At 71.4% G+C, this 461,373-nt stretch carries 400 protein-coding genes, 1 tRNA gene and 31 pseudogenes (2 of these 432 cut by a window edge); 219 read left to right on the top strand and 213 right to left on the bottom strand.

What is annotated here, in order from left to right; translation table 11 throughout:
• The 3 genes and pseudogenes from OG871_RS38250 to OG871_RS38240 form a co-directional block, all read right to left on the bottom strand.
• Positions 1-674, bottom strand: the 5' portion of a protein-coding gene (locus tag OG871_RS38250; protein WP_371503162.1) for a hypothetical protein. It extends 16 nt beyond the left edge of the window; the window shows 674 of its 690 coding nt (coding positions 1-674); the start codon lies at positions 672-674; its stop codon lies off the left edge, out of view.
• Between the two features lie 677 nt (positions 675-1,351).
• Complete coding sequence (locus OG871_RS38245; protein ID WP_371503160.1) at positions 1,352-2,677, bottom strand: SWIM zinc finger family protein; 1,326 nt, start codon at positions 2,675-2,677, stop codon at positions 1,352-1,354.
• A gap of 8 nt (positions 2,678-2,685) precedes the next feature.
• Positions 2,686-5,616, bottom strand: a pseudogene (locus OG871_RS38240) (SNF2-related protein).
• A gap of 725 nt (positions 5,617-6,341) precedes the next feature.
• Between OG871_RS38240 and OG871_RS38235 the strand changes: the two are divergent.
• The 4 genes and pseudogenes from OG871_RS38235 (at position 6,342) to OG871_RS38220 (ending at position 9,050) form a co-directional block, all read left to right on the top strand.
• Positions 6,342-7,171 (top strand): annotated as a pseudogene (locus OG871_RS38235) (IS5 family transposase).
• A 4-nt stretch (positions 7,172-7,175) separates the two neighbouring features.
• A complete protein-coding gene (locus OG871_RS38230; RefSeq protein WP_371503158.1) occupies positions 7,176-7,727 on the top strand; it encodes a hypothetical protein in 552 nt (183 codons plus the stop codon).
• Between the two features lie 91 nt (positions 7,728-7,818).
• Complete coding sequence (locus OG871_RS38225) at positions 7,819-8,307, top strand: GNAT family N-acetyltransferase (protein WP_371503156.1); 489 nt, start codon at positions 7,819-7,821, stop codon at positions 8,305-8,307.
• Positions 8,304-9,050, top strand: coding sequence for a hypothetical protein (locus OG871_RS38220; RefSeq protein ID WP_371503155.1), 747 nt, complete (start codon positions 8,304-8,306; stop codon positions 9,048-9,050). Before OG871_RS38225 ends, OG871_RS38220 begins: the two co-directional genes overlap by 4 nt.
• 80 nt (positions 9,051-9,130) lie before the next feature.
• Here the strand turns inward: OG871_RS38220 and OG871_RS38215 are convergent, their stop codons facing one another.
• Positions 9,131-9,712, bottom strand: coding sequence for a hypothetical protein (locus OG871_RS38215; protein WP_371503153.1), 582 nt, complete (start codon positions 9,710-9,712; stop codon positions 9,131-9,133).
• Positions 9,713-10,077: 365 nt separating this feature from the next.
• On the opposite strand from OG871_RS38215, the gene OG871_RS38210 reads away from it, so the two are divergent.
• Complete coding sequence (locus OG871_RS38210) at positions 10,078-10,917, top strand: IS5 family transposase (protein ID WP_371503151.1); 840 nt, start codon at positions 10,078-10,080, stop codon at positions 10,915-10,917.
• A gap of 36 nt (positions 10,918-10,953) precedes the next feature.
• Here OG871_RS38210 and OG871_RS38205 read toward each other — a convergent pair whose 3' ends face one another.
• Positions 10,954-11,490, bottom strand: coding sequence for a GNAT family N-acetyltransferase (locus OG871_RS38205; RefSeq protein WP_371503149.1), 537 nt, complete (start codon positions 11,488-11,490; stop codon positions 10,954-10,956).
• 144 nt (positions 11,491-11,634) lie between these two features.
• On the opposite strand from OG871_RS38205, the pseudogene OG871_RS38200 reads away from it, so the two are divergent.
• The 4 genes and pseudogenes from OG871_RS38200 to OG871_RS38185 all read left to right on the top strand — a co-directional run.
• A pseudogene (locus OG871_RS38200) lies at positions 11,635-11,993 on the top strand (transposase family protein); the annotation flags it as partial.
• Between the two features lie 482 nt (positions 11,994-12,475).
• Positions 12,476-13,591, top strand: coding sequence for a hypothetical protein (locus OG871_RS38195; protein WP_371503147.1), 1,116 nt, complete (start codon positions 12,476-12,478; stop codon positions 13,589-13,591).
• Between the two features lie 477 nt (positions 13,592-14,068).
• On the top strand, positions 14,069-14,374 hold the full coding sequence (locus OG871_RS38190) for a hypothetical protein (RefSeq protein WP_371503145.1): 306 nt from the start codon (positions 14,069-14,071) through the stop codon (positions 14,372-14,374).
• A gap of 116 nt (positions 14,375-14,490) precedes the next feature.
• Positions 14,491-15,669 carry an ISAs1 family transposase gene (locus OG871_RS38185; protein ID WP_371503143.1) on the top strand — a complete coding sequence of 393 codons (1,179 nt, stop codon included), beginning with the start codon at positions 14,491-14,493 and terminating at the stop codon, positions 15,667-15,669.
• 183 nt (positions 15,670-15,852) lie between these two features.
• Here the strand turns inward: OG871_RS38185 and OG871_RS38180 are convergent, their stop codons facing one another.
• The 4 genes from OG871_RS38180 to OG871_RS38165 form a co-directional block, all read right to left on the bottom strand.
• Positions 15,853-17,247, bottom strand: coding sequence for an IS4 family transposase (locus OG871_RS38180; protein ID WP_371503141.1), 1,395 nt, complete (start codon positions 17,245-17,247; stop codon positions 15,853-15,855).
• Positions 17,248-17,705: 458 nt separating this feature from the next.
• Entirely contained in the window at positions 17,706-18,104 is a 399-nt protein-coding gene (locus tag OG871_RS38175) for a type IV toxin-antitoxin system AbiEi family antitoxin domain-containing protein (RefSeq protein WP_371503139.1), read from the bottom strand.
• Positions 18,101-18,955 (bottom strand): IS5 family transposase, encoded by an 855-nt coding sequence (locus tag OG871_RS38170; protein WP_371503137.1) that lies wholly within the window; start codon positions 18,953-18,955, stop codon positions 18,101-18,103. Before OG871_RS38170 ends, OG871_RS38175 begins: the two co-directional genes overlap by 4 nt.
• 107 nt (positions 18,956-19,062) lie before the next feature.
• A complete protein-coding gene (locus OG871_RS38165) occupies positions 19,063-26,646 on the bottom strand; it encodes a toxin glutamine deamidase domain-containing protein (protein ID WP_371503135.1) in 7,584 nt (2,527 codons plus the stop codon).
• Positions 26,647-27,369: 723 nt separating this feature from the next.
• On the opposite strand from OG871_RS38165, the gene OG871_RS38160 reads away from it, so the two are divergent.
• Positions 27,370-27,702 carry a hypothetical protein gene (locus OG871_RS38160; RefSeq protein ID WP_371503133.1) on the top strand — a complete coding sequence of 111 codons (333 nt, stop codon included), beginning with the start codon at positions 27,370-27,372 and terminating at the stop codon, positions 27,700-27,702.
• A gap of 337 nt (positions 27,703-28,039) precedes the next feature.
• Here OG871_RS38160 and OG871_RS38155 read toward each other — a convergent pair whose 3' ends face one another.
• The 11 genes from OG871_RS38155 to eccCa (OG871_RS38105) all read right to left on the bottom strand — a co-directional run bounded on the left by OG871_RS38155 (position 28,040) and on the right by eccCa (OG871_RS38105) (position 47,865).
• The gene (locus OG871_RS38155; protein WP_371503131.1) at positions 28,040-28,408 is read right to left on the bottom strand and encodes a hypothetical protein; all 369 of its coding nucleotides are present in this window, start codon (positions 28,406-28,408) and stop codon (positions 28,040-28,042) included.
• Between the two features lie 52 nt (positions 28,409-28,460).
• Positions 28,461-28,883 carry a YbaB/EbfC family nucleoid-associated protein gene (locus tag OG871_RS38150; protein ID WP_371503129.1) on the bottom strand — a complete coding sequence of 141 codons (423 nt, stop codon included), beginning with the start codon at positions 28,881-28,883 and terminating at the stop codon, positions 28,461-28,463.
• A 226-nt stretch (positions 28,884-29,109) separates the two neighbouring features.
• Positions 29,110-32,358: a hypothetical protein gene (locus OG871_RS38145; RefSeq protein ID WP_371503128.1), complete on the bottom strand. Its 3,249-nt coding sequence runs from the start codon at positions 32,356-32,358 to the stop codon at positions 29,110-29,112.
• A gap of 220 nt (positions 32,359-32,578) precedes the next feature.
• Complete coding sequence (locus tag OG871_RS38140) at positions 32,579-33,178, bottom strand: hypothetical protein (protein WP_371503127.1); 600 nt, start codon at positions 33,176-33,178, stop codon at positions 32,579-32,581.
• Entirely contained in the window at positions 33,179-33,469 is a 291-nt protein-coding gene (locus OG871_RS38135; RefSeq protein WP_371503125.1) for a WXG100 family type VII secretion target, read from the bottom strand. It abuts the gene before it with no gap.
• A 28-nt stretch (positions 33,470-33,497) separates the two neighbouring features.
• Entirely contained in the window at positions 33,498-33,827 is a 330-nt protein-coding gene (locus OG871_RS38130; RefSeq protein WP_371503123.1) for a WXG100 family type VII secretion target, read from the bottom strand.
• Between the two features lie 181 nt (positions 33,828-34,008).
• Entirely contained in the window at positions 34,009-37,302 is a 3,294-nt protein-coding gene (locus OG871_RS38125) for a right-handed parallel beta-helix repeat-containing protein (protein WP_371503122.1), read from the bottom strand.
• Positions 37,299-40,961, bottom strand: coding sequence for a hypothetical protein (locus OG871_RS38120; RefSeq protein WP_371503121.1), 3,663 nt, complete (start codon positions 40,959-40,961; stop codon positions 37,299-37,301). Before OG871_RS38120 ends, OG871_RS38125 begins: the two co-directional genes overlap by 4 nt.
• A 1-nt stretch (position 40,962) precedes the next feature.
• Positions 40,963-42,324, bottom strand: coding sequence for a type VII secretion protein EccB (eccB, locus tag OG871_RS38115; protein ID WP_371503119.1), 1,362 nt, complete (start codon positions 42,322-42,324; stop codon positions 40,963-40,965).
• A 10-nt stretch (positions 42,325-42,334) separates the two neighbouring features.
• A complete protein-coding gene (gene eccD, locus OG871_RS38110) occupies positions 42,335-43,729 on the bottom strand; it encodes a type VII secretion integral membrane protein EccD (protein ID WP_371503118.1) in 1,395 nt (464 codons plus the stop codon).
• 107 nt (positions 43,730-43,836) lie between these two features.
• On the bottom strand, positions 43,837-47,865 hold the full coding sequence (gene eccCa / locus OG871_RS38105) for a type VII secretion protein EccCa (protein ID WP_371503116.1): 4,029 nt from the start codon (positions 47,863-47,865) through the stop codon (positions 43,837-43,839).
• A gap of 315 nt (positions 47,866-48,180) precedes the next feature.
• On the opposite strand from eccCa (OG871_RS38105), the pseudogene OG871_RS38100 reads away from it, so the two are divergent.
• The 5 genes and pseudogenes from OG871_RS38100 to OG871_RS38080 all read left to right on the top strand — a co-directional run.
• Positions 48,181-48,354, top strand: a pseudogene (locus tag OG871_RS38100) (transposase domain-containing protein); the annotation flags it as partial.
• A 19-nt stretch (positions 48,355-48,373) separates the two neighbouring features.
• Complete coding sequence (locus OG871_RS38095) at positions 48,374-48,841, top strand: hypothetical protein (protein WP_371503114.1); 468 nt, start codon at positions 48,374-48,376, stop codon at positions 48,839-48,841.
• Between the two features lie 48 nt (positions 48,842-48,889).
• Positions 48,890-49,804, top strand: a complete 915-nt coding sequence (locus OG871_RS38090) for an aminoglycoside phosphotransferase family protein (RefSeq protein ID WP_371503112.1) — start codon at positions 48,890-48,892, stop codon at positions 49,802-49,804.
• 731 nt (positions 49,805-50,535) lie between these two features.
• Positions 50,536-50,745 carry a hypothetical protein gene (locus tag OG871_RS38085; protein ID WP_371503110.1) on the top strand — a complete coding sequence of 70 codons (210 nt, stop codon included), beginning with the start codon at positions 50,536-50,538 and terminating at the stop codon, positions 50,743-50,745.
• Positions 50,746-51,049: 304 nt separating this feature from the next.
• Positions 51,050-51,967, top strand: a complete 918-nt coding sequence (locus OG871_RS38080) for a hypothetical protein (RefSeq protein ID WP_371503109.1) — start codon at positions 51,050-51,052, stop codon at positions 51,965-51,967.
• 498 nt (positions 51,968-52,465) lie between these two features.
• Here the strand turns inward: OG871_RS38080 and OG871_RS38075 are convergent, their stop codons facing one another.
• Positions 52,466-52,681: a hypothetical protein gene (locus tag OG871_RS38075; RefSeq protein ID WP_371503107.1), complete on the bottom strand. Its 216-nt coding sequence runs from the start codon at positions 52,679-52,681 to the stop codon at positions 52,466-52,468.
• A 340-nt stretch (positions 52,682-53,021) separates the two neighbouring features.
• Here OG871_RS38075 and OG871_RS38070 point away from each other — a divergent pair, with 340 nt between their 5' ends.
• From OG871_RS38070 to OG871_RS38055, 4 genes and pseudogenes are all read left to right on the top strand, one after another.
• Complete coding sequence (locus OG871_RS38070) at positions 53,022-53,366, top strand: alpha/beta hydrolase (RefSeq protein ID WP_371503105.1); 345 nt, start codon at positions 53,022-53,024, stop codon at positions 53,364-53,366.
• Positions 53,363-53,947: an AAA family ATPase gene (locus tag OG871_RS38065; protein WP_371503104.1), complete on the top strand. Its 585-nt coding sequence runs from the start codon at positions 53,363-53,365 to the stop codon at positions 53,945-53,947. Before OG871_RS38070 ends, OG871_RS38065 begins: the two co-directional genes overlap by 4 nt.
• Before the next feature lie 107 nt (positions 53,948-54,054).
• Positions 54,055-54,992: pseudogene (locus OG871_RS38060) on the top strand (IS5 family transposase); the annotation flags it as partial.
• Positions 54,993-55,061: 69 nt separating this feature from the next.
• Positions 55,062-56,369, top strand: coding sequence for an IS630 family transposase (locus OG871_RS38055; protein ID WP_371503102.1), 1,308 nt, complete (start codon positions 55,062-55,064; stop codon positions 56,367-56,369).
• Positions 56,370-56,639: 270 nt separating this feature from the next.
• Here the strand turns inward: OG871_RS38055 and OG871_RS38050 are convergent, their stop codons facing one another.
• Together OG871_RS38050 and OG871_RS38045 are read right to left on the bottom strand one after the other, a co-directional pair.
• A complete protein-coding gene (locus OG871_RS38050; protein ID WP_371493903.1) occupies positions 56,640-57,299 on the bottom strand; it encodes a hypothetical protein in 660 nt (219 codons plus the stop codon).
• Between the two features lie 75 nt (positions 57,300-57,374).
• Positions 57,375-58,249 (bottom strand): IS5 family transposase gene (locus tag OG871_RS38045; protein WP_371493902.1). Its coding sequence is split into 2 segments (ribosomal slippage): positions 57,375-57,892 and positions 57,892-58,249, totalling 876 coding nucleotides; the frame shifts between segments, so codons are not numbered across the junction.
• Between the two features lie 5 nt (positions 58,250-58,254).
• Here OG871_RS38045 and OG871_RS38040 point away from each other — a divergent pair.
• Both OG871_RS38040 and OG871_RS38035 read left to right on the top strand, forming a co-directional pair.
• Positions 58,255-58,980, top strand: a complete 726-nt coding sequence (locus OG871_RS38040) for a hypothetical protein (RefSeq protein WP_371503100.1) — start codon at positions 58,255-58,257, stop codon at positions 58,978-58,980.
• A 60-nt stretch (positions 58,981-59,040) separates the two neighbouring features.
• Positions 59,041-59,434: pseudogene (locus OG871_RS38035) on the top strand (transposase family protein); the annotation flags it as partial.
• A 76-nt stretch (positions 59,435-59,510) separates the two neighbouring features.
• On the opposite strand, the gene OG871_RS38030 reads toward OG871_RS38035, so the two are convergent.
• The 5 genes from OG871_RS38030 to OG871_RS38010 form a co-directional block, all read right to left on the bottom strand.
• The gene (locus OG871_RS38030; RefSeq protein WP_371503098.1) at positions 59,511-60,956 is read right to left on the bottom strand and encodes a hypothetical protein; all 1,446 of its coding nucleotides are present in this window, start codon (positions 60,954-60,956) and stop codon (positions 59,511-59,513) included.
• A gap of 1,148 nt (positions 60,957-62,104) precedes the next feature.
• Positions 62,105-62,437: a hypothetical protein gene (locus OG871_RS38025; RefSeq protein ID WP_371503097.1), complete on the bottom strand. Its 333-nt coding sequence runs from the start codon at positions 62,435-62,437 to the stop codon at positions 62,105-62,107.
• A 435-nt stretch (positions 62,438-62,872) separates the two neighbouring features.
• Positions 62,873-63,103 carry a hypothetical protein gene (locus tag OG871_RS38020; protein WP_371503096.1) on the bottom strand — a complete coding sequence of 77 codons (231 nt, stop codon included), beginning with the start codon at positions 63,101-63,103 and terminating at the stop codon, positions 62,873-62,875.
• A gap of 300 nt (positions 63,104-63,403) precedes the next feature.
• On the bottom strand, positions 63,404-64,444 hold the full coding sequence (locus OG871_RS38015; protein ID WP_371503095.1) for a threonine/serine dehydratase: 1,041 nt from the start codon (positions 64,442-64,444) through the stop codon (positions 63,404-63,406).
• A 23-nt stretch (positions 64,445-64,467) separates the two neighbouring features.
• Positions 64,468-65,268: a proline hydroxylase gene (locus OG871_RS38010; protein ID WP_371503094.1), complete on the bottom strand. Its 801-nt coding sequence runs from the start codon at positions 65,266-65,268 to the stop codon at positions 64,468-64,470.
• A 62-nt stretch (positions 65,269-65,330) separates the two neighbouring features.
• On the opposite strand from OG871_RS38010, the gene OG871_RS38005 reads away from it, so the two are divergent.
• The 3 genes from OG871_RS38005 (at position 65,331) to OG871_RS37995 (ending at position 67,417) form a co-directional block, all read left to right on the top strand.
• The gene (locus OG871_RS38005) at positions 65,331-65,999 is read left to right on the top strand and encodes a TetR/AcrR family transcriptional regulator (RefSeq protein ID WP_371503093.1); all 669 of its coding nucleotides are present in this window, start codon (positions 65,331-65,333) and stop codon (positions 65,997-65,999) included.
• Positions 66,000-66,005: 6 nt separating this feature from the next.
• Positions 66,006-66,404, top strand: coding sequence for a hypothetical protein (locus OG871_RS38000; RefSeq protein ID WP_371503092.1), 399 nt, complete (start codon positions 66,006-66,008; stop codon positions 66,402-66,404).
• A 125-nt stretch (positions 66,405-66,529) separates the two neighbouring features.
• On the top strand, positions 66,530-67,417 hold the full coding sequence (locus OG871_RS37995; RefSeq protein WP_371503091.1) for a transposase: 888 nt from the start codon (positions 66,530-66,532) through the stop codon (positions 67,415-67,417).
• Between the two features lie 274 nt (positions 67,418-67,691).
• Here the strand turns inward: OG871_RS37995 and OG871_RS37990 are convergent, their stop codons facing one another.
• Positions 67,692-68,018: a hypothetical protein gene (locus OG871_RS37990; protein WP_371503090.1), complete on the bottom strand. Its 327-nt coding sequence runs from the start codon at positions 68,016-68,018 to the stop codon at positions 67,692-67,694.
• On the opposite strand from OG871_RS37990, the gene OG871_RS37985 reads away from it, so the two are divergent.
• The 5 genes and pseudogenes from OG871_RS37985 to OG871_RS37965 all read left to right on the top strand — a co-directional run.
• Complete coding sequence (locus OG871_RS37985; RefSeq protein WP_371503088.1) at positions 68,017-68,472, top strand: helicase associated domain-containing protein; 456 nt, start codon at positions 68,017-68,019, stop codon at positions 68,470-68,472. The two genes, OG871_RS37990 and OG871_RS37985, sit on opposite strands and share 2 nt — an antisense overlap.
• A gap of 514 nt (positions 68,473-68,986) precedes the next feature.
• On the top strand, positions 68,987-69,685 hold the full coding sequence (locus tag OG871_RS37980) for a VC0807 family protein (RefSeq protein WP_371503087.1): 699 nt from the start codon (positions 68,987-68,989) through the stop codon (positions 69,683-69,685).
• Between the two features lie 24 nt (positions 69,686-69,709).
• Positions 69,710-70,207: a WD40 repeat domain-containing protein gene (locus OG871_RS37975; RefSeq protein ID WP_371503523.1), complete on the top strand. Its 498-nt coding sequence runs from the start codon at positions 69,710-69,712 to the stop codon at positions 70,205-70,207.
• Between the two features lie 983 nt (positions 70,208-71,190).
• Entirely contained in the window at positions 71,191-71,607 is a 417-nt protein-coding gene (locus OG871_RS37970; protein ID WP_371503086.1) for a spore-associated protein A, read from the top strand.
• Positions 71,608-71,645: 38 nt separating this feature from the next.
• Positions 71,646-72,007 (top strand): annotated as a pseudogene (locus OG871_RS37965) (polyketide cyclase /reductase); the annotation flags it as partial.
• Between the two features lie 229 nt (positions 72,008-72,236).
• On the opposite strand, the pseudogene OG871_RS37960 reads toward OG871_RS37965, so the two are convergent.
• Both OG871_RS37960 and OG871_RS37955 read right to left on the bottom strand, forming a co-directional pair.
• Positions 72,237-73,243: pseudogene (locus OG871_RS37960) on the bottom strand (IS5 family transposase).
• A gap of 358 nt (positions 73,244-73,601) precedes the next feature.
• Positions 73,602-73,820, bottom strand: coding sequence for a hypothetical protein (locus OG871_RS37955; RefSeq protein ID WP_371503085.1), 219 nt, complete (start codon positions 73,818-73,820; stop codon positions 73,602-73,604).
• A gap of 929 nt (positions 73,821-74,749) precedes the next feature.
• On the opposite strand from OG871_RS37955, the gene OG871_RS37950 reads away from it, so the two are divergent.
• Positions 74,750-75,277 (top strand): hypothetical protein, encoded by a 528-nt coding sequence (locus OG871_RS37950; protein WP_371503083.1) that lies wholly within the window; start codon positions 74,750-74,752, stop codon positions 75,275-75,277.
• On the opposite strand, the gene OG871_RS37945 is transcribed toward OG871_RS37950, so the two are convergent.
• The gene (locus OG871_RS37945; protein WP_371503082.1) at positions 75,243-76,025 is read right to left on the bottom strand and encodes an IS5 family transposase; all 783 of its coding nucleotides are present in this window, start codon (positions 76,023-76,025) and stop codon (positions 75,243-75,245) included. The two genes, OG871_RS37950 and OG871_RS37945, sit on opposite strands and share 35 nt — an antisense overlap.
• 189 nt (positions 76,026-76,214) lie before the next feature.
• On the opposite strand from OG871_RS37945, the gene OG871_RS37940 reads away from it, so the two are divergent.
• Complete coding sequence (locus OG871_RS37940) at positions 76,215-76,682, top strand: hypothetical protein (RefSeq protein WP_371503081.1); 468 nt, start codon at positions 76,215-76,217, stop codon at positions 76,680-76,682.
• A 65-nt stretch (positions 76,683-76,747) separates the two neighbouring features.
• Here the strand turns inward: OG871_RS37940 and OG871_RS37935 are convergent, their stop codons facing one another.
• On the bottom strand, positions 76,748-77,149 hold the full coding sequence (locus tag OG871_RS37935; protein WP_371503079.1) for a hypothetical protein: 402 nt from the start codon (positions 77,147-77,149) through the stop codon (positions 76,748-76,750).
• A gap of 144 nt (positions 77,150-77,293) precedes the next feature.
• Between OG871_RS37935 and OG871_RS37930 the strand changes: the two are divergent.
• Positions 77,294-77,788: pseudogene (locus OG871_RS37930) on the top strand (RNA-guided endonuclease TnpB family protein); the annotation flags it as partial.
• A gap of 49 nt (positions 77,789-77,837) precedes the next feature.
• Here the strand turns inward: OG871_RS37930 and OG871_RS37925 are convergent.
• A pseudogene (locus tag OG871_RS37925) lies at positions 77,838-78,561 on the bottom strand (DUF4037 domain-containing protein); the annotation flags it as partial.
• A gap of 294 nt (positions 78,562-78,855) precedes the next feature.
• Positions 78,856-79,140 carry a hypothetical protein gene (locus tag OG871_RS37920; RefSeq protein WP_371503078.1) on the bottom strand — a complete coding sequence of 95 codons (285 nt, stop codon included), beginning with the start codon at positions 79,138-79,140 and terminating at the stop codon, positions 78,856-78,858.
• 639 nt (positions 79,141-79,779) lie between these two features.
• On the opposite strand from OG871_RS37920, the gene OG871_RS37915 reads away from it, so the two are divergent.
• Positions 79,780-80,205, top strand: a complete 426-nt coding sequence (locus OG871_RS37915; RefSeq protein WP_371503077.1) for a BrxA/BrxB family bacilliredoxin — start codon at positions 79,780-79,782, stop codon at positions 80,203-80,205.
• Positions 80,206-80,310: 105 nt separating this feature from the next.
• Here OG871_RS37915 and OG871_RS37910 read toward each other — a convergent pair whose 3' ends face one another.
• Positions 80,311-81,249 carry a hypothetical protein gene (locus OG871_RS37910; RefSeq protein ID WP_371503076.1) on the bottom strand — a complete coding sequence of 313 codons (939 nt, stop codon included), beginning with the start codon at positions 81,247-81,249 and terminating at the stop codon, positions 80,311-80,313.
• Between the two features lie 870 nt (positions 81,250-82,119).
• Here OG871_RS37910 and OG871_RS37905 point away from each other — a divergent pair.
• On the top strand, positions 82,120-82,638 hold the full coding sequence (locus tag OG871_RS37905; protein WP_371503075.1) for a hypothetical protein: 519 nt from the start codon (positions 82,120-82,122) through the stop codon (positions 82,636-82,638).
• Between the two features lie 4 nt (positions 82,639-82,642).
• The gene (locus OG871_RS37900; RefSeq protein ID WP_371503074.1) at positions 82,643-85,585 is read left to right on the top strand and encodes a M48 family metallopeptidase; all 2,943 of its coding nucleotides are present in this window, start codon (positions 82,643-82,645) and stop codon (positions 85,583-85,585) included.
• A 15-nt stretch (positions 85,586-85,600) separates the two neighbouring features.
• On the opposite strand, the pseudogene OG871_RS37895 reads toward OG871_RS37900, so the two are convergent.
• Positions 85,601-86,392, bottom strand: a pseudogene (locus OG871_RS37895) (IS5 family transposase); the annotation flags it as partial.
• A gap of 234 nt (positions 86,393-86,626) precedes the next feature.
• Entirely contained in the window at positions 86,627-87,520 is an 894-nt protein-coding gene (locus OG871_RS37890; protein WP_371503073.1) for an NADP-dependent oxidoreductase, read from the bottom strand.
• A 70-nt stretch (positions 87,521-87,590) separates the two neighbouring features.
• On the opposite strand from OG871_RS37890, the gene OG871_RS37885 reads away from it, so the two are divergent.
• Positions 87,591-88,166: a TetR/AcrR family transcriptional regulator gene (locus OG871_RS37885; RefSeq protein WP_371503072.1), complete on the top strand. Its 576-nt coding sequence runs from the start codon at positions 87,591-87,593 to the stop codon at positions 88,164-88,166.
• Between the two features lie 478 nt (positions 88,167-88,644).
• Here OG871_RS37885 and OG871_RS37880 read toward each other — a convergent pair whose 3' ends face one another.
• Entirely contained in the window at positions 88,645-89,037 is a 393-nt protein-coding gene (locus tag OG871_RS37880) for a winged helix-turn-helix transcriptional regulator (RefSeq protein WP_371503070.1), read from the bottom strand.
• A gap of 68 nt (positions 89,038-89,105) precedes the next feature.
• Between OG871_RS37880 and OG871_RS37875 the strand changes: the two genes are divergently transcribed.
• From OG871_RS37875 to OG871_RS37865, 3 genes are all read left to right on the top strand, one after another.
• Positions 89,106-89,777, top strand: a complete 672-nt coding sequence (locus OG871_RS37875; protein WP_371503068.1) for a nitroreductase family protein — start codon at positions 89,106-89,108, stop codon at positions 89,775-89,777.
• Positions 89,778-89,930: 153 nt separating this feature from the next.
• Complete coding sequence (locus OG871_RS37870) at positions 89,931-90,164, top strand: transposase (protein WP_371503066.1); 234 nt, start codon at positions 89,931-89,933, stop codon at positions 90,162-90,164.
• Between the two features lie 201 nt (positions 90,165-90,365).
• A complete protein-coding gene (locus tag OG871_RS37865) occupies positions 90,366-90,590 on the top strand; it encodes a hypothetical protein (protein WP_371503064.1) in 225 nt (74 codons plus the stop codon).
• Positions 90,591-90,702: 112 nt separating this feature from the next.
• Here the strand turns inward: OG871_RS37865 and OG871_RS37860 are convergent, their stop codons facing one another.
• Positions 90,703-91,635 carry an MBL fold metallo-hydrolase gene (locus OG871_RS37860; RefSeq protein WP_371503063.1) on the bottom strand — a complete coding sequence of 311 codons (933 nt, stop codon included), beginning with the start codon at positions 91,633-91,635 and terminating at the stop codon, positions 90,703-90,705.
• Between the two features lie 79 nt (positions 91,636-91,714).
• On the opposite strand from OG871_RS37860, the gene OG871_RS37855 reads away from it, so the two are divergent.
• The 3 genes from OG871_RS37855 to OG871_RS37845 all read left to right on the top strand — a co-directional run bounded on the left by OG871_RS37855 (position 91,715) and on the right by OG871_RS37845 (position 94,614).
• Positions 91,715-92,404 carry a TetR/AcrR family transcriptional regulator gene (locus OG871_RS37855; protein ID WP_371503062.1) on the top strand — a complete coding sequence of 230 codons (690 nt, stop codon included), beginning with the start codon at positions 91,715-91,717 and terminating at the stop codon, positions 92,402-92,404.
• Positions 92,405-93,082: 678 nt separating this feature from the next.
• Positions 93,083-94,354, top strand: coding sequence for a GDSL-type esterase/lipase family protein (locus OG871_RS37850; RefSeq protein ID WP_371503060.1), 1,272 nt, complete (start codon positions 93,083-93,085; stop codon positions 94,352-94,354).
• Positions 94,351-94,614 (top strand): fibronectin type III domain-containing protein, encoded by a 264-nt coding sequence (locus OG871_RS37845; RefSeq protein WP_371503058.1) that lies wholly within the window; start codon positions 94,351-94,353, stop codon positions 94,612-94,614. The genes OG871_RS37850 and OG871_RS37845 overlap by 4 nt, the downstream gene beginning before the upstream one ends.
• Positions 94,615-94,939: 325 nt before the next feature.
• Here the strand turns inward: OG871_RS37845 and OG871_RS37840 are convergent, their stop codons facing one another.
• Entirely contained in the window at positions 94,940-98,197 is a 3,258-nt protein-coding gene (locus tag OG871_RS37840) for a BTAD domain-containing putative transcriptional regulator (protein WP_371503056.1), read from the bottom strand.
• Positions 98,198-98,391: 194 nt separating this feature from the next.
• On the opposite strand from OG871_RS37840, the gene OG871_RS37835 reads away from it, so the two are divergent.
• Positions 98,392-99,519: an FAD-dependent oxidoreductase gene (locus OG871_RS37835; RefSeq protein ID WP_371503054.1), complete on the top strand. Its 1,128-nt coding sequence runs from the start codon at positions 98,392-98,394 to the stop codon at positions 99,517-99,519.
• A gap of 5 nt (positions 99,520-99,524) precedes the next feature.
• On the top strand, positions 99,525-101,045 hold the full coding sequence (locus OG871_RS37830) for an FAD-dependent monooxygenase (RefSeq protein WP_371503522.1): 1,521 nt from the start codon (positions 99,525-99,527) through the stop codon (positions 101,043-101,045).
• Between the two features lie 161 nt (positions 101,046-101,206).
• Here OG871_RS37830 and OG871_RS37825 read toward each other — a convergent pair whose 3' ends face one another.
• Both OG871_RS37825 and OG871_RS37820 read right to left on the bottom strand, forming a co-directional pair.
• On the bottom strand, positions 101,207-102,385 hold the full coding sequence (locus OG871_RS37825) for a GDSL-type esterase/lipase family protein (protein ID WP_371503053.1): 1,179 nt from the start codon (positions 102,383-102,385) through the stop codon (positions 101,207-101,209).
• Positions 102,386-102,483: 98 nt separating this feature from the next.
• Positions 102,484-103,053: a TetR/AcrR family transcriptional regulator gene (locus OG871_RS37820; protein ID WP_371503052.1), complete on the bottom strand. Its 570-nt coding sequence runs from the start codon at positions 103,051-103,053 to the stop codon at positions 102,484-102,486.
• Positions 103,054-104,028: 975 nt separating this feature from the next.
• On the opposite strand from OG871_RS37820, the gene OG871_RS37815 reads away from it, so the two are divergent.
• Together OG871_RS37815 and OG871_RS37810 are read left to right on the top strand one after the other, a co-directional pair.
• On the top strand, positions 104,029-104,349 hold the full coding sequence (locus OG871_RS37815; RefSeq protein ID WP_371503050.1) for a sigma factor: 321 nt from the start codon (positions 104,029-104,031) through the stop codon (positions 104,347-104,349).
• Positions 104,350-104,473: 124 nt separating this feature from the next.
• On the top strand, positions 104,474-105,187 hold the full coding sequence (locus tag OG871_RS37810) for a hypothetical protein (protein ID WP_371503048.1): 714 nt from the start codon (positions 104,474-104,476) through the stop codon (positions 105,185-105,187).
• Here OG871_RS37810 and OG871_RS37805 read toward each other — a convergent pair.
• Positions 105,161-106,345: an RNA-guided endonuclease InsQ/TnpB family protein gene (locus tag OG871_RS37805; RefSeq protein ID WP_371503047.1), complete on the bottom strand. Its 1,185-nt coding sequence runs from the start codon at positions 106,343-106,345 to the stop codon at positions 105,161-105,163. The genes OG871_RS37810 and OG871_RS37805 overlap by 27 nt on opposite strands.
• A gap of 50 nt (positions 106,346-106,395) precedes the next feature.
• On the opposite strand from OG871_RS37805, the gene tnpA (OG871_RS37800) reads away from it, so the two are divergent.
• The 5 genes and pseudogenes from tnpA (OG871_RS37800) (at position 106,396) to OG871_RS37780 (ending at position 108,159) form a co-directional block, all read left to right on the top strand.
• Positions 106,396-106,824, top strand: a complete 429-nt coding sequence (tnpA, locus tag OG871_RS37800) for an IS200/IS605 family transposase (RefSeq protein ID WP_371502971.1) — start codon at positions 106,396-106,398, stop codon at positions 106,822-106,824.
• On the top strand, positions 106,821-107,111 hold the full coding sequence (locus OG871_RS37795) for a hypothetical protein (RefSeq protein WP_371503046.1): 291 nt from the start codon (positions 106,821-106,823) through the stop codon (positions 107,109-107,111). Before tnpA (OG871_RS37800) ends, OG871_RS37795 begins: the two co-directional genes overlap by 4 nt.
• 339 nt (positions 107,112-107,450) lie before the next feature.
• A pseudogene (locus OG871_RS37790) lies at positions 107,451-107,531 on the top strand (hypothetical protein); the annotation flags it as partial.
• A 40-nt stretch (positions 107,532-107,571) separates the two neighbouring features.
• A pseudogene (locus OG871_RS37785) lies at positions 107,572-107,643 on the top strand (hypothetical protein); the annotation flags it as partial.
• A 168-nt stretch (positions 107,644-107,811) separates the two neighbouring features.
• Positions 107,812-108,159, top strand: coding sequence for a hypothetical protein (locus OG871_RS37780; RefSeq protein WP_371503044.1), 348 nt, complete (start codon positions 107,812-107,814; stop codon positions 108,157-108,159).
• Positions 108,160-108,499: 340 nt separating this feature from the next.
• On the opposite strand, the gene OG871_RS37775 is transcribed toward OG871_RS37780, so the two are convergent.
• Positions 108,500-108,898 (bottom strand): hypothetical protein, encoded by a 399-nt coding sequence (locus OG871_RS37775; protein WP_371494538.1) that lies wholly within the window; start codon positions 108,896-108,898, stop codon positions 108,500-108,502.
• Positions 108,895-109,749: an IS5 family transposase gene (locus tag OG871_RS37770; protein ID WP_371493834.1), complete on the bottom strand. Its 855-nt coding sequence runs from the start codon at positions 109,747-109,749 to the stop codon at positions 108,895-108,897. Before OG871_RS37770 ends, OG871_RS37775 begins: the two co-directional genes overlap by 4 nt.
• A 198-nt stretch (positions 109,750-109,947) precedes the next feature.
• Between OG871_RS37770 and OG871_RS37765 the strand changes: the two genes are divergently transcribed.
• Positions 109,948-110,907 (top strand): SDR family NAD(P)-dependent oxidoreductase, encoded by a 960-nt coding sequence (locus OG871_RS37765; protein WP_371503042.1) that lies wholly within the window; start codon positions 109,948-109,950, stop codon positions 110,905-110,907.
• A gap of 323 nt (positions 110,908-111,230) precedes the next feature.
• On the opposite strand, the gene OG871_RS37760 is transcribed toward OG871_RS37765, so the two are convergent.
• On the bottom strand, positions 111,231-111,722 hold the full coding sequence (locus OG871_RS37760; RefSeq protein WP_371503041.1) for a DUF1877 family protein: 492 nt from the start codon (positions 111,720-111,722) through the stop codon (positions 111,231-111,233).
• Between the two features lie 331 nt (positions 111,723-112,053).
• On the opposite strand from OG871_RS37760, the gene OG871_RS37755 reads away from it, so the two are divergent.
• A complete protein-coding gene (locus OG871_RS37755) occupies positions 112,054-113,325 on the top strand; it encodes an IS630 family transposase (RefSeq protein WP_371503040.1) in 1,272 nt (423 codons plus the stop codon).
• A 197-nt stretch (positions 113,326-113,522) separates the two neighbouring features.
• On the opposite strand, the gene OG871_RS37750 is transcribed toward OG871_RS37755, so the two are convergent.
• Positions 113,523-113,798, bottom strand: a complete 276-nt coding sequence (locus OG871_RS37750; protein WP_371503038.1) for a helix-turn-helix domain-containing protein — start codon at positions 113,796-113,798, stop codon at positions 113,523-113,525.
• A 62-nt stretch (positions 113,799-113,860) separates the two neighbouring features.
• Here OG871_RS37750 and map point away from each other — a divergent pair, with 62 nt between their 5' ends.
• Positions 113,861-114,628, top strand: coding sequence for a type I methionyl aminopeptidase (gene map / locus OG871_RS37745; protein ID WP_371503037.1), 768 nt, complete (start codon positions 113,861-113,863; stop codon positions 114,626-114,628).
• 774 nt (positions 114,629-115,402) lie between these two features.
• On the opposite strand, the gene OG871_RS37740 is transcribed toward map, so the two are convergent.
• The 5 genes and pseudogenes from OG871_RS37740 to OG871_RS37720 all read right to left on the bottom strand — a co-directional run bounded on the left by OG871_RS37740 (position 115,403) and on the right by OG871_RS37720 (position 119,111).
• The gene (locus OG871_RS37740; RefSeq protein ID WP_371503035.1) at positions 115,403-115,741 is read right to left on the bottom strand and encodes an RNA polymerase-binding protein RbpA; all 339 of its coding nucleotides are present in this window, start codon (positions 115,739-115,741) and stop codon (positions 115,403-115,405) included.
• A gap of 739 nt (positions 115,742-116,480) precedes the next feature.
• Positions 116,481-117,026, bottom strand: a complete 546-nt coding sequence (locus OG871_RS37735) for a hypothetical protein (protein WP_371503034.1) — start codon at positions 117,024-117,026, stop codon at positions 116,481-116,483.
• A 361-nt stretch (positions 117,027-117,387) separates the two neighbouring features.
• A complete protein-coding gene (locus tag OG871_RS37730; protein WP_371503033.1) occupies positions 117,388-117,522 on the bottom strand; it encodes a hypothetical protein in 135 nt (44 codons plus the stop codon).
• A gap of 673 nt (positions 117,523-118,195) precedes the next feature.
• Positions 118,196-118,292 (bottom strand): annotated as a pseudogene (locus OG871_RS37725).
• Positions 118,293-118,724: 432 nt separating this feature from the next.
• A complete protein-coding gene (locus OG871_RS37720; RefSeq protein WP_371503032.1) occupies positions 118,725-119,111 on the bottom strand; it encodes a VOC family protein in 387 nt (128 codons plus the stop codon).
• A 901-nt stretch (positions 119,112-120,012) separates the two neighbouring features.
• On the opposite strand from OG871_RS37720, the gene OG871_RS37715 reads away from it, so the two are divergent.
• Positions 120,013-120,702, top strand: a complete 690-nt coding sequence (locus tag OG871_RS37715; protein WP_371503030.1) for a hypothetical protein — start codon at positions 120,013-120,015, stop codon at positions 120,700-120,702.
• A gap of 363 nt (positions 120,703-121,065) precedes the next feature.
• On the opposite strand, the pseudogene OG871_RS37710 reads toward OG871_RS37715, so the two are convergent.
• The 3 genes and pseudogenes from OG871_RS37710 to OG871_RS37700 all read right to left on the bottom strand — a co-directional run.
• A pseudogene (locus OG871_RS37710) lies at positions 121,066-121,158 on the bottom strand (IS5/IS1182 family transposase); the annotation flags it as partial.
• Between the two features lie 43 nt (positions 121,159-121,201).
• The gene (locus OG871_RS37705; protein ID WP_371503028.1) at positions 121,202-121,912 is read right to left on the bottom strand and encodes a response regulator; all 711 of its coding nucleotides are present in this window, start codon (positions 121,910-121,912) and stop codon (positions 121,202-121,204) included.
• On the bottom strand, positions 121,909-123,120 hold the full coding sequence (locus tag OG871_RS37700) for a sensor histidine kinase (RefSeq protein ID WP_371503026.1): 1,212 nt from the start codon (positions 123,118-123,120) through the stop codon (positions 121,909-121,911). The genes OG871_RS37705 and OG871_RS37700 overlap by 4 nt, the downstream gene beginning before the upstream one ends.
• Before the next feature lie 227 nt (positions 123,121-123,347).
• Between OG871_RS37700 and OG871_RS37695 the strand changes: the two genes are divergently transcribed.
• Together OG871_RS37695 and OG871_RS37690 are read left to right on the top strand one after the other, a co-directional pair.
• Complete coding sequence (locus tag OG871_RS37695; protein ID WP_371503024.1) at positions 123,348-124,865, top strand: nitrilase-related carbon-nitrogen hydrolase; 1,518 nt, start codon at positions 123,348-123,350, stop codon at positions 124,863-124,865.
• A 105-nt stretch (positions 124,866-124,970) separates the two neighbouring features.
• Entirely contained in the window at positions 124,971-125,111 is a 141-nt protein-coding gene (locus tag OG871_RS37690) for a hypothetical protein (protein WP_371503022.1), read from the top strand.
• A 191-nt stretch (positions 125,112-125,302) separates the two neighbouring features.
• On the opposite strand, the gene OG871_RS37685 is transcribed toward OG871_RS37690, so the two are convergent.
• Positions 125,303-125,860, bottom strand: a complete 558-nt coding sequence (locus OG871_RS37685) for a DUF3291 domain-containing protein (protein ID WP_371503020.1) — start codon at positions 125,858-125,860, stop codon at positions 125,303-125,305.
• A gap of 813 nt (positions 125,861-126,673) precedes the next feature.
• On the opposite strand from OG871_RS37685, the pseudogene OG871_RS37680 reads away from it, so the two are divergent.
• From OG871_RS37680 to OG871_RS37670, 3 genes and pseudogenes are all read left to right on the top strand, one after another.
• Positions 126,674-126,832: pseudogene (locus tag OG871_RS37680) on the top strand (IS5/IS1182 family transposase); the annotation flags it as partial.
• Complete coding sequence (locus OG871_RS37675) at positions 126,827-127,045, top strand: S8 family serine peptidase (RefSeq protein ID WP_371503521.1); 219 nt, start codon at positions 126,827-126,829, stop codon at positions 127,043-127,045. The pseudogene OG871_RS37680 and the gene OG871_RS37675, both read left to right, overlap by 6 nt.
• A 254-nt stretch (positions 127,046-127,299) precedes the next feature.
• Entirely contained in the window at positions 127,300-128,202 is a 903-nt protein-coding gene (locus tag OG871_RS37670; protein ID WP_371503018.1) for an NADP-dependent oxidoreductase, read from the top strand.
• Between the two features lie 20 nt (positions 128,203-128,222).
• Here OG871_RS37670 and OG871_RS37665 read toward each other — a convergent pair.
• Positions 128,223-128,462, bottom strand: a pseudogene (locus OG871_RS37665) (transposase); the annotation flags it as partial.
• A gap of 327 nt (positions 128,463-128,789) precedes the next feature.
• Positions 128,790-129,923 carry an FAD-dependent oxidoreductase gene (locus OG871_RS37660; protein WP_371503016.1) on the bottom strand — a complete coding sequence of 378 codons (1,134 nt, stop codon included), beginning with the start codon at positions 129,921-129,923 and terminating at the stop codon, positions 128,790-128,792.
• A 110-nt stretch (positions 129,924-130,033) separates the two neighbouring features.
• Here OG871_RS37660 and OG871_RS37655 point away from each other — a divergent pair, with 110 nt between their 5' ends.
• The gene (locus OG871_RS37655) at positions 130,034-130,762 is read left to right on the top strand and encodes a TetR/AcrR family transcriptional regulator C-terminal domain-containing protein (protein ID WP_371503015.1); all 729 of its coding nucleotides are present in this window, start codon (positions 130,034-130,036) and stop codon (positions 130,760-130,762) included.
• A 442-nt stretch (positions 130,763-131,204) separates the two neighbouring features.
• Here the strand turns inward: OG871_RS37655 and OG871_RS37650 are convergent, their stop codons facing one another.
• A complete protein-coding gene (locus tag OG871_RS37650; RefSeq protein ID WP_371503014.1) occupies positions 131,205-131,801 on the bottom strand; it encodes an NADPH-dependent F420 reductase in 597 nt (198 codons plus the stop codon).
• A 41-nt stretch (positions 131,802-131,842) separates the two neighbouring features.
• The gene (locus OG871_RS37645) at positions 131,843-132,661 is read right to left on the bottom strand and encodes a 3'(2'),5'-bisphosphate nucleotidase CysQ (protein ID WP_371503012.1); all 819 of its coding nucleotides are present in this window, start codon (positions 132,659-132,661) and stop codon (positions 131,843-131,845) included.
• 139 nt (positions 132,662-132,800) lie between these two features.
• Between OG871_RS37645 and OG871_RS37640 the strand changes: the two genes are divergently transcribed.
• Positions 132,801-133,706 carry a LysR family transcriptional regulator gene (locus tag OG871_RS37640; RefSeq protein WP_371503011.1) on the top strand — a complete coding sequence of 302 codons (906 nt, stop codon included), beginning with the start codon at positions 132,801-132,803 and terminating at the stop codon, positions 133,704-133,706.
• A 285-nt stretch (positions 133,707-133,991) separates the two neighbouring features.
• Here the strand turns inward: OG871_RS37640 and OG871_RS37635 are convergent, their stop codons facing one another.
• Positions 133,992-134,393, bottom strand: a complete 402-nt coding sequence (locus OG871_RS37635; RefSeq protein WP_371503010.1) for a nuclear transport factor 2 family protein — start codon at positions 134,391-134,393, stop codon at positions 133,992-133,994.
• On the bottom strand, positions 134,390-135,388 hold the full coding sequence (locus tag OG871_RS37630; RefSeq protein WP_371503008.1) for an NADP-dependent oxidoreductase: 999 nt from the start codon (positions 135,386-135,388) through the stop codon (positions 134,390-134,392). The genes OG871_RS37635 and OG871_RS37630 overlap by 4 nt, the downstream gene beginning before the upstream one ends.
• Before the next feature lie 122 nt (positions 135,389-135,510).
• Here OG871_RS37630 and OG871_RS37625 point away from each other — a divergent pair, with 122 nt between their 5' ends.
• On the top strand, positions 135,511-136,386 hold the full coding sequence (locus OG871_RS37625) for a LysR family transcriptional regulator (RefSeq protein ID WP_371503006.1): 876 nt from the start codon (positions 135,511-135,513) through the stop codon (positions 136,384-136,386).
• 326 nt (positions 136,387-136,712) lie between these two features.
• Here OG871_RS37625 and OG871_RS37620 read toward each other — a convergent pair whose 3' ends face one another.
• Positions 136,713-137,795 (bottom strand): hypothetical protein, encoded by a 1,083-nt coding sequence (locus OG871_RS37620; RefSeq protein ID WP_371503004.1) that lies wholly within the window; start codon positions 137,793-137,795, stop codon positions 136,713-136,715.
• Positions 137,796-138,024: 229 nt separating this feature from the next.
• Between OG871_RS37620 and OG871_RS37615 the strand changes: the two genes are divergently transcribed.
• Both OG871_RS37615 and OG871_RS37610 read left to right on the top strand, forming a co-directional pair.
• A complete protein-coding gene (locus tag OG871_RS37615) occupies positions 138,025-138,261 on the top strand; it encodes a hypothetical protein (protein WP_371503002.1) in 237 nt (78 codons plus the stop codon).
• A 1,255-nt stretch (positions 138,262-139,516) separates the two neighbouring features.
• Entirely contained in the window at positions 139,517-139,717 is a 201-nt protein-coding gene (locus OG871_RS37610) for a hypothetical protein (RefSeq protein WP_371503000.1), read from the top strand.
• Here OG871_RS37610 and OG871_RS37605 read toward each other — a convergent pair.
• A complete protein-coding gene (locus OG871_RS37605) occupies positions 139,675-140,643 on the bottom strand; it encodes a phosphotransferase (protein ID WP_371502999.1) in 969 nt (322 codons plus the stop codon). The two genes, OG871_RS37610 and OG871_RS37605, sit on opposite strands and share 43 nt — an antisense overlap.
• Before the next feature lie 854 nt (positions 140,644-141,497).
• The gene (locus tag OG871_RS37600; RefSeq protein ID WP_371502997.1) at positions 141,498-142,052 is read right to left on the bottom strand and encodes a VWA domain-containing protein; all 555 of its coding nucleotides are present in this window, start codon (positions 142,050-142,052) and stop codon (positions 141,498-141,500) included.
• Between the two features lie 531 nt (positions 142,053-142,583).
• On the opposite strand from OG871_RS37600, the gene OG871_RS37595 reads away from it, so the two are divergent.
• Positions 142,584-143,579 (top strand): hypothetical protein, encoded by a 996-nt coding sequence (locus OG871_RS37595; RefSeq protein WP_371502995.1) that lies wholly within the window; start codon positions 142,584-142,586, stop codon positions 143,577-143,579.
• Positions 143,580-143,918: 339 nt separating this feature from the next.
• Positions 143,919-144,560, top strand: a complete 642-nt coding sequence (locus OG871_RS37590) for a hypothetical protein (RefSeq protein ID WP_371502993.1) — start codon at positions 143,919-143,921, stop codon at positions 144,558-144,560.
• Positions 144,561-144,890: 330 nt separating this feature from the next.
• Here OG871_RS37590 and OG871_RS37585 read toward each other — a convergent pair whose 3' ends face one another.
• Positions 144,891-146,645: an FG-GAP-like repeat-containing protein gene (locus OG871_RS37585; protein WP_371502991.1), complete on the bottom strand. Its 1,755-nt coding sequence runs from the start codon at positions 146,643-146,645 to the stop codon at positions 144,891-144,893.
• 879 nt (positions 146,646-147,524) lie between these two features.
• On the opposite strand from OG871_RS37585, the gene OG871_RS37580 reads away from it, so the two are divergent.
• Positions 147,525-148,091 carry a hypothetical protein gene (locus tag OG871_RS37580; RefSeq protein WP_371502989.1) on the top strand — a complete coding sequence of 189 codons (567 nt, stop codon included), beginning with the start codon at positions 147,525-147,527 and terminating at the stop codon, positions 148,089-148,091.
• Positions 148,092-148,291: 200 nt separating this feature from the next.
• On the opposite strand, the gene OG871_RS37575 is transcribed toward OG871_RS37580, so the two are convergent.
• Both OG871_RS37575 and OG871_RS37570 read right to left on the bottom strand, forming a co-directional pair.
• Positions 148,292-148,414 carry a hypothetical protein gene (locus OG871_RS37575; RefSeq protein ID WP_371502987.1) on the bottom strand — a complete coding sequence of 41 codons (123 nt, stop codon included), beginning with the start codon at positions 148,412-148,414 and terminating at the stop codon, positions 148,292-148,294.
• Between the two features lie 225 nt (positions 148,415-148,639).
• Positions 148,640-149,167 carry a hypothetical protein gene (locus OG871_RS37570; protein WP_371502986.1) on the bottom strand — a complete coding sequence of 176 codons (528 nt, stop codon included), beginning with the start codon at positions 149,165-149,167 and terminating at the stop codon, positions 148,640-148,642.
• Between the two features lie 453 nt (positions 149,168-149,620).
• Between OG871_RS37570 and OG871_RS37565 the strand changes: the two genes are divergently transcribed.
• The 4 genes from OG871_RS37565 to OG871_RS37550 all read left to right on the top strand — a co-directional run bounded on the left by OG871_RS37565 (position 149,621) and on the right by OG871_RS37550 (position 152,276).
• On the top strand, positions 149,621-149,836 hold the full coding sequence (locus OG871_RS37565; protein WP_371502985.1) for a hypothetical protein: 216 nt from the start codon (positions 149,621-149,623) through the stop codon (positions 149,834-149,836).
• A gap of 168 nt (positions 149,837-150,004) precedes the next feature.
• Positions 150,005-150,160 carry a hypothetical protein gene (locus tag OG871_RS37560; RefSeq protein ID WP_371502984.1) on the top strand — a complete coding sequence of 52 codons (156 nt, stop codon included), beginning with the start codon at positions 150,005-150,007 and terminating at the stop codon, positions 150,158-150,160.
• Positions 150,161-150,314: 154 nt separating this feature from the next.
• Positions 150,315-150,872 carry a hypothetical protein gene (locus tag OG871_RS37555; RefSeq protein ID WP_371502982.1) on the top strand — a complete coding sequence of 186 codons (558 nt, stop codon included), beginning with the start codon at positions 150,315-150,317 and terminating at the stop codon, positions 150,870-150,872.
• A gap of 210 nt (positions 150,873-151,082) precedes the next feature.
• Positions 151,083-152,276 (top strand): hypothetical protein, encoded by a 1,194-nt coding sequence (locus tag OG871_RS37550; protein WP_371502981.1) that lies wholly within the window; start codon positions 151,083-151,085, stop codon positions 152,274-152,276.
• A 431-nt stretch (positions 152,277-152,707) separates the two neighbouring features.
• On the opposite strand, the gene OG871_RS37545 is transcribed toward OG871_RS37550, so the two are convergent.
• On the bottom strand, positions 152,708-153,022 hold the full coding sequence (locus OG871_RS37545; protein ID WP_371502980.1) for a hypothetical protein: 315 nt from the start codon (positions 153,020-153,022) through the stop codon (positions 152,708-152,710).
• Positions 153,023-153,158: 136 nt separating this feature from the next.
• Between OG871_RS37545 and OG871_RS37540 the strand changes: the two genes are divergently transcribed.
• On the top strand, positions 153,159-154,307 hold the full coding sequence (locus tag OG871_RS37540) for a DUF3068 domain-containing protein (RefSeq protein ID WP_371502979.1): 1,149 nt from the start codon (positions 153,159-153,161) through the stop codon (positions 154,305-154,307).
• A gap of 156 nt (positions 154,308-154,463) precedes the next feature.
• Here the strand turns inward: OG871_RS37540 and OG871_RS37535 are convergent, their stop codons facing one another.
• The gene (locus OG871_RS37535; protein WP_371502978.1) at positions 154,464-155,123 is read right to left on the bottom strand and encodes a dienelactone hydrolase family protein; all 660 of its coding nucleotides are present in this window, start codon (positions 155,121-155,123) and stop codon (positions 154,464-154,466) included.
• Between the two features lie 547 nt (positions 155,124-155,670).
• Here OG871_RS37535 and OG871_RS37530 point away from each other — a divergent pair.
• Both OG871_RS37530 and OG871_RS37525 read left to right on the top strand, forming a co-directional pair.
• Positions 155,671-156,864, top strand: coding sequence for an NAD(P)/FAD-dependent oxidoreductase (locus OG871_RS37530; RefSeq protein ID WP_371502977.1), 1,194 nt, complete (start codon positions 155,671-155,673; stop codon positions 156,862-156,864).
• Complete coding sequence (locus OG871_RS37525) at positions 156,861-157,778, top strand: RNA polymerase sigma-70 factor (RefSeq protein ID WP_371502976.1); 918 nt, start codon at positions 156,861-156,863, stop codon at positions 157,776-157,778. The genes OG871_RS37530 and OG871_RS37525 overlap by 4 nt, the downstream gene beginning before the upstream one ends.
• Positions 157,779-157,938: 160 nt before the next feature.
• Here OG871_RS37525 and OG871_RS37520 read toward each other — a convergent pair whose 3' ends face one another.
• Both OG871_RS37520 and OG871_RS37515 read right to left on the bottom strand, forming a co-directional pair.
• Positions 157,939-158,238 carry a hypothetical protein gene (locus OG871_RS37520; protein WP_371502975.1) on the bottom strand — a complete coding sequence of 100 codons (300 nt, stop codon included), beginning with the start codon at positions 158,236-158,238 and terminating at the stop codon, positions 157,939-157,941.
• 84 nt (positions 158,239-158,322) lie between these two features.
• Entirely contained in the window at positions 158,323-159,522 is a 1,200-nt protein-coding gene (locus tag OG871_RS37515; protein WP_371502973.1) for an RNA-guided endonuclease InsQ/TnpB family protein, read from the bottom strand.
• A gap of 50 nt (positions 159,523-159,572) precedes the next feature.
• Between OG871_RS37515 and tnpA (OG871_RS37510) the strand changes: the two genes are divergently transcribed.
• The 8 genes and pseudogenes from tnpA (OG871_RS37510) to OG871_RS37475 all read left to right on the top strand — a co-directional run bounded on the left by tnpA (OG871_RS37510) (position 159,573) and on the right by OG871_RS37475 (position 165,754).
• The gene (gene tnpA, locus OG871_RS37510; RefSeq protein WP_371502971.1) at positions 159,573-160,001 is read left to right on the top strand and encodes an IS200/IS605 family transposase; all 429 of its coding nucleotides are present in this window, start codon (positions 159,573-159,575) and stop codon (positions 159,999-160,001) included.
• 96 nt (positions 160,002-160,097) lie between these two features.
• Positions 160,098-160,508 (top strand): annotated as a pseudogene (locus tag OG871_RS37505) (alpha/beta hydrolase fold domain-containing protein); the annotation flags it as partial.
• Between the two features lie 88 nt (positions 160,509-160,596).
• Complete coding sequence (locus tag OG871_RS37500) at positions 160,597-161,376, top strand: amino acid ABC transporter ATP-binding protein (protein ID WP_371502970.1); 780 nt, start codon at positions 160,597-160,599, stop codon at positions 161,374-161,376.
• Positions 161,377-161,406: 30 nt separating this feature from the next.
• A complete protein-coding gene (locus tag OG871_RS37495; RefSeq protein ID WP_371502968.1) occupies positions 161,407-162,267 on the top strand; it encodes a glutamate ABC transporter substrate-binding protein in 861 nt (286 codons plus the stop codon).
• A 75-nt stretch (positions 162,268-162,342) separates the two neighbouring features.
• Complete coding sequence (locus OG871_RS37490; RefSeq protein WP_371503520.1) at positions 162,343-163,008, top strand: amino acid ABC transporter permease; 666 nt, start codon at positions 162,343-162,345, stop codon at positions 163,006-163,008.
• Positions 163,005-163,946, top strand: a complete 942-nt coding sequence (locus tag OG871_RS37485) for an amino acid ABC transporter permease (protein ID WP_371502966.1) — start codon at positions 163,005-163,007, stop codon at positions 163,944-163,946. Before OG871_RS37490 ends, OG871_RS37485 begins: the two co-directional genes overlap by 4 nt.
• A gap of 328 nt (positions 163,947-164,274) precedes the next feature.
• Positions 164,275-164,715 carry an ester cyclase gene (locus tag OG871_RS37480; RefSeq protein WP_371502964.1) on the top strand — a complete coding sequence of 147 codons (441 nt, stop codon included), beginning with the start codon at positions 164,275-164,277 and terminating at the stop codon, positions 164,713-164,715.
• A gap of 10 nt (positions 164,716-164,725) precedes the next feature.
• Positions 164,726-165,754 carry a LuxR C-terminal-related transcriptional regulator gene (locus OG871_RS37475; protein ID WP_371502962.1) on the top strand — a complete coding sequence of 343 codons (1,029 nt, stop codon included), beginning with the start codon at positions 164,726-164,728 and terminating at the stop codon, positions 165,752-165,754.
• 472 nt (positions 165,755-166,226) lie between these two features.
• Here the strand turns inward: OG871_RS37475 and OG871_RS37470 are convergent, their stop codons facing one another.
• From OG871_RS37470 to OG871_RS37460, 3 genes are all read right to left on the bottom strand, one after another.
• Positions 166,227-166,472, bottom strand: a complete 246-nt coding sequence (locus OG871_RS37470) for a hypothetical protein (protein ID WP_371502960.1) — start codon at positions 166,470-166,472, stop codon at positions 166,227-166,229.
• Positions 166,469-167,623, bottom strand: a complete 1,155-nt coding sequence (locus OG871_RS37465; RefSeq protein ID WP_371502958.1) for an anion permease — start codon at positions 167,621-167,623, stop codon at positions 166,469-166,471. The genes OG871_RS37470 and OG871_RS37465 overlap by 4 nt, the downstream gene beginning before the upstream one ends.
• A gap of 159 nt (positions 167,624-167,782) precedes the next feature.
• The gene (locus tag OG871_RS37460; protein WP_371502957.1) at positions 167,783-168,895 is read right to left on the bottom strand and encodes a DUF6236 family protein; all 1,113 of its coding nucleotides are present in this window, start codon (positions 168,893-168,895) and stop codon (positions 167,783-167,785) included.
• 936 nt (positions 168,896-169,831) lie between these two features.
• Between OG871_RS37460 and OG871_RS37455 the strand changes: the two genes are divergently transcribed.
• A complete protein-coding gene (locus tag OG871_RS37455; RefSeq protein ID WP_371502955.1) occupies positions 169,832-170,122 on the top strand; it encodes a hypothetical protein in 291 nt (96 codons plus the stop codon).
• 855 nt (positions 170,123-170,977) lie between these two features.
• Here the strand turns inward: OG871_RS37455 and OG871_RS37450 are convergent.
• From OG871_RS37450 to OG871_RS37410, 9 genes are all read right to left on the bottom strand, one after another.
• On the bottom strand, positions 170,978-171,616 hold the full coding sequence (locus tag OG871_RS37450; RefSeq protein ID WP_371502954.1) for an endonuclease: 639 nt from the start codon (positions 171,614-171,616) through the stop codon (positions 170,978-170,980).
• Positions 171,617-171,992: 376 nt separating this feature from the next.
• Complete coding sequence (locus OG871_RS37445) at positions 171,993-172,175, bottom strand: hypothetical protein (RefSeq protein WP_371502953.1); 183 nt, start codon at positions 172,173-172,175, stop codon at positions 171,993-171,995.
• A gap of 139 nt (positions 172,176-172,314) precedes the next feature.
• Positions 172,315-172,791, bottom strand: a complete 477-nt coding sequence (locus OG871_RS37440; RefSeq protein ID WP_371503519.1) for a ferritin-like domain-containing protein — start codon at positions 172,789-172,791, stop codon at positions 172,315-172,317.
• Between the two features lie 571 nt (positions 172,792-173,362).
• Positions 173,363-173,890, bottom strand: coding sequence for a hypothetical protein (locus OG871_RS37435; RefSeq protein WP_371502951.1), 528 nt, complete (start codon positions 173,888-173,890; stop codon positions 173,363-173,365).
• A 31-nt stretch (positions 173,891-173,921) separates the two neighbouring features.
• Positions 173,922-174,290 (bottom strand): low affinity iron permease family protein, encoded by a 369-nt coding sequence (locus OG871_RS37430; RefSeq protein WP_371502949.1) that lies wholly within the window; start codon positions 174,288-174,290, stop codon positions 173,922-173,924.
• A gap of 40 nt (positions 174,291-174,330) precedes the next feature.
• Entirely contained in the window at positions 174,331-174,654 is a 324-nt protein-coding gene (locus OG871_RS37425) for a plasmid stabilization protein (RefSeq protein ID WP_371502947.1), read from the bottom strand.
• A 528-nt stretch (positions 174,655-175,182) separates the two neighbouring features.
• Positions 175,183-175,896 carry a hypothetical protein gene (locus tag OG871_RS37420; RefSeq protein ID WP_371502946.1) on the bottom strand — a complete coding sequence of 238 codons (714 nt, stop codon included), beginning with the start codon at positions 175,894-175,896 and terminating at the stop codon, positions 175,183-175,185.
• Positions 175,897-176,203: 307 nt separating this feature from the next.
• A complete protein-coding gene (locus tag OG871_RS37415) occupies positions 176,204-177,184 on the bottom strand; it encodes an SRPBCC family protein (protein WP_371502944.1) in 981 nt (326 codons plus the stop codon).
• A 3-nt stretch (positions 177,185-177,187) separates the two neighbouring features.
• Positions 177,188-177,967 (bottom strand): histone protein, encoded by a 780-nt coding sequence (locus tag OG871_RS37410; RefSeq protein WP_371502942.1) that lies wholly within the window; start codon positions 177,965-177,967, stop codon positions 177,188-177,190.
• A gap of 452 nt (positions 177,968-178,419) precedes the next feature.
• On the opposite strand from OG871_RS37410, the gene OG871_RS37405 reads away from it, so the two are divergent.
• Positions 178,420-178,626 carry a hypothetical protein gene (locus tag OG871_RS37405; protein WP_371502940.1) on the top strand — a complete coding sequence of 69 codons (207 nt, stop codon included), beginning with the start codon at positions 178,420-178,422 and terminating at the stop codon, positions 178,624-178,626.
• Between the two features lie 647 nt (positions 178,627-179,273).
• Here the strand turns inward: OG871_RS37405 and OG871_RS37400 are convergent.
• On the bottom strand, positions 179,274-179,591 hold the full coding sequence (locus OG871_RS37400) for a helix-turn-helix transcriptional regulator (protein ID WP_371502938.1): 318 nt from the start codon (positions 179,589-179,591) through the stop codon (positions 179,274-179,276).
• Between the two features lie 362 nt (positions 179,592-179,953).
• Between OG871_RS37400 and OG871_RS37395 the strand changes: the two genes are divergently transcribed.
• The 9 genes and pseudogenes from OG871_RS37395 to OG871_RS37355 all read left to right on the top strand — a co-directional run bounded on the left by OG871_RS37395 (position 179,954) and on the right by OG871_RS37355 (position 187,696).
• The gene (locus tag OG871_RS37395; RefSeq protein ID WP_371502937.1) at positions 179,954-180,769 is read left to right on the top strand and encodes a CHAD domain-containing protein; all 816 of its coding nucleotides are present in this window, start codon (positions 179,954-179,956) and stop codon (positions 180,767-180,769) included.
• Positions 180,770-180,876: 107 nt separating this feature from the next.
• Positions 180,877-181,341, top strand: a pseudogene (locus OG871_RS37390) (SRPBCC family protein); the annotation flags it as partial.
• A gap of 762 nt (positions 181,342-182,103) precedes the next feature.
• The gene (locus OG871_RS37385; protein WP_371502936.1) at positions 182,104-183,135 is read left to right on the top strand and encodes a YihY/virulence factor BrkB family protein; all 1,032 of its coding nucleotides are present in this window, start codon (positions 182,104-182,106) and stop codon (positions 183,133-183,135) included.
• 72 nt (positions 183,136-183,207) lie between these two features.
• A complete protein-coding gene (locus tag OG871_RS37380) occupies positions 183,208-183,744 on the top strand; it encodes a flavin reductase family protein (protein ID WP_371502935.1) in 537 nt (178 codons plus the stop codon).
• 551 nt (positions 183,745-184,295) lie between these two features.
• Entirely contained in the window at positions 184,296-184,490 is a 195-nt protein-coding gene (locus OG871_RS37375; protein ID WP_371502933.1) for a hypothetical protein, read from the top strand.
• Between the two features lie 69 nt (positions 184,491-184,559).
• Complete coding sequence (locus OG871_RS37370) at positions 184,560-185,084, top strand: DUF6328 family protein (protein ID WP_371502932.1); 525 nt, start codon at positions 184,560-184,562, stop codon at positions 185,082-185,084.
• Between the two features lie 772 nt (positions 185,085-185,856).
• Entirely contained in the window at positions 185,857-186,411 is a 555-nt protein-coding gene (locus OG871_RS37365) for a type 1 glutamine amidotransferase domain-containing protein (protein WP_371502931.1), read from the top strand.
• Positions 186,412-186,753: 342 nt separating this feature from the next.
• Positions 186,754-187,158, top strand: a pseudogene (locus tag OG871_RS37360) (transketolase); the annotation flags it as partial.
• A 283-nt stretch (positions 187,159-187,441) separates the two neighbouring features.
• A complete protein-coding gene (locus OG871_RS37355; protein ID WP_371502930.1) occupies positions 187,442-187,696 on the top strand; it encodes a hypothetical protein in 255 nt (84 codons plus the stop codon).
• Between the two features lie 525 nt (positions 187,697-188,221).
• On the opposite strand, the gene OG871_RS37350 is transcribed toward OG871_RS37355, so the two are convergent.
• The 11 genes and pseudogenes from OG871_RS37350 to OG871_RS37300 all read right to left on the bottom strand — a co-directional run bounded on the left by OG871_RS37350 (position 188,222) and on the right by OG871_RS37300 (position 196,369).
• Positions 188,222-188,482: a DUF4235 domain-containing protein gene (locus tag OG871_RS37350; RefSeq protein ID WP_371502929.1), complete on the bottom strand. Its 261-nt coding sequence runs from the start codon at positions 188,480-188,482 to the stop codon at positions 188,222-188,224.
• Between the two features lie 107 nt (positions 188,483-188,589).
• A complete protein-coding gene (locus tag OG871_RS37345) occupies positions 188,590-189,126 on the bottom strand; it encodes a ferritin-like domain-containing protein (RefSeq protein WP_371502927.1) in 537 nt (178 codons plus the stop codon).
• Positions 189,127-189,251: 125 nt separating this feature from the next.
• Positions 189,252-189,973 (bottom strand): annotated as a pseudogene (locus OG871_RS37340) (Rieske 2Fe-2S domain-containing protein).
• A gap of 167 nt (positions 189,974-190,140) precedes the next feature.
• Entirely contained in the window at positions 190,141-190,857 is a 717-nt protein-coding gene (locus tag OG871_RS37335; RefSeq protein WP_371502926.1) for a glycosyltransferase family 2 protein, read from the bottom strand.
• Positions 190,854-191,447 (bottom strand): SAM-dependent methyltransferase, encoded by a 594-nt coding sequence (locus OG871_RS37330; protein ID WP_371503518.1) that lies wholly within the window; start codon positions 191,445-191,447, stop codon positions 190,854-190,856. The genes OG871_RS37335 and OG871_RS37330 overlap by 4 nt, the downstream gene beginning before the upstream one ends.
• 62 nt (positions 191,448-191,509) lie before the next feature.
• Positions 191,510-192,328 (bottom strand): PIG-L deacetylase family protein, encoded by an 819-nt coding sequence (locus tag OG871_RS37325; RefSeq protein ID WP_371502924.1) that lies wholly within the window; start codon positions 192,326-192,328, stop codon positions 191,510-191,512.
• The gene (locus OG871_RS37320) at positions 192,325-192,951 is read right to left on the bottom strand and encodes a hypothetical protein (protein WP_371502922.1); all 627 of its coding nucleotides are present in this window, start codon (positions 192,949-192,951) and stop codon (positions 192,325-192,327) included. The genes OG871_RS37325 and OG871_RS37320 overlap by 4 nt, the downstream gene beginning before the upstream one ends.
• A gap of 867 nt (positions 192,952-193,818) precedes the next feature.
• Positions 193,819-194,286: pseudogene (locus OG871_RS37315) on the bottom strand (SRPBCC family protein); the annotation flags it as partial.
• Between the two features lie 363 nt (positions 194,287-194,649).
• Entirely contained in the window at positions 194,650-195,081 is a 432-nt protein-coding gene (locus tag OG871_RS37310; protein WP_371502920.1) for a hypothetical protein, read from the bottom strand.
• Complete coding sequence (locus tag OG871_RS37305; RefSeq protein WP_371502919.1) at positions 195,078-195,692, bottom strand: hypothetical protein; 615 nt, start codon at positions 195,690-195,692, stop codon at positions 195,078-195,080. The genes OG871_RS37310 and OG871_RS37305 overlap by 4 nt, the downstream gene beginning before the upstream one ends.
• On the bottom strand, positions 195,683-196,369 hold the full coding sequence (locus OG871_RS37300) for an RNA polymerase sigma factor (protein ID WP_371502918.1): 687 nt from the start codon (positions 196,367-196,369) through the stop codon (positions 195,683-195,685). Before OG871_RS37300 ends, OG871_RS37305 begins: the two co-directional genes overlap by 10 nt.
• 161 nt (positions 196,370-196,530) lie before the next feature.
• Between OG871_RS37300 and OG871_RS37295 the strand changes: the two genes are divergently transcribed.
• From OG871_RS37295 to OG871_RS37270, 6 genes are all read left to right on the top strand, one after another.
• Complete coding sequence (locus OG871_RS37295) at positions 196,531-197,013, top strand: Asp23/Gls24 family envelope stress response protein (RefSeq protein ID WP_371502917.1); 483 nt, start codon at positions 196,531-196,533, stop codon at positions 197,011-197,013.
• 54 nt (positions 197,014-197,067) lie between these two features.
• Positions 197,068-197,256 carry a hypothetical protein gene (locus OG871_RS37290; protein ID WP_371502916.1) on the top strand — a complete coding sequence of 63 codons (189 nt, stop codon included), beginning with the start codon at positions 197,068-197,070 and terminating at the stop codon, positions 197,254-197,256.
• Positions 197,253-197,588 carry an Asp23/Gls24 family envelope stress response protein gene (locus OG871_RS37285; protein WP_371502915.1) on the top strand — a complete coding sequence of 112 codons (336 nt, stop codon included), beginning with the start codon at positions 197,253-197,255 and terminating at the stop codon, positions 197,586-197,588. The genes OG871_RS37290 and OG871_RS37285 overlap by 4 nt, the downstream gene beginning before the upstream one ends.
• A 48-nt stretch (positions 197,589-197,636) precedes the next feature.
• Entirely contained in the window at positions 197,637-198,257 is a 621-nt protein-coding gene (locus tag OG871_RS37280) for a DUF6286 domain-containing protein (protein WP_371502914.1), read from the top strand.
• 51 nt (positions 198,258-198,308) lie between these two features.
• Positions 198,309-198,911: an alkaline shock response membrane anchor protein AmaP gene (locus OG871_RS37275; RefSeq protein ID WP_371502912.1), complete on the top strand. Its 603-nt coding sequence runs from the start codon at positions 198,309-198,311 to the stop codon at positions 198,909-198,911.
• A gap of 538 nt (positions 198,912-199,449) precedes the next feature.
• Positions 199,450-199,605, top strand: a complete 156-nt coding sequence (locus tag OG871_RS37270; RefSeq protein WP_371502910.1) for a DUF6131 family protein — start codon at positions 199,450-199,452, stop codon at positions 199,603-199,605.
• A 317-nt stretch (positions 199,606-199,922) separates the two neighbouring features.
• Here OG871_RS37270 and OG871_RS37265 read toward each other — a convergent pair whose 3' ends face one another.
• Positions 199,923-200,147, bottom strand: a complete 225-nt coding sequence (locus OG871_RS37265) for an excalibur calcium-binding domain-containing protein (protein WP_371502908.1) — start codon at positions 200,145-200,147, stop codon at positions 199,923-199,925.
• 1,033 nt (positions 200,148-201,180) lie between these two features.
• On the opposite strand from OG871_RS37265, the gene OG871_RS37260 reads away from it, so the two are divergent.
• Entirely contained in the window at positions 201,181-201,462 is a 282-nt protein-coding gene (locus OG871_RS37260; protein ID WP_371503517.1) for a MerR family transcriptional regulator, read from the top strand.
• A gap of 581 nt (positions 201,463-202,043) precedes the next feature.
• Here the strand turns inward: OG871_RS37260 and OG871_RS37255 are convergent.
• From OG871_RS37255 to OG871_RS37230, 6 genes are all read right to left on the bottom strand, one after another.
• Positions 202,044-203,177 (bottom strand): HTTM domain-containing protein, encoded by a 1,134-nt coding sequence (locus OG871_RS37255; RefSeq protein WP_371502907.1) that lies wholly within the window; start codon positions 203,175-203,177, stop codon positions 202,044-202,046.
• Entirely contained in the window at positions 203,167-203,742 is a 576-nt protein-coding gene (locus tag OG871_RS37250) for a DUF5819 family protein (protein ID WP_371502906.1), read from the bottom strand. Before OG871_RS37250 ends, OG871_RS37255 begins: the two co-directional genes overlap by 11 nt.
• 386 nt (positions 203,743-204,128) lie before the next feature.
• Positions 204,129-205,181 (bottom strand): ice-binding family protein, encoded by a 1,053-nt coding sequence (locus tag OG871_RS37245; protein WP_371502904.1) that lies wholly within the window; start codon positions 205,179-205,181, stop codon positions 204,129-204,131.
• An 880-nt stretch (positions 205,182-206,061) separates the two neighbouring features.
• Positions 206,062-206,442 carry a CBS domain-containing protein gene (locus tag OG871_RS37240; RefSeq protein ID WP_371502902.1) on the bottom strand — a complete coding sequence of 127 codons (381 nt, stop codon included), beginning with the start codon at positions 206,440-206,442 and terminating at the stop codon, positions 206,062-206,064.
• Positions 206,443-206,639: 197 nt separating this feature from the next.
• Entirely contained in the window at positions 206,640-208,184 is a 1,545-nt protein-coding gene (locus OG871_RS37235; RefSeq protein WP_371502900.1) for a DEAD/DEAH box helicase, read from the bottom strand.
• 363 nt (positions 208,185-208,547) lie between these two features.
• Positions 208,548-208,751 carry a cold-shock protein gene (locus OG871_RS37230; RefSeq protein WP_030918248.1) on the bottom strand — a complete coding sequence of 68 codons (204 nt, stop codon included), beginning with the start codon at positions 208,749-208,751 and terminating at the stop codon, positions 208,548-208,550.
• 517 nt (positions 208,752-209,268) lie between these two features.
• On the opposite strand from OG871_RS37230, the gene OG871_RS37225 reads away from it, so the two are divergent.
• From OG871_RS37225 to OG871_RS37215, 3 genes are all read left to right on the top strand, one after another.
• On the top strand, positions 209,269-209,496 hold the full coding sequence (locus OG871_RS37225; protein WP_371502899.1) for a hypothetical protein: 228 nt from the start codon (positions 209,269-209,271) through the stop codon (positions 209,494-209,496).
• A gap of 589 nt (positions 209,497-210,085) precedes the next feature.
• On the top strand, positions 210,086-210,448 hold the full coding sequence (locus tag OG871_RS37220; RefSeq protein WP_371502898.1) for a hypothetical protein: 363 nt from the start codon (positions 210,086-210,088) through the stop codon (positions 210,446-210,448).
• Between the two features lie 445 nt (positions 210,449-210,893).
• Positions 210,894-212,090 (top strand): IS110 family transposase, encoded by a 1,197-nt coding sequence (locus OG871_RS37215; protein WP_371502896.1) that lies wholly within the window; start codon positions 210,894-210,896, stop codon positions 212,088-212,090.
• Positions 212,091-212,247: 157 nt separating this feature from the next.
• On the opposite strand, the gene OG871_RS37210 is transcribed toward OG871_RS37215, so the two are convergent.
• Together OG871_RS37210 and OG871_RS37205 are read right to left on the bottom strand one after the other, a co-directional pair.
• Positions 212,248-213,252 (bottom strand): NADP-dependent oxidoreductase, encoded by a 1,005-nt coding sequence (locus OG871_RS37210; RefSeq protein WP_371502895.1) that lies wholly within the window; start codon positions 213,250-213,252, stop codon positions 212,248-212,250.
• A 131-nt stretch (positions 213,253-213,383) separates the two neighbouring features.
• Positions 213,384-214,070: an SDR family oxidoreductase gene (locus OG871_RS37205; protein WP_371502894.1), complete on the bottom strand. Its 687-nt coding sequence runs from the start codon at positions 214,068-214,070 to the stop codon at positions 213,384-213,386.
• 112 nt (positions 214,071-214,182) lie between these two features.
• Here OG871_RS37205 and OG871_RS37200 point away from each other — a divergent pair, with 112 nt between their 5' ends.
• Positions 214,183-214,743 carry a TetR/AcrR family transcriptional regulator gene (locus OG871_RS37200; RefSeq protein WP_371502892.1) on the top strand — a complete coding sequence of 187 codons (561 nt, stop codon included), beginning with the start codon at positions 214,183-214,185 and terminating at the stop codon, positions 214,741-214,743.
• Here OG871_RS37200 and OG871_RS37195 read toward each other — a convergent pair.
• From OG871_RS37195 to OG871_RS37175, 5 genes and pseudogenes are all read right to left on the bottom strand, one after another.
• Positions 214,706-215,176, bottom strand: coding sequence for a hypothetical protein (locus OG871_RS37195; protein WP_371502891.1), 471 nt, complete (start codon positions 215,174-215,176; stop codon positions 214,706-214,708). The two genes, OG871_RS37200 and OG871_RS37195, sit on opposite strands and share 38 nt — an antisense overlap.
• Positions 215,177-215,217: 41 nt before the next feature.
• The gene (locus tag OG871_RS37190; protein WP_371502890.1) at positions 215,218-215,616 is read right to left on the bottom strand and encodes a DUF2267 domain-containing protein; all 399 of its coding nucleotides are present in this window, start codon (positions 215,614-215,616) and stop codon (positions 215,218-215,220) included.
• A gap of 52 nt (positions 215,617-215,668) precedes the next feature.
• A pseudogene (locus tag OG871_RS37185) lies at positions 215,669-216,072 on the bottom strand (DUF2267 domain-containing protein).
• 53 nt (positions 216,073-216,125) lie between these two features.
• Positions 216,126-216,251: a hypothetical protein gene (locus OG871_RS37180; protein ID WP_371503516.1), complete on the bottom strand. Its 126-nt coding sequence runs from the start codon at positions 216,249-216,251 to the stop codon at positions 216,126-216,128.
• A gap of 305 nt (positions 216,252-216,556) precedes the next feature.
• Positions 216,557-216,991 (bottom strand): Hsp20/alpha crystallin family protein, encoded by a 435-nt coding sequence (locus OG871_RS37175; RefSeq protein WP_371502888.1) that lies wholly within the window; start codon positions 216,989-216,991, stop codon positions 216,557-216,559.
• 112 nt (positions 216,992-217,103) lie between these two features.
• Here OG871_RS37175 and OG871_RS37170 point away from each other — a divergent pair, with 112 nt between their 5' ends.
• Both OG871_RS37170 and OG871_RS37165 read left to right on the top strand, forming a co-directional pair.
• A complete protein-coding gene (locus OG871_RS37170; protein ID WP_371502886.1) occupies positions 217,104-217,802 on the top strand; it encodes a hypothetical protein in 699 nt (232 codons plus the stop codon).
• The gene (locus tag OG871_RS37165) at positions 217,777-218,127 is read left to right on the top strand and encodes a hypothetical protein (protein WP_371502884.1); all 351 of its coding nucleotides are present in this window, start codon (positions 217,777-217,779) and stop codon (positions 218,125-218,127) included. Before OG871_RS37170 ends, OG871_RS37165 begins: the two co-directional genes overlap by 26 nt.
• 465 nt (positions 218,128-218,592) lie before the next feature.
• Here OG871_RS37165 and OG871_RS37160 read toward each other — a convergent pair whose 3' ends face one another.
• Positions 218,593-218,865 carry a MerR family transcriptional regulator gene (locus tag OG871_RS37160; RefSeq protein WP_371503515.1) on the bottom strand — a complete coding sequence of 91 codons (273 nt, stop codon included), beginning with the start codon at positions 218,863-218,865 and terminating at the stop codon, positions 218,593-218,595.
• Positions 218,866-219,995: 1,130 nt separating this feature from the next.
• On the opposite strand from OG871_RS37160, the gene OG871_RS37155 reads away from it, so the two are divergent.
• The gene (locus tag OG871_RS37155) at positions 219,996-220,211 is read left to right on the top strand and encodes a hypothetical protein (protein ID WP_371493424.1); all 216 of its coding nucleotides are present in this window, start codon (positions 219,996-219,998) and stop codon (positions 220,209-220,211) included.
• A 228-nt stretch (positions 220,212-220,439) separates the two neighbouring features.
• Here the strand turns inward: OG871_RS37155 and OG871_RS37150 are convergent, their stop codons facing one another.
• Positions 220,440-220,721, bottom strand: coding sequence for a hypothetical protein (locus OG871_RS37150; RefSeq protein ID WP_371502883.1), 282 nt, complete (start codon positions 220,719-220,721; stop codon positions 220,440-220,442).
• A gap of 385 nt (positions 220,722-221,106) precedes the next feature.
• On the bottom strand, positions 221,107-221,355 hold the full coding sequence (locus OG871_RS37145) for a hypothetical protein (protein ID WP_371502881.1): 249 nt from the start codon (positions 221,353-221,355) through the stop codon (positions 221,107-221,109).
• A gap of 301 nt (positions 221,356-221,656) precedes the next feature.
• Here OG871_RS37145 and OG871_RS37140 point away from each other — a divergent pair, with 301 nt between their 5' ends.
• Positions 221,657-221,818: a hypothetical protein gene (locus OG871_RS37140; RefSeq protein WP_371502880.1), complete on the top strand. Its 162-nt coding sequence runs from the start codon at positions 221,657-221,659 to the stop codon at positions 221,816-221,818.
• A gap of 138 nt (positions 221,819-221,956) precedes the next feature.
• Here OG871_RS37140 and OG871_RS37135 read toward each other — a convergent pair.
• The 5 genes and pseudogenes from OG871_RS37135 to OG871_RS37115 all read right to left on the bottom strand — a co-directional run.
• Positions 221,957-222,310 (bottom strand): annotated as a pseudogene (locus tag OG871_RS37135) (SRPBCC family protein); the annotation flags it as partial.
• A 65-nt stretch (positions 222,311-222,375) separates the two neighbouring features.
• A complete protein-coding gene (locus OG871_RS37130) occupies positions 222,376-222,777 on the bottom strand; it encodes a hypothetical protein (RefSeq protein WP_371502878.1) in 402 nt (133 codons plus the stop codon).
• A gap of 381 nt (positions 222,778-223,158) precedes the next feature.
• Positions 223,159-223,584 (bottom strand): hypothetical protein, encoded by a 426-nt coding sequence (locus tag OG871_RS37125; RefSeq protein ID WP_371502876.1) that lies wholly within the window; start codon positions 223,582-223,584, stop codon positions 223,159-223,161.
• Positions 223,585-223,652: 68 nt separating this feature from the next.
• Positions 223,653-224,054 carry a hypothetical protein gene (locus OG871_RS37120; protein WP_371502874.1) on the bottom strand — a complete coding sequence of 134 codons (402 nt, stop codon included), beginning with the start codon at positions 224,052-224,054 and terminating at the stop codon, positions 223,653-223,655.
• Positions 224,051-224,383, bottom strand: a complete 333-nt coding sequence (locus OG871_RS37115) for a hypothetical protein (RefSeq protein WP_371502873.1) — start codon at positions 224,381-224,383, stop codon at positions 224,051-224,053. Before OG871_RS37115 ends, OG871_RS37120 begins: the two co-directional genes overlap by 4 nt.
• A gap of 95 nt (positions 224,384-224,478) precedes the next feature.
• On the opposite strand from OG871_RS37115, the gene OG871_RS37110 reads away from it, so the two are divergent.
• Positions 224,479-225,426, top strand: a complete 948-nt coding sequence (locus OG871_RS37110; RefSeq protein ID WP_371502871.1) for a hypothetical protein — start codon at positions 224,479-224,481, stop codon at positions 225,424-225,426.
• Between the two features lie 144 nt (positions 225,427-225,570).
• Here OG871_RS37110 and OG871_RS37105 read toward each other — a convergent pair whose 3' ends face one another.
• On the bottom strand, positions 225,571-225,774 hold the full coding sequence (locus OG871_RS37105) for a hypothetical protein (RefSeq protein WP_371502870.1): 204 nt from the start codon (positions 225,772-225,774) through the stop codon (positions 225,571-225,573).
• Between the two features lie 324 nt (positions 225,775-226,098).
• Here OG871_RS37105 and OG871_RS37100 point away from each other — a divergent pair, with 324 nt between their 5' ends.
• Complete coding sequence (locus OG871_RS37100) at positions 226,099-227,688, top strand: Ku protein (protein WP_371502868.1); 1,590 nt, start codon at positions 226,099-226,101, stop codon at positions 227,686-227,688.
• Positions 227,689-227,934: 246 nt separating this feature from the next.
• Here the strand turns inward: OG871_RS37100 and OG871_RS37095 are convergent, their stop codons facing one another.
• Both OG871_RS37095 and OG871_RS37090 read right to left on the bottom strand, forming a co-directional pair.
• Positions 227,935-228,264, bottom strand: a complete 330-nt coding sequence (locus OG871_RS37095) for a helix-turn-helix domain-containing protein (protein WP_371502867.1) — start codon at positions 228,262-228,264, stop codon at positions 227,935-227,937.
• A complete protein-coding gene (locus tag OG871_RS37090) occupies positions 228,261-229,340 on the bottom strand; it encodes a tyrosine-type recombinase/integrase (protein ID WP_371502866.1) in 1,080 nt (359 codons plus the stop codon). Before OG871_RS37090 ends, OG871_RS37095 begins: the two co-directional genes overlap by 4 nt.
• A 147-nt stretch (positions 229,341-229,487) precedes the next feature.
• Here OG871_RS37090 and OG871_RS37085 point away from each other — a divergent pair.
• Positions 229,488-230,522: pseudogene (locus tag OG871_RS37085) on the top strand (ISL3 family transposase); the annotation flags it as partial.
• Between the two features lie 124 nt (positions 230,523-230,646).
• Here OG871_RS37085 and OG871_RS37080 read toward each other — a convergent pair.
• A complete protein-coding gene (locus OG871_RS37080) occupies positions 230,647-232,278 on the bottom strand; it encodes a M4 family metallopeptidase (RefSeq protein ID WP_371502864.1) in 1,632 nt (543 codons plus the stop codon).
• A gap of 389 nt (positions 232,279-232,667) precedes the next feature.
• Between OG871_RS37080 and OG871_RS37075 the strand changes: the two genes are divergently transcribed.
• Positions 232,668-232,919 (top strand): transposase, encoded by a 252-nt coding sequence (locus tag OG871_RS37075; protein ID WP_371502863.1) that lies wholly within the window; start codon positions 232,668-232,670, stop codon positions 232,917-232,919.
• A 261-nt stretch (positions 232,920-233,180) separates the two neighbouring features.
• On the opposite strand, the gene OG871_RS37070 is transcribed toward OG871_RS37075, so the two are convergent.
• A complete protein-coding gene (locus tag OG871_RS37070) occupies positions 233,181-233,561 on the bottom strand; it encodes a transposase family protein (protein WP_371502862.1) in 381 nt (126 codons plus the stop codon).
• A gap of 159 nt (positions 233,562-233,720) precedes the next feature.
• On the opposite strand from OG871_RS37070, the gene OG871_RS37065 reads away from it, so the two are divergent.
• The gene (locus OG871_RS37065; protein WP_371493834.1) at positions 233,721-234,575 is read left to right on the top strand and encodes an IS5 family transposase; all 855 of its coding nucleotides are present in this window, start codon (positions 233,721-233,723) and stop codon (positions 234,573-234,575) included.
• Complete coding sequence (locus OG871_RS37060) at positions 234,572-234,970, top strand: hypothetical protein (protein ID WP_371494538.1); 399 nt, start codon at positions 234,572-234,574, stop codon at positions 234,968-234,970. The genes OG871_RS37065 and OG871_RS37060 overlap by 4 nt, the downstream gene beginning before the upstream one ends.
• Here OG871_RS37060 and OG871_RS37055 read toward each other — a convergent pair.
• Positions 234,967-235,857, bottom strand: a complete 891-nt coding sequence (locus tag OG871_RS37055; protein ID WP_371502861.1) for an IS110 family transposase — start codon at positions 235,855-235,857, stop codon at positions 234,967-234,969. The two genes, OG871_RS37060 and OG871_RS37055, sit on opposite strands and share 4 nt — an antisense overlap.
• Here OG871_RS37055 and OG871_RS37050 point away from each other — a divergent pair.
• Entirely contained in the window at positions 235,793-236,845 is a 1,053-nt protein-coding gene (locus OG871_RS37050; RefSeq protein WP_371503514.1) for an IS110 family transposase, read from the top strand. The two genes, OG871_RS37055 and OG871_RS37050, sit on opposite strands and share 65 nt — an antisense overlap.
• Positions 236,846-236,996: 151 nt before the next feature.
• On the opposite strand, the gene OG871_RS37045 is transcribed toward OG871_RS37050, so the two are convergent.
• A complete protein-coding gene (locus OG871_RS37045) occupies positions 236,997-237,587 on the bottom strand; it encodes an alpha/beta hydrolase family protein (RefSeq protein WP_371502860.1) in 591 nt (196 codons plus the stop codon).
• Positions 237,588-237,829: 242 nt separating this feature from the next.
• Between OG871_RS37045 and OG871_RS37040 the strand changes: the two genes are divergently transcribed.
• Positions 237,830-237,982, top strand: coding sequence for a hydrophobic protein (locus OG871_RS37040; RefSeq protein WP_371502859.1), 153 nt, complete (start codon positions 237,830-237,832; stop codon positions 237,980-237,982).
• A 42-nt stretch (positions 237,983-238,024) separates the two neighbouring features.
• On the opposite strand, the gene OG871_RS37035 is transcribed toward OG871_RS37040, so the two are convergent.
• Positions 238,025-238,465, bottom strand: coding sequence for an ATP-binding protein (locus tag OG871_RS37035; RefSeq protein WP_371502858.1), 441 nt, complete (start codon positions 238,463-238,465; stop codon positions 238,025-238,027).
• A 215-nt stretch (positions 238,466-238,680) separates the two neighbouring features.
• Between OG871_RS37035 and OG871_RS37030 the strand changes: the two genes are divergently transcribed.
• The 3 genes and pseudogenes from OG871_RS37030 to OG871_RS37020 all read left to right on the top strand — a co-directional run bounded on the left by OG871_RS37030 (position 238,681) and on the right by OG871_RS37020 (position 240,913).
• Entirely contained in the window at positions 238,681-239,625 is a 945-nt protein-coding gene (locus tag OG871_RS37030) for a SigB/SigF/SigG family RNA polymerase sigma factor (RefSeq protein WP_371502857.1), read from the top strand.
• 214 nt (positions 239,626-239,839) lie between these two features.
• Positions 239,840-240,142, top strand: a pseudogene (locus OG871_RS37025) (MFS transporter); the annotation flags it as partial.
• A 486-nt stretch (positions 240,143-240,628) separates the two neighbouring features.
• Entirely contained in the window at positions 240,629-240,913 is a 285-nt protein-coding gene (locus OG871_RS37020; RefSeq protein WP_371502855.1) for a hypothetical protein, read from the top strand.
• Positions 240,914-241,527: 614 nt separating this feature from the next.
• Here OG871_RS37020 and OG871_RS37015 read toward each other — a convergent pair.
• Complete coding sequence (locus OG871_RS37015) at positions 241,528-241,845, bottom strand: helix-turn-helix transcriptional regulator (RefSeq protein WP_371502853.1); 318 nt, start codon at positions 241,843-241,845, stop codon at positions 241,528-241,530.
• Between the two features lie 132 nt (positions 241,846-241,977).
• Here OG871_RS37015 and OG871_RS37010 point away from each other — a divergent pair, with 132 nt between their 5' ends.
• Together OG871_RS37010 and OG871_RS37005 are read left to right on the top strand one after the other, a co-directional pair.
• The gene (locus OG871_RS37010; RefSeq protein WP_371502851.1) at positions 241,978-242,760 is read left to right on the top strand and encodes a DUF6296 family protein; all 783 of its coding nucleotides are present in this window, start codon (positions 241,978-241,980) and stop codon (positions 242,758-242,760) included.
• 156 nt (positions 242,761-242,916) lie between these two features.
• A pseudogene (locus tag OG871_RS37005) lies at positions 242,917-243,449 on the top strand (hemerythrin domain-containing protein).
• A 689-nt stretch (positions 243,450-244,138) separates the two neighbouring features.
• Here the strand turns inward: OG871_RS37005 and OG871_RS37000 are convergent.
• The gene (locus OG871_RS37000; protein WP_371502850.1) at positions 244,139-244,597 is read right to left on the bottom strand and encodes a hypothetical protein; all 459 of its coding nucleotides are present in this window, start codon (positions 244,595-244,597) and stop codon (positions 244,139-244,141) included.
• Between the two features lie 531 nt (positions 244,598-245,128).
• Positions 245,129-245,689 carry a hemerythrin domain-containing protein gene (locus OG871_RS36995; RefSeq protein WP_371502849.1) on the bottom strand — a complete coding sequence of 187 codons (561 nt, stop codon included), beginning with the start codon at positions 245,687-245,689 and terminating at the stop codon, positions 245,129-245,131.
• 1,228 nt (positions 245,690-246,917) lie between these two features.
• On the opposite strand from OG871_RS36995, the gene OG871_RS36990 reads away from it, so the two are divergent.
• Positions 246,918-247,964: a cation diffusion facilitator family transporter gene (locus OG871_RS36990; protein ID WP_371502848.1), complete on the top strand. Its 1,047-nt coding sequence runs from the start codon at positions 246,918-246,920 to the stop codon at positions 247,962-247,964.
• 216 nt (positions 247,965-248,180) lie between these two features.
• Here OG871_RS36990 and OG871_RS36985 read toward each other — a convergent pair whose 3' ends face one another.
• From OG871_RS36985 to OG871_RS36945, 9 genes are all read right to left on the bottom strand, one after another.
• Positions 248,181-249,146, bottom strand: coding sequence for an LLM class F420-dependent oxidoreductase (locus tag OG871_RS36985; protein WP_371502847.1), 966 nt, complete (start codon positions 249,144-249,146; stop codon positions 248,181-248,183).
• Positions 249,147-249,333: 187 nt separating this feature from the next.
• Positions 249,334-249,741, bottom strand: a complete 408-nt coding sequence (locus OG871_RS36980) for a gas vesicle protein K (protein ID WP_371502846.1) — start codon at positions 249,739-249,741, stop codon at positions 249,334-249,336.
• Positions 249,738-249,986, bottom strand: coding sequence for a gas vesicle protein (locus OG871_RS36975; protein ID WP_371502845.1), 249 nt, complete (start codon positions 249,984-249,986; stop codon positions 249,738-249,740). Before OG871_RS36975 ends, OG871_RS36980 begins: the two co-directional genes overlap by 4 nt.
• Positions 249,983-250,780: a GvpL/GvpF family gas vesicle protein gene (locus tag OG871_RS36970; protein WP_371502844.1), complete on the bottom strand. Its 798-nt coding sequence runs from the start codon at positions 250,778-250,780 to the stop codon at positions 249,983-249,985. Before OG871_RS36970 ends, OG871_RS36975 begins: the two co-directional genes overlap by 4 nt.
• Positions 250,777-251,217, bottom strand: a complete 441-nt coding sequence (locus tag OG871_RS36965) for a gas vesicle protein (protein WP_371502842.1) — start codon at positions 251,215-251,217, stop codon at positions 250,777-250,779. Before OG871_RS36965 ends, OG871_RS36970 begins: the two co-directional genes overlap by 4 nt.
• A 58-nt stretch (positions 251,218-251,275) precedes the next feature.
• Positions 251,276-251,527 (bottom strand): gas vesicle protein GvpG, encoded by a 252-nt coding sequence (locus OG871_RS36960; RefSeq protein WP_371502841.1) that lies wholly within the window; start codon positions 251,525-251,527, stop codon positions 251,276-251,278.
• 10 nt (positions 251,528-251,537) lie between these two features.
• The gene (locus OG871_RS36955) at positions 251,538-252,251 is read right to left on the bottom strand and encodes a GvpL/GvpF family gas vesicle protein (RefSeq protein WP_371502840.1); all 714 of its coding nucleotides are present in this window, start codon (positions 252,249-252,251) and stop codon (positions 251,538-251,540) included.
• 1 nt (position 252,252) lies between these two features.
• Complete coding sequence (locus OG871_RS36950) at positions 252,253-252,699, bottom strand: gas vesicle structural protein GvpA (RefSeq protein ID WP_371502839.1); 447 nt, start codon at positions 252,697-252,699, stop codon at positions 252,253-252,255.
• 52 nt (positions 252,700-252,751) lie between these two features.
• Complete coding sequence (locus tag OG871_RS36945; RefSeq protein WP_371502837.1) at positions 252,752-253,132, bottom strand: gas vesicle protein; 381 nt, start codon at positions 253,130-253,132, stop codon at positions 252,752-252,754.
• Between the two features lie 472 nt (positions 253,133-253,604).
• On the opposite strand from OG871_RS36945, the gene OG871_RS36940 reads away from it, so the two are divergent.
• From OG871_RS36940 to OG871_RS36930, 3 genes are all read left to right on the top strand, one after another.
• Positions 253,605-254,462, top strand: coding sequence for a histone protein (locus OG871_RS36940; protein WP_371502836.1), 858 nt, complete (start codon positions 253,605-253,607; stop codon positions 254,460-254,462).
• Between the two features lie 3 nt (positions 254,463-254,465).
• A complete protein-coding gene (locus OG871_RS36935; protein WP_371502835.1) occupies positions 254,466-255,521 on the top strand; it encodes an SRPBCC family protein in 1,056 nt (351 codons plus the stop codon).
• 70 nt (positions 255,522-255,591) lie between these two features.
• Positions 255,592-256,092 carry a hemerythrin domain-containing protein gene (locus OG871_RS36930; protein ID WP_371502834.1) on the top strand — a complete coding sequence of 167 codons (501 nt, stop codon included), beginning with the start codon at positions 255,592-255,594 and terminating at the stop codon, positions 256,090-256,092.
• Between the two features lie 115 nt (positions 256,093-256,207).
• Here OG871_RS36930 and OG871_RS36925 read toward each other — a convergent pair whose 3' ends face one another.
• From OG871_RS36925 to OG871_RS36915, 3 genes and pseudogenes are all read right to left on the bottom strand, one after another.
• Positions 256,208-256,720, bottom strand: coding sequence for a hypothetical protein (locus OG871_RS36925; protein WP_371502833.1), 513 nt, complete (start codon positions 256,718-256,720; stop codon positions 256,208-256,210).
• Between the two features lie 258 nt (positions 256,721-256,978).
• The gene (locus OG871_RS36920; protein WP_371503513.1) at positions 256,979-257,176 is read right to left on the bottom strand and encodes a hypothetical protein; all 198 of its coding nucleotides are present in this window, start codon (positions 257,174-257,176) and stop codon (positions 256,979-256,981) included.
• A gap of 43 nt (positions 257,177-257,219) precedes the next feature.
• Positions 257,220-257,690: pseudogene (locus tag OG871_RS36915) on the bottom strand (catalase); the annotation flags it as partial.
• A gap of 389 nt (positions 257,691-258,079) precedes the next feature.
• On the opposite strand from OG871_RS36915, the gene OG871_RS36910 reads away from it, so the two are divergent.
• The 3 genes from OG871_RS36910 to OG871_RS36900 are packed head-to-tail and all read left to right on the top strand — an operon-like array spanning position 258,080 to position 258,985.
• Positions 258,080-258,355, top strand: a complete 276-nt coding sequence (locus OG871_RS36910) for an isoamylase early set domain-containing protein (protein ID WP_371502832.1) — start codon at positions 258,080-258,082, stop codon at positions 258,353-258,355.
• Between the two features lie 37 nt (positions 258,356-258,392).
• Positions 258,393-258,737 (top strand): PRC-barrel domain containing protein, encoded by a 345-nt coding sequence (locus OG871_RS36905; RefSeq protein ID WP_371502831.1) that lies wholly within the window; start codon positions 258,393-258,395, stop codon positions 258,735-258,737.
• 59 nt (positions 258,738-258,796) lie between these two features.
• Complete coding sequence (locus OG871_RS36900) at positions 258,797-258,985, top strand: hypothetical protein (RefSeq protein WP_371502829.1); 189 nt, start codon at positions 258,797-258,799, stop codon at positions 258,983-258,985.
• A 136-nt stretch (positions 258,986-259,121) separates the two neighbouring features.
• Here the strand turns inward: OG871_RS36900 and OG871_RS36895 are convergent, their stop codons facing one another.
• The gene (locus tag OG871_RS36895) at positions 259,122-260,042 is read right to left on the bottom strand and encodes a Rieske 2Fe-2S domain-containing protein (protein WP_371502827.1); all 921 of its coding nucleotides are present in this window, start codon (positions 260,040-260,042) and stop codon (positions 259,122-259,124) included.
• 262 nt (positions 260,043-260,304) lie between these two features.
• Here OG871_RS36895 and OG871_RS36890 point away from each other — a divergent pair, with 262 nt between their 5' ends.
• Positions 260,305-260,475, top strand: coding sequence for a hydrophobic protein (locus tag OG871_RS36890; RefSeq protein ID WP_371502825.1), 171 nt, complete (start codon positions 260,305-260,307; stop codon positions 260,473-260,475).
• A 217-nt stretch (positions 260,476-260,692) separates the two neighbouring features.
• Here OG871_RS36890 and OG871_RS36885 read toward each other — a convergent pair whose 3' ends face one another.
• From OG871_RS36885 to OG871_RS36875, 3 genes are read right to left on the bottom strand one after another with little or no spacing between them, the layout of a single operon-like run.
• Complete coding sequence (locus tag OG871_RS36885) at positions 260,693-262,762, bottom strand: xanthine dehydrogenase family protein molybdopterin-binding subunit (RefSeq protein ID WP_371502823.1); 2,070 nt, start codon at positions 262,760-262,762, stop codon at positions 260,693-260,695.
• Positions 262,759-263,754: a xanthine dehydrogenase family protein subunit M gene (locus tag OG871_RS36880; RefSeq protein WP_371502821.1), complete on the bottom strand. Its 996-nt coding sequence runs from the start codon at positions 263,752-263,754 to the stop codon at positions 262,759-262,761. Before OG871_RS36880 ends, OG871_RS36885 begins: the two co-directional genes overlap by 4 nt.
• Entirely contained in the window at positions 263,751-264,233 is a 483-nt protein-coding gene (locus OG871_RS36875; protein ID WP_371502820.1) for a (2Fe-2S)-binding protein, read from the bottom strand. Before OG871_RS36875 ends, OG871_RS36880 begins: the two co-directional genes overlap by 4 nt.
• A gap of 235 nt (positions 264,234-264,468) precedes the next feature.
• Between OG871_RS36875 and OG871_RS36870 the strand changes: the two genes are divergently transcribed.
• Together OG871_RS36870 and OG871_RS36865 are read left to right on the top strand one after the other, a co-directional pair.
• Positions 264,469-265,836, top strand: coding sequence for a mycothione reductase (locus OG871_RS36870; protein ID WP_371502818.1), 1,368 nt, complete (start codon positions 264,469-264,471; stop codon positions 265,834-265,836).
• A gap of 532 nt (positions 265,837-266,368) precedes the next feature.
• Entirely contained in the window at positions 266,369-267,049 is a 681-nt protein-coding gene (locus OG871_RS36865; protein WP_371502816.1) for an HAD family hydrolase, read from the top strand.
• Between the two features lie 325 nt (positions 267,050-267,374).
• Here OG871_RS36865 and OG871_RS36860 read toward each other — a convergent pair whose 3' ends face one another.
• Positions 267,375-267,548 (bottom strand): CsbD family protein, encoded by a 174-nt coding sequence (locus OG871_RS36860; RefSeq protein WP_371502815.1) that lies wholly within the window; start codon positions 267,546-267,548, stop codon positions 267,375-267,377.
• A 218-nt stretch (positions 267,549-267,766) separates the two neighbouring features.
• On the opposite strand from OG871_RS36860, the gene OG871_RS36855 reads away from it, so the two are divergent.
• Positions 267,767-268,165 carry a DUF4440 domain-containing protein gene (locus OG871_RS36855; protein ID WP_371502814.1) on the top strand — a complete coding sequence of 133 codons (399 nt, stop codon included), beginning with the start codon at positions 267,767-267,769 and terminating at the stop codon, positions 268,163-268,165.
• A gap of 300 nt (positions 268,166-268,465) precedes the next feature.
• Complete coding sequence (locus OG871_RS36850; protein WP_371502812.1) at positions 268,466-269,116, top strand: GPP34 family phosphoprotein; 651 nt, start codon at positions 268,466-268,468, stop codon at positions 269,114-269,116.
• Positions 269,117-269,353: 237 nt separating this feature from the next.
• Here the strand turns inward: OG871_RS36850 and OG871_RS36845 are convergent, their stop codons facing one another.
• Entirely contained in the window at positions 269,354-269,812 is a 459-nt protein-coding gene (locus tag OG871_RS36845; RefSeq protein WP_371502810.1) for a hypothetical protein, read from the bottom strand.
• 670 nt (positions 269,813-270,482) lie between these two features.
• On the opposite strand from OG871_RS36845, the gene OG871_RS36840 reads away from it, so the two are divergent.
• From OG871_RS36840 to OG871_RS36830, 3 genes are read left to right on the top strand one after another with little or no spacing between them, the layout of a single operon-like run.
• Positions 270,483-271,805, top strand: coding sequence for an MFS transporter (locus OG871_RS36840; RefSeq protein ID WP_371502808.1), 1,323 nt, complete (start codon positions 270,483-270,485; stop codon positions 271,803-271,805).
• 9 nt (positions 271,806-271,814) lie between these two features.
• Positions 271,815-272,477 (top strand): response regulator transcription factor, encoded by a 663-nt coding sequence (locus OG871_RS36835; RefSeq protein WP_371502807.1) that lies wholly within the window; start codon positions 271,815-271,817, stop codon positions 272,475-272,477.
• Positions 272,477-273,817 carry a sensor histidine kinase gene (locus OG871_RS36830; RefSeq protein WP_371502806.1) on the top strand — a complete coding sequence of 447 codons (1,341 nt, stop codon included), beginning with the start codon at positions 272,477-272,479 and terminating at the stop codon, positions 273,815-273,817. Before OG871_RS36835 ends, OG871_RS36830 begins: the two co-directional genes overlap by 1 nt.
• Here OG871_RS36830 and OG871_RS36825 read toward each other — a convergent pair.
• From OG871_RS36825 to OG871_RS36815, 3 genes are all read right to left on the bottom strand, one after another.
• On the bottom strand, positions 273,808-274,752 hold the full coding sequence (locus tag OG871_RS36825; RefSeq protein ID WP_371502805.1) for a TAXI family TRAP transporter solute-binding subunit: 945 nt from the start codon (positions 274,750-274,752) through the stop codon (positions 273,808-273,810). The two genes, OG871_RS36830 and OG871_RS36825, sit on opposite strands and share 10 nt — an antisense overlap.
• Before the next feature lie 605 nt (positions 274,753-275,357).
• Positions 275,358-275,645 carry a hypothetical protein gene (locus OG871_RS36820; RefSeq protein WP_371502803.1) on the bottom strand — a complete coding sequence of 96 codons (288 nt, stop codon included), beginning with the start codon at positions 275,643-275,645 and terminating at the stop codon, positions 275,358-275,360.
• A 51-nt stretch (positions 275,646-275,696) separates the two neighbouring features.
• The gene (locus tag OG871_RS36815) at positions 275,697-277,013 is read right to left on the bottom strand and encodes a lipopolysaccharide biosynthesis protein (protein ID WP_371502802.1); all 1,317 of its coding nucleotides are present in this window, start codon (positions 277,011-277,013) and stop codon (positions 275,697-275,699) included.
• Positions 277,014-277,360: 347 nt separating this feature from the next.
• Here OG871_RS36815 and OG871_RS36810 point away from each other — a divergent pair, with 347 nt between their 5' ends.
• Entirely contained in the window at positions 277,361-277,531 is a 171-nt protein-coding gene (locus tag OG871_RS36810) for a hypothetical protein (RefSeq protein WP_371502801.1), read from the top strand.
• On the opposite strand, the gene OG871_RS36805 is transcribed toward OG871_RS36810, so the two are convergent.
• Complete coding sequence (locus tag OG871_RS36805; RefSeq protein ID WP_371502800.1) at positions 277,521-278,321, bottom strand: DUF2182 domain-containing protein; 801 nt, start codon at positions 278,319-278,321, stop codon at positions 277,521-277,523. The two genes, OG871_RS36810 and OG871_RS36805, sit on opposite strands and share 11 nt — an antisense overlap.
• 378 nt (positions 278,322-278,699) lie before the next feature.
• Here OG871_RS36805 and OG871_RS36800 point away from each other — a divergent pair, with 378 nt between their 5' ends.
• The 21 genes and pseudogenes from OG871_RS36800 to OG871_RS36700 all read left to right on the top strand — a co-directional run bounded on the left by OG871_RS36800 (position 278,700) and on the right by OG871_RS36700 (position 315,385).
• Positions 278,700-279,353 carry a DUF1326 domain-containing protein gene (locus tag OG871_RS36800; protein ID WP_371502799.1) on the top strand — a complete coding sequence of 218 codons (654 nt, stop codon included), beginning with the start codon at positions 278,700-278,702 and terminating at the stop codon, positions 279,351-279,353.
• 764 nt (positions 279,354-280,117) lie between these two features.
• On the top strand, positions 280,118-284,110 hold the full coding sequence (eccCa, locus tag OG871_RS36795) for a type VII secretion protein EccCa (protein ID WP_371502798.1): 3,993 nt from the start codon (positions 280,118-280,120) through the stop codon (positions 284,108-284,110).
• Entirely contained in the window at positions 284,107-285,207 is a 1,101-nt protein-coding gene (gene eccD / locus OG871_RS36790; protein ID WP_371502797.1) for a type VII secretion integral membrane protein EccD, read from the top strand. The genes eccCa (OG871_RS36795) and eccD (OG871_RS36790) overlap by 4 nt, the downstream gene beginning before the upstream one ends.
• Positions 285,179-286,185, top strand: a pseudogene (locus OG871_RS36785) (IS5 family transposase). The gene eccD (OG871_RS36790) and the pseudogene OG871_RS36785 overlap by 29 nt, the downstream one beginning before the upstream one ends.
• 79 nt (positions 286,186-286,264) lie before the next feature.
• Positions 286,265-286,606 (top strand): hypothetical protein, encoded by a 342-nt coding sequence (locus tag OG871_RS36780; protein ID WP_371502796.1) that lies wholly within the window; start codon positions 286,265-286,267, stop codon positions 286,604-286,606.
• Positions 286,607-286,618: 12 nt separating this feature from the next.
• The gene (gene eccB / locus OG871_RS36775) at positions 286,619-287,959 is read left to right on the top strand and encodes a type VII secretion protein EccB (protein ID WP_371502794.1); all 1,341 of its coding nucleotides are present in this window, start codon (positions 286,619-286,621) and stop codon (positions 287,957-287,959) included.
• Positions 287,960-287,961: 2 nt separating this feature from the next.
• Positions 287,962-291,192 carry a hypothetical protein gene (locus OG871_RS36770; protein WP_371502792.1) on the top strand — a complete coding sequence of 1,077 codons (3,231 nt, stop codon included), beginning with the start codon at positions 287,962-287,964 and terminating at the stop codon, positions 291,190-291,192.
• A complete protein-coding gene (locus tag OG871_RS36765; protein ID WP_371502790.1) occupies positions 291,189-294,428 on the top strand; it encodes a right-handed parallel beta-helix repeat-containing protein in 3,240 nt (1,079 codons plus the stop codon). The genes OG871_RS36770 and OG871_RS36765 overlap by 4 nt, the downstream gene beginning before the upstream one ends.
• Positions 294,429-294,439: 11 nt before the next feature.
• Positions 294,440-294,784: a WXG100 family type VII secretion target gene (locus OG871_RS36760; RefSeq protein ID WP_371502788.1), complete on the top strand. Its 345-nt coding sequence runs from the start codon at positions 294,440-294,442 to the stop codon at positions 294,782-294,784.
• Positions 294,785-294,820: 36 nt separating this feature from the next.
• Complete coding sequence (locus OG871_RS36755) at positions 294,821-295,108, top strand: WXG100 family type VII secretion target (protein WP_371502786.1); 288 nt, start codon at positions 294,821-294,823, stop codon at positions 295,106-295,108.
• A gap of 6 nt (positions 295,109-295,114) precedes the next feature.
• Positions 295,115-295,807 carry a hypothetical protein gene (locus OG871_RS36750; RefSeq protein ID WP_371502785.1) on the top strand — a complete coding sequence of 231 codons (693 nt, stop codon included), beginning with the start codon at positions 295,115-295,117 and terminating at the stop codon, positions 295,805-295,807.
• A gap of 78 nt (positions 295,808-295,885) precedes the next feature.
• Entirely contained in the window at positions 295,886-298,768 is a 2,883-nt protein-coding gene (locus OG871_RS36745; protein ID WP_371502784.1) for a hypothetical protein, read from the top strand.
• Positions 298,769-298,788: 20 nt separating this feature from the next.
• On the top strand, positions 298,789-299,223 hold the full coding sequence (locus OG871_RS36740; RefSeq protein WP_371502782.1) for a YbaB/EbfC family nucleoid-associated protein: 435 nt from the start codon (positions 298,789-298,791) through the stop codon (positions 299,221-299,223).
• Complete coding sequence (locus tag OG871_RS36735; RefSeq protein WP_371502781.1) at positions 299,216-299,614, top strand: WXG100 family type VII secretion target; 399 nt, start codon at positions 299,216-299,218, stop codon at positions 299,612-299,614. Before OG871_RS36740 ends, OG871_RS36735 begins: the two co-directional genes overlap by 8 nt.
• Positions 299,611-309,045, top strand: a complete 9,435-nt coding sequence (locus OG871_RS36730) for a hypothetical protein (RefSeq protein WP_371502780.1) — start codon at positions 299,611-299,613, stop codon at positions 309,043-309,045. The genes OG871_RS36735 and OG871_RS36730 overlap by 4 nt, the downstream gene beginning before the upstream one ends.
• 245 nt (positions 309,046-309,290) lie before the next feature.
• Positions 309,291-310,052: a DeoR/GlpR family DNA-binding transcription regulator gene (locus OG871_RS36725; RefSeq protein ID WP_371502778.1), complete on the top strand. Its 762-nt coding sequence runs from the start codon at positions 309,291-309,293 to the stop codon at positions 310,050-310,052.
• A gap of 129 nt (positions 310,053-310,181) precedes the next feature.
• Positions 310,182-311,519 carry a sugar ABC transporter substrate-binding protein gene (locus OG871_RS36720; protein ID WP_371502777.1) on the top strand — a complete coding sequence of 446 codons (1,338 nt, stop codon included), beginning with the start codon at positions 310,182-310,184 and terminating at the stop codon, positions 311,517-311,519.
• A gap of 83 nt (positions 311,520-311,602) precedes the next feature.
• Positions 311,603-312,559, top strand: a complete 957-nt coding sequence (locus OG871_RS36715) for a carbohydrate ABC transporter permease (RefSeq protein WP_371502776.1) — start codon at positions 311,603-311,605, stop codon at positions 312,557-312,559.
• Positions 312,559-313,395 carry a carbohydrate ABC transporter permease gene (locus OG871_RS36710; protein ID WP_371502775.1) on the top strand — a complete coding sequence of 279 codons (837 nt, stop codon included), beginning with the start codon at positions 312,559-312,561 and terminating at the stop codon, positions 313,393-313,395. Before OG871_RS36715 ends, OG871_RS36710 begins: the two co-directional genes overlap by 1 nt.
• Positions 313,392-314,381 carry a zinc-dependent alcohol dehydrogenase family protein gene (locus OG871_RS36705; RefSeq protein ID WP_371502774.1) on the top strand — a complete coding sequence of 330 codons (990 nt, stop codon included), beginning with the start codon at positions 313,392-313,394 and terminating at the stop codon, positions 314,379-314,381. Before OG871_RS36710 ends, OG871_RS36705 begins: the two co-directional genes overlap by 4 nt.
• On the top strand, positions 314,378-315,385 hold the full coding sequence (locus OG871_RS36700) for a carbohydrate kinase (protein ID WP_371502772.1): 1,008 nt from the start codon (positions 314,378-314,380) through the stop codon (positions 315,383-315,385). The genes OG871_RS36705 and OG871_RS36700 overlap by 4 nt, the downstream gene beginning before the upstream one ends.
• A 177-nt stretch (positions 315,386-315,562) precedes the next feature.
• On the opposite strand, the gene OG871_RS36695 is transcribed toward OG871_RS36700, so the two are convergent.
• The 3 genes from OG871_RS36695 to OG871_RS36685 form a co-directional block, all read right to left on the bottom strand.
• Positions 315,563-315,796: a VOC family protein gene (locus tag OG871_RS36695; protein WP_371502770.1), complete on the bottom strand. Its 234-nt coding sequence runs from the start codon at positions 315,794-315,796 to the stop codon at positions 315,563-315,565.
• 539 nt (positions 315,797-316,335) lie between these two features.
• Entirely contained in the window at positions 316,336-316,725 is a 390-nt protein-coding gene (locus OG871_RS36690; RefSeq protein WP_371502769.1) for a hypothetical protein, read from the bottom strand.
• 832 nt (positions 316,726-317,557) lie between these two features.
• Positions 317,558-318,103 (bottom strand): DinB family protein, encoded by a 546-nt coding sequence (locus OG871_RS36685; RefSeq protein WP_371502767.1) that lies wholly within the window; start codon positions 318,101-318,103, stop codon positions 317,558-317,560.
• 188 nt (positions 318,104-318,291) lie between these two features.
• On the opposite strand from OG871_RS36685, the gene OG871_RS36680 reads away from it, so the two are divergent.
• On the top strand, positions 318,292-318,447 hold the full coding sequence (locus OG871_RS36680; RefSeq protein WP_371502765.1) for a transposase domain-containing protein: 156 nt from the start codon (positions 318,292-318,294) through the stop codon (positions 318,445-318,447).
• 41 nt (positions 318,448-318,488) lie between these two features.
• Here OG871_RS36680 and soxR read toward each other — a convergent pair whose 3' ends face one another.
• A complete protein-coding gene (gene soxR, locus OG871_RS36675; RefSeq protein ID WP_371502763.1) occupies positions 318,489-318,953 on the bottom strand; it encodes a redox-sensitive transcriptional activator SoxR in 465 nt (154 codons plus the stop codon).
• Positions 318,954-319,048: 95 nt separating this feature from the next.
• On the opposite strand from soxR, the gene fdxA reads away from it, so the two are divergent.
• A complete protein-coding gene (gene fdxA, locus OG871_RS36670) occupies positions 319,049-319,372 on the top strand; it encodes a ferredoxin (RefSeq protein WP_371502762.1) in 324 nt (107 codons plus the stop codon).
• 99 nt (positions 319,373-319,471) lie between these two features.
• Here the strand turns inward: fdxA and OG871_RS36665 are convergent, their stop codons facing one another.
• The gene (locus OG871_RS36665) at positions 319,472-320,290 is read right to left on the bottom strand and encodes a hypothetical protein (protein WP_371502761.1); all 819 of its coding nucleotides are present in this window, start codon (positions 320,288-320,290) and stop codon (positions 319,472-319,474) included.
• 180 nt (positions 320,291-320,470) lie between these two features.
• On the opposite strand from OG871_RS36665, the gene OG871_RS36660 reads away from it, so the two are divergent.
• Complete coding sequence (locus OG871_RS36660) at positions 320,471-320,593, top strand: hypothetical protein (RefSeq protein ID WP_371502760.1); 123 nt, start codon at positions 320,471-320,473, stop codon at positions 320,591-320,593.
• A 224-nt stretch (positions 320,594-320,817) separates the two neighbouring features.
• On the opposite strand, the gene OG871_RS36655 is transcribed toward OG871_RS36660, so the two are convergent.
• Both OG871_RS36655 and OG871_RS36650 read right to left on the bottom strand, forming a co-directional pair.
• On the bottom strand, positions 320,818-321,297 hold the full coding sequence (locus OG871_RS36655; RefSeq protein WP_371502759.1) for a hypothetical protein: 480 nt from the start codon (positions 321,295-321,297) through the stop codon (positions 320,818-320,820).
• A 367-nt stretch (positions 321,298-321,664) separates the two neighbouring features.
• Complete coding sequence (locus OG871_RS36650) at positions 321,665-323,002, bottom strand: PLP-dependent aminotransferase family protein (RefSeq protein ID WP_371502758.1); 1,338 nt, start codon at positions 323,000-323,002, stop codon at positions 321,665-321,667.
• An 88-nt stretch (positions 323,003-323,090) separates the two neighbouring features.
• On the opposite strand from OG871_RS36650, the gene OG871_RS36645 reads away from it, so the two are divergent.
• Positions 323,091-323,714 carry a DJ-1/PfpI family protein gene (locus OG871_RS36645; protein ID WP_371502757.1) on the top strand — a complete coding sequence of 208 codons (624 nt, stop codon included), beginning with the start codon at positions 323,091-323,093 and terminating at the stop codon, positions 323,712-323,714.
• 290 nt (positions 323,715-324,004) lie between these two features.
• Here OG871_RS36645 and OG871_RS36640 read toward each other — a convergent pair whose 3' ends face one another.
• Positions 324,005-325,510 (bottom strand): aminotransferase class I/II-fold pyridoxal phosphate-dependent enzyme, encoded by a 1,506-nt coding sequence (locus OG871_RS36640; protein WP_371502755.1) that lies wholly within the window; start codon positions 325,508-325,510, stop codon positions 324,005-324,007.
• Positions 325,511-325,584: 74 nt separating this feature from the next.
• On the opposite strand from OG871_RS36640, the gene OG871_RS36635 reads away from it, so the two are divergent.
• Positions 325,585-326,484, top strand: a complete 900-nt coding sequence (locus tag OG871_RS36635) for a LysR family transcriptional regulator (protein ID WP_371502754.1) — start codon at positions 325,585-325,587, stop codon at positions 326,482-326,484.
• Between the two features lie 158 nt (positions 326,485-326,642).
• Here OG871_RS36635 and OG871_RS36630 read toward each other — a convergent pair whose 3' ends face one another.
• Positions 326,643-328,133 (bottom strand): alpha/beta hydrolase family protein, encoded by a 1,491-nt coding sequence (locus tag OG871_RS36630; protein WP_371502753.1) that lies wholly within the window; start codon positions 328,131-328,133, stop codon positions 326,643-326,645.
• 492 nt (positions 328,134-328,625) lie between these two features.
• Here OG871_RS36630 and OG871_RS36625 point away from each other — a divergent pair, with 492 nt between their 5' ends.
• From OG871_RS36625 to OG871_RS36605, 5 genes are all read left to right on the top strand, one after another.
• Positions 328,626-329,747: a sensor histidine kinase gene (locus tag OG871_RS36625; protein WP_371503512.1), complete on the top strand. Its 1,122-nt coding sequence runs from the start codon at positions 328,626-328,628 to the stop codon at positions 329,745-329,747.
• Entirely contained in the window at positions 329,744-330,406 is a 663-nt protein-coding gene (locus OG871_RS36620; RefSeq protein ID WP_371502751.1) for a response regulator, read from the top strand. The genes OG871_RS36625 and OG871_RS36620 overlap by 4 nt, the downstream gene beginning before the upstream one ends.
• Positions 330,407-331,207: 801 nt before the next feature.
• Positions 331,208-332,566 carry an alpha/beta fold hydrolase gene (locus tag OG871_RS36615; RefSeq protein WP_371502749.1) on the top strand — a complete coding sequence of 453 codons (1,359 nt, stop codon included), beginning with the start codon at positions 331,208-331,210 and terminating at the stop codon, positions 332,564-332,566.
• The gene (locus OG871_RS36610) at positions 332,563-334,155 is read left to right on the top strand and encodes an alpha/beta fold hydrolase (RefSeq protein WP_371502748.1); all 1,593 of its coding nucleotides are present in this window, start codon (positions 332,563-332,565) and stop codon (positions 334,153-334,155) included. Before OG871_RS36615 ends, OG871_RS36610 begins: the two co-directional genes overlap by 4 nt.
• A 414-nt stretch (positions 334,156-334,569) precedes the next feature.
• Complete coding sequence (locus OG871_RS36605; protein ID WP_371503511.1) at positions 334,570-335,253, top strand: TNT domain-containing protein; 684 nt, start codon at positions 334,570-334,572, stop codon at positions 335,251-335,253.
• Positions 335,254-335,643: 390 nt separating this feature from the next.
• Here OG871_RS36605 and OG871_RS36600 read toward each other — a convergent pair whose 3' ends face one another.
• The 5 genes from OG871_RS36600 to OG871_RS36580 form a co-directional block, all read right to left on the bottom strand.
• Positions 335,644-336,120, bottom strand: a complete 477-nt coding sequence (locus OG871_RS36600) for a hypothetical protein (RefSeq protein WP_371502747.1) — start codon at positions 336,118-336,120, stop codon at positions 335,644-335,646.
• 834 nt (positions 336,121-336,954) lie between these two features.
• Positions 336,955-338,163, bottom strand: a complete 1,209-nt coding sequence (locus tag OG871_RS36595) for a transglycosylase family protein (protein ID WP_371502745.1) — start codon at positions 338,161-338,163, stop codon at positions 336,955-336,957.
• 87 nt (positions 338,164-338,250) lie between these two features.
• Positions 338,251-339,669: an FG-GAP-like repeat-containing protein gene (locus OG871_RS36590; protein ID WP_371502743.1), complete on the bottom strand. Its 1,419-nt coding sequence runs from the start codon at positions 339,667-339,669 to the stop codon at positions 338,251-338,253.
• Positions 339,670-340,069: 400 nt separating this feature from the next.
• Positions 340,070-340,342 (bottom strand): hypothetical protein, encoded by a 273-nt coding sequence (locus tag OG871_RS36585; RefSeq protein WP_371502741.1) that lies wholly within the window; start codon positions 340,340-340,342, stop codon positions 340,070-340,072.
• A 5-nt stretch (positions 340,343-340,347) separates the two neighbouring features.
• The gene (locus tag OG871_RS36580; RefSeq protein WP_371502740.1) at positions 340,348-340,557 is read right to left on the bottom strand and encodes a hypothetical protein; all 210 of its coding nucleotides are present in this window, start codon (positions 340,555-340,557) and stop codon (positions 340,348-340,350) included.
• Between the two features lie 414 nt (positions 340,558-340,971).
• Between OG871_RS36580 and OG871_RS36575 the strand changes: the two genes are divergently transcribed.
• The 3 genes and pseudogenes from OG871_RS36575 to OG871_RS36565 form a co-directional block, all read left to right on the top strand.
• Complete coding sequence (locus tag OG871_RS36575) at positions 340,972-341,958, top strand: LuxR C-terminal-related transcriptional regulator (RefSeq protein WP_371502739.1); 987 nt, start codon at positions 340,972-340,974, stop codon at positions 341,956-341,958.
• Between the two features lie 1,022 nt (positions 341,959-342,980).
• Positions 342,981-344,174: an RICIN domain-containing protein gene (locus OG871_RS36570; RefSeq protein ID WP_371502737.1), complete on the top strand. Its 1,194-nt coding sequence runs from the start codon at positions 342,981-342,983 to the stop codon at positions 344,172-344,174.
• A gap of 184 nt (positions 344,175-344,358) precedes the next feature.
• Positions 344,359-346,287, top strand: a pseudogene (locus OG871_RS36565) (glycoside hydrolase family 3 protein); the annotation flags it as partial.
• Between the two features lie 664 nt (positions 346,288-346,951).
• Here OG871_RS36565 and OG871_RS36560 read toward each other — a convergent pair.
• From OG871_RS36560 to OG871_RS36550, 3 genes are read right to left on the bottom strand one after another with little or no spacing between them, the layout of a single operon-like run.
• Positions 346,952-347,278, bottom strand: coding sequence for a hypothetical protein (locus OG871_RS36560; protein ID WP_371502735.1), 327 nt, complete (start codon positions 347,276-347,278; stop codon positions 346,952-346,954).
• On the bottom strand, positions 347,275-351,378 hold the full coding sequence (locus OG871_RS36555; protein WP_371502733.1) for an RHS repeat-associated core domain-containing protein: 4,104 nt from the start codon (positions 351,376-351,378) through the stop codon (positions 347,275-347,277). Before OG871_RS36555 ends, OG871_RS36560 begins: the two co-directional genes overlap by 4 nt.
• Positions 351,375-352,070, bottom strand: a complete 696-nt coding sequence (locus OG871_RS36550) for a WXG100 family type VII secretion target (protein WP_371502731.1) — start codon at positions 352,068-352,070, stop codon at positions 351,375-351,377. The genes OG871_RS36555 and OG871_RS36550 overlap by 4 nt, the downstream gene beginning before the upstream one ends.
• Before the next feature lie 285 nt (positions 352,071-352,355).
• Between OG871_RS36550 and OG871_RS36545 the strand changes: the two genes are divergently transcribed.
• Entirely contained in the window at positions 352,356-352,565 is a 210-nt protein-coding gene (locus OG871_RS36545; RefSeq protein ID WP_371502730.1) for a hypothetical protein, read from the top strand.
• 407 nt (positions 352,566-352,972) lie between these two features.
• Here the strand turns inward: OG871_RS36545 and OG871_RS36540 are convergent, their stop codons facing one another.
• The 5 genes and pseudogenes from OG871_RS36540 to OG871_RS36520 form a co-directional block, all read right to left on the bottom strand.
• Complete coding sequence (locus OG871_RS36540; protein ID WP_371502729.1) at positions 352,973-353,707, bottom strand: alpha/beta hydrolase; 735 nt, start codon at positions 353,705-353,707, stop codon at positions 352,973-352,975.
• Positions 353,708-354,163: 456 nt separating this feature from the next.
• On the bottom strand, positions 354,164-354,685 hold the full coding sequence (locus tag OG871_RS36535) for a hypothetical protein (protein WP_371502727.1): 522 nt from the start codon (positions 354,683-354,685) through the stop codon (positions 354,164-354,166).
• Between the two features lie 269 nt (positions 354,686-354,954).
• A pseudogene (locus tag OG871_RS36530) lies at positions 354,955-355,248 on the bottom strand (amidase family protein); the annotation flags it as partial.
• The gene (locus tag OG871_RS36525; protein ID WP_371502726.1) at positions 355,247-355,576 is read right to left on the bottom strand and encodes a hypothetical protein; all 330 of its coding nucleotides are present in this window, start codon (positions 355,574-355,576) and stop codon (positions 355,247-355,249) included. The pseudogene OG871_RS36530 and the gene OG871_RS36525, both read right to left, overlap by 2 nt.
• Positions 355,577-355,866: 290 nt before the next feature.
• Positions 355,867-356,784 carry an anion permease gene (locus OG871_RS36520; RefSeq protein ID WP_371502724.1) on the bottom strand — a complete coding sequence of 306 codons (918 nt, stop codon included), beginning with the start codon at positions 356,782-356,784 and terminating at the stop codon, positions 355,867-355,869.
• 174 nt (positions 356,785-356,958) lie between these two features.
• Here OG871_RS36520 and OG871_RS36515 point away from each other — a divergent pair, with 174 nt between their 5' ends.
• Positions 356,959-357,903, top strand: coding sequence for a DUF5996 family protein (locus tag OG871_RS36515; protein ID WP_371502722.1), 945 nt, complete (start codon positions 356,959-356,961; stop codon positions 357,901-357,903).
• A gap of 5 nt (positions 357,904-357,908) precedes the next feature.
• Here OG871_RS36515 and OG871_RS36510 read toward each other — a convergent pair whose 3' ends face one another.
• Positions 357,909-358,268, bottom strand: a complete 360-nt coding sequence (locus OG871_RS36510) for a UBP-type zinc finger domain-containing protein (protein WP_371502720.1) — start codon at positions 358,266-358,268, stop codon at positions 357,909-357,911.
• A 278-nt stretch (positions 358,269-358,546) separates the two neighbouring features.
• Here OG871_RS36510 and OG871_RS36505 point away from each other — a divergent pair, with 278 nt between their 5' ends.
• The 3 genes from OG871_RS36505 (at position 358,547) to OG871_RS36495 (ending at position 360,839) form a co-directional block, all read left to right on the top strand.
• Positions 358,547-359,407, top strand: a complete 861-nt coding sequence (locus OG871_RS36505; protein WP_371502718.1) for an NAD(+)/NADH kinase — start codon at positions 358,547-358,549, stop codon at positions 359,405-359,407.
• 323 nt (positions 359,408-359,730) lie between these two features.
• On the top strand, positions 359,731-360,297 hold the full coding sequence (locus OG871_RS36500; RefSeq protein WP_371502717.1) for a hypothetical protein: 567 nt from the start codon (positions 359,731-359,733) through the stop codon (positions 360,295-360,297).
• A complete protein-coding gene (locus OG871_RS36495) occupies positions 360,297-360,839 on the top strand; it encodes a transcriptional regulator (RefSeq protein WP_371502715.1) in 543 nt (180 codons plus the stop codon). Before OG871_RS36500 ends, OG871_RS36495 begins: the two co-directional genes overlap by 1 nt.
• Positions 360,840-361,037: 198 nt before the next feature.
• On the opposite strand, the gene OG871_RS36490 is transcribed toward OG871_RS36495, so the two are convergent.
• Positions 361,038-362,531: a protein kinase gene (locus OG871_RS36490; protein WP_371502713.1), complete on the bottom strand. Its 1,494-nt coding sequence runs from the start codon at positions 362,529-362,531 to the stop codon at positions 361,038-361,040.
• Between OG871_RS36490 and OG871_RS36485 the strand changes: the two genes are divergently transcribed.
• The 4 genes from OG871_RS36485 to OG871_RS36470 all read left to right on the top strand — a co-directional run bounded on the left by OG871_RS36485 (position 362,499) and on the right by OG871_RS36470 (position 365,494).
• Positions 362,499-363,092 carry an isochorismatase family protein gene (locus tag OG871_RS36485; protein ID WP_371502712.1) on the top strand — a complete coding sequence of 198 codons (594 nt, stop codon included), beginning with the start codon at positions 362,499-362,501 and terminating at the stop codon, positions 363,090-363,092. The two genes, OG871_RS36490 and OG871_RS36485, sit on opposite strands and share 33 nt — an antisense overlap.
• A 439-nt stretch (positions 363,093-363,531) precedes the next feature.
• Positions 363,532-364,269 (top strand): peptidase inhibitor family I36 protein, encoded by a 738-nt coding sequence (locus OG871_RS36480; protein WP_371502710.1) that lies wholly within the window; start codon positions 363,532-363,534, stop codon positions 364,267-364,269.
• Between the two features lie 116 nt (positions 364,270-364,385).
• Positions 364,386-364,898, top strand: coding sequence for an NUDIX hydrolase (locus OG871_RS36475; RefSeq protein ID WP_371502708.1), 513 nt, complete (start codon positions 364,386-364,388; stop codon positions 364,896-364,898).
• Between the two features lie 128 nt (positions 364,899-365,026).
• Positions 365,027-365,494, top strand: a complete 468-nt coding sequence (locus OG871_RS36470; protein WP_371502707.1) for a transposase family protein — start codon at positions 365,027-365,029, stop codon at positions 365,492-365,494.
• On the opposite strand, the gene OG871_RS36465 is transcribed toward OG871_RS36470, so the two are convergent.
• From OG871_RS36465 to OG871_RS36450, 4 genes are all read right to left on the bottom strand, one after another.
• A complete protein-coding gene (locus tag OG871_RS36465) occupies positions 365,437-367,713 on the bottom strand; it encodes a DPP IV N-terminal domain-containing protein (protein WP_371502706.1) in 2,277 nt (758 codons plus the stop codon). The genes OG871_RS36470 and OG871_RS36465 overlap by 58 nt on opposite strands.
• A complete protein-coding gene (locus tag OG871_RS36460; protein WP_371502705.1) occupies positions 367,710-367,913 on the bottom strand; it encodes a hypothetical protein in 204 nt (67 codons plus the stop codon). Before OG871_RS36460 ends, OG871_RS36465 begins: the two co-directional genes overlap by 4 nt.
• Before the next feature lie 80 nt (positions 367,914-367,993).
• A complete protein-coding gene (locus OG871_RS36455) occupies positions 367,994-369,535 on the bottom strand; it encodes an FAD-dependent monooxygenase (protein ID WP_371502704.1) in 1,542 nt (513 codons plus the stop codon).
• 472 nt (positions 369,536-370,007) lie between these two features.
• The gene (locus OG871_RS36450) at positions 370,008-370,193 is read right to left on the bottom strand and encodes a hypothetical protein (protein WP_371502703.1); all 186 of its coding nucleotides are present in this window, start codon (positions 370,191-370,193) and stop codon (positions 370,008-370,010) included.
• A gap of 646 nt (positions 370,194-370,839) precedes the next feature.
• Here OG871_RS36450 and OG871_RS36445 point away from each other — a divergent pair.
• Entirely contained in the window at positions 370,840-371,877 is a 1,038-nt protein-coding gene (locus tag OG871_RS36445) for a helix-turn-helix domain-containing protein (protein WP_371502702.1), read from the top strand.
• Between the two features lie 114 nt (positions 371,878-371,991).
• Here OG871_RS36445 and OG871_RS36440 read toward each other — a convergent pair whose 3' ends face one another.
• A complete protein-coding gene (locus tag OG871_RS36440; RefSeq protein WP_371502701.1) occupies positions 371,992-372,438 on the bottom strand; it encodes an RICIN domain-containing protein in 447 nt (148 codons plus the stop codon).
• 300 nt (positions 372,439-372,738) lie between these two features.
• On the opposite strand from OG871_RS36440, the gene OG871_RS36435 reads away from it, so the two are divergent.
• Both OG871_RS36435 and OG871_RS36430 read left to right on the top strand, forming a co-directional pair.
• Complete coding sequence (locus OG871_RS36435; RefSeq protein WP_371502700.1) at positions 372,739-373,269, top strand: IS5 family transposase; 531 nt, start codon at positions 372,739-372,741, stop codon at positions 373,267-373,269.
• 138 nt (positions 373,270-373,407) lie between these two features.
• Positions 373,408-374,217 (top strand): DUF1963 domain-containing protein, encoded by an 810-nt coding sequence (locus tag OG871_RS36430; protein WP_371502699.1) that lies wholly within the window; start codon positions 373,408-373,410, stop codon positions 374,215-374,217.
• A 137-nt stretch (positions 374,218-374,354) separates the two neighbouring features.
• Here the strand turns inward: OG871_RS36430 and OG871_RS36425 are convergent, their stop codons facing one another.
• Together OG871_RS36425 and OG871_RS36420 are read right to left on the bottom strand one after the other, a co-directional pair.
• Complete coding sequence (locus OG871_RS36425; RefSeq protein ID WP_371502698.1) at positions 374,355-375,005, bottom strand: hypothetical protein; 651 nt, start codon at positions 375,003-375,005, stop codon at positions 374,355-374,357.
• Between the two features lie 388 nt (positions 375,006-375,393).
• On the bottom strand, positions 375,394-376,098 hold the full coding sequence (locus tag OG871_RS36420) for a hypothetical protein (RefSeq protein WP_371502696.1): 705 nt from the start codon (positions 376,096-376,098) through the stop codon (positions 375,394-375,396).
• Positions 376,099-376,782: 684 nt separating this feature from the next.
• Between OG871_RS36420 and OG871_RS36415 the strand changes: the two genes are divergently transcribed.
• On the top strand, positions 376,783-377,847 hold the full coding sequence (locus OG871_RS36415) for a M4 family metallopeptidase (RefSeq protein WP_371502694.1): 1,065 nt from the start codon (positions 376,783-376,785) through the stop codon (positions 377,845-377,847).
• 317 nt (positions 377,848-378,164) lie between these two features.
• On the opposite strand, the gene OG871_RS36410 is transcribed toward OG871_RS36415, so the two are convergent.
• Together OG871_RS36410 and OG871_RS36405 are read right to left on the bottom strand one after the other, a co-directional pair.
• On the bottom strand, positions 378,165-379,418 hold the full coding sequence (locus OG871_RS36410) for a hypothetical protein (protein WP_371502692.1): 1,254 nt from the start codon (positions 379,416-379,418) through the stop codon (positions 378,165-378,167).
• A gap of 326 nt (positions 379,419-379,744) precedes the next feature.
• Positions 379,745-380,467, bottom strand: a complete 723-nt coding sequence (locus OG871_RS36405) for an SDR family oxidoreductase (RefSeq protein ID WP_371502691.1) — start codon at positions 380,465-380,467, stop codon at positions 379,745-379,747.
• A 96-nt stretch (positions 380,468-380,563) separates the two neighbouring features.
• On the opposite strand from OG871_RS36405, the gene OG871_RS36400 reads away from it, so the two are divergent.
• The gene (locus tag OG871_RS36400; protein ID WP_371502690.1) at positions 380,564-381,511 is read left to right on the top strand and encodes an AraC family transcriptional regulator; all 948 of its coding nucleotides are present in this window, start codon (positions 380,564-380,566) and stop codon (positions 381,509-381,511) included.
• 434 nt (positions 381,512-381,945) lie between these two features.
• Here OG871_RS36400 and OG871_RS36395 read toward each other — a convergent pair whose 3' ends face one another.
• On the bottom strand, positions 381,946-382,074 hold the full coding sequence (locus tag OG871_RS36395) for a hypothetical protein (protein ID WP_371502689.1): 129 nt from the start codon (positions 382,072-382,074) through the stop codon (positions 381,946-381,948).
• Between the two features lie 170 nt (positions 382,075-382,244).
• On the opposite strand from OG871_RS36395, the gene OG871_RS36390 reads away from it, so the two are divergent.
• From OG871_RS36390 to OG871_RS36380, 3 genes are all read left to right on the top strand, one after another.
• Positions 382,245-382,619 carry a hypothetical protein gene (locus OG871_RS36390; protein WP_371502687.1) on the top strand — a complete coding sequence of 125 codons (375 nt, stop codon included), beginning with the start codon at positions 382,245-382,247 and terminating at the stop codon, positions 382,617-382,619.
• 283 nt (positions 382,620-382,902) lie between these two features.
• Positions 382,903-383,187: a hypothetical protein gene (locus OG871_RS36385; protein ID WP_371502685.1), complete on the top strand. Its 285-nt coding sequence runs from the start codon at positions 382,903-382,905 to the stop codon at positions 383,185-383,187.
• Between the two features lie 601 nt (positions 383,188-383,788).
• On the top strand, positions 383,789-384,367 hold the full coding sequence (locus tag OG871_RS36380; protein ID WP_371502683.1) for a hypothetical protein: 579 nt from the start codon (positions 383,789-383,791) through the stop codon (positions 384,365-384,367).
• Positions 384,368-384,607: 240 nt separating this feature from the next.
• Here the strand turns inward: OG871_RS36380 and OG871_RS36375 are convergent, their stop codons facing one another.
• Both OG871_RS36375 and OG871_RS36370 read right to left on the bottom strand, forming a co-directional pair.
• Positions 384,608-385,048 carry a hypothetical protein gene (locus OG871_RS36375; protein WP_371502682.1) on the bottom strand — a complete coding sequence of 147 codons (441 nt, stop codon included), beginning with the start codon at positions 385,046-385,048 and terminating at the stop codon, positions 384,608-384,610.
• Between the two features lie 316 nt (positions 385,049-385,364).
• The gene (locus tag OG871_RS36370) at positions 385,365-386,768 is read right to left on the bottom strand and encodes a cellulase family glycosylhydrolase (RefSeq protein ID WP_371502680.1); all 1,404 of its coding nucleotides are present in this window, start codon (positions 386,766-386,768) and stop codon (positions 385,365-385,367) included.
• Positions 386,769-387,227: 459 nt separating this feature from the next.
• Here OG871_RS36370 and OG871_RS36365 point away from each other — a divergent pair, with 459 nt between their 5' ends.
• From OG871_RS36365 to OG871_RS36340, 6 genes are all read left to right on the top strand, one after another.
• A complete protein-coding gene (locus OG871_RS36365) occupies positions 387,228-387,563 on the top strand; it encodes a hypothetical protein (protein WP_371502678.1) in 336 nt (111 codons plus the stop codon).
• A 575-nt stretch (positions 387,564-388,138) separates the two neighbouring features.
• Entirely contained in the window at positions 388,139-388,717 is a 579-nt protein-coding gene (locus tag OG871_RS36360; RefSeq protein WP_371502677.1) for a hypothetical protein, read from the top strand.
• Positions 388,718-389,059: 342 nt separating this feature from the next.
• Entirely contained in the window at positions 389,060-389,782 is a 723-nt protein-coding gene (locus tag OG871_RS36355; RefSeq protein ID WP_371502675.1) for a rhomboid-like protein, read from the top strand.
• Between the two features lie 69 nt (positions 389,783-389,851).
• On the top strand, positions 389,852-390,766 hold the full coding sequence (gene bla / locus OG871_RS36350) for a class A beta-lactamase (RefSeq protein WP_371502673.1): 915 nt from the start codon (positions 389,852-389,854) through the stop codon (positions 390,764-390,766).
• Between the two features lie 356 nt (positions 390,767-391,122).
• Positions 391,123-393,003, top strand: coding sequence for a nitrate- and nitrite sensing domain-containing protein (locus tag OG871_RS36345; protein ID WP_371502671.1), 1,881 nt, complete (start codon positions 391,123-391,125; stop codon positions 393,001-393,003).
• Positions 393,000-393,344, top strand: coding sequence for a DUF742 domain-containing protein (locus OG871_RS36340; RefSeq protein ID WP_371502670.1), 345 nt, complete (start codon positions 393,000-393,002; stop codon positions 393,342-393,344). The genes OG871_RS36345 and OG871_RS36340 overlap by 4 nt, the downstream gene beginning before the upstream one ends.
• A gap of 377 nt (positions 393,345-393,721) precedes the next feature.
• Here OG871_RS36340 and OG871_RS36335 read toward each other — a convergent pair whose 3' ends face one another.
• Positions 393,722-394,213, bottom strand: coding sequence for a GNAT family N-acetyltransferase (locus OG871_RS36335; RefSeq protein ID WP_371502669.1), 492 nt, complete (start codon positions 394,211-394,213; stop codon positions 393,722-393,724).
• 154 nt (positions 394,214-394,367) lie between these two features.
• Between OG871_RS36335 and OG871_RS36330 the strand changes: the two genes are divergently transcribed.
• Positions 394,368-395,144, top strand: a complete 777-nt coding sequence (locus tag OG871_RS36330; RefSeq protein ID WP_371502667.1) for a hypothetical protein — start codon at positions 394,368-394,370, stop codon at positions 395,142-395,144.
• A gap of 43 nt (positions 395,145-395,187) precedes the next feature.
• Here OG871_RS36330 and OG871_RS36325 read toward each other — a convergent pair whose 3' ends face one another.
• The 3 genes from OG871_RS36325 to sigJ form a co-directional block, all read right to left on the bottom strand.
• Entirely contained in the window at positions 395,188-395,565 is a 378-nt protein-coding gene (locus OG871_RS36325) for a hypothetical protein (protein WP_371502666.1), read from the bottom strand.
• 233 nt (positions 395,566-395,798) lie between these two features.
• Positions 395,799-396,239, bottom strand: coding sequence for a VOC family protein (locus OG871_RS36320; RefSeq protein WP_371502664.1), 441 nt, complete (start codon positions 396,237-396,239; stop codon positions 395,799-395,801).
• 278 nt (positions 396,240-396,517) lie between these two features.
• Positions 396,518-397,471, bottom strand: coding sequence for an RNA polymerase sigma factor SigJ (gene sigJ / locus OG871_RS36315; protein WP_371502663.1), 954 nt, complete (start codon positions 397,469-397,471; stop codon positions 396,518-396,520).
• Positions 397,472-397,636: 165 nt separating this feature from the next.
• On the opposite strand from sigJ, the gene OG871_RS36310 reads away from it, so the two are divergent.
• Positions 397,637-398,044, top strand: coding sequence for a hypothetical protein (locus tag OG871_RS36310; protein WP_371502662.1), 408 nt, complete (start codon positions 397,637-397,639; stop codon positions 398,042-398,044).
• A 72-nt stretch (positions 398,045-398,116) separates the two neighbouring features.
• Here OG871_RS36310 and OG871_RS36305 read toward each other — a convergent pair whose 3' ends face one another.
• The 6 genes from OG871_RS36305 to OG871_RS36280 all read right to left on the bottom strand — a co-directional run bounded on the left by OG871_RS36305 (position 398,117) and on the right by OG871_RS36280 (position 403,723).
• The gene (locus OG871_RS36305) at positions 398,117-398,623 is read right to left on the bottom strand and encodes a hypothetical protein (RefSeq protein WP_371502661.1); all 507 of its coding nucleotides are present in this window, start codon (positions 398,621-398,623) and stop codon (positions 398,117-398,119) included.
• A gap of 269 nt (positions 398,624-398,892) precedes the next feature.
• Positions 398,893-398,987, bottom strand: a tRNA-Cys gene (locus tag OG871_RS36300).
• Between the two features lie 300 nt (positions 398,988-399,287).
• Complete coding sequence (locus OG871_RS36295; protein ID WP_371502660.1) at positions 399,288-400,508, bottom strand: cytochrome P450, cyclodipeptide synthase-associated; 1,221 nt, start codon at positions 400,506-400,508, stop codon at positions 399,288-399,290.
• Positions 400,509-401,026: 518 nt separating this feature from the next.
• Positions 401,027-401,500 carry a hypothetical protein gene (locus tag OG871_RS36290; RefSeq protein ID WP_371502659.1) on the bottom strand — a complete coding sequence of 158 codons (474 nt, stop codon included), beginning with the start codon at positions 401,498-401,500 and terminating at the stop codon, positions 401,027-401,029.
• Positions 401,501-401,617: 117 nt separating this feature from the next.
• Complete coding sequence (locus tag OG871_RS36285) at positions 401,618-402,064, bottom strand: hypothetical protein (RefSeq protein ID WP_371502658.1); 447 nt, start codon at positions 402,062-402,064, stop codon at positions 401,618-401,620.
• Positions 402,065-402,373: 309 nt separating this feature from the next.
• The gene (locus OG871_RS36280) at positions 402,374-403,723 is read right to left on the bottom strand and encodes a cation:proton antiporter (RefSeq protein WP_371502657.1); all 1,350 of its coding nucleotides are present in this window, start codon (positions 403,721-403,723) and stop codon (positions 402,374-402,376) included.
• A 603-nt stretch (positions 403,724-404,326) separates the two neighbouring features.
• On the opposite strand from OG871_RS36280, the gene OG871_RS36275 reads away from it, so the two are divergent.
• Positions 404,327-407,497, top strand: a complete 3,171-nt coding sequence (locus OG871_RS36275) for an amino acid adenylation domain-containing protein (RefSeq protein ID WP_371502655.1) — start codon at positions 404,327-404,329, stop codon at positions 407,495-407,497.
• A gap of 74 nt (positions 407,498-407,571) precedes the next feature.
• Here OG871_RS36275 and OG871_RS36270 read toward each other — a convergent pair whose 3' ends face one another.
• Entirely contained in the window at positions 407,572-409,452 is a 1,881-nt protein-coding gene (locus OG871_RS36270; RefSeq protein ID WP_371502654.1) for a carbamoyltransferase C-terminal domain-containing protein, read from the bottom strand.
• A gap of 436 nt (positions 409,453-409,888) precedes the next feature.
• Here OG871_RS36270 and OG871_RS36265 point away from each other — a divergent pair, with 436 nt between their 5' ends.
• From OG871_RS36265 to OG871_RS36195, 15 genes are all read left to right on the top strand, one after another.
• A complete protein-coding gene (locus tag OG871_RS36265) occupies positions 409,889-411,142 on the top strand; it encodes a tryptophan 2,3-dioxygenase (RefSeq protein WP_371502653.1) in 1,254 nt (417 codons plus the stop codon).
• A 4-nt stretch (positions 411,143-411,146) separates the two neighbouring features.
• Complete coding sequence (locus OG871_RS36260) at positions 411,147-412,034, top strand: thiamine pyrophosphate-dependent dehydrogenase E1 component subunit alpha (RefSeq protein WP_371502652.1); 888 nt, start codon at positions 411,147-411,149, stop codon at positions 412,032-412,034.
• A complete protein-coding gene (locus OG871_RS36255; protein WP_371502651.1) occupies positions 412,028-413,050 on the top strand; it encodes an alpha-ketoacid dehydrogenase subunit beta in 1,023 nt (340 codons plus the stop codon). Before OG871_RS36260 ends, OG871_RS36255 begins: the two co-directional genes overlap by 7 nt.
• Entirely contained in the window at positions 413,038-414,153 is a 1,116-nt protein-coding gene (locus OG871_RS36250) for a 2-oxo acid dehydrogenase subunit E2 (protein ID WP_371502650.1), read from the top strand. The genes OG871_RS36255 and OG871_RS36250 overlap by 13 nt, the downstream gene beginning before the upstream one ends.
• A 73-nt stretch (positions 414,154-414,226) precedes the next feature.
• Entirely contained in the window at positions 414,227-417,691 is a 3,465-nt protein-coding gene (locus OG871_RS36245; RefSeq protein ID WP_371502649.1) for a condensation domain-containing protein, read from the top strand.
• Positions 417,691-419,034 (top strand): MFS transporter, encoded by a 1,344-nt coding sequence (locus OG871_RS36240; RefSeq protein ID WP_371502647.1) that lies wholly within the window; start codon positions 417,691-417,693, stop codon positions 419,032-419,034. The genes OG871_RS36245 and OG871_RS36240 overlap by 1 nt, the downstream gene beginning before the upstream one ends.
• Positions 419,031-419,318, top strand: coding sequence for a hypothetical protein (locus tag OG871_RS36235; protein ID WP_371502646.1), 288 nt, complete (start codon positions 419,031-419,033; stop codon positions 419,316-419,318). The genes OG871_RS36240 and OG871_RS36235 overlap by 4 nt, the downstream gene beginning before the upstream one ends.
• Positions 419,311-420,864 (top strand): tryptophan halogenase family protein, encoded by a 1,554-nt coding sequence (locus tag OG871_RS36230; protein WP_371502644.1) that lies wholly within the window; start codon positions 419,311-419,313, stop codon positions 420,862-420,864. Before OG871_RS36235 ends, OG871_RS36230 begins: the two co-directional genes overlap by 8 nt.
• A 23-nt stretch (positions 420,865-420,887) precedes the next feature.
• The gene (locus OG871_RS36225; RefSeq protein WP_371502643.1) at positions 420,888-421,415 is read left to right on the top strand and encodes a flavin reductase family protein; all 528 of its coding nucleotides are present in this window, start codon (positions 420,888-420,890) and stop codon (positions 421,413-421,415) included.
• Positions 421,412-423,289 carry an amino acid adenylation domain-containing protein gene (locus OG871_RS36220; RefSeq protein ID WP_371502642.1) on the top strand — a complete coding sequence of 626 codons (1,878 nt, stop codon included), beginning with the start codon at positions 421,412-421,414 and terminating at the stop codon, positions 423,287-423,289. Before OG871_RS36225 ends, OG871_RS36220 begins: the two co-directional genes overlap by 4 nt.
• The gene (locus OG871_RS36215) at positions 423,286-426,525 is read left to right on the top strand and encodes a condensation domain-containing protein (protein WP_371502640.1); all 3,240 of its coding nucleotides are present in this window, start codon (positions 423,286-423,288) and stop codon (positions 426,523-426,525) included. The genes OG871_RS36220 and OG871_RS36215 overlap by 4 nt, the downstream gene beginning before the upstream one ends.
• A 1-nt stretch (position 426,526) precedes the next feature.
• Complete coding sequence (locus OG871_RS36210) at positions 426,527-429,673, top strand: amino acid adenylation domain-containing protein (RefSeq protein WP_371502638.1); 3,147 nt, start codon at positions 426,527-426,529, stop codon at positions 429,671-429,673.
• Positions 429,674-429,787: 114 nt separating this feature from the next.
• The gene (locus tag OG871_RS36205; protein ID WP_371502636.1) at positions 429,788-432,814 is read left to right on the top strand and encodes a type I polyketide synthase; all 3,027 of its coding nucleotides are present in this window, start codon (positions 429,788-429,790) and stop codon (positions 432,812-432,814) included.
• On the top strand, positions 432,811-439,671 hold the full coding sequence (locus OG871_RS36200) for a MupA/Atu3671 family FMN-dependent luciferase-like monooxygenase (protein ID WP_371502635.1): 6,861 nt from the start codon (positions 432,811-432,813) through the stop codon (positions 439,669-439,671). The genes OG871_RS36205 and OG871_RS36200 overlap by 4 nt, the downstream gene beginning before the upstream one ends.
• A complete protein-coding gene (locus OG871_RS36195) occupies positions 439,671-439,901 on the top strand; it encodes an acyl carrier protein (protein WP_371502634.1) in 231 nt (76 codons plus the stop codon). Before OG871_RS36200 ends, OG871_RS36195 begins: the two co-directional genes overlap by 1 nt.
• 22 nt (positions 439,902-439,923) lie before the next feature.
• Here the strand turns inward: OG871_RS36195 and OG871_RS36190 are convergent, their stop codons facing one another.
• Positions 439,924-441,153 (bottom strand): cytochrome P450, encoded by a 1,230-nt coding sequence (locus tag OG871_RS36190; RefSeq protein WP_371502633.1) that lies wholly within the window; start codon positions 441,151-441,153, stop codon positions 439,924-439,926.
• A gap of 169 nt (positions 441,154-441,322) precedes the next feature.
• Between OG871_RS36190 and OG871_RS36185 the strand changes: the two genes are divergently transcribed.
• Entirely contained in the window at positions 441,323-441,529 is a 207-nt protein-coding gene (locus tag OG871_RS36185; RefSeq protein WP_371502631.1) for an MbtH family protein, read from the top strand.
• A gap of 385 nt (positions 441,530-441,914) precedes the next feature.
• Here OG871_RS36185 and OG871_RS36180 read toward each other — a convergent pair whose 3' ends face one another.
• The 4 genes from OG871_RS36180 to OG871_RS36165 form a co-directional block, all read right to left on the bottom strand.
• Positions 441,915-442,352 (bottom strand): hypothetical protein, encoded by a 438-nt coding sequence (locus OG871_RS36180; RefSeq protein ID WP_371502629.1) that lies wholly within the window; start codon positions 442,350-442,352, stop codon positions 441,915-441,917.
• A 217-nt stretch (positions 442,353-442,569) separates the two neighbouring features.
• The gene (locus tag OG871_RS36175) at positions 442,570-443,007 is read right to left on the bottom strand and encodes a hypothetical protein (RefSeq protein ID WP_371502627.1); all 438 of its coding nucleotides are present in this window, start codon (positions 443,005-443,007) and stop codon (positions 442,570-442,572) included.
• Between the two features lie 163 nt (positions 443,008-443,170).
• Positions 443,171-444,262, bottom strand: coding sequence for a vWA domain-containing protein (locus OG871_RS36170; protein ID WP_371502626.1), 1,092 nt, complete (start codon positions 444,260-444,262; stop codon positions 443,171-443,173).
• A gap of 396 nt (positions 444,263-444,658) precedes the next feature.
• Positions 444,659-445,804, bottom strand: a complete 1,146-nt coding sequence (locus OG871_RS36165; protein WP_371502624.1) for a branched-chain amino acid ABC transporter substrate-binding protein — start codon at positions 445,802-445,804, stop codon at positions 444,659-444,661.
• 1,346 nt (positions 445,805-447,150) lie between these two features.
• Between OG871_RS36165 and OG871_RS36160 the strand changes: the two genes are divergently transcribed.
• Both OG871_RS36160 and OG871_RS36155 read left to right on the top strand, forming a co-directional pair.
• Positions 447,151-447,891 carry a class I SAM-dependent methyltransferase gene (locus OG871_RS36160; RefSeq protein ID WP_371502622.1) on the top strand — a complete coding sequence of 247 codons (741 nt, stop codon included), beginning with the start codon at positions 447,151-447,153 and terminating at the stop codon, positions 447,889-447,891.
• A 259-nt stretch (positions 447,892-448,150) separates the two neighbouring features.
• Positions 448,151-449,548 carry an MFS transporter gene (locus OG871_RS36155; protein ID WP_371502621.1) on the top strand — a complete coding sequence of 466 codons (1,398 nt, stop codon included), beginning with the start codon at positions 448,151-448,153 and terminating at the stop codon, positions 449,546-449,548.
• On the opposite strand, the gene tal is transcribed toward OG871_RS36155, so the two are convergent.
• Positions 449,484-450,593: a transaldolase gene (gene tal, locus OG871_RS36150; protein WP_371502620.1), complete on the bottom strand. Its 1,110-nt coding sequence runs from the start codon at positions 450,591-450,593 to the stop codon at positions 449,484-449,486. The two genes, OG871_RS36155 and tal, sit on opposite strands and share 65 nt — an antisense overlap.
• The gene (locus tag OG871_RS36145; RefSeq protein ID WP_371502618.1) at positions 450,590-451,429 is read right to left on the bottom strand and encodes a helix-turn-helix transcriptional regulator; all 840 of its coding nucleotides are present in this window, start codon (positions 451,427-451,429) and stop codon (positions 450,590-450,592) included. The genes tal and OG871_RS36145 overlap by 4 nt, the downstream gene beginning before the upstream one ends.
• A 214-nt stretch (positions 451,430-451,643) precedes the next feature.
• On the opposite strand from OG871_RS36145, the gene folE reads away from it, so the two are divergent.
• Both folE and OG871_RS36135 read left to right on the top strand, forming a co-directional pair.
• Positions 451,644-452,318 carry a GTP cyclohydrolase I FolE gene (gene folE / locus OG871_RS36140; protein ID WP_371502617.1) on the top strand — a complete coding sequence of 225 codons (675 nt, stop codon included), beginning with the start codon at positions 451,644-451,646 and terminating at the stop codon, positions 452,316-452,318.
• A gap of 70 nt (positions 452,319-452,388) precedes the next feature.
• Positions 452,389-452,766, top strand: coding sequence for an arsenate reductase family protein (locus OG871_RS36135; RefSeq protein ID WP_371502616.1), 378 nt, complete (start codon positions 452,389-452,391; stop codon positions 452,764-452,766).
• Between the two features lie 194 nt (positions 452,767-452,960).
• Here OG871_RS36135 and OG871_RS36130 read toward each other — a convergent pair whose 3' ends face one another.
• The 4 genes from OG871_RS36130 to OG871_RS36115 form a co-directional block, all read right to left on the bottom strand.
• On the bottom strand, positions 452,961-453,485 hold the full coding sequence (locus OG871_RS36130) for a hypothetical protein (protein WP_371502614.1): 525 nt from the start codon (positions 453,483-453,485) through the stop codon (positions 452,961-452,963).
• A 271-nt stretch (positions 453,486-453,756) separates the two neighbouring features.
• On the bottom strand, positions 453,757-455,874 hold the full coding sequence (locus tag OG871_RS36125) for a trehalose-6-phosphate synthase (protein WP_371502612.1): 2,118 nt from the start codon (positions 455,872-455,874) through the stop codon (positions 453,757-453,759).
• A 44-nt stretch (positions 455,875-455,918) separates the two neighbouring features.
• A complete protein-coding gene (locus OG871_RS36120; protein WP_371502610.1) occupies positions 455,919-456,875 on the bottom strand; it encodes a carbohydrate kinase family protein in 957 nt (318 codons plus the stop codon).
• A gap of 261 nt (positions 456,876-457,136) precedes the next feature.
• Entirely contained in the window at positions 457,137-458,177 is a 1,041-nt protein-coding gene (locus OG871_RS36115) for a helix-turn-helix transcriptional regulator (protein ID WP_371503510.1), read from the bottom strand.
• 95 nt (positions 458,178-458,272) lie between these two features.
• Between OG871_RS36115 and OG871_RS36110 the strand changes: the two genes are divergently transcribed.
• Complete coding sequence (locus tag OG871_RS36110; RefSeq protein ID WP_371502608.1) at positions 458,273-458,671, top strand: VOC family protein; 399 nt, start codon at positions 458,273-458,275, stop codon at positions 458,669-458,671.
• Between the two features lie 82 nt (positions 458,672-458,753).
• Here OG871_RS36110 and OG871_RS36105 read toward each other — a convergent pair whose 3' ends face one another.
• The 3 genes in view from OG871_RS36105 to OG871_RS36095 are tightly spaced (at most 8 nt apart) and all read right to left on the bottom strand, a layout consistent with a single transcriptional unit that may run on beyond the window.
• Entirely contained in the window at positions 458,754-459,701 is a 948-nt protein-coding gene (locus OG871_RS36105) for a carbohydrate ABC transporter permease (protein WP_371502606.1), read from the bottom strand.
• Complete coding sequence (locus OG871_RS36100) at positions 459,698-461,050, bottom strand: carbohydrate ABC transporter permease (RefSeq protein WP_371502605.1); 1,353 nt, start codon at positions 461,048-461,050, stop codon at positions 459,698-459,700. The genes OG871_RS36105 and OG871_RS36100 overlap by 4 nt, the downstream gene beginning before the upstream one ends.
• Before the next feature lie 8 nt (positions 461,051-461,058).
• A protein-coding gene (locus tag OG871_RS36095) for an ABC transporter substrate-binding protein (protein WP_371502602.1) crosses the window boundary here: on the bottom strand, positions 461,059-461,373 show its 3' end. 1,023 nt of this gene lie beyond the right edge of the window; only the last 315 of its 1,338 coding nucleotides appear in the window; the start codon falls outside the window, past its right edge; its stop codon occupies positions 461,059-461,061.

Raw genomic sequence — 461,373 nt, 5'->3', positions numbered from 1 at the left:
CGCTTGACGGTGCGTCGTCTCCTGGTGGCAGGCCGGACAGCGGCCGTCGCTGCGTACCGCCGGGCGGCCGCAGCCGTCGGTGCACCGGGGCAGCGCGGCATCCGCTGCGTCCTGGACGCATGCCCGGCACCGGCCGTCCAGGCGTGCGGGCTCTGCCGGACCCCGCCCGCAAGCCGCTGAGCACGGCTTTCGGCAGGGTGAGCACAGGGCGCCCTGACAGGCACCTGACGTCCGCAGAACCCGTCCCGGCCCTGGCACTCGTGCTGGGCCCGGTTCTGAATCTCCTGCTGGACACTCCGCGGTCGTGGTACCGCCACTGCCGGAATGGTCGCCCCGGCAGCGCCGTGCCCGGGCGGAATGCCTGGGGTCTCGGGCAGGGTGGAGATCCGGTAGGCGAGGATCGCGGCGGCGTTGCGGATCGGCTCGTTCTTCGGATGCGCCGTCACGGCAGTTCGCAGGAATTCCGGCGCCCAGCCGTTGGCGAGCCGCCGGTCCAGAGCGGCGCCTTGGTCGGTCAGCGCCGGCCCGGACACCGCGAGCTCCGGGTGGGCGGCCCCGATCTCCAGCAACAGCATCACGCCGGCCGACGCAGCCGTCACCGTCGACGCCTTGGCCCGGTCGACCGACGTGCCGGTGTCCCGGATCCTCTGCTGCTCGGCCTCGCCGCCATCCATCCGTCCGTTCGTTCTGCTCAACTCACGCGCGTCAGGTTCAGGAATGGACGGAGGGACGGGAGGAGTCGCCGGTTCAGTAGCTGGGTTGGAGGTACTGGTTTGGGGGTCTGCAAGTTCCCCCTTGGGCGACTTGTAGTTCCCCGCCGGGGACTTGCAGTTCCCCCGTGGTGCGATTCGGAGCTGCCACGACGAGGGGTCTGTGAGTTCCCCCGCGTCGGCTGCTCCTGGTCGGCGGGTTTGTGCGTTGGCCGGGAGGTGCCCTTGTCCGTCCGTTCCTTCCTGGGCTGAGGAGGGGAGATCGGTGGACGGTTCCGAGGGGTGAGCGGCTCGCGGCCGAGTCGGGCTCGTTCGGCGTTCGTCCGCTCGATGTTGCTGAACCGGCCGTAGGGGATGAGCAGGTCGTAGACCACGGGGCGCCGGTCGGCGCGGTAGTGCTTGACCAGTGACTGATCCCCCTTGGCGATCAGCCCCCGGCGCAGCAGGTTTCGCCAGCACCGCTTCACGGTCTCCTCCGACACCTTGACGCGGTTGGCGATGGTCTCCTTCGACTGTCAGGTGCCGCAGCCGTCACGGTCGGCGGTCTCGGCCACGCATCCGAGGACGGCGTACTCGTTCACGTCGGCGACCGGCGCGTCACCACTGAGCGCCACGGTGGTCACGTGTGCCAGCCGGGGAATTCAGTCGGTGAGCAGGTCGGTCAGTGCGGTCGCTGGGTCGGGGTCGGCGGGGCCGGCGGGCCACCAGGTGCCGTGTTGCTTCCGGTAGGGGTACCAGCGTCCGTCGGTACCCAGGCGTAGTTGGGTGCCGCGGCCGATCACGGTGAGTCGGTTGCGGGTGGTTCGCAGTGTGGGGGGCCGTTCGCCCTCCCATGCCTGTCTGATCGTGTCGCGGGCGGCGGCGATCTGTCGGGGGTCGGGTTCCCATGTCTCGTCGAGGATGGGCAGTGCGGGTGCGCCGCCGTGGTGCCAGGCCTGTACCGCTCGCGTGAGTTCTTCGGGGGTGTGGCCGCCGCTGTCGGACAGGCGAGCGAGGACTTGTGGTGGGGGCGCGGCTGCGGCGAGCCGGACCAGGTCTTCGTCCACGCTGGACTCGGCCCAGGTGATGCCGGCGTCGCTCTGGCCACTGCTTTGCAAGGGAAGTAGTACGTGGTGGAGTAGGAGGGCCGCGCGGGCGGCCGTGTCGGTGGCCAGGAACTCCAGCGCGGACGGGTCCACGTCTGGCGCGGGGTCGCCCACGTCGGCGAACTGCGCCACCTTTCCGGGCTGCTCGACCGGGGCCGGTGGGGCGGGAAGCGGCGGGATCCCGTTACGAGCGGCAGTGAACGCCTCGCGGGCGGGCACGCCGAGCGGTGCGGCGGATAGGGCGGCCGTGGGTGTGGTGTCTTCGGCCACCGCCTGGGCGGCGTTGCGGCGTTGAAGTTCGTCCATGAGTTCGCGCTCGCCGCGCCCCCGCAGCAGGAGCAGCACGAAGGGGTCCTCGTCGAGGAGGCGGGCGACTTGGTAGTAGACGGCGGCGGCGTGCTTGCAGGGGTAGCCCCAGTCGGGGCAGGAGCAGTCGGGGGTCAGCTCGCTCTGTCTGGGGAGGAGTTGCACTCCGGCGCGGGCGGCGTCGTCGGCCAGAGAGGTGGGCATGTCTCGGTCGAGGAGGGCTGCGATGTGTCCGGCCTGTCCTGCCGCGGTTTCAAGGAGGAGGTCCCAGTCGCGGTCTGTGAGCTGGGGGATGGTCATGGATGTGCGGTAGGGGGTGCGGCGGCTGCCCTGAACGCGGGCGGACACCCGGCCGGGGGTGACGGTGATCTCGCCGACGTTGCCGGCGCGTGCGTAGGTGCGTCCCCGGGCCAGGCGTCCGGTGGGTGAGCGCTGCGGCCCTTCCAGGGCCTCGACCCAGGCGTTGCCCCACCAGGATTCGGCGAAGGCACGGCGGCCCCGGGCCGGCGGCAGCGGGGGGAAGATGCGGGTGCGGCCGTTGTCCGGCTTCTTCGCGCGGCTCGTCGGCTGTTTCACCGGGCGGCTCATCGGGTGCTCACGCGCAGGTAGACGAGGTCGGCGAGTTCCGCGTCGCTCAGTTCGGTGAACGCGGCCTCGCCGCCGCTCAGCACGGCGTCGGCGAGTGCCTTCTTGCGTTTCAGCATGTCGGCGATGCGGTCCTCCACTGTGCCTTCCGTGATCATGCGGTGCACCTGCACCGGCTGGGTCTGTCCGATCCGGTACGCACGGTCGGTGGCCTGCTCCTCCACTGCCGGGTTCCACCAGCGGTCGAAGTGGATCACATGCCCGGCGCGGGTCAGGTTAAGGCCGGTGCCGGCCGCCTTCAGGGAGAGCAGGAAGGTGGGGACCTCGCCGTCCTGGAAGCGCTGCACCATCTCCTCCCGCCGTTTCACCGGGGTGGCGCCGTGCAGGAACTGGACCGGCATCCCGCGCGCCGTCAGGTGCGCCTCGATGAGGCGGCCCATCGCCACGTACTGGGTGAAGACCAGCACCGAGGCGCCCTCGGACACGATCGTGTCCAGGAGTTCGTCGAGGAGCTCGAGTTTCCCGGACCGGCCGGCGATCTTGCCGCCGGTTTCCTTCAGCTACTGGCCTGGGTGGTTGCAGATCTGCTTCAGGGCGGTCAGCAGCTTGACGACCAGACCGCGCCGGGCGATACCGGTGTTCTGCCCGATCTCGGCCATGGTCTCGCGGACTACTGCCTCGTACAGGGCGATCTGCTCCTTCGTCAGGGCGACCGCACGGTCTGTCTCGGTCTTCGGCGGGAGCTCCGGGGCGATTCCCGGGTCGGACTTGCGGCGGCGCAGCAGGAATGGCCGCACGGTGTGGGCGAGTCGTTCGGCGGCGTGGGGGTCCTGGCCGCTTTCCGCGCCGCGGGCGTAGGTGTCGCGGAAGGTCTTGAGGGGGCCGAGCAGGCCGGGGGTGGTCCAGTCGAGGAGGGCCCACAGTTCGGAGAGGTTGTTCTCGACCGGGGTTCCGGTGAGGGCGACCTTGGCGCGGGTGGGGATGGTGCGCAGGGCCTTGGCGGTGGCGGAGAAGGGGTTCTTGACGTGCTGGGCCTCGTCCGCGACCAGCAGCCCCCAGACGCCGGTGTGGGTGTGGGTGTGGGTGAGGTGTTCGGTGTCCAGGCGCATCGTGGCGTAGGTGGTGAGAACGATCTCGCCGGGGGCGAGGTCGTCCAGGGTGCGGGTTGGTCCGTGGAAGCGGCGCACGGGTGTGCCGGGGGCGAAGCGTTCGACCTCGCGCTGCCAGTTGCCGAGCAGCGAGGTCGGGCAGATGACGAGTGTGGGGCCGGCGGTGGCCGGGGCGGTTTGGCGGTGCAGGTGCAGGGCGATCAGGGTGATGGTCTTGCCCAGGCCCATGTCGTCAGCCAGGCAGGCGCCGAGTCCGAGGGAGGTCATCTGGTTCAGCCAGGTCAGGCCTCGCAGCTGGTAGTCCCGCAGCGTCGCCCGCAGCGCCGCGGGGGGTTCCAGCGGTGCGCGGCGGGCGGTGGCCTCGGGGTCGGTCAGGCGCTCCTTCAGCTCCGCGAGCCAGCCGCCGGGGACGACGTCGACCCGTGTCCCGTCGGCCTGTGTACTGCCGGCCAGGACCGCGGCCAGCCCTTCGACGGGAGTGAGGGTGCGGGCCTCGCGGTCCCGGGCCCGGCGCAGCGCCTCGGGGTCGATCACCACCCACTGGTCGCGTAGGCGCACCAGGGGGCGCTGGGTCTCGGCGAGGTGGTCGAGTTCGGCTGGGGTGAGTTCGTGGCCGCCGATGGTGAGCTGCCAGCGGAAGGTGAGGAGGGTGTCGGCGTCGAGTAGGGAGGGCAGGTCGGAGCTGGCCCGCTCGGCGGGTTCGATGACCGCGTGGGCGAGCAGGTCGCGGGCCAGTTCCTTGGGCCAGTGCACCTGGATCCCGGCCGCGGCGAGGTCGGTGGCGGCCTCACCGAGGAGGTCATGCACTTCGGTGTCGGACAGGTCCAGCCCGGTCGGGGCGGCGGCGGTGAGGAGGCGGCCCAGCGGCGGCCAGGCGTGGGCGGCGCGGCGCAGGGCCAGAAGGGTGTCGATCTTCGCCCTGGGGCCGAAAACGTGCTGGGCCGGGGAGCGGCCCGTCCAGATGTCGGCAGCGTCGGCGACCAGCGCGGCCTCGCCCACGCTGTGCAACTGGACGACGGCCCGGAACAGACCGTCTTTGGCCCTGTCGCCCCAGGGGTCGTTACCGGCGGCCAGGCCATCCGGGACACCCTGGTCGTCGATGTCGTCCCAGTCGTCCTCACCGTCCTGAAGGGCGGTCAGGGAAGGGAATTCCAGGCGCAGGGACACGCGTACGCCGGCATCCAGCCCGGCGGCCACCTGGGCCGCCCAGGCGCGCCGGTGGGGGACGTGCTGCGGCTCCCTGGCCGCCCACGCCGTACCGCCGACGGCCAGGTGCGCGGCGGGAGTACGCGGCAACGCGTCGGCGATGGCATCGAGGAAGGCCCGCAGCAAAGGCTCGGCCGCCGGCAGCTGCAGCGGTGCCAGGCCGGGCAGCGGAACCGCCCGCGCCTCGGGCGGCATCGCCGCCGCCAACTCCAGCACCCGCCGGGCGTCGTCCGGGTCATAAGGCCCGATACGCCAGGCGTCGAATCCCTGCGGGCTGACCCCGGGCAGGAGCCGGCCACGGGCCAGCAGCTGCAGCGCGAGGACACTCGCCGCACCCCAGAACGCGGCCGCCGGATCAGCACCCGGCATACGGCGCGCAAGGCCGAGGGGTGCCAGCGCCTGCGGAAAAGGCACGGTCGTGACCGGGACCTCGCGGCGGCGCACCGAACTGCCGTGCGGCCGCACCACCGTGAGCCGGTCGTTTGCACCGAGCGGGGAGGCGGGCGAGGCGGAGGTATCAGTGTGGCAGAACGCCACCCGGCCCAGCCGGGGCGGATCCGCAGGCAGGAACACCGCGGCGCAGCCAGCCAGCTCCGCAAGCTGGTCAGGAGTCATGACCGCCGGCGGCGCCCCAGGGGCCCGGTCGTCGGGGATACCGCGGTCGGGGGCGGCCTCGTCGGGGACCTCGATGACACGCAGGACACTTGCCACAGACCGGAACTACTTTCCAGACGACTGCACGACCGCAGCGCGGGCCGCGCACCGAGCGTAGCGAAGAGCAGAACCCGCAGGCAGGTCGTTCGGCCCAATTCCACAGGCCCGGGCCGCTGTCCCGCCCGACGCCGGCGGGCCTGCCCCCGTACCGGTCAACATCGTGGCCAGGAGGACACGCCGGTCACGTGCCGAGGCGCGCGTTGGTTCATCGACCGCTGCGAGCAAGACCGTCTGTCGCTGGAGCCGCCGCCGTCGGCGCACGTACGCAGTCGGGAAGCCGGAGATGGCGATGCGCGACATCACCCCCTGGGTGGGGCCGGGTGGTGGAGGATGACCCCAGCTGACCGCAGGGGCCTCGGTCTGTGCAGGAGCTCGGAGGCGTCCCGGAGAAGTGAGAGAGGTGCACCCTGCGAAGGGCTCGGACCACGAGTGTTCGATCACCCGCTCGGCTGTGGTCGTGAGGGCGCCGGACGCCGGGGCCCGCTGATCTCTCCGCTGGAGGTCAGGGCCTCGTTTGTCTTGTCAGAGGACGTTCTGAGCCGGTATGACCGTCTTGTGGTCACCTGATCGTGTGGGCTTTGGCGGTACAGGCCGGTCGCGCGGCTTGGTCCTGCTGGGCTATCCGGGTGAGTGACCGCAAGCCCTACAAGAGCGACTTGTCCGATGAGCGGTGGGCGTTGATCGAGCCGGTGATCGCGGCGTGGAAGGCCGACCCCCGTCTCCGACTGGGCATCAGGGCCGATACGAGATACGGGAGATCGTCAACGCGATCCTGTATCAGGGCAGGACCGGCTGCCAGTGGGACTACCTGCCACACGACCTGCCGCCGAAGTCGGCCGTCTACTACCACTTCGCGGCCTGGCGCGACGACGGCACGGACGTGAAGATCAACGACTTGCTCCGCTGGCAGGTCCGGGAGAAGGCCGGGCGATCGGAAGACCCAAGCCAGGTCGTGATCGACACGCAGAGCGTCCATGCGGCGGTGAACGTGCCCGCGGCCACGACCGGGAAGAACGCGGCCAAGAAGATGCCCGGCCGCAAGCGCGGACTGGCGGTCGACGTCCTCGGCATGGTCATCGCTGTCACCATCCTGGCCGCCAGCGCCCACGACAACGCGTTCGGCATCGCCCTGCTCGGCCAGGTCGCCCCCATCGGCACCATCAAGAAGGCGCTGGTGGACCAGGGCTTCAAGAAGGCCGTCGTCGAGTACGGCACCGCGGTCGGCATCGACGTCGAGATCGTCGAACGCAACCCCGCCGACAAGGACGCCGGCTTCGTCCCGCAGGCCAAGAGGTGGATCGTGGAGCAGACGCTCGGCATCCTTATGCTGTTCAGGCGGCTCGTGCGGGACTACGAGAGCAGGCCGAAGTCCTCGGAGTCCAGGATGCGCTGGGCCATGATCGACGTGATAGTGCGCCGGCTGACCGGTCAGACCACGCCCACCTGCCGCGGGTGACCGCATGGACGCCCAGATCACACCACTCCTGGAGCGGATCAAGGCACGCGAGCGGGAGTTCGCTACCACCGCGGAACAGCTCCGCACGCAGATCGACGAGCTCACCGCGAGCCTGCGTGAACCCAACGAGGAGATGGAGAACCTGGCGGTGACCCGCAAAACACTTCTCGCCCTACCCCCAACTACCCCGGAACCGACCGATCCGCCGCCAGCCCTGCCGGACCACCCCGCCTACCAGCGGATCCTCACCGTCTTCGCCGACACCGCCGGGCCGATGCGCGCCCGCGACCTGTGCGAGCGCCTCGACCTCGCCATCATGCCGAAGAACATCGAGAGCACCCGGCACAAGCTCAAGCGCCTGGTCAGCCTCGGCGTCCTCACCGAGCCCGAACCCGGCTTGTTCACCCAGCACCGCCCGAGCACCACCAGCCCACCTGCCCCAAACCGGCGGCTGAATCGGGCTGGCGCCCCGCCCACGGGCGCCGCCGTGCTGCCCCCGGACGCCCCGCCTCGCCGACGCCCGGCCCCGGTCGCGAGCGCAGGCCCCTCCGGCTGACGTCGAGGCCGGTCCGAAACCCCTTGGACGGCACGGGGACGGGCTTGCTGAAATAGGAGACGGCGGCTGTTGGAGTCGAAGGGATGCGGCGATGACCGAGATCAGGCTGCACCTGTCGGTGCGCGGCCTCACCGACGCGGACCTGCCGTCCTGCGGCTGGGCCGGCTCCCCCAAACACGTGCGCGAGCTCGTCCACCAGATCCGCCGCGCCGAGGCGGGCGAGATCGACTACCTTGCGGTGTGCACGCCGGTCGGGCTCCCGGTGGCGGTCGGCGGCATCGACTACACGGTCAAACCCGGCGCCGGCATGCTCTGGCAGCTCGGCGTCCACCCGGCCCTGCAGTCCTGCGGGATCGGAACGCTGCTGATCCGCTCCGCCGAGCAGTGGATCGGAGCCCGGGGCCTGACCCACGCCGAACTCGGCGTCGAGGAGAGCAACCCGCGCGCCCGCGCCCTCTACGAACGCCTGGGCTACCGGGCCTTCGGCCACGAGCTCGACTCCTGGGACGTGGAGGCCGAGGACGGCTCGCTCCAGCGGTACGAGACGATGTGCACGCTGATGCGCAAGGACCTGGCGTGACGCTGGATTTCGCGGCGTTCGTCGCCTACGCGACGGCCGACCAGGCCGTCGTCGGACTCGTCGTCAAGGGCTCCCAGGCCCACGACGGCATGACCACCCGTCACTCCGACCACGACCTCTACGTCATCCTCGCCGACGACGCGGCGAGCGAGCTGGCTGCACTCGACGGCTACCGCTCCGCGCAGCTCGACCTGGTCGTCACCACCCTCGAACGGTTCCGCCGGCCCGCCGACTGGGAGCGGTACGCCATCGCCCGCTCCAGGGTGCTGGTCGACCGCCGCGACGGGGAGGTCACCCGGATCGTCGCCGCGATGGGGCGGCTCGGCGCCGAGGAGGCCTTCCGGTCCGCCGCCGCCCTGCTGGACGCCTACGCCAACTCGCTCTACCGCTCAGTCAAGAACCACCGCGATGGCAACCCGCTCGCCGGCCACCTCGACGCGACCGTCAGTGTCGGATTCCTGCTCGACCTGCTCTTCGCCCTGAACCGCCGACCACGCCCCTACAACAAGTATCTGGCCTGGGAGCTGGACCGGTTCCCGCTGCCCGGCTGGGAGAGCGCCGCGCTGCTGGACACCGTCGCCCGGATCGCCGCGACCGGCGAAGTGGCGCCGCAGCAGCGGCTCTTCGCCCAGGTCGAGGCGGCTGCCCGGACCGCCGGCCACGCGGCGGTGCTCGACGCCTGGGGCGATGACCTGGTACTGATGCGGACCCACCCGGACTCCCCAGCCCACCAGCCCTCCTGACCCGAGCCAACAGTCCAATCGGGCAAAGCGGCTCAGAGCGTCCTCCAAGGTTCATCTGGGGCGCCGAGAGCTTGGTGCGACTACTGCGCCCAGCGTCCCATGGTCGGCGCGGTGCCGATCAGGCACTCGATGTCGATCTGGAAGCCAACGAGGGCGTGGGCGGTCAGGCGCAGGTGGCCCTCAAGGCAGACCAGATTGTCCTCACTCTCACCGAGGAGGATGAGCGGAGGAAACCGCTCGCCTCCGATGAGCGCGTGGGCTGCGTCGACGAACGGTTCGTTGGGAACGTCGAACGCCCGTATCCCTGCCTTGATGCGTGAGGCCGCGTCGGCTGGCCGGCGGCTGCCACCCGACAGTTCGACCCAGTAGGAATAGTTGAGGTAGCGGACTCTGGCGGCCTCGTCGGCGGACAGGAGTGCCCTGGTCCACGTGACTTGAGTGGGGAAGTTCTCGAACAGGTCGCAGTTCTCGCCGTACCCGCGCGTCGCAGCGAGCAGAGCGCGACGTGCGAAGTTCGCTCCAGTGTCGGAGAGGTCCGGATGCGTCAGCAACTGCTCGGTCTGTCCGGCTGCCGCCAGGTGGGACCGGAGGTTCTGGCCGAACCTCCGACTGGACAGCTCGCCGCGCAAGAAGCAGGCGACCATCTCGTCCTCACTGCTCATACCCAGTACCTGCACGACCGTCAGCATAGAATCGACCCCGTTCGCCCGGCACCGCCCAGGCAACTCCGTCACTCCGCGCCACCAGCCCACCTGACCCAAGCCAGCGGTCGAATCGGGTAAAGCGGTTCAGAACGCCCTCTGAGTGGGCGTTTAGAGAGCTTTGTTCCGTCATGCGGCTTTCATTCCTGACCGCATTCGTGATGATGTGCCTGATACAGGAAGTCTGTCCTCGCCCTGGCCACCAGCATGACTGTCCGTCTCATCCGCTTCTGAGCCTGGAAGTCCGTCTGGTTTGAAGAAGTCATAGAACCGCCCATGGGGCAACGGAACAGAGCCTTCCGCCACGTTCATGCAGACGCTGTGTCGTGAGCCAGCGGAAGCCGCACCCCAGTGACCTGTCCGACGCCCGATGGGCCCTGATCGAGCCGAAACTGACGGCCTGGAGGAAAGCACGGCTCGACCGCAGGCCCACCGGACAGCCGGCAAAGGTCGAACTGCGCGACGTGTTCAACGCGATCCTCTACGTCAACCGCACGGGAATCCCCTGGAAGTACCTCCCGCACGACTTCCCGAACCATGGCACCGTCTACGCCTACTACGCCGCCTGGCGGGACGAGGGAATCTTTGCCCAGCTCAACTACGACCTGACCGGCCTGGCCCGCGTGAAGGAGGGATGCAACCCCGAGCCGACAGCATCCGTGATCGACACCCAGAGTGTGAAGACCTCCACGAACGTGCCCCTGGCCAGCCAGGGAACCGACGCCGCGAAGAAAATCGTCGGCCGGAAGCGCGGCATCCTCACCGACACCATCGGGCTGATCCTCGCCGTGACCGTCACTGCCGCGGGCCTGTCCGAGAACGCCGTGGGAATACACCTCCTCAACCAGGCCAAGAAGACCTACCCGAGCATCTCCAAAAGCTGGGTCGACACCGGCTTCAAGAACGCCATGGTCGAGCACGGAGCCAGCCTGGGAATCGACGTCGAGGTCGTTCACCGGAAGTCCGACGTCCCCGGATTTCACGTGGTGAAAAGGCGGTGGGTGGTCGAACGAAGCCTCGGGTGGATCATGCAGAGACGGCGCCTCGCCCGCGACTACGAGACCCTCCCGGCCAGCTCCGAGGCCATGATCCACATAGCCTCGATCGACAACCTCACCAAGCGCATAACGGACGAGAGCACACCAACCTGGCGAGGCACCTACTAGGACATAAAGGGCAAACTACTCTCACCAAATGCCCTCTCAGAGCCGTCTCGTGGTGAACAGGGTGGTCCCGTACACCGCGTCCACTTCCTTCCGTTCGGTCTCGGTGAAGCCGACCTTGGCCAGCACACGGCGAGAAGCGGTGTTCCAGTCCCAGACTGTGGCCCACAGACGTTCGAACCCAGACGATCTCGCCCATTCCAGAACCGCCAACGAGGCCTCAGTCGCGTATCCCTGACACCAAACTCGGCGTAGCAGCTCGAATGCCAGTTCCGGTTCCCCTACCGATCCTCGCCCGCTGTCGACCAGCCCGCAGTAGCCGATGACGTCACGAGAGGCCTTCCGCTCGACCGCCAGCAACCCGATCGACCACAGCTGGTTAGTGCGGATCGAATCCTCGAGCTCCGCGACCGTGGGGTGTCCGTCCGCGTCGATTCGGCGGTGCGGCGGCACTCGTGGATCACGTTCGGTCCACAGCTCACGCTGGACGACAGCCTCGGCTACCCGCCAAGGTCTGAGCAGCAGGCGACTCGTCTCGAGTACAACCTCGCTGCCCGGAGTCGCGCCAACTGTCATGACAGCAACCATCTCACGGGCGAACGCGCTGTCGTGCCACGGGGGGAGTGTCCAATTAACGGCTCTGGCCCGTAATCGGTGGTAACGAAGGGTGACGGCCGTCGTTGGCATGGTGTGCGCGATGTCAATGAGCTTGTGAGTGTGGTGTTTTCGGGACTGTCGGCCCTGGTCGTCGAGGGCGTGACGGACGAGGGCGAGGTTATCCGGGTGTCGGCGCGGACCCGGGACAATCCGGTGCCGTGCCCGGTGTGCGGGCAGCCGACGGGGCGGGTGCATGGCTTCCACGGGCGGGTGGTCGCGGACGTGCCGGTGGATGGACGGCGGGTCGTGGCGTCGGTGCGGGTCCGGCGCCTGGTCTGCCCGGTGCTCGGCTGCCCGCGGCAGACGTTCCGCGAACAGGTCCCCGGCGTCGTGGAGCGCTACCAGCGCCGCACCAACCGCCTGGCCGACCAACTCGGCTCCGCGCGGTCAAGGAGTTAGCGGGGCACCGCAAGGCGCGGCTACGGGGCAGGCCGCGCCCCGGGGACAGCGGCCGGGAAGAAACGGCCCAGATGAGCCGGGCGGACCCGGACCGCCGGAGGGCTCAGGGCCCGCGCGGACCGTCCCGCGGTGTGCCGGGGCGGCCGGTGTGTACGTCCGGCCGCCCCGGGCCCGACGCGCGAGGTGCCCGGGCCGTGGGGTGTCGTCCCGGGCCGCCGCACGACGGCGCCCTGCCGCGCCCCCGCAGGGGCGCTCCGCCGAAACCAACGAGCGCACACCCCACAGGGCACGGCCCGGCCCGGCAACCGGATCCGGTGCCCGGCTCCGGAGGCGAACCCGAGGTCCGGTTCCGGCGGCCGGCATCACCGCGACGGCCCTGTGCCGGAAGGGATCGCGGCGCGGGCCCTCCCTGGGTGGGAATTTCCGGCGAATCGCTGGAATCTGCGGGTGGGGGCCGTACATTCGGCTGCTACGAGCGGTAACTGACGATCCGGTAGGAGTGGTTGTGGCAAACCCCAGCACGTTCGGCGCGGACAGCGGTGTGGGATCGACCCTCGGCCTGCTGGAGGCGAAGCTGCCCGCCGTACGAGAGCGGCGCCGCCACCTCGAGGAGCAGCTCGCGGCCGTCATCGCGCAGGAGAGGGCCATGGTCAGCGTGCTGGAAGGCCTCGCAGCGCTGGCAGACACCTTGCTCGACCACGGCGACCCCTCCCCCGCCGCACCGGAAGCCGTGATGGTGGCAGCGGCGCCGGAAGCACAGGCCGAGCCCGACGCGACGGACGCGGCGGCGGCGGATGCCGGAGCCGACGAGCAGGCCGCCACAAACGCCGCACCCACACCCGAGCCCGAGGGGGCGAAGCCCGCCCGCAAGCGCACCACCACGCGCAAGGCCCCAGCCGCCAGGAAGAGCACTGCGGCCGCGGCTTCCGCCGCCCCGGGCGCACCGGACGCGGCACCGGCCAAGGCAGCTTCCACCCGCAGGACGCGGGCGAAGAACCCCACCACGCCCGCCACGGCGGCCAAGGCCGCCGCCGCTCCCGCACCGGAGCAGGACGCGCAACCGGCCACCGCAACCCCGGCGGGGAAGGCCCCGGCCCGAGGAACGGCCAAGCGCGCGGCGAGGAAGACGTCGAAGCCCGTCCAGGGTGCGGGGGCGAAGGCCTCGCCGGCGGCCGCGAAGCCCGCGAAGAAGGCGGCCCGCAGGACGGCCGTGGCGACGGGCGAGGTCTCCGCCCCGGCCCAGGCCGCGGCCACCACCGTCAAGAAGACCACCGGGAAGCGGGCTCCGAGGAGCGGCACGTCCCGGGCGGCCGCCGTGGCTCCCGCGCAGACCGGCCCGGCCGACAGCCCGGCCCCGGCGGCAAGGACGCGGGGGCGGCGGACGACGGCCGACCGCCGGCAGGGCCTGACCGACGCCGCCGTCGTCCTCGCGGTGCTGTCCGAGGCATCCGGACCGCTGCGGGCCCGGGACGTGGCCGACCAGCTCGGCCTGGACGTCCTCGAGTCGAACGTCAACGCGGTCCGCACCCGCCTCGAGCGCCTCGCCAAGGCCGGCCAGGCGCAGCGGACCGGCCGTGGCCTGTACACCGTCGCCACCGCGGTGGCCGGGACCGCGGACTGACCGCCCATCGGATCCGGCTGACAGCCGTCCGCGCGGGCGGCCGCTGTCGGCCGGGGCGAAGAAGAAGGGGTGCGCACGGGCGGTGGCCGGCCGGGGCGGGTGTGCGGCGGCGCCCGACGGGGTGAGGTGTGCGTCTCGTGCCCGGCGGGCGCCGCCGGTCACAGTAGCGCGGCACAGGGCTATGCCGCCGGGCGGACGACGTTCCAGGGGCAGCGGGCGGCTGTCAGGGTTCGTCCGGGCGGTCGGCGGCGAGCCGGTGCAGGGCACCGGCCTCGACGGGTCGACGGCATGTCCCCACCGCATCGTGAACGGCGGTCTGTCGGCGGGTGGCCGCCCGGCCCGACGCCGCCGGCCTGCCCGGTCCGGCCGACGGCCCGTTTCGCGTCCAGTTCCCGCATGGCGGGATGTTCGCGACGGGGGTACCCCGTTCGGCCCCATACTGGCCCCTGCCCACGTCAGTTGAGGAGAAGGAAGCCCATGCTCTCGAAGCGTCTTGTCGCCGCCGCCGTCGCCTGTTCGGCCCTGATCGTGGGAGCGAGCGGGTGCGGCCAGGACAAGGCCCCGGCCGCCGCCACCGCGTCCGCCCCCGCGGCGACCTCCTCCACGAGTGCGGGCGCGGCCGGGCACCTGGACACCGGCAAGCTGACCGCCGCCGAGATCGAGAAGCAGGCCCGCGACGCGATGGCCTCGCTGTCCTCGGTCAAGGTCGCCGGAAACCTGGTGACGGACGGCCAGAAGATGACCCTCGACCCAGGGCTGATGCGTTCTCAGCTGTCGAGATGAGCGGCTCGGCTGGGTATGGCCGGTTACGGGTGATTGGCCCGACTGGAAACGACGAACGCGACTCCTGATGATCAAGGTTGTCGAAGCCATAGATCATGAACAGGGGTCGCGTTCGCGTGCCATCCTCCCTGATCGACGTCCTCCTGCGCCACTGCGAGGACGTCGACCTGCCGTGCCCGCCCGCGGAGCTGTCCGAACTGCACACGCTGGCTGAAGTGCTGGACCGGGTCCCGGATCCACGCCGCGTCCGGGGCCGCCGCTACCGCCTCGGCGTCCTGCTCGCACTGTGCCTGGTCGCCGTGCTCAGCGGCGCGACATCGCTGGCTTGCATCGCGCGCTTCGAGGCCGACAGCAGCCCGGACGTCCGCAGGCGCCTGGGGCTCCCGAAGCGCGCGCCGGCCGCCACGACTCTGGGCCGGCTCCTGGCCCGCCTGGACGGTGACGCCCTGGACGACGCCGTGGGCGCATGGCTCGCCCGGCTGTCCGCCGATCCCGTCTCCGAGCCCTCACCCGTGCCGACCGGGCTGGCCGTGGACGGCAAGACCGTGCGCGGAAGCCGCACCGACGGCACCGCCGTGCACCTGCTCGCCGCCGTCCTCCACGACAGCCAGGCCGTCATCGCCCAGCGCCAGATCGAGGCCAAGAGCAACGAGATACCGGCATTCGTACCACTGCTGGACCCGCTTGACCTGCGCGGCGTGGTCATCACCGCCGACGCCATGCACACCCAGCGCGACCACGCCGAGCACGTCCTGGCCGCGGGCGGCCACTACATCCTGATCGTGAAAGGGAATCAGAAGAAACTGCGTAAACAGCTGAAGGCGCTGCCCTGGCGCGAGATCCCGCTGCAGGACCGCACGAGGGACACCGGCCACGGTCGGCGCGAGATCCGCCGCCTGAAGGTCTGCACCGTCCGCCCCGGCCTGCTCTTCCCACACGCCCAACAGGCCATCGAGATCAAGCGCCGCCGGACCAACCGTCGCACCGGGAGGACCAGCACGAAGACGATCTACGCGGTCACAAGCCTCAGCCCCTCACAGGCCACCCCCGCTCAGCTTGCCGCCCTGATCCGCGGGCACTGGTCGGTCGAGGCTCTGCACCACGTGCGAGACGTGACCTTCGCCGAGGACGCCTCCCGCATCCGCACCGGCACCGCACCTCGCGCCATGGCCACCGTGCGCAACCTCGCCATCGGCCTCATGCGCCAAGCCGGCTGGACGAACCTCGCCGCAGCCACCGACCACTACCGGTCACGGCCCGCCCACGCATTCGAACTGCTTCGTCTCGCAGCCTGAGAACGCATCAGCCCTGCGCGCGCCCTCCGCGAGGGAGGAGATCGACGAGCACCCACCGAGCAGCGCCATCCCCACACGGTGCACTCACGCCACCCCCAACGGACGAATCGTCAGACTGGACACGGCCCACCAGCCCCACAGCCACAAGATCGTGTTACGAGCTCTATGACAACGCCGTTGCGTTTACGAGCGGTGTCGTGATGCAAGTCCGGCTTCCATGACGTGGATCTCGGCTGTGACGGTGTAGCTCTGGGAGGTTTGCGGGCGTTTTCCCGCGTTTGGCCCGTACTTGCTGGTGGGGTTCTTGCGGCTGCGGGCCTTGACTCGCTGGCGGCGCGTGGCGGGCAGGAGGCCGGCCAGGACTGCTCGGCCGATCACGCCTACGAGGTCGGCCGGTCCCTGTGCGTGTATGCCGGCGGCGATGGTGACCTGGTCGGCGGCTGACTGGAGCAGGACGGTGAAGCTGATCCGTTCCATGGCCAGGCCGGGCCGGGTGGCCGCGGCGTCGGCGGCGGTGCGGATGAGTGCCTGGTAGGTCGCCAGGAGTGCGTAGACCTCCTGGTCCAGGCCTGGGATGCTGCGCGAGCGCAGGACGCGGCCGTCGAGCATGGTCGCCTTGATCGAGAAGTAGCAGGTCTCCACCTGCCAGCGGCGGTGGTAGAGCTCCACCAGTTCACGAGCGGGGTAGCGCTCGTGGTCGAGCAGGCTGGTGACCAGGCGCCAGGGCTCGCTGCGGGTGGTGCCGTCGGCCAGTGTCACGGTGATCCATGCCTCGATCACCCGGACCGGCAGGAGCCGGTAGCCGACGCCGGCCCTGTAGACGGCCGTGTTGAGGGTCGCCAGGTAGGAACCGTCGGGCAGGCGCTGCTGGATGACCGGGCAGCGACGGGCGGAGGAGCGCACGAGGAAGCGGGCTCCGGTGTCGTCGAGGTCGTGCAGGAAGTCGATGGCGTCGAAGTTCGCGTCCGCGAGCAACAGCATCGAGCTGTCCAAGCAGTCCAGCAGGCGTTGGGCATAGGGAAGTTCGCCCGTGCTCTCGGGGCCGAAGCAGGCTGCCAGGACGGCCCGGGTGCCGCATTCGACGATGACGAGCAGCCGCAGTAGCGGGTAGCCGAACTCGATCGTGTCCCCGATCCGCTTGGGGTAGCGCCAGGTGATCTGCTCGGTGTCCGGGGCGTGCAGGAAGGTGCCGTCGATGGCGACGGTACGCAGACCCCGGTAGAAGGAGCCGGCCTGACCGCGGCCGGCGACCGGCCCGGCCAGGATCTCGAACAACCGTCGCAGCGGAGCAGTTCCGACCCGGCGCCTGGCCCGTGCGAGCGAGGACGCGGCCGGACGGACCGGGGCGAGTGTGCCGAGGGCCGCGGTGAGCTTGTTCCACACCGCCACGTAGGAGCAGTCCTCGAACAAGGCCAGGGCCAGGACGAAATACACCACTACCCGTGACGGCAGCAGCCGCAGCCGCCTCTCCCGCGCCCCGGTCTCCTCCAGCACCGCATCGACCAGCTCGAAGTCCACGATCTGGGTCAACTCGCCCAGATGCCCCGGCGCGAACACACCCCCAGCCGCGGAGACCACACGCGTGATGACAGACTTCTCCTGCAACGGGACCCCTGAATCTTGATCATCTTGCTCGACACAAGTGATCTACCAGGGGTCCCGTTCTCACTGATCACCGGCTTGACGAACCATCCACCGGCCAAACGCAACGGCGTTGAGCTCTATGACTTCCGTACCAGCGACGCCAGTGATGCGGTCATCACGCGGGTGGGCTGATAGTTGATCTCTGGCGGACGATTGTCGCCTGCAGCCGAGCTCCGACAATTGCGCCGATCAAGGCCAGACCACAAAGAACAAGCTCAGACCCGGTGCAAGACGCCACGGGCGGTCCGCGCATGATTGGCGCCATGGGGAACGCGGTCGAGAAGATCAAGGTCTGGTTCCGGTTTGTCCCCCGCGAGGGCTGGATCCCTCAGGACACAGAGGGCCTGTGGGCGACCGGACTCAGCGCTGACACGGCCACGATTGAGAGGACGTTAAGTCCGTTTCTGGTAGCGGCCGCGTCCAGGTTGGGCGAGGAGTCCCTGACGAACGAGTCGTCCCAGGCGGGAGCGGGTGACGTTGATCGAGGGCTCGTCGGTGGGCAGCCCGAGGAGTTCGTGTAGGTCGCGAACCCGGAAGACCTGCCCGGGGCGCTGGTTGAAGGCGGTCACGATGCGCTGGTAGACGGTGGCGGATCCCTCGGGAGATGGTGCGCGGTCGGGCGGGGTGAGGCCGTCGATGACCTTGCCGGTGGTGACGATCTCGGCGAGGCGGGCCTCGACCTCGGCGGGGGCGCTGGTGGGTTGGTCGATCTGTTCGCGCAGGCAGTCGGCGCGTGAGGCGGTCTCGTCGTGTTCGGCCTGCAACAGCCGCAGGAGTTCGGTGACGTTCACGCGGCCAGCTCGACGTCGTCGCGCCAGGCGGGGCTGGGGGTGGTGAGGCGGCGGAGCATGCCCGCGGTGGAGGCCCAGTAGACGCGGGAGGCGGCGTTGTCGGGCCGGTGGTCGTAGTCGCGGGCGAGGCGCCGGTGGAGCATGAGGGTGCCGTTGACCTGCTCGACCATGCACCGCTTCGGTTGCGGAACGAAGCCCTTGCCCTGGTCGTCGGGCTTGCGCCGGACCACCTCGACGGTGATGGCCTTCAACGCCCCGTGGATGATCACGGCGTCCTTGAAGCCCTGGTCGACCAGGGCCTTCTCCAGGCGCATCCCGCACCGTTCGGCCGCCTGGTCCAGCAGAGCGATGCCGGCCTCGTTGTCGTGCGCACTGGCGGCCAGGACCACCACCCCGATGACCAGGCCCAGCACGTCGACGGCCAGTCCCCGCTTCCTGCCGGGCGTCTTCTTGTTCGCATCCAGTCCCGTCGTCTCCTTCGGCACCCCCGCCGCCACGCGGACGGACTGGGTGTCGATGATCACCAGGGACGGGTCCTCTAATCGCCGGGACCGCTCCCGCACCTGGCAGCGCAGGATCTCCTGGATCCGCTGGTCAAGACCGTCCTGGCGCCACAGGGTGAAGTAGTAGAACACCGCCGACCAGGGCGGTGGGTCATGCGGCAGAAGCCGCCACTGACAGCCGGTCCGGTTCTGGTACAGCAGCGCGTTCACGACCTCACGCAGGTCGCAGGAGCCCGGGTCCCCGGTCGCCGAGCGAGACACTCGCTCCTGCTTCCAGGCGGTGACCAGCGGCTCGATCAAGGCCCACTGTCCGTCGGACAAGTCCGTTGAGTACGGCATTCGTTTCATGCCCCGAGCCCATCATGCACACGACACCGTGGTCAGCCTGAACGACTCCGTACCCAGGAACGGGCGACACCAGATCATTCAGAAATGGACATAACACCCTCTGAGATCTAAATCTCGGTCTCGGCAACCACTTCCTCGGCCTGGATGAGTTCATAGTTCTTCCCTCTCAAGGGCCCGCTCAAGAAGGTTTCGAAATCTCGGCCCGTGACCTGGAACGAGGCATTCGGGAGCATCAGGACCTCCTCTTCCTGGCCGTTCAGCGAGAAGGCGTCGATATCGCGGCCACTGCCGCCTCGCAAAGCGAGCTCCAGGACCACCGGTCGCGTATGGGCGCCCCCGTATTTCGAGGCGAAATTCAACGCCGTCGCTTTGTCTCTGGATGCGCTGGCGAACGTGTTGGCCGCGAAGCGGTCCCCGCTGTACATGCTCGAGACCGGCAATCCGGTCACAGCCCAGTCCCCCCTCCAGACCGTCATGTCCCTCGCGGCGGGCAGGTTCTGCAAGGCACTGATGAGCATGTCCGCATGGACCCGCGCTTCATCGATGATCTGCGGCAGCAGGCGCGTCTTGGTCGCCATCATTTCGTCCCGGAGCAACGAGAGCTGCTCGGCGACGTCAGGCTTCGGGTTCCCCTCCTCGTCGTCCAAGAATGTGAACAGATGCTCGTAGGCTCGCACAGCGCCGGCGAACTCGCGGGCGTTCATCAGAAGCGCGGGCATTTCCGTGCCAAAATCCTTCAACCGCGCGTCGATCAGCTTCCCGAGAATTCGGTCGAGAACCATGGAGGAAATTCCTTCTCCTGCGATTCTCCCCATACCCCCCAGAGTACTCTCCACGACGAAGTTGATGATCTGATGCGACGATCCGGTGTACGCCATGATGGCCATCACATGGGCGGGAGTGATCCGGCTCCTGAGCTCGCTGATAGGGGTCCCATTACGCCCCAACCAATCCAGGAGCCGTCTGAGGTCGTCAGGGTCGAACCGATCACTGAGCTGCATGCCGAGCAGATCATTGGCATAACTAATCTCGACAGGCCCGTTCTCGATGAACCCCTGGTCCCTAAAGTCGGCCGCCGCCGCCTGCAGATATACCTCCTCGTCCGGCATCAGGCCTCCATTGCGCGCGCGGAGTACGGACGGCGCAAAGAATTCGCCCAGCGCATCGAGGGTGCGATACATGGAAACGGCATCCGTGAGGTCAAATCGACGCCCGTCGAATCCTTGGAACCCTGCCAGCTGCGCACCCCGAAGGACTTCGTACAGCGAATGGTCCCGCGCCGGCACCATCCACGAAATGAGCCCGACGAGGAACTCCTCCGATGCCGAGTCGGGCACGTTGAGCCAGTCGTAGGCACTGAGCATTCGCGTGGTCGTCCCGGATACGCCAGAAATCATGGGGAAGCCCCTGCCCTGCACGTCGCGCACCCATTGGGAGTTCTCGTCCATCTCGAATCTGGCGCGACCCTCGATAGATTGCAGCGGGAATTCCGGCCCCGCGAACTCCGGGTCCAGGTCCGCAGCTCGCAGATCGAGGGACTCGCGGCGCTCCACCACCACGGCAACGGAGGCGAGGTTGACCGTGGCCGAGTGATCGTCTTCCTCTGCCCGGGTGTACTTCACCTCCACCGCACCTGGGTACCGACTCATGAGCACGTCCGCGTCGGGTCTCCCGTCGGCCAAGCGGGGGACCTCACTGAGCGGCACGTCCACCAGGTCCATGCCGACGATGCGTATGAGTTCGGCGTTCCTCTCCAGGAAGGCAAGTTCTCGCCCACTGAGCTCCGCACTGGCGAGAAGAAGGTCCCGCGGCGTCAGCTTCCTCGGAACCCACAGCTGTTCGTCTGAGGACCGCTCGCGGCGTCCGATCTGGCTCATGGCCAGTTCCAGCGCATCGGCCCTCCACTCTCCGCGCCACGTCGACAGGCGGCCGAGCGCGAGGGGATCGTTGTCGAAGATGTGCCGAACCTGCGGTGCGATGACTCCGGTCGCGCCTCGCATCAGCTCGACGACCGTACTGCCCATGTGCCGGGAGTAGAGACGAAGGGCTTCCACGTCGAGCCCCAGTCGCTCGGCAGCGGCCCAGTCCTGCCGTGCCAGGATGGACTGGATCACAGCCTTGAAGGTCATCGCGCCCGGTTCGTCCGAGTTGTAGTAGAGGGCGTTGTAGAGAGCCGTGAATTTCTCGCGAGGGTTCCCGGACTCCAGAAGTTCGGCGTGGTCATAGACGGTGAGCCGCCGTCCGACCTGCCCGGCGCTGGCGACGTCCTCCTTGGTGAACGAGGCGCCAAGGCCGTCGATCGTCGGCTCGAAGTGCTGGTGGAGAACCGAGCGCAGCTTGAACAGAGCCCGTGTGACCGTGTTGTTGCTCCCGGTGACCGTGGTGAGGAAGTGGGCTGTCTCAGCCACCGTCCGCTCGAACCGCTCAGCCGCCAAGCGCCATTCCGGGCGCGTCAAGATCGGCGATCGCCGGAACACCCGCAGCGTTCCGTCGTCCCGTGTACCGAACGCAGGCAGCGGGACGACATCCGAGCTGGCGTGGTAAAGCGACTCGTCGTATGTACCTCCGCCCCTGAGGAGCTCACCCTCGAAGGTCCGGACATGGGCCCAGATGTTCGCTTCGGCCTCGCCCGGCCGGCCGGCGAGGAGATGTGCCGCCGAGTCGTACGGCTCGACGACGTGCCACTGGGGGTCGATCACACTGATCGACCCGGTGGGCTCGTGGATGAGGGTGAGTACGTGCCCGACGGCGTCCTCCCGCGCGGTGAGCAGCAGGGCTCGTGCCAGCGGCCCCGCCTCCCTGAGCAACGCGACGACGCGTTCGACTCCATCCAGACCGCGGCCGTAGTGCCAGGCGGGGCCGAGTGTGCGCGACACCACCCAGACCGCGTGACGCTCCGGTTGGGCGTTCGGAAGAGTGCCCGCTACGCGGGGCGCGCCGTCCAGGAGGTCCCACAGCGCGAGGTTCGCCTCGACGCAGTTGAGACCCCCCATGTTCGGGTTGACGTGTGCCAACAGGTCCGAGGTCACCTGTCGGTGGTCCGTGTCGGCCACACCGAGATGCGCGAGGTGGGCCTGCAGGGCGTGCTCCTGCTCCAACGTGGGTGGCAGCAAAGAGCGCTCGAGAAGATCGCGGGTGCTGGTGGGCGTGGCCAAGCGGGGGCGCCGAGCCTCTGGAGCGTGCACTTCACCGTCATGGGTAACCGCGTGCTCTCGTGCAGCCGCCCGGGACGCCTCGGGGTAGGGCACGGTCTGCTTTCCGGACGAACGGACCTGGGTCGCGTCGGTGTGCTCCTCTGTCCGCTTGCGCTTGGTGCCGGCCCTCTCGCCTCGTGAGGCCGGGTCGAGGGGCGGGTTGTGCTCGAACGTGAGCTCCGGGCCGTCGTTCTCCGTCCTGCGCCGCAGGCGCCCGGGTTCGGTCGACTGGCGAGATCCGTCGAGCTCGCGGAGGTGGTGGACACCATCCGTGCCGTCCGCACGAGGGGCTCCGGCGTGCGCACCGGCGGGATCCGTCGAACGGTCACCCGGAGGGGTGGCTTCCCTCCCAGCAGAGCGGCTCAAGGCCTCCACGTGAGCCGGGGCAACCTCGGGGTGTCGGACGAGGGTCTCCGGGTCGGGGCCGTAGAGGCGTTCGAGGAGGGGCAGGAGTTCGGGTTCGTGCTGCCGGACCCACTGCGGGCCGTTGTTCCTGGTGCCACCGGTGAACGGGTCGGTTCCGTGGTTGGTGCCGAGGTAGGCATTGGTGACCTGGGCGAAGTATTCGCGCTCGTTCCGAGCCGCGTAGATGTCGGGGGCACCGCTGTCGAGCTGGCGGACGCCGTCCGACCAGGCGACCGGGCTCGGTTCGCCGAAGACGGACGTCAGGTGGTCCAGCTCGATCTTCGCGCGGTACGTCTGCGAGACGAGCCCCCGGTCGGCGTCGGTGAGGCCGAAGTCGTGGATCGTGTGGGCGAATTCGTGGGTGGTGGTCGAGTATCCGTCGGGGTACGCGGACGGGGTGCGGCCGACGGTGGTGTGCTCGCCGAGCAGGTTCTCCTCGGTGACGGCCGCCCGGAGCGCGCCGGATCCACGGACCTCGTCCCAGCCGCGACCGCCGCCGGCCTCGCCACCGGCCCTCCGGCCGGCCAGGTGCCGGAAGTCCGGTACCTCGGTCATCGGAACGTCCCGGGGCACCACGGTCGCACCCGCGCCGTCCAGCAGCATGCGACGGGCGACGTCCGGATCCTGCAGCATCCGGGCGAGCTGGTCGCGGGCCTCCTGCCGGGCGCTGACGGGGCGTTCGGTCCGCGGGTCCACGGCCACCATCAAGTCGGCCGCCACCCGGGCGAACTCCCGGGGCGGCAGCGACGTGTACAGCCCGTCCACGATCTCCGGATCGCGGGCCACGACGCGGCGCTCCTCGTCCGAGAGCGAGACCAGGAACCGGGTACGCTCCCCGGCGCCCATCGTCGGCAGCCGGGAGGCGTCCGAGGGCAGCGCGACGGACTCCACGGTCCGGTCCGACGGATGGTCCGCCGACTCGACAGCCCGGCCGGAAGGCGGCACGACGGGGTCCACGGGCCGGGGACCGGTGGAGGCGAGGGCATCGCCGGGGACGGTGGCGGCCACGTCGGCGGGGAGGGTCAGGGGGACGTCCGGACCGGCCCCCGGCGGGCGCCGGATCAGCTGCCCGCCCGCGGAATCGGGATCGGCCTCGGCCGGGTGGGCCTCGGTGGACAGCAACCGACCCTCGTGCTCTGCCTCGTGGGCCAGCCAGCGGTCGCGGTCGAGACCGGCCGGACCCCAGTGCTCCCGGTAGGTGGTGAACCAGTCCTCACCGAACTCCTCCCTGAGCGCGGAGAGTTCGTGCTGCTGGACGTCGCGGCCCTCGGCGAGCCGGTCGAAGCCGCGAAGCGCCGCTTCCAGCCCGGGCACCACCTCCGACTCGAACGCGGCCCGGACGGTCAGCTCGGCGTCGAGTGCCTCGCGGCGCTCCCGCCAGCTCTCCAGCCGTTCGGCGAGACCGTCACCGCGCAGCGCGTCCGGGTCGGGGAAGATCTCGTCGAAGGCCGTCCGGACGCGCTCGGCGTGGGCCTCGCGCACCCGGTCCGACGAGTCGGCGGACAGCGGGCGGCCTCCGGCAGGGGCGGCGGCGGCCGCCCGGGCGGCAGCGTCCGCACCGAACACCGCTTGCTCGCGGGCCGATTGGAGGGTGATCAGGTCGTGGATCCGGGCCGGGTCGGTCAGCCCGTCACGGGTCTCGGCCCACTGGACCGGGTCGCCCTCGGCGGCGCGCATCAGGCGCTGGTCGGCCTCGGCCGCGACGGCGGCGGCGACCGCGTCGACGGTGCGCTCCGGAACGGTCGCCGGGATGCCCAACGCCTCGGCCGCCTCGGCGTCCACCCGCGGGCGCCCGCGCTCGGCCCAGGTCTCTGCGCCGGCGCGCACGGTGTCGACGGCGGCGGTGATGGTCGCTTCGCGGGCGGCCTGGAGCGCAAACTGCCCCGGCAGCTCCTCGGCACGGGAGGCGAACCGGTCGTTCCACTGCGTAACGGCGGTCGGCAGATCGCCGTGGAACTCGGCGGTCGACTCCGCGGAACCGAACACCTCGGCGAAGTCCGCGGCCAGCCCGTCCCGCAGCCGGTCGACGAGCAAGGTGTGGCTGGCCTCGGACAGTTGGGCGTCGGAGGTGACGCCGGTCTGCTCCAGCAGGGTGGCGTCCACCGGGTCGAGGGCGGTGCGCCAGTGCACGGCTGCCTGGTCGACCATCCGCTCGGCGCCGCCGACCGCCGCCTCGTACCCGGCCCGCAGGTCGAGGTCGGCGGTCAGCCCGCCCGTGAGCGACGCCAGTCTCTCCTCGCCCAGCGCGGTCCGGGCGTCGAGTCCCCCGCGGACGTCCGAGGGGGTGCGGTACGTCTCCGCGGCGGCCGTCTCCAGCCGCTCGCGGAACACGGCGGCCATGTGCGTGCGGACCCGGTCCAGCGCCTCGGGCGGCAGGTCCGGCGCAGCCCCCGGCGAGCCCTCGCTGCCGCTGGTGAGCCGGTGGCCCCAGGAGTCGGCCACCCGATCGAAACGCTCCATGCCGACCCGGACGGCGGCCTCGCGGAAACCGGCCAACTCCAGCCGTCCGGGCAGGTCCTGGAGGATCCGGTCCCGCTCTGCCGGGTGCTCCGCCAGCTCGGCCGCCACCAGGTCGCCCGCCCGGCGGCGGACGGCGAAGGCCACCTGGTCCGGCGTCCCGTCGGGCAGCCGCAGGGACCATTCGGTGAACGCCTCGTCCAGGCGCGTCCGGACCTCCGCCTCGGCGGTCCAGGTCCGGGCGGCCTGGTCGAGCCTGGCGTCGTACTCCTCGTAGAGGCCGCGCTGGGCCTGTTCCCAGTGCTGCCGTTGCCCGGATGTCGGGTCGGTGTAGGCGGGCGGTGGGACCAACTCGGGGGTGCGGGGATCGGGTTGGTGCGCGGGTGGAGTGTCGGCGGGCGGGACGTGGTCCGGCTCGGGCCCGCCCGGCTCCGGGTCCAGGGGGTGGTGGGGGTTCGGATCCGGGTCCGTGACACCCGAGTGTTCAACCGCGTCGGCTGCCAGAGGCGTTGGCTCCGACAGCTCGTGTGCGGCCGGACCGCTGGCGGCGGACGCGGTCTGTAGACGACCGGAAACCCCCGCCTGCGACGCCGGAGGGCCGGCCTCGGTGCGCAGGGCGGTGGCGGTCGCCGCTCCGGTGCGATCGGTGTCCCGACCGCCCGGCGTCGAGCCCGGCAAGGCGCCGAGGGGATCAGCTGCGCGCGGCGCACCACCGGAGGTGGCGATCCGGTCGGGGGCGCCGACACGGTCCGCGGCATGGGCGGCAACGGGCGGACCCGCGGGTTCGGCATGGGCCGTGGAAGGCCCGGTGGCTCGGGGGACGGTTGAACCACCGCCGGGGTTGGTGGGGACGGTCCCGGCCGGGCCGGTGTGCGCCGTCGGTGCGGCGATCGCCTCGGGCGCGCGGAACGCACCCGTGGACGGCTCGGCTGAGGGCGCCGAGGCGGCTGACCGACTCTCACCGCGCTCCGAGTCGCCGAACGCCCGGCCGGCCGACGCGGCCGCGTCGGTGGCCATCGCCGGACGGCCCGCCACGCTGTCGGCTGCCGTCGGGGAGACTGCGGCACCCGTCTCGCCCCGGTCGGGCGTGGGCGCACCGTCCGCCGTCCCGTCGGCGGCGCCGGGGGTGCTCGGAGTGATCGGCGTGCTCGGCGTGCTCGGCGTCTGCGGGCCGTGGGCCGTGGTCGCCGGCTCGCCGAGGCCCGGCAGTCCGGCGTACGGCGGGGCCTGCGTACCGGGCGACACGCTCGCGGACGGCTCCGACGGGCTGCCGGGGGTGGCCGTGTCGACGGCGCCCGGGGTGGAGGCGGGCCCCGGGGTCTGCGTGACGGTATCCCGCAGGTGGGGGGTGCCCGCCGCCGCGCTGTCCGGGAGTCCGTCGGTCGTGCCGGGTGTCCGCGGACCGGCGGCGCCGTCGGGAACCGTTGCCGCGGGTCCGGTGGTGGCCGAGCTCTCGGGCGGGGCGCCGGCGGTCCCCTGTGCCTGGGCAGGCGGCTGTACGTGGACGGGCGCCGGCGTCTGCGCGGGGGCTGCGGTCTGGCCGGCCGACCTGGCGGCCGACGCCTCGGCGGCGGCACGGCCGGCCGGTGCCTCCAGGCCGGGCAGGCCGGTCGCGGATGACGCGTCGGCGTCCACGCGGTGCCCGACGGCGCCCGGATTCTCGGTGAGCGGTCGGCCCGCGCCCGCGGTGGCCGGGGTCGTCGCGCCGGCGGAGGCACCCGACCCGATCGCGGCCTCGCGCGCACGGGCGGCTCCCGCGGCGCCGTCGGACGCGCTTTCCGAGGCGCCACCGGACGCCGACGTGGCCAGCCGCCCTGCCCCTGAGGTGGCCGCCGCACCGGCCTCCCCGCCCGGCCCGGCGTCGCGGCACCTGGCGCCCCGACACCCAGCGGCGCGGTGACGGCTGCCGGGGCACCGGCGGCCACCGGCTGTTCGGCGACTGCGGGCGATCCACCCGGAGAGCCGGCGGCGACGGCGCCGGGCGAGCCCGCCTCCGTGCCGGTCGCCGGGCCGGCCGTCGCCGGGATCGCCGCACCGGGTTCAGCGCCCGAGCCGGCCACGCCAGACCCGCCAGCCGAGCCCTCCACCGCGCCCGATGGCTCGGTGACGGGCCCGGTGGAGGTCCCGCCGTGCCCGCCCGCCGCGGGGCTCTCCGTCGGTGCCGCCACCGGTACGAGATCGTCCAACCCGGCGGCGATCTTCTCCACGGCGGGCGCCCCGCCATGACCGCTGCGCCGCCAGCCAGCCGCGCCGCCGATGGCCCCGGCCGCGGCCGCCAGCCCGAGGTCCTGGCCGGCGTCGAAGGCCGCGTTGGAGACGGCTCCGACCGTGACGCCTGTCGTGGCGTGGATCCCGGCCATGCCGACGATGTTGGCGGCGAGCTTCGGGGCCGTGATCTCCGCGCCGATGACCATCGGACCGGCGATGGCGCCGCTGATCGCGCCCATCTCCACCGCGCCGATGGTGGCGGCGGTGTCCCACTCGGCGCGCACGCCCATGAGGAACTGCACACCCTGGACCGCGGCGTCGATCGCGGCCTGGGCGACGGTCTCGGTGATGACGGCGGTGAAGGCGCGCCGGAGGATCATCTGGACGTTCCACCGGACGGCCGCGACCTGGGCCGGGACCAGCGCCGCCCCGTACAGGGACTGGATCAGGGCGGCGATCTCAGCGGCCAGCCAGGCCGTCTGAGCGATGATCATGTACTTCGCGTAGCCGACCTGCAGGCCGGTGTTGGCGCTCATCCGGCCTACCTGGCCGGCTCCCCGGGACATCGCGGGGATGCCCTGCCCCAGGCGTCCCATGAAGGAGCTGAACTCGGCTCCCGCCGCGCCGCGGACGCCGTTCAGGACGCGGGCGGTCACCGGGTCGACCGAGGTGGCGACCCGTCCCAGCGCCACCGAGGCGTCGGCCCAGGCCCTGCCCATCGCGCCGAGCTTGTCCTCGTCCGGCTTGGGCCAGTCCTGGCCCGCGGTGACCTGGACGAGCCAGTTCAGCTCCGAGGGGATTTCGACGCCCATGGATCAGCTCACTTCCGGCCGACGGTGGGCGCCTTCACCGGACGGGCGCCGGTGTCGTGCGGGACGCCGTGGACGCGGATGGCGTCGAGGTTGTTCTGCTCGGTGCGTTCGAAGCCCTTCGCCATGCCGTGCACGCCGTCGGCGGTACGGGCGATCACGGTGGAGGTGTCCTCGAAGCCCTGCTGCAGGGAGCGCGCGGCCGACTCGTACTGCTCGGTGAAGGCCTGTCCGATCGGGTCGTCCCACTTGGCCGGCCCGATGGCGGAGAGCCGGGCGATCAGGCTCGTGGACACGTCGCGGGTCTCGCTCGCGAGGGCGCGCACGGCGGGGGTCGCCATGGCGATGGCGTCGGTGTCCACGGACAGCTGGTCGGTCATCTCACGCCTTCGTCGTCCTACGTCGTTCGGTTCCGGTGGCGGCCTGGCCGGCTCACACGGGTGGCCGTCCCCGCTCCACGTAGGCGCGGACGGCGTCGAGGACGGGCGGCTCCTCGGGGAGCAGCGCCGTCAGGTCGGCGGTGCCCTGGAGGAAGTCCACGGCCGGTACCTCCTGCGGCAGGTGCGCCGCGATGGCCTCGCCGGCCAAGCCGAGCGCCTGCTGCCGGGCGTCCCGCGCGGCGGCGAGGATCGCCTCGGCGAGCTCAGCGGGGGCAAGTCGGCGATAGGCGCCGGTGGGAAACGCCACGGCGGTCAGCTCGCCCTGGGCGCCCACCGTGACCTTGACCGTCTGGCGGGGGGCCGTGGCGCTGGCCGAGATCTCGCGGAGCCGGCGCTGGAGGTCGCCGGCGGCTGCCCGGCGGCTGCGGTACTCCTCCATGAGCTCGTCGATCCGCTGGTCGTACGGCGTGCTCACGGCGGGCTCCCTCGGGGCGAACGGACGGTCGGCGTCGCCGCAGGGGCTCGCGCCCGAGGGGGGAAGGCGAGCGCGTTCCCTGCGGCTGCACCAGTCAACCGGGCCGCGGCGCCGCACCACCGCGATCCGGGGCCCCGCGGCACCTCCGTACACCGCGTGCTGCCCCCGGGGGACGCCGACATCCCGACGGGTGGCGGGCGGCCTCCTGGCAGGCGGTCGGGGCGGGTCAGTCCGGGATGCCGTCGGCGTCCTCGTCCCAGCTGCCCCACTGCGTGGTGCTGCCGGCGAGGAGTTCGGCGATGCGGCTGCCCTCGGGTTCCTCGGCCCGGTCGGCGCCCGGGGCATCACCGCCGCCAGAGGCCTCCGAGGGGTCGTCCTCGTCGGCTTCCTCGCCGTTCGGGTCCCAGTGGCCGGAGCGGGGGGAATGGTCCGGGGCCGGGCCCTCGGCTGCGCAGACCGGGGAGGGTCGCCAGCTGGTGAGCGTCGGGCCGTCAGGTTCGGCGTCCGCCGCGCGGTCGTCCGCGGCGGGGGCGTCGTCGTCCGGCGCGGTGTCGGCGCTCTCGCCGGTACGCGGTTCGGCACGGCCGCGTCCGCCGAGTGACCGCCAGAGCAGCGGAACGAGGGAGGAGGAGGCAGCGGCGTCCCACGCGGCGACCTCCTCCAACGAAGCCGGCTCCGCAGTCCGGTGCGGACGCCGCGGCTCCGCCGGGTGGGAGCCGTCACCGCCGGCCGACGCCTCGACACCCACGGGGCCGGGGGTCGTGCCGTCGGGGACGCCCCCGCGTCGGAGTTCGGTGGCAGGCCCGGCCGGGGTGGCCGAGGTCGTCCCGTGGCCGCTGACGCCGGATGTCGCCCCCGGAGCAAAGGCTCCGGCCGGAGCGGACTGGACACCGGTAGCAGCGGTGCGACTCGGAGCGTGACTTGAGGAAGCGGTTGCCGTGGCCCCGGTGACGGCGGGCGCCGCAACGGGCTGGATCCCGCCGACGGGCGAGGCAGGAGCCGAGGACCCGGACGAAACCGGCTGGCCGACGGCATGGGCTGACGCCGCCGCTCCCCCGGTGGCCGAGGAGGCGGGAGCGACGGTTCCCGCTGCAGGAGGAGCAGGTGTGCTCAGCGATGGGCCGGCAGGCGCGGCCGCGGGCACCGCGACCGGATGCACCGCGACGGCGACCGGGACCGCCGGCTCCCCCGCGGCGGCCACCGCGCGCTGACTGACCGTGGCGTCGCCCGCTGCACCGGCTCCGGCCTGCGAACCCATCGTCGAACCGCCGGGCCCGGTGGCGGCGCCTGCCGCCGTACCGAGCGCCGTGCCCGTGGCCGGAGCCGCACCCGGTTGCGCGTCGGGCGCCGTACCCGTCGATGCACCAGCGGCTCCTGCGTGGGCAGTTGTGTCCGAGCCGGTGCCCACGTGTACGGCGGCCCTCTCGCCCGGCGCCGCGGCGGCCGCCGTCGTGCCGGAAGCGGCTTCCGCCGCTGAGGTCTCACTTGCCGCCGCACCGGCTTCCGGGGCGGTGGCGCCCTCCGTGGCGGCAACGGTCCCGTCGGTCGCCGACCAGGGCGCAGCGCCGTTCTCCAACAGGCCGAGGGCGTCGAGCGGTTCAGCCGCGATGCCGGCGCCGTCGGCCGGGGCCGCTGCCGCATCCACCGCGCCGCCCGTCGCAACGCCCGTCGCGGGTACGTCGGCTTGGGCCAGGCCGGGGCGGACCGCGGCGCGGCCCGCGGCCGCCGGGGTGCCCTCGGGTGCGCCGATCTCGTCCTCGGCGTGGGTGGCGCCGGCGTCGGTCCACGGCCTCTCGTCGGGGGTGAGCAGCCCGGAGGCGTCGGAGCGTTCGCCGTCCTTGGCGCCGCCGGGCGCGCCGCCCGGCATCATCGGGGCCATCGGCATCATCGGCGACTGCGCTCCGCCGGCGACCGCGGTCTCCGCGGCGGCCGGTGCGGCACCGGTCGTCGTGGCGCCCGGCACCGAGCCGAGGGTCGAGGAGGGTGCGTCCACGGCGTACGGCCGGCCGGCTGCGTCGAGGCCGCCGAGACCAGGGGTGGCCACGCCCGAGCCGATCGGGCCGCCGACCCCAGTGCTTCCGGGGAAGGGCCGGGCGAGGGATCCCTCACTGGGGAGGCCCGCACTGCCGAGTGACGGCAGTGAGGCCCCCGCGCCGGGCGTCGACGGGCCGGGAAAGGACAGGGGCGAGCCGCCCCCGATACCCGGCAGCCCACGGCCGCCGCCGCTACCGATTCCGGGGAGTCCCCTCCCCGTGCCGACGCCACCGGTCGAGCCGGGGAAGGGCAGCGGCACAGCGGCGCCCGGAATCCCCATCCCTGGCACTCCCCGACCGACGCCACCGGCTCCGGGCTCATCAGCCCCCGTCCCGCCCGGGAACGGGAGCGGCGCGCCGATGCCGGGCGGGCGTCCGGCGGTCGGCATCGCGCCGCCCGGGAAGGGCACCGGGGCACCACCGCCCGGCCCGTCCAGCGCGGGCAGCCCCCAGGTCCCTGCGCCACCGGGCAGACCGGGGAAGGCCCGGGGCCTTCCCGCGCCGCCGTCCAGTTGCGGCATGCCGGGCATCGCGCCGCCGCCGGGGAACGCTGCCGGGGCGGGCACGGCGCCGCCGCCCGGGAACGCTGCCGGCATCCCGCCGCCCGCCGTACCGGGCAGGCCGGGGACGGGCGGCGGGGCCGCGCCCGTACCGCCGGGGAAGTCGGCGACGCGCGGCGCCGAGCCGCCGGGGAACGGCGCCGGGGACGGGACGCTGCCCGCACCGGGGCCGATGGCCGGGGGAACGGGCCGGTCACTCGCGCCCGGGGCCTTGACCGGCGGCTGGACGGGTGGTGGGGTGCGGACGGCGTCGATGGTGATCTGGTACTGGCCGGCCAGGCTCGTGAGCACCTCTCGCATGTCGCGGTTCATCAGCCGGACGATCTCGGGCTTCTTGCTGACCGGGATGAGCCCGTTGCCCATCGCCGTGACGCCCAGCCGTTGCGCCTCCTGCGCGTACCAGGCGTCGATGTCCCGGATCCTGGCCTGCGCGCGGGCCAACTGGTTGCCGTTGGCGACGAGTTGGTTGGGGATGGAGTCAATGCCCGCGGAGCCGCCGGAGAGCACGCCGGCGACAGCGTCGACCTGGGTGGAGAAGGTCCTCATCGCCATGCGGAAGGACTGCGCCGCCTCGCCGCGCCAGGGTCCGTCCTCGCCGGCCAGCGCCTTGGACTGGTCGTCCAGGCTCTTCGCGACCATCTCCAGGACGAGCTGTGCCCGGTAGAAGTCGTTCCCGGCGTTCACCAGGGAGTTCGGGTCGGCCACCGCGGCAGCCCGGGACGTGTCGGAGGTCGCGGCCATGGCGGCGCCGCCGTTGATGGCCGCCATGATCTGCTTCCAGTCCCAGCCGTCGTAATCGGAGGCCTTGCCGGTGCTGCCCGCGGAGCCGTAGACCGCCCCGTCGTCGCCCTGGCTGAATCCGCCCGTGTTGTAGTCGGCCACTGCCGTCCCCGCTCCTGCCCGATCCTTCGGTCCGCCTGGTGGTTGCCGTTCCGGCGCGGTCGGCCCCGGTCGGCCGTTCACGCCGGAACGCCGGGCGCGCGGCCACCGGCCCATAGCCGGCGGGCCGCGCCGCCCGGGTCCTGCTGTTGTTCCGTCCTCGCGACGGCGCTCCGCGCCTGCCCATCCCGAAGGGCCTGTCCGGAGCGGGAGTTCGGCCCGGCTACGCGGCCGCTGGAGGTGTGCCGCCGCCCGCGCCCGCGCCCGGTGAACCGCCGGAGTCCTTGAGCATGGCGGCGAAGTCGCCGCGTGCGCCGTCCAGGAACTGCTGGAAGTCGGTGGCCTTGATGCGGTTGGCCTCCTCGGCGCCGGAGTACGTCCGGCTCAACTCGGCGACGCCTTTGCCGACGGCCGTGAGGCCGCTGTAGACGTCACCGAGCGCCTTGACCATCTGCTCCTTCAACCCGCCGTCACCGTTGGGGCCGACGGTCCGTCCCCGGATCTCGTCGGCGTGGTGGAACGCGCCGGGCGCCACCCTGGTCTGGCGGAGCTTGTCCATCGCCTCCTTGACCGGAGGCAGCAGGCTCTGGATGTTCCGGGCGAAGACATCCAGCGAGGGGGTGCTCACCGCGGTCTGCCCGCCGGCCGACGCGGCCCCCGGGACGGGGGGCGCGGTCGGCGCCGTTCCCTCCAGCCGCTTGTCGGGCGGGAGTCGCGCATCGTTGGGGTACTCCTCGGGATGGGAACCGGGCTTGGGCTTCGGCCCGTTCTGGAGGGCGTTGACCTGCCGCTGGATTCCCTGAGGGCTTTTGTCCTCCCCCATCTAGTGCCCCCACATGTTCGATCCCGTGCGCTCGGCCTGGGCGTAGCTGGCGTGGATCTCGGTCAGCGAGGTCTGGGCCTTCTGCGCCTGGGTGGCCATGTCGGCCGAGGCGGCGTCCCAGCGGGCCTTGGCGGCGGCGTAGGCGCTCTGGGCCTCGCTGGTCCACTCGGCGAGGTGCCGGCGGGCGTTGGCGTCCAGGTCGGCGAGCATGGCGCTGATGTTGCGGGAGATCAGCTGCATCTCCTCGGCGACGTGCTGAACGTTGCCGAAGTTGACGGTGTACGTGGGCATCTGTGGTGCTCCTGGAGGTCGGGCGGGCTTACAGGCCGGCGAGGGGCGTGTGCATGGACGAGGCGACGCCGGAGGCGATCTGGTCCGCGTTGGCGGTGGTGGAGCGGTAGACGCCGGTGTTCTGCTCCAGGGTGTGGGTCATGCCGTCCAGGGCGGAGACCACGCCGTTGAAGTCCTGGAGCCAGGTCTGCATGGCGCCGTTGAAGGTGCCGGCGGCGTCACCGGTCCAGTTCGAGCCGAGCATCGAGACCTGCTCGGTCATGGCCGCCAGCTGGGAGCGCGCGCTGCTGTGCGCCTCGCGGAAGCTGTTCTGCGCGGCGAGCATGCCTTCGACTGTCACCGAGGTGGGGGTAGTCACCCGTGTTTCCTAACGTTGCGTCAACATCGTGTTCTGTCAGAGCTTTTGTGGCGCTCATGCCGACTCTGTCGCATCCCGTGCGGCGGTCGGGCGGCGGCGGGCGGGTAATGCCCGAGCCGCCACCGCGCCCTGCCCGGACGGCCTTCGGGTCGGCGCGGGGCAGCCCGGGGCAGCCCGGGGCTCAGGCGTACCCCCAGGCCGCCGTGGGTGCCGCGGCCGCCGCCGGGCCGAGGTCGGCGGGCCGGATGGTGCGGGAGGGCGCCAGCCGGGCGAGGCGGTCGGCGTAGCGGTGCGCGCCGTGGGCTCCGTCGGGCAGCGGGTGGTCGGCGAAGTGCTCGCCGAGGGCGCCGGCCAGGTCGGCGTCGACGGCGCGGCCCTGGCGGGCGAGGCGGCGCAGCACCAGTTCGGCGAGTTCCTCCGGCGCGTACGGGGTGAGCCGGAGGTACTCGGCGAAGCAGCCGGCCAGGGCAGGGCTCTCCCGCAGGACGTCGGCCAGGGGCGCGGGTTCGCCGGAGAGCACCAGGACCAGGTCGGTCTCCTGGGCGCGGGCGCGGACGGCCTCCAGGACGGCCCGGCGCTCGTCCTCGGGCCGCTCGGCGAGGGCGCGGTCGGCCTCCAGCAGGAGCACCCCGCCAGCGGCCTCCTCGAACAGGGCGGCGGCGTAGGTCTCGACCTGGCCGTGCCAGCGGGACGGGAAGGCGGACAGCGCTGCCTCGTGGACGGCGCCGGTGGCGGCCAGGTCGAGTTCGGCGAGGGCCCGCCCGTACAGCCGGGTGATCGAGCGGCGACCGCTGCCGGACCGGCCCTCCAGGACCAGGTTGGCCGAGAGCGCGACCGGCTGGCCGCCGGCCTTCAGCTGGACCAGCCCGTCCAGGCGGGCGGCCAGGGCCTCGCGGACGGGTTCCAGACCGACCAGGGCGGCCAGGCGCCGGCCGCCGCGGGCGGCGCCGGCGCGGCCGGGTCCGGCGGGGTCGGCGCCGGGGTGCTCGGGGGCGGGGAGGGCGGGGACATCGGCGGCGGAGAGCCGGCTCAGGTCGGTGTCGCGGGCGCCGGGCTGCGCGGCGAGGCGGGAGGCCTGATTGCTGACCATCGCCTCGAACACGCCGCGGGCCACCCGGCCGTTGCCGAAGGTCCCGCCCTTGGGGATCAGTTCGAAGTAGCGGGTCAGCGCCTCGTGGCCGCTGTCGTCCAGTTCGTAGTAGTGCCGGCCGCACATGTTGCGGGTGATGGTGACCAGTTCGGCGGGGGTGTAGTTGGGGAACTCGACGGTGCGGGAGAAGCGCGAGGCCATGCCCGGGTTGGAGGAGAGGAACTGCTCCATCTGCTCGGAGTAGCCGGCCACGATGACCACGAGTTCGTCGCGGTGGTCCTCCATCAGCTTCATCAGGGTCTCCACCGCCTCCTGGCCGAAGTCGGGGCCGCTGCCCTTGGCCTGGTTGGTGAGGGTGTAGGCCTCGTCGATGAACAGGACGCCGCCGAGCGCCCGGGTGCAGACCTCGGTGGTCTTGATCGCGGTGCCGCCGATGATCTGGGCGACCAGGTCGGCCCGGGAGACCTCGACCAGGTGGCCCTTGCCGAGGATGCCGAGCTCGGCGAGGACGGCGCCGTACAGGCGGGCGACCGTGGTCTTGCCCGTGCCGGGTGGGCCGGCGAAGACCAGGTGACGGCTCATCGGCGGCATCGGCAGGCCCATCTCCTCCCGCCGCTGGGCCATGGTGTTGAGGTTGATCAGGCCGGTGACCTCCTGTTTGACGCTGTCCAGGCCGACCAGCGCCTCCAGTTCGGCGAGCGGCCCGGTGCCGGGGTGGGCAGCGCGGTCCGCGGCCGGCTGCGGATGGCCGGACTCCGACCGGGCGCCCGGATCGTGCCGGGCCGCGGGGTCGTGCCGGGTCCCCGTATCAGGCTCCGGCGCGGGGAGGTCGGCGGCGGGCGGCCCGCCGTCCTGGTGGGGGCGGGTCCGCCCGGGCGGGACGGGACCGTCGGCTCCGCCGAGGTCGCAGTCCCGGACCTGGACCGCCTCGCCGGCCAGGCTGTGCAGCGGCAGGCCGCCGGTGCGGTCCGCCGTACAGCCCTCCAGGCCGCCGCGGGCGGCGGACTCCAGGCTGAAACCGTGGCCCCGGGCGCCGTGCACCCGGCAGCGCAGTGCCGTCAGCGTGCCGCCGTCGAGCACCCGGACGCCGTCCTCGTGGGCGTCCGCGACCTCGACGTCGGTGAGGGCGGCCTCGGCGTCCGGGCCGATCTCCACCCCGGCGCCGGTGAGCAGCGAGGAGGTCACCGCCAGCCGGGCGCCGCGGCCGGCCCGCAGCCCGGTGCCGCGGGTGGTCCGGACCCGCAGGTCGGTGAAGGTGCCGATGCCGCCCTCTCCGAGGTCGACGGCGTCGCCGCCCTCGGCCAGTTCCACGGTGGCGTCGTCGAGCCGCAGCCGGGCGCCGCCCAGGACGCGCAGGCCTGCGCGGTCGGTCCGGACGGCGAGCCGCCGCAGCTCGGCCGAGGCGCCGCCGCTCACCAGCAGGGCGGCCTGCTCGGTGCCGGTCACGGTCAGCCCGTCGAACCGCGGCGCGCTCTCGCCCTCCAGCACCGCGCCGAGCGGGGTGTCCGCGACGGTGCAGTCCTCCAGGTGCGGCCGGGCACGGCCGGTGACGTGCAGGCCGCACTGCCGGGCGCCCGTCAGCGTGCAGCCGCGCAGCCGGGGTTCCGCGCCGCCGGCGATGTGCACCGACTGCCCGGCCGAGCCTGTGAACTCGCAGTCGGTGAGGGTGCTGGGCCCGCCGCCGGTGAGGTAGGCGTCCAGGGCGGCGCTGCCGGTCACGGTGACCCGCAGCAGGTCGGCCCGGCCGTCCTGCTCGACCACCAGGGCGGGTTTGGCGCTGTCGGCGACCGCAGTGTCCTCGACGGTGGCCCAGCCCTGCCCGTTGACGCAGAGCGCGTTGCCGCCGCTGCCGGTGAGGGTGGAGCCCCGGACGGTGAGGCGGCCCTGCTCGGCGACCACCAGGGCGGAGGAGCCGACGCGGTCGACCTCGGTGCGCTCCACGGTGTTCCCGCCGCCCGAGGTGACCACGATCCCGGCGCCGACCGGGTTGGCGATCCGACAGTCGCGGGCCACCAGGGTGCCGTCCAGCCGGGCCAGCACGGCCGTCCATGCCGCGCCGGTGACCGTGCAGCCGTCGAAGGCCGCCTGGCCGCGGCGCAGGTCCACCACCGGGTACTGGTCGTCGTCGCCGGACAGCGCCAGGCCGCTGAACTGGACGGCCTCGCAGTCCACCGTCACCGTGCTGCCGTCGGCGGCGTGGATCTCGACGCTGCCCGGCGTGCCGTCGGCGGCCAGGGTGACCGGCCGGTCGAGCAGCAGCCGCTCCTCGTACCGCCCGGGCGCCACCGACACCAGGGCGCCGTCGCCGGCCTGGCGCAGCGCCTCGCCGATGGTGCGGTGCGCGCCGGGGCGCTGCGGGGAGACCACGAGGATCTGGCGGTTCACAGTTGGGTTCCCTTTCCCGGCACGGGAGTTCCCGGATGCGGGATGTGCGCCGTGCGGATGAGTCCTGGGGGGTTGCCGAAGGCGCCGGCACAGGCGTCCGGCAGGGGCGTGGCGGCGGCGAGCGGTCGCCACGCGAGGGCGGCCCGGTCGAGGCCGGTGCGGGCGAGGTCGTCGAGCTGCGCGACGGCGGTCCCGGTACTTGTACCGGATTCCTGGGCCGCGGGGGCGAGTTCGGAGGGGGCCAGCTCGCGCAGGAGGACGGTCCGGGGTGCCTCCCCCTCCGCCTCGGCGACCGCGAGCACCTTGAAGGCCGTGCCGGGGAGGAAGACCACCCGGTCGGGCAGGTCGGGCTCCAGCAGGGCGGTCCGGCGGGCCGTGACCGACCAGAGCAGGAACTCCACCGTCCCGGGCAGGCCGGGCCGGGCGGAGTCCAGCGCGGACGCGAACCCCCACTCGGTGACCGTCCGCCGCTCCCGGTACCACTGCCACTGTGCCTCGGTGACCTCGGCCCGCAGGTACGCGGCGCCCCGGTGGGACGGCAGTCGGCCCAGGCCCGCGTAGGCGCAGCGGGCCAGCGGGACGTGCGCGCCGACCGTGCCGCCGCGGACGGCGGCGGCGATCCGGTCACCGCCCGCCGACAGCAACAGCCGCACCGCGACCAGGTCGGTCAGGGTCTCCTCGGACGGCTTCCGGGCGTCCCCGCGCAGGCCCGGCGCGACCGAGAGCACCCGCGCGAGCGCGCCGGCGGCGCTGTCGTACTCCTGCCGCAGCGTCTGGCGCAGCCACCCGCGCTCCCGCTCGATTCCCCCGGCGGGCGGCACGGCACTGGCGGCGGTCTCCGGGACGGGCTGCACACCGACCTCGGCGGAGGCCGCGGGGGCAACGGGGGCGGGCGTGGGTACGGCTGCCGGTGGCTCCGGCAGCGGGGTGGGGTCGAGGGCGGGGGCGGCCGGGGCCGGTTCCGCCGAGGTGGAGCGGGAGGTGAACACGGGGAGTGCGGGCAGCGGACCGGACTCCAGCCGGATCCGCGGCGGCGGCCCGGCGGGAGCCGGCTGGGTCGGGACGCCGGCGGCGACGGAGGCGGAGACGGAGGCCGTACGGTCCTGGCCCGCCGACTCCCTCGCCGCATGGGTGTCCGGGGACGCCTGAGCGGCCATCCGCTCCCCGACCGCGCTGTCCGCGCGCCGATCGGAAGCCGTCAGGGCCACGTGGGCGCGGTCCGTGGACGGCTCGAGACCGGCCGGGGTCGTCGACCCCGTCGCGACGGGAACACCCGCCACAGCCCCAGCTGCCGGCCGTACCTCTGCCGCGACGCCGGCCCGCGCGTCGGGCATCGCCACGTTGCGCGCGGGGGCCGACGATTCGGTCGCCACACGGGCGTGTCCGGTGGGCTCCCCCGCTGCGCCGGCGTCCCGACGACCGGGCGCCGGCGGCGCCGTACGGAAGCCGGAGGCGGGGGCCTGACCGACGGTCAGGTCGGCTGCCCCGGCACCCACCAGGCTGGCGGGCGCAGCGGGCGGCACGGCCTCAGCCCTCGGTGCGGTGATGGGCTTCGGCGGTACGTGTGCCGTGCGGACCGTCCGGACGGGCTCGACCTCTGCCGCCGGTTCACCCTCGACGGGCGGGGGCGAGAGGACTGCCGCGGGGTCCGCCTCCCAGGCCACGGCGTCCCCCGCCTCCGACCGGAGGTGAGGCGTGCCGGTCGAGGCGGAGTCCTCGTCCGGCGGGGTGGCGACGCCCCTCCGAGGGGCCCGGCGCGAGGTGGCGGGCCGGGTGGGCCGGGCCGGACCGAGCACCTGGGCGTCGAGGTCGGCCGATCCCTCCGTCTCGGGTGCGCCGGGCGAGGTCGCCACCGGTCCGAGCCGGTACCGCACGGGCCTGGCGTCCGGCGCCGGCTGACGGTCGGTCGACTCGGCGACCCCGGGCGTCCGGACGGGCTCGGCCACCGTGATGCGGGGGGCGTCCAGCGCAGGGGACCGCCACGGCATGGCCGGCCCGGTGGCGATCTCGGCGGCGAAGTCCTCCCCCGGCCGTGAGGTGGGCCCACCGGCGCGCGCTGTCCCGGCCTCCGCCGCCCGGCGCTCATCGCGCGCGGGCGAGGCGGGCGAGCCGGCGCCGACGGTGCCCACGGGCCCGGTCGCCACCGCTCCGGACGCGCCCGAGGGCGTGACCAGCCCGCTCGCGATCTCCGCCGCGAACGTCCCGCCGGCCACCCGACCAGCCACCGCCCCGGGAACCCCAGCCGCCACACCGGTACCGCCAACGCCGCTGACGCCACCGGCGACACCGACACCCCCGGGAACCCGGATGCCCGCCGGGACGGCCGCCGTGCGCCCGGTGGCGATGTCGGCCGAGACGACCCGGGCGGTCTGCCGGGTGGCGGGGTCGAGGCGCCAGAGGGCGTCGAGGGCGAGCAGTTGCATCCGGTCGGCGGTGTGCCGGTCGCCGTCGTCGAAGACGATCTTCACGGTGCCCGGTTCGACCGGGAGTCCGCGGATGGGGGCGGCGTCGGGGAGGGCGGCGTCCGGGAGGTCCGTGGGCGGTCGCATCCAAAGGCCGCTCTGGGTGACCTCCAGGACGGCGTCCGGGGCGTACCGGTAGACGCCGGGGGCGAGTTCGGGCAGGCCGTGGACGGGCTGGCGGCCGGTGACCACCACGGGGGCGACCGCGTGGCCGCCGGCGGTGCCGCGCGGGACGTAGCCCAGCTCACGGGCGAACAGCCGCCAGCCCAGGGTGCCGTCCTCGCCGACGGCGTGAACCTCCACCTCGTGGGTGCGGGTGCGGCCGGCGCCGGGGAGGCCGGGGTGGAGGGCGACGGACTGGCCGAGCAGGTCGGCGAGGGCCTGGCCGAGCGGGGTACCGGCGGGGACGGCGACCGGACCGTACCCGACGAAGCGGACGGCGGGCCGGTGGGCGGCCGGGACGGCGGTCCAGAACCGGGCGATCTCCTCCAGGCCGAGGGCGGCGGCGCCCGGGTAGCCGAGCACCACCGCGAACCGGTCGGGCCGGCAGGGGACGAAGCCGGTGAGCCGCCGGCGGTGGTCCTGCCGGGGCCGCGGGTCGTCGTCGTGGGCGGGGCGCAGCCAGGCGCCGCCGGGCAGGGGTTCGCAGATGCCGAGCGGTCCGGTCTGCCAGCGGTGGTTGACGGCCGGGGACTCCCAGGCGGGCCGGGGGGCGCGGCGGGAGTCCCACTGGGCGGGGCCGCCGTGCGGGCGCAGCCGGATCCAGCCCTGTTCGGGATCTCCGAGGGCGAAGAGGGAGCCGTCGGCGGTGCGGGCGAGTTCGCCGGCGGGGACGAGAACCTCGCGGCCGAGCCGGTCGGCCAGCCACTGGCCGACGGGTCGGGGTTCCTCGGGTGAGCCGGGGGCGGTCAGGAGGCGGATGCCGCCGGGGTGGCGGGCCAGGCTGCGGGCGAGCGGTTCCCAGGAGGTGAGGGGCTGGCGTTCGGGGACGTCGATGACGACCAGGCGGTGGTCGGGGTCGTTGGTGAGGCTCTCGGCGAAGACCCGGGCCTGCCAGAGCCCGCGGGCGGGGGTGTCGCCGGACCGGGTCGCGGCGGAGCGGGAGGTCTGCCGGGGGCGGACGAGGAGGGCGTGACGGGCGGTCAGGCACTCCAGGTCGGGTGCCGCGGACGGGGTGCGGCCGAAGGGGCTGCGCATCTCACTGCCCTCCTGTTCCGGCCGGGGCGGACAGCACGGCGGTAGAGGCGGGGGAACCCGCCGCGGCGGCGAGCACCGGACCGGTCGGCAGCGCGTCCAGCACGGCCGGCGGTACGGGCTGCGCGGTGGCCCGCCCGTAGCCGAGGGCTCCGGCGGCGGTGTCGTCGGCCAGCGGGTACTTCCGTCCCTGGTCGGTGATCAGGTAGCGCCGAGGCCGGCGGTCGCCGCCGGGGGGCTGGAGTTCGGTGGCGTAGACGCCGTGGCCGGGCGGGACCAGGGCGGCGCGTCCGGAGGTGTCGGCGGTGTCGCGGAGCACCACGGTGGTGGCGGTGCTGCTGCCGGTGGCACGCTGCCGCACGCACAGCCGACCGCGGTCGCCCTGCCAGACGGGTGCGGCGGCCAGGTCTGGGATGCGGTCGAGCAGGCCGGTGTCTGCGGAGGAGGGTGCGGCGGCGATCTCGGCGGTGCCGAGGTCGGTGGCCTCGGGCCGGCCGGGGTCGGCCTGGAGCAGGGCGAACTCGGTGCGGGAGACGGGGGCGAGGCCGTCGGGTCGCAGGACGAAGTGCTGGCGTCCGTCGGCGGGCCCGGTCCGGTACAGCCGGCCGACCTCGGCGGGCCGGCCGGCGACCGGGGGCCCGGGCCGGCCGTTGCCGGGGATCTCGGCGGCGGCGAGCGGGGTGCCGGTGGGCAGGGCGGCGAGCCAGCCGGCGGGTGCCTTGACCGGGCTCTGGTTGCCGAGGCCGAGGGCGACCAGTGCGGCTCGGCCGGCGACGGGGTACTTGACGCTGTTCCACAGCACGTACGGGGTGCCGTCGGGGCCGGTGAGCAGGACACGGTGGCCGTCGTCGAGCGGGCTGCCGGGGCGGGGGGCGAGGTCGGCCTGGACGGTGTCCTCGGCGGCGGGGGTGAGGCAGAGGTTCCAGGGGCCGGTGAGCAGGGCGGAGGGCTGCGGCAGGGTGTCGGGGGCGTCGGGGGTGCCGACGGGGGCTCCGTGCGGGACGCCGTCGAGCGAGTTGCGGGAGACCAGGCGGACCTTGGCGCCCGGTCCGGCGCCGAGATGGGCGGAGGCGAGGTTCGCGGTGGGGCGCAGCACCCCGCCGATCAGCAGGTACCGGTTGCCGGTCTCCTTCTCGACGATGATGGTGCCGGGCTTGCGCCAGGCGGTGTTGCCGCCGGGGCTGATCAGCCCGTAGAGGGCGAAGCCGCCCACCAGCAGCAGGCCGGCGGCGAGTCCGGCGGCGGCGCCGAGGTCGGCGCGGCGCAACGGGGCCTCGCCGGTGCCGGGTTCGCCGGTGGCGAGGGCGCTGGACAGCCGGTGGGTGGAGAAGCGGTAGGCGTGGACGTGGTCGCGTCGGCTCTGCATCGGTCCTCCCTCAGCCGGCCAGCGTGCGGACGTAGCCGTACACGTGCAGGAGGTGGAGCAGGAGCGGGACGAGCAGGACGGCGGTCCAGGTGTCCAGCAGGTCCCCGGCGTGGCCCCAGACCGGGCGGGGCGGGGGGCCGGGGCGGCGGCCGGCGGCGAGCAGCAGGGCGAGGGCGGCGGCGGTCAGCAGGAGGAGGACGGCGGCCCGCAGCAGGGGGTGGCCGTGGTCGGCCCGGGCGAGCAGGACCAGGGCGGGGGCGAGGGTGCCGGCGAGGGCGGCGGGGACGCGCTGCCAGGGGCCCGGCAGGGTGCGGGCGCGGAGCAGGGCGGTGGCGCCGAGGGTGGTGGCGAGGGCGGGGGCGGCCCAGCCGGGTTCGCGGGCGAGCAGCAGGCAGGCGAGGGTGACCACGGCGCAGACGGCGACCGAGGCGGCGCCGAGGAGGGCGTCGGCCGTCCGGGTGCGGGCGGTGGTCCGGGCGGCCGGTTCGGGTTCGATGTCCTGCTGCAGTTCCTCGGCGCTGCGCGGCAGCTGGGGGACGCGCAGGCGGGCGGCGCGGAGGGCGAGGCGCAGGCCGGGGCTGGCCGCGAGCAGGGCGGCGACGGCGAGCAGGGCGGTGGCGCGGGTGGCGTCCAGGTCGAGGGCGGCGGCGAGCAGGGCGCCGAGGACGGCGGCGAGTCCGGTCGCGGCGGCGCTGCCGAGGACGCGGGTGGGCAGGCGGCGGCCGAACAGCAGCGCGGCGGTGGCCGTGGTGGCGGCGGCGAGTCCGGCGAGGGCGAGGTCTCCGCGGCCGGGGGTGAGCACGGCGGCGCCGCCGTGCCGGGCTGCTGCGCCGGCCAGGGCGGCCAGCAGGGTGCCGCCGAGGCCGGCGGTCAGGGCGGCCCGGGGGTCGGGGCGGAGGCGGCTGGTGAGCACGCAGCCGGCGGTCAGGGCGACGGCGGCGGCCGCGGCGTACCCGGCGGCGGCGCGGCCAGGCTCGACGGCGGGGACGGCGGCGGCGAGCAGCACGATGAGCGTGGCGCCGAGGCCGGTGAGCAGCCGTCGGGTCAGCTCGGGCCGCCAACGCTCGGCCGGGGTGCCGATCACCTCGGCGACGCCCTCGGCGATGTCGTCGAAGTGGACCTCGGCGAGCGGGGATTCGGCGGGGCGCAGGTGGAGGACGTCGCCGTCGCGCAGGTCGAGGGCCTCGGGGGTGCCGTCCGGGTCGAGGGGGGCCTCGCCGAGGCGTTGCAGCACCCAGCCGCCGCCGTGGGCCTCGGGTCCGGCGACGTGGCGGAGCAGCACCGGGAGCAGTCCGGCGAGGGTCACCGTGGCCGGTACGGCGAGGTCGGCCCGGCCGGTGGGGCCCGCGACGGTCAGCCGACGGACGTCGTGCCCGCGGGCCGCGGTCGTGCTCGGGGTGGTCATGCTGCTCCTGGGATGCGAGGGGTGACGTGCGAGGAAGAGGGGGTGACCCGCGACGAGGGACCTGCAGGGGGGGCGACCTGCGGGGGCGGTGAGGGCTGGTGGCCCGGTCAGCGCGCAGCGGGCGCCGGGCCCGCGGTCGGGGCGAGCCCGGTCTGGACGAGTCTGACGCCGCGTCGGGTGACCAGCTGGGCCCGGCCGCAGGGCAGGGTGCGGGGCTTGGCCTCGCCGAGGAACTTGCCCTCCTCGTTGGGGTAGGACAGCAGCAGCGCGGGGCTGCCCAGTTCCCACATGCGGCGCAGCAGGGGGTCCATCATGGCCCGGACGGCTCCGGAGGTGCTGCGGGCGACCACCAGGTGCAGGCCGGTGTGGACGCCCTGGGCGAGGTACGGGACCAGAGCGGCGAGCGGGCCGCCGACGGCGGTGCCGGTGGTGAACAGGTCGTAGTCGTCGACGACGACGAACAGGTCCGGTCCCTCCCACCAGTCCCGCCGGTGGAGGTGTTCGGGGGTGATGTCGGGTCCGGGCAGCCGGCGGTGCATGGAGACGGCAGCGCTGTTGGCGAGGGCGGCCAGGGCGTCGGTCTCCACGGCGTAGCCGACCCGGTAGGGCTCGGGCACGGCCTCCAGCAGGGCGCGGCCGGGGTCGGCGAGCAGGATCTTGGCCTGGTCGGGGGTGTGGTGGCCGGTGATCGCGCGCAGCACCAGCCGCAGCGCGTTGGTCTTGCCGGTCTCGCCGTCGCCGAACACCGACAGGTGCGGGGTGTGGGCGAAGTCGTGCCATACCGGTTGGAGCCGCTGCTCGTCCCAGCCGAGGCAGATCCGGGGGCCGGGCTGGGGGGCGGGCAGCCGGTCGGCGGGCAGTTCGGTGGGCAGCAGGCGGACGCCGGGGGCGGCCGGGCCGGTGCGGAAGGCGGCGATCTCGGCGACGGCGGTGCGGGTTGCCTGGGCGAGGTCGGCGGGGTCGGTGGAGCCGTCCAGCCGGGGCAGGGCGGAGCGGAAGTGGTGGCCGGAGCCGGCCAGGCCGCGGCCGGGCTGCTGCGGGACGCCGGCGGCGGCGCGGCTGCCGACCTCGGACTCCAGGGGGTCGCCGAGGCGCAGTTCCATCCGGGTGCCGATGAGGTCGCGCAGCCGGGGCCGGATCTCCGACCAGCGGACCGCGGAGACCACCAGGTGGACGCCGAACGCGAGTCCCCGGGCCGCGAGTTCGGCGATGCGGGCGTCGAGTTCCTCGAAGTCCTGGCGGAGCGAGGCCAGGCCGTCGACGACCAGGAACACGTCCCCGTACAAGGAGTCGATCGCTCCGCGGGCGCGCTGCTCGCGGTAGGCGGCCATCGACTCCAGGCCGCGATCGGCGAAGAGCTGTTCGCGGACCTCCAGCAGCTGGGAGACCTCCTCGACGGTGCGCAGCACGCGGTCGCGGTCGAGCCGGCCTGCGATCGAGCCGACGTGCGGCAGGCCGCCGACGGAGGCCAGGCCGCCGCCGAGGTCGAGGCAGTAGAATTGCGCCTCGGCCGGGGTGTGGGTGAGGGCGAGGGCCAGCATCAGGGTGCGCAGCAGGGTGGACTTGCCGGTCTGCGGGCCGCCGACCACGGCGGCGTGGCCGTCGGCGCCGGACAGGTCGGCCTCCAGCAGTTCGCGCAGCTGCTCGTAGGGGCGGTCGACCACACCGAGCGGGACGCGCAGGGCGCCGTGCCGGGCGGGTTCGGGGGCGGCCATGCCGCGCGCCGGGTCGGGCACGATGCCGGGCAGCAGCTGGTCCAGGCTGGGCGAGGAGTCGAGCGGGGGCAGCCAGACCTGGCGGGCCGGCGGGCCGGCGTCCACCAGGCGGTCGATCAGGACGTCCAGCAGGCTGGGGCCGTCCTCGGCCGGGCCGGCGGGCCGCTCCGGCGCGCCGGGCGCGGGGGCGGGGGCGGCGGCCGGGGCCGGGGCCGGCGCGGCGGGGCCCCGGTCGGCGGGCGGCAGCAGCCGGAACGGGACCACCTCGCCGGCCGCCCGGGCGCTCTCCGCGCCGGGGTCGGCGGGGGCGGGGGCGGCGGGGCAGGGCCCGGAGACGTACGCGGCCTTGAACCGCACCAGGTTGGTGGTGTCCACCCGCAGGTAGCCGTGGCCGGGGGCGGAGGGCAGCTCGTAGGCGCTGGAGGTGCCGATGACGCTGCGGGACTCCATGGAGGAGAAGGTGCGCAGCGCGATCCGGTACGAGAGGTGGCCCTCGACCCGGTTGATCCGGCCCTCGTCCAGGCGCTGGGAGGCGAGCAGCAGGTGGATGCCGAGGCTGCGGCCGACCCGGCCGATCATGACGAACAGTTCGGCGAAGTCGGGCTTGGAGGCGAGCAGTTCGGAGAACTCGTCGACCACGATCAGCAGGCTGGGCAGCGGGGCGAGGCGGGCGCCGGCCAGGCGGGCCCTCTCGTAGTCGAACAGCGAGGAGTGGCCGGCGTCGCGGAGCAGTTCCTGGCGGCGGATCACCTCGCCGGTGAGCGAGTCCTGCATCCGGTCGACCAGCGGCAGTTCGTCGGCCAGGTTGGTGATCACCGCGGAGGTGTGCGGGAGACGGTCCATGCCGAGGAAGGTGGCGCCGCCCTTGAAGTCGACCAGGACCAGGTTGAGCACCTCGGAGGAGTGGGTGGCGGCCAGGCCGACCACCAGGGTGCGCAGCAGCTCGCTCTTGCCGGAGCCGGTGGCGCCGATCAGCAGGCCGTGCGGGCCCATGCCGCCCTGGGCGGACTCCTTGAGGTCGAGCTCGACCACCTCGCCGTCCTCGGTGACGCCGATCGGGACGGCGAGCCGGGCCTGCTGGGCCTGGCGGCGGCGCCACAGTTCGGCCGCCTCGACGCTGTGCGCGTCGCGGATGCCGAGCAGGGTGGTGAGGTCGAAGTCGCTCTCCAACGGCTTGTCGAGCAGGTCCACGGTGCCGCCGGTGCGGCGCGGGGCGAGGGCGCGGGCGAGCTGCTCGGCGCCGGCGGCGGTCAGCCCGTCCGCGGCGGCGGTGGCGGTGGCGGCGCCGCGGGGGAAGGAGACCTGCCCGTCCTCGACGGTCAGCCGCAGCACCCGGGGTCCGCCGGGCAGGGCGCCGGTGGCGTCCAGCAGAACGGCGCAGCGGACGCCGTCGGCAAGCAGCCGGGAGGCGGGCGGCAGGGGCGCGCCGTCGGCGACGATCACGGTGAACGGTTCGGTGACGCCCGGGACGGCCGCCCGGTCGTGGTCGGGCCGGTCGGCGAACTCGGGACCGAGCAGGTCGAGCAGCCCGTCGTGGTCGGCGGCGGCCAGGCGCAGCCGGCCGGTGGCGTCCTCCCGCTGCGGGTGGGCGGTGTGCGGCAGCCACTTGAGCCAGTCCCAGTCCTCCTGGACGGTCGCGTCGGCGAGCAGGGCGATCCGCAGCTCGTCCGGGGAGTGCAGGGTGGCGAGCTGGCCGAGGACGGCGCGCAGCAGGCCGAGCACCCCGGGGCGGTCGCCGGTGAGCTCCACCCGGCTGAACTGCCGCAGGCCGACGGTGACCGGGATGCCGGGGACGGCGCGTACGGCGCGGGTGAAGCGCCGCAGCGAGACGGCGGCGAGCGGTTCGAGGTCCTCCACCGGCCGGGTACGGGGCGGGACGAACTCCAGGGCGGCCCGCCGGGTACCGACGCCGATCCGCACCTGCGCGAAGTCCTCGTGGCCGGGGCGCCGTTCCCACAGCCGGGGGCCGAGCGCCAGGGTCGGCAGCTGCCCGGGGCGGGGGTGGTCCCACCCGACGGCGGCCCGCTGCTCGGCGGCGGCGGTCCGGGCCTGGCGGCGCAGCTGGGCGAGGTAGCGCAGGTAGTCGCGGCGTTCGGCGCGGATCCGGCGCTTGCGCTCGGCGCCGGCCCGGCCCAGCTGGCCGAGCGTCATGCTGGCCATGGCGACGCCCATCATCCCGGACATCAGGTAGGTGCTCGGGGAGCCGTCGGCGGTCGAGAACATCAGCACCATGGCGGTGGTGCCCAGGCCCATCGGGAGGTACAGCAGGACCGATCCGAGGTCGGCCGCGGCCGGCTCGCCGAGCACCGGGGGCTCGGCGAGCTCGACCCGGCCCGAGGGCAGGGGAGGTCCTTCGGCTCGCGGGGATCGCCGTACGGTCACGGGCTCCGGGGTCAACGCTCCTGCGGGTGGTGGTGCCATCACTCCGTGGAGGCTAGGCCTGCCGGGGGCGGTCGGACGGCCCCCGGGGCCGCCGCTGCCCGATCGCCCACCGGCCGCTGCCCGGCCGGCCGGAAGCCGGCCGCCCGGTGCGGGCCCGGCGGGCTGACCGTCCGTCAGGCCGCCGCTCATAGAAGATCAAATCACCGTGCCGATTCCAACGCCGTTGTGTTTGGCTGGATGGTGGCTCGTCAAGCCGCTGATCAGCGAGAACGGGACCCCTGATAGATCAACTTGTGTCGAGCAAGAAGATCGTCGGGGGTCCCGTTGCAGGAGAAGTCTGTCATCACGCGTGAGGTGTCCGTGGCCGGGGGCGTGTTCGCGCCGGGACATCTCGGCGAGCTGACGCAGGTCGTGGACTTCGAGCTGGTCGACGCGCTGCTGGAGGAGACCGGGGCGCGGGAGAGGCGGCTGCGGCTGCTGCCGTCACGGGTGCCGGTGTACTTCGTCCTTGCCCTGGCTCTGTTCGAGGACTGCTCCTACTTGGCCCGTGTGGGGCAAGCTCACCGCGGCCCTGGACACGCTCGCCCCGGTCCGCCCGGCCGCGCCCTCGCTCGCGCGGGCCAGACGCCGCGTCGGAACCGCTCCACTGCGACGGCTCTTCGAGACCCGGGCCGGGCCGGTCGCCGACCGCGGCCAGGCAGGCTCCTTCTACCGGGGCCTGCGCACAGTGGCGCTGGACGGCACGTATCTGCACGCGCCCGACGACGCGCAGGTCACCTGGCGCTACCCGAAACGGGTCGGCCAGGTCCTGGAGTTCGGCTACCCCCTTCTGCCTTCGCCGAACTTCAGGCCGCCGCGAGCCCGCCAACGACCATTCGCTCGTATGGGATGGATCTTCTGCGCTGGTGGCGCTTCCTTCTCTGCACCAAGTCAAGTGGTGCGTTCGTCGGGCCTTGACCGGTTCGTGGGCGAAAGCCAGTCGTCTGCGGGTCGAGTCCGACTGCTGGCTTTGTAGGTCAAAGGGAGGAATGGCCGCGTCGCGGGCCGAGTATCGTTTCTCCGCATGATCCATACCGAGATAGAGATCACAGCGGAGTTGGCCCGGGATCTGCTGCGCGACCAGCACCCCGACCTGGCCGATCTCCCCGTGAGCCTCGGCGCGCGTGGTTGGGACAACCAGCTGTGGCGGCTCGGCGACGACCTCGCTATCCGTCTGCCCTGGGCAACGCAGTCCGCGGACGAGCTGCTGCGCAAAGAGCACGCCTGGCTGCCCGTTCTTGCCCCGTACCTTCCTCTGCCGATCCCCGTCCCGCAACGCCTCGGCGAGCCCTCTGAGCGGTTCCCTCGGCCCTGGATCGTCACCACCTGGGTGCCCGGCGATCCCGCTGACCGAGTCCCCGTCACCAGCGCGGAGGAGGCGGCCGACACCCTGGCCGCCTTCCTGACTGCCCTTCATCAACCCGCGCCAGACGGAGCACCGGCCAGCCGTCTCGGCCGCGGGAGGCCGCTGGCCGAGCACGCAGAGGGGTTCGCCGAGGGGCTCGCCTCGGCCACCGAGCTGGGGCTGATCCCCGACCCGGACGCCGTCCGCGCGGTCTGGGACGACGCCGCTGCCGCGCCCGACTGGCAGGGCCCGGCGCTGTGGATCCACGGGGACCTGCATCCGGCCAACGTCCTCACCGCGGACGGCACCTTCTGCGGCGTGATCGACTTCGGTGAACTCTGTGCAGGCGATCCCGCTTGCGACCTTGCCGCGCCCTGGACACTGCTGCCGGACGGCGCCGCCGCCCGCTTCCACGATGCCTACCAGCTGGCCGCTGACGCCGCGACTCTGCGCCGCGCCCGCGGCTGGGCCGCGATGCGTGCCCTCGGCGGCATCCTCATCGGAGACGCCGGCGTCCACGGCCGCCCCGGCGGCAAGCCCACCTGGGGCCCGCCGGCCCACGCCACACTGCGCCGCCTCATCGCAACATCCTGACCCTGACCAAGCAACTTCTTTCGGTGGTATGTCCGGAATATGCGCTAACCAGACGGTCGAAGTGGGGTCCGGTTACCACTGACGCAGCCAGTGGCGATGACCGCCTGTAGGCGGTTACATGCCCTCATTCTGGCCTGCCGGCTGATCGCAGGGCGATGCCGGGCATGCCGAGGCCGACCGGTGCGACCCTGGCGAGTCGACGGGCCTGGTCTCGCTTCTGGCGCAGGAAGGACAGGGTTAACGCCGGTGCCCACGACGATGTCCACGCGCCCGGGATCGCCCGGCGTGGGCCACTGGGCCAGAACAGCCGTGTCCTCCAGGTCCCAGAAGCGGGCCGGCCCGTCGTTCGAGGGATCCACAGGCTCGATCGGGAGCATTCCGTCCCCCAGCAGCCGCACCGGTTCGGCGCTGGCCGCCACGGCCTGGACCAGCAGGCTCTCGCGCGGGCAGCCGCGCAGCGTCAGGACCTCTCGCGGCAGCGGAGGCGGGTCCATGAACAGGCCCTCGACCTCCGCGCAGTCCCGCTCCCACCCCGCATGTTCCTCAGACCGCACGCTTCTCCCCTGCTACCAGGCTGTCTTGGCGCGCCGACCCTACGGCTCCTTGACGCCGAAGCCCTCCGAATATCGCTTGCTTGGAATGACGCTCCCCGCCAGTCGGGGCCTCGTTGGACCGCGGCCGAGCGCCAGACCTACGCCAACGACCTCCAGGAGGAGCGCGCGCTGATCGCCGTGACCGCGGCCTCCAACCGCTCCAAGGCCGACAAGGACCCGGCCGACTGGCTGTCCCCGGCCGTCGCCAACCGCTGCACCTACCTGAACGACTGGGTCACGATCAAGACCCGCTGGCACCTGAGCGTCGACGCCCGCGAGCACCAGGCACTCGCCGACATCGCGACCGGCTGCCCCGACGACGACATCACCGTCACCCTCGCCCGCTGACCCACTCCGCCTCGCCGGTGCGGCCCGTGTTGGGCCGCAGCGGACGGAGCATGCGGGAAGCGGCGGTGCCGCTGCTCAGGTTCACTGGCACCTCCTCATGAGGTGACGGCCTGGCTCGCGGAGGAGCACCTCCGGCTCTCGGGTTCGCGCAACCGGGCGCGGCGCCGGGCTTCGAGGATGTTTCTGCTGGCGGGTCGTCAGGCACAACGGTGACGCCACCGGACGCCGAAGCGGGGCGGGCGGGCCGCTGGGCGGTCGCGGTCCCGGAAGGTCTGCTGTCGGGGGGATGTGTCAGAGTCTGCGGATGCTGAAGATCGTGGTGGAGACCGAGAACGGGGAGCGGCACGTCGGTGTGTCCGCCGAGGAACTGGCCGGGCTCGTCCGGCGGATCGGCGGTGACGGGGACCGCTTCCTGGTCGTCCAGCGGATACCCGATCTGCCCGACGTCTTCACGCAGGTCTGGCACGAGGCCGGCGGGGACTACACGCTGCAGCACCGCACCGGCCCCGCCGGTCAGCACTTCCAGGTGATGGTCGACAGTCCCGAGACGGTGACCGCGGCAATGACCGGCTGGGCCGCCCGGACGCCCGGCTGGGACACCACTCTGGCCTGGTCGCTGCTGGACCTGGGCCCCACCCCCGAGGTACCACCGCTCGACCTGGACGACGACGACCGCGCGGTGTTGGAGCAGCGCCTCCGCGAGACGCTGGCCGGCGGCTACGTCACCCGCGCCGCTCTGGCGGAGCTCGCCGAGGACTACCTGGTCACCGCGGAGCGCCGGCCCGTTTCGCGCGAGCAGGCGCGGGTACTGGCCGACCGGATGTGGCTGGAGCGCCTGGCGGAGCAGGCCGACTGGCAGGGCGAGACGGACCCTGAGCGGCTCACCCGCGCGTTCACCGCCCTGCAGGAGGCCGGTATCACCGCCCGCGAGCACTTCGCCTGCTGCCGCAGCTGCGGCCAGTCCGAGATCGGCGGCGAAGGCGGCCCCGACACCCGCGGCTTCGTCTACTTCCACACCCAGTGCACGGACTCCGCCGCGGCCGGCCACGGCCTGACGCTCCTCTACGGCGGCTTCGACGGCTCGCCCGCAACCACCACAGCCATCGGCCACGAGGTCGTGGCCGCCCTCGAAGCAGCCGGCCTCCGTACCGACTGGGACCACGACCCCGGCCAGGCCATCACCATCACCCCCCTGGACTGGCGCCGCCGCCTGGTCGGATAAGACCGCCCTTCCAGGTCATCTGGGTCGGCCGGCACAGCCGGACGCACACAACCCAACAGCCCCGCAGGGCCGAACCACCCGCCAGCCAACAGCATCCGGGTGCCACCTGCAGTGGCGCCGACGTGCAACCCGGGGCGGGCCCGCAGAGGGCCGGCCCCGGGACGTGGTTCAGGCGAGCCGCCGGTCCAGGGCGACCTGGACCAGGCGAGCGCGTAGGTCGCCTCCCGGAAGAGCCAACCGTCCGGGCCGATGGCGCAGCCGGGCGGTGACGACCCCCGTCTGCCGGACGAGGAACGCATCGAACGCCGGCGCCCCGGGGGGGGGTGGAGGGTCTTCGTCTCACGGCCGTCGGGAGTGGCCGTCGTTCCATCGGCCGCCGGCGGCTGCCTGTTCAGCCGCTGCGCCCCGGCCGGTCCGGCACCGGGTGCGGCAGCGGCGCCCGGAAGCCGCTGGCGGTGGAAGCTCCTGCAGCGGCGTCTCGGGTCAAGCGCCCCAAGATCAGTAACGCCCCTTCCATCCCTGGGCGAGGGTCGAGACTCCGCCGGTGTTCCGGTCATCCGCGCCCTTTCCGGCCTCATGCGCGGTGGCGGCAGCGATGCTGCCGAGGAAGGCGAGGGCGCCGCAGGCCGCCATGAGCCCGGCGCGCGACGAGCGCGAGATCCGGCGAGCCTGCGGGGTGGGCGTGACGATGGGCTGCTCACTACGGGAATTCACGATGTCTCCAGTCTGTCAAGGCTTCGCCGGGTCTCCGGCGGGCCTGGTTCAAGTTCAACAGAGCAAGATCATCGTGACTACCGAACTTCCCGGGCCCGGGCCAATCTGTCGGTAGCCACCCCCGCGGCGTTTCGGTCACCTGAACCGGCCCACCGGAAGCCACGCCAGGCGGCCTGCACGGCACAACACGGCAGACCGACCCGGCCCGGCCTGCCGGTCCGGAGCCCCCGCAGCTGAACTGCGACGATCACTCGCCGATGCACGCAGGCGGGCCGGATGCCGACGGCGGCGGCAACGCCAGCCGTTGCAGAGCTGTGTGACGAGATGGGGATCGAGCCACGTGAGCGGGATTGAGCCCCGTGAAAATGGCTACGATCTGCTTATGGTCGATCACGAGACGGCGTTTCAGTCCCTGGACGGCACTGCGCTGTTCGGCTCGGTCTGCCCGGCGGAGACGCCGGGCGGGCTGGCGGTGCTGGTCCACGGGTCGGGGGTGACCCGGGAGGAGGGCGGCTTCTTCACACGCCTGGCCGCCGGCCTGGCCGCCTCGGGGGTGACGAGCCTGCGGTTCGACCTGCGGGCCCACGGGACCAGCGGCGGGCGTGAATCGGAGTTGACGATCGCCTCGGTGACGAGGCCCTGGACTGCGCCGGCGGCCTCTACCTCGACAGCTCCCGCACCGTGACCGACGCTCCCGCGCATGCCGGCATCGGGCTGATCCGGGTACCGGTGGGACTCGTCGTCCTCGTCGGAGCACCGGCCTCGGGCAAGACCAGCTTTGTCCGGGCACTGATCGCGCGGCGGCAGATCGATGCCGAAACCGTGGTGTCCAGCGACGAGATCCGCGCGGAGCTCTTCGGCGACCCGCCCGCTGAAGCGGACTCCGATGCGGTGGACGCCCGCATCTTCGAGGAACGTGACCGCAGGATCATTGCCAGGCTCGCCGCAGGACGAAGTGCAGTCGCCGAATCGACGAATGTCACCCCGCAGGCCCGCGCACGACTCCTCACCATCGCCAGGCGCTTCAATGCCCCGGTGACCATGCTGCGATTCACCGATGAAGTCACCGACCTCCTGCAGCAGCATGTCGAGCGGGGGCGCCCAGATGTCACTGCCGCGGATGTTCGCGCTTACGCCGCGATCATGACGAGGGACGCCAGTGCCGGCCAACTGCGCTCCGAGGGTGCAGCAGCCGTCCACGATGTCCCCGGGCGCAGACAAGGGGTCACCCCCGCCGAAGCCGCCGAACGCTTCACCTTCTGCTGACTGAACATCGAAAGCATTCGGACTCGCGTTCTAGGGCGCGTATCGAGTCTTGATCAATCTGTGGGATTTGCCCTCGCTCCGAGGCCTGATCCGGTAGATCGTCTTGCGTGACGCGAGTGCAACTGACTGACGAAGAGTGGGAGTTCATCGGGCCGTACCTGCCGATTGGTGAGTACGGCCCGTACCCCGAGCGGCTGCGCGAGCAGTTCGAGGGCGTGATCTGGCGGTTCAAGACGGGCGGGCAGTGGCGGGAGATGCCGCAGGAGTTCGGCGCCTGGTCGACCGTCTCCAATCGCTTCCGGCAATGGCGGAACGCCGGCGTGTTCGAGGCCCTGCTGGAGGGCCTGATCGCGGAAGCCGCGAAACGGGGCGTGGTGGACCTGTCCCTGGTCAGCATCGACTCCACCACCGCGCGCGCTCACCACGACGCCGCCGGGATGCACCTGAGCGAGGACGTGCTCACCGCCTTGGAAGAGGCTGCCGCCGAGGAGGAGAAGGCCAGGTCAAAGGGGGCGGCCTCGAAGAACAAACCGGGCGGGGAGCCGAAGCGGACCCCGATCGGGAGGAGCGACGACACATCCGGCGTCGACGAAAGCTGCGACTGAAGGCCGCCCTGCTCGGACGCTCGCGGGGCGGGCAGACCAGCAAGGTTCACGTCGCCGGCGACCGGAAGTGTCGCCCGCTGGCATTCATTCTGACCGCCGGACAGGCCGCCGACAGCCCGCAGTTCATCCCTGTGCTGAAGAAGGTCCGGGTCCGGGGACCGGTCGGTCGTCCACGGACCCGACCCGACGCGGTCGCCGGAGACAAGGCCTACTCGTCCCGCGGCAACCGCACCTACCTGCGCAAACGCCGCATCAAGGCGGTCATCCCGGAGAAGAGGGACCAGGCCGCCAACCGGAAGAACAGGGGCTCCAAGGGCGGCCGACCCGTCAGCCACGACGCCGAGCTCTACAAGGAACGGAACACCGTCGAGCGCCTGATCAACAAGCTCAAGGCCTGGCGAGGTATCGCCACCCGGTACGACAAGACCCCGGACAGCTACTGTGATGCGCCATAAATCACGAGGGTAAGTTGATACCCTTTTATGGTGTCGCATCCTGGGCCTTCTGCCGTGTCGATCGCGCTGTCTGACGACGAGCGTGCCGAGTTGCTGCGTCGGGCGGAGTCCTGGGACCGAAGAGCCGCTGAGCGGGCCCGGATCATCCTGGCGTGTGCTGACGGTATGTCGAATGCCGCTGCCGCGAAGCTCGTTGGCGTCCAGGACAAGACGGTGCGCAAGTGGCGCGGCAAGTTCGCGGCCGAGGGGCTGACCGGCCTGCAGGATGCGGGCCGCATCGGCCGGCCGAAGGCCGACCTGGTCCTCAGCGAGGCCGAGCGGGACCAGTTGACGCGCTGGGCGAGGCGGGCGAAGACCGCGCAGTTTCTCGCGCTGCGGGCCAGGATTGTGCTGCGGTGCGCTGAGGGCGGGACGAACCGGCAGGCCGCGATGGATCTGAGCGTCGACGAGTCGACCGTGGAGCGCTGGCGGGCGCGGTTCATCGACAAGCGGCTGGACGGACTGCAGGACGAGCCGCGGCCAGGCAGGCCGCCCTCGATCCTGCTCGACCAGGTCGAGGACGTGCTGGTGGCGACCCTGGAGTCCACTCCCGGGCGGGACACGCACTGGTCGCGGTCCTCGATGGCTGCCCGGTCGGGCCTGTCGAAGTCGACCATCGGGCGGATCTGGAGGAAGTTCGACCTCAAGCCGCACCTGCAGGACAGCTTCAAGCTGTCCACCGACCCGCAGTTCGTGGACAAGGTCGTGGACGTCGTCGGCCTCTACCACAACCCGCCCGAGAAGGCCGTCGTGCTCTGCGTCGACGAGAAGAGCCAGATTCAGGCGCTGGACCGGTCCCAGCCGGTCCTGCCGATGATGCCGGGCATGCCCGAACGGCGCACCCATGACTACCTGCGGCACGGCATCACCAGCCTGTTCGCCGCTTTCAACATCGCGGACGGAACCGTCATCAGCGAACTGCACCGGCGCCACCGGGCCCTGGAGTTCAAGAAGTTCCTGGTCACGATAGACAAAGCGGTCCCTGCCGAGCTCGACGTACACCTGGTGTGCGACAACTACGCCACGCACAACACCGCCGAGATCCGGGCCTGGCTCGGCCGGCATCCGCGCTTCCACGTGCACTTCACCCCGACCGGCTCGTCCTGGATCAACCAGGTAGAACGCTGGTTCGGCCTGCTGACCGACAAGCTCATCCGCCGCGGCGTCCACACCTCCGTCAAAGCCCTCGAAGACGACATCAAGGCCTGGATCGACACCTGGAACCAGGACCCGAGACCGTTCACCTGGACCAAAACCTCCGACGAGATCCTCAAGTCCCTCGCCGACTACCTCGCCAAGATCAACCCAGCCACCCAGTCATAACGGTAATTGCTAGCCTCGTGATTTATGGCGCATCACACTAGAGGTCCGCGCGCCGGACGGCACCTGGCGGGCCGACGTGATGGCCTCCTCCCCGGACGGCAGCCGCCGCATGGCGTGGGAAGCGCAGCTGTCCCCGATCACTTCCGACGAGATCCGCGAGCGCACCAGCCGGTTCGCGGGGGACAACGTGCAGGTGTGCTGGGTGGGGATCCACCCACGGCCGTGGGTGGGCACCGTTCCGTCCGTTCTAGGGTCTGTTGCGAAAGTGGATCAGGAGTCGTGGTCGGCTCGGGCGGCTGTCTGGTCTGACCAGCCCCGCGACAGGGGGAGACGGCCGGATCGGAGCGTGTCGCGCTGTTCGGTCACCCATTGCTCAACCTGATCTACGGATTCCGCGACAGGCTGGTCCGTGGTGTCGAGCAGGTGGGTGCACCATCGCCGATCGTCGGCGGTCCACCCGGTCCAGCGGTGCCAGGCCATGCGGGGCCAGCTGTCGTCGATGATGACGTCGGGTCGGGATCGGGGATCTTCGGCGTGCTTGCGGTGCCAGGCGGCCCAGCCGAGGAAGGCGTCGACCGCCGGAGCGTCCCATCGGTCCGAGTCGCGCTTGGTGAGCCTGCCGCGCCGGGCCTCGTCGGACACGTCGACCAGACAGACCGCGATGCCATCCAGCAACGGGGCGGAGGGGCTGGCCAGGACCTCTCCCAGCGGGGACTGCCCGGTCAGCAGGAGGTCGACTCCGCGGGCCTGGTATTCCAGCGCGCGACGCACCCACATCTCGGTCATGTGGTTTCGCCACTGGCGATCGGCTCCTTTCGGTACGCCGAGCTCGTCGAAGTCGTGCACGGCGATCCGCCCCAGCCGCTCGCCCACGGAGTAGGCGAGCGTGGTCTTGCCCGAACAGCTGGAGCCGGTCAGTTTGAGCAGCATCTCACCAGGGTGGCAGGTCAGTAGTGATGTCCTCGAAGGGTTTTCCCGGAACCTTGCGCCCCGCTCTGGTGCTTGTCACAACCACTCATTGATGGCAGCGACCAGTACGGTCGCTTCGTAGCGGACAGCCAGCTTGTCGTATCTCGTCGCCACCGCGCGGTGCCTCTTCAGCCGGTTGATCCCGCGCTCCACCGCGTGTCGCTCGCGGTAGTCGACCTTGTCGAACTTCGGCGGTCGGCCGCCACGGGAGCCGAGCTTCTTGCGATTGCGGACCTGGTCGGCCTTCTCCGGGATCGTGCAGCCGATGCCACGTCTGCGCAGGTAGGCGCGGTTCGCGCGGGAGCCGTAGGCCTTATCCGCCCGCACCTTGTCCGGCCGGGTGCGCGGCCGGCCCCGACCCATCCGGGACACCCGTATGGCCTCCAGTACCGGCTGGAACTGCGGGCTGTCATGCCGATGCCCGGCGGTGACGATGAGCGAGAGCGGCTTCTGACCCTGCTCGACCGCCAGGTGCAACTTGGTGGTCAATCCGCCGCGCGAACGCCCGAGGCCGTGGTCGTCGGGCTCGGTGTCGACGCCGCCGGGAGACTCCTTCTGCTCTGCCCCTTTTTACGCGCCCCGGCGGCGTGCTGGTGCGCCCGGGCGATGGTGGAGTCCACGCTGATGTCCCATGTGATGAGGCCCTTCGCGTCGGCTACGGCCTGGAGCTGCTCGAAGATCCGCTTCCAGGTGCCGTTGCGCTGCCAGCGGCGGAACAGGTCGTAGGCCCGGTCCCACGGCCCGTACCGGTCCGGAACGTCCCGCCACGGCGCACCAGTCCTGGTCCGCCAGCGTATGCCGTCGATCAACTGCCGACGCGTCCACGTCGGCGGCCGCCCCGGCTTCTTGCCCAGCGGCAGCAACGGCTCCAGCCGAGCCCACTGGCCATTCGTCAGATCTCCGCGCCCCACAGCGCTTGATCATCCACGACCTTGATCGACTTTCACAACAGACCCTAGTCGCCCCGCCGCCCGCCGACGACGCCCCGTGGAAGGTCGTGAGCGGGCTGGCCCGCTTCCACCTGCCGAATTGGTTACCGGCGAGTGCGACGCTGCGGGACTTCGTGGCCTGGGTCCTGACGGACCGGGTGATCGGGCACCGCTTCGCACGCCCGAAGCGTCTCGACGGCCGCACGCTCTGGCCGGCGGCCTGGACAGCCCCCCGCTACGCCGAGGACGCGGCCTCGTGGGAGGCACTGCAGCATCGGCTCGACGGGCAGCGTGCCCAGGCGATGGTCCGCCAGCTGCAGCCGGGAACGGGCTGGCGCGGCACGTCGCAGCCGACGCGCTATCCCCTGCGCGATCCGCACCGGACCATGGTGCGGTCCTGGCGGCTCTCGGTGCCCGCGCAGGAGCGCCAGCAGATGCGCGAGGCGGCAGCCACATGGGTTCTCGCTCACCACGGCACGGCGCCGTACTTCGGGCACGAGGACTACGACCCCCGCTGGGCGGGAGGCATCCCACTGTGCGCCGGCCACGCGGACGGGCCCGTCGTCGCACTGCTGCGCCCCAAGCCTGTCCTCCTCCGGTGGGAGCAGCTAGCCGGGATCGTCATCCTCGCCGCGACCGTGGACGACCGTGAGAAGTTGGCCGCGGCAGCACCCCGAGGTACCCGCGTCATCGGCTTACCCACGCTGCGCTGATGCAGGCACCCGCAGTCCCGACCTGCGCCACCTCCTCGCCCGCCGCGCCCCGGCCTGGCCCTGGCCCTGGCCCTGCGCGAGGCCGGTCCAGAGTACGTCCTGGTCGACGGCACCCTCGCCGCGTGCGACCGCGTTGGCGACGGCCGCGCCGACTTCAGCGGCAAGCACCGTCACCACGGAGTGAACCTGCAGGTCGCAACCGGTCCCGAGGGCGACCTCCTGTGGGTCTCCCGGCCGCTGCCCGGCCGCACCCACGACCTGACCGCGGCCCGGCGGCACCGGACCGTCGCGACCTGCGGCCGGCTGCAGATCCCGGCGCTCGCGGACCTGGCCTACACCGGAGCCGGCCCAGACGTCGCCGTCCCGGTCCGGCGGCGGCCCAAGCGCGAACGCGGCCCGCGCCCGGCTCCGGTGCCCGGTCGAACGTGGCGTCGCCACCGTCGCCGAGGCGCGATTCGTCCACGCCGATGGCGTGAAGATGGCCGGCCCGCCGCGTGGGGGCGGCGGGCCGGCGGGTGGGGTGGGGGCGGTCAGTTGTAGGTGCCGCCGATGGAGACGTCGTAGTGGTTGCCGTTCACGCCGTTCAGCTGGATCGCGGCCGCCGGGTCCCAGCTGCCCGAGCCGTCGCGGATGGTGTGCATGATCTGGCCGTCGTTGGTGATGAAGACGGCCTGGAACTCGCCGTCGATGTTGGCGGCGCTCACCCGGTTGGCGGTGAACGAGCCGATCACGGGGGCGAGCGCGTTGAACGGCTGCCACGAGCCGTTGCCGTAACGCGCGCCGTGGAACTGCTGGCCGCTGCCGTTCACCACGACGATCTGCGTGTCGGCACCGGTGCCGGCGACCGCGACGTCCTGGGCGGGACCGATGTTCCCCGCCGCGTCGTACACATTGCCCCAGCCCGACCAGGAGCCGCTGACGGCGCGGACGGTGTGGTAGAGCGTGCCACCGGCGGCGGCCACGACCTGGAGCTCGCCGTTGACGCTCGCGGCCGCGGCGCTGGTCACGGCGCCGCCTGCCGGGGTGATCTCGCCGAACCGCAGCCACGTGCCGTTCGCGAGCCGGGCGGTGTGGAAGAGCTTTCCGTCGGCGACCGCGACGACATGCAGGTCGCCGCCGATCGACACCGTGGAGATCTTGGTGACGCCGCCCAGCCTGTTGGTCTGCGGGCCGATGTCGGTGAAGCGGTCCCAGCTGCCGCCCGAGTGGCGGACGGTGTGGTAGATGTTCCCGTCGCCGCCGACGGCGAGCAGGTGGGTGTCGCCGTTGATTCCGGCGTCCGCGATGGCCTGGACCACGCCGATGTCGCCCGCGACGGCCTCCACGTTCCCGAAACCGGTCCAGGAGCCGTTCGAGGACCGGGTGGAGTGGAGGACGTCGCCGCCGCCGTTCACCACGACCTGGGCACCCCAGCCCACGGCCGCCTGCTTCGGCGGCAGCGGCGCGCTGTCGATGGTGTTGTCGTACCGGTAGGGCAGGTAGTTGTTGCTGGTCAGGTAGCTGCGCGAGTAGTTCGCCTTGCGGGCGGTCAGGCCGGGCTTCGGCTCCTCGTAGACCACGGCGGTGTTGTGGCTGCCGTCGGTCCAGCCGGCGAACAGCACGACGTGCGACGTGATGTTGTCGATCATGTCGCCTGGCTGCAGGTCGTCGAGGCTGCCGAGGCGCGTCGACACGTCGTCCAGGGTGGAGGTGACCCGGCTGGAGCCCAGGTGCCAGGCCATCGACACCAGACCCGAGCAGTCCTGCCGGTAGGAGCCGTTGCTGTCGCTGTGCCACAGGCTCTGGCTGTACGGCACCGCCTGGTCGACCCAGTTCTGGGCCCGGGCGATGATCTCGGAGCGGGCGATCTGGCCATTGACCGAGGACGTGCCGACGGCCTGCGCCGGAGCGGTGAGCGAGAGCGTGGAGGCGACAGCACCGAGGGTGAGCGCACTGGTGAGAGCGATGTTGGCGAACGTGGAGCGGTTGACGGACATTGCGGAACTCCAGACATGGTTGACGAGGTGATGGGCGGCCCTCCGCGAGGAGCGAGGACCGGAGAAATCCGGTGGACTGCCGGTACACGGGCACGGGAGTGCTGGTCGACTGCCCTGCAGGAGCAGCCGGTCGGCACGGCCCGACGGGCGGAGGCCGGAGCCGAGGTCAGGCCCGGAGCGAGCTGCCGGCCCGGGCCGTGGCGAACGTCGGCCCGCAGAGCGCGAAGCTGGCGACCGCGGTGGCCGTGATGATGACGGTGCGGAACATGGCGGTGTCCTCTTCAGATACGGCGAAGCGTTAGAAGTCCGGCGATCGCGTCCCGCGGTGACGCGCTTCCGGCCTGCCGTCCGAGCGGTGCTCCCTTCCGGCGATCACTAGCTTCGTCGCTGGTCACGTGCGGTAGAAGGGTTCTCAGCTGGACGGAATCGGCCCGGGACGGTTCCGGCCAGGAAGGCGGGACGCGGCCGGCCGACGGCGCATCGGTGGGCGCGACGACAGAACCCGGCCGCGCCAGCCTCCGGAGCCGCACTCGTTCCCACTGGTCGACTCCCCCGTGCGTGCGCCCTGCGGCCTTGCGGGCCAAAGCACTTGGGCCGAGGCCTGTCGGCGCCTGGCCGGTGGAGGGACGGTGTGCCCACGGCGTCCCGGCTGGTCGGTGTCCAGGAGGTCTGCTCGGAGCAGGGGGCGATTCGTCCGGGGCCGGTTCAGTTCGGACCATACGGTCCTGGCCACGGCTCTGCGTGCGGTGCCCCCGCGGTCGGCGCGGGCTCGACAACCTCGGTCCCGTAGCCCAGTGGCCGCCGTGGGCATCGCCGTCGTCGAGCGGGAGTTCGTGGTTCACACCGGTGCCAGGCGGTGCTCGTGCCGGCGCCGGCGCTGCTGCCGCGGTGGGGCCGGCCGGCGCCCGCCGGACCGCGGTGCTCAGCTCACACCTGCGGGGCCGGACCGAATCGGTCCTCAGCGGCCCTGCAACGCGGCCCGGAACGGGTGATGAAGGATCCTTCCCACGGCCGCCCTGCCGGTAAGGACACTGCGGGGCGAGCGGGCCGCTGACCGGCGCCGATCCGCGGCGGGTTTCCGGGCCGCCTCGATCGGTCCGGCGCGCACCGTCGCCGCGGCCGTGTCGGGCGAGCAGGCGCGTGTAGGACTACAGCGCCATCGGGTGCCCGATGGCCATCCGGGCGCGGGTGATCTCGATCGCCTCCTCGACGCGGCCCCATTCCTCCAGCAGCTCGGCGGTGGTCGCGACGGCCGTCCACCAGCCGGTGGCGAGGTATGGGTCGAGCACCTCCAGCGCCTCTGTCTGCCGGCCCTGCTCGCCCAGCAACCGCGCCCACTGCCGGGCGCAGAACCACTCCCCGAGGCCCGCCCAGAACTCCACCACCTCGGCATGGCCGCGTTCGAGGAGCCGGGAGACCAGATCCGGCGGGATGCATCCGGGCTGCGTTCGGGCCTGGTAGTCGAGATCAGTAGCGTCCACGGCGACGCGCCATAGCGCCCGCCCCTGACACCTCGCCTGCACCTGGACTCCACTCCGCCCCGCCCGCCACCACCTGTTCGACCGCGCTCGGGGTGACGTACAGGCGACCGGACGGCTCGCGCTGGTCGGTGGTGTCCTCGGCGACACGACGATCGGGCGTAGCGCGTCACACGCGGCGCCGCTGGGGTCGGCGGCGGCGACCGAAACCGCTGTGCCCGAACCCGGAAGTCGAGGCGGCTGGGGCACCGTTGGGGTCTGCCATGGGCGCCTGCCGTAGATTCCCAGTCGTGGGCGACGAGTGGATAGCCGAGTCCAGGGAGCGTCTCACAACGATTGCGCCGTTCTCCGTGAGTAGCCTCGCCGGCAGTCGGCGGCGCCGCCACCGGCGGTGTCCCCCGGGCGGCCCGCCGCGGGGCCGGTCCCGTTGACGGCGGATCAGGACGGTCGGGCGAGGTTGCGGACCGTCTTCTCGGCCTCGAACCGGTTGCCGCCGGCGGCCTTCCAGTAGGGGCGCTGGTACAGCTCCAGGCCCACGGCGGTGAACGCCTCGTAGGCCCCGCGTTCGGCGGGGTCCGCCTCCCACGCGGCCCGCACCGCGGCCGGGGCGGGGTCGACGCGGGCAGTGAGACCCTGGGCGCGGTCGTCGGTGTTGTCCGCGGACAACACACCCCAATCCAGATCACGACGAGCTCAGACGTGCGAGTACAGCACCTCCACCAGCGCGTGAAACGCCTCGTCGTCCAGTCCCGCACCCAGGGTAGCGGCCTGCTCATCAGCGGTCCCCCAGTGCTCGGACAATGCTGCACCGGAGTCGTCGTCTCAGGCTCCTCCGCCAGGGCACCCGTGTTGTCCGCGGACAACATCGCCCGAAGCGCCGGGCCGGGCCTCCGACCACACCGCCACGCCACCACTGGGCCCGTGGCCGTGACCCGGTTCCAGCCTGGCCGATCCCCACGCTTGGCCCTGTTACAGCACCAGGTCGGTGGGGTCGGTGTTGGCGCCGCAGAGCACCACGCAGACTTTCTCGCCGCTGCCCGGCCGGTAGCTGCGGGCCTGGGTGGCGGGGCGGGTGGGCAGGTCCCGGTGGGGCGTGTGCGGGTCGGCCGTGAGGAGGGCCGCCAGGGCGGTGGCTGCGCCGTGTTCCACGGCGATCCGCCGGTGGTCCCACAGCGTCCGGCGGGCGCGGACGATCTCGGCGTCGGGTACGAGCACGGAGTGGACGTCCTCGTGTCGGGCGGCGGCGAGGGCCATGGCGGAGGCACGGCGCGCGCCGAGGGAGTCGGCGGCGACGGACTCCACCGGGACGTCGACCGGGCGGCCGGCGGCGATGGCGGCGTTCAGCGCGCGGCAGTTGTCCGGTTCGACGGCGACGGTCCGGATGCCGTGGTGGCGTGCGGCGGTGGCGACGCCGGTGAACAGGCCGCCGCCGCCGACCGCGACGACCACGGTGTCCAGGCCGGGGATCCGCTGGTGGATCTCCTCCAGCAGGGTGCCCGCGCCGGCGGCGATGAGCGGGTGGTCGTAGGCGTGGGAGGCGAGTGCGCCGGTGGCGGCGGCGAAGTCCTCGCAGGCGGTCAGGGCGTCGGCGTACTGCGTGCCCACCAGGCGTACCTCGGCGCCGTAGCCGCGGAGCTTGGCGATCTTCACGGCCGGGGCGGTGGTGGGGAGGAAGACGGTGGCGTGAACGCCCTGCTGCCGGGCGGCCCAGGCGCACGCCAGGCCGGCGTTGCCGCCGGAGGCGATGGTCACCCCGGCGTCCGGCAGGGTGCCCGCGTCGCGGTAGGCCTGGATGAAGTTCTGGGCGCCGCGGGCCTTGAAGGATCCGGTGTGCTGCATGAACTCCAGGGCCAGCCACACCTCGCAGGGCTGCTCGGGCCGGTCGTCGAGGGGGTCGCGGTGGGCGGTGCGGATCGCGCCGGGGTCGATCGGGGCCAGGGTGACGGGGCGGATGTGCCCGGCGATCCGGTCGGTGGCTGCCTTGATGTCGCCGTAGGTGAGCTGGTGCACGTCGTTGCTCCTCGATGGGTGGGTCAGGACCAGGCGATGAGTCGGCCGGTGGTGGTCAGGCCGAGGAAGTAGGCGAACGCGATGCGGCGCCCGCCCGGGTTCGGCCGGACCGCGTGGACGTTGCCGGGGTTGAACAGGAGACCGTCGCCGAGCGCGGGGGTGAGGCTCACGTGCTGGCAGTGCTGGACCGTCTCGGGCCGGTAGCCGTACGACCGTCGGTGCCGCTCGTCGACGGGCTCCCACCGGTGGCGCCACACCGTGGTCTGGCCGCCGGTGGGCGGAACGGCGACCCAGACGTTGAACGCGAGCTGGGCCACCACCTCCTGGTCGAACAGTTGGGGCGCTTCGCGGTTGACGTCGTCGTAGTGGATGGGTGCGCCGGAGTTGATCTCGCGCAGGGTGCCTCCGAAGACCGCGCGGCCGCCGATGGTGGCCGGCGTGACGGCCGCTCCCCAGGCGGAGCCGAGGCGGGCCAGGGAGACGGCGACCGGGTCCGGCCGCATGCCGGCCCTGTGCCAGGTGGCGCGGGCGGCCTCCGCGTCGGCCCAGTACCGGTCGGCGTCCAGGTCGCCGTCCTGGCCGAGGTAGTCGTTGAGGGCCGGGCCGAACCGCACGATCGGGGTCGGCACCCGGGCCGGGTCGTAATCGGCGGTGGGCAGGCGGCCGGACGCCGCGACCGCCGCTCGGCAGGCGGCGGAGTCGAGGAAGCCGGGGACGCGGACGGCCGCGAGGGTTCCGGCCGCGAGGTTGGCCAGGTGCCGGTCGGTGAACGCCGCGCTGTCCACCGCGGTGAACAGCGGGTCGAGCGCCATGGTGCGGGGCATGTCGCCTCCGTGAGGAGCGGGGAGCCTAGCGTGACGATACGCCGTACCGTACGCTGACTCGCATGCCAAGGCAATCCGCTTCCCTGGACCTCGCGACCCCCGAACGGATCGCGGAACAAGCCCTGCTGATCGTCGATCAGCAAGGACCTGACGCGCTCAGCTTCCGCCCCCTGGCCGCCGCCCTGGACATCTCGGTGGCCTCACTCCAGCGCCGCTGCACCGACCTGGCCGGACTGCTCGACCTGGTCACCGACCACCTCGCCGCCCACCTGCCGGACATCCCCGCCGGCACCGGCTGGGCAAGCGCCACCGAGCGGCGCTTCACCGCGCTGTACGAGCTGCTGACGGCCCATCCAGGCCTGGTCGCCCTGCGCGGAAGCCGGCCATGGCTCGGCCCGCAGCTGCTGAAGCGCCTGGTGGAACCCCAACTCGCCGACTCCCTCGCCGCCGGCATGACGTCCCAGAACGCAATCCTCACCTACCGGCGGCTCTACCTGCTCACGCTCGGCAGCGCGAGCTTCGTCGACCACCGCGACCCGAAGTCCGCCCAGGCCGCCACCCGCCGGGCACTGGCCGCACTCGACCCCGAGGACTTCCCCACCCTGACCGGGCACCTCACCGCGATCCTGCCCGCCGTCACCGACCACGACGTCTATCACGGCGCGCTCCGCCAGCTCATCCACGCCGCCGACCCGCACCGCGCCGACGCGCCCGAAACGCAGGAGAGGTAGCCGGACATGCACAGCACCCTCGCCGCCTACCTCGGCCGAACCGCCTGGCCAGAGCTGCTCCACGGCCGCCCCGCCATCATCTACCCACGGCAGCTCCTCCCCCGTCCCGCACACAGCCGCGACGGCTGGTCCGACCAGCTCCAGCCGCAACGCTGGGCCGAACCGCGCCAGCCCTGGTCCGCCGTCCTCGACGGCCCACAGCTCACCGTCACCGGCCCAGCCGGCCCGTGGTACACCGGCCCACTGGCCGCCACCCGCGACTGGCGACGAGCCGCGCACACCACCGGCACCGTCCTGCAGATCACCGGCGAGTTCACCAACCCCCTGGACTTCCCGGCCGCAGCCCAGGCCGGACACCTTCAGCTGTGCACCGCGAAACTCACCTTCGCCGGCAGCACCTGGTAGACGGCCACCGACCGCACTTCACGCGGACCGCGCACCACTGTCAACGACTCCTGAAAATTGACCCCGTGTAGGTCCTTGGGTTCTAACGCTTGTCGCAACACTCCTTGATCATGATGGGTGTGTTGATGGCGAGGCGGGGACCCAAGCGCAGGCTCGATGTCGAGGCGGAGTACTGGCATCTGCTGCAGTCCGGGGTGGGCACGGTCGAGGCGTGCAAGCAGCTCGGGATCGGCAGGAGGACCGGCTACCGGTGGCGGGCGGAGAACGGCGGCCTGCCGCCCGAGCGGCTGCCGGAGCCGTCCCGGTCCGATCGCTACCTGTTGCTGCTGGAACGCAAGAGGATCGCGACATTGCGCGAACGCGGCCTGGGCATACGGGAGATCGCCGAACGCCTGGGCCGGGCTGCCTCGACCGTCAGCCGCGAACTCCGGCCCAAGACCCTCCCCCACGACCAGGACATCTACGATGCGGACCTGGCACACCACAGGGCCCAGGAGCGGGTGAAGCGGCCGCGTTTGGCGAAGCTGCGGCTCGACGCCGAGCTCCGCGCGGAGGTCCGGGCCAAGCTCGACCTGGAGTGGAGCCCCGAGCAGATCGCCGCCCACCTGCGCGTGCTCTGGCCGGACCGGCCGGAGCGGCACCTGTGCCACGAGAGCATCTACCGGGCCCTCTACCAGGGCGCCAAGGGCGGCCTGAGCAGGACGCTCACCAAGAAGCTGCGGACCGGCCGGCCTTTGCGCAAGCAGCGCCGCAAGGCCGACCAGCGCGCCCCGCGGTTCGCAGGCCCTCGGCGGCGGCGTGCCGAACGCGTGCAGGCCGATCCGGGCGCTGGTGACCAGCAGCATGGAGCGGTGCTCCACGGACTCCGGGAGCACCAGGCCGTGTCCGTAGGTCCTGTACAGCTGGCCGGGGGTTTCGCGGGCGACGGTGTCGAGTTCGTCGTCGCCGCCAGGGCGAGTTGGCGCAGGGCGAGTTCGGGGTTGAGCTGGTGCAGCAGGCTCCAGGTGATGTAGCGGTTCTCGGTGGCGGCGCGGTCGTTGAGTGCCCGCCGCAGGCTGTCCTTGTCCGGCTGGCCGCCAGGGACGTAGTGGCGGGGGCTCGTGACCAGGGTGGCGATGAGACGGTCGTAGGAGGCGGCAGCCGGCGTCCAGTCGAGGCATCCCGGCCGGCCGGGGACGGGCGCGAACGCGTCGAGCATCTTCGGGATCAGCGTCGCCAGGAGGCTGAGCAGGGTACTCGCCTCCGCGGCGCTGGCGTAGCCGTAGACGAGCCAGTCGTAGCGGGTGATCAGCTCGGGCTCGCGGTCCGGGCACGGGTCGCTCGGCGGACCGCGGTCTCGGACCAGATCCCCTCGTGGAAGTCCTCCGGCTCCTGGTAACCCCAGCTGCGGGTACGGCTGTTGTAGCTCTCGTTCCAGTGCGCGGTCAGCTCACCCGACTCGGGGGTGTAGGAGATCTTGATGTACTGGGTGGCCTTGCGTCCGCTGCCGTAGGCCTCGTTGTCCCGGGGCGGGCCGATCCAGGTGTCCAGGTGGACGGGGCGCACGGTGATGCGGTTGTCGGCGGAGCTGGTGTCGCGGGTGGTGGCGGTGGTGGCGGTGGTGGCGGTGGTCATGGCGTTCATCTCCTGGCAGCGCGCGTACGCGGTCGCGCGGCAGTGGTGGTTGGAGTCCGACGGTCGAGTCGACTGGCCCGCGCTGCCGGCGGACACCATCTTCGAGAACGAGCAGCTCGGACGGTGGATCGTGGCGCAGCGCGGCGGCTGCCCCGGCCTGGAAGCGGACCAGCGGGACCTGCTGGCGGCGATCGGCGTCGAGGAGGACCCCGGTCTGGTCGCTGCCAAGGCGGCCGCCGAGGCGAAGCCGGTCGTCTCCCGTGCGGACCGGTTCCAGCAGGGCACGGCGGCGCTGGCGGCCTTCGTGGAGCGGGAGCAGCACGCGGACGTCCGCCGGCCGCACAAGGAGCCGCTGGAGACCGTGGCGGCCGGTCCCGAGGGTGAGCAGGTGGTCGTGTCGCACTTCGCCCTGGGCACCTGGCTCAACAACCAGAAGAGTAGGAGGGGGAGCTGACCCCGGGCCAGCTCGCGCAGCTCGCCGAGCACGGCGTGGAGTGGCAGCGGAGCCGGCGTGAGCAGCTCCGTTGGGGCTCCCGGGACGCTCACGCGAATCCCACGCATCCGCGGAGCCAGCAGGTCAGAGGCCTACCTGGCTTGCCAGGCAGGCAGAGGCCCAACCGACAACGACAGCTCAGAGCCTCAACGGACGACCCAGCCGCGTCCCACCGAACCCACGAGACGGGCCGGTCACGGCCCACTCGAGCCTCGGTGTTGAGCCCAGAAGTCACACTCGGACATCGGCCCGGCGAGAACGGACTGGGTAGAGGGCGCCCTGACCGGCATGCAGCCCTACTTCAACGGCGACGCCTGACCTGTCGTCGCCCGTTCGTACGAGTGGCCGACGCCTTGTGGCACCTCCTGTTGGAGGTCCGCACGAGGACGTTCCTGGTGAAAACGAAGATCATCCGTCACAATGACGGAGGCCGGAGTTCCGCTCTCCGCATCTTCGTTTCCCCGGGGGATCTCGCATGTCCGATCAAGCCACGCCCGCGCCTGCCCGGAAGGGCTCCGCAAGCCTGGTCAGCTGGCTGACCACCATCGTCTTCAACATTGCCGCACCGATCGTGATCTACGGTCAGCTGAAGGACCACGGGTACAGCGAGTTCACCGCGATCCTGCTCTCCGGTCTCGGTCCGGTGATCGACATCATCATCTACCTGGCCTGGCACCGGCGGGTGGACGAGTTCGCGATCCTCTCACTGGTCTTCGTGGCACTGAGCCTGGTGATCGCACTCATTGGGCCGCACGACACCGAGCTGCTGCTGGCAAAGGAATCCCTCGTCACCGGCCTGTTCGGCGTGGTCTACCTGGCCACGCTGGCGATGCCGCGCCCGCTGATGTTCTACTTCGGCCGCAAGTTCGCCACCGACGGCACGCCGGAGAAGATCGCGTGGTGGAACGGGATGTGGCAGTACGAGGGCTTCCGCCGGGTGCAGCGCAACCTGACCATCGGCTGGGGCACGGCCTTCATCGCCCAGGCGGCGATCCAGATTGCCCTGGTGTACAGCCTCTCGGCCAGCACAATGGTCACGGTGAACAACATCCTGCCGTACGCGGTCCTCGGCGGGCTGCTCTACTGGACGGTCACCTACGCCAAGCGGGCCAGCGCTAAGGGTGCGGCTCGACAGGCCGCGAACGCGGAGCCGGCGCAGGCACAGACCGTCTGACGGCGGACACGAAGGACCCCGCTTCTGCGAAGCGGGGTCCTTCGTGCCGTCCTCCTCAGCGCGGGCCGCCGCCCGGCGGCGGGAAGTAGCCCGGTATCGGGCGGTAGTGGTCGCCAAGGTGGAGGTCCGGGCGCGGCGGCCGGTGGAACTCCGCGCACTGGAACCGGTCCGGCCGCCGGTCCAGTCGCCGCGACGGTCTGCACGATCTGGGACAAGGCCACCGGCCGGCAGACCGCCCACCTGACCGGACACACCAGCTCAGTGCAGGCGGTCGCGGTCGCCCCGGACGGCACCCGGCTCGCCACCACCGGCGACAACAGGACCGTGCGGATCTGGGACCCGGCATCCGAGCAGGCACTCACCACGATGCGAACCGAATCGATCCTCACGACAAGCGCATGGACACCAGACAGCCTCGGCCTCGTCGTAGGCGGAGAACGAGGCGTCTACTTCTACGAAGTCCGCCCCTCAGGAGCCGGGAGCACACCTGGCCAACCCACCACGGCCGCCCCTGGCACCTGAGCTCGACTCTGTCGGGGATCTTGGTCGCCGCGGCGTCAGCTGACGGCTCGCCAGGAACAGGCGCGCTGGACGCCTTGCTGGTCGAGGTGGTCCTGGAAGGAAGTCGGTGGTCGTGGGGACGTGCTTGTGGTCGCCTTCCCAGCAGGCGTGGCGCCACTGGCGGGGTCGGCACAGTTCGTGGAGCGGGAGTGCCACGCCACCGTCAAGCGCCCGCACAAGGAGCCGGTGGAGGTTGCGGAGGCCGGCCCAGGAGGTGAGGAGCAGGTGGTGGTGTCGCACTTCGCCCTGGGCGCCTGGCTCAACACCCAGAACGCCCTCCGGGCGATGCTGACGCCAGGCCAGCCGGCGCAGCTCGCCGAACACAGCGTCGAATGGGCCTGCCGTTGCATTGGGATTCTCGGACACCCACGCGAGTCCCGAGCACCAACGAGGTTGGCAGGTCAGGGCCGGTCGGGCTTCCGTCGTAGACGGAACCCGGACCGAAAACAGCAGCTCGACGCCTCAACGGACGAGCCGGACGTTTCCCGCTCGACTCACGAGATGTGCCGGTCCAAGCCCGCAGACCTCGGTCCAAAGCCCAGAACTCACAACGGGCTGGTCACGACCCACTCGAGCCTCGGTGTTGAGCCCAGAAGTCGCAGGGCACCTGGCTCAACGACCAGAAGGCCCGCCGGGCGAAGCTGACGGCAGGCCCGCTCGCACAGCTCGCCGAACACGGCGGTCGGCGACCTGGCGATCGTGATCGAGGACGTCCGCCTGACCGGGGCCTGCTGGTCGGTGTGCGGGAGGTCACCGTCCCGGCTACGCACTGGAACCTCCTGCGCGCGGAGCCACCTCCCGCAGCCGGCTGACCCGATTCGGACCGGCCGTCACCGCCCGCGCCCCCGCGGCGATACGTGGCGGATACCGCCACCGTCTACGCTCTCGAACTTCCGTCCGGGAACAGCCCTGGCGGGTCGGACGAGACTGGAGCGCAGTACCAGATGCACCAGCGAAGCAAGCGAACCGTCGCCCGGGCCGGAGTGCTGGCCCTGGTGGCCGGCGCCACCGCGATGGCCGTACCGACGACCGCCCAGGCGGCCTCGTACAACGGAGCCTGCGGCTCGGGCTACAGCACCATCGACCACCGGGACCTCAACTCCGGCGGCACGGTCTGGCTCACGTACAACCGCTCCACCGGCAAGAACTGCGTGGTGACGATCCGCAACAACCCGGGCCCCGCAGTGCTGATGCTCGCCGGCCTGAAGAAGGCCGGCGCCTCCACCTGGGCGGATCTCGACGAGAATTACTACACCTCCTACGCCGGCCCGGTGTACCTTTACGCACCGAACTCCTGCATCGACTGGGAGGGCGGCATCGGGGACAACGTCAGCGGCGGGTTCGACTCCCACTGCGGCTGATCGCTCGATCCTCCGGACAACCGATCGGCGCGCCGGCCCCCTCGCGACGGGCACCCGTCCGGACCGCGGCGCGCCTGGACGCCGGCCCGCTCCGTCGGGGCTCGGCGTTCCCGTGGACGGCCCCGGCGCCCCCAGCCCTCAACTCCCGCCACCAGTCTGGAGATCACTGCGACCGTCGAGCAACCGGAGCGCAACTCCCGCATCCGCTGGACCTGCCCGGCGATCGGTGAAGGGCTGCGCATCGACGGCGTCCGGGTGAGCACCGAGGAGACCCACACCGGCCCCCAGGTCGGCGCCGACGTCCCCACCGCCACCGCGACCCTCCGACAGGGCCTCGAAGCATGGCCGCAACGACCTGAGGACCACCGCCGAGGCCCATGCCCACGACCGGCCCCGCTGACGCGGATAGTGGCCCGGACCGCGGGCCGGCTGCGCCGGCGGCACCCGATCTCAGCGGCGAGCTGGGCCACCTCGGCCCTGCTCTTCGCACCGCACTCCGCTCGTAGCCACCCAGCCGACCCATGGCCTTGGTCGCCGTTGTCGGCGCACACTCTCGGTTCAGGTTATCCGGCTGGGGTTCGGTGGCCTGGACGGCTGGTTGCAGGTCTAGGGACTGTTCTGAATTCAGATCATGGTGTGGGCTTCAGGCTGCGGAGCCAAATGATGGAGCCGCGCAGGTGGAGACCTGCTTCGAAGCTGGCGGGCGTCTTGTCGTAGCGGGTGGCGAGGCCCCGCCAGTCCTTGATCTTGTTGATGGCTCGTTCGACGGTGTTGCGATCGCGGTACAGATCGGCGTCGTGGCTGACGGGCCGTCCGCCGCCTCGGCCTCTCTTCTTGCGGTTGGCGGCCTGGTCGTCCTTCTCCGGGATGACTGCCTTGATCTGGCGTCGGCGCAGGTAGGCCCGGGTGGTGCGAGCGGAGTAGGCCTTATCGGCGGCCACCGCGTCGGGGCGCGTTCGGGGCCGGCCGATCGGGCCGCGTACCTTGATCTTGTCCATGACGGCGGTGAACCGCGGGTTGTCCGCGCTCTGGCCCGGGGTGAGTACGAGGGACAGTGGGCGGCAGCGCCGCTCGGCAGCCAGGTGGGTCTTCGTGGTCAGCCCGCCGCGCGATCGCCCCAGCGCGGCCGCCTTGAGCCGGGCCCGGTGGCGTCGGCGTAGTTGGCGCTTCGCCTCCCGCCGGGATTCCTCCGCCTCGTCGGTGTCGTCGCCCCGGCCCGCTATCGCTCCGGTTCGTCCCTTCGCAACAGCCCCTTTTCCTCCGCGACGGCTTTCTCCAGCTCCTCCAGCAACTCGGCGTCCACGACCATCCCGGCGGCGTGATGGTGCGCACGAGAGACGGTGGAGTCCACGCTGACCAGTGACAAGTCGACCTGGCCGCGCGCGGCGGCCTCGGCGATCATCCCCTCCATCAGCGTCTGGAAGACTCCCGTGCGCGCCCAGGTGCCGAACTGGCCGTAGATCGTCGACCAGTTGCCGTACCGCTCGGGGACATCCCGCCAGGGACTGCCCACCCGGAACCGCCACATGATCGCGTCGAACTGCCGCCGCAGGTCCGGGATCGGCCCCGTCGCCGCCATCGGCAGGAACGGCTCAACCAGCTCCCACTCACTGTCCGTCAGATCGCCGCGCGTCATGGACTCGTTCTACCAGCCACCACACCACCGAGGAGCACGAACCGGCGCAATCATGATCTGAATTCAGAACAGTCCCTAGGCGGCTCGGCTTCCTCCAGCCGGCCCGACTCGGTGCGCAGCTCCTCTGTCACCCCGGCGGCGGTGACCTCCAGGTCGCCCCTCCAGGCCGGCAGGGTGGCGAGGAACGCCGTGCGCTCCGCACGGGCCGCGGCGAGTGCACGCTGCGCGTCCTTCAGACCGGTGGGACTCGAAGGTCTTCTGCTTCTTGGCCACCGGGTGATCGTACGCGCGGGCGACCTCGTCACCCGGCAGTGTCGTCCTGCGGGGGGCAGCGGTGCTCTCGTACGCGCTGGCCGGGTCATGCGGGGGTGGGGCCGAAGGGGTGACGGTGGGTCTCCCGCCACGCGGCGGCCCGCATCACCTGTTCCTCGTTCAGGCCGGTGATCGCGACGACCTGCTCGTACATCGCCTCGTCGTCCAGCGGGCCAAGCAGGCGCACCGCCCGGGTGATCTGCCCGGCCCAGAGTTCCTCGGCGATGAGGGGGCGGTGCTGGTAGTCGGTGGCGAGCTGGACCAAGTGGGGGCCCGCCGCACCCGCGCAGCAGCCGCTCGCCGTCGAACCGGGCGACCTCGCCGACCGCGGAGGAATCCGGTACCGACAGGACCAGCAGCTCGCGCACCGCGACCAGTGCCCCGCATGCGTCGCAGAGCTCCGGCGCCTCGTCGCCGGGCCCGGTCCCCGCGGCGGCGTCGGAGCGGTCCATGCTTCCGGTGTACGCCCCCGCTCCGGCCGAGCGCGACCGGAACCGGAAGGACCGTGAAGGGCGCGAAAGGCCGGCGGCGCAGAGCCCGCACCCGCCGGGAAAGTAGCCCGGACAAGCGCGGCCCGGCCGCCGGGGGGAGGGCAGGCCGGGCCGGACTCGATGAGGACACAGCACCAATGCCGGTCTCCGCCCTGACGCTAGGACAGGACGCCCCGGCCGGAGCGCAGGCACACCAGCGCCACGCCGAGACCCCACCCGGTATCAGTACGCCGCGGCCGCCACCTCCCACCCCGCCCGGGCCCGGGCCCGCTCCCGCGCCAAGGCCCCGTCAGCGTCCGCAATCGCGCTCACCCGGCCGTGCTCATCCGGGAGCAGCACCTCGACCCGACGGCGAGGACCAGGCCGGGGCGGGCGCACACCCGGGCCTGGTCCTCGCCGTCGGCCGGCTGGTCGGGTGGTGCGGTGACCTGCGGTGGGGAGTTTGGCGGGGTGAAACTCACCAGGTTGCGGGGCGGAACTCACCGGGTGTCGGCGTACGGTCTTGGCTCCCCCGCGGCGTACAGATAAACGACGTGCCCAGCCTGGCGGGCTGAAATGGTTCAGTGCGACCCTTCTCGCATGAGCCCTGAGAAGCCGTTGTCTTATCGGACGTGATCGGCGTATTTCCGCTGGTGAGGCACAGTGCGGGCGGTCGGGCGGCAGGGTTGCTCCATCGGGATCGTCTCGTTGGTGGAGGTGCCGGATGGCGTCGGTGGTGGGGCTGTTGGAGGAGCGGGAGGTGGCCGCGCGGCAGCGGGTGGAGTCGCTGCGCGAGGAGGCGGACCGAATCCAGGCCGAGCTGGCGGACGCGGAGACGGACTGGGAGCGGTGGGTGATCGCCCGGGAGAGGGTCGATCAGGTCCTGTCCGCGCCGCGCGGGCCGGACATCCCGGCGGTGCCCGAGGGCAAGCCCTCCGGGCGGGCCGAGCCGGCTCAGGTCCGGGTGGCGGTGGCAGGTTCGGTGGTGCCGGTGCGCCGGGAAGGACTGGGCGTGAGCGCGCTGGCACCGGACTACCAGCGGATCGTCAACCTTCTGGCGGACCGTCGACGATCCGGAGCGGACGGGGCGATGGGCTGCCAGGAGATCACGGCCGCGCTGGGGCTGGACGTGGTCCCGGCGAAGGTCGAAGGAGTGCGGTCGAAGGCGAAGCGCCTAGTCGAGCGGGGCTGGCTGACCGAGGACGTGCCGGGCCGGTTCAGCATCGCCGGCGGGCCAGCCGGCGGCTCATGACCATGGTCATCGACCAGAGGATCATTGTCTCGGCGGTATCGGTGCGGGCCTCGTAGTCCCGGGCAAGGCGGCGTGAGCGCATCAGCCAGGCGAAGGTGCGCTCCACCAGCCACCTCTTCGGCAGCACGACGAATCCGGACGTGTCGTCACTGCGCTTGACCACCGTCAGCGCGATCCGCCATGCCTGCGCGGCGAGGTCGACCAGGCGGCCGGTGTAGCCGCCGTCCGCCCACACCAGGGTCAGCCGCCAGAACCGCTCACGCAGCCGGGCCAGGAGCGTCCGGGCCGCGTCGCGGTCGGTGACGGACGCGGCGGTGACAACCACCGCCAGCAGCAGGCCGAGGCTGTCCACCACGATGTGTCGCTTGCGCCCCGGCACCTTCTTCCCGCCGTCGTAGCCGGACGTGGCCCTCGGTACCGACGCGGCGGCCCGCACGGACTGCGAGTCGATGATCCCCGCGGTCGGCTCCGGATCCCGCCCAGCCGCCTCGCGGACCCTGCCCCGCAGCCGGTCGTGCAACTCCTTGACCAAGCCCTGGTCACGCCAGCGCCGGTAGAAGGCGTAGACCCGGTCCCATGCGGGGAAGTCGACGGGCATCGCCCGCCAGGAGACGCCGCCGGCGACCAGGTAGCGCACGGCGTCGAACATCTGCCGGTGGCAGTAGCCCTCCGGCTGCCCGCCCCGGCCCTCCAGCCACCTCGGCACCGGCAGCGACGCACGGACAACCGCCCACTCATCGTCCGTCATGTCCGAGGGGTACCGGCGCCGCCTCTCGGGGCGGTCGGCCGCGTTGCCGTACACATGGGCGAGGCAATCACACGATCGGGCACGCGAGTTGGACTCCACCCGCACCCACACGGAAGACTGCGACACCAGGGCCTCCTGGAACCTCGAACGGCTTCGACAACCTTCGAGCTACCAAGAGGCCCTACCCCCATGCGCCGACCGGCCGACGATCACCCGAACGAGACTCCCGTTCGATCGACACGTCCCACCATCGGTACGACAACGGCTTCTGACGACAACGACTATTGGCAGCGCTGGATAGCGAGGTTGCTTGCCGTCCTTGCAGCTGATCCTTCCGATCAGCTGGCTTGGGCCGGCGAGCACCAAGTGAGAACTGCCGCCGTCGCCGACGACGTCGAGTTCATCCTGCATCTGGCCGAAGGCATGGTGGAGCGGGGAACTCTCGAACCGGAAACCTTCCAGGACCTCAAAATCATCGACCGGCTCTTCGGCGAGATGGATGCCCGCAGTCGTGCCAGCCGGTGGGCCGAGGCACTGGCTGCCGATGTGATCTGGAGTGAGGTGAGGACTGTGGCTCGCCAGATCCTCATCGCCCGGCTGGGCGAATGGTGTCTGCCACTGCCACGCCGCGTGCCGCCTCAGCACAGTTATGACTGAGCACGTTACGTCCCCAATTGTCGGGCCGCTTCGCTCTCTCCTTCCATCGCTTTGAGACGGAGGCCTCAGGGGAGGAGCAGACCGTTGGTGGCGGCGCGTGTCAGTTCCGGATGGCTGAGGACGTCCGTGCTGTCGACGAACTGGTCGACGGTGCCGATTGTCGGCAGGGAGCTAATGTCAGGGTCGGTGATACGGGTGCTCAGCGCCGCGGTGAAGCGGTCGGCGTGCAGAACCTGGAATGGTCTGGCGTGGTAGGGCCGCGTGGCGGGGTCGACAGGTTCGGTCAGGCCGAGCTGGTTGTGTGTGGCCGCGACCGCCTCGTAGGCGCGGGCCAAGTGGTGCTCGCGGGTGTGCCAGTCGGTGGCGGCGAGAGCCGCTGTGAGGACCGGGGTGAGGGCGGGTGCCTGGGGAGTGCGGGCGAAGGCGCTGCCGAGCCATTTGCTGTAGGGCGGGTAGCGGCGCTCCATCCCTGATCTTCGCAGGGAATCCCGGCCTTCAGCCGGGCGGGAATGCGGTCCCTGGCACGGAGGCGCGAAGCGCCGTAGGTCTCTGCGTTGTCAGTGCTCCGCCCCATACTGGCCACGCCGGGTTGAGAAGGGGGGTGGGCCGGGGTGATCCGTGCGTACAAGTTCCTCATGCGACCCACCGTGGGCCAGCGGCAGGCGTTGACCGAGATGCTGCGCGATCACTGCTCGCTCTACAACGGCGCCTTGCAGGAACGGCGTGACGCCTCCCGGCACGCCTCGAAGACGAGCGTCACGTACAGGATGCAGTCCGCGCAGCTCAAGGAGATCCGGGCGTTCGACCCGGACCGTCAGGGCCGCTGGTCGTTCTCCAGCCAGCAGGCGACGCTGCGCCGGCTGGAGAAGGCGATGCAGGCGTTCTTCCGCCGGGTCAAGGCCGGCGAGACCCCGGGCTGTCCGCGCTTTCGCGGGGGGAACCGGTTCGACACGGTGGAGTTCCCCAAGGACGGCGACGGCTGCCGCTGGGACTCCACCCCGCACGACCCGACCACCCGCGTCCGCTTCCAGGGCGTGGGGCACGTCAGGTGCGGCCACCGGGCGCACGCGGACACCGTGGGAGCACGCAACGTTCTACGGGCCGGGCTGGCCCGTCGCGAAGCCCAACCGGCCTAGCGAGAAGCCCCGTCCCTTCAGGGCGGGAAGGAGTCACGAGCAGGCAGAGCCGCATCAGATCGCGTACCAGGCGGGCGGCGACGACAGCGGAGCCGAGTTCGTCGCCCACTTCGCCGCAGCGGCCGACGAAGGCTTTCTCCTGGGAGACGCGCTGCCACTGGCAGGCGAGTAGGTAGAGCCAGAGGTCGTGGGGGTACCAGTCGAGGTTGGCGCGGGCTGGTGCGAGTTGACCGAGTCCGTCGTGGAAGACGACACCGGCAGTGACCTCGGCGAGGAGCTGAGTCGGGGTGGCCAGCCAGTCCGCCAGGGTGATGTCGGCGCGCGGGTCGAAGCCCAGTTGCGCGGTGAACCAGGCGCCTGGGTCTGTGACTTCGACTCGGTGGTGGACTGGCCCGTCAGTTGTCTGCATGACCCGGATGCCTGCTTCGCCGGCAGGGGCGAAGTGCGTCGGGTAGCCGCGGAAGGTTTTCGGCAGGCGTTCGGAGAGCAGTGCCGTGATCCTCGCGTGCCGTGATCCTCGCGCCACGTGTGACGTCCTGCGAGCGCAGGAAGATCTGTAGGCGGGGTCCCCACTCGTGGTCGGCGGAGCGGGCGGTGTCGAATCCGAGGACTTCCGAGCCGCTGCCGAGGCGGGCGGCGGAGTGCGTAACCCCCGGGGCGGCCTCGTCCAGCAAAGGCCGTACGGCTTCGAGGTAGAAGCGGTGGGAGAGTTCCAGTCCGGGGATGAAGGACGACGTGGTCATGCTGGAGAGGTTGCCGGATCGGCGTTCCGTCGGTCGAAGGTTTTTCCCCGTCCGGCAGGTGGCGGTTGACCGCGCGTACGGCCGGTCCGATCCGCCACCTGCGTCCACGGTCGGCCGCCGCCCGACATCGGCCAGCCGCAGACGGCCGAGCAACACCAGTGCATCAGCAACTGTCCGCATTCATCCGTACGCGGCTGAGGACGTTCACGGGTACGCCGACACCGGGTGGTGCGTGGCCTTGATGGTGCTGGTGAGGTCACCGGTCATGACGCGCGTCGGCTGGCGGAACGGTGCTCAGCCTGCGGACCGCACAGCGGCGGCGCACTGTTCGCAGATGTGCCCTTCCCAGCGTGGCGGGTACCAGCCGGCGCCCGGCCCGGCAGGCCGCCAGTGCTCGGTCAGCATCCCTGTGGTGTCGAGCCCGCACGCCGTCAGCGGGCCCGGATCACCTGGGACGTCCGGATCGGACGGCGCAGCGTGCACCAGCCGCACCGCCAGCTCGTCGACCGGCTCCTCGCCCACGCTGATCACACGCGCGTCCAACGGCTCGAGCAGTTCCAACAGCACGATCACGGCCATGACTCCACCGTGCGCCCGCGCGGCGATGAGCGCACCACAACCGCAAAGGCGACGCGCACTCGGCTTGGCGCCATTCGCTGCCCCGCTGCACGGGGCGGTTCCGGGGCCGGATGACGGTCCTGACCTGCGCCGTCAAGGTATGGCGGTGGTGGCCGTCAAGGTGTGCGCGGTCACCTTGATGCCCGCCCCTGGGCTGGGCTGGCGGTTCAGGTGGTCTGCTGGTCCAGGGCGGCCCGGAGCAGGGAGACCGCGTGCTGCGCGTCCCGGGAGAGCCAGGGATCGCCGTCGACCGCGTCGATGACCACGCTGCCGTTTGTAGCTCCCCCGTCCGTCGCCGGCCTTGGCGACCCAGCCCACCAGCCGGCGGTCCGGCCTCCGGACGGCGAACAGGTCGGGATCAGCGGCCCAGCCCTCCACCAGGTCGCTGTCCGGCAGCCTCCAGGAGTCGGTCGGAGCGCCCAGGCCCCAGGCGAGCGGCGACACCGAGGTGCGCTCCGCGGCGAGCACCAGGAACAGCTGCTCGGGAATGACCGGAGCCTGCTCAACAGTCTCCGGGTCGAGCGTCCGCCGGGCCGGCTGTTACACCGGGGGTTCGGCTACTCTGAGTTTCACTCTGGTATCTCTACGTAAGGATTGTCGATGCCGTACTCACCACTGCTGATCAAGCCGATGAGGGAGGAGCTGACCGCGGTCGGCTTCACCGAGCTGCTGAGCGCCGAGGACGTCGACCGGGCGATGGAGGAGGCCAAGAGCGGCATGACCCTGGTCGTCTTCAACTTCGTGGACGGCTGCTCCGCCGGCATGGCCCGCCCCGGAATCCGCCTGGCCCTGGACAACGGCTCCAAGCGCCCCGACCGGCTGCTCAGCGTGTTCGCCGAGCAGGACCTCGAAGCCACCGCCCGGATGCGCTCCCACTTCGCGGACATCCCGCCCTCCCAGCCCTCCATGGCCATCTTCAAGGACGGCGAACTCGTCTACTTCGTCCCCCGCCACCGCATCGAAGGCCGCGACGCCCAAGCCGTGGCCGCCGACCTCACCGCCGCCTTCGACGAATTCGGCCAGTAGCCCCCCACCCTCAGAAGGTCCCGCAGCACCAGCCGGCCCCGAAGTGCACCCACGCGCCCGGGGCCGGACTCGGCGACACCGTTGACGGTCCCGGACCGTCCTGGCTCAGACGAGCCGCCGACTCAGCGCCGCGTGCAGGAGCGAGAGCGCGTACCGCGGCTCGGCGGTGAGCGCGGCCTGCCCATCGTCGGCGTCGATGACGAGGTGGCCGTCGATGAACGTCCCCCAGCCGTTGTGACCCTGGCGGCCCTCCTCCACCCAGCCCACCAGGCGACGGCCGAGGCCGCGGACGGCGAACAGCCACGGGTCCGCTTCCCAGCCCTCCACCAGCAGGGTGGCGTTCTCGGCACTCCAGGTACCGGTCGGTGCGCCCAGGCCCCGGGCGAGCGGCGAGCGGCGAGCGGGACGTGCGCTCGCCGGCGAGCGCCAGGCGCAATCTGCCGAGTTCGTCGACGGCCTCGGCGACGCCCTCGGGCGTGGTCTCGGCGGCGGGGGCCGACGGTTCGCGGGGACGTCGGCCGGGGCGCTGCGCTGTACGGCGGGGGGCCGCACGTCGGGGTGCAGCGCGGTTGCAGCGCCGGGAGCGGGGCCGGCGGATTCGACGCGCGAGGAAACGGTGACCCGGGCGGCGGCCGCGGTGGCGGCACGCTCGGGGACAACCTGGCCCCGGGCCGGGACAACCTCGGGGACATCCTGGCGGGCGGCCGGAACAACGCGGGTGGCGGCCTCGAGGGATTCGACGCGCGTCGAAACGACGTGGTCACGGCCGGGGACAACGTCGGCGGCGGGGCCTGTGGATTCGACGCGCGAGGATTCGGCCGAACCAGCGGGCGGCGCCGCGAGGAGCGCAGCGACAGGCCGTGCAGTGGGCGCCGTCTCGCCGGGTACAGCGGCGGCACGCTCGGCCGGCCCCCGGGCAGAGACCATCGCGTAGCGCAGCACGTGGGACTTGCGCAGCAGGCGGGCCGGGCCGACGGCGGCCACCGGTCCACCAGGCAGACTCCACACCCGGCACCGTTCGGCGGGCGCCGGGATGATCAGCACTGAATCAGTCCGCGCCTACGCGTCCGATGGGACGATCCGGGCGGTCACGGGAACGGCGCCGGGGTCGGCGGCGGTAATCTGGAGGTGACGGGTCCGCGGCTTGTGAGCCATTCGCGCGGACCCGAAACCGGTTCACCAGGGTGTTGTCCGCCCCCTGGCCGGGGACTTCCTGGAGTCCCCGACGGAGGACCCGCGCGAGTCCGAGGACCGCGCGGATCCCCAGCCGGGATCGCAGCCACGGCCTTGAACACCTTGTTGAAGACACTGGTCAGTGGCCTGTGCGGCCGAACGCAGCCTGCCGGCGCTGTGCGCGGTCATCGACGGGGCGCTGGCCTCCGTCAGGACGTAGCCGGGCCCGGACAGGCCCGCAGCACGGCGAGAGTGGTCAGGCCCGGTCGTCCGGCCCCGGGGCGGCGAGGTGGCCGGGGCCGAGCCGACGACCACGAACACCCAGTCGCTACAGGTGCGGGCCGATCACCAGGACGGTGATGACCTGGACGGATGCGCCAGGCGCCGGGGGTGTTGCTCTCCACGTAGGAGTCCCAGACCTTCTCGCTGGTGTGGCCGGGGAACTTCTCGTACTGGTGGGAGTGCAGACCGGGGTAACGGGGGTCGGTCTGGAGCAGACCCAGCGCCTTGCGGGTCTTTGCGAGATCGGACCTGGGGATTTTCGCGGATCCTCATCATTGCGCAACCGGCGCCCAACTAGGCCGTCCCTTTCGGATCTTGCCCGGGTCGTCGGCGCCTGTCGGGAAGAAGTTCTGTCGGACCGTCACTTCCCGTGCCACAGTGGAGGTCCCGTGCCGGCCTGCTCGGTCCGGGAAGAGTGAGGGACGTCTGGGGGGGGGACGAATGGGTAGTGGAATTGACGTGTCCAGCGATGGTCGGTCGAACGAGCTGGTACGTGATCTGGTGCGTTCGGTCGTTGCCGCTATGGCACCGGAGGAACTGCCGCTCGTGGACGGGCTCCGCCACTTCGACGACGCGACGGTGGTGCGGCGTCTGAGTGGCCGGGGCAGGCGCCGCGAGCCGCTGGGATTCGGCATCGGCGAGGTCGCGATGCTAGTGACGCCGGTGGTGTGGCTGGTGCTTGACGGGGTGGCGCAGCGGATGGCGGCAGCGGCGGTGGACCGGACCGCGCAGGGGGCGACGGCCGCGCTGCGACGGATATTCCGGCGCCCGGCCGCCCCGGTTGAGGTTCCGTCGCTGACGCGCGAGCAACTGGTCGAGGTACGGGCGCTCGTCATCGTCTCAGCGGAACAGCGGGGCCTCTCGCGCGGTCGGGCCGAGGAGATCGCGGACGCTCTGGTGGCCCAGCTGGCGTTGTCCGACAGACTGGGCTCACCGGACAACCCAGCCATCCCGGACCCGAGCATCGGTCGGGACTAGGCAGATGCCGGTGCCAGTGCCGGATGCGCAGCCGCAGTCGCAGCCGCGCGTTGACGAGCGAGTGCTGGGCGCGGGAACGAGCGTACGTTTCGCCATGCTCCTGTTTCTGCTACTGGTCGCCAGCGGGTCGATGATGCTGACCGTGATCAGAGGGCTCTCGGACGGAGACCAGGAGGGCTGCCGTCTCGCCGCAGGAGTCGACCCTGACGACCAGGGATTCTGGGGGCCGACTGTCAGCATCACAGGCCAGGCCGTCGCCTTCACCTACTGCATGTCCAAATGGGCGCCTGCGCCGCCGGGGTGGCAAGTCGTCGGCTGGCCACTTCTGCTGACCGTCTCGGCCGGCCTGCTCTTCCATGCACTGCCACTGTGGAAAGCACGGCGCAGCCGGATCGTCTCGCTGGAGTCGGTCGACGCGGACGGTGAACTGCGTGCCCTGCTGTCCGAGCTGGCCGTTACGACGGGCGTTGCGCCGATGCCCCGGATAGTCGTCGACCCCAGTGCCGTCTCGTCGACCAGCGCAGTGGTGTTCGGTCGCGCCCGCCGCCCCATCGTGTGCCTGCACGGGGGTCTGCTCACCATCCGGCACAGCGATCCGAAACGCTTCCGGGCGGTGCTGTTGCACGAACTCGCGCACATCACCAACCGCGACATCACCCTCACATACGCGACCGTCGCCCTGTGGCGGTCGTTTCTGGCCCTGGTGCTCGTGCCCTACGTGCTCTGGCAGGGCTACTGGATCTATGGCTTCCTTACGGACGGCATCGTCCCGGTGCTGGACCGGACGATGCTGCTCGCCGCCGTCATGGTCGCGCTGGTCTACCTCGCTCGGTCGGACACGCTGCGCAGCCGTGAGGTCTACGCCGACCTGACCGCGGTGCGCTGGGGTGCGGACCCCCACGGCTGGGCCGTCACGGCCGCGCCGCCCGGCGGGCCGGTGCGCCGCGCCCTGACTTCGTTCCTCGACCTGTGGCGCACTCATCCGACCTGGGGACTGCGTCAGGGCGCTCTGGCTGACCCCGCGCCGCTGTTTCGGGCCGCAGCCCTGCCCCTGTTTCTGACCGGCGCCATTGCCGTCATGACGCCGTTACAGCTGATCTACCAGCTGGCACCGTACTACTTCAACGTCAGCACCAGCGTCTTCCAGGTGATGGTGCTGATTCCCGCCGCCCTGGTTACTGGAGTGGCCGGGGTCGCGCTGTGGCGGGCGGTGGCATACGCCGTCCTGACGGGCGGCCGGGTGCCCTTGGGCATGTGGGCAGGGGCGTGGCTGGGGGCCGGTATGGCGGCCGGCACCGTCCTTCACGGCTACGGCACAGGCTGGGCGTGGCTGCCCGTGCGGCCACAAGTCTTGCTGGTGCCAGTTGCAGCGGGGGCAGCCTTCGGGTGGTGGACCACGCAGTGCGCCCACCTGTGGGCCAGCACCTGGCGGGGCAGGACGCTACGGCCCGCGCTCCTGCTTGGCCTGGTCGCCGCCTTTCTCGCGATGGCGTCATGGCTTGTCTGGTGGTCCTTGATCGGCACGGTATGGGCGGGCGGGTACACGATCAGCGCTGAAGGGATGGCGCAGTCGCTTCTGGAGTGGCTTCCCTCAGCGGCCCCGGTGGGAGATCCGAGATCGCTGCCGGGCATCACCACCGTGATTCCGCTGCTGCAGCACATCGCTGGCACACCCCTGTGCGCTCTCTCGGTCACCGCCCTGTGGGTGGGGCCGCTGATCGCCTGGGCGGCTGGCCCGGTCATGGGAACCCCGCGCTGGGTGCCCGCCCCCCTGCCGCTACCGCTGCCGGGGGCCTCGGTGGTGCCGCTGCGAAGGGTGCTGCAGCCGGGCTTGCTGGGCGGTGTGCTTGCGGGCATCGCGCTTGCGGGCGTCCAGGCATACGTGCACACCGGGCAACCCGTTCCGGATGCGCGCGGCGGCCTGTACGCCCTGCGGTACGCGGGTTTGCTGCTCCTGGCCCTGACTGTGTCATCGACTCTGGCTGCCGCAAGGGCGAGCGCGGTGGCCGGGCGCTTCCGGCTCCTGGGCAGCCTGATAGCGGCCCAGACAGCCACTCTGCTTGGCCTCACCGTCATGACCGTCCTCGTGTCCCTGGACGGCTGTGTCGGTCCCCTCAGCGTCCTGCACGACAGTTGCGCCTGGCGCCCGGCCTGGGCGCAACCGCTGTTTCCGTTCACTTTCCTGCTGGACAACGCAGTTGTGCTCGGGGCGCTCACCGCTACAGCCGCAGCCGTAGCCGCCACAGTTCTTCGCCGCTTACGGCCGTCACTGCCCCGCACCTCCGGCCGCCCCGGCCCCCGCACCCGAGGCATCCACATTCGACGCCTCGCCGTAGTCCTGCTCTGTGTCGTGGCTGTCGGAGCCTCCGCGGCGACCGGCGTGTCCCAGTTGCGTCAACTCGGCATCCGTACGGATCTCACCGAGGGCCAGCGCAAATTCACGCAGCAGTTCGGCGTTCCCGACGCGCCCGTGTCCGACAGGACCCGGATGCGTCAGGTCCACGCCTGGTACTGGCTGGGCGGTCTCGACCTCCTGGATCTCACCACCTCCTACACCAGCGAGTTGGTCGCAGCCGGTCGTGGAGCAGACAGCGCACCCAACGAACCCTGGGACTCCGTGGACCGACGGTTCCGCCCGGTCTGTACGAGATGGAGAGGTCCCACGGTGTTCGAAGTGGTCTGGTTCCGGGTACCCGATGCCAGCACCCAGGCTGACTGGAAGGCACTGCGTACTCATGCCGAACAGGGCACCAACCGCTGCATACAGGCCCTCGACGCGCACGACAGGCCGGCCCTGCGAGACGCCGTCGGCGACTTGGCAGCAGCCGCCCGCTGCGCGAATTCGGTCAACGCCCGTATCGACGCAATCCTGCGCAACGCTGGCCGACGAGGCACGGTCCGCCCACCCGTGACGGGAACCGGGGCCATCTGCGACCGCGCCAACTAGGAGCTGTCCGGGCGATCATGTGTGGAGCCAGATGAGGAGGGCTGCCGCGGTGACGGTGCCGAGATAGACATAGCCGCGCTTGTCGTAGCGAGTCGCGACGGCTCGGGAGTTCTTCAGCTTATTGATGGCCCGTTCGACGGTGTTGCGTTTCTTGTACCGCTCCTCGTCGAAGCCCGGTGGCCGCCCACCTCGTGAGCCCTTGCGCAGGCGGGCGGCCCGGGTGTCGGCCTTCTCCGGGATCGTGTGCCGGATGCCCCGTTCGCGCAGGTAGGCGCGACACGGCCCGTTGCTGTAGGCCTTGTCGGCGGCCAGGCTGTCGGGCTTCTTGCGGGGCCTGCCCGGGCCGATCCGGGGAACACGGATCTTCTCCAGCACGGGCTCGAACTGCGTGCAGTCCGCCCGCTGCCCCGGGGTGACGACCAGAGACAGTGGGCGGCAGCGACCGTCCGCGCTCAGGTGGACTTTGGTGGTGAACCCGCCCCTCGAGCGGCCCAGGCCCTCGCGCGTGCTGGTGGGCACGCACGATCGTGGAGCCGACCGAAACGTCCCAGTCGATGTCGTCGGCCGCGTCCGCTCGGCCTGGACCTGCTGGAGCAGACGCTCCCAGGTCCCGTCAGCCGACCACAGCCGGTGACGCTCGTAAACGGTCTTCCACGGCCCGAACCGCTCGGGAAGATCACGCCACTGAACACCCGTCCGTACCCGGTGCAGAATCCCATCGATCACCTGCCGATGGTCCCGCCACCTGCCACAACGCCTGTTGCTGACCGGTAGGAACGGCCTCAGCCGTTCCCACTCCTCGTCCGTAAGATCACCCCGCCCACGCCCGGACCAACGAGCGAGACAGGCGAGGTCCTAGCCGTCTCCGCACCAGGCGGCGACCGGCCCGTCCGGAAACGCCGACGGCCTGAACCTGATCTCGGCGGAGGGCGCCGCGGTCGCCCTGGTGGGCGAGGCGTAACCGCCCCGGTTTCATCCGACGCCGCTTCACCGCCCGCCAGTGACCGGCCGTTCGGCGCGGGACGCCGGGCGGGCCGTGGCTCAGACGACCAGGACCCGGCGTCCCCGGGTGTGGCCGGCGCGGCTGTCCGTGTGCGCCGCCGCTGCCTCGGTGAGCGCGTACGACTTCTCGACCGGGATGTGGAGTCGGCCCCGGGAGATGAGGTCGACGGCCTCGGCGAGCGCGTCCGGCACGCTCCCGGCCACGCCGGAGAACCGGACGCCCAGCTGCGGCGCACCGAGGTCGGCGATGGAGACGACCTGGCGCGGGTCCCCGGTCAGCTCGACGAGTTCGCGGATCACGCCCGAGCCGGCCAGGTCGAGGGCCGCGTCGACCCGGCCCAGGTGCCGGACCCGTTCGACCCAGCCCTCGTGGTAGGTCGTGGCGAGGGCGCCCAGGCCGCGCAGGTAGTCCTGGTTCGCGGCCCCGGCCGTGCCGATCACCGTGATGCCGCGCGCGCGGGCGATCTGCAGCACCGCCGACCCGACGCCGCCGGACGCGCCGCTGACCAGCAGCGTCTGCCCGGGCCGCACGCCGACCTCGCGGATGATGCGCAGCGCGGTCTCCACCACCGACGGGTACCCGGCCGCCTCCTCGAAGGCCAGTCCGTCGGGCATCCGGGCCCAGGCCGACAGCACGGCGAATTCGGCGTAGGTGTCGGCGCCTTCGCCGAACACGCGGTCGCCGACCTCGACCCCCTCGACGCCCTCGCCGACCTCGTCCACCACCCCGGCGGCGTCCAGTCCGACCCCGGCGGGCAGCTCGACCGGATGGGCTCCCAGGACCTGGCCCTCCCGGATCCTCCAGTCGACGGGGTTGACACCCGCCGCCCGTACGGCGATGCGGATCCGACCGGGGCTCGCGTGGGGCTTCTCGGCTTCCACCAGTTGCAGGACCTCGGGACCGCCGAACTCGGCGAAGCTGATTTTCCTCATGCGGTCGAAGATAGCCATAACCGTTAGTGTTTCACAACGGTTTCGGATTCATACCTGGTAGTGTCAGATCATGACCGAACCGTCCGGACGCCGCGAACGCAAGAAGGCCGCGACCCGTCAGAAGATCGCTGACACCGCGCTGCGCCTCTTCCTGGAGCGCGGGTACGACGCCGTGGGCATCCGTGACGTGGCGGCCGAGGCCGACGTGGCCGTCACCACCGTCTTCGCCCACTTCGCCTCCAAGGAGGCGCTGGTGTTCGAGCGCGATGAGGACTTCGAGCAGCGCCTCACGCGGGCGGTGACCGAGCGGCCTGTGCACGAGCCGCTCATCCCGGCGCTGCACCGCGAGGTCCAGGCCCTGGTGCGGCACTGCACGGCGGAGGGCAGTGCCCCCGTCCGACGCATGATCGAGGGTTCACCCGCCCTGCGGGAATACGAGGAGTCGATGAGCCTGCGTCACGCGCAGGCGCTGGCGGCGGCGCTGGCCGCCGATCCCCACCTGTCCCGGAGCGCGACGGCCTGCCGGGCGACCGCGCGGTTCGCCATCGACGCCTACGCGCTGGCCTGCCGGGCGGACGATCCCGGGGCCACGGTGGACGAGGTCTTCCGGATGATCAAGGCGGCCTGGGAAGCCACCGCGCCCTGAGCCGGGGACGCCGGCGCGCTGCGGCCGGCGCCGGGGCACGACACGTGCGAGTTGCCCTGGGCCGCCCGTACCGGACCTGTTCGCCCGATCATGTGACTACCGCCAGCCTGGGTCGTCGGCTCGGGCGTCGGGTGGACTGCACCCAGTTCGAGCTCGTGCTGGAGAAGATCCGCGTCCCATGTCCCGAGCCGGCCGACCCCGAAAGACGCCCGGCAGCCTGGCCGCCGACAAGGCCAACAGCAACGGACCGTGCCACGACCACCCGCGCAGGCACTCCATCCGGCACACGATCCCGGAGAAGACCGGCAGTCAGGCCGCCCGCCCGCGGGAGGACTCCCCCGTGGCAGCCCTCGTCATCTGGCTCCATACATGATCGCCCGGACAGCTCCTAGACGATCAAGTCCTATGTCGGGGCGGGGAGTCGCCGAAGTGACGATTCCCCACGAGTGGGGCTGCCTCCCGCGTTCGGACTAGCAGATCAGCGGACTGAGGTTTCGGCGGTGACGCGGGCCCGGGCCCGTTCGATCTCGTTGATGTGGGCTTCCGTCCATTGCCGGAGCGCGGTGATGGGCCCAGCAAGGCTCTGGCCGAGCTTGGTCAGGTCGTACTCGACCTGGGGCGGGATGGTCGGGTGCACCGTGCGGGTAATGAAGCCGTCAGCTTCGAGGCTGCGCAGAGTCTGGGTGAGCATCTTCTGTGAGATGCCCTCGATGCGTCGGCTCAACTCGGTGTAGCGCATCGTGCCTTCGAGGAGGGCGTCTACGACCAGGATCGTCCACTTGCCGGCGATGTGGTCGAGGACCTGGCGCGTCGGGCACTTCGCAGAGTAGGCGTCGGCTGGCAGTCCGGAGGAGTCCACCACAGTCTTCATGGTGGGAGAGTAACGCACAAAAAGGTGCCCTCTTTCTACTGGAGAGAGACTCTCCAATAGTGAGTGTCATGAAGAACCAGACGCTCTCCGTCGCGGACGCGATCCGTACCCGCCGCACCGTGCGCCACTACCGGCCCGATCCGATTCCCGAGGCTGCCCTGTCCTCGCTGCTTGAGCTCGCCGTTGAAGCGCCTACCAGTTGGAATCTCCAGGACCGGTCGATCGTCGTCGTGGCCAGCGACGAGGCGCGTGAAGGACTCGCCTGGGCCACCGGCGGACAGCCGCAGCCGCAGGAGGCCCCCGTCGTGCTGGTCTTCGTCGCGGAGCCGCAGTCCTGGCGTGACGACCACAGCGATATCTACGACCGGGCCCGGCGCGATGGAGCATGGAACGACGACTTCATCGCCATGTTCTCCGCGGCGTCAACAGCGTTCCAGGAAGACCTCGACAAGCGCGGCCTGCTCCGCGAGTACGCGGTCAAGGACGCAATGATCGCGGCCTCGTTCGTAATGCTCGCCGCGACCGAGATGGGCCTGGCAACGTCGCCGATGAACGGCTGGGACGAGGACAAGGTGAAGAAGGTGATCGGGATCGAGGACCGGGGCGACCTGGTCATCGCACTGCTCGTGTCCGTCGGCTACCCGGCGGAGGAACGGCGCCATCCTGGCCGGCGTCCCCTGGAACACAACGTCTTCTACGAACGGCACACTGCACAACAGAGCACCGCACACCAGGAATAGAGATCCTGCCCAACTCCGCGTCCAGGGACGGCAAGCAGGGTGTCCAGGATCGATCTGTGAAGAATGACCTGGACACCCTGCTGGCTGAGCTTTGCCCTGCGACGTGGACACCCCTGACACTTGGATCTTGTAGATCCAGGAAGGGAAGTCCAGGTGGGACGTCCGTCGAAGTACTCGGACGAGTTCCGTCGTGATGCCGTCGCGCTGTACCGGTCCTCGGAGGGTCGGCGCACGTTCGCGGCGGTCGCGAAGGAGATCGGGGTCAACCACGAGACCCTGCGGAACTGGGTGAGAGCCGCCGACGCTGAGCCGGCTGCGGCCGGACCGGCGCTGAACGCCGACGAGCGGGCCGAGCTCGCGAGGCTGCGCAGAGCCGAGCGGGAGTGACAGGCCGAGAAGCGCGTCGATTCTCATACCTCGTAGCCGAGTTAAGGATCACGTGGAGGCCGCCCCGGCGTCCGCTGAACTCCCGTACGGGTGACGCGTCCGACCGCCCGTTCGAGGCCAGAGGCTGAATGGCAGGCTGTGGTCCCTCATTGATCACAGCCACAGTGGATGAGCTGGGGCGTTCAGGCTGGGGATAGCACGGTGGCACAACGGGACCAGACCCGCAGCTGGATGAAGTCGTGGCCTGGCCGGATCCTCTACCTTATCTGTTCATCGTTCGTCGCCACGGGCGCGGAGTCCGTCGTGGCGCGCTGCCTGGCCACCGCGATCATGGTCCTGGTGCTCTTTGAGATGGCCCGGGACGGTATCCGCTATTTCAGGGCCTGGCGACAACGGCGCGACCACTCGAACCAGATCCAGGGCTGATAGCCGCCCGACGCTTGCTGGAGTCCAGCCATCAACACCAGAGCCAACCAGTGCGCTCCGTAAGGACAGCAGGTCCCACAGACAGTTCGAGCTCAGACGTTAAACGGCAAGCTCAGGCCGGTGCGTTGGTGTCGTAGAAGGCGCGGGCGGCGAGGCCGATCCACTCGGGGCGTTCCCAGGAAGGCCAGCGGGTACGGGCGTTCTTGTCGATGGTGGCGGCCGTCTCGTCGGCGGTGGCGCCGCTCTCGCGCAGCCGCAGGGCCTCGTCGCGGACGTAGGCGAGGTAGTCGCGGACGTCGTGGATGAGCGAGGCGTCGGTGACCTCGCCGTGGCCGGGAACGACGGTCTGCGGGGCGAGTGCGGCGAGCTGGTCGAGCACGCCGATCCAGCCCGCGCCGTCCACATCGGTGTCGTGGGGCGGGAAGTACGGCGCGATCGGGAAGATGCGGGTCTCCAGCAGATCGCCGGCGAACAGCACCCGGCCGTCCACAAGGACGATCTGGTCGGAGCCGGTGTGCGCGGGGCCGACCTCGCGCAGCAGCACGGTACGGCCGCCGAGGTCGATCTCGACCTCGCCCTCGTAGACCAGATCGGGGTCGACCAGTTCGACTCCTTCGAGTTCGGCGGCGACTGCGGGGCTCAGACCTTTGAACATGCCGAGATAGCCGGCTCCCTTGCGCCGCAGTTCGGCGCGCTGGCTGCTGTTGTAGACGATCGTGGCGGCTCCCTTGAACGCCTGCGCGCCGAAGCCGTGCTCAGGATGGAAGTGGGTGAGGGTCAGGTACAGGCGGCGGTCGCCGGCCAGGCGCCGGGCCTGTTCCAGCACCAGCGCGCCGTTGCGGGGGCCGATGCCGGTGTCGATGACCAGCGCGGCCTTCTCCCCGAGGACGATGCCGACGTTGGGGACCAGCTCGACGCGGTGGTCCGGGATGACGAAAACGCCCTCGGACACCTCGACGGGAGCTCCCGTTACGACGGGCGGGGGGCCCTGCAGGACATCCGGTGCGCCGTCGGAGGCGAGAGGCGTGGGGTCGGTGGGGTGCATGGCACGAACTCCAGATCTGAACAGCGTTGAGATTGAGTCCGAGCGTATCACCCAATCTGAGCACTGTTAAGATGGGGGCATGGCGAAGAAGCGATATCACCACGGGGACCTGCGCGGCGCGCTGCTCGACGCGGCGGAGGCCCTCGTACGAGAGCGGGGTGCCGACGGCTGGTCGCTGCGTGAGGCATCGGCGCGGGTCGGTGTCAGCCCGAGCGCCGCCTACCACCACTTCGGCTCGCGTGACGCACTCGTATCCGCCCTGTCCGAGGTCGTGCTGGCCCGGCTGGGGAATCGCCTGCGCGACACCATGGACGCGGCGCCGGAGCAGGGTCCCGAACGCCTCGCCGCATGCGGGCGCGCCTATGTCACCTGGGCCGTCGAGGACCCGGCCGTCGCCCGGCTCGTCTTCCGCGGCGGCGCCACAACGGCGCAGTCCGCCATCTCACCCCACCCGCACGACGTGCTCACCACCGAACTCGACCGTCTGACCGACACGGGCCACCTGCCCCCGGGAGCCCGCCCGGGCGCCGAATTCGTGGTCTGGGCCGGCATCCACGGCCTGGCTGTCCTGCTCATCGACGGCCTCGTACACATCGACGACCGGCAAGGCGTCGAACGTCAGACCGAACGTCTGGTCCTCGCCGCCTTCAACGGCCTGGCGCGGGAAGCCGCCCCTGCGCCGGACCGGCCCATGCCCACCACCACGCACACGCGGCGCCTCACCCAGAGCCCGGCCCCCAGCCCCGCACCGCACACGCCCTCACCCTGAAGACCCAGAGAAGGGCACAGGCCGGAAGGGGGCACCCCGGAGGCAACGGCAGTCCCCCGGGGGCGGTGCGCCGTGGAACTCCACGCTGGCAGCGAGCCGGGCGGATTGCGCAGACGCGCCCGGTCCATGCTCCCGGCCACGGCACCGATCCCTCGATCACCCCGAAGTCGGCACACCGCGGTTGAACGACGACTCGAGGCGGTCATGGCCGGAATCCGGATCCCGAGAAGCGGACCCGGCATGCCCAAGGACGTCTGACCAGGAGGAAGAAACACAGGTGGACTTGGCTCACAACAGGAGGGGCTGGGCCTTACGGGGCTCCGCTCCCACTCCGTCGCGAGGGCGACACAGGCCCTCGGGAGAGGGAAGACCCCGGGCGGCAGGGCAGCGTGGTCCTGTCCCCCGCCGCGACCGCGCGTGGGGCGGGCGCTCGCGAGGCTGGTTCGCGGTCTGCGCGATACTCGCGCTCGTCACCACCACCCTTACCCTCGCCGGCCCGGTGGCCGCGCCCGCCCACGCCGTCCCCGCGATGAACGGGGCGGTGGCCCAGTTGAACATGCGGGGCCAGAGCGACTGGACCAATGGCCAACGCGAGTCGCGTTGGCATACCGCCGTCAGAGCAGCCCTGAACGACAGGGATGTGGGTGTACTGGCTCTGCAGGAGGCAGGCAACGAGCGATGGCGACCACCAAGGTCTATCTGCAGCCCGAGAAGAAGGTCGCGGAATCCACCATCGTCATCGACTCGTCCCCCTATACGTGGCTCTTCGAGTCCCCCATGGGTGACGACGATCTGGACAACCGAACTCCTCAGGACGTCGGCAACGTTCTCGTGGTCGGTGACTCGATCAGCAACGGGTACGAGGGCAACTCCACCTGGCGCCGGCGCCTGTGGGACTGGCTCCGGCAGGAGAGCGTGAAGGCGACCTTCGTCGGTCCCTTGACCGGGACCCACGTGGCGGACGAGCCGCACGCCCCCGAACCGCCTTCGGCCACTCAGCCTCCTAACGATCAGGAGCCGGATCCCGCCGGGTTCGCCGGCGTCTACGCCTCGAACTCGCCCGCGGAGTTCCTCGCCACGGGATCGCGCCACTACGCGATGTGGGGCCGTCAGCTGGGTCAGAGCACCAACACCATCACCTCGGTCATGAACCAGCTCAAGGACCACCAGCAGCTTCCCGACGTCGTCCTGGTCGAGCTCGGATTCAACGACATCGGGTGGCTCGGCGCGGGCCCCGGCCTCGTCCCCACGATGAAGCAATTCATCGACAACGTCCGGGCCGTCAACCCCAACGCCCGCATCGTCGTGGGCAACGTCCCCCACCGCACCACCCTGGGCAGCGCCAACCCGCAACTGCCGCAGCGCACCACCGACTACAACGAGGCCCTCGCCACGGCGCTCCCCACCTGGAGCACTGTCACATCCCCGGTCGCGCTGGCCGACATCGACGCCGCCTACGGCTGCGATCCAGCCGCCAGCACCTGCGAGTCGACGTACGACGGACTGCACCCCAACGCCTTGGGCGAGTACCGCATCGCCCGCGCGTTCGGCAGCACGCTGCACCGCTCGTTCGGCATCGGCGGCGAAGACCCGAGAGAACCGGCGGCACTACTGCCCTTCGGCGTCGTCACCCCGGCCAACCTGCAGTTCGACGGCACCCAGCAGGGAGTTACCGTCACCTGGTCGAAGATCCTCGGCGCGCACTCGTACGACATCGAGTGGCGCGACACCACCGGCGACCCCGACGCCGCCTGGAGCCGTCCTCCACCCCGGCCAACCGGTTCGACCTCTCCTGGCAGTTCAACGGCCAGCCCAACGAAGGCCACACCTACCAAGTCCGCGTACGAGCCGTGGCCGGGAACACGGCCGACCGGAGATCCGACTGGTCGCCACCCGTCGGCGGCACCGCACACCCCACCACCGCCGCGCCGCCGGAAACCGTCACCGTGACGCCCGACGCGGGCGCCATCAACGTCACCTGGACCCCGGCCACAGGCCCCCACACCGACACCATCACCCGCTACGCCCTGTGGGTGTACGACCAGGACACCCCCCTCGTGTGGTCCACCATCCACGGCTACGACCCCTCCACACACTCTGCCCGCGTGGAAGGGCTCACCCCCGGACACCACTACGTCGCCTTCGTCTGCACCTGGAACGCGGCGGGAGAGGGCAACCCCCGCATCCCCGACCCTGTAGTTGTCCGATAGCCGCACCGTCTGACTGATCATTTCAGAATGAGGTTCGGAGGCGTCGTCAGCAGATGCGGCCCCGCCCGGATACCGGGTCGACGAGGAAGCCTGCGCCGCCGCCCGTCACGCCCAGGCATCTGCTCCGGCCTTCTGCTCACGGCACCCCGGGCTGGGGCAGGGCCGTCCAGCACTGCCCTGCCCTGCCCGTGTCTCGGTATCGGTATCGGAGTCAACCACGAGCGAGTGGCTGGCCCGCCGCGGCAGCCGGTGCGCCTTCTGCGGCGCCACCGGGGCGGGCCGCCGGTCGCGACGTCGCTCACCCGGCCGGGTGGCTGGTTGCGGATCAGCGCGTCCGCTGGTCCCGGGACAGCCGGGCGGGGTCGGCCTCGGTCACGGCCGTCCTGTGGTCCAGCTCCCAGCCCATTCCGTACGCTGCGGCGAAGGAGTCCGCGCCCAGCGCGGCCTGTGCGCTGCGGGTGACGTCGCGCACCTGCGGGTCGGTGCGGTCGTGCGTGCCGCGCAGGCGAGAGGCTACGCCGAGCCGGACCGCGGCTTGGTGATGCAGTTCGAGTGCGTCGGCGAGGGCGGCCGTATGGACCGCCACGACGGCCAGGATGGGGAGGTCCCGGGTCCGCAGTGCCGCCGCGTGGGCCGTCGTCAGCGCCTTCTGCGCGCCAGTCGGGTCGCCCGTCCGCAGTCGGAACGAGGCGCGTGCGGTGCCGATGAGCGTCCGTGCGTGGTCCCCGGGGAAGGGGATGTCGTCGGGGAGGTCCCTTTCGGCTGTGTCGAGGAGTTCCCGCGCCCGTTCCAGCTCGCCGAGCCGCACTCGGAAGCCGGCCTCCCACGCGTCGACCAGGAGCCGCATCGCCGGAGCTCGCGTGCGCAGCGCCCGCTGCCGGGCCGAGTCGATCAACGCGATCACCAGGTCGGTATCCCCGCGTCGTATGTGCAGGTCGATCCAGCGCAGGTCGCCGAAGACCGTGTCGGCGAGGTTGAGCGTGCCGAACTCGTCTGTCAGTGATCGGGCCTCGCGCAGGTCGGCGAGCGCGCCGTCGAGGTCGCCGTCGTACTGCCGTAGCCGGGCCCGCAGCGGCAGGGCCTCGGACTGGCCCCAGCAGTCGCCGACTTGCCGGAAGCAGGCCAGGGCCGCCTCCACGTCGGTGCGCGTTCGGTCGAGTTCGCCCGCGTTCTCGGTGAACTGGGCGCGGAAGATGCGGGCCAGCCCGGCCAGCCACACGTCGTCGCCGTCGGCCAGCCGATCGATGATCGCGGGTGTGGTCTTCTGTCCCTGTGTCCTCTCCGCCTGTAGGAAGGCGAGAGGGAGCGCGGCGAGCGCGCCGTACGGGCCGGGCAGCTCCGGATATGCGAGCAGCCGGTCGGCCAGTTCGAGGATCCCGGCCCGGGCGTCCGTGGCCTCCCCGGTCGCCGTGACGGGCCGGGTGTCGCCCCGGTTGAGCAGGTATATCGCGTGCGCGCAGTCGCGCTCGGGCGTCGGCCCGCTGCCGGGCACCGCCAGCGCCTTGCCCAGCCAGTGGGCCGCGTCGGAGGTCCGGCCCAGCATCTGCCAGTACCAGGTCAGATCCAGGCCGAGCGAGAGCGCGCCGGGGGCGTCGTTGGTGTCGCATCGCCGGCGCAGGGCGGCGAGCGTGTTGTCGTACTCGGCGCCGATCACACGCACCGCTGCCGACTGAGCGGGCCCGCGCAGCTGGGGGTCGTAGCGGGCCATCAGACCGGCGAAGTGTCCGGCGGCCAGGTCACGGACGGTGCCGAGGCCGTTCGTGCCGGCCAGCCGCTCCGTGCCGTACTCCCGCAGTGTCTCCAGCATCCGGTAGCGGCCCGGCTCGGGTGCGAGCTGCAGTAGCGACCGGTCGACCAGGGCCGCGAGCAGGTCGGGGACGTCCGAGGCGGGCACCGCCGTACCCGCGCAGACGGCGGTGGCCGAGGCCGAGGTGACACCGCCGGGCAGGACCGAGACGCGATCGGCGACCATGCGTTCGTGCTCGCTGAGCAGGTCCCAGCTCCAGGCGATGACCGCGCCGAGGGTCCGATGGCGGGGCAGCGCGGTCCGGCTGCCGGTGGTGAGTAGCCGGAACCGGTCGGACAGCCCGTCGGCCAGCTCGGGCAGCGACAGCGTCCGCAGCCGGGCCGCGGCCAGTTCGAGGGCCAGCGGCATCCCGTCCAGGCTGCGCACCACCTGCCGGATCTCGGGCAGCGTCGCCTCGTTGACCTCGAAGCCGGGGCACACGGCTGCGGCCCGCTCGGCGAACAGGCGTACGGCCTCCGCCCTCCGGGCCTGCTCGACATCGTCGCCGGGGCCGGGCAGCGTGAGCGGGCCGAGCGGCACCAGCGCCTCGCCGTCGACCGCGAGGGGCTCGCGGCTGGTGGCCAGGACGCTGAGCCCGGGGCAACGCGAAAGCAGCGCCGTGACCAGGTGGGCCACGGCGTCGATCAGGTGCTCGCAGTTGTCCATGAGCAGCAGGCTCTCCCGGCCACCGAGCCGGCCGACGAGTACGTCCACTTCGTCGCCCTCGCCCCGGGTCCGGGCCTCGATCGCGCCGCCACGCAGCCCGGTCCCGGCGAGCAGGGTCACGCCCACCTTGGCAGGCTCGGTGACCGAGGCGAGGTCGATCATCCAGGCTCCGTCGCGGTACCCCTGGCTCCGGCGGCGGGCGGCCTCGACGGCGAGCCGGGTCTTGCCGGCACCACCGGGACCGATCACGGTGACCAGACGGCCCGCAGCGAGCAGCGCGTCGATCCGGGCGAGGTCGTCACGGCGCCCGACGAAACCGGTCAGCGGCGCGGGCAGGTGGTCGGCCGCGGTCCGCGAGGGGCCGGCGGCCGGGGCCGGCTGCTCGGCGCGCAGCAGGCGCGCGTGGCGGTCGCGCAGGGCGGCGCCCGGGTCGGTGCCGAGTTCGGCGGCCAGGGTCTCGCGGACCTGCTCGTACCGGGCCAGTGCTTCGGCCCGGCGGCCCTGGGTTGCGAGCGCGTCCAGCAGCAGCGCGGCCGCCCGCTCATGGACGGGGTGGTCGGCGAGAAGTGCGGTCAGCCGGGCGGCGGCGGCATCGGCACGGCCCAGGGACACCTCGGCGTCGGCGAGGGCGACCACAGCCTCGACCGAGGTGTGGGCCAGCCCGGTCGCGACGGCGGGTGCCACCGGGGCGACGGCCGTCGGCTCGGTGCCCGGGTGATCGCCCCACAGTGCCACGGCCTCGCCTAGCACGGCTGCCGCGGCATGACGGTCGCCGGCGCGCAGGCGGTCCCGCCCGACGGCGGCGAGCCGCTCGAACCGCAGCGCGTCCACGTCGGACGCGGCCACGTCCAGCCGGTAGCCGCCCGTGGCCCGCGTGACGTAACCGGCCGAGCCCAGGGTCCGGCGCAGCCGTGAAACGAGGGCCTGCAGGGCGTGGGCGGGGTCGGCCGGCGGCTTTTCGGCCCAGATCGCGTCGACCAGCACGCCCTGTGGGACCGGGCGACCGCCGGCGAGGGCCAGCCGTATGACCAGAGCCTGCAGCCGCGCCCCCGCGACGGGCAGGACGGCGTCACCGCGAGTCGCCTGGAACTCGCCGAGCAGCGTGATGCGAAGCCGCGTATCGCCGTCCATTCCCCGATCTTCCTGTACGCGAGCCTGAGTCCCCAAATTGCGCCGACCTGGCTTCCGGTCCGGCTGTCGGCACGACCGCGTCAGCGCCGTGTGAGCCCCGTGTGAGCGGCCCGCGTCACCGTTCGAGTGCCTGTCATTCCGCAGGTGCCGGCCTCACTTCGCCGGGCGGTCAGTTCCCTTAAGGAGCCAGCATCATGAACAGCCCTGTCACGATCATCGGCGCCGGACTCGGCGGGCTCGTCCTGGCCCGCGTCCTGCACGTCAACGGCATCCCGTCCAGGGTCTACGAGGCCGATCCCTCCCCGGCCGCGCGCGAGCAGGGCGGAATGCTCGACATCCACGACTACAACGGGCAGCTCGCCCTCCAGGCGGCGGATCTGATGGACGATTTCCACGCGATCGTCGTCGAGGGGCGCCAGACGATGCGGGTCCTCGACACGGACGGGACCGTCCTGACGGACAGGGCCGACGACGGCGGCGGCCGCCCCGAGGTGATGCGCGGGGAGCTGCGACGGATACTGCTCGACTCGCTCCCGGCCGGCACCGTCCGGTGGGACCACAAGGCCAGCGACGTCCGTGCGCTCGGAAAGGGCAGCCACGAGGTGACGTTCGCCTGCGGGTGCACCGTGGTCACGAGCCTGCTGGTCGGCGCGGACGGCGCGTGGTCACGGGTCCGCTCGCTGCTGTGCGACGCCACCCCCGAGTACGCCGGCACCTCGTTCGTCGAGACCTACCTCTTCGAGGCCGACACCCGGCACACCGCTGCCGCGAAGGCGGTCGGCGGCGGGTCGATGATCGCGCCCTCGCCGGGCAAGGAGATCTTCGCCCACCGGGAGAGCGGGGCCACCGTGCACACCTACGCGCAACTCACCCGGGAGCGGGACTGGTTCGCCGCCATCGACTTCACCGATTCCGCCACCGCCACCGCACGGATCGCGCAGGAATTCGAGGGCTGGGCGCCGGAACTCACCGCGCTGATCACCGACACCGACACCCCACCGGTACTGCGCCCCCACTACGCCCTGCCGACCGGGCTCCGGTGGGACCGGGTGCCGGGCGTGACCCTGCTCGGCGACGCCGCCCACCTCGCGGCCCCGAACGGCGAGGGTGCCAACCTGGCCATGCTCGACGGCGCCGAACTCGGCCAGGCCCTCGCCGCGCACCCCGACGACGTCGAGGCCGCGCTCGGCGCGTACGAGGAGGCCATGTTCCTGCGCCCCACCGAAGAGGTCATGTTCGACGGCGCCGAGGTCCAGGGCATCGACTCCGAGGGCAACACGGCTCAGGGCCTGGTCAACATGATCAACGAGCAGGGCCGGTGAGCGCCGTGTACGACGTGGCGATCGTGGGGGCCGGCCCGGTGGGACTGTTCCTCGCCTGTGAGCTCGGCCTGGCGGGCTGCTCCGTCCTGGTGCTGGAGCGGGAGCCGGAGCTCCGCTCCCCGTGGAAGGCGGACCCACTCGGGATGCGGGGCCTGTCCGCCGCGTCGGTCGCGGCGTTCCACCGCCGCGGCATGCTGCACCCGCTGCTGACGGCCTCGGGCGTCGCCGACGTCCCCGGTACGGACTCCGACAGGGACGAGCCGCAACCCCCTCGAAGCGCGGGCCACTTCGCCGGCCTGATGCTCGATCCGGCCGACATCGATGTCACCGCCCTGCCGTTCCGGTTGCCCGGCCCGGCGTCCGAGGGCGTGATGACGAACCTCGAAGCGGTCGAGACGGTGCTGTCCGAGCGGGCGGCCGAGGTCGGTGTGGAGGTCAGACGCGGCGTCACGGTCTCGGGCATCACCCAGGACGACGAGAGGGTGGTCGCGCGGGCCGGTGAGCACGAGTACACGGCGCGCTGGCTCGTCGGCTGCGACGGCGGCCGCAGCGCGGTGCGTGGGCTCGCGGGCTTCGACTTCGTCGGCAGCGAACCGCGGTTCACCGGCTACGTCGTGCTCGCCACCGTCGCCGATCCCGAGAAGCTGCGCCCCGGATTCCATCTGACGCCGACGGGCATGTACCTGCGGACGCCGGCGAAGGACTACATCGGCATGCTGGACCCCGACGGCGGCGCCTTCGACCGCTCACAGCGGCCGACCCGCGAACATCTCCAGACGGTTCTACGCCGGGTGTCCGGCACCGACGTGACGCTGAGCGAGGTCCGGCTCGTCTCGACCTTCACCGACCGGGCGATGCAGGCGACGACGTACCGAAAGGGACGGATCCTGCTCGCGGGGGATGCCGCGCACATCCACTCGCCCCTCGGAGCGCAGGGACTCAACCTCGGTATCGGAGACGCGATGAACCTGGGTTGGAAGCTCGCGGCGACCGTACGCGGTCACGCCCCGGGCGGGCTTCTCGACACCTACACCTCGGAGCGCCATCCGATCGGCGCCGGCGCGCTGGACTGGACGCGCGCACAGACCGCGGTCATGACGCCGGACGCGCACGGTCAGGCGGTCCAGCAAGTCATCCGTGACCTCATCGGGACACGGGACGGAACGACCTACGTGTTCACGAGGGCATCGGGGACGTCGAACCGCTACGACCTGGGCAGCGAGCACCCGCTGATCGGCCGTGACGCCCCGGACCTCCGTCTGGAGGACGGCACCCGCCTCGCAGATCTGATGCAGGACGGACGGGGCGTCGTACTGGATCTCACCGCCGACCGCTCCCTGCACGGTCCGGCCACGCGCCGCAAGAGCCGGATCCGGTATGCGGCCGGGCCGGTGCGAAACGACCTCGGACTGCGTGCCGTGCTGGTCCGGCCCGACGGCACGGTCGCCTGGGCAACCGCCGACGACCCCGACCACACGCAGTTCGAACAGACCGCGGACCGTTGGTTCGGTGCCGCCGACCGCTGAAAAGGGCTCACCGACTCTGACTGCCGGTCCGGCTGCCCGCGCCAGCCGCCACGGGTAAGCGGCCTGCAAGGGCTACCTCCCTCGTAGCCTCCCCCTGCCCCGGGATTGTTCCTGCCAGCCTTGGGCAGGCACGCTCTCCTCGCCGGTCGGGGGTGTCCGGGTCAGCCGGTCGTGGTGGTGAAGGGGCCGTCGTTCGCGAACACGAGCTTGGCGAAGTTCTCGCCGATGCGCTGGTGCCCTTCGGGGCTGGGGTGGATCGCGTCCGGAAGCGGGAACTCCTCGTGGTCGCTCTCGCCGTACAAGTCGCGTCCGTCGAGGTAGTGGAGGTTGGGGTCCTCGGCGGATCGCTGCTTGACGATGTCGGCCAGGACGTCGCGGACGATCGTGAGCGTCAGCCGTCCGGCGGCGGTCTCGGCCGGGTCGCCGGTGGCCTTGAACTTGAGGGTTCCGCTTGAGAGGTCCGGCATGAGGGGGCCGGGGGTGTTCTCGTGGGTCGGGCACAGGACGGGGGAGACGAGGAGCAGGCGGGTTGTGGGGTGGCCCTCGCGGATGGTGTCGAGAAAGCCGTGGATGGCGGGGGCGAAGGCGCGCAAACGCATGGTGTCACTGTTGACGACGTTGATGCCGAGCTTGACGCTGATCAGGTCGGCGGGGGTGTCACGCATAGCACGTGCGGTGAACGGGTCCACCAGTGCGCTGCCGCCGAATCCGAGGTTGATCAGTTCCACACCGCCTGTGGACGCGGCCAGGGCGGGCCAGATCGTGCTGGGGAAGACGGCGTTCGAGCCGTGGCTGATGGAACTGCCGTGGTGCAGCCATACTCTGCGCCCGTTGTCCGGCGCCGGCTCGACGGGGGCGTTGGTGTGCAGGGCGATGACCTCGGTGATCTCCGTGTGCGGGAGCCAGATCTCGATGTTCTTCTCGCCTGCCGGGAGGTCGGTGAAGTGGGCGGTGCCCGCCGGTCCCGCGGTGAACTCCGCGGTCTGGGTCTGAATGTCGGTGATCGTGCGGAGGTTCCCGCCTTCCACGGTGGACTGGGCGGTGAGCCGGCCGTCGACCAGCAGGTCGTACACGCCGTCCGGTGGGGGCGGGAAGCCCAGGTAGACGCGCTTGGTGGGCAGGGCGTCCAAGTCGATGGTGGTGGCGCTGGTACGGAAGGCCAGCCGGACCCCGGAGGGCTGGGCCTCGGCCACGGCCAGCAGGTCGTCGGGGATCTGGCGGCGCGCCCAGGCCGGCAGCCGGTGCGGCAGCAGACCGTGCGCGGTCTTCTCCACGTCGAGGTGCCCGCGTAGAAAGTCGGCGGTGATGGGGGTGGTGATCAGGTTCTGTTCGGTGCTCATGGCCTTGAGCCCTCTGGTCCTTTCTGGGTGAGGGTGGGGAGGGGCGTAGGGAATCGGGGTCGGTGTGGGGGAACGCCGGCCGGGTGACACATGGCCGGTCAGGGGGTGGACCGGCTCCGCAGTGCGGTGTCGAGGGTGTCCAGGGTCCAGGCCCAGGACTGCTGTGCGGCGATGTCCGTGTGGTCGAAGGCGCCGGCCGCCTCCAGGGCGGCATAGCCGTGGAAGACGCTGCCCAGCATGCGGACCGCGTGCGTCTGGTCCGGCTCCGCCAGGTCGTAGCCGCGCAGGATCGCCCGTGTCATCTGCGCGTGCCGGACGCCGGCGCTTGCCGCGGCGGTCTGCGGGTCGAGCCGGTATCGGGCCGCTTCGTACCGGCCGGGGTGCGCGCGGGCGTAGTCCCGGTAGGCGTTCGCGAAGGCTGTCAGGGCGTCCTTGCCCGCGCGTCCGGCCACGGCGTCGGCGACCCGGTCGGCGAGTTCCTCCAGCGCAAACAGCGCGATCCGGGTCTTGAGCTCGTGGGAGTTCTTCAGGTGCGAGTACAGGCTCGCGGGCTTCACATCGAAACGCCGGGCGAGCGCCGACAGGGTCACCTGGTCGAAACCGGCTTCATCGGCGAGTTCCACACCGGCGAGCGTCAGCCGCTCCGGGCTCAGTCCTGCCCGAACCACAACCATCACCTACTCTCAAATTTGCTACGTCGAATATGCATTAACCTACAAGGTATAGGCAAATCGGCGCACTCCCCAGCGAGGGTCGTGGCGATGCGCCGAGGCGCTCACCGGCCCCACCACCCCGGGCCGTCGCCCGCGTACAGTCGACCAACCTCCCCGCTGCGAGACCGGCCCCGGCCAGCTCGCCACCTGGGGGCCGCGCCACCACCGACCAGGCTGGTGCCTTCGGCTTCGCCTGGAACCGCACCGGCCAGTCCAGCAAGACCATCACCTTCGACTGGTCCGGGCAGGACCGAGGCCCCCACGATCGAAGCGGGCACGCTCGCCCGGGAGAACCGGGACTCGCGCGCCACAGCCGTGCGGTACGCCAGCAGTACCACCGAATACGACGTGATCCGAACGCATGCTGGCCACCAGCTATCCGTCTCGACCTGGGGATGGAACGGCATACCGGTGGTTGACGCTGCGGCGGCGCAGGCCCGGGCGCACCCCCCTGTACGCAGGCGTGCCGCGCGATGTCCACACTGGCCCCGTCGGCTCGATGAGTCTGCGCACGCCTGGAATCCGTCAAAAGCCCGGGCGCCGGAGTCGCACGGTCGGCGCAGCCGCGGAGGCGCGCACCACCGGTCGGCAGCGGCCGACACCGCCGCCGCAGTGCTTCGGGCGCGCCGCGGATGGTGTTCGCCGGTCAGCGCCTCTGCGCAGGCCGCCGTTCGATCCGTCCTCGCGGTCTTCGCCGCCGCCCTCGTCGACCCGTGCGCGTAGCCGGGTGCGGTTGTGTCCCCGGTGCGCCGGCCGAATTTTCCCTCCGGGCCTCGTAACGCGCTGCCGGGCCTCACGCGTCTACCTCCCGGACGACGGCACCGGAGGGGACGGCACGTGATCGGCATCAGACAAGGGGCGGAGAGCCGACGGGAGTTCGAGGAATTCGCTCATACAAGGGGAACCGCGCTCTTTCGGACGGCACTCCTGTTGTGCGGAGACTGGCACCTGGCAGAGGACCTCACTCAGAGCGCCCTCGCCCGGATCTACGCCTCCTGGGGACGGGTGAGACGGGCCGACAGCCCGGACGCGTACGCGCGCAGCGTCCTGGTCCGCACCTACCTCTCGCACCGGCGCCTGCGGCGTTCAGGCAAGCGGCCCGCCATGGGCGAACTGCCGGAGCGGCAGAGCGTCGAGGAGACCGCCGCCGCACTCGCTCTGACCGTCGGCGCGGTGCGGGCCCGCAGCCTGCGGGCCCTGAACCGGCTGCCGACGCAGCTGGGAGAACAACTGATCGACCTCGGTGGGTAGCCGCACCGCGCGGCCGGACCCGCCGGCTCATCGTGAATGACGACTCATCGTGAAGGACCCAGGAGAGGACGAGGAGCATGGACGGAATGGACGAATCGGACCGGGACGGGAAGACCTGCGAGAGGTGCTCGGGCAGGTGGTCGGCGGGGCCACACCGGACCTGGCGGCGCTGGTCGCCGGCGCGACCGCCGAGGGAAGGGCGATCCGCCTGCGACGACGGGTAGCAACGGCGGCCACAGTCACGGCGGTCGGCACGCTGGCGGTCGGCGGCGTGCTGGCGCTGCCGCACGCGCACCCGCAGGTCGCACCGGCGACGACCGCGGCCGCCCAGCCGCCCGGCCCGGCCACCGGCAACACCACGGCCAGCACGGTGCCGCTGACCGGGCGGGCGGCGGTCGGGAAGCTGATCGCGCCGCTCCCGGCCGGCTCGCCGATCGGCGCATTCAGCGGGCGCGACAGTCTGCCTGACCAGAGCCGGCCGGAAGCGCGGGGCGAGGTCACCTACGACGGCGGCCACGGGTCCGCGGCGGTCGGGGTGGTGGTCGAACCGGGCTGGACCCCCGATCCGAAGCACGCGGCCGGCGCCGACGACTTCTTCGCCTGCGCCTCCCGCGGCCCACTGGCCTACTGCCGGACCACCGTGCTGCCGGACGGCGGCAGGCTGCTGGTGTGGGAGGGACGGGTCTTCACCCAGATCCAACGCGGTGCCGACCTGCTGCGCGCGGACGGCGTACGTGTCGCCGTCAGCACCACCAGCCTCGTGACTCCTCCCCCGGCTAAAGCCGGGGGCTTCTCGCTATGCCGGTACGGCTTAGCGACGGACCAGCCCGGCCCGTAGAACATTGAGTGCTCCCACGGTGTCAGCGTGCGCGTGGTGGCCGCACCGCTGACAGTGGAACTTCTCCTGTGCGGGCCGGTTCTCCTTGGCGACGTGCCCGCATTCGGGGCAGGTCCGGGAGGTGTTGCGGGGGTCCACGGCGATCAATTCCCGTCCGGCACTTTCAGCCTTGGCGTGCAGGACCGCGAGGAACACCCCCCATCCGGCGTCGGCAATGCTGCGGTTGAGTCCGGCCTTTGAGGCGGACCCGTTGGGCAGGAAAACGCCCGGCTGATCGGGGTCGGGCTTCGGCTTGGGGGCCTTGCTCATGTTGCGGATCTTGAGGTCTTCGTGCGCGATGAAGTCGTGCGCGCGGACCAGTCCAAGGGCGGTCTTGTGGGCGTGGTCGAGGCGTTGGCGGCGGACCTTGCGGTGGAGGTCGGCGACCTTGGCCACGGCCTTGCGGCGGCGGTTGCTGCGCCGCTTGCACCGGGCAAGGGCCCGCTGTGCGGCTTCGATCTTCGCGGCGACGGTGCGGGCGTGGCGCGGGTTGGGCACGAACTCGCCGTTGGAGTCGGCAAGGAAGTTGGCTATGCCCAGGTCGATGCCGACCACGCTGCCCGTCGCGGGCAGCTGCTCGGGCTGGTCCTGCTCGGCGGTCAGCACGACGAACCACTTGCGGCCCTCGCGCTTGACACTGACGGTTCTGACCTTGCCGACCACGGCCCGGTGCTGATTGACCTTGACGTGTCCGACGCCTTGGAACCGGACGCGAGTGACGGGGTCGTGCGGGGTGGAGTCCCACCGGCAGCCGTCCCCGTCTTTCGGGAACTCGACCGTGTCGAACCAGTTCACACCCCGGAACCGGGGGTAGCCGGGCGTCTCACCGGACTTGACCCGGCGGAAGAACGCCGCGAACGCCTTGTCGAGACGGCGGAGAGTCGCCTGCTGGGAGGAGAACGACCACCGGCCCTGACGCTCCGGGTCGAATGCCCGGATGTCCTTGAGCTGCGCCGACTGCATCCCGTACTTGACGCTCGTCTTCGACGGGTGCCGGTAGGCGTCGCGGCGTTCCTGCAACGCCCCGTTGTAGAGCGAACAGTGATCCCGCAGCATCTCGGCGAGTGCCTGTGTCTGACCCACGGTGGGCCGCATGAGGAACTTGTACGCTCGGATCATCCGGTCCACCCCCTCCCGGTGCTGACGATTGATCATACTACGCTTGGCCCATGTCACCACGTTGGGAACCAGACCCCGATATACGGCGGGGAAACCATGTCATCTACAACCTGCACGCACACTTGGTGTTTGTCACCAAGTACCGGCGTGAGATCTTCAACGACGAGATGCTGACGCGCTGCGAGATGATCATGCGCGACGTGTGCGACGGCTTCGGCGCGGAGCTGCGGGAGTTCAACGGCGAGGGCGACCACGTCCACCTCCTGGTGCACTACCCGCCGAAGGTCTCCGTCTCCAAGCTGGTCAACAGCCTCAAGGGCGTCAGCTCCCGCTACCTGCGGGCCGAGTACACCGGGCGCATCAACCGGATCGGCATGGGGTCCGTCTTCTGGGCACCCTCGTACTTCGCGGGGTCCTGCGGCGGCGCACCGCTCAGCATCGTCAAGGACTACATCGAGAACCAGAAGCGCCCCGTTTGACCGTCACCACGGAGGCGCAGAGACCTCCGGCGCTCCGCGCCTCCGTGCCAGGGATCGCATTCCCGCCCGGCCTGAAGGCCGGGATTCCCTGCGAAGATCAAGGATGGAAGACCCGGCGCGAGACCGTCCTCACCGAGCAACCGCCCCTGAGCCTGGAGAAGTTGGAGGCCATCGTGCGCGATCCCACCTGGACGGCCCGGATCGACGAGCGGGAAGCCTCCCGGGCGGCCACCGAGATCGTCCCTTACACGGACCAGCGTGTCGCCTCTGCCGCCTCGACGCCCTGACGCGCCCACAGGTGGCCCGGTCCGTCGAGTCTCGAACGGCGTGCAGGGAGCTACTCCGTGAGTGCCGAGCAGGGGCGCTCAGCGCACCACGCTGTCGGGGCCCCGTCGTCAGCGGCTACAGCCTGCCGCTGACCGCGTCAGCCGCCTTCCGGCCCTGAAGGGCAGTCAGCCCTGGCTGGTCGTCACGCCACCAGACACGCCCGCGGCTTCCGTAGACGCTCAGCAGGCCTCAGTACAGATCATCGTAAGTGAGCTGGTAGGACGTGGTGCTGTGCACGGCGCCGCCCCCCTTACTGACATCAGCTCTTTGAGGTGATAGGTCTGCCGTTTCGCTGACGGATGGTCATCAGTCGCGGTCTGGACGAGCTCGGCTACGTCAAGCTCGACCGGCACGGCGCCGAGCCGCTGTTCCAGATCTTCACCGAGCGCAAGGAGAGGCACGCGATCGCGATCGCCTCGAATCAGACCGTTCGTCGAGTGGGACGAGACCTTCACCGACAAGTGGCTCTGCCAGGCCATCGTCGACCGGCTGACCCTCGACGCCCACACCATCGAGACCGGCGCCGAATCCTACCGGCTCGCCGGCACCACCGCCAAGCGCAGAGCCGCCGCACCCGCCATGACCTCGGTCGCTGACACGATGCCCGGCATGAATCCGCCCCCAGACCCCGTGTTCGTCTTCGACCAGCACGGAGACCTCATGGTGTTCACCTCCGTGCAGGACGCCGCAGGATGGATGGAGGCGATCGACGTCGACGAAGGTGAGTACGCCGCGGCCTTCACCTGCGATGGTGCGGCCATTGCGATGAGCACCGCGGACGAGGCCGTGGTCCTCCAATGCACCAACCACTTCGACAGGGAGGACCTACAGCGCAGGATCGTCCGCTACTGGGAGCGCGAGCAACTCAGCGACATGCCCGCAGAACTGCGGGAGGTCGCGAATCTCCTACTCGAACGGCAGAACCGGCCCGGCAGATCCATCTGGCAACGTGTCACCACCTGGTGGCGACACGAGAGCGCGTCCCCTGACCGCAGCACCGATAGCTGACCTGCAGTCATCTCCCGGACGGGTGCCGACATCACGGCGCCCGCCCGGACGCGCATCCTGTCGGGGCGCGGTGACGGGCGGGCGCTGCACATCACGCGCTACCGGCCACTGCACGCGTTTCGTCAGACTCCGCCACTCCGATGCACGGCAGGCCTTGAAACCTCACCCGATCGAAGGGGTGGAGCCGGCCGAACCCGGAACCCTGCCCTGACCGTTGTCGAGGAAGTCAGTCGCCGGGGATCCCGCTGACCTGCGCCAACTTGGTTGGATGAGACACAGGGCGCAATGTCGGTCGGCTATCAGTGGGGACAGCGATCTGTCGGTGGGATGTGAGTGGACGTTAAGTCCGTTTCTGGTAGCGGCCGCGTCCGGGTTGGGTGAGGAAGCCTTGGCGAGTGAGGCGTCCGAGGCGGCTGCGGGTGATGTTGACGGACGCCTCGTCGGTGGGCATGCCGAGGAGTTCGTGCAGCTCGCGTGCCCGGAATGCGTGGGCGGGGTGCTGGTTGAAGGCGTTCACGATGGCCTGGTAGGTGGTGTTCGTCTCGGGCGGTTCGGATTCGGTTCCTGCCGGCGTGACCTCCATGATGATCTTTCGGGTGGTGGCCAGGTCCGTGAGCCGCGCTTCGGTCTGGGTCAGATCGGCGGCGAGCTCTTCGATCCGGGCGCGTAGTTCTGCGGCCCGGGCGGTGGCCTCGTCCTGCCGGCTCTGGAGGTCTGCCAGGAGTTCGGCGACGTTCACGCCGCCAGTCCGAGGGTGTCGCGCCAGGCCGGGGCCGGTGTGGTGAGGCGGCGGGTCATGTTCGCGGTGGAGGCCCAGTAGACGCGTGAGGCGGAGTTGTCGGGCCGGTGGTCGTACTCGCGGGCGAGGCGCCGATGCAGCATCAAGGTGCCGTTCGTCTGCTCCACCACCCACCGTTTCGGCTGCGGGACGAAACCCTTGCCCTGGTCGGCCGGGTTGCGGCGGACGACCTCGACGTCGATATCCAGCAAAGCGCCGTGGATGACGACCTCGTCCTTGAAGCCCTGGTCCACCAGAGCCTTCTCCAGACGCATCCCGCACCGCTCGGCGACCTGGTCGAGCAGGGCGGTGCCGGCGGCGTTGTCGTGGGCGGAGGCGGCCAGGACGACAACGCCGATGATCAGCCCCAGGACGTCCACGGCCAGTCCCCGCTTGCGCCCCGACACCTTCTTGTTCGCGTCCAGCCCCGTCGTGGTCTTCGGGACGCCGGCGGCCGCCCGGACGGACTGGGTGTCGATGATCACGAGGGACGGGTCCTCTAATCGGCGGGCTCGCTCCCTCACCTGGCAGCGCAGGAGTTCCTGGATCCGCTGGTCGAGCCCGTCCTGGCGCCACAGGCCGAAGTAGTAGAACACCGCCGACCAGGACGGCAGGTCATGGGGCAGGTAGCGCCACTGACAGCCCGTCCGGTTCTGGTAGAAGATCGCGTTCACGATCTCCCGCAGATCGCAGGACCCCGGATCCCCGGTAGCCGACCGCGCCACCCGGTCCTGCTTCCAGGCCGTGATCATCGGCTCGATCAACGCCCACTGCTCGTCCGATAAGTCGCTCGGATACGCCCGTCTGTCCATGCGCCGCAGAACATCACCCGAACCCCGGCTGGCACGCCAGTACGGTCGACGTTCACACGAACGAGCGATCACGAACCGAAAGAAAAGGGACTTAACGTCCACTGAGTGGCCTCCAGGACCGTAGGGACTGGGCGGCACCGGTTTGTCAGGGTGCGATCCCGCCCGCCTCCAGATCACTCCAAGCTCCGGGAGCCCGCCATGCCCTCCGTACCCAAGGCCCCGCAGTGGGACGTCCACCGGCTGCCTCGCGCCGCGGGAAAGAGCTTCCTGATCACCGGCGGCAACGCGGGCATCGGGTACTTCGTCGCCGAGCAACTCGCCAGCACCGGGGCCACGGTCGTTCTCGGTAGCCGCGACATGGCGAAGGCCGAAGCCGCGATCGCTTCCATCAGCTCGCGCGTCCCCGCTGCCAAGGTGGAGCACCTGCCTCTGGACCTGGCCGATCTCGCCTCACTCGAGGGATCCGTGGACGCGCTCGGGCTGGACCGCCTCGACGCGGTCGTCTACAACGCCGGCGTGGCGCTCGACCATCCACCACTCCGCAAGACCAAGGACGGCCACGAGCTGATGTTCGCGACCAACCACCTCGGGCACTTCGCACTGACCCACTGGCTGGCCCCCCTGCTCATGGCAACCCCGGGGAGCCGGATCGTTACCACCGGCAGCTTCGCCGCCAAGTCCGAACGCCTGGACCTCGACGATCTCCAGAGCACGCACGACTACCAGCCCAAGCGCGCCTACGCGCGGTCGAAGTTGGCCCAGATGTTCTTCGCTTTCGAGCTCGACCGCCGCCTGAGTGCTGCCGGCAGCACGACGCTGAGCGTGGTCGTCCATCCCGGCGGCGCACTCGACTCCCTCACCCCTTCGCGCCCGCCAGTCCATGTCCGGACCACCGGCGAGCGGCTGCGCCACCTACCGCTCGGCCTTCTCGTCCAGGGCAAGGAGGCTGCCGCGTGGCCCGCTGTTCGGGCCGTGCTCGACCCGAGCGTGTGCGGCGGCCAGATGTGGAGCCCCCGAGTGTTCGGGCTGCGCGGTACGCCCACGGTCGAACCCATCTGGAACCACCTGGCCGACACCACGACCGCGGCACGCCTATGGACGGCCAGTTGCGACTTGACCGGCATCGACCTGAAAATCACCACCGCCCCGGTGCGATGAGACTGGCCAAGCGCCTGAGTTGGATCGTGGTGCACGAGCGGCTCGACACCACGACGCCCGGCGGCCGGCTGGTCTTCCACATCTTCGCCGGTTCATTCGCGAGCTGATCGTCTCCGGCACCCGCGAGGGCCTGGCCGCCGCGCCCGTGGGCGGCCGACCTTCCCCGCAGAAGCTTGAGCCCGGTCAGGCCTGGGCGCCGTACTGGACCGCGTAGGCCCAGCCCCGCGGCACCCGGTTGCCCTCGTCGGCGCGCAGCGCCTCGTAGGTGGTGGTCTGGAGACGGGCGACGGCGTCAACCGCGGCGATCTTGAGCCGGCCCCGGCCTACTGACTGACGGTGAAGATGGCCGCCCGGCCGCTCTTCGCTGCCGTGCTGTAGAAGTCCTTCAGTCCGGGCAGGAAGGCCTGGGTGTAGGCGATGTCCTCGGCGTCGCCGGTGCCCTGGTAGGCGTCGAAGGTCAGCGTGGCGAAGCGCTCGCCGATCCACCGGCTGTCCAGTGGTTCCAGGGCCGCGGCGACCTCGCGGACCTCGTCGGCCGTCACGTAGCAGACGATGTAGTCGTCGCTCTCGTGCAGGGGAACTCCGCCGAGGATGGCGTGCGACAGGGGAAAGTCACCGTTGTCGAAGGCGAGGTCGCCGTCGGTGAAGCAGCGGTGCAGGGCATCCCAGGACTTGTCGAGTTCGACGAGGTGGTCCAGGTCCCACCGCCCCTCGACCTCCACGACGAGCTCGAGTACCTCGTCATCGTCCTGGCAGGCGAGGAAGCGCTCGGCATCCTGGGCGTCCAGAGCGAAGATCACCGCGCGAGCCGCCATTTCGTCCTCCTACCACTGCGAAGATTCGTTCGGCGTGATCCAACCACACGACCGCCGGGCGGCTGCGATGACTGGCGGCTATCGGCCGGCCTGCTGCTTGGCTTGGGTCTGGGCGAGGCGGTAGGACTCGGTGCCGGTCTCGATGATGGTGCCGTTGAAGGTGCGGGCCGGGCATCAAGGTGTCGGGCCCGCCCCTCGCCAATGCTTTGACCTAATTCCTTATAGTGTCCTGCGCCGGAAATATCAGTCATAAGTCTGTAGTCTGTTTTTCGTGTCGCAACGAGGTCCGAAGGCTGTAGAGATTGTGCTCTCCTCGAAGGAGCGCATTGAGTTGTCGCACTGGGCGGCCGGCGGGGCGGGGGCCCGGCTCGCCGAGCGGGCCGGGATCGTCCTGGCCTGCTCGGACGGAGTGTCAAGTACGCGGGTGGCGGCCGATAGGGGCGTGAATGTGGCGACCGTGCGCAAGTGGCGGGCCCGTTTCGCGGCTGACCGACTGGCGGGCCTTGCGGACGAGCCACGGCCCGGCCGCCGCAAGGCGGAACTTGTACTCACCGAGTCGGAGCGGGAGGAACTGACCCGATGGGCGAGGCGGGCGAAGACGGCCCAGTCCCTCGCGTTGCGGGCCAGGATCGTGCTGCGATGCTCGGAGGGCGGCACGAACAAGCAGGTCGCGGTCGAACTCGGCACCGCCCAGGCGACGGTGAACCGTTGGCGGGCCCGGTTCGTCGAGGACCGCCTGGACGGTCTGGTCGACGAACCGCGCCCCGGCAGGCCACCCTCGATCCTGCTCGACAGGGTCGAGGATGTCGTGGCGGCGACTTTGGAGTCCACACCGAAGCACGCCACCCACTGGTCACGCGCCTCGATGGCCGAACGTACCGGCCTGTCGAAGTCCACCATCGGGCGCATCTGGCAGAAGTTTGACCTCAAGCCGCACCTGCAGGATTCGTTCAAGCTCTCCACCGACGCGCAGTTCGTGGACAAGGTCGTCGACGTCGTCGGGCTCTACCACAACCCGCCGGAGCGGGCGGTGGTGCTCTGTGTCGACGAGAAAAGCCAGATCCAGGCGCTGGACCGATCCCAGCCGGTGCTGCCGATGATGCCCGGCATGCCCGAGCGTCGCACCCACGACTACCTGCGCCATGGCATCACGAGCCTGTTCGCCGCGTTCAACATTGCCGACGGCAGCGTCATCAGTGCTCTGCACCGACGCCACCGCGCCATCGAGTTCAAAAAGTTCCTGATCACGATAGACAAGGCCGTGTCGACCGAGCTCGACGTGCATCTGGTATGCGACAACTACGCCACCCACAAGACCCCCGAGATCCAGAAATGGCTGGCCCGGCATCCCCGGTTCCACGTCCACTTCACCCCGACCGGCTCCTCCTGGATCAACCAGGTCGAGCGCTGGTTCGGCCTGCTGACCGACAAGCTCATCCGCCGCGGCGTCCACACCTCCATCCAGGCTCTCGAGAACGACATCCGCACCTGGATCCAGACCTGGAACGAGGACCCGAAGCCCTTCACCTGGACCAAGACCGCCGACGAGATCCTGAACTCGCTCGCCGACTACCTCACCAAAATCACCCCCAGAGCACCATAAAACCCTAGTGAACTTAGGCTTGGCACTTGCGGCGCAGGACAATAGTGGTCGGCTCTCGAAGTCCTTCGGGGGTTGACGTGAGAGCCCGAACCGTGCCGAGAAGTGATCGGCGATCTGGTGTCGTGCGGCGAAGGTTGGTGTTGCCGCGCCAGGTCAGGCGCATCGGCTTTCTCGGCCGGATCGCGCGTGTCTGACGTTCATGCCGAGATGGCCCGCCCATCGCAGTCGGCGTCGTCCGCGCAGGCGGCGGCCAGGTCATCCAGTGACAGGCCCAGCGCGTGGGCCAGGGCCGCCACGGTAAAGAAGGCCGGGGTCGGGGCCCGGCCGGTCTCGATCTTGCGGAGGGTCTCGGCGGACACCCCGGCGGCTGCCGCCACGTCGACCATGCTGCGGTCACCGCGGGCCTGGCGAAGCAGGAGCCCGAAGCGCTCTCCGCGTTGCCGCTCTTGCGGACTCAGAGGAACTCTCACCATACCCGTGATACTAATACCGGTATAAGTATTGGGTAGCGTCGCATCGCAGGGAGACACGACACATGGTCGAGATCAAGACCGACACGGCACTGGAGACGATGCGGGAAGCCGGACGCGTCGTGGCCCACGCGCTTGCGGCCGCCCGCGCATCGGCGGCCGTGGGAGTTCGCCTGCGCGAGCTCGACGAAGCCGCCCGCGCCGTCCTCACCGAGGCCGGAGCACGCTCTCCGTTCCTGGGCTACCAGCCCTCCTTCGCCCCCACCCCCTTCCCCGCCGTGATCTGCGCATCCGTCAACGACGCCGTCGCGCACGGCATCCCCGACGACTACCGCCTGCGCGACGGCGACCTGGTCAGCATCGACTGCGGAGCCGAACTCGACGGCTGGACCGGCGACGCCGCCATCAGCTTCACCATCGGCACCCCCCGCCCCGCCGACCTCGAACTCATCGCCGCCACCCAGCAGGCCCTGGACGCCGGCATCGCCGCCGCCACCACCGGCCACCGCATCGGCGACATCTCCCATGCCATCAGCACGGTCGCCCGCAAGGCCGACTGCGGCATGCCCGCCGACTTCGGCGGCCACGGCATCGGCCGCCAGATGCACGAAGACCCCCATGTCCCCAACCACGGACGACCCGGCCGCGGCCTCCCCCTGCGCCACGGCCTCACCCTCGCCCTCGAACCCATGCTCATGGCCGGAGGACGCAACGACTACTACACCGCCCCCGACGGCTGGACCCTGCGCACGATCGACGGCAGCCGCGCCGCCCACATCGAACACACCATCGCCATCACCGAGGACGGCCCCCGCATCCTCACCCTGCCCTGACCGCGAATCCGCTCACACACGGTAGCTGGACGAAGTCGCCCACTCTCGGGAAGCGCAGACCAGCGATCACAGCCTCCTACCAGCGCCAAGCTCCTGGTGGGCAGTCACGCGTCCTTGATCGCGGAGCGGACGGCGCGTCGGCGAAGGGTGCTTGACCGTCCCGAACAGGTTCCCGAGATTGGCCGTTGCCCTCCATGCCTGTGGCCCGAGCCGTGTCTCCTACCTTGACCGCCTCCGAGCGCCACCGGTTGAAGACGATAGCCTGCGGTCACAAGACCGAATATCAGGCCCGGCAGCGGGCAACTCTTTCCCCGGATCTGTTCCATGCGACAGGGCCATGCCTGCCGCGGATGGTGAACGGTCTTCTCAGTGGCGGCGTAGAGCTCGTAGGGGTACGCCCACTTCACGACAGCCGGCATGGGGCCAAGGACGATCACGATGCCGACCTGCACCGGGTGCGTAAGGAGCTTAAGGCCCCCCCACGCGAACGTCACCATGAGCGCAAAGCAGCGTCCCTCTACATACCCCACTCCCGGGATGAGTGTTGTCGGTGGCCGTGGGGAGGCGGGCGTCGCGGCTGGTGAGCGCACGCTCTGTGCGACGACGTCGGCAGCCCCCGCCGAGCGGGGTGAAGGTGTCGCGGGAGGACTTCCGGCAGAGGGCGATGACGTCCGGCTGTTCACACGCCTAGGCAGGGCATCCCGCGCGTACGGCAGGACCCCGCGTTGTCCCCCGAGCGCTCAGGAGGAGCCTTGCCTCGTCCCGCCCAGGAGCTCAGATGGTCCCACGCAGTCTGGCCAGTGCCTCGTTGAGCAGGATCTCGCCGTCTTCCTGGCTGCGGCGTTGCCGGACGTAGCCCATGTGCGTCCTGAAGGGGGCGCTGCCTTGGGCGGCAGGCACGTTGTCGGGGTCGGGGCCGGCCGGCAGACCGCAGCTGCGGCAGTCCCACGCCTGCGGGACCACTGCCTCGATCGCGAAGCTGATCTGCGTCCGGTGGCCGTTGCCGCACCAGAACGACGCCGCTGTACGAGGGGCGAGATCGCCGCGCTCGGACTCCCCCATCGGCCCCGAACCGATCCGCGCACCCCTGATGCCGCCACGTCCCTGTGCCACGATCGTTCTCCTCGGCCATGATGTCCATGCCTCGGATGTGCATGGGGACGCCCAGCGTACGGCCACCCCCGGCAACCCCGGCCCACAGCCCCCGCGCAGGCTCTCCGCCCGGAGCTGTTGCCGATCTCTGAAAGCCGACCCCCGGGAAGCCTTGGAACCCAGGGAGACGTCGAAGGAGCCAGCACGCTGGAGGCGGAACCGGAGCACGTGGACAGCGAGGTCGTCGCCGGCCCGCCGGCTGCACTGGTGACCCCCGCCCAGCGAGCGGGGCGACACTCTGACCAAGACACCTGGAACACCTCCGACGCGTCGGAAGGACGTGCGGAAGGTGATCCTCGCTGCGGCCGAGCGGCCATCCGCGCGCGCGGGGCGCTGACGGAGACGCTGGTGGACACCGAGATCCTGCTACTGCTCTGGCCGACGCGGACCGTGGACGACCTGCGTGCCACGGGCGAGCAACAAGCAGGCGAACAAGTGGAGCCGAGAGCGCCTCAGAAGGTCGAGGCGTATGTGAACGACCGCCAGCAGCGGCTGGAGGCGGAGCTGGAGCAGGTCGACGGCGAGGTCGACGCCGGTCCCCGCCCCGCGACCGGCCGCGCTGGTCGTCCCCAGGCCGACCGAACCGGGCAAGGCGCAGCACGGGGTGTCGGCGAAGGGAGGGTCGGGGAGCCTGCCCGTCCTCGGCGATCCGGGCGACGGCCCGCAGTGTCGACGCGTCAGTCCTCGCCGGTGGCGACGATCACCACCGTGTGGCCGTTGCCGATACCGACGACCGCCGCGTCGAAGGTGCCCGCGCTGCCCGGCGCCCCAGTGGACGTTGCCCGCGGCCCGCGGCCCACTGCCGGCAGGCGGCGTCGCCGTTGGCCCGCCAGTCGGCGTGGGGCCCGAGCAGGTTCACGAGACCCCAGCCGATCTGCTCCGCTGCGGGTCGCAGGCTGCCGTCGTCGGAGGTGTGGACGAGGTCGCGGACGAGCGTGGTCGCCGTCCACGGGACGATCTCCTCGGGCGGGATTCCGATCTTGAGGGCCGCGTCCACCCGCGCGGGGGCCGCGGGTGGGCCGTGCCGGCAGTCCCGGCAGTGCACCGCGAGCAGGCCGGTGGGCTCCAGCCCGTCCCAGCAGAGCTGCCCATGGCTCCGGCCGTCGTCGGGCCCGAGGCGCACGACGCGGTCCTGCCACTCCCCCAGTTCGGCCGGCCATCTCGGGACCGGAGTCGGGGCGGCGGCGTGTCGCAGGAGCAGCGGGGCGGTGAAGTGGGGCGGAAAGCGGGCAGGCGGTGTCGGCATGTCCAGGCGTTGCAATCGCCGTCGTAGCCGTGTCCGTGCCGGTTGCGTCCAGGGAAGTGGTGTCCCGGGTTCCACCCGCTCCGGGGGTTTGATCCCGGTCCGGTGTGGCGTCTGAAAGCGAGACGGCCACCGGTTGATCCTTCGAGAGGTAGGCGCAGCCCTGGTTCTCCGCGCGGAAGACCAGCACGTCGCGGAACTCGTCATGCACGAACAACTCGTCCGGGCGGCCGCGGTCCAGCCCGGCCTGGCGGACCGAGAGATCCGGACCGAGCCCGGGCACCTCAGAACGTGGACCACTCCGTCCCCGGGACGTGGTTCCAGGTGGCGACCACCCAGTCGTGCCGGATGAACAAGGGCCGGGTCAGACGGCGTCGCCGACCCGCTGCGCGCAGCACGGGCCCAGCTTCTGCGAGCCCGGATCGGCCGCATGCGTGTAGAGCACGCCGCCCTCCCGTGTGCCGCGGTCGAGCAGCCACTGCTCCAGCTCAGAAGGCACTTGTGCCCGACCAGCGGGGTGTCCTCCAGCGTGACCTGGGGGCCGCACCTCACGTCGACGGCGACGCAGGCCAGGCGCGGCCTGCTACCCGCGTAGTACGCCGAGACGCCCCGGGCGGGAAAGTGAGCCTCCTCGTGGCGGGGCTCACCACCGAACAGATGTGCCACCGGCGGGTCGTCGCCCCATCGCCGAGAGCCGCCGCCACTTCCTGCGGGCTCATGCCGAAGTGCACCGGCCCGAGGCCGACGAACGGGGTGAACACCCACCGAGCGCGGTCCTCGTCCTTCGTGACGGCCCAGACAACCGCCGACGGCTTCTGCCCCACGCCGGAGGCGGGCTGCTCCTCCTTCGCCTGCTGCGGGATGTGGTGGACGAGCTCCGAGGCGGCCAACAGAAGGCCGGCGGCCGCAAGCGCGGCCCCCGCACACGCCGGTCCGGATCGTCGAAGAACGCGGCAACGTCGGCGTAGACCGCAGGCCGGACGGCCTGGCTCGCCAGGTTATCCCCAGCCGCACCGGAGCCGTCCTCGGGCGGGTAGGACGCGGTGTCGGCGAACCAGCCCAGCCAGTTCAGGAGTTCCGCGCACAGCGGCCTGCGGCCCGCCCTGCAAAACTGACCCTGGGCCAGCCCGCGCCGCTCGCCGTGAGGTGAAGTCACGGGTCGGGCGGTGGGGCGGAGAGGGCAGGATTCGAACCTGCGCGGGCCCCCGAGGGGACCCTGCTCGGCCATCACTGGCCAGGCACCCGATGAACCGCTCCGGGCACCTCTCCCAGCACCGGGAGCCTCACTCCCGCTGCCTGACGTGCCCTCAGCATGCCCCGCCGCACTGACCGGCCGCTGACACCCCGCCGACCGCGACCCACGCCGGGCGGGCGGCCCGGCGGCGACCTACCGCCGGGCCGCAGAACCCGCCCTGCGCCACCTTCGCGCCGCGCGGGCACCGGCCGAACACCTGGGAGTGAGCGGCCGGACCTGAGGCGGGCCGCGCAGCCTGAGCGGTCCCCGCAGCGGGATTCGGCGACCGTGTCGCCATCGGCCGAACCCTCGGAAACCTCAGCACGCGCTCCGCCGGCACCCGCCGAGGCGACCGGGCACCGCCCTCGAAGCGGGTGCGGGGCGTGGACCCGGCCGAGCCGGAAGGCGGGCATGCGCAGGGCAGGCGCGGCCCGGTCGAAGCGGCGCCGCCGCCGCGACCGGGGCGCTCAGGAAGCCGCAGCGGCGGCGCGCTCGGCGGCGCCGCGCTCGACGCAGAACTCGTTGCCCTCGATGTCGGCCATGGTGACCCAGCCGCTGCCGTCGGGGCGACGGCGGTCGGCGACCAGGGTGGCGCCGAGGGCCAGCAGCCGCTCCACCTCCTCGTCGCGGGTGCGGTCGGTGGGCCGGAGGTCGAAGTGGAGGCGGTTCTTGCCCGCCTTGTCCTCGGGGACGGCGATGAAGAGCAGGTCCATCCGCTCACCCACGATCAGGGCCTCGGGGTCACCGGGCTTGTCGTCGTCGGCGAGCTTGCTGTCGAGGACCGCGGCCCAGAAGGACCCGAGCCGGAAGGTGTCGGCGCAGTCGATGGTCACGTGATGCACGAGAGAAGCCATGGCCGACACTATGACGCCCGGTCAGAAGATCGTCCACGGGTTTCGCGAGCCGGTGCCCGGTCGTCGGCGACGCTCCAGGTGACGTCGTGGCGGTCGCCGCCCGTGAGCATGACCGCGAGCGGGGCGCCACGGTGGTCGACGATCAGACGGCGCTCGAACCCGGAACGGGCCCGTTCGACGAGTGACAGGCCGACGTGCCACGGACGCCCGACGGCGCTTGCCCGCGCTGTCGCCCGTTCTGATGCGCGGCCGGGGACGCCAAGGCGGCCTGTGCCTGCGGGCGCCAGGGGCGACGGTCGGGACGGTGTTCGTCGGAGGTGGTCACAAGCGTGGGTCTGAGTCCCGGCCGTCGCCGACCCGGGTGAGGTCGGTGGCGTAGGGGCCGCGATTGTCGTCGCCAGGCCGGGGCCGGGCCTGACGGCCCCACAGGCGCGCGGCTCGGGGGCGGAGGGCACACCGTCAGAGCCAGGCCCACGGGCGGGCCGCGGCGCGGGCCGGGCCGAGCACCGGCCGACGGCAGGCCGCCAGCGGGAACATGCCCACGGGCCCGCAGGCCGGCGCCGGCACCCCGGGGCAGGCCGCCACCGCCGGGCGGCCCGGGCGGAAGACCGGGCCGGCGCCAACCAAACAAGCAGACAACGGCGTGGCACCTCACCACTGCCGGGGCCGACGTCACCGCGGCCTTCCCCGAGGCCCGCCGCCCCGACGGCCCGGCCGCACCCGAGCAGGCCGCCCTGCGGTACGGCCGCAGCCACCTCCTCGACCTCGGCCGCGTCCTCACCGCCTTCGTCACGGCCGGTCGAGGGACCGTCACCGAGGTGGCTTCCGCCTCACGGGATGCGCTATGAAGATCCCTCAGGAGGGCCGCGATCCCGTGGCCCGCACAGACGGGGGACGTCACGTGAAGCCCATCGGCAGCAGTCGCCGCACCATGGTCCTGGCCGGCCTGGCCGCGGTCGGCACGCTCACCCTGACCGCCTGCAGCGACGACGGGTCGTCGTCGAACACCGCGACTTCCGCGCCCATCGCCCCGGGGGCGACCCCGGTCGCCACTGCGAGCAGCACGCCCACCAGCCCGGCGTCCTCGATCACGGCGGCCGCCCCGACGAGCTCCGCGGCCGCCCCGGCACCGGCCGTTTCCGCCCCTGCCCCGGGCACCACGGTCAAGATCGGCGCCGCCGTCCAGCTCCCGTTCTCCTACGGGGGCGACCAGGGCGCCATCGCGCTCACCGTCACCTCGATCGAGAAGGGCGACCCGGCCGACCTCGCCTCGCTGAAACTCGACGACAACGCCAAGGGCCTGATGCCGTACTACATCCACTACAGGGTCACCAACATCGGCAACACCGACCTGTCGTTCACCAACGTCAGCCACATCAAGGGCCTGCTCGCGGACGGCACCGAGGCGCCGGACCTGATGGTCTTCGGCACCTTCGCCAAGTGCTCCGACGGCTCGATGCCCAGCGAGTTCACCAACGGCAAATCCGCCGACCTCTGCATACCGGCGATGTCCCCCAAGACGTCCAGGGTCGCGGCCGTCGAATACTGGGACGACCCGTACACCCTCGACAACGGCATCACCTGGAAGTGATCCACGGCCGGATCCGCGAGTGCCCGGCCCGTCCACCGACGTCAAAGGACGCGACGGCATGTGCGCGCGTCCTGCGGCCGTCCGATCACCGGACCCCTGACCGAACTGCCCGAGATACTCTCCCGACCGAACGACCAAGGCTTCCCCAAAACCGACGGATGACGGCACACGCGACCGCCACCGTGCCGCTCGGATACCTCGCCCCGGAGCCCGAGCCGTGGGGCGCTCCGCTCGTGCCCAGCGATGAGCCCCACCCGGTCCTCCCCGGCGGCCCCGGGGGTCGCCGACTCGGACGGCGACAGGTGGCTGGTGTCCGCCGGCACCCGCAACACAGTGGCCCTGCACCCCGACGACGCCCCCGGTCGGTGCGGGCTCAGTGATCAGCGGTATGCCTGATCCGGCGGTCAACTGCGAGCGTTTCAAACCGAGTTTGGCCCGATCGACCGGGCTCTTCCCGAAGATGGCGGCGATGGTGCAGCGGTGCGGGCCAGGGCGGGGGTCAGGTTTCGGGTGGCATTCGGGTGGTTGCGAGGAGTCCCGTCCTGTGGGCGAGGACTGCGGCCTGGACGCGGTTGTCGAGGCCGAGGCGGGTGAGGATGCGGTTGACGCGGCTTTTGACGTTCGCCTCGGTCAGGTCGAGGGCTGAGGCGATCCGGGCGTTGGACAGGCCCTGGGCGACCAGCACCAGTACCTGGAGTTCACGCTCGGTGAGCAGGTCGGTCGGCGAGCGTTCGTCCGGTGAGGGGGTGGGAGGGCTGGGGAGGAGCGCCGGCGGTAGGGCGGTGACGGTGCTGATGAGCCGGCGCGTGACGCTCGGGGCGAGTACGGGTTCGCCGTCGGCGGCGGCGCGGATGGCGTGGGCCAGTTGGTCAGGGGTGCTGTTCTTCAGCAGGAAGCCGCTGGCGCCGGCGTGCAGGGCCGCGTGTACGTACTCGTCGAGGTCGAAGGTGGTGAGGACGACGATGCGCGGGGCCTGTCCGGGGCCGGGCCAGGTGGTGGTGATGCGCCGGGTGGCCTCGACTCCGGTCATGCCGGGCATGCGGACGTCCATGAGCACGACGTCGGGCTGGAGCTCGGTCGCCAGGGCCGTGGCCTGTTCCCCGTCGGATGCCTCACCGATGACGGAGAGGCCCTCACGGCGGTCGATGACCAGGCGGAGTGCGGTCCGGACGATCTCCTGGTCGTCGGCGAGGAGCACTCGTACGGTCATGAGGTCTCCGCCGGCTGAGGTGTTTTCGCGGACAGGACGGCGTGCAGCCGCCAGCCTCCCTCGGTACGCGGTCCGGCCTCCAGCACGCCGCCGAAGGTCGTGACGCGTTCGCGTACGCCGATGAGCCCGCGGCCGGATCCGGGGACGGGCCGGTGGCCCGGTGGGGCAGGGTCGTTCTCGATCTCGATCGTGAGGGACGAGTCGTCGCCGCGCACGGCGATCCGTACGTCGACCGGTCCTGCGTGCTTGAGCACGTTCGTCAGTGCTTCCTGGATGATCCGGTAGGCCGTCACCTGCATTCCTGCGGCAAGGGTGGAGAGTGCCCGGATCTCCACTTCGGAGGCCACCCGGCAGCCCGCCGCGTGGGCGGCGCCGATGAGGTGGTCGAGATGGGTGAGGGACGGCTCGGGCGTGAGCTCCTGCTCCCGGGGTGACAGCAGCCCGAGGATGCGCCGCATCTCGATGAGCGCGGTGTCCGCGGTCTGCGCGATGTGGCCGATGCTCTTCCCTGCGAGGAGCGGATCGTCCTGCATGACGTCCTCGGCGGCGCGTGCCTGTAGGGCGATGGCGCTCACGTGGTGGGCGACCACGTCGTGCAGGTCGCGGGCGATGCGGGCCCGCTCGGTGATCACCGCCTGTCGGGCGTTGAACTCCTGCTCGGCTTTGAGACGCTGGTTCAGGTGGCGCAACCGGTGGGCGTCGGTGCCGATCCGCTGCCGGCCGTATCCCAGGGTCCAGGCCAGAGCGAAGAAGAAGCAGAACGTCGTGGCGCTGATCGGCTCGACCGATCCGAGCTGCGGAGTCTGCCAGTGTCCGGTGAGCGCATCGGTCGCCAGGGCTACCGCGAGGCAGAGCAGCGTGCCCGGGAGACTCCTGGAGGCCGGTGTGTAGCGGGCAACGGCATGAATGCCGATCATGAGCAGGAACGGCCCGGGTATCTTCCCCTGGATGGGGCTGAGCCACTGGAACGCCACGTACAGACCCGTCATGGCCGCCAGGACGGCTCGGGGGCATGTCCGTCTCCATATCAGCGGGACGGTCTGTGCTCCCCACAGCGCCAGGCCCCAGCCGGGCGGGGCGGGTCTGCGGTCGAGCAGCGTGGCGATGTCGAACAGGGTCAGCCCGCAGCCGAGCGCGACGTCCACGAGTCGTGGACGGTCGGCGATCCGTTGGTGGGCGGCTCGTACGGCCGCCGTGGTCCTGGTCATCATCTCCGGTGTCAGGCTAGACGAAGCATGGAGGTGGGCGGATCCTCCCTCAGGCGCGCATCGATAGTTGCGCCGCGGCGCGGGAGATCGCCGTTCGGACCGAGGCGGGCCGGGGCGGCGCTCTCCTAGCGTGATCGTTCATGACGGATTATCAGATATCAGGCTTCCGCAGTACCTTCTTGGGGAGGCGCAGGGCTTCGGGGCGGGCGGTGCGGTGCGGTCTGCTGGTGCTGGGCACCGGGTCGATGCTGTTCGCGGTGGGCGGGCGCTGGGACATCGCGGCCGCGGCCTGGATCTTCCCGGTGCTCCTGCTGCGCTTCTCCCGCCTCAGCCCCGTGTGGTCCGGGGCGCTGTGGGTCTGGCTGGCCCACGGCGCCGCCGCGGTCTTCTGGGTTGGGGAGTCGGAGATCGGCTTCAACCCGATGGTCCTGGTGGGCGCGATCGGTATCGCCGCCTTGCAGACGCTGCCGTTCCTGGCCGACAGACTGTTCGTCGGTCGGTTGCGTCCGTGGATGGCTGCTCTGACCTTTCCCGCGGGCGTCGGCGCCACCGAGTTCCTGATCACGTTGCTGTCGCCGTTCGGCACGGCCTACGGTTCCCTGGCGGTCACCCAGTACGGCGATCTTCCGCTCCTGCAGGTCGTCTCGATCACGGGCCTGTACGGCATCGGCTTCCTGGTCGCCTGGTTCGCCGGCACCGTCAACGGGATCCTGGATCGGGCCGGCGGGTGGCGAAGCGGCGTGCTCTGTGTGGCCGTGCTGCTGACCGTAGTCCTCGGCGGCGGCGCGCGCCTCGCCCTCACGTCAACAGTGGGCCCGACCGTACGGGTTGCCGCAGTCAGCCCCGACCAGGCCGTGGCCGACGCGCAGCACGCGGCGCTCGGACGGATCCCGGGCGGCCGCGCGGGCGTCGCCACCGCGCCCGCGGCGGACGTGGAACCTGCCATGACCGCCGTGGAGAACGACCTGCTGGCCTCCACCCGGCGTGAGGCCGCAGCCGGAGCGAAGATCGTGATCTGGCCCGAGGAGGCCGTCAGGACGCAGGAGTCCAACGAGGCCGCAGTCATCGCGGCGGCGCGGGATCAAGCCCGCCGGTCGGGCATCTACCTGGAGATCGGACTCGGCGTCTACAGCTCGGTTGGACCTGCCTACGGCCGGGACGAGGCGGTCTTCATCGACCCCCACGGGGACGTGCTCTGGACCTACCAGAAAGCCCATCCCATTCCCGGCTCGGAGAAGTTCCGGCCCGGCGACGGCCGCGTGCCCGTTGCGGACACTCCCTACGGCCGCATCGCCAATGTCATCTGCTACGACGCGGACTTCCCCGCCATGATGCGGACCCGCGCGGACATCATGCTCGTGCCCGCCCACGACTGGAAGGCGTACGGGAGCGCGCACACCCGGAAGGCGAGCCTGCGCGCCATCGAGGACGGCTACTCGCTGGTCCGCCAGGACTCGGAGGGCGTCTCGGCGGCCTTCGACAACAACGGCCACGTCCTCGCCACCACCGACTACTTCACAACCGATCAGCAGACCATGGTGGCGTACGTTCCCACGCGCGGCGTCACCACGATCTACGACCGCATCGGCGACACCTTCGCCTGGCTGTGCCTGGCCACCCTCGCCGCACTGGCCGCCACCGCCCTGACTCGTACGCGGCGGCCCACCGGTCACGGCCCGGGGACCGCCGGCGCCGCCACCGGCAACCGCAGCCTGGAGGCCGAGGGCCGCGCCGAGCAGATGTAGGGCGACGCCAAGCAGGCCGGTGCGAAGGCGAAGGATGTCTTCAAGCACTGACCGCCGGTCGCGCGGCCGGGGCCGCTGGGTCCCGGCCGCGCATCCACGGCCGGTATGCCGTCGCTGCGCAACGTCCTCTACTACCTGGAGGCGGCCGACCTGCGGCATGTTGCCGAGGCGATGATGTACAGCGCGGGCTTCGTGGACGGAACAGTCGATCTCTGGGGCGGGGAAGACAACGACGACCCCCGCTGAGTCGGGCCGAACAGCAGGGAGCAGCAGGAGCGCCGGGACGAGATCTGACCTGGCGGAGTCTCCCCCGTCCAGTGACTTCATTTCTCGTGAGCATCTGCACCGCCCGAGATCGCAAACTGCTGCCCGAACCGCTGTTCGCCGTCATTCAATCGAGGCGTTTGACGGCGAATCCAGTCGCTCAGGCTTCCTTGTCAGCGAACCTGGTCGCTCTTCGGCCCGATGCCTTTGATCCTGGTCGGAGTTCCGTCCGGGGCGAACGAGTCGTGGAAGGTGAAGGCGTGCGGCGCGGCGCCGTGGTCGTGGAGGTGCTCCAGCCTGGAAACCCCGTCCCGCCAGGTGGGTATCACGCCGTCGGAGACCCACCAGGACACGTAATTTGGGCGCCCTGTCCTCTCGAACCAGTCGTAACGCCTGTTCAGCGCCGCACGGTGCAGACCGGTGTAGACGGCGTCGAAGGCGGGGCGCAGGTCGGTCCAGAGTGAGAGGGTCGCGGCCAGGGCGGTGGTTTCCACCGTATGGCCCTTGCCGTACCAGGTCGGTACGGCGAACTCTCCCCATGCACCCCAGTCCGCGTCGAAGAGCTCGCCCCGGTCACCGTCTGCCGCTTCAGCACGCGCGAGGTATCCGGGGTGCTGACTGATCTTCCGGTAGACGGCCTCACCAATCTCGTAGAACTCGCGCGTGAGAGGTCCGGGATCGGCGAGAGGTGACTTCAGGACGCCGAATGTGTACAGAGCAAGATGGGGCATGCGTCTCTCCCTGGTTGGGGCTGCCTGGCGTGGATCCGGTTCGGTGACTTTCGCATGGGGGCGAGGGTTCGTGGGGCGTGACCCACGGGTTCCTTCAGGCTGGCCCAGCCTGAAGGAACCCCTGTGCGACCGTGGCGACCACCGAAGACCAGATGAATGTAGCTGCCTCGGCGAGCCATGTCGAAGTTGCAATTTCCCTGTCCAAGTGGCCTCTTGCACAGGTCCTTGCGGGAACTGGGACGGTGGCGCTGCCTGCCTCCGAGGAAGTCCGCATCGACCCATCAAATGCCGAGAAGCAGCATCGAAGGACAACCGCTTACCAAACGCTGCTACTTCACGCGGGCCGGTCGTCGGGTGCGGGGATGGCGGCGCGGGCGGGCGGGAATCGTCACCCCCAGGCTCGGGACAGTGCTGGGGCGGCCTCAAGGCCGCCCCGGCACATCGGACCAACCGAACGCGCCGATCGCGCGGCCGGTACCCGCAGCTGGCTTGTTCACCGCCGCGCTCAACCGTTCCCGGCCGCCAGGGCGGTGGCGCGTGGCCGGGCGATCAGGGCAGGACAGCCGCGGAGCCGGCCGGGTTCACCGGCCGCCGCCGGGCGGCTGGGCCCGGCGGCCCGAACTCGGAGACGCAACCGCGGTCGGCGGCGCTCGTTGAGCAGCAGAGCGGGTGATGGGCAGATGTCGGCCGCAAGTCCGAGGAGGGTGCCATGGCGTCGAAGGACCGTGCGGTGCGCAGTGTGGTGGTGACGGGGGCGAGCGGCGGGACCGGGACGGTCACCGCGCTGCGGCTGGCCGGGTGCGGCTTCGAGGTGATCGGCACCGTGCGCTTCGCCCGCAGGGCGAGCAGTCCCGCACCCGGCCCGGTCACGTCAGCGGTGACAGGGCGTACAGCTCTCGCCGCAACAGGCGCTGTCTGCGAAGACGCCGAGTCAAGCACACGATCCCGAAGCCGAGGGACCATAGGGTGAACACAACGGTCGTCGGCACCTCGCAGGCCGCGGCACACGGGGCGGGACTCGCCGCCTACCTGCTCTCCGCGTCGAAGGATCTGACCCCCGCGACCGTCGGAAAGGCCATCACCACTCTGGCTGTCCCCCGACCGCCTGCTCGATCTGCCAGTGGGCAGCCGAACCTGCTGGCGTTCAACAGGCTCATCGCATTTGAGGGTGTAGCCGGTGACTGAAGCCGCCAGTCTCGAGCAGGGATCTCGTGGGTTCTCCACAGCCGCGCCTGCTCCTGTCCGCAGGCATGGGTACCGACGGTGCTGTGTGGGGCGAGGTGGCCCCGGAGGCAGCCCGCCACGTGTGGGCGGTCATGACGTAGGGTCGATGTATCGGAGTAGAAACGTGCTCTGGGGCCGAGCAGATAGCCGGACAGGGAGTACGCGCACACGCGGCATCGGACGATCCGCCACTTCTTCCACGGAAGGAGTGCGTCATGAGGGCAGCACAGTTCAGCCGGTTTGGCGGCCCGGAGGTTCTTGAGATCGTCGACCTCCCCGATCCCCGTCCCGGCGCCGGAGAGATACGGATCAAGGTCCGTGCCGCGGGGATCAACGCCAGCGACTGGAAAAAGCGTCAGGGCCTGATGGACCAGGAACTGCCACAGACCCTGGGCTACGAGGCTGCGGGCATCGTTGACGAGATCGGCGACGATGTCTCGGGTGTCACGGTTGGCGACCGGGTCTTCGGAGCCTCACCATACGGAGCCGCCCAAGCGGAGTTGGCCGTGCTGTCCTATTGGGCCCCGATCCCGAACTCGCTCGACTATGCGAGGTCTGCAGCGATCCCTGCGGCAGCCGAGACCGCAGCGCGCTCGCTCGACCAGCTTGGCGTCACGGTGGGCAGCACCGTGCTCATCAGCGGGGCATCGGGCAGCGTCGGGAGTGCCGCTGTCCAACTCGCCGTGGAGCGCGGCGCGCGCGTCATCGGCACGGGTAGTCCAGGCACGCACGATGCCCTCCGCTCGCTCGGGGCTGAGCCGGTGGCATACGGCGACGGGATGCCGGAACGAGTCCGGGCAATCATGCCGTCGGGTGTGGATTTCGCACTGGACGTCGCTGGCAGCGGCGTCCTTCCCGAACTCGTGGAGCTCGCGGGCGCGCCCGAGCGCGTGATCACGGTCGCCGACTTCCGGGGCGCGCAGCAGACGGGCATCCGCTTCAGCCGCGGCGACACCGGCCGCGCCACCTACGCGCTGGCCCAGGTAGCTCAGATGACTGAAACGGGACGATTCTCCATCCAGATCGGCCGGACCTTCCCCTTGACCGAGGTGGCCGACGCGCACCGCGTCGGCGAAGCCGGGACTCTGCGCGGCAAACTCGTGCTGCTCGTGGACTGACCGGTCGTCGAGGGGACTCTTCACGATCGAAGGGGCAGTTGCGGCCGGAATCCGCCGGTCTCTAGCAGTGACCGTGCAATGCAGTTGGGCAGGTTGCGGAATCCGGGCGCGGATCCACGGAGGTGTTCGAGGCGGCCGTTGATCGCCTCCGTGGGACCGTTGGACGTACCGGGACGGCCGAAGTAGGCCAGCACATCGGCAGCTCGCTTCGTCAGGGTCCGGCCGAGCGTAACGACCTCGGCCAGCGCGCGAGGAACGCCGTGGTCTCCCGCTCCGTGCGAGAGGCTGAACAGCACGTCCACCACCGCTGGCGCCGGCTCCGCGCACGGGCCAACCCGCCGGAGTGAGCTGAGCGCAAGGGCGAGATCGGGACGCACAGCCTGCGATGGCCCGTCGCTCACCCTCGGCTGCGCCGTCTTGAGGTCGTGGCTCGTCGGAGTCGATACGCGGGACCGCGCGCACTGGCCCCGCATGCCGAGTCAGGTGCCCGAAGCCGCCGTCGTCGCCCACAAGCTGGCGGTGGAGCGAGCTGTGTACCTTCGGCTTGTGGATGCTGACCAGAGCGCTGCTCTTTCATGGCGTGTCGCTCACTCGGTCGGTTCCTGGTCGGTGAGCAGGTCGAGCAGGCCGGCGGGGGCGTTGTCGCCGAAGATGAGCTGGTGATTCTTGTCGGATTCGGCGGCGAACTGGGCACTGCGGGCGAAGAGAGCCTGCTCGTACTCTGCAAGGGCGGCTTCGATGTCGTCGGGATGTGCGGCGATGGCTTTGCCGAGTTCGGCGCCGTCGAGCATGGCGAGGTTGGCGCCCTCCCCGGCGAACGGTGACATGAGGTGGGCGGCATCGCCCAGCAGCGTCACTCCGGGAACGCGGTCCCAGCGGTGGCCGATCGGCAGGGCGCTGATCGGGCGCGGGGCGAGGGCGGTCTCCCCGTCAGTGATGAGTGCGGTGAGTTCAGGCGCCCATCCGGCGAATTCTGCCGCGACCTGGGCCGCCGCCGTTTCGGGACTGGCGAGGACGGCGGCGATCCATTCCTGCGGCTTGTTGAGCGCGACGTAGGTGTGAAGAACGGCGTCGGCCTCTCGATGGCCGAGGATCCCCTTGCCAGTCGTGACGGCGAACAGGGAACCGTCGCCGGTGGCCTTGGCCGCCGCGGGGTGGCGCCGGTCGGCGTCGTACAGGTAGGTCTCGATGAACGACGTGCCGACGTACTCGGGCTTCGCGTCGGAGAGCAGCGGCCGGACCCTCGACCAGGCGCCGTCCGCGCCGACGAGGAGGCCGGTCGTCACGGTCGGCCCGTCGGCGAACGTCAGCTCGTGCCTTCCGTCTCCGAGGGGGCGGACACTGCTGACTCTGTGTCCCCACTGGATCATCTCGCCGGGCAGCGAGTTGATCAGGATCCGACGCAGGTCTCCGCGGAGCACCTCGGGGCGCCCGCCCGTGCCGTCGTCGGGCTGGTCGAGCAGAACCGCGCCGTGCTGGTCGAGCACGCGCAGGGCCTCGCCGCCTTCGTGGATGATCGCGCGGAACTCGTCGGTGAGGCCGGCCGCTTCGAGGGCGAGCTGCCCGTTGTACTCGTGGATGTCGAGCTGGCCGCCCTGCGTGCGGGCGTCCGCCGATGTCTCGGCTTCGTAGATGGTCGCGGGGATGCCGTGCAGGTGCAGGACCCGGGCGAGGGTCAGGCCGCCGAGCCCGGCGCCGATGATCGTGACGGGAGTGGTCATGGTGGTTTCCTTTCGGCTGGACACGCTCTACTCGGGTACAGTGTTCGCAGTAATGGCGCCACGATAGCACTACTGCGAACAGTGAGCGCAGTAGTTAGGAGGGAAACCCGATGGACGACGCTCACACGGTGGTCTGGAACCGGCCGGAGCGGGCCGCGAAAGGCCCCGCGCCCTCGCGCACCCGGGCGGAGATCACCGCCGCCGCCATCGCGATCGCCGACGCCGAGGGCATCGAGGCACTGTCCATGCGGCGCGTCGCCAAGGAACTGGGAACGGGCACAGCCTCGCTCTACCGCTACCTGGCATCCAAGGACGACCTGCTCGACCTCATGCTCGACGCCGTAGCGGCCGAAGACGGCGGCCCGCCTGCCCCCACCGGCGACTGGCGCGGCGACTTGCGGACACTGGCCCATCGCTCCCGGGCCACCATCCACCGGCATCCCTGGATGACCTCCCTCGCGGCAGGGCGCCCATCACTTGGCCCGAACTCCCTCGATGCCATCGAACACGCACTCGCCGCCCTCGATCCCCTCGGCTTCGACATCGACGTCATGATCACCGTCGTCGACACGCTGCAGGCCTTCGTCCGCGGCTACGCCATCGGCGAGCTCGCCCAGCAGGAAGCCGTCCGACGCTCCGGAGTCGGCATCCAGGAATGGATGGACGCCCACGCGCCCTACCTCGACAAAGTCGTCAAGAGCGGGCGCCATCCACTCCTCGCCCGGGTCATTCGTGATGCCGAGCTTCCCCACGCGGCCGACAGCGCCGAGCGCGGTTTCCAACTGGGACTCGAACGACTCCTCGACGGATGGGAGGCCAACCTCCCCATCCGGCCCTGACGATTCGGCGGCGCCAACTGGAGGTTCCTCGGCGAACTCGGCACTCCGACGTCGGCCTCCGCGCGCCGAACCCCCGACGCAGCACGATTCCCAGAAGCGCCCTCTGCCCGGGCGAGATCAAGAACGTGACGCCAGACCGGCAGGTGATGGTGCGCAGGATGGTCGACTTGCCGGCGCCGGCGCCTGCGGAGATCAGGACGTGCGGGGAGTCGGCGTCCAGGTCGACGGAGACCGCCTTGCCGCCCGATCCGACGCCGATGACGGGTGCGGACTCCTTGGCCTTGGCCATCATCTCCCGGATCTTAGGATCCTTCAGCAGGGCCTTCGCCGGGGGCTTGCAGGTCTTCTTCACCATCACATATGTCTCGCGGCCGGCCACGTCCACCTGCTTGTCGAACTTCGTCTGCGCCATGCCGTGCCCCGGCGGTGCACGGTGCGCGGATCAGCGGGCGATCGAGATCGCGAAGGGCACGAATCCGCTGGACCGAATCACGTGCGGTACGAACAGTATCGCGGCCTCCGTGGCGCGGGCGGTCTGGATCCCGCCGAGATCAGTGATCCACTCCTTGCGCCAGCCGAGGTCGATGAGCAGTTCACGGACGGTCTGCTTGGCCTGCGGGTCCTCGCCGGAGAGGAACGCGGTCGGTGTCTGGGTGAGCGTGGCCGGTGCGGTCATCACCGGGAAGAGCATGGTGTTGAGTGTCTTGACGACGCGCGTTTCGGGGAGCGCTTCCTGGAGCTGTTCGGCGAGGCTCGAGCCGGGGTAGATCAGGTCGGCGGGCAGTCCGTCCGGTCCGTCGGTGGTGGCGTTGGAGACATCGACGAGGATCTTGTCACGCAGTTCCTCGCGCAGGGCGACGAGCCGGTCCAGCGAGCCGTTGCCCGGGGTGGCGTTGATGACGATGCGGGCTGTGCGGGCGGCGTCGGCGGCGGCGCCCGGCGTGCGGTCCGCCACGGTCACCTCATGCCCTGCCCGGACGAGGGCCGCGGCCAGGTTGCCGCCGACGCGTCCGTTTCCGAGAACTGCGATCGTGGTCATGATGATGTGGTCCTTCCGTGGGTGCGGGTTGTGGTGCGCGGTCAGCGGGAGAGCGTGGCGACGGCTTCGGCGTGGACGCCGGGCGCGGCGGCCAGGAAGCTTTCGCTCTGCGGGGTCCAGGGGCGGCCCTCGGCGTCGGAGATCTGTCCGCCGGCCTCGGTGACGAGCAGCGCTCCGGGGAGCAGGTCCGCGCGGGCGCCGGCGAACTGCCAGAAGGCGTCGATCCGGCCGGCGGCCACGTTCAGCAGGTGCAGGGTCGCGGGCACGGCGGCGCGGACGACGAGCGCGTCGAAGAGCATCGCAGTGATCGAGGAGCCGACGCGTCGCACGACCTTCTCGTCCTCGTCGGGCCGGGCCTGGCTGGTGGCCACGATGCTCAGGCCGAGGTCCGCGGTCCGGGAGACGTGCAGCGGCCGGCCGTCGAGGTGGGCGCCCGCGCCGGTGAGCGCGGTGTAGGTCTCGCCGGTCAACGGCAGGTGGACCGCGGTGAGCACCGGCTGGTTGTCGCGCACGAGGGTGGCGGTGACCGCCCACTCCGGAAGGGCGTGCAGGTGGTTGACGTTTCCTTCGGCCGGATCCACGACCCACCATTCGCCGGGCGGCAGCGCCCCGCCGTCCAGTTCGTCCTCCACCCAGCCGGCGTCCGGGCGCAGGCTCGTGAGGCGGGGGCGCAGGATGTCGAGGGCCGTGTCGTCGTTGGCGGCGAGCGCGCGCATCAGCTCTTCGCGGGTCTGGTAGCGGACCACCTCGCCGAAGCGCTCGCGCAGCGCCGAACCGGCCGCGCGCACGGCGATCGCGGTCTGGGCGAGCAGGTCGGCGTCCAAGGCGGCGACGTCAGTGGTCTGAAGCGTTTCGGACATGGTGGTACTCCCGTGTGAGGAGGGGTGATGAGGCCGGTCGAGGGCCGAACTGCGCGTTACTTCCTGCGCTTTCGCCTCAACGGTAGACAGCCCCGTAATTAACTTCAAATGCATGTCAGGCACGGCTAGGATTACTCACATGCAATTGGATTTGAACCTGCTCGCCGCGCTCGACGCGCTGCTGGAGGAGGGAAGTGTGGCCGGGGCGGCCGCGCGCCTGCACGTCACCGCCCCCGCGATGAGCCGGAGTCTGGGCCGAATCCGGCGCACGACCGGGGATCAGATCCTGGTGCGCACCGGCCGCACGATGACCCCGACGCCGTACGCGATCGCCGTCCGGGAACAGGTGCACGAGCTGCTGCACCAGGTCCAGGGGGTGCTGGCACCGAGCCGTGAACTAGATCTGGCAACGCTGGAGCGCACGTTCACACTCCGCTGGCACGACTCCCTGGTTGCCTTGAGCGGCCCCGCACTGCTCGCGGCCGTACGCGGACAGGCGCCGGGCGTGCGATTGCGCTTCGTCGCGGAATCGAGCATCGACACCCCCGAGTTGCGGCGCGGCGAGGTCGACCTGGAGGCGAACGCCAACCGCCCGAGCGCACCGGACATCCGTGCCGAGAACGTGGGCGAGACCCGCCTCGTCATCGTCGTGCGGCAGGGGCATCCCCTCACCCGCGTCAGGGCCGTGACCGCAGAGCGGTACGCCGCCGCCGAGCACATCACCGTCTCGCGACGCGGGAACCTCGGCAACGCCCTCGACGACGCCCTCGCGCGGCTCGGCCTCACCCGCCGCGTGGTGGCGACCGCGCCCACGGAAGCGGCCGCGCTGGAGTTCGCGCGCGGCTCCGATCTCCTGATCAGCGTCCCCGAGGCCACCACGCGGTCCGCGGTCGCCGACCTCGGCCTGGTCGTGCTCCCCCTCCCGCTCGAACTGCCGTCGGCACCGATATACCTGTCGTGGCATCAGCGCTACGACACCGACCACGCCCACGCCTGGCTGCGCGGGCTGGCGCGAACCGCGCTGGCCACGTGCGGAGCGTCGTAGTCGGCGCCGTCCGGCCGCTTCACCCGTACGTCCACGCGACCACCTTGATGCCGCACGGCCGGCCGCTGTGCGGACCCGCATTGACCCGCATCAGAGCACCAGACCTCGGCGGTAGGCATACACGACCAACCTGAACGCGGTCGCGAAGCCCGGGTTTGCCGAGAATGCAGGACGCGACGAACGTCTTGACGGTCTCCTGGCTGCTGACGTCGAAGCAGATCGCCGCCGCGTTCGGCGACGTGCCGAGCGACCGCGCCGCTGCGGGTCAAGACACCTAGCCCCGCCCTAAAAGGCGTTGTCCAGCGTCAGGGTGAGCTCGGCGATCCGCCACCCACCGTCGGACCGGCACAGGCCGAACGTGTAGACCCCGGTCGAGATCATCTGGATGCTCTCGCCGGTGTTCCTCGTCTGCACCAGATAGGCCCGCACCTCAGCGGTGGCGGCGTCCGTGGCCGTGACCACGACATTGCCCAGGTGGTGCCGCACCCTTCCGGTCTGGGCCGTGTACCCGTCACGGATGAAGTCGAGCACCGCCGCGCGTCCGGCGACCGGGCCGAGCACTCCCTGTCCGGGCATCGTGAAGGTCCAGGTGGTGTCTTCGGTCAGGACCGCCTCCAGCTCGGGCACATTCAGCTCGTCCAGGGCGTGGGCGTAGTTCGCCACCGCCTGCTGGAGTTCGGCGATCACGAGACCACCGTCAGCACGATCTTGCCTTGGATGTGGCCCTGCGCGGCTCGCGTGTGTGCGCTGCCCGCCTCGGGCAGCGGGTAGGTGCTGTCCACCCCGACCTGCAGCTTGCCCTCGTCGAACAGGCGCCCGATCTCGGCGAGCTGGGGGCCGTTGGAACGCACCTGGATGTTCGAGACTGTGATGCCCAGACTCGCTGTCTCTTCCGGGTCGTACTGGGCGAAGAACACCGGAAGCATCGTGCCGCCGCGCTTGAGCACGGTCAGGAGGCGTGAGCCGTCCGGGCCACCTACGGTGTCGATCACCAGGTCGACACCGCTGACCACGTCCGCGGCCTGCGTCCTGGTGTAGTCGATGAACTCATCAGCGCCGAGCTTGCGCAGGAACTGCTCGTGTCGGCCCGAGGCCACCCCGATCACGCGTGCCCCCTTCCATTTCGCCAGCTGCACCGCGAAGTGGCCCACTCCACCGGCGGCCCCGTTGACCAGCACGGTCATCCCTGGCGTGATCGGCACCGGCTGGTGCACCTGGCCGGTGAAAGGAGACGGCACGTCGTGGCCGAGATCAACCAGGTACTGCCAGGCCGTAAGCACGGCCATCGGCGCCCCAGCCGCCTGCACGTGGTCGATACCGGCCGGCTTGTGAGCCAGGTCCGAAGCCGGCGCGGCCACGTACTCGGCGTACGTCCGGCCGTCGAACCCGGGGAACCGCAGCATGCCGAAGACCTCGTCACCGACGGCAAACCCCAGCACGTCCGGAGCGACCGCCTGAACCACGCCCGACATGTCCGTTCCGGGGATCAGGGGAAACTCCAGGGCCGGCCTCATCTCGGCCGGCATGACCTTCAGCCCCTCACGCAGGTACCAGTCCGGCGGGTTGATGCCCACCGCGTGCACCCGGACGAGCACCTCGCCCGGGCCGATCCCGGGAACCGGCACCTCGTCATACTGCAGAACTTCCGGCCCGCCCGCTTCGTGGAACTGAATCGCCTTCATCGCGTCTGTCTCTTTCCTGGGGAAACGTTGCTCCTTAAGTCAAGGCCCACCGCGGCATCGCCGTCCAAGACCTGTTCGGCAACCTGATCATTCCGAAACGGCATGACGCGTACGCTGGAAGCGTGAACGATCCCGGACAGGACCTGGAACTACGGCTGGTGCGCTACTTCACCGTGGTGGCGGCGCACCAACACTTCGGCCGGGCCGCCGCCGACCTGCACGTGGCCCAGCCGGCGCTGAGCCGCCAGATCCAACGGCTCGAGAAGCATCTCGGCGCACGACTGCTGGACCGCACACCCCAGGGCACCCAGCTCACTCCGGCCGGCCAGAAGTTCCTCCCCCGGGCCCAAGCCCTGCTGCAGGCCGCCCACCAGGCCGAGCAGGCCGTGCGTGAACAAGCCAACACCGAACGAATCACCATCGGCTACGTCGAAGACCTGGTGATCACTGCCGCCGTACGGGAACTGCGCCGCCGTCACCCTGACGCCGAGATCGTCACCCGCTACCTGAGCTGCCGCGATGTCGGGGCGCTGCCAGACAAGCGCGTCGACGCCCTGATCGCGCGGACCCCGCTGCCACTCGCCGCCGACGACGTGTTCACCACCCCGCTGTACGAGGAGCCCCGGATGCTCGTGGTCCCGCGCGGCCATCCCTTGGCCGGCCGCGCGTCGGTGACCGCGGAAGAACTGGCCGGCGAGAAGGCGGCGCCGTGCGCGTTCGAGACCGCGGACTGGACTTCCTACCGGATCCTCGGGGCCGACGTACCGACGATCGAGAGCTACGAGGACAAGCTCGAACTCATCGCGAGTGGCAGGGCGATCGCCGTGCTACCGGTCGGCGATCGGCGTAGCTCACTGCGTCCCAACCTCGTCACCGTCCCGGTCGAGGGCGCTCCCCCCAGCCAGGTCGTCCTGGTCAGCCGCAAGGGCGACCCGAATCCGATGATCAGGAATCTCCGGCTGGCGGCCAAGGCCGTCCTGACCACCCCGGCAGCCTGACCGGGACCAGCCGACCCGCAGGGCGCTGAACTGCACCAAGCGGTGCTCACGCGCGCCGTGTTCGTCGCGCATCTGCCGGTACGGCTCGGGGTTAGGTCTTGGAGCTGGCTGACTTGATCCGCAGGCGGCCGTTGCCGGCCCCCCGGCGCCGGCTGGCGCCCTGCCACGCCATTGTCCGGTCGCGGGCGCCACGCCCATCGGTCCGGCCCGGGGGTTCCGTATCCCGCCGTTCTCTCCGGTGATGGGGATTCGCAGAAACCCCCGTTGCCGCTCGTTCTCCCAGATCGTTGTGCCTTGCCGTATCTGGGCATGCAAAGTGAACGGCGTCAGTTCTGCCGGGCTCTTATCGCGGCGATGCCCCGAGCGAGGTCGAAGGCCGCGACGGGGTCGCGCTCCTTCGTCCACGGCTCCGCGCCGCACCAGGGACCGATCAGACGGAACTGTTCCAGTGCAGCGTCGTAACGCCGTGCCCTGACCAGATACTGAGCCAGTAGGTGCCGAGGTCGGTGCGCACGCCGGTCTCCGTTCGGGACCTGGTTCAGTGACCGGGCGACGCTCTCCAACAGGTCCTTGGCCGCGTGCGAGGACGGGAGCGCCGAGAGGCCGGAGCGTCGGGTGAGCTCGTGCAGCGCGTGCAGGTAGATTCCGGCGAGCGGGCTGCCGGCCGGTACCTCGTGCGCGGCACGTTCGGCGAACTCCATCATCAGCTTGTTTGTGCCGGCCCACTTCGCGCACCAGTACTCCGTGGCCTGACAGTGGCCCGCGTAGTGGTAAGGGGCGCGCGTGACCAGCCCCTTCCAGAGAGGGCGGAACTCGTCGTGCTCATACCTGAGTCCGCGGGCGGCGGTGACCATGACCACCCACGGGCCAGGGTCCTCGGGCGCGAGCGAGGCGGCCTTCCGCGCGGCCTCCATCGCGGCGTTCAGCTGAACCATGAACCGGGCCATCCGACCGGCGGGAACACTGTGCGCGTATCCGTCTCCCCGTATCGCCCACGCGCGGTGCACAAGCACCTGGGCGTGGACGGTGGCGGCGGTGCAGTCCTCCGGTTCGGCCCGGAGCCAGTCGTGCAGCCAGGTGTCGCCCTCGTCGGCGATCTGCTGCAGGACTTCCAGCCGGGACCAGCGTTCGTCCCACTCCTGGCCCGCGGCGTTTACGTAGGCGGCCGCTGGCCGCCAGTGACCTTCCCACGCGTCGTGGGCGATGGCCTGTATTTCCTTGGAGCGGTAAGCAGGCAGGGGCGGCCCGGCTCGGTGCACGTCGAGCTGTTCACGGGGTGGGAGGCCATAGACGGCCGGGTCGAACCGGGCACGGGTCCAGAGCGTCGGGCCGACCCGCCTCAGGCGAGGGCCCACCCGGAAGACAAGCGGGACAGCGACGGCCAGGGCGACCAGGAAGAGGAGCGTCACGGCTGCGATCATCCTGGGAGATCACCACAGATGACAACAGCCATCATCGAGGAGCCCATCGGGTGGGTGGGGAATCACGCTGAGCAGGTCTGGCCAATGCCCGAGCACGGGTAGGGAATTCAACGGTCCTCATCACCGGCAGAGCCGGTCGTCACTTCCGGGGAACCGTGGCGCTCTCGATCACCTTGGCGCCCTCTGACTCCAGGATGGCCTGAGCATCGACAGCATTGTGGACGAGATGGTGACGGGGGTCCGCCGGATCGACCCCGAGGCGCTTCGAGGAGACACCGTGCCCGGAAGCGACGACGCTCTGTACGGCCTGCTCTACGGGTTCCTCGAGCGGGTGGTCACCGTCGCCCAGCTGGCAGAAAGCCTGCCCGAGGCCAACCCGATCTCCATTCTCGCGGAAAGGCTGCTCGCACGACTGAAGGCCGAGGGCTCGGTGCGGACCGACCGCGCGGCGTAGTGGTCAGTTCGCGGGGAGCTGTTTCGGGAGGTCGCGCGTGGGAATTCGGTCCGCTGCATCGGCGATGACGTCAGCGAGCGCGTCGGATCATCACCCGGGTCCAGACCGGTGCGGCGGCCTCGAACCAGCGCTCAGGCGGGCTCCACAGTCAGAGCGGCCAGGGCGGAGAGGGCGTTGGCCGAGCTGCGAGGCCGACTGGATGGCGGGCGGGCGACGTCAGGCCTGACCAACGTTCAGCTGGCCGCACGCGCGGGGCTGGGACGACCACTGGCGTCGTCGGCGAGGACGGCCGGGAGCTGGTGGCCGACGCTACGGTCCGCCCGCTCAGGTAGGGGCCGCCTTCCGTGGCCGACGGTGCGGTGTTCCAGCCTTGAGAAAGCACCGGCGGGCCGCTACTTCCCTGCAGGGGCGTAGCCGCTGTTCGACTTCTATCCACCAAGCCCGGCAGCGGCATCGCGGACGGCGCTGGCAGGCGCTGGCCGCGCAGGTAGCGCGCGAGAGGCTGGCGGCGCTGACGCATCCGGCCCACACCAGCTGGCGCTGGGTCATACCGGTGGTGGCCACCGCGTCCTGGAGTGCCCGGGCGAACGCCGCCACCTCCAGGAGTGTCCCGTCCTCGATCAGCCACGTACGCGTGCGCGGGCCCACGTCTCTCCTCCCGGCGCAGCAGGAGCGGCAGGTGGCGCGGTGGCGGCGCTCTCCGGTGCGGGGCGGGCATGCCGGCTGGCGAGCTCGGCGGTCCGCAGCCGGGCCCAGGTGTCGGTCCACGCCCGCGTGCCGGTGTCCTGCGGGTGGCCGCCAGCGCGGGCCACGAACGCCAGGCGCGCGGTCACGATCCCCTCGACGGTGTCGCGGCTGGGAAGGGTAGTGTGCGAGGGGGCGAGCGCCGCGCAGAGCGTCGACGCGGACACCGGGCAGTGGCGGGCCATCGAGTGGTAGGAGGGCTCGCCGGCCCAGATCCTCAGCTTCCGCAGGGCCTGGAGGAAGCAAGTCGAGCTTCTGGAGCTACCTGTGTCCGGCACACACCCACGGCGTTCTGAAGGGCGGGCGCGGCCTGTTCTGGTGCTGTGAGCGGCTGGCAGCCTCCATCGATCAGCAGCAGGATCCGGACGGCGTCCTGCTCACGGCTGGTCGGTAACCTTCCGATTCTCTACCCGCTCCGTCGTGATCCATTTGCGCCAGACCGGAATTCGGGGGTGCCCGTCAGGAACACGTCGCCGCCGCCGAGCGGAGCCTCGCCCGCCTCGCCCACCGCATGACCGGACAGGACCGGGTGACGATCCGGCAGGCCGCCGAGGGGCTGCTGCGCGCGCCGGACGGCCGTACCGGCAAGGACTACCTCGACCACCTGCACCCCGCCCACCTGCACTCCGTGCTCGCCCGGGGCTTCGCCGACCTCACCGCCCACAGGCTCTACCGTGACGCCGGAATCGGGGCCTTCCAGCCCGCGCGGTGAGCGATCCACTCCCGGCCCGCCTCCGCGGCCCGGCCCCGGTAGGCGCCCAGTGCGCCGCCGGGGCCGGTGCGCGCGTGCCAGGACCAGTAGCCCGTCAGCGCGACCGCGAAGCCCAGCACCCCCGCCTCGGGTGCGGCCCGCCAGGCGGGCACACGCTCGGCGAGCAGGCGCTCAGCCACCGCAGCGGTGTGCCCCGCCAGGACGAGCTGCGGCAGGAAGAACGCCGCGTCCACCCACGCGGCGCCGCGCGCGGTCCACGCCCAGTCGATCGCCTTCACCCGGCCGTCGGCGTTCAGGAGCATGTTGTCCGCGCGCAGATCACAGTGCAGCAGCGTCCCGCCGGCCGTCGCCTCCACGAGGGCCGCGGGATCGTCTAGGCCAACCAGGTCGCGGGCGTATGCGGTCGCCCACGCGTCCGAGCCTGCGTCCGCGGGGCCACTCCCCTGCAGGCGGGTCCAGTTGCCGGCCAGTTCTCGCGCCAGTTCCTCGAACGGCTTAGCGTCGGGCAGCGGACACGGCGTCAGCGTCCGCTCCAGTTCGCCGACAACATCCAATGCCGGCCCCACACCGGCGGCTCCGGGTGAAAGGTCGGGCGCGCCGCCGGACAGATCCTCGAAGGACAGCATCAGCCAGCCCCCGGTCTTGACCGACCACAGCAGCGCGGGGGCCACCGACTCGGGCAGCACGGCGCCGACCGCGGCTTCGGCCCGGTACATTCCCGCTGTGCCGTCGCCGGTCGGGATGCCCTTGAGGAACACGCGGCTGCCGTCGGCGAAGGCGGCACGGGCTGCGAGGCCGGGCGTGAACCCGCCCGACGGGTAATCCACCGAAGCCAACGGCGCCCCGACGCGGACCTCGACGGCCGCGGTGACGGCCTGCGGAAGGTCGCCCCATCCGGGACGGTTCGCGGGCGGGGTCCTTCCCATGACAGCCTCCGGGATCGGTTACAACGCACGGTACAGCGAGCACGCGGCCGATCACCAAGGATTGCGGCGCGACCCCGCAGTCGGCGAAGGCACGAGCACCGCACCCTGCTCACCGGCTTCGCCGCGACCGTCGAACTGACCCTCACTGAGCCGGCTGCCGACGCAGGAGGACCCGGCCGCCGGAAGCCTGCTCCGCCGTCATCGTTGTCCGCCTGATGCGGCAAACCGAGCCTCGTACCCGCATCAACGAGAAGGTCAGCGAGATCAGTTGCATCATCTTCGGCGTACTGATCGCCGCCACCCCGTTGGGGGCAGATGATCTCCAGATGGTCGGAGCCCAGGATTCCTCCGGAGCACTCGACGACGAGCACAAGCCGCTGCAAGGACGGCCTGCCCTCCGGCGAGGGCGTGTTCGTCGTCGACCGCGCGCCGGCCGGGTTCGAGTACCCGTCCGAGGTCGCCGGGGTGGCGTTCGGCTGGCGCCGCGGCACCGGCCCCAACGGGGGGCCAGCCCATGGGCGCCTCCACCACCCCGGACTTCGCCGGCTGGCACGAGATCGACAACAGCGACCTGACCGATCTGCTCGCCAACAGCCCCATCCCCGCCGACGCCACCCCACCACCAGGAAGACGGGAAGTCACCCCACGGACGTCGAGCCGGCCCCGGTGGGGGGAGAAAGCCACACGCCCCTGACCCACCCCCTGGAAGAACCACTGTCCACACCCCGCCGCACACCCGAACGGCCGAGCCCACGTCGGTATGGCGGCGGCCCTCAGACCCGGCCGCAGTAGCCGCCGCCCTCGGCGCTCACCTGCCGGTGCAGCACACCGACCATGTGCATCACGGCGGGCCGTCACCCCGGGCCGGATGGGCCGGAGTGGCTGCCCTGCCAGGCAACCGCCCGCATCAGCTGCTCCTCGTCGAGTCCGATCACCGCCACCACCCGGTCGTACATCTCCTCCTCGTCCAGCGGCCCGAGCAGGCGCACCGCCCGGGTGATCTGCCCGGCCCACAACTCCTCCGCCACGAAGCGACGGTGCTGGTAGGCGGCGACGAGCCGCGCCAGATGCGGCTCGCAGCACGCCCGCAGCAGCCGCTCCCCGTCGAACCGCGCGTCCATGGCCACCGCGGAGGAATCCGGCGCCCGCAGGACCACCAGAGCGTTGTCGAGCAGGCGGCCTTGCAGTGTGTCGAGCTGTCGGAGGAACTCGATCCGGGGGCCGAATCCAACGAACGCCCAGAAGATCGGCAGGTGGGCGGCGGCGCGCAGCGCGTCCTCGGCGGCCTGGCGGTTCTGCGGCTCGCCGTCGGTCTGGAAGTTGACCAGGGCCGGGGTCTCGGGGTCCGGGTAGGTGGTGGTGGACGGACGCCATCGCGGTCTCGTAGTTGGTGCCGCCCCAGGGCGCACGGCTGGAGTAGCGGGCGACCGCGCCGGCGTAGTCGTTCAGGCTGATCTCGGCGGGCTGTTCGGCCTCGGTGCTGAACAGCACCACGGGCACGATCCCGTCGTCGTCCAGGTTGAGCGCCAGGCCGAGGGCTGCGCACTCCTTGTGCCGGTGTTGCATGAGCAATTGGCGCTCTCGAAGCCTCGTCGTGGTTGCCGTGCGTAGGGAGCTGGCCGAGCAAGCAGCCGCGGCTCTATTGCTCACAGAAAGAGGACTCCAGCATTCCGCGGACATGGCACAAAGGGGGCCGCTAAAGTTTCCACATGGACGTTGGCACGGCTAGGCGCGTCATACGTGAGCAGGACATGGTGGCGCGGCGCCGGTTGCGGCCACTCCTGGACGAACTGGGAAGGCGCTGTGATGCGGTCGCGGCATCCCTTGAACCATGGCGGGGCAAGGCGTGGAAGTGGTACCCCGGGCAGGGGACCCTCTTGGAGCCGCGCGGATATGTCAGGCCCGAAGCGAACACGGCTCTCGGCGAGGCCCGGAGACTGTTGGACTCGACGGGCAGCGGCCGTTTCCAGCCTCTTTGGCGTGAGTGGGACAATGCAACCGGTTTTCTCTACAACCCTCCTTCTCTCTCCAGTATTGAATATTCCAACGGCGCCCGCAGAGCTCCTTACGACTTTCATTCAGGCACCAGCCACCTTACGAAAGATCATGTAGACCAGGCCGTGGCGGCGCTCATCGGAAACATCAGAAAGGTCGCCACGGCATGCAGGGAAGCTAATCCTGAATGCCTTATTCACGTGCCGGAGGGGATTCATCCACCCCGGCATGCGGTATTCGGGGAGGGTATTCTCTCACGGCTCTTCGCCGAAGATCTCAGCGCCTGTATCGAGAACTGCAAGGAGACAGTTGCAGCCGTTGCCACTGCGACTTCCGTTTCACCTGTCATCCTGGCCTGGCGCGACAGCACCTCCCGATTTCTGCAGCGTCACCTTGGGTCGGGCGTGCAGTTCGGATTCGATTCCGTTATGAAATCCGCTGGAGCGTGCAGCAGTCCCCTGGTTGCCGATCCGCATGCTCTGGGGCGAGCCTTTATGGCTCTAGGGTTGGCCTATCTGGAAGAGGTACGAGGACGTATGCCTGATTATGCAGAGGCATCCGGGCAGGCAGCTCCGGAGCCGCGGGTTTCGCTGACGTTCAGTGGCGGGAACTATTACGGCGGGCAGTTCGCTGCCCAGATCGCCAACATCCGCTCGTCCGTCGCCGGTGTTCACCAGGACGGCGGCGCTGGCATAGCTGATGCGCTGACAGCACTGGGGCAAGCGGTGCTGGCCCAGGAGAATCTTGACGACGATCAGCGCCGGGACCTGCTCGACAATGTCGAGTACCTCGCTGGGGCCGCAGGAGAACCCCCGGAGCGGAGGAACCGAGGAATCATCAGGTCTGCTCTCAACGCACTGAACGCAGCAGCAGCTGCCGGCACCGGGTTGGGCGCAGCGATGGAGGCATGGAGCGGAGTGCTGGACCGGCTCGTGCCCTGACACATGATTGAGCCCGCAGCTGGAGACGGATACCGTTCCAGTGTCGGCGTCACTCGGCCAAGATCGCGGTGGACAGCCGCTCCCCGGTCCCGTCCAACTCCCAGGTCCGGAAGCGGCTATACACCGTCTGCCGGTGATGCTCATCCCCTGCTGGTGCCGACAACCGCAACAGGAGACCGCGTTCTTGCTGTTCAGCGCCTCAACGCGCAGCCCAGGACCCCTTGGAATCAATCATCTAGTGATGTGCGGCTGTCGACCACGCAGACAGGCGCGCCTCGGCCGGGCCGCTTGGCCGAGCGCGCTCTTCCATAACCAGTGGCACGATCCTAACGTTGGGTCATGAGCAGGGTGCGGGTGGACCGTTCGAGTCCCGACGTGGTCGACGTGGTGCTTCGCGAGGGAGTCGGGCCGCTCGTGTTCGCCGCCAAGCGCTGGCCCGGGGAGGTGCTCGGGTCGCTCGTGGCCGGCGCCGTCTGCGGTATCCCGGTCTATGTGGTCATGGCGCTGATCTTCAGTCTCGAACCCGGCCGGATCTGGGCTCTGGTCGGGATCGCCGCCGTGCTGGGACTCGTCGTCAACACGTTCGTGATCCTGTACGGGGCCTTCCGGGACGTGAACCGCTTGCGGTTCTCCCCCGCCGCCTCCCCCGACACCATGACCGTCGTCCGGGGCTCCCGCACGGACCGGCCGAGGCCGCTCACCGACGTCCGGCAGATCTGGATCGACCACGCCATCACGGAGTCGCACGAGGAGGATCGGAAGCCCGTCAACGCCAAGATCACCCTGTACGTGCTGCTGAAGAACGGCCACCTGATCCGGCCCACGTCACTGCCCCGGTGGACGACCGACACCACGGCCCTGTGCCAGGAGCTGCAACAGGTACTCGCCCCCTCCGCCGTCCAGGTGGACCTGGTCGTCCGACGCCGGGTGCAGTACCCGTCGATGGGCGGTCACGGCGGCTCCACCGGCGGAGGCTCCTGAGATCCGTCTGCTCGGCTCCCTCCGTTACCTCATGGGGACCGAAGCCGGTGTATCGCTACCCGTTGCCCGGTTGAGCGACCACGCTGCTTCGCGCACCAGTCGGCGCCTGGGCCAGGCGTGGCAGCTGCCCCGGAAGCGTGAAGCCTGCGCGATCGCCTCCGTGAGCGTCCGGAGACCGCACTCTGACCGACGCGGCCCTCGGGATCGTCCGATGCGCTCTCCGGTCGGAGCAGCGGATCGGGCCGAGGGCCGCGTCGGTGTCCGGCGGACGCCCAGGTGGGTGACCGTGTACGGGGCTCCTTGGTCACCGCCGGGGTCCGATGGACAGGATCAGAGCATGTTCGTGTAGATGTTCCAGCCCCTGCCGAACAGCACCCGGGCGGCGAAGGTCGCGGTGCCGACGTTGCCCGTCGAGGTGTACAGGTACATGTCGCCGTTCTTGGCGCGGGCGAGCACATCGCCCTTGCTGTCCCCGTCGATGTCACCCGGCACGACGAGCATGTCGTAGACGTCCCAGCCGGTGGCGATCTGTTCCCGGGCGGCGAACGGCGCGGTGGAAGTCCCCGTGCCCTTGAAGAGGAACAGCCGGCCGGAGGTGTCCCTGGCGAGCAGGTCGGGCCGTCCGTCGCCGGAGTAGTCGCCCGCGCCGACCAGCGCGTTGTAGGCGTTCCAGCCGCTGCTGACCTTGATGGGTGTGCCGAGCTTGGTGTCCACCGCCCCGTCGCCGGGGTGCAGCCACAGAACTCCCGCTGAGTCGCGGCTGAGCAGGTCGCCCTTGCCGTCGCCGGTGAGGTCGCCGGGGCCGACCATCGCGTTGTAGTTCCACGTCGAGCTGACCTTCTTGCTGCGGATGTACAGGTCGCTGCCGGTGTTCTCCACATAGCTGGCGTGGTTGTGACTGTTGAGCGCGGTGGCGTACGTGTTGCGGGACCCCGGCTTCTCCTTGCCGACTCCGGTCGGCGGCGTCAGGTAGGCGCCGTTGGCCAGGGCGTAGTACTTGGCCAGGGTGCCGTCGGTCTGGGTCATGAGATTCTGGGCCTTGCCGTAGAGCTGCGTGGTGCCCGCACCGACGATGAACTTGTTGCGTTCGTAGCCGCCGCCGAAGTACGCCGGTGCGGCGAAGCGCCCGCCGCCGATCGACTTGAACCAGTACTCCACGCCGTCGCGGTCGCGGGCGAGCAGGTCGCTCAGGCCGTCGCCGTCGCCGTCGTCCGAGCCACTGATCACGTTGTACGCGTTCCAGCCGGTGCCGACCTTGACGCGGGCCTTGAGCGGGGCGGTGGCGCTGCCGGCCCCCTTGTGGAACCACAGCTCGCCGGTCAGGGTGCGGGTGAGAACATCGCCGAGGCCGTCGCCGTCGACGTCACTGGCACCGACGATCTGGTCGTAGATCCCCCAGCCGGTGCCGACCTTGACCCGCGCGTTGAAGGGCTTGGTGACGGTGCCCGTCCCCGTGTAGAGCCACAGGTCACCGGCGAAGTCGCGGGCCAGCAGGTCGGGGTGACGGTCTCCGGTGACGTCCCCGGTGGCGATGAGGCGGTTGTACTTCTGCCAGCCGCCGCCCGACCACAGGGGCGCCGACGTGGCGTTCAAGCCGGCCTCGTAGAGCGTCAGGACGCCGTCGAAGGAGAGGGAGAGCAGTTCCGGCTTGGTCGTGCCGCCGACATCGCCCACCGGCAGCAGGTCCTTGAACGAGGCGTCGGGGTCGGTCTTGGCGATCGTGTAGTCGCTCCAGGCCTGGATCGACGACAGGTAGACGGCCGTGGCCTGGTCGTACTCCATGACGATCATGTCACTGCGGCCGTCGCCGTCGACGTCGTGCCGCGGCTTGGCGGCGGCAGTCACCTGCTCGGACGGCCCGGACGGAGCGGGCATGACGACGGTCGGGTACTCGCCGACGCCGCGCGGCGCGGCGTCGGGGTCCGCCACCGGTGCGGAGTCGGTCACGGACTGCGCGACGACGGAGTCGGGCGCGCGGTGCTGCGGGGCGGCCGTGCTCGGGGTGGTGGCGAGAGCGCCGAAAGCCAGGGCAAGGACGCCCCCGGCGGCCAGGGCCCTCAGGCGTCCGCGGTACGATGCGGTCAAGATCCCCCCTCAGGATCGAACGTGTGGACCCACCCGGGCGCCTCGTGCCCAACGACCGGGTCACGCGTCGGCGCGTGAACGGTCCCCACTTCCTTCCCGCAGCGTACGGATCGATCCTGTGGATTCCTTGTGAAGCTGCTCCCCCTCCGCCTCTCCGACGATGCGCCGTGATCGCCGCCACCCGTGCCGGCGGCGCGGCGCGGTCGCACAGGTGGGAGGTTTCGACCTCCTCAGGATCCGGACCGCCGGGATTGGGGAGGCGGTTGTCGCCCCGCTCCGACAGCGCATGGGGTTGATGCCTGTCACCAGTCAGCTCCTCGAGGAGCTGACTGGATTGCCTACCGGCCAGGACGGCGCAGAGCCTGGGGAGTCAACCGTGCACGGCACTGCCCCCAGCCTTCGAGCAGACTCTGAGCCACTGGTCCCAGGGCGGGCCGATCACGTACGTGGAGGCAGACTTCCACGGAGCACACGGATACCGGACCGCTGCCGTGTGACCAGCCCCCGCGCACCACCTACCCGCAGAGTCGCTGCTGGCCGGACCGCACCGGGACCGAAGCGGGCGTTGATCCGGTCACCGACTTGCTCGACCAGGACACCGACCTCCCTGCGCACGTCTAGGCTCAGCTGCCGGCTGGCCGACTCCGCAGCCACCAACTGCTCAACCCCCGCCGCCATCCTCGCCCGGATGCTGGGCGTCCACATCCAGGTCACCGTCCACTGGCAGAAGGCATCGGCCGGCGACTGGGCCGCCTACGCAGCCGAGGTCAGCCGACGTGTCCCGGAGAATCGATGAGACTGCCCGTTACCATCCATCAAGCCCGCCTCGGGTCCGTGGAGTTCAGGGTCATCCGACCAGCCCAGCCCCTGGTCCGCGCCGTGCTCATCGACCACGACCGACACCTGGACGCCTATCTCGATCAGGATGCCGCGCGGCGAATCGGCGGACTATGGACGCTCGCCGCCTCCTCACCACGATCACTCGTTCACCTGCCGATGCGAGCCAACCCGGCACCCTTCCGCGAACTACCCGAAGTCGGCACACGTCAGCTTGACCTCGTGCTGCTGCATCACTCGCTCCAGTTCGCGCCGTCCCGCTGGAAGGAAGTACGCGGACGACTCGGCCCCGGCCGTCCGCGGACCGTGACCCTGCCCGACCCAGACCCCGCAGACGAAGCCGCGATTGACCACGAGGCACGGCACTACCGGGAGAACCGGGACCTGTTCCACCAGCATCTCCACGCCGAAACCCTGTTCATGACCGGCAGCGCGAAGGTCTTCGGGGAAACCGCCCGACACTTCCTCAGTGTCGCCCGGAATGGTCCCGGCTACGTCCCCGTCCATCCGAGCTACCCACACTTCTGCACGGAGCTCCACTCCAACGACGGCGTCCTCGGTGACGCACGCGAGATCCACATCGAGTACTGCGACCAGTGGGACTCGTGATCCGACAGACAGGACCCCGCCGACCATGACCTCCACGATCACCTCCGGCCCTCGCTGAGAACGCCCTCGCGACCATCCCTGCGGCCGACTCCGGCGACATCTACGCCGTCTCCTTCTGGATCGACAACGAGGACGACGATCCGCGCCGGCCCATCCTGACCATCGGCTACGACACCGAGGCCCAGGTCGGCCGCGAAAGGTCAGTCGGCCGACCCGTGCCGGTGCTCGTCCACGAGTTGGAGTACTACGAAGCGATCGCCCGCCGGACCGAGGCCGCCGATCCGCCCGGCCTCGCCGACGAGTTCACCGCTTGGGTCCGCCATGGCTGAGGCACTCAGACAGTTCCAATACCCGACTCCACCATTGCAGTAGTGCCCACTCCAGGCTCGGTCCTCGCACTGAGGGGCTGGGTCGGCCGCAACGAGCCCGGCCTGGGCGCAGTAGAACCGGCACAGGCCCAGGACCATGCCCGGATCGACAAGCCGGCGCCCGGCCGAGTGATCAATCGCCTTCCTTACGGTTGCGGGCAGTGCACCAGAGACCGACCCTCATCGGGCGAAGTTGGCGTGGGCGTGGCGGGCGGCCAGGGTGGCGTGGTGGTCGGGGCCGAGCACCCGGGCGTAGTCCTCGGCCAGCTCGGCGAGCAGCCGGGCCGCCTCCGCGCGGGCTCCTGCCTCCCCGAGGCGCAGGGCGTGGGCGTGGCGGGCGGCCAGGGTCACACGGTGGTCTGTGCCTAACACCCGGGCCAGCCCGGCGGACAGCAGGCCCGCCTGCGCCAGGTCTTGGGCTTTCCCGAGGCGCAGGGCGTGGTCGCGGTGGGCGGCCGGGGTCGAGGAATCCACGGAGCCGGTGTCGAGGAGCCGCGCGGGCGCAGAAGCCCCCGCGCGGTTGTCGCCCTGGCGCTGGCCGGGAGGCTCGGTTGCGGTGAAAGCGCCGGTCATCGGGTTGTCCTGGTTGTCCGGGACAACCGCCGGAAAGCCGGAGACGTTGGCCGGGCCGTCGTGCGTGGTGGTGTCCTGAAGTTCGTCGATGATGCGCCGCAGGGTCTGCTCGTCGGTGTCGTTGACCTCGGTCACGCGGGCGAGCGCCCGGTCGATGTCGCACCGTGGCCCGCAGCAGCGCGGCCACGAAGGCCGGCTCGGACACCCGCCTGCCGGACAGGAAGTCGCCGGCCTGCGTCGTCGAGTAGTTGATGCTCCCCGCGACCGAAGTCATCGTCAGCCCACTGCCGTCCACCCGCGCCCGCAGGAGGAGCGCCAGCGCCTTCCCCTCGGGTGTCTGCGCCCAGATCCGCCCCCAGGGCCTTCCGCCCCTGCCGCGCTGAACCATCGTCAACTCCCGCCCTTGCGCGGGCCCCCGTTCAGGACGTCCCGGGACAACCCGCGGTTGTCCGGACTTTACCTGCGGGAACACCCTTCCGGCTTGGGGACTACTGCGGCCACTCACACGCTTCTCCTGGGCCGGCGTCCGCCGGCCCGAAACCCTCGGGGCGACCGACTCGTGGCCCCGGCCGTTCGACGGAGAAGAACATGACGTCGTCCAACCCGACCCCGCGGAACCAGTCCACCGGTCCCGCGCCGCTCCTGACGGTCCGCACCACCATCATCCTCCTCGCCGCGGCCGTGATCGGCCTGGTCGCCGGAGGGCTGACCTTGCTCGGCGGCGGGCCCGCGCCGGACGCGGTGCTGGCCGGCCTGACCGGTGCCGGGGCGAGCGTGCCGGTGCTGCACAAGCTGATCGGGTGAGAGCCCCGCAGCGGCCAAGACAGGGAAGCATAATCCCCGTTATCCTTCCCTCCTCCCTAGGAGCGTGGGTCAGTGCGGTCGCGGCGGGCTCGTCGGGGCGTGTGGGGCCGGTGGGGGCCTGCCGCCGGGTGTCCGGTCGGCAGGGCTCGTGACGCGGCCGGGGAACCGATGCTCTGGTACGGGATGGTCAACCACATCTCCGAGCTGGACTTCCTCGGCGTCACCGGGGAGCGTGCTCCGGCCCCGGCAGCGGTCGCGGGCCTCGCCGCCGCCCTTGACGCGGCCGCCCTCGCCCTGGACGCGATACGCCACACCGCGCGGTGACACGCCACTCGGTGAGTCGGGCGGAGGAGGAGCGGCTCCCCCGCCAGGGGGAGCGGGTCCCTCCCCGCGGCGGAGGCCGCGACCGGGGGTGAGCTGGGAGGTTGGAGGCAGTCGGGAAACAGCCCGGCTCCCTTCTCCCCACTGAGGATTGACCATGCGAAAGCTCACCATCGCCATCGCGCTCACCACTGCGGCCGTGGCCCTCGCGGCCGGGACGGCCGGCACCGCCGCGGCCGCGCCCGCGCCGGCCACCCCCATACCGGCCCGGCACCTCGCGCTGCACAGCTGGACCCTGCTCAACGAGCACGGCCCGGGTCCCAACCCGGGCGAGCGGCTCACCGCGCGGGTCAGCGCCCGTACGGTCGACGGCCACACCCGGGGGCACGTCGTGGTGCAGCACGTGTTCGAGAAGACCGGCACCACCCGGGCCGAGTTCGACGTCGACTGCCTGACCGTCGACGGGAACGGCGCCATCACCGTGACCGGGCCCATCTCGCACACCGTGGTCACCCCGCTCGGGGGCGAGCCGTACCTCTTCGAGGAGGGCCAGCACCCCGAGGCCGGCCTCACCTTCTACCCGACCGACGAGCAGCACCAGCGCCGGGTCGGCTGGAACCGGACCAACGCCCAGATGCACTCCGAAGTCGTCAAGTGCGGCGCGGTTCCGGCCAGCCTCTGGGTCATCGACGGCGGGACCTTCCTGCGCCGCTAGGAGGCTGTCTCTGTGACCGGTAACCCACCTCCCGAACCGCGGAGCAGACTCCCGGGATGGACGAGCCAGGTCGTGTCCCCGACATGGTCGTGCCGCACCCGATCGGGCCACCGTGAGCTCTTGAACTCCCGTTCATCCAGGCGTTGCCCGCCACCGCGTGGGCCGGGTCGATACTGCTTCCCGACATCGGCCGACTCACCGGGAGACAGCATGTCCAGCAAGTTCTACGCGGCCGCGGGCCTCGCCCTCGCGATGACCGTGGTGCCGACCACCGCCGCGACGGCGGACGACGGCCGCGGCGCGCACGGCGCCCGCGCACCGTTCACGCTGGCCGTGTACGGCGACGCCCCGTACGGCACCTCGCCCACCGACACCTCCGAGTTCGAGGCGACCCCGGCGTTCATCTCCTCCGTCAACGCCGACCGGGACGTCAGCGCCGTGATCCACGTGGGTGACATCCACTCCGGTAAGCAGTACTGCACCGAGGCGTACGACCGGTCGATCGCCGCGCTCTGGAAGACCTTCGCCGACCCGCTGGTCTACACGCCCGGTGACAACGAGTGGTCCGACTGCCACAAGGCCGCCGAGGGCGGCGGCAAGTACAACGCGGCCACGGGCCGGATCGACCCGGTCCTCGACCCGGCCACCGGCCTGCCCGTCGACTACGCCGCCGGCAACCCCGTGCAGAACCTGGACCTGGTCCGCCGGACGTTCTTCGCCCGGCCCGGCCACACCCTCGGCAGCGACACCCTGCGCGTCCTGTCGCAGGCCCAACTGCCAAACTTGACGCACCCCCAGGACGCCAAGTACGTGGAGAACGTGCTGTGGGTCAAGAACGGCACCCTGTTCGTGACGGTCAACCTGCCCGGCGGCTCCAACAACGACGCCGACCCCTGGTACGGGGCGCCGACCGCCTCCCAGGAGCAGCTCGACGAGGCCGCCCACCGCACGGGCGCCGACCTGCGCTGGCTGGACACCGCCTTCACCCTCGCCCGCGTCGGCGGCATCTCCAGCGTGGTGGTCACCGCCCAGGCCGACATGTGGGACCTGGACGGCAAGCCGGCCTCGCACGTGGCGAACTACGAGCCGATCGTCGCCGGCCTGGCTTCGCACACCACCGCCTTCGGCAAGCCGGTCCTCTTGCTGATGGGCGACTCGCACGTCTACCGGTCGGACAACCCGCTCACCCAGGGCTCGGCCTGCACCGGCGACGAGGGCGTCTGCTCCTACGACACCTGGAACAGCCACCCGGGCTACCAGGTCCCGAACTTCCACCGCATCGTCGTCCACGGCAGCACCGTCCCGCTGGAGTGGCTGAAGCTGACCGTGACCCCGGGCGCCCACAATCCGACCACCTCCACCTCCTTCGGCCCGTTCACCTGGACCCGCATCACCAAGGGCTGACCCCACACCCGCTCGCGTGAGCGGGCCCGCCCGGCACTGCGGACTCGTCGGGATCTGCAGCACCCAGGTGGTGGTGTGGTGGCCGTCAGACGGAGACCTCGGCCCAGTCGAGGCCGGTGAGGGTGACGTGGAGGCCGGCTGCCAGCGTTCGCGGACGGCGTCCTCGACCTTCCGGGCGTTGTCCTTGCCGATGCCGCCGCCCACGCGCCAGCGTTCGACGGAGCGGATCGAGACGCCGAGTTCGGCCGCGACGTTTCGGGTGGTCTTGAGCTGCCGCACGAGGACGTTGACGCGGCCGGCGAGGGTCTTGGGGATGGGCTGGGTCTGCATGGCGCGTTCCGGGCCCCGGTCGATGGCGTCCATCAGCCACTCCCCCGCGGCGACGGCGTCGCCGCCCCTGATGTGGCGGCCCGGGCTGGTGTCGTCCGCGATCAGCTCCAGGGCCCAGTCCATGGTCTGGGCCTCTCGTGCTTGCAGTGCCCGGGCGAGACGCCGAGCCGCCGGACGGTGGTCAGCCTGCCGTCGCCTCCCCGCAGCAGGTCCAGCGCGGACGTGCCCGCAGCCGGGTAGGCGGTGCAGTCGGACAGGACCGCGACCGGGAACCGGCCGGTGACGGCGGCGTGGCGGCGGATCTTGCGGTGCTGCTTGACGGTGGCGCGGGCGCAGTCGGGCGGAGGTCCTGGCGCGGGCCGGACCCGGCGCAGCGGCGGGCCTCCGGGCAGCGGCCCGGCGGCGGGCCGGGACAAGGGCCGGGCCGGCGGCCTGGGGCTGCGATCTCGCCGGACGACAAGCAGGGCCTCGCGGTGGCGCGGGTACCTGGCTGGCCCGACACTGGGCCCAGACAGGAGCGGCACGGATCGAGTTCAGTGGGAGAGCGGATCAATGCGGACGAACATGGTGCTCCGCGGCGTCGGCGTCGTGGTCGGTCTGGTCCTGATCGCCGGCGCGTTCGTGCTCGCGTTCTTCGTGACGCCGAATTATGTGGCCCGGCTGCCCGACGACACCGATGCCAATCGCTCCTACACCGGCACCTTCAAAACGCTGCTCGACGCCCAGGAGGTCGCGAAGGGCAACCTGCTTTCGGCCGTCAAACGGAATGTTCCGCTGGCCATCGAACGGACCGTCAAGGTGCGGGACACCTCGGACAACACCGCCCTGGTCAGCGACAGCCGAACGACGACCGCCGCAGGCAACGCGGTCGAGAAGACCACCTGGCAGTATGCCGTCAACCGCAAGACGCTCGAACCGGCCACCGATCATCCGGCGAGCTGGACGGTGGTCGACGCCCAAGGCCTGACGGTCAGCTGGCCGTTCGGTGCGAAGAAGCAGACGTACACCGGATGGCGGCCGGAGACCAGGACCACGACCCCGCTGACGTACTCGCGCACCGAGAGCAAGTCCGGCGTCAGTACCTACGTGTACGAGGCCAGCCTGCCCGCCACCCGGATCACCGACGCCGAGGTGCTCGCCGGGCTCCCGCCGGCCGTCCCGAAGAGCACCCTGGCGCTGGTCACCCAGGTCGGGACCCTCTCGGCGGAGGCGAAGCAGAAACTGGCCGTGCTGCTGCCGACGCTGCCCGATCCGGTGCCGCTGAGCTACACGCTTCAGAGCGCTGACACGTTCTGGATCGAGCCCGAGACCGGCGTCGTGATCGACACACAGCGCTCCCAGCAGCGCACGGCCGGGGTCGTCGCCCCGAGCGACGGTGCCTTCCTTCCGCTGCTGCCGGTCTCCGACGTCTCGTACCAGCAGACGGCCGACTCAGTGAAGGAAGCCGCAGATGACGCCCGGGACGGCCGTGACGCCATCTCGTTCCTCGGCACCATCCTGCCTATCGTGCTGGGCGTGGTCGGCGCGATCCTGGTGGCCGTCTCCCTCCTCGTCCGGCGCCGGGGCACCCGTGGTGGTGCCACGCCGGCCGGACCGACCGCGCCGACCGCTCCGAGCGCACCCGGTGGTTCGAATGCACCGACCGGACCGACCGGACCGACTGGACCGAACCCGCCGGCCGGACCCGCTGCGGACGCGTGACGCGCTCCAGTTCGAGGTGGGCCACGCCTGCCTCTGGAGCGGCCCCGACGCGCTGGCCCTGATCGACACCGGTCCGGCCTGCTCCGCGCCCGCACAGCACGACCTCCGGAGTTGCCCGGGCTTGCCGATCGGCGTCACCTGCCCCGGGAGCGCGTACTACTGGCCGATCTCGGTGGCGAACAGCGCGCGTACACGAGCCCAGGAGTCTTCGGCTGCAGCCTTGTCGTAGACCCCGCGCCCAGGGAAGAAGAACGCGTGCTGCACCCCCGGGTAGACGACCGTCTCGTGGCGTACCTTGGCCGCCGTCAGGGCGTCACCGATCACGCCGCGCTGGTCCGCGTCGATGACGTGGTCCAACTCCGCGAAGAGCAAGAGCATCCGCACATCGCGGTCGGCGATGGCGCCGGTCTCCTCCAGCAGGGGTACCGGACGGCTCAGCGCAGTACCCGCCACCGGCAGCCAGCCGGGGTAGAAGATCGCCGCTGCGGCGAGGTCGAGGCGGCTCGCGGCGAAGTAGGCGATGTGGCCGCCGAGACTGAAGCCGAGTACACCGCTCCTCCCCGCGGCATCCGCGTGGTCGCGGACGTAGGTGGTGCAGGCGCGCAGATCCGCCTCGACGCCTTCCCGGGTCAGCTGGCCGAGCAGTTCGAAGCCGCGTACCCGGTTGGCATCGCTCTCCTCCAGTCCGGCGGCGGTCTCCGGCCCGGAGCGGTGATACAGGTTCGGGGCGATCGCGACATAGCCGAGTGCCGCAACCTGCCGTACCACGTCCCGGACCTCCTCGGTCACACCCCACAGTTCGGCGCAGACCAGCACGGCCGGACCGTGATGGTCCCCACACTGTGTCAGATCACGGCCAGCCATCCGGCACCGTGTCGGATCCGGACGACAGGGCCGCGCCGCACCGGCGACGCGCACCGCCTCAAGCTCCGCGTCATCCCCCGAAGGATTTCCGGGGGTGACTCCAGAGCCGGTCGCAGGCGCCGCCGCTCAGGTGTCGAGGTGTCGAGGACCGGTGATCTGGGTCCGGTTCGCTTCGGGTGAAGCTCGCGATCAAGCGGTGAGGGTGTAGTCCTGCTGGTCGAGGGTGGCTAGAGGCGGTCGTGCTGCCGGGTGACCTGGAAGCACCAAGCCCTGCCGCGACCCGCGGCTCCTGTTGGCTCGTCAGTTCCTGTGCGGAGCCAGTTCGATCATGGTTGAATGCTGCGCGTCGCGGTGCTCGGGGTGCTGATGCCGCGCGCCCGCTCCGCCTTCGCGATGTGATGCAGGTCACATCGGCTCCATGTCACGAACGGAAGGGCAGCTTGCGTCTGGTGGTCGTCCGCACGGCGGGAACGACCGACACGAAAGAGGCAGCAGAGCGATGAACGCGACAGCAGCGCAGCAGCACGAGGTCCTTGTCCTGGGCGCCGGCTATGCCGGGCTCTCCGCGGCAATCCAGCTCGCGGCCCGCACCAGGAGGCGTGGGAACCTGCGAGTGACGCTGGTCAACCCGTACGACACCTTCACCGAGCGGCTCCGACTGCACATGACCGCCACCGGCCAGGAGACGGCTGAGATGAACATCCCGAAGCTGTTGGACGGCACCGGGGCCGGCTTCGTCCGCGGCTGGGCCACAGCCGTGGACGCCGAGGCGAAGACCGTCCGGATCGACGACGACCGTGTCCTGTACTACGACACCCTGGTCTACGGCCTGGGCAGCATCGCGGACACCGTCGCCGTCCCCGGCGTGGACGACCACGCCTACACCCTCAACAGCCCGCAGGACGCCGCCCTCCTCGCCGACCGGCTGACCCGGCTCGACGGCGGGACCGTCGTGGTCTGCGGCAGCGGCCTCACCGGTGTCGAGGCCGCCGCGGAGATCGCCGAGCGGCACCCGGAGCTCCAGGTGGTGCTGCTGGGCCGGCAGGAGCCGGGCGCGAGCATGCACCCGAAGGCCAAGGTCCACCTGGACGCGGCGCTGGCCCGGCTCGGCGTGCAGGTGCGCAGCGGCGTCGAGGTGATCAAGGTGCTGCCAGACAGCGTCGAGCTCGCGGACGGCTCCTGCATCCCAGCGGCCGCGGTGCTGTGGACCAGCGGCACGCGCGTCTCGCCGCTGGCCGCCGCCGCGGGTCTGACCGTCGACGAGCGCGGCCGGGTGGTCACCGACGGTGCGCTGCGCTCGGTCTCCCACCCGGACGTCTACGCGGTGGGCGACGCGGCGGCGATCCGTCAGGGCTACGGTGTGATGCACGGGACCTGCCAGAGCGGCATGCCCACCGGCGTGCACGCGGCCCTCTCGATCCTGCGGGTGCTGGCCGGCAAGGAGCCCAAGCGCTTCCGCTTCGGCTACTACCACACACCCGTCAGCCTGGGCCGGAACGACGCCGTCGTGCAGTTCACCCACCCCGACGACAGCCCGCGCCAGCTCGTGCTGACCGGCAAGCGGGCCGCGAAGTACAAGGAGACGGTCACCGCCGCCCCGTGGCCGACCTTCGCCCGCATGAAGAAGATGCCCACCTCGGGCGCCCTCTGGCCGCACGGCGGCCGCTACACACGGATCCGGAGCGCCAAGTGACCCAGCCGCAGCAGGCCGGCCCCGACCAGCTCGCCTTCCAGCAGTACCGAAACCTGCTCTTCTCCGTCGCCTACCGCCTCCTCGGCACCGCCGCCGACGCCGAGGACGTGGTCCAGGACGCCTGGCTCAAGTGGTCGGCGGCCGACCGGTCCCAGGTCGCCGACCCCAAGGCCTACCTGACCCGGATCGTCTCCAACCTGTCGATGGAGCGGCTCCGTTCGACTCGCCACCAGCGCGAGACCTACGTCGGGCCCTGGCTGCCCGAGCCGATCCTCACCGGCCCGGACACCGCCGACGGCGTCGCCACGGCGGACTCGGTCTCCATGGCCCTGCTGGTCGTCCTGGAGACGCTGAGCCCCCTGGAGCGCGCGGTCTTCGTGCTGAAGGAGGTCTTCGCCTTCAGCTACGCGGAGATCGCGGACGCGGTGGAACGCTCGGAGACGGCGGTCCGGCAGGCCGCGCACCGCGCCCGCGAGCACGTGCAGGCGCGCCGGCCCCGTTTCACCGCGGACCGCGCCCGCCAACGCGACGTCACCGAGCGCTTCTTCGCGGCGGCGACGGGCGGCGACATCAACACCCTCATGGAGCTGCTCTCCCCGGACGTGACGCTGTGGACCGACGGCGGCGGCAAGGTCCGCCAGGCCCTCAAGCCGGTCATCGGCCTGGAGACCGTGGCACGTTGGTTCGCCGCGCTCGGCACCGTGACCTACCAGGGCGTCGAGCCCGGGCAGATGCGGGCAGAGCTCACCGGGATCAACGGCGGCCCGGGCGTGGTCTTTCGCGGCCCGGACCGCGTGATCGCCACGCTGACCTTCGACTTCGACCCGGACGGCCGCATCTCGACCATCCACAACGTCGCCAACCCGGACAAGCTCCACGCCGTCGCCGACGGCACTCGGCACGAACTCTCCTGAGCTGGCGGATCATTGTCGACGCCCTCCGGAATCCTCCGCGTCGGATATCGAACACATGCTCCCTTGCAAGCCTGTCCCGCTCGCGCCCGGCGACTGTCCACGCAGGTCAGGTCGCATCCCCGCCGGGCACGATCCCGGCAGCGCCGCGAGCTGACCCCCCTTACAAGCCGCCGGGCTCGGACCCCACCTCGCCCGTCCCCTCCGGGTCGGCCGCCAGCGCCTCCCAGAACGCGACATAGCTCTGCTCATGTGCGATCCCGAGTGTGATCAGCCGGAGGCGGGCAGCGGCGTCCGGGGCCTGCCGATCGAGCCGGGCACGAAGGTCCCGATACGTGTCGCGCCACCTCCGGTGCTGCGCCGCCTGGGCCGCGGCCAGCTCGGCCACCTGTCCGGGCGCGCCCAAGTCCGCGAACGTCAGCTTCAGCAGGGCCGGATTCCGGGTTTCCGGCTCGGGCGTCATCGGGTCGGCGAGCCAGTCCCGCAGGGCCTCCCGGCCGGCTTCGGTCAGGTGACTCCTCCCCCGGCTGAGGCCGGGGGCTTCTCGCTATGCCGGTACGGCTTCGCGACGGACCAGCCCGGCCCGTAGAACATTGAGTGCTCCCACGGTGTCAGCGTGCGCGTGGTGGCCGCACCGCTGACAGTGGAACTTCTCCTGTGCGGGCCGGTTCTCCTTGGCGACGTGCCCGCATTCGGGGCAGGTCCGGGAGGTGTTGCGGGGGTCCACGGCGATCAATTCCCGTCCGGCACTTTCAGCCTTGGCGTGCAGGACCGCGAGGAACACCCCCCATCCGGCGTCGGCAATGCTGCGGTTGAGTCCGGCCTTTGAGGCGGACCCGTTGGGCAGGAAAACGCCCGGCTGATCGGGGTCGGGCTTCGGCTTGGGGGCCTTGCTCATGTTGCGGATCTTGAGGTCTTCGTGCGCGATGAAGTCGTGCGCGCGGACCAGTCCAAGGGCGGTCTTGTGGGCGTGGTCGAGGCGTTGGCGGCGGACCTTGCGGTGGAGGTCGGCGACCTTGGCCACGGCCTTGCGGCGGCGGTTGCTGCGCCGCTTGCACCGGGCAAGGGCCTGCTGTGCGGCTTCGATCTTCGCGGCGACGGTGCGGGCGTGGCGCGGGTTGGGCACGAACTCGCCGTTGGAGTCGGCAAGGAAGTTGGCTATGCCCAGGTCGATGCCGACCACGCTGCCCGTCGCGGGCAGCTGCTCGGGCTGGTCCTGCTCGGCGGTCAGCACGACGAACCACTTGCGGCCCTCGCGCTTGACACTGACGGTTCTGACCTTGCCGACCACGGCCCGGTGCTGATTGACCTTGACGTGTCCGACGCCTTGGAACCGGACGCGAGTGACGGGGTCGTGCGGGGTGGAGTCCCACCGGCAGCCGTCCCCGTCTTTCGGGAACTCGACCGTGTCGAACCAGTTCACACCCCGGAACCGGGGGTAGCCGGGCGTCTCACCGGACTTGACCCGGCGGAAGAACGCCGCGAACGCCTTGTCGAGACGGCGGAGAGTCGCCTGCTGGGAGGAGAACGACCACCGGCCCTGACGCTCCGGGTCGAATGCCCGGATGTCCTTGAGCTGCGCCGACTGCATCCCGTACTTGACGCTCGTCTTCGACGGGTGCCGGTAGGCGTCGCGGCGTTCCTGCAACGCCCCGTTGTAGAGCGAACAGTGATCCCGCAGCATCTCGGCGAGTGCCTGTGTCTGACCCACGGTGGGCCGCATGAGGAACTTGTATGCACGGATCATCCGGTCCACCCCCTCCCGGTGCTGACGATCGATCATACTACGCTTGGCCCATGTCACCACGTTGGGAACCAGACCCCGATATACGGCGGGGAAACCATGTCATCTACAACCTGCACGCACACTTGGTGTTTGTCACCAAGTACCGGCGTGAGATCTTCAACGACGAGATGCTGACGCGCTGCGAGATGATCATGCGCGACGTGTGCGACGGCTTCGGCGCAGAGCTGCGGGAGTTCAACGGCGAGGGCGACCACGTCCACCTCCTGGTGCACTACCCGCCGAAGGTCTCCGTCTCCAAGCTGGTCAACAGCCTCAAGGGCGTCAGCTCCCGCTACCTGCGGGCCGAGTACACCGGGCGCATCAACCGGATCGGCATGGGGTCCGTCTTCTGGGCACCCTCGTACTTCGCGGGGTCCTGCGGCGGCGCACCGCTCAGCATCGTCAAGGACTACATCGAGAACCAGAAGCGCCCCGTTTGACCGTCACCACGGAGGCGCAGAGACCTCCGGCGCTCCGCGCCTCCGTGCCAGGGATCGCATTCCCGCCCGGCCTGAAGGCCGGGATTCCCTGCGAAGATCAAGGATGGAAGACCCGGCGCCGGCGGCCGTGCTCCTCAGCGTCCTCCCGCAGCAGACCAAGCTCGGCCACTCTCGGGCGGCCTCGACACCGGGGACGCCAACTGCCGCGACATCTGCCTGGCCGCCGAGGCAGTGGTCATCTCCGTCGACTACCCGCTGGCCCCCGAACACCCGCACCCGGCCGCCTTCGACGACTGCTACGCCGCCCTGTGCTGGACCGCGAAGAACGCCCACGCCCTCGACGTGGACCCCGCCCGCCTGGCCGTCGCCGGACGCTCGGCCGGCGGCGCACTCGCCGCAGCCACTGCCCTGGCAGCCCGAGACCGCGGCGGACCCGCCATCGCCTACCAGCTCCTGCTCGTCCCCGCCCTCGACGACCGCGGCGAGCTGCCCTCCGTCGGCGAGTGCGTCGACGACTGGCAGGCAGGGCCGCCTCGCGGCACGGCCCGCCGTTGTCGGCGTGCGCCTTCTATACCGGGGGCGGACGATGAAGCCCATGAACGGAGTAACCGCGCCCAAGGAAGTTCCCACCCCGGCCACAGGCGATCTGGTCGTACTGCGCGGAGTCAACAAGCACTTCGGCGAGCTCCATGTCCTCCAGGACATCGACCTGACCATCGCCCGTGGCGAGGTTGTGGTCGTCATCGGGCCGTCCGGGGGCGGGAAGTCCACACTGTGCCGCGCCATCAACCGCCTGGAGACCATCGACTCCGGCGAGATCGTCGTTGACGGCAAGCCCCTGCCCGCCGAGGGCCGCGAGCTGGCCGCACTGCGGGCCGATGTGGGCATGGTCTTCCAGTCCTTCAACCTCTTCGCGCACAAGACCGTGCTGCACAACGTGACGCTCGGACAGGTCAAGGTCCGCAGGAAGGACAAGAAGGCCGCCGAGGAACGGGCGCGACAGTTGCTCGATCGGGTGGGTGTCGCCTCCCAGGCCGAGAAGTACCCCGCGCAGCTTTCCGGTGGCCAGCAGCAGCGCGTTGCGATCGCCAGAGCGGTGGCCATGGACCCGAAGATCATGCTCTTCGACGAGCCGACCTCCGCGCTCGATCCCGAGATGATCAACGAGGTGCTGGAGGTGATGCAGCAACTTGCCCGTGACGGAATGACCATGATCGTGGTCACGCACGAGATGGGCTTCGCCCGTTCGGCCGCCAACCGCGTGGTGTTCATGTCGGATGGCCGGATCGTGGAGGAGACGACGCCCGATCAGTTCTTCAGCAACCCACGAAGCGAGCGGGCCAAGGATTTCCTTTCGAAGATCCTTCACCACTGACCGGGATCATGAACCCAAGGGATGATCACCATGAAACCTCGTAAGGTCACCGTCGCGGCCACCGCTGCGCTGGTGCTGTCCCTGACCGCGGTCGGCTGCGGTTCCGACGGTGGTGGCACGAGCAGCGGTGGCACGAGCAGCGGTGGCACGAGCAGCGCCGGTAAGAAGATCACCGTCGGTATCAAGTTCGACCAGCCGGGAATCGGCCTGAAGACCCCGGACGGCAAGTACACAGGCTTCGACGTCGACGTGGCCACGTACGTCGCCAAACAGCTCGGCCATGATCCCGGTGACATCGAGTGGAAGGAAGCCAAGAGCGCTGACCGCGAGACGCTGCTCCAACGCGGCGACGTCGACTTCATCGCCGCCTCGTACTCGATCACCCCCGCACGCGCGGAGAAGGTCGACTTCGCGGGCCCCTACCTCCTGGCGCACCAGGACGTCCTGATCCGGGCGGACGACGACTCCATCACGAAGCCCGAGGATCTGAACGACAAGAAGCTCTGCTCGGTCACCGGCTCCACCTCGGCGCAGAACGTCAAGACGAAGATCGCGCCGAACGCCCAACTCCAGGAGTACGGCGGCTACTCGGAATGCCTGACCGGCCTGGAGAACAAGGTCATCGACGCCCTGACCACCGATGACTCGATCCTCGCCGGTTATGCCGCGCAGCCCGAGTTCAAGGGCAAGTTCAAACTCGGCGGCTTCAAGCTGAGCAACGAGAACTACGGCATCGGCGTCCAGAAGGGCAGCGAGCTGAAGGCACAGATCAACACCGCCCTGGAGAAGATGGTCAACGACGGCTCCTGGGACGCGGCCGTCAAGAAGAATTTCGGCCCGGCCAACTACCAGAACGAGCCCGCACCGCAGATCGGCGTCGTCGTCAGCTGAAACGGGGTGACCCACGGCGCGCCGCCCTCGAAGCGGCGCGCCCCACCCGTCCGTCTCGCGGAAGGCCGGGAAACCGTGTTCGACTTTCTTGAGGGTTACAACGTGCTCGGGGCCTTCTGGGTGACGGTGCAGCTCACCTTCTACTCCGCCGTCGGCGCCTTGATCTGGGGGACTGTGCTGGCCGCCATGCGCGTCAGCCCTGTGCCCCTGATGCGTGGCTTCGGTACCTCATATGTCAACGTGGTCCGGAACATCCCCCTCACCGTGATCATCGTCTTCACGTCTCTGGGCCTCTTCCAGACGCTCGGCGTCACCCTCGGCGCCGACAACTTCACGACGATCGATTTCCGGCTCGCCGTGCTCGGTCTGACCGCCTACACCTCGGCGTTCGTATGCGAGGCGCTGCGGTCCGGCATCAACACGGTGCCCGCCGGGCAGGTGGAGGCGGCGCGTGCCATCGGCTTGAGCTTCCCCCAGGTGCTGAGGCTCGTCGTCCTTCCGCAGGCCTTCCGTTCCGTGGTGGGTCCGCTGGCGAACGTGCTGATCGCCCTGACCAAGAACACGACAGTGGCCGCCGCGATCGGTGTCGCCGAGGCGGCGGCACTGATGCGGGAAATGATCGAGAACGAGGCTCAGCTCATCCTCATCTCCGCCGTCTTCGCGTTCGGATTCATCTGCCTCACCCTCCCGACCGGGCTGTTCCTCGGCTGGGTGAGCAAGAAGGTGTCGGTAAAGCGATGAGCTCGTCGCGCTCCTCGTCCCCCCTGTACGACGCCCCAGGGCCTCGCGCCAAACGGCACAACGCGCTGTTCACGGTGCTGTTCCTGGTCGCTGTCGCTGTCCTGATCTGGTGGGTGGCCCAGAGCCTCGCTGACAAGAACCAGCTCGAATGGGCCAAGTGGCGGCCGTTCTTCACCGACTCCGGTGCCTGGGAGACCTACCTCCTGCCGGGGCTCAAGAACACGCTCATCGCCGCCTCTCTCGCCATGGCCATCGCGCTGCCCCTCGGAGCGCTGTTCGGTATCGCCCGGCTCTCCGAGCACCGGTGGGTGCGGGGTGTGGCCGGCACCGTCGTGGAGTTCTTCCGCGCCATCCCGGTGCTGATCCTGATGCTCTTCGCGAACGCGGCGTACTTCGAGTTCACCGATGTCAGCCCCGACCGCCGGCCACTGTACGCCGTGGTCACCGGTCTCGTCCTCTACAACGCCTCCGTCCTCGCGGAGATCGTACGAGCCGGAATCCTGTCCCTCCCGCAGGGCCAGAGCGACGCGGCCAAAGCGATCGGCATGCGCAAGAACCAGGTCATGCGCTACGTGCTGCTGCCGCAGTCCGTCACCGCGATGCTGCCGGCGATCGTCAGCCAGCTGGTGGTCATCGTGAAGGACACCGCGCTGGGCGGCGCACTGCTCGGCTTCTCCGAGCTCCTCGCGTCGGTTCGCCCCATGAGCGCGAACTACGGCGCGAACACCATCGCCAGTTTCACCGTCGTCGCAGTGATCTTCGTCATCCTGAACTTCGCGCTCACATCCTTCGCGAGCTGGTTGGAAGCCAGGCTGCGGCGCGGCAAGAGGTCCACCGGAGCGGTGGTCGGCGCGAACGCGGTCGAGGAGCTGGCGACACCAGGCGAGCACGTGAGCCACAACGATCTCGGCCGCGGGGACGGCGCCTCCGGCAAGTGACGACCAGCCGCGATGACGACTGCTCGCTCCGGGGCCGCGCACATGGCTCCACACCTCGCGGACCCGGCCCCTCCACGTCCCATCGTGCGGGCCACGTGGCGCAGCCGTTCCGTGCGGTCCGCCCGGGCAGGCCGTAGACGGGCCGGGTGGCCGGGAGTCCGAGGAAGTACAGCGCGCCGTCCCGCATCGCGTCGTCGCCGCTGCGTTTGGAGCTCGGCGACGAACAGCAGCCCGGGTGTCTCAAGGTCCCATCAGCCGCACCAGCGCAGGGCAGAAACCCCAGTTCTTTGGGGTACCGGTAGCCCGCGTACCGCCGAAGACTGTGGATATGGACACCATCGAGCAGAACCGAATCGAACAGAACCGAGAGATCGTGCGTGCCTTCATCGACCTGCTGTTCACCAAGGGCGACCCCGCAGCGGTCGACGAGTATCTCGCGGAGGACTTCCTCGACCACGACCCGCCGTTCGGCGCCGGCCCCACCCGCGAGGGTATGCGCCGGGCCGGCGCCCTTTTCCGCAGTGCCTTCCCCGACTGGCACTCCACACCCGACCTCCTCATCGCCGAGAAGGACCTGGTCGCGGAACACTTCAGCGCCACCGGTACACAGCGCGGCGAGCTCCTCGGCGCGCCGCCCACCGGCCGCACCGTCACCCTCCGCGGGATCAACATCTTCCGGATCCGGGACGGCCGCATCGTCGAACGCTGGGGCCGCCTCGACGAGCTGGGCTTCCTCCGCCAACTCGGGCTCGCCCCGGACCAGGAGTAGCGTCGTGTGCGTGGCAAGTGCGGCAGTGGAACGCCGACTCGCCGACATCGAGCAGCGGTGCCGGAGCGGGCTGGACACTGCCGCCCTGCGGACCGAGACGCTGAGCCGCCTGCGCCGGGTGGTACCGGCGGACGCGGTGTTCTTCGCAACCGTCGACCCGGTCACCCTGCTGTTCACCTCGGCGGCCGCCGAGGACCCACTCGGCCCCGCGACGGAGCTGTTCCTCGACAACGAGTTCGGGCGTGCGGACGTCAACAAGTTCTCCGCGCTGGCTCAGGCGGCGGATCCGGTCGCCTCACTGGACCGGGCCACCCGGGGGGACCGGTCGGCCAGCGCCCGTTACCGGGAGATCATGGCCCCGCTCGGCCTCGGCGACGAGCTGCGCGCCGCGCTGGTCACCGGGCACCACTGCTGGGGCGTGCTGTGCCTGCACCGGGCGGACTCGCCCGTCGGCTTCACCGGTGAGGAGCTGGCCCTCGTCCGTCGCATCGCCCCGCACCTGGCGACCGGGCTGCGCAGGGCGGTAACAGCCACACCACCCTCTGACACCCCCTCTCGCCCTGGCGGCGTGGGCCTCATCCTGCTCGACGGCGACCTCGGACTCGTCTCGATGAGCCCCGAAGCCGAACAGTGGCTGGCCGACTTCCCTGACACCGACCAGCGGGGTGCCGTCCCACTCCCGGTCACCGTCCGTGCGATGGCGGCCGGCCCGGTGCCCTCTACCGTCCGGATCCGCGGCCGCTCCGGGCAGTGGATAGCCCTGCACACCACACGAGTGGGCCCGCAGATCGGCGTGGTGGTGGAACCTGCCCGACCGGCGGAGCTCGGCACCGTACTGCTCAGTGCCCATGGGCTCACCGACGCGCAGACCCGGGTCGCGGCCCTGGTCGTCCGGGGACGTTCCACCCGCGAGCTGGTCGACGAGCTCCACATCTCCGCCAACACTGTGCAGGAGCACCTGACCGCCGTCTTCGACAAGTTCGGCGTCCGCAGTCGACGCGAGCTCGTCGCCGTGGTGCTCGCCGACCTGGCCGGGTAGCGGCAGGCAGGGCACGCGCCGCATCCAGGCGCTCGCGGGGCGTATCGACCATCACCGCCCCCTTGGCTGCCACCGCCCGGCCGGCGCCTTGGCCGGGCATCGGAGTAAGTGATCCCCACCGCGGTGGCGGTCGAGCACAGCTGGCCCGTCCAATTTCAGTTGTCGGTGCATCGTGTCGTTGACCTCGGGTGAGCAGAGATAGGAGCCGAATCCGACGGCGGCTCCCCGGCGATCGGGCGAACTCGGCGGCCAGGGCCTCCCAGAAGTCCACGTAGGTCCGCTCGTGCCGGGCACCGACGCTGAGCGGCCGGGCCCGGGATGGAGTGGCCGGATCCAGGCCGGCGAGTCGCTGTCCACGGGGGCAGCAGGCCGAAGAGCGGGTAGCGCCACCCCGGGGGGGGGCAGGCATGGGCTCACCCGGTCGGACGAGAACCGATCGCGTTGCCCGGCTGGCGGGCCCGCACCCCGACGGTCAGCTGTGGCTGACGATGACGGAGATGCCCCAGCCGATCGCTGCCAGCACCACCGCGAAGCACAGTCCGGCCAGGGTGTAGCCGACGGGCCCGGCGGTGGGCCGGTCCGCGGACGGCTCACCCCCGGGGATGGGCGGGTTGAGCAGACGCAGGCCGAGGGCGAACAGCGCGGGCAGGCCGGCGCCGGTGAGCAGGCCCACCACGACGATCTTCCAGAGCGCGTTCAGGTTGATCCAGGAGTTCACGGGTGCTCCTCGTCCGCGGCGCACCCCGGGACCACCGAACCGGTCCATGCGGCGTTGACGTTCTCCGGTGTCACGGCCGGGTGGCGGGAGGCGGCGAAGAAGGCCACCGAGGCGAGCACCAGCGCGATGAAGATCACCACCACGCCGGCGGTCCCGCCGATCCCGTTCGCGGCCCAGTAGGCCACCGCGCCGACCACCGCGGAGGCGGGCAGGGTGAGCGCCCAGGCGGCCACCATGCGGCGGGCGATGTGCCAGCGCACCACGGCGCCTTTCTTGCCGACCCCCGAGCCGAGGATCGACCCGGTGGCCACGTGGGTGGTGGAGAGCGAGTAGCCGAAGTTGGTGGAGGACAGGATCACGGCGGCCGAAGCCGACTCGCTCGCCATCCCCTGTGGCGACTCGATCTCCACCAGCCCCTTGCCCAGCGCCCGGATCACCCGCCAGCCACCGATGTAGGTGCCCAGGGCGATCGCCAGCGCACAGGAGGCGATCACCCAGGTCGGGGCGCTCGCCCCGGCCTGCAGGGAGCCGTTGGCGATCAGGGCCAGGGTGATGACGCCCATGGTCTTCTGCGCGTCGTTGGTGCCGTGGGCGAGTGAGACCATGGAGGCCGAGCCGACCTGGCCGATCCGGAAACCGTGCCCGCGCGGGCGTTCGGGCACGCCGCGGGTGAGGCGATAGACCAGGACGGTGCCGACCGCGGCCACCGCGCCGGCGATGAACGGCGACAGGGCTGCGGGCACGATCACCTTGGAGACCAGGCCCTGCCACTTGACGGCCGAGGCGCCGGCCGCCGCCAGTGTCGCCCCGACCACGCCGCCGATCAGCGCGTGCGAGGAACTGGAGGGGATGCCGAAGTACCAGGTGGTCAGGTTCCACAGGATACTGCCGGCCAGACCGGCGCAGATCACGGTCAGGGTCACGTCGTGGCTGTCGACCAGGCCGCTGGCGATGGTCGCCGCGACGGCGGTCGACAGGAACGCGCCGACCAGGTTCAGCACCGCCGAGACGGCGACCGCGACGCGCGGGGGGAGGGCTCCGGTGACGATCGAGGTCGCCATGGCGTTTCCGGTGTCGTGGAAGCCGTTGGTGAAGTCGAAGCCCAGGGCGGTGGCGACCACCAGCGCGAGGACCACGTCGTTGCCGGTCACGGGCCGAACCTAGCCCGTCGCCCGATCCGCCCAGGTTCTGCGGCGACCCGGCACGCCGCGCGGCGCAGACCCGTCATCCGGTCGGACCAACACCGGCGGCCCGAACTTCGCCCAGACTCGCCGTACTGACCCTCATGGAGCGCCTCTCGCCGCGGGTCTTCACCCGCGCAGGGTGAGGTGGCGCAGGAGCGAACGGGGGGCGAGGGCCGGTTCGACGCTGAGGAGGTAGCTGGCGGCGGGGGAGGCGCTGCGGAGACTGTTCCGGTCCTGACTGGCCGCCTGGCGGAGGGCTGACAGTCCGAAGGCGGCGCCGGCGGCGGCGCCGATGAGCGGCTGTCCGGCGAGTGCGCCGCCGCCGGCCGCGGCAAGTCCTGCCGGCAGTTCGAACTTGAGGTTGGCCGCACTGAACATGGAGTTGATTCGTGCGCTCTTCAGTGCTTTGCGTAAGTCCATGAGCGGTGTCTCGAAGCGGCGTTCGACTTCGAGCGCGGTGTATTGCGCTTGTGCGACGGGCAGGGAGACGTCGGCCAGTCGGTCGCGCAACAGGTCGACAGCCTCTCCGACGGCGGCATGAAAGGCCTCGAACTCCGCCCGGTGGCGACGGCGTACGGCCGCGATCCTGCCGGCTGCAACCGCGTTCAGATCGCGGGGTAACACGGTACGGATCGCCAGCAGCCCCACAGCGTCCGCCGGGTCGGGCCGTGCGACGTCGTCCTGTGGCGTACCCGTCAGTGCCGAGAGGAGGCGATCACCGGACCACCTACGGGCCTGGAGGTGGGCCTCGCTCTGGTCGGTGGTGGGTGTGAAGTGTCCCATCTCGGCGACCTGTGCGCTCAGAACGCACTTGTAGATCCACGCCAGGCGTGGATGCATGGTCACCCAGGGAAGCGGCGGGCCGCCGCCGGGCGCGAAGCTGACGGTTTCGACGGCCAGCCCGGCGCTGGTCAGCGCATCGCGCAGGCCCGCCTCCATCTCGTCGCGATGCACCGCCGCCGCGCGGGCCAGGGGTCCTTCCAGCGCAGTCACCAGGCGGTCCTGGTGTGCATTCAGGATCCCGAGGAAGAGCGGCGCCACAGCCCGGGCGGCAGCATCCGGAGGCACCGGGACGATGAACCCGAGCTCGTCGGTGAGCACACGGACGGTGTCCGTGTCGGCCACCGGATACCCGTCCGGGATCACACGAGCCATCCTCGGCCAGTACAGCGCCGCGGCTTTGAGCCACCGCTCGTCTCGGAATTGGATGTACGGGTAGTACAGGGCAATCTCTCGCACGGTCCACTCCTCCCCCAGCCAGCCGCACACCCGACTGGCACCTCTGAGTCATTCTGCCCAGCCGGGGCGGACAGAGAATCAGCGACGGGCCCGACCCATCCGAAGAGACGGACCGTCGGCGCCGACGGTGGTGGTGTGAAAACGGCGCTCCGGTGGACATGGCGCCGAGAAGCACACCGTTGGCAAGCGGGAAGCACAGCCTCGGCGAACTGCCTTTCGACGCCGAGGGCTACTTCGTAGTGCCTGACCCGTTCGACGTCTCCCCGTCTCCGGACGATGTCTCGCCGCTGCTCGCGGTGCTCGGCGATGTGCGGGGCCGCCCGGCCCGGACGCCCGCAATCGTCCAGCGCCGGCCAATGGCGGCCGGAGCCAGCCAGAGGCCGCCTCCCGGCCGCACGACTGTCCAAGTGCACTGCCGGGCCAGACACGTTCGATCCTCAGCGAGGAGCACAAAGATATGAGGCCGACTTCACGAAGCAAATGGCGATGTGCAAGTCTGCCCTGGCAGGACCGGTCGCGCTGCCCACGCCAAGGACGCCTTCCCTCCCGACGCGTAGCGGTACATCCGGGCCGGCCGCGTGGGAGAGCAGGCCTGGCGCAGGCCAGTCGCCCCGCGACCTCAGATCGCCCTTGCCGCCACTCAGCCGCTCCGTGACCTGCTCGTACTGCTCCCTGGTCCCACCCTGTGCCTCGTGCACGATGATGACCGCCATCGGGCGGCACCTCCTCGATTCGTCTTCCCACCAGTCCAGGCCCCCACGGCGGAGCCGCCCACAGAGTGAGCCGAATGCTCCACGGAGAACACGTGGCCAGGCCGATGACAGCGGGCCGGCGAGGGTGGCCGAGCGCGTTCGCTCGCGGGCCTCGTTCGCAGACGGTGCGGACGCACCGTCTCGCCCAGTGGCCGGTCACTTGGGGCCCCACTACGGTCGGGGCATGACTGATGACCAGCCGCAGGATCAGCCGACACCAGTCGCCGAGCAACTCGGCGAGCGCTACGCACGCGTCCTCACGCTGGTGGAGCGCTGCTCGCACGCGGTGGACGCCGGGAACTGGGCCGCGTTGGATGACACAGCCGGAGAGCTGTCCGAAGCGGCGAACGTACTCGCCTCGTCCGCGTCTGCGGCGACACGCGAGCCGGTGCCGGCTGAGCCGCGCGCAGTGCTGTCCACTGTGCTGGGCTTGAAGTCGCCGCCCGCGCTGTACGGGTACCTCCACCGCGCCTGACTCAGATTCGCAAGCCGGTGAGCATACACCCGATGGGTGCGACCACGGGCCGGAATTCCGAATCGCCCGCTGGCGTCCGGAGCGCGGGTCGCAGCTTCGCCTGCGGGACCGGCGGTCCGGTAGTCCGGCGCTACGCGTGGTGGTGGCGTGAGGCGAGGGCTCCGGAGGCGGGGCCAGGGAGGACCTTGACGACGCTGACCAGGTGAAGAAGGCGGCTAACCCTGCGGCCTTCCCATCGGGGCCACAGCGATGGCTGCGGGCGCCTGGTGTCCTGCCCGATCATGCGGATTCACCCTGCCGTCACCACCCGTCGCCACCTCCCGCACGCCGACCCGGGGCGGCTCCCGCTTCGGCGCCGGCACCTGAACCTGCACCTGCACCTGCACCGGCGAGGCATTCAACGAGCACGTCCTTGGCGACGCCTGGCCCTCTCTGGCCGTCCGCGCCGACGGCGGAGGACGCCGCGGCGGCGGAGCGGTCGGCGGACCTCCGGGTCGCCGGGACCTCCATCGACGCCCACCTTCCGGCTCTCGATGCCTCTACCCGCTCGGGTGCCCGGACCGGCAGCGTTTCAACGGGACCGGTAGCGGGTGCCCACCCCACGCTGGAGGCTCTCGCGGGCCGTGCTCGGCCACCCTGTGCTCGGCTACGATCACTCCCGGATACCGAGGTTGGGTCCGGCGGCGTGCTCACGAGTGTCCGGCCTTCGACCAAGTGCTCCTCGACATCGTGGACGCCGACAGCAACGACCGCGCCCGGGCCCGGACCCTGGAGCGGGACCTCGACCGCATCGTGGCGGAGCAGGGCGGCTCCGACGAGTGACCCGCGTACGCGCGACCACCGGCCGGGCCGTGCTCAGGCGGCGCGCAGTTCCCTCACCGCGTCCTTGGCGAGGCGGGCGCGGACCAGCGCGGCGGCCAGCCGGGCCAGTTCCTTCGCCGGAACCAGCTCACCCAGCCCGCGCGGGGTGTGCGGCAGCCCGAGCGAGGCCGCCGTCCCGCAGGTCCGCTCGTCGAAGTACGGGCGCAGCTCCGGCCAGACCAGCTGAGCCTCGCGGCAGAAGATGTCCGCGCCCACCGGGCCGATCCTGGGGATCTCCTGCAGCAGTTCCCGCAGCGTGGCCCGGTCTCCGTCTGCCTCCCGGCGCAGCCCGCGCAGATCGCCCTTCCAGCGCTCCAGCACCAGCTTGGCGCCCCTGCCGAGCGCGGTCGCGGTGCTCTCGTCGTACCGGACGTAGTGGGCCCGGCCCAGTGCGTCCACTCGGTCCTGCCAGCCGGAGTCCGCCATGGCCCGAGGGGTGCGCAGCCCCGCCCGGAACAGTTGCCCGGCGGCAGCGGTGGCCGTGTCGGCCTTGATCCGGATCGAGCAGAGCACCGTGAGCACCAGCAGCTGGTACAGCGGCGCGGGCGTGTCGCGGAGCTTGATACCCACCTGGTCGGCGTAGGTCGTCCCGTACTCGCGCAGCAGCCGCGCCGTCAGCTCTTCGGTCTTCATCGGGCGCCCCTTCCCGGTCCGCGGGCGACTTGTGCCCGGGCGTCTGCCCGATGGCCCTCGAAGCAATCGTCGAAGCGCCCGGCCCAGGTACTCCCCGCCTCATTCCCTGCCGGCCGGCGCGGTGAGCCGGCTCCGGGATGGCGGGCGCAGAGGACGGCGGCGAGGTCGTGGGCGAACACTCGGCCCTGGTCGGAGGGTGCGCGGCGGTCCAGCCACACTTGGACGTTCAGACCGCGCGAACCGGTGGTGGCCAGGTCGGGAAGAGACCGGTGGAGCTGGCTTCGGTTGCGGACCAGGGATGCAGTGGCCCACGCCCTGCGGAGCCGTTCCACCGTCGAGCGGGTCAGGGGCATCCTCGCCGAGACCGGCGAGGGGGTCACTCCTCGTGCAGCCGAGGGCCCCCGTCGGTCGTCGTCCGGTCACGGTCGGCGCTGCGGCTGTCCTTCTGGACCCGCCGGGCCCGCTGGAGGTGTTCGGTGTTCGTCTCGTCGGCCTCGTCCTTGAGGTGCGGCAGGTCGTCGGCCTTCCGGTGGGCGCGTTCCCGGTCGAACTCGTTCATGGTGCCTCCTCCTGGTGCGGGGCAGCCGCAGAGCGGCGGCTGCGGTGCGCCTGCCCAAAGCACACGCGGTCAATCGACTGCGCCCGGCTGGCCCCGGCACGCGCCCGCGTCCCTGCGTCCATGCGTCCCTGCGTGGCGATCAGGAGGCCAGGAGGTCGGTGAGGTCGTCGGCGTGCTCTTCCTCCTCCTCGAGGATGGATTCGATCAGGCGGCGGGTCGTGGGGTCGTGGTCGCCGAGCCAGCGGGCGATCTCCTGGTAGGTGGAGATGACGATCCGTTCGGCCAGCAGATTGTGCTCGAGCATGGCCTTGAGGTCCTTCTCGTCCGGCGCGGTGTAGTCGGTGTGGGCCCGTCGGGCGAGGGTGGAGGGGTCGAAGTCCGGTTCGCCTCCGAGCTGGGCGATCCGCCCGGCGGCCCGCAGGGCGTGCTGCATCTCCTCCGCCGCGTGTTCGGTGAACTCGGCCGCCACCTGGGCGCGGTCGATGCCGGTGGCGGAGATGGCGTGCCGGGTGTAGCGCAGCCAACAGACCACCTCGGTCGCCACCACGTCGTTCAGGACGTCAATCACCTTCTGCGTGTCCAGGCCGTAGGTGCTGGTCACCGCACCCTCGGACATCTTCTGCCGGGCCTCGTCCCGGATCCGGCTCACGTCGATGACGAAGTCGTCGCCTGCCACGGTGTGCTCCCAACGTCCGAGAAGAACTGACCGGCCACGCCTACCGTGCGGCGGGCGGCGTAATAGCGCCTGACGCCGGAGGCCACCGGTTCGCAGTAGAGCTACCGGTGGGCGCCTTCGCAGGGCTCAACCGGCATCGGGCAGGCGCGCCTGCAGGGTGCCGTCGCCGTCCCTGCGGGTGAAGCGCGGCTGCGGCGTGTGTCCGGCCCGCCCACGTTCCAGCCGGCAGGCGGAAGACACTGCCGTGCCAGAGGTAGGTCACACAGCCGTCGGCCACCTCGCGCCTGGATAGGGGGCCGGAGGAGTGGCGCGCTGTACAGCTACACCGCGGGAGCCGCCGAATCCGAGGCGCGCGCACCGCCTTACCAGCAGGCGGGACGCCGATCCCGCCGCGGTGGATGCCGAGCCGGGCCAGGTAGGCGCCCGGCTCGCCGACCGGCTTGGCGAACGGCGATCGGCGATCGGCGATCGGCGATCGGCGACCACAGTGCACTCCCTGCGGTCGCACAACTCACCGGGGAGCCGTGGGCCGGGACCTCGCGCCGCCACTGGCGAGTACCGAGGCGCTGACCGCCCGGTGCCAGCCGTTGAGCGTGCGTGCCTGGTCCGCCGCGCGCCGGGTGAGACGGTCGAGGTCGTCCGGATCAAGGCGCGGGTCCTGGTCGGCGATGGCGCGAAGTGCCCGCCACAGCGCGGCCTTCCCCTCGACGCCGGTGCGCATCGCTTCGAGTTCGATCAGGTCGGAGAGCGGAGCGCGGTGCACCAAGGTGCCGTTGGGCTTGAGCCGGGCGACCCGCTCGCCTGCAATGCCGAGCCAGGTGCGGTAGCGGCGCACGGGCACACCGAGCCGGTTCATGATCCGTACGAGTTCGTCCCGGTCCTCCTCCACCTCCCTGGCCAGCGAGCGCAACTCGCTGGCCCGCCTGCTGTCGGCGTGGGTGTCTGCCATCCGGTGGGCGAGTGCGGCGCCACCGAAGGCCCCGGTGAGGTGGTCGTTGAGGTAGATGCTCAGTGGCTGGTCCAGAAGTTGAGGAGACATCACGCGTCCTTGGGCGGGGCATTCGGGAGGGTCAGAGCCGCTCTTCCATGCGGATCGCCTTCCGCAGTTCTTCGTGAGCGTCCCCCTGGTGGCCTTCGTTCTGCTCCAGGAGGGCCGCGGCGATCGCGTCGAGCTTGCGCTGGAGAGCGTGCTCGGCGCGGCGCTCGGAGTTCTTGAGCAACGCCAGCAGGAGCAGCGTGATCGCGGTCATGGTGTCGCCCGCGAGGATCTGCCACTCCGCCGACAGGCGGGCCGCGTGGACGGCGATGAACGCGGCCACCAGCAGGACGCAGAACAGGGAGAAGGCCGGCGAGCTGGTGAGGTTGGAAGCCGCCTCGGCAAGCCGCTCGAACCGGCCGCGCTCGCCGTCGCTGCGGTCGGCGGGATGGGAGAGGGTCATGCCGCTCTCCCTGCCGCCCGCCGCCTCGGCGCCGACATCGTCAGTGCCCGAGTGCGCTGGCGAGCTGCTTCTTGTTCATCGTGGAGCGGCCCTTGATGTTGCGCTGCTTGGCTTCGTTGTAGAGCTGGTCGAAGGTCGGTCCCTGGGAGCCGGCGTGGGAGCGCTGCCCGCCTCGGCGGGCGGAGGACATGTCGTGGGTGGAGGAGCGGCTGGCGGTCCTGGACTCTCCGTGCCGGGCCCGCTCCTTGTTGACGGTCCGGGCCGCGATCTCCTTGGCTCGCCTGGGACTCTCACCGCGGTCCTCGGCACTCTCCTTGATGTGTTCGTACTGGCGTTCCCGTTTGGGACTCGATCCGCGCGGCATTGCGTGCCTCCTGCGTGTCGGTCGGTTCGACGAGCGTCTACCCGCCTACGGCTGCTCACACCGCCGTCCGGTCGCGGCGACGCTACGAGTTTCCCGACCCCGCGCTGTGGGCGCCCGTCATCGCGTCCGCCTGGCGTACACGGCGACGCCCACAGCGGGGGCGTCGCCAGTCGCGCAGGATTTCACTCCGACGGCCCACTCACCGCGGACATCCGCCCCTCGGCCCTCGTATCGCGTGCCCTGCGTTCAGTCCGGAGGCTCAGGCACGGCGGGCTGCGGGCCAGGGCCGCTCGGCTGCGGCCTCGGCCCGGGCGGCTCCGGGGGCGGGACGGGTACGCCGGGCGGCTCCGGCGGGTCCGGTGGCCTCGGCGGCCGAGCCGGGTCGGGCGGGTCGACCGGATCCAGTGGGCGTGAAGGGGACGGGGGATCGGACAGCGATTGGGGAGGGATGTCGAGGTCGTGCGGCACGAGAGCAGAGCCCATGATCAGAATTCCTTTCGGCCGATCGTTGCGGCGCGCGTCTACCCGTCATCCGTTGCGCCAATCCCTACCGCCACCCCGTGAGGCGGCCAGTTCTGCGGGCCTCAGCGCGAAGGACGGAGTGGCGCGGCCGGCGACGATCAGATCGCGCAGACGGTGGCCCGTGCCCATGCACGTCACTCGTTCCGGCTGCGGCTGCGGCTGCGGCTGCCCGCGACGCGGGCGCGGAGACGCCGACGTACCGCGCCGGGCCGAGGAGCCGGCCGACGGCCGGGCCTCGGGGCGGACCGTACGGACGAGCACGTCGCTGAAAGTGCTCGTCGACACGACGACCAGGGTCACCAGCGAGGCGAGTGCGCAGGCGCGGGCCGGCAACGGCGCCACCAGCGTATCGGCTTCGATCCGCAGCACACCGATCCGTTCGATCCCGTCCACCAGCGGGATCCACCCGACGGCCGGCGGCCCGGCGGTCGTCTCGGTGCGTCGCATCCGGTGTGCTCGCCCGGCCAGCGTGCCGTCCACCTCCAACGCTTGCGCCGGCTCCCGCGGCTGCGGATCGGGCAGCGGCACCGGCAGCCGTTGTTGCAGATCCGCCAGGAACACCTTCGCCCCCGTCAGGCCCAGTCCCCGCCAGGCCTCGTGGACCAGGGCGGGGAGGTCTTGCGGCGCGGCTTCGTGCGAGGCCTCCAGCACCGCACCCAACAGGCCGTCACCACCCGCCGCCCCCGCCTGCGACACATCTCCCCGACCAGGATCGTCCACCGGCCGCCTTCCTGCCAGGTACATGCCGCACGCACGCAGACCCGGCCCGTGCTTCTTGATGCCGGTGGAGTAGGCGTTGCCGGGTAAGGCCGGGGAAAGGTGGCCGTGGCGCCGGACACTCGCTCAGTGCTTCAGCGCGTGTGCCACCGGTGAGGGAGAGTCCGCAGGCGCGACGGTGTGACCGGAGGCGGCCGAGGCTTCGGTCACCGCGCGCACCAGCTCACCCGCCGACCGAGCCTTGGCCGTGAAGCACTGCCGACCGGTTCCCGAGCGCTGCCCCCATCCCGGCTCTGACGGTGTAGCGCAATCACTCATCGTCCTCCGCGTCGCGCGCCTCGTCGTCGTAGCCCTCGTCGTCGCCCTCGGGCTCGCCGTCCTCATAGTCCGCGTCGTCGTAGTCCTCGTCCTCGTCCTCCACCAGGTCCTCCGGATGCTCCTCCTCGTACCCGTCCGCGTCCTGGTCGCTCTCTGCGGCCTCGTCCTCCATGGCTTCGTCGTGGGTGCGGACGACCTCGCCGTCGCGGATCTCGCCGCGCCAGCCCTCGGCCTCGTCGTTGGTGAGGGAGACGTGCCGCTGGAAGTTCTTGAAGTCCAGGCGCAGGCGGCGGCCCTGGGCGCGCCAGATGTTTCCGGTCTTCTCGAAGAAGCCCGAGGGGTAGTACTCGACCACCAGGACGATGCGCGTCAGGTTCGGGGTGAGCTCGTGGAAGCTCACGGCCCCTCGGGTGCTGCCCTTGGCGCCCTGGGAGGTCCACACGATGCGCTCGTCCGGCACCTGTTCCTGGACGGTCGCCTTGAAGCTGCGCTTCGAGGGCCCGACCTTGACCTTCCAGTCGGTGGTCACTTCGTCGCCCTGCGAGACGTCCTGGACGCCTTTGGCGAAGCCGCTGAAGTCCTCGTACTGGGTCCAGTGGTCGTACGCGGTCCGCACGGGCACGCCGACGTCGAGGGTCTCGACGATGTTCATCGTCTTCTTGCCGGCCTTGCGACCGGCCTTACCGCCGCCAAAGGCGCCCTTGACCTTGTCGACGACGCTGTCCTTGATGCTCTTCGCCTTCTCGCCGAGGAACGCCTTGGCCGGCGAGTCGCCCTGCAGGACGCGCGCGCCCACCTTCGGCAGCACGCCGCCGCTCTCGGCGACGTCACCTAGCTGTCCGGTGATGTCGGAGACCTTGTCGCCGGCCTTCTCGACGAGGTTCTCCAGCTGGGCACCGAGGTAGTGGACGGCCTCTTCGCGAAGCCGGTCGAGACCCGAGACCTCGGGGGACTCCTGTTCCGTCGTGGCCATGGTCTACCTCCGCCTGGTGGAGCGCGTGGCCGGCTTGGCGGCGGCCTTCTTGGCCGCGCTCTTCTTCGCCGGCGCGGCGGCCCGCTTCGCGGTGGTCTTGGCAGCACTGGTCTTGGACGTGGTGGCGCGGGTCGACGACCGTTTCGCGGGCGCGGACTTCTTCGCCGGCGCGGCTGCCTTCTTCGCCGGCCTGCGCGCGGCCGGGGACTTCGATTCCGCCTTGGGCGCCGGCCGTGAGGAGCGCGGGCGCGGCCGTTCGTCCGCAGCGGAGTCGGATCGGCGGCGGCGCGGCGCGCGTTCGCTGTGTGGTGCCGGCGGGTCCTCCTCCTCTTCGTCCTCGGGCTCCTCCTCGGGCTCCCCGGCGTCCTCTGCCTCCTCCTCGTACTGCGCCTCCTCCTCGTCGTACGTGTCCTCCTCCGGCGGCTCCTCGTCCTCGTACGAGCCTTCCTCGGGCTCCTCCTGCGCCTTCGGCTTGCCTACCCTCAGGGCGCGCTCCCGCAGGGAGTCCGCAAGCTCTTCGATGCGACGGTCGGCCGCCGCGGCCACCGCGTGTTTGCCGGCGTCGAGCAGCTCTCCCCTGACCTGCTCGTTCAACTCGGCCACCTGCGGGACTCCGCCGAGTCGTCGCAACCCTTCGGTGGCAAGCTGGCGCGGATCGAGCCCGAACCGCCGGCCCGCGAGATACGTCGCGGCGGCGAATGCGAGCCGCCCCTTCTTGGCGCGGCCCAGCACGTAGCCGCCGGCGACCGCGGCCGCCAGAGCCACTTTGGTGATGTCATTCATGGGTCATCCTTTCCGGCACCCCTGGAGATTGCGTCTAGCCGCCCTCCGGCGAACGAAACCGAACACCGTGCGGATCGCGTTTCCGACCGCCGGACCGACGGCGCAACCGACTCCACGGGCGACGCCGCCGCGGCGATTCGCTCCATCAACACACTTATCCTCCAGGTGAGTTGAGGAATTCTCAGCCTCCCGAGCCGGAGATTCTCACCGGCAGGCGAGCCGAAAAATCGGTGTATTCACGAGGGGAAACGCATACGAACTCAGATCGGCATCCCACACCCCACCGCCTCCCCGGGCAGCTCGCCGAACTGCTGGGGCGCTCAGCCGAGTCCGTCTTGGCGCTCGAGCCCGCCGAGCAGCTGTCCCCCTGTTCGCGCGCGTGGCATGGGGCGTCACCGTTTGGCTCCCCCACACTCGGGCAGGCGCCCTGCAGCCAGCATGGAGGAGGACTGATGGACGACATCCCCCAGGGCGGGTCGGGCGGAGTACCCGGTCAGCACGACAGCGATTTCGACGACCGGCAGGAGCATCGGTCGCCGGAGCCGGACCACCAGGTGAAGACCGTCCGCGCCGGCGCACCGGTTGCCGAGCAGAAGGAAAATCGGGACCTGGCCGAGCAGGATGAGCAGGATGATGCTGAGGCGGACCGACCGGACTGACACGAACCGACGGCGGCCGCCGCTGCGCGCACCGAACCAGCTCGCCCGCACTTCACCGTCGGATAGTGCCCGGAGAGCCGCGCCAGCAAGTAGAACTGGCCGGTGTCGCTGGTCAGGCCGACAAGGCTCGGATGCGCCGGCCGCAGTCGCCCCCGCCGACGAACTCCGGCGGCGGGCCGCTGATCGGCCAGCGGCCGAACCGCCCGGCCGGGGACGCCCACACGAACGTGCATGCCAGTGATCAGTTGCTCGTCCGCCAGCCGGGCTGGGCTGCGTCGTGGTGCATGGTTCGGTAGCGAGCGAACGCCGTCACCGGGACCGGGGGCGGGAACGGTGCGGCGCCGGGGGACGAGTCGGCATCCTTCGGCGTCGGCAGCGCCGCGCCGAGGGCGTGCCGCAACGCAGGAGATGCTCGCCCACGTCCTTCAGCTCGTCGCAGACCGTTGTGGCCACTTCCAGTTTGGGATTGAAGGAACTCGCGCTGCACCTCTCCCTCCCGCGTGGACGGCTAGAGTTCGCAGCCGGCCCACATCCGCTCGGCACGCTCCACCGGCCTGCCGCCGACCGGGGTCCAGCAGGAGGAACTCCTCTGGGAGCACGATGCGCGGCTACCCCAGATCGACGCCCGAAGCGTGAGTCGAACGGCATCAGCTCGCCGGGGAGCGGTTCAGGTCGTCCAAAAGGAGGTGGAGCAGCGAGGCGACCGTCCGATCGGATTCGGCGGGGTGCCGCAGCCGGGTGTCGGGGGTGATGCGGTAGCGGTTGCGGCGCCCTTCCCGGGTGTGGGTGAGATATCCCTCCGCCTCGAGGTCGGCGACGATCCCCTGCACCGCTCGCTCGGTGAGATGACAGGCCGCGGCGACATCACGCAGCCGGACATCCGGGTCACGGGCGATCAACGAGAGCACCCTGGCGTGGTTGGTCAGGAACGTCCACGTCGGGCGCCGGTCGAGGTTGGACTCCATGACCTCATCGTACGATCGATCATTCCGGCAGGGCAATGCGCGCAACTATATTCCGGTATTCTTGATAGGCGTTTCGGCGACAGCGGACGAGCGAATTGCCAGGTTCCCGCTCTCGCGGGAGAAGCGCCCGCCATGTCCCGTCGATCCCGATCGACTCGACTCCGCGGCGACGTTCGGGGGGCGCGCGCCCCAACCCAATCCCGGCCCCTGCGCCCGCCCGCGTCGAACGCGACGACGCGCGCCATCACGCTCTGCGACTGCGCAGGCATCAACACCCTGCCGAGGGCGCGACGCCATGCGGATCGACCCGGTGCCGGCGGTCGTCAACGTAGGGAGCTGGTGGACGAGAACGTAGGGAGCTGGTGGACGAGCTGCTCACCCTCGACCCGAGCGTCCGCCTCGACGAGCCGGACACGGTGCACCGGATGCGCGTCACGGCCCGGCGGCTGCGGAGCACCCTCAAGGCTCATCACCGGCTCTTCGATCGCAGCCGCACCGACGCGATGGCCACCGAGATCCGCTGGCTCGGAGATCGCTGGGCAGCGCGCGGGACCAGGAGGTGCGGGGAGAGCACCTCCCTGGACGCCCTGCCCGACCAGCTTCGGCGCGGCTCCTCGCGCAGCGACGTCTCGGCGCACTACGCCCGCGCCTACCGGCACGCCTGGGAGCAGGTGATCCGCGACCTCAGCAGCGTGCGCTATCACAGCCTGCTGAACGAGCTGGAGGCATGCGCCGCCGATCCCCCACTCACCGCTCGGGCCGACCGGAACAAGCCGCGCAGGCGGCTGTCCCGAACGCTGCGCCACGAACAGCGGCGCACCCTCAAGCGGCTCGACACCGCCCTCGGACTCGGTTCCGGGCCCACCCGCGACGCCGCACTGCACGACGCCCGCAACGCGGCCAAACGGGCACGCTACGCGGCCGAGGCGGCCCGCCCCACCGCCCCGAAACGCGCTCGGAAGTTCGAGAAGCGGATGAAGCAGCTCCAGCGTGTGCTCGGCGGGCACACCGTCGTGGCCCGGCAGGCCCTGCTGGACCGCCCGGGAGAGGGCACCGATCATGCTTTCACCAGCGGCGTTCTCTACGCGATGCAGCAGCGGGACGCCGAGGAGGCCGAGCGCCGGCTGCCTGCACTGCGCCGACGCGTGAGCAAGCCGCACCTCGCCCGGCTCACCTGACACGATCTCGGCCGACCCCGCTCCGTCGGTCCGTTAGGTCCCGCCGAACGGGGGCAGGCGCTCGGTGGCACGGAATGTCCGGCCTGTCGATGCGGAAGGAGACGGTCGTGAGCACGGTGAAGGAGTTCATCGACGTGGAGGTCCCGCTGCACAGCGTCTACAACCAGTGGACGCAGTTCGAGGAGTTCCCGCGCTTCATGGACGGAGTGGAGGAGGTCCGCCAGACCGACGACCGGCACTGCCACTGGACGACGAAGGTCGCCGGCGCCCGCCGCGAGTTCGACACCGAGATCGTCGATCAGCTCCCCGACGAGCGGATCTCCTGGCGCACGGTGGGCGGCGACGTCCACCAGGTGGGGGTCGTCACGTTCCAGCGCTTGGACGACGCTCACACCCGCGTGAGCCTGGCGATGGATCTCGAACCGCAGGGCCTGGCCGAGAAGGCCGGAGCTCTTTTCGGGGTGCTGGACCGCCAGGTCATGGGCGACCTCAAGCGGTTCAAGGGATTCATCGAGGAGCGGGGCCGCGAGACCGGCGGCTGGCGCGGCCGGCTGGCACCTGAGGGCAGCTCCACCGCCCGCACGGGCGGCGGGCCCGCCGGAATCGGCGACGCGCCGATGCGCGAACGGCCCCAGGCCCGGATGACCGGAGAGGGCGCACCGCCCATGCCCGACCGGGACGACCTCCGGCACGGCTGACCGTCCCCGTGGGCACCGGGGCCGGGCCTGCTCTTCGCGGGTACGCGCCGCAGGTCCGGCCTCGTCGGCAGTCCGGTACGAGGTACGCCCCCGCAAACACCGGCCCTGGGGTGGTGGCTTCTCGCCGCTGCGGCAAGGAGCAACGCTCGGTCCTGCCCGCCCCCGCTCTCCACAACCTGTACGGCACGGTCGTCCCTACCATCGGCGCGCTCCCGGTCTGACCGGCCCTGCACCCGTCCGACCACGGTGATGCCGGGACGGGCCCCATGCGTCTGCACTTGACGGTCTGCCATGTCCGCAGGCCTGCCACCAGCAGTCCCGGCGGCAGGAGTCCGGGCCTGCCATCAGCAGCGTGCCGACCCGTACACCACAGACCGCCTCCCAGACCCGGGTCCGCAGGCCGGGCCCGAACCGGGGCAGCAGAGCCCCCGGCTCGCAGCCGCCGCGCAGCCCGCCGTCGACCCCGTGCAGTGCCGCCTGTTCCCACCGGTCCATCGTGCCGCCTCACGCGCAGTCGCCGTTTCTGCCGCCGGAGCGGGTGCCCCGCTTCGGCCGCGGCCAACGCACGGTCGCCGGGCGCCAGACCGGCACCGCCCACCGCGTGTCGACCCGGCGCCAGCGGGCAGACGCACCGACGTGAATCCGATCGAACGAACCCTGCGCGCGGTCGACAGTGTCCAGCAGCGCCGGCGCGCCGTGGGCCTGGTCGTCGGGGTCGTCAAGAAGTACGGCGACGACCGCGGCGGGCTGCTCGCCGCGCTGATCACCTACTACGGATTCGTGGCCCTGATCCCATTGCTGCTCCTGCTCAGTACCGCCCTCGGCTTCGTACTGAACGGCCACCCCGGCGCCCAGCAGGCGGTGCTCGACTCCGCGCTCGCCGACTTCCCGATCATCGGCGACCAGCTGCGCCAGAACGTCCACTCCCTCCAGGGCAGCGGGCTGGCGCTGGTCATCGGCGTGCTCGGGCTGCTGTACGGTGCCCTCGGCATCGCGCAGGTGCTCCAGCACGCGATGGCCGAGATCTGGAACGTCCCCGGGGTGCAACGGCCGGGCTACTGGCCCAGACTGGGCCGCAGCCTGCTGCTGTTCGCGGTTCTCACCGCCGGGCTGGTGCTGACCACCGCGGCGGGCGCGCTGGTCGGCTCCACCCTGGCCGGGACGCCCGCCCGCGTCGGCGGCCTGGTCGTCTCCGCCGTGCTGAATGCCGCCCTGTGTCTGGCCTGCTTCCGGGTGCTCACCCCGAAGGAGATTCCCACCAGGGCGCTGTGGCCCGGCTGCGTGCTCGCCGGGCCGTTGTTCACCGTCCTCCAGGCCTTCGGATCGCTGCTGGTCACCCACGAGCTGCGGCACGCCGGGCAGGTCTACGGCTTCTTCGCGACCGTGATCGGCCTGCTCTCCTGGATCTACCTCACCGCGCAGATCACCGTGTGCGCTGCCGAGACGAACACGGTGCTCTTCCACCGGCTGTGGCCGCGCAGCCTCCTGCAGCCGCCCCTCACCGAGGCGGACGAGGAGGTCCTGTCGGCCGTCGCCCGGCAGGAGGAACGCCGCCCTGAGCAGCGGGTGGACGTCTCCTTCAGCGAGCCGGACGGGTCGCTGGAGCCGAACGGGCCACCGGAGCCCGGCGGGGCCGCGCAGGACCGCGACCGATCTGACCGGTCCTGAGGGTGCGCGGCGGTGTGGCTGCCGACGAACCGGGCAGGCGCTCGGCGGAACGGCGAGCGCAGGAGGTCCGTCATGGCCGATCCGCCGAGGTTGTCCGCAGAGCACCTCCAAGCCGCGGGGCGCCGGACCGTCGGCGACTTCGACGCCTTCGCCGCCCTGCTCGACTATCCGGTGTATGTGGTCACCGCCGCCGTCCCCGAGCCGACGGGCTGCCTGGTGGGGTTCGCCGGACAGTGCTCGATCCATCCCGCGCGCTTCGTGGTGTGGATCTCCCGAGCCAACCACACCCATGCCGCGGCGCTGGCGGCCGACATTCTTGCCGTCCACCTGCTGCCGCCCGAGCACCGGCTGGCCGAGCTGTTCGGCGGCCGTAGCGGCGATGACACCGACAAGTTCGCCCGGGTCGAGTGGTACGACGGGCCGCACGGCGTGCCGGTCCTCGCCGAGGCCCCGGCCTGGTTCGCCGGCCGGGTGCTCGACCGAGTCGAGGGCTGGGGCGACCACACCGGGCTGCTGCTGGCCCCGGTCGCGGTCCACGCCCCCCGCACGTCGGTGCCGGTGCTGTCCTACCGCCACGTGGCGGACATCGACGCCGGCCACCCCGCCTGAGGCAGCCGTGCGGCACCAGCAACGCGCGCGAGGAGCGCACTCCGCAATCGCCCGTCGGCTCCCATCCGGTGGACCCTGCTGGCCGGCATGCCCCCGCTCCTCACGGTTCGTGCCGCGGTACCCGGACGGCACGGCCACCACTACGCCGAGGCTCCCGGCATCCCCCCGGGCTCGCCAGTAGCCTCGGACCCGGCGGGTACCCCAAGGGCGGAGGGACCGACGTGAGCGCAGAGCCGATGCACAGGATCGTGCTGGTTCGGCACGCGAAGGCGGAACCGAGACCGCAGACCGCGCACCCCGACCACGAGCGGCCCCTGACCCACCGCGGCAGGCGGGACGCCCCCCTCACCGGCCGATGGCTCGCCGGGCCCGGCCCTGGACCGAGTGCTGGTGTCGACCTCGGTGCGCACCCGGCAGACCTGGGAGCTGATCGCCGCCGAGTTGCCCGAACCGCCTCCGGCCGCCTTCGAGGAGAGCCTCTACCGGGCCGAACCCCACACTCTCCTCGCCCGGCTCGGGCAACTCCCGGAGGAAGCCGCCACCCTGTGGCGGTGGTCGGCCGCAATCCCGGAATCCTCGACCTGGCCCTGGGCCTCACCGGCAGCGGGACGGACGACCTGCGAGCCCGTCTGGAGGAGACCGGATTCCACACCGCCGGCGTCGTCGTCCTGACCATCCCCGGCCCCTGGGCGGAAATCGCATACGGCGCGGCCCGGATGGAGACCTACTGGTCCCCGCACGCCTGACCCAGCGCACCGCTCCGGCCACCACGGGCAGCGCACCCCGGCACTCCCCCGCCGAAGGAGACGAGACGGTTGGACCACACCCCGAACCCCTCACCGCCCGACCGTGGCGGGGGACCGGGCCGCGACGAGACGCCCCAGCAACAGGCCGACCGCCTCTGGACCGACGTGCTCCAAGAGGTACGCGTCGCGCAGACCGGCGCCCAGATCCTCTTCGGCTTCCTCGTCAGCGTCGCCTTCACCCCGGTCTTCGCGAACCTCGGGGCCTTCGACAAGAACCTCTACGTCATCACCGTCACCCTCGGCGCCTGCGCCACCGCCAGCCTCATCGCGCCGGTGTCGTTCCACCGCTTCCTGGCCGGCCACAACCTGAAACCCGCCCTCGTCCGGACGGCCTCCCGTATGGTCGGCCTCGGCCTGGCCCTGCTCGCCCTCACCATCAGCTGCGCCATGCTGCTCCTGCTGCGGACGGCCACCGGCAGCCCCACCGTCGCCTGGGCCGTCAGCGCCGCCGTCTCGGGCTGGTTCGCCACTTCGTGGCTGCTGCTCCCCTACCTCGTCCTGCGCAGCGCCGAGCACCCCGGAGCCGCACGGTGAACCGGACGCCCTCCGCACGGGCGAGCCACCGGAGCGCAGTGCGTCGGCAACGGTGTCGGCGGGACCGCCCGGTCCCGGTGGTACAGCTCGCGGTGTCGGCGGACCGTACCGTCCTGGGTACCACGAGAGCGGGTTCGGCCGGGCCGGCGTCGTCGCAGGCGGCGAGCTCGGGCCGGAGGTCTCCAGGACGCGACCGCCGTCCACGGACCAGGCGTCCGGCGTCCCGGTGAGCGGGTCGGGCGGCGCTCGCGTGCCGTCGTGGCGACCCGCGTACAACATCGCGGCGGACAACGTCCCTGGCCGGCGGCGGTTGTTCCTCGCGTCGACCTCGTGGCCGCCCGGGCGCCCGACGCACGCGCCTCACCCGATCGGAGGTCGAGGACCTTGCGGGCCTCGGGCGTCCGTGGGCTCTCCCTGACCGGGTTGCGCCTACCGGGTCGGCGCCTCACGTCCGACCGAAGGGGGCCGCGGCCGCGCCCTCACGGGCATGCGAGCGCATCGGGAACTACGTTCGGGGTAGGCGCCCCGGTGCATCCCCGGAGGAGGGGCTACGCCTCCCGGCCGGGCCAAGGCGGAGGACGACCAGGGCTCCCAGCCACCGACGGCCGATGCCCAGGCACCCTGAGTGCCGTCCTCGCCAACGCACCGGCAGCTCATCTCGACGGACCGGCCACGGCAGGGGCGCCGCCGGTGAAGGTCGGTCGGCGGCGAGCTGCGCGACGCACAGGCTGGACACGCCGTCGATCGCCCCCGTACGAACAAAGGATTTCCCATGGTCACCCTGCAGGGCAGGACAATCGCATTCCTGGTCGCACCCGAAGGCACCGAGCAGGTTGAGCTCACCGAGCCGTGGCAAGCCGTCCGGGAAGCGGGAGGCGCGCCACGTCTGGTGTCCACACGAAGCGGCAGGATCCAGGCCTTCAACCACCTGGACCGCGGCGACACCTTCGGTGTCGACGACGTCGTCGGGAACGTCTCGGCCGACGACTACGACGCCCTGGTACTGCCCGGAGGTGTGGCCAACCCGGACGCCCTGCGGCTGAACCCCGCGGCGGTGGACTTCACCCGGTCGTTCTTCGATGCCGGGAAGCCCGTCGCCGCGATCTGCCACGCCCCATGGACCTTGATCGAGGCCGACGCGGTGCGCGGACGCAACCTCACCTCCTGGCCGAGCCTGCGCACCGACCTGACCAATGCCGGCGCCCACTGGACCGACCAGGAGGTCCGGGTCTGCACCACCGGACCCAACACCCTGATCACCAGCCGCAAGCCGGGCGACCTCCCCGCTTTCGGCGAAGCACTCGTCACCGTGTTCGCCGACGCATAGCCGGCACTCGGCAGGCGGGCAGGCGGTCCGTGGGACCACCTGGACGAGCGATCCGGTCCCCGCTCCCGGCCCGACGGCGGCCCAGCCGTTCACCCGGTCCGTGCCGCTCCCCGAAGGACCACGGGCAGAGATCGAGGTCGACGAAGTCCGAGCGGCGCCGCCCCCGCCCGCTCGCCGTCCGCCGCTGCTCGCCGAGGCGCTCGAAGACCGGGTCCCGCGCCTCGACGATGGCGACTGGGCCACATCGCCGGTACCCGCCCGCCCGCCGGTAGGCGCTGGCGGTCGCACAGGCGGCCCGATCGGCCGTCCGCCACCCCATCCGTCCGCCAGCCCTGCGAGGACATCCATGACACCGCCCACCGCCCAGCCGCCGATGCGCCACCAGTCCCTGGCCCCCCGGTGGCCGAACGCGCCGGCTGGAGCGAACTGGACGTACACGCCGTCGACACCGCACGTCTGCTGGCGGCCGACGCCGTGCAGCGGACCGGCAACGGCCATTCCGGGACGGCGATGAGTCTGGCGCCGCTGGCCCACCTGCTGTTTCAGCGCGTCCTGCGCCACGACCCGGCGGACGACCGGTGGCTGGGGCGGGACCGCTTCGTCCTGTCGTGCGGGCACACCAGCCTCACGCTCTGCATCCAGCTCTACCTCACCGGCTACGGGCTGGAACTCGCCGATCTCCAGGCACTGCGGACCTGGGGTTCGGCCAACCCGGGCCACCCCGAGCACCGGCACACCCCCGGGGTGTTCAGGTAGATGCCCAGGGTTTGCGTCGGCGTTCGAGCAGGCATCGGGGCCTCGCATGGGTGAGTCTGTTGTGGGCCGGAGACCGGGATGGTCAGGGCCGTGCCGGTGGCTCCGAAGTGAACTGTCCTTCCATCGTGCGTCGGACTGTCGAGCGTTGCTCGCCCGCCGGATGTGGGGGCTGGTCCGCGTCGCCGGCGACGGGAGCCTGTCCGGCGCGCCGGCGGCATTCTCGTAGAGAGAGACCGACGCACGGGGGGAGAGGGTAGAGGTGAGGGGCTGGGTCGTGGGCGTCATGGAGGGTTCCGATGACACGGAGCGGCGGCTCCTGGTGATCCGGACGGCCGGTCGTCGGCTGGTGACGGACGAGCTGTCCAGCGAGGAGCAGGCGACGCTCGGCCCGTCGATTGCCCAGCGCCTTCGCCCGCCCCATCCCGGCGCGCGCTCGGTGGTGCGCTGGCTGCAGCCTGTGCTGGCCGTCACGCTGGAATTCGACGGCGGGCGCGCGACGCGTGTCGCAGTTCTGGACATCGGTGGCTGATCCTGGCCCGGTTGTCTGGCGCGGCCGAGCGTGGCGGCGCCGTCCGTCAAGGATGCCGGTCCAGCGAGCAGCTACGGGACGGTCCGGGCCATCACCAGGCGCTCCGCGGTGAGAAGCTGTTGGCCTACGGCAACAGGGCCTTGTCACTCGTGCGGCTTCGCACCCACGAATCACCAGGAGGCGCTGCTTGCATGCCCAGACCGCAGCAAGATCGCCCGAATCAGGCAGAGAGCGCAACCCGCCGCTGCGCGCGACAGCCAGCCTGTACGCCATCGGCGCCACGATAGGCAGTGCCACGGCCCCGAACGGCGGACAGGCTGAGGTTCCCCCGAGGTGCGGAAGGTTGCCGGACATGGCCTGATGGGCCGTGAGAAGGGAGCCTCTGTCATCCCACCCTGCGCGTACCGCATACCACCGGCATACCGCAGGGATCACTACCTGTCACCACCGACAACACAATGAAAACCTCAGTAATCAGCACCTCCCGCGCAGCGGGGGAAGCTCAGGCCGCCCGGGCGCGCGGCGTCAGTCGGGCCAGGTACCGGTCAGCCGGCGGGCGCCGACCGCGCCGCCTCGGTCGATCGCGGCCTTGACGAGGGCGAAGACCGCTCCTTGCAGGGCAGCAGCCGCCAGCACCTCTTTCCAGGTGCGGTCCCGGTCGGTGGCATGCGGCGCGTCGCCCTCATGCCCGAGGAGCGCCCACACACGCCTGAACACAGCGCCCGCGATCACCCCGCCGAAAGCCCCGAACACCAGGCCGAGCGGCTTGTACAGGATTCCTACCATCGCACTCTCCTCACAAGTGGCCCGCCGCCGGTCGGCTTTCCGGCCTCCGCTGCGCGTGTGTCCGATAACGGAAAGGCCAATCCGCGAAGGGCATTTGACCGGGTGGGTCAGATGGCCAGCAGGTCGGTGAGGTCGTCCGCGTGCCCCTCCTCCTCTTCGAGGATGGATTCGATGAGGCGGCGGGTGGTGGGGTCGTGGTCACCGAGCCAGCGGGCGATCTCCTGGTAACTGGAGATGACGATCCGCTCGGCCAGCAGGTTGTGCTCCAACATGGCCTTGAGGTCCTTCTCGTCCGGCGCGGTGTAGTCGGTGTGGGCGCGCCGGACGAGGGTGGCGGGGTCGAAGTCGGGCTGCCCGCCGAGCTGGGCGATCCGCCCGGCGGCCCGCAGGGCATGCTGCATCTCGGCTGCGGCGTGCTCGGTGAACTCGGCCGCGACCTGGGCACGGTCGATGCCGGTCGCGGAGATCGCGTGCCGCGTGTACCGCAGCCAGCACACCACCTCGGTGGCGACCACGTCGTTCAGAACGGCGATCACCTTCTGCGTGTCCAGGCCGTAGGTGCTGGTCACGGCGCCGTCGGCCATCTTCTGCCGGGCCTCCTCCCGGATCCGCGTCACGTCGATGACGAAGTCGTCGCCTGCCATGCTGTGCTCCCAGGGTTGGGGGATGAGTGTTCCGCGCACGTCTTCCCTGTGCCGGGACGTGTCATGCCCGCCGAGGGCCGCCGCCACCGGTTCGCAGCAGGACCGCCGAGAAGCGGCCGACGCGCTCAGCCGGCGTCGGGCAGGCACGCTTGAAGGTTGCCGTCGCCGTCCGTACGGGTGACGAAGCACGGCTGCGGGGCAGTGGCCTGCCCACCCACGTTCCAACCGTCCGCCAGACGGAACACGCTGCCGTGCCAAGGGCACGTCACGCAGCCGTCGACGACGTCGCCCTCCGAGAGGGGACCGGAGGCGTGACTGCACCGGTCGGCCAGGACGTGGAACACCCCGTCAGCTCGACGAGGTGCAGGACGGGCTCCGCCTTGTTCACGCCGGCGGCCTGCCGGTGGGCGAGGTGCCCGCCGACCGCCGCCCCGCCACCGAGCGCCGTCAGTCCGGCAAGCCCCAAGCGAGCCGCCCACGACGCGCCGTGCAGGCCCACCGCGGCCGCCATCGACGCGGCGTGGACCAGGCCGATGCGCATCTGCTGCTCGTGCTGCTCGGCCCAGTCGACCCACCACGTCCACGCCGCCGGGGCAGCGGTGACGACGCCGACCGCAATGAGGACACGCGCGGCCCGCGCGGAGCCGGGCACGAAGTCGAGAACGGCTGCGGACAGCCATGCGCCCACCGGCAGCTGGACGAGAGCCGGATGCAGTGGGTGGCCCAGGGGCCGGCCGTGCAAGACCCCGCGCAGCCGCCCCAGCGGCAGTCCCTGGACGGCGCGCTTCAGCGGCTCGGTGATCGCGTCGAGCTCTTCGGCCCCACCGACGGCGTCCAGCGCCTTCAGGGCCCGGACACCGAAGCCGTCGCCGCCGTCCGAGCGGACGGCACCCGCGATACGCGGTTCCCATGGAGACCACGCTGTCCGCTCCCGCGCCTGCGCGGCCCGGGCTGAGCCGGACGGGCGTACCCGGCCTCGGCCCGCGCACCGGGCATGGCCGCGGCGTTCAGCTGTCAGCCGGTCAAGGCGTCGAGCTCCTGGAGGAAGTCGCCGAATCCGCCGCGGGCACGGGCTTCGCGCCGCGCGGAGGTGGTGACCGGGTTCCGGGTGGTGCGTTTGACCCGCCGGCCGGCGGCTTCCAAAGCGGCCACCAGGGTTCTGTCCTCGCCGACTCTCCGCGGCTCGAAGCCTCCGGCCGCGCGGTAGGCGTCGGCCCGCACGGCGAGATTCGCGCCGTGGACGTGCCGATGCAAGTCAGCGGGCCACTCCTGCTGGTAGTGCCGCCGGAAGGCGACAGCGGTGCCTTCCATGTGACCGGTCCAGTCCGTGACGCGAATGGTTCCCACGACGGCATGCCAGCCCGCGGCCGCATGAGCGAGCTGCTGGGCGAGCCAGTCGGCCGGGACACGGGAGTCCGCATCGGTGTGGGCCAGCCACAGCCCCTCGGGTGTCAGACCCCGCCGGGATGCCGGGGCGGTGCCGATGGCATGGTCGCTGCCGGCCGCTCGGGCAGCCCCGACGTTGCCCGCGGTCAGTTGCAGAAGTTCTGCGCCGTGCCGACGGGCGACGGCCTCCGTGCCGTCCGTGCAGGCGTCGGCAACCACGATCATGCGCACCGGCAGAGCCCGTACACGCGGATGCCGGGCTGCCCGATGCAACGCGTCCAGGCAGCCACCGAGCAGTTCCTCCTCGTCGCGGGCCGGCACGACCACGGCCAGGGCGCTGATCACGCCAGCCCCTCGACGGCGGCGACCGACAGGCGCTCCGCGGGGGTGCCGCGCTGCTCGGGGCGGGTGAACACGTCGAGGAGGAAGTCCGGCTCGGTGTGCGCGGCGATCCGTACCAGTGCGGGGTGGTTGCGGGCCTGGTGGTGGACGGCGTCGGCGCTGCGGGCGTGGGCGGCGACTGGGTGGCGCCAGTGGACGAGCTCCAGGGTGCCTCCTGGTTCGAGCGACCGCACCGCACGGTCCAGGAGGCCGGCGGTGTCGTCGGCGGTGAAGTAGTACAGCAATTCGGAGAGGACGATGAGGTCGAAGCCTTCCTGCGGCCAGTCGTCGGGCAGCACGCGGTGTTCCACGCGCACGTGCGGCAACTGCGCAAGGCGGGGGCGGGCCTGCGCGAGGGCGCGTTCCTCCCGGTCACAGGAGAGCAGCGCCCGGCACCGGGCGGCGAGCAGGCCGGAGAGGACGCCGACCGAGCAGCCGGGCTCGAACGCACTGCGGTAGTCCGGCTTGGGGAGGGCTGCGAGCGTGAGGGCGTACTTGCGCTGTTCGTACCAGCGGTCGGCGAGCCGCCACGGGTCGGCCCCGGCGGCGTACATGCGGGTGAAGTAATCCCCCGGCGTGCCCGCAGCCCCGTCCACGGCGTTGCGTCGGGGCGCGGTCACCGAAAGACCACCTCGAAGTCGCGGCGGAAGTGGGCGAGTTCGGCGGGCGGCAGGATCGCCTCGTCCCCCGGCTCGTCGCCGAGTGGCTGGGTCTGGCTGCGGAAGCACTCCAGTGCCGCATGCTTGCGGGCTTGTGCGGCGGGCGGCAGCGGGATGCGGGCCGCGCGGTGCCACGGCAGCCGTGCGTCGCCGGGCGCCGCCCAGTGCCACGCCCACACCGGGTACTCCCACACCGGCACGCCCCGTGCCGTACCGGCCACCAGGGCGGCACGGCCGACACCCTCGTGGTCTGGATGCACATCCCGAGTGAACGGCACCACACACAGGTCGCAGTCCCGAAGCAGCTCAGCCAGTCGGCCGGCCAGATCCTGCTCATGCCGGGCGACCCGACCGTCGGGCACACCCAGCGCCACGCTCTGCACGTCGGCGCCCAAGCGGCCAAGGGCCTGGTGCAGCTCCCTGGTGCGGACGGCCGCCAGGTCGCGGGCCAGCGGGCTGCGGCTGTCCGGGTGGGAGGCTTCGCCGTCGGTGACGGACACCAGGCGCAGCCGGATGCCGGCTGCCGCGAGGACGGCGATCGTGCCGCCGAAGCCGAGGACCTCGTCGTCGGGATGGGCTGCGACGAGCAGCACCCGGGGCCGACGGCCCGAAGTGGCCGGCAGGTGGGCGAGCGGGTCGAGGACGGGCAGGCTGCGGAGCCCGGGCCAGGTGTGCCAGTCCTGTTCGGGGGTGCCGGGCGCCTGGATCGGGTCGGCCGGGGTCGGCAGCGGCCGCGGTTCGGGAGCGGACAGGGGCGGGGCCGGACGGCTCGTCACACGTCCTCCCAGTCCCGGCGGGTGGCGGCGGCGGCCCTGCCGAGGGCGGCGAGGTCGCGCTCCGCGTGGTGCTGACGCAGGTAGACGGTCAGGTCCGCGACGGCCCGCGCGTGGACCGCGTCGTGGCCGAGCGGAGCGGCGCCGAGCGCCCGGCCGACCCTGCCGAGGACATCGCCGGCGGCGTCCTCGACGGCCGCACGCACCCTCATCGTGCGGAGGTGCGCGGTACCGTCGCGGTCGTGCGGGTCGGCGTCGACGGCGGCGGCGGCGCCGTCCAGCAGGGCGTCCACGGTCACCAGGCGGGCGTCGACCGCGCCGAGGTGCGCCAGGGCGTGCGGGTCCAGGTCCCACTTCCGCGCGGCGGCCAGCAGCGTGCGGGCAACGGCACGGGCACCACCATGCCAGCAGGCGGCGACGCCGATGCCGCCGTGGTGGAAGCCCGGGCGCTCCAGATAGGCGCCCGCCTCGCCGACCGGGATGGCCCGGACGGCGTCGAAGGTCACGTCCAGGGTGTCGCTGCCCGCCATACCCGGCCCGGGCCAGCTCTCCGGCACCGGCGCGACGCCGGGCTGCGCGACCTCGACGACGTACAGGCGCCGCCGCTCCCCTTCCCGCGCGGTCACGAGCGCATGCGTGCACACCCGAGCGCCCGAACAGAACGGTTTGACTCCCGAGAGCCGCCACCCGCCGGGTACTCGCTGGGCCTGCAGGGTGTACCCGGGAGGCTCAGCCGCCCACACCCCCCAACGGGCCGCGTCCCCTGCCGTAGGCAGGTCCTCCGTGCCCGGGGCGTCGAGTTCGGCGAGAATCGCGACCGCGTCGGTATGGCCCTCGGCAAGCCGGGCCAGGGACAGATCCCACTGCGCCCAGCGGGTGAGCGCCTCCCACCGGGCGCGGGTCCGGCCGCCTCCGGGCAGTGGCAGATCCAGGTCCCCGCAGGCCGCCATGCGGGTGAACGCCTGAGCGACGCAGCGGCGGTAGTGCTCCGCATCCGCGCCCGGGCCCAAAAGCTCGCCGAGGTCCGTCGGTGGGCTCGCCGCCACCATGCCGGTACTCATCGGGTTCCGGCTCGGCGCGGATCAGGCTGGCGAGGCAGACGCACGGGCCACGGCGGCAGCGTGGACGGTCGGAAGGACGAGCCAGCGGTCACGGTGTGCTCCTCGGCACCGGTCCGGGCGCGCGGAGCGGGCACCCAGCCTGCTCCGGCTCTGCTCCGACTCTGCCTCGCGCGCCAATCGCCCGCACGCTCAGTACGACGGACCGACCCGGTCTGCCGACCCGTGCGAAGCGTGGAGCGCCTGCCGAGGGGAGTCTCTGCAGTGGCACTCCGCCGGTGGGCGGCGCCGGTAGGTGACGCCCGGGGGCGGTCAGCCGCGTCGCATGTCATCCGGGTCCTCGGGCATGGGCGGCGCTCCCTCTCCGGTCGTCCGGGCCTGGGGTGCCTGCCGCGCTGGCGCGTCACCGAGCCCGCGCGGCCCGCCTGCAGCAGGGGCCGATCCGCCGTCCGGTGCCAGTCGGCCGCGCCAACTGCCACTCTCGCGGCCCTGTTCCTCGATGAAGCCCTTGAACCGCTTCAGGTCGCCGTTGACCTGCCGGTCCAGGACGCCGAGCATGGCGCCGGCCTTCTCGGTCAGGCCGTGAGGTTCGAAGTCCATGGCCAGACTCACCCGGGTGTGGGCATCGTCGAGGCGCTGGAAGGTCACGACCCCCATCTGCCGGACATCGCCGCCCACCGTGCGCCAGGAGATCCGCTCGTCGGGGAGCTGGTCGACGATCTCGGTGTCGAACTCGCGGCGGGCACCGGCGACCTTCGTCGTCCAGTGGCAGTGCCGGTCGTCGGTCTGGCGGACCTCCTCCACGCCGTGCATGAAACGCGGGAAGTCCTCGAACTGCGTCCACTGGTTGTAGGCGCTGTGCAGCGGGACGTCCACGTCGATGGACTCCTTCACCTTGCTCACAACGATCTCCTTCCGAATCGACAGGTTCAGATACTCCGTGCACCAGCGCGCCTGCCCGCCACACGGGCATTCAATCGGCGCCCTGCGCTGTCCGTCCGAGCTACGAGGGGCGCCCGGACCGCGCTCGCGTTGGGCGCGGCCCAGTACAGCAGTGCGATCATCAGCACGACGAGGAGCACCACGACCGGTGCGTGGTCCATGAGGTCGGCACCGCGGTCACCGCCGTCCGGCGAGGTGACCGGGTGCTGGGCCCTGCAACGTCTCCTGCGGCAGAGGCGGCCGGAGCCGGGAACGCACCGCAGCGGGAGCAGTCCGCGCGCGCGACCCGGGGACTGTACGGGCACCCCCGGCTCTGATGTCGGGTTATGGACGTGGAGGGGCCGTCGGCCTTTCCGGCGGCGGGGATTGCCGGTCTCCGGTGTCGGTGGGGGGTGTTGCCCTGCCGGAGTCGTCGCGAAGGATTGTGGTGATGGTGATTCGGACGGTGAGGTGCTCGGCGGGGTCGAGTAGGCCGGTGGTGGTGAGGGTGTCGCGGATGCTTTCGCGTATCTGACGGGCGACGTCCAGGGTTCGCCGGTCGCGGTGGACGAGGCAGCGGACCTCGACGTGCCAGCCTTCGCCGGTTGGCAGTCGCTGGACCCGCACTGCGGCGGGGGGACGAGTCGCGTGGTGCAGTGATTCGGCGGCGGCGGTCAGCCGGTCGGCGAGGGTGGGTTGCAGCGCGGCGACCTGGGGGTGGGCGAGGGCGGCCTGCGCGGCGGCTCGCTGGATCTCGCGTGCCAACGCCGACGTCATCGGGATGCTCCCGGCCGTGGCAGTGCGGCCTCGGCGTCGGGGGGAGGCAGGAGGTCGGCAATGTGGATGTCGACGCGCAGTACCCGCAGGCCCACGTGGTGTTCGGCGGCTCGCAGGACGGCTGCGCGCACCTGGGCGGCGAGCGGGTGCAGGGGCCGGTGGGGGTCTGCCGCGAGTGTCATGCTCACATGGATGGCGGTGTCGCCGACGGGGGTCAGTCGGCAGCTGACGGCCTGGGCTCCGGGCACGTGGTCGGCGGCCTGTCGCAGCAGTTTGGCGGCGGTGTTCTCGGCGACACGCAGGTCGAGGGTGGGGTCGTCGAGGGGCAGGATCCGGCCCAGACGCATTTCGGCGCGGACGGCCCGCATCACGTCCCCCGCCAGGTGGTGGCCGCTGGTCTGTTCGGTGGCGCGCAGGGCGGCTGTCGCCTGCTCGAGGGTGGCCAGGCTCTGCAGGGCCTGTTGGCAGTAGGGGCATCGGGCGGTGTGTGGATCGGGCGTGTCCTCGGTGTGTGCGTGCCGCCAGACCTGGGTGAGGGGGCGCCCGCAGGCGAGGTACTGCGCGCGGTCGGCGTCGAGGTGCCCGGCGGTGGGTGGGTCTTCTATCGCCATGGGGACATCTCCTGGGCCAGGTTTCGTCGGGCGCGGTAGAGCCTTCCGCGCACGCTCTGTTGGCTGATACCGGTGACCTGCGCTATCTCGTCGTAGTGCAGGCCGTGCAGTTCGCGCAGTACCCAGCAGGTGCGCTGGCCGGCGTCGAGGCGGGCGAGGGCGCGGGCGAGCGCGTCGGTGGCGGCGTGGGTCTCGGCGGCTCGTTCGGGCTGGGCCGGCCCGGTGGGCTGGGCGGGTTCGGGGCTGGTGTGGAGGGGGGTGGCGGCCGGGGGGCGCCTGCGCAGGACACTGAGGCAGCGGTTGGTGACGATGCGGTACATCCAGGTGCGGAACGCGGCGTCGCCGCGGAACTGCGGCAGTCTGCGCCAGGCACTGAGGAAGGCGTCCTGGACGGTGTCCTCGGCGTCGTGGCGGTTGCCCATGAGATGGGTGGCCAGCGCGAGGAGGCTGGTGATGTGGCGGTCGACGAGGGTGGCGAAGGCGTCGTCGTCCCCTTCGCCGGCACGGATCGCCAGCAGGCGGTCCGCCTGCTCGGCGGCGCTCTCGGCCGACGCGGGTGAGTGGGCGGGCGGGCGGTATGCCGCCGGCGGAGGCCGAAGGGGCGGGCTGCGGGATCCGCCCCGTGCCCCGCCCTCGGGAGATGCGGGGTGGGGGCGGGGGGTTTGGGCTGCGGTCATGGCGGGCGCCGTGCCTCTGGCGGTCTGCGCACGTGGTCCATTCTCCTCCGCTGCAATGTGATGTGCATCACACGAGATGGGTGTGAGGATTCGCCCCGGTGCCCGTCCAATCTCTGACGGGCGCGCACCGACGCCCGTCCGGTCCGATCGAGGAGCTCGCCATGACGGACACCACTTCCGGGGGCACCAGCACCACGCGTGCCGCCCAGAGCCTCAGTCGTCCGCCGGACGATGGGGCGGAAAACCGCACGCCGACGGAACGCGGAAGAACCACTATCGCCGACAGCGTGGTGGAGAAGATCGCGGGCATGGCCGCCCGAGAGGTTCCGGGCGTCCACGCCCTCGGCGCCGGGATGTCCCGGACGATCGGCGCGGTCCGCGACCGGGTACCGGGCGGACGCCCGAGCGCCGGGCGCGGCGTCAAGGTCGAGGTCGGCGAGCATCAAGCGGCCGTTGACCTGGACATCGTCGTCGAGTACGGCGTCCCGATCACCGAGGTCGCCGGCGACGTCCGCGAGAGCGTCATCTCCGCGGTGGAACGCATGACCGGCCTGGAGGTCGTCGAGGTGAACATCGCCGTCGACGACGTCCACCTCCCCGACGAGGGCGAGGACGACGACGGCGGTGGGCGCCGGGTCAGCTAGCCCGGTGCCCGCCGAGTCGCGACACCGGAATCGACTAAGGGACAGGTGAGTGGGATGAGCACAGCCGCAGTGGGTCTGCTGGCCGGCATGGCCCTGGGTTTCGCCGGCTACTTCGGCGGCTTCTGGGCCTTCCTCCTGGTGCTGGTCCTCGGGGTGCTCGGCCTCGTGATCGGCCGTCTCCTGGAGGGCGACCTGAGCGTGGACGACTTGCTGCACCCCCGTAGCGGGGACCGGCGCAGATGAGCGCCGCGCCCGTCCCCTCCCGAGAGCGCGGCGCGACCACCGTCCCCGAACGCGTCGTCACCCGCATCGCCACCCGGGCGGGCCGCCAGGTCCTCGCCGAGCGGACCGGCGCGACGACCCTCCCCCGGGTCTCAGCCACCGTGCACCTGGGCGCGGCGCGCCTACGCCTGGCCCTCTCCCTGCCCTACCCGCTCGACCTCGCCCCTGCGTGCCGTGACATCCAGCGGGACGTCGCGGAGCGGGTCGGCCTTCTCACCGGACTTCGCATCACGGAAGTGACCCTGGACATCAAGCACCTGGACGCCGGCGAGGAACGCGGACGCGTCCACTGACCACCAGGGGACAATCCACCCGACCGCCCACCCTGAGGTGAAGGCGAGATGACCCAGCATCAGCAGATACCGGCCGCCGCAACACCCACTGCCGGCGACACCGACGAAGCAGGCGGCCCGCACCGGAGCCCGTCACGGTGGTGGTCCCAGCGCCGGATCCCCGCCGCCCTCGTCGCCCTCGTCCTGGCGGCGGCCTGCGGTGTGCTGCTCTTCGACACCATCCGGGTGCGGACCGGACACACCGCGGCGGCCTGGCGCAAGTCCCTCACCCACGAACTCGCCACCCGCCCCCTGAACGACCCGTGGGTCCTCACCGGCGCCGTGGTCGCCGCGGTGATCGGACTGTGCCTGATCACCATCGCGCTCACCCCCGGCCGCCGCCATCTGCTGCCCCTGGCAGGCCCGGACACGGCCCCCGACGTCGAGCTCATGCTCGAGCGCGACGGCGCGGCGGTGTTGCTGCGGGACGCCGCCCTGCAGACGCCCGGCGTCTCCGAGGCCCGAATCCGAGTTCGCCGACGACACGTCACGGCACGCGCGCGGATCACCTTCCGCGATCCCGAGACGGTCGAGAAGGAACTGACGGACACCCTGGACCAGCAGATCACCGCCCTCGGCCTCGCCACCAGCCCCCGGCTCACCGTGCGGGTCCGCCCGCGATCCGCCTGATCCGGCCACCCCCACCGACCACCGGCGCACCCCGAAAGGAGGAAGACGACGATGAAGACCCGCTCCGTACCCAACCGGATCCTGCTCGCCCTGGCCGGCCTGGTCCTGCTGGGAACCGGCCTGCTGGCCCTCGCCGGCGGCCTCGACCTCTACCGACGCCTGAACGTCACACCGCCCGGCGGATGGCCCTACACCGCGCCGAGCAGCGTCCTGCTCACCGATGCCCAGCGCACCCGCTGGGCGGGCGAGGGCTGGTGGTGGCCCGTCGCCATCGCCGCCCTGGCCGTCGCGCTCGTGCTGGCCCTGTGGTGGCTCGTCGCACAGCTCCGCCAACGCCGCCCCGGCCGCCTGCCGGTCGGCACCCCGCCCGTAGCCGGCGTACGGCTGGAGGGCCACGCCCTGGCCCAGGCCCTGACGGAGGACTGTGCCCGTCTGCCCGGTGTGAAGAGCGCCGGAGCCCACCTCACCGGGCCGGCCGGCAACCCCCGGGCAGACGTCACCCTCACCCTCGAACCGCACATCTCCCCACGCGGTGTGAGCGGTGCCCTCGTTGACGGACCCCTGCGCCGTGCCCGCCGCTCCACCGGTCGGCAGGACCTCTCCACCCGGGTCGTCCTGCGTGTCGCCTCCCACCGGCCACACCGTGCCGACTGACCTCTCGGCAGCACGCCCTTCCCGCTGACACCGAGCACGCTGGAATCACTCCGTGAAGAATCACCAGGAGCCCGACAGCCGCGCCCACCGCCCCTTCCACCCCTACCCGCCCGAACCCGGCCCCGGCCGGACGGTGTCCGCGGAAGAAAGCCAGGACGCGCCCGACGACACCATCGAAAGCGGCGGTCGGCGCGCCGAGGAGACCGCCAGGAAAGCCCCGACAGCACGCCCACGACACCGGCCCCCAAGGGCCCTCCCAGCGGCCCAGCGGCGGTCGCGGTGCGGGCGCCCACACCGGCGTCGACCCCCAGGAACCCGCCGGCCTCACCGCCGGACACCGTGCACCACCACCGCACGCCCGGCGACAGCCGGCAACCGACGCGCACGCGGCCCTCCCCTCACCCGAACGAGCGGGCGGACCTCCGTGCCCCGTCAGCGTCGACCACGCGACCTCACATGCCGGTACACGCACGACGTCCGCTTCCGAACCGGGGGGAGAACACATCAGCACCGGGGGGGGTATCGCAGGGAGGCACCAATGATCATCCTCGGAGTTATCCTCCTCATCATCGGCTTCGTCACCAGCATCAGCATCCTGTGGACCATCGGCATCATCCTCGCCGCCGTCGGACTCGTCCTGTGGCTGATGGGAGCCCTCGGTCACGCCGTCGGAGGCCGCAACCACTATTGGTGACGCGCCACCCCCAACGCCGGCCCGACGCACGCACACCTGCCTGCTGTCGGGCCGGCCACACGGCGCCTCACCTCCGCCACTTAACCCGGACCGCCGTCCGCGGGCGGGCCGCCACCGACACGGTGGCGGCCCGCAACCGAGCGCCGCGACGCCGTTCCGGCGTTGTGTCTCTCGGGTGCCCGGCGTCGTCGAACCTGCCGGCGCCCGCTCGGGCACGTGGAACCCGCTACTTCACGGCACCCGGCCAGTCCCAGGCCCACCCGGCGAGGCATCGCAGCGGCGGCCACTCAAGGCACCCAACCGCCCCCGCTTCCAGCTCACGGTGGAGGTTCACAGGCCACGCCGTCGCCGTCCTGGTCGAGTTCCGGCCGGCAGCCCGGCTCCGCGGTACAGCGGTGCGACGCCGGCTGCGCGAGCGTCGGCGCGCCGGCGGTAGTACACGCCCGGTGGTGCGGTGGCCGGTTCTGCGGAGGCGGTGGCCACGCTCGGCTCGACGGGTCTGACGGCTTCGGCGATGGCGGCGGCCAGCGACACCTGCACATGGGGGTTGGGGGTGCGCGCCTGCGGCCCTTCCACCGCTCGCCTCTCGTTCGTTCATGGTCGTGGCCGCCGAACGCGGCGTCCTGCGTCCCGGAGCGCTGCTTGCGGCGACCGGCCGCCCCGTGCCTGGCGAAGACTACCTCCCTAGCCGACACCGAAAAATCTGTCCTCGCCAGAGTAGACATTGCCGGGCGCCGTGGTTAGTGTTTCTCTCGTAGACGAGGTCAAGCGGTACCCGCCAGACACGAACTGGTGGGCAGCAGTACAGAAGTTCGCAGGTCGGCACGGTTGCAGGGTCCTGAAGCCAGGAATGGTGCAGTAAGGCGACAGGACCGGTGGCCGGGCCGGGTGGCCCGCAGGTATCAGGGGCCGCCACCGAGCGGTACCGCAGTCCAGCAGGTGAAGTTGAGTTGGGCAGTACCGGCAGTCGTAGTACGCGGTATCTCAGTGAAGGCGCCAGGACTGTCGGCGCGCGTGCTGGGAAGTCCGGGCAGTGGGGTTCCAAGCCGAGCAGGTGAGCAGGACGGGCGACGGGGCTGACTGTCGGACCCGGCGGAGCATCAGGACCGCCACAGCAAGACCGGGTAATTGGCACTACCGGGGCAAGTCGCAGTACGAGCAGTACCGAGAAGTACCCGTGTGAGCAGTAGCGAGCACGTCGCACTACCCGCAGTTCGCAGGATCAGGTCAGTTCAGAGGATGAACGGAGGGAGAGAGCGCCATCAGGATCGCCCGGCCCGTGAGCAGTCACCCGGGCGGACTCCGAAGACCCCAAGGCAAGGACGGTGGTTTCCGGTCACGCATACGCGATCCCCGCACGCCCCATCCCCCGGGGCGACGCGGACATAAGGAACCCGGCCACAGGCCGGCAGATGGTGTAGAACCCTTCGGGGCCCCGGGAGCCGCAACGGCCTCGGGGCCCCTCAGCGCGTCCCGATACAAGCAAGAAGAGGTGCAGTGACCACGGCAACCATCCGACCGCATACCCCCGACACCCCCGACCGCCTCGACGACGACGACTACCCCGCCTACACCATGGGCCGCGCCGCCGAGATGACCCGCACCACCCCCGGATTCCTACGCGCCCTCGGCGAACAGGGCCTCATCACCCCACTGCGCTCCGACGGCGGCCACCGCCGCTACTCCCGCTACCAGCTGCGCATCGCCATGCGCGCCCGCGACCTCGTCGACCAGGGCACCGCCATCGACGCCGCCTGCCGCATCGTCATCCTCGAAGACCAACTCGAAGAAGCCCTGCGCATCAACGAGCAGCTCCGCGGCTCCCAGCACGGCCAGGAACCCGCCGCCGACACCTGACCCGCCCACCCGCGGGAGCCCCACCCCCGACGCCGCAGACATTGGCTTCCTGGGCAGGCGTTCGGAGAAGTCCCGCGCCTGCGCGAGCGGCGTGCCCACCGCCGGGTCCGCTCGTTGGCTCTTGTATGACGGGCAGACCCGAGCCGACCGACCCGGAGAGGGACCTCGTCATCGCTGGGATCGTGCCCGCCGTCCGCGTTGGCGACGACGGCCTCATCCGGGTCCTGCTGACGCGTCTGACGCAGAGCGCGGAGGTCGCGGCGCTGTACGCACTGCGGGACGCACTGGCCGACGATCTGCGCTCCGGGCCGCCACCGGGGCGGGCTCGGGCACCGGTGACGGGCGATGACACAGCCACCGTGGAACAGCAGTAAGGCGGGAGACCGGGGCCGGGCGGATGCCGGCCTGGACGACCTGGTCCGGCAGGCCCGGGCGTGAGCGGTCCGACCCCCGCCGAGGAGGTTCCGTGTCCCCTGCTCGCATGGCTCGAGCGGGCGCGTCGGCTGGTGTCCGCGCGACGGCGCAGGCGCGATGAGAAGGGCAGCGATCGCAGGTTGAAGAGCGTCACGTGCATCGCGGCCTCAGCCGGCCGATCCGGGTTGCGGCGGTACGGCGAGGCCCTTCCCGCGGGGCGAATCCTGCGCTTCCACGGGAACTGCACGTGGGAAGGCACGCCGCCACAGCTGTCCCGGGAACAGGTGGAAGCGGTCCGGAAGGAACACGGCATCCGCCACGATCATGGCCCCGGAGAAGAGCGGGAGGCCCATGAGAACCGCGATACCCACGTGCATTCCGAGCAGCATCGCCAGGACGGGGTACTTCAGTCTGCCGAACAGGACGAACGGGAAGGCCACCTGGAGCAGCACGGTGAGGTAGGTGGCGGCGGCGGTCAGCAGGGGGTGGCTGTCGAGCATGAGTGACAGCGCGGGCCAGGGCCGGAAGAGGTCGAGGTTCATGACGTAGTGCAGGGCGGTCCCGTTCTCCCAGAGGCTGCCCTGGACCTTGTACAAGCCTGCCGATCCGTAGACGACGCAGACCTGGGCCGCGATGACGAACATGGCGCAGTTGTGCAGCACCGTGCTCAAGCGGTCGCGGGTGGTGCCGAGTCGATGCCAGAGGGTGTGCGCTCCCGGGCTGGACACCGGGCGCTCGGCCTTGCGTGCGGCCTGGCGGCGCGTCCTGCGTGCGTCCAGGGACCAGCGTCGGCCGCAGGCGGTGCAGGTGAGGTACAGGGCCATGAGGAGGATGAGGTTGTCTCCGCCGTCCGTCATGAAGATGGCCCGCGCGTGGAACGAGGCCACCACGACGGCGAACAGGATCGACACCACCCGGGTCCGCCAGCCCAGGACGAACAGTGAGGCGGTGACGACGGCCGTCGCGTAGCAGGCCTCGAAGTACGCCGGGCGGTCGGAGAGGGTGAGAATACTGAGCCAGCCGGTCTGGTCGAACAGCTCTCTCGCCAGGGCGGGCGTCCAGGGTGATCCCGGGCCCCAGATCTCGTCGCGGTGCGGAAACTCCCTCAGCAGGAAGGCCAGGTAGAGCAGGCCGTAGCCGATGCGCAGTACCGCCGACGCGTACAGGGACACCGGCCGGTCGGTCACGAGGCTGCCCCATGCGGCGATGCGAGCGAGCGTGCGCCGGCTGTCTGTGCTGCCGCCCGGATGGGCCGGCCGGTGCGCAGCGGGCGTCTCGGCCGGGATCTGCTCAGTTTCCATCGGTCGCCACCTTCCACCAGGGCAGGTACCTGGTTTCGGCGGGGGACTGCGCGGCCGGGCGGGGCTTGCCCGGCGTGGCGGGCACCGCGATGGGCCGAGTGATCACCCGCAACTGAACGGCCTCGAATGTTCCGTTCCGACTGGCGGTGAGTCGCTCCACCGCGATGTTGCGCAGGTACTTCTGCATCATCCGAGCGCGCTCCGAGTGCGGCCGGTCCCCATTTCCGAACGCTTCCAGATAGGCAGTCCAGGAACGGCGCAGCATATTCTGCGTCGTGTGACTGGGAAAGATATTGTGCTTGACGTCGGCGTCATCGACTGCGGTCAGGTCGTACCAGTCGCTGACCTGACGGGTGCCGTCCGCCGACGTTCGCTCCGTTCTCGCGGAAATCTGCCGGGTCACGGACTCCGGGTCCGGCGCGAAAAGCCGCCAGTTCTGCTCGAACAACGGATAGATCCACGCATTGATCTGCGTGCTGTAGTACTGGGAAAGCTGGTTCGGCGGTGCCACGAACAGAAAGACCAGGAAGACGTGGATGAGGGATGTCGCCGTGCACAGGGCCACGGCGATGCCCGTGGCCGCGCCCGGCGGGCGCGGCCACGGACGGCCGGCCCGCGAGCCGGGCTCCGGCAGGGACGGCTCGGCGACTGAGGCTGCGGTCTCACCGTCCCATCGGCGGCTCGTGTCCCTCGCTCCCCCGAGCTGTGTACTGCCCGTCGCCCGACCGGGCCCCGTCCTTGCCACCTGGGCTGCTCCCTCGGCTCTGTTCCCCTGGACGTTCGGGGGCGCGCGATATCGTCGGTGACGATCCGTCGCACGCCCCCGGCCTTCGCGTGTCAGCCGGGCCGGCGCCTCGGAGCAGCTCTCGGACCGAGAGCCGCCCAGAAGGGGCGCGTTCACGCGTCGGGGCCTGCGCCTGTGCGCACGGCTCTTGCGACGCGCCGGTTCGGCTAGGTGTGCGCGGGCTCGCTCCACGTGTCGTCACACGGGCACCCGTGGTCGCCCTCGTCGCCGGGCTTGCTGTGGTCACCCTTGCCGCCGTGGTCGCCGTGGTGACTGTGGTCGCCGTAGTCGCACTCGTCGCCGTGGTCACCGCCGCCGTGTCCGCCACCCGTGGTCCCACCGTTGGTGCCGCCGGTGGTGCCGCCGGTCGTCGTCCCGCCGGTGGTGCCGGCCGTCGTGGTCCCGCCGGTGGTGCCGGCGATCACGCCGCCCAGGAGACCGCCGGTGGCGCCGCCCGTGATGACACCGCCGAGCACGCCCCCCGTGGTGCCGGTGGTGGTACCGCCGGTGGTGCCGGCGGTGGTGGTACCGGCGATCACGCCGCCCGTGGTGCCGCCGGTGGTGCCTGTCGCGCAGGACGGCCGGGTGATCCGGTTGGTGTCAAGCGTCACGGAGCCGGCAGTCTGCGCCAGCGCCCGGCCGTCGAGACTCGCCCCGGTGTTCAGACCGACCGAGGCCAGCGTCATGATGGTGCCCACGAACGCCGTGTTGGTGTCGAGCGTCGCCGAGCTACCGACCTGCCAGTAGACATTGCACGGCGCCGCACCGTTGACCAGGAGCACATTGCTGGAGGGTGCGGTGATCAAGGTCGAGCCGACCTGGAACACCCAGACGGCATTGGGGTCGCCCTGTGCGTCGAGGGTGAGGGTGCCCGTGAGGTTGATGGACGACGCCGCGGTGTAGACGCCCGGAACGAGCGTCTGACCACCGAGGTCCCCGGGCGAGGTGAGAGTGAAGTCCGAAGCCTGCCCCGCAGCGTTGTTGTACGCCGAGGTCAGGTCGGCCTGCGCCTGGGCCGCGACCGCGTCCGTCTGGTGGATGGCACCGATCACCTGGACGGGGAGAAGACCCGTGATGGACGTCCCCGGACTCACCCCGACGTCCCCGGTGATCACGGACGGGCCCGTGTTGGTGACGGACTGACCGCCCAGAACAGCGAAACTGTCCGCTGCTCCGAGGTTGATCGCCGTGGCGACCGCCTGAGCCGGCGCAGGCGACATCGTGACTGCAGCGGCGACGATGAGAACAACCGTCGCGATCCAGCTGGAAATCGTGCGCCAATGGAGCGCACCAGGGATGTTCAGTGTCATCTGGAGGCCTATTCCTGAGGGGAACGACGGCGGGTTCACGATCGCCGATCTACGGCGATCCGCTGCTCCCTTCCCGTCGGCAGGCTTCGCAGACTTCGATGAGCCCGCCCCAAGCCTCCCGGGGAAGAAGTTCGGCTCACATTAGCCGACATTAACCAGTAAGTTCACGATCCATCTGAGTGAATTGCCAAGGTCGTCACCATTCATGAACACTGACTGTCATAAAAGATATGCGAACGCTCTTGACCTCTATCCACCCACACCGGGTCGGCGACGAGGAAGACACCCAGCCTTCGCACCCCCAGAACAAGGGGCGGGCAGGCTCGGCCGGTCTTGCCCTGCAGGCGGCAGGGCTGACGGAGGGACAGGATGGCGGTGATCGTACGGCTACGCTGCGTGTACGACCCAGAACAGAGTTGCACACCTCTGCACCGCCCCCGCTAATAGACACGGTCGTTCACCTGCATGGCCTGCCCGGTGGGGTGCCGGCAGGTACCGGCGTGGCCCAGGTGCTGAGCGTGAGCCCTGGCTCTGCGGCGACCACTCCTGCGAAGGGGGATCCCAGGTTCGGGTGAGGCCGCCCCGGCGCGTCCCCTGCCGGGATGAGGCCGCTGGTGGTGAGGGCAGGGCCGAAGCGGTGGCGAAGCGCTCTACGGTGGACCGGCGGCTGCCGGTTTCGGTGAGAGCGCCGCAGGCTCGCGGACGGGCCTGACCGTCGCCTTCGCCCGGTCGCGGACAGCAGGCGCCCTTCGCGGCGCGGATGCCGGCGCGTCGGCGCCGACAGGCCAGTCTAGAAGCTGAGCAGGCCGATGGCGTGGCCGTCGTGGTCCACCACCGGCCACGCGTCCAGGCCGCGGGAGCGCATGGCGGCGGCCGCCTCGGCAGCGGGCATGTCGGCGGTGGCGAACGGCGCGCGGTCGAGAACGATGTCGCGCACAGGGGTGCGCTCGGTGTACCAGGACCGGGCCTGGAACGGCGCGAGGTGCAGGCGGGTCAGCAGCCCGGCGCAGCGGCCGTCCTCGTCGCGGACCAGGACGTGGCCGGCGCCGGAGCTCTGCAGGATGTCCATCGCCGCGTCGACCATGACATCGTCGCTGATCTGCAGCTCTGGGCGTTTCATGAGGTCGCCGACCGTGGCGGTGGTCGCGGGGCGTTCGAGGGTGGTGGTCATGGGCGGACTCCTTCGTGTCGCTTCCGCCGAGGCCGGCGGTGATCGGGGCAGTGGCGGTGGGACGGGTCGCCGGTGTCTGCCGGAGCGGGCCGCGACGCTGGTCCCGGGTTCCGCGCGCGGCCGTCGTGGGAACCGGGTGTCGCCCACCAGCGAACGTTGAGGCCCGGCCCGCAGCGCGAGCCGGGCCCGTCGGGGTGCTACGCGGCGAGGGCGACGCGCCTGGGTGCCGAGCTGCGGGAGCCGGTGGTGGTCTGCTGGTTGCGGGCGGCGGAGGCGGGGCGGCTGCGACGGTTACGGCTCGCGGATGCGCTGCGGCGCGGCCGTTCGACCACGGGGTCGGCGATCACGGTGGGGATGCCGGTGGGCACGCGGGCGCCGGTGATGCGGGCGAGCTCGTCGTCGCCGGCGCTGACCCGGCTGGTGGTGGGGGTGATGCCGGCGTGGGTCATCATGCGGGCCATCTCGCGTCGCTGGTTGGGCAGGACGAGGGTGACGACGGTGCCGGACTCCCCGGCCCGGGCGGTGCGCCCGCCCCGGTGCAGGTAGTCCTTGTGGTCGCTCGGCGGGTCCAGGTTGACGACCAGGTCGAGCCCGTCGACGTGGATGCCGCGGGCAGCGACGTTGGTCGCGATCAGCGCGGTGACCTGGCCGGTGCGGAACTGCTCGAGGGTGCGGGTGCGCTGGGGCTGGGACTTGCCGCCGTGCAGGGCGGCAGCCTTCACCCCGGTGGCGAGCAGGTCCTCGACGAGGCGGTCGGCGCCGTGCTTGGTGTCGATGAACATGATGACGCCGCCGTCGCGGGAGGCGATGTGCGCGATCGTGGCGTTCTTGTCGAAGTTCTGCACGTGCAGGACGTGGTGCTCCATGGTGCTGACGGTCGCGGCGGAGGGGTCCACCGAGTGCGTGACCGGGTCCTTGAGGAAACGCCGTACCAGACGGTCCACGTTGCGGTCCAGGGTCGCGGAGAACAGCATCGTCTGGCAGCCCTCTGCCACCTGGTCGAGCAGCTCGGTGACCTGCGGCAGGAAGCCCATGTCGGCCATCTGGTCAGCCTCGTCCAGGACGGTGACGGCGACCCCGTCGAGCTGGCAGTCGCCGCGCTGGATCAGGTCCTTGAGCCGGCCGGGGGTCGCCACCACGACCTCCGCCCCGCGGTTCAGCGCCTGGGCCTGGCGGCCGATGGACATCCCGCCGACCACGGTCGCCAGGCGCAGGCGCACCGCGTGGGCGTAAGGGGTAAGGGCCTCGGTGACCTGCTGGGCGAGTTCTCGGGTGGGGACCAGAACCAGGGCCAGCGGCCGGCGGGGTTCGGCCTTCTGTCCGGCGGTGCGCGCCAGGACCGCGAGGCCGAACGCGATGGTCTTGCCGGAGCCGGTGCGGCCCCGTCCGAGGACGTCGCGGCCGGCCAGCGAGTTCGGCAGCGTCGCGGCCTGAATCGGGAACGGCGAGGTGACGCCCTGACGGGTCAGCACCGACAGCAGCGCCTTCGGCATGTCCAGCTCGTCGAAGGACTCGACGGCCGGCAGCGCCGGGGTGGTGCTCACCGGCATCGCGAACTCGCCCTGCGGGGACGAGCCGTGACGGCTGCCCCGACCGGAGGAGCGCTGGCCGCCGGCAGGCCGGTCGCCGTAGAAGGAGCTGCCGCCGGAGCGGGACCCGGAGCCTGCGCCGCTTGCGGAGCGGAAGCCTGCGGCGGAGCGGGAGTTGGCGTTCTGGTACGAGGAGCGACTGGAGCGATTCATGCGAAACCTTCCTGGAGCGGCACGTCGCGAGGAAGCTCCGCAGCGCGGGGCGCCGGCAGGAGGTCGCAAGGGAACGGGCCGAAAGTGTGGAGAGCGGGGCGTGGACGGTAGAACCGTGCGGCACGTCACCTCAGGTCTGCGCTCACCGCAGAGGGCGGAAGCGCAGAACCTCGAACCGTGAGATGTCACGGCAGGGCGCCGATCCGCACGCGGCGCAGTGCGCCTCGCGTGGAGATGGGCGCCGGTGGCGGAGCCACGGGCCAGAACGGCCGGGAATGCGTGGTGGAGCAATGCCAAGGGGCCCGCACCGGGCATGTACGCGGTGCGGGCCCTCGCTGCTAGGCGGGTGCCTCGGCAGAAAAACTACAGCGGACGAATGTTCTCGGCCTGCGGGCCCTTCTGGCCCTGCGTGACGTCGAACTCGACCTTCTGGCCCTCGAGCAGCTCACGGAAGCCGTTGGCGTTGATGTTCGAGTAGTGGGCGAAGACGTCCGGGCCGCCACCCTCCTGCTCGATGAAGCCGAAGCCCTTTTCCGCGTTGAACCACTTCACAGTGCCATTAGCCATAAAGAAATCTCCTTCAAGGGGCTGTCCGAAACCCGCACAGCGCGCGCTTCGAGTCGCCGCGATGAGCACCCACCCGGGGAAGAGCCGGGAAACAGAAACGCGCCTGCGAAACATCAGCAGGCGCACACAAGTTCATGGGAACCACTACTGCAACTAAGGTGACTCTAGCAGGCCCAGGCCCCCCGCGGGCGGAATTTCACCCCCGGTTCTGCGGGGCCCCTTCCCCGGGGCCGCCGGCTGCGAGGCGACAGGACCGTCAACACGCATGGATAGCAGCCCGGTTGAGCATGCACCCCCACCACTTCGGCGCCGACTACCCGCCCTCCCCAGGAGGGCGGGTCGCGCGGGCGCCGAGCGCCCGCCGTCGCCGCGACAGCCCCGCAAAAGCGACGCACCCCTGCCCACCGGCGCCATCCGGGGACGCGATGGACGGCGCACGCGGCATTCCTGTCACAACTCCGAGCTCGAATGCGCCGGAAAGACCCGCTCCCGCGATTTTCGGCGCATACTGCAGGAAATGACGAAATCTGCAGCAGTCCGCCGCCCCCTGCCCACCAGCCCCTTCAAGGCCCGGATCGAAGCACCGCGCAAGCACTTCACCGTCGGAGACCGCGTCACCCACGACCAGTACGGCCTCGGCCGGGCCATCGGCGTCGAAGGCGACAGCGAAATCGCGGTACTCGTCGACTTCGGATCGCAGCAGGCACGCATCACCCAGCCCTACACCGCCATGTTCAAACTCTGACCCAGGACGCACGCGCGGTTTGCAGCCGAGTTCGATGCACCACCCGCGGTGCGGACCCTGCCGTACGCCCCCTGGACCGTCGCGTCGGCGCGCTGTCCGGGGGACGCGCACCCCCGGGGCGGGTCGAACGGACACCCGCCGATCCGATCCCGGAGCGGTACCGGCGATGGCCGGAAAGTCATGTGACGAGCCGTCATTGATGGCCATCGGCGGGATGGGCGGGCGATAAACACTGCGTGTGGATGACAACACCTGTTTGAGTCCGTCTGTGCAATGCTCTCCCTCCGAGGGTTCGAGCCAGCACCGCCGCAGGCGGCCGGGCTCTCCGCCCGGCAGCATCCGGGGATCGGCGTGGTGCTGGATGGAGCCGGGCGAGGACCTGCTCGTCACCGCCGGCCCGCACGATCCGAGCACCGCCCCCACCCTCACGGCTGCTCCCACCTGCCCCACACCGCGGCGCAGCCGGCCGGCACGTCAGGTCGCCGCCGCGTAGCGCCCGGCCGAGCAGCCGATGGCAGGCCCGTTAGCCGCCATGGCCGCTGCCCCAGGCGCGTGGGGGCCCGGGAAGCCGTGTCCTATTCTGGGGTTCATGTCGAACCCTGACGGGCTGCTCGTCGACATCGCCGCGATGGTCGAGTCCGAGCACAGCAACCAGATGTCCCTGACCGTGGTGGTCCCCGGCGCGGTGATCACCGGCAGGCTCGCGCCGGTGACCCTGTGGTGGGAGCGGGTAGCGGAGGTCCTCCAGGCCTCGGAGCACCTGAAGCCGTTCGCCGCTCTCTTCGCCCCGACCGCGGACGGCCCGCCCCCACGGCCCACCCACCTGCATCTCCACCGGGCGAAGATCCTGCAGGGCGACTTCGCACTGCCCCACACCGGCGGCATGTACCGCATCGCCATCGAGGACGTCAGCAGCTGGACGATCGGCGACCTCAGCTACTCCGACACCTGAGAGCCCCGGCAGGCCGAACGACCGCCTGGCTTGGGTTCGACACCGACATCCCAGTTGTCGAGTACCGCGGCGAGGTGGGTGAGGAAGAGCACCGGGGCACCGGACCGGGGACCGAGTTCGCGGTAGGCGAAGGTCACTCCGTCGGCGGTGACGGTGCGGGTCGGTGCGCTGCGGTACGACGTCGCCCCGGCCTTCGTCTGCGTCGTTCATGGGGGTGCCCTACTTTCTTGGTCGTGGGTTCGAACTGGTCACTCGTAAGATCAGCGGAACCCAGGGGCTCTGGGTATGGCTGTCATCGGGTCGCCGTCAGATGGCTTGAAAGGCTTGGCCGCCCAGAGCCCCGCGACGACTCGACCGCCAATTGGGAGATGCGACTCGATCGCTGTGTAGGGCAACGTCGGCGAGGTCGTCTGCTGGGCAGAGGTAGCGCGACGAGCTGGCGGAGGTGACCGTGCCCCGGATATGGGCCGGAGTGGACATCGGCAAGGAACACCACCACTGCGTGGTGATCGACTCGGACGGCGGGCGGCTGCTGTCCCGCCGGGTCCTGAACGACGAGACCGCCCTGTTGGAACTGATCGGGGACGTCCTGGCCCTCGACACCGATGTTCTCTGGGCCGTCGACCTCAACCACGGCGGTGCCGCGCTGCTGATCGGACTGCTCCTTGGCCACGACCAGCCGATGGTCTACATCACCGGACTGACCGTGCACCGCGCCTCGGCCTCCTACCGAGGCGAGGGCAAGACCGACGCCAAGGACGCCTTCGTCATTGCCGACCAGGCCCGTATGCGCCGGGACCTGGGCCTGCTGCGGCCGGGCGACGAGGTCGCCGTCGACCTGCGCACGCTGACCGCTCACCGCACCGACCTGGTCTGCGACCGCACCCGTCAGATCAACCGGCTCCGTGCTCAACTGCTGGAGATCTTCCCGGCATTGGAGCGGGCGCTGGAGCTGACCAACAAGGGTCCGGTGGTGCTGCTGACGGGATACCAGACTCCGGCGGCGATCCGCCGCAGCGGAGCGAAACGGATCGAGACGTGGCTGCGCAACCGCAAAGTGCGCGGCGCCGCCGCACTCGCCAAGGTTGCGGTGGAGGCGGCCGAGGCCCAGCACACGGCACTGCCCGGCGAGAAGCTGGCCGCCTCGATGGTGGTTCGCCTCGCGAAGGGGGTGATGGCCCTGGACGAGGAGATCGCCGAGATCGACGCCCTGATCGAGGCCCGGTTCCACGAGCATCCGAACGCCGATGTGATCCTGAGCCTGCCCGGCATGGGCAAGCAGACGGGCGCCGTGTTCCTCGCCGCGACCGGCGGCGACATGGACGCTTTCGGCAGCGCGGATCGGCTTGCCGGATACGCCGGCCTGGCACCGGCTCCACGCGACTCCGGCCGCGTCAGCGGCAACCTGCGCCGGCCACGCCGCTTCCACCGCGGACTGCTCAACGCGATGTACCTCTCCGCGCTCTCCAGCCTGAAGAGCTGCCCGGCCTCGAAGGCGTACTACCAACGCAAGCGGGCCGAGGGGAAGGGCCATAAGCAGGCGCTGCTGGCGCTCGCGCGCCGCCGCGTCAATGTCCTGTGGGCCATGATCCGTGACGGAGCGTGCTACCAAGCCACACCACTTGCTACGACAGCGGCTTGACATCAGCATTGGGAAGCCTTTCGGGCTCGGATCCGGGAGTCCTTCGTCTGCGCGTAGGCGGGCTCCCGGGCCTGCCTGGCTGCGGGGGCGGTGTGCGGAGTCGACGGCCGGTTGCTTCGGCAGTGCGTGCGGCGCGCGCCCGTGGTCGAACTCGGCCTCACCGCATCGCGACGACGACCTTTCCGGCCTTGGCGCGGCCCTTCTCGGCGTACTCCATGGCTTCGCGGGTCTGGTCGAAGGGGAAGACGCGGTCGACGACGGGGCGGATCTCTCCGGCGTCGACGAGCCGGGTGAGTTCGCGCAGTTGGTCGCCGTTGGCCTTCATGAACAGGAACGAGTAGGTGACGCCGTGGCGCTTGGCGTGGTGCCGGGTCTTGAAGCTCAGGGCGTTCATCGCCTGCCGCAGGACCGGGTTCCCGCCGAGCTCGCGGGCGAAGTGCGCGTCAGGCGGCCCGGCGATGCTGATGACTTTCCCGCCGGGCTTGAGGACCCGCATGGACTTCTCCAGGGTCTCGCCGCCGAGGGTGTCCAGGACGACGTCGTAGCCGTCCAGGACCTGCTCGAAGTCCTGGGTGCGGTAGTCGATGACGACGTCCGCGCCGAGTTCCTTCACCAGGTCGGCGTTGGCCGCGCTCGCGGTGGTGGCCACGTGCGCGCCCAGGTGCCTGGCCAGCTGGAGGGCGATGGTGCCCACTCCGCCGGAGCCCGCGTGGATCAGGACTTTCTGGCCCGGCCGGACCCGCGCCTTCTCGACCAGCGCCTGCCAGGAGGTGAGGGCGACCAGCGGGAGGGAGGCGGCCTGCGCCATGGTGAGGGCGGCGGGCTTGGGGGCCAGGTCGTCCTGGTGGACGGCGATGAGTTCGGCGAAGGTGCCGATGCGGTCCTTGTCGGGCCGGGCGTAGACCTCGTCGCCCACCGCGAACCGGGTGACCGCCGAGCCGACCCGGACCACCACACCGGCGAGGTCGTTGCCCAGGACGAGGGGGAGGCGGTACGGCAGGATCCTCTTGAAGGCACCGTCGCGGATCTTGAAGTCCAGCGGGTTGACGCTCGCCGCGTAGATCTCGACCAGGACATCCTCAGGGCCCGGCTGCGGGTCGGGTAGCTCGGCGGCGTGCACCGCGGACTGGTCGCCGTACTTCTCGATCAGGTAGGTCTTCATCTCTCCGGCTCCGTGTCCCGTCCGCACCGGGACGGGATCTCCGCTCGCTTCCGAGCCTGGCCCGGTACGAGCCAGTTTCTGGTACTCACTACTGGTTCACGGCGCCCCACGCCGATGCGGCCGAGCGCGTCTCACGCCGCGTTCGGCGATGCGGCCAGGCTCCGCTTGACGTACCGGGCGGTCTCGTCGGCGAGGATCTCGGGCAGGCCCGCCTCGACGGCGGACAGGGCCTGGGCGGCGACCTCGGCGGGGTCGGCCTTCTGGTCGGCGGGAACGCCGGCGGCCATGTCGGTGTCCATGTACCCGACGTGCAGCGCCGTCACGGTGATGCCACGGGGCGCCAGTTCCTCCCGGGCCGCGCCGGTCAGTGCCCATGCCGCCGCCTTCGCCGCGGCGTAGCCGCCGAGGCCGGCCGGGTGCAGCCAGGACAGGACCGACAGCACGTTGAGCACGGCGCCGCCGCCGTTGGACTCGATGACCGGGGTGAAAGCCCGCGTCACGGCGAGCGGGCCGAAGAAGTTCACCTCCATCTCCAGGCGCACCGCGTCGATGTCGCCCGCGATCAGGGGCGTGCCGGTGGAGATGCCGGCGTTGTTGACCAGCAGCGTCGCGTCGGTGGCGGTGCGGGCCGCCGCCCGGATGGACTCCGCGTCCGTCACGTCCAGCCGCAGCGGGACGGCACCCGGGATGTCCACCGTCTCGGGGCGGCGGGCCGCCGCGTACACCTTGGCCCCGCGCTCCACGAGCTGGGCGGCCAGATGCCGCCCGAGCCCCCGGTTGGCGCCGGTGACCACCGCGACCGCGTCCTTCAGTTCCATGAGCACTCCCAGCGTCGCGGATGGCAGTCGGCCACCCGTAATAGATTGCATCCAACATCTAAATTGGAGTCTAGAATAGATTTGACTTAACATCCAACTGGGAGGGCGACCGATGGGCCGCGTATCGCAGGCACAGGCACGGGACAACCGCCGACGGGTCGTGGAGACCGCCTCCCGGCTCTTTCGGGAACAGGGCACCCACGTCAGCGTCGCCGACCTCATGAAGGCCTCCGGCCTGACCCACGGCGGCTTCTACAAGCAGTTCGCCTCCAAGGAGGCGCTCGTCGACGAAGCCACCGCCCACGCCTTCGCCGAACTCACCCGGCACCACAAGGACGGGCTCGACCAGCACGCCGGACAGCGCGACGCCGCCCAGCGGGCGCTGATCGACGCCTACCTATCCACCGAGCACCGCGACAGCGCCGCGGACGGCTGCCCCGCCGCCGCACTCGCCGGCGACATGGCCCGCGACGGCGGAGACAGTGAGGCCCGCCGTGTCTACACCCAGGGAGTGGGCGACTTCGCCGACTGGCTCGCCACCAAGGACCAGGACGGCATCGCCCGGCTGTGCACCATGGTCGGCGCACTCGTCCTGTCCCGGGCCACCAAGGGCTCCCCGCTCTCCGAAGAGATCCTCACCATCGCTCGCGAGGCGCTGACGGCCACCAACTGACGAGAGACACGGTGCAGGGCGGCACGCCGCAGGAAGGGCGCGTCGCTCCGCACCCTGTCGTCATCCACTTCTCGCGAACGGCTCTCCCGGGTTGCCTCTCGCTTTCGCACGCCCGATCTCCCTGACCGCCTCCGAGCGTGAGCGGCTGAAGAAGATGGCTTACGGCCACACGACCGAGCACCGGCTGCGCCAGCGCGCCCAGATCGTAGCCGCACCGGGCGGCGACTTCGACCATGACCGGGTGGGCGGGTTTGCCGACGTGCCAGTCCCGCAGGCCTGCGGAGCGGACCTCGACCGCCTGGCCGCCGTGCTTGGCGAGGACGGCGGAGGCGAGGCCGGTCGCATCTTGCCCGCGTGGATGTCGCGGCGCACCCCAGCGCGTGGAGGCCGACGCTGGCCGGAGAGAGCGGCCCGGCGCCGGCCGCCCTGCCACGCTGTGTGGCCGGGTGGCCGGCGCCGGTAGTGCCGCCCTGGTCAGGCCGCGATCGTGAGGTCGGCGCGGCCGAACAGGAGCGCGTAGCCGCGGGGCAGGTGGGTGAGGAGGCGATCGGTGAGTCGGTCGCCGACGAGGTCGGTGAGGGCGGCCAGGACGGAGGAGACGTCCCAGCGGGCGCCGGTGAGGCTGGTGTTCAGGGTTCGGGCGACGGCTTCGACGAAGGCGGGTGCGGCGACGGGTTCGGGCAGCGGGATCTGCGAGGCGAAGACGGCGCAGACCCGCTCCGGCAGGGCTGCGGCGAGGTCGCAGCGTTCCTCGCCGGTGAGCTGGCTTCCAAGGGCGGCCAGGACGGCGTGGAGGACGCGTTCGGCTTCCTCGTCGCTGGTGTAGCGGCCGAGGGTGCGGACCTGCTGGAGAAGGAGGCGGTACCGGGTCATGACGGTGGCCTTTTCCGGGCGGGCCGGCCGGGCGGTTGCGGCGCGGACGGGTTCAGGGGCGGTGGCCGGGCTGGGGACGGCCGAACAGGAGGTCGTAGCCGGGGGGCAGCTGGCAGGACGCGCTCGGTGAGCTCGTCGCCGGCGGCATCGGCCGCCGTGCTGAGGACCACGCCGATGTCCCACAGGGCGGTGGTTTCGGTGGCGCCCTCGATCCAGGCCGCGGTCGCGCGCACGAACCTGTCCGGGCTGAGCGGCTCGGCGGCCTGCAACGGGGTTGAGCAGGATCAGGGCAAGGGTCTCCGGCAGGCGGGCGGCCAGCTCGGCGCGCACATTGCCGACCAGGTGGGCGCCGAGCAGGGCCAGGACGACGCGCGCCCCCCGCTCGGCCTTCTGGGGCCTGTCGCACTCACCGCGCTCCCGGACCTTCTCCAGGAACACCTCCCATCGAAGAGTCACGGTTTCTCCTCCCTTCTTCCCAGGGCGTCGGCGCGAACGCCGTCGGTGCCCGGTCAGGGCTCGGCGGTCAGGCGCCGGTGCAGACCCGTGAGCTTGAGCAGCCGCACCACGCGGCGGCCGGCCCCGCGCAGGACCAGGCGCCCACCGCACTGGTCGGCCTGGTTGCGGGCCTGGACCAGAGCGCCCAGGCCCGCGCAGTTGCATGAACGTCAGCTCCGACACTTCGAGCGCCATCTCCCGGTGCGCCTTGAGCGCGGCGGTCAGAGCGCGGTGCAGCGAGGGGGCGGTGTCGAGGTCGATCTCGCCGCTGGCCCTGACCACGGCGGGCGCTGGCCCTGACCACGGCGGGCGCTGGCCCTGGTCGCTCGGGCCAGCGCAGCGTGGCGTGGCGGGGACCGCGGGCCGGGCGGGCTGGCCGGCTGGGGGGTGGCCGTCCCGCAGGGCCCGGGGGTTGGCGGTGCGGGACGGCGCTCCGGGGATCCGGTCAGGCCTGGATCTGCTTGCGGCTGCCGCTCTGGCTGATCTCGATCTTGCGGGGCTTGGCCTTCTCCGCGACCGGGATCTTCAGGGTCAGTACGCCGGCGTCGTAGTCGGCGCTGATCCCCGCGGGGTCGAGGGTGTCGGAGAGCATGACCTGGCGGGAGAAGACGCCGAGCGGGCGCTCGGACAGTTCCCACTTCACATCCTCGCCCTCGCGGCGGGGACGGCGCTCGGCCTTGACGGTCAGCATGTTCCGCTCGACGTCGATGTCGATCGCCTCAGGGTCCACACCCGGCAGGTCGAAGCAGATCACGTACTCGTCGCCGGTGCGGTAGGCGTCCAGCGGCATCGGGGTCGGACGTGACCAGGTGCCGGTCGTGCTCAGGAACTGCTGGGCCAGTCGGTCCAGCTCACGAAAGGGGTCGGTGCGCATCAGCATGGAAAACACCTCCAGGTGGTCGGGCTGTGGGAGCCAGTGCGCTTCACCTGAATCCGTTCTAACATGTCATCCATCCGATGACAAATGTCTGAGTCGCTGAAGGAGTGACACCATGGGAAAGCGGTCCGACGCGCCCGCCACCGACGGCAGCCCACCGACGGGACCGGCGTCCTTCCTCGCCGCCGCCGCCGCGCTCGCCGCCATCGACGACGCCGTCCGCACCGCCCAGAACACCGGGCGGCCCACCGCCCCGCCCGATGCCGGCGCACCGGACGAGAGCCCGGAGCCGGCCCTGGCCGCGCTGGTGCTGCTACGCGAGCTGCGCACCCAGCTCGCAGGCTGGGAAGCGGGCCTGGTGGAGACCGCCCGCGCCGGCGGCGCCACCTGGGCCGACCTCGCCCAGCCCATGGGCGTCGCCAGCCGCCAGGCCGCCGAGAACCGCTACCTCCGCCTCAGGCCCGCCAGCAGCAGACCCGAAGTGGCCGCGACCGGGGCAGAGCGCGTCAAGGCGGTACGCGACCGCCGGGCCGCAGAGCGCGCCGTCACCACCTGGGCCCGCGACAACGCCGCCGACCTGCGCGTCCTCGCCGCCCAGATCACCGCCGCACCCGGCCTCACACCCCGGGCCCGCCCCGCACTGACCGCGCTCACCACTGCCCTCGGCGCCCCCGACCCGGCCACCCTGATAGCGCCACTCACCGGCATGCGACCCCACCTAACCCCCGCCCACCCCGACCTCGCATCCCGCCTCGACAACCTCACCCAACACACCGAACGCCTCCGCCATGACAGCGACCAACGACGCACCTGAACCCATCACCGCCGAAGACCGCTGGCAGCACATCGAAGACCGACTCGCCGCCATCGAACGCCGCATCCGCGAGCACAGCAGCTCCGCCATCGCCACCATCGACGCCTGCCTGGCCAGACTCGACGCGCTCCGCCACGACCTGGCCCGCGAGCCACACGCCGTCCCCACGCCCGCGGCTTCTCCGGCTCGTCCCGCCGCAACCAGCGCGACCCCCACGGAGAACCCCTCCGTCCCGGCCGGCCACCGGCACGCACCGGCCGACCCGGACGCACCGCGGCACGGCCCGGCAGTCGGCCACCAGGCAGCCGTCCGGGTACCCGCGTGACAGAGAAACCCGGCGGGGCGGCGCAGCCGAGTGCACGCCCGGTCGCACGTACGATTCCAGGCCGGGGGCAAGCAGAAGACCTTCGAAATACCCCGACCGTCTTATCCGGGCGCAGCGGGCGCTCACGGCCGCGCAGGCCGAGCGCCGCGCCTTCCTCGCCCCGCTGCCGTCGTGGAGCGGTGATCTGGAGGCCGCCAGGCGCGGCCTGAGCGAGGAGCAGCCGGCGGCCTCCGGCCGGCTGGAGGAGGCCGAGCGGCAGGCCGCTCTGGCCGTGTGGGCGGACGAGTACTGGGCCGGCGAGGTGTCCGCCTTCTCCAGGTCGGCGGACAGCTGCATTGATTCGGCGGCGTTGCGGGCCAGGCGCTTCGTCTCGCGCACGCGGGTCGCCACCGCGTTCGCGGCGATGTGGGTCGCTGCGCGGGGGCCGTGCGCCACCGCTTCAGCGGTAGCGCCGGCCGGTGGTGCTCACACGTCGCTGTCTTGCCCCGCGGGGCGACGCAGTTGTTCGTTGAGGCGCAGGGCTTCCTCGAGTTGGTCTTCGAGGATGACGATGCGGCAGGCGGCGTCGATCGGGGTGCCCTGGTCGACGAGGTCGCGGGCGCGCATCGCGATGCGCAGCTGGTAGCGGGAGTAGCGGCGGTGTCCGCCCTCCGAGCGTAGTGGGGTGATGAGGCCGTGTTCGCCGAGGGCGCGTAGGAAGCCGGGGGTGGTGCGGGTCATCTCGGCGGCGCGGCCCATGGTGTAGGCGGGGTAGTCGTCGTCGTCGAAGGAGTCGGGGGTGTCGGGGGTGTGGGGCCTGTCGGTCGTCGTAGTCACTGCACCTCTCTTGGTTCCTGGGGAACGCGTCGAGGGGCCCCGGCGCCGTAGTGGCTCCGGGGCCCCGAAGGGGAACAACACCATCTACCGGCCTGGGCCGGGTTTCGTGTTCCGCACTGCCCCGGGGGTGGGGGTGTGCGGGGATCGCGTATGCGTGACCGGAAACCACCGTCCTCGTACTCAAAAGGGGGTCTGCGGTGTCCGCCCGGGCGATTACCTACCTCACGGGCCGGGCGATCCTGATGGCGCTCTGTCCCTCCGTTTCATCCTCTGTACTGATCGGGATGTGCGAACTGCTCGGTGCTGCTCACACGGGTACTTCTCGGTACTGCTGAACTTCAACCACCTGGTACTGCTGTGGCGGCCCTGACGGGCCGTCCGGTCCGGCAGTCAGCCCCGTCGCCCGTCCTGCTCACCTGCTTGGCTTGGAACCCCACTGCCGAACTCCCAGCACGCGCGCCCGCAGCCCTGGCACCTTTACTGGGATACCGCGTACCGCGACTGCCGGTACCGCTCAACTCGACTTCACCTACTGGTACTGCATCTGCACTTGCCGCGGTACCGCTCGCCGGTGGCCCCTGATACCTGCGGGCCACCCGGCCCGGCCGCCAGCCCCGTCGCCGTCGTGCACCTGCTCTGGCTCCGGAACTCCACTGCCGTGCCGTTGTTCGCGTCACTGCTTCACGCCCACCAGCCCGGCGTGTCCTGCGTCCTGCTGAACTGCGGTACTGCTTCGTGGCGGGCCCCTGATACCTGCGGGCCGCCCGGCCCGGCCGTCGGTCCTGTCGCCTTACTGCACCAACCTGGCTTCGGGACCCCACAACCGTGCCGACCTGCGAAATTCGGTACTGCGTCCCGCCAGTTCGTGTCTGGCGGGTACCGCTTGACTGCGCCTGCGAGAGAAACACTAACCACAGCCCCGGGCAATGTCTACTCTGGCCAGCACAGATTTTTCGGTTCGCCAGGGGAAGGTAGTCTTCGCCCCGCAACGGCGCGGACCAAGCACCCCGCGGCCCGCAACGATGAGCGGCACCACGAAGGAGAGGCGACCGGTGGAAGGGCCACAGGCCGAGCCCGCAGTGCGCGCAGCCGCGCCGCACACCCAGGCGTCGCTGCTGGCCGCCATCACCGAAGCCGTCCGCGACCGGGACCAGCGGGGCCTGCGCCGGCTACTGGCCCGCTTCGCCGAACAGGCCACCATCACCGAGCTACGCGCCCTGCGCGACGCGCTCGACCCCCGCCGCAGCCGACGGCCGGGCCCCCGGTAGCCGGCCGGGGCACAACCCCGCCGCCACGGCGTACCGGGTGTCAGGTGGCGCGGACGGCGGCGTCACAGGTCAGACAGATGTCCCCGGTCCGGTCGGCGCGCCGAGTGGCGGGTCCATCCCGCCGCCGGGTTTGGTGCCGGAGTCGTCGGCTGCCACTGGGGCCGCGTGACCGAGGCTGGGCTGTCGTCCGTGGCGCGATCCGTCCAGCGCGAGGGGTGGCCGGGTGGCTCAGCTCTGTGGGCGGGCGGTGGCGGCGGCGTGCTCGCCGAGGGAGGTGAGGATGTCCAGGAGGGCGGCGAGGGGCTGGTACTCCGGGCGTACCGCCGGGGAGACGCCCTGGGACTTGAGGGTGTCCCAGATGCCCCGGACGTGCTGCAGCAGGGCCTCCCTGGCCTGGAACTGGGCGTCGTAGGCGGCCTGGTCGAGGAGTCCGAGACGCGCTCGGTCCAGCGTCTCCACCGCTTCGGCGATCCTCAGGCCGGCCCGGCGGATGTCCAGGTCCTCACTCATGCCCATCAGCGGTCTGCTCCCGTTCGGCCTGCGGCGTTCGATGTGCGGCCAAGCCTAGGCAGTGGCGGTCGGCGGCGGAGCGCGTTCGAACGGTCCGGGCCCGAGAGGGACGGGCCGAGTTCCCCGGCGTCGCCCGTCGCCGGGCCCGGGCGGCGGCCGCCAGACACGCGGGCGGCGCACCGGTCGGGGGGTGTCGACCGGTGCGCCGCGCACTGCCGTGACGGGCAGCATGGTGCCAATCCGCAGTCCCGACCGTAGGCCCCTGCTGCGGCTCGTGCCGATCGCCGCGCGGCCAGGCGCCGCCGAAACCACCCGGGAGAGCGAACGGGCACGGGCCCCCGCGGCTCCCGGCGGTCGGACCCGGGAGCCGCGGCACGTCGCGGTGCTACTGCGGGGTAGCCGCCGCCTTGGCCTTGCGGGCGGGCAGGTGGTCCTGGAGGCCGTTCCACTCGATCGTCTTCTCGTCGGCTCCGTGCTCGCGGGCGAACCGGAGCACCTCGTCCTGGCCGTGGACCGGCCGGCGGGACTTGGGGGAACCGTCGAACGGCTTGAGCTCCACCACCAGGCGGGCCGGGTCCGAGTGGTCCTCGGTCACGACGATCTTCTGGGCAGGCTTGTTCTTGTTCTTGCTCATGACGTCACGCTCGGCACAGACCCTGCCACTCTGCGCAGTCACGCCCGCTGAACGGGTGATCGCGGGCGGTCACCGCGCCGAGCACCCGTGGGCCCCGGTCCCCGGGGACACCGCGAGAAGACTCCGCCGGGGACTTCTCGAACTCCCCGACCAGGGGATCGGACCACACCCTGGAAAACCGGTTCCACGGTCCGTTCCGAATGGCTCCTCCAAGGCGCGGACCTGCTCACTCTTACCGAGGCAACACACTGAGCCCACCTCCCAACTGCAGGGCGGCCACGCGAGCGCGCGGGTGCCGCAGGTGGCTACACGCGGGCTGCGGCAGACGGGCGGTGGCGCGCAGCCGGCAGACCGCGATCAGGTCGGCGAGGGCGGCGGCGCGGTGGGCCTGGCGGGGGAGGGCGGGGACGTCGACCGGGGCGGGGAGCGCGAGCTCCGCCAGGTGGCGATGGTGAGAACGTAGCGGGCCGACTGAACCGGCGCCCCGCCGTACATCCGCACCGATGACGAGCCCCTTGCTCCTTCTCGCCTACAGCAGGCGCTGCCGCGATAGCCGAAGGTCCCGCCTTACCGCCCGGCAGGCGGGACCTGTGGGTCTGTGTCAGAGCCGGCCGCGGTAGCCGCCGCTCTCGGTACCGCGCTTCTCGATGAAGTGCTTGAACCGCTTCAGGTCGCCCTTCACCTGCCGGTCCAGGACGCCGACCAGGTCGGCGGCCTTCTCGGCCATTCCGCCCGGCTGGAAGTCCATTTCCATCATGACCCGGGTGTGCGTCGCGTCGATCGGCTCGAACCGCACCATGCCGGTCTGCTTGACGTCCCCGCTGGTTGTGCGCCAGGCGACGTGGTCATCCGGGACCTGGTCGACGATCTCGGTGTCGAACTCCCGCTTCACCCCGGCGACCTTCGTCTTCCAGTGGTTGTGCCGGTCGTCGATCTGGGTGATCTCCTCGACGCCCTACCATCGCCCGTGCGGCCGGCGAACCGACCCTGGTGGTTCTTGCGCGGCGCAGCGCGCCTTGATCACCCCGGGCCGGGGCCGGACGGGTGGCCGTGGCTGTCCTGCCAGGCGACGGCCCGCATCAGCTGCTCCTCGTCGAGGCCCGTCATCGCCACCACCCGCTCGTACATCTCCTCCTCGTCCAGCGGCCCGAGCAGGCGCACCGCCCTGGTGATCTGCCCGGCCCACAGCTCCTCCGTCACGAAGGGACGGCACCGGTAGGCGGCAGCGAGCCGCGCCAGGTGCGGCTCGCAGCACGCCCGCAGCAGCCGCTCCCCGTCGAGGCGGGAATCCACGGCCACCGCGGAGGAGTCCGGCACCCGAAGCACCACCAGATCCCTCACCGGGGCCAGCACCCCGCACAGGTCACACAGTTCCGGCCCGTCACCGGAACCGGTGCCCGCCTCGCCGTCGGAGCCGTCCATGACTCCGGTGTACGCCCCCGCCCCGGGCGGCGCGAGCCACAGCCGTCGAATGCCGACGCGCCGCAGCACACCGGACAGGTAGATCGCCGGCAGAACAGCGCAGTGAGGCCCGACCGCCAGGGGGGCGGGCGGCCGGGCCGGGATCGGCGACGGGACCTGGGCACCGTCCTCCGGCCTCGACCGTACGACAGACTCCCCCGCGGCCGGCGCAGGCGCGCGGCCGGCCCGCGGTAGCCGCCAACCGGCCAGAAAGCCGCAGCCGCCAGATCCCACCCGGAGCGCATCCGATCCCGCACAGGAACCGAGACGACCGACCGCGACCATTCCCGCGGGCAACCAAACGCGCCGCCCGGGCCGCCGTTCCGGTCCTGCGATGTCCCGTCAGAGGATCAGCTCCGTAGGTGATGAGGGAGCCGGTTGCTGTCGGCCGAGCCGCTCAACGACGCGATCGCGGAGAAGCTCGTACTGCGCACGATGCCTGCGCCACTGGGCGATGGGCGGTCGGGGAACGACGACAGCGGCGGTGATGGTCTCCTCCCGCCGGAACTGCTCCCGCGTGAGGTCGATCTCGACGCTCATGCCCAGACGGTTCCACCAGTGGTAGTCCACACGTTCCCCAGCCACGTGGACCTCTCCGCGGACGAGCTCTCCACCGAGCAGGTCGTTCAGCACCAGGGCCGTCACGGCACACTGTTGCCGGGCCGGATTGTCCCGGTCCCAGTGGGGCCGGAACTCAGGAGGGCACGTGTCGGCCCCCCAACTGCCGCGAACGGCTCGTTCGATGTCGGACAGGAGCAGCACCGTCATGCCGACGATCCTGCCAGCCGGCAACGGCACGCCCGTCCACGAGCGCCGCAGGGGAGGCCTTCGTGTCGTCACCGGCCGGCCCCGCTCCCGGCGCAGGACGCGGTGAAGTCCGACCGCAGATCGCCTGCCGGCCTGCACCTCAGTCCAGGTGTCGGTGCCCGGGTCGTCGACCAGGAGCAGCGTGCCGAGGCCGTAGGAGTGGGCGGCGGCAGTCCGAGGTCGGGCATCCCGACGACCGCCGCCCAGGTCCCGGCGCCGCCGGCCAGCGCGAGGAGCAGCCCGGCGTCGGTCACCTCGACCGCGGTGCCCGGGCCCAGGCCGCCGTCGGGAAGCAGCGGCACCAGCTCCTGGTGGACCGGTGGGCTGGTGCCGGTGCGCAGCCGGGCGGCCGGGTCGGTCTGTTCCAGGAGGGCGGCGAGGCGCTCGGCTCGGGTCGGCTCGCCGGCGGGGACGGAGGCGGGAGTGGTCATGGCCGGTGGCCTGGTTCGGGTTCTTCGGGTGGAGTGGGGGCGATGCGGATGGTCGCGGGGTCGTAGATGAACCAGCCCCACGCCAGGTCTTCGCCCCAGCGAACGTGCGCGACCCACACGGCGCTGCCGGCCGGACGGGCCCAGACGGTGAGCAGGCCGGAGTGCCACTGGCCGCCGACGCGGATGTGGACCAGACGCCAGGTGCGGTCCTCGCGGCGCTGCCCGCCGGCGTCCAGGAGCTCACGCGGCGCGCGTTCCGCGTCCCCCGGCCGGTGCTCGAGTTGACGCGGGCGACCGTAGTAGGTCGGGGCGGGGGTGGTGCTGAGCATCGAACTCGTGTTCCCTTTTGCGCAAGCCTTCCCCGCTCGCTACTGGTAACTGTCCGCGCAGGTCAGGATTCATCCCAGCCGGGTATCAACCTGATGTGCCACCGTTCGAACTGCCCATCGACATCGCCCTGGCCCGGCCCGTGGAGGACTTCCCGACCGGCCCGGATCTGCTTCTGTCCGCGAAGGTCGACGGCTGGCGGGCCATCCTGCGCACCGGGCCGGACGCGCAGTTGGTCTCCCGGCACGGCACCGATCTAGGCCGGACCTTCGCCGACCTCCTCCAGGTCGCCCGCCGGCTCCCGGAGGCAACGCTGGACGGCGAGGTGCTCGCGGTCCTGCCCGACGGCTCACTGTCCTTCGCCCTGCTCCAGACCCGGGCCGGCGGCGGCCCCCGCCGCGGCGAGCCCTTCACCGTCCACTACGCCGCCTTCGACCTGCTCGGCCTCACCAACGACTGGCGCCCACGCCCCCACGCCGAACGCCATCAACGCGTGCTCGACGTCCTGGACAGCGGCTACCGCACCCTGCAAACGCTGCCCACCAGCGAGGATCCCACTCTGGCCCGAGGGTGGGTCGGCGACCTCGGCGGAGGCGTCGAAGGCGTCGTCGCCAAGCCCGCCGACCGTCCCTACCTCCCCCGCTACGGCTCCGGCTGGACCAAGTGGCGCCGCAGACACACCACCGACGCAGTCGTCGTCGGCATCACCGGCACCACCCCGGAACAGCAGGCCGCCGTCATCGCCCAACCCGACGCCCGCGGCCGGCTCCGGCCGGTCGGCGTCACCCTCCCCCTCGGCACCCGCCTGCGCGCCGAACTCGCGCCGCTGCTCCGCCCCGCCGGCGAGGGCCTCGCCGAACTGCCCGGCACCGTCGCCGGCCTGCCCGGCCAGCCGTCCTTCCTGTACCAGCCCGTCCTGCCCGACGTCATCCTGGAAATCGAGACCGCCCAGGCCACCCCCACCGAATTCGGCCGATTCCGACATCGGCCCCGACCGGTCCGCGCCAGAGCCGACCTGACCGCCGACCAGCTCCAGCAGCACTGACGCCAGCCGCCTTCTCGCGTGGTTGCGGGCCTGGATCCCACGCCGTCGGCGGCGTCCGGTACGTTGACGCGGCACTGAGACAGCCGACGTCGGCGCCGGGACGGTGAGCAGTACCGCCCCGGCGCCGTCTGGCGTCCTCGGCAGCTATCGATCCCCGGACGCGAGGATCGGATCCGGCTCGTCCGGGGCGGCCAGGCCCAGGGCCTCCAGGAGCATCCGGCAGTCATCCCGGTCCCTGGCACGGGACGCCACCAACCGGCGCACTCGCTCCTGCACCGACGGCGCGAGCACGTCGGCCGGCTCGATGGTCTCCCCCAATGTCGCGAGATCCCGACGCGTTGTGGTCATGAGGAACACCCCTGGTGCACGTGAAGGGGCCAACGGGGGCCCGCGGCCTGGGCGTGGCGATCCGGTGCGGCCGGCCTGTAATGGTCCGACTGGCCGGCCCAGGTCGAGCCGTTTGCCCAGGACACTGCTGGTCAAACGTCCCCGTGTGCGAACGCCTGCCCTGCGCGCCGCGGCCCGCGCCCCCGACGGCGCAGCAGTCCGTGCCGCCTTGGGGTCGGCCGTGCAGGCTGGGGGTGGTGGACCCCTGCTCTGTGGCTGATCCCCCCGAGGCGGAGCCGGGGTCCGCCTCCGTGCCTGCACGAATATCGATGGAAGGGGGCCGCGATGGCCAGGCCTGTGTGGACGGGTGTGCTGACGTTCGGGCTGGTGACGGTGCCGGTGTCGCTGTACACCGCCACCGACAGCCACACGGTGCGCTTCCACCAGCTGGAGCGCGGCACCTCGGACCGGGTCCGCAACAAGCGGGTCAACGAGCGCACCGGCGAGGAGGTCGAGTTCGGCGACATCGTGAAGGGCTACGAGCTCGCCTCCGGCGAGTACGTCATCGTCGAGCCGGACGAGCTGGAGCAGATCTCCCCCGGCCGCTCCCGCACCATCGACGTGTCCGGGTTCGTCGACCTCTCCGAGGTCGATCCGATCTTCTTCGACAAGACGTACTACCTCGGCCCCAAGGGCAAGGAGTACGCCAAGATCTACGGGCTGCTCACCAAGGCGCTGGAGAAGAGCAACCGGGTCGGCCTCGCGATGTTCGCGATGCGCGGCAAGGAGTACCTCACCGCGGTCCGCGCCGAGAACGGCCTGCTGGAGCTGCACACCATGCACTTCGCCGACGAGGTCCGAGACCCCCACCGCGAGATCGACAACCTCCCCACCGGCGAGACGAAGTACAGCGGCCAGGAGCTCAGCACCGCCGAGCAGCTCATCGACATGCTCGCCATCGACTGGAACCCCGACGACTACCACGACACCTTCGAGGAACAGGTCAAGAAGCTCATCGAGGACAAGGCCGCCGGCCGCGAGATCGCCGTCTCCCAGGGACCCCCGGCCGACATGGGGCTCGGAGGCATCGGCGCCGCCGCTGGCCCGCTGATCGGCGGCCTCATCACCTCCGCGCTCAGCTGGCGGGCCGCCTTCGTGTTCCAGGCCCTGGTCATCGCCGTGATCATCGTCCTGAGCCGTCGCATCGAGGACCCCCTCCCGCCGGACCCGACCCTCCCGTTCGACACCGTCGGCACCGTCCTGTCCGCCGTCGGCCTCGTCCTCGTCGTCACCGGCATCCTGGCCGCCGACAACAACATCTGGCTGATGCTCGCCCTGCTCGCCCTCGGCGCACTCTTCCTCGCGGGCTTCTTCCGATGGGTCCGCGCCCGGGAACGCGCCGGCAATGAACCACTGCTGTCCACCAGCCTGTTCCGCAGCCGCACCTCCAACCTCGGACTCGTCACCCAGAACACCCAGTGGCTGCTCCTGATGGGGGTGTCCTTCACCGGTCGTCCGCAGCTACGACGCGATCCAGACCGGCATCATCTTCACCGCCGCCACCCTGGGGATCCTCGTGTCCTCCCTCGCCGCCGAACGCCTCGCCCAGCGTCACCCCCAGCGCACCCTCATCCTCACGGGATTCGCCGTCACGATCGTCGGCATCGTCGTCCTGATCCTCATCGTCGGCGGCTGACGTGCCTGGACCAGCCAGGGATTGCCCAGGTCCTGATCACGATGGCGGTCGAAGCGCCGGTAGTCCCGGGGCACGTCGAGCACGACAGCTGGGCCCACGGGGACGGCGGGCGTGCGGGCTCCGTCGCGCGTCGCGCTCGCGGAGGGCGGCGGCCGGCTTTGCCGAGCAGAGGACCGGGCTGGCGGATGCGATGCATCCTGGCGAGGAACAGCTGCTGGTGCTGCAGCCGTGCAAGATAGGGCGCGAGAACGACGACCTCTCCGTTGCTCTTCGCCTCCAGACTCGCCTGGAGCCAGCACAGCCGGCGGTAGCCCTTCTTCGTCGGTACGGACCGGCGGCAGGCCGAGCACTCGCCCACCTCGTGCAGGCGAGCGAACGTGTAGCAGGCCCGGCAGGACCATCCAGGCAACTGCCCCCAGGAGAAGCAGGCTCTGCAGGATGCCGGCGGCTTGTCCGCCCGGGGCGGTGTCAACGTCCCCCGCCCGTCACATCGAAGGGAGTGATCGGCCGTCACGACGCCGGGGCACCACGGCGGACGTCCTCCCGCTGGAAGCCACTGTCGCCTGCAGCCCTTCCTCCTGGCCGGGCCGGGACACCTTCTGCGGCTCGGGCACCAGCAGCTCACCGACCTCGCAGCCGAGGACCACGCAGATCACGTCCAGGTCGTCGAGTTTGAGGGAGACCGGCTGGCCGGACCACAGTCCCGACATCTTCCCTGCCGAGATCACCAGGCCATGCTCGGCCAGGCTCCTTTGCAGGTCGGATGCCTTCCAGATGCCCCGGTTCGCCGCCGTCAGCCGGAGGTTCCACCTCATCGGACCAGACCTCCCAGCCGCTGTGCCGCTCGCTCGTGCCCGGCCGTCCAGGCGTCCTCGACCCGAGTGCGGTGCACGTGGACGTACCGCATCGTCGTGGCGATCCAGGAATGGCCCAAGACCTCCTGGATCGAGATCAGATCCAGGCCGTTCAGGTACAGCTCGGACGCGCAGAAGTGCCGAAGGACATGCGGCGTCAACTTGTCTGCCCAGCCTGGCAGATGGGCTGTTGCCGCATCAGCGAGGCCGGACCGCAGGGCATCATCTCCCAAACGTCGCGGCGATCCGTCCGCGCTCTTGCGTTCAGAGGGGAAGAGCGGGGCTCCGGGGCGAGTGTGGTCGCCGCCGAACTGGCCCCAGACGTCCTCGATGAACCATTGGAGCGTCCGTCCGGCATTATTGATCAACGGCACCATGCGCTCACGCGGGCCCGAGCCCCGCGAGCCCTTGCCGTAGCGGACGTGCAGTTTGCCGAACCTGCCCAGGTCCCACTTGATGTCCCCGAGGTCGAGGCGGCGGGCTTCGTTGACCCGCAGCCCGACCTCGGCCATAAGCTTGGCAGCCGCGTAATTCCGGGCTGTGGGGCCGGACTTCCGGCATGTCGCCAGGTCCCCGCCCCACCCGGTGAACAACGCGGCGACCTCGTCGGCGTTGGGCGGGATCCGCAGCTGAGCATCCTTGCTCCCGCGTGGCCGGTTCATCTCGTCGATCGGGCACTCGGCCACCCGGCCGGTCATTTGGTGGATCTCGACCTTGTGCCGCAGTTCCAGGAACGCGAAGTACGTGGTCAGGGCCTGGGACCGGGCCAGACGGGTCCCGCTGGGTGAACCACGCAGCACCCGGCCGAAGTAGGCGTCCACATCCTTCGGCTCCATGTCCCACAGCGGCTGACCGAACCAGGTCCGCATCTGTTCCAGGTTCCCGACGTCCCCGCGGATGGTGCTGTCCGCCAGGCCGGCCGAGGCCCGCGCCAGCACGAACCCAGCCAGCACATCCGTCTCGAGCCGCTCCAACTCCTCAGCCGAGACCGGCGCCCGCTGTTCGCGCAGATCCCGAACGATCGCCAGCGAAGCCAACCCGAGCCTCCTCCCCTTCGCCCGGGCCGTGGTTCGGTCGGACAAGATGAGAACGCTTCAGGAATCACGAAGTTACGTCACCCGGCACCAAGGCACTCGAAAGAGACAGAACCCCCTGGCCACAGGCTCTGAACCTCACCCAGGATCAGGGGAACTCGCGGGATGTCGCACATCACCGACGCCGAGACCGGTGAGCGGATCGACGTCCTGCCCGACCGCACCGCCCAGACCCTGGTCGCGTGGCTGCGCGCACATCCCGGAGCCGAGTACGTCTGCCGCGACGGCTCTGCCACCTACGGCGAGGCGATCTGCCAGGCCCTCCCCGAAGCGGTGCAGGTCAGCGACAGATGGCGCCTGTGGAGCAACATGTGCGGCAAGGTCCTGGCCGAAGTCCGCTCGCACGCCTCCTGCTGGGCCACCGCCGTCAACCCCGCCCGGCCCGGAGGCCCACGCGAGCAGAGCACCCGCGCGCGCTGGCACAAGGTCCACGACCTCCTCGGCAAGGGCGTCGGCCTGCTCGAATGCGCCCGTTGCCTCGACGTCGCCCTGAACACGGTAAAGCGGTACGCCCGCATGCAGGAGCCCACCGGCGACCGCCGCGCGCCCCGCTACAGACCCACGCTCGTCGACCCCTACCGCGACCACCTCCGCGACCGCCGTGCACAGGACCCGGCCGTCCCCGTCCTCCAACTCTTCCGGGAAATCCAGGAACTGGGCTACTCCGGCAGCCTCAACCTGCTCTACCGCTACATCACCCAGGGCCGCGCCGAAGGCGAGCGACCGGTGACCACCCCGCAGCGCTTCGCCCGCCTCCTGCTCACCCGCCCCGAGAACCTGCGGGACAAGGACACCGCGCTCCTGCGGGAACTCACCAAAGCCTGCCCCGAGATGACCGAACTCGCTTGCCTCACCCACGAGTTCGCGCAGATACTGGCCCCAGCCGAGGGCAACGACGCCAAGCTCACCGACCGGATCACGGCAGTCCGCGCCACCGACCTGCCCCACCTGCACAGCTTCTGCAACGGCCTCGAACTCGACCGCGCCGCCGTAGACGCCGGCCCCACCCTCCCGTACCACAACGGCCGCACCGAAGGCGTCAACACGCGAGCCAAGCGGATCACGCGCCAGACGCACGGCCGGGCCGGATTCAACCTCCTCCGCCACCGCATCCTCCTCCGATAGCGAGGACGCAGCGTCACCACCGACTACGGAACAGAGCCGAAAATTGTGTGGCGTCCTGCCCGCTCAACGAGCGGGCAGGACGCCGAAGGCTATTCCGGGTGTCGGTCTTCCGGGTGTCTATTGATCAGCTGGGCAGCGAGCCGACGTTGACCGCGGCCCAGGCGGTGGCGACCTGCTTGGCCTCGGTGGACCCCGCGCCGTACAGGTCGCCCGCGGCCTTGATCGTCGCGTCGCGGGCGCCCTTGTAGTCGGTGGTGGAGGTGAAGTAGGTGGTGAGCGCCCGGTACCAGACCTGCGCGGCCTTGTCCCGACCGATGCCGGTGACCGAAATGCTGTTCGCCGTCGGGCTGTTGTAGTCGAAGCCGTTGATGCTCTTACTGCCGCCGCCCTCGGACAGCAGGTAGAAGAAGTGGTTGGCCACGCCCGAGGAGTAGTGCACGTCGAGGTTGCCCACGCCGTCGGACCAGGAGTCGGCGGAGTTGCCGTCCTTGGACGGCTGGTCCATGTACCGCAGCGGCTTGTGGTCTCCGTTGAGGTTGATCAGTTCGCCGATCCAGTAGTTCGGCGGGTTGCCGGGCAGGTTGGCGTACCACTCGACCATCGTGCCCATGATGTCGGAGGTCGCCTCGTTCAGACCGCCGGACTCCCCCGAGTAGTTGAGGTTCGCGGTGGCCGAGGTGACACCGTGCGTCATCTCGTGGCCCGCGACGTCGATCTCGGTGAGCGGGGCGCTGTCATTCTGGCCGTCGCCGTAGGTCATGCAGAAGCAGGAGTCGTCCCAGAACGCGTTGACGTAGCCCTTGTCGTAGTGCACCCGGCTGAGCGCGCCGACGCCATCGTTGCGGATGCCGTTGCGCTTGAACGTGTTCTTGTAGAAGTCCCAGGTCTTGGCGGCGCCGAAGTAGGCGTCCACGGCCGCGGATTCGCGGTTGCCGGCCGTCCCATCGCCCCACTTGTCGGTGGAGTTGGCGAACGGCGTGCCGTTGCCGGAGGTGCCGTTAGCCATGTCGGTGGCGGACTGGCCGCCGCGGCTGTCGTCCTTCAGCTGGTACTGCGAACCGGACTGGGTGGTGGCGAGGTCGACACTGCCGACGAACACGCCCTTGCCACTGCCTGTCTCGATGCCCTCGAACTTCTGGAGCACCGCGCCGCTCTTGGCGTCGGCGACGACGTGAAGCTTGCTCGGAGTGCCGTCCTTCTGCCTGCTGGCGACCACGGTCTCCCAGGCGAGGGTTGGCGTGCCCTTCGCCGCCCAGACCACCAAGCGCGGCGCGGCCTGGACGGTGGAACCGGCCTCGGCGGCAAGGGCGGTGGCCTGCGCCCTGGGAGCGGACAGGGCGGGGGTGGTGGCGAGGCCGTCGAGCGAGGCCTTGGCGGCGCGGTCGACGCTCTTCGCCGAGCCGTTCGCGGCCTGGTGCACGATCAGGTCGCCGCCGAGGACGGGCAGGTCGCGGTAGGTGCGCTCGTAGCGCAGGTGCCGGGTGCCGTCGGCGTCACGGAACGCGTCCTTGGCGATCAACTTCTCCGGGTCACTGAGACCCAGCGACTTGGCGAGCAGGGCGCTCTGAAGCCTTGCGTCGGACAGCAGTTGGGCGCGGCTCGCAAGGGTCGGCGAGTCGGCGGCGGCTCCCGCCGGGGTGGTGGTGCCGGCCGTCGAGGTGGTGGCCTGCGCCAGCGCCGGTATGCCGACGAGGAGCAGGGCCGCCGAGGCGGCGATGGCCGCCTTCGGGACCCGAGTACGGGCGTGTGAGGACATGGGACTCCTTCGCACAGTGGGGTTAGGCGCACGGAGCTGCCAGTGGGGCGGGGCGCACCGAGAGCGGGAACTCTGCGGGGCGGCTGGGAAAATCCTGACAGCCCACCAAGGGGAAATGACATGGCCACGGCAGAACCTTCACGGAAACTCCAGTGTGCGAAGCCATTCGACGGGGCCAGACCCCCGCTGGTCGGCGGGGGTCCGATGATCCGTCAGATGTGCTCTCACGGGCGCGGCAGCACCTCGCGGGACTCGAGGTCCGCGAGGTGCTGCGTCGGTCAGCACGGCCGCGCTCATGACTCACGGCCGTCGAGCAGACCAACGCGGCGGGCGAGCGGGACTTCATCGCGCTGATCGACGGCGGCCACCAGCTGGTCAAGGCATCCATCGTGCTGGTCTGGGACCGCCTGAACACCCACGTCTCCCACGCCATGCGCGAGCTGGTCGCCCAGCGTGCCTGGCTGATGGTGGTCCTGCTTCCCGTCTACTCGCCCGACCTGAACCCGGTGGAGTGGGTCTGGGCACACGTCAAGCGCAGCCTGCCAACCTTGCCGTGGTCGCCCTCGACCGACTCGAGGTACTCGTACACAACCGGCTCAAACGCCTGCAGTACCGGCTCGACACCCTGGACGGCTTCATAACCGGCACCGGCCTGACCCTCGAGGCCTCAACATCACCCCGACAAGCCGAAGTCAGTAAGACCGACCGGCAGCAGGTGCGGAGGGTGGCCGCGACGAGGGGTGTCAGCAGAACGGGCACAGCCCCCGCGTGATCATTGAGCGGTGTGCATCGTGAAGTTGCAGGTCATGGCTCTGGTGTGCGTCGATGTCGGCGTGCTCGGGCTGGTCGTGGGCGTATGACTTCGGCGTAGATCGTCGGTCAGCGGGCGACTTCGCGGTTCGTCAGGACCAGCAGGGCCCGCACAGCACGGTCGCCCACTTCGGGTCGGTACGGACCTTGCCGAGGACGCGCCAGTTCTTCAAGTGCGCGAAGCCGTGCTCGACCGGCGCCCGGACCGCGGCCAGCGCCTTGTTGGACAGCTTCTGACCCCAAGTCAGGGGCCGGTTACGGGCGGCCTTGTAGCCGGTGATCACCGCCGGGTCGGCATCGGGGCCGCTGTCATCGAGGCCGACAAAGCCCAGGTCGGCGATCGCACCGAGGCCGGCCGCGCGCAGATGGGCGGTGAGTTTGTCGTGACGGCAGGCGGTGATCTCCGAGGTGCGTCCCGGCCGGACCGCGGAGACCCACACCAAGCGGCCCTTGTCGTCGGTGAGCGCGATCACGAGCAGGCCGTGGCATTTGTGCTTGATGCCCGTATGTTCGTCAAGCCGCGGTCGTGAGTGGACGTTAAGTCCCTTTTCTTTCGGTTCGTGATCGCTCGTTCGTGTGAACGTCGACCGTACTGGCGTGCCAGCCGGGGTTCGGGTGATGTTCTGCGGCGCATGGACAGACGGGCGTATCCGAGCGACTTATCGGACGAGCAGTGGGCGTTGATCGAGCCGATGATCACGGCCTGGAAGCAGGACCGGGTGGCGCGGTCGGCTACCGGGGATCCGGGGTCCTGCGATCTGCGGGAGATCGTGAACGCGATCTTCTACCAGAACCGGACGGGCTGTCAGTGGCGCTACCTGCCCCATGACCTGCCGTCCTGGTCGGCGGTGTTCTACTACTTCGGCCTGTGGCGCCAGGACGGGCTCGACCAGCGGATCCAGGAACTCCTGCGCTGCCAGGTGAGGGAGCGAGCCCGCCGATTAGAGGACCCGTCCCTCGTGATCATCGACACCCAGTCCGTCCGGGCGGCCGCCGGCGTCCCGAAGACCACGACGGGGCTGGACGCGAACAAGAAGGTGTCGGGGCGCAAGCGGGGACTGGCCGTGGACGTCCTGGGGCTGATCATCGGCGTTGTCGTCCTGGCCGCCTCCGCCCACGACAACGCCGCCGGCACCGCCCTGCTCGACCAGGTCGCCGAGCGGTGCGGGATGCGTCTGGAGAAGGCTCTGGTGGACCAGGGCTTCAAGGACGAGGTCGTCATCCACGGCGCTTTGCTGGATATCGACGTCGAGGTCGTCCGCCGCAACCCGGCCGACCAGGGCAAGGGTTTCGTCCCGCAGCCGAAACGGTGGGTGGTGGAGCAGACGAACGGCACCTTGATGCTGCATCGGCGCCTCGCCCGCGAGTACGACCACCGGCCCGACAACTCCGCCTCACGCGTCTACTGGGCCTCCACCGCGAACATGACCCGCCGCCTCACCACACCGGCCCCGGCCTGGCGCGACACCCTCGGACTGGCGGCGTGAACGTCGCCGAACTCCTGGCAGACCTCCAGAGCCGGCAGGACGAGGCCACCGCCCGGGCCGCAGAACTACGCGCCCGGATCGAAGAGCTCGCCGCCGATCTGACCCAGACCGAAGCGCGGCTCACGGACCTGGCCACCACCCGAAAGATCATCATGGAGGTCACGCCGGCAGGAACCGAATCCGAACCGCCCGAGACGAACACCACCTACCAGGCCATCGTGAACGCCTTCAACCAGCACCCCGCCCACGCATTCCGGGCACGCGAGCTGCACGAACTCCTCGGCATGCCCACCGACGAGGCGTCCGTCAACATCACCCGCAGCCGCCTCGGACGCCTCACTCGCCAAGGCTTCCTCACCCAACCCGGACGCGGCCGCTACCAGAAACGGACTTAACGTCCACTGAGGGTTGATGGGTCATCAGGGCGCTGGTGGCATATGATCATGTCGGTGCGTATCAGCGCGTAGACCTCGCGGGCCACGTAGCGCTTCAGGCAGCGCATAATCTCGCGCTTTCCTCGTCCCTCGGCGGTACGTCGCTCCAGGTAGGAGCGGGTGCGCTCGTCCTGGCGCATACGGGTGACCACGATTCGGTGCAGCGCGGCGTTGGCCTGTCGGTCCCCTCCCCGGTTGAGTCGACGGCGCCGGGTCTTTCCCGAGGACTTCTCGACAGGACTGGCGCCGCACAGCGCGGCGAAGGATGCCTCACTGCTCAGTCGCTCAGGGTTGTCGCCGGCAGTGATCAGCAGGGCCGCAGCACTGTCCGGGCCGATCCCGAACCGCTCCAGCAGGCTCGGCGCGCTGGCCTGGACCGCTGCGGTCATGCGCCGCCCGAGCTCGGCGACCTCCTGCCGAAGCCGCAAGACGCGTTGTGCGAGCAGCCGAAGTGTGAAGACTGCCGTGTCAGCTGCCGGGTTACCGTCGCAGGGGTCGGTCAGCTCCGCGCAACGCCGGACGAGTACCGCCGTCGAGAGCGGTTCCAGAGCCTCGCGGAGGGCGCATGGGGCGTTAATCAGCACGGCCTTGAGCTGGTTGAGCGCCTGGGTGCGGGCCTTGACCGCGGAGTTCTTCGCCAGCCGGAGCATGCGCAGCACCTCCACCTGCCCGTCGCCACTCTTCGGCAACGCCCGTGCGGTGCCCGACAGCGCGGCCCGGGCGGCGGACTCGGCGTCGACGGCGTCGGTCTTGCCGCGGCGACGCCGGGCGGATCGACAGCCCATCGAGGTGATCGGCGGGATCGACACCCACACCGACGTCCACCAGGCCGCCGTCATCGACACCATCGGCCGGCACCTGGCCACCGAGGCCTTCCCCACTACGCCTGCGGGCTACCGAGACCTGCTGGAATGGCTGCAGTCCCACGGCCGAGTGCTGATCGTGGGCATGGAGGGCACCGGCTCCTTCGGCGCCGAACTCGGCCGCTACCTCCGAGCCAACCAGATCGCCGTCATCGAGGTGGACCGACCCGACCGTCGAGCTCGCCGAGCGGCAGGGAAATCGGACTCCATCGACGCCTACGCCGCCGCCACTGCGGTACTCGCCGGCCGCGCCACCGGCACGCCGAAGCACCGCGACGGTGCGGTCGAGGCAATCCGCGGGCTGCGTGTCGTACGCGCCAGCGCCGTCAAAGCCCGGACCCAGACCGTCAACCAGATGAAATCACTGATCATCACCGCGCCCGCTGAGGTCCGCGAAGCACTGCGCTCACTGACCACAACCGAGCTGGTCCGGCGGCTGGCCGTAAGCCGTCCAGGCACCGATCTGGCCACCCCGGTCGCAGCCGTCAGACTGGCCCTCAAGCGCCTGGCCAGGCGCTACCGGCACTTGAGCGAGGAGATAGCAGACGCGGATGCCGACCTGCGCGTGCTGATCACCCGCGCCGCGCCCGGCCTTCTCGCGCTGACGGGCGTCGGAACCGAGACCACCGGGCAGCTGCTGGTCACGGCCGGCGACAACCCGGACAGGCTCGCATCCGAGGCTTCCTTCGCCCACCTGTGCGCCGCCGCACCCGTCCCGGCCTCTTCTGGACGCACTGACCGTCACCGGCTCAACCGTGGCGGAGACCGCCAGGCGAACCGTGCGCTGCACACGATCGTGCTGGTCCGCATGCGGCATGACCCGCGCACTCGCGACTACGTGGCACGACGCACCCTCGAAGGACTCAAGACGAAGAACATCTTCAGGTGCCTCAAGCGCTTCGTCGCGCGCGAGGTCTACCACCACCTCACCAGCGCAATCAGCGGCACACCCGGCCTGTCTCCTACAGCTTGACGATCTATAGAAGCTTCAGAGTCGCTCATTGGAAGGCCGTCACCTGGTGGCGGCCTTCCGGCTTCCACCGCGCGGTGTGCCTCGGCGGGAACGACGCTCGGCGGATGGTCCGCGGACGGGGGCCCCGTCGCGGTGTCGGGTCGTCAGCTCCTCAGGCGGTCGCCTTGAGGGTGTCGTCGAGCCAGCCGTAGATGCGGGCCTGGGTCAGGCGCATGGCGCCGGGGTGGCAGTGGGCGCCGGCGCCTTCCTCGGCGGTGAGCACCATCAGGGTCTTGGGGCAGGTGAGGTGGTCGTAAAGCTGTTCGGGCTGGCCCTTGAAGAACATGTCCTCTTCGGCGTCGCAGACCAGGGTGGGGCACTGGATCCGTTCGGCGATGCCGCCGGCCAGGGTGTAGTCGAGGTAGGAGGCGTTGAAGGCCCGGGGGGTGTCGACGCCCATGACGTACATGCCGTGGTTGATCGCCCAGCGGGCGATCGGGTCCTTGGCCATGATCTGTTCGAGCGCGGCGTCGAGTTCGGGAGCGGACTGTGCGCGCAGGAGCCGCTCGGCCTCCTCGCGGGTGCCGGGGATGTTGCGGACGGAGGTCTGGCCGAGGTCGTAGAGGCCGTCGACGGCGATCAGCGCGGCCAGGCGGTGCTCGAACGCGGCGGCCCTGGGGGCGAGGATGCCGCCCATGCTGATACCGAGGAGTGCGATGCGGTTGTTGTCGACGTCCGGGAGGGTCTCGGCGATCAAACCCATGCAGACCACCAGGTGCACAGGCGTGACGGGTGAACTGGTGAGCTGGTCGGCGCCCGGGGCCGGATCGTCGGCCTCGACCACTACGGCGCGTCGGCCAACTTCCAGCGCCTCTACACGAGTTCGGACTCACCGCCGAGGCCGCGTTCGCGGCCGCACACCAGTCGCTCGCGGCCACCGGCTGACGTGTTCTCCGCTTGGCCGCCGGAAATCGGGGCAGGCGCGTTGGTCCGGAGGTGTTCACCATGATTCCCCTGTTGCTGGTGCTTCTTCTCGCCCTGGTGCTGTTCGGCGCCGGATTCGCCCTGCACGTCCTGTGGTGGGTTGCGCTCGCCGTGCTGGTGCTGTGGCTGGTGGGCTTCGTGGCCCGTGGTGCCGGTGGCGGTCGTACCCGCTGATACCGCTGGTAGCCGGCTGCCCGGGGTGTGACGGTCCGTCCGTCACGCCCCGGGCTGCCACGACCCGACGAGCTCGGCCCACACGGTCTTGCCCGCCGCGCGCGGTACGGTCCCCCAGGAACGGCACAGTGTCCGGACGATCACGAGTCCGTGACCGCCGGGCCGCCCCCGGCGCGGCTGCATGGGCGACGGGGCTGTCCGGCTGGTGTCGGTGACCTCGATGCGTACGGTCCGACGGTCGAGCCACAGCAGGTGCAGCTCGCGCACCGCGCCGGCGTGCATCATCGCGTTCGCGACGAGCTCGGAGACGACGAGCACCACGTCCTCGTCGAGCGGCGAACCGATCTGCCATCGTGAGAGGACGCTCCTCGCCCACTCACGGGCGGTGGTCACCGGGTGGGCCGCGGCGGAGAGGTCGAGACGGCACAACCGCCCCTGCCGGCGTTCCACACCGCCGGTTCCCAGGAACGTCCTGTCACTCATCGGTCACCTCGTGTCCGCGGCCCTCAGCTCCGCTCGCACCTCGAAGGCCCTGTCAGGCGCCTGCCCGAAGCCCACGGCTTTACGCCCCATGGCCGACCGGAAATAGGGCAGCGACAAAGTCGGATCGGAGGGGGTCTCGCGGCGCGTCCTGAAGGTTTCGACGGGCCGCGTCCGGGTAGGCGCGGTTTCGGGGCCCGCCCAGGAAGGGATGATCAATGCCTGTGCCGTCCGCGGCGGCGCCGGAGGTCGAACCGGGAACGCGCGCCGAATCCGGCTTCTCCCCTGACCGACACGGTCTGCCGGCGATCGCCGATCCCCTGAACGCCACCACCGCCGACGCCCGGGAGCTGTCGAGGGTCCTCCTGCTCCGGCTGCAACAGGCCGAGCAGGGCACCGAACTCTACTCCTACGTCCGCGGCACCCTGATCGAGCTCAACCTCTCCCTCGTCAAGTTCGCGGCGAGGCGGTTCCGCGGCACGCACCAGCCGATGGAGGACATCGTCCAGACCGGCACCGTAGGCCTCATCAAGGCCATCGACCGCTTCGACCCGGGTCGCGGCGTGGAGTTCACCACTTTCGCGCTCCCGACCATCATCGGAGAGATCCGCCGGTTCTTCCGCGACACCACCTGGGCCGTGCACGTCCCCAGACGCCTCCAGGAGGCCCGGCTCGCCGTCGCCAAAGGCGCCGACGAACTGGAGCAGGACCTCGGCCGAACCCCCAGCAGCGAAGAAATCGCCGCACACGTCGACCTGTCACAGGACGAGGTCGCCGAGGCACTCCTGGCCACCAACGCCCGCAGCACGACCTCCCTCGACGCCCCGTCCGGTGACGGGGACGCCGACAGCACCCTGGAGAGCCGGCTCGGCCACTGCGACCCGGCGTTGGCCGTGGTGGAGAACGTGCAGTCCCTGAAGCCGCTGATCGCCGCACTGCCCGAACGCGAGCGTAGGATCCTCGCGCTGCGCTTCACCGAGGACCTCACCCAGGCCGAGATCGGCCGCCGCCTCGGCATCTCCCAGATGCACGTCTCCCGCCTGCTCGCCCACAGCTTCCAGGCCCTTCGAGCCGGCCTCACCGACCGCGCGCCCATCGACCAGGGGGAGGCCGTGCCCGGATCCCAGGGCTCCGCCTCGGACCGGGTCCCGCCGCATCCGTAGCCGCGCCGCCGGCAGCTGAAGGCCCGGCAGATCGTCGGCCTCCGAGCCGATGCCGTCACCGCCAGGACTGATTCGACCTGCTCGGGGCAGACGTCTGGCCGGTACCGGGCGGACCGGCCCGGTCGTGACCCTGGGAGGCCTTGATGGCCGGACATCTCTGCCCCGCAGCGAGCAGTCCGCTCTCGACCCTCGCCCGCCAGAACCCGGCGCCGCGGTGGTCGAGCCGATCCGGACCAACGTACCCGCCAGACTGGACCGCCTGCCCTGGTCGCGCTGGCACTGGCGGATCGTGATCGGTCTGGGCACCGTCTGGATCCTGGACGGCTTGGAAGTGACCATCGTCGGCAACATTGCCGGGCGACTGGCCCGGTCCGGCATCGACATCAGCACCGCCCAGGTCACCACCGTCGCGGCGGCCCTGTACGTGGCCGGGGCGTGCACCGGTTCGTTGTTCTTCGGCTGGCTCACCGACCGTTTCGGCCGGAAGAAGCTGTTCATGGTGACGCTCGCGGTCTACCCGGCACCGTGACGTCCGGCGCGGGCCCGGGCACACCGCGCTGAGGCGCCTGTAGTGATGGCTGACAGGGTGCTGCCCGGTGGCCTGGACACCGTGCGAAGGCGTGCGGGGACGGCGATGCCGTGCGGCGCCGGATCCACGACTCCCGGGCCCCGCTGGTTCGGGCCGGAGCGGCCGATCCGACAGGCGCACTAGCGGCGCGGGGCGATGGTCATGGGCGATCTGCGGGCACTGCTGCCGCAGTCGCTGCACCTCGCTCGCCAGGGCGGCCGTCGCGCACTCGGGCCACCAGGGCGATCCCGGTGGCGAGCACCATCACCGAGACGGGCGGCCCGGCCCGGGCACCGGAGCGGGCGGGAGACCGCCGTTCGGATCCCCGAGGGTCCCCCTTCCGGTGATTTGCGCAGGTCGCGCACGCCGCACGTCCCACGACGGGTACACCGTCTCCGCAGAAGACGGCCCAGCGATCAAGTGAGGAGATCAGCCATGTATGCGGTGGTTCGGCGGTACGAAGGGGTGACCGAGCCGGCCGAGGCGGGACGCCGCGTGCACGACGGGTTCGTGACGCTGCTCCGCCAGGTCCCAGGTTTCGTGGCCTACTACTGGGTCGACGCCGGGGGCGGGGTGATGGTCTCGACGAGTGTCTTCCAGGACCGGGCCGGCGCCGAGGAATCGAACCACCGGGCGGCCGACTTCGTACGGGACCACCTCGCCTCCCTGCTCCCCAATCCTCCCCAGGTCACGGCCGGCGAGGTCGTGGCCCATTCGTAGCGGCCTGCCGGACGCGGCACCGCTGTGACATCGCGAAGCGACGGGTCTCCGCGCACGGGCGGCACAGCCTGCCCGCGCTGCCGTCTGCCCGGCCTCCGCACGAAGACTCAGCAGGCGGGAGGGACGGCCGCTACCCTGCGGGCCAACCCCAGAGCTCAGACGGGCCAACTCGACTCAGGCACCTTCGATGTCGCCGACGACGGCCGCGATGCGTCCAGGTACCGGCTCAGCGCGGTACGTCCGGCAGGGGTGAGGGCCAACCGCCTCCTTCGAGTCGGCGATCGCACTGGCGGAGCCGAGCTCGCGGCCGGCCTTGCACTGGGCGGTGGACAGGAAACAGCCTCACGGCCGGACAACCCGGAGAGGTACCGACGCCCGTAAACGACCAGTGGAGGGCGCTTGCCCGCCGGACCTCGACCCGGTCCCCTTCGCGCCGTTCGTCGGCGGCAGAGCTGCGGCCGACCGCCGGCGGGTACGGCTGTCGGGCAGGTCGGACAGACCGGTTGTACGAGGAACCGGACACGGCTGGGGAACTTGAAAGCGAAGCGCTAACGCGTGGGCGGCCGGCATGGCGGCACCGCAGTGCACGCACTCCTGCTGGCGCGGGGCCGGCGCTAAGCGGACGGGGTCCGGGTGAGGTCGGTTTCGAGCAGGCGCAGGAGAGCCTCGACAGTGCGGCCGGCCTCGGCGGGGTGACGCAGCTCGGTGCCGGGGAGGATCCGGTACCGGTTGCGTCGGCCCTCGCGGGTGTGGGTGAGGTAGCCGGCACTTTCGAGGTCGGCCACGATGCCCTGCACAGAGCGTTCAGTGAGCTGGCAGGCAGCGGCGACGTCCCGCAGGCGGATGTCCGGATCTCGGGCGATCAGTGACAGCACGCGGGCGTGGTTCGTGAGGAACGTCCAGGTGGGACGGCTGTCGGACTGCGTCTCCATGCTCCAATCCTACGAGCCATACTTCCGGCAGCACAATACGCGCAAAATGTTTCCTGTATCCCTTGACAGGTATTCCCGCCCGGTCGGAGCATGGACCTGCAAGGTTCGCGCCCTCACGGGAGGAGCACCGGCATGTCCCCTCAGCGCGGTACGCCGCCCACCGCCGCAAGCCCGCTGCAGCCCACGGCCCCAACACCGGCCTTCCAGCTCCGGGTCAGCCAAGACAGCCACGGCCACACCCTGGCCACCGTCCGCGGCGAGATCGACTTCGACGGCGCCCCGGCCCTGCAACGCGACCTCGCACGCGTCCTCGCCGACAGCCCCACCCACTTGGACCTCGACCTCAGCGCCGTCTCGTTCCTCGACTGCGCCGGACTCAACGCCCTGCTGCGAACCCGCCGGAACGCGACCGCAACCGGCTGCGCGCTGCGCATCCGCGCCGCCGGACCACGGGTGAGACGGGTCATGGACACAACCGACACCACCGAGCTCTTCGGCCTGCGCCGCCCCGGCACGGCGGACAACCACTCACACCCCACCACACAGAACGGCAACCAGCCCCGGCACCCAGCCCGCACCGCAGCAGCAGCAGCAGCAGCAGCAGCGCCGGTGACCGCGGCGCCCGGCGGACCGTTCCGATGGGGTCTGACCTTCCCCGGCCCCTGCGGCAACCACCGCCAACAACAGACCCTGCTCGTGACCGGCACCGGAGTCCGGGGCCCGGGCGGCCACCCTGTCTACGCGAATCCGACCGACACGGTACGGGCGGAAATCAGCCCCGACGGGCTGGTGACGATACTCGCGCTCGACGGACTCCCCCGCCCGACAACCCCCATCCACGCCACCCCCTTTCCGGCACCCCACCCCACCGCACAGAACGCACCCACCATCGATCCGCAAGCCGCCACCGACTGACACAGCAGGCCTTGGCGACCATCGCTCCCGGCGCGCCGCCACGGAAGCCGACGCACGATGACAGTCGAGTCGGACGATGCGCGCACATCCGGTTCCACGGGCCAGCCGTCCGCTACCGGCCCGCGCCCGGTGGACCACGGAATCGAGGAGGCGAAGATGGCAGGCCACGACGGCGACGTCGTCAAGGAACCGGAGACCGACCACCGCGAGGTCGAGGAACGCTTCGCGCAGATCCGGCTCGCCACCGGAGAGGCCCGTCAGGCTCTCGTCGACGAGGTGACCATCGAGCTTGTCCGACACTCCGCCGCGGAGGAGGCCTACCTCTACCCCGCAGTGCGCGAGCACGTGCCCGGAGGCCCCAGGACGGCAGACCGCGAGGTCGAGGACCACGCCCGGGTCGAGCGCCTGCTGAAGGACATTGAGAGCAAGGACACCGACCACGCCGAACTCACCGAGCTGGCGACGTCCTGATCACCGAGGTCGGCTCGCACATCCCGGCGCTGCGCGCGGCCTGCGGGCAGGCAGACCTGGAGAAGCTGGGTGACCGCGTACGGCGGGCCAAGTCGACCGCGCCGACCCGTCCTCACCCAGGTGCGCCTCCGTCGCCGATCGCCTGCAAGGTGCCGGCTCCCGGTGTCGGGCTGATCGACCGGGTACGGGACTGCGTCACCCACCGCAGCGCCGCGTGAAAGGAACAGCCATGAGTATCCGACGCCGGGCGTTCCCGCAGGCTCCCCTACTGCCGCCCGACCGGGCGAACGCGGACGACCGCCACACTGGACCCGACCGCACCTACGCACCACACCACTCCGGTGGCCGAACCCCGCCGGCCGGCGGGAAGGACACCGAGGAGACCGCCGCAATGTCTCCCACGGCGGGTCACCTCGACGCCGAACCAGAACCGCCCGCCTCAGACACGGCCGCGCCATAGGGCTAGGGGAACGGCCGTAACCTCGCACACGCCACGGCGCAGCCTGATCCGCGGCATGGCCTTGGACCTCGCGACCCGCAGACGTCCGACGGCGTCCTCGAAACCTGGCTCATGGGCCTTCCACATCCGTGAGGATCTCTCGATTCGTCCGTGCCCGCGACCACAGCGGCGGACGGTGGCTCTGTTCACAAGAACGGGCAGCACTTCGATGTCGGTTCGGGAGGCGGTAGGCGGTCGCGGACCGGCCTGACTGTTCACGAGTTTCGACAGCACGTGGGCTTGCTGGAGGGTTCCCGTGAACCGGACGCGGGCCGGTAAGAGCCCCGCAGCCGGGCGGGGCCGCGCAGTGCTTGGTTACGGTCGCAGCTGCCTCGAACGGTCCGGCGTCGTACTGACTCGCGTCAAATACCTGTGGCGTTGCCGGGTGCGGACCGACCTAACTGCCTACTACCCGCAGCTGTCCGGCTGGAGCGAGTGGACCTTCGCCCGCGTGAGCGTGGTGCGCCTGAGCACCTGGGCCCGGATGAGCCGGACCGTAGGCGGGATCGGCAGGGTGACGGGGGTGCGGCTCCACCGAAGCCACAGAGCCAGGTGGCCGAGCTCGGCGGCCTGGACGAGCTTGTCGAGGGACCACGCCTTCGTGCCCCGGTCCACCTCGATGCTGATCAGCCGTCCCTTGCCGGAGCGGTGCCGCAGCTGCAGGTCGAGGCGCCCGGTCCGGCCCTGCCGGGTAGCGGTGGGCAGGTCGACCTCCCGCTGGACCTCATATCCCTGGTCGGTGGCCCAGGCGGCCACCGAGTCGGTGAAGAAGGCGGTCACCTCGGGGGTGGACAGGTCAGTGAACTGCTGGCGGTTGAGCCAGGCCCGCAGGGAGTTGGCGGCGGCATCGAGCCCGGCTTCTGGCATGAGCAACAGTCTGCCCTGCGGGACTGACAGCTCGTCACGCCGCCGGCTGATCCTGGCCATGGCCGTCCGGCGGACGGGTCCCCGAGGTGCCTCCCGTTCTCGTGAACATCAACCACGGCCCGGGCGGGGCGCCTCCCGGAGTGGTGAACATCTGCCGTCAGAACTCGTGAACAGAACCAGGACGGCGGGGCACAGGTGTTCCAGCTCCGCGACGGCATGCTCGACCAAGGCGATCGTGAGCTCGGCCACCCGGTGCTTGCGCCGAGCGTCGGCGGCCGGAAGCGCGTTGATCTGTCTGCTGATCGCCTCCACCCTGACCTCAACGTGCCGAACGAGCGACGACCCTGAGGGAACGTCAGGCCGAGGACGACTCCCCGTAGCGCCTCACCCGCTCCCGTCCCACGACATGGCGACTGCTTCGGTGCTGCGCCGTCCCGATTCTGCTGGATGGCGTCGCTGCGATACGTCGGGTCCCCCAGATGCCACCCGACGAACCCGATCGTTGCGGGAGCGGAAGGCGGGCGGTAGGGCTCAAGACTTGCCGCGGCCGGTGATCAGGTCTCGGGCCCGGTCGACCAGTCCGGTGCCAGGTGCGAGGAGCTTGTTGCCCGGGGGGTTGTCCGGTGCGGAGGGGTGCGGCCGGGTCGGAGCGATCTTCTTCGCTCTGCGAACCTGGTCACCCAGCGTGTCCAGGGTCTGAGACGAACACGCTCCGGCGAGGGCAGGAAAGAGGTTCTGCTCCTCGTCGGCGACATGGGCGCCGACCTCGGACACGAGGCGGTCGACCACGCTGTCGTATCGCTCGTCGCCGACCGGGATGTTTTCCAGATCCTTCAGCATCCCCTCAACCTTCCCATGGTCCTCGATCTCCTTGTCGGCCAGCGCGTCGCCGTCGCGGACATGCTCGCGGACCGCCGGATAGAGGTACATCTCCTCGGCGACGGAGTGCCGCACCAGTTCTATGGTGACCTGCTCCACCAGCGGACCCCGCCGCTCGTCCCTGAGCGGCAAGGCCTGGATCCGGCCGAACAGCTCCTCCACCTCACGGTGGTCGGTCATCAGCTCCGCTATCACGTTTCCGCCGTGTCCCATCGCGTTTCCTCTCTCGTATTCGGGCGTATCTGCCGTCAACGCTCGCCGGCCCGGACGCCGTCAGGCGCTTCCGCCGACCAGACGGCGCACGGCGCTCCTGATCCGGTGCGCGAGGGTGAGCCAGAGGTGCCGACGCGGACGCGCGCCGCTCAGTGCACCGTCGTCCGGTGACGTCCTACAAGCGGGGTGCGGTCCCGCAGCTCTTCGGTTCTCTGCCATCAACTCCTCCTGAACCGGCTCTCACCGGGCGTGTGACCAGCCCCTCGCGATTCAAACGGTCGATGCCTCGGCGGGACGGCCCGCGCCTGACACCACCACCGAGCAACCCCGGCCGTTGATCGAAGAGCAGCTCGAGAAGGCCTGCGACCGCCTTCACGCCGAGACGAGCGCCGCCCTCGCCGCAAATCGAGACCTGCCTGCCCGGACGGAAATATGCCTGCACACGTACGGGCCCGTCCGGGCCGGTTCCCCAGCACGGGAGGTCGGGCCGACGCAGCGCTCAGCCGGGGGACGCCATTCCGGAGAAACAGACGCTTCCGTCAGCTGTGGTCTCCACCTTTACCTGCGGCAGTGGTTCCAGCAGCCAGTGAACCAGGCTGTGCTCACCCGCCGTCAACGGCCGCAGCGCCTCAGCCACCGCCGTGGCGACCTCGAGGGCCTGGGCGGTGGTAAGGGGCGGCGACGTGGTCGCCCGTCGCCCGTCGTCCAGCTCGACCAGCAGGGCATCAGGACACCGGGGAGAACCGATGATCCCCATCAGGAGGGCGCGGCTTCGTGCGCCGCCCGCCCTCGGGGCGGCAGAGCAGTGCTCGGGCACGGAACCAGCGTCGCACCCCGTGGGCAACTACGCGCCCTGCGGCTGCTACTCCCGGGCGCCGGGGACCTTGAGCGGGTCGCGGAGCGCTTGGCAGCGGTGAGCTGCAGGCTCGACGGCACAGCCGCCTCTGCCGGCGTCCCACGCCGCCGGTTCCCAGGAACGTCTCGTCACTCATCGGTCACCTCGTGTCCGCGGCCGTCAGCTCCGCTCGCACCTCGAAGGCCCGTGCCGAGCGCCTGCCCGAAGCCCGTGGTCTTATTCTCCCGTCGACCGAGCCGGAGCAGTGCTTTGGCGGAGCCGAGGCGGAGGGTCGAGCGGGCCGTCCTGAGCGGTTCGGCGGGTCACATCGATTCGCACTGTCCACGCGTATTCGACGGGCTACGGGGCAGGCCGCGAAGTGGGAGGAAGTCGATGTCCCAGCCGCACCCGCCCGCCCCCCGCCCGCGGCGGAGCAGGCGTGCCCGAGCCGACCGTGAGACCAAAGGCACGGTCGTGGTGGCGCTGCTGGCCAATATGGTGATCGCGGTGGCCAAAACCGTGGCCGGGGTGGTGGCGCCCTCCCCCGCCCTGATGGCCGAGGCCGCCCACTCCGTCGCCGACAGCCTCAACGAGGTATTCCTGCTCTTCTCGCTGAGCCGCAGTCGGCGCCGAGCGGACGTCCGCCACCCCTTCGGCTACGGGAAGGAACGGTTCTTCTGGTCGCTGCTGGCCGCAGTCGGGATCTTCGTGACCGGCGGCTGCTTCTCCTTCTACCAGGGCCTGCACACCTGGCTGTCACCGCCGTCCGAGGCCGAGAACTTCGGCATGGTCTACCTCGTACTGATCGTGGCCCTCCTCGCCGAGGGCACCTCGCTCGCCCGGGCACTCTTCCAGCTGCACCGCCAGGCCCGTGCGCGCGGATGCACGCTCGCTCAGCAGATCCGGCGCGCGGAGGATCCCACCGTGCGCACGGTGCTCGCCGAGGACTCCACCGCGGTGTTCGGTGTGCTGCTGGCCGCCGGCGGGGTCGCGGGCCACCAGATCACAGGCTCCCCTACCTGGGAGGCGGTCGCGGCGCTGGCCATCGGCGCACTCCTGATCGGCGTGGCGGTCCGCCTGGGCCACGAGGCCCGGAGCCTGCTCGTCGGCCAGGCGGTGGACCCCCGCCTCCAACAGCAGGCACACACGCTGCTGGCCGAACAGAAGGAGATCGACACGGTGACGACCCTGCTGACGATGCGGCTGGGCGCCGACTCGGCCCTGCTGGCGGCCCGCGTGGACCTGCAGGAGGGCCTGGACAGCGAGGAGGTGGAAGAGGTGTGCGTCCGGATCAAACGCCAGCTCCGCGAGGAGTGTCCGGCCTTCGACCAGGTCTTCCTCGACATCGTGGACGCCGACAGCAACGACCGTGCCCGGGCCCGGACCCTGGAGCGGGACCTCGACCGCGTCGTGGCGGAGCAGGACGGCTCCGACGAGTGACCCGCGTACGCGCGACCACCGGCCGGTCCGTGCTCAGGCGGCCCGCGATTACGGGAGCGGGGTTCCGCCGGCAGTGCGCGACCTTGTCCGGCGGCATGGTGGCGAGGCGCCGCACACCGGCGTCGTGGAACTCCCGACCGGGGCCCGTGCAAGCCTTCCGGCGGGCGGCGGTGAAACAGACAGGCAGATGCGGGTGTTCGGCTCGCGCCTCGGGGATCACAGCCTGTGCAGCGCGGGCAGCAGGGTGTTCTCGGCCCAGTCGAGGAACGGCCCCTGGTGATCGCCGCCGACCTGGATCAGGGCCACCTCTTCGAAGCCGGCGTCGGCGTACGCGCGGACGGCCTTGACGAAGTCCGCGACGTGGTCACCGCAGGGAATCGACTCGGCCACGTCCTCGGGGCGGACGAACCTGCTCGCACCCGCGAATCCGGTGGGTCCCGGGAGTTCCGAGTTGACCTTCCATCCCCCACCGAACCAGCGGAACTGGTCGTGCGCGCGAGCCACTGCCTGCCGACGGTCCGGGTCGTGACAGACCGGCAGCTGGCCGACACCAGGCTTCCCGGCACCGCCGTGGCGGCCGAACGCGGTGAGCAGCTCTGCGTTCGGATCCACCGCGATCACCAGGTCCGCCAGCCGCCCGGCCACCTCGCAGGAGCGGTCGCCCGAGACCGCCACGCCGATCGGCGGGGGCACCGCCGGCAGGTCCCAGAGCTTGGCCGACTCCACGTCGAAGTGCTTCCCGCGATAATTGACATACCCGCCTTCGAACAGCGCGCGGATGATCTCGACCGCCTCGGTGAGCCGCTCCAGGCGCACGTCCGCACCGGGCCAGCCCTGACCGGTGATGTGCTCGTTCAGGTTCTCCCCACTGCCCAGCCCGAGGCGGAAGCGGCCCTCGGAGAGCAACTGCAGGGTCGCTGCCTTCTGAGCGACCACGGCGGGGTGGTAACGGAACGACGGGCAGGTCACGTAGGTCATCAGCGGGATCCGTGAGGTCGCCTCGGCGGCGGCGCCGAGCACCGCCCAGGCATAGGGAGCGTGGCCCTGGCTGTCCAGCCAGGGGAAATAGTGGTCGGATATGACGGAGAAGTCGAAGCCCGCCTGCTCGGCACGGACCACGTCCCGCACCAACTGGCGCGGGCCCGCCTGCTCGGTCATCATCGTGTAGCCGATTTTCACCATGCCGGGCGCCTGCCCACGTTCCTCCCGCCGGAACCGGTCCGCGCCGCCTTCTCTCTCGTCCAGATCCGTGGCGGGGCCGGTACGCGGTGTCCGGACGTACGTCCGGTGCTGGCGGAGGCGGCCCACAGGTCGGTGGCGACGGGTCTCCGATGGCATGGCGCTCGCCCGGGACGGTGGCGCTTCCGGCCTACTGCCCAGGCGGAAGGAGGGGCCCGAGCGGGCCGAGGTCGAGGTTGAGATCGTCCATGGTGAGGCCGTAGCGGGCGCAGAGGTCAGTCATACGGTCGTGGAGGGCCATGAGGGTGCTTCCCAGCCGTTCTTCCTGCTCTTCTGTCAGGTCGCCGGCGTCGACGCGGTGCAGGGCCTGCCGTTCCATGAGCTGGCGCAGGAGTTCGACGATGGTGAGGACGAGTTTCATCAGGTCTCGTTCGACCGTCTCCTGGTCGGTGGTGATCCGGTGCGGCACTCTCGCGGGGGTGGCGGGGTTCTCGCTCGGGAGGTTGTGCGGCGTGGCCGGCAGGAGGCGAATGGCTCGGGCGGCCGCTTGGGCGACTTCGTCGTAGCGGCGGGGCGGCGGGGTGGCGTCCGTCGTCATGACCGCGGGTCCGGCCGTGATAGCGGCTCGGCCTGCCAGGGGGCGGGATTCTGCTCGCTGATGGAGACGATGAGGGCGCGCAGTGAGACGCGGACGAGGTCGATGTCCGCGACGGCCAGCACCAGGTCGCCGGTGAGGACCACTCCGCCGCTGAGCAGCCGGTCCAGCAGGTCGATGAGGGCGACCTGCCGCTGCGGCAGACCCGCCTGCGGGGCCGGAGCCGGCCGCCCGCTGCTCTCGCTCATGGCCCCGGGTCCTCGCTCTGGGGGGCGACGGCGAAGGAATAGGGGGCCCACGGCCCGGTGACTTCCACGCGGACGCCCGGCAGGCCGTCGGCCGAACGGGTGACGTCGGCCAGGAACTGCTCGGTGTGGTCCACCGGCACCAGGTACGCGTCGTTGCTGATGTTCACGCCGGGCCCGGCGGCCAGCTCACCTTCCTGGATCCGGTGGCGGACTCGGCCGACGGCGTGGGCGCGGGCAGCGGTTTCGACCCGCTCAGCGGTCCGCTCGGCCGCCCGGTAGGCGTCCTGCTGTTCGTCCCGCTGGGCCCGGCGGCGGCGGAGGTAGTCCCGTCCGGGGCTGAGGCCGGAGGCAACGGGCTGCTCGGTGACCGTGGCCGTCGGGCTGTCCACGTACAGTTTGACGCCCCACTCGCAGTGGTCGGCCAGGTGGGCCAGCTGCTCCCGGAACTGGTCGTGCCGATGGTCGATCATCGTGCGCACGCGGTCGTCGTCGCGATATACGGTCGCGAGCCTCAACGGGAGGACGGTGGTGCAGGCCACGAGTGTCTCGACGACGCCGTGGTGGGCTCGGGCAAGGTTCTCGAGCCAGGTGAGGTCCTCCAGATGTCGGCGCAGTGCCGCCTCGTCGTAGTCCGCCTCGGGTACGGGGCTGACCACGGCGACCACCGCGCCGGCGGGGGCGGTGTGGACTGCATGCACGGGGGATCCGGCCACGCCGGTGAGTCCGGTGAGCGTCTGCGACAGAGCGGGGGTGTGGCGCGCGATGGCATACACGTAGGTGACAGTGGCCGTCATTGGTCACCACGCGTGTTCGGACGGGAGCGGGGTGCTGTCCGTTTGGCCGGTGGACGGACGGAGCTGTCGGTGTCCGATGCCTTCGGCGCTGAGGACAGGGCGGCGACGTCGGACCGCAGCGCCTCGATCTGTTCGTGGAGGCGTCTGTTCTCCGCTTCGAGTGAGGGAGTCGTCCCGGCTCGGGAGGAGAGCGAGGGGTCGTGTTCCCACCAGTCGATGCCCATCTCCTTGGCTTTGTCCACCGAGGCGATCAGCAGCCGCAGCTTGATGGTGAGCAGTTCGATGTCGAGGAGGTTGATCTGGATGTCGCCGGCGATGACGATTCCCTTGTCGAGAACGCGTTCGAGGATGTCGGCGAGGCTGGCGGAGGACTGGTTGTAGGGCGGGGCGGAGCGGGAGGGGAAGGAGCCGAGCCGGTTGGCGATGGGTTCAGTCACGGCTTCGGGCCTCCGTTCCTGGCCGGCGGGGCGTCATGCGGGTGAGGAGTGACGGGTTTCACGGTTCGCTGGGCTGGTTGTGGGCTCTGATTTCCTCCAGGCGGTCGAGAAGTTCGTCCTCGCGGGCGTCGTAGGTCTCCTCGTCGACGTGTCCCGCGAGAAGGGCTCTCTCGAGGTCGGCGAGTTCCTGCTCGACGGGTGCAGGGTCGTAGTACTCGTTCTCGGCGGCTTCCACGACTTGTTGCAGTACCCAGCGGGTTCCGCGCACGGGGGCGAGTGGCAGGGTGAGGATCTGGGTGAACAGGCCCATGGGGGCCTTCCTAGACGAAGCTGTAGGCGGGCAGGGGGCCGCGCAGTCGGAGGTCGAAGTTCTCGCCCAGCGCTGCGGCGAGACCTTGCTCCTCGGTGCGGAACTTCTCGTCGTGGTCACTGTCCACGAGGAAGGAGACGTTCAGGAAGTCGTCTCCGGTCGGTGCGGAGACACGTTCCTGGCGGGTGAGGGGGCGCAGGGCCTCGATGACGCCGGCAGCCATCGCCTCTTGGCGGGCCTGGACCTCCTGTGCCACGATCTGGCCGAGGGCGAGCGGCAGCTCGGGGTCGGCGGCGCCGCTCTTGATGTCGTCGTTGAGTTTTCGCGCCTCGTCCGATTCCCGGAGAATCTGGCGGAGCAGGGACTCCTCGTTCTGCGACGCCTTGAGGTGGTATTCGCAGCAGTCCGCGAGGGCGGCGAGTTTGTTCTCGTACTCGGCGGCTCGCTCCAGTAGTGCGGCGCGCACGGCGGCATCGTCGGGGGCGGTGAGCCCGAAGCGCAGGGGTAGGACGGTGCCACCTGTCATGAGGCGTTCCTGAACGGCCTGGTGGGCGGCGAGGTCTCGTCGTTTGGGCCTCAGGTTCTCCGGGGCTTCGCTGACGACGGCGCTGAGCGGGCCTGCGTGCAGGGTTCGCAGATGGGTGGGTGGATCTCCCACGCCCGTCAGGCCGTCAAGGTCGTTCGGGTGGTCGGCGGCGGTGACGGAGTAGACGTAGAGGGCCATCTCACTCCTCCTTGCGCCGGACCGGTCGACGGGCCGGGCGCTCGCGGCGCGGTGCCGGCTCCTTCTCCTTCTCCTCGTCGTTGTCGCGACCGAGGTGGAGTGAGTCGGTGACGGCTTCGACGGCTCCGCTGAGTGCGCCCTTGCTCTTGCCCTTGGCGCCGCCTTCGGTGACCTCCCCGACGATGTCGGTGAGCTGGGTGGGCGCCTTTCGGCCGGCCTCCAGGTCGAGCCGGTTGCACGCCTCGGCAAAGCGGAGGTAGGTGTCGACGCTCGCGACGACGATCCGAATGTCGATCTTGAGAATTTCGATCCCCACGAGAGACACGCGGATGAAGACGTCGATGACGAGGCCGCGGTCCAGGATCAGCTCGAGGATGTCGTAGAGATTGCCGCTGCTGCTGCCGCCCCCGCGGGCGACACTGCCTGAGCCTTGCGGCACCACAGTCACGGGTGCCTCCTTTCAGCTGCCAGGCGCAAGGCGGACTTCCCGCCCTGAGCTCTCAGCCACGCCGGTCGATCTGCCCCCGGGTGTACCGCCGAATCCGCTCGTATGCCATCAGCTCTCCGTCCGCGTCCAGCGACACCCGGTAACTCGCCATCACACTGGTCGTCTCCGGGATGCGTTCAAGCTCGACCACCTCCACGTCGGCCTGCCAACCCTCCTCCGTCGGTTTCAGTGCCGAGACCGACTCCGGTACGCGCCCAAGGAGTTCCGCCAGCTGTTCGGCGGCGTACCGCATCGCGCGTGCTGCCGAGACGGAGCGCCGCGGACGTCTGCTCTCAGGCGTCGCACGCCGGGTTCCGGCGGCCGCGCGTCTGGCGGGGGCTCGGGTCGGGGCGGACTTGGTCCGCCTCTCCTCGTCGTCCTTGCCTGCGGCCATGGTTCTTCTCCGGCATCGGAGATCTGCTGCGCCCAGGGTCGGTTCTGCTGGCTGGGTTCTACTTCATGGTATAGGGGGATTTGCGCACGGCCACGTGGACCGTGATCGGTCGCCTCCACGACAGCTGCACGGGGGCGGGTGCGGCGGCGGTGGATGCCTCGCGCGGGTCATCCCGTATTGCGGAGTCCCGGCACGTATGTCTCTCCGCGTGCGGATCTCCGAGGGGGTGACCAGACTGGAGTGTGCTGAAGGCCGGGCTCCGGGCTGCACCGAGCATGCCGGTGACGTCACCGCTGCTTCGCCTTCTCTGCGCGTCCCTGGGTGCGGTGGGCTCGGCCCACAGCCGGCGGCGTGCCTCTGACTGCCATGGGGCGTGTGACTCGCGATCTCCATACGGCAAGACACCACATGGTGAACGTCTCCTCACCTCGTGCCCGACTTCATGAAGGGGCGAGTGCCGGAAGGACCACTCATGAAAGACACCACCAAGGCCGCACTGGCGGCTGCCGTCGCCGGCGGCTACGTGTTGGGACGTGCCAAGAAGGGCCGACTCGCATTCGCCGCAGCGACATACCTCGCCGGCCGGCGCTTCGGCCTTGACCCGCGCCAGCTCGCCACCGAGGGACTCCGCAAGCTTGGAGAGGTTCCGCAGGTAGCGGAGCTCAATGAACAGGTCCGGGGGGAGCTCCTCGATGCCGGCAAACGCGCGGTGGTCGCAGCAGCCAACCGCCGTATCGGAGAGTTGGCGGACTCCGTACGAGAGCGCACGTTGAGCGTCGGTAAGCCCAGACCGCAGGAGGACGAAGCGGAAGAGGACGAGCCGTACGACGAGGAGATCGACGAAGCGGCGGACGAGGAGGAGCAGGACTTCGAGGGCGAAGAGCCGCAGGACGAAGCCGAAGAGGAAGAAGAGGAGCCGTACGACGAAGAGGAAGAGGAAGAGGAGGAACCGCAGGACGAAGCCGAAGCAGAGGAAGAGCCGCCGCCGGAGCGCCCCCGTCGGCGCCGCCGCGCCGCGCCGCCGGCCGAGAAGCGTCCGCGCACATCACGAGCGGCACCCAAGGCCGCCGAGTCGCCGACCCCACGCAAGCCGGCGAAGAAGGCCAGTTCGCCAGGCAAGAAGGCGACGTCGGCAGCAAAGAAGGCTCCCGCCAAGAAGGCACCCCCGGCCAAGCGGTCTGCGTCCCGTTCTGCTCCGTCCAAGACCGCTGCTTCCAAGACCGCGGGCAAGAAGGCGGCCGCGCCCGCGAAGAAGACCGCGGCCAAGAAGACCGCTGCGGGCAAGACCACTGCCACCAAGCCGACCGCGCGATCCACTCGGCGGAGGTAGACCATGGCCACGACGGAACAGGAGTCCCCCGAGGTTTCGGGTGTCGACCGGCTGAAGGAGGAGGTCGTCCACTACCTGGGCGCCCAGCTGGAGAACCTCGTCGAGAAGGCCGGCGACAAGGTCTCCGACATCACCGGCCAGCTAGGTGACGTCGCCGAGAGCGGCGGCGTGCTGCCGAAGGTGGGCGCGCGCGTCCTGCAGGGCGACTCGCCGGCCAAGGCGTTCCTCGGCGAGAAGGCGAAGAGCATCAAGGACAGCGTCGTCGACAAGGTCAAGGGCGCCTTCGGTGGCGGTAAGGCCGGTCGCAAGGCCGGCAAGAAGACGATGAACATCGTCGAGACCCTCGACGTCGGCGTGCCCGTGCGGACCGCCTACGACCACTGGACCCAGTACGAGGACTTCAGCGGCTTCGCCAAAGGCGTCCAGGACGTCTCGCAGGGCGACGAAGTGACCACCGACTGGAAGGTCAAGGTCGGGCCCTCGAAGCGCAGCTTCAAGGCGACCGTCCAGGAACAGGTGCCGGACGAGCGCATCGTGTGGACCTCCCAGGGCGCCAAGGGCAGCACCCGAGGGGCCGTGAGCTTCCACGAGCTCACCCCGAACCTGACGCGCATCGTGCTGGTGGTCGAGTACTACCCCTCGGGCTTCTTCGAGAAGACCGGAAACATCTGGCGCGCCCAGGGCCGCCGTCTGCGCCTGGACTTCAAGAACTTCCAGCGGCACGTCTCCCTCACCAACGACGAGGCGGAAGGCTGGCGCGGCGAGATCCGCGACGGCGAGGTCGTCCGCACCCACGACGAAGCCATGGAGGAGGAGCAAGCCGCCGAGGAAGACCAGGGCCAGGACCAGGACGAGTACGAAGGCGGCCAGGACGAAAGCGATTTCGAGTACGAGGACGGCGAGGACGCGTACGACGAGGACGAGGAACCCGAGGAGGACGAGGACGCCGACTACGACGAAGAGGACTACGAGGACAGCGAAGGTGACGAGCAGCAGCAGGGCGGGGACTACGACGACGAGGACGAGGACGAGGAGCCGTATCCGGACGACGAGAGATGACGTGGCAACTCCCGACAAACCTGGCCGTAAGCGCCTGCGGACTGTGAGCAGTGTGAACGGAGGAACGGACATGTCCACTGACGCGATCGTCCTGCTGAAGGAGGACCACAAGGAGGTACGCCGCCTCTTCCGGGCGTTCGAAGGCACGGATGAGGACGCCAGGGAGGTCAAGGCGGACCTCGTGAGCAGGATTGTGGAAGCGCTGACAGTCCACACGTACATCGAGAACGAGGTCATGTATCCCACGGTCCGCAAGCTCGTCCCCGACCTCGGGCGGGACATCCTCGAATCCCTCGAGGAGCACCACGTCGCCGACCTCCTGTGCGCCGAACTCGACGTGATGGGACCGGACGACGAGCGCTTCGACGCGAAGGCCACCGTGCTCATCGAAACCGTGGGTCACCACATCCAGGAGGAGGAACAGGACTGGTTCCCGAAGGTCCGGGAGGCCCTGGGCCGCAAAGAACTCCAGGAGATCGGGGCCCGCATGCTGGAGCTCCGCTCCACAGCACCGCGGAGGCCCGAGCAGCCGAGCTCGCTCAAGAAGGCCGCAGACGCGATCTTCCGATGACGCCGCATCCGCGGATCACCGGGAGGCGGGCGACGGACCCGGCATTCGCACCCCACGACCGGGTGCCCCGGGCCTGGCCATGGATCCCCACCTCGGTTCCGCCGACCGACGGCCGTCACGTCAGCCCGGCGCCCTCCACGTTCACCAGCTCCATGAGCCGGGCCCGGTGCAGGCCGGCGATGCCTTCGAGCAGATCGGGGTGGCGCAGCAGAGCGGCGGCCTCGGTGTCGCGGGCGCCGGGGTCGGTGAGGCGTCGCAGGCCCCCGGGTTCGGTGTGGTGCTCGGCCGTGGCCAGGTTTCGGTGGGCGCGCGCGGCGAGGTCGGGATCGGCGAGCAGGCAGGCGGCCCAGCTGACGACGGTCTCGTCGACCCAGGTCCGCCAGGCGGTGTCGTCGGGGTTCGGGTCGCAGCCGGTGAGCCGGTCCAGCCGGTCGGCTCCGCCGGGGCCGAGCAGGCCCAGCAGTTGGACATCCAGCGTGGTGGGGTAGCACAGGGCGGCGGCGAGGGTGGCGGCCTGCCGGGCCTGGGCCTCGGCCAGCGCGCGGCTGAAGGCGCCCGCGGGTGGGAGGTAGGCGTTCAGGAGCCAGCGTGCGGAGGCCGCTATGACGGGTGTCAGGTCGGTGGGCACGGCGATCGGTCCCTCGGAGGCGGGCTCGCCCGGGTCCGGTCTGTCGGGTGCGCGAGCTGTCTGCGCGGAGCCGCGCTGCCCCGCTGGTGGCCGATCAGTGTACGCAGGCTTCCGTGGCCGGCGGCATGACCCGCGTCACGCTCTGGCCCACCGGACACCGGGGGTGGGTCGCGCGCGTGCGACCCCCCTGTCATGCGCGTCTGGTGGGTGCGATCATGAGTAGAGCGCCGGCCGCGGGGGCCGGATCCGTGCGGCTCGTCAGTTGGTGTCGGCGGGGAACCGGTCCCAGACCCGGTGGGCGGCGAGCAGCGCGACCAGCCCGTCCACGAGGTCGGTATCGGCGCCCGTGCCGATGATGATTCCGGGTGCTTGAGGGTCTGCGCCCGCGGCTGTCAGGACGGCCCGCGCGCCCGGCAGGGCGGCGATCGGTTTGGCATGCCGGTAGGCCTCGTTCACCAGGAGGGCGACCCTGGAGTCCAGCGAGCCGGTCGAGCACTTCACCGTCTGCCAGGAATGCCGCCCTGCAGACGTCCGCCGCCGTGCCGTAGCCACGGAAGACCCCGTGTGCGGCGGCCCCGCGGGCGTGCACCACTCGCTCAGGAATCCGCTCGTGGTCGAAGTGCATCACCTTTTCCCGCAGGTGATGGTCCTGCAGGAGGACCGGCCCCCTCGGGCCCGCCTTCAACGAGTGGTCGCTGTCCGCGATACGCAGGCCCTGCGCCGTGGTGAGGAACCCACCACTCTGCGCGCGCACGTCCGGGGCGGCGCTCGCGGCGCGGCCCGTCGCCGACAGCGGCGCGGGAGCTTCCTGATCCGACTTGGGTCCGAGTGGCTGGCGCGGCTCCGCGGGCTCCGCCAACTGCGGTTTCCCGCTTCCCGGTTTCCCGGGCACCTGTGTCCCCCGGGGGCCGTCGTCGCCCACGGCATCGGAGGCATCGACGATCTTCCGGACGGGCCCGGGCTTGTCCATGATCCTCAGCTCTCCTCCGGCACCGCCGGCCGACCGCCGATGCGACAGACACAGACACCTCACGGTGGCACCATCCGCGGCCACCTGCGTTTGCCTGCCCAACTGCGCCGTACCCCTCCGTGTAGCGGGCCTGCCCGTGTTGTCGCCAACACAGGCACCGGACGCTGCACCAGCTTCGGCCCGGCCCCAACGCCGCGCCATATCTGAAGCGCATCCGGTGGAACCGGCAGGCGCGGCCGGCCCTCCAGGCCAACTGCCTCTGACCGACGGCGGGAGTGGGCCAAGCGGGTGGCCGCGCCGGGGCGCCGCTTCACTGCCGCCAACCGAGTGCCCCGGCAGGCGGCAGGATCAGAGCCATCGTCCTGTCCGAGGTGAAGGAGCCGCCCGCCATGCTGGAGCGCACCCGCCGCAAGAGCACCACCGAGATCACCTTCGTCCTGCCCGCCGACCAGCCGGCCGGGGAGGTCAGCGTCGTCGGCGACTTCAACGACTGGCAGCCCGGCGCCCACCAGCTCACCGCCCGCAGGGACGGCATGCGCAGCGTCAGCGTCACCATGCTCGCCGACAGCCGTGTTGCCTTTCGCTACCTCGCCCACGGCGACCACTGGTTCGACGACCAGGACGCCGACGACCACGACGGAACCAACGGCTACCTCCACACCTGACCCACCCGACCCGCCCTGGCAGCAGAGGAGGAACCCCGTGACGGACATCTGGGGCTATACCGCCGGCGCGCGGTACACGCCCGGCTCGGACCTGGACGGCTACAAGGTCGAGGCCACCGACGGCCACATCGGCAAGGTCGACGAAGCCACCGACGAGGTCGGCGGCGCCCACCTCGTCGTCAACTGCAAGCCCTGGCTGATCGGCAGGCACGTCGTCATCCCCGCCGGAATCATCATCCGCGTCGACCACGACCAGGAGACGGTGTACGTCGGCCGCACCAAGGACCAGATCAAGGACGCCCCCGAGTACAGCCCCGACATGCGCGGCGACGCCGGCTACCGCGAAACCCTCGCCGGCTACTACAGCTCCCACAACCGCTGACAGCCGCCCGTCACCCCCTGCGGACGCAGTACCGAACCACCTATGCAGAGGGCTGGACCATGGAAGACACCCCACAGGGCGGCGCTGGAGGCGTCCCGCTGCACCACGACGACGAGGACGATGCGGACCGCACCCGCCCTCCCGAGGGGGACGAGACGGCATCGGACGACGTCCAGGAGCCGGACCAGCAGCAACCGGAACCCGCCCCCAGCGGATCCGATCAGTACACCCAGGAACCCCCCGACTGACCAACTCCGTTTCTGCGTGGTGCCGCCCGCGAGATCGGGCCGGCCAGCAGGCCTCACCCACTGGCCACTCGCCGGCCGGGCGTGGGGCGGCACCACGCTCGGCAAGAGCCGCAGGCACAAGGAACGCGCCGCCGTCTCAGACGGCGTCGGGCAGGCGCGCTTGCAGGTTGCCGTCGCCGTCTGTGCGGGTGGCGAACCGCGGCTGCGGGGCGATGGCCGGCCCGTCGACGTTCCAACCGTCCGACAGCCGGAACACACTGCCGTGCCAGGGGCATGTCACACAGCCGTCGGCGATCTTTCCCTCCGAGAGGGGGCCCGAAGCGTGGCTGCACCGGTCGGCCAAGACATGGAACACCCCGTCCGACTCTTGCACCACCAGGACCGGTACCTCACCGACCATCCGGCGCGCGGCCTCACCGATGGTGAACTCCTCGGTGCGCCCGAGCGTGTGCCAACCGGGCTCGACGAGGTGAGGAACGGGTTCCGTCTTGTTCGCGCCGGCGGCCAGCCGGTAGGCGAGATGGCCTCCGACCGCCGCCCCGGTGGCCGCCGCCGTCAGACCGGCGAAGCCGAGGGCGCGCCCCAGACCGTGGCAACCGCGCGAGCGGGCCGCCCAGGATGCGCCGTACAGACCCACCGCGGTCACCATCGACGCGGCATGCAGCAGACCGGTGCGCATCTGCCGCTCGTGCTGCTCGGCCCAGTCGACCCAGCCCGTCAACGCCGCGGGAGCAGCGGTGACAACGCCGACCGCGACGAGGACGCGTGCGGCGCGCTCGGATCCGGGGACGAGGTCGAGCACGGCTGCGGACAGCCAGGCTCCGACCGGCAGTTGGACGAGGGCCGGGTGCAGGGGGTGCCCCAGTGGCCGGCCGTGCAGCACCGAGCGCACTCGTCCCAGCGGCAGGCCCCGAACGGCACGCTTCAGTGGCTCGGTGACCGTGTCGAGCTCCCCGGCACCGCCCACGGCATCAAGCACCTTCAAGGTCCGGACGCCGAAACCGTCTTCGCCGTCCGACCGGGCTGCGGCGGCAATACGCGCAATGAGGGTTCCCATGGAGACCACGCTGCGCGCTCCCCTGCACATGCGCGGCCGGTGCTGAGCCGGACGGAGTACCCGGCGTCGGGCGTGGCATCCCCCTGCGGAACACGCTGTCCGAGGGCGTCACTGCGGGGCGGTTGACTCCCCCAGGGGTTCGGGCTGAGGGGGTGTCGCACCGACCGGCCAGAGGCACTGCTCGGCATCCGGACGCATGGGACCGCCGATCGGGGGCAGTCGAACGCCGACATCGATCCCGACTCCTGACTTGGAGACCGACATGGTTCCCCTTCTTCTTGTCCTCCTTCTGGCGCTGCTGCTGTTCGGGGCGGGCTTCGCGCTGAAGATCCTCTGGTGGGCGGCGGTGATCGTGCTGGTGGTCTGGCTGATCGGCTTCGTTGCCAGGGGTACGCACGCCTCGGGCAGCCGCCACCGCTGGTACCGCTGGTAGGACGGCCCGCCTCGGTCGACGTAGCGAAGCGCCGCTCAGGAGGACGATCCATGCTCGTTGAAGCGGTGACCGCAACGCCGGAAAGCGCGCCCACCGGGAGTCCGAAGACCTGTCGCACCTCAAGCGCCCGGAGGCCACGAACCGACGGGGCCCGCCGCGGCCGGAAGCCGGGGAACGCACTCGCAGCGCCTGTCGCGGATGCCGGCCGCCCTCGCGCTCACGGCCCGCTGAACCGCCCGAGCAGGGCGCGGGCACCGATCGGGAGGTCCCGGACGCGCACCCCGGTGGCGTGGTGCACCGCGTTGGCGACGGCCGCCGCAGTGCCGACGATGCCGATCTCACCGATGCCCTTCGAACCCATCGGGCTGACGTGCCGGTCCTCCTCCTCGATCCAGTAGGCCTGCACGTCCGGCACGTCGGCGTTGACCGCGACGTGGTAGGAGGCGAGGTCCCGTTCCGCGTGGTCGCCGAACGCCGGGTCCATCGTCGACTCCTCCAGCAGCGCCATCGACGCGCCCATCACCATCCCGCCCAGCAACTGCGACCGGGCCGTGCGCGGGTTCAGGATCCGCCCCGCCGCGAACACCCCGAGCAGCCGCCGCAGCCGCACCTCACCGGTGTCCCGGTCGACCTGCACCTCCGCGAACTGAGCGCCGAACGCGTGTCGGGCGAACTCCGTTCCCTGCGCGACGAGTTCACGGGTGTCGACGCACACCGACAGGCCCTCCGGTGGCACCCGAACACCCTCCGCCAGCCGCCGCGCCAGCCCGGACGTCGCCGCATGGACCGCCCACCCCCACGACGACGTACCGCTGGAGCCGCCCGCCACGCCGCCCCGCGGCAGGTCGCTGCGTCCGATCTCGGGCCGGATTCGGTCCACCGGCACGGCCAGCACCTCGGCGGCGATCACCGCGAGCACGGTCCGGGCACCGGTCCCGATATCGGTGGCGTTGACCCGCACTACGAAGGTGCCGTCCGCCTCCGCCCGCACCTCGGCGGCCGCCGACCCGATCAGCACCGGATAGGTGGACGCCGCCACGCCCGTCCCGACCAGCAGCCGCCCTTCGGGGCGCCCGGCCGGGCCGCGCCGCTGCCAGCCGAAGCGGCGGGCTCCCTCGCGCAGGCACTCGGTCAGGTGTCGGCTGGAGAAGGGGCGGCCGCTGTCGGGTTCGGTGTCGGGCTCGTTGCGCAGCCGCAGCTCCATGGGGTCGAGACCACAGGCCAGCGCCAGCTCGTCCATCGCGGACTCCAGCGCGAACATGCCCGGCGTCTCACCCGGGGCCCGCATCCAGGACGGTGTCGGCACGTCCTGCCGCACCACCCGGTGTGTGGTCCGCGAGGCGGGGGAACGGTACATCACCCGGGCCGGCACCGCGGCCTGCTCGACGAACTCCTTCACTGTCGAGGAGCGGGTCAGGATCTCCTGGGCCAGCCCTTGGATCCGCCCGTCGCTCCGTGCCGCCAGCCGCACCCGCTGCACGGTCGGCGCACGGTGGCCGACCGTGGCCGCGAGCTGCGCGCGGGGCAGTGCGAGCCGTACCGGCCGTCCCACCGCCCGGGCCGCCATGGCGGCCAGCACCACGTGCGGTCGGGGCGTGCCCTTGCAGCCGAAGCCGCCGCCGACGTGCTCGCTGACCGCCAACACCTGCGTGTGCTCCAGCCGGAACAGCGCGGCCAGGGTCTTCTGCACCTCCCCGGTGCCCTGGCTGGAGTCGTACGCGGTGAGCCGGCCGTCCTCCCACCAGGCGGTCGCGGCGTGCGGTTCCATCGGATGGTTGTGCAGTGGCGGGATGCGGTAGGTGGCGTCGATCCGCACCTCGGCAGCGGCCCAGGCGGCGTCGAAGTCGCCCCGCACCCGGTCGGCCGGGTGGCCGCCGTTGGCCAGGTCGGGGGCGTAGATCCCGGGGTGGTCCTCGACCAGTACGACGTCGTGCGGCTCCGCCTCGTACGTCACCCGCACGACGGTGGCGGCCTGTTCGGCAGCCTCAAGGGTCTCGGCGACGGCCAGCGCCACGCACTGCCCGCGGTACGAGACCCGGGCCGACTGCAGCACCGCCAGCGTGGGATCGTCCGCCTCCGCGAGGCGCGGCGCGTCCAGGTGGGTGAGCACCGCCACCACCCGCGGGTCGGCAAGGGCCTCCGATGTGTCGATCGAGGTGATCGCGCCGCGGGCCACGGTGGCGGGCACCGGGCAGGCGTGCAGGCAGCCGGCCGGCCGCCGGTCGTCGGAGTAGCGGGCGGCGCCGGTGACCTTCTCCCGGCCCTCCAGGCGTCCGTGGCCACTCATCGAGCCTGTCCCTTCGCAGCGAGGTCGCACAGCAGCCGGACGGCCAGGTTGCGGGCCAGCGGCACCTTGTAGGCGTTGTCGCGCAGCGGCCGGGCGGCGGCGAGCTCGGCCTCCACTGCTGCCGTGAACGACGCCTCGTCGGCGGGCGCGCCGATCAGGCGCTGCTCTGCGGCGCGGGCCCGCCACGGCTTCGGGGCGAGCCCGCCGAGGACGAGGGCCAGGTGTGTCACCCGCCCCGCGCGCACCGCCAGAATGCCCGCGGCCGAGGCGAGCGCGAAGGCGTACGAGGCTCGGTCCCGGACCTTGCGGTAGGCGGAAAGCGTCTCCGGCACCGGCGGGGGGACGGCGACGGCGGTGATCAGCTCGCCGGGGAGCAGTCGGTGCTCCTCGTGCGGCCGGTCGCCGGGCAGTCGGTGCAGGTCGGTGACGGGCAGGGTGCGGGGGCCGTCCGGGCCGAGCAGCTCGACGACGGCGTCGAGCGCGGCGAGGGCGACCGCGAGGTCCGAGGGGTGGGTGGCGATGCACTGCTCGGAGGCGCCCAGTACCGCGAGGTCGCGGTGCACCCCCTCGCGGGCCGGGCAGCCGGTGCCGGGACTGCGCTTGTTGCACGGCTTGGCGGTGTCCTGGAAGTAGAGGCAGCGGGTGCGCTGCAGCAGGTTGCCGGCGGTGGTCGCCCGGTTTCGCAGCTGCCCGGACGCCCCGGCGAGCAGCGCCTGCGACAGGACAGGGTATGCCGCGCGCACCCGAGGATCTGCCGCCAGGTCGGCGTTGGTCACCAGGGCGCCGATCCGCAGGCCGCCCCCGTCGGTGGGCGTGACGTCGCCGAGCGGCAGGCGGCTCACGTCGACGAGCAGCCTGGGCCGCTCCACGCCCAGCTTCATCAGGTCGACCAGGTTGGTGCCGCCGGCCAGGTAACGCGCCTCGGGGCTGCCAACGAGCAACCGCACGGCCTCCACCGGGTCGGTGGGCCGCAGGTAGCCGAACTCCCTCACGACGCGACCTCGACGACGGCCCGCACGATATGCGGGTAGGCACCGCAGCGGCAGATGTTGCCGCTCATCCGCTCCCGTACCGTCGGCTCGTCCAGCGCTTCGCCGGCGGCCTCGGCCTCCGCGAGCAGCCCCACGGCGGAGCAGAGCTGGCCGGGGGTGCAGAACCCGCACTGGAAGGCGTCATGGTCGAGGAACGCCTGCTGCACGGGGTGCAGGGTACCGTCGGCCGCGAGGCCCTCGACGGTGGTAACCGTGGAACCGTCCGCCGTGACCGCGAGCACCAGGCAGCTGTTCACCCGTCGGCCGTCCAGCAGTACCGTGCACGCGCCGCACTGCCCGTGGTCGCAGCCCTTCTTCGTTCCGGTCAGCTCCAACTGCTCGCGCAGCGCGTCCAGCAGGGTGCGGCGGTTGTCCAGCCGGAGCTCCCGGCTGGTGCCGTTCACCTCCAGGGTGACGGCCGTCTCGGTGGTGCTGATCATCCGTGCCCCTGTCGTCGCCCGTTCGGGGCTGCGGAACGCGCAACCCGGGGCCACCCGTCCCACTCCGCCCCTACGCCGACACCTGCACGGGTCGCCGACCACCGGTTCGCCGTAGCGCGGCATCGGCAGGTGGCCGGGGCAGGGCGCCCGTTCGGTCGGCCGCCGAACGCCTCGTTTCGGGGACCGCCGCAGCTGTTCCGGTGTCCGGCCGGCGTGCGGGGGTAGCCTCCGATGCATGCGACACCATGATCTTGTCGTCCTGGGGGCGGGCTCCGGCAACGCGGTGATCGACGGCCGCTTCTCCGGCCTCGATGTCGCCATCGTCGAGGAGGGGCCGTTCGGCGGGACCTGCCTGAACCGGGGCTGCATTCCCAGCAAGATGCTCGCGCACACCGCGGAGGTCGCCGACGGCGTTCGCGAGGCCGACCGGTTCGACGTGGACGCCGCCCTGGGCGGCGTGCGGTGGACCGAGGCGCGGGAGCGGGTGTTCGGGCGCCTCGACCAGCAGGCGGCGGACGGTGAGCAGGGGCGGCGGCGCTCGGGCTTCGTCACCGTCCACCGCGGCCGGGCGCGCTTCACGGGGGCGCGGACGCTGGTAGTGGAGGGCGACCGTGGCGAGGTGCGACTCGGCGCGGAGCAGGTCGTCGTGGCGGTCGGCAGCCGCCCGGTGGTCCCCCCGCCCGTTCGCGAGTCCGGCCTGCCCTACGAGACCTCCGACACGGTGATGCGGCGGCCGACACCACCTCGGCACCTGGCAGTACTCGGCGGTGGTTACATCGCCGCCGAGCTGGCCCACGTCTTCCACTCGGCCGGCAGCCGGGTCACCGTCGTCGAGCAGCAGGACACCCTGCTCGCTCCGCAGGACGAGTCCGTGTCCCGGGCGTACACCCGGATCGTCCGCGACCTGTTCGACGTGCGCACCGGCGCCGCGCTCAGCCGGCTGGAAGGGGAGCCCGGTCACCTCCGACTGCTCCTGGACGACGGCTCCACCATCGAGGCCGACACCCTGCTCGTCGCGGTGGGCCGCACCCCCAACAGCGACACCATCGACGCGGACCGGGCCGGCATCGCGCTGAGGGACGACGGGCGCATCGTCGTGGACGCCCACCTGCGCACCACCGCACCGGGCGTCTTCGCCCTCGGCGACGTGTGCACCCCCGTGCCGCTCAAGCACGTGGCGAACCGGGAGGCGCAGGTGGTCGCACACAACCTGCTGAACCCCGACGACCCGACCGCCATCAGCCACGACACCGTGCCCGCCGCGGTCTTCACCCGCCCACAGATCGCCCAGGTCGGCCTGACCGAGCAGGAATGCCGGGCCCGTGGCCTGGACCACGTGACCGCCATTCGCCGCTACGCGGACGTCGCCTACGGCTGGGCCCTGGAGGACACCACCGGCTTCTGCAAGGTCATCGCCGACCCCGGCACCCGCCGCCTGCTCGGCGCCCACATCCTCGGCCCGCAGGCGTCCACCCTGATCCAGCCCCTCGCCATCGCGATGAGCCTGGGCATCGACGTCCCCACCCTGGCCGGCACCCCGTACTGGATCCATCCCGCCCTCACCGAGGTCGTGGCCAACGCCCTGCTCGATCTGAACCTCTGATCGAAGCGGCACACGCGGGCCGCAGGGACGAGCCGGAGATGTCGGTTCAGTCGACCAGCGTCGCCGCGCCGTGGACGGCTGCTCCCACCCTCGTCCGGTCACCCACTGAGTGACGCCACGAGTTTCGCGGCCTCGGGCCGCCCCGGGCCCGTCACCGCGTCCGCCTGGCGTACACGCCCCCGCCCGCCGCGAGGGCAGCGGCTGCCAGGGCGGAGGCCGGCTCGGTGCGTCGTGGCCCAGACGCGGCCTGGGTTGCGTAGGCGTAGCCGAGGTAGCTGGCCTCGGACCGGCTCGACCACCGGAGATCAGGGCGAGCCGGTCGCCGTGTTCGGCGGACGCCTTGACGTACGCCCACTCGATCCCCGCACTGGCTCCGGTCACCACCACAACCCGTCCGTGCCACTCGATGGGTTCATGCCCGTCGTGCGTCCTGAGAGCCGGCGGACAGACCCGCCGGGGGCGGTGTGTCGCGTTTGCATCAGCGCGGCCGTAGCGTCGTTGACCGGACCCCCGTTTTGAAGGAGGCAGCCAGATGGCGCCGACGGCACTGTTCGACGTCGACGGGACACTCCTCGACACGAACTACCTGCACACACTGGCGTGGGCCGAGGCGTTCGCGCAGTACGGCCACGCGCCCGCGATGGCCCGCATCCACGCCTCGATCGGCATGGGCGGCGACCAGCTCCTCGGCCATGTCCTCGGCCAGGAGCGTGACCGGTCGCAGGATGGTGACATCAGTTCCGCCCAGCAGGCCCTGTACGCCCGGTTCTGGCCGCGGCTGCGGCCTTTCGACGGCGCGGCCGACCTCCTGCGTGCGGTGGCTGCGCGGGGCTGGACGGTCGTCCTGGCAAGCTCGGCTTCCGACCGGGACCTGCGGGTGATGCGCCGCGCCCTGGACGCGGACGACGCGATCGCCGCCGCGACCGGTGCAGACGACGTCGAAGCCAGTAAGCCCGCGCCCGACCTGGTCCATGCCGCGCTGGACAAGACAGGTGCCCGCGGGGACGAGGCCGTCTTCATCGGAGACACGGTGTGGGACGTCCGGTCCGCAGCGGCCGCCGGCGTGCCCTGCATCGCCGTGCTCTCCGGCGGATGGGGCGAGCTCGATCTGCGGGCCGCCGGGGCACTGGAGGTATACGAGGACGCCGCCGCTCTGCTGGCCCGTCTGGCGGACAGTGCGCTCGCACGTCCACCGTCCGGGCATGGTGGATAGTCGACGGCGAACGCTTCGGGGCAGCCCGTCAGGACCGGCAGCACCGCGAGCCGGGGTGATCGGCCACGTCACCACTCTGGGCGCGATCGCCGATCAACGACCAGACGAAGGGGGCTGTTGCCTGGGCGTCGTTCCAGGGGTGGGTGGTCGGAGATCGCCAGACGGGGGAATCCGGCCCCTGCCGCGTGCCGGGCCTGATCGATCAACTGGCGGGAGTGACCTCCCAGGAGAGGAGTCTGCCGAATCGGTCATGAATCCGCCTGCCCCTCCGGGGCTGAGCGGCACGCGTAGGCACCTGGCGCACCGGCCGCTCAGCAGCTTGCTCCTAGTGCTTCAGGACATCCTTCGCCTTCTGGCCGGCTTGGGCCGCATCGCCCTTGACTTGCTCGGCCTTGCCTTTGACGACAAGGCTCTCGTTGCCCACGGCCTTCCCGGTCGTTTCCTTGACTTTGCCCTTGGCTGTCTCTGCAGTGTGCTTGATCTTCTTTCCCGCGCTCATGCCGTTCTCCCATGCGGATCGGTGGTTCATGCTGCGGGTGCCCGTTCTGTCAATATTCATACTTGAGAGTGGAGAACCGCCGTCGCCGAGACCTCAGGGAGTCTCGCGACAGCGGCGGGCCTGCCCGGCAGCCGGGTCCGGTCCCGCACCGGCGGCGCGGCTGGAGGCCGGGCGATCGCTTCCCAGGTGGGAAGCTTCCGTGAGCTCATGCTGGAGGTATGAGCGACCACGACGAATTCCTGGCCTGGGTCACCACCGCGCTGTACGAGGCCGAGCGGGCCCTGCACAACGGCGACGCAGGCCCTCGCCGCACGCTGTGGTCCCGCAACGAACCCGTGAGCGTCCGGGGTGCCTGGCGTGATGCCAGCGGCCAGCGCGCGGTCCACCGGCTCTTCGACGCTCTCGAAGCGGCCTTCTCGCACTGCACGTCGTACGAGTTCGAGATCCAGGCCTACGACCTCTCGGGTGACATGGCCTACACGGTCGGCCGGGAGCACATCTCCGCCTCCGTCGAGGGACAAGCTCGCACCTACACACTGCGCGCAACTCAGGTCTACCGACGCGAGGACGGGACGTGGAAGGTCGCCCACCGCCACGCCGACACCGCTCCCGAATGACCCGTAGGACGACAGGACCACCCGCGCAGCCAGCGGGCGCTCGGCCACGGACAGCCTCCGGCAGGGCAGGCGGGCGGCGGCCAGAGGCGACGGGAGCTCGTCGCCCGCACCCCGTCGCCAAGATTCTCGGCACCGGCCCGCCGGGCGGAGCGAGAGCACGTGCGTGTGCGCGTGGGCTCCGACGCCCTGGCTCACGTACGACCGAGGGACGACGACAGCCGGGCAGTGGTCCTGTGGGCGGAGGGCGGCTGGTCCCGTGGGCTGATGGCCGGCGGGCAGGCGCGCCGTATCGTCGGTGCCATGAGCCGAGGACTGCATCTGGCCACCTACCTGCTGGCCTTCGACACCCGGGCCCAGTCCCTCCAGGACCGCACCCGCGCCGGCTTCCTGCTGCGCGCCGCCGCCCTGGCCGAACTCGCCCACCGGGGCGCCGTCGTCGAGGACACGACGGGCCGAGTACAGGTCGTCTCCGCCCACCACACCGGGGACAGCGTCCTGGACGCGCTGCTCATCGAGGTGGGCGGGCGGCCGCGCACCTGGAAGTCGTGGATCAAGCGCAGCCGCGACGACACTCTGGAGGCCGTCGAAGAGCGGCTCGCGGTGCTCCGCGTCGTGACCATGGCGGACCGCGACCCCTACGGCCCGGTCCTGCCGCATCGGACGGTGACGATGGAAGATCCGCGCGAAGCCCTGGATCTCCAGACGCGAATCGCCGACACCGTCCGCGGCCGCACGCCCGCCGAAGTGCCGTTCGCCGACGCAGTACTCGCCGCACTGGCCGCCCACGGGCACCTACGGCTGGTCCTCTCACGAGACGACCGCAGGACCCACGCCGGGCGGATCACCGCACTCACGGACCGGCTCGCCGACCGGGCCCCGGGCCTGGCCCGGGCGGTGACCAGGCTGAACCTGACCATGGTCGCCGCCCAGGGCGGAATGGGCGGCAACTGACCGGATGGTCGGGCGCCGCACGCCGCACGGCGAGGGCGGAGCAGCAGGACGTGCCGGTCGGCCGCGCTCGTCGTCCCACTCAGAGCGTCCGGTGTCCGGGCTCCGCGGTTTGGGCCCCGCCTCCTACCGACTGACCATCGACACCACTGACCGCACCGGCGCCCCGGCCCTCGGCCGGTCCGCGAGTGTGAGGTCGTCGATGGCCCGCTTGGCGGCCCTTCCAGGGGTTCGGTCGTGTCACGAGCCCTTGTCGGCCCGGTGCCGGGCCTCGATGGCCTTGCCGGTGCTGGCGAAGGCCTTCGAGAGATGGCGCTTGCCGACGGTGCCGACGACCACACCGAGCACGCGTCCCTTGAGGTTCTTGCCCTCGCGGACCACGACGGCGTCCACGTCGGTCGTCCCGTCGGCCGTCGGCGTGAACGTGTACGTGTGGCCCGATCTGCCACCCCACACATTGGAGTCGGTGGTCGTCATGACGACGTGCTGGGGATCGGACCAGTCGTAGTGCAACCGTTCCCAGATCCCCGCCGAGCCCTCGGTGACGTCGGCCTCGTGAGGTCCCCGGTCGTGCACCTCGAGGTACTTGTCGGCGCTGTTGCCGAAGAGCTCCGAGCGCCCCGGCCCGAAGTCGGTGAGCCCGGCGACGAACTCCTCTGGTGTGGCGGCGATCGTCTGATGCAGATGAATCGTGGACATGGGCGCTCCTTGCCGTGAGCAGGCCTGCTCCGAGCGTCTCGCCGCGCCGTGCCGCCCGCAACAGTTCGGCACACGCCGGGCGTCGGACGCCGCAGAGCTACCGGTACCCGCGCCGCTCAGCGGACCGCAGTCGATGGGGGCGCGGGGTGTCGCGGACGGCCGCGGTGAAGGCCAGCCCGACGGTGTCGCTCTCGCTCATGCGCGCCCCTTCGTTTTCGCCGGGCAGCCGTACCTCGCGGCCGATGGTGTGGTGGGCGCGACGGGACGGCGGTCAGGAGTTCAGGCGACGGGTCGTCAGCGAGCTCGGGCTGCCTGGACCGCTTCGGCCGCCGCAGCCGACCCGATCAGACCGAGCTCGCCGGCAGCGTGAAGACGAAGGACTCTCGACGGCTCCCTTGATCCGCCCCTCGACCGTGGCCGGCTGGGTGGCTGGGGCCAGCAGACCGCAGAGCGCCTGGGGAGCTGGTGGGCCCGGTAGTCGGCCCACTGCGGCCGGGCATGGCCCGCACCACACCCCGGTTCTCTCCCGGCCGTGACCGGACCGTTGTGTTAACCAGACGTTAGCTCTCCGCTGCGGCCATGTCCCGGCCCAGGCCACGTGGTGGAGGCTGCGATCCACGGCCGCGCCCCACCCGTCTGTCGGCCGCGTATCCAGGAGGAGGTCTCCCCCATGACTCCAGCCATCCTTTCCACAGCAAGGACGCCTTGGAAGGCCGTGGTCGGCGGCTCGATCGGCAATCTGGTCGAGTGGTACGACTGGTTCGTCTACGCGAGCTTCGCCACCTACTTCGCCGGGGCGTTCTTCCCGCACGGCAACCCGACCGCCCAGCTGCTGAACACCGCGGGGATCTTCGCCGTCGGTTTCTTCATGCGCCCGATCGGCGGCTGGCTGCTCGGCCGCTACGCCGACCGGCGGGGCCGGAAGGCGGCGCTCACGCTGACCGTGACGCTGATGTCGGTGAGCGCCGTGCTGATCGCCGTCGCCCCGACCTACAGGCAGGTCGGGTATGCCGGAGCCGGCGTACTGCTGGTTGCCCGGCTGCTCCAGGGGCTGTCGGTCGGCGGCGAGTACGCGGCCAGCGCCACGTACCTGACCGAGGCCTCCGCCCCGGGCCGACGCGGCTTCGCGGCGAGCTTCCAGTACGTGTCGATGACACTGGGTCAGCTGACCGGCCTCGGCCTGCAGATCGTGCTGCAGCACACGATGTCGTCGGCCGACCTGCACGCGTACGGCTGGCGGATCCCGTTCATCGTGGGCTCCATCGGGGCCGCCGTGATTTTCTGGCTGCGGCGGAACCTGGTCGAGACCGAGGCCTACACCGAGGCCGAGACCGACAGCCCGGCCCAGCGCGGCACGCTGCGCCGACTGCTCCAGCACAAGCGGGAGTTCGCGCTGGTCATGGCGCTGACCATGGGCGGCACAGTGGCGTACTACACCTACACCACCTACTTGACCAAGTACCTGTCGAACACCGTCGGCCTCAGCAAGAACGACGCGGCACTGGTCAGCTTCTGTGCGCTGACGGTCTTCATGCTGCTCCAGCCGCTGGCCGGCGCGCTGTCCGACCGGATCGGGCGTCGACCACTGCTGATCGCCTTCGGCATCGGGGCCACCCTCGGCACGGTGCCGCTGATGACCACGCTCTCCCACACCGGCACCTTCGGCGGCGCGCTGCTGCTGACGGTGGCCGCCCTGGTCATCGTCACCGGGTACACCTCGATCAACGCCGTGGTGAAGGCCGAACTGTTCCCCACCCAGATCCGGGCGCTCGGCGTGGCGCTGCCGTACGCGCTGGCCACCGCGCTGTTCGGCGGCACGGCCGAGTACGTGGCGCTGTGGTTCAAGGACGCGGGGCACGAGTCCGGCTACTACTGGTACGTCTCCGGCCTCGCGGCCGTCTCGCTGACGGTCTACCTCACGATGCGGGAGACCAGCAACACCGAGCTGTCGGCGGCCGACCAGCCTGCCGCCAGCGTCGGGGCGGCGGCCTAGACTCGGGGCATGCGGGTACTCCTGGTCGAAGACGACGATCGGCTCGCGCACGCCCTGATCCCGGCGCTCGCCCGGCACGGCCACCTGGTGGTCCGCGTCGGGCGGGCGGACGACCTGCTGCGGCTCAAGGACACCGCCGAGTTCATCCTGCTCGACCTGGGGCTGCCCGACATGGACGGCCTGGAGGCCCTGCGCCGGCTGCGCCGGGTCTCCACCGTGCCGGTGATCGTGGTGACAGCCCGCACGGAGGAGCGCGATGTGCTGCGCGGCCTGCGCTCCGGGGCCGACGACTACCTGGTCAAGCCCTTCCGGACGGCCGAACTGGTCGCCCGGATGAACGCCGTGATGCGGCGCGGCACCCGGCCGCTGGCCGCCGCCAGCCGCGCGGTCGAGGTCGGCGACACCCGGATCGACCTGGAGACCCGCCGAGTCACGGTGGCCGGCAAGCCTCTCACCCTGACCCGTCGGGAGTTCGACGTACTCGCCCTGCTGGCCCGGGAGCCGGGCGTGGTGCGCAGCCGGGAGGAGATCCTCGACGAGATCTGGGGCAACACCCTGCTCTCCGCCTCCCGCTCGCTCGACGTGCACATCGCCGGCATTCGTGCCAAGACCGGCCGCCCGCAGTTGGTCGAGACGCTCCGGGCGACCGGCTACCGACTGGCCCTGGACTGATGCAGCGCCGGCTGCTGGTCGTCTACACGCTGCTGATCGCCTGCCTGGTGGCTGCGCTGGCGGTGCCCTTGGCTCTCGCGTACTCCTCGCACCGGACCGGGCAGTTGCTGCTCGCCCGCCGGGCGGACGCCACCCGCTTCGCCGAGCTCACCGACCGGGCGATCAGGGACGGCGACGCCTCCGGCCTGGCGCTGGAGGTGTCCCGGTACGCGGAGCTGTACGGGACGGCCGTGGAGATCCGCGACCGGGACGGCACCGCAGTGGCGGGCGGTGGCATCGGGGACACCGCAGCGGGCCGGCGGGCCCGGTCCGGCCGCACCACGGAGGCGCTGGCGCTGATCACCCCGTTCGGGCCCTCCTCGGTGCTGGTCGCCGAGCCGGCCGGACGGGACGACCAGGTCTCCGGGGTCGTCGTGCTGCGGGTCTCCACCGCCTCGGCCCGCCGCGCGATCGACGAGGTCTGGGGCGCGCTCGCGCTGGGCTCGGTGGCGGCGCTGGGCTGCTCGCTGCTGGCCGCCCAGCGGCTGACGGGCTGGATCCTGCGTCCGGTCGGCGAGCTCGACCGCACCACCCGGGCCATCGCCGAGGGGCGGCTGGAGGCCAGGATCGGCACAGTGCACGGTCCGGTGGAGCTGCGCCGCCTGGAGGAGCGTTTCAACGTCATGGCGGACACCATCTCGGCCGCGCTGGACCGCCAGCGGGCCTTCGTCGCCGACGCCTCGCACGAGCTGCGCACACCGCTGACCGTGCTCTCACTGCGCCTGGAGAACCTGGAACCGCACCTGACCGCCGACGGCCAGGCCGAGTACGACGAGGCGCTGGCCGAACTCGACCGGATGGCCGCCCTGCTGGAGGATCTGCTGACGCTCGCCCGGGTGGAGGCCGACGCCGGCCTGCCCGAGAGCGTGCCGGCCGGCGGCCTGCCCGCCCGGATCTCCGGCTGGCACGAGCTCTACACCGCCAAGGGCCTCACGCTCACCGTGGAGATCGCCGACCACTCCCCGCTGCCTGCCGCCGTGGCGCGAATCGCCGACATCACGCTCGACAACGCGGCGAAGTTCGTACCGGCCGGCGGCCGGGTAGGGGTCTCGCTCGCCGACCGGGTGCTCCGGGTCACCGACGACGGTCCGGGGCTGGACGAGGCCGCCCGGGCAGCCGCGCTCGGCCGGTTCTGGCGCGCAGCGGACCAGGGGAACGTGCCGGGCAGCGGCCTTGGCCTGGCGATCGCCGCCGAGCTGGCCCGGGCCTGCGGGGGCACCCTCGCGCTGCTGCCGAACGAGCCGCACGGACTGGTGGTCGAACTCCGCCTCGGCCGGCGCGAAGACCCAGGTCATCCGTAGACAGCGCGGTAGTACCCGGCCGCACCGGGGTGCAAGGGCACGGTGCCGGTGGAGACCGCGTACCGCTCGTCCAGCCGGCTGCCCGGTGCGTCCGGCACCTGGAGGCTGTCCCGGCGGCGGAACAGCACCTCCGTCACCGCCCGGACGGTACCCGCGTCCAACGCGGTGGCGCAGACCAGATAGCTCGGCGTGCCGACGGTCCGTGTCGGCCCGCGCCTGCCGTACGCCCCGGCCGGGATCGAGACACTCTCGTACACCGGCCCGTACGCGCGGCGCAGCACCGGTTCGTAGGCGTCCAGCGGCACCAGCCGGATCGCGGTCTGCTCGGCCAGCTGCGCGATCGCCGAGGTCGGGACACCGCCCGACCAGAAGAACGCGTCCAGCTGCCCGGCCCGCAGCGCGGCCACCGACTCCGGCAGTCCCAGCTGCCGCGCCGCGATGCCGCTCACCCCGGCCGCGGCCAGCACCCGCTCGGCCATCACCGAGGTGCCCGACTCCGCTGCACCGAGCGAGACCGTACGGCCCGTCAGCTGGTCCGGCGTCAGCACGGGTGAACCGGCGGGCACCACCAGGTGCAGGTAGTTGAGATAGAGCCGGGCGATCGCGGCGGTCGGGACGGGGTGGGGAAAGGCGGCCCGACCGGCTATCGCGTCCGCCGCGCTGTCCGCCAGGGTGAGCCCCAGCTCGGCCCTGCCCTCCCCGATCAACCGCAGGTTCTGCACGCTCGCCGCCGTGCTCAGCACCTGCACGCTCAGGCCGGAGTGGGTCCGGTGGACCTCGTCGGCGAGCCGCCGGCCGAAGGTCTCGTACGGCCCACCCTCCGGCCCGGCGGCAAGCCGCAGCGCGCCGCGCGGCTCGGAGGCCGAGCAGCCGGCCACCGTGCCCATTGCTGCCACGCTCAGTGTCAGGAACGCGCGGCGCGAGAGGCTGGGCATCCGGCCGAGCCGGTCAGCCACGGAAACCCGACGGAACTGTCTCCGGCCACCTTGGCGCGGAGCCGCTTGTCCCCTTCGGGCCAACCGCCTCGGCGTGGACGCCGTTGTGTCCGCTGGGCGGGCGCGCCACGTCCGGCGGGTCGACGGCGACGTGCGGGCGTCGGCCCGCTTCCTGGCCGGTGGGCCCGAGCCGACCGAAGCCAGAGCCGCCTTCAAGCCGCCCGTCACAGATCACGCCCACCGGACGACGTGTGTCTCCCGCGACAACCATCCCGCCAGGATATCCAGTCCGGCGGAGGCGCCGTATCGGCCGGCTGGAGTCTCCCTCCTTGCTGCTGTCGTGGCGCGCGCCCACCCGCGCCACGCACTGCCCGGACCGAGGCCGCCGCCCGGCGGGTGGCGGGTGGCGGGTGGCGGACGGATCCGCCCACGCGGTCCGGGCCCGTGGCTACCGGCCCGGCAACGGAGGGAACGTCGCCGTGATCCTCTGCGGCGCCGCCACCGGCCCCGCCGACCTGGTCCGCCGGCCCGACCGGAACTCACCGACCACCCCGAACAACCCGGCCACCGGCGGCAACAACAAACGGCCGGGAGGGTGTGACGGGTCACGGCCGGCCGGTTTCAGGCGGGATCGCGCCGGTCGTGCGCATGCCCGCCCCGCCCGCGCGGATGTGCTCGCCGGACCAGGTCAGGCAGCACGTCCGCGCAGTGCGGGCCGGGGGCGGCGGCTCGGCGGTTGCCAGATACGGGGACAGTTGTTCGAGCCGAACGTCCGTGGCCTGTGCGCGGCAGCGATCGTGGCCGGACGAGATCCGCGACAGTGCCGGAATCGCCCCCGAGGGCATCGCGCTGCGCGCCAGGAAGGTCCAGCTCGGAATCGGCGACAGAGTCATCGGACACGCTCCCGGCCGCGGCCGCGGCCGACCCCTGCGCGGCGGCCGGGCTCAGGTCCGCCGCGGTGGGTCGGCGGGCAGCCAGCGGTGGTAGGTGGCGGCCAGGACGAGCGCGATGGTGCAGCTGGTGGCGAGCCAGGCCGCGCCGACGCCGGTGAGCCCGTACCGGGGCATGAGCGCGAGGACGAGCATCAACAGCAGGCCGGCGAAGGCCAGCTGCAGACCGGCCAGGAGCAGCAGTGCGCGCCGGACGCGGGCGACGTGCACGGCGATGCCGAAGAGCACGTTGGGCAGGGCGGACAGGGCCATGAGGCGCAGGACGGTGGTGCCGCCTTCGGCGTAGTCGGTGCCGAACAGTTGCAGGATCCAGGGTGCGGCGGCGACGGCGACGGCGGTGGCCGGGGCGATGAGGATGGCGGTGTGTCGGAGCATGTGGCGGGCGTGTTCGGCGAGTCGGTCGGGTTCGGCGGCGCCTTCGACGGTGAGGGACTGGCCCATGCTGTAGGCGGCTTGGTAGAGGGTGTCGGTGACGAGGTAGGCGAGGGAGTAGTAGGCGGTCTGTTCGGCTCCGAGGCGGGCGAGGACCAGCAGGGGCAGGGATTTGGAGACGGCGACCTGGCCGAGTTGGCCGGCGTAGTCGGCCGCCGCGTAGGCCGCCATGTGCCGGCGCGGTACGCCGTGGGGGTGGGTGGTGTGGCGGGCGGCGGGCAGGGCCCGGGCGAACACCACCGTGTTCGCCACGGTGACGGCGAGCACGAGACCCGCCGACCAGGCCACCAGGATGCCCGCGCCCACCGCCAGCGCCACACAGACGGCCAGACCGACGACCTTGGCCAGCGCGAAGATCAGGTTCTCCACCAGAACCCAGCCCGGGCTGCGCAGGCCGGTCAGCGCGCCGTCCTGCAGGACGAAGATCGCATATGCCGCGGTGGCGAGGACGAACAGCAGGGCCGGCAGCGGGCTGCGCAGTTCGGTCAGCCCGGGTGTGATGTGGGAGGCCAACAGGACGAAGCCTGCGGCCACCGCGGCGCTGGAGGCGGCGGCGACGATGTAGCAGCGGATGACGAACCGCCGCCCCTGGGGCCCCGCGGTGGGCAGGAAACGGATCAGGACGTCGCCGAGGTTGAGCGAGCCGAGCGTGGCCAGCAGCATGGCCACCGACAGCAGCGCGTAGCTGCGGCCGACGGCTTCGGTGCTGAACCATCTCGCCGCCAGCAACCAGAACAGGGCACCGAGACCGGCGGCCACCACCGCGCTCGCCGCCAGGATCCGCCCGTTGCGCAGCAACGCGCCGGGCCCCGGACCGGGCCGGCCGTCGGCCTGCCGCCGCTCCCGCCTCCGCAGCAGAGGGGCCCGCCCGTTCCTCACACCGACTCCCGCGTCCTCGCCCGGAGCCGCAAGGCATGACCTTGCCAAGGAGTGCGGTCCCGCCTCGCCGGCGTGGTCGGCTCCGGGGCGTGGGCGGACCGCAGGCGCAGGCAACGCACCGTGCCGTCCGGTTTCGCCCTGCTGCCCTGACCGTGAGAGGCGCGCGACGCGCACGAAAACAAAGCGAGGACCGGAAACGGCGAAGCGCCGGGAGCAGACATGAACAAACCATGCCAGGCCAGACGCTCCTCGGAGCGGAACCCACGCCCCGACAGCGTCCTCCACCGCCGAACCGACATCGCGAAGGTCCGCGGCGGTAACCCCTGCCTGCACGCCGTCCCCCCGCCTTGAAAGTCGGCCTGGCGCTGCGGCACCTTCCCCAGGGCTCGGTGATCCTCGCGGGTGCTGCCACCGCCGTTGCCTGGGTGTGGGTGGTGGTCAACTACGCGGCGCCGTTCTGCGTCTCCGGCGCCGGCTTCGACGGCGCCCGTCGCACCCGGCGCGGAGCTACATCATGATGCTCGGCGTAAGTCCCGGCAGCAGCCAGGTCTGGAACGGCGCCAGCACGGCGAGGACGAGGAACGCCACCCCGCTGACCTGGGCCAGCAGCGGACCGCGCCGCCAGAGCTTCTCCAGGAAGATCACCACCGCGATCCCGGCCATCGCCGCCACGTTCATCACCCCGAGCGGCACCAGGACCACCATCAGCGCCCAGCAGCAGCCCAGGCAGTACCCGCCATGGTGCAAGCCGACCCGCAGATCCCGCAGCGGCGGTCGGTAGCCCGCGTAGCGCATCAGCTGGGCCATCGGACTGCGGCAGTGCCGCAGGCACACGTACTTCAGCGGGCCCAGTTGGTACAGCCCGGCCAGCGCGAAGGCGGCCGCGCCGATCCACTTCCCGGTGTCCGGGTCGCGGTCCACCAGGTCGCCGGTGAGGGCCAGCCCGCCGTACGCCAGCAGCCCGAAAGCCGTCCACACCAGCAGGTAGCCGCCCAGGAATTCCGCGGTCCGTACCGCCCGCTCCCCGCCGCTCGACTGCCGGCCGATGCCACGTGCCCAGGTCACCGCCACCGGCGCCACCGACGGCAGCATCATGGCCGCCATCATCGCCAGCCACAGCACCAGGAACAGTGGCAGTGCCATGCCCATCGTGCCGGGTTCGATTCCCATGTCCCGGGCCTGGCCGACCGTGAACACCCAGGCGAGGGCCGCGATCACCACGATCAGCGACCACGCCACCGCCAGATCCTTGGCAGGCATCAGCACGCCGGTCCGCAGCGGCTGCTTCTCCACGGTGACGGTACGCATGCTGCTCTCCTGCCTGCTCCTTCCAGAACAGCACACGTGCGCCGACGGCAAAACCCGGCCACAGTCCCCGCGCGGCAGCACACGGGACAGCGCCGCTCGTGGGCGGCGGGTCCTCCGGGATCGGCGCCACCAGTTCGAGCAACTCGTACCCGCGAGATCACCGAGGCCAAGCACGGTCGTGAACACTGAGCCCTGCAAATTCCGGCCTCACCGGTGTCCCGGCCACGGGCGTCGGCCCGCGCCGGGATGCCGTGCCTTGCCGGCTTGGCGCATGCTGGAGATGAGGCCGCTCCGCCGACGCGTCCTGCGGGCCTTCATGCGCGACAGCCTCATCACTCTGGGAGCCATGCGACAGCGGGGGGTGAGGAGGTCGGCGCGATGACCGAAACAACCACCAGCCCCGCCTGGCACCTGGTCGGCGACTGGTTCGACACCTGCAATTGCGCCATACCCTGCCCCTGTACCTTCGCCCAACCCCCGACCGAGGGCAACTGCGAGGGCGTGCTCGTCTGGCGCATCCGCGAGGGCCGATACGGTGATGTCACGCTCGACGGGTTGAACTTCGTGATGCTCGGGTCCTTCACCGGCAACATCTGGGCCGGTGCCGCCACCGACTCGCGGGCCGCCTTCTTCATCGACGAGCGCGCCGACGACCAACAGCGCACCGCACTCGGCACGATCTTCAGCGGCCAGGTCGGCGGGTGGCCGAAGCAGTTCAACGAACTCGCCACGACCGAGGTGCGCGGCATGGATGCCGCCCCCATCACCGTCGAGATCGACGACGACCTCCGGGCGTGGAGCGTCGAGATCCCCGGCCGGGTCACCGCCCGCGCCGAAGCCCTCACCGGCCCCACAACCCCCGCGGGCGGACGCGTGCAGGTCCACAACGCCCCCGGCGCCGAGGTCGGACCGGGCCAGATCGCCACCTGGGGCCGCGCCACCACCGACCAGGCCGACGCCTTCGGCTTCAGCTGGAACCGCAGCGGCAAATCCAGCAAGCACTTCCCGTTCGACTGGAGCGGCCCCGACTGACACCGCCCCCGGCCGCCCATACAGGTGTCAGCCCGGCACCGCGTGCCAGGGGGCGTCCGGACGAATCGGAGTGGGGCTCGCGGCCGGTCGGAGGGCGTACACGTCACGCGCCGCACGTACCGGCCATGCACCCGGGACGACACCTGGCCGCAACGCGAACCCACCGTCACAGCGTCTGAGCCCATTCCTCCCCATGAGGACGCGGCTCCGCCCGTGCCCGTTCCCGCCTGCGGCCACCTGCCCACCCATCCGTGCAGTCGGTCGCCGACGCGACTCGCGCACGGCCGCTCGTACCCGCCGAACGGTTCGACGTGCTGCGGGAGCCCCCGACCCGGCCATGCCCCCTGGGGCGTGCCTGGAGCCGCAGAGTCCGCCAACCACCGACCACCGGCCCCCTCGTAAAGCGCGCTGAGCACGCACCAGCGGCCCCCATTCGACACAAACCGGACCGGTTGCCCGATCAGCCCGGCCCACAGCGCATCCAGGCGCGGTTTCAGGACCCGAAACCTCCAGATCATGCCCGAGTCGTGCCCGAATCGCTCGCTCCACAGCGGCGGCGGCGTACGCCGGACCGACCTGACCTCAATCTTCTGAGATTTCCCTGAGCTTTCGTCAATTCGCATTCAGTGCCTGTTCTGCCCGAACGGGCAAAAGCCCGGGCGGACAAAGGAATTCTCCTCCGGACCGCATTTACAGGGCCCATCGGACCCACCTAGAGTCCCTATCGAACTTGTCGTGCCCACGCACCAAGGAAATGAACTCCCTTGAGCAATCTGACGGTCAAGCGCGCCCCGCGCGCCGAAAGTCCCGCCATGCCGGACGGCGAAGTCGAACTCGCCGAGCCCCCGGTTCTGGGCGAGCCCGCCAGTATGGATTTCGGCTCCGCGCTGATGTACCTGCCGATGGGGCTCGGGGCGGGTGCGATGGTGCTGATGTTCTCCGTACGTTCCGCCGGCCCGACCACCTACATGATGTCCGGAATGATGGGCGTCGCGATGCTGAGCATGACGCTCACCCAGCTCGGGCGCTCCGGTGGCGAGCGACGGCGCCGCACGCGTGCCGAACGGCGCGACTACCTCAGGTACTTGGCGCAGAAGCGGCGGCAGGCCCAGAGCGCGGCGGACCGGCAGCGGGCCGCGCTGCTGTGGGACAACCGCGAGCCCGGCGAGCTCTGGGCGCTGGCCCGCGGCCCCCGGCTGTGGGAGCGGCGGCCGAGCCACGAGGACTTCGGGCAGGTCCGGATCGGGCTCGGGCTGCGCCGCGCCGCGCTGGACTTCGTCCCGCCGCAGACCAAGCCGGTGGAGGATCTGGAACCCCTGGCGGCGGTGTCACTGCGGCGGTTCACCAAGGCGCACCAGACCGTGCGCCGGCTCCCCGTCACGCTGGCGCTGCGGCGCTTCACCAGCGTGGAGTTGGCCGGGGACGGCGAACCCGCCCTCGACCTGCTGCGCGCCATGGTCGCCCAACTGGCGGTGCTGCACTCGCCCGACGAGCTACGGATCGCGCTGCTGGCCGGCGAGGCGGGCCGCGCGGAGTGGGACTGGCTCAAGTGGCTGCCGCACACCGCGCACCCGACCCGGCAGGACGCGGCCGGCCCGGTCCGGCTGGCGGCCGGGGACCACGACGAGCTGCTGGACCTGCTCGGCTCCGACATCGCGGACCGGCCGGACCACGACCCGGCCGCCGCCCCCCATATCGCCGAGCCCTTCATGGTCGTCATCGCCCAGGGCGTCCGGCTGCCGGAGACCTCCCGGCTGCTCCACGGCGGTCTGCGGAACCTGGTGTTGCTGGACGCCACGGGGGCCATGACCGGCGGGCCGAAGGTGCTACGGCTGAGCGTGCGGGGGCGGCGGGTGGAGATCCCTTCCGGTACCGACACCGTGTCCGCGACCGCGGACGCGCTGCGACCGGCCGAGGCCGAGACCCTGGCCCGTACCCTCGCGCCGAGGCGTACCGGCGGCGCCGTCGACCTGCTCGACCGCCCGCTGGAGCAGGACGTGGAGCTGACCACCCTGCTGGGCATCCGGGACCCGCACCGCTTCGACGTGCCCACGCTGTGGGGCGCGCGGCAGGCACAGGCCGCCCGGCTGCGGGTGCCGCTGGGCGTGACCGAGGACGGGGAGGTGGTGGAACTCGACCTCAAGGAGTCCGCGCAGGGCGGCATGGGGCCGCACGGCCTGCTCATCGGCGCCACCGGCTCCGGCAAGAGCGAGCTGCTGCGCACGCTGGTGCTCGGCCTGGTCGCCACCCACTCCTCCGAGGTGCTCAACCTGGTGCTGGTGGACTTCAAGGGCGGCGCGACCTTCCTCAACCTCGACCGGCTGCCGCACACCTCCGCCGTCATCACCAACCTCGCCGACGAGATCCACCTGGTCGACCGGATGCGGGACTCCATCAACGGCGAGCTGATCCGCCGCCAGGAGCTGCTGCGGGAGTCCGGCCACTCCTCGCTGTTCGAGTACGAGAAGGCGCGGGCCGCCGGGGCCGGCCTGGCCCCGCTGCCCTCGCTGCTGATCATCGTCGACGAGTTCTCCGAACTCCTCTCCAACAAACCCGAGTTCGTCGACCTCTTCGTCTCCATCGGACGGCTGGGCCGCAGCCTCGGGGTCCACCTGCTCCTCGCCTCGCAGCGACTCGACGAGAGCCGCATCCACAAGGTGGAGGGCCACCTGTCCTACCGCCTGGCGCTGCGCACCTTCTCCTCGATGGAGTCCCGCAGCGTGATCGGCGTCGCCGGCGCGTACGAGCTGCCGTCGGCGCCCGGGCACGGCTACCTCAAGGTGGACACCACCAACCTGGTCCGGTTCAAGGCGGCGTACGTCTCCGGACCCGCGCCGGAGCCGGCGGGCCCGGACGAGGAGTCCACGCTCCGGTCCAGGGCCCGCGACGAGGTGACCGCCTTCGGTCTCGACCGGCAGGGACCGCTGCTCCCCGACCCGTCGGAGCCGGCCGAGGAGCCTCTGCGGCCCGGTCCGCGACCCGCCGCCCCGGGCCGATCACCGGGCGCGGCGGGCGAGTCGCACGGCACCGAGAGCCTGCTGGAGGTGCTGGTCGGCCGACTGGAGGACAGCGGGCCGCCCGCCCGCCAGGTCTGGCTGCCGCCGCTCACCGAACCGCCCAGCCTCGACCAGCTGTTGCCCGGCATCGTGCCGGACCCGGTGCGCGGAATGAGCGCGGCGGACCACCCGGGCGTGGGCCGGCTGACCGTCCCGCTCGGCACGGTGGACCGGCCGTTCGAGCAGTCCCGCGAGCTGCTGGTGGCCGACCTGTCGGGTGCGGACGGCCACCTGGGCCTGGTCGGTGCGCCGCAGACCGGCAAGTCCGCCCTGCTGCGCACCCTCGTCCTGGCACTGGCGCTCACCCACACGCCCGAGGAGGTCCAGTTCTACTGCCTGGACTTCGGCGGTGGCGGTCTGGTCTCCATCGCCGGGCTCCCGCACGTCGGTTCGGTCGCCACCCGGCTGGAGCGCGACCGGGTGTTGCGCACCGTCGTCGAGCTCACCCAGCTCCTGGAGCGCAGGGAGCGGGAGTTCACCGAACGCGGGCTGGAGTCCATGGCGGCGTACCGGCGGCTGCGCGAGCTGCGCCAGGTGGACGACCCGTACGGCGACGTCTTCCTGGTGGTGGACGGCTGGTTCACCCTGCGCCAGGACTTCGACGACCTGGAGCCGCGGGTGATGGAACTCGCGGTGCGCGGGCTGTCCTTCGGCATCCACCTGGTCGCCTCGGCCGTCCGCTGGTCGGAGATCCGGCCCCGGCTGCGCGACATGCTGGGCACCAAGTTCGAACTGCGGCTCGGTGACGCGCTGGAGTCCGAGGTGGGCACCCGGATCGCCGCGGCCGTCCCGCACCAGCCGGGCCGGGGACTGACGCCGTCCGGCTACCACTTCCTGTCCGCGCTGCCCCGGCTGGACAGCGACTCGGCGACCACCGACCTCACCGAGGCGACCAAGGCCGCGGTCACCGAGATCGGCACCTTCTGGAACGGCCCTTCCGCACCCGGGGTGCGACTGCTGCCCAGCCGGCTTCCGGTCGAGCAACTCCCGCCCGCCGAAGGCGATCTGCGCATCTGCCTGGGCCTGGACGAGCAGCGGCTGGAGCCCGTCTGGCACGACTTCTCGGCCAACGGGCACCTGATGGTCTTCGGCGACGACGAGACCGGCAAGACCAACGCCCTGCGCCTGGCGATCCGGGCCATCACCGACCGGTACACCCCCGAGCAGGCGCGGATCGCGCTGGCCGACCCCGGACGCGGCCTGCTCGCCATGGTCCCCGAGGAGTACCGGGTCGGCTACGTGGTGGACCGGGAGTCACTCGGGATGCTCGCCGCGAACACCGTCGTCTCGCTCGGCAAGCGCGTCCCCGGGCCCGACATCACCCCCGAGCAACTCGCCCGGCGCGACTGGTGGAGCGGACCGCTGCTCTTCCTCGTCGTCGACGACTACGACCTGCTCGCCGCCTCCACCGGCCAGCCCTCGCCGCTGGCACCGCTGGTGCCGCTGCTGCCGCACGGCCGCGCCATCGGGCTCCACGTGGTGATCGCGCGCAGTACCTCCGGCGCCGTGCGCGCCATGATGGACCCGGTGCTGCGCCCCCTGTGGGAGCTCGGCAATCCGGCCCTGCTGCTCTCCTACCCCAAGGAGGAGGGCAGGTTCCTCGGCGAGGCGAAGCCGCGCACGCTGCCCGCCGGCCGCGCCCAACTCGTCACCCGCCGGTCCGTCCGGCTGGTCCAGACCGGATTGGTGGCCGCCCCGTGACCCCCGCGCCCCGCACCACGGCCCGCCGCGAGCCGTTCGCCGTCCCCGAGGTCTGCCGGATCACCGTGGTGGGTCCGGCCGGCCGCAGCGACCTCGCCATCCCCGTCACGATCACCGTCTCCGCCCTGCAGGCCGTCCTGCTGGACGCCCTGCCCGAGGCCGCCTCGGAGCCGGGCTCCGCGTGGGTGCTGCAACGGCTGGGCGAGGACCCGCTCGACCCGGCCGGCACCCCGCAGACCCTGGGCCTGCGCGACGGCGACGTGCTCCACCTCCGCCCCGCCGAAACCGCGCTGCCCGCGCTGCAGTTCGACGACCTCGCCGACGGCGTCGCCAGCGTGGTCGCCGGACGCCCCGGCCGCTGGCAGCCGCGGTCCACCCGGCGCCTCGCGCTCGGCCTGGCCGCGCTGGCGCTGCTCGCCCTGGCGACGGCCCTGCTCGGCGGCGGGCCGGGGACGCTCTCCGCGCTCTGCGCGGGCGCCCTCGCGGCGGTCCTGGCCGGCGGCTCCGTGGCCGCACGGCGGACGGCCGGGGACCGCGCCGCCGCCCTGCTCACCGGCGGCGCCTCGCTGCTCTTCGGCGCGCTCGCCGGGCTGACGTCCGGCGGGCACCACCCGGACGCGCGCGGCCTGTTGATCGCGGCGGGCGGCGTGAGCGTGCTGTCCGCGCTGCTGCTGGCCCTGGGGGCCCTGCCGGTCGCGGCCTCCGCCGCCGCGCTGCTCACCGCCCTCGCCGCGGCGGCCGCTGCGGCACTCGTCCACCTGACGCACTGGAGCCCCGGGCAGGCAGCCGGACTCGCGGCCGGGGCGATGTTCGTGCTCGGCCACTTCGGACCGCGCCTGGCCTTGCGCGCTGCCCGGCTTCGCGCCCCGCAACTGCCCCACAACGCGGAGGAGTTGCAGGAGGACATCGAGCCGGATCCGCAGGAGCGGGTCGAACGCCGGGTGGCCACCGCGACCGCCTGCCTCGACGCGCTCAGCCTGGCGGGCGCCCTAGGGACTGTTCTGAATTCAGATCATGATTGCGCCGGTTCGTGCTCCTCGGTGGTGTGGTGGCTGGTAGAACGAGTCCATGACGCGCGGCGATCTGACGGACAGTGAGTGGGAGCTGGTTGAGCCGTTCCTGCCGATGGCGGCGACGGGGCCGATCCCGGACCTGCGGCGGCAGTTCGACGCGATCATGTGGCGGTTCCGGGTGGGCAGTCCCTGGCGGGATGTCCCCGAGCGGTACGGCAACTGGTCGACGATCTACGGCCAGTTCGGCACCTGGGCGCGCACGGGAGTCTTCCAGACGCTGATGGAGGGGATGATCGCCGAGGCCGCCGCGCGCGGCCAGGTCGACTTGTCACTGGTCAGCGTGGACTCCACCGTCTCTCGTGCGCACCATCACGCCGCCGGGATGGTCGTGGACGCCGAGTTGCTGGAGGAGCTGGAGAAAGCCGTCGCGGAGGAAAAGGGGCTGTTGCGAAGGGACGAACCGGAGCGATAGCGGGCCGGGGCGACGACACCGACGAGGCGGAGGAATCCCGGCGGGAGGCGAAGCGCCAACTACGCCGACGCCACCGGGCCCGGCTCAAGGCGGCCGCGCTGGGGCGATCGCGCGGCGGGCTGACCACGAAGACCCACCTGGCTGCCGAGCGGCGCTGCCGCCCACTGTCCCTCGTACTCACCCCGGGCCAGAGCGCGGACAACCCGCGGTTCACCGCCGTCATGGACAAGATCAAGGTACGCGGCCCGATCGGCCGGCCCCGAACGCGCCCCGACGCGGTGGCCGCCGATAAGGCCTACTCCGCTCGCACCACCCGGGCCTACCTGCGCCGACGCCAGATCAAGGCAGTCATCCCGGAGAAGGACGACCAGGCCGCCAACCGCAAGAAGAGAGGCCGAGGCGGCGGACGGCCCGTCAGCCACGACGCCGATCTGTACCGCGATCGCAACACCGTCGAACGAGCCATCAACAAGATCAAGGACTGGCGGGGCCTCGCCACCCGCTACGACAAGACGCCCGCCAGCTTCGAAGCAGGTCTCCACCTGCGCGGCTCCATCATTTGGCTCCGCAGCCTGAAGCCCACACCATGATCTGAATTCAGAACAGTCCCTAGTCCACACGACCGGCATCTGGTACCTGGTCCACCAGCCCGGGTGGACCGGCTGGCTGGTGCCCCTCGTGTTCAGCGCCGCGGTGCTGCTGCGCGCCCGGGGCCTGACCGGCACCCTGCAGCGGGTGTCGGCGGTCCTGGCCGGAGCCGCCGGGCTGTCCGTCCTGGCGCTGGTCCAGGTGGCCGCGGCCGGGGACGGGCCCCGGCTCGCCGTGCTCGCGCTGCTGCTCGTCGCCGCCGCGCTGCTGCTGGTGGCCGCCCGCCGGCTGCCGCACGGCCGCCCGCTGCCGATCTGGGGGCACACCGGCGACATCCTCGAACTCCTCACCTCGCTGGCCCTGTTCCCGCTGCTCCTGCAAACCGTCCATCTCTACGCCGCCGTCCGGGCGCAGTTCAGCTGAGGGGACGACACAGTGCAGACCCGACGCGACCACGTCCAGGCCTACCAGTTCGCCATGGGCAGGCTGGCCACGGCCCTGGTGAGCGGTGACCCGGGGCGCGGCGAGAGCCCGACCAGGCGTGCCGCGCTCGGCACCTTCCTCGGCGCCGGGGTCACCGCCCTGCTGTGCGCCGGCTCCGGCGTCTACGGGCTGATCTCCCCCGTCCCGCCGGCCGGTTGGCGGACACCAGGCTCGATCGTCCTGGAACAGCAGACCGGCAACCGCTACCTCTACCTCGCCGGCGAGCTGCGCCCGGTGCGCAACCACGCCTCCGCCCTGCTCCTGGCCGGCAGCAGCGCCACGATGCAGACGGCCGACCGGGCCGCGCTGGCCGGCACCCCGCACGGAGCCCCCGTCGGCATCCCCGGCGCGCCGGACACCGTGCCCACCGCCGCCGGGCTGCTGGCCGGCGGCTGGACCCGCTGCCTGCGCCCCGACCTGGCGACCGGCGAGGTCGTGGACTTCGCGCCGCAGGGGCACACCACGCCCGTCCCGGCCGGCCGTCAGGCCCTGCTGGCCGGCCCCGACGGCAAGCGCTACGTACTGTTCGGGGGCACCCGCTACCCGGTGCCCTCGGACAGCGCGCTGATCGCCCTCGGCCTCGACGGCGAGCGGGCGCTACCCGCCCGGCAGAGCTGGCTCGCCGCCCTGCCCGAGGGCGTACCGCTCGCGGCCCCGGCCATCCCCGGGGCGGGCTCCCCGGCCGGGCAGGTGGCGGGCACCGCAGTCACCGTGGGCCAGCTGTTCACGACCACCACCGGCGGCACCGACCACAACTACGTGATGCGGTCCGACGGCATCGCCCCGATCGGCGCCGCCGAGTCCGCGCTGCTCGCCACGGCCCAAGGCGCACCGGCCGTCCGCCGGGTGAGCGCGTCGGACATGGCGGGCGCGCCGCTGTCCACCGCTCCCCCACCGCCCGACCGGCTGCCCGACGTCCGCAACGCGCCCCCGATCGCCGCCGCCGGCCAGGCCCTCTGCCTGGCCCAAGCGCCCGACGGCACAGGTGTCGCCACCCGGGTCGTCCTGGAGGACGGCGCCGCGGCCACCGGCGGCCGCGCCGCGCTCCTGCCGGCCGACAGCGGCGTCTACGCCGTCGACCAGACCCAGCTCGCGGCCCAGGCACCCGACCCGCGGACCTACCTGATCGACGACCAGGGCACCGCCTATCCGCTCGCCGACGGCTCGGCCGCCGCCCAGCTCGGGCTCGCCGGCCGGGCCAGGACGCCCGTGCCCGCCGACCTGCTCGCCGAACTCCGGCAGGGCCCGGTGCTGGACGTCGCCGCCGTCCGGGCGACGCTGGGAGGTCGGTGACCGTGCGGCTCAGGACCCGTCCCACCGCCCCGGCGCTGCAGTGCCGCGCCGCCGGGCACGCCCTGCTCGTCCACCCCAAGGGCCGGCCGGACCCGCAGGCCCTGGAGTTCACGGCCCGGCTGGCACCGGACCCGCAGCACACCCCCGTCGTCCTCGACCTGCCCTGCGACGCGCCGGACACCGCCTGGGACTCGGTAGCCGGGCTGCTCTCCGGCCGACCCGGCAGCCTGCGACTGGTCTTCGGGCGCGCCACCCCGGCCGAGGCCCGCTGGGCGGGCCAGCGGATCGCCGACCGGCTGCACCGGGTCGTCCTGGTCCCCGACGGCCGGCCGGTGCCCACCGCGGGCGGCGGCCTGTTCGTCCCGATCGACCACGGCGCCGGCTGGCTCCAGCTGCGCCCGGGCGCCGACGCCCGGCCGGAGTCCCGCCGCTACCCCCGGCCGATGTGGGAGTTCACCACCCTCGACCGGCCGTGGGCCACCAGCCCGTACGGCGTGGTCGAGTCCGTGCCGTGCGGCGTCTGGCTGCGCAGCGCACGGCCGACCGACCTGCTCGACGGGTGGCGCAGGCTGGTGGAGACCCTGCCCACCGACCCGCACGTGCTGACCGTGGTCCTCGGCAGCCCGGACGGCCCCGCGGTGCCGCTGGCCGACGCGTTCGGGCTGTGGAACACCGTGCTGCCGTCGGTGCGCCGCCAGGTGCGGTTCGTCCCGTACGGGCCGGTCGCGCTGCCCCCGGGGGCCGGCGCGCTCGGCCAGGAGCTGGCGGACGCCTTCCGGGAGCACGTGGTGGTGTGTGCCGGTCTGCCCGTGGTGCCGGCCGGGCACGACGCGCCGCCGGACGTCCGCGGCCTGCTCCCCGACGGCTCGCCCGGCTGGCAGCCCTTCGCCGCGCAGTACCGGTACTCCCCGCGCCTGCACGCACTCTCCCAGACGCGGCCGCCGGAGCTGCTCGGGGTGCGCGCGCCACTGCCCGGCCTTCCGCAAGTTGGCTCCGGAGTCTGGGAGTTGGCCCCCGACACGGTGCTGGAGATCGTGCAGTCCGGTCTCTGGGTCCGTCCGGTACTGGAGCCCTACGGCGGCGACGACGTCCGGCGGCGCCCCGCTCCGCACGGCCACACCGCGCTGCTGTACGACCGCAGCGAGCCGACGACCGCCGAGCGGATGCGCGCCTTCGCGCACGACCTGCTGTGGCAGTTGCCCCCCGACGCCCGCGACGCCTACCGGATCGCGCCCGCCGACGCCCCCGGCCTCGCCGCTCCGGCCGACCCGCCCGGCCTGTGGTCGCTCGGGGAGCCGGTGGCGATGGACGACAACGCGCGCCCGGGCACGGCGGCCAGGACGGCTCCGCGCCGGCCCGCGCACCTGGCGTTCTGGACGACGGCCGACGCCGGGGCGGCCCTCAGCGGGGCGACCGGCGAGCCCGTCCCGTCCGGAGCCCAGGCGCGGGGCATCACCCTCGCCGACCCGCGGGCCCGCCGGCGCAAGGGCGCCCGGCCCGCCGGGGGCACGGTGGACGACCTCGGGGCCGCCGCCGCACCCGCGACCCGGGCTCCGGCCCTGCCACCTGCCGTGGCACCCGCACCGGCCCCGCTGCCGGCCCATCTCGCCCGGACGGAGTCCGGACACCTCGTGGAACCGCTCCGGCCGTCCGGAGCCCTGCTGACCTCCGCCGGGCCGGCCACCGGCGCGCCCGGCGCGGGGACGGTGGCCGTCCCGTCCGCGCCGGCGACGAGCGCACTGCCCGCCGCAGGCAACGTCTCGCCGTCGGGTGTGGGGGGCGGCTCGTCGTTCGGCCCCGCTGCGGCCGGCGGTTGGACGGAACAGGTGCCCCCGGGCGTCCAGGAGCCGGCCGACCCGTTCAACACCCGCGTCGCGCACCGGCCCGACCCCTTCGACACTCTCGTGCTGCGAAGGGCCGACCTCGGTGCCGGTCCGCACCCCGCCGACGGGCGGGCGCCCGGCGCGCCGACGTCGAACGAGCCGATGGCACCCCCGGCGCCGGAGGTCGCGGCGCCCACCGGACCCGGGTCCGGCCCCGGCCCGGTGCTCGGTGACGCGCCGTCGGCGCCCCCGGCCGCGACTCCTGACGCAGCTCCTGACGCACCTTCGCCCGCCCCGCCCGCGCACAACCCCGTCCCGGACCAGGCCCCGCCGGCGCCCGTCCCCACCCCCGCCACCGACCCGGCCACCGCGCCCGTCCCCGGACCGACCCCGCCGGGGCCCACCGGTCCGTCCGAACCGTCCGCAGCATCGGCACCGACCGCACCACCGGCCGCCGCACCGGCCCGACCGGCCGCCCGACCCGCGGGCATCGCCGGGATCCGGCTGGAGTCGGTCGCACTCCCGGCCCCGGCCGCCACCGCGCCGCGCGCCGTCGCGGGCCCGTCCGCACCCCCGGCGCCGGTGGCCGCCCGACCCGCGTCGTCCGCGGTCCGGGTGCAGCCGGCGCCCGGGCCGGGCGCGAGCGCCGTGCCCCAGGAGCGCGGGATGGACCAGGAGCGGGCGTGGGTGTGGCGCACCTTCGCCCGGCAGTTCAACGCGGCCTCCGGCACGGTGTCCCGGGTGCTGTCCGAATCACCCGGTCTGCGCGGCACCACCCGGGCCGAGGAGAGCGACGCCTTCACCGACCTCGCGGCCCTGCGGCTCTACCTCACCGGCGACGGCGCGGCGCTCGACGCCGCCGTCCGCACGGCGACCGTCGGACCGCACGTGCCGCTGGCCCGCTGCGTGGCGGCAGGCCTCCGGCGGCTGCCGTCCCACCGGGGCGCCACCTTGCTGCGCGCCGCGCTGCACCCGTCCGAACGGGCCTGGTACCGCGAGGGCGACGTGCTGACCGAGTGGGCCTTCTGCACCGCGTGGGCCCGCACCGCGGAGCCGGCGACCGACGCGACCGACTTCCTGATCTGGTCGCTGACCGCCCGGCGGACCGCCCTGGTCGCCCCGACCGCCCCGGACCGGGTGGTCTTCCCGCCCGGTACGAGGTTCCGGGTGCTGGGCACCGACGAACAGGACCGACTGCTGCTGCGCGAGCTCTCCTTGTCGGAGGGCTCCGAGGACAGGAAGGCGAACGTGCCGCTCGACGAGATCGCCCTGGACGGCCTGGCCCGGGCCGCCGACGGCCCGGCCCCCGACACCCGTACGCGGACCGGGGACACCGGGCGGAGCGCGCCGCCGCGGGGCTCCGCGCCCGGCCTGCTCCCCCGCACGGCACCGAAGGCGGTGGCCGCATGAGCCAGCGACTGCTGGTCTCCCGGGAGCGACCGGGTGCCTACCCCACCATCGCCGCGGCGCTGGCCGACGCGGCCGAGGGTGCCCTGATCACCGTGGCCGCGGGCCGGTACGAGGAGGCGCTCACCGTCACCAGGCCGGTGACGCTGGCCGCCGAGGACGGCGACGGCCCCGTGGTGCTGCACTCGGCCGCCGGGAGCACCCTGGTGCTGGACGCCGAGGCGGTGCGCCTGTCCGGTCTCGAACTCTCCGGCACCGACGGCGAGGCGCCGGTGCTGGACGTGCGGCGCGGACAGGCCGCGCTGGACGACTGCCGGCTCTCCGGCGAGGCCTGGGCCGCGGTGCTGGCCTGGCACGACGGGGTGCTGGCGCTGCGCGGCTGCCAGGTCACCAACACCCGCGGCGCCGGCATCGTGGTGACCTCCGCCGGTGCGAACCTGGTGGAGCAGTGCGTGGTCACCGATGTCGCCTCGTCCGCGTTCGTGATCGCCGAGCGGGGCGAACTGACCATCCGTGACTGCTCGTTGGTGCGCCCGCGCGGCAACGGGATCTGCGTCAACGGCCACGGCACGGTGGTGGTCGAGGGCGGCCGGATCGACGGCAGCGGAAAGCCCGCCCTCGCCGTCGAGCAGGACGCCAACGCCCGACTGAACGGCCTGGCCATCAGCGGCAGTTCGATCCTGGACGCCTATCTGACCAGCCAGGGCGAGACCGTCCTTACCGACTGCTCGTTCACCGGCTCCCGGGGCACGTCGGTGCACGTGGCCGGCGGGGCCCGACCCGTGCTGCGCGGCTGCGGCATCGGCCCGGCCGCCGGCGGCGGGGTGCGGGTCGCCGAGGGCTCCCTGGCGCGGCTGGAGGGCTGCCGGATCGTCGAGGCGCCGGTCGGGCTGCTGGTGGAGGGCGACTCCGAGGCGGTCTGCGAGAAGACCTCCTTCGCCGGGACGACCACCGCCGCGGTGACCGTGCCGCAGGCGGGCCGGCTGTCCGCCCGCGAGGCGGAGATCGAGATCGACCGCGGCTCCGGAATCGTGCTGGGCGAGGGGGCGAGCGCCGAGCTGGCCGGTGTCCGGGTGCTCGCCACAGGCGGGGAGGCGAGCCTGACCCTGGGCGGCGGTGCCCGCGCCGAGCTGCTCTCCTCGCTGCTGCGCGGCGGGCCCGCACTGGTCGGCGAGGGCGCCGAACTCAACGCCCGGGAGAGCGAGTTCACCGGATCGAGCGGCGACGGCATCCGGGTCTCGGCGGGCGGATCGATCACCGCCGTCGGCTGCCGGGTCACCGGGGCCCGACGCCACGGCGTGCATCTGCAACCGTCCGCTCGCGCCGAGTTGGACAACTGCGCGGTGTGCGACAACGGCGGTGACGGGGTGCGCTCCGCCACCGACGGTCCGGTGCGGATCCACGACTGCGAGATCCGCGGCAACGCCGGCTCGGCGCTCGGCCGGGCCCGGGGTGCCGGGCAGCCGGACGTCGCACGGCTGGACACCGACGGCGGCAGGCCCCCGGCCGGCGGAGCGGCGGACGCTCTGCCGTCCGGTCCGGCCTCCGGCGCGGCGGAGGCCTCCGGCCTGGGCACCGGGCCGCTGGCCGACCTGGACGCCCTGGTCGGGCTGGAGAGCGTCAAGCGCGAGGTCACCGGCCTGATCAACGTCAACAAGCTGGCCCAGCGCCGGCAGGACATGGGCCTGCCGATGCCGCCGATGAGCCGCCACCTGGTCTTCGCGGGCCCTCCGGGCACCGGCAAGACCACCGTGGCCCGGCTGTACGGCGCGGTGCTGGCCGAACTGGGCATCCTCAGCCAGGGCCACATCGTCGAGGTGGCGCGGGCCGACCTGGTCGCTCAGATCATCGGCGGCACCGCCATCAAGACCACCGATGTCGTCAGGAAGGCGCTCGGCGGGGTGCTCTTCATCGACGAGGCCTACACCCTGACCAACCAGTCCCGGGGCACCGGACCGGACTTCGGGCAGGAGGCCGTCGAGACCCTGATGAAGCTGATGGAGGACCACCGCGACGAGATCGTGGTCATCGTCGCCGGGTACTCCGCGCAGATGGAGCAGTTCCTCGCCTCCAACCCCGGTATGGCCTCGCGGTTCTCCCGTACGGTCGAGTTCCCCAACTACAGCTCCGACGAGCTGGTCACCATCGTCCAGGGCCTGTGCGGCAAGCACTACTACGAGCCCGACGAGAACGCGGTGGCGGCGCTGCACCGCTACTTCGAGGACGTGCCGAAGAGCGCCACGTTCGGCAACGGCCGGGTCGCCCGGCAGGTCTTCGAGGAGATGATCAACCGGCAGGCCTCCCGGCTCGCCGCACAACCGCCGGACAGTGACCGGGAGTTGTCCCGGCTGACCGCCTCGGACGTGCTCACCGCGCCGGCCGGGCAGGCCGCGACGACGAGCCCCGAACCGGCACTCCCTGGCGGCGGGGCGGAGGGGCCCGCGCTGCGCCGCCTCGCGGCGATGACCGGCATCGAGGCGGCCCGCACCGCACTGCGCGAGCGACTGCTGCTGCTCGCGCAGGCCCGGCGGACGGGCGCGCCGGACGGCGGGCCGCCGCACCTGCTCGTCCGGGGCGCCCCCGGCAGCGGACGCCGGGCCCTCGCCCGGGAGTACGGTCGCGCTCTTGCCGAACTCGGCCTGCTGGCCACCGCTTCGGTGACCCACCTGCCGCTGTCGACCGTGCCCGCCCGCTGGCCGGAGCAGCCGCGGCTCCGGCTGGCCGCCGCCCTGGCCGAGGCCGCGGGCGGGCTGCTGGTCGTGGAGGCCGACCCGGCGTTCACCCGGCGCGACCCCGGGGAGTGCGATGCGGTCCTCGGCGCCCTGGCCGCCGCCGCCCAGGGCGCCGAGGGCACGGTGCTGGTGCTGTCCGGCAGCGGCCCGTCCCTGGTGGAGACGGTGCGCCGGCACTCCGAGCTGGCCGGGATGTTCGCGCAGTACGTCGAGCTCGCGGACTACACCGCCGAGCAGGCCCTGGACCTGACCACCCGTCATCTCTCGTCCCACGGGATGCGCCTGGACGAGGCGGCGGCGGGCGCGTTGAGCGCCGCCCTCGCCGGGCAGCAGCCCGCGCAGCGCACCGCGTACGCGGCGCACCGGCTGGCCGAGCGGATCGCCGCCACCGCGCGCGACCGCACGGTCACCCTGGACGACCTCACACGTCCTCCGGCGGGCACCGACACCCGACCCGAGGCCGAACAACCCGCGCAGCCGGCACAGGTAGCCGGCGCACACTCCTGAAGGGAAGCGACATGACGCAACTGACCCAGGTCGAACTGCAGGGCATGACCGCCGCCCAGGGCAGCTTCCAGACCGCCCTGGACGAGGCCAGCAACTCCTACGCCAACGTCGAGGGCCAGGTCGAGGCGCTCCAGGCCAGCTGGCGGGGGCAGGCCGCCAGCATCTACAACCAGGCCATGCACGACTGGCTGACGGACTTCCAGAAGCTCAACGGCGCGCTGGCCACCATGCTGGAGACGCTGTCCGCCAACACCCACGTGTACGCCAACACGCACGAGGACACCACGCAGGTGGCCCACCAGGTCGCCCAGCAGATCAGCGCGGGCAACCCCGGCCTGGCCGGCTTCCCGCTCTGACGCCCCACCACCCCACACCCCTGAGGAGTCATCAGCATGAGCACGTACAGCGTCCAGATGGACCAGGTCGAGGTCATCGTCGGTGAGATGAACGCCATCACCCAGCGGATCAACCAGACGCTGGCCGACCTCGACAACCAGGCCAAGATCCACCTGGTCGAGTGGACCAGCGACGCGCAGGCCACCTACGCGCAGGTCAAGACCGTGTGGGACAACGCCGCGCTCGACATGACCCAGAAGGCCGCCACGGCCACCCAGATGCTGGGCACCATCAACGAGTACTACGCCTACGGCGAGCGTGCCGGCGTCCAGCTCTGGTCGTGACGCCGGATGAGTGACAGCCCGGACGACATCAAGTTCCTGAAGCACGGCGCTCCGCCCCCGCGGGGCCACGGAGTCAACTCACACCAGTACGGCGGCGACACCTCGGTCGCGGCCGGTCACGGCAGCTACGACACGTCGAACGCGTTCACCGCGCCGACCGTCCCCGGGGCGTCGGGGAAGTCGGGGCACGGCACCACGGTGAGTACGCCGTCGCTGGACCTGTTCGCCGAGAACATCGCCAGGCTCATCCCGCCGGTGGAGGCGGCGAAGAAGGCGCTCGAGCCGATCGGCGTGCGTCCGGGCAACTTCTACCACGCCGCCAAGATCCAGCTGAAGGTCAACGGCGTGGAGGAGGACGCCGGGCTGAAGGGCCAGTGCCTCCAGGCGCTCACCGACCTCGGGCACGCGCTGGGCGGTCTGCGGGACGGCGTGAAGCAGTTGAGCGGTCAGTACAAGCGCGTCGAGGACGCCAACGAGATGACTGCCAAGGACCTCCACGACGCGATGAACGGGGCCAGCGAGAAGTTCAACACGTTCATCCACGATGCCGGCGGTGATCCCGCCCTGGGCCCCGCCGGCGGCCCGGGAGCGGCCGGTGGCCAAGCCGGCACCGGCACCAGCACTGGCACTGGCACCGGCGGCAGCAACCAGTCCCACGGCAGTAACAGCGGTAACACCGGCAACAGCAAGAACGGCTGATCGGCGCGCGGCCCGTCGCCGTCTCCCGCACCCCGGGAGCGGCGACGGGCGGCGCGGTGAAAAGGACCAGGAGGGGTCATGGGTGGCACGGACACCGGCACGGGCAGCAGCGACAACGACTTCACCACGGGCAGCGGCGGTGCCCTCTTCGGCAATCCCACCGGTGGCAGCTTCCACATCCACGACTACGACGTCTGGGACTGGAAGCACATCGAGGCTGCCATCCTCGGCATGGGCGGCGGCGTCTCCGACGACGCCAACCTGGACCAGGCCAGGTCGGTGGCCGACCCGCAGTCGCTCCAGGACGCGGCGGACGCCTTCTACCACGTGCAGCAGGTCTTCTCGGGTGTCTCGCAGGCCCTCGCCGACCAGAGCGGCGCACTGGCGGGGAAGGACGGTGTCTGGAAGGGCGACGCCGCGGACGCCTTCACCGACATGATCAAGTTGTTCTCCAAGCAGGTGGGCGCGGTGGCCGACGTGATCTCGGGCGGCGAATCGGGCGGCAACTCCGTCCCGCAGCAACTCGCCGACAACGCGGTCAGCCTGGTCAACGCGCAGAACAAGATCGCGGCGATCGACAACTGGTACGCCGAGCAGGCGCACCTCATGGGAGCCGATCCGATGAGCAGCGGCCTGATCCCGGTCAGCCAGAAGCCCGAGGTGGTCGCGATGATGAACCACGACATGCGGGAGGTGTTGAAGAGCCTCGCGAGCGAGTACCAGGTCACCGTCGACACCATCACCTCGCCGGGCCCGGTCAACTCGCCGTTCGGCGGGGGTACCGGACTGAATCTGCCCAACCCCACGGACCAGCCGCCGCTCAACGCCACCGACGGCCTCGGCCTCGGCCCCAACCCCAAGCCGTTCCCGACCAAGGTCGACTCGCTGGGCCCGAACCCCGGCGCCGGGAAGAACGGCCCCGACGGCACGGCCTTCAAGACAGCCGTCACACCCTTCGGCGGCGGCACGGGCACCGAAGGCGCCGGCACCCTCGGCACTCCCGCGCCCTTGCCCACCGACCTCACCTCGGGTGCCGAGCTCGCCGGTGGCGCCTTCCCGGCGGGCACCGACCTGGACGGCCTCGGTGCCGGCCTGGCCGGCCTCGGCGCACTCCGTGCCGGCTCCGCCCGCCTCCCCGGAGGCCTCGACTCCTTTCCCGACAGCACCGGCGTCGGCGGCACCGGCACTCTCGGCGGCCTCTCCCCCCTGCCGAAGTTCGACAGCGGCACCGGCACCGGCACCGGCGGAGCCGCCGCGCCCCTGCCCGGCGCCTTCCCCGGCAGCACCGGCATCGGCGGCACCGGCACCTTGGGCGGCCTCTCCCCCCTGCCCACGTCCGGCAGCGGCACCCTCGGCAGCTCCGCGCCGCTCCCCGGCGCCTTCCCAGGCAGCACAGGCGTCGGCGGCACCGGAAGCCTGGGCATCGGTGACAGCCTCGGCACGGCCGATCCGGGTACCTGGTCGTCGAAGCGCGTCCCCGGCGCGTTCCCCGGAGCTCTCGGCACCAGTGGCACCGGAAGCCTGGGAAGTGGAGTGTCCGGCGGGAAGCCCGTCGCCTTCCCCGGCGACCTCTCCGCCTCCTCCGGGCTGCCCGGCGGGCTCTCCTCGGCACCGTCGGTGGGCGGGCTGCCGGGCATCGGGGAGGCCGGGGCCGCCTTCCCGGGGAGCCTGAGCACGGACGGCCAGGCCGGCATGGGGATGCCCTTCCTGCCGGGCACCGGCGGCGGCGCCCCCACCTCCCAGACCAGCCACGAACCCAGCGACGCCAGCGGCCTCCTCGACCACGACGCCCAACCCTGGACCGGAACCACCGACGTCGGCGACGACATGGACACCCACCTCGGCACCGCCACCGGCGGCGAAGGACTCACCCTCCCCACCGACACCACCACCGCCCACGACACCACCACCCCCGGCAGCGCGGGCATGCCCTTCCTCCCCAACACCGGCAGCGGCGCCCCCACCTCCCAGACCAGCCACGAACCCAGCGACGCCTCCGGCCTCCTCGACCACGACGCCCAACCCTGGACCGGAACCACCGACGTCGGCGACGACATGGACACCCACCTCGGCACCGCCACCGGCGGCGAAGGACTCACCCTCCCCACCGACACCACCACCGCCCACGACACCACCACCCCCGGCAGCGCGGGCATGCCCTTCCTCCCCAACACCGGCAGCGGCGCCCCCACCTCCCAGACCAGCCACGAACCCAGCGACGCCAGCGGCCTGCTGGAGCAGAGCAACGAGCCCTGGGCCGGCGAGGCCGGCGGCGAGATGGCCGAAGCGGGCACCGCCGCAGGCGGCGAGGGCCTCGCGCTGCCCTTCGTCCCCCTCCTGGCCGCTCCCGAGCGGGAACACGCCGAGCAACGGGCAACGGCCGCCGCCGCGCTCTCCGTCGAGGAGGCCGCGACCGTCTGGGCCGAGGGCACCGCCGAGGCCGAGCCTGCGCCCGTGTCCCTGTCCGGGCCCGGTGCCGATACCGACAGCGCGGTCGAGGCCGCGGTACCGGCGGAGGAGGGCCGCGCCTCGGAGCAGGCCTCCGCCGGGATTCCCGTCCCGGCGACCGCCGGTGACGACGGCCCGGAGACCGCCTGGGACGTCGCGGGCGCCGCCTTCGCGCCGCTGCTGTGGGCCGCCTCGGCCGAGGAGGAGGCGGACGTCACGGCCGAGGGCCCCGCCACCGCCGACGAGGGCAGCTGGGGGGTGGCGGCGGCGGAGCCCTCGTTCACCACCTGGCAGCGCAACCGCACCGGAGAGGCCGCCGCCACCCCCGCAGCCGCCGCCCTCGCCGGCGCCGCGCTGTCCTGCTCCACCGACGACATCGCCTCCGAGCCGGAGCCGGAACCCGCCGAGGCTGCGGACGAGGAGACGCCCGTCCGCGGCGCCGCCGACCTGCTCGTCCAGGACCGCGACCTGTGGGGCACCGCGGACGCCGAGGGCCTCGGCGCCATCATCTGACCGGAGCGGAAGAGGACACCATGAGCTCGACGTACGACCAGGAGATCGAGGACCTCCTCGCGCTCTACCAGCGGCAGCGCGCGGGCGCGACGGAGACCCGGCGCAGGATCAAGGAGACCACCGGCACGGCGACCGCGCCCCGACAGTCCGTCAAGGTGACGGTCAGCGCCCAGGGCGACGTCACCCGGATCGAGTTCCCGACCGGCGCCTACCGCCGGCTGACCCCGAAGGAACTCTCGGAGGCCCTGCTGACGACCATCGCCGAGGCCCGCCGCGACGCGCTGGAGCAGGTCGCCCGGTTGGCCGACCTCCAACTGCCGTCGGGCGCGAGCGCCGCCGGCCTGCTCGGGGGCACCGCTGACCCCACGGCGCTGCTGCCCGAGACACCGGGCATGCCGGACGAGGTGCGCGACTACCTCGAGAACGGCCGGAGCACCGGAGGCGACCGTGGCTGACCGCACCTTCTCCGTCGACACCGAGGGGCTGCGCGAGCCGATGCTCCGGATGCGGGAGATCGCCGCGGACTTCCACGGCATCGGCGCGGGTCTCACCGAGCGGCTGGCCGCGATCGGCCCCTGCTGGGGCGACGACGAGTCCGGCCGGCAGTTCTACGAGGTCTACGGCGGCCCGCGCGACCAACTCCTGCTCGGCTTCACGGCCATCGGCAACGTCGTGAACCAGACGGCCGACGGCATCGACACCATGGCCAAGAACTACCGCCGCCAGGAGGACCACAACATCGCGCACGCACAGACCCTCACCGGCAACGGCGAGCACCTCCCCACGATCGGCGGCGCCGGGGGCACCGAGGGCGGCGGGCACCGGGGCAGGCCGGGGAAGCCGTGACCATCCAACTCCCCCCGTGGCTCTCCTGGGTCGCCTCGCTGGCGGCCGGCTCGCACTGGCCCCAGGGCGACGAGGACGCCATGGGCGGCGTGGCGAACGTCTGGGAGGACACCGGACGCCGGCTGGCCGGCCTCACCTCGCGGCTCGGTCCCGCCGGCAGCGCCGTACTGGGCCACATCGGTGGCCAGGTCGCCGACGAGTTCCAGCGGTTCGTCCAGGGCCTGGAGACCAGCACGCCCGAGATCGCCAAGGCCGCAGGGCAGTTGGGCCTGGCCGCGCGCAACACCGGGGTACAGCTCCAGCACGGCAAGCTGATGATCCTCGCGCAACTGACCTGGCTGGCCGGCGAGATCGTCGACCTGTCCTTCTGGGCACCGGAGGCGATCCCGGCCATGGTCACCGCGACGCGGGCGACGGTCGCCATGATCATGCGACGGATGATCATAGCGATCGCCAGCGGCGCGGCGTTCATGGCCGGCATGGACCTGGGGATCCAGGGGCTCCAGAAGCTCATGCACGACCGCTCCGGCTGGGACTGGTCCTCCGTCGCCTCCTCGGCGGGGAGCGGCGCGATCGGCGGGGGCGTCGGCGGGGCGATCGGCCTGGGGGCGGGCGCGCTCGCCAAGGACGCGGCCAACACCGTGATCGGCAAGGGCATCACCGGCGGGATCAGCGGCGTCGCCAGCGGCGTGGTGCTCTCCGGCATCTTCGGTGGACCGTCCGAGCTCGGCCTGGCGGCCGCCGGCGGAGCGATCGGCGGTATGGCGGGCGGCCGCAAGGGCCGCGGCGGCGGCGCCAAGCCCGTGGTGGACCCGATCGACGTCCACGTGCCGTCGGCGCCGCACCTGCCCAAGCCCAACGGTGCCGAGGGGCCGGGCGGATTCGGCACGCCGGAGCCGATCGGCCCGGGCAACGACGGACCGGATGGTGAGCGGGGCGTTCTCCCGAGCGGCCCGCTCCCGGAATCCGCCGGGCCGGCCGAGCCGGCCGCCGTCGACACCGGGCGGGGCGACCGTCCGGTGTCGGGTCCGGTGTCGGGTCCGGCAGCGCAATCCCCATCGGAGACCGCACCGGAGCCGGAAGCCCACCCGGCCGCCTCGTCCGCCCCGCCGTCCGCGTCGTCGATCCCGCCGGCAACGGGCGGCGGCGCCGAGCACCCGGCCGGGCACGAGCCGGAGCCGGGCGGTACGGTCACCGGCGCCACCGCCGCGCTGCCTCCGCCCGGCCGGGGGACGGCCGCGGCTCCCGCAGCCGCGCGGACGCCCTCGGGGTTGCCCGGCTTCGAGACCACCCTCGCCGGGGGCCGGCCCGCCACGGGATCCGCCGGGCACGACGTGCGACCGGTGCCGGACGGGTCGGGCCCGGCCGTGGTCAACGGGCCGCCCGCCCGGCAGACCGCGCAGAACGGGTCCGGGGCCCAGGAGTCCCGCGGTCCGCGTGACACCGGGGTCGGCGTGGCACCCCGCGCGCCAGGGCGCCAGGGCTCCGGCGGCACCGCCCCGGCTGCGCCGGCCCAGCCGCATGCCCCGGTCTCCACGGCCTCCACGGCCTCCGGCGGTGGCTCGCACACCTCCGCGCCCCACGCCGCGACGCCGCCCATCACCACGTCGGGGCGGCCGGTCGCCACGGAATCGCCCACCCCGCCCGTCGTCCAGCATGCCGGGCCCCGGACCTTGCCTGCCGGCTCGACCGGCCAGGCAGCGGTCTCCCACCCCGGCGAGGCACCCGCCCGGACGGCAGCACAGGCCCCGGCCGCCCCCGCCGCCCCGGCTGCCTCCGCCGACCAGGGCATCCGGCACGACCAGCCCACCCAACCCGCCACCGCCGCGGCCCCGCCGCAGACCCGGGACGATGTCCAGAGCCCCGACCGCACCGGCACGCCCACGGGCACCCGGCCCGGAGCGGGTGACGGGTCCCCCACGGTCGGGGCCACTCCCGGCGCCGCCGGGGCGCCGGTACGCGCGCAGGAACCCGCCCAGCCGGCCCCGGCCCGTACCGCCACACCCGAACCCACCGGCCAGCCGGCCGCCCAACCCGCCCGCCCGCAGCCCGCGGAGGCACCGACCGCACCCGCCCGCCCGCAGCCGGCCGAGGCACCGACCGCACCCGCCCGTCCACCGCTGAGCAGCGCCACACCGGCCGCCCCGGCAGCGGGAACCGCGCACAGCACCGCCGGACCGGACGGCGGGACCAGCACGCCGACCGCGGCGCAGCGACCCCCGGCGACCTCAGCGACCACAGCGCCACCCCCGTCGGCCGGCGGGTTGCCGCACCCGGCGCCGGTCGGGTCGGTCGGGTCGGCGCAGGGGTCCGGGTCCGCCCGGGCGACGGCCGAGCCCGAGGGGCCGTCCGGCCGGCCCGCCGGGCCGTCCACCGCACAATCGGCCCCGCCGGCCGCCACGCCGTCCAACCCGCCGTCAAACCCGTCATCCGCCGGGCCGGGAGACCCGGGGCCGCGCGGCCCGCAGCCGACCATGACGGTCGACCGCACCCCGCGTTTCCTGGTCCGGTCCGGCTTCGACCAGCGCCGCTTCACGTTCGAGAACAGGCCGTACACCGACCTGACCGTCCGGGTCGCCTTCCAGGGCGGCAGCCCGAAGGACGTCGCCGAGACGGTCAGCAGTCTCCAGCAGGGCGTCCAGCAACACTTCAACGCCCCGGACCACACGCTCCCCAACGGCGACCACCTGCACGTCACGGTCGAGCCCGTCGGGCCGGAGGGCCACCCGCACCTCACGGTGGACCTGGTCGGCCACGACGGACCGATGGACCAGTACACCTGGCCGGTCGGCGCCGAACCGACCGCGTACAGCCATGAGTTCGCCCACCAGTTGGGCCTCAGGGACGAGTACCAGGACCCGTCGAACCCCCACCGCGCCGACACCCCGGGCAGCCTGCTCGGCGACTTCCGGCAGCCGCCGTCCGCCCCCGGTCTGGTGCAGGGCGGTCTGCGGGACCGCCACCTGCTGCTGCTGGGCGCGCTGACCGGCGGTGACGACCGGCGCATCTACCGCCCGGCCGGCGAGTCGCCCGCCGGTGCCTCCGGTTCCGCTTCGGTGTCGAAACCGCACGCACCCGACGAGGTGGCGCCCAAGACCACGGAAGCCACGCCCCCGCCCGACCAACTGCCGCCCCAGGAGAGCCCGGACCCGACCGCCCAGCCCGCAGCACCCGCCGAGCCCCCGGCCGTCACTCCCGCCGCCACGCCGGCCGCCTCCGGCGCGGCCGCACCCCAGCCCCAGCACGCCGGGACCGGCTCCGGCACCCCGACGCAGCCGTCCACCGACGGGGCCACCGCCCGACGCCCCGTCAGCACCGACCCCGGTTGGCAGCACGCCCGTGCCACCGCGCCCTGGGCCCCGCGCCGGCACACCTGGGTGGACCCGGTCGCCGTCCCCACCCGCACCACGTACCCACCGTCCACCCCCGTCCGGGCGCACACACCCGCCCTCGATGACCCGCACCCGGCGCCGCCGGCGCAGGCCGCCGCCCCTCATGTCACGCCGGCCGACCCGGCGCAGCACCAGCAGCCGCAAGCCACCGCCCACGCGACCACATCCCAGGGCCCCACCGCGCAGCACCAGCACCCCGCCACCCAGACACCCACCGACCAGCCCGCGACACACCAGCCCGCCACCCACGAGCCGACCACTCAGCAGCCCACCGCCCACGAACCCACCACCCCCGCACCCACCCATCAACCCGCCGCCCACCAGCCCGCACCCCCGCCGCCCACACGCCCCGCCCCCACGCCGCCCGTGAAGGTCGACGAGCGGCACACGACCTCCCTCGCCGGGCTGAAGATCACCGATGACCCCGGCCCCGCAGCCGTACGGAACCGGATCGAGGAGGCGCTCGGCACCCATCGCCACGACCGCACGGTGGTCCAGGGCCTCGATTCCCGCCTCACGCCCGGCTCCTTCCGCGAGAACCACCCGCAGATGGTGGCCGGCGGCTGGCGCTTCCCCCTCACCGTCAACGGAGAGCCGCACGAGGTACAGATCGCCGCACACCCGAACACCTGGCAGCCGGCCCAGCACGCGCTCACCAAGGACCAGGCCGAGAAGGACGGCAAGACCGACATCGAGTCGACCGCCAAGTCCAGCTACTCGCCCGAACCGCGCAAGACCCAGGGCTACCAGGCGGAGGCCGGTGCCAACTTCGGGCCCTCCTACATACATCCGGTCAACCCGCACCTGCTCGCGACGGGCTCGGTCTCCGGCGCCCTGGGCGGGGTGAACCACGAGACGGAGACCACCGTCACGTCGACCACCGAGACGTCCCACAAGCTGACGCTGACCGGTCCGACCGCCCCGCACATCGCCCAGTTCGCCTACCACGTCACCGTGGTGGACCCGAACGGACGGCCGCTGGGCGCCGGCGGACAGCCTCCGCTCGTCGGATCGGTGACCGCCGAGATCCCCCACCGATCCACCCCCATCGGGACCGAGCCACAGAGTTGGCGAGGCTGGGAACCGCCGCCGGAAGGCGCCGCCGACGACCACGTCCCACCACCGGCCGCGCACCCCGAGGGGCAGCCGCTCACGGTCACCGGACTCGACGGGGCCCGCGAGGCGGTCTTCGACGCCCTGCCGGACGAACGCAACCCCAACGCCGCCGCGCACCAGACGATCAACGACTTCTTCACGGTCAAGAACGTGGTCGACGAATTCGAGCACGCGGCGAGTTGGGGCCTCACCTCGCCCCCGGTGCGGTTCTCCGACGGCAGTACGGGCAACCTGCACCTCACCCTCGAACCCCACGGCTCCACCGTGCTGGACACCGTCGACCACAAGAGCGAACAGGGCTCGACCACGTCGACCGAGCACAAGGAGACCCAGACGAACAAGTCGTCCCGGAGTCTCGGTGTCACCGGCGGTGCGGTGGGTCAGGTCGCGAAGTCCTCCCGCCCGGGCTCCGACGAGACCACGTGGCTGGGCGGTTCGGTGGGCTACTCGTACAGCAGCAACCACGACCACGAGGACAAGAGCAACCACACGGTCAAGGTGGCGAGCAGTCACGAGCACGCGGGCAAGGCCGACCTGGTGGCCACGGACGTCCACTTCCACATCACCGTGACCAAGCAGCACCTCTCCCCCGGCAAGGACGGACTGTACGACACCAAGAACCAGGAGATCGGCGTCCGGGTCGACCCGGCCCCGGCCCCGGAAGGTGCACACGGCGGCGACCTCGTGATCACCGTCGACCACCCGATCACCGGCCAGGTCCTCCGGGTGGTACCGCACCCGCCGACCACCCACACCCCGGCGACCACCCACACCCCGGCGGACTCCCCGGCCAGCGATCACACCCCCGCCTCGCAGCCCTCCCCAGCCGGCCACTCCTCCGCACCCGACCACGGCACCCCCGCCCCCGCCCACGCCCCCACACCCGCCCCCGCGCACGCGGGCCCGTCCACCGCACCCGACCCGCTCCCCGCACCCACCCGGCCGGCCCCGGCGCCCCGGGCGCCTCGGCCACCGGCGGCACCGGACGCGGCGGGGCTGCGCGACCCGCTGGGCAGCCGGCGCACCTCGTACCTCAAGATGCCCGGCTCCTCGGAGCTGGAGCACCACATCGTCACCGAGCTGCACAGGCAGGCGCCCGGTCTCCTCCCGCCGCCGTCCGGCGCAGCGGGCGGCGGACACCCCCGGGTCACCCCGCAGGCGCTCAAGAACCTCGGCGACCTGCACCAGCAGATCACCCCCTCCGCCTTGGCCCGAGGCGGACCGGAGCTGATCGACGGCTCCTTCCGGATCACCCTGGACTCCTCGCACCTTCCCGGCCGCGACGCGCACACCTTCGAGATCCTGGTGAAGGCCGAGCCCGGACCCGGTGAGCACGTCGGCTCGGAGACGTCGACGACGAAGAACAGCACCAGCCGCACCGTGGGCGGGGACCTGGGAGTCATCGGCGGTGGCAAACACACCCTCTCCGGTGCCGGGAACGTACGCACCTCGGCCAACCCGACCGACACCACCCGGGCCTTCGTCAACGTCGGTGTCGACGGCTCCTACGGCCGGACCCACCAGACCACCACAGCCTCGTCCACCGAGACCAAGCACGAGTTCAGCCTGGAGGGGTCGGCCGAGAGGTTCGGCTACCCGGTCACCTACCACGTGATGATCGGCCGCCAGGACGCCGACCACCCCACCACGGTGCTGAACACCGGCCCGGACTCCCCGCACGCCGACCGGACGGCGACCGTCGAACCGCACGGCGGGCAACTGATCGTGGCACAGCACCCGCCCGCGCCCGCACCCGACACCCCACCACCGCGCAACCCCGCGCTCGTCCGGCTGCCCCAGGCCCACTTCATCGGGGGCGTCGACGGGCCGTCCTTCCGGACGACCGCCGATCAGGCGCTGGGCAGTGCCTTCGGCAAGGGCGGCGTCCACGGCAAGCCGTCCGACGTCCCGGGCCTGCTGGACGTGCTCGGCAGCGCGGACCAGCTGCGCGGCGCCGTCAGCGCCTCGCACAACGGGTGGGCGAACACCGGCGACGAGCACGTGGGCGGGACACTCGACCAGCACACCGCGGGGCTGTCCACCCGCGCCCGGCTCAGCGACTTCCAGTACCAGGAGACCCTGTCCGGCGAGGGCAAGCTGACCATCGAGAGCACCTCGAAGACCTCGACGACCGTCGACGACAAGTGGAGCGGCGGGGTGAAGGGCTCGGCCGGGCCGGACGTCGGGCGGTTCCCCGAGGCGCCGACCGGTGTTTTCGAGTCCAGCTACCAGATCCGGGGCGGGGCCAAGATCAAGGGCGGCTACGGGCCCAGCGGCGGCGACTCGGTCAAGCACGAGATGTCGACCGTCCGCACGCTCGCCACGCCCAAGGGCACCTGGCACGTCTACCAGGCCAAGGCGGACATCACCACCGTCGGGCGGGTCACCGACACCAAGGGCCACACCACGTACGGCGACCCGCAGCGCACCGAGCACACCGTGCACGTCCTGCTCTCCGACTCCGATGTGCGTGCGCTGGCCGACGGTACCGAGCCGCCGCCGGCCGAACCCCGCACCGCGCCGCTGCTCGACCAGGGCGTCAGCGGCGGCGCGTTCGTGCACATCCTCAGCAGTGACGAGATCCTGGCCGAGATCGACCGCCAACTGCACGGTCCGCGGCCGGCGGGCGAGCCACCACTGCGCGCGCTGCCGTTCGCCGACACCTACTCCCCGCACAACCTGAACGCCAGGTCCGACGACGTGATGGGCAAGGGTGTCCTCGCGAGCCACGTGGACGAGAGCCGCGGCAACCGGGTGATCACCCAGGTGCTGGTGCGCGGGGTGTCGCGGGCCGGCTGGCGCGACGACAACGCGCAGTCGGAGAGCGAGATCAGCCGGAAGGTCACCGCGTCCCAGACGGTCACCGGCAGCTCCGGCAAGTCGGGCTCGCTGGGGGCGGACGGCAACCTGCGTATCTCCTACCGCGCACCGGAGGGTGCCGACCACATCAACAGCGCCACCTACAACCCGGCGGCGAGCGTGGAGGGGAGTCTGTCCTCCGGCGCCAAGTCGGGGATCACCACCTCGGTCGACCACAAGACCTCCGGCTTCGGGACCAACCACAAGTTCTCCAACCACGTGCAGTACGAGGTGACGGTCAGCCAGCGCAACAGCAGCGGGCGGTTCATCAACCTTTCCCGCCCGCCCGCTCCGGCCGACACGGTCTGGCGGACGGAGGCCTGGGTGCCCGAGCCGCTGACCCGGCAGCCCGCGGCGGACCACGCTCCGGCCGCCGTCCAGCCACCGCAGGCACACCCGGCGCCCGCACCGCACCCGGCCGGCGGCCCGGCGGGCGCTCCTCAGGGGGGCGGCATCCCGCTCCAGCCGGTCGGCCCGCAGGGGAACAACGTCAACGCCTGGCGCCAGCAACTGGCCAAGGGCCACGACATGGCCGGCTTCGACAATCCAGGGGGGCTGATCGACAACGCCGTCCGCACGCTCACCACGCCGCGCCCATGGGGCGGCGGTGTCCTGGGCCAGGCGGGTTCCGCGCTGTCCACCGGCGCCGGGATGGTCGGCGCGGCCGCGAGCAAGGTGGCCCATTTCGTCACACCGCAGGCGGCGGTCGACCTGGGCCACCGGGTCGTCGAGTCCTTCATCAGCGACCCGCGCCTGCCGGAGGGCAACCCGCTGAAGCAGGAACAGCAGCAGCACCTGCCGATCGACGTGCAGGCGGCGGTCCGTCAGGTGTTCTCCCCGCAGTCCACGCCGGCCGTCTTCCACCAGCTCAACACCCACGGATCCGCGTACCGGACCGTCCCGTTCGGCGCGGACGGCAGTACCCACCTGGTGGTCACGATGGACCCGACCGGCCCGGCCGAGGAGGTCAACACCCGCGACAAGGGAAAGGACGAGCTCGGCAGTAGTGCCGAGGACGCCTCCAGCACCACCGCGACCAACGGCTACACCTGGAGCGTCAACCCCGCGGACTTCTCGGTGCTGACCAAGGACCCGCTGGTCAACATCCCGATCAACGCCGGCAACGTGGCCGGCCAGAACAGCGGCGACCGCACCATCCACGTGACCCGTGCCCCCGGCGTGCCCGGCCGCGACCTTCCGGCGGGTGGCATCCCGCACGGGAAGGATCCGACCGAGGCGGGCAAGGCGGAGATCAAGGGCCCGCAGTCGCTGATGCGGCAGCCGGTCCAGATCACCACGCAGAAGGCCGACCGGAACGGGCCGTACGGCGAGGCCGTGCCGACCGACGGCAACCTGTACTACTGGTCGCAGAAGGACCCGGCAGCCGCACCCGCACCCGCACCCGCACCCGCACCCGCACCCGCCGGCAGCCCGGCCGACGCGCCCGCGGCCACCGCCAGCAGTACGGCACCATCCCCCGCCGCCGGCGCACCGACGGCCGCCCCAGCCCCAACCCCCGCGACCACCGCCGGGGCCCCCGGGCGCTTCCCCCTCTCGATCGACAGCACCGCACCACCCGCCACCGCATCAGCGGCCCCCATCGGCCACCAGCCACCGAGCGACGCCGCGTCCGAGGTGTCGAGCCTGCACGGCTCGGTGCTGTCGGACCTCGCCGGACTCTCGCCGGTGTCCCCGTCCTCCACCACGTCCCAGCACCCGTTCGGCCCCGGAGGCTCCGAAGGCTCCGTCCTGGACGTGCTCACCGCACCTCCCCCACCCCCGCCCGCGACCGTGAGCCCGCCGCCGGCCCGGCCCGCGAGCACCGGCCCGACAGCCTCGCCCACCGGCGGCCGACCTCAGCCGGACGCCGCGGCCCAGGCCACCCCGCCGGACGACAGCCCGGCGGAACAGCCGGCAGGCCCGCCGATCCTGACGAGTTCCGGCGCCATCACCATCGCCCCGCCCCCGCAACTCCCCGTCCCACAACTCCCGGCGCCGCAACCCATCGCACCGACCGCACCCGCCGAAGCCCCCGCTCCTCCCCCGGATCCGACCGACCGCTGACAGCCGGCCCTCGGGCGCCGCCGGGCAGGCCGAACACGATTCGGGCCCCTGCGGCGCCCGTTCGGGCAACCGCCGTCCGCCGACCATTCAGGACGCGCCCCGAACGGGCAGATACCGGTAAGGATTTCGAAATCTCCAGGCGCTCCGGGCGCCGCACCCAGCCGGTATAAATCTGAAACAGGCAACAAAACGGGCCGGCGGAGCCCGAACGGTCAGCAACGGATGAGTAATTGAGGAGGCTCGCGATGCGCGGGGAAGAGCGCAAGCACCGGATCCTCGCCCTGGCACGCCACCAGGGCCGGATCGAGGTCACCCGCGTCGCCGAGGACCTCGGTGTCGCCCAGGAGACCGTCCGCCGTGACCTGCGCGTGCTGGAGGACCGGGGCCTGCTCCACCGCACCCATGGCGGGGCGTACCCGGTCGAGAGCGCGGGGTTCGAAACAGACCTCGCGCGCCGTACCACGCTCAACGTCGACCAGAAGCGCCGGATCGCGGCCACCGCCGCCACCTTGCTGGGCGAGGCGGAGACGGTGTTCATCGACGAGGGCTACACCCCACAGCTCCTGGCGTCACTGCTGCCGACCGACCGGCCGCTGACCGTGGTGACCGCCTCGTTGACCACCGCCGCCGCGGTGGCGGAGTCCGCCAACCTGACGGTGCTGCTCCTCGGCGGCCGGGTCCGCTCCCGCACGCTCGCCACGGTCGGCTCGTGGACCTGCACCATGCTGAACGGCTTCGTCATCGACCTCGCCTTCATCGGCGCGAACGGCATCTCCCGGGAGATGGGGCTGACCACGCCCGATCCGGTGGTGGCCGACGTGAAGGCCAAGGCCCTCCAGGTCTCCCGCCGACGGGTGTTCATGGGCGTGCACACCAAGTTCGGCGCCAGCAGCTTCTGCCGGTTCGCCGAGGTCGGCGACTTCGAGGCGATCGTCGCCGACACGGGCCTGTCCGCCGTCGAGGCCCACCGCTACGCCCGGCTCGGCCCCAAGGTCATCCGGGTCTGACGACCCGCCCCTGCCCCACCGCCCCTTTCCCGCCGTCCGCCTCTCCCCGACTCCCCTCCCCCGCCGCCCCGCCGCAGCGCACAAGTCGGCGGCAGGTCGTTCCTGTACGAACCCGAAAGAGGAGCACCCATGATCCCCAAACGCACCCTCGCGGTCGGCGCCGCCCTGCTCACCCCCCTCGGCCTCGCCTCGTGCAGCGGGGCGGGCGGGACCGGCGGCGCGCACTCGATCAACGTGCTGATGGTGAACAACCCGCAGATGGCCGACCTGCAGAAGCTGACGGCCGACCACTTCACCAAGGCCACCGGCATCACGGTCAACTTCACGGTGCTGCCGGAGAACGACGTCCGCCACAAGATCACACAGGACTTCTCCAGCCAGTCCGGCCAGTACGACGTGGCGACCATCAGCAACTACGAGACGCCGATCTTCACCAAGAACGGGTGGCTGGCGCCGTTGACCCCCCGCGCGAACGCCGACGCGGCCTTCGACCAGAACGACGTCCTGCCCGCCATCCGCACCTCGCTCACGGTGGACGGCCAGATGTACGCCGAACCCTTCTACGGCGAGTCCTCGTTCCTGATGTACCGCAAGGACGTCTTCGCGGCCAGGCAGCTGACCATGCCCGACAAGCCCACCTGGCAGCAGGTCGCCGCCCTGGCCGCCCAGGTGGACGGCGCCGAGCAGGGCCTGAAGGGCATCTGCCTGCGGGGCCAGCCCGGTTGGGGCGAACTCACCGCCCCGCTCACCACCGTGGTGAACACCATGGGCGGCACCTGGTTCGACAAGGACTGGCACGCCCAACTGACCAGCCCCGCCTTCAAGCAGGCGACCTCCTTCTACGTCGACCTGGTCCGCGACCACGGCGAGGCCGGCGCGCCCGAGGCCGGCTTCACCGAGTGCCTCAACAACATGGAGCAGGGCAGGACCGCCATGTGGTACGACGCCACCTCCGCCGCCGGCGCCCTGGAGTCGTCCGGCTCACCCGTCGCAGGAAGGATCGGCTACGTACCGGCCCCGGTCGAGCAGACCACCGGCTCGGGCTGGCTCTTCACCTGGGCCTGGGGGCTGCAGAAGGCCAGCCACCACCAGGACGACGCCTGGAAGTTCATCTCCTGGGCCTCCAGCAAGGAGTACGAGCAGCTGGTCGGGTCCCAGCTGGGCTGGTCCCGCGTACCGGCGGGCAAGCGGACCTCCACCTACGCCACCCCGCAGTACCTGGCGTCGGCCTCGGCCTTCGCCAAGCCCACCCTCGACGCCCTGCAGTCCGCCGACCCGGCCAACCCCGGCGTCCAGCCCCGTCCGGCCCCCGGCATCCAGTTCGTCGGCATCCCCGAGTTCGAGGACCTGGGCACCCAGGTGTCCCAGCAGATCAGCTCCGCCATCGCGGGCCGGATCACCGTCGAACAGGCGCTGAGCGCCGGCCAGGCCCTCGCCGAGAAGACCGCCGCCGCGCACGCCGAGTAGCGGCCACCAAGCCCGCCGTCCGGCGGCCCCCGGCTGTTGTCCAACCGTCCCGGCCGAGGGCCGCCCGCACCCCAGGAACCCACATGAACACAGCCTCCCCACCCGACGCCCTGAAGGCATCCGCGTTGTTAGGCCGCAGCCGCACGGCACCCGCCGAGCACCGCCCGCGCGGGGCCTGGGCGCGCCGCGCACCGCTGCTCCCCGCCCTGATCTTCATGATCGTGGTCACCCAGCTGCCGTTCGCCGGCACCCTGGTGATCTCCTTCATGCGCTGGAACGCCCTGGACCCGACGGACCGCGGCTTCGGCGGACTCTCCAACTACGCCCACGCGCTGAGCGACCCGGCACTGCGCGCGTCCATCCTGACCACCGTCGAACTGACCGTCACGGTCGTCGCCGTCAGCCTCCTGCTGGGGCTGGGCACGGCACTGCTGCTCGACCGCCGCTTCCTCGGCCGCGGCCTCGTACGGACGATGCTGATCACCCCGTTCCTGGTGGTGCCGGTGGCCTCGGCACTGCTGTGGAAACACGCGCTGTACAACGCCTCCTACGGCCTGTTCGACGGCCTGCTCACGGCGGTCGGCGGCAGCGACGCCCCGCAGCCGGACTGGCTCTCCAGCCTGCCGCTGCTGGCGGTGGAGGCCTCCCTGGTGTGGCAGTGGACGCCGTTCATGATGCTGATCCTGCTCGCCGGGCTGCAGAGCCGCCCGCTGGACGCCGTCGAGGCGGCGCGGGTCGACGGTGCCAACGCCTGGCAGATCTTCCACCACATCACCCTGCCGCACCTGCGCCGCTATCTGGAGCTGGCCGCCCTGCTCGGCAGCGTCTACGTGGTGCAGAACTTCGACGCCGTCTTCACCCTGACCTCCGGCAGCCTGGGCACCGCCAACCTGCCGTACAGCGTCTACCGGACGTTCTACGAGGCGCACGACTACGGCCAGGCCTCGGCGGACGGCGTGATCGTGGTCGCACTGACCACGATCATCGCGACGCTCGCGCTGCGCACCGTCCTCTCCCTGTTCCGAGAGGAGACCCAGTGATGACCGGCACCCGGGTGCGCCGCACCGACAACCTGCTCGGTCTGGCCGCCTGGCTCGTCGGCCTGCTGTTCCTGCTCCCGTTCGCCTGGATGGTGCTCACCTCGCTGCACAGCGAACCGGACGCCGCGACCAACTCGCCGAGCGTGGCCGCCCCGCTGACCCTCCAGGGGTACCGCGAGTTCTTCGGCGCCGGGACGGGGGTGAGTCCGTGGCCGCCCCTGATCAACTCGTTGACCGCGAGCGTGCTCTCCACCCTCCTGGTGCTGGCCCTGGCCACACCCGCCGCGTACGCGCTGTCCATCCGGCCGGTCCGCAAGTGGACCAACACGCTGTTCTTCTTCCTCAGCACCAAGATGCTCCCGGCCGTCGCGGGCCTGCTGCCGGTCTACCTGATCGCGCAGAACACCGGTCTGCTGGACAACATCTGGCTGCTCGTCGTCCTCTACACCTCGATGAACCTGCCGATCGCGGTGTGGATGATGCGGTCGTTCCTGGCCGAGGTGCCGAAGGAGATCCTGGAGGCAGCCGCCATCGACGGTGCGGGGCTGCCTGCGACGCTGCTGCGCATCCTGGCCCCGGTGGCCGCCCCCGGCCTCGCCGCGACCGCGCTCATCTCCTTCATCTTCAGCTGGAACGAGCTGCTGTTCGCCCGGGTCCTGACCGGCGTGGTCGCCGGCACCGCACCCGTCTTCCTCACCGGCTTCGTCACCAGCCAGGGGCTCTTCCTGGCCAAGGTCTGCGCAGCCGCCGTCTGTGTCTCCCTGCCGGTGCTCGCCGCCGGTTTCACCGCCCAGGACAAGCTCGTCCAGGGCCTCTCCCTTGGAGCAGTCAAGTGAAGGCAGTCGTCATCAGCTCCCCCGGCGTGCTCGGCATCGAGAGCGTCGACGACCCGTCGCCCGGCCCCGGCGAGGTGGTGGTCGAGGTCGCGGCCTGCGGCCTGTGCGGCACCGACCTGCACATCCTGGGCGGCGAGTTCGCGCCCAGCCTGCCGCTGGTGCCGGGCCACGAGTTCGCCGGAATGGTCGTCGCCCTCGGCGCCGGGGTGAGCAACCTCGCCATCGGCGACCGGGTCGCCGTCGACCCCTCGCTGTACTGCCACGAGTGCCACTACTGCCGCCTCGGCCGGGACAACCTCTGCGAGCGGTACGCCGCCATCGGCGTCACCACTGCGGGCGCCGCGGCGGAGTACGCCGTGGCCCCCGCCGCCAACTGCGTCCGGCTGCCCGAGCACATCGCCGTCGAGGACGCCGCGCTCATCGAGCCGCTCTCCTGCGCGGTGCGCGGCTACGACGTCCTGCGCACCCGGATCGGGGCCAGCGTGCTCATCTACGGCTCCGGCACCATGGGCCTGATGATGCTGGAACTCGCCAAGCGCACCGGGGCGGCCTCCGTCGACGTCGTCGACCTCAACAGCGAGCGGCTGGCCACGGCCGACCGGCTCGGGTGCAGCCGCACGGCCGCCCGCGCCGAGGAGTTCGACCAGTCCCGCGGCTGGGACGTGGTCATCGACGCCACCGGCAACGAGCGCGCGATCCAGGACGCGCTCGGCCGCGTCGGCCGGGGCGGCACCTTCCTGCAGTTCGGCGTCGCCGCCTATGCGGCCCGCGCGATCATCGAGCCCTACAAGATCTACAATCACGAGATCACCATCACCGGCTCCATGGCCGTGCTGCACAGCTTCGAGCGGGCCGCCGCGCTCTTCGCCTCCGGGGTGCTGGACCCCCGGGTCTTCATCAGCGACCGCTTCCCGCTCACCGACTACGCCACCGCCCTCGATCGCTTCGGGGCGGGCCTGGGCCGGAAGATCCTGGTCACCCCGTGACCGGGCACACCCCGCCCGGGGCCGTTCTGGTGGTGGGCGAGGCGCTCGCCGACGTGGTCGACTCCCCGGGCGGCCGGCGCGTCCACCCGGGCGGCAGCCCCGCCAACACCGCCCTGGGCCTGGCCCGGCTCGGCCGACGCGTCCACCTCGCCACGCGACTGGGCGACGACGAGTACGGCACCGTGATCCGCGACCACCTGGCCCGCGGCGGCGTCGCACTCGCCCCCGGCTCGGTCGGCGCGTGGCGGACCTCCACCGCCACGGCCGTCCTCGACGGCGAGGGCCGGGCGACGTACACCTTCGACGTCCACTGGGACCTCTCCCCGCGGATCACGGATGGCATCGCCGAGCGGACCGGTGAACCGACCGGTGAGCCGGTCGGCGGGCGGGCCGGTGGCCGGGAGTTCGGGCATCTGCACACCGGGTCCGTCGCCGCCCTGCTCGACCCCGGCGCCGCCCGGGTGCTGGCCATGGTCCGCGGTGCTCCGCCGGGCGTCACCGTCTCCTACGACCCCAACCTGCGGCCGGCGCTGCTTGGCAGCCCGGAGCAGGAACGGCCCCGGGTCGAGGGGCTGGTGGCGCTCAGCGATGTGGTCAAGGTCAGCGACGAGGACCTGGACTGGCTGTATCCGGGGGCGGACGCCCGCGAGGTCGCCGCGTCCTGGGCGCGCCACGGCCCCTCCCTGGTCGTGCTGACGCGGGGTGCGCGGGGGGCGAGTGCCTTCTGGCGGCACGGGCACCTCGACCTGGCCGCCACCCCGGTCGAGGTCGTCGACACCATCGGCGCCGGCGACGCCTTCATGTCCGGCCTGGTCAGCGCACTCCTGGAGGGTGGGCTGCTGGGCGCGGGCCAGTTCGGGCTCGTCCGGGCGACGAGCCAGGAGCAGCCGGCCGCGGCGCTGGTGACCGCCCTGGAACACGCCGGTCGCGCTGCGGCCCTGACCTGTACCCGGTTCGGCGCGGACCCGCCGACCCGTACCGAGCTGGCGGCCTTCGCGCCCTGACCCCGGGCGTCCCCGCCGGCCCCCGCGGCGGTGGCGCCGTTGGTGGGACCAGCATCTGGTCACCGCTACGGCGCACACGGCCCGGCGGCTCGCCGGGCCGGGCACCCGCATGCAGGCCCGGCCCACGAGCGGCGCCTACGCGCCCGAGCCTCCCCCGCCGTCGTTCGCGTAGGCGTCCTACAGCGCCTGGATGTCGGTCTTCCTCATCTGCAGCATCACCCGCGTCACGCGCTGGGCCCTGGCCGGGTCCGGGTCGCCGAGCAGCTCCATCAGCCGCCGGGGGGTGATCGGCCAGGACGGAGCGGCCCACAGCCGGTCGACCTCCGCCTGGTCCCAGTCGACCTGGAGCGAGATCGCCTCGGTGAACGGGAACAGCGGACCACCGTTGAGTGCGACGTAGTGCTCGGCCACGTCAGATTCATGGCGCTCGTACCCGCGGCCCACCCCCTCGCCGGGCACGCCGAGCTGAGCGCGTCCGAACTGTCCGCCACCGGCCTGCTCACCTGGCCCCACCAGATCAACAGCGGTCTCTGCGACCGCCTCCTGTCCGCCTTCCACATCGGCGGAGCCGACCTGCGCGATGGTACCGAGGGCCCTGTTGGCGGCGGAGTTGCCGGGATTTCGGTCATGGCGCCCGGCCCGGCCACGGCGGCGCTCACCGTCCCCCGCGACGACGACTCCGAGCAGGGCGGGCCGCGCCCGCCCGCACCCTCGACGAACCGGTGGAGACGGCGCCGTCGCTGCGTCCGCAGCTGCGAGCAGGCGCCGGGCGCACGCGAACGCCGCCGCCGGCCGCCGGGGCGACCAGCGCGATCGGGACCGCGGCAGCGGCCGTACGGGAAACCTACGACGAACTCATCCGTCCGCAGGTCCACCACCGCTGGTGATCTGCCGCAGGTAGGCGGCGGCCCCGAGGCCGAGGCAGGCGCCGGGCCGCCGCACGGAAGCGGTCAGGTGGCCGGTGCCGGGGCGGGAGCCGCGTCGGGCCGGGCGGTCGCCGCCGGTGCCGCCGCGTTCGCCGGGGCCGATGATGCGGCCGGCCGCATCATCAACTCGCTGCTCTGCCGCGCCTGTTCCATCTGCGGGGCGACGGCCGCCGCAGCGGGCTGCTCCAGGGCCGGGTTGCCCCGGGCCCGTGCGGGCGCGGCCGATTCCGGCCGGGTGCTCAGGACGTGGCTGGCGGCCTCGTCGAGGCTGACCGCGCGCTGCAGGCGGGTGGCCAACCTGCCGGCCTCCCGTCCGAGGGAGGCGACGTCGTTCCAGCTGAGTGTGAGGACGACGCGGAGTTCGGCATTCCCGTCCGGCAGTGCGCGGAGGGGCGAAATGGGCAGATCGTTCACGGGACCATCCTGGCTTCGGTGCGGACGACGGACGACCGGTGCGGCCGCGCGTTCATAGGGGAAGAGAGGAATTTCGGCGAACCATCCCGCCACTTTGCACACCTTTTACCTCCGGGTGGCCCGAACGCGGTCGCGCCCGGGACTCCCGGGAGCCCTCGCAGGGAGAACCCGCACACGCGGCCAGGCCCGCGCCGAACTCGGCCCACTCCGCGCCACGCTGATGATTCGGCCCTTTCAGCAGATGATTCGGCCCTTTCAAGGGACGGGCACCGCAGCCGCCTGCCCGCCCTGCCGCGGGCGGTGCCGGAGCAGGCACGAGACGCAGTACGGGGCCACTTCCCCGGTGCGCCGATGCGCTGGCGGCGGCTGCGTGGCTGGCCCCGCACCGGGGGCCCGGACGGGCGCGAGCGGGCCCCCGGCGAGCTCAGCGACCTGCTTGGGACACTCCCCGCCGCCCTCACGACCACCGTCACCGGCAACACCTTCCACGCGTCCGCGAACATCGCGATCGGTGCGCGAGCCGGCCCTGCGCGACGGCGTACCCGCCCGGGTGCTGCTGCTGGCCCGCTCGGCCGGGATCTGGTGGCAGGGCCTCGCCCCCTGGATCGGAAAGACCCTGCCCACGCCCGCCGACGCGGTCCGGCTGGTCGTCAGCATACGCACCAGAGCAGAGATCGGATCCGGCCACACGCGCCCAGGGCACGTGCCAGCACACACAGCCTGCCAGCGGATTCGGGAAACGATCAGCCGACCTGCATCACGATGACGGCTGCGGTGCGCCGAGCCCTGACTGCGATCTGAGGCTCTCTCGAGTGGGCATGACCGGGGAGTGTCAGCCCATGCTCTTGGCGCCGTCCAGGGCCTCGCGGATGATGTCGGCGTGACCGGCGTGCTGGGCGGTCTCGGCGATGACGTGGAGCAGGACGCGGCGGGCGGACCACTCGGTGTCGGCGTCGAACCAGGGCGCCTTCGGCAGCGGGTGGGAGACATCCAGGTCGGGCAGGGTGGCGACCAGCTCGTCCGTGCGGCGGGCGGCCTCGGCGTAGTCGGCGAGCACACCGGCCAGGGTCTCGCCGGGCAGCAGCCTGAAGCTGTCCTGGCGGTGGGCCCAGTCCTCCTCGGTCATGGCGGTGAAGTCCGGCATCGCGGACGGGCCTTCGAGGATGAAGCCGATCCAGCTGTTCTCGACCCCGGTGACGTGCTTGACCAGCCCGCCCACGCAGAGCTCGCTCACGGTGGAGCGCTCGGCGGCCTGCGCGTCGGTCAGCTCGTTCGCGGTGAAGCGCAGGAAGTACCGCGCCTTACCGAGCTGCTCCAGCAGGTCGGCGCGCTCGCCGGTGAGGGCCGGGGTCCGGGGCTGGGTGGTGGGCTCGGTCATGGTCTCTCCGCCTTCGTGAGGTGTTGTCCGTCGACGAGAGACACAGTAGGCACCGTCTAGGTCAGATCCTGACCTAGATCCAATGCCCGCTGACTTTGGCCTGCTCGTCTCGTTTGTGGTGGTGTGGCGACGGTGGGGCAGGCCAACTCGGCTGCGGGTGAGCGGTTGTCGGACCGGATCGCGATCGGGTGCTGACCCCGGTGTTTCCGCCGGGTCTGGTCGATGGGGTGACCGCCGAGACCGGGCGGACCGACCAGCGCAGTCGGCTGCTGCCGGCGCGGGTGGTTGCCGGGTGCCGCAGGGGCGACTCCCGACCCTCAGGGGTCGAGGGAGCCGCGCGCTGATCCGGCAAGATCCGGAAGAGAGGACCTGGACCCGGAACCCCTTACAGGCGTCGGGGTCCGGCACCGTCCTCGGCGAGTGCGTCGCCCGGGTTCAGCAGGGCGCATGCCTTCATCGAGAGGCAGCCGCAGCCGATGCATCCCGTGAGTTCGGCCTCGAGCCGTTCGATGGTCTGCCGGCGCTCCTCGAGGCGGCGCTTCCAGCCGCGCGAGGCACGCTGCCACTCGTGGTGGCTCGGCGGCCGGTCGAGCGGTACGTCGGCGAACGCCTCCCGGAGGTCCTGCAGCGGGATGCCGATCCGTTTCGCCACCGAGATCAGGGCGACCCGGCGCAGCATGTGTCGGGGGTAGCGGCGCTGGTTGCGCTCGTCGCGTTCGGACGCGATCAGGCCGAGTTCCTCGTAGAACCGCAGGGCGGACGCTGCCGCCCCCGTCCGCGCGCTGACCTCGCCGATGCTCAGCCAGTCGTCGGGGGTGGCCCTGGCATCGCCGGGCTGATGGGTCGTCATGCACCGCCTCCTTTTGACCTCAAGTTTACTTGAGGCCCTACGGTCGGCTGCGCCAGAGCGGCAAGCAGCACCGACCCGGAGAGGACGGCAGCCCGATGACGTTTGTGATCGCCCTGCCCTGTGTGGACGTCAAGGACAAGGCATGCCTGGACGAGTGCCCCGTCGACTGCATCTACGAAGGGGAGCGGATGCTCTACGTCCACCCCGACGAGTGCATAGACTGCGGCGCCTGCGAGCCGGTCTGCCCGGTCGAGGCGATCTACTTCGAGGACGACACCCCGGAGCCGTGGCGGTCGTTCAACACGGCGAACGCCGAGTTCTTCACCGACCTCGGCTCCCCCGGCGGCAGCGCGAAGCTCGGCCTGATCGAGAAGGACCATCCGATGGTGGCGGCGCTGCCGGTCCAGGACACCGTCTGACCCGCCGGGGCGCCGGCCCCTCTCTTCCGGACCTTGCCGGATCAGCGCGTCGTTAAGCGCCCGGCAAGGTCCGGAAGAGAGCGCCAGGACGACGTCCCGTCAGGAGCGACCGAACCAGCGGCGCGTGGCCCGGGGCGGGGGCGCGGCGCCATTCGCCGGGGCCACCGACGGGTCGTCGTACTCGCGGGAGATCACCTGGACCTGGCCCGACTCGACGTCGTGGCGCACCGTGTCCAGGCCCTGGCGGTCCAGCTGGGCGATGGTGTCGGCGTGGGTGGTGGTGTTCAGGGCGAGCATCCCGACCTTCGGGTGCCTCCGGCCGAGCTTCACCTCCTCGCCGAGCAGGATCTGCATCAGGCGGTCGGCGGAGGCCGAGGGCAGGTCCTCGTCCACGGCGACGTGCAGCATCAGGTGTTCCTCGCCGCTGGCCCGCCACCGGACCTGCGCCACCCACACCGAGCGGACGGCGGGGAACTCGCGGACCCGCCGAACGAGTGCGTCGCGCAGGGCGACCGCCACTGGGTCGGTGGACCGGTCGAGCGTCATTTCCGCCCCGGACCCGAAGGCCGCCCAGTCTCGCAGCACCTGCTCGGGAAAGATCGCCTGCCCGTTTCCGGAGCGGACCCCGAGCACGGCGACGCCGGTCTTCTCCAGGATGTCCCTCAGCCGCGCCGCGTCACAGTGCACCATCCCGGCGGCCGCCGGCAGCAGTTGCTCGCCGAGCGCCGCGTCGGTGAACCCGAGCAGCGTGGGCGGCTGCTCGTCGTCGGGGAGGAACATCACCGATCCGGTGTCGGTGACGGGAACGAACACCCCGCCCTCGAACAGCGCGGCGAGCATCGCCTCCGGCGCGGGCTCGTGCCCGTCCGCCCGGCGGTCGAGAAGGTCGTCGAGACGTACGTTCGAATGCTCGATCACGCATGCAGCGTAGTGCCTGTACGGCCGCCGCCGGCCCCACCCCATCGGCATCCGACCACCGGTCCGCGCGGGCCTCCCCGGCTACGAGGGGCGAAGGCACCCCCGGTGGTGGTGGGCCAGGGATGCCCGCCGGGCTGCTGCGGGCGGGCAGGAGCAGGAGAGATGTGGGGCGGTGGGACGATGTCCGACAGCGAGCTGGAGCTGGGCCCGAAGCGGCAGACGGTGTACCCGGCCCTGCTGGAGCTGCAGGGTCAGCCGCTCGTTGGCGCGTGGTGGCCGTGGTGGCGTGCGAGCGCCGGGTAGGCAGTGGTGGGCCGGCCGCGGGTGGTCGCCGATCAGGTCGGGGGTCACACGGGCGAGCCCGGGGTCCGGACGATCGAGGCGCATGCTGACTTGGTCGGAGGCAGCCTCCACGGCCGCCCAGGCGCCAGCCGCGTGCGCCCCCACCAGCTCAACCCAGCCGTCCTCGCCCTCCGAGGCGTCCGGGGGGGGGTGACATCGGCCGGTCGCGGCGGGGCGGGCGCGGCTCAGGACGCCCAGGTGCGGCGGCGTGCGCGGTACGCCGTCAGTGCGGCGGCGGTGAGGGCGGCCAGGGCGAGAGTCAGACCAGCTACCAGGACCGGGTTGACCCAGGACGGGACCAGTTCGCCGTCGGGGCCGCAGCGCATGCTCAGTGGGAACGTCCGGGTGGTGATCCGGTCTGCCGGAAAGCCTATGACGTTGCAGTACTCGCTCTCGGACATCCACCACGGACCCGACATCAGACCGGTGCTGACGGCCGCGTACGCCGCGGAGAGACCCAGGAGGGACAGCCGGCCGAGTGTGCCGGTGTCGAGGGGCGGCCGTCGTTCGCGACGGGCGCGCAGGACCCGGTGCGCGACCACGAAGGCACCGATCAGGAAGAGGACCGGTGCGATCACCGGGCCGAAGAGGACGAGGCCGGCGACGACCATGCCGGCGTCGTCGTCACCGGAGGCCGTCTGGAGCAGAGAGAGCGCTTGGGACACGAACGGGTGGACGCGCCGCCGGTGCCGAACGGTTCCCCGAGCAGGGCAGGAGGCGCCCACAGAGGCTCCGTCCATCGCAATCGACGACAGCCACCAGGCAACGGGCGCGCTTGTGGTCCTGACGCCGATGAGGCGGGGGCCGGCCGAACGCGGCGGCCATCGACACGTGCCGGCTCGCGCAGCACCGCGTGCGGGCGGGCCTGCTTCTTGGCCGGGCGGCGGGCCTGGACCGCACGGTTCACCTCGATCGTCACACCGTCAGCTCATGCCGCCCACAACGCTGCTGGTCACAGCGCCGCCACCATCACGCACCAGGTCGTTGGCGACCTTGGCCCGGGGTGTCGGGAGTCGGCTGGTCGAGTGGAGTTCAGGCGTAGGCGTCCTCGATGGCGACTCGTCGCACTGTGCGCAGCGCCGACTGGAGACTGTCCAGATCGGTCGAGCCGAGAGCGAGGCGGAGGGCCTGTGGTGTGTGGTTCGAGGTGGCGAAGGGCTCCGCCGTGCTGACCGAGATGTGCTGACGCGCGAGGGTGGCGGTCAGGCGATCGGCGCGGGCGTCGTCGGGCAGCGTCAGCCATGTGAAGTAGGACGAGGGGTGGCTGATGAGTGGTAGGCCTGCCAGTTCTTGTCTGGCGAGTGCTTGGCGGGCCTTGGCGTCGCTTCGTTTCTGCGCCTCCAGGTGGTCCACCGTGCCGTCCTCGAGCCAGCGGCAGGCGATCGCGGTGGTGAGGGCCGGGGTGTTCCAGGTCGTCACCCGAATCGCCCGCTCGAGCGCCGGCACCCTGGATGGTGGGGCGACGACGAAGCCGACCCGGAGGCCGGTGGCGACGCTCTTGGACAGTCCCGAGACGTAGATGGTGATGTCCGGTGCACTTGCGGCCAGCGGCGGTGGAGGATCCTCGACCAGGAAGGCGTATGCGGCGTCTTCGATGATGAGCGCACCGTACTGCCGGGCAATCTCGATCAGACGGGTGCGGTCGGTTGCCGGCATGACCCACCCCAGCGGGTTGTGCAGGGTTGGCATGGTGAAGATCGCGCGCACAGGGCGGGTCGCGCACAGCTTCTCGAGGGCATCGAGGTTCGGCCCGCCGGTAGTTGTGGCTATGGGCTCCAGGTCGAGATGAAAGGCATGCGCGAGCACCTTGAAACCCGGGTAGGTGAGTGCGTCGACCGCGACGACGTCGCCGGCGTTGAGCGCGGCCATGACGGCGATGCTCAGGCCGTGCTGCGCACCGTTGACGATGAGGATCTGATCCGCGTCAGGGGAGATTCCTCGACGCCTCAGGTGCCGCGCGATCGAGGCCCTGTCCTGGGGACGCCCTCGATGTGGTTGGTAGCGCAGCAGCGAGTCGAGTTCACCGGAGGTGGCCACCTCTCGCAGGGCCTGCCGTAGGAGATCGGCTTGGCCGGGCAGCGACGGATAGTTGAAGTTGAGGTCGACCGCATCCGTGGCGACGGCTTGCTGATCGATGCCGTGACCGGCGGGGACCGCGATGTCACGCACGAACGTGCCGCGGCCCTGTTCCCGGCTCACCAGGCCCATCGCTTCCAGCTCGGCGTACACCCGGGTCGCGGTTACCACGGCGATGCCTTCGCTGGCGGCGAGCCCGCGGTGTGTCGGCAGCCGCACGCCTGCGGCGAGCCGGCCTGTCCGGATGTCGGATGCGAGCGCGTCGACCAGGATTTTGTACCGCGAGGCTGCCACGCACCGCATTGTATCCATGACAATTCTTTGACTGTCCTGTTCGCGGGTTCCTACCGTCAGGTCCCACCCATCCGGAAGGACAGTCGCCGTGCACATCGCCATCCTCACCTTCGAGGGCTACAACGAGCTCGACTCCCTGATCGCGCTCGGCGTGCTCAACCGCATCAAGACCGACGACTGGCGCGTCACCATCGCCGCCCCCGGCCCCAAGGTGACGTCGATGAACGGGGTGGTCATCGAACAGATGTCCACTCTTGAGGAGGCGTGCGCCGCCGACGCCGTCATCGTCGGCAGTGGCATCGCCACCCGCGAGGTCGTCGAAGACCAGGCGATCATGAACATCCTGCGCGGCCTGGACCCCTCGCGCCAACTCATCGCCGCGCAGTGCTCCGGCGCGCTCGTGCTGGCCAGGCTCGGCCTGCTCAACGACATCCCCGCCTGCACCGACCTGACCAGCAAGCCCTGGGTCGTCGCCGCCGGCGTCGAGGTGCTCAACCAGCCCTTCTACGCCAAGGACAACATCGCCACCGCCGGCGGCTGCCTCGCCTCGCACTACCTCGCCGCCTGGATCATCGCCCGCCTCGAGGGCAACGACGCCGCCGAAAGCGCCCTGCACTATGTCGCCCCTGTCGGCGAGAAGGAGGAATACATCGAGCGCGCGTGGCGCAACCTGACCCCCTACCTGCCCGCTCCAACACCGACGCTCGTCTGAAACGACCAGTCGCAGGCAGTGACCGGCCAGGAAGCCGTTCCCCCGGCAGCCTGGCCGGTCGCTCGCAGCCCGAACACCCAGGGGTGGCGATCTGCCGTTCGATGAGGACGGCGAGCTCGGGAGGGAGGAGAGAGGAGAACGGGGTACTGACTTATCGTCAGGTGGGCGTCGCCACCGTCCCCGGCGAAGCGGGCCCTGCTCGCCCCGACGACCGGGATCTGTGGAACCGGAGCAGACCCCGGCCGCCGGGCGGGCCCGCCATCCGCCTCGGCGCGCGCCGCAAGGCGCCGTCAGGGCCGGGCGACGACTCGGAACCGATCGAGCAGCGGGTCGTAGGCGCCGCGGACGAAGCCGGACGGTGCGGCGGCCATGGTGCGCAGGTAGTCGATGACCTCTGCCGTCAGGACCTCACCCGGGAGGACGTTCGGGATTCCGGGCGGGTAGGCGGCCAGCGAGTCAGCCGAGACACGGCCCGCCGCCTCGGCGAACGGGACGACGGCCGTGTCGGCGAAGAATGCCTCCTGTACTCCCATCACCCGATCCCCTGGCGAGGGCAGGCGGACGGCGTTCTCGCGTGCTGTGCCGAGAAACGGGAGGTCATCCAGCGCCTTGAGGAATCGTTTCGGATCGGTGGGCGAGGTCGCACCCACAAGCAGAAGCAGCGTCGCCGGGGTGGCCAGCTCGGTGTAGATCCGGTGGTCCGTGATGAGACGATGCTGCGCCTGCTGCCCGGAGATTCCCGCCCCGCGCAGGTCAATGGCGATCTTGAACGGGTCGAAGCCGGCCGTACCAGGACTTGCCGCGATGTCGCCCGTGGCATCACGGAACCGTGCACTCGCCCGTATCCCGCTACGGATCGCCTCCGCCGAGGCGAGCGCGGCACCGATCGCCCGGGCGCCGTCAACGACGAGGTGCCGCCGGGTCTCATCCAGAGATGCAAGCAGGAGCGGGCTGCAGCTGGTGGACTGGTACGACCGGACGACGCGGTCGACGAGTTGCTCGATCCGCTGCGCGTGATCGCTGTGGCCCAGGTGAAGCATCGCCGACTGGGTGAGGGAGCCAGCCCCCTTGTGCGTACTCGAGATCACGAGGTCGGCGCCCAGACGGACGGCGTTCACCGGGAGCTCTGGGTGCAGCCCGAAATGGGCACCCCACGCCTCGTCGACGATGAGCGGCACACCGTGCGCGTGGGCGGTCCTGGATATCCCCTCGATGTCGGCGACCGCGCCGAAGTAGCTGGGGCTCACGACGAACACGGCGGCGGCGTCCGGGTGCTCGCGCAGCGCCTGGTCGATCTGCGCTGCGGTGACGCCGTGGGCAGCGCCGAGACCGCTGTCGACGGCCCCTTGGACGAAGTGCGGCACAAGCCCGACGTGGGCGATGCCGTCGACGACACTCGAATGGACGCTGCGCTGGACGACCACCTCGACGCCGAGCGCACGTGCGACGGTGGTGGCGATGTGGTTGCCACCGGATGCGCCGTTGGTCAGGAACCATGCTCGGCGCGCTCCCCAGGCTTCCGCGGCGAGGCCTTGCGCCCGCCCGAGCGGCGTGGGGCGGCCGGGCTCGGCGATTCGCCAGCTCTGCTGATCGACGCTGGCCACGCTCATCGGGAAGTCCAGCGACAGAACGCCTGCGCCCAGCAGAGCCGCAACGCCCGGGGCATTGCCCTCGCGCCCTTGATGAGCAGGCACATGCAGCCGCTGCCAGTCGATCCGGGCGAGCGAGCGGAGCGCGTCGGCATAGGGAGCTTCCACGTGCTTCAAGAGTTGTGTGCTGGCATCCACTGTCGTCATGCGCAGGAGAGTAATCACACCCAGCCATCGGCGGAATATCAAGAAATAGCACTCTTGGTCATATAATCTATGCCGTGATTCAGCCGCAGCAGCTTCGCGTTCTCCTCGCCGTCCGCGACAGCGGTTCACTCAGCCGCGCGGCAGAGACACTGGGGTACGGGGTTCCGACCATCTCCCATCATCTCGGCGCGCTGGAGCGGCACTTCGGCGTGAAGCTGGTCGAGCGGGACCGCCGCGGCACCCGGCTCACCCCGCTCGGAACAGCGTTCGCCACCGAGGCGGAGCAGATCCTGGAACGCATCGAGCAGGCCGAACGGCTCGTCACGGCGCACCGGGACGCAGGCCTGGCGACCTTGAGGGTCGGGACGTTCGCATCGATCGGATCACGGCTGCTGCCGGCCGCGATCCGAGAGCTCCGAGGACGTGCCCGGGTCCAGGTGGAAGTGGTCGAGGCGGAACCGATCGAGATCGTGCGCCTGCTACGCGGAGGAGAGGTGCACGCCGGCCTCATCTACGACTTCGCGGACGATCCCGCCTTCGTCTCTCCCGACCTCGAGCTGACCGTGCTGTTGGATGAGCCCTATCAAGTGCTGGTCGCCCGGCACAGCGCTCTCGCGAGGCTGCCCGAGCTGGATTTCTCGGAGCTGGCGGACGTGGACTGGGTTTCCAGCCGAGACGAGGGCGAGGCATCGGACCGGGTGCTGCGCCGCGTGTGCCGGTCGGTGGGGTTCGATCCGCGGGTGCTGATGCGCACGGACGACCTGAACATGATCCACGGTCTCGTCGCCGAAGGGCTGGGGGCCACACTCACCACGGCGGTCGCGGTGGACACCCGCTTCCCGGTCGAGTTGCGGGCCACTGTCCAGGAGCTGGGCATGCGGCGGACATCGTTCGTGCGGCGCAGCGGCACCGTTCCCGCAGTCGTCAAGGAGTTGCAGCAGATCCTGATCAGACACACGGGCTCCGCGGAATGAACCGATGGTTCACGCTCGGGCGGGTCAAGACGACCCGGTCGAGCGGTGAGGGCGACGCCGGTACGTCGTCCTCACCGCCGAGCAGTAGCGGCCCGGACCGCTGCCCGCGACCGACGGTGTCGTCGGCATCGATCTGGGCATCGCAAAGGAACAGCTGGTCAGCGGCTGTTGTCCGGGTGGTAGACGCTGAGGTTGCCGTAGGCCGGCAGAACGCCGGCCAGGTCGCCGGGTCTGTCTTGCAGAACGGCATCCAGGAAGGCGAGGGTGGCTGCGGCGACGACGCGCGGGCTCTCGGTGCGGCCCAGGGAGCCGACTATCGAGGGCACGGGCGGCAGGTACAGGGGGCCGTCCATGAAGGTGAGGTGTGCGGCGCCGGGGATGGTGAGCCGGTAGCTCGTCGCGGTGCTGAGCTTGAGGGCCTCGGTGAGGCGAGGTATGTAGCGCGGGTCGGTTCCGGGGGTGATGGCCTGGGTGAGCGCGAGGGTCGGCTGGTGGAGCGAGGGGGAAGTGGGGCCGTGGGGATAGCCGTCCAGATCGATGACGGCGTCGAACCGGCGGTCCTGCCGGGCGGCCTGAAGGGCGGCAGCACCACCCATGGAGTGGCCGGTCACCGCGACCCGGCCGGTGTCCAGGCGTCCGGTCAGCGGGTCGGCGATCTCACCTCGGTCGAGATGGTCCAGCTGGGTGAGGACGAAGCTGAGGTCGGCGGCCCGAACAGCCGTCCAGTCAACCGCCAGCTCGTCGTCCTTGTCCGGGTCGCCGGTCGAGGCGATCTCGGTGCTGATCGTTCGGCCGTCGGCGAGGACGACGGCGGCGGAGTCGTACGGGTGGTCGAGGGCGGCGACCACATAGCCGTGGCTGGCCAGTTCTTCCGCCCAGGCGGTGTTCTGGGTGCGCACTCCACCTGACCCTGGAGAGAACAGCACGACCGGGAACCGTTCGCCCCCACCGGCCACCGGGGCGTCGAAGACCGAATGGGTGTGGGCACGCGGGGCGCCGTCGACCAGGAAGCCAGGCAGGCCGACTCCGCGGGCGAGGGCGTCGGAGACGGTGCGCGCCTCGTGCTCCGTGCGTCCGAGGTACTGGGCCCGCTGCGCGTCTGTGGGGCCCTTCTGCGCGGGGTACCAGAGCTGGATCACGACCGTGCGCCGGTCGTCCGGATCGGCGGTGAAGGTCTCGGGGCGGAGCGGGTCGGTCCACTGCACCACGCGGGTGCCGACCGCGAAGTCGCCTGACGGTTCGGGGAACACGGGTACAGGAAAGGCCCAGGCGGCCACCGGGCCCGTGGCGATCAGGCCGACACAGGCCACCGATCCTGGCAACGCCAGCCACCATCGGGCCCGCCACGCCGGTCGGCTGGCAGGGCGTCGCAGCAGGGGAGAGAGCGCGAACGGCAACGCGACGGCAGCGCCTGCCAGTACCGGCATCAGCTGCCAGCGGATCCCCGCCACGCTCAGCAGGATCACGGACGGCACGAAAACCGCCGCCGCCGCGATCGTGACGCGTGGGCGGGCGGCAGGGGGAAGCCAGCGCGCCACCACCAGCGCGACGGCACCCAGCAAGGCAAGGATTTCCAGGGGGGACATGTACAGCCCCGTGATGATCTCGGTCACCCGGCCATACTCGGCGCTGGATATGCGCCGCCACATCGATCCCGGGACGCCATCGTGTGCGACCGGGGTCGCAATCCGAGGCAGGTCCCTGTGCAACCGGAGTAGCCGTCGAGCACGCCAGATCAGCGGCCGCCCTACGACCACGGGAGGTAGTGGGACTCCTCCTGCGGTCGCATCCCGGCACGGTGCCATCAGACGGTGGGCGCATGTGCTTCGCGGGCCCGCGGCCTACCGTGACAGGGCCGCGGTACGTGCCGGGCGGCGCGAGGCGTACGTGCCCCGTACGAGACGCGGCTCCGGCTGTACGCGGTGGTGGCCCCGGCCGGGGCCACCATGATGCCGAATCGACAGGGACGTGTGATGAGCGAGGCGGCCGCGGCACCCGGCACTGCCCACCCGGTGCGCTACCGGGACCGGGTGCGGCGGACGAAGACAGCCGTACGGCTGACGAGGTACGCCGACCTGGCCTCCGTGCGAGCGGCGCGACCGGTGAGAGCCGCCCGGCGCTGGGGCCTCCGGCTGCCGCCCATGGTGTGGGACTCACTGTTGCCTGCGCTGCTCCTGCTCAACATCATGACCACCCGCGCGCCGCACGAGCTCCCGGTGGCTCTGGGCCTCACCGCCGCCCTCGCGCTGCCCCTGGTGTGGCGGCGCCGGGCCCCGATCACGGTGTTCGGCGCCGTGGCAGCCGCGGCATTCGTCCAGTGGCTGATGGACGTCCAACTGCCGGCGGACATCGCCCTGCTGGTGGCTCTCTACACGGCGGCCGCGAACTCGGACCGGCGCGGCAGGCTTGTCGCCGGTGCCATCGTGGAGGCAGGGGTCCTTCTGGCCTGCCTGCGCTGGGCGGCGGAAGGCGCATTCCTGACCCTCTTCGTCGCGGTGACCGCGATGGTCGTTGCCGCCGCCGTCCTGGGTGTGAATGTGCGGACCACGCGCGCCTACCTCGCGGCCCTGGAGGAACGGGCCGCACGCCTGGAGCAACAACAGGAGCAGCAGGCGCGACTGGCCGTCGCCGAGGAGAGGACGCGTATCACCCGGGAGATGCATGACATCGTCACCCACAACCTGTCCGTCATGGTCGCGCTCACCGACGCCGCCGTCTACGCGCAGCACCGGTCGCCCGACAAGGCCACCACCGCGATGCTCCAGATCTCCGAGACGGGCCGGCAGGCCCTGACCGACATGCGGCGCTCGTTGGGCATCCTGCGGACCGACGAACCGGACGCGGAGCGCCACCCGTTGCCCGGCATCGCACAACTGGAGACCCTCGCCGACCAGATGTGCGCCGCCGGGCTGCCGACCCGCGTCGAGGTCCAGGGCGGCCACACCCACATACCCGCCACCGCACAACTGACCGTCTACCGCCTGGTACAGGAAGCCTTGACCAACACCCTCAAGCACACGCCCACCGGGACACCCGCGAAGGTCCGGATACAGTGCTCGACCGAGAGCGTCACAGTGGACGTCACCGACAGCGGCCCCTGCCCGCCACTTCCCGGCGCCACACCATCCGGCCACGGCATCCCGGGCATGCGCGAGCGCTCGGCCGCCTACGGGGGGAAGTTGCAGGCCGGACCGTTTCCGGGCGGCGGCTGGAGAGTCCGTACCCGCCTCCTCCTCGGCAGCAGCGGATCGGCGTCCGCATGACGATCCGCATCCTGATCGCCGACGACGAAGCGCTGCTCCGGATGGCCTTCAGCACGGTCCTGGAGGCCCAGCCCGACATGACACCGGTCGGCGAAGCCGCGGACGGCATCCAGGCCATACGCCTCGCCCGGGAACTGCGCCCCGATGTCGTCCTCATGGACGTCCGGATGCCCGGGACCGACGGGATCGAGGCGACCCGGCAGGTCATCCGGATCTCCCCGCAGAGCAGAGTGCTGATCCTCACCACCTTCGACCTGGATGAATACGCCTTCGCCGGACTCAACGCCGGAGCCTCGGGCTTCCTGCTGAAAAACACCAGGCCCGAGGAATTGCTCACCGCGATACGCAGCGTGGCCGCGGGCGACGCGGTGGTCTCCCCGCGGATCACCCGCCGCCTGCTGGAAAACCTCCGCCCGCACATCCCCGACGGCAGCAGCCCCGGCCGCGACGAGCGGCTGAGCCGGCTCAGCGCCCGTGAGCGCGAAGTGCTCATCCACGTGGGCTGCGGCCTGTCCAACACCGAGATCGCGGCCACCCTGTACCTCGCGGAGGCGACCGTGAAGTCCCATCTGGGGCGAATCCTGCAAAAGCTCGAACTCCGCGACCGGATACAGGCCGTGATCTTCGCCTACGAAAGCCGCCTCATCCGCCCGGCATGACGCCGCCGGAGCCAACGGCGATGTCCTCAGCCCCGGGACCAGCGCCCGCCCCACCGTCCGGCCCCACCGACGGCACCATCGCTCCGGGCCGGCCGGCCGCACCGGCCCCCACCCGGACCCCCCCCCGCCGCAACCGCACGCCCCGGCCCCCGTCCGAACAAGCAGGCGCCCGGCAAGGGACCGGACCGGTCCCCTTGCCGGGCAGCCGGCCCCCGTCCGCCACCCGCCGATCCGTCCCGGAGCCCGGCTCTGCAGGACATCGGCCGTGGGAGGCCGGCGCCGGCAGGCCCGTCTGCATCTGCTTCCGGCCGGCCGAGCGGCACAGTCGCAAGGGACGGGCCCCGGGGCCGAGGCCGACCTGCTCCAAGTGGAGCCAACGAGTGGTGGACCTCCCCCCACGACCGCAGGCTGGCCAACAGTTGCCCGCCCGGACCATACGGCGGCGGGCGGAGCCACACGGCGTCGTTCCGGCCCCGGCGGCCGGGGACGTCAGAGAGACGGGATCACATGGCAGAACAGGGCATCGCTCCGGGTGACCTGCCGTCCGTTCGCGGAATCGGCAGGTTCGTACGAACGCGGGCGCAGCGCCGGCACGCACGGCGGCGCTGCCGGGGCGCGCCCGGCGGGGTGGCGCTCGTCGCGGCCGCTCTGGCCTTCCTGGGTGCGGTCGGCGCGACACCGAGCGGTGCCGTGTCACCATCCGTCCGTGAGCTCCTGTCAGGAGGCGGTCCGGCGCGGTTCGTGCCCGGTCCCTGCCCGGAGACGCCCGAGCCGGTCCCCGGGCGGTGCGGGTTCCTGGAGGTGCCGGAGAACCGCGCACGACACGGCGGGCGGATCATCCGGCTGGCCGTCGCGATCATCCCGGCCGCGTCGGCGCAGCCGGCCGAGGACCCGGTGGTGTTCATGGAGGGGGGCCCCGGAGGCGACGCGTTCGGGGCCATTCCCTTCCTGGTCGCCTCCGGGGTGAACCGGGATCGCGATCTGATCGTCATGGCCCAGCGAGGTGGGCTCTACTCGCAGCCGAACCTCGCCTGCCCGGAGGTCGACCGGTTCAACGCGGACTCCGTGGGGCTGCGCTACGACGCGCCGTCGACCGGGCGGCTCCTGGTGCGCGCCACGAAGGAGTGCAGAGACCGTCTGACGGCCGACGGCATCGAGCTGAGCGCCTACAACACCACCGAGAACGCCGCGGACTTCGCCGACCTGCGCACGGCGCTGGGCATCAAGCAGTGGAACGTCTACGGGTACTCCTACGGCACCGACCTGGCCCTCACCTACCTGCGCCGGCACCCCCAGGGGATCCGCTCGGTGGCGATCGACTCGGTCTCACCGCCGCAGATCGTGAGCCTGCCCTGGACCTGGGACAGCGCCCAGGAAGGGATCAACGCGATCTTCGCGGCGTGCGAGGCCCAGCCCCGCTGCAGGAGCCGGTACCCGGACCTCCCGCGCACGCTGACCGAGCAGGTCCGCCGCCTCGAGGCGCACCCCCTCACGCTGACGGTGCAGCCACCGGGGGGAGGAAACCCGGTGACGGTCGTCCTCGACGGGGGCGCGCTGGTGAACCTGCTGGTCACCGACGGTGCCGCCGTGCCGTCCGTCGACGTCCCCGCGGCGCTCGACGAACTCGCCCACGGACACCCCGAGCGCCTCGCGCAGGCCCGGGCCGCCGGCGCGACGCCCGTCATCGGCGAGTTCGCCCAAGGGCTGACGAACTCGGTGGCCTGCGCCGAGTGGGTGCCGGGCTTCTCGGAGTCCGACGTGCTGAAGGCGGGGCGCCGGGCGTTCCCCGGATGGCCGGACACGGTCCTGGCCCACGCGCCGCAGCTTCCCTTCGAGTACGACGTGTGCCGTGCCTGGAACGTCCCGGACCGCACCGCCGTCCAGCGGGTGGCCACGTACAGCAAGGTGCCGACGCTCATCATCTCCGGAACCTTCGACGCGAAGACCGGGGCGAGCTGGGGGCCGTACACGGGCCGGACGCTGTCCCGCTCGACCGCCGTGCAGATTCCCGGGATCGGCCACTTCGTGGTCCCCCAGTCGCCCTGCGCGCAGAGCGTCCTGGCGTCCTTCCTTACGCGTCCGGCCGCGCCCGACACCGGTTGCGTGGCAGGGCTCGCGCCGAAACCGTTCACCATCACCCCTGACCCGGAGACCTCATGATGTCCCTTCGCCCGCCCCACCACCGGCGCGCCGCGCGACGGCTCCTGGCCACGTGGGCCGGGGCCACCGCCGGGGTGCTCGTCGCCGGCCTCGCCGCGATCCCCGCCCAGGCCGAGTCCGGCGCCGGGGCGCCGCTCGGCACGGTCGCCCGGACCGAGGGCCACGCCCGCTACGAGCCGGGCCCCTGCCCGCGGACGGCGGACCCGGCCCCCGCTGTCGAGGGTGCCCGCTGCGGGACGCTCACCGTGCCCGAGAACCGTGCCCGGCCCAACGGACGGAAGATCACCCTCGGAGTCGAGATCGTGCCCGCGGCCTCCGGCAGACCGGCGCCCGACCCGGTCGTGTGGTTCGCCGGCGGGCCCGGCGACGACGCGGTCTCCGAGATCCGGCTGGCGATCGACGGCGGCCTGAACCGCGACCGCGACGTGATCTTCATGTCCCAGCGCGGGACCTACTCGGCCGACCCGGCGCTCACCTGCCCGAACATCGACCAGTTCAACGCGGACGCCCTCGGCCTCGTCTACGGTGCGCCGTCCACCGGGCGCCTGCACGTCGAGGCGACGCGGGCATGCCGCGACCGGCTGGCGAGCCACGGGGCCGACCTCAGCGCCTACAACGGCACCGAGAGCGCCGCCGACTACGCCGACCTGCGCGTCGCACTGGGCATCAGGCAGTGGAACGTGTTCGGCATCTCCTACGGCACCGACCTGGCGCTCCTCTACATGCGCCGGCACCCGCAGGGCCTGCGGTCGGTCGGCATCGACGGCGTCCTACCGCCGTCCCTGGCCGGCGGGGCGGTGACCTGGAAGGCCGCACGCGAGGGCTTCGACGGCCTGTTCCAGGCCTGCGCGCAGCAGAGCGCCTGCAACGACCGCTATCCGGACCTGAAGGCCACCTTCGAGCGCCTCGTCGATGAGCTCGAGGCCCGGCCGATCACCACCACCGTCACGGTCGCGGGCCACCCGGCGCCGGTGAAGGTCGTGCTGGACGGCGGAGTCCTGGTGAACTGGCTGGTCTCCGCCACCCACCTGGCGGCCGGAGTGCCCCGCTCCATCGACGAGCTGGCCCACGGCAACCCGCAGCGGATCGCCGAGCAGTGGGCGGGGGGCAAGCTCAGCCCCCAGGCCGTCGGGAGAGTCTCCCACGGGCTCGCCTACGGTGTCTTCTGCAGCGAGTGGACACCGTTCGAGAGCCAGGACGACGTGATCCGGGCTGGGCGGCGCGCGTTCCCGTCGTTCCCCCGGTCGGTGCTGGCCAACGCTCCGATGCTCGCCTTCCTCCATGCGGACTGCCGTGCCTGGGACGTTCCCGCCGCACCGCGTTCGATCCGGGACGTGACGCGCAGCGACATCCCGACCCTCGTGCTGTCAGGCGGGTTCGACGCCCAGACCGCACCGAGCAGCGGGCCGTACGCCGCCCGCACGCTGAGCCGGTCCACCGAGGTCACGGTCCCCTACGTCGCCCACGTGGTCTTCGCCGACTCGCCGTGCGCGCAGACGATCACCCGCTCGTTCCTCAACGCGCCGACCGCGCCGGACACCGGCTGCCTCGCGGGCCTGCGGCCGCCCCGGTTCGAGATCGCGCCGTAGGACCGGTCGGCCAACCCATCCGGGAGACCGGGCGGCCGCTGGACATCCGGGGTACCGGCAGACCGCGGGCGGCTGCCGGACGGGTCGTCACCCGGTTCCTCAGGCCCGCCCCCGCCCCGTCCTGGCCCGGACGGGACGGGAACGGGGGCGGGACGGCTCGCAGGTCGGGCCCGCCGGCATCCCCGTAGCCGGCCCGGCTTAGGTACAGGTGTACCCGGCTTGCCTGGCGCACCGTCATGTTGATTAGCCCGCCCGTGTGCTGTCCGCTCCGCCGTCGCCGAGGCTCTTCGCGTGCGGACCGACCTCCATGTGCAATGGCAGTGCCCTCCGACGCTGCGCCCCTCCGCACTCGCGTCGCCTCGCCTCGGTTTCTCTGGAGCCCCCTTGCGTTCTCTCACCCTCGTCTCCGTGTCCATGGCTGCCGCGCTACCGCTGACGTTCCTTGCCGCTGCCGGTGACGCCGCTGCCGCCGCGCCCGCCCGTGCGACCTCCCCCCGCAGCCTGCCGACGGACTGTCCCAACCTCCTCCCGCCCGACGATCCGACCGTCTACTACTGCGGCCGCCCCGAACTCGGTCCGACCGTCCTGCCCGCAGCGGGACCGGTGGCGGAACTGCTGAAGGGCTACCGTCGTTTCGGCGGTCTGCAGCCGACCCAGTTCCTCGACTGGTACCGCAGCGGTGACCAGTGGAAGTACCCCGACAACCGGGGCTTCGCCGAGCTGAACGGCGTCCTCGACATGCACCAGCAGACGATGGAGCCCGGCGGGCTCCTGGACCGCTTCGGAGCCGACACCGGCAAGTACCTCGCGGACGGCGGGACTCCGTACGCCAGGCGCGCCCTGCCGCCGGACTCGCTCAACGGCACCGGGAACAGCTACCACTGCTACGTGGTGAACCGTGATTTCCGCGTCCAGGAGGGCCACATCGCAGCCGGCTTCGCCCAGCCCGGGTTCGGCCACCAGCAGTGGCTCGACCCCACTCTCAAGCCGTCCGACTTCAATGACTCCGAGACCTACAACGTCGCCAACCTCCTCAAGCACGAATACCTCAAGGACGCTGCACCCGAGCAGTGCGTTGGCACCCACAACGGCTCCTGAAAGACCGCCGGTCGCCGTCGCACCAGGACGGGCCGCCGGGCGAGGAGCGCCTGCGCCGCAAGGCCGTGAAGCCGGCAGGCCGCGCGGCGCACTCCGCTGCCAGGCCGAGCGTACCGAAATCCGGTCAGATCATTTGACACTCAGTCAAGATTGCCTGCCCCAGAACAGCGCTCACCGATCAATCGGTCGGTATTTCAGTCGTCCCGTCTCAGCCGATCTGGTCCCTGTCTCAGGCGATCTGGTCCGATTCGCTCGTCGTCTCAGCCGAGCTGGTCCGACTGGTGCTACTTGTCCTGTCGCTCCGAGAGCTGAGCCGTCTCATCGAAGGTGGGGATGGGCCTTCTCGTGCCGCCAAAACCGTCCGCACCGACTGCGCCGCGGACGCCGAAGTCAGCGAGTGGCCGCCAGGCTCGAACGTGCTGCGGTCATGAAGGCGCTCTTGTGCTCTTCGAGGTATTCGTTGGCCTCGATACCACCGATCTCCCGCCATACGGCCTGGTTGAGCGCACGACCGTAGGCTCGGGCGGGGACTTCCAATGCCGGGTCGCAGAGCAAGACGACACTGCGATCGGCAGTCCAGAGGTTGGTCATGGTGGCCTGGGCTCGGGCCATCCACCCGTCCTCGTCGCCACCCCACGGGTCCGGGCGACTGTAGGCGGCCCGCTCGGCTTCCTGGGCGTAGGCGAGAAACTCCTTGATCGCCTGAAGTTGCTCGGCGCGGCGAGCCTCACCGGTCACCGCCGTCTGTCGCCGCTCCTCTGCGTGCTCGGCCGACCGCTGCATGCGGCGCTGGGTGAACGCTGTCAGCGCACCACCCAGCATGACACCCACCAGCGAAAAGACGGATACCCACAGTTCCCCCGCCATATCAACTCCTCCTCTACAAGCCGTCCTTGCGCATCGCCGGGTACATGATCTCGCACCGACGGAACCGCTCGGGGCCTGCGGATCGGTCGTTGCTTGCCTGCCGCGGGCGCTACCACCCAGGTTCGTATCCGACGACCAGATCAACTGAGACAACGGCCCGCATCCACACCTGCGGGACCAGATCAACTGAGAAACCCGGCATCCCGGCGTCTCAATCCATCTGGTCGCCGCAGGTCACGGCCCAGCCCACAGGCAAGATCATTTGAGATGGGACATCAGTCGGCACCGGGTTTAGGCAGCTGAGGCCATGGCGGCGGTCACGAGGTCGACGAGGGCAGCAACAGGCATGCGGTCGGAGGGGACCGTCTCAGTGTGGCCGGCTTTGCCGGACATGGCCTCAGCGCACGGCAGGCCCAGCTCGCGGCGCAGGTACCGCAGGACCTGCTTCTCGATCTCCAGTGCCCGACGGGCGGTTGGGCAGGCGATCTGGGTACGGGGCTCCCGCGCGGTCACGCACCGCAGCCGCGACAACGCCCGGCTCGGCGAGCGGAACGACTGGACCCGCCGGCAGTCCACGACGGCCTGACAACGCCGGCCAGGGCCAGAGACGCAGGCGGGGCGTCCCGGGCCCCTTGCGGCGGGCGGGTCAGCGGCCGGCGGCCACCGCCAGCACGGCGAACGCCTGGTTCACCTCGGTGCTCTACCTCATCAGAAGCCGCCGTGTCGAGTGCCGTCGGGGGCGATGAATCGGGCGCCGACGTTGTCCTTCGGGTTAATGGATCCGGCCCGAACCACGTGATGTGGTACGGGCCGGAGCTGCCGATTGCCGACTGCTTACTCGAAGTAGAGGTCGCCCTGGCCGGCCTGGCCGAGGTAGTTCTGCCACCCCGCCGACAGCGGGAGGTTGGCGCCGAAGCTGGTACCACTGCCCAGGTGGGTGGCGACGGTGCCGTCGGTGCCCTGGATGAGCAGGTCGGCCTTGTTGTCGCCGTTGATGTCGGCGAAGAAGAGCCGCCCCTGGCCCGGCTGGCTGAGGTAGTTCTGCCAACCGGCGCTCAGCGGGAGGTTGGCGCCGAAGCTGGTACCGCTGCCCAGGTGGGTGGCGATCGTGCCGTCGGTGCCCTGGATGACCAGGTCGGCCTTGCCGTCGCCGTTGATGTCGGGGAAGGTCAGTCGGCCCTGGCCTGCCTGGCTGAGGTAGTTCTGCCAACCCGAGCTGAGCGGAAGGTTCGCACCGAAGCTGGTACCGCTACCCAGGTGGGTGGCGATCGTACCGTCGGTGCCCTGGATCACCAGGTCGGCCTTGCCGTCACCGTTGATGTCGGGGAAGGTCAACCGGCCCTGGCCCGGCTGGCCGAGGTAGTTCTGCCAACCCGAGCTGACCGTGGTGCTCGCCCCGAAGCTCGACCCGTCACCGTTGTTCAGCCGCACCCCGATCGTGCCGTCGGTACCCAGCACGACCAGGTCCTTCCTACCGTCACCGTTGATGTCCGCGAAGTAGAGCTTGCCCTGCCCCGCATGGCCGAGATAGTTCTGCCACCCCGCGCTCACCGTGGTGCTGCCACCGAAGCTCGTCCCGTTGCCGACCCGCCGCCCGATCGTCCCGTCGGTGCTCAGCACCATCAGGTCCGCCTTGCCGTCACCAGTGATGTCCGCCGTACCGGTGGGGCCGCTGGGGTAGGGGGCGGCGTGGTCGCTGCCGAGCCCGGCCGATGGTCCGCAGGTGGGCCAGGCGCCCTCACCCTGGGCGGCGAGGACCTTCTCGGCGATGAGTATCTGCTGCTGTTTGGTCGCCAGATCCGCCCGGGCCGCGTAGCCGGTTCCGCCGTAGGAGCTCCACGTACCGGCGTTGAACTGCAGGCCACCGTAGTATCCGTTGCCGGTGTTGATGTCCCAGACGCCGCCGCTCTCGCAACTGGCGACCTTGTCCCAGGTGCTGACGGAGGCGGCCTGCGCGGTGGTGGAGCCGACGAGCGGCAGCACGCTGAGCGAGCCGGCGGCCAGGGCGAGCAGGGACTTGCGGGCGCGAAGCGATATCGGCACGGGGTCTTCCCATCACGAAGAAGGAACGGGGGCGGAACAGGACAGGACGGCGCCCGGGGGGACGGAAGGTCCCCCCGGGTGGCGCGGTTATTCGAAGTAGAGGTCGCCCTGGCCGGCCTGGCCGAGGTAGTTCTGCCAACCGGCGCTCAGCGGGAGGTTGGCGCCGAAGCTGGTACCGCTGCCCAGGTGGGTGGCGACGGTGCCGTCGGTGCCCTGGATGACCAGGTCGGCCTTGCCGTCACCGTTGATGTCGGGGAAGGTCAGTCGGCCCTGGCCCGGCTGGCTGAGGTAGTTCTGCCACCCCGCCGAGAGCGGGAGGTTGGCGCCGAAGCTGGTACCGCTGCCCAGGTGGGTGGCGATCGTGCCGTCGGTGCCCTGGATGACCAGGTCGGCCTTGCCGTCACCGTTGATGTCGGGGAAGGTCAGTCGGCCCTGGCCTGCCTGGCTGAGGTAGTTCTGCCAACCCAAGCTGAGCGGAAGGTTCGCACCGAAGCTGGTACCGCTGCCCAGGTGGGTGGCGATCGTACCGTCGGTGCTCTGGATCACCAGGTCTGCCTTGCCGTCACCGTTGATGTCGGGGAAGGTCAACCGGCCCTGGCCCGGCTGGCCGAGGTAGTTCTGCCAACCCGAGCTGACCGTGGTGCTCGCCCCGAAGCTCGACCCGTCACCGTTGTTCAGCCGCACCCCGATCGTGCCGTCGGTACCCAGCACGACCAGGTCCTTCTTACCGTCACCGTTGATGTCCGCGAAGTAGAGCTTGCCCTGCCCCGCATGGCCGAGATAGTTCTGCCACCCCGCGCTCACCGTGGTGCTGCCACCGAAGCTCGTCCCGTTGCCGACCCGCCGCCCGATCGTCCCGTCGGTGCTCAGCACCATCAGGTCCGCCTTGCCGTCACCAGTGATGTCGGCGTTGGAGACTCCGACAGGCGAGATGTAGCCGCTGATGGTCTGGCCCCAGGGGGCGTCGCCGACGGCGTAGCTGCTGGTGCTCTCGCGCTGGACTATGCCTTCGGTGTGGCCGCTGGAGTGTCCCTCGTTGCCGCCGACGATGGTGACCGATCCGCCGCCCACTGCCGTGACCAGTGCGACATGGTCGGCATAGGCGGCGGAGGCGCTGTAGTTGTAGACGACCGCGTCGCCCACCTGGGGGGTGTTGTGAAGGGTGCCGTACCGCTTGCCGTACTCGTAGACACTGGCGGCACGGTCGTCGAGGTCGCCCAGGTGGGCAGCGCCGTTCTGCGCCCAGACCCAGCCGACGAAGTCCGAGCACCAGGCGTGGGACTGGCCGCCACCGCTGCCACAGCTGGAGGTCTGGCCTCCCGCACCGGACTCGTAACCACCGTGGGCACAGGGCCCGTTGCCGACCTCGGCGTTCGCGGTCGTGGCGATCGAGGCCGCGCTGGCGTGGGCCGGGACCACGGCCAGGCCGGTGATGGCAGCGGCGGCCACGACCGCCGCGAGGCCGGCCTTCTTGAGGCGCTTGAGGCTGGTGGGGCGAACGTTCATGAGAGGAGCTCCTTGCGTGACAGATTGGGCAATGTGAGGGACGAGCTGAAGTCGGGAAATGGCATGGCAATGGCCAGGCGTTGGACAGTGGAAGTCATTTGACTGTGCAGGACGAGGGGTCCGGAACACCGCTCGATCGCGGACGGCTGCCCTGCGGGTACAGCGGTCGGATGGAGCTACACGCCGGGTCCATGGCAGGTCCGGGCTACGGTCCCGTGCGCCGATCAGAGTGCCGGCGCCCGCTCGTGGGGGCATGGCCCCGCTCGGGCAGGTACGGGTGACCGAACGTCAGTAATCGGCCGGCGTCTCGGGGTGACGTTCCTCGTTCTCGGCAGTCACGCGCTCAGACAGGCAGTCGGTCGGCCTGCCGGTACTTCGCACGGCGGCGGCCGGGGAAGGGTCACATGACGTCAGGGACGGAGTACCTCGAGAGTGTTTTTGACGCCCCAGCGCGTCGCAGGAGGTCTGCTGCCTGTGCCAGGGCCCCGCTCTGCTCGGTGGCGCTGATGAACAGGACGAGGTCGATGCCTTCGGGGCCGGCGTGGGCGCGGACGTGTTCGAGACCGTCAGCCGGGCCGGCGTGAGCCCACAGGATGTCGTGGACGGCGTGCGCATCCGCCGTACTGGGCATCGGGCTCGCGCTGCCGGTCAGGGACAGGCTGACGAGGTACATCTCGATCAGTCCCAGCCGATGCCGTCGCCGCCCTGCACGCCACCGGTGGGAGGCACGTCCCAGCCGATGCCGTCGCCCGCCGCTCCGGCCGCCGACGCGGCGGCCGCCGGGGGCACGTCCCAGCCGATCCCGCTCGCCACCGCCGTCGGTGCGGCGACTGCGAGCAGCACGGCCGCAATGGCGGCAGCCTTGAGAATGCGAGCCGATTTCGGCATGGCGGTACCCCTGTCGGATAGGTGAGCGGGACTTGGGAAGTGCGTTCTCGGAATTCCCCCGGCCACGAAGGTTTCTGTGTTTCTCCCGCCGTTCCGGTGAGCACCACTCTGCCGGTCCCCCGAGATCGGGGCGAGGGGTCCCAGCTGTCACCAAGTGGTCTGTCACCTTGGTGACAGGTCCGCCCCGCAGAGCTGCCGGAGGCGACGGTCGGCGGCGGCCTTCAGCAGGGTCTGACGGTTCGCCAGCACTCGGGCCGGGGCAACAGAGTGCCCGGGCCGGCCCCGTGCACGACGACAGAGGGTTGTTCAGCCGAGTCTTTGCCGCCACCCGGTACACAATTCTTCCGTCGACTGCGAGGATGACCGATCGGGAAGCGGGTCGATCGCCCGTTCGACCAAGTCGGGGGACAAAACATGCTGGAGATGCTGGGGCTGGATACGGCTGCCGAGGCCGTCTATCGAACGATGCTCACCGACCCGCACCTCGGCGTGGCGCAGCTGTGTGCGCACCTGGCCCTGCCGGAGGGCCAGGTGCGCGAGGCCCTCGACCAGCTCGCCAACCTCACCCTCCTGCGCCAGTCCCTCGACAACCCGGGGGGCTTGCGGGCGATCAGCCCGGAGATCGCCCTGGAGGTGGTCCTGCGGCGCCAGGAGGAGGACGTCGCCCGCCGCCAGCAGGAGCTCGCCACCCAGAAGGCCGCCGCCGCTCGCGCGGTTGCCGAGTACGCACATCTGCGGCCCGACACCCTCGCCGAGGTCTCGCAACGGCTGGTCGGGCTGGACGCCATCCAATCGCGGTTGGAGGTCCTGGCCAAGGAGTTGACCGGTGAGTGCCTGTCGGTGATGCCGGGCGGCGCCCAGTCCGGGGCCAGCCTGCAGGCATCGCAACCTCTCGACGAGGACGCGATGGGGCGTGGCGTCCATCTTCTGACGCTCTATCAGGACAGTGTGCGCAACGACACCGCCACCTTCGCCTACGCGCAGTGGATGACCGAACGGGGCGCAGAGGTACGCACCGCCCCCGTCCTACCGCCGCGTCTGCTGATCTTCGACCGGCAGGTCGCCGTGGTGCCGATCGACCCCGCCAACACCCGCCTGGGTGCTCTGTGCACCCGGGAGCCTGCCGTCATCGCCACCTTGGTCGCCATGTTCGAGCAGGCCTGGGAGACAGCTGTTCCCCTCGGCACCGACGCCGGCCGCGACACCCGGACCGGGCTGGACACAACCGAGAAGCAACTGCTGAGGCTCCTCTCCACCGGCCTGACCGACGAAACGGTGGCCAAACGGCTGGGCGTCTCCCTGCGGACCGTCCGTCGGCAGATGGCCGCGCTCATGGAACGCCTCAACGCCAGCAGCCGCTTCGAAGCGGGCCTCAAAGCCGCCCAACACGGCTGGCTCTGACCCGAATCCGCAGGTAGTGGCCGACGGCCAGTCAGTTCACCCGACCGGCCCAGCCGAGCCGGCGGATCATCACCACCGCCTGGGCCCCGACACCAATCAAACCGGATCCACAGCCTGAGGCCTCGCCTCGGCGCGCCGCGGCGCAGAACCCCGAACCATACGGACTGACAGGAGCGGACCGGTCCACCGAGACTGGTCTTTCGGGGCGGGGCTGCCCGGGGGCGGCCGTGCGGGACGTTCCGGCAGCGCGAGCCGATGTGCCGTCAGCGGTCGAAGTGGGGCCGACCGAGGAGGACAACGCCGTCAGCGGGGGCGGGAACGTACGGCCCGGCTCTCCAGCCCTGTCGGGGTCGGCCACCTGGCCGGTGAGCAGCAGGTCGGCGAGCTCCCGCATCTGCTGGATCGCGGCCTGGCGGCCGTATGTCCACCGAATCGAGCGGACGTGGCCACGAGGTGCTCCACGATCACCACGAGCCATCTCGTTGACTGATGAATTGACAGGGACACCTCGATTGGGGGCCTCTCGCGCTCCCCTCGCCGAGCACGCCCGTGCGGGCGGCAACCGACCCGACGGTAAACGACACATGGCGACCCGATCCCCAAGTGTCGCCATTCGACTGGTCAAAGTGACTCCAGGCCGCCGACTGAAGATCGCCCGTGCGGGATCGCCAGGCTCCTCCCGATGCTCACTTCGGCGTGCCGGAATCGATTCCCCCTCGTCAGGGACATGCCGCCTTACGTTCACAACTTGAAGGCAAGCAGACCGCTTGACAGTCCATCAGCCCCGCTGGCTTCATGTGTCGCAGTGCGAGTGAGCCGGGCGGCTCGCCTGCCGTGCACTGGTTCCACCGTCCGAGCCGGCCCCGACGGATCGGTCCCGCCCGCATGCCCCACGGGCCATTTCCGGAAGGAGCAGGCATCTGCACCGCCGATTGCGGGAGCGCTCCCACGCTACCGCCCGGCGCGCGTCCCCCACCGCCCCGGGTGCGTCACCGACCCACCCGGCGATCGAAAGGACTACCATGCCCGGATCCCCTCCCAGGCCGCACCGCGGAGCCGCAGCGGTCGCGGCGGTCGTGGCCGCGCTGCTCATGGCCGCCCTCTCCCTGGCCGGCGCCTCGCCGGCGTCCGCGAGCACCACCCTCTGCGGCCGGACCGACAGCGTGAAGGTCTCGGGCGGAAAGTACGTCGTCCAGAACAACGAGTGGGGCGACTCGATCGAGCAGTGCATCGACGTGAACGATGACGGCTTCAAGGTCACCAAGGGCTGGCACAACGTCTCCACCGGCGGCGCGCCCGCGGCATACCCGTCGGTCTACGCCGGCTGCCACTACGGCAACTGCTCCAGCGGCAACGGCCTGCCGCTGCAGGTGTCGGCCTTCGACAATCCGCAGTCCAGCGTCGACTTCTCGACCGCTGACGGGCAGTGGGACGCCGCGTACGACATCTGGTTCGACACCCGCGCCAACCCTTCGGGCCAGAACAACGGCGAAGAGATGATGATCTGGGCCAACCACGCCGGGCCGCCCTCGCCGTTCGGCGCCAAGGTCGCCACCGTCTGGATCGAGGGCGCCAACTGGGACGTGTGGTACGGCCGCCAGGACAACGGCGTCGCCTGGAACACCGTCTCCTACGTCCGTCAGCAGCCCACCGACACGATCACGGTGAACATCAAGGACTTCACCAACGACTCGATCAGCCGCGGCTATCTGTCGCCGTCGTGGTACATGACCAGCGTGCAATTCGGCTTCGAGCCCTGGGTCGGCGGCCCCGGCCTGGCCGTGAACTCCTTCTCCTACGATTCCAACGGCTCCGGCGGCGGTGGTACGTCCGGCACGGTCACCGGCCGGCAGAGCGGCCGCTGCCTGGACCTCAAGAGCTGGGGCACGGCCGACGGCACCCCGGTCCAGCTGTGGGACTGCGGAACCGGCTGGAACCAGAAGTGGACGCGGACCGGCGGCACCCTCGTCAACCCGCAGTCCGGCAAGTGCCTCGACGTGGCCGCCGGTTCCACGAGCAACGGCGCCAACGTGCAGCTCTGGTCGTGCAACGGCACCGGCGCCCAGCAGTGGCAGTTCAACGCCAACGGCACCGTCGTCAACCCCGCGTCCGGCAAGTGCCTGGACGCCGGCGGCTCCGGGAACGGTGCCCTCCTGCAGATCTGGGACTGCTACGGCGCCGGAACCCAGACCAACCAGGTCTGGACGCTGACATAGCCCGTCCGGCCACCGCCCCGCCCGCGCCCCGCGGCGGCGACAACGCTGCGGGGCTCGGGCCCGGACGCCGGTTCCGGTAGCGCTCCCGATACCGAACCCGACCGCGCCGCGCTCGGAGCGCGGCGACCTCCCGACGTCATGACAAGCGAACCCAAGGAGCACCGACATGAGGCACCAGAGCGAACCCGTGTTCAGCACCGGCCGGCGCGCCGCAGGCGTACTGCTGGCCGCGGCCACCCTGATCACCGCGGCGGTCCCGTCATCCTCGGCCCTGGCCGAACCCGAACCCGGCACTGCGGCCGCCTCCTCCAGCCGCACACCGCCGTACCTCAACCCCGAACTGCCCACGCCGGAGCGGGTCTTCGACCTGCTCGGCCGCATGACCCCGGAGGAGAAGATCGGCCAGATGACCCAGGCCGAACGCGGCTCCGTCGACGCCGACCCCACCCGGATCGCCGCCCTCAACCTCGGCTCGCTCCTGTCCGGCGGCGGCTCCACCCCGACGCCCAACACGCCCGCGGCATGGGCGGACATGGTCGACGGCTACCAGGGGCAGGCGCTGACGACCCGGCTGCACATCCCGCTGCTGTACGGCGTCGACTCCGTGCACGGTCACGGCAACCTCGCCGGTGCGACGATCTTCCCCCACAACATCGGGATGGGTGCCACCCGCGATCCCCGGCTGGTGGCCGAGGCGGAGCACATCACGGCCACCGAGACCCGGGCCACCGGCCCGCAGTGGGTCTTCGCCCCGTGCGTGTGCGTCACCAGGGACGAGCGCTGGGGCCGGGCCTACGAGAGTTTCGGCGAAGACCCTTGGCTGGTACGGCAGATGACGACCGCCGTCGACGGCTTTCAGGGCACCCGCCGCGAGGATCTGGCCCGGCCCGACCGTGTGCTGGCCACCGTCAAGCACTTCGCCGGCGACGGCGACACCACGTACGGCACGTCCACCACGGGCGACTACACGATCGACCGCGGCGTCACCGTCACCAGCCACCGGCGCTTCGACGCCATCGACCTCGCACCGTACGTCTCGGCCGTCCAGGTCCACCACGTCGGCAGCATCATGCCGTCCTACTCGTCCGTCCAGTGGACCGACGTTCCCGGCAGCCGTCCGGTCAAGATGAGTGCCAGCAAGGAACTGCTCACCGACACCCTGAAGCGGAAGATCGGCTTCGACGGGTTCCTCATCAGCGACTGGGACGCCATCACCGAACTCCCGGGTGACTTCGCAACCCAGGTCCGCACCTCCGTCAACGCCGGTATGGACATGTTCATGCAGCCCTACGACGCGCCGCAGTTCGAACAGGCCCTCTCGGCCGAGGTCCAGGCCGGCCGCGTACCGATGTCGCGCATCGACGACGCCGTGTCCCGCATCCTGCGGGCGAAGTTCGACCTCGGCCTGTTCGAGCACCCCTACACGGACCGCACCAACATCGGCAGCATCGGCTCACCCGCCCACCGGGCGGTGGCCCGCCGGGCGGTCGCCGAATCCCAGGTGCTCCTGAAGAACGACCACCACGCCCTGCCGCTCGCGCCCTCCCAGCGGATCTACGTCGCCGGCGTCAACGCCGACGACCTCGGCAACCAGGCCGGCGGGTGGACGGTCACCTGGCAGGGGCAGTCCGGCAACACCGCCTTCCCCGGCACCACCATCCTGCAGGGCATCCGGCACGTTGCCCGAAACGTCACCTACAGCGCCGACGCCGCTGCCTCCACCGCCGGCTACGACGTGGGCATCGTGGTCATCGGCGAAACCCCCTACGCCGAAGGCCTCGGCGACGTCGGCACCGGTGGCCACACACTGGAACCATCCGCGACCGACCGGGCGAACATCGACCGTGTCTGCTCCGCGATCACCACGTGCATCGTCCTCGACGTCGCCGGCCGCCCCCAGATCGTCACGGGCCAACTGCCCAAGACCGACGCCTTCGTGATGTCCTGGCTCCCGGGCAGCGAAGGCGACGGAGTCGCCGACGTCCTGTTCGGCAAGCGCCCCTTCACCGGCAGGCTTCCCGTCACCTGGCCGCGCAGCGCGGCCCAGGAACCGATCAACGTCGGCGACGCGCAGTACGACCCGCTGTTCCCCTATGGCTTCGGCCTGACCACCAACGAGCGAACGACGACGGCCCAGCCGCGGTAGGTCCTGGCCGACCTGCGCCGCGTCGACATCGCGGTCCGCACTACCGGCGCCGCCACCGTGAGCCCACCTGCCGTCTTCGAAGACCGGCCTTGCACGGATCCCGCATCGGAGGTGTCCGACTCGCCGTCCGACGGGAGCGCCTGGACCGGCAGCAGGGAGGCGGCGCGGTCGACCACCCAGGCAACCGCGCGGTCCGGGCCGGCCGCGGGACGGCGGCCCGTCGTCCCGGCCGCCGCGGTCGTCGCTGTCGTCGAATGGGGTGAGGTACCCGAGGGGTGCTCACGGGCTCCTCCTGCTGGCGGTGGTCGGGCTGCCGCCTCTCCGGGCCCGCGCACGATCGGCGAGCACCACCCGACGCTGCATCACCCACACCAGCACATCCGCCACGAGCGGCCGCTTCCCATTCCCCTCCCACGGAGCATACGAAGCGGCTCCGGCTCGGCAGAGCGACGCTGGCGAGCCGGCCACGACGCAAATGATCACCTGCTACTGATCACGTCACCGACCGGCACGAGTACCCCACCCCAGCTCCACCCCAGACCTCGTGACCTGCAGCTTCGAGGATGAAACCTCGCAACGAGGCCACCCGGGCTTTTCTGGGACCGCCGCAGAGCTCACGCCGGAACGCGGGTCACGACTCCCTGGGCAGGGTCCAGGCCGGGGAGTCGGCGGGCGGCGGCGGCTTGATCAGCCAGCTGCTGCGGTCGGCGTCCTCCTCCCAGTACGGCACCAGCGTGCCGTCGTTCCTGCCGTTGTCGTAGTAGATGCCGTGCGCCCAGTAGTCGGCATCCTCGTGGCACATCAGGTCGGGGTAGGGATCGAACTTCCGGTGTCCCCAGGCGAGGTTCACTCGGGCCACGGCCTCGGCCCGGGAGATGCCGAACGTCTGGAGCACGTCGGCGATCTCGGAGAAGAACTCCAGCATCCCCTCGTCCGCTTCCATGAGGAACTCGTTCACCGCCGGTGCCTTCCTGCGTAGCCGTTGGACAGCAGGTCGACGCCCGGCTGCTGGTAGAACGCTATCTGATGGCCGCTGAGCCGCATCGGGGTGTCGTTGTTCCGCCGCCATGGGCCGAGGTTGAGCAGCATCTTGCCCTCGACGTTGTCGTAGTTGTGCATCTGGGTGCCGTTGCGGTCGTTGCGGTGGTGGGCGATGAAGTCGGAGAGCTCCTGATCGTTGTTGAACCGCTTCCCGTTCAGGGCCTCCAGCTCGGAGCGGGAGATCTGGAAGTGCATGACCGCCGGGCCGCCGGCGGTCGGGTTCCGCTCGTCCTGGGTGCGGGCCCACTGGTGCGCCTGGGCGGCGTCGTTGGTGACATAGAAGCCGCCGTGGCCGAAGTCCATCGGACGGGGGCTGAACTGCGGGTTGATGCCGTGCTGCTCGATGCTGCTGGCACCGTTGTGGGTGGTGCCGTGGTACAGGTCGATCAGGTCCGGGTCGAGGCCCAGCGGGTCCGTGATCCGGCGCGGGTCGAGCACGTAGCCGTACGGGCTGGGGCCGGCGGCCAGGCCGAGCGGGTCGGAGCTGAGGTAGCGGGCGGTGCCCGGGTCGTAGTAGCGGAAGACGTTGTAGTGCAGTCCGGTCTCGGCGTCGTGGTACTGCCCGGGGAAGCGCAGCGGGCAGTCGATCTCCTCGATCGCGCCGGGCAGCGGGCTGCCCCACAGCGTGGTGCGCTGCTGCCAGTGCACGGCGCCGTGCTCGTCGACCAGTTCGGTCGGAGTCCCGACCAGGTCGGTGACGATGGCGTGGAAGCGCCGGTCGATCTCGTGCTGTGGGGCGTCGGCGGCGGGCAGCAGCCAGTCGGTCTGGGTGAGCGGGCGCTGGCCGGTGAGGGTCCACTCCCAGGCGGTGACCTGCTGTCCGGGCCGGTCGGCGCGGGTGCGGACCTGCTCGACCAGCCGTTCGTTGGCCCAGGTGAAGACCGTCTCGTCCAGCACGGTGGCCCGGTCGGCGGCCAGCAGCTGCTTGGCCCGCCGCCGGCCGAACGGGTCGTAGCGGTACCGGGCGAGGGTGCCGTCCGGCAGGGCGACCGAGGTGAGCTGGTCGTGCGAGTCCCAGGAGTACTCCCAGGTCAGTTCGCCGCCGGACAGCAGTCGGCGGGTGCGGCGCACCAGCCGGCCCTGGGCGTCGTACTCGTACCCGGTCCGCCCGGCCTGCCGCAGCCGCCCGCCGGCCACCGCGAACTCGCCCGGATCCTCACCGCCGCCCGGCAGTTGGACGCCGACCAGCTCGCCGGCCCGGTCGTAGGCGTAGCCCTCCTGCCAGTTCGCGCCGGTCAGCGCGGTGACCCGGCGGTTGCCGTCGAACTGGGTGGTACGGGTGCCGAGCAGGTGGTCGGTGGTCTCGGCGAGCGCACCGTCGGGCCGGAAGACGTAGTCCTGACGACTCAACAGCCGGCCGTCCACGCCGACCTGTTGGCCGGTGAGCCGGTCCATGGCGTCGTAGCGGCGGTCGAACACCACCCGCCCGAACTCGCGCCGCACCTCCCGCCCGGCCGGGTCGTAGTGGAAGCGCAGCGCCCCTCCCGGCCCGGTCAGCGTCTCGGGCAGGCCGATCGGCGTGTAGGTCCATTGCGACTCGGCGCCGGCCGGGGTCCGCAAGCCGGTCCGGCGGCCGAGCAGGTCGTACGAGAAGCTGGTGACCTTGCCCTCGCACTCCTCGGCGACCAGCCGGCCGGTCGGGTCGTAGCTCCGGCTCACCCCGGTCAGCCCGTCGCCGACGGTCAGCACCCGGCCCGCGCCGTCGTAGGTGAACCGGGTGACCCGGCCGTCGGCGTGCATTTCGACGGTGCGGCCCCGGGCGTCGCGGACGTACTCGACACGTTGCCCGGCGGCGTTGGTGCGGGCCGTGAGCGCGCCGGTCAGGTCCCGCTCGTAGTGGATGGTGCGGCCGGCGAAGTCGGTCTCCTCGATCACGCCACCGGTCGGGTCGTGCCGGTACGTCCAGCGGGCACCGGCCGGGTTGGTGACGGCGGTGAGCCGCAACTGGCCGTCGTACTCGTAGGTGTAGCGCTCGCCGTCCGGGCCGGTGCGGGCGGCGAGCTTGCCGAACGGCCCGTACTCGGCGCGGGTGACGCCGCCGCTCGGCTCACGGTACTCGACCACCCGGCCCGCGGCGTCGTGGGTCCACTCGTGCCGGCCGCCGTCCGGCTCCTGCTGCCAGGCCGGGCGGCCCTCCAGTGTCCAGCCGAAGGTGGTGGTGTTGCCGAGCGCGTCGGTGACACTGCTCAGCCGCCCGAACGCATCGCGCGTGCTGTGGCTGGCGGCCCCGGTGGAGTCGGTCAGCGAGGTGGTCAGGCCGGCCGCGTCGAAGGTCACCCGGCTGGTGTACCCGAGCGCGTCGGTCACCTCGACGGGCCGGCCGCGCTCGTCGAAGACGTACGCGGTGCGGGCGCCCATCGGGTCGACGGTGGCGACGGTGTTGCCGTGCTCGTCGTACTCGTAGCGCCACCGGGCGCCGTCCATCGCGGTCAGCTCGGTGACCTGGTGCCGCTCGTTGTGGCTCGCGCTGCTGGTGGTGCCGTCGGGCAGCGTGGAGACCTCGAGGTTGCCGTCCGCGTCGTAGCTGAAGGTGCTGGTGCGGCCGAGCGGGTCGGTGCGGGACAGCAGGCTGCCGTAGCGGTCCCACTCGAAGGTGGCGACGGCGCCCTGCGGGGAGGTCTCGCACTCGAGCCGGCCCGCCTCGTCGAACCGGTAGACGGTCCGGTTGCCGACCGCGTCGGTCATCATGGTGACGCGCTGCTCGGTGTCGTAGGTGAACACCGCGTCCAGATAGCCGCCGTCGCCTCGGGTCTGCACGCAGCGCCCGGCCCGGTCGTAGACGTAGCGGTAGCGGTAGCCGACCCGGTCGGTCCAGCCGGTCAGCCGGCCCGAACCGTCGTAGGTGAGGCTCATGGCGAGCCGGGAGGAGTCGGTGACGGTGGCGAGGTGGCCGTTGCCGTCGTGGCCGAACCGGACCAGCTCGACCGGCTCGCCGCCGTCGGTCCCTTCGCGGGGCAGCAGGGCGAGCGCGGTGATCCGGCGGCCCTCGGTGCTGATCCCGATCCGGTAGCCGCCGCTGTGCCGCACCTCGACCGGCACACCGCCGCTGCCGTACACCACCTCCATGGTGTGCCCGTTGCGGTCGCTGAGGGCGCGCAGCGGCAACTGCAGGGTGCCGGCCGCCCGGGCGTGCGGCCCCGCTCCCTCGGCGGGCACGGCGAAGTGTCGGGTGAGGCCGGTGCGCGGGTCGGTGATCCGCATGCCGCCGCCCGGAGTGCCGTCCCAGTACAGCGGCCAGCGCGGCCCCTCGACCGGCTGGACGGCGGTGCCCGGCTCGGGCACCGGGTAGCTGAGCAGCATGCCGTCCTCGGCGGCGAACAGCACGCCCTGGTCATCGAGTTCGATCCGCTGGTCCAGCGTGGACGCCCAACTCGGGCCGTACCAGCCGCCGATCCGGTAGCTGGACAGATGGGTACGGGCGAGGACCAGCGGCAGCGCGGCATCGAGGCCCACGTCGGTCTGCGAGAACAGCACGTCACCGGTGGCGATGTCCACCGGGTCGCTCTTGACCGGACGGGTCGTCAGCGGCTTGCCCTGCACCTTGGGCTTGGTGTTGTTGGGCCGCATGGCCGGCGGCCGGGGCACCGGCTTGGGCTTGGGTGGGGCGGGCTTGGGCGCACTGCCCGAGCCGCTGCCGCCGCCCAGCATGGAGGCGTAGCTGGGCTTGGCGGGGCCCGGACCGCTGGGTGTGGTCTTGCCGCCGGCGATCTGGCTCAGGGTTCGGGTCAGCTCCTGCTCGTTGGCCCGGTGGTTGGCGCTGGTCTTCTTCAGGCCGGTGCCGACGTCGTCCAGGTGCTTGCCGAGCGCCTTCTGACCCTTGGTGATGCTCTCCATCAGCTGCTCGACACCGGCCTCGGCGGCCTGCGCCAGCCCGCCCCGGCCCTTGGTGCGGCCGAAGTGGTGGCGGGCCCGGCCGAGATGGGTGTCGCCGGAGGAGGTGAGCTTGGTGGACCCGACCTTGAAGTGCTCGCCGAGCTTGTCGGTCTCCTCGTGGCTGTGCTTGAAACCGTCGCTCATGCCATCGCCCCCGTGCCGCGGTTGATACCGACCTGTCCCAGCGAGTCGTCCACGCCGTCCTTCAGGCCCTGCTCGCCGGCCTTGCCTATCCGGCCGAGGTCGACGCCGTCGCCCATGCCCAGGGCCTGCTCGCCAAGCTGCAGGACCAGCTCGCCGGCCATGCTGCCGAGCGCGCTGACGATCGGCCCGGTGGCGACCGACATCAGCTGGTCGATGATCTGCTCCTCGGCCTCCTTGAGCAGTCTTTTGACGATCACCCGGGTGACCTGGGTGGCGCCGACCGCGCCCGCCTCGGACAGGCCGAAGGTGAACGGCGCGGCCGCCTGTGCGGCGATCACCTCGGCGGCCAGGACGCCCAGCTGGACGACGGCCGCCACCTTGGCCCCGGTGATCACCACCGCGACGCCGTCCAGCACCGTGCCCACTAGGCGGCAGCCCTCGGCGAGTTGGTGGATGTGGGTGCCGTTGACCTTCCCCCAGTGCGCCTGGAAGGCGTCCAGCGCGGCGCCGGCGTTCTCCCCGGCCATCCGCTCGACGGCCTGGTGCAGGTCGTCCCGGTGCTGGTCGATCTCGTCGGCGAACTGCCGTACCGCGTCAGCCATTTCGCGGTAGTCGTCCTCGTCGACATTCGGCCAGTCGACCCCGATGAGGTCCAGGATCCATGCCAGCTCGTCGGGCAGAACGACGCCCATCGACACCCCCACGCTCAGTACTCGGCAGAACTCCCACCGACCATAACCGACCAGGGGTTGAGACGGACATGCCGCCCTCCCCGGCTCCCTACCGAGCCGGTAGGGGGCGGGGCGCGGCGGGGCTGTACGGGGCGTCAGACACCGAGCAAGTCCTCGAGCTTCGCGCAAGCGCTCGGCCGGCTCGTGCGCCGAGGACTGTTCAGCTCGGCCAGCGCGTCCCGGGCGGCCAGGGCACTGATGCAGGCGCAACCCTGAACGCTGTTCCGCCGGCTGCGCCTGCACCTGATGACCCGGCACGCGGACGCTCTGCTCCAGGACGCGGCTGCCGCGCTCGCCGACCCCGGCCTGCGTAAGGACCTGGCCGCGGACCGCGAGTGGCTCGGCGTGTACACGGCTGCCGGAGACGAGCACGAGGAAGTCACCCGCGTACCGGACCAGCCGGTAGTTGGGCAGTCCTCGCCGCTGTCCTTGGCGAAGACCTCCCGCGGCCGGTGAAGCAGCAGTAGGCGGGCACCAGCCGTGCTGGTGCCCGCCCGTTCGCTGTGGAGGGAGAGGTCAGGTGCCGCAGCACTGGTAGGTCGGGGTGGATCCTCGGAACGCGGCGTCGCCGAACGCGAAGATCCCGCCGTCGCAGGCGCTCAGCAGGAAGCCGCCGCCGGTGGGTGTGGCGGACATCCAGGTGTGGCTCTGTTCACGAGAACCAGCAGCACTTGTCCACGAGATTGGGCAGCACCCGAAGCACCGCAGAACTCGAACAGTTCATGGCTTCGGGCAGCGCGGGCTCCTGCCGGGTTGGCAGGGGCCCGCGGCACAGACGGCAGCGGAGCGCCGGAACCTGCCCTGGACGAGCAGCATCCTGGCCGCCATGGCTTACCGTCTGCTGACGGCCTGGCGGCCCGGCCTCACTTCAGGTGCCGGGTGAAGAACTGGGCCGCGACGTCCCCCGCGAACTGCGGGACGCCAGTGTGCCCGCCCATATTGGCGTGCAGGGACTTCTCCTTGGAGCCGAAGGCGTCGAACAGGTCCAGGGCCGCCTGCCGGTCGTTCCCTTCGTCGTCCCACTGCAGCAGGACGTGCAGCGGAATGGTGACCTGGCGGGCCTCCTCGAACATGGCGCGAGGCACGAAACTCCCGGCGAAGAAGGCCGCGGCCGAGATGCGCGGCTCGACCACCGCAAGGCGAACGCCGATGGAGATCACTCCCCCCGAATACCCGACCGGGCCGCCGATCTCGGGCAACGACAGGAGGGCGTCAAGGGCGGCCTGCCATTCCGGGACCGCCTTGTCGACGAGCGGGAGGACGAGGGCGTCGATGGTCTCGTCGCTGACCGGCTCACCGGCTTCCATGGTCCGGCGCAGGTCGTCGCGGGCCTGCTCGGCGGCGGCCCAGCGGGGCCGGTCACCGCTCCCGGGAAGCTCGATGGTGGCCGCGGCGAAGCCGTCCGCCGCGGCGTGCCGGGCCCGCGCCACCAGTCGGGGGTACATCTTCTGCAGTCCGAGCGGGGGGTGGCCGAGCAGGATCAGCGGCGCCGGTGCGGATGCGGGCGTCCACAGGATGCCGGGGATCTCGCCGAGAGTGAATGCGCGCTCGAGGACACCGTCGTCGAGACGCTGTTCGGAAGTGAAGTGAAGGGCCATGATCGTGCCTTTCGGGAGTGCTGTTGAACGGCGCTCCCGGACGACCTATCGCCCGACCGTGACCCCGGAGGAGAGCACCCATATCGATACGTTCACGGGTACCACCTCCTCGTTCTCTCGCACGGCCTCCGCGAAAGTAGCAGGCGCCGCCGTGGTCCGCCAACCGGATTCCTGTGCGGGCTCCGTGGCCGGATGCCGAGGAGCCGGAACAGCAGAGCTGCACGGGGCCTCATCGCGGCTACCCGAGGCGAGGCCCTGCAGCGGCGGGGCGCGCCGGGGGCAGCGTCGTTTCTCGTGGGCATCGAACATGACGCGCCACCGACGCGGCGCAGGTGTGCGGCACGGCGGGACGTCGATTCCCTTCCACTGCGGGGGACTTCCCATCGGACGGCTCGGACTCATCCCGTACAGGGGCCGAACTCCTTCTCGTGCGGCCGTGTGTGACTGGTGCGGCGGCTACTTGGGGACCGTCATTGCGTCGCGGATGCGGCGGGTGCGGTCGGCGGCGTCGGCCTGGTCGAGGGTGGCCGGGTTGCCTTCGACCCAGGCGGGGAAGCTCACCGAGCCGGCGGTGTAGTGGTCGACCCAGAGGCATACGGACTCGACGAGCAATGACTCGGTCGAGACTCCGCACTTGAGCCGGCCCTGCGGGTCGCGCGGGTCCCGGGCGTCGACGTCGGCCAGCGGCATCGTCCAGGTGCCCCTCGGGGACTGCATCGCGGCAATCGCAGACGTCGCCACCGCGTCGGGGTCGGTGACGGTGCCCCAGGCCCCGCCGATGGTCAGGGTCCCACCGGAGTCGGCGGTGTACTTGGCCACCAGGCTGCCGTCGAAGCTACCGTAACCGGCCGGCTGCGGGCCCGCCGGGTAGTCGGTGCGGACCTTTGCGGGGCTCTCGGCCCGGTAGCCGCCGGGAAGGGACTCCGGAGCGGTCAGCCGCAACGAGCCCGGCGCCGCAACGGCGGAACTGCCAGCCACCGCCGGAGCAGTCTCGGACGTCGGCGAACCGTCTCCGCAGCCCGCCAAAGTCCCCACCAACAGCATCGCGGCCCCGACCACCGACACAGTCCTCACAACGCGCACACCCACCCCAGCTTTCATGATCACATAGTACGGCCCGGGCGCTCGCCCCGGTCCCCGACCGATCGTCGCGGTAGGGATCACGGCCCTGGGTCGGGCCGGCCGTGGTCGAACCGTTCGAACCCTGGCTGTCCGTGGTCTCTGTCAGAGTCGCACGATGGTGGGCGGCCGTTGCTGGCGGCGGGGACACGGATGGAGCCCGCTGCGTCGGTGGCGTGCGCGATCGGGACGATGCCCGCAGCGACGGCGGCTCCCGAGCCGCCGCTGGAGCCGCCGGGGCTACGGGTCGGGTCCCAGGGGTTGCGGGTGGCGCCGTACAGGACGCCTTCCGTGGTGGTGCTGTATGCGAACTCCGGAGTCGCCGTACGTCCGAGCGTCACCAGCCCGGCGCGGCGGAAGCGCGCCATGAGCGATGAGTCGGCCCCGGCGACGTTTCCTGCGGCGATACGGCTGCCCAGTTCACCGGGCGGAACCGATCGGCGTCCCGGCGGGCCGGGGCACTTGGCGGATGGTGTCGGGGCTGTAGAGGTACCAGCCCCACGACAGGGTTTCCGGGCCCCAGCGCACCATCGCCACCCAGCAGGTCGAGCCCTGGTGCAGGCGCCAGCGTTCGATCTGCCCGGGTCGCCACTCGCCGCCGATCCGGATCTCCACCCAGCGCCAGCGCGGCTCCGCGTCCCAACTGCGCCCGGGACCGGACATCAGCTCGCGGGGCGCCCGCTCCGCGTCCCCGGGCTGGGCCGGGGGCCGGACCAGCGAGCCGTAGGTCGGGGCGGGGGTGGTGCCCATACCCCGAGTATCGAACACCTGTTCCCTTTATGCAAGCCTCCCAGACTCGCCACCAGCGACTGTCCGCGCAGGTCAGGACACACGTCCCGCCGGGCATGAGGCGGATTTGGCACCGTTCGAACTGTCCGTCGAGGCCGCCCCGGCCCGGCCCGTGGAGGACTTCCCGGAGATCCAACGGGCCTGATGGAGCCGGCCTTCCGGCTCGACGCCGCCCACGGTCACCCCTGCGGCAGCGACCGGGTGCGGCTGCCACCGACGCCCCGGAGGGTGGGATGGTGAGCGTTGTCGTACTACTCGAACCCGAACTCGTCCGAGCTTCCGCGATGGGTGACACAACGGACTATGTCGAGGGCGTGCGTGCCGTACATGCGGCGCCAACCGATCCGGCCGTGCCCGGGAGACCTGGCGACCTGACGTTCTGCGGCATGGGCACCGGCCGGATGCAGAGGGACCCCTACCGGGCGCCTCGGCCTGGTGCGACGTGGTACCCGCCCAAGTGGCGGAGCAAGGTGTGCTCGGCCTGCAACAGCGTCCTCGCCGCATCCTGAGGCCACCACGGCGCCTGCCGCCGCCCAGTAGGCCGCCGCGCCGACCAGAGCGGAGGCCGGCAGGGTGAACAGCCAGGCCACCGCCATCCGGCGGGCCGTGTTCCAGCGCACCACGGCGCCCTTCTTCCCGACCCCCGCGCCCAGGATCGACCCGATGGCCACGTGGGTGGTGGAGAGGGAGTAGCCGAAGTCGGTGGAGGAGAGGATCACCGCGGCCGAGGCCGACTCGACGGCCATGCCCTGCGGCGACTCGCTCTCCATGAGCCCCTTGCCCAGGGTCCGGATGACCCGCCAGCCGCCGAGGTAGGTGCCCAGTGCGATCGCCACCGCGCAGGAGGTGATCACCCAGGGCGGGGACGTGGCCCGAGGATCGCGGTCAGGCCGCACTCGAAGCGCTCGTCGAAGGAGTCGGGGGTGAGGTGGCCGAGGATCCGGGGGCCCGCGGAACGCCGGACATGTCGCGGGCACCTGATCGACGACCTCGTGGCGGCGGGTCTGGTCGAGCGTCGGCTCGACCCCGGCGATCGGCACCGGCGCAGGGTCGTCGCCACCGCCCAGGGCGTAGCCGCCCTTCAGAATCTGCGGAATCGGGTGCGGGAGGCCGAGGACAGGCTCCTCGGGGCGCTCGACGACAACGAGTGCCAGGTCTTCCGCGGCCATCTCAGGCGCATTGCCTGTGACGTCCGGGACGTCGGCTCGGCACCGAGGCCTGCGACGCGGCCACCGGCCTCTGTGACTGGCTCGCCCTGACGGCCGCTGGGTCCGGCGTCCGCTGCGCGTCCGGGCGACCGTGGTCATCATGGAACTGCGGCGGACGGACAGGAGGGATACGCGATGGAGCTTTTCCCACCGATGCCGCTCGCCGAGTGGCGGGACACGAAGGAGACGCTGCACCGCTTCACGCAGGTGGTGGGCAAGATCCGCCTCGCGGCGAGTGTGCGGCGCAACCACTGGTGGAACGTCCCGTTCCACCTCACCGGGCGCGGGATCACCACGCGGCCCATGGGACAGGTCGACGGCAACCCGATCTTCACCATCGACTTCGACTTCGTCGACCATCGGCTGGTCGTGGCGACGGCGGACGGCAGGACGGGGTCCTTCCCACTCCTCGGCCAGTCCGTAGCCTCGTTCTACCAACAGACCCTGGAGACGCTGGCGGCGTTGGGCGTCCGGGTGGAGATACCGATTCCCCGGCCCTACCGGCTGGCCGACTCCGGTCGGCCGTTCGCCGAGGACTTCGAGCACGCGGCCTACGACCCCGCCTGGGCGAATCGCTACTGGCAGGTGCTCTGCCAGGTCGGGCTGGTGCTGGAGGAGTTCGCGGCGCGCTTCTCGGGCAAGGTCAGCCCCGTCCACCTCTTCTGGCACTCACTCGACATCGCCCACACCCGATTCTCCGGACGCACCGTCGACCAGCCACCACAGGTGGACCCGGTGACCCGCGAGGCGTACTCCCGGGAGCTGATCAGCTTCGGGTTCTGGTTCGGGGACGCCAACCTGGGCGAACCGGCCTTCTACTCCTACACGACTCCCGAGCCGGCGCAGCTGGCCGAGGACCCGCTCACACCGGCATCCGCACAGTGGATCGTGCTCAACGACAGTCACCTGGCTGTACTGCGCTACGACGCGGCCCGCACCGAGGCCGACCCGAGAGCGACCGTACTCGCCTTCTACGAGAGCGCGTACCAGGCCGGAGCCGCCCGTGCCGGCTGGGACGTCGGCCACCTCGCCTGCCCGGGTGGAATCACGGACCCGCGTCTGCCGGCCCCGCCGCTCTGAGCTCGTCAGTGCAGGTGCAGCCGCCAGTCGGCAGGGACCTTGCCACGTGGGCCGGGCGTCGGCTGCGAGGCCGGGTGCGCGGCGGGCGCCGCCAGTTCCGGCCCCTCGTAGTACTGCTCGGTCTCAACGTTCCACAACCACGCCTCACCCGGCTCGAAGCTGGCCAGGAACGGATGCCCCGCCTCTCGGGCATGCCTCGTGCCGTGCTGTGAGGGCGAGGAGTCGCAGCAGCCTACGTGCCCGCACGCGGCGCAGCGCCGCAGGTGGAACCACCACCCCGGCCCGTCCCCCGCCAGGCACTCCACACACCCGTCTCCGCTCGGCTGCGCGGAGGGATCAATCCCCCGGATTGGGCTGTCAGCCATCGGACACGCCTCCCGCTGAAGGCTCGGCCGGGCGCCGGTTCGCCACGTCGACGCCGAAGCCATCGGACTGTCTATCCGAATCCCAACCAGCCGGCTCGCCCGGAGATTCCGTGACGAGCAGCAGCGGGCGGTCCCGTCATACCGGGTCGCGCCGTGCCGACGGGAGGCGATGCGGCCCGACGTGATCACGAGGGCCTTGCGGTGACCTTGAAGGCGGCGACCGGCTGTGCGTGACTGGAGGGAGCAACAGTGGCCTGGCCGACATCGAGGTGCCCCGGATGGGATACATCGGCACGGTGGGACTGGTACTCCACCCGGAGCGCACCTGCGCGCCCACCGTGGAGGCCGTGGTCCGTTGGAGCCGGGCCCGGGGAACGAAGGTCCTGGGGCTGGCGGCGGAGGTGACACGGATCGGCTGCGAGGCCATTCCGGTAGAAGCCGAGGAGATGACCACGAGCGCCGACCTGATGATCAGCCTCGGCGGGGACGGCACCATGCTGCGCGCCATGCGGCTCGCGACCGGGGGCCACGCGCCGGTCCTGGGCGTCAACGTCGGACGCCTGGGTTTCCTCGCGGAGGTCGACATACCGGAACTCCCTGCCGCACTGGATGCCATCGACGCCCACCGTTTCACCGTGGAAGTCCGCTCCGGCGTCCATGCCCGCTTCGGGGCTGCCCAGGTGACGGCACTCAACGACGTCGTGCTCCTGCGCAGCCCGGGACACAAGTCCGCGGCGGTCGCCGTACGGGTCCAGGGCGAGCCCTTCGTGGCCTACACCGCCGACGCGGTCGTCGTCGCCACGCCGACCGGCTCCACCGCGTACAGCTTCTCCGCCGGCGGCCCGATCGTCTCCCCCAACGCGGAGGGGCTGCTGATCACCCCCGTGGCTCCGCATGCCGCGTTCAACCGCTCCGTCTTCCTCTCCAGCGGCGAACGGCTCGACCTGGAGGTCCTGCCTCACAGCGGCGACCTCGCCATCGAGGCCGACGGCCTCCTGGTCGGCCACGTCTCACCGGGCGACAGCGTCGAGGTGACCATGCTGCCCGCCGCCGCACGCGTCGTGCGACTCGGCCACACCACGTTCTACCAGCGGGCCCAGCGCAAACTCCGGCTCACCGGCTCGGCGGAACACGGCTGACTGTTCGGTCCTGTGGGAATGCCCCTGCGACCGCAGAGGGCGTTAAGCCCCTCTCCTCTCGGTTCGTGATCGCTCGTTCGTGGTACTGATCGCCGCACGGGCCGGATGTTCGGCATGTGCATGCCGGAATCTGAGGCATGGAGCGAGAAGGACACCCTTACGGCCCTCCAGGCCACTGCGGCGTCGGGCCCTTCGTCACCAACGCCCCGTCAAGCCGAGTGACGGCCGAAGTCCGGAGCGGGCCAACGCGTCGACCCGCGCACCAGGACCTCCATCAGCAGGTGAACTTGCCAAGTTGGAAAGCTTGAGCCATACTTTCCAACATGGAAAATATGATGGAGTCGCCCACTCCCGAAGGTGCTGCTGCTGCCCTGGCCGAGGCGGAGACCTCGCGGGCACGGTTGGCCGACGGCCTCGGACTGCCGTCCTTCTTCTACAGCTCGATCGGCGCAACAGTGGCCGTCCAGATCGCCGCGGCCGCCGTTGAGGTCGCCTTCGATACAGGCTGGACCCGATTGCTGTCGATCGCCGGAGCCGCAATGTTCGCCCTGACGGCGGGTATCCAGCTGTTCCGGTTCCGGCGGCTCAACGGGGTGCGGATCGGGGGACTCACGAGCCGCGTCGTGCTCGGAACGGGGTGGGCTGCGGCGACCTCGTACGCGCTGGCTCTGGGCGCCGCGTTCTGGGCTGCCCTCGCCGGGCTGTGGTGGCTGGTGGCTGTCTGCGCGTGCACCGGAGGACTGGCCTACACGTTGAGCGGCCGACGTTGGTTGCGCCTCTACAGAGGAGACCCGGCGACTCACGCTCGTGCCGAGTCGGCCGGGTGGCTGGTGGTCATCTCGGCCCTTGCACTGGCCGCGCTGGCGCTGCTGACGCTGGTCGGCCGCTGATGCCTGAGCTGGATGCCAACCTGCACGCACCGGCCCGGCTGAGGCTGATGACCATGCTGACCGCTGTGTCCGAAGCAGAGTTCTCGACCATTCGCGACAGCCTCGATGTCAGCGACTCGGTGCTTTCCAAACACGTGGGCGCCCTGGTGTCGCTCGGCTACGTCAGGAGCCACAAAGGAGTCCACGGCGGTCGCCGAACCACGTGGATCTCGCTGACCGCGCCGGGCCGGGCCGCCCTGAGCGCCCACGTTGCCGCACTGCGAGAGGTCATCGCCGGGGAGCATGCCGATCCGGATCGCCGCACTGATCCTCAAGACGCAGCGCATCCGATGAGCAACCGGCTGTGTGAGCTGCGGTCCGCGCGGCGCTGGACCCAGGCGGACCTGGCCGACCGCCTCGACGTGTCCACACAGACGGTCAACGCCATCGAAACGGGCCGCCTCGAGCCGAGCCTGGCCCTGGCATTCAAGATCGCCGCCGTGTTCGAGGGCCGGATCGAGGACCTGTTCCTCCCCCCCGAAGACACCGGCCCCGAGGCCTGATCGTCCGGGCCGCCCCACAGCTGCTCCGCACCTCCGCCGGCCCGCGGCGTGTACCGCGTCCGCTCCTCATCCGGCACGACCCACTGGAGGTTCGCCAAGAAAACCCAAGGACCCATCCCCGCGCCGAGGTCCCCTTCGACTCGAGGGCCGCCGGGGCCGGGCCCAGCCGGTCGGGTGGTGCGGGTGGCGGGTGGCGGGTCAGAAGCTGATGTACCGCTCGAGCCGCAGAGGGTCCTGGCGGTCTGTCGTGAAGATGTCGGCAGTGAGTGTGAACATTCCCCAGGCCGACGTCTCCAGCGCGAAGTTCGTCGCCCGGTTAGTGATCACGCGATCCGGTTCGGGGAAGGTCGGATGAAGGTGGTAGACGACCTTGGTGACCTGATCGAGGTCGCCGACTGTCCCGTCGAGGAAGACACGGACGCGGTGGTATCGCTCGTTGCCGTTTGCCCGTGCCCCATCGGGGTGCGCCGTGTGGGCCACCCGGATTTCGGTGGTGGCTTCGGAGCCGGTCAGCAGTTGCCGGAGCCGCTCGTGCACCTCGTGTGCGGAGGCGGGGCGCCCCCCGGGGTCGCGGGCCAGGAGTCGCGCGACGAGCGCGGTCAGTTCGGCGGGCGCGTCCGGTCGCAGTGTGTCCAGCCCGGGGGCGTCCTCGGCCTGTTTACGTGCCATGACCGCCCAGGCGTTGTGTCCGGTGAAGGGGGGCCGGCCGGTGAGCATCGTGAACACCACGCTGCCGAGCGCGTAGAGGTCGGAGCGCTCGTCGCCTCTCTCGGTGCGGAACTGCTCCGGGGCGCCGTACTCCACGGTTCCCGCCGGGGCCAGTAGCGAGGAGCGGACCAGGGAGAAGGTCGCCTGGAGGAACCCTGCGATCCCGAAGTCGAGGACCTTCACCCGTCCGTCGGTCGTGACCATGACGTTGCGTGGCGTGATGTCGTAGTGGACGACGCCTGCCCGGTGCGCGGCGGCCAGCGCCGCGCTGATCTCGCCGGCGATCGACAGTGCCCGGGGGAAGGCCATCGGGCCCTCCCGGCTGATGATGTCGATCAGGGTGGAGCCGTTGACCTTCTCCATCGCGAGGAAAAGCACGTCCTCGTGGACACCGCGCTCGTAGAGCGTGATGACGTTCGGGTGGTTGATCTGGGCTGCGGCCACCGCTTCACGCGCAAAGCGTGCCGGCAGGTCTGTCACCACGTCCTCATCGACGAAGAGCAGCTTGAGCGCTACGGTGCGACGCAGGTCCCGGTCGTGACCGGCCCACACCTCACCCATTCCGCCGCGCCCGAGCCGGTTGACCAGCTCGTACCGTCCCGCGATCACGTCACCAGGTTTCACTGCCCCACCCCACTGTCTGACGCCGCCATGCTGGAACACCATACGAGCGAAGGCGCTCTGACGGTTCCGGCTCGGCAGGATTGCCGTCACCCTGCATCCGCCATCCCGTGCTGAACGACCCGGAACAGGATCGCCAATGGCGGCGGTTTCCAGGCGCAGCGGGTCCTCGCCGGACCGGGCGAGGAGGGCCTGGGCGAGGTGGAGGGCGGCTTCGAGAACGGCGGCATTCGGTCGGCGGCCGGGTGAACCGTGCCGGAACGCGATCATCCGGTCACCGACGGGGTACGGATCAGGGACACGAGTTCCCCCGCCGGAAAGGGTTACGCCATGCGCCGCGCGCTGATCGTCGTCGACGTGCAAAAGGACTTCTGCGAGGGCGGCAGCGTCCCGGTCAAGGGCGGAGCCGACCGGGCCCGCGCCATTGCCGACCTCGCCCGTCGCACCGCCGGCAACAAGTACACGCACATCGTCGCCACCCGCGACCACCACATCGACCCCGGCGGCCACTTCTCCGACCAACCGGACTTCCGCAACTCCTTCCCCGTGCACTGCGTCGTCGGCAGCGACGGCAGCGAGTTCCATCCTCACTTCGCCCCCGCCGCCGTGTCCGGGGCCGTCGACGAGGTTTTCTACAAGGGTGCGCGTTCCGCCTCCAAGAGCGGCTTCGAAGGCTCCACCGCAACCGGCACGCCGCTCGCCGAGTGGTTGCGTGCCCGGGACATCACCGGTGTCGACGTCGTCGGCATCGCCACCGACCACTGCGTCAAGGCCACCGCACTCGACGGCGCACGAGCCGGCTTCACCGTCCGCGTCCTGCTCGACTACACCGCGGGCGTCGCCACCGACACCACCACCACAGCCCTCCACGAACTACGCCAGGCCGGCGTTCACCTCACCGGCCGCCCCGTCGTCCTCGACTGAACCGCACCACGGCGACCGAACCGGCACGCAGGCCGCACTTCGGGGCGAAACCCGCCGTCGGCCGGGCCGGTGAGCTTCCGCTCCGGCCGGCGAGTGAGGCTCACCAACTGTGCCCGGCGTGGACGTCACGGCGCTCCGCCGACTCGCCGGGGGCGAACAGGTTGCCGGTGCCTGTCATGGCGTCAGTGTCCCAGCGATCTGCGTCAACTGAGCGGTTGGAACCGGCCAATCGGGGGCGAGGCGACCGTGCGACTCAAACCATTCGACCACGAATGGCAATGGTACAGTCACCCAGAGTATCGACGGTCGTGACCGCGTCTCGGGTCGCCGGACACCGCCCCGGCTGGCGCCCGATACGCCACGGCCCGAAGGACTTCAGCGGATGCAGGGGTCCGGCCGCTCCCGTTCGGGCCCATCAGTCGACAGGAAGGCAGACACGGTGAGCGACGAGAACGCGCAGCTGATCTACGGCCAGGGGGAAGAGGCGTGCCCCGAGGGAACCTTCTGTCTCTACCGCGCCACCAACTTCAACATCGGCCAGAGGCCGGGCGTCGGTGACAAGATCCTCGTCATCCCGGTCGGCACGCACGTCAACGACTTCTCCGTGTACGGCTTCGACCACAGCGGCGACGGCGTGAGCAGCGTCGTCAACCGCACCGATGACGACAACGCGCTCTTCTCGGCCGCCGACCAGCGCGGGCATTCGCTGCCGGTGGACCGTCGGTCCTCGATCGCGAACCTGGCGCGGATCGCCATGGCCGACAGTCCGAACGGCACCTGGAACGACCAGCCGCAGTCGGCGCTGGCGGCCCCCTTCCTGGGGAACCTGATCGTCGAGCAGGCCTTCCTGAGCAAGTGGCAGGACTGGGAGACCCAGAAGTGGATCTACTCCTACCGGATCACAGTGCGTGCCGCGCAGACGCGCGTCGTGAAGTGGGCGCTCGGCTTCGGCGACCTGCCCGAGGGGACCTCTCTGCACAAGGGCTTCACCGACGTCTTCTGGGGCCAGATCCTGCGGGACGGCACCGAGGGCAGCGTCATGCTCGGCTCCCCGGCCGGCGGCGGACACACCATCGACCCCGGCACCGACCTCGCCATCGACATCCAGGTCCTCTACGCGAAGGAAAGCCCCTTCCAGGAACACCTCCGGAGCCTGAACGCCCAGCAACTGGGCTGACCACTTGGTGCGCGATGGCCGGGCCGGGGCTTTCGGGAGCTTGTAGAGGCTCGGTCAGAACGTGAGTCTCGGCAGGGGCGAGAGCACTGACGGGGGGTCGTGCGATCGTGGGTGGCGTGGATGAACCGGTGGAGCGCGTAGATGATCAGGATCAGGTGCTTGCGGTGGTGGACCGCAGTGAGGCCATCCGTCGAGGCTGGCTGCACCGCATCGCGACGACGGTCTGCCGTGATCAGCAGGGGCGGGTGTTGGTCTATCGGCGGCCCGAAAACCTGTCCCGGTTCCCCGGCCACCACGAGGTGATGTTCGGCGGGGCTGTGGACGTAGGCGAGTCCTATGAGCAGGCGGCGGCCAGGGAGTTGGCTGAGGAGCTGGGCATTCATGTGCCGGTGCGCTTCTTGTTCAAGTTCCTGTGCCGGGGGGCGATCAGCCCGTACTGGCTCGGCGTGCATGAGGCCGTGATCACGGGCGAGGTGACGCCTGACCCGGGAGAGGTTGCCTGGCACGGTTGGCTGACGGAGGCGGAGCTGCGGGAGGCCGCGCGGCAGTGGCGCTTCATTCCGGACGGGCAGGAGGCGTTCGATCGCTATCTCACGCGTCGCCACGACCTGCCCCTGATCGGGCCGTGACGCGAGACGGGCCGCATGGGTTAGGCAAGTAGTGACGCAAGCCTGGGCCCGGACGGCCTTGTCCCATCTGCGTTCTGCGGCCTGTCCCGTGCACATCTCGGCGTTTTGATCGAAGAGTTGGCCAACCCGTGGCTCACCCGCTGCGAGTCCGCGCTGCGCGAGCGTCGCGGACTCGCAGCGGCAGCGGCGGACCGGTGCCGGGCCGAAAGCACGACCTGGTCTTCACCGACCGGGTACTGGTCGCTCTGGTCCACCTGCGCACCGGACTCCCGAACGCCGCACTGGCCGAGCCATACGGCACCGCCCGCTCCACGGTCTCCCGCGCCATCGGCGAGGTCGAGCGCGTCCGGCCCCACCCGAACGCGACACAGTCGAACGCTCATACGATCCGGAAGCGCCGAATCCGCCGCTCCCAGCTGAGTGGGGCTCCGGCCCGTGGCTGGAGCCCCACCTCGTCGCCGACCGACCTACGCAGTCCGGCGGCCGTGATCGCTGGTGGGGATCGGGTTTGCCTGGTCCCCCGTCGGTGGTGTCGCGCTCAGGCGAACAGCTCCACGAGCATCTCGGGGCCGATGGCAATGGGGGCAGGACGGTAGGTAGGTGGCTGGGTGCCCATCAGCTCGCGCACCAGGAAGTCCCAGCAGCGTGTGCGGACGTAGGCCAGGAAGTCGATGAACGTGTGCTCGGCCCCAGGCACTATGAGCAGCTCGAAGTCCTTGCCGGCGGCGATGAGCCGGTCGGCCAGCCGCAGCGTGTGGTCCGGGTGGACCTGGTCGTCCATTTCGCCGTGGATCAGCAGGAGCTTGCCCGCCAGCCGGTCCGCGAGGTCCACGTTGGAGGCGTGGGCCCAGGCCTCGGGATTGTCCGCGCCGTCGTAGGCCTCCACGAAGCCCAGGTTGAAGTAGCGGGCGTCGTGCGAGCCGGAGAGGGCGACTGCGGCCTTGTACACCTCGGGGTGGTCCAGCATCGCCCGCACGGTGGCGAACCCGCCTCCGGAGTGGCCGAACGCGCCCACTCGGTCCAGGTCCATCCACGGCCGGGTCCGGGCCAGCTGCCGCAGCGCCGCGACGTGGTCGGCCAGGCAGCCCGCGTCGGCCAGGTGGCCGTAGGAGGCGTCGTGGAAGGACTTGCTCCGCCCTGGGGTGCCTCGCCCGTCCAGCGCCATCACCACGAAGCCCAGCGCCGCGATGGGTTCCGCGTCCATGCCCATGCCGCCGGGGTCGAAGCACGGGGCGACCCGGTTGACCTGCGGGCCCGGGTAGACGTTGTCCACCACCGGGTAGCGCTCGGCCGGGTCGAACCCCCGCGGGCGGTACAGCACCCCGTAGATGTCCGTCACCCCGTCGGCCGCCTTGACGCAGAAACGTTCCGGCGGCGTCCAGCCGGTGGCAGCGAGCTTGCTGATGTCGGCGCGTTCCAACTCGACCAGCACCCGTCCAGCCCAGTCACGGACGCGGGAGACTGGCGGGGTGTCGACTGTGGACGCGGAGTCGATGAAGTACTCGTGGTTGTCCGGCACGGTGACGATGTGGTCCAGTTCGTCGACTATGACCTCGGCGAAACCGGAGCCGTCCAGACCGACCCGGCACACCGTGCGCCGGTACGGGTCCTCGTCGACCAGCCCGGAGGCGGTGAAGTACACCACCCGCTCGGCCTCGTCGACCCGCAGGATCTGCCGCACCGCCCACTGCCCGGAAGTGACCTGCCCGAGCAGCTCGCCGGTGCGCAGGTCATACCGGTACAGGTGGCCCCAGCCGTCCCGCTGCGAGTACCACAGCACCTCGTCGGCTACCACCCGCACGATCGGCGGCTCGTACATCCACTGGTTGGGCTCCACACGGGTGACGCCGGTCTCGCCGAGCACGGTGGTGACCTCGCCGGTGACCGGGTCCAGCCGGTGCAGGGTGAGCGTGTGCAGGTCACGGGGCCGGCTGAGGTAGTACACCGCCGAGCCGTCCTCCGCCCACCACGCCCACTTGATCACGATCGGCGACAACTGCGGCATGAGCAGCGGCTCGGCCTGCGCGCGGACCACCGTGCCTGCGGCGACGTCCAGCACGACCAGTTCGGCCAGCGGCATGTTCTCGTCCCCGGCGTAGGCGTACCGCTGGGTGCGCAGGAGGGGCGCGCCACCGTCGGCGGGCCTGGCCTCCACGAGGTGGGTCTGCCGGACACCGCGCTCATCGGTCCGATGCGCCAGCACCTTCGTCGAGTCGGGTGACCAGGCCACCGCGGGCGGCAGGTGCGGCAGCCCGATCTTGCGCAGCAGGGTGGCGTTGCTCGTGCAGTCCGGGCCGGAGCCGTACCGGTAGTCGGGCTCGCCGTCGGTGGTCAGCGCCCACTCGCGGCCGTCGGACAGCGAGCGCGCCCACAGGTCGTATCCCCGCTGGGACACCGCGACCTTCTTGTCGGGCGACAGCACCTCCAGCGGGTTGCCCGGCGGCGTGAACTCGGCCCGCTCGCAGGCGTAGCTGTCGAGGCGGCAGCGCCAGTACTCGCCGAAAGCGGCGAACTCGACGCCGTCCCCGGCCAGTTCGACGGCCACGAACGGCAGGGCCTCAGGGTCGACCTGCTGCCCGGAGGCGGCGGCCAGCGCGGCGGCGAGCCGGGCATGGTCGAAGGCCGGCTCGCGGGTACCCGCCGCCGGGTCGACGAGCACGAACCACTTGCCGGCTCCCTTGCTCACCGAATACCAGAAGCGGGCCCCTCCGTCGATCCACTGCGGTCTGATCCTGTCGCCGGTGACGAGCTCGCCGGGGCGGGCGGGTCTGCGGAGGAGTTGCTCCGCAGCCTGGTAGTCCTGAGTGGTGCTCATTCGTCGTGTCCTTTCTCGGTGACGGTCTTGGGCATGGTGATGCACGGTGGCGCCGTCACGGTGAGGTCGGCGGGCAGCCGCAGGTCGATCCGGACTACGGGGGCGCCGTCGCCCTCGGTGACAGGCAGCCGCACCGGATCGGGGCCGGGCGCGGTGTCGGCGGCCTGCGCGGCGGGGCAGCGGCCGGTCGGCGAGCGCACGGGCGTCCTCGCCGCCGGCCTCGGCCCCGGTCGTCAGTTCGCAGCGAAGGCTGGACCCGGCCCGTCCTGTCCCCCGCCCTCTAGGACCGGTCCTGCCATGGTCCAGTGCCGAACCAGTGGTAGAGCGCCTCCCGCAACGCGGGCGCGGCAGTGTCGGCGGGTTCGGCACGCGTGGCGGCCCAGGCGACGTGGGCGTCCGGGCGGATCAGGAGGGCGTCGACAGGCGGGTCGTCGGTCTTGGCCGTACGAATGTCCACGCAGTGCTCCCACTCTCGGGCGATCTCGCGGAACTCTGGACGGTCGACCAAATCGAGCAGGACGGGCCGTGCGGCGTGCATGAGTTCCGCGATGCTGGTGGTGCCCTGGTCGGTGTGGAGCGTGAGGTCGGGTACGAATGCGCCGGTCAACGCGTCTCGGTCGGAGCCGGGCATCGGGTAGCGGATGTCGGCGCCGGCCACCAGGGCTCCCATCCGGCGCAGCGCCGACTCGTCGAGGAGAAGTTCCCGGAAGACGTCCCGCAGCGCTTCGGCGGCCGGATCCTGCCCGCGCCGCAGTGCCGCCTGGGCGCGGGTCTGCAGCAGGGTGCGTGCGCCGGCGAAGTGGCGTTCGTCGTGGTAGGTGTCCAGCAGACCGTCCGACGCCCAGCCGTGGATGGCGGCGGCCAGCTTCCAGGCGAGATTGACCGTGTCGAGCAGGCCGGCATTCAGCGCCGCGCCCGTGGCGGGGAAGAGGTGAGCCGCGTCCCCGGCCAGCAGGATCCGTCCAGCGCGGTATCGCTCCGCCTGCCGGGCCTGGAAGACGAAGCGTGACAGCCGAAGCGGCTCGCCCAGCGGCACATCGGCTCCGAGCACCCGGCCGATGCTGTCCTGCAGTTCGGCAAGGGTCATCGGCGTGCCGTCGTCGGATACTTCGGGCTCGTCCTCGACCGTGGAGACGAGCATGACGTCGTCGGTCAGCCATCCGAAGGCGAACACACCGCGGTCCGTTCGCGTGTAACCGGCAGCGATCGCTCCCAGCCCCGGGACCTCCAGGTCGCCGTTGTCGAGCCGGGTCAGCGACTGGTGCATTCTGGCCTGTCCCAGCCGGTTCACATCCGGGTAGGTGGTGCCAGGGAATCCGACGCCGGCGATGTCACGGACCCGGCTGTGCGCGCCGTCGCAGCCGACGATGTAACGGGCGGTCACCTCGTACATCCCGTCCGGACCACGGACCTCCGCGGTCACCGTGTCGTCGTCCTGGCCGAGTCCGATCACCTCGCACCCGCGGCGGATGTCAGCGCCGAGTTCGGTGGCCCGCTCGGTCAGCAGACGCTCCAGTTGCGGCTGGGGCAGTTGCAGCGCGTGCAGCGGGGAATCCGCCAGGCGGGTGAAGTTCAGGTGCAAGCCGCCGAACGGGAAGATCGGGGCCGGGTGGGGGTTGGTGCTGGCTGCTTGGAATCGCTCCAGCAGGCCTCGGTAGTGCAGCAGCTGCAGGATCTGCCCGCCCAGACCGTTGGCCTTCGGCGTGTCCCGGGGCTGCAGCTGACGTTCCAGTACCAGCGGCCGTACTCCGGCCAGGCACAGCTCGGTGGCCAGCATGAGACCGGTCGGACCAGCTCCCACGATGATCACATCGGCGTCCATCACAAGCAATTCCTCACGTAGTTGTTGGTCGCGTCCCAGTTCCTGGCTGTCCGCGACGGTGTCCGGCGACGGCCGACACATGCTCGGCGACCCCGCCGGGCCGACCGCGAGCTCGGTACCGCCTACGACTTGGCCGAGGTCGAGCCCTCCGACGGCGTCGCCGAGCCATCTGACGGCCCGGAGCTCGGCACTGACCGCCTTCGCCGGCGGGGCAGCAGGAGAGTCAGGTTCCTGCCCGGCGGCACCCATTCGGTGAGCTGGACGACCACTCCGGCGAGGCCGACCAGCCGCAGCGTCACGGGCGATGCGCGTGTGCTCGAGCCGCTGCCGGGCCGCCTCCGCGCACTCCTCGGCCTCCCGCAGCACCGTCAGCCATTCGCCGGCCGCCCCGCACTGGCCATCCCCACACCGCCGTCCCTCGAACGCCGCCGGTCGTCGAGTCACTGCACGGAGCACGGCTCACCACCAGCCCTCAGTCGAGCAGGGGCCCGAGGTCGCACACGACGCGGGCGAAGGCGCGAATCATGTCGTTCTCCGACTCGGTCAGCCACGCCAGCGAGTACGCCCGCGGCTCCAGCCGCTTGACCGGCAGGCGGGCGATGTCCGCGCGTGGGGACGTCGGCCTCCCCGTTGCGCAGTCGGGCGAAGGGATCGGCAAAGGCCGACATCCGCAGCCGGAGCTCCCACTGCGGGTGGCGGGCCCGAAAGGTCTCGAAGTACCGGCGCAGCTCCCGGATGTTGGCGGGGAACAGGTTCACCCCCCTGGTGCACCAGACGCAGATCGCCCCGCGGCTGCTCACCCAGCGACGTCAGCCGGACGTTGCGGCTGTCCCGAGCGAACAGCTCCGCGCCGATGGCGCGCTCCTGCTCAGGCCGTCGCCCAAGGTGGGTGGGTCCGTCGGTGGGGCCGACGGCCGCGGGTACAGCTCGCCGGGCTGCTGACGATGTGTGAATGTCGCGCCAGGTTGACCAGCGGACGTATCGTGCGAGTACCCCTCCAGGGCGGTGACCTGCAAGGATCGCTTGCGTACGGCAACGGACCGGGTAGAGCGGCGGGACACTGACGGCCTATGGACGTGCGGATGGGCGATGTGGCCGAGGCCCGCACCCCGGATGGTCGGTAGGCGGAGCCCGCCCCCGGCCTCGAGCTCCTCGGCTTCACACTGGCGCCGCTGGTGGCTGTAGGGAACCTCACAGCTAGTGGATCATGTGATGTTCAATGTCGGTCCTCTCGCCGGCGAAGTCGCACCACCGCCGATCAGGGAAAGGTCTGTTGTCGCACCGTGAGTACAGAGGAGGAGTCCGTGGGATGGTCGAGCATGTCGGCCCGTACCGTGCCGCCGGCGGACCGGTTCGAGTGGTTCCGCGAGGCACTGTCGAGCGACCTGATGCCGATCGCGCTCAGCACGGAGCACACAGCCGACTTCCGTGCCGAGATCACCAACCTGGGGCTCGGACCTGCGCAAGTGTCGACGTTCGCCTTCTCATCGGTACGGGGACGGCGCACCGTGGCCCATGTCCGGCGGGGTGATCCCGAGCAGTACCAGCTGGCGCTGGTGACACGGGGCGCGATCCACACCTCGCAGCTCGGCCACGAGTCGCTGGTCACGCAAGGCCTGGTGCTGACGGACACCTCCCGCCCGATGGACAACACCACGCGGTGCGATGACGGGCAGGCGCACGTGGTCATGCTGCAGATACCCCGCGCCGTGCTGCCGCTGCGCTCGGACCGAGTGGACCGCCTCCTCGCGCAGCGCATCCCCGAGAGCAGGGGAACAGCGGCGGTCCTCGTCGGCTTCCTCCGCACGCTGCTCGAACACGGGCCGCGCTGCGAACCCGAGGAACTGAGCCGCCTGGGACAGGTTGCCGTTGACCTGGCCACCGCGTGCCTGGCCCAGCACCTCGGGGCCCTGGGCGAGGCACCGGCCGAGGCCCGCGCCCAGGTCATGCTGCAACGGATCACCGCTTTCATCGAGCACAACCTCGGCGACCCCGACCTGACACCCCAGACGATCGCTGACCGGCACAACATCTCCCCGCGCACCCTCTACGCACTCTTCTACGACCAACCCGCCAGCGTGGCCGGGTTCATCCGCCGGACCAGGCTCGAACGCTGCCGCGCCGACCTCGGCCGTCGCGAGCTGAGCAACCAGCCCGTCCAGGCGATCGCGGCCCGCTGGGGCTTCTCCAACGCCACCACCTTCGGCCGCGCCTTCCGCGACGCCTACGGCATCACCCCCACCGAACACCGCGCGAACGCCCTCCAACCCACTGCAGGAACTGATGAGAAACCCCACGGCACGCAGGCCACCGCACTCCACCCCGACCTGGACTGGCAGTGAGCGGCGGGAACGACGCTGCCCCGGCAGCTCGGAAGGAGCACCGGCCGCTCGACGGCGGATCGGTCGCCAGTCGGAACGCCGCAGCTGAACGGCTCGGGTCGTGCGCCCGCGGCCTCACCCAGCGAGCCCGGTGCTCAGGCGGTCCTCGCTCAACAGTCGGCCCACCGGGGCCATCCCCGACCGAGGCCGCCGGACTCTCGACCAGCCCCAGTACCAGTACTTCCCGCGTGGATGGTCCGGCGCGCAGGACCAGAGCGTCAGGTACGTGCCATTGCTGGAGCTGCCGCCGTAGTTCGTGATGCACTCTCCGCCGAACTGGGTGAAGATGCGCGGGCCGCCGTCGTCGGACCTGATGAGCGCCAGCGGCGAACCGTACGAGTAATCGCGGGTCCAGAGCGTGAGGACGGTGCCATTCCCGCTGGCGTTGCCCCGGGGTGTCGCACACTTCTCGGGAAAGCTCGACGGCGGTCCCTTGTTCGCCAGGTGAGCTTCGTTGGCTTCCGCCGCAGCCAGGCCGACGTTGACCAAGCCCAAGGCCAGGTCTGCGAACAGGGAACTCATTCCCGTCCGGATTTTCGGCATTCAGTACTCACTTCGTGCTCCCATAGGGGAGCTTCAATCGAGGTGACTCAACGTCACGTCATGGGTGGGTGAGGAGGAATCCGCTTCGCGCAGTCGACAGAACCGACTTCGGCCTTCGGCGGAATACCTCTCAGCCGCACTGTCGTCTCCGACTCCGTTGAATCTAGGCGCAAGCGGTGCGGGCGGGTCTGCAAGGCGTGCATGAGTCCTCAACAGTTTCCGCATCGAGCGGGACACCAAGACCGTGTCCTACGTGGCGGTGGTCTCGTTGTAGGGGCCATGGGGAGTGGTGAGTGGGGATGGATCGTTCCTGACGGCTTGTGGGAAGTGGTCGAGCCACTGCTTCCTGCTGCTCGAGTGCGCCAACAGGGCGGTGGCACAGCCAAGGTGCATGTCCTGTCCGACCGCAACGGGCTGCCCCTCGTCATCGGCATCTCCTCCGCCGACACCCACGACCAGCACGGCCTGACGCCCCTGGTCGAAGTCCTCCCGGCGAAGCACGACCCCGAGCGAGGCCCGCACCTCCTTCCGCGCAAGCCGCACGCGGACAAGGCGTACGACAACTCCGAGCTGCGCACACGGCTTCGCAGACGGGGAATCCTGCCCCGAATCGCCCGCAAGGGCGTCGAGTCGAGCCAGACCCTCGGCCGCCATCGGTGGGTCATCGAACGCACCATGTCGTGGCTCACCGGCTACCGCCGGATCGCCCGACGCCACGAACGCGATCACCGCCAGCACCTGGCCTTCTGCGACCTCGCCGCCGCCATCACCTGCCACAAACGCCTGGCCGCGACCACGCTCCAAGGCTGATGCGGATCGCCGACAACTGCACGCCAGCAGCCACAGGAAGTCCGTGACCGCCCGCACCACGAGCCCCGCCTCCTCGGCTCGGCCGACGGCGCGTGGAATCCGGTGCGCCCAGCCCGGTGCGGCGGGTACGGTCCAGCGGTGACCCGTCGAACACCCCCGCGCCCGCTGCCCGTCGAGGAGCTCTTCCCCGAGGTGGTCCCCTTCCGGCGGGACACCGTGCGGCTGCATCCCCGGCGGGGCGAGCCGGCGCCCGGCGACAGCTCGCTCGGCGGCCCGCTGCTGTGGCCCGCGCGGGAACCGTGGCCGCTGTGCCCGGACCACCCGGGGTCGCCCATGGTCCCGGTCCTCCAGATCCACCGCGCCGACGTACCGGACCTCATGCCCTACCCCGCAGGGTGCGACCTCCTCCAGGTGCTCTGGTGCCCGCGGTCCCACGACGACGGGTGGGTGGTGCCCGCGGTGCACTGGCGGTCGGCCGCAGCCGTCGGGCCGGTGCGGCAGGCACCGCCGGCACCGGCGCAGGCGGGATACGGCTGCGTGCCGCGGCCCTGCGTCCTGCACCCCGAGCTGGTACCGGAGTACGCGAGTTGGGACCTCCCGCAGGAGCTCTGGGACAGGCTGGAGGACCGGATCGACGAGGTGCAGCGGGAGACGGGCTGGGACTACCAGGACCACCTCTCCACCGCGCCCGGGACCAAGCTCGGCGGCTGGCCCGGGTGGGGTCAGGATCCCCTGTGGCCGCGCTGCGCCGGCTGCCGGCGGCCGATGGACCACCTGCTGACGGTGGAGAGCACCGAGGAGAGCGACCCCCGGTGGGCGTGGACCCCGATCGAGGACCGCGACAGCGGATTCGACGGCGCCGACCTGAGCCTGGGCGACCTCGGCGGCGTGTATCTCTTCGAGTGCCGTAGCTGCCCCGACCGCCCGTTCACCCACCGCTTCGACTGATCGGGGCACGGCCGGGCGCGCCCCTCGCGGTCATCGCTCCGGCCCGGCGGAGGCCGGCCTCGTTGCACCGCCGAAACCGCCCCCGGTCGCCGGCCCCTCGGAGTTCCGACCGCTCGCCGCCAGCGCGGGCAGGCCGATCAGCGCTTGGCCGCGAACTCCGGGTCGACGACGATCGTCACCCACGGGGCGTGGCGCCGGACCGCGGCCAGCAGTCGTTCGGTGTCGAGCGGCCCGCCGTTGACCGTACGACTCGCGCTGCGCAGCTCGGCGGCCATGGCGGTGAGCGCGACGGAGGGCTCGGTGGTGGCGGAAGCGTCGGTGTCGGCTGCCGCCCGGCGGCGCGGTACCAGGCTGTGGCGGGGCAGTCGGGGCGAGCCGGGCAGGCGGTGGATGCCGACGTACGGCACGGTGACCGTGCGGACTCCGGCCTTGCTGCGGTGGATCCACAGCTCGACACCGCTGATCTCGCTCCACGGTACGAACGCCGTCGTCGCCGCGTACCGCAACGGGTGGCCGCCGAGCAGTACGCCCGCCGCGTCCACCCGGAGTGTCACCTTGCGGGTGGACGCGTTGTACGCCGTCAGCAGCCCGCCGAGCCCGAACAGCGGCAGGCCGACCAGCTGGACCACGAGCATCGGGAAGGGGAGCGGGACGCCGCCGAGACTGGCCGGCGCGCCGGGGTCGATCAGTGCCAGGGCGACGGTGAACAGCAGACCGTAGACCACCGTCGTGACGGCCCGTCGGCTCCATCCGTACCGGGCCTCGTAAACCTCTTCGGATATGTGCACGCCAGGAGTGTGCCACCCCGGCAGGGAGCAGGCGAAAGGACATCACGACACCCTTGACGATGACGGCCGTGCTGGGGCAGGCGAGCGCGCCGGTGACGACGCCGGGCCACATCGACGACCTCCCGGCCTGCGCGGCCGCGTGCCGGTGACGGCCTGGCCGAGGGGCGACGGGCGAGGCCGTGCAGTGGCGAACGCGGTCCGGGCCCCGGGCAGGACGACGCCTGGATCCGGCGGAGCGGACCCGCCCGCCGCCCACCCGCGGCGAGAGCGGCCCCACCCCGTACTGCTCGCGGGGCGGGGCCGTGCGTTCTCGGGACGGTCGGGACCGTACCGCGCCCGGTCGGCGGGCAGCGCGCACCCACCGCAGCGGCCGGCCGGCGACGGTCGGTCAGCCGGCCGGGACCGCCTGGTGGATGGCGGGCAAGGCGGCCCGGGCGGTGGCACCCAGACGGTCGAAGAGGTCGGCGGTGGACGCGGCGTCCCACGGGCGGCCGCGGTCGGCGAGGACGCGGACGCTGATCCGCAGGTTGTCGTGCCGGACTGTGAGCTCGAGGACGGCCTGGCTCTCGCTGCTCATGTTGTCGACGATCCGGTAGCCCTCGCTGCCGATGCCGGTCTGCGGCTCGTACCGGCCGTCCTTCGCGGACTCCTTGACGTCCTCGTCCCGGCCCGTCTCGAACTGCTGCTTCGCCGTGGCGCTGCCGGGCCAGACGGTGATGTAGGTGCGGACGGCCCCGCCGGGGCCGCTGTCGGCCCCCACGCGAAGCTTCTGCCCGCAGGAGGCCGTCCGGCCCGAGGACGGGTCGGGGCTCTTCTCCTCGGCCTGCGGGGCGCCTGCAGCCTTGCCGAGCACCGGCGCGAGGGGTGCGTAGTCGAGCAGCTTGCAGAGGCCGGCCACGTCGACCGGGGTGGCGTAGGTGGTGGGCCCGGCCGCGGCATCGGCCGCGGTGCCGGGAGTGCCGGCCCCGGAGGGCGCCGCGGCGGTCTGGTGCGTCGGCCGGGACTGCGCTTGGGAGGATGTGCCGGTGCAGGCCCCGGCCGTGCCGGCGAGGACGAGCAGGAGTACCGCAGGGGCGTGTCGTCGAATCCGCATGGCCCGGAGCCTAGCCACGGGGCCTGACAGCCGAGGCCGGAATCCCGTCCACCGCGGTGCCGGTGACGGTGTGTCCGGTCACGGGAAGCTATGCGGTACCTGGCCCAGGCCGAACAACGGCCGATGAGGCGGCCACGCCCGCCACGGCGCGGACGGGAACGGCCCACCCCCGAACTGCTCTCGGAGCGGGCCGGGTGCTTTCTCAGTGCGGACGGGACCGTACCGCACCCCGCCAGGCGGGCCGGCCACGCCCGCACGGCGCAGCCGGACCGACAGCCGGCTACCCGACCCGACCCGGGAAACGTCACGCCTCCTTCGCCCGCAGGCAGAAGGGACGGCGTGTTCGGAAAGCTCAACGGCCTCTTCGGCCGGCCCGCCACAGCTGCGGCGATCTCCCGCAGCGCGGCCGAGGAGCGGTCCGCGCCCAGCCGGCCGCCGGGCCGGGAGCCCTCCAGCAGGAACAGTCCGCCATGCGTGTGGTCGGCGGCCGTGGGGAGGCGGGCGTCGCGGGCCGGCGAGCGTGTGCTCCGTGCGACGACATCGGCAGCCCAGACGCCGAGCGGGTCAAGGTGCCGCCGGAGGACTTCCGGCAGAGGGCGATGACGTCCGGCTGTTCACACCCTAGGCAAGGCATCCCGCGTACGGCAGGATCCCGCGTTGTCCCCCGAGCGCTCAGGAGGAGCCTTGCCTCGTCCCACCCGTGCCCCCCGACTCGCCCTGGCCACCGCCACCGCCCTCGCCGCCCTGGCGGGCCTCGGCGCCGGCCCGGCGATCGCCAAGCCCTCGTCCTCCGCCCCCGGCGCGGTCGGCCAGGTCTTCATGGTCAACCCTGTCCAGTCCTCTGGCGACGAGAGCCTGACAGATGCGAAGGACTCGGCCTCCGCCGTGCCCTCCTCCGCCTATGCCGCGGTGACGCTCCGCAGCCTGGACGGCAGCGGCTACCTCGCGGGGAGGTGGGCCAACGTCCGCTCCGAGACCGGCGCTCCCGCGTACTCCGCCACCGGCGACTTCCGCTTCACCCGGGACGCCGACCAGTTCGAGCAGGTGATGGCGTACTTCTGGGTCAACGAGGCGCAGGAGTACCTGCAGGGCCTCGGCTTCGGCAGCGAGCTGCCCGGTGCCAACAACCGGGCCCAGGACGTCCGTATCAACCAGTGGGGCTCGGACAACTCCTTCTTCACCGACAAGAAGGGCGAGATCCGCTTCGGCAAGGGCGGTGTGGACGACGCCGAGGACGCCGAGGTCATCGTGCACGAGTACGGCCACGCCGTCCACGAGGCCCAGGTACCCGGCTTCGGGAGCTCGCCAGAGGCCGGCGCGATCGGCGAGGCCTGGGGTGACTACCTTGCCGTCGAGGTGAGCAACGCCGCCGACGCCAAGTACGGCTGGCCGCGGAAGACCGCCGACGCCTGCGTCGCGGACTGGGACTCCACCGGCTACACCGCGGGCCCCGTCCACTGCCTGCGCCGCCTCGACACCGGCAAGGTGTACGGCGACCGGGTCGGCGAGGTGCACGCCGACGGCGAGATCTGGTCGCAGGCGCTGTACGACATCCGCAAGGCGCTCGGCGCGCGGACGGCCGACCGGATCATCGTCAACGCCCAGTTCTCCTTCGCGCCGGACACCACGTTCAGCGCCGCCGCGCTGACCACCGTCGCCACCGCGCGGTCGATGTACGGCGACCCGGCTGCGGAGACGGTCCGCCAGGCCTTCGTGGCACGCCAGATCCCCGGGCTCCAGGTGCACTGATCACGAGCGTTCTTGACGGCGGTCGGGCTTGATCGTGGCGAACACCCTGTGCCGGCCTGGCCGGTCGGCGGCGCGGCACCTGGTCCGCCCGCGCCGAGGCCTGCTCAGGCCGGCACCGGTACCTGATCAGGCGGGGTCCCAAAGGATGTCCCCGGCCATCCCGCGCATGAGTGGGGGTGATGGCACGAGGCGGATTCTGCCCGTACTCCATCGCACCGGACAGTGTGCCGGGCGGTGGCCTGCCCGAGAGCGCCAGATGGATGGAGCACCTGCTGGTCGGTGCGTTCCAGCGTCTGCATCGGTCACCGCAGTGGCGATCACACCTGGCCGTCACCTTGGGCCTTCCCGTGCGTGACGTCTCCCGGAGTCCCGTTCGCCTGCGGGCGGACGCGATCCAGAGCGGGACGCAGGCCGGTCTCCAGCATCGCGCGGACCCGCTCTCCGTGGCGCCGCCCAGCGCGGGCGGTGTCGAACAGGACGAGGTGAGCCGTCCAGTCGTGGTCGAAGTAGACCGCACCTCTGAAAGCCGCGCCATCCGAGGCAACGGCGTCTCCGCCCGCCCTGGGAAAGGGTGGCAGGAGCTGCTCAGGCCGCAGGGGGTGATCGGTGGTCATCAACGGCGCCGATGCCAGATCCCGCAGCTGCTCGTGGGCCAGGGAGCGGAACTCCTCGTACGTCGGCTCGTCCATCGGCACCATCAGGACCAGGCGTTCGGGGGGAAGGATGCGTACGGCCTCCATGAGTTCCCACATCAACCCCGGCCCCGTGCCGAGCGCCATCACGACCGGTCTGGCGCGCTCCATCAGCTGCCGTACGGTGTCCTGCCAGTCGTCGAGCGGCAGGTACAGTCGCCGGGCGCCCACCAACGGCAGGTGCTCGCCCGGCCGGCCCACGGCCACCAGCGGCGCCACGGACGCCAGCGCAGCCGCCAACTGCTCCTCGTCCGTCCTGCCGGACAGGAGCAGATCCGGCAGGACGGCTCCCGGGCCCGGTGGATGACTCTGGTTCTCCTCCAGTGAGGCCCTACGGAGGTCGTCGTCGAACGAGCGCAGGTACAGCACGTAGGAGTCGGCGCCGAGCTCCTGAGGAGAGTTGATGACCTCGACCAGGTGCTTCCGGCCGACAACACCGAGGGCGCGCCCGAGTCGGAACAGCTCGACGCTTGCCACCGCCGTGGCGGGTAGCACGATGAACCTGTCCCACCACGGAATGGAGGCGCCCCCATCGTGACTCATCCAGCCGATCAGGACGAAGGTGAAGTCGATGGCGAGGAGCAGTGCCAGTGCCTCGCCCGCCCTCGGCCAGGGCAGCGGTCTGCGCCGGGCGATCAGGTAGCCGGTGCGGACGGCGGCGCCCGCTCCGGCGAGTGCGCTGACGGCCACGACAGCGTCCCACCAGGGCGGTGAGAGGTCGAATGCCACCGCGGGAACGGAGCTCTTGGACAGCTGCCAGCGCCACATGCCCAGCAGTCCGCCGAAGGCACCGACCAGTCTGATCAGCACCCCGGCAGCCAGCAGGGCCCAGCCCTTGACCCGCGACTGGTCGGGCAGGCCTGCTCTTCGCTCCGTCATACCCGTCGGCGCCCCGAACGTTGGATGTTGCGCACCCGCACCCCCCGGTGAGTGGAACCGCGCGGGGTGGACCGCGGCGATTTTCCCCGAAATAGTGGCAGAGCGACCCGGCGAGTGGAAGACCGTCTGCCTACACGGCTGCCCGTGACCATCCGGCGCCCGAGGTGTCAACTCCTGTCCTTCCTCAGCAGGTTGGGTCGGATTAGGGGACTGAGCTGACTCGTCCGACGCTGCCGGTGGTCACTCGGGGCTCCTCGGGTTGTGACCGCCCCGGCGTGGGCGGTCACAGGTCGCCGCAGTGCCCTTCGCGGGCGGGCGGGAGGTTGTCAGGCCAGTGCGGCTCCGCCGTCGAGGGTGAGCACCGTGCCGGTCGCGTAGCCGTTGCTCAGGAGGTAGAGGTAGGCCGCCGCAGCCTCCTCGGGGCTGCCGACGCGCTGCACGGGAAGGCCGCTGCCTTGCGCTCGGAGGAAGGCCTCCGGCTCGGGCACGGTGCTGTCCCAAAGCTCGGTGCGGATCGCGCCGAGGCGGACCGCGTTGACCCGCAGTGGGGCGAGTTCCAGGGCTAGGGCTCGCGTCAGCCCCTCGACGGCTGCTGTGATGCTTGCGCCGAGCGAGGCTCCGGGGGCGGGCCGGATGGCGAAGGCGCCGGAGGTGAAGGCGATCGAGCCGCCGGGACGGAGCTTCGGCGTCGCGTACTTCGCGGCGAGCAGGGCACCCCAGAAGCGGCGCTCGAAGAACGCTCGGGACTCCTCGGCGGTGAGGTCGGCGAGCGGCTTCAGCAGCAGGGACTCGCCCGCCGTGTAGACGAGGTGGTCGAACTCGCCGATCCGGTCGAAGAAGGCGGCGAGCGCGGCCTCGTCGGCGACGTTCAGCAGGATGCCTTCGGCCGGGCCACCGAGCTTCTTCACCGCCACGTCGACCCGGCCCTGGCTGCTGGAGGCGACGACCACGTTCGCGCCCTGAGTCGCCGCGGCCTGCGCAACGGCGAATCCGATGCCGGAGGTACCACCTATGACGACGACACGCTGGGTGTCTGCTGTGTTGTTCATAGCGAGGACGCTACGTGTCACTAGCGAGACTATGAATGGCCTTAAGTCTCGATTCTTTGTCTGATCGTCTCGACCTCAGCACGCTATGGTGAGTGTGTGGACATACTCAGCGACACGCTTGCGGCCCTGCGCACCGGGCGTCCGTCTGTTGTCCGTACCGACGCGCAGGCGCCGTGGGGTGTGCGCTTCCAGCCCATCGCGGGAGCCGGATTTCACGTCGTCGTCGAAGGACACTGCTTTCTCCTGCCGGTCGGCGGCGATCCGATAGCCCTGGGCCCCGGCGACGTCGTGTTCCTGCGGCGCGGCACCGATCACGCCATCTGTGACGCGGTCACCAGCGAGCTGGTCGCCTTCGAACCCGACCGCGTCGACACCTCCTCGCCGATCGGGCGTTTCACCGTCGAGGGCGACGGCGCTCGCAGCGTGCTGGTATGCGGGGCCTACCACCTCGACATCGACCGGCCGCATCCGCTGCTCGGCGACCTCCCGGAGGTCATCCACCTCCCGGCCAGCCCCGGTCGCCATCCGGCGCTGCGCTCGGCGGTCGACCAGCTCTGCGCCGAGATCCACCAGCCTCAGCCGGGTTCGGACTCAGTGGTCACGACGCTCGTCGATCTGCTGCTTCTCTATATTCTGCGGTCCTGGTACGCCGAGTTGCCCAGGGAGCAGACGCAGGGCTGGGCCTCGGCACTGAACGACCCGTTGATCGCCCCGGCGCTGAAAGCGATCCACGACGACCCGGCGCATCCGTGGACCGTCGAATCGCTGGGGAGCCGGGCCGGGCTGTCGCGCGCCGCGTTCGCCCGGCGGTTCACCACGGTGGTCGGCGAGCCGCCGCTCAGCTACCTGACGACGTGGCGGATGGCCGTCGCGGCGCGGATGCTGCGCGAGACGGTCGACTCGCTGAGCGCCGTGGCCGAGAACGCCGGCTACACCTCGGAATTCGCGTTCGCGAAGGCGTTCAAGCGGCACTTCGGCGCCCCGCCTGGGGCATATCGGCGGGAGCGGCGGACAGCGTCGGCTTCGCTGTCGGTGCCGGTTTGATTCTCTTGGGCGGGAGTCTGGGTTCTTGATCGTTCGCCAGCGTGTCGTCAGCGGCTGACTTCGAGGTTGGTCAGGACGAGCAGGGCGCGCAGGAGGCCATCGTCCCGTTGGCCTGCTTGTGGCCGGCAGTGAGCTTGCGGGCCCGGGTGGCCCTGTAGCCGGTGATGATGACCTGGTCGTCAGGGTTCTTTGGCTTGTCGACGCCGATGAAGCCGAGGTCGGCGAGCGCGCCGAGGCCTGCTGCCTTGAGGCGCTCGACGATTTTGTCGCGGCGGGCCGCGGTGGCGTCGTGGGTGCGGCCGGGGCGGGCGACGGAGATCCAGACCAGCCCGCAACGCCAGTCCCTCTGACCAGCACGTTCGAAGATGGCGAAGCCTCGCTGATTGGGGTCAGCGCTTGTGTGCAGCGGCGATTGCGGTTGTCCGCCTTGGTGGTCATCTCGCGCCAGTCGGCTCGTAGGAGAGGGCGGCCGTGCCCTCTCGGAGGGCGGTGGTCATCGGGTTGTCGTGCGAGACCGCGACGTCGATGAGATCGTCGCCGGTGAGGCGATACCAGGCCCGCATCTGCCGCAGGCGGGTGGCCTCCGACAGCGGTGGGTCCGGGAGCCCCAGAACTGCACCAGGGAGCGCTGGGAAGTGATCTGCCCGGCACCGGTCCCCGGACGGCGGATAATGGCCCGGGGCCGCAGACCAGATACGCCGGCGGCTTCGATCGATGGAGAGGCAGAGGACGAATGACCCTGGAGGAAGGCCTGCGCGTCAGGCTGGCGGAGGACCTCGGGATCGGTGAGGCAGTCGCCGGGGAGCCCGGGGCCGTCGTCGGATATTTCTCGCTGGGAGCCGGGATCGAGGGCACCGTCGAGCGGGTGGACGGGGAACTCCCGGAGAGCGAGGAGGTCCGTGAGTACCAGCGGCTCAAAGCGCTGTTCGAGGACTACGGGCACACCATGCCGGTGGCGAGCCGGGAGCGGCTGGAGGCGAAGATCGCCGCGCTGGAGCTGGAGTGGGCCGCGTACCGGGAGCAGGGGAGGCGGGTGACGGTCCGGGTCCGGTTGGACAACGGCTTCGTCCTCGACGGAGCGCACCAGGACATCCTCACCCCACTGTGAAGGAGGACGTCCTGGTGCAACGGCGGTAGACCTGGTGTTGGGCTCCGCTGCAGTACTGGTCCTCCCGTCGGGCCGGCGGCCGGCCGCTGGCCGAGGACAACGGCGACAGCACACCGCGGTGCGGTGACTGCCCGGGCACCGGAGCGGGCCGGAAGCCGCCGTTCGGATCCCCCACGGTCCCCCTTCCGGTGATTTCCGCACACGTCGCGTACGCCGCACGTCCCACGACGGGTACACCGTCTCCGCAGATGACGGCCCAGCGATACAAGTGAGGAGATCAGCCATGTATGCGGTGGTTCGGCGGTACGAAGGGGTGACCGAGCCGGCCGAGGCGGGACGCCGGGTGCAGGAGGAGTTCGTGCCGCTCCTCCGCCAGGTCCAGGGTTTCGTGGCGTACTACTGGGTCGACGCCGGGGGCGGGGTGATGGTCTCGACGAGTGTCTTCCAGGACCGGGCCGGCGCCGAGGAATCGACCGCCAGGGCGACGGACTTCGTGCGGGACCGCCTCGCCTCCCTGCTCCCCAACCCTCCCCAGGTCACGGCCGGCGAGGTCGTGGCCCATTCGTAGTGTCCTGCCGGACGCGGCACCGCTGTGACAGCGTCCTGCCGCGGCGCGGACCCTCGCCTGCACCGGGCGGCCGTCGCACGGTTCACGGACGGCGAAAGCGGCTTGGATCGGGCTTCCGGCCGGGGCGCCGGTGAGGAAGTGCGCCAGGGGGCGGCGGTACCCGGCCGCCCGAACAGGGTTATCGGAGTGGCGAGTTCGATGCCCTCGTCCAGCGCCCCGTAGCATTGCCGTGAGCAGGTCCGCACCGTGGTCGACGTGCAGATGCGAGATCCAGATCGCGTCCGACTCGTCCAGCCGCACGTGTCGTTGCCACCGGGCCGGCGTTCCGCTGGCCGCATCGACCCCACACGCAACCGGTCCGGCAATGCGGGGCTGCGATCCCGGCGCGCCGCTCGTCGGCCGTTCCGATGTCCCGCACGGTCGCCCCTCTCGCGAAGGTCCGCCTTGCAAGTCTCCAGCTCGGGCTGCCGAGCATGCCGTACCGATGCGGTAACTAGTTTCCATAATGGCAACCAATCGCTACGCTGCACATCGCCCGGCACCTTCCGATGCGGGTGGCTGGAACGCTCCGCGGCGACAAGGGCAGACGGGGGTGTCGGACATGAACGGCGAGCAGTGGGCGGCGATTTCGGCCAGGATCGATGCCGAGCGTGAGACGGCGCGGGACCGGGCCAAGGCGCGGGGCGAGGAGTACGCGACGGTCCTCCCGGGGATCAGCTGGGACGTCGGCGCTCCGATGCCCCACCTGTTCAGTTCCGGCCATCGCACCTTCGTCCTGTTCCGTCCCCATCAGCCGACACCCGGCTGGGACGGAACATGGAGCCGTCCCGTCGACACCACCGACCCGGCGCGAGTCGGCCTGAGCGTGATCGAGTTCGTCCTCACCTACTCGGTCAGGTTCGGCGGCCCCAACGACGAGGCACTCCACGGCCACCCCTTGTCTGACCGCGGACTGGAGCCCTACCGAGCCCACGAGGTCCACAACTCGAGTTGGATCACGGAGGCGGAACGCATCAACTCCGTCCACAGCGGACACCTGGGCGGCTGGCACCGACGCATGCGCCACTACGTGCTGACCTTCCACGACCAGACCCTCGAATGCCTCGCAAAGGATCTGCGCCTGGAGCAACTCACCTGCGCGTTTCCCGAGGCGGTCGGCCAGGTCGCCGCCATGCTCTAGGTGTACCCGGGGGCCCGCCCGTAGTTGGGATCGCCCCGACGCGCCGGACTGCCAGGATCAGAACACGGGCTTGGCGGCTACCGGACTGGTGCCGCGTCACCGGCTTCGGGGACAGGGTGCACGGCGTGGCCGGAGCCCCCAGCCTGCCGCCGCGCCACCGCGGTCGCCCCGCCGAGTGCGCGGCCCGGAGCAACCGTTCAGCCAAGCAGCTGCGCAGCGGGCCATTGCCAGCCCGAAGCTTCAGGCGGGTTCGACGGTCAGGACCGCCATGCCGTGCAGCAACCGGCCCGTCGCCCGGGCCTCGGCCAGCGCGGCGGTGAACGCCGCACGCCTGCTGTCCGCGGCCGCGTCCGGATCGGAGGCAGGCAGAGTGGCGGGCGGCGCCATCACGACGACCACTCCGCCACGACCCTCCGCCGCCGACAACCACCGCGTCGAGAGGACGGCCGGGACAGCGGGTTCCCAGGTCCGGCGTCCACCCACCAGCACCAGACGGACCAGCGCTCCGTCCCCCACATGGACCTCGGCTGTCGTAGCCGGTGGCTCACCCGCGGCCACGACGAACCCGCTGTCCACCGCGTCCCCCGCCAGCTGCTCGTACAGCGGCGAGCCCACCTCCATCAAGGCCTCCGCGAACGGCGGCCCGAAGGCCGCTTCGCGCACCACGAACACCCATCGCACCGGCGCGGGAATCCCGCGCTCGTTCACCGGACCGCTCACACCCGGTGCAACGACGCGGGCGCCGTCCGCGTATCGGCCGGGCCCAGCCAGCACCCCGGTCGGCCGGAGGACACAGGCAGCCCGCCCGGCGCCGCAGCTCCTGGACCAGTACGACTTCTCCCCCACTCGGGTGACCCCGCCGCCTGACGGACCACCAGGATCCGGTGGGCGCGGGCGACCACGCGGACGGCCTGGGCCTGAGCCTGGTCGCTGTCCCCGGCGATCGGCCGCAGCCGGGCAGGGTCGATGCGGAACCTCAGCTGGCCTCGGGTTCCGATCACCGTCGCGTCACGGTCACCTGCACGGTGTCCTGCCCGGGGCTGGTGACGAGTTGAAGCAGCCGGGCATCGGGCGCCGACACGACGTCGGCGCCCTGGCTTTCGACCCGGTAGCCATCGGGGTAGTTACTCTGCGGCAGAGACACCTCGGTGCGGACTCCACGGGCGAAAGGCTGACCGGAATCGGCGCGGCGGGCGCTGTATCGGATGGTGAACGTCCCGGTCGCGCTGTCGTAGTGCCACTGCTGCGGGGTGCCTGCGACGGCACGTGGATACGGCCGGACGATCGCCGGGTCCATCAGGTTGGGGCCGGTGGGCGGCTCCTGGGGATGACCGGGTGTCTGATTCTGCGGTTGGGACCAGAACATCCAGGACGCCATGTTGTCGTCGAATCGATCGGTGAGACGAGTCAGCCTCGCCGAGTCCTTGGTCGCGCCGAACTCGGTCACCACCCCGACGACGCCGTCGACGGCGGCGCGATCCAATCCGTTGCTCACACAGGTGTCGACCGGGCCGGAGCAGTAGTCGTGAAAGCTCATCCCGGCTCTCGGATCGCCGGTTGGATTCGGCATCCAGTTCGGCGTACCGAAGTCGTTGGTCAGGGACGGCTCGTAGAACAGCAGGTGTTGCCGGTCGACTCGGCGGATGGCGGTCATGACCTTTGCCTCGAACGGCGCGAGCACACCGCTCTCGAATCGGGGGCAGCCGTTCGGGAAGCATGTCGGGTATTCCCAACCGGGCCACGGCTCATTGATCAGGTCGTAGCCCAGAACGTACGGCTGGTCCGCGAAGCGTTGCACGACATGCGCCCACATGGCCGCATAGTGTTCCTGCAGCCCGACGCCATCAGGCGCGGCATGGTCGTGCCAGAAGTTCGTCCATGTCTGGTTCTGTGCGGGGCTCGTGAAGTAGACCAGGGGAAAGCCCGGGTTCGGCTGCACCGGGAACCCGTCGGTGAACGTCGCCCAGTCGGGGAACCCGCTCCAGCTCGCGCCCACCGATTCGTTGAACGCGTCCTGATGGGAATCGACGAGGCTGTAAATGTTGTACCGGGCCAGTAACTGCTGGGTCTGCTTGATCTGCTCGATGTAGTTGTCGTCGTAAACTCCGGGCTGCGGCTCGACCGCGTTCCACGCGAAACCCAGCCGCACCGCGTTGAAACCGTTCTCCGCCAGGAACTGGGCGTCCTTCTCGCCGAAGCCGCCCGCTGCGGGGAAGTACGGCGGGTTCTTGTAGACCATGTTCACGCCGTGCAGGGTGACCACCCGGCCCTGGTCGTCGGTGAGCCAGCGGCCCGCGTGCCCCAGTTCGGGAGCCGCCGGTGTCGCCGCGGCCGGTGTGGTCAGCCCCAGCACCAACATGACCAACGCGATGCATCGCGCTGTCGAGGACATGATGGTCATCGCACAAACCTTTCGGCGAGTATGCGCCGACGGCATCTCTACGGCGCTGACGACTGGAGCGAGAAGGCATTGCGGTCGAACCGGCGGTAACCCGCGGGGATACTGGCCCGGTGCACTGATGCGGAAATGCTATACACCGTTGGCCGGATTCGGTCACGACACCCCGCTGAACGTCGACGCCCGAGCCCTGCGGGGGACGGGCTGACCGCAGTCGACGACGCCGCCGACCTCACCTGCTGCTCGCCGGGGTGGCCGAGGTTCCCGGCATCGAACGGGGGATCCCCGCCGGCGTAGCGGGCTCGCGGCCGGCCGCAGGGATGGCCCGTGCCGCCGCCGGCATCGACCGCACGGTGCGTCAGGCCGCGATGCGGGCACAGTGGTACGAGGAGGGCTTGACGAACCTCTGTAGCTGCTCAAGTCCCTTGCTGTACACGTCACACGACGGCAACGATGATCGGTATGACTGGATTCCTGGGACTGAACACAAAGCACAACTTCGTACTGCTCATCCGGGAGACGGACACGGTCGCGGCCGCCCTGCGCCAGGCGCTGGCCGAGGCTTCGCCCGAGGAGCGTCCGGGTCTGGAACGCGCCGCCGCACTCGTCGAGTCCACCGCCGGCGCCACCGAGACCCAGCTCCGCGCCCGCTGGGTCCGCTCCCGGCTGGCCGCCGTGGGTTTCACGGGTGACATCAAGTCGGTCGCTGCGGTGAAGGCCCTGCGGCAGGCGGAGCCGAAGCTGAGCCTGCTGGCGGCGGTGCAACTACAGAAGGACGCAGTGGCAGCTCCCGAGTGACCTGCCGAGCCGGAGCGACCTGCTGAGCGGCGCCCGACCGATGGCGGATGCGACCATTCCACGCCGCCCCGGCGGCAGGGCGGGAACCCCCTCGGGACGCCCCGCCTCCCGTGTTCTGCACCCGGACGGCCCCGCCTGCCGACGTGGCCGATCCGGCCGGGGCCGAACACCGGGGCAACAGGGGCCGGACGCAGCGTGCGGCAGGTCGCTGTGGGCGGCTTCAGGCCCCGCCGCGCTCTGGGGCCCTGCGACGGGGTCACCGCAGGCACCGGCCTGCGGCCCGGGGCGTCCGCCCGGTCACCGGTGGAGGCATCCTCCGTATTCGCCCGTTCGGTGCGGGGGTTGGCCGCCGAGGACAACAAAGCCCCGGCCCGGGCGGTGTCGGTGGCCGGCGATAGATTTCTCCCGGGCCGGACGGACAGGAGACCGGCCTCTCCGGATCGCCCACCCGCTGACGGGAGAACCCTGCTCCGGGCCGGGGCGACCGGCGCCGCACCACCCTACGCAGGAGACATATGAGACCCCGTTTCTCGAGGACGCGCCGTGCGGCCTCCGCCCTCGTCATAGCGGCGGCCGTGGGAATGCTGGCCGCCCCGGCGGCGCAAGCGGCCCCGACGGGCATCACCAACCCCGGTTTCGAGGCCGGGAATACGAGCTGGAACCAGTTCTCGACCCCGTTCGGCGGCATTCCGCTGATCAACGCCTCCCCGACCCATCCCGCCCACTCGGGCTCCTGGAAGGCCGAGTTGGGCGGACGCGGCTTCACCGGTGTGAACCGCATCTCGCAGCAGCTGGCCGTCCCCGCCTACCGTGTGCCGGTTCTCAGCTTCTGGCTGCGCATCGACCCGCAGACCCCGGCGACCATGGGCTACCGTGAGCTGGACGTCGAGGCGACCACGCAGGACGGCACGTCGTACCTGCTGGCCAGTCGCACCAACAAGGACTCGAACGGCGCCTACGAGAAGGTCACCCTGACTCTCCCCGACGCCTTCTACTCCTCGTCGGAGCAGCAGGTGAACCTGTCGTTCCTGGTGGTCGAGGACAGCTCCAACAAGCTGCCCTTCCTGGTGGACGACGTGACGATGGACTTCCGGCTCAAGGTCTTCCGTCCCTGGATCCCGCCGGTGATCCTCCGCCCGACGACCGGGCTCTGACGGTCCCGGGCCCCGTCCGCCGGAGCCGCGTGAGCAGCCTGCCACGCCCGGCCGCCCTGCGGGCGGGAGCCCGGTCCAGCCCGACCGCCCACGCCCACGCCCACGCCCACGCCCACGCCCACGCCCACGCCCACGGTCCCAGCCGGCCGGCCGGGGCGAGATCACGGGCGGCACCTGCCCGGCCGCGCCCTGACCCGGTTCGGCGATCGCCTGTCGCGGGGCGCGGCGGGCCAGGATTTACGGGGACGTTACACGCGTGCGCGAAGATCACCACGGGCCGGCCGGCAGACGCGGTCGGCCATCCGCCCGCGCAGCGCACACCGTTCAGGAGAGATCCACACCATGCGCCATCAAATCGGCCGGGACCAGACGCCGGCCGCCAGGTCGAGCCTGTCCCTGCAGACGCTGGCCCAGCTGCCGCGCCGTACGCCGGCGACCCTCGGCTGGCTCCTTCTGCTGGGGGCGGGCACGGCTGTGGTCAAGGGCATGCTGGCCGAGGAGACCTCGCAGCGGGTACTGGAGGCGATCAGCACCAACCCGGACAACCTCGCCCGGCATCCGCTGCTCTGCCTGACCGCCAGCCCGTTCGTGGCGGCCGACGGCACATGGCTGGACCACCTGCTGGTCGTGGGCCTGGGCCTGACCATCTGCCTCGGCCTGCTGGAGTGGCGGATCGGGACGGTACGGGCGCTGGCGGCGGCCGTGTCGGGACACCTCGGCGCCACCCTGCTCACCGCGGTGGTCGTGGTGGCCGCGGTCGACGCGGGGAGGTACCCCGCCGAGGTCATGCACGCGCTCGACTACGGCGTCAGCTACGCATCGATCGCGGCCATCGCCGCCGTCACCCCGCTGCTGCCGCGCCGCATGCGACGCTGGTGGGTCGCGGCGGCCGTGCTCTATCCGCTGACGCTGGCCGACTGGTACGGCCTGCTGCCGGACTTCACCACCGTCGGCCACATCCTCTCCGCCGCGATCGGACTCGTGGCGGGCACGGCTGCCGTCACCCTTCGGCGGCGCGGACGTCGACCGGCGGGAACGGACCCGCGCGGAGCCGCGTCCCCATAAGGGACGAATGAGGCCGGACAGCCCGAAAGGGACGGCCGTCCTGCCCGGTGGCCGCATGCGCAGAGGAGAATGGTCATGGAATTGCGTCCGAGTCGGCGTGGGGTTCTTGCCGGGGCCGCCGCCACGGCCCTCACCCTTGTTCTCCCCGCCGGGGGAAGGGCCCTCGCGCAGGGCATGGACGACGAGGGGATCGCCGGGCAGCTGCGCGCCCTTGAGCGGACGCATTCCGCGCGTCTGGGGGTTTTCGCATACGACACGGCCACGGGCAGGACGGTGTCCCACCGTGCGGACGAGCTGTTCCCGATGTGCTCGACGTTCAAGACGATCGCCGTGGCTGCGGTCCTGAGGGACCTCGACCGACACGGGGAGTTCCTCGCCAGGCGCATCCGGTACGCGGAGAACGACGTCACGGCCTCGGGCTACGCGCCGATCACGGGCCTGCCCAAGAACCTCGCGGGCGGCATGACCGTCGCGGACCTGTGCGCGGCCGCCATCGACCACAGCGACAACGGGGCGGTCAATCTTCTGCTGCGCGAACTCGGCGGCCCGACGGCGGTCACCCGTTTCTGCCGTTCCATCGGAGACGAGGTGACCCGGCTCGACCGGTGGGAGCCCGAGCTGAACTCGGCAGAGCCGGGACGCGTGACCGATACCTCAAGCCCCCGCGCGATCGGCCGGAGCTACGCCCGCCTCGCCCTGGGAGACGCTCTTGAACCGCGGGACCGCGAGAGGCTGACCGGGTGGCTGCTCGCCAACACGACCAGCGGCAACCGCTTCCGTAAGGGACTCCCCAAGGGCTGGACCGTCGCGGACAAGACCGGTACCGGTGGCTACGGCACCACCCATGACGTGGGTATCGCCTGGCCGCCCGGCCGGGGACCGATCGTGATGGCGGTCCTGTCCACCAAGGACGGCGCCGCCGCGGCCGCGGACGAGCCACTGGTCGCCGACGCCGCCGCGTTGCTGGCAGCAGCGCTGGTCTGACCGCCGGCAGGGCCAGCCCGGGCGGATGGCGACATGACGCTTCACCTGAGAAGCGCGTGCGAGGCCGGATCTCGAAGCCGGCCAGCAGCGCCTCCAGCCCGGCTTCGTTCCCCGAACGCGAACTCGACATCCCGCTAACGGTATTGACCGACCGTCATAGCGACGAGCGTGTTTCGGCGGTAGATCCGCCGGGTTGCCGGGTGCTCATCCCTGACTTCCCGGTGGCTGAGGTCGGCGCAACTCGCACGCAATCCCGGACGCCTACGCTCGACGGGGCCAGGGCCGGCACCGCAGCCGCGCCTCCGTTCCCCGTGCGCCCACCCCGCCGGGCCGCTTGCCGAGGGGGACTCCCCGACGTGCGTAAGCTCCGCAGCATTCGCCACCGGCTGACCCTGCTACTCGCTCTTCCCCTGGGTGTGCTGGTGGTACTGGCCGGGCTCGGTACGGCCGCCCAGGCCTCCCGCTACACCGAGGCGGGCCGGACCAGCGACCGGGTCGCCCTGGTGGTCGCCGCCGAGGAGCTGGTCCACCAGCTCCAGCGCGAGCGCGGCCTGACGGCCGGTCTGCTCGGCGGCGACGAAAGCTTTCGGGCCCAGTTGCCCGGCCGGCGCGCCGCTGCCGACCAAGCCCGCCAGGCACTGGACCGGCAGCTGGCGGCCGGCCCCCCGGGCGCCGAAGCGGTGCGAAAGGCGCTGGCTTCGCTCAGCACGCTGGCCGCGCTGCGCGGCCGGGCCGACACCGGCTCCGCCACCCGCGTGGACGCGCTCGGCTTCTTCACCGATGCGATCACCGGGCTGACCTCGGCCGCCTTCGCCGACCAGAGCGCCTCGGGCGATCAGCGGCTCCAGGACGCGCTGACCACCCTGCGCGCGCTGTGCGATGCCACCGAGGCGGCCGCCCTCGAGCGCGGCACCCTCAACGGCGTGCTGGCCGCCGGCAGCTTCAAGGGGGCCGACTATCCGTCCTTCGTCCGGATCACGGCAGTGAAGAGCGCTGCGCTGGCCCAGGTGCCGCGCACCGCCACCCCGGCCAGGACCAGCTCGCTGGACGCCGCGCTGCGGACCCCGGCGGCGGTCTCGGTGGCCGGGATGGAGCAGCAGGCACTGGCCGGCTACGCGGCCGAGCGGCTGCCGGTGAAGGCCGCCGACTGGTGGTCGGCGGCCTCGACCCAGGTCGACGACCTGCAGCGGGTGCAGGCCGAGGCCGCGCAGGAGAGCCGGGCGCGGGCCGAGGAGCTGCGTTCGGCGGCGCTGGGCTCGCTGCTGGTCGACCTGGGTCTCGCGGTGGTCGCGGTGGCCGGCGCGGTCGCGCTCGGCGTGGCGGCCACGCGGTCGATCACCCGGCCGATCGCGGCGCTGGTCGCCGAGGCCAACGCTCTGGCCGACCGGGTGCTGCCGGACGCGGTGGCCAAGGTGCAGGAGGGGCTGGAGGCACCGGTCGGGCTCAGCTCGGCGGGAGCCGGGCGGACCGAGGAACTGGTCGAGTTGGCCGCGGCGCTGGATCAGGTCGCGGGCACGGCGGTTCGCCTGGCCGTCGAGCAGTCGGTGCTGCGGCGGAACACCGCCGCGTCGCTGGCCAATCTGGGCCGCCGCAACCAGGCCCTGGTCACCCGTCAGCTGGGTTTCCTCACCACGCTGGAGCGCGGCGAGCACGACCCGGGGGCGCTGGCCGACCTCTTCGAGCTGGACCACCTGGCGACCCGGATGCGCCGCAACGCGGAGAGCCTGCTGGTACTGGTCGGCGAGGTGAGCCCGCGCCGCTGGGCCCGACCGGTGGGGATGGGCGATGTGATCCGCTCCGCGCTGGGCGAGGTGGAGGACTACCGGCGCGTGGTGCTCCGCCAGGTTGACGAGACCCTGCTGGACGGGGGCTCGGTGGCCGAGGTCGCGCACCTGCTGGCCGAGCTGGTGGAGAACGCGGTGGCGGCCTCCGCCTCGGACACCGATGTGGAGGTCTTCGCGCGAGTGAGCGGCGCCGGCTACCTGATCGCGGTGCAGGACCGCGGGACGGGCATGGACGAGACCGAGCTGGAGCGCGCCAACGCCCGGCTGACCGGACAGGAGAGCTTCCTGGTCGGCCGCAGCGGGCTGCTCGGTCACTACGTGGTCGGTCGGCTCGCCGCCCGCCTCGGGGCACGGGTGCGGCTGGCGCCCTCGGCGACGCACGGGGTGACGGCCACCGTGCTGCTGCCGCCCCATCTGCTGACGCAGGCTCAGGCGATCGTGGTGGGAACGTGACGGAGGAGTTCGAGACCGGCGAGGTCGTCCGCCCGTTCATCGTCACCGGCGGGCGCACCCGACCGGTCCAGGAGGACCTGCGGATCGAGACCCTCGTGTCCGCGCTGCCGTCCGCACTGGCCGCCCCGATCGGCTTCGAGCGGCACCGGATCGTGGAACTGTGTCAGTACCCGCACTCGGTGGCCGAGCTGGCGGCGCTCCTGCCCGTGCCGCTCGGGGTGGCGCGGGTGCTGGTGGCCGACCTGGCGGCGGAGCGGTACGTCCGCGTGCACCCGCAGGCGGCGGGCGATGTGACGGTCGCGCTGCTGGAGCGGATCCGTGCCGGGCTGCTGCGGCTGTGAATCACCGCATTGACGCTGCTGACCCCCTGGCCTCGCTCCCGCTGCCGGCGGTCAGGGCGTGCCGGTCGGCTCGGACTCCAGCGCCTCCAGGATGAGTCCGGTCACCCGGACGGCGGCGCCCCACTCCTCCTGCAGGAGGTCGGGAAGGTCCTCCAGCACCTCGGCCGGGATCGCACTTCCCGCCGCCCCGGACAGCAGACGCGACAGCCGGAGGCCGGACCGGCGGACGCAGAGCCCGACGCTCGAGGTCCGGCCGCTGCTCCCGTACCCGCGCCGGGACGTCGGGGCCGCCCGCGATCCACAGCAGGTGCGACAGGCGCAGCTCGTAGTCCTCCAGACAGAGCCCGAGGTCGCGTCCCGGCGGCCGAGACCGTCGGTTACAGCCGGCGCTGCCAGGTCTGGCCGACGAGGTCGTGGCCGAAGCTGTGGTGGGATTCCTCGGCGACGAGTTCGAAGCCGTGCTTGCGGTAGATGCGCCGGGCCGAGCCGAGGACGTCGTTGGTCCACAGGGTGATCGCCTCGTACCCGGACTCCCGGGCAAAGCGCAGGCACTCCTCGACCAGGCGTTCTCCCAGGCCCAGACCGCGCGCGGCCGGGTCGACGAGCAGCAGCCGCAGTTTCGCGGTCCTCTCGTCCGCGCGTACGCAGAAGACGCAGCCTGCCCGTGCCCCGTCGACCTCCGCGATCCACGCCGCCTGCGGCCCGGGCTCCTTCTCCTCGGCGTAGTCCGCGATGATCCGGGCGACGAGCGTCTCGAAGCCGGTGTCCCAGCCGAACTCCCGGTCGTAGAACTCGCCGTGGGCCATCACCACCCAGCCCAGATCGCCGGGCCTGCCCAGTGGCCGGACGACCACCTCGCGCTCCGCCATCGTGCCTCCACATACCCCGCGACCGAAACGACCGCCTCATTCTGCACCGCGCGGCGGGCTCGGACCGGCGCGCGGTGTCGTAGTGTCAGCCGCCCGGTGCACGATGAGGGCGGCCGGAAGCGGTCCGACGGGACGGGACATCAGGAGAAGCATGATGGCGAACGGCACGCCGAACAGCACGACGAACGGCTCGGCCTACGACGCGGCGGACGGCTCGGCGGGTGGCTCGGCGGGTGGCTCGGCAATCGGCATGGCGGAGGCGGTCGCCCGGGTGCTGGCCGAGCACGGCACGCCGCAGGAAGGCGTCCCGGCCGAGGCCGACCAGGAGGGAGTCCGCTCGCGCCTGGTGCACGCAGGCGGGCTCCAGGTCACCACGGAGGTGGATCTGGCCTCGATGGACGCCTACGAGTTCTGCAGCTTCGCGATGCCCGCGGGCCTGGCCCAGGTCTTCCTGCGCTTCGAGGAGTTGCCCGAGCGCTGGCTGAAGGCGGCGGCCGAGGAGGAGTCGCGCGATGGTATCGACGTCCCGCACTGCGCGTGGGCGGTGACCATGGTGGCCGTGGTCGCCGCGGGGGCCTCGGCGCAGGACGTCCTCGACGCCGACTACGGCGAGGTGGGCTTCGACGCCACCTGGCTCGGCGAGTGGCACAGCGCCCTCGCCGACTCGGGCCGTAGCCAGATCGGCCAGCTGGAGCAACCCGGCGTCGCCCTGCAGGACATCGCCGCAGCTCGGGCACGAGAGGCCGCCCGCCGGCTGTACGCGCTGGAGCAGGCGGGCGATCCGACGCCGTTCCTGCAGCTCACCGACCCGGACAGCGGACCCGGTACGTTCGTCTTCCCGACCTACGCGATGAGTTGCAACAGCATCCTGGAAGGCACGGGCGCCGACGGCCGGACGGTCTGTCACCTCTGGTCCGACTTCGAGGTCTGACCGACCGGCCACCGTGTGGCGGACCGCCCGGTCGCCATCGGCGTCAGTTCTCGGGTCGTGGGGCGGCGGCGAGGAGTTCCCGCTTCACACGCTCGTAGTCGGCCAGGGCCTGCGGGTCGCCGTGGGCGTAGTCGGTCCAGAATCCGGGGCGCTGCCAGCGGGCATCCGCGAGGCGGGTGCGACCGCCGGCGACGACCAGGGTCCAGCCGGGCGGTATCCCGGTGTCCACCGTCTCGAAGTCGGCGGGGTCCCAGAGCAGTCCGGGGTCGGGTGTGTCCGGGCCGAGCACGCGGATCTGGCAATCGATGTCGTAGGTGACCATCTCCAGGACCGGGTAGACACCGCCCACCCGGATCCCGTCGAACTCCGCGACCGGGACGTCGGCCGCAGGGTGGATGATCTGCAGGCATCTGACTCTCATGGGAGAAGTCTCGCCCCAGCCGATCCCCGGTCGCTGTCCGGGTCGCCGCGACGGATCCAGCGAGGCGGCCGTGTCCGGTCGCGGGAGATGGCAACTCCCGGTATTCCCAGAGTCGCCCTGGCAGAGTGGCAGAACGGCCGCAGGCCCGGAAGCCCACCGCTCCGCCGAGCTCGACGCCAGGTCCTAAGCGTCGCTGACCAGGTGCTGACACCCCGCTGACCCTTCGGCAGCCTTCAGCCGAGCTGCTCGGCCAGTCCGACGATGATGCCCTCGGGGCCGCGGACGTAGCAGAGCCGATAGCTGTCCTCGTACTGCGCCAGCTCGCCGACGAGTTCGGCGCCGTGGGTACGCAGGCGGGCCACGACGTCCTCGATGTCGTCGACGGCGAACATGATGCGGCGAATGCCCAGTGTGTTCGTCGGCGCGTCCCTCGGCTCGGCGCTGATCGCCTTCGGCCGGTGGAACGTCGCCAGCTCGATTCGGCCGTGGCCGTCCGGGGTCCGCAGCATGGCGATGTCCTGTCGAACGTCGTCGAGCCCGATGACGCGTTCCACCCACCGTCCCTCGATGGGACCTTTGCCCTGCAGCTCCATGCCAAGTTCGACGAAGAACGAAATGACGGTGTCGAGGTCCTCGACAACGATGAGAACGTTGTCCATCCGCTGGATCGTCATGCTGGGTCTCCTCGGTGTGGCACGGCCAGGTGGCTGCATCCGCTCCTGGGACGGAGCCGCCGGGCCGTTCTCGACGTCCTGTGCCACATCTTCGCCGAGAACCCCTTGCCGCGGCGGTGCCCGCCACGCGCCACTCGTGCCAGCTCGAACGAGACATCGCAGGTCAGAGATCCTCTTGCGCTCCCGCGGGCCGACACCGACGCTCAGCGGGGCCATGAAGCGCGAGGTCCCCGATCGGGCCCAGGCCCTCGGCGTCGCGGGTGCCCCCCGCCGCCGGGTCAGTTCCGTCCGTTCCCGGTCCACGCACGGAGTTTCTCCGGGTTTCGGACCGCCCAGATGCGAGCGATGCGGCCGCCTCCGGTGAGGCCGAACGCCGCCACGGACACGGTGGTGCCGGCATGCTGGGCGACCAGGCCGGGCCGGCCGTTGACCGTCCGCTCCAGGAGCGTCAGCCCAGGGGCTCTGCCGGCCATGTGGATCAGGTACTGGGCGATGCGCTCGCCGCCCTCGACCGGGCGCAGGGCGGCCCCGACCAGGCCACCGCCGTCAGCGGTCATCGTGGCGTCGGGGTCGAGGAGGCCGACGAGGGCTGCGACGTCACCGGACTCCCAGGCCTCCTTGAAATGCCGCACGACAGTGGCCTGCCCGGCTGCCGCAGCCGCCGGGGTACGCGCGACGCGGATGCGCCGACGGGCCGAGGACGCGAGCTGCCGGCAGGCCGCGGGCGTCCGGCCGACGATCCCGGCGACCTCGGCGAAGGGGTAGCGGAAGACGTCGTGCAGGACGAACGCCACGCGTTCGGCCGGCGTCATCGACTCCAGGACCACGAGGAAGGCCATGGTCACCGACTCGTCCAGGGTGATCCGGTCGGCGGGGTCGGCCGGCCCGACCCCGCCGCCTGCCCGCCCGTCGGTCCACTGCGCACGGTCGGGCAGCGGCTCGGGTATCCAGGCGCCGACGTAGCGCTCGCGCCGGGCCCGCGCCGAGCCGAGCACGTCCAGGCAGACGCGGCCGGCCACCGTCGTCAGCCAGGCGCCGGGCGACGCGATGGCCTCCTGCTGCTGCCGTGACATCGCGTACCAGCGGGTGTAGGTCTCCTGCACGGCGTCCTCGGCCTCGGTCAGCGAACCGAGCAGCCGGTAGGCGAGATTGATCAGCCGGCGCCGCTCGCCGACGATCGCGCTCAGGTCCGGCTCGCACCGGTCGTGCTCCGGCACGGATGGGCTGCTCATGGTCGCTCCCTGGTTCTTCTCGTCCGCTTCCGCTCTCGCCCTTTCGACGAAATACGGCACCGCACTGTGAGGCCGGCGCCTCGCCTGACATTTCGCGGGCCTGCGTCGTCGGACTGCCGGGACACCACCGATCCGCCACCGAGCGGCAGAAGAGAGGACCTCCTCATGGCCACACGAACGACGACAGCGCCGGGCGGATCCACGTTCCTGCGCGTGGCGATCTTCGCGCAGACCGCTGCCATCCTGTTCCAGGCGGTCACCGCCGGGCTGCTGCTGTCCTCGTCCCACGGCGAGGTGCTGCACAGCGTCGGAGCGCGCGTGATGTACGCGGCGTCGATGCTGTACGTGCTCGCCGCGATCCTGGCATGGCGGCCCGGCGGCGCCTCACCCCGCCCCGTCCTGCACGCCTCCGGCTTCCTCGCACTCGCCTCGGCGCAGGTGATCCTCGGCATCGCGCACAAGCCCGCGCTCCATGTCCCCCTGGGTGTCCTGATGTTCGGCCTGAGCATGCTGGCTCTGGGCCACGTGCCGGCCACCGACCCCCGCGTCAAGCCACCACGACGAACCCCGTGACGCGCGACCGGCACCGGAAGCGCCGGCCGACCACGCAGCGCGAGGGTGGCGGGCGGCGGGTGGCCCGTGGCTCTACGACGTGGGGATCGCCAGGAGAAGCCCGCCGTCGAGGCGTTCCTGCATGTGCCGGCCGTGCGCGGCACAGACGACGACCGTTCCGCCCTGCGCGTCCATCGCCAGGAACACCGCCGGCTCACCGCAGGGGCCCTGGGTACGGTCATAGCCCCATCCGGCGCTGCACTCCCGACACCACGAGCGGCCGTCCCGCGTCCGCAGCGTCGGCCCGCACCGCGGACAGATCCCCCACCACGCCGTACACGACCCCGGCCCCTGGGCGGCGCGCACCCGCGCCAGCTCCCCGGCCGCGCCACCGATCCGCCGCGCCACCTGCGCGAGCGCGTCGTCCACCGCGCCCGACAACGCACCCCGCACCCCGCGCGGCAGGCCCGGAGACTGCTTCAACCGTTCCCGCATCGCGACGACATCCCGCGCCAGCGCGTCCACCTGCGCCTGAAGATCCCGCAGCTCCGCAGGAGTCGGCCCACCACCGCTTCCGGCGGAATCAGCATCCGTGAACAAGCCCCACACCCCCGACAACACCACCACACACCACCCGCCGGCACACCATGATCGGGCACCCGCGGGCGGCCACCCACCAGAAACATCGTGATCAAACCATGACGGCCACACCCCGACAAGAGACGAAGGTCACGCAACCGATCCAAGCGAACACCACAGGAAACACCACAACCCGGGCAACGCGATCGTGCCACCCGACGACGCCACACACCCGGAGCGGCGGCCCAGGGCCGACGACCGGTCCGCCGGCGGGAGGCCGGCGTGCGGGGCGGAGAGGGCAGGATTCGAACCTGCGCGGGCCCCGGAGGACCCTGCTCGGCCGTTGCCGGCCAGGCACCCGATGAACCGCTCCGGGCACCTCTCCCGATCAGGGACCGCTCGTGTTCCCCGATGTGCTCCCAGCATGGCCCGGCGGTCTGACCGAGCGCTGACACCCGGCTGATTCCGCCCCACCCTTGCGGAGGACTTGCAACCAGACCGGACAAACTGCGCGAATGGTGCGCGGCCTGTGCCCCCGGACGGCCCGGCAACCGTCCCGGCCAGGCGATGCCGGACGACAGGGCTCGTTCACATCTGCCCGCCATGGCCACCGCCAGCCTGCCGCCGCGGACGGCCGTAGCGTCACCGCCTCCGTCCGGACGGGAGGGGCGGCGTCAGCCAAGCCTCAGCCGTCGTGGACGGGGGTGAAGTCCAGGCACAGAGAAGCGGGGCCACGGGTATAGAGGCCGGTCTCCCGGTAGTGGAAGCCGGGGCTGTAGCGGACCTGGTCGAGCAGGGGAAGGAGCATCGCGGCGACGGTCTCGATCTCGGCGCGGGCGAAGGCCGCGCCGACACACTGATGGAGTCCCGTGCCGAAGGCGAGGTGCTGGGCGGCCGCGGTGAAGGACCGGGCGGTGCCCAGGTCCGGGCGGTGGATGTCGAAGGACTCCGGTGCCGTGAACGCGTCCGGGTCGCGGTTGGCCGCGCCGATCATGCAGAACACGGTGGCGCCCGCCGGGACGACGGTGCCGGCGAACACCGCGTCCTTCCCCGCCTGACGGGGGATGAGTTGGACGGGCGGGGTGTAGCGCAGGGTCTCGGCGATCGCGGCGGGCAGCAGGGCCGGGTTCTCGCGGAGCTGCGCCAGCTGCTCGGGATGGTCGATCAGGTGCTTGAAGAGCAGCGCGAGGGTCTTGTCGGCGGGCTCGACAGCGGCTACCAGAACGTTGATGACGAGCGCGGTGACGTCGCGGTTGCTCATGGCGATGCCGTCGAACTCGGCCGTGCACAGCGTCGATATCAGGTCCGCGCCGGGGTGACGGCGGCGCTGTTCGATGACGGGGACGAGGTAGGCCTCCAGCTGCTCGGCGCAGTCCAGGCAGTGCCGGCGGCGCTCGGGAGCGAGAGCGATGCTGGTGATGAACTCGCCGACCCCGCCGAGCCAGGTGGTGACCTGCCGCCAGTCCTTCCTGTCCAGGCCGAGGACATCGAGCGTCACGTGGACGGCCAGGGGTCTGCCGAAGTCGTGGACGAGGTCCACCCGGCCCTGGGGAAGGAAGGGCGCGAGGAGCTCGGCGGCGTTCGTGTGGATGGCGCGTATCTGGTCCTGCAGGGCCTGCCCGGTGAAGCCCCGCACGACGATACTTCGCTTGGCGGTGTGCTCGGCCCCGGTCATCTGGGCGAGGACCGGTCCACGCATCACCGGCTCGGCGCGCACCTGCAACGTCTCCGTGGTGAACGCCTCATGGTCGGTCAGCACCCGCTTCACGTCCTGATGACGGGACAGGAAGTAACTGTCTATCGCCGGCTCGTAGTGCACCGGCGACTGCTCTCTGAGCCGGGCGAAGTACTGGTAGGGAGCGGCGGCGAAGTCCGCGGACAGGACACTGAAGCGCGAGTCGCCCACGGGCACGGCAAACCTCTCAAGGGGAACGGGCACCAAGGCAGCGCCGGATGACGGGGATGGCAGGAGCTCTGTGACAGTGAGCGGCTCCGACGGGCCGACCGGACGAAGGAGACCGGCCGACGAAGACCGGCGGCCCGCCGAGCTCTCAACCCGGCGATAAGCGACGTGCGGCCCGCCGACACCCCGGGCCGGGGCCCGCAGGAACAAGGAGAGTCCGGCCGACACACGGCAGGCACGCCCCGCCCACCGACGCGCAGGAGGAACCGAAGCCCGCGGACCCGTCCACCCCACGCGGACAGCCCGGACTCACTTCCGGCACTACAGCCGGGCAGGCAACTCGCACTCCGGGCAACGTCGTCAATCCCTCCATAGGAAAGGTCGACAAACCCTACGCCAGGACGGCACACCGCCACCCCCACCCACGAACGCTGTCCGGCAACTGAGTGGGCGGTCTGTGGGCTTATGGCCGTTTCGGCCAGCAGATTGCGTCAGCCGGGCAGGACACCTTGGCCCATGGTTCACCCGCCGATTTGGAAGGGCAGTCCGCGATCGTTGCCCAGCGACCGTCGTATGGCGTTGACGAGTCGTATCTGTGCCCGGGCCGGTTCTTGTTTGGCCGCGTGGAACTCCTCGGGGCTCAACGGATTCCTCAGTGGATCGGCCCGCCTCGCCACTTGCTCCAGGAAGCCGTCGACGGCGTGGCCGAACTCGTCAATCGCTGTCGCCACATCGTTGGGGGCTACCAGGCTCACGCGTGTCAGGACCGCACTCCACTCTCCCCAGTCGTAATCCCAGCCTCGACGGTCGGCATGCGCCCGGCCAATCTCCATCGTGAACTTGGCGTAGTGGAGGAACAGCTCCTGGTAGGCGGCCAACTGTTGGTCGCGGAGCCACTGCCGGTCCTGCGCACGCCGCGTGACGATGCCCCCGACCACGACGCCGATCGTGGCGGAGAGAGCCCCGGCCGCAGTTGTCACCAGCGCATCGAGCACTGCACCCCCGCCGTTCCGCGTCAGCGACTCAACCTTCGATGGCGACCGTAGTGGTGTCAGCGTTCCGCGGCAACGGTATGTGCTTTGAGCAGGGTGTTCTGTGATGGGTCATCAATTTCAGTTCGAGCTGGTGTCGGGTGCCGCCGACGTCGGCTGGGGCAGGATGTACAGGCCGGGTTCGGGTTCGGGTTCGGGTTCGGGTTCGGGTTCGGTGAGGATGCCGCGGTTCACCAGGCGCTTCAGCTTGGCGCGGGTGCCCTCGGTGTGCCGCGGCTCCAGCCCGATGCCGAGAGCCTGGCAGACATCCCTGGCCCGCAGGCCTCGCCCGGCCTGCTCGAAGGCGGCGAGGACCTCGCGGTAGCCGGGCGGCAGCGGCTCGGGCAGCGAGCCACCGTCCTCGACCGCCAGCTCCAGCACGGTCTCGCGAGTGACCTGAAGGCGTTGCAAGGTGCGCTCGGCGGCGGCGAGTTGCTCACTGAGCAGGGTGATCTGCTCACGCAGTCGCTCGACCGTGTCCTGGACCAGCTGCTGCCGGGCCTCGATCTTGTCCAGGAGTTCCCTCATCGATACTCCCGCTCCTTGGAGGTGTCGGAGGCCTACCCGTACCCGGCAGCTGACCAACTGTGGTCTCGGAGCCCGCAGCGATCGCCGGGGCGGTCTCACAGACGTCCGCAGCCCTCCGACCTCACCCGAATGGAATCCAGCCGCCACTGCCCACGACCGCCGGCCGGGCAAGCTCCAGCCCGCAGAAGCACAACTCCAGGTTGGCCGATGGTTCAAGTACCCCTCGGACAACGATCGCTGGGGAGTGTGGCCAGGGGAAGTCCCGGCCCGCCTCCCGTGTTTCGCAGGCCCGGCCGGACCGGCGGGCGGTCAGCCCGGGTTGAGGACGTCGGAGTTGGACGAGGGCTGGGGTTCGCCGGTCCTGCGGAGGTGTTCCTCTGCGGTGTGCTCGATGTGTCGCATCGCGATCCTCAGTACGGGGGCGGCCATGACCGACGTGGTGATGGCCACCAGGATCAGGATCGTGAAGGTCGCCTCGCTGAGAATGCCCATCCTGAGGCCCGCGGTCGCGATGACGATCTGGATGACCCCGCGGGAGTTGAGCCCGGCACCGATCGCCAGCGCCTCCCAGCGGTTGAGTCGGCCGGCCAGCGCGCCGAGCATGGCGCCGCTGAACTTGCCGATCACCGCGACCCCGAGAACCAGGAGCGCCGCGCCGAGGACGACCGGTGACCAGAGCGCGGCCAGGTCGATCCGCAGCCCCGCCGTGGCGAAGAAGAGTGGAGCGAGGACCGCCAGGACCACCTGTCGCAGCGGGGCCAGCCCGGCAGGAAGCCGAGGGGCACCGATACCGATCAGGACCCCGGCCAGGAACGCGCCGAACATCGCCTCCAGGTGCAGCGCCTGGGCGGTTCCCGCACTCAGCAGAATGATCACGACCGCTGTGGCGATCTCGCTTGATCCGTCGCCGCGACGCGTGGCCCGATCCATCACCCGGCGGATCAGCGGGCGGGCGAGCAGCACGGTCACGCCGACGATCAGGCCGGTGAGGCCGATGGATCGCAGGACACCGCCGACGGTGGAGGTCCCCACGGCGATGGCGGAGACCACGGACAGCAGCAGCCAGCCCACAACGTCGTCGACCATCGCCGAGGCCAGCATCAGCTGACCGACGTTGCGGTGGGTGAGACTCATGTCGGCGAGCGTCTTGGCGATCACCGGGATGGCGCTGACGCAGAGCGCGACGCCGAGGAACAGCGCGAAGGCCAGTCGGCCGGTCGACTCCGGGACGAGCGAGCCCGGCAGCAGGTAGCCGAGCCCGACGCCCAGCCCGAGCGGCAGCAGCAGCCCGGCCGTGGCGATGCTGGCCACGGTGGCCCGGCGCCGGCGCGCGAGCGCGAGGTCGACCTCCATGCCCGTGACGCCGATCAGCAGGATGAGTCCGAACTGGCCGACCGCGTCCAGCAGATGGAACTGGGATGCGGAGGCGGGCAGCAGCCGGTCGAAGAGCCCGGGCATGAGGTGGCCGAACACGGTCGGCCCCAGCAGGATGCCGGCGCTCAGCTCGCCCACCACGGCCGGCAGGCGGAACCGGGCGGCGAGCTGCCCGAGCACGAGGGCGAGCAGGAGGAGTAATCCGGCCTGGAGCAGCAGGAGCAGCAGGCTGTTCGAGGGCAGGGCCACGACTGGGCCGGCGGCGGGCACGTGATCTCCGATCATCCGTGGGCAGCAATCCGCGCTGGGCGGGGCGAGGTTCGGGGGGGGACCGGCCGACCGGTCCCGCGCGGGGGTGGATCCTCGGGCTGCGGCGCCGGTCGGCTGGACTCTCCACGGGGCCGTTGCAGCTGCGTCGGCCACGGATGCTCAGCGGGCTCGGACGCGAGAGTGGGCACCACCCGGACTGAAAAGGCGGGTGAGTCACCGTCAGCAGCTCTGGCTCGTCGAACGTCTGACGGTGGCGCCGGCTCGAACTCGCCGCGACGGCGCGCGGATCCAATCCCATCACGAACCGTGTCCGTTCCGCCAGAGGAAACCGCGGATCATCTGTCGGGCGATCGATACGCGCAGGGCCACGTGCTACGGTCGTCCGGCTGGGGGACGCCTTCGCCCGATCGGGCTGGGCCGCAACGCGCCCACTGCGGGCAGGCTGTACGGCTGCCGCGGATCCGTGGACGCCGGTGCACCGGTGCGAGAGCGCCGTGTTGCCGCCACCGCGCAGCCGACGGGCGACCCGGCGCCGACTCCGGCGGGGTGGCCCGGCAGCCGGGATGCCGAGGACCGGCCGGCGGATTCCAGCTCACGTCCCTTGTCAAGGAGCTGCCCGTGAGCGAGCGCTGTATCCATGAACTCTTCGAGGCCCAGGTCGCCAGGACGCCGCACGCGATCGCCCTGATCGTCGGCGACACCGCCGCGACCGCGACAGAGCTGTCCTATCGGGACCTCGACCGGCGGGCCGACCGGTTGGCGCACCGCCTGCGGTCGCTGGGCGTGGGCCCCGAACTCCCGGTCGGCGTCTGCCTGCACCGCGGGGTGGAACTGCTGGTCACCCTGCTGGCGGTGCTCAAGGCCGGCGGCGCCTACGTGCCCCTCGACCCGGACTATCCCGCCGACCGGCTCGCCTACCTGCTGGAGGATTCGGCGGCGCCCCTCGTGGTCACCGATCGGCGGCTGGCCGAAGGATTCGCGGCCTACCACGGGGTGGTGGTGCACGCCGACGACGAGGACACCGCCGCGGCCGAGGGCACGGATACGGCCGCGACCGAGGGCGCCGACTCGGCCGCGGCCCGCGACGGCAGGGCGCGCCCGATGGCGCCGGCCCCCGCCAACCCGGCCTACGCCATCTACACCTCCGGCTCGACCGGGCGGCCGAAGGGGGTCGTGGTACCGCACGCCGGGGTGGTCAACCGCCTTGCCTGGGCGCAGGAGTGGTTCCCGCTGGCGGTCGGCGACCGGGTGCTCCAGAAGACGCCCTACAGCTTCGACGTGTCGGTACCGGAGCTGTTCTGGCCACTGGCCAACGGGGCGACGGTGGTGATGGCCCGGCCCGGCGGGCACCGCGACCCGCGCTACCTGGCCCAGGTGATCGGCGAGCACCGGATCACCACGGTCAGCTTCGTGCCCTCCATGCTGCGGGCCTTCCTCGCCGAGCCGGTGGGACCGCTGCCGTCCCTTCGGCGCATCCTGTGCAGCGGCGAGGCGCTCACCGCCGACCTGGTGTCGGCGGCGCACGAGCACCTCGGCTGCGACGTCTTCAACCTGTACGGTCCCACCGAGGCCAGCGTCGAGTCCACCGGTGTCCGCTGCCTCCCCGGCGAGCCGGTGACGATCGGGCACGCGGTACCCGGGACGAGGGCGCTGGTACTGGACGCGGAGCTGCGCGCGGTACCTGATCTGACGCCGGGCCAGCTCTGCCTGGCGGGCGTCCAGCTCGCGCGCGGCTACCACGGCCGGCCGGGCCTGACCGCGGACCGGTTCGTCCCCGATCCGTACGCGGCCACGCCCGGAGAGCGTCTCTACCTCACCGGGGACCTGGTCCGCCGGCTTCCCGACGGCGCCATCGTGTACCTGGGCCGGATGGACCAGCAGGTGAAGATCCGCGGCAACCGGGTCGAGCTCGGCGAGATCGAGACCGCGCTCTCGGCGGACCCCGCCGTGGCGGCCGTGGCAGTCACCGCTCCGGCCACGGTGGGCGGCGAGCAGCGGCTGGCCGCCTACCTGGTGCCCTCCGTCGAGGAGTGCGACCTCGCGGCGGTGCGGGCCCGGCTGGCCGGGCGGCTTCCCGACTACATGATCCCGACCGTGTGGATCACCCTCGACACGCTGCCCCTGACCTCCAGCGGGAAGATCGACCGCAACGCCCTGCCTGACCCCGGATCCGCGCGGCCCGCGCTGGCCGCGGCCTATCTCCCACCGCGCACCAAGACCGAGCAGATCGTGGCGGAGATCTGGGAGACGGTACTGGAATTCGCACCGGTGGGCCTCGATGACGGCTTCCTCGACCTCGGCGGCCACTCGCTGGCGGCCACCAGGATCTGCGCCCGGATCCGCCGGGCGCTGAACTGCGACCTGTCCGTCGAGGACCTGCTGACCCACCGGACGGTGCAGGACCTGGCCGCGCTGGTGGACCGCGCCGCGGCGCGCCCGGGCCCCGTCCAGGGCATCCCGGCGACCGTCAGGGAGGCCGGGTACCGGCACGAACTGTCCTTCGCGCAGCAGCGGTTGTGGCTGCTCGACCAGTTCACCCCGGGCAGCACCGACTATCTGATGCTGGAGGCCTACCGCCTCACCGGGCCGCTGGACCCGGAGGCGCTGCGGGCCGCGCTGGGTGACACGATCGCCCGGCACCAGGCACTGCGCGCCACCTTCGGCGCCGTGGACGGCGTGCCGTACCAGGTGGTCTCCGAGGCCGGCACGCCGCCGTTCGAGACGGTCTCGCTCGAGGGCGCCGAGGACTCCGGGGTCGCGGCGGCGATCGACCGGGAGCTGCGCCTGCCGATCCGGCTCGACCGTGGACCGCTGCTGCGCATGACGCTGCTGCGGGTAGCCGAAGCGAGCCATGTGGTGGTTCTGGTGATCCATCACATCGTCGCCGATGACTGGTCCCTGGACGTGTTCTGGCAGGGCCTGGCGGCCTACTACCAAGCCCGCGCCAACGGCCGTGGGCCGGCCGTACTGGACCCGCTCGCGGTCCAGTACCCGCACTACGTGGCTTGGCAGCGGAGCCTGCCGCAGCGCACCGCGCTGCGCGAGCAACTGGAGCGGCGCCGCGCGCAGCTGGCACCGGTGCCGCCGGTGCTCGATCTGCCGACGGACTTCCCCCGCGCGGAGCTCCGGGACTCGGTCGACCGGGTCGTCGGTTTCGAGCTGCCGGCGGCGACCGTCCGGGAGGTCGACGCGGTCGCACGCGGTGCGGGGGCGACACCGTTCATGGTGCTGCTGGCGGTGTTCGCCGCGGCCCTGGCCGACCTCTCGGGCCAGGACGACTTCCTGGTCGGCACGTTCGCCGGCAACCGGACGTCGACGGAGACCGAACCGCTGGTCGGGCTCTTCGTGAACACCCTGGCCCTGCACATGGACTGCGCCGGCGACCCGGGCTTCGCCGAGCTGGTGGCCCGGGTCAGATCGGCCTCGCTGGCCGCCTACCGGCACCAGGAGGTGCCGTTCGACCAGCTGGTGAGTGCGTTGCGCCCGCCGCGCGACCTGACCCGAAACCCGCTGGTCCAGGTGGCCTTCCAGCTGCTGACCCAGCAGCCGGACCGGCTCGCGCTGCCCGGGGTCTCGGTCGAGCCGGTGCGTGCCGCGCAGGGCGGCAACGTGCTCGACCTGCTGCTCACCGTGCGGCCGGACGGCGACCGGCTGATCGGAGAACTGCATTACCGCGCGGACCTGTTCACGCCGGAGACAGCCCAAGCGCTGGCGGACCGGCTGGCCCGCACCGCGCGCGCGGCGGCCGAGCGGCCCGAACTGCCGCTGTCCGCCCTCGGCCGGGGCTGACCGGTCGGCGAACACCGAGTGGCCCCGGACACCGAGTCGGTGTCCGGGGCCACTGGCGTAGCCCGGCGGAAGGCTCAGTCCGCCGAGCCGTCCGGCAGGTACTGGGCCAGCGGGTAGACCGGGCGCGGCACCTCGGGCAGCCCGGCCCACTGGAGCAGTCCCAACCTGCGCAGGTCGAGTGCGGTGTCGACGGCCTGGTCGAGGTCGGCGGCGAGCTCCTCGGCGATGTCCCGGATCGAGCGGCTCGCGTCAGCCCGCTCGAGGATGCCGATGCCGAGCGCGGAAACGCCTTCGGTAGAGGGACCCTTGGTCGTCTCGCGGCTGGCGGACCAACGCTCCCGGACCTCGGTTCGGACCGGATGCAGCGCGTTCAGGTCCGGGCGGGCGATCTCGAGATCGCCGATGAAGAGCCGGTCGAGCCGCGAGCCGTAGAGGCAGTCGATCGCCTCCTCGGGCCGTTCCACGATGGGCATGCCGCGGAGGTTGAACGAGGTGTTCAGGACCAGCGGCAGGCCGGTCTGTGCGTCGAACGCCTCCAGCAGCGCCCGGAACGGCCCGGGAGTGTCCGCCGCCACCGTCTGGATCCGGCAGCTGCCGTCGATGTGCACGAGCTCGCTCACCGACTCCTGGCGGGCCGGCCGGACCGGGCACACCAGCAGCATGAAGGGACTTTCCTCGGTGGGAAGTTCGAAGAAGTCGTGGGCCCGCTCGGCCAGCGCCGATCCGGCGAACGGACGGAATCCCTCGCGGAACTTCACCCGTGCGTTCAGGCGGTCCTTCATCCCCGGCAGGCCCGGGTGGCACAGGATCGAGCGCGCTCCCAGCGACCGCGGCCCGTACTCCGAGCGGTCCTGGAACCAGCCGATGATCTCCCCGCGGGCGATGGCCGCGGCGGCAGCCTCGGCGACGGCGGCCGGGCCGGAGTGTCGCTGCACCGGGAGCTGCCAGCGCTCGGCGACCGCTGCCAGGTCGCGGCCGGTCACCCGCGGCGGGCCGAGGTAGACGTGTCGCAGAGCCTTGCCGGCGGACGAGGGGCGGCCGGCCAGGTTGTGGTAGGCGTAGAGCGCGGCACCTGCGGCGTTGCCGTCGTCGGTGGCCGCCGGGAAGACGAACAGCCGATCGATCTCGGTCTCCCGCAGGAGCCGCGGATTGAGCGTCGAGTTGAGGAAGCAGCCGCCCGCGGCGACCAGGGAGCGGCTGCCGGTGCGGACCAGGACCTCGCGGACCTGGTGCAGGACGGCCTCCTCGAACTCGGCCTGGACCTGGGCGGCCAGGTCGTAGTGGAACTGCTCGTACGGTGCTCGCGGACGGCGCGGCAGCAGCCGCAGTTCGCTGCCGTGGCGCTCGGCGAGCCCCAACTCGACCAGGGAGTCGGCGACCCGGTCGAAGCTCAGGGAACCGTCCGGCCCCGTCTCGATGAACAGGTTCTCCTTCGAGAACCGCTTGCCGTACGAGGCCAGGCCCATGGTCTTGCCGGCGTCGTCGTAGACGGTGCCGGACTCGCGGAAGCCCAGCGCCAGGGTGATCACCCGGTAGATCTCACCGATGCCGGTGAGTTCGGTCGGCATCCAGATCTCGCCGTCGCGGTGGTAGCCCGCCGCCCGTTCGGAGTCCCGCAGGGTCTGCAGGACGCGCTCGGGAGCGGCCCCGGGACGGAAGTGGAAGCCGGACTCGCGCTCCCGGCCGGTGCCGACCAGCGAACCGTAGGCGTCGATGACCAGGGCCGCGGCCTCGTCGAACCCGGAGGCGTAGAAGGCGGCGCTGGCATGGGCCAGGTGGTGGCCCGGGTGCGGCAGGTGGACGGAGCGCTCCGGTGGGACGAGCAGCCCCAGCACGCCGGCCAGCCGCGCCTCGTCCTCGTCGTTGCGCGACTCGGTGGAGGTCGTGATCCAGTAGTCGACGTCCGACGCGGTCAGCCCTTCGCCGGCCAGGATTTCGCGGGTGAGCTCCGCCATGGCGCCGGCATAGGCGTGCAGCGGAACCGTTCCCCTTTTGACCCGCGACGTGCGCTCCAATGCGAGAGCGGCACGAATCTCTCCGTCGACGACCAGGCAGGCACTGCTGTCGTGGCTCAGATTGAATCCCATGACACGGACAGTCATACAAACACCCCCGTATTTATGCCATCCAGACCGCTCGGACTATAGGCGGGGCCCTCCTCCTGGTCAACCTTTCCAATTGACAGCAGTTAGAGCACAGAGAAGGATCAATGGCAACCTTCCGGAAGAACCGGACAACCCGGGTCATAGCAAGCCGGGCGGCGCGACGCCGCCGGGCGGCGGGCAAATGAGGGTTGCCAGGCCCCAGGACGGCTTGTACTGTCCATCACAGCGTCGTCGCACTTGATGTATTCGACGCACTTCAAATCCTGCGGGGGATCAGGTACCTATCATGCGCTCTTCAGCCGCATCGTCGGCCTTGGCGTGCGCGCTCGTCAACTGGAATGAATCCGAGCGCGCCGTCCATTTTCCATTCGAATCGGTCATCTCATGCTTACGAGCCGACGGGAAGCACTTCGCGCCGACTGAGGTGCTCCAGGCGTTGGCGTCGCTTCGGGCCAGGCTCGCCCCGGCGGCCGCCGGCGACCGCGATCGGCTGATGCTGGATCAGTTCCTCGCGGTCACCCTGGACAAGTGGGACGGCACCTACGCCTACCGAAGCTACCTCGGCATCGACCTGCTGACGCTCGGGCTCGACGGCGACGGCGGGACCACGGACGCCGCAGGCAGCCGCCGCCACCGGGACGAATGGGTCGGGCTGCTGCTGGCCGACCTGTGGTCGTTCGAGGACGGGGTACGCTCCGAAAGCCACGACTGGCTGCCGCAGATGCGACCCGAGAGCGCACTGCTGCGAAAACGCGCGAAGCTGATCGAGACCGCGCTCACGCCGATTGTCAGACGGCTCGACGGAACCGGAACCGGATCATCCGGGAGTATCGCCGAAGTATCGCACCGGCTTCTCGCCGATACCTCGCCGGAGCGCCGGCTCGCGCTCCTGACGAGTATGCAGCCGGTATACACGGCGCATGACGAGTACCTCTTCATCCGAATTTTGCAGTCTTTTGAACTGACCTTTTCCGCGATGGCCTCCGAAATGCGGGCGGCTATTTCCGAGGTGCGCGAGAAGAATCCCGCAGCCGCGGCCGAACACATTCACCGGTGCAGCGCCCTGCTCGCCGAGGCGCGCACCCTCTTCTCGCTCGTCGCGACCATGCGGGCGGAGTCGTTCCGCGTGTTCCGCGTCTACACCGAGGGTGCGAGCGCGATTCAGTCCGGGAATTACAAGACATTCGAGGCGCTCTGCTCGCCTCCTCCCCCGGAGCGGCTGGACTCGCCGGCCTTCGAGGCGGTCGGGCAGCTGCGCGACCGCGTCCGCGGGGACTGGAGCGATCTCGCCACCGCGGTCCGGGACGCCACCGCGGGCGGTCTGCTGGACGCCGGTGGCCTCGCTCTGGTGAGCGCGGCCACCAGGGAGCTGGAGACCGTGCACCAACGCTGGAAGCAGACGCACTGGAAGCTGGCGGTCCGGATGATCGGCGAGGAGCGCGGCACCGGCTACACGGTGGGCGTGCCGTACCTGAAGAGCGTCATCGATCACCGGCTCTTCCGCGGGCCGTTGGGATTGGAGCCGGTGGCCGATGCCTAGCCGGATGGACGACAGCGACCTCCATCTGCTTCTGACGATCCGTCACTTCGAGCTGGCCCTGCTGAGGCTCTTCGAGCAGGGCCGGATCGACGGGACCACCCACACCTGCCTCGGCCAGGAGTACGTGCCGGTCGCGCTGCGACCACTGCTCACCGACGACGACTACGTGTTCAGCAACCACCGCGGCCACGGTCACTACCTCGCCCGGTTCGAGGATCCGGCCGCACTGCTGGCGGAGATCATGGGAAGGAGCGGCGGCGTGTGCCAGGGCGTCGGTGGCAGCCAACACCTGCACCAGGGACGGTACTTCTCCAGCGGCGTCCAGGGCGAGAGCCTGCCCGTCGCGGTGGGCGCCGCCCTGAGCCTCAAGCATGCGGGCAGCAGCGGGCTCGCGCTCGCCTACATCGGCGACGGCACCTTCGGCGAGGGCGCGGTGTACGAGGCGCTCAACATGGCCCGGCTCTGGGACGCGCCGCTCGCCGTGGTCGTGGAGAACAACCACATCGCGCAGACCACGCCGACCGACCGCCACCTCGCCGGCTCGATCAGCGGCCGGGCGGCCGCCTTCGGCATCGCCTACCACGGCACCGGGTCCCAGGACCTGTCGGCGATCCGCGCCGACCTGGAGCCGCTGCTGCGGCGGGTGCGCGACCACGGCGAGCCGCTGGTCGTGGAGTTCGACACGGTCCGGGTGGGCCCGCACAGCAAGGGCGACGACACCCGCGAACCGGCGCAGTTGCAGGCCGCCCGGGACCGGGACTGGCACACCGCCTACGAGCGGTCGTACCCGGACCAGTTCGCCGCCGCGGACGCGAGCGCCCGCGGCGCGGTGGACGCGGCGGTGGCCGAGGTCGGCGCACGCGAGCCGTCCGATTGGCGGGTCGCATGCTGAGGACCGAGCGCGTCGTGGACAACCTCAACGGCGCCCTGCACGCTCTCTTCGCCGACGACCCTCGGCTGTTCCTGCTCGGCGAGGACGTCCTGGACCCGTACGGCGGGGCCTTCAAGGTCACCGCCGGCCTGTCCACCAAGTACCCGGACCGGGTGCTCTCCACCCCGATCAGCGAGAGCGGGATCGTCGGCGTCGCCAACGGCCTGGCCCTCACCGGCAACCGGGCGATCGTGGAGATCATGTTCGGCGACTTCGCCGCGCTCTGCTTCGACCAGATCCTCAACGTCTCGGCCAAGTCGGTCTCGATGTACGGACGCCGGCTCGACGTCCCGCTCGTGGTCCGCTGCCCGATGGGCGGCAACCGCGGCTACGGCCCGACCCACAGCCAGAGTCTCCAGAAGCACTTCATCGGGATCCCGGACCTTCTGCTGCACGAACTCTCGCCGCTGCACGACAGCCTGACGGTACTGCGCCGGGTGCTGGACGGCGGCCGACCCTGCATGTTCTTCGAGAACAAGCCGGTGTACGGGGAGCGCGCACTGGCCCCGGGCGCGATCGACGACCTGTTCGGCTACCGGTTCGCCGACGAGGACCGCAACTGGGCGCGGGTCGCGGCGGAGGGCGGCGCCGGAACGGTGCTGCTGATCACGACCGGCGGAATGGTTTCGCGGGCGCTGGAAGCGGCCCGGACCCTGCTGCTGGAGGACGAGATCGACGTCACGGTGATGGTGCCCTCCCAGCTCTACCCGTTCCTGCCGCAGCCGCTGCTGACGGAGGTGGCGCGGGCGGAGCACGTCCTGGTGGCCGAGGAGAGCACCTCCGGCGGTACCTGGGGCAGCGAGGTCGCTCTGCGCCTGGGCGAGGTCTGTTGGGACCGGCTGAAGCACCCCGTGGGCACGATCCACTCCCGGGACAGCATCATCCCCGCCGCACGCCACCTGGAGCGCCAGGTGGTCGTGCAGGCACAGGACATCGTCGACGGAATACGCGGACGGGTGGCGGCATGCACGAGCTAGTGGTACCGAGGCTGAACGGCAACGACGACACCTGCCGGCTGACCGAGTGGCCCCACCCCGACGGCTCGGACATCGCGGAGCAGGATCCGGTCGCGGTGGTGGAGACGTCGAAGGCCGCCTCCGAGATCTACAGCGACGCCGCCGGAATCCTGCACGCCCTCGTCCCCGTCGGCGCGGAGTGCCGGATCGGCCAGGTGATCGGTTACGTCTTCGAAGACGAGCCGGAGCGGCAGGCGTTCCTGCGGGCCAACCCGGCGCACGCCGCGGACCCCGAGCGGCAGGACCTCCCGGCCCTGACCCTGACCGCCGCCGCCCGCCGGCTCAGCGAGCAGGAGAACCTGACGGAGGACCAACTGCGTTCGCTGGGCAAGCGGATCGTCCGCGAGTCGGACGTCGAGGCGCTCGTACGGCGCAGCGCACCCGAGGACTCCACCGCCCTGTCTCCGCGTCAGCGGGCGATCGCCACGGTGGTCAGCCGGACCCACCGGACGGTTCCCGACGCGTTCGTGGCGGTCAAGGTGTACTGCGACGACCTGCTGGAGCGGCTTCGCGCCTCCAACGCCGCGCAGCAGGAGGCGGTCGGCCTCCCCGAGGCGGTGATCACCCGGCTCGCCGGGCTGAAGCCGGCCTTCCCGGTCTTCTTCGCCAGGATGGCGGAGGACGAGCGGCTGCTCCTGCCCGAGGACCGCACCGACATCGGCGTCACCGTCGACGTGGGCACCGGCCTGTTCGTCCCGGTGGTGCGGGACGCCGGGGCGCTCAGCAGCTCCCAGGTCGCCGACCTGCTGATGGAGTTCCGCATCAAGGCGCTGCGCGAGTCCTTCCACGAGGACGACCTGAGCGGGGGGCAGCTCAGCGTCTCGCTCAACACCGACCCCGATGTGCTGGTGGCCGTGCCGATCATCCTCGCACCGCAGGTCTGCATGGTCTCCATCGCCTCGGTGCAGACCGAGATCGTGCTGGACGAGGGGCGGGTGTCGCCGCGCCGGCACTTCACCGTGGGGCTGGCCTACGACCACCGCGCGATCAACGGGCGGGAGGCCGTCGCCTTCCTCACCGCCCTCAAGTCGTCCGTCGAGCAGCCGCAGGAGTCAGACCGGTGACCGAGTCAACCGAACGAGTGGTCCAGGAGCCGCGCGGGCGCGCGGCGCTCACCGGGCGAAGCGAGGTCCGCGCATGAGCGCCGCACCCGGGCCGGGCACCGGCCGCACCGCGGAGGCCGAGCGCCTGCAGACCCGGCTGCGCTGGCAGCAACTGGCGCGCGAGCCCCACCCGGAGGGCCTGCGGGTGGCACTGCTCTCCAGCTACACCGTCGATCCGCTCGTCCCCTACCTCGGAACCGCGCTGGCCGAGGCCGGCGTACCGCCCGTGCTCTGGGTGGCCCCGTTCAACCAGATCGAACGCCAATGCCTGGACGACGGGTCGCTCACCGCGCGGTTCGCCCCGCAGGTGCTCGTGGTCGCTCCGCGGCTGGAGCAGCTGTGGGCCGGCCGGGCGCTGCCCGGGGACGGCGTCGACACGGAGTCCTACGAGGCGGACCTGCGCTACCTGGCCGAAGCGTGCGTGGACGCGGCGGCCCGCTGGGGAGCGGAGCTGCTCTTCGTGCTGCCCGAGATCCCGCAGAACCGTCCGGCGGGCGTGGGCGACGACGGTAACCCGCACGGTGTCCTGGCGACCGCGGTCCGGGCCCGGGAGGCGCTGCGCCACAGCCTGGCCGGCCGCGACCGGGTCGCCCTGGTGGACGGCGAGGCCCTGCTGCGCACCGTCGGGGCCGCCCACGCCTACCGCCCGGCACTGCTCGCCTCGGCCCAGATTCCCTACTCCGAGGAGTACTTCGCGCTGCTCGCCGAGCGGATCGGCCGGCTGCTCGCGCTGCGTCGCGACCCCCGGCCGCCGCTGATCGTGCTCGACGAGGCCCTGACGGGCGACGGAGCGCCGCAGCCGGCCGCTCCCGACCTGCCGGGTGGCGACCGCGGCAAGGGCACTCCGGAGACCAGTCTGGACGCCTACCTGACCGAGGTCGCCCGGCTGGGCGCCACCGTCACCCGGTGCACCGCCGAGGGGCCGGCCACCGGGCAACTCCGATCGCTGATCGAGCGGTCGGTTCCCGCCGGCCGACGGGTCGCCTTCCTCAGCACACGGCCGCAGACCCTAGAGCAGGTGCGGCAGGACCTTCCCGCGGTCACCACCCTGCTGCTGCCGCCCGACCGCGAGCTGTGGGCGCAGGCCGTCGACCGGAGCGGCATCGTGGACCAGGCCCCCGTCTCCGGTGGGCCGGCGGCGGGCGGCTCCGGGCCGAGTGCGCCCACCCTCACGCTGGACGGCTTCCTGGCCAACCTGCGCCTTCGGGTCGAGTGCGCCGCGCTGACGCCCGAGCTCGCCGAGGCGGCGGCCGACCTCACCCGGCGGACCGCCGAGTTCCACCTGGACGGCGAGGTGTGGCCGGCGGAGCGCTTCACCGCCACCGCCCCCGGAGAGGTGCGCTGGGCCATCCGGGTCGGCGACCGGTTCGGCGACCACGGGCTGTGCGGCCTGCTCGGCGCGCGACCCGAGGCCGGCACCCTGCGGGTGGACCTGTGGGTGCTGACCTGCCCGGTCCTCGGCAAGGGCGTCGAGGAGCGGGTCCTGGGCGACCTGGTCGCACTGGCCCGCGAGCACGGCTGCCACACGGTGGCCTTCCGGTTCCGTCCGACGCCGCGCAACGACGCCTTCCACCGCTTCCTGACCGGCCTGTGGCCGCAGGCGGCAGCGCTCGGCGAGGTGCCCGGCCCGGTGGACATTCCGGTGCGGGTCCTGGCCGCCGGCGCCACGGCCGGGCCGGCGTCCGGCGTCGCGGCCACCCCGGCGCCAACGGCTGCCGCCCGGCCCGACGTGAGCCCGCCGGCCCGCGCCGGCCGGCCGCGACGCCGGCCGGTCGTCGTCGGCGGCACCGCCACCGCGGCGCAGATCCTGCGTGCGGTGGAGGACCGCGGCCGCACGCTCGCGGCGACCTCGGGCCCGGGGCGGACCGACGAGGGCGGCGAGCCGCGGACCGAGACCGAACGGCTCATCGCAGACGTCTTCGCCGGCGTGCTGCGCCGGCCCTCGGTCGGGGTGGAGTGCAGGTTCTTCGACCACGGCGACTCGATGCTGGCCGTCCAGCTGATCGCCAAGGCCAACCGCGCCGGACTGCGCCTGACCCTGCGACAGGTCTTCCAGCACCAGACCGTCGCCGCGCTCGCAGCCGTGGCCACGGTGGTGGAGCAGCGGCAGACCTCGCCGGAGTCGGGCGGCCCTGCGCCACTGCTGCCGCTCCAGTCCTGGTTCTTCGGGCTCGGCCTGGACCGGCCCGGGCACTTCAACCAGTCGCAGCGCTTCGAGCTGCCCGCCGAGGTGGACGCAGGCGCCCTCGAACAGGCAGTGGCCGCGCTGCTCGCCCAGCATCCGTCCCTGCGGGTGCGCTTCACCCGGGAAGCCTCGGGCCTGTGCCAGACCGACCCGGGGGCACCCGCGGACGCGCCCTTCGAGCACGTCGACCTCAGCACGACCCCGAGCGAGCGGTGGGAGCAGCGGCTGGAGGCGCACGAGACCGCTCTGCATCGGACGATGAGTCCGGCCGAGGGCCGTCTCGCCCGATTCGCGCTCTTCACCTTCGGGCCCGAGCGGCTGCCCCAGCTTCTGGTGATCTTCCATCACCTGGCGATCGACGGGATGTCCTGGCGCTTCCTGCTGGCGGACCTGCAGGACGCGTACCACCAGGCCCGCCGGGGCGGGCCGGTGGAGCTGGCACCGACCAGCACACCCATGCTGAGCTGGGCCCGGCAGCTGCACGCGTACGCGCAGTCGCCCGAGGTGCTGGCCGAGCTCCCGCGGTGGCTGGCCGAGCCCAGGGCATCCGTCGAACCGCTCCCCAGGGACGTCCCCGACGCGGCGGCCTCCGGTGTCCTCACCCACTCCCGTCTGCTGGTGCTCAGCGCCGAGGAGACCCGGCTGCTGCGCGATCGGGCGCTGTCCACCGACCATGTCTCGCTCGACATCCTGCTGCTGGCCGCGGCCAACCGGAGCCTGGCGCGCTGGAGCGGACGGGACCGCTTCCTGTTCGACGTGGTCAACCACGGGCGGGAGCCGTTCCTCGACGGGGTGGACCTGTCGCGCACGGTCGGCTGGATGGTTCTCAACGTGCCGGTGCTGTTCGAGACCGCTGGCCTGGAGGACATGTCGGTTCTCGTCCCGGCGGTCGGCCGCCAGCTGCGCGCCTGGTCCTCGCACCACGGGGCGGGCGACAACCTGCTGCGCTTCCTGAGCGAGGACGAGTCGGTCAGGAGGCAACTGGCCGAACTCCCCGGGGCCGATGTGCTGTTCTCCTACGCCGGACACATCGACCCCGGCTCGCAGGAGCATCCGCTGCTCGGTGCCTCGATCCCCGGCGGGGTGCCGGACATCGATCCGGGCGCTGTCACCCCGTACGCGCTCCAGTTCGACACGGTGATCGTCGGTGACCGGATCCACCTGGAGATCTGCTACCGCGGCACGCAGTTCCACACCACGACGACCGAGCGGCTCATGGACGGCTGGGCGGCCGGCCTCCGCGAGCTGATCGGCGGCACACCGGCGGCGCCGGCCCCCGGCGAGCGGCCCAACGACAGGAAGAGCCAGCAATAATGGCGCAGGTCAAGACAGCTAATCCCAAACGCGTGTTCCTGGTCGTCTGGCTGAGCCAGTTCGTCTCGGCGCTCGGCACCGGACTGATCGACTTCGCCCTCGGCGTGTTCGTCTACCAGCGCACCGGATCGGCCACCCAGTTCGCGCTGGTCCTGGTGTTCGCGATGGTCCCGGCCATCCTGCTCTCACCGTTCTCGGGTGCGCTCGCCGACCGCTGGGACCGCCGGGGCATGATGCTGGTCAGCGAGGCGGCGTGCGGGGTGGTGATCCTGGCGCTGACGCTGCTTCAGCACGGCCACGGGCTCGAGGTCTGGCACGTCTACGTCGCGGTGGTGCTGCTGGCCGTCGGCGGCGCGTTCCGCGACCCGGCCTACTACGCCTCGGTCAGCCAGATGGTGCCGAAGAGGCAACTCGGCCGCGCCAGCGGCCTGGTGCAGACCGCGGAGAACATCGGGATGGTGGCACCGCCGCTGATCGCCGGCTTCCTGATGGCCGCGGTCGGGGTGTCGGGGGTGCTGCTGATCGACCTGATCTCCTACACGGTGGGCATCCTGGCCCTGCTCGTGGTGGTCTTCCCCCCGGTGGAGCGGCCCGAGGACGCGGACTCCGCGAAGCCCACGCTGTGGGCCGACATGGCCGCGGGCTGGGCCTATATGATGCGGCATCGGGGTTTTCTCCACCTCTTCCTGTTCGGCTCGTTCATCAGCTTCTCGATCGGGCTGACCCAGATCGTGGTCACCCCGCTGCTGCTGAGCTTCACCTCGGCCGCGGTGCTCGGCGCGACCTTCTCGGCCGGTGGGTTCGGGATGTTCCTCGGCGGCGCGGTGATGGCCGCCTGGGGCGGGCCCAAGAACAAGGTGGCCGGCGTCCTGCTGTTCGGCCTGGCCCAGGCCCTCTGCCTGTTCCTGGTCGGCCTTCGCCCCAACCCCGTGGTGATCGGCGCCGGCCTGTTCGGCTGCCTGTTCAGCATCCAGTTCGTCCGGGGCTGCACCGCCGCGGTCATCCGCACCCATGTGCCGGATGCCATGCAGGCCCGGGTCTTCGCGCTGAACCGCTTCGTCGCCTGGTCGACCCTGCCGCTGGCCTACCTGGTCGCCGGACCGCTGGTGAAGGTCTTCAACCCGCTGCTGGAGCCGTCGGGATCGCTGGCCGACAGCGTCGGGAAGATCCTGGCGGTCGGCTCGGGCCGCGGGATCGGGCTGCTGCTGATCGTGCTCGGCGGCGCCTTCCTGCTGGTGGTGCTGGGCAACTACGCCAATCCGCGGCTGCGCAACATCGAGGCGGAGATGACCGCGCAGGCGTCGGAGCGGACGGCGCTCGAGGAGACGGGCGCACGCGGATGACCGATGGAACGGACACCGCGCGGCCAGCCCCGGCCGCCGAACGGCAGTACTGCAGGGCCTATCGACTCGCCGACCTGCGCCGGTTCCCCGGCTGGCAGGAGCCGGCGGACCGCGCCCCACTGACCGACGACTCCGTCGTCCACCTGTGGGACGACCTCACGGTCGTGGCGAGCCCGGTGGACCCGTCCGAGGGCGTCCTGTGGGACACCGTCGACGGGGCCTGGGAGCGCTTCTGCCGCGAGGACCTGAACTTCGACCTACCGGAGGACCTGAACAATGGCTAAGCATGTGGTGATCGCGGGCGGTGGCACGGCGGGCTGGATGACCGCCGCCTACCTGAGGGCGAGCTTCGGCGACCAGGTGGAGATCACCGTGGTGGAGTCGGGCGCCATCTCCAGCATCGGCGTGGGCGAGGCGACCTTCAGCACCATCCGGCACTTCTTCAGCTACATCGGGTTGGAGGAGCGGGACTGGATGCCGGCCTGCAACGCGACGTACAAGCTGGGCATCCGGTTCGAGAACTGGCGCCACCCCGGCCACGACTTCTACCACCCGTTCGAGCGCTTCACCTCGGTGGAGGGCTACCCGCTTCCCGAGTGGTGGCTGCGCTCGGGCCGGTCCGACCGCTTCGACCGCGACTGCTTCATCATCGCCAACCTGTGCGACGAGCTGCGCTCGCCGCACACCCTGGACGGCCGGCTGTTCGGGGAGCGCGACGAGTCCCTCGCCGCGGGCACCCGCACCACGCTGGCCGACCAGGACGCCCAGTACCCGTACGCGTACCACTTCGACGCGTCCCTGCTGGCCGACTACCTGATGAAGATGGTGACGGCCCGCGGGGTGCGCCGCGTGGTCGACTCGATCGTGGACTGCAAGCGCGACGAGCGGGGAATCGCGGGCCTGGTCACCCAGGAGCACGGGACGATCGAGGGCGACCTCTACGTGGACTGCACCGGCTTCCGCGGCCTGCTGCTCAACCAGGCGCTGGAGGAGCCGTTCATCTCCTTCAAGGAGTACCTGCCCAACGACCGCGCGGTGGCCCTGCGCGTGCCGGCCGACATCGAGCGCGACGGCATCAGGCCCTACACCACCGCCACCGCCATGGACGCGGGCTGGATGTGGACCATCCCGCTGTTCGGGCGCAACGGCATGGGCTACGTGTACTCCTCCGAGTACTCCGGGCCCGAGGAGGCGGAGAAGGCGCTGCGCCAGGCCGCCGGCCCGGCGGCGGCCGACCTGGAGGCCAACCACATCCGGATGCGGATCGGCCGCAGTCGCAACTCGTGGGTGGGCAACTGCGTGGCCATCGGCCTGGCCAGCGGCTTCGTCGAGCCGCTGGAGTCCACCGGCATCTTCTTCATCCAGCACGGCATCGAGCAGCTGGTGAAGCACTTCCCCGGCGAGCGGCCCGACCCCACGCTGGTGGAGCACTACAACCAGATGGTCGGTCGCTGCATCGATGGGATCGCCGAGTTCCTCGCCTTCCACTACTACGCGGCCGCGCGCACCGACAACGCGTACTGGAAGGCGACCAAGGAACGGCCACTGCCGGGCGAGCTGGCCGAGCGGGTCAAGCTCTGGGAGCACAAGCTGCCGGACGCCCAGAGCATCTACCCGCACTACCACGGCTTCGAGTCCTACTCCTATGCCTCGATGCTCCTCGGCCTCGGCGGGATCCCGGTGCGCCAGCGTCCGGTGATCGACCTCCTGGACAACCGCGCCGCCGAGCAGGAGTTCGAGCGACTGGCGGTCAAGACCCGCCGGATGCAGACCGAACTCCCGAGCCAGTACGAGTACTTCGCGCACATGCGGCGCCCGGTCGAGGTGTAGAGGCGAGGCTGGAGATGGAGAACGTGGACGTAGTGGCAGCGGACCGGTCCGCCGACTTCCGGTCGCTGATGGCCGGTTTCCCCAGCGGCGTGGCAGTCGTGACCGCGGTTGGTGCCGACGGCCGCCCGCTCGGCCTGACCTGCTCCTCGCTGAGCGCGGTGTCGGCAGAGCCACCGCTGCTGCTCGTCTGCATCGACAACCGGAGCCGGACCCTGGCCGCCGTCGAGGACAGCGGCGCCTTCGCCGTCAACCTGCTCCACCGGTACGGCCAGGAGGCCGCCCGGACGTTCTCGGTCAGCGGCCCGGACCGCTTCCGCTCGGTCCGGTGGAGCCGGACCGGCGGGGCGGGCCTCCCCAGGCTGGACGTGGACGCCAGGGCGATCGCCGAGTGCCGCGTGTACAGCACGCAGGCGGCGGGCGACCACACCGTCGTGATCGGGGAGGTCCGCTCGGTCGAGCACCTCACCGCAGCCGCACCGCTGCTGTACGGGCTGCGAACGTACGCGGTCTGGCCGGGCGACCCGGACGACAGGAAGAAGGAAGACCGATGACCAACGTGTCCGAGCTCCTCGCCGCCCAGGCGGCCCGCACCCCGCATGCGGTGGCGGTCGCCCTCGGCGACCGGGAGCTGACCTACCGCCAGCTCGACGAGCGGGCCAACCGGCTGGGCCGCCACCTCGCCGACCTCGGCGTGCGGCCCGACACGGTGGTGGCCCTGTGCCTGCCGCGCTCGATCGACATGATCGTCGCGCTGTTCGGCATCCTCCGGGCCGGCGGCGCCTACCTGCCGCTGGAGCCGAGCACCCCGGCCGAGCGGCTGTCGCTGATCCTGGAGAGCGCCCGCCCACAGCTGGTGGTCACCGAGGTGGCGCTGGCCGCCGCCCTGACCGGGAGCGGCGCCACCGCCGTCTGCCTCGACCGGGACCAGGCGACGATCGAGGCCCGGTCCGCCGCGGCCTTCGACAGCGGGGTGGCCCCGGCCAACCTCGCCTACGTGATCTACACCTCGGGCTCCACCGGGGTGCCCAAGGGCATCATGATCGACCACGGCGCACTCCGCGACAAGGTGCTGGCCAAGACGGCCATCTACGGATTCACCCCCGAGGACCGGGTGCTCCAGTTCACCTCGCTGGGCTTCGACGCAGCCGCGGCCGAGATCTACCCCACCCTGCTGGCCGGCGCCGCCCTGGTGGTGCACCCCCACCCGAGCTGGACCTCGCCCCCGGAGCTGCTCGCCGACTGCGAACGGCTCGGGATCACCGGTGTCATGCTGCCGCCGGTCTACCTCCAGCTCCTGATCGACTCGCTCAGCGCCTCCGGCAGGACGGTGCCCTGGCTGCGCTGCTTCATCACCGGCGGCGAGAGCATCCCGGTCGAGCGGCTGGCCGCCTGGGCCCGGCTGGTCCCCCACCGCCCCCGGTTCGTCTACGCCTACGGCCCCACCGAGACCACCATCGCCGCCACCCTCTACCTGCCGTCCATGGACCCGGCCGAGATCGAGAAGCTCGCGAAGGTGCCGATCGGAAGCCCGCTGCCGAACACCGGGGTGCAGGTGCTCGACGAGCACCTGGACCCGGTCCCGGCGGGACAGGTGGGCGAGCTGTGGATCACCGGCACCGGCCTGGCCCGCGGGTACCTCGGCGAGGCCGCGCTGACCGCGGAGCGGTTCGTGCCCTGCCCGTTCGGCGACCGGCCCGGTGCCCGGATGTACCGGACCGGCGATCTGGCCCGGATGACGGCCGGCGGCGAACTGGAGTTCGTCGGCCGGCTGGACTCCCAGGTCAAGATCCGCGGGCACCGGGTCGACGCCAGCGACGTCGAGGCCGCGCTCGGCGAGCACCCCGGGCTCGGTCCGGTCGTGGTGGTCGCCCGCGAGGGCCGACTGGCCGCGTACTGTGTGCCCGCCCCCGGAGCCCGGCCGACCGCCCGCGAACTGCACCGGTTCGTCGGACAGAAGCTGCCCGACTACATGATCCCCTCCTCCTTCACCCTCATGGACGCGCTGCCGCTGAGCACCGGCGGCAAGATCGACCTGCGGGCGCTGCCCGATCCCGCGGAGGCCGCGCGGCAGGACGATGCCGAGCAGCGGTGGGCCCTGTCACCGATCGAGCTCGAGCTCGACGGGATCTGGAGCGAGCTGCTGCAGCGCGACCGGGTCGGCGTGGACGAGAACTTCTTCGAGGCCGGCGGGGACTCGCTGCTGGCCAGCCGGATGGTCGCGCGGGTCCGCGGCAACCTCGGCGTCGAGCTCCCGCTGCGCGCGGTCTTCGAGACACCGACCATTGCCGCCCTCGCCCAGGAGGTCACCCGGCTGTCGGTGGCCCAGCAGCCGGACGCCGAGCTGCTGCGCCTGCTCGGCGACCTGGAGGGGCTGCCGGACCAGGACGCGCCGGACAGGGTGGCGGAACAGGAGCCGCAGGCATGACCGGATCCGACACCGCGGCCGCCCTCGCCGACCGGCTCGCCAAGCTCTCGCCGGCGAAACGGGCGATGTTCGAGCAGGCCCTGCTGGCCCGCCGGCAGCACGCGACCGACGGGACCGGCATCCCCCGCCGCACCGGCGAGGGCCCGGCGCCGCTGACCTTCGCCCAGCGCGGCATGTGGTTCCTCGACCAGTGGCAGCCCGGCAGCGCGCTGTACGGCGTGCGCGAGGCACTGCGCGTGGTCGGAGCGCTGGACGGCGACGCCCTGCGGCGCGCCTTCGCGGCCGTGGTCGAGCGCCACGAGATCCTGCGCACCACCTTCGGCGACGTCGACGGGCAGCCGGTCCAGCTGATCGGCCCCGTGCCGTCGGAGCCCCTCCCGCTGGTCGACCTCACCGGCCTGGCCCCCACCGAGCGCGCCGACGCGGTCGAGCGGCTGCGCGCGGACGACGCCCGGCGCCCGTTCTCACTGGCCGAGGGGCCGCTGCTGCGCGCGGTCCTGATCAGGGTCGCCGACACCGAGCACGTGCTGCTGCTGTCCCTGCACCACATCGTCGCGGACGGCTGGTCCTACGGCCTGCTCGTACGTGAACTGTCGACCCACTACGCCGCGTTCAGCCAGGGACGGGCGGCCGATGCGCCCGAGCTGCCGATCCGGTTCGCCGACTACGCCTGCTGGCAGCAGGAGCAGCGCGACAGCCCCGAACTGCTGGCGCGGCTCGCCTGGTGGAAGGCCGAACTCGCGGGCGCCCCGGCCCTGCTGAACCTGCCGACCGACCGGCCGAGGCCGCCGGTGCTCAGCCACCGCGGCGGGACGGCCGACCTGGCCGTCCCCGCAACGGTCGCGGCCGCGCTGCGCGACCTGGCGGGCCACGAGGGCGCGACGCTGTTCATGACCCTGCTCGCCGCCTTCCAGGTCCTGCTGCACCGCTGGACCGGCGACCCCGAGGTGGTCGTCGGCTCCCCGGTCGCGGGCCGCACCGAGCGCGGGCTGGAGAACCTGATCGGCTGCTTCGTCAACACGCTGGCGATGCGCACCGACCTGAGCGGGGCCCCCGGCTTCCGTGCACTGCTCGGGCACGTGCGCGAGCTCACCATCGCCGCCTACGCGCACCAGGACATCCCGTTCGAACGGCTGGTGGAGGAGCTGCGGCTGGACCGCGGCGCCAACCACAGCCCCGTCTTCCAGGCCATGTTCGCCTTCCAGAACACCCCGCCGGCCGGCTGGCACCTGCCCGGGGCCGCCGTGCGGCCGCTGGGTGTCGTGCACCCGGCCGAGGCGCTCGATCTGTCGCTGACCATGACCGAGGACGAGGCCGGGCTGCACGGCACGCTGAGCTACAGCGCGGACCTGTTCGACGCCGACACGATCGCCCGGCTGCTGCGCGAGTTCGGGAGCCTGCTCGCCGCGATCGCCGAGGACGAGGACCACCCGGTCGCGGCGCCGAGCGGCTCGCTCCGGCCCGCTCACCGCCCCGCCGGACCGACCCCGGCCCCTGCTTCGGGCCCGGAGCCGGAACCTGCCGCCGAGGCGCCGGCGGCCGTCCTCGAACCGCTGCGCGCCATCTGGGCCGAGGTGCTCGCCGACGACACGGTCACGAGCGGGACGAGCTTCTTCACGGCCGGCGGCCACTCGCTGCTCGCCGTCCAGGTTGCCTCCCGGGTCCGCCGCGCCTTCGAGGTCGACCTCCCACTGAGCACGCTGTTCGAGGCTCCCACCCTGGCCGGCTACGCGCAGCGGGTCGACGCGGCCCGGCGCGCCCGGCCGGGCGCGGGACTGCCGCCGATCCCGCCGACCGACCTGAGCGGCCCTGTACCGCTGTCCCACGCCCAGCGCCGGCTCTGGTTCGTCGACCAGCTCGACCACGGCGGCTCGCACCACAACGTGGGGTCCGTGCTCCGGCTGGACGGTCCGCTGCACGCCACCGCCCTGAGCGGCGCCGTCCGGGAGCTGTGCCTGCGCCACGCGTCGTTGCGCACCACCATCGAGCAGGTGCACGGGGTGGTCACCCAGCGGATCGGCGATCGGCCGCCCGCCCCGGTCCCGCTGGTCGACCTCTCGGGCCTGGCCCCGGACACCGCACAGGAGGAGGCACGCCGACTGGCCGAGGCCGAGGCGCGCCGCCCCTTCGATCTCCGGCACGGCCCGCTGCTGCGGGTGGCCCTGGTACGGCTCGGCGCGGACCACCACCTCCTGCTGGTGACGGTCCATCACATCATCACCGATGCATGGTCCTCCGACCTGATGTTCGAGGAGCTCTGGCAGCTGTACTCGGCCGAGCTGGACGGCACCCCGGCCGAACTCCCGCCGCTGCCGATCCAGTACGCCGACTACGCCGTGTGGGAACAGCGGACGCTGGACGAGGCCGCCCTCCGGGAAGCCGCCGAGTACTGGCGCGGGCAGCTCGCCGGAGCACCGGAGACCCTCGACCTGCCGCCGGACCTGCCGCTGCCGGCCACCCCGGTCTTCCGGTCGCGGACACTTCCGTACCAGCTCTCCGAGGAGCAGACCGAGGCGCTGACCGCCTTCTGCCTGCGCGAGGGCGTCACCCCCTTCATGGTGGCGCTCGCCGCCTATCTCGTGCTGCTGCACCGGCACACCGGCCGGTCGGACCTGGTGGTCGGCACCGGCACCGCCAACCGCGGGAGCGTCGAGACCGAACGGGTCATCGGATTCTTCACCAACCAGCTGGTGCTGCGCACCCAGGTCCGCGGCGACCGGAGCGTGCGCGAGCTGCTGGCGGCGGTGCGCGGGACGACACTGGACGCACACTCGCACGGGCACTTCCCGTTCGACCGACTGGTCGAGCTGATCCGGCCCACCCGCCGGATCAACCGGGCACCGCTCTTCCAGGTGGAGATCGAGTACCACCGCAGGACCGACCGGCCGACCGGCCCGCCCGGGGTCACGGTCGCGCCGCAGGCACCCGACGGCGCGACCACCACGCTCGACCTGTCGCTGCACGTGGTGCAGACCGAGACGGTGCTGCGCGGCGGCCTGGTCTACAACGCCGACGCGTTCGCGCCCGCGACGGCCGAGCGCCTGCTCGGCGAGCTGCTGGAGCTGCTGCCCCCGATGATCGCCGAACCCGGGGCGAGCATCGACGAGGTGGCCCGACAGGCCGAGCAGAACTGGCGCCAGGCGGCCGCACGAGCACGGGCGGCCGCCGCCCGAGCCCGCTTCGACAGTGTGCGCACCGGAACGCCCCGAAGCCCGCAGAACCACGGCAGGACGTGACATGGACGCCATCGCGCTCTCCCCGCAGCAACGCCACATCCAGGCGTGGAGCCTGGCGGGTGACACCCACGACGCCACCGCGGTGGTCCGCATCGAGGGTGATCTGCGGCCGGACACCCTCCAGCAGGCGTTGGCCGGGCTGGTCCGCCGCCACACCATCCTGCGGACCGGGATCGGCCCCGCGACGCCGGACGGTGCTCCCGAACAACTCGTATCGGAAAAGGGCGACTTCGAGCTGCGGCTCGTGGCGCCCGGGGAACCGGGCCCGGTCGCCCGCCCGTCCCGCGCGGCGGGCCCCGGACCGGTGCTGCGCGCCACCCTCGCCCAAGTGGCGCCCCAGGAGCACCTGCTGACGCTCGGGCTGCCCGCGGCGTACGCCGACGCGCCGAGCCTGCACACCCTGGTGCGCGATCTCGGCGCCGGCTACGGCCGGGCGGCCGAGCAGCTCGACGCCACCCCGTACGCGCTGGTCTCGGAGTGGCAGAACGCCCTCACGGCGGAGGACGACGGCGGCGAGCACGAACGGCGGCTCGACCGGCTGCGCTCCCTGGTACGCGGCCTGCGACTGCCGTTCCCCGCCCCGGAGGCACCCACCCCGGCCGGGCGGGCCGCGCGATCGGCGGAGCTCGGCGCGGAGCGGCTGGCCCGCTTCGAGGCGGTGGCCGCGCGCCACGGCGCCGCGCTGCCCGACTTCCTGGCGGCCGTCTGGCAGACCCTGCTGTGGCAGCACACCCGGACGGCCGACCTCCTGCTCGGCCACCTCACCGACGGCCGGGTGTACGAGGAGCTGGAGAGCGTGGTCGGCCCGTGCGCCAAGGTGCTCCCGGTGCGGTCCGCGATGGCCGAGTCCGACCCGTTCGCCGAGGTGCTCGGCCGGGTCCGCGACGCCGCCGAACAGGCGCGCGAAGGACAGGAGTTCTTCCACTGGCCGGTGGACCGGGAGGCGGCGCCGGCCCACCCCGGCTGGGGCTTCGGGTTCGCCGACGCCGTCTCGGCGGTCACCGCGGACGGCCTGCGGCTGACCGTGGAGCGGACCGAGGTCTGGAGCGGGCCGTTCACGCTCTGCCTGCACGCCGAGCGGGGCCCGCAACGGCTGCGGCTCGAGCTGGAGCACGAGCGCGCCAGGATCGACGAGGCCACCGCGGAGTGCCTGCTGGAGCAGCTGCTCGCACTGGCCGACGACGCGGCCGAGCACCCACGGACGCCGATCGGCCGGCTCAGGGCGGTCGGCCGGCTCAGGGCGGTCGGCCGGAGCGGCACGGTGGTGGAGGTCGCGCGGGCCGCAGCCGACGGGGCCACCGGCCCGTCGGCGCACGAGCTCTTCGAGGACCGCGCCAGGCGGACCCCGGAGCGCGTCGCGGTCACCTTCGAGGGCCGCTCGCTCTCCTACGGCGAACTGAACGCCCGCGCCAACCGGCTCGCCCGCCACCTGCGTGAACTCGGCGCGGGGCCGGAGTCGCTGGTCGGCATCTGCCTGGACCGCGGCGAGGACCTGGTCGTGGCGATGATCGCGGTCCACAAGGCGGGCGCGGCCTACGTGCCGATCGACCCGCTGCACCCCGCCGACCGGATCCGCGTCATCACCGCGAACACCGCACTGTCCGCCGTGGTCACCGAGCAGGGCAGCGCCACCGTGCTGCCCGACGGCGTGTGGCCGGTCGTGCACCTCGACAGCGAACGCGAGGTCCTCGCCGCTCGCAGTGGCGAGGACCTCGGGCTGCCGACCGATCCGGAGCAGCTCGCCTACCTCCGACACACCTCCGGGTCGACCGGCACCCCCAAGGGCGTCCAGATCTCGCACCGGGCGCTGGCCAACTTCCTGCACACCATGGGTGAGCGGCCCGGCATCTCGGCCGAGGACAGCCTGGTGGCCGTCACCACCTCCTCGTTCGACATCGCCGACCTCGAGCTCTGGCTGCCCCTGACGGCCGGGGCGCGGATCACCCTGGCCGGCCGGCGCGCCGCCGCCGACCCCCGGGCGCTGGCTCGGCTGCTCCAGGACGCGTCCGCGACCGTGCTCCAGGCGACCCCGGTCACCTGGCGGATGCTGCTCGCGGACGGCTGGCCGGGCCGGCCGGAGCTGACCGCCATGGTGGGCGGCGAGACACTGCCACCGGAGCTCGCGGCCGCGCTGCGGTCCAAGGTCGGCCGGCTGTGGAACATGTACGGACCGACCGAGACGACCATCTGGTCGACCTGCGCCGAGATCGACTCCGACGCCCGCCCGTTGACGGTCGGCCGCCCGGTCGGCAACACCTGTGTCCACCTGCTCGACGCCGACCTGCTCCCGGTGCCGGTCGGCATGGTGGGCGAGCTGTGCATCGGCGGCCTCGGCCTGGCCCGCGGCTATGCCGACCGGCCCGGCCAGACCGCCGAGCGCTTCGTCCCCGACCCGTTCGGCTGTCGGCCGGGCGGCCGGCTGTACCGCACCGGGGACCTGGCCAGGTACGACGCCCACGGCCGGCTGTACGTGCTCGGCCGCGCCGACAGCCAGGTGAAGATTCGCGGATTCCGGATCGAACTGGGCGAGGTGGAGGCCGCGCTGGCCCGGCACCCGGCGGTCCGCGCCGCGGTGGCCACCGCCAGGGCGGAGCACTCGGGTGAGCTGCGGCTGGACGCGTACGCCGTGCCCGAGCCGGGGCCGGGGCCCACCGTCGCGCAGCTGCGCGGCTTCCTTCGGGAACGGCTGCCGGCCGCCATGGTGCCGTCCAGGATCGCGATCGTAGGAGAGCTGCCGGTGACTGCCAACGGGAAGGTGGACCGGGCGGCGCTGCCCGAGATCCACGTGGAGACGCTCGGTCCGGCGGGCCCGAACCTGCCCGCCGCGACCCGGTTGGAACGCCTGATCGCCGACGTATGGCGGCAGGTGCTGAACGTGTCGGAGCTGGGGACGGCGGACAACTTCTTCGACCTGGGTGGCCATTCGGTCCTGCTGGTCGCGGTGGCCGGCCGGCTGGCCGAGGAACTCGGCCGGCCCGTCACACCGCTGACCGTCCTCGAGCACCCGACGGTCGCCGCGCTGGCCCGTCACCTCGGACAGGACGGCGAACCGGGGCCCACGGCCGAGGAGGCCGCCGGGAAGGAGGCACCGGCCGCCGGGCGCAACCGCCTCCGGCAGCGCCGCGAGCGCATCGGGGAATCCATCTGAGGGCACCGCCGGCCGCCGCGGGGGCGCCGGGCACCGGCCGTATCCGGCCATCGGCAGACCGGCCTGACCGGCCGCAACACCGAGCACGATCCGAAAGACGGGGGAATTTTGACCATGCCGCAGCCAGACGGCTCCGACATCGCGGTGATCGGCCTCGCCGGCCGATTCCCCGGCGCGCCCAGCGCCGAGGAGTTCTGGACGCTGCTCAGGGACGGGACCGAAGCGGTCACCCGGCTGACCGAGCAGGAGCTGCTGGCGGAGGGCATCGAGCGCCATGTTCTCGACAACCCCCGCTATGTACGGGCCAAGGGCGTCCTGGACGGCCCCGACCTCTTCGACGCGGGCTTCTTCGGCTACAGTCCGCGGGACGCGGCGGCCATCGACCCGCAGCAGCGGCTCTTCCTGGAATGCGCCTGGCACGCGCTGGAGGACGCCGGCGTCGACCCGGAGCGGGCCGGCCGCGCCATCGGCGTCTACGCGGGTTCGAGCACCGGCACCTACCTGACCCGCCCGCTGCGCGAACTGTCGCACCTGCCCGAGTTCATGGAACTCGTCATCGGCAACGACAAGGACATGCTGGCCACCCGGACGTCCTACAAGCTGGACCTGAGGGGACCCAGCGTCTGCGTCCAGTCGGCCTGTTCGACCTCCCTGGTGGCGGTGCACGTCGCCGCCCAGGGCCTGCTCAGCGGCGACTGCGACATCGCCCTCGCCGGTGGCAGCTCGGTGATGTTCCCGAGCAAGGAGGGCTACCACTTCCAGGAGGAGGGCATCTACTCCCACGACGGCCACTGCCGGGCGTTCGACGCCCGCGCCTCCGGGACGGTGCCCGGCGACGGCGTCGGCGTCGTGGTGCTGAAGCTCCTGACCGACGCGCTCGCCGACGGCGACCGCGTCCACGCGGTGATCAAGGCCACGGCGGTCAACAACGACGGTGCGTTGAAGGTCGGCTACACCGCACCGAGCATCGCCGGGCAGGCCGAGGTGATCCGGGCGGCGCACCGCGCGGCCGGCGTGCACCCGGCCACCATCGGCTATCTGGAGGCCCACGGCACCGCCACGCCGCTCGGCGACCCGGCCGAGATCGCCGGACTGACCCGCGCCTTCCGCGCCGGTACCGACCGCGCCGGCTACTGCGCGATCGGGTCGGTGAAGAGCAGCATCGGCCACCTCGACGCCGCCGCCGGTATCGCGGGCCTGATCAAGACCGTCCTGGCCCTGAAGCACCGGACGCTGCCGCCGAGCGTGAACTTCGAGTCCGCCGACCCGGCGCTGGGGATCGAAGGCAGCCCGTTCTACGTCGGCACCGAGGCCGCACCGTGGCCGGCCGACGCAACGCCGCGGCGCGCCGGCGTCAGTTCCTTCGGTATCGGCGGCACCAACGCCCACGCGGTGCTGGAGGAGGCACCGCAGGAGGCGGCGCGGGAGGACGCCGGCGCCGCGGCGGACGACGGCGAGGCCGCACACCTGCTGCTGCTCTCCGCCCGCACCGCCGAGGCGCTGGAGGACGCGACCGACAACCTCGCCGCCCACCTGCGTGACAACCCGGAACTCGACCTCGCGGACGCCGCCTACACCACCCAGGTCGGCCGGAAGGCGTTCGAGTACCGCCGCCACGTGGTCGCCCGGACCGGTGCCGAGGCGGTGCGCGCGCTGAGCGGCGAGGGCGGCCGGCGGCCACGCGCGGAGCGGCGCCCCGACTCCGCGCCGCCGGTGGCCTTCCTGCTGCCCGGCCAGGGCGCCCAGCACGAGCGGATGGCCGCCGGGCTGTACCGGACGGAGCCGGTCTTCCGGGCGGAGTTCGACCGCTGCTGCGAGCACCTCGCCGCCGAGCTCGGCACCGACCTGCGCGCGCAGGTGCTCGCCGACGGTGCGCGTGTCGAGGAGACCTGGCTCGCCCAACCCGCCCTGGTCGCCGTCGAGTACGCGCTGGCCCGGCTCTGGCAGTCCTGGGGCGTGCGGCCGCAGGCGATCCTCGGGCACAGCCTGGGCGAGTACACCGCGGCCTGTCTGGCCGGGGTCTTCAGCATGGAGGACACGTTGACCCTCGCGGGCCTGCGAGGCCGGCTGATGCAGCACGCCAAGCCCGGTGCCATGCTCGGCGTCCAGCTCCCGGAACGGGAGTTGACGGCACTGGCCGACGGTCTGGCCCTCGCCGCGGTGAATGCCGACGACCTGTGCGTGGTCTCCGGCCCCGTGGACCGGATCGCGGAGCTGGCCGATCGGCTGACCGCCGACGGCATCGGCGTACGGCGGTTGCACACCACCCGCGCCTTCCACTCGCCGATGATGGCGGACGCCGCACGCGAGCTGCGCGAGCTGGTCGCCGCGATCCCCGCGCGCCCGCCGGCGATCCCGTTCGTCTCCAACGTGACCGGCACCTGGATCACCGACCGACAGGCCACCGATCCCGACTACTGGGCCGAGCACACGCTCGCGCCGGTACGGTTCGCCGACGGTCTGCGGACGCTGGCCGCGGCCGGCAACACGGTGCTGCTGGAGGTCGGGCCGGGCCAGACCCTGTCCACGCTGGCCCGGCAGGGCGGCGACCGGGCGGCGACCGTGGTGTCCTCGATGCGCCACCCGCGTTCGCCCCGCGCGGACTGCGAGGTGCTCGCGGAGGCCGTGGGCACCCTGTGGGAAGTCGGTGCACCCATCGACTGGAAGCAGCAGTACGTCCACCGCCGGCCCCGCCTCACCGCGCTTCCGCGCTATCCGTTCGAACGGCGGCGGCACTGGCTCGCGCAGCTGCCCGGAGCGACCACCGTGCCGGCCGCTCCGGCGCCCGCCGCCGTCCGGGCCGAGGAGCCGCCGACCGGCCGGCCGGCCGATCAGCCCGCCGAGGAGCTCTTCGGCGGCCCGGAGGCGGAGCTCCAGCGGGCGGTGGCGGCCATCTGGGAGGAACTGCTCGGTGTCCCGCGGATCGGCCCGGCGGACGACTTCTTCCGCCTCGGCGGCCACTCCCTGCTCGGCACCCGGCTGACCACCCGGCTGCGGGAGCAGTTCGGCGTTGAGGTCAGACTCCGCGAGCTCTTCGCGGAACCGACGGTGGCCGCCCAGGCCGACCTGGTCGCAGTGTTGACCGGCTTCGCCCAGGGCCGGCCGGAGCATGGCGAGAACACCGAGGAGGGGGAGCTGTGAAGGTCGTAGACCTGCTGTCCCGGCTGCGCGAGGCCGGGGTCGACCTGTGGGCCGAGGACGGGAAGCTGCGGTTCCGCGCACCGGCCGGCGCCCTGACTTCGGAGCTGCGGGCCGCCCTCGCGGCGCACCGGGACGAGGTGATGGAGCTGCTCGGCCGGGCCGCCGCCGCCCGGGCCGTCGCTCCGGCGATCGTCCCGGCGGGCACCGGCGAGCCGCTGCCGATGTCCTCCCAGCAGCGCCGGATGTGGTTCTTCGAGCAGGTCCACCCGGGCACCTCGACCTACCACATGACCGCCTCCTGGCGGCTCACCGGCGAGCTGGACACCGGGCTGCTGCGACGCAGCTTCCAGGCCGTCGCCGGCCGGCACGCGATCCTGCGCACCCGCTTCGGCCTGGTGGACGACGTGCCGGTGCAGCTCCCGGCCGACCACCTCGACCTGCCGCTTCCCGTCATCGATCTCGGCTCGCTGGGCGAGGACGAGCGCGAGCACGAGCTGCGCCGGCTGACCGCCGCCGACATCGCCCGCCCGTTCGACCTCACCCGGCTGCCGCTGCTCCGGACCACCCTGCTGCGGGTCCGCCCGGACGAGCACGTGCTGGTCCTGACCATCCACCACATCATCGCCGACATGTGGTCGGTGGACCTGCTGCTCAAGGAGGTGGCGGCGCTCTACCGGGCCGGCGGTGACGGGTCGGCGACGGCCCTGCCCGCCCTGCCGGTCCAGTACGGCGACTTCGCGCGCTGGCAGCAGTCCCAGCTGGAGGGCGAGGCGCTGCAGAGCCAGCTCGACTACTGGACCGGACAGCTGGCCGGCGCTCCGAGCCTGCTCGAACTCCCCACCGACCGGCCCCGTCCGGCGACCAGCCGCCATCTCGGTGCCCAGGAGACCCTCGTCCTCCCGGCGCACCTGGTCGCCGAGTTGGACGAGCTGGGCCGCCGGGCGGGCGCCACCCGCTTCATGGTGCTGCTCGCGACCTTCCACGTCCTGCTGTCCCGATACACCGGCGAGCCCGACACCCTGGTCGGCTCGCCCATCGCCAACCGCACCAGGGCCGAGGTCGAGAACCTGATCGGCTTCTTCGTCAACACCCTGGTGCTGCGCGCCGATCTGTCGGACGACCCCACCTTCCTGGAGCTGCTCGCCCGGGTCCGGGAGAGCGCTCTGGGCGCCTACGAGCACCAGGACACCCCTGTCGAGCAGCTGGTGGAGGTGCTCCAGCCGCGCCGGGACCCGGCCCGCCCGCCGCTGTTCCAGGCGCTCTTCGTGGTCCAGAACACCGCGATGTCCCCGCTCGACCTGCCCGGGCTGGCCGTCGAACCGCTGCCGAGCAGCCGCGCTGCCACCGAGTTCGACCTGACCCTGGAGTTCGTCCAGGCCGACGGCGAACCGAGCGTCAGCGTCCAGTACAACGCGGAGGTGTTCCGCGGCGACACGATGCGTCGGCTGCTCTCGCACTGGCAGACCCTGCTGACGGCGGTCGCCGCCGACCCCGACCGCCGGGTCGGCCTGCTGCCGCTGCTCCCCGAGGCCGAGCGGGAGACCGTGCTCGGCGCCTGGAACGCCACCGAGCGCGAGCAGGAGTCGCTCCCCGCGCACGAGCGCATCCGCCGCCAGGCCCGGCTCACCCCGGACGCCCCCGCCGTGGTGTTCCGCGACCGCCGGCTCACCTACGCCGAACTCGACGCCGCCGCGGACGCGGTGGCCGGCCGGGTGCAGGCGGCGGGCACCGTCCCGGACGTACCGGTGGCGGTGTGCATCGAGCGCTCGCCGGAGATGGTGGCCGCCCTGATCGGGGTCCTGCGGTCCGGCGCGGGCTACCTGCCGATCGACGCCGCGCTGCCGCCGGAGCGTCTGGCGTACATGCTGGAGGACGCGGCCGTCCAGGTGCTGGTCACCAGCCGTGCCCAGCGGCACCGGTTCGCCGGCCTGCCGGTGCGGCTGGTCGTGGTGGACGACGGGCGGCCGGCGCCGCGCGCCGAGGCGGCCGAGGTGGGCGGGACCGACCTGGCGTACGTCATCTACACCTCCGGCTCGACCGGGAAGCCCAAGGGCGTCATGATCGAGCACGGCTCGCTGGCCAACTTCCTGTCCGCGATGGACGAGGTCGTCGGTGTTCGGGACGGCGGCGTCTGGCTGGCCCTCACCAGCGTGTCGTTCGACATCGCCGCGCTGGAGCTGCTCTGGCCGCTGACCAACGGATGGACGGTGGTCGTCCAGGGCGAGGGCGACATCCTGCCCGGAGGCGGCGCCCAGGGCGCCACGGCCGCCCGCCCGCTCGACTTCAGCCTGTTCTACTTCGCCGTCAGCAGCGATGACGAGGAGACCGCCGACCGCTACCGGCTGATGCTCGACGGCGCCCGGTTCGCCGACCGGCACGGCTTCTCGGCGGTGTGGACCCCCGAGCGGCACTTCGACTCCTTCGGCGGCCTGTACCCCAACCCTTCGGTCACCGCGGCCGCGCTCGCCATGGTCACCGAGCGGGTGCAGATCCGGGCCGGCAGCGTGGTGCTGCCCCTGCACAACCCGGTCAGGGTGGCGGAGGAGTGGGCGGTCGTCGACAACCTCTCGCACGGCCGGGCCGGGATCTCATTCGCCTCCGGCTGGCACGCCGACGACTTCGCGCTCGCCCCGGACCCGACCGTCTACGAGCGGCGCCGTGACGCCATGCTCGAGCAGATGGCGACCGTCCGCCGGCTCTGGCGCGGTGAGGCGGTCGAGGTCCGCAACGGCGCGGGCCGCGAGATCCAGGTGCGCACCTTTCCCCGTCCGGTCCGCTCCGAGCTGCCGATCTGGCTCGCGGCGGCCGGCAGCCCCGACACCTTCCGCGCGGCCGGTGCGGCCGGCGTCGGCCTGCTCACGCACCTGCTCGGGCAGAACCTGACCGAGCTGGCGGAGAAGATCGCGGTGTACCGCGCCGCCTGGAGGGCGGCCGGACATCCGGGCGAGGGGCATGTGGCGCTGATGGCGCACGCCTTCGTCGGGGTCGACCCGGCCGAGGTGCGCGAGACGGTCCGCGGCCCGTTCCGCGCCTACCTGGCGAAGTCCTTCGGACTGGTCCGCTCGCTGGCGCCCAGCCTCGGCATCGACGGCGAGCCGACCGAGGAGGACCTCGAGGCGCTGCTCGACCACGCCTTCGAGCACTACTACGACGGCGGTGCCCTGATGGGCACGCTAGAGGAGTGCACGGCGATGGCCGAGCGCATCCGGGCGGCCGGTGCCGACGAGCTGGCCTGCCTGATCGACTTCGGTGTGCCGGCCGACCAGGTCCTCGCCTCCCTGCCGCTGCTGAACGAGGTCCGGCAGCGCTTCGCGGACGCCGGCGGCGGTGCCACCGAGGACGCCGAGGACGCCGAAGCCCTCGACCACGGTGTCGCCGCCCAGATCGCGCGACACGGTGTCACCCACCTCCAGTGCACGCCGTCGCTGGCCGGCATCCTGGCCGCCGACCCGCAGACCGGCGAGGCGCTGCGGAAGCTGGACACCCTGGTCGTCGGCGGTGAGGCGCTCCCCGCGGCACTGGCCGGCCGGCTCGCCGCCGACGGCCGGGTGCTGAACATGTACGGCCCCACCGAGACCACGATCTGGTCGACGGCCTGGCCGGCCGAGGACCTCGACGACGGGGTGTCCGTCGGCCGGCCGGTCGCCAACACCCGGCTGTACGTGCTGGACCCGCAGTTGGCGCCGGTGCCGATCGGCGTGCCCGGCGAGCTCTGGATCGGCGGCAGCGGAGTCGCCCGCGGCTACCTCGGCCGGCCGGACCTCACCGGCGAGCGGTTCGTCCCCTCGCCGTTCGTCGACGGCGACCGGCTCTACCGGACGGGCGACCGGGTGCGCTACCGGCCCGACGGTCGGCTCGACTTCCTCGGGCGGGTCGACCGGCAGGTCAAGCTCGGCGGGCACCGGATCGAACTCGGCGAGATCGAGGCCGCGCTGCGCGACCTCCCCGCCCTGCTGCAGGCGGCCGTGATCGTCCACGAGGACACCTCGGGACACCGCTTCCTGGTCGCCTACCTGGTCGCCTCGGGCGCCCGGCCCACCCCGGCCGAGCTGCGCACCACTCTGCTGCGCAGGCTGCCCGAGGTCATGGTCCCGACCGTCCTGCTCTGGCTGGACGAGCTGCCGCTGAACTCCAGCGGCAAGGTCGACTACCGGGCTCTGCCCGACCCCGGTACGGCCGACGACCGTGCGGTGCGCGCCGCGGTCACCCGGCACGACTACCTCGCTCCGCGCGACGAGACCGAGCGGGCCATCGCCGGGATCTGGCAGGACGTGCTCAGCCTCGACCGGGTCGGCACGACCGACAACTTCTTCGACCTCGGCGGACATTCGCTGATGGCCATCCAGATGGTCTCCCGGCTGCGCCATGCGCTGGGCCGGGAGGTGTCCCTGCGGACCGTCTTCGAGTCGGCGACGGTGGCCGAGCTCGCGGACCGGGTGCGGGAGACCCCGAGCGGCTCCACCGCGGCAACCGTCCCGCCGCTGCGGCCGGCCCGCCGCGAAGGCGCCGTACCGCTGTCCTTCGCGCAGCAGCGGATGTGGTTCTTCGAGCTGATGAATCCCGGGACAGCCTCCTACCACCTGTCCGCCGCCCTGCGGCTGACCGGTGTCCTACGGCCCGAGGCGCTGTCCCGGGCGTTCGAGGACATCGTCCGCCGGCACGAGATCCTGCGCACCGCCTTCACCGAGGCGGACGGCGTACCCGTCCAGCTCGCCGCGGAGCGCCGGTCGGTCCCGCTGCCGCTGACGGACCTGTCCGGCCTACCCGCGGGCGAACGGCAGGCCGCGGTGGAGCGGCTGGCCCGCGAGGAGGCGCGCCGCCCCTTCGACCTCGCCGAGGACCTCCTGCTGCGCACCACCCTGCTGCGAGTCGACGGGACCGAGCACATCCTGCTGCTGACGACTCATCACATCGTCGCGGACAGCTGGTCGATCGGGGTGATGGCGAAGGAGCTGGGCGCCCTCTACGACGCCCACTGCACCGGGCTTCCGGCGGATCTTCCCGAACTCCAGGTCCAGTACGCCGACTTCACGCTGTGGCAGCAGAGCTGGCTGGACGGCCCGGTGGTCGAGCGCCAGCTCGACTACTGGCGGCGGACCCTCGCCGGCGCACCGCCGGTGCTGGCGCTGCCGTACGACCGTCCTCGTCCGGCGATCCCGACACACCGCGGCGAGCAGGCCGTCTTCCGGCTGGGGCCCGAGATCAGCGAGACCCTGAAGACGCTGAGCCGGCAGCAGGACGTGACCGTCTTCGTCATGCTGCTGGCCGCGTTCAAGGTGCTGCTGCACCGCTGGGCGGAGGAGGAGCACATCGTCCTCGGCGTGCCGGTCGGCGGCCGGAACGTCCCCGAACTGGAGCCGCTGGTCGGCTTCTTCGCCAACATCACGGTGATGCACACCGATCTCGGCGGCGAGCCGGCCTTCACCGAGGTGCTGCACCGGGTCCGCGACGCGGTGATCGGCGCCTACGACCACCAGGACCTGCCGGTCGAGAAGCTGGTGGCCGACCTGGGTGCGGACCGGACGCTGGCCCACAACCCGCTGTTCCAGGTGATGTTCGTCTACACCAACGACCTGGCCATGTCCCCCGCGCTCGGCGGCCTGGAGGTGACCGCGCTGGACGTCCACCCGGGCGACGTCTTCATGGATCTCAACCTGGCCATGGAGGACGGGCCGGACGGTCTCGCCGGCACCCTCGACTACAGCACCGAGCTGTTCGACGAGGCCACCGTGGACTGGCTGCTGGCGAGCTTCCGGGAGGTGCTCACCGCGGTGCTGGCGGACCCGTCGGTGCCGATCGCGGACCTCCCGCTGGCCGCCGGCCGCCCCGAGCCGGCACCCGCGCCGGCATGCCCGCCGGCTGCCGAGGCCGCACCGGAGATCCCGCTCGTGGTCAGCGCCACCTTCACCGCCAACCCGGTCCGGGAGTCGCTGACCTACTGGGCGGAGCAGCTCGACCTCCCGCTCTCGGTCGAGTTCGCGCCCTACAACCAGGTCTTCCAGCAGCTGCTGGACCCGGCCGGTGCCATGGCCGCCAACCGCGAGGGCGTGAACGCCGCGCTGCTGCGGGTGGAGGACTGGACCGGCCCGGGCGGTGAGGAGCTGGAGGTCGCCGACGAGTTCCTCCAGGCGCTGGCCGCCTTCCAGCAGGGCCGCCCGACCCCGTTCGTGGTGGTGCTCTGCCCGGCCGCGGCCCCGTGGGCCGAGGTCGAGGCCTCGTGGCGCTCCCGGCTGACGGCCGGGCTGGCCGGCATCGAGGGCGTCGTCTGCCTCGACCTGGAGCCGATGCTCGAGCTCTACGGGGTCGAGGAGTACAGCGACCCGATCAGCGAGCAGGCCGGTCGGATCCCCTACACCGCCGAGTTCTTCGCCGTCCTCGGGACGTGTCTCGCCCGTCAGCTCTCGGCGCTGCTGGGCGGGTACCCCGGCGTCGTCGTGGTCGACGGCACCCCGTTCACGGCCGGTGAGCAGGATCCGATCGCCGGGATGCTGGCGGCCGCCGTCCGGTCGCTGGCCGGCCAGGGCCGGCGGGTCCACGTGTCCGCGGCCCCGGACAGCGGCGGGCCGTGGCTCGCGGCGCTGTCCGCCGCCGGCGTCACCGTCCGGACCGACGGCCGGCCCCCGTCCCAGCAGCTCGACGGGGCGGCCCACGAGAGCGGGGCCGCGCTGGGCGACTGCGCCTACCTCAGCGGCGACACCGCCGCCTGCGCGACCGTCCAGGCCGACCGGCCCGACGTCCTGGTGCTTCAGCACCCCGTGCAAGGAGATGAATTGGCAGCGTTCCTCGACCACACCTGGGTCTTCGACACTCCCGGCGGTGCCACGGCCGGCGCGTTCTGGTGGGAGGTGCAGGGCTGATGAGGATCCACGAGCTGTTCGCCGCCGTCCTCGACCTGCCGGAGCAGGAGATCACCGACGACACCGCGCCGCACAACACCGGCCAGTGGACCAGCCGGGTGCACATCCAGCTCGTCGTGGCGCTGGAGGACGTGTACGGCATCACCCTCTCCGCGGCCGAGATCAAGGCGCTGACCTCGATCGGGGCCGCGCACGGGATACTCACCGCGAAGGGCGTGGACGCGCGGTGACGGACCGCCCGAGGGGCGGCGCTCAGCCTCTCGGGCGCCGCCGTACCGGCGGGGTCGGGGTGAACCGCACCGGCATCGACCTGATCCCGTTGACGAAGGTGGAGCCCAGGTGCTCCGCGGGACCTACCGGCTCGAGGTCCGGCATCCGGCGCGCCAGCTCCTCGAACAGGATGCGGATCTCCAGCCGGGCCAGGTTGTTGCCCAGGCAGTGGTGCGGGCCCCCGGCCCCGAAACTGACCTGGCTGGAGGCGGAGCGGGCGAGGTCGAAGCGGTCGGGGTTCTCGAAGACCGTCTCGTCGCGGTTGGCGGAGACGTAGTACATGGCGACCCGGTCCCCCTCCGAGATCCGCCGGCCGCCGAGCTCCACGTCCCGGGTGGCGGTCCGCTGGAACTGCATGACGGGCGAGACCCAGCGCAGGATCTCGTCCACCCCGGTGTCCAGCAGTCCCGGCTCGTCGATCAGCCGGTACCACTGCGCCGGGTGCTGGAAGAACGCGAGCATGGCCCCCGAGATGAGGTACTGCGTGGTCAGGTGTCCGGCCGTGGCGAGCAGCAGGAAGAAGAGTTCGAACTGCCGCGTCGTCAAGGGCTCACCGTCCACCCGCGCCTGGGTGAGCACGCTCACCAGGTCGTCGCCGGGATCCGTCCGCCGCCACGCCGCCAGATCTCCGGCGAACTCGAAGAGCTGCAGGGTGGCGCGCATGGTGACGTCCGGGAACGCCTGCTCCAACGGGTCGCCCAGCAGCTTGGTCAGCCGGTGGACCCGGCGGCGGTCCTCCGCGTCGGGGAAGCCGAGGATGTCCGCGAGGACGGCCAGCGAGAGCTCGGCGGCGACCTCTCGGACGAAGTCGCACTCACCGCGCTCCGAGATCCGGTCCAGGGTCACCGTGCAGAGCGTGCGGATCCGTTGTGCCAGCGAGCCCACCGCCGCAGGGGTGAACGCCTTTCCGACGATGCCCCGCAACCGGGTGTGGTCCGGCGGGTCCAGGTTCACCAGGGTCGTCCGGCCCGGCCCCCGCACCGCCTCGGGCTGTTCGTCGAGGAACACCCCGTTGCGGGCCGAGGAGAATCCGGCCACGTCCCGGGAGACCCGGACCACGTCCTGGTGCCGGGTGAGCACCCAGAACGGTGGCCCCTGCTCCCGGGTGTGCAGGTGGACCGGGGCCTCCCGGCGCAGCCGGGCGAACAGTTCGTGCGGCGGGCCGGCGCCGAAGGCGCGAGGGTCGAGCAGATCGATGTCCGCCAGGCGCATGCGTTCGTCCGTTCCTCGGGCCGGCGGGCGGCCCGGTGTTGGCAGCTCGGGCTGTGCGCTGGAGGATACCGCGTAGGCGAACAGGTTTCCGGAGTACGGCACATGCCGGTACAGGCGGCCGTGTCCCGGAAGGTGGTACCGATGAGAACGAGAAACGGGGAGTGACACGATGTCCGACGAACTCAACGACGGCCGGATTCACGCCGTGGTCCGCAACGACGAGGAGCAGTACTCGACCTGGCCCGTCGACCGGGAGCTTCCGGCAGGCTGGCAGGAGACCGGGGTACGCGGATCGAAGGCCGACTGCCTGGCACACATCGACCAGGTGTGGACCGACATGCGTCCGCTGAGCCTGCGGATCCGGATGGAGGGCTGACCACCGCCGGGCCCGCGGTGCTTCGGCGGGCGGCCCCGGTGGAGTGACCAGCCGTCCACCGCGGGCCGCGGCCGGGTCCCGGGGCGGTCCGCCCCGGGACCGGGCGCCGGCGGGTCCGGGTGACTATCCCGGTGGGTCGTGGGCCGGTCAGGCGCGGGCGGCTCGGCAGGCCCTGTTGAACGGCATGCCGGACGACTCCACCCGGGCCGATCCGAGCGAAGCCGACCGCGGTTGCAGCGTCGCCGGGTTCTGGAAGGCCCAGCTGTGGCCGGTCACCACGGTCGAGTTCGGTGGCCCGAGCCCGAGCCGAGGCCACGCCCGGCCTGGCGGCGCACGGCTGGGCTCCAGCCGCACCACCGTGTGCCAGCCGCCCGGCGGGCAGCCGCTACTCCGGCTGCGTCACCGTCAAAGCCCACCGGATCGTCTCGGTGGAGGCATCGACCCCCACGAAGAAGGATCCCCCCTGAACCACCCCGGGAGCCATGGTCACCGACCCCAGCCCGGTCGTGTCGACCGGGCAGTCCACGGTGAACGCGGCCGTCTGCTCCTGCTGCGACCGCATCGTCACCTGCACGCTGCCGCCTCCCGTACAGGCCACCGTGAGAACGGTCGGCAGGCTGTCCCACGCTCCGCCGGACACCACACCGCCGTCCCCCACCTGCTCCGGCACCCACACCAGGCCGTCCGGCCCCGGATGCGGGAGCAGGACGTCATCTGCCGCGACCGCAGGCCCGGCGCCGGCCACCGCACAACATGCCGCCAACACCGCTACAGCCGTCAAAGCCCTCGTACGCTTCATCGTCTCCCCCTTCGGATCTGTCATGGCGTCACCATTCTGACGGGTTGGACCGGCAGGCGCGTGAGTACTTGTACTCGATCGGGGTGGACGTCGAAGCTGAGGCCGGGCGACGGCCATCCCCTCGTGGGCGGGACGGCTCAGCAGGCCGGGCCCGGGGCCGACGCGGGACTACGGGCGGTGGGGCGGGCGACCAGGGTTCAGGTAGGGAGGTGACGCCGGGGTAGGGCATGCCGAGGGCCTTTCACACCTCGCAGTGCTCCGCAGGCTGCTGAGCCACATTCGGATCGTGATAGACGTCAAGTCCCGGAATGGGCTGGTCTGCTCCCCCGGGCACCTCGATTGCACTGTCGTAGAACTGGATCCGCCCAACGGACCACAAATCCGAATTAGTAGCATGCGACATCCCCAGCAGACTGACGAAGGAATCAGGTGGGAAGATCAGCCGCGTGCAGGGAGGAACAGTGCCCAGGCTCACGCGGATCCAATTGTACTCATTGCCTTCGTCCGGGTTATCCACGGTATAGTCCACGAAGTTCAGATCAAGGTCGGTCACCGGATCGAGTGAGCGGTTCACAATCGTCACGATCGCCTCGTTGTTCTCGGTGACGTCCGCCCAGAACCCGACCCGGCCTGCCTGGAAGCGGCGGTTCTGCTCCAGCTGCTGTCGCGTCGCGCTCACGCTGAACCACGCAGGGCCGATACCCCGAACGGCCGCCGCTTCCACTGCCGTGACAACCGGAGGTCTTCATCCGTACGCAGATGGGGTGTCGCGGCAGGGCTCAACCTTCTCGGGCACGTCAGCGGCGCCCCGGTCGAATCCGTGACCGGCTCACCGTTCTCAGCTACAGGATGACCAGCAGCCTGGTGCCCGACACCAGCTTCCGGTTGACGGAGGTCGATTGGACGAAGACGGTGTACGACGGGTTGTCGCCCGGCTTCACCGTGACCTCCGACGCCGGCAGGCCGAGCAGCCGGCGGGCCGCCGGGCCCGAGAACACCCTGCCCGTCATCCGGCCGGTGGCCGGGTCCTTCTCCGCCACCGCGAGCTGCTTGCCACCCTGGATCTTCTCGCGCTTGGACAGTTCGTAGAAGGCGCAGCCGCTCTTGTACGGGTGCCCGGCGCTGGTGACGAAGTCGCGGATCGGCGTCGGCTGGTCGACCGGGATCAGGATGTACTTGCCGGCGTCCAGGGCATCGAGATTGGCCTTCACGTCGGCCGTGCTCAGATCCTGGCCCATGGTGAACAGGTTCCTGGTACCGCGCACGCCCTGTTCGCGGCCCCGCAGGAAGCTCGTGGCGGCCGTCTTGACGGTGCCGATGGCCTCCTCGACGCCCTTGCTGGAGTCCGCATCCCAGATCGCGATGTTGCCCGCCGGGAAGCCGTACTCCTGCGCGGTGCGCTTGGCCAGGGAGTTCGGGACCAGGATCGCCGAGGTCCAGTGGTCGGGAAGGTTGTCCATGGCACTCTGAATGCGGCCCTGCCACATGCTCAGGACGGCGGCGCCCCGGCCGCCGCCCATGCGGATGTGCATCTGGCCGGTCTCCGAGCAACCCGAGGCGTTCTCCTCGCCGTCGGTGACGACGACCTGGAGGAAGGAGTGTTCCCCATATCCTTCCCAGATGTTCTTCAGGTCGTCGATGGACTTCACGGCCGCCTCGATCAACGCCGTCGCACCGTTCTCGACCTCGTAAAGGCCCCGCAGGGACGGCAGGTGCTTGACGTCCATGTCCCAGACCAGGTTCTTCACCTCGTGATCGAAAGCGTAGAGGCTGATGCGGGTCTCGTGACCGAGCCGGTCGGACTCCTCCTGAAGGCCCTTCACGAACTCGTCCACCACGCGAACAAGCTGCGCCTCGTGCTTGCGCATCGAGCCGGAATTGTCGACCACGAGCGAGACGTGGTTGACCTTGTGCTTGATCCTGTTCGCAGACATGGTTCTACCCCTTTTGCAGACGCTCTTCCGACGCCTTTCCGGCGTCCCCTCCAACGTTGCTTCCACACTACGAGGGGGCACTGACAGTACGTCCCGACCTGGGGTTCCGCAGATGCCGACCGCCCGTCACCACCCGCCTTTCAGAAAGCCAGGTGGTGACGGGCGGTCAGAAGATGCCGGCCGGAAGGTCCGGGTCGGATGAGAGCCTGCTCCATGGGTTTCCGGCAAGGGCGACACGCGCGTGACGCGCACGTGCGAGCCGAGTCCGATGTCCGTTCTGCGCTGCCGCGTTCCCGGCCCGGGCGGCCGGTACCTCCACACGAACGACGGCACACCAGCGTCCCCGGGGAACTTCGCTGCTGCGGGTGAGGGGCAGCGCCGCACGCGGGACGTCTCTCAGAGGTCGCGGAGCCGACCGATGGGGACGATGGCCGTCCAACTCCCCTTCTGGACCTGGTAGATCGAGGCCACCTGGTTGCGGGTGTCGCCGTACTCGTCGAACGACACGTCGCCCGTCACGCCGAAGAAGTCCACGTCCGGCACAGCCTCGGCGACGGCCTTCCGGATCTCCGCGCCGGAGCCCGTCTCTCCCTTGACCTGCCGGGCACGGGCGACCGCCTCGATCAGCGCCCAGGTGGAGTCGTAGGCGTACGGGCCGAAGGGCCCGGGCGCCTCCGGGTGAGCGGCCTTCTGGTAGTCGTCCAGGAAGGTGAACGCGGAGGCGAGTCCCTCGACCGAGATGCCGGGGTTGCTGGCCAGGTCGCCGTCGGCGCCCGGGCCGGCGGCCTTGATGTACCCGTCGGTGTGCAGGCCGTCGCCGCCCGCCACCGGCGCCTTGACGCCCGCGGCCTTCAGCTGGGCGGACAGCGGGCCGCCCTCGGGGTGCTCCCCGCCGTAGTAGACGATGTCCGGGTGTACGGCCGCGATCTGCCGGACCAGCTTGGAGAAGTCCGTGGTGGCCGGCTCGATGGTCGCCCGAAGCTGCACCTTGCCACCGGCCTCCTCGAAGGCCGTCGCGAACTCTGCCGCCAGGTTGCTGCCGTACGCCTTGGTGTCGCTGACCACGACGGCCCGCTCGGCCTTCAGCTGGCTGCGCGCGTAGCGGGCGAGCAGCGGGCCCTGGACGGCATCGGTGGTGACGGTGCGGAAGTACGTGGGGTACGGGCGCGTCTTTCCCTTGGTGCGGTAGTCCGCGCCCCAGGTCAGGGAGGGTGCCGTGTTCGAGGGTGAGATCTCGGCGAGGTCCGCCTTGGCCAGCACCGGGGCCATGGCGAGTGCGCCGGACGACGTGAGCGGGCCGACCACGCCCACGACCTTGGGGTCGGCCACGAACGCCTCGCCGTTGGAGCGGGCGATCTGCTCGTCCGCCTGGTCGTCCTTGGCATCCAGGACGAACCGTACGCCCGGCACGGTGTTCTTGGCGTTGGCCTTGGCGATGGCCAGTTCGGCCGAGAACTTGATGCCCAGCCCCAGATCGGCGAGCTTGCCGGTCAGGGGGGCGTCCAGTCCGATGGTGAAGGTCGTGGTGGGTTCCGAGTCCACGCCGAGGAGTGAACAGCCCGACAGCAGGAGGACGCACGCCATGCCCAGGTACGGAGCCCGGCCCGGCCCACGGCGGACGGGACGGGACGGCGCTGAAGCGGCGGCCCCGTCCGGCGGAAGGACGTCCGAGGTTATGACGTCCGGCGGCGTGGCGTCCGGCGCGGGCGACGAGGATCTGGTCAACGGCACATCCCTTGCGGAGGGTCTTTTGTGCATGTCGGGCCGCAGCCGATCGAGGCCGACGACGCACGGAGGAACCGGCGGCCGAGTCAGAACAGGGCCGACGGGGTGAGCAGTTGTCCGCGGGGTGGAGCGAGCGGCGAGTCTCGCCCCGGAGGAGGGGCGGGCACCGGACCGGGAAGTACTGCCGGGCCCCGGCCCGTCCGAGGAACACCACCAATCGGGGTCGATGGGGCGTGACCTTATCCGCCCCCCTCGCGGAGCGTCAACGGATCCGTTCGCCCGCTCGCGCCGGTGCTGCCCGCCGCCACCCCGTGATCCAACTGCCGTCGCACACACAAGATCAGGTAGCGCCACGGCAGTGAGCCCGGACGATGACGCTCCGCCGTCACGCACCGCGCGAACCGCACTGCCGCGCTCCGGACGACCCTAGGGCTCACGGTCACGCGCGCGGGGCGGCGGACGGGCGCCGACAGCGAGGGCGGGCGGCTCGCCCGGGCGTGCGCGACGGTCTCCGCTCAACACCACCACGTGTCCGAATATCGACCGGGCGCCGCGCCGACATCGCGGAGGGGAGCTGTGAATTCTTCAGCTGCTTCTCCCACGGCGCCAGCTCACCGGAGAGCGAGCGAGTGTCGCTCCATTCTTCGCCGTTCGCCGAAGACGGCCATGACGAGTTGACTGTCCGAGTTGACCGTGATCTCAGGACGCGAGAACTCAGTCAGCACAGCAGGCGCCCGCGCAAGGCCTGAGACCCGCCTTGCGACTTCCTCAAGATCCACTTGAACTCGTATTTCATTTCACCCCTACTGCGTCACGTGACGTTACCACCAGACTGCCGGCGCTCCTTGAACACGCGATTTCGGATTCGGTGGCCCCAAATCTCTGCGACATGGGCATTTACGGCAGCGCCGCGACGCTCGAATGGTGAGCCGACCCATCGACATACCTGGGCAGAAGGGCGTCGGCATGCTCGACGGTTCCATACCGGAGGCCGACGATCGGACCAGGCTCCGATACGAACACAAAGACCGCACCGGCTGCAGCCACCGCATATTTGGGGCTTCCGCCAGTACGCCTCCCCGACCGACGAGAGGGAGACTTCCCGCCAGGGGCTGCGGCCTGTCCCGAAGGGCCGACGCCAACGACAGAGGGGGAACAGCACGATGAGCGGTCAGCTGTACGACGAGATCGGCGAGGCGTTCGAGGGCTTCAAGACCCTCCCTCTCGCGCGCTACGCGAAGGTGCCCGGCTTCCTCGCCCTCGTCGGCGACGTGAACGGCAGGTCGATCCTCGACCTGGCCTCCGGAACCGGCTTCTACAGCCGGGAGTTCAGGCGCCGCGGCGCATCCCACGTCCTCGGCGTCGACATCTCCACCGCGATGGTCGACGCGGCCCGGACCCTGGAGCGCAGCGACCCGCTGGGCGTGCACTACGAGGTGGGCGACGTCGCCGAGCTGCGTACCTTCGAGCAGCCCTTCGACATCGCCGTTGCGGTCCAGCTGTTCAACTACGCCGAGGACGTCGCCACCATCGAGCGGATGTGCCGCAACATCCACCGCAGCATCGCGGACGGGGCCGAGTTCTTCGCGTTCGTGCAGGACCCGGACTTCCGTTTCGACGGGCCGTCCCTGGCCAAGTACGGCTTCCTCTGCGAATCGCTCGGCGAGGAAACCGAGATCGGGCCGCGCGTGAGGATCACCGCGCTCCTCGACCCGCCGATCTCGTTCGTCGCGAACCCGCCCAGCCGCGAGGTCTACGAGAAGTGCCTGCGGGCGGCCGGATTCGACGAGATCACCTGGGTTCCCCTGGAGGTCTCCGCCGCCGGCGTGCGCGAGTACGGCAAGGACTTCTGGGACGACTACGCCGCCAACCCCCCGCTGACGATGCTGCGCTGCCGCGCCTGACCCCGAGCGCGCCGCCGAACCCGGGTCTGTCCAACGAAGTCTTTTACGGACTCCGAGCAGGTGCGGTTGCTCCGCGGCCGCGCATGCAGGCCGTTGCTCCTCGGGCCGACCGATGACGGGAGGACATGCAGCAGGTACCTGCCCTCGTCGTCATCGGGATAGACCGTCCTGCGGTTGTTTGACCCCCAGGTACGGTGCTCGCTTTGATGCTTCCGATCGCGGATCGGTTGGGCGGGTGAGTGGCGAGGGGGCGACGGACATGAGTGGCGGGCACCGGCTGGGGCGGCGGTTCGGGTGGCTCTGGGGAGCGTACGGGACCAGTGCGCTCGGCACCTGGCTCGCCTTCGGCGCGTTTTCGCTGATCGCCATCCGGGTGCTGCACGCCGGACCGGCCGAGGTCGCCGCGCTCTCCTGCGTGGGGGCCGCGGTGGGCGCCGCCGTGGCGGTGCCGCTCGGACCCTGGGTGGAGTTCCGCCGTAAGCGGCAGGTACTGATCGCGATGGACCTGGTGCGGTTCGCGGCGCTGCTGACGATCCCCACCGCGTTCGCGCTCGGCGTGCTCACCTTCCTTCAGCTCCTGCTGGTCTCGGTCGTCGTCGCAGCGGCCGACATCACCTTCCGCGCGGCCTCCGGCGCGTACCTGAAGACCCTGCTGCCGAGCGAGGACCTGCTCGTCGCCAACGCCCGGTTCGAGTCCACGGCCTGGACGACCACGATCATCGGACCACCACTGGGCGGCGCGGCGGTCGGGCTCCTCGGCCCGGTGGCGACGGTGCTGGCCGACGCCGTCAGCTACCTGCTCTCGGCCCTGGGCATCCGCGCGACGGGTGGGCACGAGCCGCCGCCCGAGCCCCGTCAGGCCGCGCGCATGCGGGCCGGCGACCTCCTCGACGGTTGGCGTCACATCCTCGCCGACCGGGCGCTGCGTCCGCTGCTCTTCAACACCGCGTTGTTCAACGGCCTGGTGATGGCCACCGAGCCACTGCTGGCCGTCCTGATGCTCGGCCGACTCGGGTTCGCACCGTGGCAGTACGGCCTCGCCTTCGCCGCGCCCTCGATCGGCGGACTGCTCGGGTCACGGCTGGCCCGGCCCCTCGTCACCCGCTTCGGGCAGCACCAGGTCCTGGTCACGGTCGGGGCGCTGCGCGCGCTCTGGCCCATCGGTCTGGCCTTCCCGGCACCGGGCACCGGAGGGCTGCTGCTGGTGACGGGCGTCGAGTTCGGGCTCATCTTCTGCTGCGGGGTCCTCAACCCCGTCTGCGCCACCTACCGCCTCCAGCGCACGGCGACCGACCGCGCCACCCGCACACTGTCCGCCTGGGCGGTGACGACCAAGGCCTCGACCGCGCTCCTGACCGCCCTCTGGGGCGTGCTGGGCAGCCTGCTCGGCCCGCGTGCGGCCATCGGCCTGGCCGGCGTGCTCCTCCTGGCAACCCCGCTGCTGCTCCCCCGCCGCGCGGCAGCACCCCTCCGCGAGCCGGACCGACACCGTCATCGCCCGGCTGAAGAGCTGGACGGTGATCCGATCGGGGTGGTGGCGGCGGATGGTCAGGCCCAGGCTGTCGCGGCGGATCATCCGCACGTCCTGGTGCTCACTGCGAGCTACGGCGGAGCTCGGTTTCCAGGTTCTGGTGGAGCTCGTGCCAGGAGGTGGTGAACTTGGCGATTCCCTCCTCCTCGAGTGCGTCGACGACCTCGTCGTACGGGACCCCGACGGCCGCGAGGCCGTCGAGTACCTGTTGGGCTTCGGCGTAGGTGCCGCGGATCGTGTCGCCGTGGATCCGGCCGTGGTCGGCGACGGCGAGCAGGGTCGCCTCCGGCATGGTGTTCACGACGTCGGGTGCGACGAGGTCCACGACGTAGCGGGTGTCGTCGTAGGTCGGGTCCTTGACGCCGGTGGAGGCCCACAGGGGCCGCTGCGGGCGGGCGCCGCGCGCGGCCAGCGCGTGCCAGCGCTCCGAGGTGCCGGTCCGCTCGAAGTGCCGGTAGGCCAGGCGGGCGTTGGCGATCGCGGCCCGTCCGCGCAGCGCGCGTGCCTCGGCGGTGTCGAGCTTGTCGAGGCGGGTGTCGACTTCGGTGTCCACCCGGCTGACGAAGAACGACGCCACCGACGCGATGGACGACAGGTCCCGGCCGGCGGCCAGCGCCCGTTCCATGCCGTTCAGGAAGGCGTCGAGGACCTGGGCGTAGCGGGCCAGGGAGAAGATCAGTGTCACGTTGACGCTGATGCCTTCCGCGAGTGCGGTGCTGATCGCCTCCAGGCCCTCCTCGGTCGCGGGGATCTTGACGAACAGGTTCGGCCGGTCGACCAGCCACCACAGGGCGCGGGCTTCGGCGACGGTGGCCGCCGTGTCGCGGGCGACGCGCGGGTCGACCTCGATGGACACGCGTCCGTCCGTGCCGGCGGTCGCTTCGAAGACCGGGCGCAGGACGTCGCAGGCCCAGCGCACGTCGTAGGCGGTCAGTAGTCGGACGGCCTCGGGTACCTCGACGCCGCGGTGGGCGAGGTCGGCGACCTGGCCGTCGTAGCGGGCGCCGGAGCTGATGGCCTTGGCGAAGATGGTCGGGTTGCTGGTGATGCCCGTGACCTGGTGTGTGCGTACCAGTTGGGCCAGTCCTCCGCCGGCGAGGCGCTCGCGGCTCAGGTCGTCCAGCCAGACGGCGACGCCCTCGGTGGTCAGCCGGTACAGGTTCCCGCTCATGCTTTCCTCCGTGTCTCGTCGTCGTGGCCGGCCACGCGACCGGTCGTGTCGGCGGCATCCCTGGTACAGGCGGGGCTGTCGCCGGCGAGTGGACCGCGTGGGTCGCCGCCACCGGCAGCGGCGCGCAGTTCGACGCAGCACTGCCCGGCTGCGGGGGCGAGGACGGCATCGATGCCGGTGGCTTCCAGGCCGGTGAGGAAGCCATCCAGGTAGGCGTGGTTGATCCCGCACACGAGCTCGGGTGAGCGGGCGGCAAGCTGGTGGAAGGGGCAGTTGAGGAGCCGCATCCCGGTGGGGGCGATCCGGTCGGGCTCGAAGCCCCGCTGCTCCAGGACGGCCTCGCTCAGCGTGAGGGAGCGTTCGGGGCCGAGTCGGCCGGGGCGGGTGCGGGCGCGTTCGGCGGCTCCGAGTTCCCGGCCGCGCAGGCGGGCCGTGCGCAGGGCGGCGGCCTGCGCGTCCTCGCCGGGTTCGTGGGTCAGGACGGCGTCCAGCAGGATCTCGGCGATCACGTCGGGGCGGCGCTCGGGGATGCTGACGCGGATGTCGGTCTCGGTCGGCTCGTAGACCTTCGGTTTGCGGCCGACCTTCCGGATGCCGCCGGGGCTCTCGTAGCGTGCGCGCAGCAGGCCGGCGGCGACGAGCTTGTCGAGGTGGAACGCGGCCAGTTTGGCGGAGATGCCGGCGTCGGCGGCCGCCTCCTCGCGGGTGACGGGCCGGCGGGCGTGTCGGGTGAAGGCGAACAGCCTGCGGCGCTGTTCGTCGGCGAGCACCGCTACCGATTCGACGCGGGCGTCCGCGGTCGGCTCGTGGTCCGTGAGATCTCCAGAGGCAGACACCTGTTCATCGTAACGCCGATCCGGGTGGGCGGAACTCGGATCACCGTTGAAAAGACCAGCTTGTTGACCTCGGCGACGAATAAGGCCAATACTTGTTAGTGAAATAGACCTCAGGAGGCGTCGTGCGGAGTGAACCGCAGCAGCGGGCCAAGGAGCCGGTGAGCGCGCCCGTCCTGGCCCGGCTCGGGCGCCCCGGGCATCGGAGGCAGATGACATGACCCGTTCCCACCGCTCCCCCACCGCTCGCGTGATCCCCGACGGGCGGGAGGACGCGACACCGCTGCCGGCCGCTCTGCACGTGGTGCACGAGCCCGACGGCATCGACCTGGCCGCCGCGGAACTGGCCGCCGGCCGGTTCCTGACGGCCCTGGGCATCCGCACCGACACCGAGAGCCTGCGGGGCACACCGCGCCGGATGGCCCACACCTACGCCGAACTGTTCAGCCCGCGGCCGTTCAACCTGACCACCTTCCCCAACGACGAGGGCTACGACGAACTCGTCCTGGCACGCGCCATTCCCGTCCGGTCGGTCTGCGAACACCACCTGCTCCCCTTCGTCGGCACCGCCCACGTCGGCTACCTCCCGGGAGAGCGGATCCTCGGCCTGTCCAAACTCGCCCGGGTGGTCGAGCACTTCGGGTGCCGCCCCCAGGTCCAGGAACGCCTCACCAAGCAGATCGCCGACTGGCTGCAGACCCAGCTCGACCCCAAGGGCGTCGGCGTCGTCATCGAGGCCGAGCACACCTGCATGACCCTGCGCGGCGTCCAGGCCACCGGCTCGACCACGATCACCTCCACCCTGCTGGGCCTGCTGCGCCACGATCCGCGCTCCCGCAGCGAGTTCCTCGCTCTCACCGGAGTCGCCCGCGGAGCGGCAGGCCCGTCGTGACCAACGGCGGCCCGACGCCTGCGGCCTCCACCCGTCCCCCTCCTCAGACCTCACCGGAAAGACCGCGGCCATGGAAATCTGGATCAACCCGGCCTGCTCCAAGTGCAGTTCGGCGCTCTCCCTGCTCGACGAAGAAGGAGCGCAGTACACCGTGCGGCGCTACCTGGACGACCCGCCCAGCCCCACCGAGTTGCACGGGCTGCTGGCGCGACTGGGCCTGGAGCCGTGGGACATCGCCCGTACCGGCGAACCGGTCGCGGCCGAGCTCGGCCTCACCTCGTGGCCCAGGAACAGCACCTCACGCGATCGCTGGATCGGGGCACTCGCCACGCATCCGGTCCTGATCCAGCGGCCGATCATCACCGCGGACGACGGCACCGCCGTCGTCGCCCGGAGCCAGGAGGCCATCCACTCGGCCCTGTCCGTCCCGCTCGGAACGAGGCCGTGACCACGACCACGAGCAGCGCGTAGGTGGTCGTCGGCGCCGGGCCGGGCGGGGCCCCACGCCCCCTGCCCATAGCCCGGCCGTGCGGGTCGTCGGGGCGTCCGTCAGCAGGTGGCGCACTGGCCGGGCACCTCTCGGCTTCTGCGGCACCGCGGCTCGAAGCGCCCTGTCGTCGCGGTTGCCCGGTCGGCCCCTCTTCAGTGTCCGAGGGCCGCCTTCGCCGCCACGATGACCAGCCCGAGGACGAGGTTGACCAGCCCCTCGACGCCCGCCAGGGCACGGGACGCGCCGGCGTGCACAGCCCCGAAGTAGGCCCAGGCGACCTGCTGTGCCACGGCGACCGCGAGCGCCAGCCATGCCGCCCCGCTCAGCCCCAGGCCCAGGAGGGGGCTCAGGGCCACGGCTGCCGCGGGCAGGACGGCCGCCTCGACGATGGGCCACTCGTGCCGCCCGACCTGTCGCGCCTCGGCCCAGCCGGGGGTCCGGCCGACCTGCCGTTCGCCGGCGAGGTGGGCGTAGACGTGCGCGGCCCAGAAGACCACGCCAGTCACGAGGAGCAGCACCACGAGCTGGAGTCGGGGGTGGTCGCCGACCGCGCTGGCCGCGGCGATGACGGAGGCGGCGAGGAGGGACCCGTAGAGGGCGCCCGCGTAGTCCGTCCGCGACGCCGGGCGGCGATCGGTCGGGTCGGGTCTGCGCGGCCACGGCAGGAGGCGGTTCACCCGGCCCAACCTATAGAAGCAGCCCGGCTTTGCCCCTGCCACACGCGGAGACCTCGGCCGTCGTCGTTGGCGGCTCACCGTGCCAGGGAACGGGCGGGCGAGGAGCCGCTGCCGTCCACCGGTCTGTTCCACCTGATGCCGACCGCTCGGTCAACAGCCGACGGGGTGCCGATCGCCGCCAGGGCGACGAGCCTTGGGGGCCCGGAACCCCCCGCAGGTAGGCGACGGCGACCGCCGCCTACCCGGCCGTTTCGTTGAACCCGCGAGATCGTCAGTGCCGCGTCGACCAGGTCCGTGCCGACTCCTGGATTGCGTGGATGATCTGTTTCGCCCAGTCGACCGGGCGTTCGTGGCCGAGGAGGCGGGACAGCCGGTCCAGGCGGGCCCGGCGCTCCGCGGGTGTGAGGGCGAGGGCTCGGGCCAGGACGGAGCTGAGGTCTTCGGGCGAGCGGGGGTCGGTGAGCAGCGCCGCGTTGCCGAGCGCGGCGGCGGCTCCGGTGTGTCGGGAGAGCACGAGGGTGCCGGGGTGGCCGGTGTGGGGGGTGGTGACGGCGGCTTGTGCGGCGATGAACTCCTTGGCCGTCAGGTTCATCCCGTCCTGGAGCGAGGTCACCCAGAAGACGTCGGCAGCCAGGTACTCGTCCACGACCTCGGTGGCGGAGAGGGTGCGCGGGATGTAGTCCACCGGTTGCCAGTCCCGGTTCTGCCAGCGGCCGTTGACTTCGGTGATCCGTTGTTCGAGGAGTCGGCGGGTGGTGTCGTAGGCGGTGATGCCGCGTTCGGGCGGTGGGCAGACGAGCCGGAAGGTCAGCTGTCGGTGCAGGTCCGGACGGCGTCGGAGCAGCCGGTCGATCGCGTCGACCTTGTGGACCGGGGCCTTGGCGTAGTCCAGGCGCTCCACCGACAGGACCAGTCGGCCCGGGGCCGGTCGGCGGAAGGGGACGCGGACGCGGGCCAGTGCTTCGATGGCGGGCCGGTCGATTCCGAGCGGGTGGACGCCGAGACGGGGGTGCCCGGTTCGGTCGGCGAGGGTCCGGCGGAAGTGCTCGGCGAAGGTGTCGGTGTGGAATCCGGCCCAGTCCAGGCAGGCCAGGGAGGCCCGTAGTTCGGCGGAGGCCGCCAGGGTGGCGAAGATCTCCGGGGGTGGGAACGGGGTGTGGTGGAACAGTCCGATGCGCAGGTCGGGCCGGGCGGCGCGGAGCAGGCCGGGCACCAGCCACAGGTTGTAGTCGTGCAGCCAGACGGTGGCGCCGGGTGCGGCCCGTGCGGCGATGTGGTCCGCGAACCGGGTGTTCACGGTGCGGTAGTGCGTCCAGCTCTCCTGGTCGGCGACCGACCGGTGCGGTTCGGACATCAGGACCGGCCAGAGGGTCTGCTTGCACGCCCGGTGGAAGTAGCCCTGCCATTCCGAGGTGTTGAGCGGGAGCCGGGACAGCGGCGGTCCGGGGCGGTGCGTGCCGGTGGGCCGGCGTTCGCCGTCGGAGACATCGGCGCCGCCGGCGACATCGGCAGCCACCCAGACTCCGGACAGGCCGTCCGCGAAGGCGCTGTTCAGGGTGGGCAGGATGCCGTTGGGGCTGGCGGGTGGCTGCCAGCCCTGGTCCGTCCAGTGCACGGGCGGGCGATGGTAGCCGACCACCAGCGCGTGGCGGCGCCTCGGCCGGCCGGCGCCTGGCGGCACCCACTCCAGTGCCTGAAGCGCCGCCAGGATGCCGGCCGCGCCCGGGCGGGGCGGGCGGTGGACCAGTGGGTCGCCGGACACCGCTGCCCGCAGTGCGGGCTCCGCGTTGGCGACGACTACGCCGTGCGCGCCGGTCCGAAAGAGCGACAGGTCGTTCAGCGAGTCTCCGGCCACCAGGATCGAGTCCGGCGCCCAGTCCAGCTTCGCGGCCAGGGCCCCCAGCGCGCTCCCCTTGGACGCCCCCGGCGGCAGGACGTCGAAGAACCGGTCCGCCGAGTAGACCCAGGCGCAGCCGAGGGCTTGGACGGTGTCGGTGATCTCGGGGGTGAGGTCGTCCGGGGCCAGGTGGTACGAGCAGCGCCCGTGCTGTGCCACATCGTGCTGGTAGGTCAGCGCCGGGAACCGGCGTAACGCCTCGCGGACCCGGTCGGGGCCCGGCCAGCCGGCGCGCAGTTGGGCCTGCAGTGGCTCGACCGGTGAGAAGTCCGTGCCGTCGATCACGCTGGCTCCGACGTCCGCGATGATCCAGCGCGGGTGCGGCAGGAGCGGATCCCGCAGGAGGGTTCGGACCGAGGGCAGTCCGCGCCCGGTGGCGAAGACCACCGCCACCTCGGGGTGACGGGCCAGTGCGGCCTTCAACCGCAGCCGGTCCTCCGCGCCGCCTCCCAGCAGTGTGCCGTCCAGATCTGTGACCAGAATTCTCAGCATCGCGGGACGCTAACACGATCACGGAACGGAGTGAAGCGGTCATCTCACTCTTCGCAACCGCCGTTGTCCGGCGACGAGTCGGGCACCTGGTCCAGCCAGTGCGGGAGCCCGGCGGCATGGAGCGCGCCGCTGGAGCCCGGGGCGGTCGTGGCCGCGGCTCCGCAGGCCACCGCGGCGGCGAGGCAGTCCGGCAGGCTCCTACCGCGGAGCAGGCCGTGGACGAGGCCTGCGTTGAAGCAGTCGCCCGCCCCCGTGCTGTCCACGACGTCCACCGGGACGGCCGGCACCTCGTGCCTTGCGCCGTCGCGGACGGCCGTGGCCCCGTCGCCGCCGCGTTTGACCACGACGGTCGGTACGAGCCCGCTCAGCGTGGCGAGGGCGTCGTCCAGGTCGGCGGTGCCGGTCAGCCGCAGCGCCTCGGCCAGGTTGGGCGCGAAGACGTCGACCAGGGCGAGGGCCTGCCGGACCGCCGGGTCGTCGAGGGTGGCCGGGACGTCCTGGCAGTCCATCACCACCAGAACGCCGAGCCGGCGGGCGACCCGCAGATCCTCCATGACCCCTTCGTCCCAACGCAGTTGCGGGAGCATCAGGACCCGTGGCCGGTGCTCACGCAGCAAGGGGCCGAGCGGCCGGGCGTCGATCCGGTCCTGGTAGCTGACCATCGCCCGCTCCCCGGACCGGGCCAACGATACCGTGAGGCTGCGGACCGGACGCGGGTGGTGGCGGAAGGCCGCCCCGCTCAGCCCCTCGCTCCTCGCGGCGGACAGCACCTGGGCACTGAACGGGTCCGTGCCGAAGTCGGCGCTCCACAGCACGTCGTGCCCCAGGCGGTGGACGGCCATCGCGAGGGTGTAGGCGCCGCCGGGCACCAACGCGAAGCCCTCGGCGAACACCTCGCCCCCCTGACGCACCGGCGCCGGCAGTCCGTGGAACACGAGATCCGCGAAGTACGCGCCGTCGACGAGCACCTCACGCCGCGGGACCGAACCGTTGGACGACATCCCGCGAGCATACGACCCCCGACGGCCCGTCACCCTTGTGGGACACCATGGCGATCGCCTCCACCACGGGGCTCAGGACGGCGTCGAGGACCGTGGTCCGGTGTCCGCCGTCCTCGGTGCGGACGCCACCGCCCCGCCTGCTGAGCCTGCGTTCGGCCGCAGCCCCCCACCCACCGAACCTCCGGCCGCCCGAGGCCCCTCGCCGCCGGGAGCGGCCGCGAGGTGCCGGCCCCCGTGCGGGTTCGCGGGCCGGCCCGCGGTTCAGGACACCGGCCGCCCCGGGGGGCCGCCTCGGCCCGCGGACGCCACCAGGCGCTCGGCGAGGCCGAGGACCAGTTCGCTCAGCTCCTCCGGCTGCTCGATCACGAACGGCCGGTCGAGCGCGGCGAGCACCGCGGGAAGCCAGTCCAGCCGGTCGACACGAAGCTCGACTCGGGACCAGCCGCCGGCCCCGCCGCCCGTGTCGGTGTCGGTATCGGTATCGGTATCGGTATCGGTATCGGTTGCAAGCTCCGCCACGGTCGCGACCGTGGCGGGAAGCCGGGTGCGGATCAGATCGGCAGTCGCCTGTATCCGTAGCACCACGCGGTGCCGGTACGCGGCCGTGGCGAATCCGGCCACCACGCGCTGCGCCGGATCGGGGCCGGACGGCGGCTCGAAGGTCCCGGGCCGACTCCTCGCGTCCGCGATGCGGTCCAGCCGGAAGGTGCGGTCCTCGCCGGCCGCCGGGTCCAGCCCCGTCAGGTACCACCTGCCGGAATGGACGACCAGCCCGTACGGATGGACCGTCCTGACACTGCGCCGGCCGTCGGTGGCCGTGTAGCCGATCTCGACCGGTGTGCGGTGGCGAACGGCATCGGCGACGGTGAGCAGGACGGTGCCGTTCACGTCGGGCTCGTCCGGTCCCGACGTGAACGCGAGCGATCCGAGGACGGCGTCCAGTCTGCCCGCCAGGCGTCGGGGCAGGACGCGGCGGACCTTGGCCAGGGCGGTCTCCGCTGCCGTGCCCGCCGTCGCGGGCAGCCCGGCGTGCCGGCCGGTGACGAGCCCCAGCACCACGGCCACGGCCTCGTCGTCGCTGAGCATGAGCGGGGGCATCCGGTACCCCGGCGCGAGCCGGTAGCCGCCGTACCGACCGCGCAACGACACCACCGGAACGTCCAGCTCGACCAGGTGCCCGATGTAGCGCCGGACCGTGCGCTCGTCGACCTCGAGCCGGCCCGCCAGTTCGGCGAGGGTGCGGACCCCGCCCGTCTGAAGGATTTCCAGAAGGGCCAGAACGCGGGAGGTCGGTTTCGACATGCCTTCCATTCTCCCGTGGATACCGGGCGGAACCTGTCCGGTATCCGTCCTAGCGTGGATCCCGACCCGAAGCACCGACATCAGGGAGTCACAGCATGGACCTCGTCTCGACCCGCATCATCACCGAGGACGTCGCGCGCCTCGTCGGGTTCTACGAACGCGTCACCGGCACGCCCGCCGCCTGGAGCAACGAGGACTTCGCCGAACTCGCCGTCGGGCCGGCCACCCTGGCGATCGCGAGCACCCGGACCGTCCCGCTGTTCGCGCCAGGTGCCGCGGAGGCCCGCGCCAACCGCAGCGCGATCGTGGAGTTCCTGGTGGCCGACGTCGACGCGCTGCACGCCGCCCTCGACGGACATGTCGAAGGACTCGTCAACGCGCCGACCACGATGCCGTGGGGCAACCGCTCACTGCTCCTGCGTGACCCGGACGGCACCCTGGTGAACCTCTTCACCCCGGTCACTCCCACCGCCAGGGCGAAGTTCGGGCGCTGAGCCGTACTCCCCGCAGGCCCGCCGCGAGGCGCCCGGTCGGCGATCTGCCACGACAGCCCGTCGACCGACCGGCCCCGCAGCGTCACTTCACCGAACCGGCCATCGCGCCCTGGACGAAGTAGCGCTGGAAGGAGAAGAAGACGATCACCGGGACCAGCAGCGACAGGAAGGCGCCGGGTGCGAGCACGTCCAGATTGCTGCCGAACTGCCTCATCTGGGACTGCAGCAGCACGGTGAGCGGCTGGTTGTCCGTCCCCGCGAAGATCAGCGCCACCAGCATGTCGTTCCAGACCCACAGGAACTGGAAGATGCACAGGGACGCCACCGCGGGAGCGGCCAGCGGCAGTGCCAGCGAGCGGAAGATCCGCCACTCTCCGCAGCCGTCCACCCTGGACGCTTCCAGGATCTCGTGCGGGATCTCCAGGAAGTGACCGCGCATCAGGAAGACGGCGAAGGGCAGCCCGTACCCGACGTGGAAGAGCACCACCCCGGGGAGGGTCCCGAACAGGCCGACCGCGCCCATCAGTTTGGCCACCGGGATCAACCCGATCTGCACCGGGACCACCAGCAGCCCGACGACCGCCAGGAAGAGGGCGTCGCGGCCCGGGAAGTCCAGCCAGGCGAAGGCGTACCCGGCCAGGGCGGCGAGGGCGACCGTGAGCAGGGTGGCCGGGACGGCGATCAGGACGGTGTTCCACAGGGCGCGCAGTACGTCGCCGCCGTGCAGCAGGGCGGTGTAGTTGGCCAGGGTGAGGCTGCTCGGCGAGGTGAGCGCGGTCCACCAACCGCTCGTGCTGCTCTGCTGGTTGGAGCGGAGCGAGGAGACGAGCAGGCCGACGGTCGGGGTGAGCCACACCAGGGCCACGACCACCAGGACGGCCTGCACGATCCCGCTGCGGGTGTGGGCGACCAGCCGGGCGGCCAGCCGGGCCGACCGGGCGGGGCGTTGTGCGGCGGGGGCGGGGCCCGGGCCGGCCACCGGGTGCCGGGCGGGGGCCCGGGTCGGTACGGATGTTTCGGCCTCGGTCATGTGCCGCTCCTGCGGAATCGTCGGATGTTGAGCACCATGGCCGGCACCACCAGGAGCAGCAGCAGCACGCCGAGCGCGCTGCCGAGGCCCTGGTTGTTGCCGCCCCCGAAGGACACCAGCCAGAGTTGGAGCGCCAGCACGTTGGCGTCCTGCTGCACCGGGCCGGGCGCGATGATGTAGACGAGGTCGAAGATCTTCATCACGTTGATCACCATGGTGACGAAGACCACGCCGAGGACGGGCGCCAGCAGCGGGACGGTGATCCGGCGGAAGATCTGCCACTCGCCGGCGCCGTCCATCCGGGCGGCCTCCAGCGTCTCGCGTGGGAGGTTGGCCAGGCCCGCGCCGATGATCACCATCGCGAACCCGGCCCAGATCCACAGGTAGGCACCGATGATCGCCGGGGTCACCAGGGCGGGGCCGAGCCAGTCGACGCCGTTGTAGGGCTTGGCGAAGTTGGCCGCGGGCAGGACCACCGTCGCCCCGGCGGGCGGCGGACCGGCGAAGTGGAAGGAGCCGTCCGGACCCGTCGTGGTGGTGGCCGTCTTCTTGCCCGCACCGAGGAGCCGCACCTCCACGCCGGGCATGCCCTTCTTGCCGGAGCCCGGCCGGCCGGGCTCGCCGCCGCCGCCGGGCACGAAGTCGAGGAAGACGACTCCGTCGAGCCCGTCCGACGAACCCGACGAGCCCGACGCTGCGGACTGCGGCGCCGGTACGGCCGCGGGCCGGGCGTCGGCGGGCAGGGCGGTCGGGGCGATCCCGACCATGGGGAGGAGCAGGCCGTGCCCGTCGGCCGGTTCGTCGGCGGGCAGGCGCAGCGAGCCGTCGGGCTGGGCGGTCAGCGGGGTGTTGGCGCGCGGCCGGGCGCCGGGGTAGGAGGCCTGGTGGTCGAAGGTGTCGTGGACGGTGACCGCGACGGCGTTGAGCACGCCTCGGTGCGGGTCCGCGTCGTAGACCAGGCGGAAGATGATGCCGGCGGCCAGGAAGGAGATGGCCATCGGCATGAAGACGAGCAGTTTGAAGGCCGTGGCCCAGCGGATCTTCTCGGTGAGCACCGCGAAGATCAGGCCGACCACGGTGACCAGGGCGGGCGCGACGACGACCCAGAGGGCGTTGTTGCGCAGTGCGGTGAGGGTGGCCCTGTCGGTGACGGCGGAGGTGTAGTTGGCGGCGCCCACGAAGTGGTCGCCGGAGGAGTCATAGAGGCTGCGGACGACGGAGTACCCGATGGGGTACACCACGAGGGCGCCCAGCAGCAGCAGGGCGGGGAGGATGAAGGCCAGGGCCAGCGCCCGGCGCCGCCGCTGGGCGGCGCCGGGAACGATCGGCCGGCGGGAGGTCGTCGGCATGGTGACGATCAGCCCTTGTACGCCTTGGCCGCTTCGGCCTCCAGCTTCGCCGCGGCGCCCTGGGCGTCGCCGGGGTTGGCCAGGAAGTCCTGGAGGGCCTTCCACTCGCCGCTTCCGGCGGTGCCGCCGAAGGCTGCGGGGGTCTGGTCGGACATGTCGAAGCGGAAGCCGTCCCCGGCGTCGATCAGGGACTTGGCGAGCCGCCGGGTGGTGTCGTCCGGGTAGAGGGCGGGGTCGAGCGCCTTGTTGGGCGAGAGGAATCCGCCGGCCTTGGCCCAGACTGCGGCGGCCTCGGGACTGGCCAGGAACTCCACCAGCTTCTG

The organism is Kitasatospora sp. NBC_00374 (assembly GCF_041434935.1).
GTDB lineage: Bacteria > Actinomycetota > Actinomycetes > Streptomycetales > Streptomycetaceae > Kitasatospora.
The sequence above is the reverse complement of the archived record's forward strand: the minus strand, read 5'-3'. Positions and strand labels throughout refer to the sequence as shown.

Coding starts and splice junctions, on each gene's coding strand:
- OG871_RS37835 (WP_371503054.1), top strand. CDS start 98,392: ATGAACAGCCCTGTCACGATCATCGGCGCCGGACTCGGCGGGCTCGTC.
- OG871_RS37885 (WP_371503072.1), top strand. CDS start 87,591: ATGACCGAACCGTCCGGACGCCGCGAACGCAAGAAGGCCGCGACCCGT.
- OG871_RS37115 (WP_371502873.1), bottom strand. CDS start 224,383: ATGCTCAGCACCACCCCCGCCCCGACCTACTACGGTCGCCCGCGTCAA.
- OG871_RS37245 (WP_371502904.1), bottom strand. CDS start 205,181: ATGTCGCCTGCGCCGGCTCAGGCGGTCGCCACGGCGATCAACCTCGGA.
- OG871_RS36210 (WP_371502638.1), top strand. CDS start 426,527: ATGGACGCCATCGCGCTCTCCCCGCAGCAACGCCACATCCAGGCGTGG.
- OG871_RS36435 (WP_371502700.1), top strand. CDS start 372,739: ATGGGGAGTGGTGAGTGGGGATGGATCGTTCCTGACGGCTTGTGGGAA.
- OG871_RS36885 (WP_371502823.1), bottom strand. CDS start 262,762: ATGAGTGGCCACGGACGCCTGGAGGGCCGGGAGAAGGTCACCGGCGCC.
- OG871_RS37435 (WP_371502951.1), bottom strand. CDS start 173,890: ATGTCTCCTCAACTTCTGGACCAGCCACTGAGCATCTACCTCAACGAC.
- OG871_RS37235 (WP_371502900.1), bottom strand. CDS start 208,184: ATGAATCGCTCCAGTCGCTCCTCGTACCAGAACGCCAACTCCCGCTCC.
- OG871_RS37900 (WP_371503074.1), top strand. CDS start 82,643: ATGCCGGTGCCAGTGCCGGATGCGCAGCCGCAGTCGCAGCCGCGCGTT.
- OG871_RS36910 (WP_371502832.1), top strand. CDS start 258,080: ATGCTGGAGCGCACCCGCCGCAAGAGCACCACCGAGATCACCTTCGTC.
- OG871_RS36830 (WP_371502806.1), top strand. CDS start 272,477: ATGCAGCGCCGGCTGCTGGTCGTCTACACGCTGCTGATCGCCTGCCTG.
- OG871_RS36160 (WP_371502622.1), top strand. CDS start 447,151: ATGAGCGGTCAGCTGTACGACGAGATCGGCGAGGCGTTCGAGGGCTTC.
- OG871_RS37020 (WP_371502855.1), top strand. CDS start 240,629: ATGTATGCGGTGGTTCGGCGGTACGAAGGGGTGACCGAGCCGGCCGAG.
- OG871_RS37840 (WP_371503056.1), bottom strand. CDS start 98,197: ATGGACGGCGATACGCGGCTTCGCATCACGCTGCTCGGCGAGTTCCAG.
- OG871_RS36385 (WP_371502685.1), top strand. CDS start 382,903: ATGTATGCGGTGGTTCGGCGGTACGAAGGGGTGACCGAGCCGGCCGAG.
- OG871_RS36100 (WP_371502605.1), bottom strand. CDS start 461,050: ATGCCGACGACCTCCCGCCGGCCGATCGTTCCCGGCGCCGCCCAGCGG.
- OG871_RS36355 (WP_371502675.1), top strand. CDS start 389,060: ATGCGCCATCAAATCGGCCGGGACCAGACGCCGGCCGCCAGGTCGAGC.
- OG871_RS36900 (WP_371502829.1), top strand. CDS start 258,797: ATGGAAGACACCCCACAGGGCGGCGCTGGAGGCGTCCCGCTGCACCAC.
- OG871_RS37275 (WP_371502912.1), top strand. CDS start 198,309: ATGAAGACCCGCTCCGTACCCAACCGGATCCTGCTCGCCCTGGCCGGC.
- OG871_RS37805 (WP_371503047.1), bottom strand. CDS start 106,345: ATGATCCGAGCGTACAAGTTCCTCATGCGGCCCACCGTGGGTCAGACA.
- OG871_RS37045 (WP_371502860.1), bottom strand. CDS start 237,587: ATGGGTTTGATCGCCGAGACCCTCCCGGACGTCGACAACAACCGCATC.
- OG871_RS37170 (WP_371502886.1), top strand. CDS start 217,104: ATGGGAAAGCGGTCCGACGCGCCCGCCACCGACGGCAGCCCACCGACG.
- OG871_RS37445 (WP_371502953.1), bottom strand. CDS start 172,175: ATGAACGAGTTCGACCGGGAACGCGCCCACCGGAAGGCCGACGACCTG.
- OG871_RS37640 (WP_371503011.1), top strand. CDS start 132,801: ATGCAATTGGATTTGAACCTGCTCGCCGCGCTCGACGCGCTGCTGGAG.
- OG871_RS36110 (WP_371502608.1), top strand. CDS start 458,273: ATGGACCTCGTCTCGACCCGCATCATCACCGAGGACGTCGCGCGCCTC.
- OG871_RS37200 (WP_371502892.1), top strand. CDS start 214,183: ATGGGCCGCGTATCGCAGGCACAGGCACGGGACAACCGCCGACGGGTC.
- OG871_RS37015 (WP_371502853.1), bottom strand. CDS start 241,845: ATGGAGACGCAGTCCGACAGCCGTCCCACCTGGACGTTCCTCACGAAC.
- OG871_RS36220 (WP_371502642.1), top strand. CDS start 421,412: ATGACCAACGTGTCCGAGCTCCTCGCCGCCCAGGCGGCCCGCACCCCG.
- OG871_RS37290 (WP_371502916.1), top strand. CDS start 197,068: ATGAGCACAGCCGCAGTGGGTCTGCTGGCCGGCATGGCCCTGGGTTTC.
- OG871_RS37430 (WP_371502949.1), bottom strand. CDS start 174,290: ATGACCCTCTCCCATCCCGCCGACCGCAGCGACGGCGAGCGCGGCCGG.
- OG871_RS37650 (WP_371503014.1), bottom strand. CDS start 131,801: ATGACCACGATCGCAGTTCTCGGAAACGGACGCGTCGGCGGCAACCTG.
- OG871_RS37350 (WP_371502929.1), bottom strand. CDS start 188,482: ATGGTAGGAATCCTGTACAAGCCGCTCGGCCTGGTGTTCGGGGCTTTC.
- map (WP_371503037.1), top strand. CDS start 113,861: ATGGTCGAGATCAAGACCGACACGGCACTGGAGACGATGCGGGAAGCC.
- OG871_RS36365 (WP_371502678.1), top strand. CDS start 387,228: ATGACTGGATTCCTGGGACTGAACACAAAGCACAACTTCGTACTGCTC.
- OG871_RS36940 (WP_371502836.1), top strand. CDS start 253,605: ATGAAAGACACCACCAAGGCCGCACTGGCGGCTGCCGTCGCCGGCGGC.
- OG871_RS37450 (WP_371502954.1), bottom strand. CDS start 171,616: ATGAAGACCGAAGAGCTGACGGCGCGGCTGCTGCGCGAGTACGGGACG.
- OG871_RS37920 (WP_371503078.1), bottom strand. CDS start 79,140: ATGGCCGTGATCGTGCTGTTGGAACTGCTCGAGCCGTTGGACGCGCGT.
- OG871_RS36740 (WP_371502782.1), top strand. CDS start 298,789: ATGAGCTCGACGTACGACCAGGAGATCGAGGACCTCCTCGCGCTCTAC.
- OG871_RS36325 (WP_371502666.1), bottom strand. CDS start 395,565: ATGAGAGTCAGATGCCTGCAGATCATCCACCCTGCGGCCGACGTCCCG.
- OG871_RS37310 (WP_371502920.1), bottom strand. CDS start 195,081: ATGACGTCGGCGTTGGCACGCGAGATCCAGCGAGCCGCCGCGCAGGCC.
- OG871_RS36115 (WP_371503510.1), bottom strand. CDS start 458,177: ATGTCGAAACCGACCTCCCGCGTTCTGGCCCTTCTGGAAATCCTTCAG.
- OG871_RS36420 (WP_371502696.1), bottom strand. CDS start 376,098: ATGCGGATTCGACGACACGCCCCTGCGGTACTCCTGCTCGTCCTCGCC.
- OG871_RS36335 (WP_371502669.1), bottom strand. CDS start 394,213: ATGGCGGAGCGCGAGGTGGTCGTCCGGCCACTGGGCAGGCCCGGCGAT.
- OG871_RS37485 (WP_371502966.1), top strand. CDS start 163,005: ATGAGCTCGTCGCGCTCCTCGTCCCCCCTGTACGACGCCCCAGGGCCT.
- OG871_RS37560 (WP_371502984.1), top strand. CDS start 150,005: ATGCTCTGGTACGGGATGGTCAACCACATCTCCGAGCTGGACTTCCTC.
- OG871_RS37750 (WP_371503038.1), bottom strand. CDS start 113,798: ATGGTGAGAGTTCCTCTGAGTCCGCAAGAGCGGCAACGCGGAGAGCGC.
- OG871_RS37130 (WP_371502878.1), bottom strand. CDS start 222,777: ATGGACGGCTCCGACGGCGAGGCGGGCACCGGTTCCGGTGACGGGCCG.
- OG871_RS37555 (WP_371502982.1), top strand. CDS start 150,315: ATGCGAAAGCTCACCATCGCCATCGCGCTCACCACTGCGGCCGTGGCC.
- OG871_RS37280 (WP_371502914.1), top strand. CDS start 197,637: ATGACCCAGCATCAGCAGATACCGGCCGCCGCAACACCCACTGCCGGC.
- OG871_RS36625 (WP_371503512.1), top strand. CDS start 328,626: ATGGTGTGGGACTCACTGTTGCCTGCGCTGCTCCTGCTCAACATCATG.
- OG871_RS38160 (WP_371503133.1), top strand. CDS start 27,370: ATGCCGACGATGTTGGCGGCGAGCTTCGGGGCCGTGATCTCCGCGCCG.
- OG871_RS37950 (WP_371503083.1), top strand. CDS start 74,750: ATGGCGTCGGTGGTGGGGCTGTTGGAGGAGCGGGAGGTGGCCGCGCGG.
- OG871_RS37655 (WP_371503015.1), top strand. CDS start 130,034: ATGGACGACGCTCACACGGTGGTCTGGAACCGGCCGGAGCGGGCCGCG.
- OG871_RS37880 (WP_371503070.1), bottom strand. CDS start 89,037: ATGAAGACTGTGGTGGACTCCTCCGGACTGCCAGCCGACGCCTACTCT.
- OG871_RS36465 (WP_371502706.1), bottom strand. CDS start 367,713: ATGAGCACCACTCAGGACTACCAGGCTGCGGAGCAACTCCTCCGCAGA.
- OG871_RS37530 (WP_371502977.1), top strand. CDS start 155,671: ATGAACGCGACAGCAGCGCAGCAGCACGAGGTCCTTGTCCTGGGCGCC.
- OG871_RS37855 (WP_371503062.1), top strand. CDS start 91,715: ATGGCGAAGAAGCGATATCACCACGGGGACCTGCGCGGCGCGCTGCTC.
- OG871_RS38120 (WP_371503121.1), bottom strand. CDS start 40,961: ATGCGCAGCCCCTTCGGCCGCACCCCGTCCGCGGCACCCGACCTGGAG.
- OG871_RS37915 (WP_371503077.1), top strand. CDS start 79,780: ATGCCGTACTCACCACTGCTGATCAAGCCGATGAGGGAGGAGCTGACC.
- OG871_RS38000 (WP_371503092.1), top strand. CDS start 66,006: ATGCACAGCACCCTCGCCGCCTACCTCGGCCGAACCGCCTGGCCAGAG.
- OG871_RS36545 (WP_371502730.1), top strand. CDS start 352,356: ATGACCCGGCACGCGGACGCTCTGCTCCAGGACGCGGCTGCCGCGCTC.
- OG871_RS36980 (WP_371502846.1), bottom strand. CDS start 249,741: ATGACGACGGACGCCACCCCGCCGCCCCGCCGCTACGACGAAGTCGCC.
- OG871_RS36835 (WP_371502807.1), top strand. CDS start 271,815: ATGCGGGTACTCCTGGTCGAAGACGACGATCGGCTCGCGCACGCCCTG.
- OG871_RS37540 (WP_371502979.1), top strand. CDS start 153,159: ATGCGGACGAACATGGTGCTCCGCGGCGTCGGCGTCGTGGTCGGTCTG.
- OG871_RS36600 (WP_371502747.1), bottom strand. CDS start 336,120: ATGGCGGGGGAACTGTGGGTATCCGTCTTTTCGCTGGTGGGTGTCATG.
- OG871_RS37610 (WP_371503000.1), top strand. CDS start 139,517: ATGACCGGACAGGACCGGGTGACGATCCGGCAGGCCGCCGAGGGGCTG.
- OG871_RS36555 (WP_371502733.1), bottom strand. CDS start 351,378: ATGAGCGACGGTTTCAAGCACAGCCACGAGGAGACCGACAAGCTCGGC.
- OG871_RS38090 (WP_371503112.1), top strand. CDS start 48,890: ATGATCCATACCGAGATAGAGATCACAGCGGAGTTGGCCCGGGATCTG.
- OG871_RS36135 (WP_371502616.1), top strand. CDS start 452,389: ATGGAAATCTGGATCAACCCGGCCTGCTCCAAGTGCAGTTCGGCGCTC.
- OG871_RS36495 (WP_371502715.1), top strand. CDS start 360,297: ATGCCTGAGCTGGATGCCAACCTGCACGCACCGGCCCGGCTGAGGCTG.
- OG871_RS36525 (WP_371502726.1), bottom strand. CDS start 355,576: ATGGGCACCACCCCCGCCCCGACCTACGGCTCGCTGGTCCGGCCCCCG.
- OG871_RS36620 (WP_371502751.1), top strand. CDS start 329,744: ATGACGATCCGCATCCTGATCGCCGACGACGAAGCGCTGCTCCGGATG.
- OG871_RS36540 (WP_371502729.1), bottom strand. CDS start 353,707: ATGGCCCTTCACTTCACTTCCGAACAGCGTCTCGACGACGGTGTCCTC.
- OG871_RS37230 (WP_030918248.1), bottom strand. CDS start 208,751: ATGGCTAATGGCACTGTGAAGTGGTTCAACGCGGAAAAGGGCTTCGGC.
- OG871_RS37970 (WP_371503086.1), top strand. CDS start 71,191: ATGCACCAGCGAAGCAAGCGAACCGTCGCCCGGGCCGGAGTGCTGGCC.
- soxR (WP_371502763.1), bottom strand. CDS start 318,953: ATGACGACCCATCAGCCCGGCGATGCCAGGGCCACCCCCGACGACTGG.
- OG871_RS36105 (WP_371502606.1), bottom strand. CDS start 459,701: ATGACCGAGGCCGAAACATCCGTACCGACCCGGGCCCCCGCCCGGCAC.
- OG871_RS37035 (WP_371502858.1), bottom strand. CDS start 238,465: ATGAGTGACAGGACGTTCCTGGGAACCGGCGGTGTGGAACGCCGGCAG.
- OG871_RS37575 (WP_371502987.1), bottom strand. CDS start 148,414: ATGGCGGACCCAAGCGGTGAACTCGTCGGCGAGGCCGGGCGGATCGGC.
- OG871_RS37455 (WP_371502955.1), top strand. CDS start 169,832: ATGACTGATGACCAGCCGCAGGATCAGCCGACACCAGTCGCCGAGCAA.
- OG871_RS36970 (WP_371502844.1), bottom strand. CDS start 250,780: ATGACGGCCACTGTCACCTACGTGTATGCCATCGCGCGCCACACCCCC.
- OG871_RS37190 (WP_371502890.1), bottom strand. CDS start 215,616: ATGACCCGGTACCGCCTCCTTCTCCAGCAGGTCCGCACCCTCGGCCGC.
- OG871_RS36685 (WP_371502767.1), bottom strand. CDS start 318,103: ATGACCGAGCCCACCACCCAGCCCCGGACCCCGGCCCTCACCGGCGAG.
- OG871_RS36800 (WP_371502799.1), top strand. CDS start 278,700: ATGACCGAAACAACCACCAGCCCCGCCTGGCACCTGGTCGGCGACTGG.
- OG871_RS36660 (WP_371502760.1), top strand. CDS start 320,471: ATGTCCGACAGCGAGCTGGAGCTGGGCCCGAAGCGGCAGACGGTGTAC.
- eccCa (WP_371503116.1), bottom strand. CDS start 47,865: ATGGCACCACCACCCGCAGGAGCGTTGACCCCGGAGCCCGTGACCGTA.
- OG871_RS36875 (WP_371502820.1), bottom strand. CDS start 264,233: ATGATCAGCACCACCGAGACGGCCGTCACCCTGGAGGTGAACGGCACC.
- OG871_RS37645 (WP_371503012.1), bottom strand. CDS start 132,661: ATGTCCGAAACGCTTCAGACCACTGACGTCGCCGCCTTGGACGCCGAC.
- OG871_RS37330 (WP_371503518.1), bottom strand. CDS start 191,447: ATGTACGCCGCCGGGGCCGACCCGTGGCGGCTCGCCGACCGCTGGTAC.
- OG871_RS38135 (WP_371503125.1), bottom strand. CDS start 33,469: ATGCCCACGTACACCGTCAACTTCGGCAACGTTCAGCACGTCGCCGAG.
- OG871_RS37145 (WP_371502881.1), bottom strand. CDS start 221,355: ATGAGCAAGAACAAGAACAAGCCTGCCCAGAAGATCGTCGTGACCGAG.
- tnpA (WP_371502971.1), top strand. CDS start 159,573: ATGTCACCACGTTGGGAACCAGACCCCGATATACGGCGGGGAAACCAT.
- OG871_RS36610 (WP_371502748.1), top strand. CDS start 332,563: ATGATGTCCCTTCGCCCGCCCCACCACCGGCGCGCCGCGCGACGGCTC.
- OG871_RS36850 (WP_371502812.1), top strand. CDS start 268,466: ATGAGCCGAGGACTGCATCTGGCCACCTACCTGCTGGCCTTCGACACC.
- OG871_RS36855 (WP_371502814.1), top strand. CDS start 267,767: ATGAGCGACCACGACGAATTCCTGGCCTGGGTCACCACCGCGCTGTAC.
- OG871_RS37425 (WP_371502947.1), bottom strand. CDS start 174,654: ATGCCGCGCGGATCGAGTCCCAAACGGGAACGCCAGTACGAACACATC.
- OG871_RS37165 (WP_371502884.1), top strand. CDS start 217,777: ATGACAGCGACCAACGACGCACCTGAACCCATCACCGCCGAAGACCGC.
- OG871_RS37270 (WP_371502910.1), top strand. CDS start 199,450: ATGATCATCCTCGGAGTTATCCTCCTCATCATCGGCTTCGTCACCAGC.
- OG871_RS36505 (WP_371502718.1), top strand. CDS start 358,547: ATGGGATACATCGGCACGGTGGGACTGGTACTCCACCCGGAGCGCACC.
- OG871_RS38080 (WP_371503109.1), top strand. CDS start 51,050: ATGCTGAAGATCGTGGTGGAGACCGAGAACGGGGAGCGGCACGTCGGT.
- OG871_RS36330 (WP_371502667.1), top strand. CDS start 394,368: ATGGCGAACGGCACGCCGAACAGCACGACGAACGGCTCGGCCTACGAC.
- OG871_RS36580 (WP_371502740.1), bottom strand. CDS start 340,557: ATGCCGAAATCGGCTCGCATTCTCAAGGCTGCCGCCATTGCGGCCGTG.
- eccD (WP_371503118.1), bottom strand. CDS start 43,729: ATGACCACCCCGAGCACGACCGCGGCCCGCGGGCACGACGTCCGTCGG.
- OG871_RS36720 (WP_371502777.1), top strand. CDS start 310,182: ATGATCCCCAAACGCACCCTCGCGGTCGGCGCCGCCCTGCTCACCCCC.
- OG871_RS36515 (WP_371502722.1), top strand. CDS start 356,959: ATGGAGCTTTTCCCACCGATGCCGCTCGCCGAGTGGCGGGACACGAAG.
- OG871_RS36155 (WP_371502621.1), top strand. CDS start 448,151: ATGAGTGGCGGGCACCGGCTGGGGCGGCGGTTCGGGTGGCTCTGGGGA.
- OG871_RS36840 (WP_371502808.1), top strand. CDS start 270,483: ATGACTCCAGCCATCCTTTCCACAGCAAGGACGCCTTGGAAGGCCGTG.
- OG871_RS36500 (WP_371502717.1), top strand. CDS start 359,731: ATGGAAAATATGATGGAGTCGCCCACTCCCGAAGGTGCTGCTGCTGCC.
- OG871_RS37150 (WP_371502883.1), bottom strand. CDS start 220,721: ATGAGTGAGGACCTGGACATCCGCCGGGCCGGCCTGAGGATCGCCGAA.
- OG871_RS36395 (WP_371502689.1), bottom strand. CDS start 382,074: ATGCGGGCCTGGTATCGCCTCACCGGCGACGATCTCATCGACGTCGCG.
- OG871_RS36370 (WP_371502680.1), bottom strand. CDS start 386,768: ATGACCATCATGTCCTCGACAGCGCGATGCATCGCGTTGGTCATGTTG.
- OG871_RS37935 (WP_371503079.1), bottom strand. CDS start 77,149: ATGGAGCGCCGCTACCCGCCCTACAGCAAATGGCTCGGCAGCGCCTTC.
- OG871_RS36935 (WP_371502835.1), top strand. CDS start 254,466: ATGGCCACGACGGAACAGGAGTCCCCCGAGGTTTCGGGTGTCGACCGG.
- OG871_RS37380 (WP_371502935.1), top strand. CDS start 183,208: ATGGCCGATCCGCCGAGGTTGTCCGCAGAGCACCTCCAAGCCGCGGGG.
- OG871_RS36585 (WP_371502741.1), bottom strand. CDS start 340,342: ATGTACCTCGTCAGCCTGTCCCTGACCGGCAGCGCGAGCCCGATGCCC.
- OG871_RS36575 (WP_371502739.1), top strand. CDS start 340,972: ATGCTGGAGATGCTGGGGCTGGATACGGCTGCCGAGGCCGTCTATCGA.
- OG871_RS38170 (WP_371503137.1), bottom strand. CDS start 18,955: ATGAAACGAATGCCGTACTCAACGGACTTGTCCGACGGACAGTGGGCC.
- OG871_RS36630 (WP_371502753.1), bottom strand. CDS start 328,133: ATGTGGCGGCGCATATCCAGCGCCGAGTATGGCCGGGTGACCGAGATC.
- OG871_RS37055 (WP_371502861.1), bottom strand. CDS start 235,857: ATGGTGTCGATGACGGCGGCCTGGTGGACGTCGGTGTGGGTGTCGATC.
- OG871_RS36550 (WP_371502731.1), bottom strand. CDS start 352,070: ATGGGCGTCGTTCTGCCCGACGAGCTGGCATGGATCCTGGACCTCATC.
- OG871_RS38225 (WP_371503156.1), top strand. CDS start 7,819: ATGACCGAGATCAGGCTGCACCTGTCGGTGCGCGGCCTCACCGACGCG.
- OG871_RS38215 (WP_371503153.1), bottom strand. CDS start 9,712: ATGAGCAGTGAGGACGAGATGGTCGCCTGCTTCTTGCGCGGCGAGCTG.
- OG871_RS36270 (WP_371502654.1), bottom strand. CDS start 409,452: ATGGCGGAGCTCACCCGCGAAATCCTGGCCGGCGAAGGGCTGACCGCG.
- OG871_RS37735 (WP_371503034.1), bottom strand. CDS start 117,026: ATGCCGACACCGCCTGCCCGCTTTCCGCCCCACTTCACCGCCCCGCTG.
- OG871_RS36120 (WP_371502610.1), bottom strand. CDS start 456,875: ATGTCGTCCAACGGTTCGGTCCCGCGGCGTGAGGTGCTCGTCGACGGC.
- OG871_RS36125 (WP_371502612.1), bottom strand. CDS start 455,874: ATGCTGAGAATTCTGGTCACAGATCTGGACGGCACACTGCTGGGAGGC.
- OG871_RS36195 (WP_371502634.1), top strand. CDS start 439,671: ATGAGGATCCACGAGCTGTTCGCCGCCGTCCTCGACCTGCCGGAGCAG.
- OG871_RS36640 (WP_371502755.1), bottom strand. CDS start 325,510: ATGACGACAGTGGATGCCAGCACACAACTCTTGAAGCACGTGGAAGCT.
- eccB (WP_371503119.1), bottom strand. CDS start 42,324: ATGCAGAGCCGACGCGACCACGTCCACGCCTACCGCTTCTCCACCCAC.
- OG871_RS36765 (WP_371502790.1), top strand. CDS start 291,189: ATGAGCCAGCGACTGCTGGTCTCCCGGGAGCGACCGGGTGCCTACCCC.
- OG871_RS36310 (WP_371502662.1), top strand. CDS start 397,637: ATGGCCACACGAACGACGACAGCGCCGGGCGGATCCACGTTCCTGCGC.
- OG871_RS36745 (WP_371502784.1), top strand. CDS start 295,886: ATGGGTGGCACGGACACCGGCACGGGCAGCAGCGACAACGACTTCACC.
- OG871_RS37825 (WP_371503053.1), bottom strand. CDS start 102,385: ATGAGCACCGAACAGAACCTGATCACCACCCCCATCACCGCCGACTTT.
- OG871_RS36975 (WP_371502845.1), bottom strand. CDS start 249,986: ATGAGCGAGAGCAGCGGGCGGCCGGCTCCGGCCCCGCAGGCGGGTCTG.
- OG871_RS37860 (WP_371503063.1), bottom strand. CDS start 91,635: ATGCACCCCACCGACCCCACGCCTCTCGCCTCCGACGGCGCACCGGAT.
- OG871_RS37660 (WP_371503016.1), bottom strand. CDS start 129,923: ATGACCACTCCCGTCACGATCATCGGCGCCGGGCTCGGCGGCCTGACC.
- OG871_RS36190 (WP_371502633.1), bottom strand. CDS start 441,153: ATGCGCCTGGCGGACATCGATCTGCTCGACCCTCGCGCCTTCGGCGCC.
- OG871_RS36715 (WP_371502776.1), top strand. CDS start 311,603: ATGAACACAGCCTCCCCACCCGACGCCCTGAAGGCATCCGCGTTGTTA.
- OG871_RS36250 (WP_371502650.1), top strand. CDS start 413,038: ATGCACGAGCTAGTGGTACCGAGGCTGAACGGCAACGACGACACCTGC.
- OG871_RS36240 (WP_371502647.1), top strand. CDS start 417,691: ATGGCGCAGGTCAAGACAGCTAATCCCAAACGCGTGTTCCTGGTCGTC.
- fdxA (WP_371502762.1), top strand. CDS start 319,049: ATGACGTTTGTGATCGCCCTGCCCTGTGTGGACGTCAAGGACAAGGCA.
- OG871_RS38010 (WP_371503094.1), bottom strand. CDS start 65,268: ATGCCCCGCACCATGGCGCTCGACCCGCTGTTCACCGCGGTGGACAGC.
- OG871_RS36590 (WP_371502743.1), bottom strand. CDS start 339,669: ATGAACGTTCGCCCCACCAGCCTCAAGCGCCTCAAGAAGGCCGGCCTC.
- OG871_RS37630 (WP_371503008.1), bottom strand. CDS start 135,388: ATGAAGGCGATTCAGTTCCACGAAGCGGGCGGGCCGGAAGTTCTGCAG.
- OG871_RS37605 (WP_371502999.1), bottom strand. CDS start 140,643: ATGGGAAGGACCCCGCCCGCGAACCGTCCCGGATGGGGCGACCTTCCG.
- OG871_RS36235 (WP_371502646.1), top strand. CDS start 419,031: ATGACCGATGGAACGGACACCGCGCGGCCAGCCCCGGCCGCCGAACGG.
- OG871_RS37080 (WP_371502864.1), bottom strand. CDS start 232,278: ATGTCCTCACACGCCCGTACTCGGGTCCCGAAGGCGGCCATCGCCGCC.
- OG871_RS36895 (WP_371502827.1), bottom strand. CDS start 260,042: ATGGGAACCCTCATTGCGCGTATTGCCGCCGCAGCCCGGTCGGACGGC.
- OG871_RS37720 (WP_371503032.1), bottom strand. CDS start 119,111: ATGGCTTCTCTCGTGCATCACGTGACCATCGACTGCGCCGACACCTTC.
- OG871_RS37125 (WP_371502876.1), bottom strand. CDS start 223,584: ATGACGGTGCTGCTCCTGTCCGACATCGAACGAGCCGTTCGCGGCAGT.
- OG871_RS37305 (WP_371502919.1), bottom strand. CDS start 195,692: ATGGCGATAGAAGACCCACCCACCGCCGGGCACCTCGACGCCGACCGC.
- OG871_RS36410 (WP_371502692.1), bottom strand. CDS start 379,418: ATGACGGAGCGAAGAGCAGGCCTGCCCGACCAGTCGCGGGTCAAGGGC.
- OG871_RS37030 (WP_371502857.1), top strand. CDS start 238,681: ATGCCTGTGCCGTCCGCGGCGGCGCCGGAGGTCGAACCGGGAACGCGC.
- OG871_RS37105 (WP_371502870.1), bottom strand. CDS start 225,774: ATGACCACAACGCGTCGGGATCTCGCGACATTGGGGGAGACCATCGAG.
- OG871_RS38030 (WP_371503098.1), bottom strand. CDS start 60,956: ATGTCCGTCAACCGCTCCACGTTCGCCAACATCGCTCTCACCAGTGCG.
- OG871_RS36255 (WP_371502651.1), top strand. CDS start 412,028: ATGCTGAGGACCGAGCGCGTCGTGGACAACCTCAACGGCGCCCTGCAC.
- OG871_RS37225 (WP_371502899.1), top strand. CDS start 209,269: ATGACGAAATCTGCAGCAGTCCGCCGCCCCCTGCCCACCAGCCCCTTC.
- OG871_RS36260 (WP_371502652.1), top strand. CDS start 411,147: ATGGACGACAGCGACCTCCATCTGCTTCTGACGATCCGTCACTTCGAG.
- OG871_RS36570 (WP_371502737.1), top strand. CDS start 342,981: ATGCCCGGATCCCCTCCCAGGCCGCACCGCGGAGCCGCAGCGGTCGCG.
- OG871_RS36215 (WP_371502640.1), top strand. CDS start 423,286: ATGACCGGATCCGACACCGCGGCCGCCCTCGCCGACCGGCTCGCCAAG.
- OG871_RS36710 (WP_371502775.1), top strand. CDS start 312,559: ATGACCGGCACCCGGGTGCGCCGCACCGACAACCTGCTCGGTCTGGCC.
- OG871_RS36205 (WP_371502636.1), top strand. CDS start 429,788: ATGCCGCAGCCAGACGGCTCCGACATCGCGGTGATCGGCCTCGCCGGC.
- OG871_RS36170 (WP_371502626.1), bottom strand. CDS start 444,262: ATGTCTGCGAACAGGATCAAGCACAAGGTCAACCACGTCTCGCTCGTG.
- OG871_RS37010 (WP_371502851.1), top strand. CDS start 241,978: ATGTCCCCTCAGCGCGGTACGCCGCCCACCGCCGCAAGCCCGCTGCAG.
- OG871_RS36845 (WP_371502810.1), bottom strand. CDS start 269,812: ATGTCCACGATTCATCTGCATCAGACGATCGCCGCCACACCAGAGGAG.
- OG871_RS37265 (WP_371502908.1), bottom strand. CDS start 200,147: ATGTGCAGGTGTCGCTGGCCGCCGCCATCGCCGAAGCCGTCAGACCCG.
- OG871_RS37515 (WP_371502973.1), bottom strand. CDS start 159,522: ATGATCCGTGCATACAAGTTCCTCATGCGGCCCACCGTGGGTCAGACA.
- OG871_RS36520 (WP_371502724.1), bottom strand. CDS start 356,784: ATGGCCGCGGAAGACCTGGCACTCGTTGTCGTCGAGCGCCCCGAGGAG.
- OG871_RS36805 (WP_371502800.1), bottom strand. CDS start 278,321: ATGCGTACCGTCACCGTGGAGAAGCAGCCGCTGCGGACCGGCGTGCTG.
- OG871_RS37940 (WP_371503081.1), top strand. CDS start 76,215: ATGCGCCGACCGGCCGACGATCACCCGAACGAGACTCCCGTTCGATCG.
- OG871_RS37000 (WP_371502850.1), bottom strand. CDS start 244,597: ATGCCAGAAGCCGGGCTCGATGCCGCCGCCAACTCCCTGCGGGCCTGG.
- OG871_RS36985 (WP_371502847.1), bottom strand. CDS start 249,146: ATGGTGAAAATCGGCTACACGATGATGACCGAGCAGGCGGGCCCGCGC.
- OG871_RS36230 (WP_371502644.1), top strand. CDS start 419,311: ATGGCTAAGCATGTGGTGATCGCGGGCGGTGGCACGGCGGGCTGGATG.
- OG871_RS36865 (WP_371502816.1), top strand. CDS start 266,369: ATGGCGCCGACGGCACTGTTCGACGTCGACGGGACACTCCTCGACACG.
- OG871_RS37285 (WP_371502915.1), top strand. CDS start 197,253: ATGAGCGCCGCGCCCGTCCCCTCCCGAGAGCGCGGCGCGACCACCGTC.
- OG871_RS38140 (WP_371503127.1), bottom strand. CDS start 33,178: ATGGGGGAGGACAAAAGCCCTCAGGGAATCCAGCGGCAGGTCAACGCC.
- OG871_RS37210 (WP_371502895.1), bottom strand. CDS start 213,252: ATGAAGACCTACCTGATCGAGAAGTACGGCGACCAGTCCGCGGTGCAC.
- OG871_RS37760 (WP_371503041.1), bottom strand. CDS start 111,722: ATGGCGGCTCGCGCGGTGATCTTCGCTCTGGACGCCCAGGATGCCGAG.
- sigJ (WP_371502663.1), bottom strand. CDS start 397,471: ATGAGCAGCCCATCCGTGCCGGAGCACGACCGGTGCGAGCCGGACCTG.
- OG871_RS36485 (WP_371502712.1), top strand. CDS start 362,499: ATGCGCCGCGCGCTGATCGTCGTCGACGTGCAAAAGGACTTCTGCGAG.
- OG871_RS37890 (WP_371503073.1), bottom strand. CDS start 87,520: ATGAGGAAAATCAGCTTCGCCGAGTTCGGCGGTCCCGAGGTCCTGCAA.
- OG871_RS37565 (WP_371502985.1), top strand. CDS start 149,621: ATGACGTCGTCCAACCCGACCCCGCGGAACCAGTCCACCGGTCCCGCG.
- OG871_RS37255 (WP_371502907.1), bottom strand. CDS start 203,177: ATGGAAACTGAGCAGATCCCGGCCGAGACGCCCGCTGCGCACCGGCCG.
- OG871_RS37440 (WP_371503519.1), bottom strand. CDS start 172,791: ATGTCCGAGGGTGCGGTGACCAGCACCTACGGCCTGGACACGCAGAAG.
- OG871_RS37365 (WP_371502931.1), top strand. CDS start 185,857: ATGGTCACCCTGCAGGGCAGGACAATCGCATTCCTGGTCGCACCCGAA.
- OG871_RS37495 (WP_371502968.1), top strand. CDS start 161,407: ATGAAACCTCGTAAGGTCACCGTCGCGGCCACCGCTGCGCTGGTGCTG.
- OG871_RS36725 (WP_371502778.1), top strand. CDS start 309,291: ATGCGCGGGGAAGAGCGCAAGCACCGGATCCTCGCCCTGGCACGCCAC.
- OG871_RS37995 (WP_371503091.1), top strand. CDS start 66,530: ATGGCGAGGCGGGGACCCAAGCGCAGGCTCGATGTCGAGGCGGAGTAC.
- OG871_RS37980 (WP_371503087.1), top strand. CDS start 68,987: ATGTCCGATCAAGCCACGCCCGCGCCTGCCCGGAAGGGCTCCGCAAGC.
- OG871_RS37780 (WP_371503044.1), top strand. CDS start 107,812: ATGGTGTTCACCTCCGTGCAGGACGCCGCAGGATGGATGGAGGCGATC.
- folE (WP_371502617.1), top strand. CDS start 451,644: ATGACCCGTTCCCACCGCTCCCCCACCGCTCGCGTGATCCCCGACGGG.
- OG871_RS36750 (WP_371502785.1), top strand. CDS start 295,115: ATGAGTGACAGCCCGGACGACATCAAGTTCCTGAAGCACGGCGCTCCG.
- OG871_RS36280 (WP_371502657.1), bottom strand. CDS start 403,723: ATGATCGGAGATCACGTGCCCGCCGCCGGCCCAGTCGTGGCCCTGCCC.
- OG871_RS36455 (WP_371502704.1), bottom strand. CDS start 369,535: ATGGACGCCGATGTGATCATCGTGGGAGCTGGTCCGACCGGTCTCATG.
- OG871_RS36320 (WP_371502664.1), bottom strand. CDS start 396,239: ATGACGATCCAGCGGATGGACAACGTTCTCATCGTTGTCGAGGACCTC.
- OG871_RS37220 (WP_371502898.1), top strand. CDS start 210,086: ATGTCGAACCCTGACGGGCTGCTCGTCGACATCGCCGCGATGGTCGAG.
- bla (WP_371502673.1), top strand. CDS start 389,852: ATGGTCATGGAATTGCGTCCGAGTCGGCGTGGGGTTCTTGCCGGGGCC.
- OG871_RS36960 (WP_371502841.1), bottom strand. CDS start 251,527: ATGGGCCTGTTCACCCAGATCCTCACCCTGCCACTCGCCCCCGTGCGC.
- OG871_RS36870 (WP_371502818.1), top strand. CDS start 264,469: ATGCGACACCATGATCTTGTCGTCCTGGGGGCGGGCTCCGGCAACGCG.
- OG871_RS36605 (WP_371503511.1), top strand. CDS start 334,570: ATGGCTGCCGCGCTACCGCTGACGTTCCTTGCCGCTGCCGGTGACGCC.
- OG871_RS37240 (WP_371502902.1), bottom strand. CDS start 206,442: ATGACCACCACCCTCGAACGCCCCGCGACCACCGCCACGGTCGGCGAC.
- OG871_RS37160 (WP_371503515.1), bottom strand. CDS start 218,865: ATGGGCCGCGCCGCCGAGATGACCCGCACCACCCCCGGCTTCCTACGC.
- OG871_RS36440 (WP_371502701.1), bottom strand. CDS start 372,438: ATGAGTTCCCTGTTCGCAGACCTGGCCTTGGGCTTGGTCAACGTCGGC.
- OG871_RS37875 (WP_371503068.1), top strand. CDS start 89,106: ATGAAGAACCAGACGCTCTCCGTCGCGGACGCGATCCGTACCCGCCGC.
- OG871_RS37415 (WP_371502944.1), bottom strand. CDS start 177,184: ATGGCCACGACGGAACAGGAGTCCCCCGAGGTCTCGGGTCTCGACCGG.
- OG871_RS37295 (WP_371502917.1), top strand. CDS start 196,531: ATGACGGACACCACTTCCGGGGGCACCAGCACCACGCGTGCCGCCCAG.
- OG871_RS37405 (WP_371502940.1), top strand. CDS start 178,420: ATGGACGACATCCCCCAGGGCGGGTCGGGCGGAGTACCCGGTCAGCAC.
- OG871_RS36820 (WP_371502803.1), bottom strand. CDS start 275,645: ATGACTCTGTCGCCGATTCCGAGCTGGACCTTCCTGGCGCGCAGCGCG.
- OG871_RS36755 (WP_371502786.1), top strand. CDS start 294,821: ATGAGCACGTACAGCGTCCAGATGGACCAGGTCGAGGTCATCGTCGGT.
- OG871_RS36995 (WP_371502849.1), bottom strand. CDS start 245,689: ATGGGACACGGCGGAAACGTGATAGCGGAGCTGATGACCGACCACCGT.
- OG871_RS36930 (WP_371502834.1), top strand. CDS start 255,592: ATGTCCACTGACGCGATCGTCCTGCTGAAGGAGGACCACAAGGAGGTA.
- OG871_RS37990 (WP_371503090.1), bottom strand. CDS start 68,018: ATGACCACCGCCACCACCGCCACCACCGCCACCACCCGCGACACCAGC.
- OG871_RS38190 (WP_371503145.1), top strand. CDS start 14,069: ATGCTCTCGAAGCGTCTTGTCGCCGCCGCCGTCGCCTGTTCGGCCCTG.
- OG871_RS38230 (WP_371503158.1), top strand. CDS start 7,176: ATGGACGCCCAGATCACACCACTCCTGGAGCGGATCAAGGCACGCGAG.
- OG871_RS37260 (WP_371503517.1), top strand. CDS start 201,181: ATGGGCCGCGCCGCCGAGATGACCCGCACCACCCCCGGATTCCTACGC.
- OG871_RS36990 (WP_371502848.1), top strand. CDS start 246,918: ATGTCCCAGCCGCACCCGCCCGCCCCCCGCCCGCGGCGGAGCAGGCGT.
- OG871_RS36945 (WP_371502837.1), bottom strand. CDS start 253,132: ATGGCCGCAGGCAAGGACGACGAGGAGAGGCGGACCAAGTCCGCCCCG.
- OG871_RS36825 (WP_371502805.1), bottom strand. CDS start 274,752: ATGCCCAGCCTCTCGCGCCGCGCGTTCCTGACACTGAGCGTGGCAGCA.
- OG871_RS37700 (WP_371503026.1), bottom strand. CDS start 123,120: ATGACCAGGACCACGGCGGCCGTACGAGCCGCCCACCAACGGATCGCC.
- OG871_RS38205 (WP_371503149.1), bottom strand. CDS start 11,490: ATGACAGTTGGCGCGACTCCGGGCAGCGAGGTTGTACTCGAGACGAGT.
- OG871_RS37770 (WP_371493834.1), bottom strand. CDS start 109,749: ATGGACAGACGGGCGTATCCGAGCGACTTATCGGACGAGCAGTGGGCG.
- OG871_RS37550 (WP_371502981.1), top strand. CDS start 151,083: ATGTCCAGCAAGTTCTACGCGGCCGCGGGCCTCGCCCTCGCGATGACC.
- OG871_RS37300 (WP_371502918.1), bottom strand. CDS start 196,369: ATGACCGCAGCCCAAACCCCCCGCCCCCACCCCGCATCTCCCGAGGGC.
- OG871_RS38155 (WP_371503131.1), bottom strand. CDS start 28,408: ATGACCGACCAGCTGTCCGTGGACACCGACGCCATCGCCATGGCGACC.
- OG871_RS36380 (WP_371502683.1), top strand. CDS start 383,789: ATGAACGGCGAGCAGTGGGCGGCGATTTCGGCCAGGATCGATGCCGAG.
- OG871_RS37205 (WP_371502894.1), bottom strand. CDS start 214,070: ATGGAACTGAAGGACGCGGTCGCGGTGGTCACCGGCGCCAACCGGGGG.
- OG871_RS37685 (WP_371503020.1), bottom strand. CDS start 125,860: ATGCCCCATCTTGCTCTGTACACATTCGGCGTCCTGAAGTCACCTCTC.
- OG871_RS37765 (WP_371503042.1), top strand. CDS start 109,948: ATGCCCTCCGTACCCAAGGCCCCGCAGTGGGACGTCCACCGGCTGCCT.
- OG871_RS37670 (WP_371503018.1), top strand. CDS start 127,300: ATGAGGGCAGCACAGTTCAGCCGGTTTGGCGGCCCGGAGGTTCTTGAG.
- OG871_RS37850 (WP_371503060.1), top strand. CDS start 93,083: ATGGCGACCACCAAGGTCTATCTGCAGCCCGAGAAGAAGGTCGCGGAA.
- OG871_RS37345 (WP_371502927.1), bottom strand. CDS start 189,126: ATGGCAGGCGACGACTTCGTCATCGACGTGACGCGGATCCGGGAGGAG.
- OG871_RS36245 (WP_371502649.1), top strand. CDS start 414,227: ATGAGCGCCGCACCCGGGCCGGGCACCGGCCGCACCGCGGAGGCCGAG.
- OG871_RS37175 (WP_371502888.1), bottom strand. CDS start 216,991: ATGCTGATGCGCACCGACCCCTTTCGTGAGCTGGACCGACTGGCCCAG.
- OG871_RS36890 (WP_371502825.1), top strand. CDS start 260,305: ATGGTTCCCCTTCTTCTTGTCCTCCTTCTGGCGCTGCTGCTGTTCGGG.
- OG871_RS36405 (WP_371502691.1), bottom strand. CDS start 380,467: ATGAACAACACAGCAGACACCCAGCGTGTCGTCGTCATAGGTGGTACC.
- tnpA (WP_371502971.1), top strand. CDS start 106,396: ATGTCACCACGTTGGGAACCAGACCCCGATATACGGCGGGGAAACCAT.
- OG871_RS36185 (WP_371502631.1), top strand. CDS start 441,323: ATGTCCGACGAACTCAACGACGGCCGGATTCACGCCGTGGTCCGCAAC.
- OG871_RS38050 (WP_371493903.1), bottom strand. CDS start 57,299: ATGCTGCTCAAACTGACCGGCTCCAGCTGTTCGGGCAAGACCACGCTC.
- OG871_RS37065 (WP_371493834.1), top strand. CDS start 233,721: ATGGACAGACGGGCGTATCCGAGCGACTTATCGGACGAGCAGTGGGCG.
- OG871_RS37100 (WP_371502868.1), top strand. CDS start 226,099: ATGGCCAGGCCTGTGTGGACGGGTGTGCTGACGTTCGGGCTGGTGACG.
- OG871_RS36510 (WP_371502720.1), bottom strand. CDS start 358,268: ATGGCTGACAGCCCAATCCGGGGGATTGATCCCTCCGCGCAGCCGAGC.
- OG871_RS37705 (WP_371503028.1), bottom strand. CDS start 121,912: ATGACCGTACGAGTGCTCCTCGCCGACGACCAGGAGATCGTCCGGACC.
- OG871_RS37120 (WP_371502874.1), bottom strand. CDS start 224,054: ATGACCACTCCCGCCTCCGTCCCCGCCGGCGAGCCGACCCGAGCCGAG.
- OG871_RS36180 (WP_371502629.1), bottom strand. CDS start 442,352: ATGACAGATCCGAAGGGGGAGACGATGAAGCGTACGAGGGCTTTGACG.
- OG871_RS36390 (WP_371502687.1), top strand. CDS start 382,245: ATGACCCTGGAGGAAGGCCTGCGCGTCAGGCTGGCGGAGGACCTCGGG.
- OG871_RS37480 (WP_371502964.1), top strand. CDS start 164,275: ATGGACACCATCGAGCAGAACCGAATCGAACAGAACCGAGAGATCGTG.
- OG871_RS37590 (WP_371502993.1), top strand. CDS start 143,919: ATGAGCAGGGTGCGGGTGGACCGTTCGAGTCCCGACGTGGTCGACGTG.
- OG871_RS37410 (WP_371502942.1), bottom strand. CDS start 177,967: ATGAATGACATCACCAAAGTGGCTCTGGCGGCCGCGGTCGCCGGCGGC.
- OG871_RS37985 (WP_371503088.1), top strand. CDS start 68,017: ATGGCGTTCATCTCCTGGCAGCGCGCGTACGCGGTCGCGCGGCAGTGG.
- OG871_RS36265 (WP_371502653.1), top strand. CDS start 409,889: ATGCGCTCTTCAGCCGCATCGTCGGCCTTGGCGTGCGCGCTCGTCAAC.
- OG871_RS37095 (WP_371502867.1), bottom strand. CDS start 228,264: ATGAGGTGGAACCTCCGGCTGACGGCGGCGAACCGGGGCATCTGGAAG.
- OG871_RS37500 (WP_371502970.1), top strand. CDS start 160,597: ATGAACGGAGTAACCGCGCCCAAGGAAGTTCCCACCCCGGCCACAGGC.
- OG871_RS36285 (WP_371502658.1), bottom strand. CDS start 402,064: ATGAGGGAACTCCTGGACAAGATCGAGGCCCGGCAGCAGCTGGTCCAG.
- OG871_RS36860 (WP_371502815.1), bottom strand. CDS start 267,548: ATGAGCGCGGGAAAGAAGATCAAGCACACTGCAGAGACAGCCAAGGGC.
- OG871_RS37520 (WP_371502975.1), bottom strand. CDS start 158,238: ATGACGCCCGAGCCGGAAACCCGGAATCCGGCCCTGCTGAAGCTGACG.
- OG871_RS36760 (WP_371502788.1), top strand. CDS start 294,440: ATGACGCAACTGACCCAGGTCGAACTGCAGGGCATGACCGCCGCCCAG.
- OG871_RS37945 (WP_371503082.1), bottom strand. CDS start 76,025: ATGACGGACGATGAGTGGGCGGTTGTCCGTGCGTCGCTGCCGGTGCCG.
- OG871_RS37400 (WP_371502938.1), bottom strand. CDS start 179,591: ATGGAGTCCAACCTCGACCGGCGCCCGACGTGGACGTTCCTGACCAAC.
- tal (WP_371502620.1), bottom strand. CDS start 450,593: ATGAGCGGGAACCTGTACCGGCTGACCACCGAGGGCGTCGCCGTCTGG.
- OG871_RS38005 (WP_371503093.1), top strand. CDS start 65,331: ATGCCAAGGCAATCCGCTTCCCTGGACCTCGCGACCCCCGAACGGATC.
- OG871_RS37690 (WP_371503022.1), top strand. CDS start 124,971: ATGCCGTCGCTGCGCAACGTCCTCTACTACCTGGAGGCGGCCGACCTG.
- OG871_RS37040 (WP_371502859.1), top strand. CDS start 237,830: ATGATTCCCCTGTTGCTGGTGCTTCTTCTCGCCCTGGTGCTGTTCGGC.
- OG871_RS36955 (WP_371502840.1), bottom strand. CDS start 252,251: ATGGCCCTCTACGTCTACTCCGTCACCGCCGCCGACCACCCGAACGAC.